Here is a 461373-nt window from a genome sequence, read left to right as displayed (position 1 = left end):
CCAGGCATCCGCTCCCGATGGGAAGCTTTCAACGATACTCAGAATAAGTGTGGAGCGTTCCGAGCAATACGCTGAATGCAAGGAAAGGCATAAGTCCCTGTCTGAATTTGTGCGGAATATCAATCACAGCAAGGACAAATAACATGCTGATTAGTAGACCATCAATATTGATAATTTTCTCGCTTATGTTAATCGGTTGCGACACGCCAGCGCACGCTGACAACCATTTAACCGAAACTCGCTACTGCGGCGAGCCTAAACGCACAGCAAGCGGGAAAATTCTTCGCAGCAAAGCGGTTCGTCTTGCGTTCGAGCGGATGTATCCATTACCGCCAGGGTATGACCGCAGCAAATGGCAGGTTGATCATGTAATACCGCTTGCTTCCGGCGGGTGCGATTCCGTTTCAAATATGCAATGGCTGCCTGAATCGATAAAAACCTGCTCGGACGATAGCTGCAAAGACCGCTGGGAGCGTGGCGGCATATATCCAATCAAGAGGTAATTATGGGCACACTCACAATTACCAAAACGCGCGAATGCGCAGACGGTACACACATGACACTGAGCGTTACCGGTGATTTCACGGGCACGATTAATATCTACGCGCCCGATGTAGTCGCGCCTTTTACCGAAGATGAAAAAGAAGCGTTTTTAAAAGGTGTGTTGCGGCTTGCGCGTAAGGGTAGAACTAACGCGCAGCTTAAAAGTGCGTTGACTACAGGCTTAACGGTGACAATATGAGCCATATTCATTCTATTGGGACAAATTACCAAACCGTACCTCATCGGCGCTATAGCGATAGTTCGCCTGGAAGCACGGCTATGACCGTAGATGCGACCGGCGAGGCGGTACATATCACCGGGTATATTCATCTTGAAAACCCGCTTGGCGGCAGCAAAACAATTTCTTCGTCTGGCGGCAAGATCGTTTGGAGAGGTGGCGGCACAATTACAATTGCGGATGCTGGCACGAAGTTCGAGGTTGGGCTGCAAGAAGCCTCGACCACTGCGTCGCCCTCGCAAGGGGATGGTACGTTTGTCGTATCGACGTCATATACTGCCGGAACCGGCGGAATATCAAGCGGCGCATGGAATCAATCTGCCATGTCGACAGGATCAAAGACAATCAATCATGGCGATTTAATTTCCATTGTATTTGCGATGACCACAAGAGCAGGTAGTGATACTGTGTCATTGCAGGTTCAACAGACCGGCTCGTCTGTACCCTCGTTGTTTGGCTCGGTTGTCGCAAACAATACCACTGGAACAATGACGGCATCGACTAGCTTGCCGTTGTGCTACATCATTTTCGATGATGGCACAGTAGGTTATATGGATGGTATTGGCCCGCACTATTCAAATACATCTTACTCTATTAACTTGAACTCCGCGACGGCAGATGAGTACGGAAACTATATTAATGTTCCGTATACGTTTAATGCGCTCGGCATAAAAGTGCTCGTTAATGTGTCTGCAAACTCGTCCGATTTTGAATTGATTCTTTATTCCGATCCATTTGGGACGCCCTCTGCGCAGCGCACACTAACCATAGATGCAACACAAATTGCGCAAACAGGCAACTCAACAAGACTCGGGACTGTTCCGTTCGCTGTGCCGTATCTGGTCAAAGCAAACACACCGATCGCTATCACGGCAAGGCCGACAACAACAAACAGCATGACGCTTTACGGCCATAGTAGCGATGGAATAAAGTCTAATCGTATCATGCCCCCAAACGATTATGTTTACGCTGTAAGGCGAATAAATAATAGCGGCGCCTTTTCTGATTACTCCACTAAGTCTGTAATGGTAACGATATATCTGTACGGCTACTACGTTGAGCAAGGCGTAAACAATGCAACCTATCAACTAGGGATTTAATATGGCTAATGCAAACCCGCCCAAGAAAAATCAGGCTTTTGTAACATATGTCACGCTGCGTGACGCGACTGATAACTTGAGCATGAAAAGCAACCCGACAATTGCCGCCGGGGACTTCAAAATATCCCTTGATGGCGCTTCTTTTGTTAATTTAACAAATCTTCCCACGGTGACGCCATCTGGATCGGTCGGGGTGAAGCTCGATATACCAGCGGCGCAAATGAATGCTGATCAGGTTCTAATAACATGGATTGACCAAAGCAGCCCAAAAGAGTGGGCGGACGGCTCATTAGCGATTAACACGACGGCATAGCAAATGAGCTGGCAACTATATTTAGGTAACGTAACCGCAGGAACAGCCATAAATGGCATCACTGCAACGCTATCTATTAGTGGTATTGCAGGAATTGTATTGTCAGGAAAGATAATTAATTCCAGCGCCTCGGCTTTAAATATTAGCGGTATCAAAGGCGCTGCGATTTTGACAAAAGTTGTTGCTGGGAATACCCAGGCAGTCAATTTCTCTGCGGTGCAGGCGCTGGTAAGAATTGGCAGAACCATCGGCGGGAATGCGGCCAGCGTGATTATCACACCTATCGCCGGACTATCGAGACTGTCTAGGACAATAAATAGCGCGGCAGCCAGCGCATCTATTGCAGGGCAGAAAGGTAGTGTAATTGCTGGACGCACCATTAACGCATCTGCGGCGAACCTGATCACATCAGCTGGCAGTGGAATAGTAATCAAAGGCATCACGATACAGGCTAACATCGCAAGTCTGCAATTATCGCCACAGCTAGGGCAAGCATTGATTGGCAAAACGATCAATGGTACGCCAGATCAGATCGAAATATTAGGCGTTACCGGGTTTGTCAGGTCCGGATCAAACTCAATTGTTAACGGAGCGGTTGCGTCTATATCTGTAACCGCCATGGGAGCGTCAGTCATATTTGATGACTCTATTAAATCATCTGTCCGCATTAAAGCAACACTACCGTCCATCGACATACAAGCATCACTATCTACTAAAAAATTAAAAGCCACATTGGTAAATGTGACCATTAACGCGAGTACGTAAATATGCCAGAAGACCGCCTATATATTCAAACGGACATCAATATCCCGATCGTGTTGAGCGGTGACATAACTGCTGCTGATGTGGTTGATATGTCAGTCACCATGACCATGACAAAAGATCAGTCTATTACCAGCACATTCAAACTCAGCGAAGGGGCGATCAACATTATTGCCGACTCGGTAACTTTGCGCGTCCCTAAAACTGCAATCACGACGCCAGGGGTTTACAACATATTTATTACCGTAACAGACACAGATTCTAAGCTCAGAGGCTTAACACCTAAGCCACTAACTTTAACTTTTTACACCAACCATTAGGAGACGGAGATGGCCGCAGGCGATATCACAATATTTCATCAATTCAAAGCAGACCTTGGCAACAAGCTGCATGACCTTGATTCCGATACCTGGAAGGTAGGGTTTATCACAAGCGCAGTGACACCCGCTGCGGCAGATGCTGCGCCGCATTGGGGTGGAACAGGGACAACCAACTTCTCAACAAGCCAGGTCACTCCCGGTGGTAACTACGCTACCGGTGGACCTGCTTTGACAACGGTTGGGTTTGCAAACTCAGCAGGAACAGTTTCTTGGAAAGCAGACAAGATCAGCATCGCACAGCATGCCAGCAATCCAACAAATGCACGATGGGGAATTTTGTATAACAGCACTGATGCAAATAAGAGAGCGGCGGCCATACTTGATTTCGGGGCCGCTATCGATCTAACAGCAGGGCCGTTTGAATTTCGCTTCAATAGCGTAGACGGCAACGGGACAATCGCAACTTTGGCGTAAAAATATGGGTAAATTTCTGACAGATTTGCAGGTTAAAGAAGTGTCCCGAGGTGGACTGTTTAAGCGTGCACGTTATCAGCTTACCGCTCCGTTGATTTATCAATCCAACACGGTTGGCGAGATTATCGTTAGTGAGAAACAGACTACGGATTTTGATTCAACGCCTAGAGTGCCTTTTTTCTATTGGCTGCTTGGTGACCGTGGAAAAGCAGCAGCCGTGCTGCATGATTATTTGTATACGCCTCCTCATAAGTGTTTTTCGAGTGCCTGCTCTATGGTCGACCGCGCAACGGCAGACAAAGTGCTTCGCGGCGCAACGTATGAATGCCTACGCATCGACGAACCGGAATCCGTGCTCGACAGCATTATCAATATAGCCTGCCTTGGTATTGCCTGGGCTATATGGGCTGGTGTGAGACTTGGTGGTTGGACTCATTGGAAATAGTTAAAACGGAGGGTGAAAATGCCTATTAGCAGTCAACAAAAAAAAGCAGCCACAAGAAAGTTGGTCGTTACGCCGCCGCCAATCAGAGGAAAGGCGCCGGTTGGCGGTGACAATGTTTCTAAAGCTGCGGTTCTAACGCGCATGCTTGAAAATGATGCTATACGCGCAATCAGGGCGCCATCCGGCGATGTGGCCGGGTTCGTTGACAGGGACGGAGGCATAATAAAACAGGCCAGCATTTTATGGGCTGAGTTTCTTGCCCTGACGCCAGCCCAGGTAGCTAACGAATCTGTGGTTTACGTGCGCGATAAACAGTGCACGTTCATCTGGAATTCGCTTGGGTGTCGCTGGTTTAATATTGGTGGCAGGTTGAGTTTCGCCAGCCTGGCAAATGCTATAACGGATATTTCATCTGCTAAATGGTCAAACCAGGAATTTTTTTGTGATGATGTCGTAGGCGGACAACTTAAGCTTAAGCACAATGGAGCAAGGTTTGTACCCGCATCTGGCGGCAGAGCCAGCTTGTTCAGTAAGAACTACGGATCATTAGCTTCCCCGACAAACTCTTCAACACTCAACGCCACTAGCCATATTTTTGATATCGGCTCTCCGTCTTACCCAATCGGTTTATTCGCCACAAACGACAAGCTATTCTTGCGTGGACGGTGGCAGAAAAGAAACGCAGGCGGTACGTGTCAAGCGAAGATCACACTAGGTACATCAGGGGTTATAACCACGGATGCTGCAATCTGGGAAGCTACGATACCCAACAACGCAAACAATCATACTGGATTCGATTGTTATGCGGATATATCCGCCGCAACTGTTTTTACAACAAACACCACGGCATTTCAGGCTGGAACTGGCGGGGCTTCGCAGCTGACTGACAAAACCAACACGTTTAATACTGCAGCGGCAATGGTACTAACTGCTGGTGTTAACGCATTAAACGCATCCGATCGGCTAGACCTACTATCACTATCGTTAGATTGGCAGGCAGGAGTATAAAATGGCTACAGATTACAGTTTTTTATTTCCAAAGAAATTTTCCCCAAACGCGAATTTGCTATTCGCGACAAGATTTTCCGGCATAGAACTTGGCGCACCCAACCGATTTACTTCTGCCGATGCCTGGGTGCCACTAGAAGGGACAGATACGCTAACCAGATTTAGCGTATCCGATCTTGCGGCACTACCTTTGGCTGTGAGGCCGGTCGGCGGCGTGAGTACGAATCCTGGCGGATACGCTGTCTACGCTATAGGACGGGCCACTAACCCGTCCGGTGATTTTCCAACCGCTGATCAGGCCGGATTCGACAACAACTTTGGTGCGTCAATTTCTCCGCAAACAATCGAGGGATTGTCGCTAAATGCACTCAACCTTCGAGTAAAAAATACAGGCACTGCCGCGGGGTTTCAGACGCAAATCTGGCATCACCTGAACAGAGACCTGACTTTAGCAACCGGCGATTTGTTCGAATTATGCTATGAGTTCGTTCTAACACTGCCCGATTTCAGCACTCTAACTGATGCAAGCAGTAAGGTCGTAACTCTTTGGGATATAAAGTCGAGAGGGACTGGAGCGGGCCAGGGCGATCAAAGGGACGTTTTCGGGATAACCAGATCAATCGACGGCTATGACGAGTATGGCGCGCCATCCGGGACTATTGGATGGTACTGTCAAAGCGACTCAAAGGGAAATACCGAGGTAGCCCCTGATGAGTTTTATTACAGATACAAAAATTTCTCAGTGAGCGTGCCAATAAACGAGCCTTTTAAGCTGAGAATATACCGTAAGCGCGCGGCTACTTTTTCTGACTTGGATTCTGGCAGGCTTAGGATAGAAATTAAAAAGGTAGATGGATCAGAAGCCGTTCTGTTCGATTGTACGCCCGGGTATGCTGCAGCATGGAATGCGCTGTTTCCAAACTGGTCGTCTGTTAGTCAGCTAACTCAGCCAGCGATGAACGTCTCTAAAGGTAAGTTTGGCAGATGGGTGCAGGCTATGTATCTGCCTGGAGTTTATTTCGGCGGCAAGGCCAACCAAGATGTGACGACCAAGACCGCTGCGTTTAATTTGTGGGACGGTTATCCTGAAATACTTCCTGAACCGGCTGTTTAATTTCTGCACATACCCGCTTCGGCGGGTTTTTAATTTGGTGGAATTGCACCTAATTAACTGATGTTAATTTTTTCGACCACGAATGAGGCGTGAAAAATTAACATTTCCATCTTTGCTTTAATCAAATCGGCGCAAGCAATGCGCCAAAAAACCGCATTTCCGTCAAGTAAAAAATCCGCAAAGTAACCCCGGTGTAACCCCGGAAAAAATAAAGGGGTTAAGCATTTCTGCTAACCCCTTGTTTTTGTTTGGTAGGTCGTGGCAGATTCGAACTGCCGACCAACGGATTAAAAGTCCGCTGCTCTACCGGCTGAGCTAACGACCCAAAGCGCGGCATTATACCTGAATCAATTGCCGATATAAATGGCTTTCTTAGATTGAGCGCTCATTTTTGTCATAAGAAGTGAATATAATGTTTTGTTGACTGACAATATTGCGAGTATCGGATAAAATATTCACATAGGTTGAGGTTGGCAAAGTTAGGTAAAAAATTTACAGTAAATCGCATTAAAAACTCGACGTTGTAAATAATATTCCCTGAGCTATAAATCAAAATCCACATCCCGTTTGGGATTTATTCTGTCTAGGATTAACGGACGTTTTTGGCGTGCTAATCACTATTCTGCGGCAGTAAATGACTACAAAAAAAGTAATCATTTCGTATTAAATGCATCCAAAGCAATTTAATATAACGCTATACCGGCTGTGTTTACCAATAAAGGAAACAATTAATAATGCTGACTCATTTACAGCGCCTTGAAGCTGAGAGTATTCAGATCATGCGGGAGGTGGTTGCGGAATGCGAACACCCGGTGATGCTCTATTCCATTGGAAAAGATAGTGCAGTGATGCTGCATCTTGCGGTGAAAGCGTTTTATCCTTCAAAACCGCCATTTCCGTTGCTGCATGTCGATACCACGTGGAAATTCAGGGAAATGATTGAATTTCGTGATGTTATGGCGAAAAAGCTTGGACTCGAGTTGATCGTTCACATCAATCCGCAGGGCGTGGAAAAGAATATCAATCCGTTCACGCACGGTTCGGCGATTCATACGGATATCTGGAAAACTGAAGGATTGAAGCAGGCGCTGGATAAATATGGTTTTGATGTGGCATTTGGCGGTGCGCGCCGCGATGAAGAAAAATCCCGCGCCAAGGAGCGCATTTTCTCCATTCGCTCCGCGCAGCACCGCTGGGATCCCAAACTGCAACGCCCCGAACTCTGGCGGCTATACAATGCGCGTAAGCATAAAGGCGAAAGTATCCGGGTGTTTCCGCTTTCCAACTGGACAGAACTCGATATATGGCAGTATATCTATCTGAATAATATTCCTATTGTGCCATTGTATTTCGCCAAGGAACGGCCAGTGGTCGAACGCGATGGCACCTTGATCATGGTGGATGACGAGCGTTTACCGATGCGGGAAGGTGAGCAGCCGATGATGAAAAGCGTGCGATTCCGTACATTGGGTTGTTATCCGCTCACCGGTGCGATTGAAAGTGAAGCCAATACGTTGACGGCCATCATTCAGGAAATGCTGCTTACCCGAACATCGGAACGGCAGGGACGGTTGATTGATCACGATTCAACCGGTTCCATGGAGAAAAAGAAGCAGGAGGGCTATTTCTAATGGCGCATGTATCTGATTTGATAGCCGAGGACATCGAGCTATATTTAAAAACACACGAGAACAAAAGCCTGCTTCGTTTTATTACTTGCGGCAGCGTGGATGACGGAAAAAGCACTTTGATCGGGCGTCTGTTGTATGAATCCAAGATGTTGTTTGAAGATCAACTGACTCAATTGGAAGCCGATTCAAAGAAAGTGGGTACGCAAGCCGGAGATTTGGATTTCGCGCTTCTGGTGGACGGACTGACGGCTGAGCGCGAGCAAGGTATTACCATCGATGTCGCGTATCGTTTCTTTTCTACCGACAAGCGCAAGTTTATCGTAGCGGATACGCCGGGGCATGAACAATACACCCGTAACATGATCACCGGCGCTTCGACTGCGGATGTGGCGATTATTCTGATCGACGCACGCAAGGGCGTATTGACGCAAACGCGGCGGCATAGCTATTTGGTGTCATTAATCGGCATCAGGCATGTGGTGCTGGCGATCAATAAGCTCGACATGGTGGGATATTCCGAAGAGGTTTTTAACCGGATCGATCACGACTATCGTGTATTCGCCAAAAAGATCGGATTGCAAAACATTGTCGCCATCCCGATGTCGGCTTTGAAAGGCGATAATATTACCGAGTTGAGCAGGAATACACCGTGGTATAGCGGCGACACCTTGATGAGCTATCTGGAGAATGTACAGGTAGAAGATGCCGCTGAACAATCCGGTGTTTTTCGTATGCCGGTGCAGTGGGTAAATCGCCCCAATCTGGATTTTCGCGGTTACTCCGGCATGGTGGTGCGCGGTAGTGTCAAACTCGGCGATGCCATTTGCGTTCTGCCATCCGGAAGAGAAAGCCGTGTGGCGCGCATCGTCACGCAAGACGGCGATCTGGAAACAGCTATTTCCGGTCAGTCGATTACGCTGACACTGACGGATGAGATCGATATCAGCCGGGGTGATGTTCTGGCGACTACCGATTCACCGCCCGGAGTAGCCAATCAGTTTGAAGCCACGGTGGTTTGGATGACCGATGAGGCGATGTTGCCCGGCAGGCCCTATTTGATGAAAATTGGCACAAAAACAGTAACGGCCAATGTCTCAACGCTGAAACACAAGGTGAATGTTAATACACTCGAGCAGGTTGCCGCGACGAAATTAGAGCTCAATGAAATCGGCGTTTGCAATCTGAGTACGGACCAATTGATCGCATTCGATCCCTATAGCGAAGATCGCGATACCGGCGGTTTCATCATGATTGACCGGCTAACCAATAATACTGTCGGTGCCGGTATGTTGCATTCGGCCTTGCGTCAACCGCACGATAGTAGCCAGTGGCAAGATTTCCACGTCAATAAGCAGGCGCATGCCGCGCTCAAAGGACAAAAGCCTTTTATCATCTGGTTTACCGGGTTGTCCGGCAGCGGCAAATCGACCATCGCTATGTTGCTCGAGAGAAAGCTGTATTCGCTCGGCAAGCATACTTATTTGCTGGACGGAGACACTATTCGCCATGGCCTGAATAAAGATCTCGGTTTTACCGATGCCGACCGGATTGAAAATGTCCGGCGTACTGCGGAAGTGGCTAAATTGCTGGTTGATGCGGGGCAAATCGTGCTGGTTTCAATGATTTCACCATTTTCCGCCGAACGCGAGATGGCGCGTGAATTGGTAGCGCAGGGTGAATTCTTTGAAGTATTTGTCGACACACCGATTCAGGCGGCGGAAGAGCGGGATCCCAAAGGATTGTATAAAAAAGCGCGTAGCGGCGAACTGAAAGATTTCACCGGACTCGATTCACCTTACGAAGCACCGGAAAACCCCGAAGTCCGCATTGATACGACGGCTCAAACACCCGAGCAGGCGGTCGAGCATATTATCAATTACTTGCTGGACATCGGTGCTCTCGGTTGATGCAAAGATAGTCAACCGTATTGGCAAGAACACAACAGTACGCGTACCGGGATGGCCGGACCGGTGAGATTCCGGTCAATAAGTTGACAAATCAAAGCCCGGCAAGCTTGAATGCATTTCGCTACACGGCAGCCGGAAAATAGCACCTTACGATTCCTGGTGCATTTTTTGGCGCTGCATACCGGTCATTTATAGTCGAGGTCACACATCATGATTCTTGTTACGGGCGGTGCCGGATATATCGGTTCGCATACTTGCGTGGAATTATTGAATGCAGGGTTTGACATCACTGTTTTCGACAACTTTTGTAACAGCAATCCCGAAGCATTGGCCCGGGTGCAGAAAATTACCGGCAGAAAACCCGCATTAATCACAGGTGATTGCCGTGACCGCGCCGCCTTGGTCAGCGCTTTGCAGAAAAGCAAAGCCAAAGCAGTGATCCACTTTGCCGGACTCAAAGCCGTCGGGGAATCCGTAGAACAGCCGTTTTCCTATTACGATAATAACGTAGGCGGTACATTACGGTTATTGGAGGCGATGCAGGAGTGCGGTGTCAAAACCTTGGTATTCAGTTCCTCCGCCACAGTTTATGGCGATCCGGTGCGGTTACCGCTGACCGAGGATCATCCGCTATCCGCAACGAATCCCTACGGACGCAGTAAGCTGATGATCGAAGAGATTCTGCGCGATGTACAGCACAGCGACGCTTCATTCCGCATTGCCATCTTGCGGTATTTTAATCCGGTCGGTGCGCATGCGAGCGGGTTAATCGGCGAAGATCCACAGGGAATTCCCAATAATTTGATGCCTTTCGTGGCGCAGGTCGCGATAGGGCGAAGGGAAGCACTGAATGTGTGGGGGGACGACTATCCCACACCGGATGGTACCGGCGTGCGCGATTACATTCACGTGGTCGACTTGGCGCTGGGGCATCTGAAGGCGCTGGAAGCGCTTGAAGCCGCGCGCTCCGAGCAAAGTGATCAATATTCCGGTTGTTTGACCGTAAATCTGGGCACTGGGCAAGGTTATAGCGTGCTGGATGTCGTGCGAGCCTACCAGCAAGCGAGCGGGCGGCCTATTCCTTACAAGATCGCCCCCCGGCGTCCCGGTGACATTGCTTCTTGTTACGCGGATCCAAAACGTGCGCTTGAGCTATTGGGCTGGCAAGCAAAGCTTGGACTAGAAGATATGTGTGCAAGCAGCTGGCACTGGCAAAGTATCAACCCCAAGGGCTATCAAAGCTGACTGAAATTTTTGTTTTGGTTTACCGGAATCGCATTAATGCGATAGTGGCGACTTAATATTAAGGAGAACTATAAATGAAAGCGATCAGAAAAGCAGTCTTTCCCGTGGCCGGATTAGGCACGCGTTTTTTGCCAGCAACCAAGGCGAATCCCAAGGAAATGCTGCCTATCGTTGATAAGCCGTTGATCCAATTCGCTGCTGAAGAGGCGGTTGCCGCGGGTATTGATGTTTTGATTTTTATCATCGGGCGTAATAAAAGCTCAATACCCGATCACTTTGATAAAGCGTTTGAATTGGAAGCAAATCTTGAAGCAGGAAGAAAACAGGACATGCTGAACATTGTCCGCAATATTTTGCCGCCGCACGTGGATTGCGTTTATATCCGTCAAGCCGAAGCGCTCGGGCTGGGACACGCTGTTTTGTGCGCGCAATCGGTTGTCGGTGATGAACCTTTTGCGGTATTACTAGCTGATGATTTAATCGATGGCGGTGACCGCAGTTGCCTTAGTCAGATGGTGGATATATACGCGCAGCATCATTGTTCGATTCTGGGAATCGAACAAGTTCCGCCGAATACGGTTAACCGCTACGGCATCATCAGCAGTGCGCCGATTGCCAGTAACTTGTCCAAGGTCAATGCCATTGTTGAGAAGCCGCCGATTGACAAGGCGCCGTCGAATCTCGCGGTGGTTGGCCGCTATATTCTGACACCGCGTATTTTCAAACTGCTGGAAAAAACGGAACGGGGAGCGGGTAACGAGATTCAGCTGACGGATGCCATCGCAAAACTGTTGCAAGACGAAACGGTACTGGGTTATGAATTTGACGGCAAGCGCTTTGATTGCGGCAGCAAATCCGGGTATCTACAGGCAACGGTGGAGCTTGCTTTGCAGCACCCCGAGCTTAAACAGGAATTCGAAGCCTATTTAAGCGATTTGGTGAGAAAATTTCCCCAAACCAATTAATGCGCTGACCGCATCTCCTCGCGTTAAGTCCAGGTTGCTGCAGGCTGCTGCTCAATTCAGTAGCGGCAATCACAAAGAAACCGGCCGGATAAATCCACAACTGGATGTATTCGGCCGGTTTTTTATTAATGAATTGATCGATTGCTGCTGAACTTAATCAGCTTTCTTTGTGCGAAACGGGATTTTCTTAAACAGTGGAATGCACAGTAGCCCGATCAGTGCGCCAATCAGCATCATGCCATAGTTCTGAAAATTATTATTCGTGAACGACGTAATTTGCCGCACCATTGCGCTTTGTTCGGCTTTATCAGAGACTTTGGGCAGATTTTCCGCTTCGTAAGTATCGTTGATGTTATAGGGCGTTACACCGGGAATACTCGGTATGTTTTCGGCTCCTTTTCCAACAACTAATTGCGCTTTCATGCCTTTTTCCATGTGATGGGAAATGTCGCAATGGACGAGAAACGTATCGTCCGATCCAGGTACGATGATGGTGCCGGAGACCGTTTTGGGCCCGGTTACTTCCAGGTGGAACATGCCATATTTATACAGATACTTGGGTAATCCGTGCATCATGAACTGGTGGCGGATATTATCTTCGTTGACAAAGTGCCAAGTGACTTTGGAGCAAGGTTTGACATGCCATTGCTGTTGATCGAATGCAAAAGCGGTACCGGGAAATTTAGCAGAATACTTTCTGCCGGCGCGCACGGTAATTTCAACTTCCTCGGAAATGCTTTTACAGCTGCTGGGCAGTTTGTCGAGGTTTTGCCCCATGATCATGGTACCTTCGTGATCCATAATATGGTCATGATCCATGTGGTGGTGATGGTGCCCATCGCCGTGTTCCGCAGATTGCGCGCTGGTGTCATGTGCGCTGTGATCAATATGTTGTTCTGCGCTAATGTCATGCGCACCACTATGATCATGTGCAGCACTTTGGTCATGTGAACTGTGATCATGGCCGCTATGATCCTCGGTCTGCTGTTTCTCAGCCGCTGCCGGAGCTAGATTCACGCCATGACCGCTATGACCGGAGTGATCATGTTCAGCACCGTTTGTTTTTTGCTGAGCAATGGCATTCGAGCTGATCGCGAGAATTCCAGTCAGTAAGAAAGTAATGGTTGTCGTCTTTATCATTTTTGGTTACTCCCTTTGGCCCCTTTCAGGCGAGAAACTGCCGCAATAGCACTTTGTTTGATTTGCTCCCGTTTGGCGAAAATCAGATAAATTACCAGTCCTATCAACAGACCGATCACACCATTCAATAATGAGGTCTGTGTTTGTGCGCTGAGACTGGTTTGCCCGCTGGGTGAGCCTAGACTGGACCATTCATCCAGATCCTGCCAGACTGGAATTCTTCTTTCGTAATATTCCTTGGTAAAGAATTTATTGAGATCAATGCCGAAGTGACTAACCTGCGGCAAACCGCTGTCATTCAGGTAGGATTTGTACACAATTGAACTCATACTGCCGCCTTCGGCCATGCCATTGGTGGTAATCCCTTTTTCCCGGTGATCATGAATCAACCAATCGCCTTCGCCGTAACTGTGTTTCCCATCGTTGACGGTTTCCAGTTTCAGGTCAAGGCGTTGCGCCGGCGCCATGTCGAATACGTCGCGCATGATCTGAGCAACCGGATTATGTTCTACGCCGTCATAATGCGTGATCGTGGCATGATGGCCGTGCGTATGAACGGCGATCAGTTCGCCGCCACTGTTGAGCAGACGCAATTTTATTTTTTGATCGGGTTCAACGATGATCAGTGATTCTCTTAATGTATAAGGAAATGACAAACCGTTCAAGGTGTAATAATCCTCGGTTGCATCGGTGATGTCATAGCGTTGATTCATGTCGCGCGCGATGAGTCGCGGATCGTTGTATTTCTGTGTGATTTCACTGAGTTCTTTATCCATCGCGTGGTAGTGAAGATCGTATTCCTGATCGTAATTTTCACGCACGGCAACAGAGGAATGGCGGACATGACCTGCGCCGATATTCAACGTCTGCAACCAGTTATTCGGTCTATTTTCTTCAACGACGATCATGCCGGCTAATCCCATTGCCAAGTGGGTATGCGTTTGCACGTGGCAATGATAAAACATGGTGCCGGGCTGACGCGCCTGAAATTCATAGATGCGCCGTTCGCCCGGCATCAATTCTTTTTCGCTGGTTTGCGGCACGCCGTCGTTGCCGCCATGATCTTTATGCGAGAAGGGGTGATCGACACCGTGCAAATGGATGCTATGAGGAAAGTAGTGCGTGTTTTCCAGTACGATTTGAACGATATCGCCCACTTCAACCCGAATCACGGGTGAGGGAAGTCTTAACAGCGGATTCGCTCTGACGCTTTCAAAATTCTCGGTCGACATGCCGCTGGTTTTCGGTGCAAATACCCAAGCGCCCGGTTGTACGCCCGGAGCAATGTCGAATGTTGGCACCAAGCCGGGAAAATCCGGGGATTTGCCATTCAGCTCCATGATTTCCAGTTTGATGATAATCCGGTCGGGATCACCGTCGCCGTCCAGATCGTCGGTTTTGATGATGGCGTCCGGCGAAAGGCCAGTTTTCATCAAGGTATCCATGGAAACGTGATTGGTCCCTTTGACTGCCGCTGCGATCCAGGCGGGATTGTCCGGACTGCAGCCGGGTGATGCTGCAATTTTTACGCCATCAATTTCCTGAGCTTCCCGCCATGCCGGTGAAATCTTAGGATCGCACATCGGTTCAGCTGTTAACGCGGTCGGATCAACTTTCACTGTTTCTGGCAGCTTCAGCGATGCCTGGACCGCTGCTGACGACAGCAAGGAGAAAATCAATAGGGCAATAACAATACGAATAGGCATATTAACGCACCTTTAAAATTTATCGAGTATTAAAAATAAATATGGCTGATCAGATCAAGCAGTTTTAATACGACCGGTATCAGTTCAATAGCCAGATCTAACGGCTATGACAGAACTGTAGGCACAAACACTTAACTGTGTATTTGCTGGCAGGTAAAATTATGAGGAATATCTTATCTTCATATATGCAATACTTCTACATTATCCGTCAAGCTACCATGAGCGGCTATTATACAGAACCCATTTCTGCTTTTGTGGTTTTTCCATAGTGAATAGATTTTTGAATTTTTAATTTTTGAAGTAATGACTCGAGTGATAATCCCCGGTTTTTTAGCTTTTTTCGGCCACTGCTATCCAAAGTTCCCGCGAATCGCTGGAATCGGCAAGCAGGGCTGCGTCAATTTCTGCGGTTACGTTTTAATGGCTTTGTTGCTGATGGCATGTAGCGGTAACAAACCTGCGCAACCGGCACCCGTTAAAAATCAAGCCATACCGGCCACGATTGTGGCTGTGCAGCCGGTGATGATGCCGGTCAGCCTGGAAACGATCGCGCAAACCGAAGGCGCTAAGGAAATTGAAATCCGTCCGCGTGTAGGCGGTATTTTGCTCAAGCGCTTGTATACCGAAGGAATGCCTGTGGAAGCCGGGCAGCCGTTATTTTTGATTGATCCGGAACCATTTCAGAACGCTTTGGCGGAAGCCAAAGCGGCGTTGCAAGAACAGAATGTGCGGGTATTGCGCGCGAAAAGCGATGAAGACCGGCAACGGCAGTTGTTAGCGGAAAATTTTGTCAGCCAGCGCGCCTATGACTTGGCTACAGCTGACCTGGCGATTGCCGCGGCTGCATTTCAGGCAGCCAAAGTCCGTGTGCAGCAAGCGGAACTCAATCTTTCCTATACTACCGTTAGAGCGCCGGAAAAGGGTGTGACAGGCCGCTCGCAATTGTCCGAAGGCACGCTGGTATCAGCCAATAGCAGCTTGTTGACGACTTTGACGCAATTATCGCCGATCTGGGTGAGATTCAGTTTCGCGGATAATGAGATGGCTCGATTGGGCGGTCACTTAAGCGAAAAAAATGTGCATCGAGTGACAATGATTCTGCCGGATGGATCGGAATATCAGCAGGAAGGAAAAATTAATTTTGCCGCGAGTAAAATCGATCCGCAGCTCAGCACGCAGCAACTGCGCGCAACCTTCGCCAATGAGGATCAGCGTATATTTCCCGGACAATTTGTCCGGATACGGGTCACTGCCGGAGAACCGAGGGCTGTTTTCACGGTGCCGCAGGTGGCCGTGCTGACTTCGGATAGAGGGCGCTTTGTCTATGTGCTGAACGACAGCGATGAAGCCACACAACGTCCTGTTATCGTGGATAACTGGATGGGGAAAGACTGGATTATTCTGGAAGGATTGCAAACCGGTGATCGCGTGGTGGTTGACAATCTCATCAAGCTGATGCCGGGCAAAAAGATCGAGCCGCAAGTGCGGGATCAGTTCCCTTCTTGATGACCGGGGTTGGACTCTATCAATAACTAGCAATTGCATTCATGGCTCAATTTTTTATTACCCGGCCGATTTTTGCATCGGTATTGTCGATCATTATCGTTTTAGCCGGATTGGCAGCGGCTACGCAATTACCGATTGAACAATATCCGAAAATCACGCCGCCGACGGTTATCGTAACCGCCACCTTTCCGGGCGCGAATGCCGACACCATGATCAAAACGGTGGCTGCGCCGATTGAGGAAAAACTCAGCGCCATTGAGGGTTTGCTGTATTTCAGCTCCAGCGCGGATTCCAGCGGGCGGCTGACCATCACCATTACCTTTGAAATCGGCACGGACATAGACCGCGCTACATTCAATGTCAGTAATGAAATCAACACGGCATTGGCGCGTTTGCCCGATGAAGTGAGACGTTCGGGTATTACCGTGCAGAAGCGCTCAAACGATCTGCTGCTGGTTTTTGCCGTGACTTCAAAGGATCCCAAACATACCACGCTGTTTCTGAGTAATTTCATCACCAATAACCTTCTCGATGATTTGCGGCGTGCAACCGGTGTAGGCGAAGCGCGGATTTTCGGTGCACAGGATTACTCCATGCGCATTTGGCTGCGGCCCGACCGGATGGCGCAGCTGGGCATTACCACCAGCGATATCGCGAATGCCGTCCGCACGCAGAATGCGCAGCAGGCCGTCGGTAAAATCGGCCAGGAGCCTGCGATTGCGGATCAGCAATTGGTCTATACCGTAACCGCAAAAGGCCGGTTATTGGAACCGGAAGAGTTTGAAAATATTATCCTGCGTTCGGATGGACCGCGCGGCGTGCTGTATCTCAAGGATGTGGCGCGCATTGAACTGGGCGCGCAGGATTATTCCGCGCAAACACTGCTGAATGGTGAACCGGGTTTGGGAATCGGTATTTTCCTGCGTAGCGGCGCCAACGCGCTGGAAACCGCTGCGGCTGTGAAAACCCGCATGAACGAACTGAAGCATTTTTTCCCCGAGGGGCTGGAATACTTTATTTCATATGACACCAGTGTATTTGTGAAAGCGTCTATCTGGGAAGTGGTGAAAACGCTGGGTGAAGCGATGCTGCTGGTGGTTCTGGTGGTGTATGTGTTTTTGCAAAGCTGGCGGGCGACGCTGATTCCGATTATTGCCATACCGATTTCCTTGATCGGTACGTTTGCCGGATTGTGGTTGCTGGGGTATTCGATCAATACGCTGACGCTGTTTGCAATGGTGCTGTCGATCGGCATTGTGGTCGATGATGCGATTGTCGTGCTGGAAAATATCGAGCGGTTGATGTCGCAGGAGAATCTGTCGCCGATCGATGCCGCCATCAAGGCGATGCAGCAAGTATCGAGTGCGGTGGTGGCGATGACGATGGTTTTGGCGGCGGTTTTTATTCCGGTGGCTTTTCTAGGTGGTATTGCCGGTGAGCTGTACCAGCAGTTTGCCGTGACGGTCGCGGTTGCCGCGGTGATTTCCGGGATTGTGGCATTGACTCTGACGCCAACACTGTGCGCGGTATTGTTGCGATCCTCTCATCAGCACTCGGTTTTTTTTAATTGGTTTAATGATCATTTTGAGCGTGTGCGCCGGTTGTATGTCGATATGGTCAGTTTGAACCTGCGCCATTCCGGCCGGAGCATATTGCTGTTTGTGGTGATGATTGCCGGTCTGGCTTATCTGGTGAAAAATATTCCGGATAGTTTCGTGCCGCCGGAAGATCAAGGTTACGTGATTGCGGCGGTCATCCTGCCCGATGGTGCAACACTGGCGCGAACCACCAAGACGGCCAACGCCATCAGTACCGAAATGGGCAAGGAACCCGCCGTGGCTTTTCAGTTTGCCGTGAATGGACTGGATTTCATTGGTGGCGGTAATAAAACCAACGTATCGACCATGTTTGTGCGCTTGAAAGATTGGTCGGAACGCACAACGACTGCACCCGAAATAGTCAATAAGCTGTTTATGATCGGCGCACAGCAGCCGGATGGCCTGGCGATCGCGTTTAATCCGCCGGCGATACGCGGCCTGGGAAATACCGGCGGTTTTGAATTATACGTGCAGAGCCGTACCAATTCGGATACCGCGCAACTGGCGGGTGTCGTCAATGAGTTCATGCAGGCATTGAAGCAAGATCAAAGGCTGGCGACGGTGAATACTTTCTTGCGCTCCTCGGTACCACAATATTTTGTCGAAGTCGATGAAGCCAAAGCGATTACACAAGGTGTTTCCATTTCGGATATCTATGCCACGCTGCAAAGTACTATGGGATCATTTTATGTGAACGACTTCAACCGCTCCGGGCGGACTTATCGCGTGCAATTGCAGGCGGAAGCGGCTTATCGCATGACAGCGGAAGATTTAGGGAAAGTGTATGTGCGCGCGCAATCCGGGGCGATGATTCCCTTGTCGGCGTTGAGCAAGGTGAAACATATTGCCGGTGCGGAGCAATTGGAGCGGTTTAATGGATTATTGTCGGCCAAAATAGTCGGCAGTGCGACACACGGTGTCAGTTCCGGTGAGGCGATTGCGCTGGTTGAGCGTATTGCCGCCGAGACGCTGCCGGAAGGATATCAAATTGCCTGGACCGGTACCGCATTTCAGGAAAAGAAAATGGGTTCGGCGGCAATTTTCGCTTTCAGTTTGGCGGTGGTGATGGTTTTTCTGATTCTTGCGGCGCAATTCGAAACCTGGGCTTTGCCGCTGGCGGTCATCATGGCGATTCCATTTGCGATGGTAGGCGCGCTGGTGGCGATTTTGCTGCGCGATATGCCCAATGATATTTATTTCCAGATCGGTATGGTGACGTTAATCGGCTTGACCGCAAAAAACGCCATTCTATTGGTTGAATTCGCTAGCCAGAAAATGAAGGAGGGCGTCAGTATTAAAGAAGCGGCGATTCAATCGGCGCAGTTACGTTTCCGGCCTATTGTCATGACGTCGATGGCGTTCATACTGGGCGTGGTACCTTTGGTGATCGCCACCGGCGCAGGTTCGGCGGCGCGCCAATCGATGGGAACCGGTGTTTTTGGCGGGATGATTATGGCCACTTGTGTGGCGACGATATTCGTACCGTTATTTTTTTCCTGGTTTGTGCGCAATCAGAAAAGCCTGCAAGCTGAAACCCGGCAGAATGCGGCGCGGCAACCGGCAACATTATCTTATAAACCCATCAAGAAGCCCCGGGAGTAGTTTATTGGCAGCGCTGAAACCGTAGGTGCCCCTGCGAACGGAATGCGAATTCGGCTACAATCGCACCTATGAATTTAAGCAAAACGAAAATACTGCAACCCATTCAGAAAAAACTGGGGAACACCAATATCATTCTGGTCGGTATGATGGGGGCCGGAAAAACGACTATTGGCAAAGCCTTGGCGAGTTCATTGGATAAGGAGTTCGTCGATTCCGATCATGAGATTCAGGAACGTACTGGGGTAAAAATTCCGGTCATTTTTGAGATTGAAGGTGAAGCCGGTTTTCGCAAACGGGAATCGGAAGCGCTGCTTGAGTTGAGCCAAAAACAGAACATCATTTTAGCGACCGGCGGCGGCGCCATTCTGAATGCTGAAAACCGGCAATTGCTGAAGCGCAGTGGCATTGTGATCTATTTACGCGCATCGGTTAACGATCTGTACCGGCGCACCCGCCATGATAAAAACCGGCCATTGCTGCAAACACAGAATTTGTATGCCCGGTTGAATGAACTCTATGTGCAACGCGATGCGCTGTACCGCGAAACCGCGCATGTCATTATCGACAGCGGAAAACAAGGTGTGCGCTTTTTAGTGCAAAAACTGATTAACAAATTAATATCGATTGATTTCAACACTATTATGCAAGGTGACCAGAGCAACATTATGCAAACCATTACGGTTGACTTTACTCCGTCAGCGGAAAAGCGCAGTTACCCGATTCATATCGGACACGGTATTCTGCAGCACATTGATTTGATCGTATCGTGCTTGCCGCAAAAGCGCGTTGCTATCGTCAGCAACTCTACCGTGGCGCCGCTCTATCTGGAGAAACTGCAAACCGCGCTGGAAAAGCAGGGGGTTCGCGCGATGCCGATTATTCTGCCGGATGGGGAGGCGCATAAAAACTGGGAAACGCTCAATATCATCTTCGATGCACTGTTAAAAAATCACTGCGAACGGAATACCACGATATTGGCGCTCGGTGGTGGCGTGGTTGGCGATCTGACCGGATTCGCGGCGGCGACTTATTTGCGCGGCGTGCCTTTTATTCAGATTCCGACGACACTGCTGGCGCAGGTGGATTCATCGGTGGGCGGTAAAACCGGCATCAATCATCCGCTGGGTAAAAATATGATCGGCGCTTTTTATCAGCCGCTGATGGTGTTGGCGGATAGTGCGACGTTAAATACCTTGCCCGATCGAGAGCTTCGAGCCGGGCTGGCGGAGGTCATCAAGTACGGCTTGATCCGCGATCCGGCCTTTTTCGATTGGCTGGAGCAAAATATGCACCGCTTATTGGCGCGCGACCCGGTGACCTTGAACGAAGCGATTCAGCGCAGTTGTGAGAACAAAGCGGAAATCGTCGCCGCGGACGAAAAGGAAAAGGGTATCCGCGCTTTGCTGAATCTGGGACATACTTTTGGCCATGCGATTGAGAACGGCATGGGATATGGCGTCTGGCTGCATGGCGAAGCCGTGGCAGCCGGTACGGTCATGGCAGCGGAATTATCCCGGCGCATGAAGCTGATCGGCGAAGCCGATGTTCAGCGCATCCGCAAGATTTTTATCCAGGCCGGATTGCCGGTTGTCGCGCCGAAAATGCCCGCGGAGAAATATTTGGAGCTGATGTTGCTGGATAAGAAAGTGGAATCTGGAAAAACGCGCTTTATCGTGCTCAATCGCATCGGTGAAGCGGTGATGCGCGCGGATATCGCAGCCGCCATTCTGAACGAAACTATCCTGGCTTGTATCGCGGAATGAGTCATCGGGTTGCTTATGCCGTGTCTTCTGAAAATTCGCGCGGGCGGGCGATTCATGAAGAATTGGCGAGCGGGCGCAGTGAGTTTCAGCGCGACCGCGATCGCATCATACATTCCGCCGCTTTCCGCCGTCTGGAATATAAAACCCAAGTATTCGTCAATCATGAAGGCGACTTGTTCCGCACGCGTCTGACGCATAGTTTGGAAGTGGCGCAGATCGGGCGCTCGATTGCGAGAAACTTGGGATTGAATGAGGATCTGGTCGAAGCCATCACGCTGGCGCATGATCTGGGGCATACGCCGTTTGGGCACGCCGGTCAGGATGCGTTGAACGACTGCATGCGCGATTTCGGCGGTTTTGAACATAACCTGCAATCCTTACGTGTGGTTGACGTGCTGGAAGAGCGTTATGCGGCTTTTGACGGTCTGAATCTCTGCTATGAAACGCGCGAGGGAATAATCAAACATGTGGCGAGGAAAAATATTCCCAAGCTGGGTTCATTAGGCGAACGTTTTTTGCAGCATAAAAGACCTTCGCTGGAAGCGCAGCTGGCCAATTTCGCCGATGAAATCGCTTACAACAATCACGACATCGATGATGGGCTGCGCTCCGGTTTAATCACATTGGAACAGTTGCAAGAAGTGTCGATTTTTTCGCGCCACTTGCAACAGGTGCACGATAAATACCCCGTGCTGCCGGAACGCCGAATGGTTTATGAAACAATCCGCAGCATGATCAATACATTGGTCACCGATCTGACCCGGCAAAGCACCTGCAATATCAAGGATGCCGGTATCGAGGGGCTGGCCGATGTGCATGCAGCGCCGCCACTGATCGGTTTTAGCCAGCAGATAAAGCTGGAGCAGCAGGAGTTGAAGAAATTTTTGTTTGATAATTTGTACCGGCATTTTCGTGTGGTGCGGATGAGTAACAAAGCGCGTCACACAATCGAGCGGTTGTTCGCGGCATTCAGCACGGAAGTGCAATTGCTGCCGGTCAAGTATCAGAAAAAATTTGTACAGGAAGGACACCAGGCAATTGCGGATTATATTGCCGGGATGACTGATCGCTATGCGATCAAAGAATATCAGCGCTTATTTACCATCGCGGAAAGTTAATTTTTCAGCGTTTGTTAAAGTGCCGGTTGCCGCATTTGCCGGATTAGCAATATACGTGATCGCTATTCGCTGGTAATATTAACGATTGAAAAAAGGCCTGATTCTGGATAGAAGCAGCCTTTCAAAAGAAAGATAAAACATAGGCTTTTTAATGACAACACTCAAGAATGATACATTTCTACGCGCATTACTGAAACAACCCGTTGAATACACGCCTGTCTGGCTGATGCGGCAAGCAGGCCGCTATCTGGCGGAATATAACGCTACCCGGGCACGCGCCGGGGACTTTTTATCCTTGTGTAAAAATCCTGGATTTGCGACTGAAGTTACCCTGCAGCCGTTGGCTCGTTTTCCTTTGGATGCCGCCATATTGTTTTCGGATATTTTGACCATACCAGATGCGATGGGACTGGGGTTATATTTCGCCCAGGGCGAGGGACCGATGTTTAAACATCCGCTGCGCGAGGAAAAAGAGATTCGCGCATTGAAAGTTCCGGATCCTAATACGGATTTACGCTATGTCATGGATGCGGTTTCGGAAATCCGCAAGGCATTGGATAACCGTGTGCCCTTGATCGGCTTTTCCGGCAGCCCCTTTACATTGGCGTGTTATATGGTGGAAGGGCGGGGTGGTACGGAATTCCGTGAAATTAAAACCATGCTGTATCAGCGTCCGGAGTTGCTGCATCATATACTGGATGTGAATGCAAAGGCGGTGATCGCTTATCTGAACGCGCAAATTGAATCCGGTGCGCAGACGGTTATGATTTTTGATACATGGGGCGGCGCGCTTTCGCATGCGGCTTACAAGGAATTCTCGCTGCGCTATATCCAGCAAATTATTGCCGGATTGAAAAGGGAACACGATGGCGTACGTATTCCCAGCATTGTGTTTACCAAGGGAGGGGGACTGTGGCTGGAAGCCATTGCGGACATTGGCTGCGATGCAATCGGATTGGATTGGACAATTGATATTGGCGATGCGCGGCGGCGTGTGGGCAATAAAGTTGCTTTGCAGGGAAATTTGGATCCGTCGGTGCTTTTTGCATCTCCGGAAGTCATCACTGCAGAAGTAGCAAAGATATTGGCCAGTTATGGCAACGGCAGCGGCCATGTGTTTAATCTGGGCCATGGCATTTCTCAGTTTACGCCGCCGGAAAATGCAGCAGCCCTGGTGGATGCTGTTCATACCTTAAGCCGTGAATTCCATGCGGTAAGAGGTTAACAAGAATTAAATCATTACTGCAGGTGGCTGTATGCATATACTGATTATTGAAGACGATTTGGCGATTGCCGCCAATCTGTATGATTTTCTGGAGTCCCGGGGGCATACGGCGGATGCGGCTGTCAATGGTGTAGCAGGACTTCATCTTGCAGTGACACAGCGATTTGATGCCATTCTGCTGGATCTGGGATTGCCCGGCATGAACGGTATGACGTTGTGCCGGAAATTGCGCCAGGAATCGCAGATCGATACGCCGATTCTGATGCTCACTGCTCGAGACACGCTGGAAGATAAACTGGCGGGCTTCGAACAAGGGGCGGACGATTATCTGATCAAACCCTTCGCGCTAAAAGAGGTTGAAGCGCGTTTGCTGGCAATGCATAAACGCTATGTCGGTAAAGTTGCTAACCGTACATTGGAATTTGACAAACTTTCTTTTGATCCTAAAACACTTTCCATTCGTTTTGAAAACAAAAACGTCAAGCTTCCGCCTAAGTGCATCCGTCTATTGGCCTTGATGATGAGCGAACCGGGTAAAGTATTCAGCCGGGAAGAACTCGAATTGGAGGCATGGGAGGATGTTCAGGAAACCAGTGATACGTTGCGTAGCCATATGCATATTTTACGGCGCGCACTGACCAAAGCTGGCGGATATGATCCTATTGAAACGGTTCATGGACTTGGCTACTGCTTAACTTCTCGTGCACAGATTTCCGATAGAACGTAGCCTGCGCTACCGTGTCGCTGTGGCATTGGCGACATTCAGTATTTTTACTGTAGGCACCTTGTGCATCATTCTTTATTTTGCTTCCGACAACATCGAGGAAGCGCATATTGAACAAGTGATTAAGATGGAAATGGATCATCTTGTTCAACGCTATCAAAAACACTCGGATTTTATTTCCCAGGTTGGTTCACATCTGAAGAGCTACGTCGTCCATAATATGGAGGAGGAGCTGCGGCTTCCCGCCTATTTGCGGGGGCTGAACCCGGATTATCATAAAATCTATTACGGAGTGGATGATTTTCATGTCTTAGTGCATGCCATCGGTGAAGTGAAGTTTGTGGTGGCCTATCGCATTACGTTACATAAGCAACGTTTGCAGGAACTTAGACTATTGATTGTGTTGTCATGGCTTGTCGTGGTTGCGATCGCTTTTTTTGTGGGTTATTTACTGGCCAGAGTGCTGGTTCAGCAAGTGACGGACTTGGCGGAGCGAGTCAATCGATTAGCCCCGGGTGATGTTCAACATGGGCTTTTGGCTCAACAGGATATGGACGAGGAAGTTGCCCAGCTTGCGCGAGCACTGGATGATTATCAGAATCGGATTAAACGGATGTTGCAGCGTGAACAAGAGTTTACGGCGAATATCAGTCATGAATTAAGAACTCCGATTACGACCATTCTGACCAGCTGTGAATTGCTGATCGCTGGCGCTGACATTCCAATTAAAGCCTACCATCGCGTGAAGATGATCGAAGCAGCTGCCGCCCGTATGGGGGAGCAACTGCAAGCTTTGTTGTTTCTAGCACGAGAGCAAGCGTTGGGTGTCATTGAAACTGTTGCTGTGGCGGAATGTGTTTATGACGCCGCAGATCCATTATGTGTCGAGATTGCCAGGAAAAACCTTACTTTTGAGGTTCTAATTGCGCCGGATGTTGTGCTGACGGTCAATCGTCAAGCATTACATACGACATTAATGAATTTGATTCGTAATGCTGTGCAATATACTCAGAAAGGTTATATCCGGATCGAATTTAATAATCGGCGGCTATCCGTTTCGGATTCCGGTATAGGAATAGAACCAGCCTATTTGCCGCTGCTCTACGAGCGGTTCTTCCGCGGTTCGACGCAAGGAGAAGGGCTGGGGATAGGGCTTGCGATTGTTAAGCGGATTTGCAACCACTACGGTTGGAGTATCGAAGTCGATAGCACGCCAGGAAAAGGCACGACTTTTCATATCATTTTTCCTTAATTATTTAGTAAATAACATTTCATTATCTTCACGATTTCTTCACATTTCCTGTGTTAACGTTTCCGTGTGAAAGGCAATTCACTCAGGGGTTTCCAGATCTAAGACGTGCGCTACTTGTGTCACAGATTTCCTAGATTCTTACTTTTTGTAAAATCTCGGTTTTAACGAAATGGATTTCCCCAAGAAACCTCACGGTTTCCTGGAATATTTGTTGCGTTTTTAATCTGCGGCATCTTCTTGGATGCTGTTTGTTAAAGATTTTTATAAACTATATAACTAATAAATAGGGAGTGTTGAATGACTACTATACAACCAGTAGTTTTCTTTTTTGTTGCGGGGGTCTTGGCAGGTGTCATTAAATCTGACTTGAAAATCCCCGAAGCGCTGTATAAGAGCTTAAGTCTTTTTCTGTTAATCGCTATCGGTTTTAAAGGTGGCGTATCAATGGCTAAGTACGAGATTATGGAAGTACTACCCATTGCCGCTTCTATGGTTGTTTTAGCAGCATTGATTCCTTTAACCGCATATCCGATTTTAAGATTCCTTGGTAAATTCACCCAGGCGGATGCAGGTGCTATATCTGCACACTATGGTTCGGTGAGTGCGGTAACTTTTGCCGTGGGTGTGGCTTTCCTGGCGGCGAAGGACGAGCCTTCCGAAGGTTATATGGTTCTCATCATGGCGCTGATGGAGATTCCTGCACTGGTAACCGGTACAGTTTTGGCGCGCGCGGGTGCTGGCGGTGAAAAAACCCAGTGGGGCAAGTTGATGCACGAAATTTTGACCGGTACCAGTCTTTATCTATTGATTGTTGGCGTACTGATCGGTTATTACGCAGGCGTGGTTAAGCTGGTGTCACCGTTGGATAAAATGTTCATGGATTTATTCATGGGCGTTTTGGCATTTTTCCTGCTGGAAATGGGGCTGCTCGCAGCAGCACGGTTGAAAGCGGTGGTTGACAAAGGGATTTTTATTGTAGCATTTGGTATTCTGTTTCCATTAACAGCCGGAATGTTTGGCGCCTATTTGGGTTGGATATTCGGTTTGTCAGAAGGTGGTACGATGTTGCTGGCCGTGTTATATGCCAGCTGCTCTTATATCGCCGCTCCCGCAGCGATGCGCATTGCCGTACCGGATGCCGATCCTGCGTTGTCGATTGGCGCTTCTTTGGGCGTGACCTTCCCCTTTAACATCTTTATCGGTGTACCGATTTACTGGGAAATGTCGCATTGGTTCCATGGCATTGCAGTTTAAAAACTATTGCCGTTTATTTAATAATTATCTGACTTTTCGGGAAAAAATATGAATAATTCAATCGCAATGAAACGATTCGAGATTGTTGTTGGTATTGAACAACTTGAACAATTGACGGAATTGTTAGAAAAATGCTCAGTGCGCGGTTACACTGTTCTTAAACAGGCTGGTGGGCTCGGATCACGTGGTGTACGCGATCCTGGCGATGTTTTGATGGAACAGGAGAACGTGATGGTTGTTCTTGCCTGTAAAGACGAGCAAGCACAAAAGATTGCCAGTGAATTGAGACCTGTGCTGAAAAGCTTGGGTGGCATGTGTCTGATTTCGGATTGCCTGTGGCTTGAAGGACCGGCTGTTTCTTATTAGTTGTTGATGTTTTTTGTATAGATTCACTGTTTAGTTTCTGTAATACACGCAAAAAAATCTTGCGTGTATTACAGTCCTCTGAGTTTTTTTGCAAAATAATGGTAGAGTAGTTGCAGCAACCATTATCAAGGCAGTTCCTCTGCACACTCTCTGCATGCAAAAAAATACACCACTGCTATTGCGTATCATCCGCCTGACTCATTTACTACTGCACGTTATTTCAGGCTTATTGCAATCGATTGTTTATCCCTATTTTCCTTTATCGATTCAGCGCACTATGATGCAACGCTGGGCGACTGGATTATTGTCCACTCTTGCGATCCGGTTGCATTGCCACGGTAGATTACCTACGGCGGATATGCCGAGGGTATTGTTAGCAGCTAATCACGTATCCTGGCTGGATGTTTGTGTTTTGATGGCGGCATGCCCGACTCGTTTTGTCGCCAAAGCCGAAATTAGCCGCTGGCCTGTCTTAGGCTTGCTAAGCCGGAATGCCGGTACACTGTTTATCGAACGTGCAAAACGGAGCGATACGCTGCGTATCAATCAACAAATCAGTGATGTGCTGGATAAGGGAGAGCGAGTAACGATATTTCCTGAAGGCACTACAACGGATGGCACACAGATCAACCATTTTCATGCCTCATTGCTGCAAGCGGCTGTCACTGCTGATGCCATGCTGTATCCGGTTGCAATTGGCTATCGCAATAGCTTCGGCGGTATTTGCAAGGAAGCCGCTTATATCGATCCCTCATTGATTTTGTCGTTGCAAAAAATTCTGAGTCTTACAAGTATAGATGTAGAGCTGACATTTGATTCGCCGATTCCCTGCGGCATGAAAAACCGGCGGGAATTGGCGCGTTTGTCTGAACAAGCGGTTGCGAATGCTTTATCGCTGCCTATTGCGCACAAGGAATCTGAAAAACTTTCCGGTCTTCCAATCGGATAGCGGACAACTGACCTCCCCATACACAACCACTATCCAATGCGATTAAATGATCCGTGATGTGCAGTCCTAATCCGGACCAATGGCCGCAAATGATGGTGGTGCTCTGACTGATCCGGTGCGGTACGCTGAACCATGGCATATAGCCGTCCGGAATGGATTGCAGATTACCTTTAAAAGCGAAATTCATCCGCCCGTCCGGCGTGCATACGCGCATGCGTGTCATTGCATTGATGATGACCCGAAGCCGGATATAACCGGTCCAATCGTCTTGCCAGTAATTGGGCTCGTTACCGTACATCCGTGCGAATAGCTCATGGTGATCGTCGTGACGTAACGCAGTTTCAACTTCACGAGCAAGTTGTCCGGCTTGTGCAATAGACCACGATGGCAATAATCCGGCGTGCACCATGGCATACTGGTCTTCAACGTGAAATAATTTTTGCTGCCGCAGCCAATGCAACAGCTCATCACGGTCAGGTGCGTCGAGAATTAGTTGAATCGTGTCGCTGGGATGTATTCTGGCCATTCCCGCCGCAACCATGAGCAAATGCAGATCATGATTGCCGAGAACCATGCGTACCGTATCACCGGCCTGTTTGATACAACGCAACAAGGGCAGTGAATTCGGGCCGCGATTAACGATATCGCCTACCAACCAAAGTTGATCATGGGCGGGATCAAAGCGAATAATTTCGAGCAGTTGCTGAAATTCAGTGAAGCAGCCTTGTAAATCACCGATTGCATACGTTGCCATGAAAATAGCGGTACAGAATGTTAACGCAAACCCAGTACATCCTGCATATCGAACAAACCATTGGGCTTATCGGCAAGAAAGCGCACGGCGCGCAATGCGCCCATGGCAAAAGTCATCCGGCTGCTGGCTTTATGGGAAATTTCCACGCGTTCACCGATACCGGCAAACATAGCAGTATGATCACCGACAATATCGCCGGCACGAATAGTCGCGAATCCGATAGTTTCCGGTTTTCTTTCACCGGTTACGCCTTCTCGGCCATACACTGCCACTTTACTTAAGTCTCGTTTCAATGCATCGGCGATGACTTCACCCATGCGTAACGCGGTACCGGATGGTGCATCCACTTTATGGCGGTGATGCGCTTCGACGATTTCAATATCGTAGCCTTCATTGAGCACTTTCGCGGCGATTTCCAATAATTTGAAAGTAACGTTCACACCGACACTCATATTGGGGGCAAATACGATGGCGATATCTTGAGCGGCTTGTTGCAGTAAAGCTTTTTCTTCCGGCGAGAAGCCGGTGGTGCCGATCACCATTTTTACACCCGCTTCCCGGCACACGGAGAGATGGGCAAGGGTACCTTGGGGGCGCGTGAAATCGATTAAATGATGGCAACTTCTCAGGGCTTGCGCATAATCGCTGACAATAGAGACGCCGCAATGCGCGCCGATTAACTCGCCGGCATCCTTATTCAAATAAGGGCTGTCAATTCTCTCCAATGCGGCTGCAAGCTGCATATCGGGTGCTTGTGTCACGGCTTCCAGCAAAGTGCGGCCCATGCGGCCGGAGCTTCCGGCAATAGCGATTTTTTGCGTAATCATTTTTTGCAATATTTTGATAATTAAGGTTTTATGGAGACTGTGCTGGGTACGTTACAAAGATCGTCATCATCGTCGGGTACCATTTCTTTTTGTCCGGCTTTTTGCTCTGTTTTTGCTTGAGCCGGTTTGGGTTTTATGGGATCTGGAGAACTCGCTAAGTAATTTTCAATACTGGATAAGTTATCATCTACAAAGAAAAGAGTTACCCGTTTTTGTTCAACGAGATCACCATGCTTACGAAAAAGATAAACATAATCCCAGCGATTGTCACGGAAGGCATCCATGATGAGCGGGGATCCTAAAACAAAAAGCACTTGGGATTTGGTCATGCCGGGTTTTAGTTTTTCCAGCATTTCTTCTGTCACAACATTACCTTGCTGTACATCGATTTTATAGAGAACATGAGGAAGCAATGAACATCCTGTCAGCAGCAAGAAAGCGATCAATACGGAAAATTTTGCAACCATTTTGTTGATATTATATGTTTCCAAAGTGAACACAGCATATGATACAGTAAATAATTTTCCAGGCAGAGATAACCATGGGTAACTTCGACGATCTGAAAAGTATTGATCTCAAAAATATTGGTCTTAAAACAACACTGCCCAGACTTAAAATATTAAATTTATTTGAGCAAAGCAGTGTGCGTCATCTGTCGGCGGAAGATGTGTATAAAGAGCTGATCAGCGAAGGCGAAGATATTGGGCTGGCTACTGTCTATCGCGTTTTGACACAATTTGAGCAAGCCGGATTATTGGAGCGGCATCACTTTGAAAGCGGTAAAGCCGTGTTTGAGCTGAAAGGAGATGGCCATCATGATCACTTGGTATGTCTGCAATGTGGCCGCGTAGAAGAATTCTACGATGCTGAAATTGAGAAGCGGCAGATAGCCATAGCGAAAGAACGCGGTTTTACGCTGCAAGAGCACTCGTTGTCACTTTATGCGGATTGTACGAAGCAGAACTGTCCGCACCGAAAATAATATGATACCAGCAGCCATTCCTCATCACTTGAGAAATCTATTTCGTTTCGTGCAAAAGCGCAGCTGGCGGAAAACAGGATGGGGTGCGGCATTCATAATGTTAACGTGCGCAGCACAGTCGGTCTATGCCGATGACAGCGGTTTTGGCGAATGTATTGCCCGAATGAAATCGCAAGCGCGCCTGGAAGGTATTTCCGATAACACAGTCAATCAAGTGCTGAGTAAGGTCAAACGTTTACCACGTATTATTGAGCTGGATCGGCGCCAACCCGAATTCACGCAAACATTTGCAAATTATTTCACGACCCGGATCAACGAAGAGCGCGTACAGCGTGGCCGGGATTTGTATGCCAAACATCATGTTTTGCTGAATCAGATTCAACGGGAAAGCGGTATTCCGGCACAATTCCTAATTTCCTTCTGGGGACTGGAAACCAGCTATGGCGGTCATTTTGGCGACTGGTCTGTGCTCGATTCACTAGCAACGCTGGCTTGTGACACGCGCCGGAGCACTTTTTTTACTCAAGAGCTGCTCAACGCCATGCGGATTGTCGATGCGGGCGATATCACCGCGGAACGCATGATCGGTTCCTGGGCAGGTGCGATGGGGCATATGCAATTCATGCCATCGACTTTTTTGCGCTATGCCAAGGATGTCGACGGAGACGGACGGCGCGATCTATGGGGCAGTATTCCCGATGCGATGGGATCCGCGGCCAATTTTTTGCAGCAGTTAGGCTGGGTTCCCGGTTTAAATTGGGGGCAAGAAGTGCTTTTGCCGCGATCCTTTGATTACTCGCTGGCAGGGCGGGATCAAATGCTGAGTTTGGAAGAGTGGACAAACTTAGGAGTCACGACGACTTCGGGAGCGCCATTGGCGCCGTCGGCACAAAAAGCAGCGTTAATCATTCCTTCGGGTTATCAAGGCCCTGCATTTCTGGTGACCAAGAATTTTTATATCATCATGCGTTGGAACCGTTCCGAGTTTTATGCGTTATCCGTTGGACACTTGGCGGACCGCATCGCGGGTGCGGCTCCTTTATTCCGCGCGCCACCGGTGGATTCGGCAAAAATATCCCGGGAACAAGTGCGTCAGCTTCAAATGGATTTAACCACGCTGGGAATTGATGCCGGAGAAGCCGATGGCATATTAGGTTCAGCCACCCGCAAGGCAATCAGTCTTTTTCAACAGAAAACGCAACGTATTGCGGATGGGCATTTGGATGCGGGAATATTGATTGCCGTTCGCGAAGCGGCTAGCATCGGATCGCGCTAAAGCGCTCAACAAAGCGGATTGCAATTTCTTATCGAGTAGTGCTGCGGTTTAAGCCAGTAAGTGCTTGATCGCTTCTTGTTCGGCAACGAGTTCCTGATAACTTTTTTGCATTCTTTCCCGGTCCGATGGACTGATTTCCAATCCCTCGACAATTTTATATTGACCGTTTTGACAGGTCACGGGAAAACTGTAGATGACGCCTCGTGGTATATCGTAGCTGCCATTAGAGGGCACACCCATCGATACCCAGTCTCCTTCCCGGGTGCCAAAAATCCAATCCTGCATGTGATTGATAATGGCATTGGCCGCGCTAGCCGCGCTGGACTTGCCGCGGCGCGCTTCAATAATGGCTGTGCCCCGTTTTTGCACGACCGGAATGAAATGATTTTCTATCCACGAAGGATCGGTAATTAAAGAGGAAACACTAGTGTTCCCAACGGTGGCATGGCTTAAATCAGGAAATTGCGTATTGGAATGATTTCCCCATACGATCATTCGTTTGATATCCGATACCGGCACGTGAAGTTTTAACGCGACTTGCGACAACGCGCGATTGTGATCCAGTCTCAGCATCGCGGAGAAGTTGTTTGGATTGAGATCAGGGGCGTTTTTTATCGTGATATAGGCATTCGTGTTGGCGGGATTGCCAACGACCAATACTTTGACATCACGTTTTGCAGCAGCATTAAGTGCCCTGCCATTTTGGATGAAAATGGGACTGTTGGCTGCCAGCAGATCCTTGCGTTCCATATTTTCCCCGCGCGGACGTGCGCCCACGAGCAAAACAATATCCGCGTTATTGAATGCGACTTCGGGATTATCCGTGGTGACAATTCCGCTTAGCAACGGAAAAGCACAGTCATATAACTCCATGACGATACCATCAAACAATGGTTGTGCGTCGGTAATGTCATGTAATTGCAGAATAACCGGCTGATCTTTGCCAAGCATCTCGCCTGCTGCAATGCGATATAACAGGTTATAACAAATCTGTCCGGTTGCGCCGGTAACAGCAATTCGAATAGGCGGTTTCATTTTTTTCCAATCCTCGAAAAGCCACCAATAAGACTGGAAAATTGGCGGTATATGGGGAAAAGTGAACAGAATTATACTTGCAATCAGAGTCACGCGGAAGAGCAAGTTTGTTTATCAAAACAAGATTGCGATAGTGTGTTGATTGCATAACAAAATAGTGCCCAGTAACCAGCAAGGCCAAAGTTACAGCGTAGGATTCGGCGCGCAGCTTATGCGGACTGACCGGTCAGCACGCGAAGTTTATTCGCATCCGTGACTTGCATCACGGCAAGCATTGCGTATGATGCGAAAGTTCATAAATTTGTTAGGAGATGTCATGGCAGATACCAGCTTTCCTTCCGCGATAGCGACCCCCGCGGCTACAATCGATGAAGTGATCGTGCAGCTAACTGCCATCGTTGAGTGGTCGAAACAGAATAATTCCCGCATGGGTTACTTTGCTGCTCTATACCGTAAGGTCACGATACAAGTGAAGCAAGGGATTGCAGAAAACTACTTTGATGACGGTCCGCGCATGGAACGTCTCGATGTGATCTTCGCCAACCGTTACATTCATGCATGCTATCTATACCAGACTGGGCAAACACCGACAAAATCCTGGATACGCGCATTTGAGGCGACGCAACATTGGTGGCCGATTGTGTTACAGCACTTGCTGCTCGGCATGAATGCACATATCAATCTGGATCTGGGAATCGCCGCGGCGGAAACCGTACCGCCAGGAGAATTGCAAAACCTCAAAGGGGATTTTGAGAAAATCAACCAAGTATTGGCGGGTTTGGTTGGCGGTGTGCAAAGTGAACTGGCGGACATATGGCCTATTTTGGGGTTGCTCAATCGCTTTCTCGGCAGTGTCGAAACCGCCATCATCAACTTCAGCATGGAAAAAGCGCGCGATGCCGCCTGGTCATTCGCGGAAAAACTATCGCCTTTGTCCGAAGTGCAGCGTAAACAAGCTATTGTTGAAAAAGATGTCATGATGGCATTGTTCTCAAACGTGATTTCCCACCCGGGTTTTTACGGATCACTGATTATCGGCATCATTCGCCTGGGCGAACGGGGAACAACGCGTCAGCGCATTGAAATTCTGGAATGATGCGCCGGTGTGTGTTCAAGACTATTTGCAGCTAATGAAGGATAATAATTCAAAGCGAAACAGCAGCCATCTGCTTAAATCTTATTGCCTAATACAGGAGCCATCCCATGAAAATAATCTTTACCGCTATTGGTAGCATTTTAATACTGTCTTCCTGCGCGTGGGTGCAAGTCACACCGCAAGGCGAGGGTGTGCGCCTGGTGCAATCGGCTAAAGCGGTCGAACCCTGCAAACGGCTGGGGAAAGTGAATTCAAAAGTAGTCAGCCGTGTCATATTCAGCCGCGACGCAGACAAGGTAGCCGAAGAATTGGCCGACCTCGCACGCAACGAAGCGGCATTGATGGGGGGCGATACGATCATCCCCATTTCGGAAATTGGCGATGGCAGACGCAGTTTTGCTGTTTATCAGTGCTTCCAACCCAAACGCACGGATATGAATTAACTTCCTTTTGTGGCCAGCAGAACAAGTGGTTGTCCCGGATACGTTGCATGATTGCGCGTTGATCCGGGTTTGTAAGAGGGTGATTCCCAATAAAAAGGTCAAATGGATAATGAAATCCATTTGACCGGGAAATAGCTTCAGCTTTATCTGCGATAAGTTGAAGCGCTGAGCAGAAGAGGAAGAAAGGAGATTCGGTTCTGCGTTCTAGCCATTGCAGTATCCAATAATTGCTCCCCAATGTATGTGATTTTTGCCACAGCGATGCGCAAGCATTCGTCAGTTAGATGAATACCATAATACGGAACTGAAATTATGCTTGCCGGCCGAGCCGCAATGGAAGTATGCCTGTCGCGCGAAACCACAGTCACATTCAATTGGGTGTATTGTGCTGTGTTTTTTACCATACCAGTGGTGCTCGTTGAGTGTGCCTGGATTACCGGGAAAAATAGATTTTCGTTCATACTGCGTTACCTTTTCCTTCGATAAACTGATGCCTTCCTATACACGATCATTCAATAGCCACATGGGGAAGTTAATCATGAAATCGATGAGCTACAAAGGTGTTGAAATCATGCTTTTGCTGATGGTTACATCGATACCGCAGCCGGGTTTTGCCGGACCCTTTCTGATGGCCGCTGAAGGCTATGTCTATGGCCAACTCAGCAATGTGCGTCAAGAAAGAAGTATTAACCAGGTTTACGTTGGAGAAATTTCACTCGGGCATGAGAGTTTTTCGAATATCGGTTCAACGCATTTGTGGCAATTCTGTTTTGAGAAAAACCGGTATGAGGAAATTGAAAGTTTTATCGGTAAGAATGTGGTCATTGAGTTTAAATTTCCAAAAAGCAATGATTTGTTATCTTGTGCACAACCGAATGAATTACTGGAAATTTACCTGGTCGATCAGGATTCTTCATGGGAGCAGAAGCATTTTATTGGCGATATCCATACTTCCGATCCCGAGGTGTCACGCGGAGTCAAAATCGGCAGAATTACCAATCTGACCAAAAATAAGAATATGAGCCGGATTTATTATATGACGATGCAGATTGGCCGCGGCGGTAGTAACTTTCATCAGTTCATGATCGATGATCACGATCTGTATGATTTTGCGATCAACGCATTAAAAAATGCCGCGTTGGTGAAAGTACATTACAGCGATCGCAGATCATACGGAAATGCCTACGGATTAGGTCTCAGATCGATTGTTGCGGAAATCGAAGTCATCGATCGATAAACTCGATAGGTCAATGGAGTGGATTGCGGTTTTTTATGCGGCACAAGTTGGTTATTCTCATGCGCCCGTTTTATAATCCGCGCATCGCAACTAATCTAATCTTTCTGGATGAACGGAGCAAATGCAAATAGCTGAGCACTGCGTCCAATAACGTATGAATCCAAATCTGAATCTACTGCAACCTTATCCATTCCAGAAACTGCGGCAACTATTTGACGGCGTGACACGTAATGCGGCACTAAAACCCATTGAGCTGCAAATCGGCGAGCCGAAACATGCAACACCCGGTTTTATCCGCCAGGCATTGGCGGGTAATCTGGATGGTTTGTCGACTTATCCGACGACATTGGGGATACCGGCGCTGCGCAATAGTATTGCGGCATGGGCCAAGCGGCGTTATAACCTTGCAGGAATCGACCCGGAGACTGAGGTCATTCCGGTCAACGGCAGCCGCGAGGCGCTGTTTTCTTTTGCGCAAACCGTGATCGATAGCAGCAACGCCAAGCAACCGGCGGTGGTTTGCCCTAATCCGTTTTATCAGATTTACGAGGGTGCTGCATTTCTGGCGGGCGCTGAGCCGCATTTTATTAACACCTTGCCGGAAAATCATTTCAAGCTGGATTATGGTCAATTACCGGAGGCGGTATGGTCGCGCACGCAATTGATTTATGTGTGCTCACCCAATAATCCGACCGGCAGCGTGATGACGCTGGACGATTGGCGGGCGCTATTTGCATTGTCGGATCGTTACGGTTTCGTGGTGGCTTCGGATGAGTGCTATTCGGAGATTTATTTCGATGAAAAGAACCCGCCACTCGGCGCGCTGGATGCAGCGCAGCAATTGGGGAGAACCGGTTTTCCTCGCTTAGTGGTGTTTAATAGCTTATCAAAACGCTCGAATGTGCCGGGATTGCGTTCCGGTTTCGTGGCTGGGAATGCGCAATTGCTGGAAAAATTCCTGCTGTACCGCACCTATCATGGTTCGGCGATGAATCCGGCGGCTCAAGCAGCCAGTGCGGCAGCATGGGGCGATGAAGTGCATGTCATAGAAAACCGCCGTTTATATGCGCAGAAGTTTTCCGATGCCATTGCGGTGTTATCGGGTACAACCGAAGTGCAAATGCCGGATGCGAGCTTTTATTTGTGGATTAAAACACCGATCAGCGATACCGAATTCACCAAACGGTTGTATCAAGATTATAATGTGACGGTGCTGCCGGGCAGTTTTCTGGCGCGTGACGCGCATGGTGTCAATCCGGGGAAAGATTTTGTGCGCATTGCGCTGGTTACGTCACCGGAAGAATGCATTGAGGCCATGGAAAGAATTAAGCGTTTGTTGCAAACACTATGATTCGACAAAGTTGAGAATTAAATTACAGGAAAAATTAAATGACGAATGAATTGCAGGCCACTATTGAAGAAGCTTTTGATCGCCGTGCGGAGATTACTCCGCGTAATGTCGATGCCAAATTGAAAGAATCGGTTACTCAAGTTCTTGCGATGCTGGATGGCGGTAAATTGCGCGTGGCTGAGAAAATCAGTGGCGAATGGGTGACGCATCAGTGGTTGAAGAAAGCAGTGCTGTTGTCATTTCGCATCGAAGACAATAACTTTATCAAAGGCGGTTTTTCCAATTATTTTGACAAAGTACCATCGAAATTCGCGGATTACAGCTCGCGGGATTTCCGTGATGGCGGTTTCCGTGTTGTGCCGCCTGCTGCCGTGCGTAAAGGCTCGTTCATCGCCAACAACGTTGTGTTGATGCCGTCGTATGTCAATATCGGTGCGTATGTCGATGAAGGTACGATGGTCGATACCTGGGCTACGGTTGGTTCGTGTGCGCAAATCGGTAAGAATGTGCATTTATCCGGCGGTGTCGGTATCGGCGGTGTATTGGAGCCAGTGCAGGCGAATCCGACGATTATCGAAGATAATTGTTTTATCGGTGCGCGTTCGGAAGTTGTGGAAGGCGTTATTGTCGGTGAAAACTCAGTGATTTCGATGGGTGTTTACATTGGCCAAAGCACGAAAATTTATAACCGTGAAACCGGCGAAGTAAGCTATGGCCGTATCCCGCCCGGATCGGTTGTCGTCTCGGGCAATTTACCCGCTGAGAATGGAAAGTACAGCTTGTATTGCGCGGTGATCGTCAAACAGGTAGACGCCAAGACCCGGTCAAAAACGGGTATCAACGAGTTGTTGCGTGGTATTTGATCTGATTAAAGATTCCAATAGAACACAATAAAAAATCCCCTGAACGGGGATTTTTTATTGATGGGTATTTATCTGATAGTCACTTGGTTGTCGACTTTTTTCACGCCGTCCACGATCCAGGCGTGCATGTTGATGCGCGTGACCTGATCTTCGTTACTAACGGCGCCTTTTAAGGCGACATTGCCGTCTTGTACTTTAATATCGATGTTGGCGCCTTGTAACACAGGATCCGATTGTATCGCCTGTGTAATGCGCGCGAAAATGGTCGAATCGTCATAAACCGGGCCGGACGGCGGTGTGATCCAGGATTCGTGTGTTTTTTCGGCGTAGTTTTCACAGCCGATCAATATAATCATACTTATCAAGAGTATGATTAAAGTGAATAAATGAATGCGCATTTGCATAATGTTTCTATCCTATCGATGATTTCCTGAAATTAAATTCGAGTATTGTTAAATACGACGAAAGCGTTATGTCATGTTATTTTTAGTGCGGTATGATATTTATCCCTTGTCGTAGTATGGAATCATAACGCTACAAGCCGCAGCTAGACAAGCCGGTTTATGCAAAAAGTATCGAGAACAAGCGTTTTCCCATACTACATCAATTTTTTTCAATCGTTGCTTGCAAAAAATGTTGTACGTGCGCGGACAAATTGTTAGCCAGGCAATCGAATTCTTGCACTGTACTGGTTTTCATGCCGCGAAGCCAGGTGAGCTGACGTTTGGCCAATTGGCGGGTGGCGGCTATGCCCATATCATGTAATTCAGTGCTGGTTATTTCGTTATCCAGGTAAAGACAGGTTTGACGATAGCCGACGCAGCGCATCGCGGGTGATTCAGTACCGAGTGAAGAAAATTTACCGCGAATTGCTTGAACTTCATCGACAAGACCATGCTTCAACATCGTTTCAAAACGATGTGCGATGCGCAGGTGCAATTGACTCCGTTCACTAGGAATGAGTGCGATGTTGATGGCCCGGAAAGGAAAATTACTTTGCCGGGGTGTTTTTAGAATTTCGGACATCGGTTGTTGTGTTAGGTGGCATACTTCAAGTGCGCGCTGAATCCGCTGACTGTCGGTGGGCTTGATTCGTGCAGCAGTTTCCTTATCCAGTTCCGCAAGCTTTTGATGCATGGCTGGCCAGCCCAGTTCTTGCGCCATGTTTTCCAGTCTCTGGCGAAGATCCGGGTTAGCGGAAGGCAACGGAGAAAGACCTTCCTGCAGAGCCCGGAAATACAGCATGGTGCCGCCCACCAATAATGGAATCTTATTGCACCGGGTTATGTCATGCATGATGCGAAGCGCATCCTGTTGGAATTGTGCGGCAGAGTAATGCTGATCCGGATCGATCAGATTGATCAGGTGATGCGGTATTTTGTTCAGTGTCGCCTGATCGGGTTTTGCGGTCCCAATGTCCATTTGGCGATACACTTGCGCGGAATCCACGCTGATAATTTCAACTGGGAAATTTTCCGCGATATCCAAAGCAATCCGGCTCTTACCACTGGCGGTCGGACCCATCAAGAAAATAGCAGGTGGCAACCCGAATGAATTTTGCATTGCTATGATGTGGTAGTTGGATGAAAAAAGTCAGGCATCGGTTAAAGAAACAATAGCTTTGGGGATGCCATGGATTATTGTCGTTTTATCGTTAAATAGCCATTGGACAATCAGTGAAACTCGGCTAAACTTTGGTGAATTTAATTTTTCTAGGAACAAACCATTGAAAATCTTTGCTGCCGTATTATTTATCCTCATATTATATAGTCTAGGATCTGCACTATATTACATGTATAACGATAAAGGTAACTCCACGCGCATGGTCAAATCTTTGAGCATCCGTATTGGTTTGTCGCTTTTTTTATTTATTGTCATGATGATATCGTACCGTTTGAATATGGATACTGACTGTCTGGATATGGCAGCTGATTGCTTGGATATGGTTACTGATTAAAATGATTGCAGTATTCAAGGAATATTGATGCGCTTGTTGTATCAGTGGCCTTGAGAAAAATTTCCAAAGATGTCGCCATCATCGGCGCAGGCGCGGCCGGCATGATGTGTGCGATTGAAGCCGGTAAACGAGGCCGCAGCGTCATACTGCTCGATCATGCGCGAAAGCTGGCTGAAAAAATCCGTATTTCCGGCGGTGGCCGCTGCAATTTCACCAACAGGCATGCCACTGCGGAAAACTATCTTTCCGCTAATCCGCATTTTTGCCGTTCCGCATTAGCTCGTTTTACACCGCAAGATTTTATTGCACTGATTGAAAAACATGGCATTCGCTATCATGAAAAAAAATTAGGGCAATTGTTTTGCGATAACAGCTCGCAACAGATCATCGATATGTTGCAGCATGAATGTGCGAAGGCTGGTGTGGACTGGCAAATGCCTTCCCAAGTACAGCGGATTGAACGCGTTTCTGACAGTATCGATGAACAATACGCCAAGAACAAATTCCTGATCACAACCGAATGCAATATCGTTGCTGTGGATTCACTGGTCATTGCGACGGGTGGCTTATCCATTCCGCAAATTGGTGCCAGCGCATTGGGTTATCGAATAGCCGATCAATTTGGTATTCGTGTGACATCGTTACGTCCTGGTTTAGTAGGCTTGACTTTTAGCGCCGGAGATTTTGCAGGTTTTAAAGATATTTCGGGAATATCAGTCGAGGCCGCCGTCAGTTGCGCTGGTGTTTCGTTTCGTGAGAATGTTTTATTTACTCACCGGGGCTTAAGCGGTCCGGCTATCCTGCAAATTTCTTCCTATTGGCAAACGGGTAAACCCTTGCATATTGATTTATTGCCACAGCAGAATGCACAACAGATTTTCTTGGAATATAGGCAAAGTGCATTGATGCTATCAAATTTGCTGGCGCGCTATTTGCCCAAACGGTTTGTACAGATCTGGTGTGTGGCGAATTTTGCTGAGCTGTCGATCATGACAAAACCAATGAATCAATTTCGTGACAATGAATTACGTCAAGTGGCGGATAGAATTCATGACTGGCAAATTGTGCCCAGTGGAACAATCGGCTATAAGAAGGCGGAAGTAACATTGGGTGGTGTCGATACGCATGAATTATCTTCTAAAACAATGGAATCCAGGAATGTACCGGGATTATATTTCATCGGAGAAGTGGTTGACGTCACCGGTCAGCTGGGTGGATATAATTTTCAATGGGCTTGGTCATCAGGGTATGCAGCTGGTCAGGCTGTTTGATTGATAAGTGCAGATATCTTTTCTGGTTTGTGTATAACTTACCGATTGAAATATAGAGTAAATTTCGCAGTTGAGGTAATTTAAACAAATATACAGTAATTCATTTATTTACAATAGATTATATTTATAACATAGCTTTTACTATTTGAAAATATGAAAACAATCATTGATGAAAAAAACGAAAATATTGCTGACAATGGAAAGCCTGTCGTTTCAAGTAGGCAAAATATAGCGATTATTATCGGTACTATACTTTTTCCTGTCATTGGGGTTGCCATGGGTTATACCTTTTATAAGAAGGACAATCCGGCTGCAAAGAAAGCAGGAAGAAATTGGCTAATACTCGGAATTTTAATGTTCATAGTTAATATTTCAGTTGTAAGTACAATGAAATGAAAAAAGAAAAATTTTTTTGATATCTTTATGAGAATGTGCGTAATACATTAAAGGATCGTTTTTGTGATAAACGGAAGGTCAAGTTCTGCAACTGATAATTAATTTTTCTAAAATCTTCAGTGTGTGGGGTACTGATAATTAATCCTTGTAGATAAAGGGGAAATGAGAGGGGTAGGGGATTAAATCCCTTGGGGGAGGGAGGAGATTTTATGACAAATGACTTGACTTTGAGGGGTAAGGTCGACTAGCCTGAGAGGTGTGGTTAAATTAAGGGTAGAAAATAGGTTAATTTAACTGCCGAGATAAAAGCAGTACTAATTAATTAGTATTAGAAGTAGAAGAGTAAAAGAACGAGAAGTAGTTTTGATTAACAGTTAGGAGGTAGAAACATGGCAACAACTTACGGCACGTCAAGTGCATCAAGCGCAAGCTATGACATGTCACTGTGGTACGACTCGAAGTACTACAAACTGGGCATGTTAACAATGCTGTTGGTAGCGATATTCTGGATCTGGTACCAAAGAACGTTTGCATACTCACACGGTATGGACTCGATGGAACCGGAATTTGACAAAGTATGGATGGGCCTGTGGCGCGTACACATGACCCTGATGCCTTTGTTTGCGTTAGTAACCTGGGGTTGGATCCTGAAAACCCGTGACACCAAAGAACAACTGGACAACTTAGACACCAAGCTGGAAATCAAACGTTATTTCTACTGGATGATGTGGCTGGGCGTGTATCTGTTTGGTGTTTACTGGGGCGGCAGCTTCTTCACCGAACAAGACGCATCCTGGCACCAAGTGATTATTCGTGACACCAGCTTCACCCCAAGTCACGTAGTCGTGTTCTACGGTTCATTCCCAATGTACATCGTGTGTGGCGTAGCATCATACCTGTACGCGATGACCCGTCTGCCACTGTACAGCCGCGGCACATCATTCCCATTGGTTATGGCAATTGCTGGCCCATTGATGATTCTGCCAAACGTAGGTTTGAACGAATGGGGTCACGCATTCTGGTTCATGGAAGAACTGTTCAGCGCGCCACTGCACTGGGGCTTTGTGATTCTGGGCTGGGCAGGTTTATTCTCGGGCGGTATTGCAGCACAAATCATCACCCGTTACTCGAACCTGACTGATGTAACCTGGAACGGCTCAAGCAGAGACATTCTGAACAACCGTATCGTTCCTTAATTCTGAATGCAGCACATCCTTCCCGCCTGTGATACGGGCGGAAGGATAAGAAGACTTAAGTTACTATGCAGTAATGAAAACGAGCAATAAGCAGACGACAAAAAGAAGCAAGGGAATCGTCAAGTTTTCATAATTTAATATCACACGAAATGAAGAAGGGAGGGTCTAGTGAGTAGAACAGACGAAATTTTAGCAGCGGCCAAGATGGTGCCGGAAGCGGTCAAGATGTCCAGATACATAGATGCGGTATATTTTCCGATTCTGTGTATATTGCTGGTAGGAACCTATCACATGCACTTCATGCTGTTAGCAGGAGACTGGGATTTCTGGTTGGATTGGAAAGACCGTCAATGGTGGCCTGTAGTAACACCGATTGTAGGTATCATGTACTGTGCAGCACTGATGTATTACCTGTGGGTAAACTATCGCCTGCCATTTGGCGCGACACTCTGTATCGTATGCCTGTTAGTAGGTGAATGGCTGACCCGTTACTGGGGCTTCTACTGGTGGTCACACTATCCGATCAACTTTGTACTGCCATCGACCATGATTCCAGGTGCATTGATGATGGATACAATCATGTTGCTGACCGGTAACTGGCTGATCACAGCACTGTTAGGCGGCGGCTTCTTTGGATTATTCTTCTACCCAGGCAACTGGCCGATATTTGGCCCAACCCACTTACCAGTGGTTGTAGAAGGCGTACTGTTATCAGTAGCTGACTACACAGGTTTCCTGTACGTACGTACCGGTACACCTGAATATGTTCGCCTGATTGAGCAAGGCTCACTGCGCACCTTTGGTGGACACACCACAGTGATTGCAGCGTTCTTCGCAGCGTTCGTATCTATGCTGATGTTCTGCGTATGGTGGTACTTTGGCAAACTGTACTGCACCGCTTTCTACTATGTTAAAGGAGAAAGAGGACGCATCTCAATGAAGAACGACGTAACCGCGTTTGGTGAAAAAGGCTTTGCACAGGGGATTAGATAATGAATATAAGAAGCATATTTAAACTGGGCGTATTAGGCCTGTATGGAGCAGCGATTGGAGCGGCATCGCTGGCGATGACGCTGACGTTAGATGTTAAGACAGCAGCGGCACACGGTGAACGCTCACAAGAACCGTTCCTGCGTATGCGTAGTATTCAATGGTACGACTTGAAATGGCAACCGAAAGTCACCAAAGTCAACGACATTGCGACGATGACTGGTAACTTTCACTTAGCTGAAGACTGGCCACGTGCGGTAGGTAAACCAACCCGCGCCTTCTTTAACGTAGGTAGCCCAAGCCCGGTGTTTGTACGTTTAAGCACCAAACTGAACGGCGAACCAACGTTTATTTCAGGTCCTCTGGAAATTGGCCGTGACTATGCATTTGAAGTCAGACTGAAAGCCCGTATTCCAGGACGTCACCACATGCACGCGATGGTAAACATCAAAGATGCAGGTCCTATTGCAGGTCCAGCCTCATGGATGAACATCTCCGGCAGCTGGGATGACTTTACCAACCCAGTAACCACACTGACTGGTAAAACCATCGACCTGGAAACATTCAACTTCAGCAACGGTATATTCTGGCACATCGTATGGTTAGGCTTAGGCTGCTTCTGGATTGGCTACTTTGTAGCGAAACCGATGTTCCTGCCACGTAGCCGCGTATTGCTGGCGTATGGTGACGAACTGTTAACCTCCCCAACGGACAGAAAAGTAGGTCTGGCAGTTGCAATACTGACCTGCGCGATTGTTTGGGGCGGCTATCGTTACACCGAAAGCGTACACCCATACACAGTACCGATCCAAGCTGGCGAATCGAAAGTAGCACCGTTACCGATTGCACCGAACCCAGTTGCAATCAAAGTAACACATGCTAACTACGACGTACCTGGCCGTGCACTGCGTGTAACGATGGAAATCACCAACAACGGTGACACAGCGGTTAACATTGGTGAATTCACGACAGCGGGCGTACGCTTTGTGAACGAACTGGGCCGCAAACACCTGGATCCTGACTATCCAAGAGAACTGGTAGCAACCGGCTTATCGATGGATGATGACAGAGGCGTTCAACCTGGAGAAACCCGTGAAGTTAAGATGGAAGCCAAAGATGCGTTGTGGGAAGTACAACGTTTGATGGCACTGTTGGGTGACCCTGAAAGCCGTTTTGGCGGATTGTTGATGACCTGGGATGAAGCAGGCAATCGTTATATCAACAGTATTGCTGGCGCGGTAATTCCAGTCTTTACCAAACTGTAAGAGAAGTTAAGTATCAACACCGGTACACCACTGTCGAAAGACAGCCGGTGTACCGGTTTTTTTTATCGGTAGAGAAAAGAGTAAAAATTTAGGGTATTAAAAGAATGCGGACAAAAGAATTGGCAAAATTAGAGGCGCTCATCCAAGAGGAGGATTTGTCGTGGTCAGGCAAATAGCACAAACGGGGACAGCAGTCTTTACACTTGTTATGGCACTGTATGCCGGCACAGCTGGTGCACATGGCAAAGTAGCGATGGAAGAAGACAACTGCATGCGCCGGATCGGCGAGAACATGATTCACCTCAGTACCTATCAGCCACAAGTAAACGAAGAAGGACATTACTGCACGGAAATACCCAAAGCGGGCAATGCCATACTCGTGATAGATTTAGTAGACCCTGCACTGCGTGAGATGCCGATAGGCGTAAAGGTTATGAAAGGCAGCAAAGCTGGCGAAGGGGACACGGTCACCAACCTGCACGCGGCGATGTATCAGGACGGCGTGATCAGCACGCAAAGCCCCCTCGAACAAGGGAAATATCTGGTATTGATTACTGCCGAAGGCGTACCGCCACTAAACTATGAATATCATTTACGGGTGGAAATGATCAACTATGCCGAAGTATTCAGAGCCACCATAGGACCGGCAGTCGGCCTATTGCTGACCACAATACTTGGGTATAAACTCATCCGGTCAAGACGTTTCAGAGACTGGCTGGCAACGCGCCGGGCCAACAAGAACTGAACAATCTGATAGCAAACAGAGCATATTAGAGACTAACCATTTATAGACACAGGAAATCCAAACGATGTCAGCAAGACTCATAGAAATGAAACAAGCATTATTCGCGGTTATACTTGCAACAGGTATGATATTTACCTCACAAGCACAAGCGCACGGTGGTTTGGCACTGGCTGAAGACATGTGCGTATTGACGGTAGGACCGTACCGGATGCACTTTACTGGCTACCAACCCTTATCGCAGGAAGAAGAATTCTGTGAAGACATACCGGAAACAGGCAAGACCGTGATCGCACTGGACTATATCCAGGAAGAGTTACGGCCGCTGAAGACAGAAGTGCGGATTATTCGTGACACGGGATCGGAAGCGAATCTGGACGAGATCACAGTATTCCACTTACCACCGAAGGTATACCCATCGGCATCGATTACGGTAGATCACACCTTTCCGGAGAAAGGCAAGTTTGTAGGGCTGGTGACGGTGACGGGTGGAGCGCAGGACTATGTATCACGCTTTCCGTTCTCGGTAGGTGAAGGCCGTCCGACCCCGAAAGCGGCGATTATTGCACCGGTTGTGCTGGTCCTCGCTGTTGCCGCTTTCTTCTTCTTGCGCAAGCGTAAACCTGCTAATCAAAACTAAGCGTAGTTGTATCGAATGCTGATGCGAGATCAAGGGTGAGTTGCGTATGGAACTCACCCTTGCTGGAAGAATCAAACAGCGAAAAATATATTTAATCTGAAAAATTGAGAGGAAGCTGTGCAAGAAAATCCATCAATACAGTTTGTTATTAAAAAGATAGCAGTCCTTGCGTCTCTGGTGTTAATGTTTTCTTTTGCATTTCAAGCAAAATCAGTGATGGCGCATGCAGCGCTAATTAAATCCGATCCACCCAGAAGAGCTACACTTTCCATACCACCCAAACAAGTGCGGCTTTGGTTTAATGAAAAAATAGAAGGGTCTTATGCAGCCGTTACTGTACTCGACTCCAATAAGAATTCAATGACAGAAAATAACCCTGAAAGTGTTGCAGATGATCCAAAATCTGTTGTCTTGAGTTTGCCGCAGCTAGGATCGGGGCGCTACACTGTAAAATATCGTGTGATGTCGGTTGATGGTCATGTCATTGAATCAAGTTTTGATTTCAATGTAAAAGAATAAAATTGTAGCAAAATGATAGAAGTTATCGCAGCAATTGTACGTTGGTTTCAACTTGCAGCAAACATGATTTTATTGGGTAGCTGTATCTTTTTAGCTATCGCAAATACTGGGAAACGAGCTTACCTGGAAGCATGGATTGAGCGATTGGAACGTTTGTTCCCATGGCTGGCTATCAGTATACCCATCGGTCTTGTGGTAATGCTGATGACATCCTTAGTTCAAATTACCGGGGATGTTAGTAATCTGTGGCAGCGGGATGTCTGGTTAGGATTCATCAGTGATACGCGCGTTGGTCAAATATGGAGCTGGCGGACGTTATCTGCGGTATTTCTACTACTCATCATTGTTTTTCTTCGTAAATCTCCCAAAGCACGCTGGCAGTATATTTTAGTTGCTTTTGCTGCCACTCTTCCTTTGATCGCAGGCTCGCTAGCAAGCCATGTCGCGGCTGAAGAATTATCTGTATTGGCGGTTTTCCCTTATGCATTGCACATTATTCTAGCTGGTGTTTGGTTTGGAGCATTGCCGGCTTTTTTGCTATTGATTTATGAGAATAACAAAAATGCCAAGGCTAAGCGTGGCGACGCGCTGGAATATAAAACGTTGATGCGGTTCTCATCAATCGCATTACCAGTGATGCTATTGATTATTTTGACCGGAATCACTGTAGCCGATCGCATCTTCGACGGCTATTATGCCGCACTGGTTGCGACACCCTACGGTTGGCTGCTGAGCATCAAGATATTGATCCTGAGTATCATTCTCTTAATCGCAGCGCGAGTCCGTGCGCATTGGCTACCGTTATTAGCAAATGATTCGCAACCAGAAAATGCGAGCCCTGGTAGAACAGGAATAAGAAAATGGGTGCGCATTGAATTCGTCCTGGCGTTGTTATTGCTATTCCTGGCAACCGTACTTGCCAATACAACGCCGGTAAAACATGCGCTGATTGAAAACTGGCCCTTCCCATTCCGGTTTTCAATCCTGGCAACCTGGGATAAGCCGAATGTGGCCGTTCAAGTATGGATTGGAATTTTCATTCTGATACTTGCGGCAGGAGTAATTCAGCTCGGCCAGCTGCGTAATTGGGGATTCAAACGTTTGGTCGGTGTTCCCGCGCTATTGCTGGCATCCGGTCTTGCCATTGCTTTGCCGCCGTTGACAATCCAAGCATATCCAGAAACTTATCGCAGACCGCTGGTACCTTTTGATGCAATGTCTATAGCGAATGGTGCCGCTTTGTTTAATCAGCACTGCGTTGAATGTCATGGTCATCAAGGAATGGGCAATGGCATCAAGTCACGAACGCTGTCGACAAAACTTCCCGATCTGTTAACCGAACCGCATACCTCAGAGCATACACCGGGAGATTTCTACAATTGGATTAGTTATGGAATGGTTAATACCGATATGCCGGGTTATGCGGAAAAAATATCCGAAGAGGATCGCTGGGATCTGGTGAACTATGTGCATGCATTATCGAGAGGTTATCAGGCGCGGATTTTAACACCGGAAATCATACCCAATAAAGCCTATATAAAACCGCCGCTCTTTTCTTACACGGAAAATAATAACGACAGCGGCACATTGCAGGATTTTCGCGGTAATAAAGCCGTTTTACTGGTCATTTTCTCATGGCCGCAATCCCAGGATCGTATCGAGCAATTAAAGCAAGCGTATGACCGCTTCAGTGAACAAAATATCGCTGTATTGGCAGTGCCGTCAAATGAGCTTGCCGCTGCTGAGTTAACTCAAATCGCGACTGAATTGCCATTCCCGATTGTTACGCAAGGTGCGGCCGAGATAGCTGCCAGCTATGCACTGTCGCGCCGGACGCTGACGCATCCCGATATTATCGGGCGGGGGAAAAATCATCCTGATCATATGGAATTTCTGATCGACCGGAACGGTTATATGCGCGCGCGTTGGATGCCATCAATCGATCAAGCCGGTTGGTCCGATATCGATAAGTTCTATCAGCAAATCAGTTTGCTGAATCGCGAAAATATGAAAATACCGTATCCGGAAGATTTTGTCCGCTAACCGATTGCTATTCACCGATCAGTAGAAATTGAATCATCAGCATAAGTGCTTCGGTAATTTCTGTCATTACACGGATGCAGAGATGCTCTGATCATACGGAAGAATCAGGGGCGAGCGTGACACGATAAGCTTTAGCATGATCTATCCGCACCTGCCGGATGCTGGCATGACGCACATCTATATCAAGCACTCGTTCGAGCGGGTGCTGCAGAATATGGCAGACGATCATCCGGATGGCACCGCCATGCGTGATCAATAAAACCTTCTTCCCGCAAAATCGCTGTTGAATATCTTCCCAAGCTGTTAAAACACGTGCCTTGAAATCCAGCAAATGTTCCCCATTAGGCGGCGGGTAATCGAGGGGATTTTGCCAGAAGCGGGATAAAGCATCGGCATCGGTGTGCATCAACTCAGCACTTGATCGATCTTCCCAATCGCCAAAATGTATTTCCCGGATACGATCATCCTGAGTGACGGGAATCGAATAACGTTGTCCCAAAGCATGCGCAAAGTCCGCGCAACGTGCTAAAGGCGAAGTAACGATGTGCTGCCACTGAGTCGATTGACTGTTCACAGCATGCCACATTTGCGTCCAGCCGAGCTGAGTCAGCGGATAATCCGTGCTGCCGCAATAACGCTGGCTGTTTTCAGTTACGCCGTGCCGCAGCAAATCAATCGAAGTCGTCAAAGTACTATGGAAGCTCGTTTTGTTGCGAAACTTGCGCCTCGGAGAATGTCGCCATTTCATTATGCAATCTGCATGCCATGCGCAACAGATTCAGCGTCACGGCTGCGCCACTGCCTTCTCCAAGGCGCATCTGCAAATCGATGAGCGGATCGGCATTGAGTGCTTCAAGCACGAGCGCGTGTCCCAGCTCGGAAGATTGATGGGAAAAAATAAACCAGTCTTTACAGCCCGGAACAATATGTTCAGCGGCCAATGACGCGACCGTACTGATAAATCCGTCAATCAGCAGCGGCAAGCCCAGTTGCGCGCCATGGATATAAGCCCCCGTCAATGCGGCAATCTCAAATCCGCCAACGCGGCGCAATGCGTCCAATGGCGAATCTACTTGCGGCCGATGCAACGATAATGCGCGCGCGATGACTGTTATTTTATGCGCGATGCCTTGCTCATCCAATCCGGTGCCGCGCCCGGCCAGTAGTGCCGGTTGTTCATTCAGTAGAAGGCACGCCAACGCGGTAGCGCTAGTGGTGTTGCCGATTCCCATTTCACCGCCGATAAAGAGCTGCTGGCCAGTTTGCTGTGCGCGTTCAATGGTTTCAAAACCCGCTTGGAATGCTTGGCTTAGTTGTTTCCATGTCATCGCGGGTTGATGAGCAAAATTGGCTGTACCCGGCCCCAAGTAACAATGCCGCACATGGGTCAGCGCTTGCGTATCGTGTACGGTTCCCAAGTTGATAATTTCCAGCGAAGCATTCAATGTGCGCGCCAAAACATTGATGGCTGCGCCGCCGCGCGTGAAGTTTTTGATCATCTCACCGGTGACCGATTGTGGAAACGCTGATACGCCCTCGGCGGCAACACCATGATCGGCGGCAAATATGGCGATGTGCACGCGATCGGCACCGGGTTGCAGGGTGTTTTGCAATGCCGCCAACCGGATCGCGAGTTCTTCCAAGCGGCCAAGAGAGCCGGGTGGCTTGGTGAGTTGTGCCTGGCGTTGTTCCGCCAATTGGCGCATTCCCTGATTGGCAACGGCCAGAGGAGCGCTCAGCCAATGAAGGGTAGCCGGTTGTGTCATAGCGGTTCTCCTTTGAGCACCAGAGGCAGACCGGCAACGGTTAAAATGACTTGATCGCAATGTTGTGCCACTGTTTGATGTAATTTACCGGCTTCGTCACAATAGCGGCGGCTCAATTCGCCCATCGGGATGATGCCCATGTTCGTTTCATTGCTGACCAAAATCAGTTTGCTGGTTACCAAGGAGAGGGCAGTGAGGAATGCCGCGCGTTCGGCATCGAATCGTTCGACTTCTGGGTGGATCAACCAATTCGTCAACCAGAGTGTCAAGCAATCAACCAATAGACAGCATTCATTGTTGGCATGCTGCGTCAATGCGGAAGCCAGTTGTAGCGGTTCTTCGATGACTTGCCAATGATTAGGGCGCCGTATCCGGTGCGCAGCGATTCTTGCGCGCATTTCATCGTCCTCGCCAGTTGCGGTGGCAATGTATGTGACCGGCAATTGACTCTCCAGCGCCAAACGCTCCGCCAGACGGCTTTTGCCGGAACGCACGCCGCCCAAAATCAAAGTCCGGCCGGATGTCATGATACCTGTGCAGGCAAGTTGAGCAACCGGTTCAACCGTGCGGTATCCAGGTATTGCTCGACACAATCCGCCAGCCTGTCGATGGCGGCATTACATGTCGTCTGGTAATTGGGTGTTTCCACCTGCGCATGCAATCCGGCCCAGGCCAGTAACTCGCGGCAAGCGGCAGCGGATGTGAAAATGCCGTGCAAATACGTTCCAGCTATCAAACCATCGCTGCTGATTGCGCCATCCTGACTTTGTGCTAAATGGATAAGCGGTTGATAGCACGTGTGATACGTGGTGATTCCCGCATGGATCTCGTAACCTGTCACAGTTGCATCGTTCAAAGATAAGTGTCCTTGGCAATTGCGCAGAATTTTGTTTGCTGCCAGTGTCGTTTCCATATCAAAAAAAGCGAATCCTGGCGCGCTACCGGCATTGCCTTCAAGACCGGTGGGATCGTGAATCAATTTACCGAGCATTTGGAAACCGCCGCAAATGCCCAGCAATTTCCCGCCGTAGCGCAAATGGCGGTAGATTGCTTGCTCCCAGCCTTGTTGGCATAACCAATCCAGATCAGCACAAACGCTTTTTGAGCCAGGCAGGATGATTAAATCCGCCGGTGGAATGGTTTCGCCGGGGCCGATAAATTGCACGTGTACTTGTGGATGCAAACGCAACGGATCGAAGTCGGTATGATTGCTGATGCGCGGTAGCGCCGGAATGATAATCCGGAAAAGTTTCTGCTCCGGCGATACGGTTGAAGTAGCGGAACAGGGCAAAGCGTCTTCGGCTTCCAGGTGTAAGCCCTGCAAATAAGGCAAAACGCCTAACACCGGTTTGCCGGTATATTGCTCCAGCCAATCCAATCCGGGATCGAGTAATTTTTTATCACCGCGGAAGCGGTTAATGACAAAACCTTGGATACGCGCTTGCTCGCTCTCACTCAATAATGCCAATGTGCCGGCGAAGTGCGCGAATACACCGCCGCGATCGATATCGGCAATGAGGATGACCGGACAATCGACCGCTTCGGCAAAGCCCATATTGGCAATATCGTGGGCACGCAGATTAATTTCCGCTGGTGAGCCCGCGCCCTCGGCAATAATCCGTTCGTATTGATTGCTGAGCCGCGTATGCGATTCCAGCACCGTTTTCAGTGCAATCGATTTATAGTCGTGAAAGCCATCCGCGTCCATGTTGGCGATGGCATGGCCGTGAATGATGATTTGCGCATTTTTGTCGGTATTGGGTTTCAGCAATACTGGATTCATATCGGTATGCGGCGCCAGTCCGGCGGCCCAGGCTTGCACTGCCTGAGCCCGGCCGATTTCTCCGCCATCGGCGGTGACGACACTGTTAAGCGCCATATTTTGCGGTTTGAACGGCGCTACCCGCACGCCCTGACGCGCCAGCCAGCGGCACAACGCCGTGACCAGCATGCTTTTTCCGGCATCCGACGTGGTGCCCTGAACCATCAGTGTTTGCGAGTTCATCGCGGGTATTCCGCAACGTTAGGGAAGTGACGCTGAATGAGAATCCAAGGGTGTTGCGGGTGTTGCCATGTAAAGAAAATAATCGGGCTAATAGTCATTCCGGTGGCACCGCCGAGTTGTTCCAGTGATTGTGAAAAAGCAATTCCTGCAGTGGACGTTCTTCCGCCCAACCTTGTAGCTTCAGCATCGGCGCGGGATAAAAAGCGTCGACATGGCCCAGACATAAAATAGCAACCGGCTTACTACCGGAAGGCATGTCGAGTAATTCAGCCAGCTGCATGGGATCGAACAATGACACCCAACCCATGCCTAATCCTTCGGCGCGTGCAGCCAGCCAAAAATTCTGGATGGCACAGGCGACAGACGCCAGATCCATTTCGGGTAAAGTACGGCGGCCAAAAATGTGTTGCTCGCGCCGGTCACTCAATGCGACGACCAGCAGTTCTCCGCATTCCAGAATACCGGCGACTTTCAAACGCATGAATTCGTCGCTGCGTTCCGCCAATGCAGCGGCGGTGCGGTGCCGTTCTTCTTCCACCATGGTTGCGATAGTACTGCGCAACTGGGGATCGGTGATACGGATAAACCGCCAAGGCTGCATCAAGCCGACACTCGGTGCCTGGTGGGCGGCGGCGAGCAGGCGTTTCAATATGAGAGGATCAACCGGATCGGGAAGAAAATGCCGCATGTCACGGCGTTCGGCGATCACGCGATAGATGGCGGCACGTTCGCTATCACTGAAGCAATGATTATTACGCATGGTGCTACAGATCGATTCCTTTCTGAGCCTGAATACCGGCGCGAAAGGCGTGCTTGACGTCGGTCATTTCAGTGACGGTATCCGCCGCTTCGCACAATGCCTCGGGTGCGCCGCGCCCGGTAATCACGACATGCTGCATGGCCGGGCGGTTTTTCAGGTCATTTAGAACAGTATCCAGATCCAACCAGCCGAATTTGATCGGATACGTTAATTCGTCGAGGATGATCAAATCAAATGCCGGGTCGCTCAACATGGTTTGCACCACCGCCCAGCCGCGGCGGGCTGTTTCCGTGTCGCGTTCCAGGTTTTGCGTATCCCAGGTGAAACCTTCGCCGAGAACATGCCAAGTGACATTCGGTTGTTTGCGAAAGAAGGCTTCTTCACCGGTATCCGAACGGCCTTTGATGAATTGTGCCACACCGACGCGCATGCCGTGCCCCAGTGCCCGTGCCATCATACCGAAGGCCGAGCTAGACTTGCCTTTGCCATTACCGGTGAGAATCAGCAATAAGCCTTGCTCGCGGTCGGCACGCGCAATCGCCGCGTCGATGACTTCTTTTTTGTGCTGCATGCGCGTGCGGTAGCGCTCTGCGCGTCCGGAATCGGTCATGCCATTATCCTGCCGAAGTGTTGCGTGGATTGAGTTGCTGCGCAATCAATGTAAACAGTACGTGAATCACGGCGGCGATACCGGCATAAAATACGAAGGTCTCGATATAAAGCGGGAAGTATTTAATCAGTTGTGTAACGAATTCAGCGAAACTGGTTTCGGCAATGCGACCGGAGAAAAAGTAGAACCCGCCACCGGAAAATAATTCACACAGCGTTAAACCAGCTACGATGCTGGCGGAAAGCGGCAGGACGGTGTTCCAAGCGAATTGGTGCCGCTTGGCGTACCAGCGTCCGGCGAGCCATAACGACGCATAAGCCGGTAGTAAGAAGAAATAGGCCGGTGTCATGCAAAAATCACTGACACCGCCCCAAGTGGTGGCGGCAACATCCAATCCCCAGCCCAAGGCAAAGAATCCCAGCAACGGCCATGCGGAACGCAGATAAATGCCGGCCAGAAAGAAGACCGCCCAGGAAGCGTCAGCGAGGTTATGCATCGTGGCAAAATGATGACTGCGGGTGAGCATCATTAAAACTGCCAGTAGCAAGCCAATAGCGATTTGATGGCGAGTGGATAAAGTCAGCATGTTTTACTCCTAGTTAGGGTTGATAACGTACCATGGCAAAGAAATTCCGCCCTGGCTGATTGTAGAATGCAGCGGTTTGGTAGTGCTCATTAAATAAATTTTCAATCCGCCCCTGCAAGCGCCAATGTTTACTCAGATTATATTCGGCACGCAGATCGAATTTTACGTAACTGTCCAATTTGCGGGTGTTGGATAGATCGTCATAGCGTTCGCCTTCGACCAGTAACATCGCGCCCAGCCGGTACTGGCCGAATTGCCGGTCGGCGTCCAGCCGGAATGATTCCGCGGCGCGCCGTGGCAGTATATTACCGCGATTTACCCCGGAAGATCGATTTTCGGGATCCATCAGGGTCAGGTTGGTATTGAATTGCCAGCCTTTGATTTGCGCACTGAGTATGCCTTCAAAACCGCGAATACGCGCCTGATCGACGTTAGCGGGAGCGAAGATGCTGGCATCGTAAGCGATCAAGTGATAGATGTGATTTTCATAGATATTCAGCGACCAACTGCCCCAATCTGTTTTGCCGCGCGTGCCGAACTCAAAACTGCGCGAATCTTCCGGACGCAGATGCGGATTGCTGAAGCCGGGAAAATACAATTCATTGAATGTCGGTGCTTTAAATGCGCTGCCGAAATTGGCCAGCAGGCGGACATTATCGGTGAGCGAGTAACCCCAGCCCGTACCGCCGGTCACGCGGCTGCCGAATTGCTGGTTATCGTCATGCCGCAGCGACAGCTGAAAATTATGTTTGGCGACGGTGGCCTGATGCTGCGCGAAAACACCCCAATTGGTGCGCGAATTCACGGTAAAAGCTTCGGTGCTATTGATATGATCTTTCTGATAATCCATGCCGATGGTCAATAAATGATTAGGGTTTATCGTGAAATCGTTCAATACCGAAATGGTGTCGCGTGTCGTGTTAAAGCGGCTTTGGAATAGGGTGTTGAGAAAATTATCCGAATCTTCACGGCTACTGCCACCAATCAAATTGATGCGCCAGAATTTGAGCGGAGAATAGCGTGCAGTGCCGCCAAAAACTTGTTGCATCACAATCCCTTTATTGACAAAACTACCGTCAAACTGGGTTTTACCGGAAGATTGCATAAAATTGCCATCGATTTCCAGGCCGTTGTCGAAACGGTATCCCGCACGTGCACTGCCTGCGACATTGCGATAACCATCTCTGTCGTATAACGTGGGATCGGATGAATCGACAAAGCAACCGGCATCGATGGAACCGGTACAGGCATTAAATCCGCGCGTACCGATACCGCTGGCGGTCATATTTAACCAGCCTTGCTTGCCGCCGTATGCGAATCCTGTGGCGCCTTCCAACGTGCCGTAACTGCCGCCGCCGAAATTGAAATTCGGTTTAAATCCGGTGCCGCTGCCTTTGCGTGTAATAATATGAATCACGCCGCCAATGGCTTCGGAGCCGTATAAACTGGAACGCGGGCCGCGCACGATTTCAATGCGCTCAATCTGATCGACCGGAATGTTCTCAAAAGCGGTTGTGCCCGATGTAGCGGAGCCGACTTTGATATTGTCGATCATGACCAGCACATGATCGGATTCGCTGCCGCGCATAAATACCGCGGTGCTTTTACCGGCGCCGCCATTGTTTGAGACGCTCATTCCCGGCACACCGCGAAATAAATCCTGAATCGAACGCGCTTGCTGACGCTCAATATCCTTGCGGGTAATCACCGTGACCGAGGCCAGTGAAGCATCGGCGGTTTGCGCCGTACGGGTTGCCGTGACAATCACCGGTTTCTCCTGATGATCCACATCCGTGGCAAACGCATTCATTGCCGCGCCAGGCCACAGCACGGCCATTGCCGCTAGACGGCATTTTTGCATGATTTGATCCCTTCGCGCACACCCGCGCGTCATCAATGGTTATGGAATGCGAAGGGAAATTGGAATGGACAGAAGAGCCGGTCGGTGCAATGAAAACCGGTCAACATGCCACTGATTGCCCGCCGCAATACCGTAGAAATATTCATTTCGGGCCGGTCTCCGGACTGATGAGTGGAAGCGATTCCACATCTGCGTCTTCCCGTGTGATGACACAGTGACATGTTGCAGATGGTTAACTCATTTACCGTTGCGGGGGCAGTGCTGGCTTTGTTGCATTCGACTGAAACGCACCAGCTTCCCGTTTAACCTTCAAGAACGAAACCTTGAAGGCACCTGAAATGTGAGCGCGAAACATACCTGACCGCTGATATATCTGTCAAGAAATTGTCTCTATTCCGGTATTGTCATCTTTATTGAATCCACCCGTTTGCCGGATAAATTGCGTACATGAAATCGCCGGTAAGAGTCGAAGTTATCCTGTGGTTAGGAGATGCGTATGACGGTTTCGTGTCCATTCATGCATAATCTTAATTTGTGCGGCATCGCGATGCCCGTTTGGACTTGGAGTGGTATGAAAAATGCAACGATCAGGTTTTTGAATGAATGGATCAAAATAAAAAACTCTATCTATGTACGTTAAAGTAAGTTTTTCTATTTTTGCTGTTATCAGCGTAATCCTATGTAGCTCCTATGCGCTGGCTGAGGCGGGATGTTCGCTTGATGCGAAGCTGGGTATTGGTGCACTGGGACGCATTGAACCGCGCTCCCGGGTGATTAGAATTTCCCATAACGCCGGCCCCGAAGGTGCGCGTGTTGAACAGCTCTTTTTTCAAGAAACCGATCAAGTTAAAGCGGGCGATACATTAGCCATCTTGTCCGATCATCTTAAGAAAAAAGCGCAGGTGGAAGCCGCCAAAGCGCGCATCAAGGTGCTGGAAGCGCAGCGGGCTGTCGAGCAAGCCGCGCTCGCTTTCAATAAACGAGAATACTCGCGCTACCAATCGTTGGAACATAGCTCCGCTACCAGCATTTCGTTGGCCGATGCGAAACGGTTGGCGCTTGAGCAATCCGGAATCAATCTGAAGCGCTTGTCGGCCGAGATTACTCAAGCGCAATCCGAGCTGAAAATAAACGCAGCGGAACTGAGCAATACGCAGATTGTTGCACCCATTGACGGTACCCTATTAAAAATTTTTGCCCGCCCAGGAGAACGGATTGGCGATAAGGGAATGCTGGAAATGGCGGATTTGACCGAGCTGGATGTCGTCGCGGAGGTTTTTGAATCGGATTTGCTGCGGATCAAGACGGGGCAATCCGGATGTATCCATGCCGTGGGTTTCAAACGGCCCTATCTGGCACAGGTTAGAGAACTGGGATTTCTGGTGCGGAAAAACGATTTGAACGATACCGACCCCTTAGCTGATCGTGACAATCGTATCATCGAAGTGCGCCTGACGCTTGAAGCGGAGGCTGTCGCGGATTTGCGGCACCAGATTTTCCGCCAGGTTAAGGTGCGGATTACGCCGTGAATAAGCTGGCCTGGTTTTATTTTCCCGCCCGCTTGGCGTGGCGGCAGCTCATTTTTGACCGATCCAAGCTGGTGGCTGCGATTTGCGGGGTATTGTTCGCTTGCGTTCTGGTATTTATGCAATTGGGCTTCAAGGATTCCTTGTACGCCAGTGCAGCTTCCGCACCGGTCAAATTGAGCGGCGATTTATTTTTGATGCACAAACAAAGCGAGGCGATGTGGCGGCCGATCCAGTTCAAACGCAGCGAGTTGATGCGTGTTCTGGGAAATCCGGCGGTTGCAGAAGCTTATCCGCTGTATCTCGGTTTAGCGCCGTTCAAAAACATTAAAACTCAAGTCAAGCGCACATTGATGGTTTACGGTTTCGATCCGGATTCGATGATCTTCAATGTCGACGAGGTCAAAAACAAACGGGAAGAATTGCGGCTCAAGGATACCGTGCTGTTTGACGAGTACTCCCGTCCGGAATTCGGCCCCATGCGCCAATTGCTCGAGGCGGACCGGAATGTTACGGAAATTAACGATTATAAAGTGAACGTCATGGGATTATTCCGCATGGGCGTGTCGTTCGCCGCTGATGGCAATGTCATCACCAGTGATTTGAATTTCATGCGCATTTTTCCCAGAAGAAATCACGGTGATATCGATATGGGTGTCATTAAACTACACCTCGGCGCATCGGCCAAACAGGTTAAAGCGGAGCTTAAGAGCGAACTGAACGAATTCATCAATATTTTTACCTATGAAGAATTGCTGAAATACGAGAAGGATTATTGGGCCAATACCGCGCCGATCGGGTTTATTTTCGGTTTCGGCACGGTGATGGGATGGGTGGTCGGTCTGGTGATTGTCTACCAGATTTTGTTTACCGACATCGCCAATCATCGCAACGAATTCGCGACACTCAAAGCCATGGGTTATGAGCACGGTTATTTTGTCCGCCTGGTGTTTGCTTCGGCTTTCTTTCTGGCGGTGCTCGGATTTATCCCCGGTTATCTGCTTTCTGTGGGATTGTATCATCTGGCTGAATCACAGATGTACATGCCGATGCCGATGCTGTGGAGCAAGATGATCACAGTGTTTCTGTTTATTCTTTCCATGTGCGTCATGGCCGGGTTGCTGGCCATCCGCAAGTTGAAAGATACCAATCCGGCGGATATGTTCTGATGTCTACAGTCATTGATGTCGAGCACTTGAATTTCAGTTTTGGCAGCGGCGAGTTAACGCAACCGGTGCTGAAAGACATCACCCTAGCCATCCGCAAAGGTGAAATCGTATTGATTACCGGGCCTTCCGGTTCCGGCAAAACAACTTTTCTGACTATTATCGGCGGTCTGCGCCAGGCTTTTCACGGTAGCGTGAAAGTGCTCGATCAACAACTCATCAACAGCAGCGAGCAGATTAGAGTCAAAGCCCGGCAGCAGATCGGCTATATTTTTCAACAGCATAATTTGCTCAAATCACTCACGGCATTGCAGAACGTCAGCATGACTTTGGAAATGAGCAATACACTGACAGAGCAGCAAAGACGCGATCGCTCCGCGGAAGCGCTGATCGCCGTGGGATTGGGTGACCGGCTTGATTACAAACCGGGACAGCTTTCAGGCGGACAGCTGCAACGTGTTTCCATCGCACGTGCATTGGTCGGGCAGCCAAAAATCATCCTGGCCGATGAGCCGACCGCATCGCTGGATAAGCAAAGCGGTTATGAAGCAGTCAGTCTACTGAAACGATTAGCCAAAGAATCACAAACCGCGATTCTTTTGGTCACGCATGATTATCGCATCCTGGACATCGCGGACCGGGTGGTGGAACTGGAAGATGGAGTGATCAAAAGTGTTTGAGTGGCCGCTGATTGCGAGGCTTCTATTTTTTATCCCGTTGAGATTCTTGCAGTCTTTACCGATTGTTAATAAATAGCCATGGTGCTAAAACTTGGCGCCGGTACCGACGAGTTCGGCTGAAGTGATTTTATAGGAAAAGTTCTCGTGATCCAGACTATCCAAGAGTTTTCCGTCAATTTCCGCTTGCGGATACATGAAGAATGGCAACTTGCTGGCGGCATTACCAGGATTCAGCGCCAGATCTTCGGCGTGGTTGAACGTCAACCAATTCATCTCCCAGGTGCCGAAGAATTTTTCTCTTAAGTGCATGATTTTTGCATCGTCCAGCGGCAGTTTTTCCAGTTTGGATACTTGTCGCACATCGGACGGATTGACCGGTATCCAACCGTGCCCGGCCAGAAAGAATTCTGCGCGGCAGTGCTGCGATTGGCTGATATCGCCATATTGCCCGATGGAATTGTGCAGGCTTGATTCATTAATGCGAATACCGTATTGGTTACGCGCGGGGATATTGGCCGCTCTGGCCAGTGCGACAAATAATGAATTCAAATCAACGCATTTTCCGTTGAGTTCATTTTTCTCGAGCATGGCTCTGACATCGCCTTGACCGCGTCCACGCGTGTTTTCATCGTATTGCGCATTATCGATTACCCAATCATAGATTGCTTTTGCTTGTTGCACTGTCGTTTCGGCATGCTTTTCTTTCAGAATGGCATGAACGGTTTCACGCACAATGCCATTGGTCGGCTTCAAATGCGTCGGGTTAATATAATGCTTGATGCTATTGGGCAACGCTGAATTCTTGATGGCGGGATAATGCGCCAGATCAAAGGAATGATGAGAGGTTTTTACGATGCAACTGACGCTGACATGGCGTTGACCGCTTTTAGGTTTACCCTGCCACTCCGCTTTGAATGCCGGGAAGGGATTCGCGCCGAGGGTGGAAAATGATGCTTTGCTCGCATTACCGCTCCAGTTACTGCCTTGCGTGAATTGAAAAGCGGAATCATTGGTGTCGGGAAGCGGGAGCCATAAACGGGCCGTATTGCCTTTGGCCGGAAGATCGACTTGATAGCTGAGGCGGTAACTGGTCCAGTTGCTGAAGTCCGATGAGAGCAGTTGCTTAGCTATTAAGGATGAAGCAGGGAAAGAGAGTACACTTGTGCCGATTAATTTTATAAAATCCCTGCGTTTCATAACTTCCTTTATGGTGAATTCGTTGAGTTGCGGAATTTTATCTGATCGATTTTTTATGTCAATACAATGTGAATGGGTATTTTTTCATCGATGAAAAAAGCAATTGATTTATTACCCGCTGTGGAAATTGAAACCGGTGGCTCACCGGCGCATGCCATTGTGTGGCTGCACGGTCTGGGCGCTGATGGTAACGATTTCGTGCCTATCATCGATGAACTGACGCTGCCGCCCGGCGCGTCGATTCGATTTATTTTTCCGCATGCGCCGGAGCGTGCAGTCACGATTAATAATGGTTATGTCATGCGCGCCTGGTACGATATTTATCGCGCAGACTTTAACGACCCTGAGGATCAATCCGGTATCCGGGATTCGCAACAAGCGTTGGATGCTTTGATTGAAAGAGAGGTGCAGCGTGGTATTCCTTCCGGTCACATCTTTCTCGCCGGGTTCTCGCAAGGCGGCGCAATGGCATTGCAGACCGGATTGCGTCAAAACAATCCGCTGGCTGGCATCATCGCCTTGTCATGTTATTTGCCGCTCGCGGAGACTCTCGCAGTGGAAGCCTGTGACGCGAATGCAACGACACCGGTATTCATGGCGCATGGCATTTACGATCCGGTAATACCACTCTCACATGCTGCGGCGTCTCGCGATAAATTGCTGGCAACCGGTTATCCGCTCGAATGGCATGAATATCCCATGGCGCATAGTGTATGCGAAGCAGAAATTGCGGATATCAGCCGCTGGCTGCGGCATATTATCGGTTAGCGATTATCCCAACGATTGATGCTAGTAAGCATTATCTTTTTTGAAGACGACCAAGACGGTTTTGAAGATGATCCAGAGGTCGAGCCAGATGGACCAATTTTTGAGGTAGTAGAGATCGTGTTCGATGCGGGCTTTCATTTTTTCCAGCACATCGGTTTCGCCGCGCCAGCCGTTGACCTGAGCCCAGCCGGTGATGCCGGGTTTGGCCATATGGCGCAGCATATAACCCTTGATTAACTTGCGGTAGAGCTCATTATGCGCCACTGCGTGCGGACGCGGGCCGACGATACTCATTTTACCTTCTAGCACATTAAAGAACTGCGGTAACTCATCCAACGACGTGCGGCGCAGGAAGCCGCCGATTTTGGTCAGACGCTGATCGTTCTGTTTCGCTTGTTGAATCGTGGCGCCATCCTCGGTCACCGTCATCGAGCGGAACTTATACACGATGATTTCCTCCCCATTCAAACCATAGCGGCGCTGCTTGAAGATCACCGGGCCGGGCGACGTGACTTTCACCGCCAAGGCAATACACGCCATGATGGGTGATAGCAAAATAATGATCAGCACAGCCAATATAAAGTCACTGATACTTTTCACCACCCCGTCGACACCGATGAAAGGCGACTCGTTCATGGCCACGACCGGCGTATCGCCGATGTACTCGAAACGCGCCTGCATCAAATCGAAGATATAAATATCGGGCAGAAAATAGATCGACGACGTGGTATCCGGCAACTCATCCATCAATTTCTGAATGCGCGGCTGCGACGACATCGGCAGACTGATGAACACCATCTCGGTATTATGCTTCTTGATATAAGGAACAACATCGTCCAATCCCCCCAAACGCGAACCGAAGTCGTCCGGTCTGGTGATGGCAACGGCGGACGAGGGATCATCCGGCTCATCGGACTGGGAGCCGAAGTTGCCGGCGGCGATGCGTGAACTGTTGCGCTCATCGAAGAAACCCTGATAACTGATCAGCAAAAAGGGCAGCTCGGCAATGTGACGAATGAACGCCAGACTGTTTTCATTCGCCCCGATCACAATCGCCGAACGCAATTTACCCTTGTTGTACAGATTGTTGATAATGCTTCGCACCGTAATGTGGCTCGCAATCAGCATCAACGGCGTGACGATGAACCAAGTCAGCAGCACTTGCGGAGAAAATTGGTTGTGAAATTTGGTGGCATACCCCAGAAACACCAGGATAGTGATAATCATCAGCCAACCCACCACCGTATCGCGCATATAAGCAAACAAACGCCCCTTGCGCCAATTGCGGTAAATGAGAATGCGCTCGTAAATGTAGGTGGAAACGAAAAAGGTAATGATGACCAGCACCAGGTAGTAACTGGTGAAATCTTCATCGTACAACCAGGCGGTCAGTATCAGCATGCTCCAGATGATAAAAGGATCGAGCAGATGCTTGAAAAAGGCTACTATCGGTAAATCGTTAACTGTCATCGTTTTCCGTACGTGTATTGCAGATTGATATTGGCGCCATTGGCGTTAAATCCGCCCAATCTGTTATTGGTTTGTAAATCATTGTGATAGACCGAAGCCATCAGCTGCAAACCAGGGTAGGGGGCGTATATGAGTTTTACCGCGGCATTGCGAAGCGTATTGTGCGTGCCGATCGGTGCGAAGGAATCGGTAAAGATTGAAAAGTTATCAAACTTCAGATCCTGATAGGAAAAATCTCCTTGGAGTTTCACTTTTTGTGTGATATCCCAATACGGTATAAAACTGCCCCCGGTGTTAAGGCTGAAGCTAGCGGTAAGCATTTGCAGTGCAGCGGTCTCGCGCCAACCGCTCACCGATAATCCAACCCGGTCGGTGAGTTGCCAGCTATAGATTAGGCGGGCATTAAATCCGTTAAAGTCACGTACGGGGAAACTTGCATTGGTACGCTCTACCCATCCGCCCGTTCCGTAAAGATTCGATTTAGCGGTTACGGCCCAGTTGATTTTTGCCAATGCCTCTTTCTGATGATAGCTATTGTCTGTTAATGAACCATCGGCTGCCAGGACACGAACCGGAAAATCACCGATGGTGCCGCGAAACAGCACGCCGATGGTATTTCTGCCCGATGTCACAAAATCGATTCCGCCTTCGAAGCGATCTTCAATACGGTTAAGAAAGCGCAAGTTGGGACTGTTTGAATTGAGATCGTAGCGGGTGTAAGCGCCATTCAAGCGCCAGCGTGGATGGAGACTCCAGCTGGCGTTAAAAAACTCGGTTTGTTCGGTTCTCACATTTTTAACGCCCGGCTGAAACAAAAACGGCGCCAGTGACTGCACATAACTGGCACCCATATTACCTTCCAGACGGTTGCCAAGAAACCAACGCCAGCTGCCACTGAAATTCTTCAGGTTATTATTCATCTGGTCGAATCTCTCAAAACGGGTATGCGACCAGTTTAAATTCGCATTCAAGCGTTGCCGCCCGACTTCTTTCTCAAACATCACGCCGCCGGTAAAGCGATGGGAGATATCAAAAAGATTACTCGTACCCAGCAGCGGCACGGGATCCATACCAGTGCGCAAACGCAATATATTGTCGTCCGCGGTAAAGCCATAGCTGCCGAAAGGCTGTATCAGCTTACCAAATGCAGCGGCCCATGCGGTGTGGCTGCACAGCAGCAATACCATCCCCGCAGCCGTGAGCGCCTGCAGCCGGGTGGTTCGTGAGAAGCAGATTGCGATAGGCGTAATGGACTGAGTGATACGAGTAAATGTAACTTCCATGAATTGATGGTTCATTAACTTGAGATTCTCAGAGTTTCCAGTGGACAAAAATCAATGCGTTTGACACAACGACACAACCTAACCTTCCCATAGCATGTTCTCATAAAATTATTTCTAACAACACTTTTTCGATAAGAAAAAACACTTCTTCGCTTCGTTACTGTCCCTTATTCGATATTTTTAACAAATTGGGTTAGAATTTCTTACAGCTAACGGGTGAGAATGGGTAATACACGCTACGAAGCTGATTATGTTGATGTATAAACTGGATTGAATAGAGAATTCATTTTCGGAAAGCAATTGAATTGTCAATTTGTCCAGCAAATGCATGTAAGCATAAAGTGCGTTGTTATTGACAGCACTATGAAATAGATCAGCTAATCACCGTCTATTTCCATGATGCATGGTTTAATTCTTCCGTCACAATAGCATTGTCGAAATTGACAGAGTTCTATTTTCAAAGACACAATCCGCTATACTTAAAACTTATCATTATTTTATTGGTTAAATTATGAGTGAATATCTTTTTACTTCTGAGTCTGTTTCTGAAGGGCATCCTGATAAGGTTGCCGATCAGATTTCTGATGCTGTATTGGATGCAATTCTGAGTCAAGATCCTAACGCGCGGGTTGCATGCGAAACGTTGTGCAGTACAGGGTTGATTGTTTTATCAGGCGAGATAACGACCCATGCATCGGTTGATTACAATATCATTGCGCGTGAAACGGTTAAAAATATCGGTTATACCAGTTCAAATATCGGTTTCGATTCGACTACGTGCGCCGTATTGACCGCATTCAACAAACAATCGCCGGACATCGCCCAAGGTGTTAATCGTTCCAAAGAGGAAGAAATGGAACAAGGAGCGGGCGATCAGGGCCTCATGTTTGGTTACGCTTGCGACGAAACACCGCAATTAATGCCCATGCCCATTTTTTATGCGCATCGTTTGGTTGAACGGCAAGCCGAATTGAGAAAAAAAGGCCAATTGCCTTGGCTGCGCCCCGATGCCAAATCACAAGTTTCAGTGCGTTATCAAAACGGTAAGCCGCAGCAAATCGAGACAGTGGTGATTTCCACGCAGCACGATCCGGATATTTCACATTCCGCTTTGAGCGAAGCGGTTATTGAAGAAGTCATTAAACCGGTATTACCTGCTTCGATGATCAGTAACCGTATTCAATATCTGGTGAACCCCACCGGGCGTTTTGTGGTAGGTGGTCCGATGGGCGATTGCGGCTTGACCGGACGTAAGATCATTGTCGATAGCTATGGTGGTGCAGCGCATCATGGCGGCGGTGCTTTTTCCGGCAAAGATCCATCCAAGGTAGATCGATCCGCCACCTATGCTGGACGTTATGTGGCTAAAAATATCGTGGCGGCTGGAATTGCCAGTAGGTGCGAAGTGCAGGTGGCATATGCCATTGGTGTTGCACGACCTGTTTCATTGATGGTCAATACATTCGGTACGGGTAAAATTGCCGATGAAAAGATTGTTCAACTCATCGAAAAACATTTTGATTTACGTCCACGCGGTATCATTCATGCGCTTAACTTGTTACGTCCGATCTATGCCAAGACAGCTGCTTATGGGCATTTTGGACGTGAACTTCCTGAGTTTACCTGGGAAGCTACGGATAAGGCCGCGCAATTACGTGCTGATGCCGGTCTCTAAATTTTCTGTAATCTTTGCCGACATTAATAACCTTTAATTGGTTTTCCCCTATGGTGAGGAGCGCTGCAGCGGTTGGTTCCGCGAGGCTCAGCATAGGCGGGTATTTGTCACAACGGCGCTCGTTCATAAATTGAGGAGATGATTATTATGAACGCTGTGCTTAATTCCGATGGTAGTTTCTTTACTGACTATAAGGTTGCTGATATTGCATTGGCAGAATGGGGACGTAAAGAAATCGCGATCGCTGAAACGGAGATGCCGGGTTTAATGGCATTACGTAAGGAATATGCAAACCAAAAGCCACTGGCAGGTGCCAGGGTTGCCGGTTCTTTGCATATGACGATTCAAACGGCGGTATTGATCGAAACACTGGTAGCGCTGGGTGCCGAAGTGCGCTGGGCTTCCTGCAATATATTTTCCACTCAGGATCATGCAGCTGCTGCGATTGCTACCAGAAATATTCCGGTATTCGCCTATAAGGGCGAGTCGCTTGAAGATTACTGGGAATACGCGCACAAGATTTTTGAATGGACGGCTGCCGGTCAATCGGTCGGCGCCAATATGATTCTGGATGATGGCGGGGATGCGACGTTATTGCTGATTCTGGGTACAAAAGCTGAGAAAAATCCTGCGGTTATTGCGAATCCAGGCAACGAGGAAGAAACCGCATTATTTGCATCGATCAAAAAGAAATTGGCAACCGAACCCAATTGGTACTCAACCAATCTGGCCAGGATACGCGGTGTAACAGAAGAAACCACGACCGGTGTGCATCGTTTATATGAAATGCAGAAAAATGGCGAACTGCCGTTTCCCGCTTTCAACGTGAATGACTCCGTCACAAAATCGAAGTTTGATAATTTGTACGGTTGCAGGGAATCTTTGGTTGATGGTATCAAACGTGCCACGGACGTCATGATTGCCGGCAAAATTGCTGTGGTTTGCGGATATGGTGATGTCGGCAAAGGCTGCGCACAATCATTGCGAGGTTTGGGAGCGACTGTCTGGATCACTGAAATTGATCCGATTTGCGCGCTGCAAGCTGCGATGGAAGGGTATCGCGTAGTAACGATGGACGATGCATGCAGTCAGGCGGATATCTTTGTTACCGCAACCGGTAATCTGCGCGTCATCACGCATGATCACATGCTGAAAATGAAGGATCAGGCGATCATTTGCAATATTGGTCACTTTGATTCGGAAATTGATATCGCATCCATTCAAAAATACCAATGGGAAAATATCAAACCGCAAGTGGATCACGTCATATTCCCTACCGGCCGCCGTATCATCGTGTTGGCACAAGGCAGGCTGGTGAATCTGGGATGTGCGACCGGCCACCCTTCTTTCGTGATGTCCAGCTCGTTTACCAATCAAGTATTGGCGCAAATGGAGCTATGGCAGAACGGTGCAAATTATCAGAAAAATGTTTATGTATTGCCTAAACACTTGGATGAAAAAGTGGCGCGTTTGCACATCGGAAAATTGGGTGTGAAACTCACTGAATTGACCGATGAACAGGCTAACTACCTGGGATTGAGCAAAAACGGTCCATTCAAGCCAGAAATGTACCGGTATTAATCGTCCTTCTTTTTTACTGGAAGAGCTGGCGCATGAATTTGCATCTGCTCTGCTGGTTCTTTCAGTAAGAAAATAATGATTATATCTACGTAGTTACGACAGTAGTCGTGCTAATTCTGTATCCATAGAGCTTGCAAAAATGGAATCACAAAAAAAATTTCCTCCTGCTTTCAGCTTTGAACTTTTTCCACCGCAAACTCCCGAAGGTGTTGAGAAACTCCGGTTGACGCGCCAGCAGCTGGCACGATTCAATCCCAAGTTCTTTTCGGTAACCTTTGGTGCGGGAGGTTCGACGCGCGAGCGGACGCTCGAGACCGTGCTGGAAATTCAAGCGGAAGGGCATGTCGTTGCACCGCATCTTTCTTGTATCGGCTCAACGCAACATAACATTCGTGCCATTTTGGAAAAGTATTACGAAGCGGGAATCCGCCATATTGTCGCGTTGCGCGGTGACTTGCCGTCTGGAATGGCGCAAGCCGGCGAGTTTCGTTACGCCAGCGAACTGGTAGCTTTTATCCGGCAGGAATACGGATCTTCTTTCCATATCGAGGTAGCAGCTTACCCGGAATATCATCCACAGGCGCGGTCTGCGCAAGCGGATTTTGATAATTTCAAACGTAAAATTGAAATGGGCGCCAGTTCGGCGATTACGCAATATTTCTATAACGCCGACGCTTATTTTCATTTTGTTGAGTTATGCGAGGCAGCCGGTTTGAATATTCCGGTTGTTCCCGGCATCATGCCGATCAATAAATTTTCACAACTGGTCAGATTCTCGGACACTTGCGGCGCAGAGATTCCACGTTGGATTCGTAAGAAACTCGAAGGTTATGGCGACGACAGTGAATCGATTCACGCTTTTGGATTGGATGTTGTCACTGGTTTATGTGAACAGCTATTGCAAGCCGGTGCACCCGGATTGCACTTTTATACGTTGAACTCCGCCAACTTGACATCCGCTATCTGGCAACGTCTTAATCTTCACGCGCGCTAACAATCAACTCGTAGCAGTACATTGTTTTATCAGATTCTACGCTAGTAAAACATCGTATCCACGAAATTGCCCGATACGAATTCATGGCAGAAAAGCCACGAAACCGGAATGAACTTTTTCCTGATTCCTTCAGCCAGTATATAATGCGCATCAATATTCTGATTAAAATAAAAAAGCATGGGGTTTCAAAATGACAAAGAAGATAGCTGCTTCTGATAAGACTACTGCAGAATTAGAGGGTGCAGATAAGACGGGTCCGGATGTTTCAATCATGGAAGCTTGTATTGCGCATGCCAAAGAAGTCAAGGCTACGCAACTCGAGCTTATTAAGAGCAAGGGTTATGATTTCGCGCCTGAATTCAGGGATATGACTGTTCAACTTTATTTGTTTGGTGTCATGTGGAAGTTCGCGGAAAACTTGGGCAGCGCTGATGATGCGCGTGAATTGGCGTTCGCGGCATTGGCGGAATTTTTCGTGCAAGAGCGCATGCCCCAGCAGAAAGTCGCCAAGCGCGTTGAGTTTCTCAGGAAAATGTCCAAAATTGAAGAAGATCACAATGCACTAGCGGTCGCTATCGGTTATGAATCTGAACCTGGTGATAACAGTCTGGCGGAAGTATTTGATCACTACGTAGATGATACGCAAGTATCCGGAGCGTTCTGGCGATTGTATGATCGCGGCAGAAAGATCATGTTGTACGGCGGTTTGGGAATTGCCTTTTTGGTGATTTGGTTTGTTACCTTATTCATGCCGGGAAATACCACGATTGCGATACTTGCGAGCGGGCTTATTGCTGCGGCGATTTTTGTCATTCCGGTATTTTTAATCGGTATTTTCATCTATCGCACAAAAATCAAGAAAGCGAAGCAAGCGAGCTAGTCCTGCTCGTGGAATCAAGATGTTCTAACTGTTCGGTGTATAGCAATTCACGTAGATTGATCAACCGGCTGCTGGTGTAAAAATGAGTGCTCAGATTATCGATGGAAAGAAATTGGCCGAATTGGTGCGGACTGAATGGAAAGCGCGCGCGGAAAAACTGATTCAACTGGGCATCAAGCCAGGGTTGGCAGTCATTATTGTGGGAGACAATGCGGCATCCAGTCTGTATGTCAGAAATAAAGTTAAAGCTTGCAGCGATATTGGTATTTATTCCGAAGTACATAGTTTTCCGCAGCATGCGGAACAGGATGAAGTATTGAATTGTATTCAGGTACTCAATCAGAATCCGCACATTCATGGCATTCTGGTTCAGCTACCGTTGCCCGCTCATTTTGAGAATAACCGCGTCATCGCATCCATCGCCGTTGAAAAAGATGTCGATGGTTTTCATCTGTATAACGTCGGCGCATTGGTTACCGGCAATACCATTTTTTCTCCTTGCACGCCGTACGGCGTGATGGTAATGCTGGAAAGAAACCGGATTCCGATTGAAGGACAACATGCGGTGGTGATCGGGCGCAGCAACATTGTGGGTAAGCCAATGGCATTCATGTTGCTGGAACAAGGCGCTACGGTGACTATTTGCACTTCAAAAACACGCAATTTGCAGCAATTTACCAAAAATGCGGATATTCTGGTTGTAGCGACCGGGAAGCCGCGTATGGTTACCGCCGGGATGGTAAAACCCGGTGCTGTCGTCATTGATGTCGGTATCAACCGATTGCCGGATGGGAAACTCTGCGGTGATGTCGATTACGACACCGTCAAGGAAGTTGCGGGTTTTATTACACCCGTTCCGGGAGGGGTTGGGCCTATGACCATCACCATGCTGTTGTGCAATACTATTCTGGCGGCGGAACGGGCCCAGACCGGTCTTAAAATCGGGTAAGCAAGTTAATAAACTTAAATGAGCGTGTGTGCATATGGAACAGCAACCGGACATTGATCCGCAGGAAACACAAGAATGGCTGGATGCGCTGGATTCGGTCATCGTCAGTGCAGGCGGCGAACGTGCTCATTTTCTACTGGAAAAACTGATCGAGAAAGCCCGCCGCTCCGGCGCTTATCTGCCTTATAGCGCCACGACCGCGTATATCAATACTATTCCCACAGGTAAGGAAGCACGCTCGCCGGGCGACAATGCCATCGAGCACCGGATTCGCTCGTATGTGCGCTGGAATGCGATGGCGATGGTGTTGCGCGCCAACAAAAATACCAATGTCGGCGGGCACATCGCCAGCTTCGCTTCAGCCGCGACGCTTTACGACGTGGGTTACAATCATTTCTGGCATGCGCCATGTGAAACGCACGGCGGCGATTTAGTCTATGTACAGGGGCATTCTTCTCCAGGCGCTTATGCCTATGCATTTTTATCCGGCGAATTGAGCCAAGAGCAACTGGATAATTTCCGCCAGGAAACGGGCGGTAATGGTTTGTCTTCGTATCCGCACCCATGGCTGATGCCTAATTTCTGGCAGTTTCCCACGGTTTCGATGGGACTTGGCCCGTTGATGGCGATTTACCAGGCGCGCTTTATGAAATACTTGGGCAGCCGCGGATTGGTCAATACCGACGGCCGTAAAATCTGGGCTTTCATGGGCGACGGCGAGATGGATGAGCCCGAGTCGCTCGGTGCTATTCCATTGGCGTCGCGCGAAAAATTGGATAATCTGATTTTTGTTGTTAATTGTAATTTGCAGCGTTTGGACGGTCCGGTGCGCGGCAACGGCAAAGTCATTCAAGAATTGGAAGGCGCTTTTCGCGGTGCCGGCTGGAATGTCATCAAAGTGATCTGGGGTTCGTATTGGGATCCGTTATTAGCTAAAGATACCAAAGGATTATTGCAGAAACGCATGATGGAATGCGTCGATGGCGAGTACCAGAACTTCAAAGCCAGAGACGGTGCGTATGTGCGCGAACACTTTTTCGGCAAATACCCGGAGCTGCTGGAGATGGTCGCTACGATGTCGGACGACGATATCTGGCGGTTAAACCGCGGCGGGCACGACCCTCATAAAGTCTACGCGGCGTATGCAGCGGCGGCAAAACATATCGGACAGCCAACGGTGATTCTGGCCAAAACGATCAAAGGGTATGGCATGGGTGAAGCCGGTGAAGCACAAAACATTACCCATCAACAGAAAAAAATGGGAACGACTTCGTTAAAAGCGTTCCGCAATCGCTTTGGTTTGGATATTCCAGACGACAAGATCGACGAAATCCCTTATTTGACGTTTGCCGAGGATTCGCCGGAATTCATCTATATGCGCGAGCGGCGCAAGGCGTTGGGCGGCACCTTTCACCGCCGTAAACCGCGCGCAGAAGCATTGCAGGTACCATCATTGTCCGCTTTTCAAGCACTGCTGAAGGCCAGCGGTGAAGGGCACGAATCGTCGACCACGATGGCGTTTGTGCGGATTCTGAATATTCTGGTGAAAGACAAGCAAATCGGCCGACATATCGTACCGATTGTTGCGGATGAATCGCGTACGTTTGGTATGGAGGGAATGTTCCGGCAATTAGGCATCTGGTCATCGAGCGGTCAATTGTATACACCGCAGGATGCGGATCAGCTGATGTATTACAAGGAAGACAAGCATGGGCAAATTTTGCAGGAAGGTATCTGCGAAGCGGGCGCTATGTCATCCTGGATCGCGGCAGCGACAGCTTATAGCACGCATGGGATCCAAATGATTCCATTTTTTATTTTTTATTCCATGTTCGGGTTTCAGCGTATCGGTGATTTGGCGTGGGCCGCCGGTGACATGCGCTGCCGCGGTTTTTTACTGGGCGGAACGGCAGGGCGCACCACATTGAATGGCGAGGGATTGCAACACGAGGACGGGCACAGTCATGTCGTTGCATCGACGATTCCCAACTGCGTAGCGTATGATCCGGCATTTGCGTACGAATTGGCGGTCATCATTCAGGACGGATTGCGCCGCATGTATCAAGAGCAGGAGGATATTTATTATTACATCACGGTGATGAATGAAAACTACACTCACCCTGAGATGCCGGTTGGTGCTGAAAAAGATATTTTGAAAGGCATGTATTTATTCTGTGAAGCGGATGCGGATGCGGATGCTGAAGCACCGTGTGTGCAACTGCTCGGCGCCGGAACCATCCTGCGTGAGGTGATTGCCGCCGCAGAAATACTAAAACAAGACTATGCTGTGCATGCCGATGTCTGGAGTGTAACCAGTTTCAATGAGTTAAGACGCGAGGCTTTGGCTGTCACCCGCTGGAATATGCTGCATCCGCAACAACCGGCAAAAGAATCGCATGTGGAAAATTGTCTTAATGGCAGAAAAGGCCCCGTAGTGGCCGCGACGGATTATATGAAAATCTATGCGGATCAGATTCGTGAATTTGTGCCGGGCAGGTATCGCGTGTTAGGAACCGATGGCTTCGGCCGTTCCGATACGCGTCAGAAACTGCGCCATTTCTTCGAGGTCGACCGGTTCTATATTACCGTGGCGGCACTCAAGGCATTATCGGAAGAAGGAAAGATCACCCAGCAGCAAGTCACTCAAGCCATTGAGAAGTATGGTATCGATCCGGAAAAATCCAATCCGGCGGCCAGTTGACCGGTGATGGATCAACAACAATGAATGTGCGTCATTGCATTCTCCCATTCGAAGGCGTGTGAGGAAAGCGTGTGGCTGAATTAAAAAAAGTGCTCATTCCGGATATCGGTGACTTTAAAGAAGTGCCGGTTATTGAAGTGCTGGTCAAAACGGGCGATATGGTGAAGGCCGAAGATTCGCTGATTACGCTCGAATCCGACAAAGCGACGATTGAAATTCCAGCGCCTTATTCCGGTTTGGTGAAGGAAATATTGGTCAAAGCGGGTGACAAAGTATCGCAAGGTAGCACCGTGTTGACCCTGGAAGTTTCTGATAACAACCGCGTGGAAGCGCTTCCTGAAGTTTCCGTGGCTGCCGCTGTTCAAAAAGAAACCGCACCGCAACCGCAGCAGGACGCTAAGCCGGTTGTTAACCAACCGCAGAATCTGCCACAAACTGTATCCACGGTCAGCAATGCTCCATCCAAAGCGCATGCCAGTCCGTCGATCCGCCGCTTTGCGCGGGAACTCGGCGTCAATCTCGATTTGATTACCGGCAGCGGCCCCAAACATCGCATTCTCAAAGAAGATGTGCAGGCTTATGTGAAAGCCGAATTGTCAAGATCCCGTGGCACCGGGACGGGTGCGGCATTGAATTTGCTGCCTTGGCCGCAGGTGAATTTTGCCAAGTTTGGCGCGGTTGAATTAAAACCGTTAACGCGCATTAAACAAATTTCCGGCGCGAATTTACACCGCAACTGGGTGATGATTCCGCACGTCACGCAGTTTGACGAAGCGGATATCACCGATTTAGAAGCATTGCGGAAAGAATCCAACGATAGCGGTAAAGAAAATAGAGTCAAACTGACCTTATTGGCTTTCTTGATGAAAGCGTTAATCGCACCTTTGAAGAAATTTCCCGAATTCAATGCATCGCTGGATAACGATAGCAATGGTGAAGCCAATTTAATCGTCAAGCATTATTACCACCTTGGCTTTGCCGTGGATACCGCCAATGGATTGGTGGTGCCGGTCATAAAGGATGTCGATCAGAAGGGGATCATCACTATTGCCGAAGAATTGGCGAGATTGTCTGCACTGGCACGCGAAGGCAAGTTAAAACCCACTGACATGCAAGGTGCGAGCTTTACCATTTCCAGCCTGGGTGGTATTGGCGGAACAGCTTTTACACCCATCATCAACGCACCGGAAGTGGCCATTTTGGGTATTTCCAAGGCCAGTATCAAACCGGTTTTTCGTGACCACCAATTTGTGCCACGCCTCATGCTGCCTTTGTCGCTTTCCTATGACCATCGTGTCATCGATGGTGCAACGGCGGCCCGTTTTACGACGCATCTATCGGAAGTATTGACGGATATGCGCTTGGCGTTGCTATGATCCGCATCGTTCATTTCTTTATTCACAACTATGGCTGTTACCGATAAGTTTCCACTGATTGGCATTTATGGCGGGACATTTGATCCTATCCACTATGGACATTTACGCGTTGCTGAAGAACTGCTGGATATCGCCGGTTTAAGGCGCATGATCTTTGTTCCCTCGGGTGCTCCCCGGTTACGCGCTGCGCCCACGGCATCGAGAGGGCATCGCACAGCCATGGTGCGGCTGGCCATTCAGGATAACAACCGGTTTTCGCTCGATGAACGGGAAATCAACCGGCCCGGAATCAGCACAACGGTGCAATCGTTACAGGAGTACCGGCGCGAGCTGGGAGATAACACCGCGCTTTGCTTTGTATTGGGCATCGATGCATTTGCTAAGATCAATCAATGGTCTGAATGGCATGAGTTATTCGATTTGTGTCATTTCATCGTGGTTACCCGGCCAGGCTTTGTTTCCATCAATGCAGGCCAGAATTTGCCCGACGAGGTGCGGAAAATATTGTCTTCCCGCTGTGTCACTGATGTCAGTGAGCTCGAATTGCAATCCGGCGGTTTTATTTATATGGCGCAAACATCGTTGCTGGAAATATCGGCTTCACAAATTCGACAGTTGATCAGCGCTGGGAAAAGCATACGCTATCTGCTGCCCGAGAGTGTCGCTGAGTATATTAAATTCAATCGTTTATACACTGAGAACCTATGAATTCAGAAAAACTGGTACCTGTCATTGTCGATGCTTTGGAGGAAATTAAAGCGCACGATATTGATGTGATTAATGTGTCCAAAATTACTGCGATGTTTGGATATATCATTATCGCCAGTGCCGACTCAACCCGTCAGACCAAAGCGCTGGCCAATAATGTGCAAGAAAAAGTTAAAACCGCCGGGGGAAAGGTTTACAGCATGGAAGGGGAGCAGACAGGGGAATGGTTGCTAGTTGATTTGGGTGATGTGATTGTGCATATCATGCTGCCAGCTGTACGCGAGTATTACAATCTGAAAGCGCTATGGTCGGAGCGGAATTAGCACGCTAAAGTACGATCAACTGATTTCTTTGGGTCATGAAATTTTTTATACTCGCGGTTGGAAACAAAATGCCGGATTGGGTAGAAGCTGGTTATGCCGAATATACCAAGCGCTTATCCCATGAAATTAACATTAATTTAATCGAGATTAAACCGGAAAAGCGGGTTGGCGGAAAACCGGTCGAGCAGCTTCTGCAAGCGGAAGCTCAACGGATTCGTGCCGTTTTACCGCCGAATTGCCACATTGTGGCACTTGATGAGCGGGGCCAGCAATGGACAACGGTGCAATTCGCGGATGTGATCAACACATGGATGGCAGCGGGCGAAGCTATTGCATTCGTTATTGGCGGTGCTGATGGACTGCATGGTGATATCAAGCGAACCGTGCATGAACTGATGGCTTTGTCGAAGCTTACGTTACCGCATGGTTTGGTTCGTGTGCTGCTGGCGGAACAGATCTATCGTGCAGTGTCGATTAACAAAAACCACCCTTATCATCGCGCTTGAACAGGATCACGGAAATGTGAAGCGCGCCCCGTGGTGATTAGGTTTTAAAATACAATGAATGAAATGATCAAATCCCGATTGAAAGTGATGATTGACTGTAATGCTCTCTGAGAATCAAATATATCTTGCATCAAGAAGCCCCAGAAGACGTGAATTGTTAAGGCAGATTGGGGTGAAATTCAACTTGCTGATGATGCGTGAAACACTAGGGCGTGCGATCGATATCGATGAACAGCCGCTTACGGGCGAGGCTCCGTCAGAGTATATCTACCGGGTGGTCCGGGCCAAAGCGAACGCCGGCTGGAAACGGATAATGCAACGCCACTTGCCGGTTTTGCCGGTGTTGGTGGCGGATACCATTGTGACGATAGATGGATGCATTCTCGGGAAACCGCGAGACAATGCACATGCCGAAGAAATGCTAAAAATCTTGTCAGGCCGCACGCATCAGGTTCTGACAGTGATCGGTGTTGGCGTGAAGGATGACGTGCAAATGCGGTTGTCGATATCAACGGTACGATTTCGTGAAATCAGCGAACGTGAGATTCGTAGTTATTTAGTGAATAATAATTCGCTGGATAAAGCAGGCGCATATGCCATTCAAGGCATGGCGGCCGCTTTCATTGTCGAGATGTCCGGCAGCTATAGCGGCATTATGGGGTTGCCGCTCTATGAAACAGCGCAGTTACTGGCAGAAACCGGTATAGAAATTTTCCAATAAGATTATGGTAGCGCGCTCTTAAGTCTGATTTATCGCTACATCCAATTTCTGATTTGTTTGAGAACCAATTGTATTGAATATGAGCAATGAGATTCTTGTTAATATCACGCCGCAAGAAACCCGGGTAGCAATATTAGAGCAGGGTGTTACGCAAGAACTTCACATTGAACGGACGAGCGGCCGGGGCATTGTCGGGAATATCTATAACGGCCGTGTCAGCCGTGTTTTGCCGGGGATGCAATCGGCTTTTGTCGATATTGGTCTGGACCGTGCTGCTTTCTTGCATGTGGCGGATATCCGCGACTCCAATCCGGAGGGCGATACGGCCAAACCTATTGAGAAACTGTTATATGAAGGGAATAGCATCCTGGTGCAGGTGATCAAGGACGCGATTGGCACCAAAGGTGCACGGTTGTCCACGCAAATAAGTCTGGCGGGCCGTTTGCTGGTATACCTGCCGCAAGAATCGCATATCGGTATTTCTCAGCGTATTGAAGACGATAGCGAACGTGAGTTGTTGCGGGAAAGGTTACAGCAGATTTTGCCGGCAGAAGAAAAAGGCGGATATATTATTCGCACCATGGCGGAAACCGCTGACGAGGCCAATTTGCGTGCCGATCTGGAATATCTGCACCGCTTATGGCGCGACATTCAACAGAAATCAGTGACGATTGCGGCGCCTGTTTTACTTTATCAGGATCTGGATCTCAGCCATCGGATATTGCGCGATTTCGTGGATGAAGATTCCACCCGGATTCTCGTGGATTCGCGGGAGAATTATCAACGGCTGGTTCGCTTCGCGCACAATTACATGACTTACATCGCTGAACGCATTGTGTTGTACACGGGAGATCGCCCGTTATTCGATTTGTATGGTGTGGAAGAAGAAATCGAAAAGTCATTGGCCAAACGTGTCAATTTAAAGTCCGGCGGGTATCTGATCATCGATCAAACCGAAGCACTGACCACGATGGACGTCAATACCGGTGGATTCATCGGTGTGCGTAATTTCGACGACACTATTTTCAAAACCAACCTGGAAGCCGCTCAGGTTATTGCCAGGCAACTGCGTCTGCGTAATCTCGGTGGCATTATCATTATCGATTTCATCGATATGGATTCCGAGGAACATAAGCAGGCGGTTTTAGCGGAATTCAACAAAGCACTGTCCAAGGATCGCACGCGCATAACCGTCAATGGATTCAGTGCCCTGGGGTTGGTTGAAATGACACGTAAGCGAACCCGGGAAAGTCTTGCACACGTGCTATGCGAAACCTGCCCGACTTGTCAGGGGCGGGGGGAAATCAGAACCGCGCAAACCATTTGTTACGAAATATTGCGCGAATTGCTGCGCGAAGCCAGGCAGTTTGAAGCCAATGAATTTCGCATTCTGGCATCGCAGCAAGTAATCGATCTTTTTTTAGATGAAGAATCGCAAAGCTTAGCCCAACTGGGTGATTTCATTGCAAAACCGATCAGCTTGCAGGTTGAAGAGTCGTATACGCAAGAGCAGTATGATGTGATCTTGATGTAACGTAATGCGGTTTTTAGCATTACTTTGCAGCTTCGTTTCAGTATCAAGGGCCGGTTCAATCTGCGGCTATTCTTTTATTATTAAAATTTTTCAATAACTTGTGGTCTGGTCTGCATATCAAGCGGATACTTAGAACGATATAAGTAAAATGAGGTGTCGATCACCCCTATTTTGCCTATATCGATTTCTTATCACTATTCCTACCTCTGTTTTTTGTAACTATCCATCAGCTGTTCAGCAACCGCTCTCTTTTTTGGTCTGTTCTTCTCTTTGAAAATAAGCTTTACTGAATTTTAATTGATTTAATTTTTTAGTGTCGTTTAGTTATATGAATTTATTGATTAAATTCTTAGAATAAAACTATTCTACCTGATTTCTTTAGGAATTAAATTAGAAATAATCTAAGGTTTTTACTTATTTTATGTAAGTAATTTACTTAACCTAGGTAAGTTTTTTGTCTTTAAAAATGCAATCAATTTGCCTGTTAACGGTAATAATTTTTTCTGATTAGATTGGCATTTTTGCCCATTAAATAATAATGGTTTTACTAATATACAACGCAATCCCGGCGCGATACGATTTACCTAAGCTTATTTTTTGAAGAATCGCCATCTCGAGAGCTGAGATAAAGAAGTTTTGTGATCTTGGAAGTATACGTTGCAGAAAAATGACGGATTGCAGAATACCGGTTTATTTCAACGATGAAAAATTCTTCAACAAGCTTTTTGACTATAAAGATTAAATTTATATTAAGTTGAACAGAAAGGTTTTATAAAGTTTATCACTAACAGTTTACGAGAGAGAGGTATTTTTATGGCAACACGGTCTGATGATGAATCGCTAGTCTCGCAGCAAAAGAAAGTAGAGGCTGCTAAGAAAGAGGGGTCGGCTGCTTTTCAGTCGCAGTATTTTTTTCGTGATACTGCAGCGGGTTTAATTACTGGAGCGATGGCGATTCCATTAACGATTGGTATTGCGATTATGTCGAACTATCCAATCAAAGTAGGCTTGGCTACAGTAGCTTTTGCTTCCTTGATTGGATGGATAAATGCCTGGTTCAAGCCGGGCAATTTTATTGGATCACCGGGTATTGCGGCCGGGTTGGCTCCAGTGTTGGCGATGGGTGTGGCTGCTTTTGGTATTCAGAATATGGCATTTTGTATCTGTATGACCGCCATTATGCAGGCCATTATTTGGAAGTTTAATTGGCAACGTTATTTGCTTGTTGCGGTTCCGGTATATCTGGTTGAAGGATTGCTGGCTGGTGTTGGATTAAAGATTTTGTTGAAATTCTCAGAATTTACCTACGAAATACCTGCGGAATTGGTGACGGAAGATTTCTGGAATGAAGCGCGTATTCAGATGGCGGCTATTTCAGCGGGTGGTCTTGGTCTATTTTTACTCTTATTTGCTAAGTTCAAAGATACACAACCGGCAGTTCCATATTTCGCGATCATTGTCGGCGGCGTGATCCTGGCGCAGTTTATGACTGTCCCTATGATTTCTGTAGAAGATATTGAGCTGCAATTGAAATTGCCATTACCGAGTGAAGATACGACAATTTTGATGTTGGCGTACATGATATTTTTCTGCGCCATGCTGGCGATTGTGGATGTGATTGAACAGGTGATGAGTAATGCGGCAATTGAGAAAATTGATCCGTTAAAACGTAAAACCAATAGTAATAATAGTTTGCTTGCAATCTGGATTGCTAATTTAGGCTCGAGCTTCTTCGGTGGTATGACCAACTTGGATGGTCTAGCTAAAAGCACGACCAATAAACTTGCTGGCGCGATGACTAAATTCTCGGTCTTGATTATTGGTTCCGTGGTGTGCTTCTTTACGTTTAATACACATTATCTTGATTATTTGCCCAAATTCGCTTTGGCGGCCATCATGTTATTTACCGGTTATAAGATGATTGCCGGGTTGGTACACGTTACACATTATGGTCCTTATGCGCTGATATTGGCATTCTTAACAGCGGGCTTAGTCTATAAAGTAGGTATTTTTGAGGGCTTGTTAGTTGCAATGGTGATCCATGGTGTAGTGCACTATTTGGTATATACCAAACATGAGAATATGCCTGGAAAATCAGTTGTTAAACGTTATTTTGACAATCTAAGAAAAGATAATAGTAATTTGCAGTAAGCATGTTGAATAGTATGGCTTTTCGTAAACTGTTAGTGATTTGCAAGCAAAAGAATCAAAGTATTACCGTAAAACGTATCGAATACATTGAGGAGAATTAGTCATGTTTAAAAAATTATTAGTATCTGTAATTAAACAGTATTTTGTTTATTTGAAAAAAATGCACAGCAATAATCTGCAAGACAAATTGCCGTCGCATAATTTGTCGTAATCCAATGGTGTTTAAGAACTAAAAGTATTACTACTTGGTTAACAAACCCAACAGGAATTCATTAAGAGAATAGTGTATGTACAAAAGAATAATGGTGGCAGTCGACGGTAGCGAGATAGCTCAGCAAGCGTTAGCGGAAGCAATAAACATAGCTAACACTTATAACGCAACTTTATGCATTGTTCATAGCATCGGCAGTGAAAATGAGGCCGATAAAAGTCGAGGCAATGAAATTCTTGAGAAAGCTAAATCCGATACTAATGTTTTAAGTGTCGAAACCCGTCTCATCAATGCCGAAGCTGAATATGGATTAAATGGTATCGCAGATGCTATTGCTGCCGCTGTTTATGATTGGAAAGCGGATTTGATCGTAGTGGGAACATCCAATCGTCGTGGATTGGAACGTTTCTACGTAGGTTCCGTTGCTGAGCAATTGGTTGCAAAAGTTGATTCTTCAATATTATTGGTGCGCTCAAAATAAAACGGGAAATTAAATCTGTTTATTTAAGGGTAATAAGTAACGTGCCTAACAAGAGTCAATACGTAAGCACAAAATTTTATAAACAATTATTTTTAATACCAAGGAAATTATCATGTCAACAAAACAAATATTTACTATTGCAATTATTGCTATAGGAGCTAGCTTGTTATCGATGTTTGAACTAACCCAGTATATCTTTAACTGGATTATTACCGATGGTCAGTTGGGATTGGCGTTTTTTGTTGCTTATATCGTGATCGCTTTAAAATTTGGTAAGTCAACAAGCAAAAAGAAATACGTAAATGGATATGAAGCGTCTTTGAACAGAAATTAAGTTTTTTAGTTTACTAATTATTTTAATTTTTGGATTTTCAATTTACATTTTGATTTAAGCAATATATTTGCCTCATCTTTAAATATTTACAATCCCTATTTATTGTAAATGGACCGCTTAACCCAAGCATTCAATGAAAAATTTTTCTTAAGAATGTCACAATGATCCTGGAGGTCATGGGCGTGTTGAATTGGGTTCTATATTTAATTTTTGCAGTTATTTTTTCTTTATTCTGTTTTGAGATATGTACTAGAAATTCTCAAAAAATGAATCATCGCCCTTCAAGAAACATCAGACTTCAGCTTTAAGAAATTGAAAACCCCGCTGTAATCAGCGGGGTCTTTTTTTGAACTATATGAGTTGATAATTTCAACTTGATTATTGGTTTTATTTCGACATTCTTTCACTGCTGCTTGTAACAGAACGATCAGATGAATTTCTCAATGATTTATTTTTACCGTAGGGTTTTTTGAGGATAGTTGGTATTTTAAGCGCCCAAAATTCTTCGCGAAAATGCTTCACAGCACTCGAATTGTTATTGTTGCTGAGAGATCCAGCGTGTAGCGTAGCGAATCAAATCGGCGCCATCTTTCAGGTTTAATTTTGACCGGATATTAAAGCGGTGCGTGTCGATGGTTTTAATGCTGCGGCACAGCATTTGAGAGATTTCGTGACTATTATGTCCTTGCCCGATTAAGTGTAAAACTTCAAGTTCACTGGATGTCAGTGCATTTATTAGATGTTCAGGTTCCGAGCTTTTCATAACCATTCGTTTTAAAAGCTTTTTGTGCATCTGCTTGCTGAGATAAACATTACCTTTTAGAACCTCACGGATAGCTTCAAGCAGTACTTCACCAGGTTCATGTTTCATGACATAACCCAGTGCGCCCGAGCGCAATGCGCGTTCAGCATAAACCGATTCATCATGCATGGAGATAAAAAGTACCGGTAAATCCGGAACCGCTGCATGTATACTCTTGATGACTTCAAGTCCCGATACCGTTTTGAGTGTTACATCCAATAAAATAATATCAATCGAATTATTTTTCTTGAGTATTTCCATTGCTTCAGCGCCATCACCCGCTTCAGCAAAAACTTCCATATCCGGTTCCATATTGATGAGCATTGCAAGGCCATGCCGTAACATGGCGTGATCATCAACTAGCATTACTTTTGCTTTCATTGTCGATATTTTTAGTTAATTGTGTTTTTAAACGAACTTCTGTGCCACCTTCTTTGCGGGCTAAAATTTCCATCTTTGCGCCCAATTGCTTCGCACGGTATTGCATAATTTTAATGCCCATTCCCGGTGTCGATGGATGATTGATATCCATTCCAGTAAAACCACATCCATCATCGCAGATTGATAAGCGAAGCGTATTTTCATCGGATGTTAAGGTAATGGTTATATGCTGCGCTTTACCATGCCGGATGGCATTATTAACAGCTTCTTGCGTAATCCGGTACAAATTGAGTGCTACACTATTGTCATTGATTATACTAATGTTATGCCACGAGAAATTACAGTCGATATTATACGTTGTTGAGATTCTGGTGGCCAAGGTTTGTAACGCTTGAATCAAGCCATTGGCTTCCAATTCGAATGGCAGTAATCCCTGCGCAAGCTGCTTGATGTGAATTACAGCAGTCTGTGTTTGTGAAGCAATCGAGGCTGCCAATGTGGTCAAATTTTCATTTCCGATCGTTGAAGCGGAAATTTTCTTTTCGAGTACCCTCGCTTGATAACCAATTGCAGCGATCTGTTGCCCGACATTATCGTGTAATTCCTGTCCGATCGTATGTGCTTGCTCTTCGGCCACGGAGACCAATGCTTGCTCTAACCGCCTGAGTTCAAGCCAGCTTCCTAAATCATTGGCAATCGCATTAACAAGCTTCTGTTCTTCCGGCACGCGAAATGGTTTGTTTTTAGAGTAAAAAATAATTAAATGCCCGCATTCTTTTCCATTAACGCAAATTTTCGATTGCAAAGCAGATTTATTGTCATAAATTTTATGACTAGATTCAAAGTTAGAGTGGTTAGTATCAATTTTGCTCACGGTGTGAGGTTGGTTGCTGACATTGGAATTCTCACTGAAAGAAGTAAAATATTTGCCATTGATATCGATTACAGCAGTCGCAATTTCCGGATACTGCAAAGCCGGTATCAAATATTTGAATATACTGAAGCAAACATCTTCTAACGAAAGCTCCATTCCTATACTGCGGCGGATTTCATACAGGCATGTGATTTCTTTAAGACGTGCATGCAATAACTCGTCAATTTGTTTGCGTTCAAGCCATAGCGCTAAATCACTCGTAATTGCATTAATCAGTCTTTGTTCTTCTATTACTAAAAAAGGTTTGTCTTTAGGGTAATAAACGCTTAACTGGCCACAAGCTTTACCATTAATGCAGATTTCTGATGTCAGTTCATGTGTAAAGTCCCTCGTCTGAGGTACGGAAGAAATGTGTTTTCCATCGAGATTGATTGTGATTGAAGTATATTCAGGGTGTTGCATGGCGGGTATTAAAAACTTAATAATATTTTGACAGACTGCTTCTATCGATAACTCCAGTCCGATACTGCGGCGGATTTCATATAGGCAAGTGATTTCTTTAAGGCGTTCCCGCAATTCACTTTCTTTGCGGCTTAATTCAATGGAAAATTGCTCGGCTGTTTCTTTAGCTTTCCTTGCTTCTTTTTCCGATTTGATGAGTTTGCGTACAAACCAGTTTAATAACAATATCTCGGCAATAATCAGTGCTGCAAGATAAATACTGATATCTTGCAGCTTTTCAGTAACCGGTTTAAATAATTCTTCCTCATCCAGCTTGAGAATCATGCTAAGACCAATGGAATCCAAGGAAGCATAGGTTTCTATCACAGGTACTTGACGATAATCCTTAGTGGCGGCAACCCCGCTTTTCCTGTAAACCGTCAGGAATTTGGATGGTCCACTTTCACTCGGAAGTAGATGCTTGAATTGGACGCCGTTAATCTGGCTAATCAGACAAGCCATTTCATGTTTTCCTTCTTCCGGTTTTGCGCATAAAACGAACTCACCGGTTTCGCCGATCGATCTTATCCCTATGAACCGGCTCGTGAGCTGCGGTAATTTGACTTGCGTAGTGATACTGCCAATGCGTTGTTTGTCTTGATCGAGCACATCATTTGTGGTGTGAAGAAAAAGTTGCTTGTCCCATATGAGGAATGTGTCTTTGTTTAACCGGAGCGCTTCTTTACTTTTGGAGAACTCACCTACTTGTGACAGTGTTTTACCGCGTATATCACGTACGATGGCTGCCGAGAAGCCCGCTTCAGGCAGCGAATTAACATTCCGCATCAGATCATGTAATGCATTGAGATTGCCAGGTTCGGCGGTGAGTTGTTGCATCGATTGAACAATAAAAGGGCGCAGCGATAGTGCGCGAGCATCTGCCAAACCTTTTTCAATTTGGGATTCCAGCAAAAATGACTTCCCTTGCAAGGCAACAGCCAATCCTCTACCCAGCACCGACTCGATTTCCTGCCGCATGGCAGTGTACACGGTAATGCCTGTAGTCAGCGTAAGTCCCAGCAATAATAAGCCACCTATAATGCTGATTTTGCGATCATCGCGTGTAAAAAACAAAACACTCTCCTTAATTATAATTCCCGGATCACAGATTCAATAAAGTATATTAGAAATGAAGATTTCTGATTAAAATTTCGCCGATCACGTTTGATGTGTTTGATAAAGTCATCAAGAATCGCACAATACTTCACCGAATGATCTGCGGTGCCATAGCTATCCTCAATGCGTTATAATCAGCAGTCTATTCCATTGATCGATAAAATAATGCTACAAGGTATCAATCTCGCATGTGTTCGCGGTGATCGCGAGCTTTTTAGAGATGTCAATTTTTCACTTGAAGCGGGTGGCTTGATGCAAGTGCGCGGCCCGAATGGGAGTGGCAAGACCAGTTTGTTACGCATGCTGTGCGGACTGTCCAATCCCGCCGCCGGTGAGACTCGCTGGAATGGCACTTCGATTCGCGTGCTGGATGGTGAGTATTATGGCGCGATGACTTATATCGGTCATTTAAGCGGCACGAAAGATGATTTAACGGTGATTGAGAATTTACGCATTTCAAGTGCGCTAGCGGGTTTTGACATCGGTGCCGATCAGGCGAAAGAAGCACTCGGTCATATCGGCTTACGGGGCAGGGAAGTATTGCCAGTCAAGGTGTTATCGCAAGGTCAGCGGCGCCGTGTTGCGCTGGCTCGTTTGCTGGTATGTAAAACTTCCTTGTGGATTCTGGATGAACCCTTGGTCGCATTGGATGTGGCAGCAGTTAAATTGATTCAGGAGTTGCTCGAGCAACATTTGCGGGAAGGTGGCATGGTAGTCATGACGACGCACCAAGAAATTGATATTACAGCAACATCAACTACACAGCTGCATCTGGCTTGATATGTTTATGTGGATAATTAAACGTGATCTCTTGCTGGCGGTACGGCGTCAAGCGGATGTGCTGACTACGCTGTTTTTTTTCATTATTGTGGTGAGCCTGTTTCCGCTCAGCGTCGGGCCGGAAATGAATATGCTCCGCACCATGGCGCCAGGTGTAGTATGGGTTGCGGCATTATTGGCTTCCATGTTGTCGCTGGGTCGCATGTTCTCTAATGATTATTTGGATGGCACATTGGAGCAAATGCTGCTGTCGCCGCAATCGTTATCGCTTTTGGTGCTGGGGAAAGCTTCTGCGCATTGGCTGGTGACCGGTGTGCCGCTGGTATTGATGGCGCCGGTTCTGGGTATTCAATATGACTTACCGGGGGAAGCGTTGCTGGTTTTAACGGCGGCTTTATTACTGGGTACTCCGGTGTTGAGTTTAATAGGCGCTATTGGTGCGGCACTGACTTTAGGGTTGCGCGGTGGTGGTGTATTGGTTTCGTTACTGGTGCTGCCACTCTATATTCCTGTGCTGATTTTTGGCGCGGGTGCGGTGGAAGCGAATATGTCCGGAATGGAATTTGATGCGCACTTGTCCTTGATCGGTGCATTTCTTTTAGTATCTGGTGTTTTCGCACCCTGGGCAGCTGCTTCAGCCTTGCGTGTTTCACTGGAGTAGAACAACGCTGGTAATATTGAAGTTGATTTAACTTTCAGATGATAATTTCAGTAAGTTTTTGCATTATCTGTATAAATTTTTCTGCAAGATCACTCGAGATATCGAAATCACTTCTGGAAAGTCAATTCTGGATTTTGTCATTTTAGTATCGATTTGGTATAGAATTGGCGGCTAAAAATTTAGGGCTGAATCGGAACTGAAATTTAACGTGAAGAATTATAAAATTTAAATATGGCTATTAATTGGTTCAAATATTCTTCTCCAGCCAGTTTTTATTCACTGGCGGGGAAAATGATTCCGATATTTGTTGTTGCTGCGATAGCACTTTTAGGCGCGGGACTTTATGTTGGTTTTTTTGTTGCGCCTACGGATTTCCAGCAAGGTGAAGCCTACCGGATTATTTTCATTCATGTTCCCGCAGCGTGGATGTCGATGTTTCTGTATGTCGTAATGGCGTTCTGGGCGGGTATTGGTTTGGCGTTTAATACCAGGCTTTCCTCCATGTTTGCAACAGCCATTGCTCCAACCGGTGCGATGTTTACCTTTATAGCGCTGTGGACGGGTGCATTATGGGGCAAGCCGATGTGGGGGACCTGGTGGGTATGGGATGCCCGGTTGACTTCCGAATTAATTCTGTTTTTTCTTTATATCGGTTTTATGTCATTGCAAGCAGCCATTGATGACCCGCGCCGCGCAGATAAAGCAGGTGCGATCATTGCGCTGGTTGGCGTGGTTAACGTTCCGATCATTTATTTCTCAGTGCAATGGTGGAATACCTTGCATCAAGGTGCATCCGTCAGTGTCAATCAAGCGCCTGCGATGGCGAGCACCATGCTGACAGGCATGTTGATTATGGTATTTGCAAGCTGGATGTATTCCATTGCAGTGATATTGAAGCGCACGCGTGTGATCATTCTGGAACGCGAGAGCCATACAGCATGGGTGGCTGAGCTACATAAGAACGGAGCGATATGATGATTTGGTCAAGCTGGTCGGAGTTTTTTTCAATGGGTGGGTATGGACTCTATGTGTGGGGTTCATACGTTGTGACACTGATTTGTATCGTAGGAGAGATTTTATTAATTTCCAGACGCCACCGAACTTTGGAAAAACAATACAGTCTCATTTACGGCATCAATAAAGAAGAGATAAAAAATGAAACCACGTCATAAAAAACTTGTAGTTATAGTATCCGGAGTGGCGGCATTAGGCGTTGCCGCTACACTCGTATTAAATGCATTTCAAAGTAATCTGGTTTTCTTCTTCAGTCCATCGCAAGTCGTTGCAAAAGAAGCGCCGATTGGAAAAAGTTTTCGGATTGGCGGACTAGTTGAAGAAGGTAGTGTTAAACGTGATGATAGAACTACGACAGTTCGTTTTTCGGTAACGGATACTGCGCAAGCAATACCGGTTGTATATACCGGCATACTGCCCGATTTATTCAGAGAAGGTAAAGGGGTCGTTGCGCAAGGAAAAATATCCTCGGACGGTATTTTTATGGCGGATGAAGTGCTGGCTAAGCACGATGAAAACTATATGCCGCCTGAAGCAGCCGAAGCTTTGGAACAAGCTGCAAAAGCACAGAAGGCATCCTTGATACAGTAAAATTTTTCCCGGTTTTACTCATGCAGCCTGAGCGTATCATTTCCAAATTCTTAATAACCATTCATTTGTAAGAAAAAATCATGATCCCAGAAATTGGTAATTTTTCTTTAATTCTTGCTCTATTACTAGCCATTATCCAAGGAACGCTACCGATTATCGGCGCGGCTCGAGGTATTCCCTCGTGGATTGCACTCGCAAGACCGGTGGTACAAGGACAATTCGTATTTGTGCTGATTGCATTCTTATGTTTGGCATACTCCTTTATTAGCAGTGATTTCTCAGTCATGAATGTGGCTAAGAACTCAAATACAGAACTGCCCTTTCATTTCCGCTTGGCAGCAACCTGGGGCTCGCATGAAGGTTCTTTATTATTATGGGTTTTGATGCTGGCCGGTTGGTCTGTTGCAGTTAGTGTCTTTAGCAAGCAATTACCGGATGATATCGTTGCCCGGGTTCTTGGGGTTTTAGGGCTGGTCAGTATCGGTTTTCTGGTATTTATGCTGTTCACCTCTAACCCATTTGATCGCTTGTTGCCTGCCGCATTTGAAGGGAGCGATTTAAATCCATTGCTGCAGGACGCCGGTATGGTGATACATCCACCGATGCTGTACATGGGGTATGTTGGATTTTCTGTCGCTTTTGCTTTTGCTATTGCAGCATTGTTAAGTGGAAGATTGGATGCAACTTGGGCGCGTTGGTCGCGTCCTTGGACGATTGTCGCATGGGTGTTTTTGACCTGTGGAATCATGCTCGGTAGCTGGTGGGCTTATTATGAATTGGGCTGGGGCGGTTGGTGGTTCTGGGATCCGGTTGAAAATGCGTCATTTATGCCGTGGCTGGTTGGTACAGCTCTGGTTCACTCGCTGGCGGTTACGGAGAAACGCGGTAGCTTCAAAAGCTGGACTGTTTTACTGGCGATTTGCGCGTTTGCTTTAAGTTTATTAGGAACATTCCTGGTACGCTCAGGAGTTTTAACTTCGGTGCATGCCTTCGCGACAGATCCTTCACGCGGGGTATTTATTCTGGCTTTCTTGTTTATCGTCATCAGCAGCTCGCTGGTATTGTTTGCATGGCGGGCGCCGAAAGTTGGCTTGGGCGGAAAATTCGATTTACTCTCGCGTGAATCCATGCTGTTAGCAAACAATATCTTGTTATTGGTTGCAGCGGCAAGTGTTTTGCTGGGAACACTTTATCCATTGATTATCGATGCATTGGGGCTGGGTAAATTATCGGTAGGTCCTCCTTATTTTGAGGCGATTTTTGTGCCTGTGATGACCCCGGCAATTTTCTTGATCGGTGTTGGCCCTATTTCACGCTGGAAACAAATGAGCCTGCCAACATTGGCGGTCCGCTTGCGCTGGGCGTTTGCCGTAAGTGTGGTTTCTGCTTTGATCGCGCCATATTATATGGGTGAATGGAAACCGATGATTAGCTTCGGTTTATTACTGGCCTTCTGGATCATAGTATGTGCATTTGTTAATTTGAAACACCGCATAAGTAATAGCGGTGAAGGCAATTTATTCACCAAATTAGCCAGACAATCGAGAAGTTATTACGGTATGCACTGCGCACATATTGGTGTCGCTGTATTCATTATTGGTGTTACTTTGGTGAATGGTTACGAAACCGAGAAAGATGTGCGTATGGAGATTGGCAGCAAAGTAACGGTCGGTGGCTATACTTTTCAGTTTAACGGCACCCGTAATGATGTAGGACCAAACTATAAAGCTGTGATCGGTGATATTGCTGTCATTAAAGATGAGCAATTTGTTCGTAATATGTATCCGGAAAAGCGTACTTATAACGCATCCGGTATGGCGATGACGGAAGCAGCGATCGATACCGGCTTTTTACGCGATCTTTATGTAGCCTTAGGTGAACCGTTGACCAATGGCGCCTGGGTGGTTCGCGTTTATCATAAACCTTTTGTCGATTGGATTTGGTTAGGATGTCTATTAATGGCTATCGGCGGTATTACCTCAATCACTGATCGCCGCTATCGCTTGAAAATCACCAAAAAAGGCACTGCCAAAGTTGAAGAAAAAGAGCCTGAAAGCGCAGTGGTGGAGTCTCCAGTGGCTGTTGCCCCATCGGTGAATAAAGTTGAATTGGCAACGGAAACAACCAAAGTATGATGCGCTATTTACTTCCACTATTTGCTTTCATGGTGCTGGCAGCATTCTTGCTGGTCGGTTTGACATTGAATCCACGGCAAGTGCCTTCGCCGTTGATAGACAAGCCAGCACCGAAGTTTCAGTTAAATAATTTGCATCAACCCGACCAGATTATGTCCTCAGACGAGAATCTGGGTAAGGTTTGGATGCTCAATGTATGGGCATCATGGTGCGTTGCGTGTCGTGATGAACATCCTCTGTTAGTCCAACTGGCAAGAACCGGGATTGTTCCAATCTATGGCCTCAATTACAAAGATGAGCGTAATACGGCTTTGCAATGGCTAAAACGCTATGGTGATCCTTACGCTATTAGTATCGTTGATCCTGACGGTAAGGTTGGAATCGATTACGGTGTTTATGGTGTTCCTGAGACTTATGTGATTGATAAGAAAGGTATCATACGACATAAACAAATCGGACCTGTTACGGTGGATTCGCTTGAAAAAACCATTATTCCACTTATCAAAGAACTGCAGCAACAAGCATAAGCAGACTGTACGAATCTCATAAATAAAGGTTGATTTTGTCATGGTACGTCAATTTAATGGTGTAATGAAAGCTGCAGCGCTTATTTTTCTTCTATTTCTGCTGATTCCATTAACCGGATGGTCGAAAGAAGCAGTACCTGTCGCGGAAAATCCCGAGATCGAAAAAAGGATGCTGCTGCTGACGGAAAATTTACGTTGCTTGGTTTGTCAAAATGAGACCATCGCGGATTCCCGCGCAGATTTTTCAAACGATATCAGACGTGAAATTCGTGAGCAGATAAAAGCTAATAAAACCGATCCGGAAATTATCCAGTTTCTGGTAGATCGATACGGAGATTTTGTTCTTTATGATCCCCCCATCAAACCCACCACATTCTTGCTATGGTTTGGTCCGGTTATTTTGTTCGTGATTGGATTGGGTTCACTGATTGTTTATTTAAGACGCCGCCGTGTACAAATAGAAGATGTCTCGCTTTCGCAAGCACAGCTTGAAGAAGCGGAAGCGTTACTGAATGAAGATAAAAAAGGTAAAAACGTATGACGGCTTTTTGGGTTATTTCTGGGATTTTTATTGTTACCGCTCTGTTGTTCATTATTCCAACATTATTGCGGAGCAGGGACAATCAGCTTAAAAATTTAGAGCACGATGCTGTCAACATTACCGTGTACCGCGATCAAATTGCCGAGCTTGATCGCGACTTGGAAAACGATATTCTCAGCCGGGAACAGTACGACAGAAGTAAGCAAGAGCTGCAACAGCGGATGCTGCAAGATGTGACTGAGCGCGATAAGCCGGTGATAGGGAAAAATAAGAAAATCCGTAATATCGTGTTGTCGACTTTTATTGCATTGACGCTGCCATTGGCGGCTATCAGTTTGTATCTTGTAATCGGCGATACACGTGGTTTGTTGCCGCAAGCCCAACTTGCCAATGCAACCCAGCAAATGAGTCGCGATGGTGGAAACGCTCCGTCAGGTCACGATAATTTCTCATCCGTATTGGATAATTTGATTGCACGGCTGAATAACAATCCGGAAGATATCGAAGGCTGGATTATGCTGGGTCGTACTTATGCGATTATGGGGCGATACGCGGAAGCCGGCAATACCTATGCCAAACTGGTGGAATTGATTCCCGACAGTCCACAGATACTGAGTGACTACGCTGATGTTTTGGCCATGAAAAATCAAGGCAGTTTATCGGGTAAACCGGCCGAATTGATTTACGAAGCATTGCGCATTGATCCTAAATATCCTAAAGCGCTGGCTTTAGCAGGTACGATTGAGTTTGAACAAGAAAGATATGCGCAAGCAGCGGAATATTGGGAAAAATTGCTGGAAGGAATTCCTGCGGATTCTCCATTAGCCCAATCAGTGAAGGACAGTATTGCCGAAGCTAAATTACTGGCTTCGGGTGGCAAACCCGCCGCGCCGGAACAACCGGTTAAAGTTGCGGAATCGAAACAAGAAGCCAGCGCACAACCTGTGGAGAAAGCTGTGAGTTCTGATTCGCCTGCGGCAACATCGCTTTCAGTGTCTGGTCAGGTATCGATTAGCAGTGATCTGGCAACGAAAGTTTCGGGCAATGACACTTTATTTATTTACGCTCGGGCCAAATCGGGTCCGAAAATGCCACTGGCCATTTTGCGATTGAAAGCCAGCGATCTTCCGGCGACATTTACACTGACGGACGATATGGCTATGACGCCAACCATGAAAATGTCGAGCTTTCCGGAAGTCGTGATCGAAGCCAGAATTTCGAAATCCGGTCAGGCTTTCACAGCCAGCGGAGATTTGCAAGGGTTCAGCGAACCGGTCAAGCTCGGTCACAATAATATAGCGATCGTGATCAATAAACAGGTGCCATAAAAAATGCTCGCAATCAATCATCCGGTTGAAGATTTTTCCTTACCTTCGACTGATAATGCGGTGTTTTCATTGTCAGCGAATGCGGGCAAGCATCTGATTATTTATTTTTACCCCAAAGACGATACGCCGGGATGCACCTTGGAAGGCCAGGATTTTCGTGATCACTTGCCCGAGTTTACCAAGGAAAATTGCATCGTTGTAGGTGTTTCACGCGACAATCTCAAATCACATCAGTGTTTCAAGGAAAAAATGCAATTTCCTTTTGAATTGCTGAGCGATGAAGATGAAAAGATCTGCAATCTTTTTGGCGTCATGAAAATGAAAAATATGTATGGCAAACAAGTTCGCGGCATTGAACGCAGTACATTTGTCATCGATGTGCAAGGGATTTTAAGAAAGGAATGGCGCGGTGTGAAAGTGCCGGGCCACGTTCAAGAAGTTCTGAATTTTGTTACTACACTCAATCAATAGCTTTCCTGGTTAGTAATAGAAGATATCATTACTGTTTCTTTCTCTTCTTTTTTCAGACCTGCGTAGTTGTTCTGCATCACAGAGTAGTTATATGATTTGCCTGAATCATATTTTATGTAAATGGCACAACATAAATGACTTACTTATTCAATAATCCGGCGCAGTTTGCTGACGAACTGGTCGAAGGCTTTGCCGCCGCGCACCGGAATACAATACAACGTGTCAATGGCGGTGTAATTCGCCGGCACAAAACCAAGCCGGGACAGGTGGTTATGATCATCGGCGGCGGATCGGGTCATTATCCCGCTTTTGGCGGGTTTGTCGGTCAAGGATTGGCGCACGGCGCCGCGCTTGGAAACGTGTTTGCGGCGCCGTCGGCACAGCAAATCTGCCAGGTCGCGCAAGCGGTGGATGCAGGCGGCGGTATTTTGTTTTGCTATGCCAATTACGCGGGTGACGTACTCAACTTCGAACATGCGCAAGCGCAGCTCCGCACGCAGGGTATCGATGTGCGTTCGGTGGTGGTGACCGACGACATTGCATCGGCTGCGTTCGCTGAGCAACATAAGCGCCGCGGTATTGCCGGTACTTTACCGGTATTCAAAGCCGCCGCTGTTGCCGCCGATGCGGGTAAGCCGCTTGATGAAGTGGCTCGTATTGCCACAGCAGCCAAAGATCGTGTGCGTTCGCTGGGTGTCGCCTTTTCCGGTTGCACGCTGCCAGGCGCTAATAAACCGCTGTTCGAAGTTGCCAGCGGAAAAATGGAAGTCGGTATGGGCATCCACGGCGAGCCCGGTTTGTACCGCGTCGATGCGCCTTCTGCCGATGGTTTGGCGGAAATGCTGGTGAAGAAATTGCTCGCCGAAACTCCACTGTCGATTGGTAGTTTTTCCGGCGCACGTGTAGGGTTGATCCTCAATGGTTTGGGTGCGGTGAAGTACGAAGAATTGTTTGTTATTTACCGTAAAATTGATCAATTGTTATCTAAACACGGACTGATCATCATCGAACCGGTGGTGGATGAACTGATTACCAGCTTTGATATGGCCGGCGTTTCACTGACGTTATTCTGGCTTAACGATGAACTTGAGCAGACTTGGATTGCGGCAGCGGATACACCGGCGTTTCATCGCGGCAATATCGCGCAGGAAGCTCAATCCGAAGAAAATATCGCCGTAGCCGTTCAGTCTGTCCATGATAAGCAACCGCTAAAAACCGGATCGGCTGATTCACGAGCTGCTGCAAAAGTCGTGTTAATCGCACTTGAAGCGGCTCGGGATGCGATTGAGTCGCAACAGGAAGCACTTGGCCGTTTGGATGCCATTGCGGGAGACGGCGATCACGGTATCGGCATGCAGCGCGGACTTACCGCAGCCGTCGAAGCCGCTAGAGCGGCACTGGATGCCCAAGCCGGTGCAGGCACAATGCTGACGGTAGCCGGCGATGCCTGGTCCGACCGGGCAGGGGGCACATCAGGGATGTTGTGGGGTGTCATTCTACGTAACCTTGGCAATGCTCTTGGCGACGAAGCCAAGCCGGATGCCGCAATGCTTGCAACGGGCGTAACAGCCGCATTAGAAGCGATCGTCAGTTTGGGTAAAGCGCAATTGAACGATAAAACCTTGGTCGACGTGCTGTATCCATTCTCCGCAACCTTAACTCAAAGCGCCGCACAAGGTCTTTCAACCACCGAAGCCTGGACAGCGGCTGCGGAAATTGCCGCGCAATCTGCCGAAGCCACAAGAAATCTCACCCCAAAAATAGGCCGTGCGCGTCCGCATGCGGAAAAAAGCATCGGCACACCGGATCCGGGTGCTGTTTCAATGGCGTTGATTGCTGGTGCGACAGGTAAAATCATTAGAAGGTATTGCCCTTAATCATTCGTTCAAGCATCGGTGCACCTACCTATGCGGTTAATGCGAAGTACGTGCTGTGCGGCGCTATGATAACGAAATCGGGAAGGCGATCACCGTCATTGGGATAATCAGGAAATCAAATACGAATTTACAACCCCGGAGCAATTGCTGGCCGATTTTCAACAAGATATTGAGAGGTGGAATCATGAAAACAGTTGTTCTTGATGTACGCAATCCGAAGGAAGCAATGACGGGCTTCTCGCGTGCCTGGCATTTGGATCAAGCACAGGAAACAGATCATATCAGCTTCGCGTCGCCCGAATTATTGTGGAAAGTGTTGACCGCGAAACGCTGGGAACTCCTGAAAGTGCTTTGCGGCGCGGGCCCCATATCCATTCGCGAAGCCGCGCGGCGAGTGTCGCGCGATGTCAAAGCCGTTCACGGTGACGTGACGGCGTTGCTGGGAGTGGGATTGCTTAATCGTACTGAGAGTGGTGCGATTGAATTTCCTTATGAGGCGATTAAAGTGGAGTTTTTATTGCAGGCAGCTTGATGGGGATATTGGAGTTCCTGGTAATTGATGCGCCTTCTGTTGTCGGCGCATCCTACCGTGCTGCTAACCCACAAAAGGAATTTCTGAAGCTGTTACATCTGCTTTAATACCATGCTGATTAATAAGTATTTTGACAGCATTTATTCTTCTGTTCTTTTCTTGAGTGTTTTGAGTAGGACCAACGATGATACGTTTGATTGGCAAGGTCTTTTTGTCGGCTCTTGATGTAATTCCCTTTTTGTCGGCTCTTGATGTAATTCCATCAAATATATCGATATATGGTACTAATGCGCCAGCGCGGGAAAAATGTTTTCTTGAAATTTCACTTACAGTGATTCCTTCCGCTTTCATATCCTTGTCGAATTCCTCATGATGTAGAGGATAAGGTAATGCAACAACACGAACTTCATTCTCTTCTTTGAATCCCCAATGCTTATACCTACAAGCACAGTGCATCAGTGAGTAAAAAAATTTACTTACGTTCTCATCATCTTCAATATTACTTAAGTTGTAAGAAATCTCAGGGTTGTTTACAGAGAGGTTGATTGAAATAAGCGTGAAGTATTTCATAAGGGGTAGCATTATTCAAACTCTTATGAGGTTTGACGGTATTGTAGAAGTTAATGAAACGGGAAAGCAGAATGCGCCGATCGGCGCAGTCTTTAAAGGAAATCTGGCTGTGCCACATATCCATCAGGGTGCGGATGACTCGTTCGGCTTTGCCATTGGTTTGCGGACGATTGATGCGGGTAAACTTCTGTCCGATACCGTGTTGTGTGCAAGCTTTGCCGAAAGCATGGCCGTCAGTTCCTTTAAATTCCTTGCCGTTATCGGAATAAGCGCAGTCGATCTGATACGGACATTGGGCAATGACAGTGTCTATGAGAAAGCGAGCTGCGCTGTGTTGAGTTTTATCGGGAAAAATATCGGCATACAGCTCCCTGGAAAAATCATCGATGGCCACAAACAGGTACTCGCGAGGTTCATTGGCGGATTGCCCTTTCAACAAGGAAAGCCGCTTGGTATCAAAGTGAACAAGCTCACCTGGGTAAGACTTGTTATAGCGTTTGGCTTCACGCTTGAGCCGTTCCTGGATGGCTTGTTCGACCTTAGCCAGGCGCTTAAGACCGTATTGCAACGTCTTGAACCGCTGATTGGTGCTGTCACGCGGCGTAAATTCCTGCAGTCTCGCGCGTTTCAGTACATCATAAATCGTTGGCCGGCTGACATGAAAGCGTTCCGCCAAATGCGCCACCTTCCACAGCCGGGTTTGATAAAGCCGCCAGATTTCCTGACGATCTAATAAAGTTAATCGGGTGCGTTTGTGTATGTTCATCTACAGTATTCTCCCAAATACTGTAAACAACGCTAGTAATTCTTACACTTAAGTGATTAAAGAAAAATTTCTTAATAACAATTAAATCTTCTTCAAATTCTTTAATAAATTGCGAATCAGGATCAGATGAATAAACCACATCTGCGAGAAACGGATACATGCTACTTTCCATTTTCTTGCCAACGTCTTTTAGCAATTCTACAAATTGTTCAGTATCAAAAACTATCGCATAACCACCGTCATTCCCATATCCGCGCCACTGGCTTAATAAACCGTGCTGTGCAACTTGCTTTCGAACACCTTTTTCTTCTAGCCCAGATGTTGTGTAAAATGAAGCGATATATGGTTCGGCGAGAGTATCTTCAAGAAGAAATTTTTTATTCACATTCCGGATTTTTTGGATAAATGAATCAACTATCTTTTTTCTATCGCCTTGTTGATCAATACGCAACTGTATGCTTTCGTCTTGTGTAAATTTATCAAGATATTCGTTTACAACAGTTCGCAAGAGATCGGGTAATCGGCTCTTTAAAAAATGTCTTATTTCCTCAGAATCGTTCAGGTATGCATAATGCGTAGCCCACATACTTTGGCTTTCGATAATACCAATTAAACCTTTAGCATTGGTGTAATGAAAAAGCTCAGGGTGAACTTTTGCGAGACTTTTGGTCATGTTTGGAACAAATTTTGAATTTGATATTTACTGATTTTATACCAAACCTCTCAACAAGTTACAGTAAGTAGGATTTACCTCGTCAACTCCGCTATACCGCTGACAATTTCTCCAGTAGCCGTTCCACATGATCCACAAACAGATAATTGCGTTCTCCGGAAATGGTGAAACATGCTGATCGGCCCGCGGGGCGTAGGTCAGGGTGCCGGAGCGATCAATTTCTGATGAGTTTATTTACAAAGCTGGAAAGGCGCGGAAATATTCATTGCACACCGCGCCGGTAAAACGTATTTACTAATACCAAGCAGATTTTCAGCTCATTATTGCTTGATCAGGGTAAGTTTTTTGGCTCCGGAAAAAGTTGATGCGGAGGTATTCACTTGTTCAATTGTCAGTGTGTCGCCAATTTGCTGTGTTCTGACAGTCGCTCCTGCCGAACTTATTTCCGTACCGTAAGAGTAGGTCAGCGAGCTTTGGGTCTCGAAATTGCTGCCTTCTCTTGAAAAACCTGAACTGATGATACTGTTGTTAGCTGCAGGGCCAGTTTGCCAGCTGTATGAAGTGACCCCCGCCGGACAGCCGGTTCCGCTGGACGTAATGGTCAGTATGTAAGTACGGCGGCCATCTGCTCCGATCGACGGGGCTTCTAGCGAGAAAAAGCAAGGAAGTGCTGCGGCTGGTGCACCTGATACGATGCCAGCATAGGTGCCGGGCAAGAAATTCATGGTACTGACGGAAGTCGGAGCAACAGGGCCGGTCGATGGCGTCGCAGAAATTAGTTTTGCTCCGAACGATCCATCGGCTAACGTACTGAAATCCATCTCTACATCGTAGTAAACGGTGGTTCCCGCGGATTGCACCGGAATGTTTGTCGCACGAATCAATCGGCCGCCGCCGGAGAGCACTGATTCTGCAAAATCGACCGTTAAGTTTGTTCCGGGTATTTCTTCAGGACCTGCATGGGCTTTCGATATAGCCGCGGAAAGTATCAATGCCAATATGACGGATGAGTAAATTTTATTATTTTTCATTGTTGTCTCACTTCTTATATAAGATAGGGTACGTTATTGTTTTTAATTTAAAAGCCACTACTGGCGATTTAAATATTTCTAATCGTACCATTAATGCACCGCATGAATGTTTAAAACCTGCGAGCGCATTACCGCGTCAACCCCGCATATAACACCGGCAGTTTCTCCGGCAATCGTTCCACATGATCCACCACCAAGTAATTGCGTTCACCAAAAATACGCGAAACGTATTGATCCGCGCGCGGATCCAGGCTCATACAGTAGGTGAGGATGCCCGAGCGGCCGGCTTCTTCCACGGCTTTCTTGGTGTCGTGGCGCAGGTATTGCGGATCGCGCACGTCGACGTCGGCCGGTTCGCCGTCGGTGATGACGAGCAGCAGTTTTTTCGCCGATTTTTGCAATTTCAGGTAATGCGTCGCGTGGCGCATCGCGGCGCCCATGCGGGTTGAAAGTTGTCCTGTCATGCCAGCGAGCCGCGCTTTGGGAGTTTCGTCGTAGGGTTGATCGAAATCCTTGAAACGGAAGTACTCAACATCGTGCCGACCATCCGAACAGAAGCCGTGGATCGCAAATGGGTCGCCGATTTTATTGATGGCGTTGGCGAGCAATACCGTCGCTTGGCGCGTCAGGTCGAGCACCGAGTAGTCGTGTCCGGCAACTTTCTCGTTGGTCGATTCGGATAAATCGAGCAACACCAGTACCGAGATGTCGCGCACTTTGCGCACCGAACGCATCATGATGCGCGGATCGGGCTGCATGCCCATGCGGATATCGATCATCGAGCGGATCGCGGCGTTAATGTCGATTTCGTCGCCGTCTTCCAGTTTGCGGATGCGGCGCGTGCCTTGCGGTTGCATGGCATCCAACAGGAATTTCATGCGCGCGATTTCGCGCTTGTATTGATTGGCGATATCGTCGATGCACTGCATGTCGCCCATTTTGGCGCGTTTCTCCTGCACCGTGGCCCAATCCGGGCGTTCCAATTGAATCTGGTAATCCCATTCGGAATAGTGATAGGGCGCCGACACCGGTTCCTTGCCTTCCATATCGTTGTACGATACGCCCATGTCTTCGTACGGGAAGAATTCGGTGCCCATGACCCAGATTTCTTCTGCATCGTCACCGGCGGTTTCTACATCGAGTTCATTGGCAAATTCCATCACGTTGACGTATTTCCGCACTTGTTTCGGCGCATCGTATCCGGCGGACAACGATTTGTTGAAGTCGAATTCCTCGAATTCCCAGAAATAGCGGTTGTCGTCACGGTATGGTGCAGTGAGCACGTCGGTGCGCGGGTTGTATGGAATTTTTTTGTTCATGAAACTGTGCGCGAGCTGCACACCGATATCCCAAGACGTCTTGTGGCTATCAAGCTGGTCTTTCGCGGCTTTAAACAGTTTGCGTCCTTCCACGATCCACGGGTCTTTGTCTTTGTAATCCGGATCGAGCAGGGCGCGTGCCAGACGGTTGAGGTAATCACCCATTGACGCATTCATGTCCGGCGTGGCGCTGTGCAGCACCGACCAGGTGTGACGTAATCCGGGAAAACGGCGGATCGATAATTCTTCGATGCGTGCATCCTCGATAACGGAAATCACCGCCATTTGCAGCGGATTCAAGCTTTCCGCGGAAATCGGTTGTTTGGTTTCGACCAAATGCGCGGCGGCGTGTGCGGCAGCGGCGCGGTAGACTTCGGTCGCCGAAACATCGCCGAACGCATCGTAAGCATCGGGCAGGTGAATGAAATAGTTTTCGATGAACGGCTTGTAGCCTTCGCGTGTTTCAAAGTCACCGGAAGTCGGTTTCATGAAGAAATCACGCGCCCACAAAGCGCGTAGATACATATTGATACGCCGTTGCACATCAACGAACAGCGTGCCTTTACGTTCTTTTTGCAATACCGCGAGCGATTCCTTCGATTCCAATCCAAAATACCGAATTTGCTCTTCGTAATTGGTGCGATGCGCATGCGCGCCCCACATAGCCCAGCGGCGTAAACCGCCGAGGGTCAGCTGGCCGAATAGAATGTCCAGTTTGCTAAGCATGGGACGCATACCACGCGGCGCCTGGGCGATCAACGTATTCAGGAATTGCAAGTAATTCTGGAACAACTGTGTATCGCCCAACCGTTTGGCGGCAGTCGGGGCCGTGGCTAACACCAATTCGATAACAGAGGCAGAAGTTCTTGAGGCAAGGGAAAGGACAGTGGTCGCCAGATCACTGATAATATCTTCACCGATTTCTTTAGCGACTAATGGCGTTTCGTCGATCCAGCAATCCACTAAACTGCGCCCGCGCCCTAATCCACGAATCGCGGATGCGCCTTTCAGATAGTTATCCAGCCCGCGCGCTGAAAAAGTTTTAGTCGCTTCAGGCCAAGCATGATGGAGCAGCTCAATCGATTCCGGCTCCAGATCCTCGAGCAATTCTTTGTAATCGTCCAGATTGATACTCATGACAGCACCTATTTACGTTTCAGAACAATCAACCTATTTGCGGATAACAGCTTCTAATTAAAGAACGTGCTGACTGCCGCATCCAGCGCATCGCGCATATCCGGATCGTCGGTGATCGGACGCACCAGAGCTACGCGGCAAGCCGCATGCGCGTCGACTTTTTTGGCGATCAGGCTGCCGGCATAAATCAACATCCGTGTTGAAATCCCTTCATCCAGTCCATGTCCTTTCAGATTGCGCGCGCGTTCCGCGATCGATACCAGTTTTTCGGCAATATCGACTGACACACCGGATTCGTGCGCAACAATTTCGCTTTCGATGTCATGACTTGGGTAGTTGAAATCGAGTGCACCAAAGCGTTGTTTGGTCGATTGCTTCAAATCTTTCATCAAGCTCTGATAGCCGGGATTGTACGAGATGACAATCTGGAAATCCGCATGCGCCTGGATCAGCTCACCTTTTTTCTCCAGCGGCAATACACGGCGATTGTCGGTTAGCGGATGAATTACCACGGTGGTGTCCTGACGTGCTTCCACAACTTCATCCAAATAGCAGATCGCGCCATAACGTGCGGCGACTGCTAATGGACCATCTTGCCAGCGCGTGCCGTTGGCATCGAGCAAGAAGCGGCCCACCAGATCGGATGCAGTCATGTCTTCGTTACACGCAACGGTGATCAGCGGTTTTTTCAGTTTCCACGCCATGTACTCGACGAAGCGCGTTTTACCGCAACCGGTCGGGCCTTTCAGCATCATCGGCATACGTACCGAATAGGCGGCTTCATAGAGTTTTACTTCATCCGCAACGGAATGGTAATAAGGTTCTTTTTTAATACGATACTGGTCGATGATATCGCTCATGACAAACTCCTGTGAGAACTATCGTTATCGAAAATTTGCACAATAAATTCCGGTGAAAAAAAACCCCCTGCCCTAATTAAGGGTGAAGGGGGTCTTGCGGGTTCGAACCCCGTGTTACTTAAACAGTCTTGCCGCGGTATATCACCATGGCTGTGCCTTGGGACTGGTTAAAATTGTTGTAACCAATCAAACGGACATGATTGTTCGGATTCGCTTTGTGACAAGCGGCGGCTTCTGCCAGAACGCGTTCTACATCCGTTTCACCGAACATAGGCAGTTTCCACATATACCAGTAGGAATCCATAACATACTCAGGTTCGGTATGTTCGATCGCTGGGTTCCAGCCTTTGCTGATTAAATATTCCACTTGTTTCTTGATATCCTTGTCGGCCATTGCAGGCAGATAAGAAAATGTTTCAAATTTACGGCTTGCTGGGTCACTAACACGTGATTTGTAATCGATTACTTCGCTCATTATTTTTCCTTAACTTTAGTGAGATGAAGGAGAAAAGCAGTGCTTAATTATCAGCCTTTCTCCTTTGGCCATGTATTGCTTACTTGTGTGCGATGTCCAGTTTATCAACGGTATCAAACTCGAACTTGATCTCTTTCCATGTTTCCATGGCGATTTTAAGTTCTGGACTGCTTTTCGCTGCCTTGGTCAAGATCGCTTTGCCTTCTTTCTCAATTTCAATACCTTGGTTACGCGCTTCAACGCAAGCTTCCAGTGCCACACGGTTAGCGGCGGCGCCAGCAGCATTACCCCATGGATGACCTAAGGTGCCACCACCGAATTGCAAGCAAGCATCATCACCGAAGATTGAAACCAGTGCTGGCATGTGCCAAACGTGAATACCACCGGAAGCTACTGGGAATACGCCTGGCATGGAGCCCCAGTCTTGGTCGAAGAACAAGCCGCGGCTGCGGTCTTCTTTGATGAATTCATCGCGCATGGTGTCGATCCAACCCAATGTTGCTGCACGATCGCCTTCCAGTTTACCAACCACGGTACCGGAGTGCAGGTGATCGCCGCCCGATAAACGCAGTACTTTGGTTAAAACGCGGAAATGAATACCATGGTGCGGATTGCGGTCGAGCACAGCATGCATTGCACGATGGATGTGCAACAGCATTCCGTTATTGCGGCACCAGTTAGCCAGTCCTGTGTTGGCTGTTAAACCACCGGTCAAGTAGTCATGCATAATGATTGGCGCGCCCAATTCTTTGGCGAACTCTGCACGTTTGTACATTTCTTCAGGAGTTGGTGCTGTCACGTTCAGGTAGTGACCTTTACGTTCTCCGGTTTCACGTTCGGCTTTTTGGCAAGCTTCCACCACGAATTCGAAACGATCGCGCCAGCGCATAAACGGTTGACTGTTAACGTTTTCATCGTCCTTGGTCAGATCCAAACCACCGCGCAGACATTCGTATACAGCACGGCCATAATTTTTAGCAGACAGACCTAATTTAGGCTTAATGGTGCAACCTAACAGCGCACGGCCATATTTGTTCAAACGATCGCGTTCTACTTGAATACCGGCTGGAGGTCCGCCGCATGTTTTGACGTAAGCGATTGGGAAACGGACATCTTCCAAACGCAGTGCACGCAATGCTTTGAAACCAAACACGTTACCAACCAGTGAGGTCAATACGTTAACGACAGAGCCTTCTTCAAAAAGATCGATCGGGTAAGCTACGAATGCATAGAAGCAGGTGTCATCGCCAGGTACGTCTTCAATCTTATAAGCACGTCCTTTGTAGTAATCCAGATCGGTCAGCAGATCGGTCCATACTGTGGTCCAGGTACCTGTTGAAGATTCTGCCGCTACAGCTGCAGCAACTTCTTCACGTGGCACGCCGGGTTGTGGTGTAATCTTGAAACATGCCAACAGATCGGTATCCAGTGGCGTGTAATCAGGGGTCCAGTAAGTTTGTCGGTATTCTTTTACACCAGCGTTATATATTTTTACGGCCATAATTTTCTCCAGTTAAATTCCACTCAACTCCGGCCAACAGTACAGACAGAAACGAGAGGAGATTGCGTTACAAACAACAAACATGACTACTCAAATCTATGGAACGCACTATAGCGCTATTTATCCATAAGAACAAATCAGTAATTTTGATGTTTATAATAAGGTTATACTTATAATAAACTTACTGAATTGATATATGCTTCATCTTACATTGCGACAACTAAAAGTATTTGAATCGGTTGCCCGGCATTTGAGTTATTCGCGCGCCGCCGATGAGCTTCATTTGACTCAACCTGCTGTTTCCATGCAAATTAAACAACTGGAAGATAACATTAGTTTGCCGCTTTTTGAGCACTTGGGTAAACGAATTTATCTGACCGAGGCGGGACACGAGCTATATCAATACAGCCGGGCAATTTCGCAGCAATTGACCGACATGGAAGTGGCGCTGGACGAATTGAAAGGAATGGAGCGAGGTAAGCTAAATATCTCGGTGGTTACCACGGCCAATTATTTCGCGCCGCATTTATTGGCCAAGTTTTGTCAGCGTTTTCGCGGCGTGACCGTCAGTTTAAATGTTTCCAACCGGGAAACCGTGTTAAAGCAATTGACCGATAATTTGATCGACCTTGCGATCATGGGACAACCGCCCGAAAATCTCGATATCGATAGTGAATCTTTCATGGAGAATCCGCTGGTGGTTGTGGCTCCGCCTAATCATCCCTTATGCCAGGAGCACAATATCCCGGTTAAACGCTTAGCCAACGAGACTTTTCTCGTACGTGAATCGGGCTCGGGAACGCGCAGTGCCATGGAGCGTTTTTTTGCCGCGCATAAAATCAGTATTAATAAAGGGATGGAAACGGATACCACGGAAGCGATCAAACAAGCGGTTCAGGCGGGTATGGGATTGGGTATCATGTCGCAACATACCGCTGAGTTGGAACTGGAGACCGGCCGCTTAAAAATTCTTGAGGTGCAAGGTTTTCCGATTATCCGCTATTGGCATGTCGTGAATAGGAAAAATAAGCGCTTATCGAGTGTTGCCAATGCTTTCAGAGAATTTTTATTGAAGGAAGCGGCTAAATTGATGGATGAATCGAAAAATTAATATGGGTGTTGATAAGGGTTAGTTTCTAGCTTACTATGCAATCCAAGAATACGATTACATTCTTGGATTGAGATATTTAAATGCCTGATCTTAATCGCTGCAATGAAAAACAATCAGACAACATGAATTCAACTGAATTGAATGTTTATCTGGAATGCGGAGTGGTTGCTCTGTTCATTTTATTGATCGATCTTGCTACGCCGCTCGGTATTGCCAACGGTATTTTGTATGTAATTGTTGTACTGATTTCTTTAAGATCTTCCGAAAAACGCTTTACCCTCATCATTGCTCTCATTTGTACATTATTGGTCGGCGTCGGCTATTTAGGCTCCCCATCCAGTGAAATTCCGCTCTATCAAGTTTTTGCCAATCGTTTTCTCGCATTATTTGTGATTTGGCTGACCGCAATATTGGCGCTGAAACAGCGGGATAAAACGGCGGCATTGCATCAAGCGCGATTAAAGTATCTGCAATCGGTTAAAGAAATTGAAATGCGGGAAGAAAAGTTAAGAGTGCTGAAAGCGACGATGCGCACGGTACAGGATATCACCGGTAATTTTCTCAATAATTTGCATTTATTTACACTTGAAATCGAAAGAAATAACACATTGACTCCCGAGTCTGCCGCCAAACTAGACGAGCTTATTCACGATACATCGCAACGTTTAATTAAACTGGGTGATTTGGAAGAGGTGCGCGAAAAGAAAATGGCGGGCGATACGATAGGTATTGAATACGAGCATTCTTTAATAAATGAAGCTACAATACGACGCGGCGAATCGAATGAAAATATAACAAAGGAAGAATGATGACGGGGCAAGGATCGGGTGGAAATGTCGTTGCGGCTGTATGCAGCTTTTTTATACCGGGATTGGGACAATTGGTACAAGGGCGCTTGCTCCCGGCACTGCTGTTTTTCTTGATCACCGCTGTTGGCTATTTTTTCTGGGTACTCATCATTCCAGCCGTCATTGCCGGGATTTTTCACTTGTGGTCTATCATCGATGCTGCGCGTTTTACCGTAACTGCTTAGCACATATATCCTTCTCATTTTCCAGGTTAGCTGTTATAAAATCCCGCTTCATTGCTGTGCAGAGCGTTTACACTTCCATTTGATTCTTAATTCATGTCCACATCAAAACAAACTTCGCATAAAGTTGGCTTTATTTCACTGGGTTGTCCGAAAGCGCTGGTAGATTCCGAACAAATCCTGACGCAGCTGCGCGCCGAAGGTTATGAGATTTCACCATCGTATAACGATGCCGATCTGGTGGTTGTGAATACGTGCGGATTTATCGATAGCGCTGTGGAAGAATCGCTGGATGCTATTGGAGAAGCGTTAGCCGAGAACGGCAAAGTCATCGTCACGGGCTGTTTGGGTGCTAAAGAGGGTGGCGACGTCGTCAAGAAAGCGCACCCGCAAGTATTGGCGGTTACCGGACCGCATGCACTGCCGGAAGTGATGTCGGCCATTCATACGCATTTGCCGCAACCGCATGATCCCTACACCAGCTTGATACCGCCGCAGGGAATCCGGCTGACGCCGCGGCATTACGCGTATGTAAAAATATCGGAAGGCTGCAACCACCGCTGCACATTTTGTATCATTCCTTCGATGCGCGGTGATTTGGTCAGCCGCCCGATTCATGAGGTGATGCAAGAAGCGGAGCATCTGGTGAATGCCGGAGTTAAAGAATTGTTAATCATTTCCCAGGACACCAGCGCGTATGGCGTTGACGTCAAATACCGCAGCGGTTTCTGGCAGGGCAGGCCGGTTAAAACGCGCTTGACCGAATTAGCGCAGGCATTGGGCACATTGGGTGTTTGGGTGCGTTTGCATTATGTCTACCCGTACCCGCATGTCGATGAAGTCATTCCCTTGATGGCGCAAGGCAGCATCCTGCCTTATCTAGATGTACCGTTGCAACATGCCAGTCCGCGCATTTTAAAAGCGATGAAGCGTCCGGCCAACGCCGAGAACAATCTGGCGAGAATTCAGCAATGGCGCCAGGTGTGTCCGGAAATTACATTGCGCAGCACGTTCATCGTCGGTTTTCCGGGGGAAACCGAAGCGGAATTTGAGGAATTATTGGTTTTTCTGCAAGAAGCGCAACTGGATCGCGTTGGGTGTTTTGCTTATTCCGCAGTGGAAGGCGCCGCAGCCAATCAATTGCCGGATGCCGTGCCGGAAGAAATTAAGGAAGACCGCCGCAGGCGCTTTATGGAATTACAGGAAGAAATCAGCCGTCAGCGCTTGGCTGCAAAAGTCGGCCGGAAAATGACTGTGATGGTGGATGAATTGGTGGATAGTCAAGTCATTGCGCGAAGTAGCGCCGATGCACCGGAAATCGACGGGTTGGTGTATGTGGAAGAAGCCGGTGACGTGCAACCGGGTGATTTTATTGCAGTTGAAATTACCGGTTCCGATGCACACGATCTATTTGCCGTCGCATCGGATTGATTGTAGTTTACTTCAATAAAAAGACGGCAAAGACATTCCCATCCACAGCATAACCAGAATAATCATCGCAATCCCGATGCCGATGATGCCGATGATCATACCGATCAAAATAGTTAAACCATCTTTATTGAGCAATCCCAGAGACATCACCAATATTCCCCAGCCCGGCGAGAAATTGATCAACGGTATGGGCAATGCAATCGCCAAAGCAAAAACAAACGAAAAGAAGCCGATGATTCTTTCCCAGGTGGGCACACTGATATAGGTAATACGCGGCTGCATGCGATGCTCGATTTTTTTCAGCCAGGGATTCGCTTTAGTGAGAATCTTCTCGAGGGTGATGCGTTTGATGCGTTTTCCTTCCAGCCAAGCAGGCAGCCAAGGGGCTTGCATGCCAAGAATCATTTGCGTCGAGAAAATGAATAACGGGATTGAGAAAACCGTGGTGTAACCAGGCGGAACTGGGATCGGAAGACAAATCGGCACTGCGGCGATCGCCATCAGAATGCCGAATCCGCGTTCATGCAAGGCAGATTTGATTTCACCGACGGATATCAGTTCGTTTTTATTTTCAACGACGACAATAGCCAGGAATTCAGAAGTAGGGCGTTCTTTTTCTTTGACTGTCATGAGTGACTCCCGCTGTCAGATTGTTAGCCATAGTATCGGGTAAACAATAAATTAACTAATACTCCGTATTAGAAAGCCAAGTTAGCAAAAGATTCTGTGGTGTAATCGCAACAATGTATCCGGATTGACGCATTCGATCACTCGTAGCGCAAGGCATCGACCGGTTTAAGCGAGGCGGCTTTCTTGGCCGGATAAAAGCCAAAAAAGATCCCAACCGCCGAGGAAAATAAGAAAGCCAAACCGACCATACCGATCGTAATCACAATCAGCATATCGGCAACCCGGCTGACCACCCATGCGCCGCCAACACCCACTAATAAACCGATCACACCGCCCATAATACAGATCATCATCGCTTCGAGCAGAAACTGCGTCAGAATCGCCCGCTGATTCGCTCCGATGGCCATGCGGATGCCGATTTCCCGCGTGCGCTCGGTGACCGATACCAGCATGATATTCATAATGCCGATGCCACCCACCAATAAAGAAACCGATGCAATAGCGCCCAATACGATGGACATGACTTTGGCAGCATCGGTTGCGACATCGGCAATCGCAGTCAGGTTGCGGACAGTGAAATCGTTTTCCTTGCCTTTGGCGATGCGGTGGCGCTGGCGCAGCAATTGCGTGATTTCAATTTCGGCAATGTCCATATCGCCTGCTGATTTTCCTTGCACCATCATGTAGCGGATCGAGCCGGGAAATTGATTGCCGGTGATTTGCCGTTCGCTGGTGGTAATGGGAATTAAGACGTTGTCATCCTGATCGCGGCCGGTCAGGCTTTGCCCTTTTGCCATCAACACACCCACGACCAAGAAGGGCCGGTTGGTGATGCGTATGGTCTTACCGACCGGATCTTCATCGCCAAATAAATTCTTTGCGGTGACGGATCCCAGGACAACCACACGCGCCGCCGAACGCAAATCCGATTCGGTAAAAATGGTGCCGGATTCAATTTTCCAGTTGCCTACCGCGAAATAATTGGGCGTGGTACCGGTGATGATGGTGCTCCAATTTTTCGCCGCATAATTAAGTTGCACGGTGCCGGTCGTGACCGGTGCGGTTGCGCTGATGGACGATAACTCGGCCACCGCATACGCATCATTGATGGTCAAGGTTCTGACGCTGCCGCTGCCAAAACTGAATCCCCCGGATGATGTGGCGCCGGGCACGACGAGAAATAAGTTACTGCCCATCGCCGCGATGGTTTCATTGATCTTGGTGCGGGCGCCTTGACCAATGGATAACATCAGAACCACGGCGGCAACACCGATGATCATGCCCAGCATGGTTAAACCGGTGCGCAGGCGGTTTTGCCGCAGAGCACGCAGAGCTTCGCCAATAATCGTAAAGAGATTCATTGTGTCACCAGAAAATTACCGTCAGCGGCTTGATTGCCGACGATCTCGCTCGCTTTATTGTGCTGATCCACAATGATATGTCCATCCTTCAAGCGAATGAGGCGTTTCGCATAAGCCGCGATATCATCTTCGTGCGTAACCAGAACAATGGTGATGCCTTGATCGCGGTTCAATTGTTCAAACAACAGCATGATTTCACGGCTGGTCTGGGTATCCAGATTACCGGTGGGTTCATCGGCCAGTATCAGCGGCGGCTCATTGATTAAAGCGCGGCTGATGGCAACCCGTTGCTGCTGACCACCGGAGAGCTGATTCGGCTGATGCATGGCAAAACTTTCCAAACCGGTGCGGCGCAGCAGTTCCAATGCACGCTTACGGCTTTGGGAACGGCCGATACCGGCGTAAAGCAGCGGTGTGGCGACATTATCCAGCGCTGTCATGCGTTTGAGCAGATTAAAACCCTGAAATACGAAACCGATGCTTTGATTGCGGATATGCGCCAGTTCATCGCTGGACAATGCCGCCACATTTTTTCCCGCCAGCCAATACGATCCGCTGGTCGGCGTATCGAGACAGCCCAGGATATTCATCAGTGTGGATTTACCGGAACCGGAATGTCCCATGATGGCGACAAACTCACCTTGGTTGATTGTCAGGTTGACACTGAACAGCGCTTGATTGGTGATGGTTTTGCCATCGGCGCCTTGCAGACTATAGCTCTTGCAAAGATCCTCGATCTGAATCAGCGGGTTCACAGTATGAGCGGATTGAATCGACGCCATCAGAAGACTCTGAGCTTAAATTTACTTTCCGATTCTTTCTTATCGACTACTTCACTGATAATCACCTTATCGCCCGCGTTAATCTCGCCGTCGATGATTTCGGTGAAATTACCATCGGAAATTCCAGTCGTGACACTGACCGGTGCTGCTTGATCTTGTGCGAGAAGATACAGCGTCGGCCGATTACCCGGCCGGGCTGCTTTACTGCCTTCGTTGGATTCCAGATCCTTGGGTTGATAGCGCAATGCCGCATTCGGTACGCGCAATACATCATTTTTCTGCATGACAATGAAGTTAATATTGGCCGTCATGCCGGGCAGTAATGCGCCATCGTCGTTATCAACCATGGCGACCACGTTATACGTGACGACGTTTTCCTGAATGGTGGGGTTGAGCCGGATTTGTTTGACTTTACCGACAAATTTGCGCTGCTGAAACGCATCGACGGTGAAGTTGATGAGTTGATCGATATGCAATTGGCCGATGTCGGCTTCCGCGACGCTGATATTCACCTGCATTTGCCGCAGATCTTTGGCGATTTGAAACAACGTCGGCGTCTGGAAATTGGCGGCGACCGTCTGGCCGATATCGACATCCCGGGCAATCACCACGCCGGAAATGGGTGAGCGGATCACGCTGTAGTTGAGATTGGCTTGGTCGCGGTCGACTTGCGCTTTGCTGATGGCAACCTGGGCGCGTGCGGCTTCCGCTTCTTGTTCGGCGATTTCCAATGCTTCCGGTGAAATGAATTCCTTTTCTTTCAACAAGCGCTGGCGCTTCAATTTACTGTCAGCGATTTTTGCTGCGGTTTGCGCGCTGAACAAATTAGCCTTGGATTGCTGCAACTGCGCGCGCAGCAACGCAGGATCGAGCTCGGCCAGCACCTGGCCAATTTCCACGTGATCGTTATAGTCCGCGTGTAATTTGGCCACCGTGCCGGAAACCTGCGTGCCGACGTTGACCAGGACGACCGGCGTTAATGTGCCATTGGCGGAAATGGTTTGCACAATGTCGCCACGTTCAACAACCCGGGTTTTATATTGGCCGGTCTTCGATTCTTTTTTGCCGCCGCTGTACCAATACACCGCCGCGACAGTAATCGCGATGATGACAAAGAGAATTTTTCGGGTGCTGAGAGTGCGCATGCCACGATACTTTTAATAATGGTCAAAGGGATTCAATGATAGCGTTATTGCAGGCTGAAAAACTGTTCCTGACATTTATTTTTCTTTTTCTTCTTCGGCTATCAAAGTTCTGACCTGTTTAAGGCGTGCTTCGATACTGGAAAGTTGATAAAAATTGCCATTATCGTTCTGCAGCGCGGTTTGCAATTGATCAGCCGCAGCCACATAGTGGCCTTTGAGAAAATAAGATTCTGCCAGCGCCCGGTGCTCGAGCATTTTATTACCTGACAACGCGTAGCATTGCGCTTGCAGGCTGTAGAGTTTCGGGTCGGTTTGTATCAATTGCAATTGTTTGCCGATAAATTCCAGCGCCGCGTCGATTTGTTTGTTTTGGATCAGCGCATCGGCGTAGCCGTGAATCAGCGCGCGGTATTGCGGATAAACCTTCAATGCGGTGGTATAGGTGTTGTACGCCTCGGCAGTCTTGCCATTGGCCAGCTTCACGCTGGCTGACAGTGTTTCTATCATGGCCCCGGCAATAATATACTTTTGCTCGACACGCACGGTTCTTCCCAACGGATGATCGGTCAAAGCGGCGGATTGGGAATTGCCGTGCAGCAGTTCGTATAAATGCGTCAGCTCGCTGTCTGCCTGCTGGTATTTTTTATGGCGCAGCAGCGCATGAATATAGCCGTAGCGTTCAACCGCCTCATTGGTATAGCGTTTCTCATCCAGCCGTGTTTTAAACTGCACGACCGCATCATGCGGTTTCCCCTGGAATGCGCGCAGCTTGGCCCGTACCAACAAAAAATCCATGCTATCGGGCGCCTGACGGTAAGGCATTTCACGTGTGCGATTCTGAATATCCGCAATCCGCTCGTATGTGATCGGGTGGGTCCGCAGATAGGAAGGGGCGCCGTTTTCATGAAACCGCCCGGATTTTTGCAAGCGTTCAAAGAAAGTCGTCATGCCCTGCGGATCGAATCCCGCATCCAACAAGATACTTAAACCGATGCGGTCGGCTTCCTTTTCATGCTTGCGGGTAAAATCCAGTTTTGATTGAATCATACTGGCCTGAGAAGCCACTAACACAGCCTGGCTGGCTTGCGGGTTATTAGATCGGGAAGCCAAAATCGCCAAGGCCAGCGCCGCGATGGATTTCACCAAATCGTATTTCTGCGAAGCGATCATGCGCGCCAGATGTTTCTGCGTTACATGCGCAATCTCATGCGACATCACCGCAGCCAGCTCGGATTCGCTTTGTGCGGCGACGATCAACCCGCTGTTGAACCCCATGAATCCGCCCGGTAACGCAAACGCATTGATCGACGGATCTTCCACCGCAAAGAATTCAAACGACTGATCCGCATCGGCTTCGTCGGAATTGGCGATCAACCTGTGACCGAGATTACTGAGATAACTGGCGATTTCCGGATCATCCATATAGCTTGGATCGGCGCGAATCTGACGCATGATTTTCAACCCGATCTGCCGCTCCTGATACGGCGTCACAGTCACTTGCGACACATCGCCAAGATTGGGTAACTCATGTGCAAAAGTGTTCGCCGGAAATAGCAGGGATAAAGCGATGATCGAACAGATTAATCTCATGGTTAATGCAAGCAAAAAATTTTACCGGAACCGGTCATTTTCGCATTGGATTGATTGGCTATGCGTTGGTTTCTTGTGAGTGGGAATTTTTCATTAACTGTGTGAAGTACGTTCAAGTGGAAAGTGATGTTAATTCCAGCATGCACGGGGTTTTATAATACGCCAAGGATGCTTTTTTGAGCAATGTAGTTTGATGTTTTCAGCTCTTTTATGATTCCGAATAGATTTATTGGGACTCTGGTACTTATCCGTCCATAAATGGTCGAAATACTGCCCCGAACCTTACCACCTCACAAACTTTTCCTCTCCTATTCCATATTGCTGAACTGGTTTATATTTTTGCTTGCCCGCCGCTAAACTATCATTAATTATTATTTCTGGTGTTTAGATATGATCAACGTTCAGGCAATTTTTGCAGAATCATTAACTAATTTAATGAATGCATTACTAAATCAGCCCTTAATTCCATACCTTGTTATTGGCTCCGTAACATTGGCTTTTTTAATGCTGCTTCTGAAACTTACGCTTATATCACTTGGTAGGCTTGTTGATTTTAAATATAAATCCTTAGGAACATTATTTTCCGATGCTGAACAATGCTTTTTTCATGTGCTCAAGCAATCGTTATCTGATCAGTATGAAATTTTCGCTAAAGTGCGTATTGCTGACATATTGACCCCTGACCACACACTTAGCCGGAGAAACTGGAAATCTGCATTTTTCAAAATCTCATCTAAGCATTTTGATTATGTCCTTTGCGACAAGGAAACGCTCGCTGTGGTTGCCGTTATTGAACTAGATGACAGAAGTCACGAATTAAGCAAATCACGTAGTAGGGATATTTTCGTGCAAGAAGCCTGCAGAACAGCCGACCTGAAACTGCTTCGCTTCCCTTGCCGCAAGAACTACCACATTCAAACAGTACGGGAAAAAATAATAAATTCCTTGAATTCCCCTGCTTAATTTCGAATGCTGCTTGTGAGGTATAATCCTGAAAAAAACGAAAGGGGATAAAATCATGGAACTATCCGCAGTACTGACACCTGCACCCGAAGGTGGTTATGTAGCTTTCAATCCCGAAACCGGCACGACCACCCAAGGTGAAACCGTTGAACAAGCCCTGACCAATCTTGCTGAAGCAACCGAACTTTACCTTGAAGAATTCCCGACAACCATTACAGCGCGTTCACTACTAACGACCTTCCAAGTTCCTGAGCATGCCTAAGCTGTCCGTCATCTCGGGAATGGAAGCAGTCCGAGCGCTCGAAAGACTCGGTTTCTCAGTAGAGCGCCAGCGCGGCAGCCACATAGTTATGAGAAAATGAGCTTCTGGCTGTGTCGTTCCTAATCATTCGGAACTAAAGATTGGAACTTTGTCTGGAATACTCAAGCAAGCGGGGATATCAGTGGATGACTTTATTGCCATATTACGTGCTTAATATTATTTTTCGATTTTTCTGATACTCAATTTATCATATGAGGCTTATTTATCAGCGCGATTACAGGTCTATCGCTCAGTTTGAACCTATTGAACTTCAGCCTTTTTCTGTTTTAACTGGAATAAATGGGGCAGGTAAATCACATTTATTAGAAGCAATTGAAAACGGTAGTATTTATATAGAAGGCATCCTACCTAATCAACCGAATCAACCGAATGAAAATAAGCAAATCAGGCTATTTTCATGGGGTGGGTTATATCCACAAAGTGCCGGACTTTTTGCATCTTCTCAAGTTGCCACAGAGCAATCAAACTACTGGAATAGTCTAAATGCGATACGTTCCGATTTACTTGAAACGCTTGCAAGTCGATTGGATCAATTAAATATTCCACTTTTAAAAATAATAAAGAATGAATTAATTCCTAAATTGTAAGAAATCTCAGGGTTGTTTACAGAGAGGTTGATTGAAATAAGCGTGAAGTATTTCATAAGGGGTAGCATTATTCAAACTCTTATGAGGTTTGACGGTATTGTAGAAGTTAATGAAACGGGAAAGCAGAATGCGCCGATCGGCGCAGTCTTTAAAGGAAATCTGGCTGTGCCACATATCCATCAGGGTGCGGATGACTCGTTCGGCTTTGCCATTGGTTTGCGGACGATTGATGCGGGTAAACTTCTGTCCGATACCGTGTTGTGTGCAAGCTTTGCCGAAAGCATGGCCGTCAGTTCCTTTAAATTCCTTGCCGTTATCGGAATAAGCGCAGTCGATCTGATACGGACATTGGGCAATGACAGTGTCTATGAGAAAGCGAGCTGCGCTGTGTTGAGTTTTATCGGGAAAAATATCGGCATACAGCTCCCTGGAAAAATCATCGATGGCCACAAACAGGTACTCGCGAGGTTCATTGGCGGATTGCCCTTTCAACAAGGAAAGCCGCTTGGTATCAAAGTGAACAAGCTCACCTGGGTAAGACTTGTTATAGCGTTTGGCTTCACGCTTGAGCCGTTCCTGGATGGCTTGTTCGACCTTAGCCAGGCGCTTAAGACCGTATTGCAACGTCTTGAACCGCTGATTGGTGCTGTCACGCGGCGTAAATTCCTGCAGTCTCGCGCGTTTCAGTACATCATAAATCGTTGGCCGGCTGACATGAAAGCGTTCCGCCAAATGCGCCACCTTCCACAGCCGGGTTTGATAAAGCCGCCAGATTTCCTGACGATCTAATAAAGTTAATCGGGTGCGTTTGTGTATGTTCATCTACAGTATTCTCCCAAATACTGTAAACAACGCTAGTAATTCTTACACCTAAATTAAAAAAGCAAGATTTGCTTGCAGCAGGGCTTACAGAAGATCAAAGCGTATCCGTGCTGGCCGATATTAATTCTCTTGATTCCACACTTAGATCCAGATTGTTGTCTCGTGATACTAGCTATGCTCGGTTTCTTGCTCGATTAGATGAGAATTCTCAACGAAGCCCTTTATTAGTAATGAATCAAGATGATTTTTATAATAATTTTCCTCTGATATGGCAATCTGTTGATTTATTCCAAGAATCGTTTGCTCGCTTATTCACATCATATAATCGTGCTGTAATGTTAAATAAGCTTAGAAAAGTTGCTGAAGAGGAAGGGGAAATAGTTAGCCCGCTGTCAACAGAAGAATTTCTTCGAAGATTTGGGCCGCCGCCTTGGAAAATTGTAGACGAAGTTCTTGAGGCTGCGAAATTAGATTTTATAATGCGCCCACCTAACTTTTATGATGATGGACCCTATGAGGCAAGACTATACGATAGGAAAAGACATGTAGAATTATCATTACATGATTTATCATCGGGCGAGAGAATTCTGATGTCTTTTGCGCTATGTTTGTTTCATGTCCAGACTGAAAACACCAGCGCTGAATTTCCTAAAGCTCTGCTCTTTGATGAAATTGATGCACCATTACATCCATCAATGACAAAATCATTGCTTAATGTAATTCAACAGGTATTAGTAGAAAAATATAAGATAAAGATTATTCTTACTACTCATTCGCCTACAACCGTCGCACTATCTCCTGAAGCCAATATTTTTGTGATGGAGAAGGATGGTAAACCGCGCATTTCGAGCACTACGAAAGACAAGGCTCTTGGGATACTCACTGCGGGCGTCCCAACATTAAGTGTTGATTATCAAAATAGACGCCAGATTTTTGTTGAAAGCAGCCATGATGTTACAATTTATGATCTTTTTTATCAATACTCCAAATCTAAGCTAAGACCTGAAATATCCTTAGCTTTTATTCCTTCTGGGAAACGTACCGATGGTAGCTGCAGTGAGGTTAAATCATTAGTCGATAGACTCAGTACCAACGGAACAAAAACTGTACGCGGTGTAATCGATTGGGATAAAAAGAATAAAAGCACAGATTATTTATTTGTACTTGGAGAAAATGAACGATACAGTATAGAAAATTTTGTTTTTGATCCCGTTCTTTTAGGTTTATTTCTTTTGCGAGAAAAAATCTGTAATCCCAGTGAATTCGGATTAAATTTGGATTTTAGCTATCTTTCAATTAACACTTTAACTTGCGATAACATTCAAAAAATTGCAGATTCAATAATTAGTTCTATTTCTGCTAATTTAATTGTCCAACCAAAAATGGATAGTAATCAGAATTCCACAGTTTGTTTTGAATATGCAAATGGTTTTAGTATAAAAGTGCCAGTGTACTTTTCTTTGATTCAAGGACATGAACTCGAAGAAGCTATAAAAAAAACATTCCAACAATTGATTAAATATCATCAAGAACCGAAGTTAAAGGTTGATATCATAGAGAAAGTTATAGGAGACTCTCCAGGTTTTATTCCTAAAACAATCATTAATCTTTTTTCTAAGCTTCAAGATTAGGTAAAACTTCTTTGTAAAATCATCCCAAACCGACTTTCCAGCACTACCTAGCGTTTGTAAAAATCAGCTTTGATTTGAATCCTCGTGGCATTTTCCTAACTCCACCTTCAATAACTTAATTGCTCTCTGCAAGTTTGATACTTGCTGATTATTGATTATTTCAAGCAAGCCAAATTAGCTTCAATTGCCGATGCATAAAGTCTGGAAATCAGTCGCTCGGCTATTGAATTATGAGGAAGGAATCGACCAGACTGAGTAGCTTGATGTAATAGGGTAGTGCCATGCGGTGCCGAAATCGCGCCGGGTGATGCGGATGCCGGGCGGGGATTGGCGTCTTTTGTATTCATTCAGATGAATCAGGCGGATAATTTTGGTGACGTCCGCTTCGCTGTAGTTCATGGCGATGATTTCCTGCGGTGAGCAGTTCTTTTCCACGTAAGCTTCCATGATGGCGTCGAGAATGTCGTACGGCGGCAGGCTGTCCTGGTCGGTTTGGTTGGCGCGAAGCTCGGCGGATGGCGCGCGCGTGATGATACGTTCAGGGATCACGCGGCTAATGCGGTTGCGGTATTCGCACAATTGGTACACCAGCGTTTTGCTGACGTCCTTCAGAACCGCGAAACCGCCTGCCATATCGCCGTACAGCGTGCAGTAACCGACCGCCATTTCGGATTTGTTGCCGGTGGTTAGCACCAGTGAGCCGGTTTGGTTGGATAACGCCATCAGCAAGGTGCCGCGGATGCGCGCTTGCAGATTTTCCGGCATGGTTGTTGTTTCTGCGGCGTCAGGCGATATGCCAAAATCGCTTTCGACAACTGATAAATATTGCTCGAACAATGATTGAATACTGCATTCGTAGTGCTCAACGCCGAGTAATTCAACCATTTCGTTGGCGTCTTCCAGGCTGATGCTGGCGGTGTACTGCGATGGCATCATAACCGTTTTAACCTTGTCCGCACCGAGCGCATCGACCGCTATCGCCAGCGTCAATGCCGAATCGACACCGCCGGAAAGCCCCAGAATTACCCCGGGGAAGCCATTTTTGCGCACATAATCGCTCACGCCTAAACATAAAGCCTGATAAACGCTGGCGGCCGTTGCCGGTGAAACGGGCAGGTTGCTTTGCAGCGGTTGCTTATCGTGAATGTCGACGATTGCGATGGTTTCGACAAATTCATCCAGTTGATGCGTGAGTTCGCCTTGTCCGTTCATGGCGAACGAAGCGCCGTCATAAACCAATTCATCCTGCCCGCCGACCAGATTGGCATGGATCACCGGAATACCGGTTTGCTTGCTGAAGCGGTGCGTCGTTTGGCAGCGCGAAACTTGCTTGTTGATATAAAAAGCCGATGCATTGAGCACCAATAAGATATCGCACGCCGAGCGATCCATCGTGTCGATCAAATTACCGAGCCAGAAATCGGCGCAGATTACCAGGCCGAACTGAATGCCGGCCAATTCAAATACACAAGGCTTGGCGCCGGTATCGAAATAGACTGTTTCGTTGAAAGGCTTCGTGCTGAGAATTCGCTTGTAATAAGTGTGCAGGATTTCGCCATCGCGAATCACCGAAGCGGCGTTGTAAAGCTTGCCTTCCTGAACGTGCGGATGGCCGACGATCAAGGTAATGCCAGTGATCGCCTTGACCAGCCCGGCCAAGGCAGCGGTACACGATTGGCAAAAAGTCTCGCGTAATAGACAATCCCCGGGAGGATAGCCGGACAACGCCAGCTCGGGTGTGATGATCAGCTCAGCGCCGGATTGCTTGGCTTGCTCCGCTGCGGCGAGAATTTTGGCGGCATTTCCACTGATATCCCCAACCGTGCAATTTATTTGTGCGATCGCAATACGCATCGGTTGCGCGATGTTATTGCGGATTAAAACGGCAGTTGCGCATCGGACTTGGCTTGCAGAATATTGCGGCGGAAATCTTCCTGGATACGTTTCAAGGCTGCGTCATTATCGGCCTCAAAGCGCAAAACCACCACCGGTGTGGTGTTGGAAGCACGCGCCAGGCCGAAGCCGTCGGGGTATTCCACCCGTAGACCGTCGGTGGTGATGACTTGTTGCGGGTTATCGAACACGGCGTTTTTCTGCAATTGCACAATCAGCGCATGATTTTCGCCTTCCGCCGTGCGTACCTGCAATTCCGGCGTGTTCAGACTATCGGGCAGGTTATTCAGCGTGGCGCTGATATCCTGTTCGCGGCTCAATAGTTCCAGCAAACGCGCCCCGGCGTATAAACCGTCGTCGAAACCATACCAGCGTTCTTTAAAAAACAAATGGCCGCTCATTTCCCCGGCTAACAAAGCTTTTTCTTCGATGAGCTTGGATTTGATGAACGAATGCCCGGTTTTCCACATGACCGGCGTGCCGCCGTGCTGGCGGATCCACGGCGCCAGATTGCGCGTGCATTTCACGTCGAAAATGATTTTTGCGCCAGGATTGCGCGACAGCACATCGGCGGCAAACAGCATCAGCTGGCGATCCGCGTTGATGATATGGCCATCCTTGGTGACGATGCCGAGCCGGTCGCCGTCGCCGTCAAACGCCAAGCCGATTTCCGCATCGCTGGTTTTTAGCGCTTGAATGACATCGTTCAAATTCTCGGGTACCGACGGATCGGGGTGGTGATTGGGGAAATTGCCGTCCACGTCGCAAAATAACTCACTCACCTGGCAACCCAATTCACGATAGAGCGCCGGTGCATACGCGCCTGCTACACCGTTGCCGCAATCGACCACGATTTTGAGCGGGCGCGCCAATTTGATATCGCCGGTGATTCGTTTGCGATACGCGTCGGCAATCGCGTGTTCGGAATAGTTGCCTGCGCCGTCGGTCAGGTTGTTGTTTTCGATGCGCAAGCGCAGTGCTTGTATGGTTTCCGCTGCCAAGGTCTGGCCGCCGAGCACGATTTTGAAGCCGTTGTATTCGGGCGGATTGTGACTGCCGGTGACCATGACACCGGAATATTGGCACAGCTCATGCGCGGCGAAGTACAACATGGGCGTGGCCACCATGCCGACATCCACCACATCGATACCGCTTTTGCGGATACCGCGCGCCAATGCTTGGGATAACTCGGTTCCGGATAACCGGCCATCGCGGCCGATGGCAATCGCGGTCAGATTCCTGGCGCGTGCTTCGGAGCCGATGGCATGGCCGATTTTTTCTACGTTTTCGGCGGTGATCGTTTTACCGACGATACCGCGAATATCATAAGCCTTGAAAATTTCATGAGGAATTGCTTGCATAATTTAATCGATCCGGAAGAAAGGTTGTTGATAAAACGCGGTGAATCGTTATTGATCGAATGACAATTTATCATCGGAACGCAAGTTTCCGCAGAAATTAACCGGTTACATTAGTGATGCCCCGCAACCGCACCGCCTTTCAGGGTGTAATGCGTGCCGCAGTAGGGACACAGCGCTTCGCCGGTAGCTTCGATGGGGAGAAAAACCCGCGGGTGGGAATTCCATAGCAGCATTGCCGGGGTCGGACAGTGTAATGGCAGATCATCGGCGGTAACTTCGATTTCCCGGGTTTTATTATTGCTTTGTTGATTCATAGAAAATAACTCCAAAATAGCAGTATTAAACTAAGGTGAGCCAATCGGTGTGATTTTTGGCCCGGCCTTTAACGCAATCAAAGAATAGGGTTTGCAGTTGCGCGGTAATCGGTCCGCGCTTGCCCGGCCCGATGATACGGTTATCCAATTCGCGGATCGGCGTGATTTCAGCCGCAGTGCCGGTAAAGAATGCCTCATCGGCACAATAAATTTCATCGCGTGTAATGCGTTTCTCGATCACGGGAATGCCGAGCTCCGCAGCTAATTCGATGATCGAAGCGCGTGTGATGCCTTCCAGGCAGGAAGTTAAGTCCGGTGTGTAGAGTTTGCCTTGTTTGACGATGAAAATATTTTCTCCCGAACCTTCGGCCACATAACCTTCTACATCCAGCAGCAAGGCTTCGTCGTAACCGTTCAATGCCACTTCCTGATTGGCCAGAATCGAATTGGCGTAGGTCGTGACCGATTTGGCGCGGCACATATTGATGTTGACATGGTGCCGGGTAAACGACGATGTTTTCACGCGAATGCCGTTTTCCAGCGCTTCCGGTCCCAGATAAGTTCCCCATGACCAAGCGGCGATGGCGACATGCACTGATAACGTTCGAGCGGAAAGCCCCATCGCCTCGGCGCCATAAAAGGCGATCGGGCGGATGTACGCGGACGAGAGTTTGTTTTGTTTCACCACATCGCGCTGCGCTTGCATAATGGTGGCCTTGTCGTAAGGCATTTTCATCATGAAAATATGCGCTGAATTGAATAAGCGGTCGGTATGTTCCTGCAACCGGAAAATCGCCGCGCCTTGCGCGGTTTCATACGCGCGCAATCCTTCAAAAACACCCAAACCATAATGCAACGTGTGCGTTAGTACATGCGTATTGGCATCCCGCCAGGGAACCATTTTCCCGTCATACCAGATTACACCGTCACGGTCAGCCATTGACATTCAGGAACTCCCGATAAAATTCTTAAAAGCCGTATTCTAACTTATTTTTGGCGTGCCGTTGAAACATGCCCGTCCTTGAGACAACGAATATCTGGACTCATGTGTGGCAATTTGCCGCATTGCTAATGGCAAGGTTCCGTCTGATAATTTTTAAGCCATTGCATGGACGGTAATTTTTGAATCAATAGCGCTTCACCTCGGTTTTGCTTTATTTCTCCAATTACCCGCAGATCTACTTCACCACATCCGATCCAATTACCACCATAGCGCATTGGAGGCGCTTATTACTATGTTACTAAAATCAGCGATTCATAGTGTATTACCCGTCATTGTGCTGTTTGGGTTTATTCAATCCGATGCGTTCGCGCATACGGTGATCGATCCGTCCCAGGTTACGGAAGGCAAACAATCGAATAATCACACGGTGATTACACACGGTTGCGGCGATGCCGCTGTCATCGGTCAGAGTGTTGTCATACCGGATGGGGTCGATTCTTCCATCGTGGCCAATGGCAATCCTCATGCCGGACCGCTCAGTGATTTTCTGCAGAATTGGGGTGGCATTACATTTGTGCAGGACCGCTCATTATTTAGTGAGCAGGATCGAAAAGTGGATGCGAATGGAAATACGATCGGATTTTGGTTTGGCGGCGGCCATGCGGTGGCATCGTATGCTTGGGGACGCATTCCATTCGTGTCGAAGGCAGTGCTGTTTGTGCCGGAATCCTGTGCCAAGGCGGTGCGGTTTGCTTTCGCAGTGGCTGACATTTGCAAGATAACCAATATCAGTAATATGAACGGTACGGACACGGTTAATTTCTGGACTCCCGCTGTCGGATCGAAATACGACGGCACACCGGGAGATCATGCCTATGATTTTCCGGTGTATTTCACCATCAACCGGGATCTGGAAACGAATCCGCTGCCGGAATCCTGTGGAGCAGGTTTGCAGGTGACGGTAAAACCATCCGCCGCGCAGATCGATCGCGATATGCCCATCATTTTTAACGGCACACAGGTGTGGCCGCAACCTTGATTCATGGTCATCGTACCGCACACATTTAAGGAATAAACACTATGGCGCTACCCGCTCAACAACAAACTGTCATTCTTCAACTGACACAGGCAATGTTCAATGCAGCTCCGGGCGCGATTTATCTGGAAGCACTTGTCTCCCCGGTAGAAGCCGGTCAATCATTGGCCGATCTGGCTCAATCTTTGATGGGAAATACATTATTTTTTGGCAAGAATTATGCAACGAATCTGACCCCGGAAGCGTTTGCAGATGCCTTTATTCAGGATTTGACCGGCGATAACGCCACTGCGGACAGCAAAGCCCTGGCCATTGATTTTATTACCGGCAAAATGGCTGCCGGAGCAACGCAAGGTGAAATCATCGCCGATGTAACCGGAATCCTTTCAGCCATTCCGGTAACCGATCCGGTGTGGGGAACGGCCGCATTAGCGTACAACACGGCGAATGCGGCAAAAATTATTGATAACCTGGCAGGAGACACAGCGTCAGCTGGGGACAAAACCGGCGCGATCGATTATATCCTTGCACAAATGGCTGCCGGAAAGACTTTCGGCGCGACGGTCGTGGATCTCATAAGCTTGCTGGATGGCATGGATCATGCCGATCCTGACTGGGGTAATGCAGCAGCGCTATTTGATAACCGCATTGAAGTATCGCGTTATTACTCGATCGAAAAAGCAGGTACTGCGACAGACTTAGTAACGCTTCAGCAAATTCTCACAGGGATAACTCCGGATGTGGCCACGGTTGCGACGGCTAAGGCTGCGGTAGACAATCTGCTCGACAATCCGGTCATCGATCTGGCGCGGCTTGATGGCGCAAATGGTTTTAAGTTGAATGGTGTGATCGGCAGTGATGACACAGGCGAGTCGGTAGGCAGTGCGGGTGATATCAATGGCGATGGTTTTGATGACTTGATCGTGGGCGCGCCGCATAATTTTGACGATTTCTACTCCGGTGCCAGCTTTGTAATATTTGGTAAAGCTTCGGGTTTTGATGCGGCGATTCCTTTATCCAGCCTGAATGGCACGAACGGATTCCGCCTCAATGGCGTGGCAGGCGGGGATGCCGCGGGTAATGCGGTGAGTAGTGCCGGTGACATCAATGGCGATGGCTTTGATGATCTGCTGATCGGCGCGCCGATCTCCGATGTGCCAAAAAACGATACCGGATACACCTACGTCGTATTCGGTAAATCTTCCGGTTTCAGCGCGACGATGGAATTGTCGGGTTCGGATGGCAGCAACGGTTTCCGTATGCATCTTGATAAAGCCGATCAACTTTTAGGCTGGTCTATCAGCGGCGCCGGAGATGTCAATGGCGATCATGTCGACGATTTGATTATTGGCGCGCCGATTGGCGAACGCAGCTATGTCGTTTTTGGCAAGACTTCCGGTTTCGATACGCAATTGGATCTAGCCAGCTTGAATGGCAGTAACGGTTTCCAAATGAATGGCTTGGAAGATGGCGCGCAGTTTGGCAATGGTGTGAGTGCCGGTGACATCAATGGCGATGGTATTAACGACTTGATCGTCGGTTCCTACTATGGAGGAAGCGGTACTAGTTACGTGATCTTCGGTAAAGCATCGGGTTTTGACGCCATATTGGATTTATCCGGCTTGGATGGCAGTAACGGCTTTAGCGTGGAAGGTGTCGCGGAAGGAGACGAAGCGGGTTATTCGGTCGGCAATGCCGGGGATGTCAATGGCGATGGATTTGACGATGTGATCATCGGTGCCCGGTCCGCGGGAATCGATGGTAAAGCATCCGGTGCTGCTTACGTTGTGTTTGGCAAAGCTGCTGGGTTTGATGCCACGATCCAGTTATCGGACTTGGATGGCAGCAATGGTTTCCGGTTGGCGGGCGTGGCGGAAGGCGATAAAGCCGGTCGCTCGGTGAGCAGCGCTGGAGATTTTAACGGCGATGGATTCGCCGATGTGCTGGTCGGTGCCGTTGGTTCCGATGCGAATGGTGTGGATTCCGGTGCCGCGTATGTCGTTTTCGGTAAAGCATCGGGTTTTAGCGCTTCGCTGGATTTATCCAATTTAAGCAGTACCGATGGTTTTGCGTTGAGTGGACTGGCGGCGGGTAATTCATTGGGAAGTCGGTCAGTAGCGCGGGGGATCTCAACAACGATGGTTTTGATGATTTGATCATTGGTGCCTCTTCAGCCAACGGCAGTACTTTCAATTCTGGCGCGGCTTATGTGATATTCGGCCATAGTTTCGCCAGCGCGGCAGCTGCTAAAACTGTTGCAGCCGATAGTCTTGATGTGGCTGGTCAGGACGCGGCGGTGCTGTTGACTGGGGTTAATGCGGCGATGGATTTGATATGAACGCATGCTTTACAACATACCCATGATTTGCGTCAACTCAATGAAGCATTTTGCTTTTTATGATAACTAACGAAATTCCGCATACAGCAACGCTGGAAATCACAACCTCACGCCAATTGTTACCGTGGCTGGCAGAGCAAAAGATCTCTATCGCGCTGACGACATACCAGATTGGCAAACTGTATTTTATCGGCTTGAAACCCGACAATGCGCTTTCGGTGTTTGAACGCAGTTTTAATCGCTGCATGGGACTGTGCACGACATCGAATGGTTTATACATGAGCAGTTTGTATCAGATCTGGCGCTTTGAAAATATCTTCGAGCCCGGGCAGCAGCAGGATGGTTACGACCGGCTATACGTACCGCAAGTGGGTTACACCACCGGCGATCTGGATATCCACGACATAGCCGTGGATCGCAATGGCCGGCTGGTGTTCGTCAACACGTTGTTTGGCTGCTTGGCGGCATTGAGCGAAGCGCATAACTTTAAACCGCTGTGACAACCCGCCTTCATCAGTAAGCTGGCGGCGGAAGATCGCTGTCACCTGAATGGCTTGGCGATGCGGGATGGTGAACCGGCGTATGTCACCGCGGTTGGCCGTTCCGATGTCGCCGATGGCTGGCGTGAACACCGTGCCGATGGTGGTGTTGTGATCGATGTGAATAGCAACGAGATCGTGTGTTCCGGGTTGTCGATGCCGCATTCTCCGCGCTGGCATAACGGCAAGTTATGGCTGCTCAATTCCGGCACCGGGGATTTCGGCTATGCCAATCTGCAAACAGGACAGTTTGAACCAGTTTGTTTTTGTCCCGGCTATATGCGCGGACTCAGCTTTCACGGGGATTTTGCCTTAATTGGAATATCCAAACCACGTCACAATAAAACTTTCAGCGGCTTAGCGCTGGATGCGAATCTTAAATCACGGCATGCCGAAGCGCGCTGCGGCGTTCAGATCGTGGATTTGCGCACGGGGGATGTAGTGCATTGGCTGCGCATGGAAGGCGTGGTTGAAGAACTGTACGATGTTGTTGTGCTGCCGGGTGTGCGGCGTCCGATGGCGCTGGGTTTCAAAACAGATGAAATTCGCCGGGTATTGAGTATTGAAGCTTAGTGTTGCGGATGGTATTGAAAAGCTTGCTTGAAATAATCGTCGAATTTTGACCGCACATTGCACGGATTTTGCACGATTTCGCCAATCAATTGAAAAAGCCGGTAATTTTGTGTATTCAGCAGCCGATGCTGTTTGATCATCTTGAGGGTATGCGGTCCTTCGCCTGAAATACCATCCGTTTCTTCCCGTGCCAGTTTCCGGCCCAATTCATGATGATGCGAACTTTCGCTGGTGGCGGTGGTGATTAGATCTCCCAATCCCGCCAAGCGGTACGGGCTGGCGGCTTGACCGCCCATGACCTGCGCGATTTGACTTAATTCTTGCAGAGCTGCCGTTGCCAGATAGCCGCGCACGTTATCGCCAAGCTGGAGTTCATCGGCCATGCCGAACGTCATCGCGTACACATTTTTTAAGATCACCGCCCAACTGATACCGGCGATGTCAAACGTGTGCTCAATATACAACTTGGTGTGATTAAAACACGCTTGCATGACATGAAATGCAGCAAGATCGTGGCAGCCCAATTGCGCAAATGCATACCGGCCTGCACGGATTTCCTCGGAAATCATCGGACCATACAGAAGCGCGAATGGTTGATGCGCAGGCAGGTTTTCCGCAAAAATTTGCGCTGCGGTTTTGCCGGATTCATCAAGTCCCTTGGCGATACTGACGCACAAGCAGGTTTTTTTCAGTAACGGTGCGATGCGTTGAGTTACTTCGCGGTGCGGATTGACCGACAGGCAGAACAATACGATGTCTGCAAGCGGCGCGCTTTGTTCCAGCGTAGCGTAAGAATAACCGCTCCGTGGAAATTTCTCCCAAATCGCTAATGTGTGCCGGTCCTTCAGCAGATATTCCAGCGCATGTCCCATTTCACCGTGACCGAGGATGAGAATATGTAATGACGTTGTCATAGATTAAATTGGATACTGTTGGGTAATTCTTACAGCTATCGTTTGAGTGCGGCAATTTACCGCATTGCTAACGATTACATTTTCATGAACAATAAATTGAGTAAGTTAGGTTAACGGTTAATATTTCTATCTAATTTTTTATGAATCTTTTTTAAGCAAATCACAAGCTGCCTTACCATTATGATCGCACAAAAAATTAACGTATCCCATACACTCGAAGATCAACGTATGGCGCTTACCCTTCAACAACAGACTTCTATTCTTCAGCTCACGCTGGCTATGTTTAATACGGCGCCAGGCGCGTCGAATCTGATGTTCCTCGGTTCGCTGTTGCGAAGCGGCCAATCCTTGGCAAGTCTGGCGCAATCGCTGACGGAAAGCTCTCTATTCCTCGACCGGCAGTATGCCGCGTATTTGAAGCCGGATGAGTTTTCGGCCAAGTTTGTTAGCGATCTGGTGGGCGACCGGGTGTCGATTGGCGATAAAGGCCTTGTCATTGATTATATGACGCACCGGATGATCGACGGTGCCACGCAAGGAGAGCTGATCGCAGAACTCTTGAGTATCTTATCGCCAATCCCGGCTTCGAATTCCAATTGGGGTAAAGCCGCCTCGCATCACAATGCCCGGAATGCAACCAAAGTCATAACGCATCTGCTCGGAAGCACCTTTACACCAGCCAATATCGCGATAGTGGTCGATTATATGCTGGCGCAAATGGCAGCCGGTAAAACTTTCGGCGAAATGATCGTGTGGGCTATCGACACAGTGACTGGCGTCGATCATGACAATGTGGTGTGGGGAAATGCAGCCGTGCTTCTCAACAATCGCATCGAAGTTTCAAGATATTATTCGGTCGATAAAGCCGGTACTACGATCGAAAGAGCGACTATGCGGCAAATTCTGACGAAAGTGACGGTCGATACCGCCACGGTTGCCGCTGCCAAAACGACCATCGATCATTTACTGAGCAATGACAGCGGTTTTTCCAATGATACCAGTGATGACTTTCAATTCGATAAGGTACTGGTGATTAAGAAGAATAACGTATTGTCCCTGCCACAGGGAACGGCAAAACGGACCGAACTGATGGTTTAATCACGCATGTCCGAAGTTTCCTTCCGGAAACTTTTCACCTGAATTAATCCGGAATTCACTTACTTTTCCAGCGAAGAAAAGAATTTTCCGGTTCAAACTTTGGTACTATTTACACACAGTATCCCACTTGAAAGAGTGCTGTCTGATCGGTTGTTATAAGGTAAATAGTCCATGCCGCGTATCCAAGCAGTATTTCAAAATGCGCAAGGCGAATCGTTATCCGGTTTGCTGGAAATGCCGTCTGGTGTGATTAAATCGTACGCGCTCTTCGCTCACTGTTTTACCTGCTCCAAAGACAACCCTGCAGCGGCGCGGATTGCGCTCGCATTGGCGGATCGCGGCATTGCGGTATTGCGTTTTGATTTTACCGGCCTTGGTAATAGCCAAGGCGATTTCTCGAATACCAATTTCTCCTCCAATTTACAGGATCTGTTAGCCGCAGCGCGCTACCTGGAGCAACATTACACCGCTCCCGCGCTTTTGATCGGACACAGCTTGGGTGGTGCTGCGGTACTCGCGGTGGCGCAAGATTTACCGCAAGCCAATGCGGTAATCACGATCGGCGCACCGGCAACAGCAGCACACGTTAAACACTTGTTTGCCGGTTCATATCGGGAATTGCAAAATCAACCGTCTGTACAAGTCGAATTGGCTGGAAGAAGCTTTAAGATTAAACGTCAATTCATTGATGATTTGGAGAAATATAATTCAGTTGAGCATATCGGTGCACTAAAAAAAGCATTGCTGATTTTTCATTCACCGATAGATGACGTTGTTTCGATTGACGAAGCGGGGCGCATTTTTACCGCGGCCAAACACCCGAAAAGCTTCGTATCACTGGATCATGCCGATCATCTGTTGTCCAATCCGGAAGATTCTCATTATGTCGCGGAAGTTTTGTCGGCTTGGGCCAGCCGTTACCTGAAGACGGAACCAGCTCTGGTCAAAGCAGACGGTGCGTTGCGGCCAAGCGTTGAGGCGGGTAGTGTGATCGTGCGCGAATACGATAAAAAATTCACGCGTGAGATTCTGACGCCGCGCCACCGGCTGATCAGCGATGAGCCAATCGTGCTGGGCGGCGCGGATCTTGGGCTCAATCCGTATGAATTATTACTCGCCGCACTGGGCAGCTGCACGTCGATGACGCTGCGTATGTATGCGAACCACAAACAAATTGACTTGCAGGACATTACCGTAGAATTGCATCACAGCCGGATTCACGCCGAAGACTGTAACGGTTGTGAAAAGCAGAAAACACAGATCGATGTCATTACGCGCGCAATTCAATTGAGCGGTAATCTGAGTGATCAGCAACGGACTCGATTGCTGGAAATTGCCAATCAATGTCCGGTGCATAAAACCTTGCAAAGCAAGATTCGGATAGAAACTAACCTGATAGATTAACTTTGATATGCAATCAGATGATACTATAGAAAAATATCGTATTGATAAATGGCTGTTTGCGGCACGTTTCTTTAAGACGCGATCGTTGGCTGCCGAAGCGATTGATCGCGGCCGGGTTACGGTAAATGGTCAACGGGTAAAGCCTGCGAAGATACTTGCAGCAGGGGATATGCTGACCATTCGCATTGATAACTATCAGTATATTATTGAAGTATTGGGGTTATCCAATAAAAGAGGATCTGCCACAGTGGCGCAGCAGTTGTACCGGGAAACCGAAGAAAGCAAGCAACAGCGAGAATTGCTGGCCGCGCGCTTAAAAGCGCAGCCACCGCCATTTCATATCAAAGGACGGCCAACCAAACGCGACCGCCGCGTCATCGAGCGCTTCACTTCCAACCACGACGAATTTTAAGAATCCAGTGAAAAATCATGAGCAATGACACATTCAATTTAGGTAAAGAGCAACTGATCCAGCAATCTTTCGTGCAAATGGACAAGCATTTGCAAGGCGCGAATTACACGCCGGCACAAAAGCTGGCATTAACCTGCCGGATTTTGTTTGATAATGGCCACGATTCCGGCTTGGCCGGACAAATTACCACGCGTGGCGAACAGCCGGGCACGTACTTGACGCAGCGTCTGGGCTTCGGGTTTGACGAAACCTGCGCGAGCAATTTATTACTCGTCAATGAAGATCTGGAAGTTTTACAAGGCGACGGCATGGCCAATCCGGCCAATCGCTTTCATTCCTGGCTGTATCGCGCCCGGCCGGATGTGCAATGCATCATTCATACGCATGCCGTCCATACCGCCGCACTCAGCATGCTCGAAGTGCCGCTGGAAATTTCGCACATGGATAATTGCGTGTTGTACGACGACGTGGCTTTCCTGCCGAAGTGGCCTGGTATACCGGTGGGTAATGAAGAGGGTGAATTGATTGCTAAAGCCATCGGCAGTAAACATGCTGTATTGCTGGCGCATCACGGTCTGTTGATTGCCAGTTCCAGCATTGAGGAGGGCTGTATCTTGGCGCTTGCTTTTGAACGGGCGGCACGCATGCACTTGTTGGCGGCATCCGCCGGAAAAATCCAGCCGATAGACCCCGGTTTGGGCAAGGAAGCGCGCGACTGGATTCTCCGTGGACAACGCAGCGCGGTAGCGTTCGCTTATTACGCGCGGCGCACTTTGAGAAAAAGCGCGGATTGCTTGCAATAGATTGTGTAGGAGTGATGTGCCACTTCACTTTATCGCTAGATGAATTGAATACCCCTATAAAAACCCTGCAATCCTACCGTTAACCGTCTCACTAAAAAGTGCACAATATGCACAAATCCATTCTGTAGTTTGATTGCTTACTGTGGAACTGGAGTATCCGGAAGTAATTCAAGGGATTGATTGGTAATTAATTCATGTGATGAAATTGGTGCGGTAAATTTCTTTTCTACTTTTTATATTGAGCCTTATGATAAAAAAAGTGCAAGCAAGTGAAGTCCGGCTGGGAATGTATATCCATGAGCTCCGCGGCAATTGGCTGGAACATCCATTCTGGAGAAAATCGTTTAAACTGGTGCAGCAGAAAGACTTGGATAAGCTTGTTAGTTGCGACATGGATGAAATATGGATTGATACCGGTAAAGGGCTTGATGTGGCTCCCACTGAGACCGGTTTGGTGGAAAACCTCAAGCCAGCGGATAAAACCTCCCCGGTAAGTACAATCACCCCGGAAGCATCACCTCCGCCATCACCACCGCCGGTAAAGAAACCGGTTGCGCGCGTTTCGGTTGAAGAAGAATTGGAAAATGCTAAAAAGCTTCAGAAAAAAACCAAAGATGCAGTTACCTCAATGTTCAGCGATGTGCGCATGGGTAAAGCACTTGAAATCGAAGGCGCGGAATCTTTGGTGGAAGAAATCAATCAATCGATGGAGCGCAATCCCAATGCACTGCTCACATTGATCCGGCTGAAAAATGTCAATGAATATACCTACATGCATTCGGTTGCGGTCTGCATGCTGATGGTGGCGCTGGGAAGGCAAATGGGTCTGGATGAAGCGCAAATCAGACAAGCAGGCACAGCCGGATTGTTGCACGACATCGGTAAAATGGTGATTCCAAATGAAGTGCTGAACAAACCGGGAAAATTGACGGACGAAGAATTTGCCGTCATGAAAAGCCATCCGGAGCGCGGCTGGGAAATTTTAAAATCCTGCTACCAAGTCCATGAAACGACTTTGGATGTGTGCTTGCACCATCACGAACGTGTCGATGGCAAGGGTTACCCGGAAAAATTATCCGGCGATGCGCTGACATTGTTTGCGCGCATGGGCGCAGTCTGTGACGTTTACGATGCCATCTCGTCGGATCGCTGTTACAAACCGGCCTGGTCTCCGGCCGAGTCAATCCGCAAAATGGCTTCTTGGAAAGACGGACATTTTGATGAAACTATTTTTCAAGCTTTTGTGAAGACCATCGGTATTTACCCCAGCGGTACCCTGTTGAAACTGAAGTCCGGGCGATTAGGTGTGGTGATGGAACAATCCACGAAAAAATTAACCACGCCGATCATCAAGACTTTTTTTTCGACACGTTCCAACGCGCATATTCCAGTTGAAATTCTGGATTTGTCGAAAGGAACCGACGGCATCGAAAAAATCGAGGACCCGGTGCAATGGGGATTCGATATCAATAAAATACAAGGGATATGAAGGGTTTTGTGACTTTGATCAATAAAGTGCAAGCAGAGATAGTTATACTGCAAAAAATAAATTCATGGTGAAGAAGACTGATAATGATGACCGGTAAATACCAAAAACTACAGAACGCGCTTGTTGTTAGCGCGTTTTTATTGATAACGGCGCCAATGAATGCAGCCGCCGACGCAGTAACCGACTGGAATCAGCGTGCGGGCGAGATCGTAGTGAACGCCAAGATCGGACCGTTACCGGCCGAACGGGCGCTGGCGATTGTGCAGGCATCTGTGTACGAGGCGGTAAATGCGATTACCCAACGTTATGCAGTGCAGGATACAAGACTGCAAGCCGTACCCGGTGCATCAGTCGAAGCAGCGGTAGCAGCGGCAAACCGGGCGGTGTTAGTTCAGCTGGTACCGTCGCAGCAGTCGGTGATCGATCACGTTTATCAAGCCGCACTGGCCGTGATAGCTGACGGTGAGAGTAAGGCTGGTGGCATTGCTGTGGGAGAGAAAGCGGCGCAGGCGATCCTGGCGTTGCGTGCCGACGATGGCGCGGCTGCCGGTGAATCTTACCGTCCGTTTACTCATGCGGGAGTTTATGTGCCAACGGTTATCCCCGAAGCGCCGCAATGGATGCACCGCAAGCCCTGGCTGATGACACAGCCGTCGCAATTCCGCCCGGCGCCGCCGCCTGAATTGGGGAGCGAATTATGGGCGCGCGATTATAACGAAGTAAAGGCGCTTGGCAGCAAGCATAGCCGCGAAAGAAGCACGGAACAAACTGCCATCGCCCGTTTTTGGGAAGAAGTCATGCCGCCGATTTATCATGGTATCGTCCGCTCGGTTGCTAACATGCCGGGAAGGGAAATTACCCAGAACGCACGCTTGTTCGCGGCTGTGACACAAGCCTCGGACGATGGACTGATTGCGGTGTTTGACGCGAAATATCACTATGGTTTTTGGCGGCCAGTGACGGCGATCCGCAACGGCGATAGCGACGGTAATGATGCCACGGAGCGTGATGCAGCGTGGCTGCCTTTTATCGACACTCCGATGCATCCGGAATATCCGTGCGCGCATTGCATCGTTTCCGCCGCCGTCGGCACGGTGCTGCAAATTGAAATCGGCGACAGTCAAAAACCGGTGCTAACAACGACCAGCGCTGCTGCGGGTGGTGTGGCGCGCAGCTGGACGAAGCTAGACGATTTTATGCAAGAAGTTGCCAATGCACGCATTTATGATGGCGTGCACTACCGTAATTCCGGTAAAGTGGGTTCCGAGATGGGGCGGAAAATTGCTCATCTGGCTGCTGAGAAATACGCATTGAAAACGAAATAAACCGGAGAAATCCAGTGGCGCAAGGCCTCGTTTCTCCGGAATAAAACTCATTTTTTCCGGAAGATTAAATCCCATACACCGTGCCCGAGCTTGATTCCCCGTTGCTCGAACTTGGTCAATGGCCGGTAATCCGGCCGTGGCGCATAGTCTGCTGCGGTATTGCCGAGCTGTGTTTCCTGGCCCAGTACATGCAATATTTGCTCAGCATAATCTTCCCAGTCGGTAGCCGCATGGATATACCCACCCGGTTTCAGATGGCTGCATAAACGGGCGGTCAAATCCGGTTGGATCAATCTGCGCTTGTGGTGCCGGGCTTTGGGCCAGGGATCGGGGAAAAAGATATGAACACCATCCAGGCATGCGGTCGGCAGCATATATTGCAAGACTTCCACGGCATCATGCTGAATGATGCGCAAATTCATCAATTCCAGTTGCTCGATTTGATTGAGCAAACTGCCCACGCCGGGCGTATGCACTTCGATGCCCAGATAATCATTCTCCGGATGCGATTGCGCGATGGTTGCGGTGCTTTCGCCCATGCCGAAGCCGATTTCCAGAATTTTAGGCGCTTCACGGCCAAAGATCCGATTGAGATCGAGCAGGTCTTCGCTAAATGGAATACCGTATTGTGGCAATAGGGTTTCGCAGGCGCGGCGTTGCGCATTGGAAACACGCCCTTGGCGAAGGACGAAGCTACGGATGGTCTGCGGCATGAACTGATGACGTGGCAATAAATAGCAGAGTGGTTATTGGGATTTGCCGCCTGCCGGTTTTCCGGGAGTTTTTTCAGTACGGGCAATGACGCCTTCCGTCGGCGAGCTGGGGCTGGCGCTGTAGAGCTTTTTCGCCATGCGTCCGGCCAGATAGGCTTCACGCCCGGCTTCAACGGCTTTACGCATTGCCGATGCCATTAGCACCGGATGTTGCGCGGCAGCAATCGCGGTGTTCATCAAGATACCATCGCAACCCAGTTCCATTGCAATGGTTGCATCCGATGCCGTACCGACACCGGCATCGACCAACACTGGAATCTTGGCATTGTCGATAATGATTTGCAGATTCCATGGATTCAAAATACCCATGCCCGAGCCGATCAACGAGGCCAATGGCATCACGGCGACACAGCCTATGTCTTCCAATTGCTTGGCGATGATCGGATCGTCCGAGGTATACACCATCACCTGAAAATCCTCTTTGATGAGAATTTCCGCGGCTTTCAGCGTTTCCACCATGTTTGGGTACAGCGTTTTCGGATTGCCCAATACTTCCAGCTTGACCAGACTGTGACCATCGAGTAGTTCACGCGCCAGCCGCAACGTGCGCACCGCATCGTCGAGGGTGTAACAGCCTGCGGTATTAGGCAGTAAGGTATATTGCGAGGGCGGCAGAACATCCAGTAGATTGGGCTCTCCGGCATTTTGCCCGATATTCGTGCGCCGGATCGCGACGGTAATGATTTCAGCGCCACTCGCTTCAACCGCCGCGCGTGTTTCGTTGAAATCCTTGTATTTACCCGTACCGACCAGTAAACGGGATGTATAGGTTTTACCAGCAATAACTAAATTATCCATGAAATTCTTTTAATATCGATATGTATTAATTGAGCAGCGGAACTTAACCGCCACCGACGGCAACGACAACTTCCAGCTGATCACCATGAACCAGCATTTGTTGCGGGAACTGGCTGCGCGGCACGATTTCGCCATTGCATTCGATGGCAATCCGCTTGCCGTGCAACGCAAGGTGGTCGATCAGTTGTGCTACGTTAATCGGCCCTTCAAATTGTTGCGGTTGTCCATTAATAGTGAGTTGTATCATGGAAGAAAAACTAGAATTGATATTTCAGGTTAGCTAGATGAACAATCAAAAATCCGCTTGGATTTTATCATGTGGGAGCGCGCAGTTTTGGAATAATTTGTTTCGAGCGGTCAATCAGCATGCAGGATGAGAAAACTATTCGAGTCAATCCGGTTATTCATGCCGAAAGCATGAAATGAGTCATAAAAGTAGCTCAACTTCTGAATGAATATCCTTGTATTTGCAAGGTTTTCTGTCGATGATAAAACCCTGTTGGTAAAAAACCTTTATTCGAACCGGTGTCATCTTGATCATTCGATTGAAACGAGAAATGTGCTTGCAAAATAAAGCCATTCACGTAGAAATAATTTAGGAGATTCCTATGTTGAAAGATATGACAGTGAAAACGGAGCTGATCATTGTGATCGGTCTTCTGTCAGTATTGCTGGTTGGTATTGGCGCGCTAGGTTTGCATGGAATAAAGCAATCGAACGAAGGATTAAGAGCGGTTTATCAAGATCGTACGGTGACTGCGGTCGATCTGGCGACAATTAACGATATTTGGGAAGTTGTGCATAAGAATGTTACCGCTGTGGCCAGCACAAAAAGTACGGAATTAGCGAAAGAAAAATCAGAAGAAACAGCTAAAACGATTAAACGCGCTGAAGAAATCTGGGCGAGGTTTATGGCGACTGAATTGACTACCGTGGAAGAGCAGCTTGCTCAGGAAAAATTGCGATTGCATGCAGCCTATGTCGCGGCAGTTAATAAAATATTCACGATGGCCATGGCCGGAGATTTCGATGGCGCGGCAAAAAACCTCAAGGAAGAGGCGGAATCACTGTTTTACCGCTTGCACGAAACGATTTACGGCATGATTACTTTGCAAGGTAACGTTGCGGCTGAAAAATATGAAAGCGCGGTAAGCGATTACAACTCCATTTTCATGACCATGGTTGTTGCGATTAGTTTGGGAGTGTTGCTTGCGTGTGTGCTCGGATACATTCTGCTACGCGGTATTGTAAAACCCTTGAATGAGGCGATCGCTATTGCCGGTGCTGTTGCTGCGGGTGATTTATCGACCAAGATCGAACCTCGTTCGACGGTTAATGGATTTGGCCGTTTGATTAACGCGCTGAAAGCGATGAATGATCACTTGGTCGAACTGGTAGGGAAAGTGCGGTTGGATGCGAATCTGATCCAAACATCCGCCAGTGAGATCGCATCGGGCAATTCGGACTTAAGCCAGCGCACTGAAGAGCAAGCATCCAGCCTGGAAGAAACCGCGTCTTCAATGGAAGAACTGACTTCGACCGTCAAACAAAATGCGGATAATGCGCGCCAAGCTAATCAACTGGCTGTGGGTGCTTCTGAAGTTGCGGTGAGGGGAGGCGCGGTAGTCGGTCAAGTAGTGCAAACCATGAGCTCGATTAGTGAAAGCTCGAAGAAAATTGTCGATATCATCAGTGTCATCGACGGCATCGCTTTTCAAACCAACATATTGGCACTCAATGCTGCGGTTGAAGCGGCGCGTGCCGGTGAACAAGGCCGAGGATTTGCGGTGGTGGCCACCGAAGTTCGCACGCTGGCGCAGCGTTCCGCGACAGCAGCGAAGGAAATCAAGGAATTGATCAATGACTCGGTAGCGAAAGTGGAAGACGGCACGCGCTTGGTTGATGAAGCGGGTGTTACGATGAATGAAGTCGTCACCGCAGTCAAACGCGTAACAGATATCATGAACGAGATTTCCGCCGCATCGCAGGAACAACATTCCGGAATTGAACAAGTTAATCAAGCAGTCACACAAATGGATGAAGTGACGCAGCAGAATGCGGCCTTGGTTGAACAGGCGGCATCAGCGGCTGAATCCATGGAAGATCAGGCGAAAGCACTTGCGCAAGCGGTCAGTCTATTCAAATTATCGGAAAGCGGCGATTCCAGCATTGCCAAACCAGTCAAAAGAAGTAACCGGCCGGTTGCAAAATTACCGAATCGCGGCCCAGCGACTAAATCCGCACCAGCAGCTGCGCCAGTCTCAACAGCTTCAACAGCTTCACCTCGTAAAATAGCGGCGAATGGCGATAGTGATTGGGAAGAGTTCTAAACGTAATTATTTTTAAGAGCAAAAAGTGGCGGATTGATTGGATAGTGCGAATAATCGCACCTGGCCAAGCTCTGGATACCACGACCAAAAGCTTCAATAAAGTAATGACAGTGAATGAAAACGCCTGTGCAATGCATAGGCGTTTTATTTGGTAAATTTATAAAAGCTGGAAATTATGTTGATTTCTCAGTGCTTAAATTTTTTAAAAAATCTTTGAGATGCAAAATTCTCTCTTTGGTTCTTGATTCTAAACAATATAGCGGATTGACACCGAGATTTAAACAGTCTGAGTTTTTGAACCTGTTCCAATGCCGTTGAGAAGTTATAAAGTTTTCCTTATCTTCATCAGTAAGTTTCTCCATTAATTGTTTTTGAGTGTTTTTCAACTCTATCAGTGCGGCTTGATACCGTTCCATTTCAGAACTTTGCGCATAAGTTAAACTCGAGAGCGATAATCCAAAACCGCCAACCAGAAAAACCAATAGATATTTATAAACAGTTCTCTGCATCTTCATTTCCTCCATTTTGGTGTCGCAAGTCAATTGCTCCGGAATCTGAATATTTTTTCAATCAATTAAAAAATAAATCAGACTCAATACTAAAGATTGATTGCTTCACAAAAAGTTCACAATTCTAACAATTGTTATATCAGATCAACTCCCAAGAATCGTGCTGCCGACTGGCGTGAGACATATTCAAGGCAAAATCTGAAATGAAGGGTGTAAATAATTTTGTGTAAATGGTCATATTGCAGGAAACTGTTTATATATTTTTGGAGCAAAAATGACCACACCCAAACCCCTGCCAGCCGGCTTAATTGATAGCCTGCTGGCCGATTACAAAAAGCCAGAAGATTTAATCGGTGAGCATGGTCTTCTCAAGCAACTCACCAAAGCGTTGGTTGAACGTGCCTTGCAAGCAGAAATGGCCGATCATCTTGGTCACGATAAGCACGAAACGGTAGTCAATGCCACTGGCAATACCAGAAATGGTAAAAGCCGTAAGACCCTGAAAGGTGAATTCGGTGAGTTACCCATCGAGATCCCCCGTGACCGTGAGGGCAGCTTCGAGTCTCTGATCATTTCCAAGCATCAGACCCGCTGGGCGGGCTTTGATGACAAGATCCTCTCGCTGTATGCCCGTGGCATGACAGTGCGTGAAATCCAACAGCACCTCACTGAAATGTATGGCACAGAAGTATCGCCTACGCTCATTTCTACGGTCACTGATGGCGTAATGGATGAAGTGAAGCAGTGGCAATCCCGGCCTCTCGATGCGGTGTATCCTGTGATCTATCTCGATTGTATCCATGCCAAAGTTCGTGACGCTGGTAGCGTTCGTACCAAAGCGATTTACCTGGCGATCGGCATTAACATGGAGGGCCATAAAGAAATACTGGGCTTATGGATTGCTCAGACCGAGGGTGCCAAGTTCTGGCTCAGCGTTGTCACTGAACTCAAAAATCGTGGCGTGCAAGATATCTTTATCGCCTGTGTCGATGGCTTAAAGGGCTTTCCCGAAGCGATTGAAACCATCTATCCACATGCCATTGTACAACTCTGTATCGTGCACATGGTTCGTAATAGTCTCAACTACGTCAGCTGGAATAAACGCAAGGAAGTAGCTGCTGATTTACGTTTGGTCTACAGCGCCGCCACGATTGATGAGGCTGAGCACGCGTTAGCCGGCTTTGAAGATAAATGGAACTATGCTTATCCACCGATCGCCCGATCTTGGCGCAATAACTGGCAACGCATCATTCCATTCTTCGACTACTCGACTGAGATACGGCGCATCATTTATACCACCAATGCGATTGAGTCAGTCAATATGAGCCTACGCAAAGTCAGCAAGAACCGTGGATCGTTTCCCAACGATGAAGCCGTGATCAAATTGTTTTATTTGGCTCTCAGCAATATCGCCAAAAAATGGTCTATGCCACTAAGAGATTGGAAACCGGCACTAAACAGGTTTACTATTCAATTTAACGAAAGAATGCCTCGGCATTATTAACCACCGTTTACACAAAATCTAGGACACCCCTCCCAATGGCACTTTTGATTATTTGTTTGGCTTGCTTCTTTCTTTATATCCGCTTTAAGCGCATCGGTTGGTTGTAAATTTGTTTCAAGTTATTTGTCCCGATGTTTCAAAGTAATTGTCCGCCGTCAATCAATTCTGCAAATTTGAGGGGGGACTATCATTCTGAAACATTAAGAAGAGAAAAAAATAAGCCGGAAAACATTATCGGCATTATGTTTCGGAGAATTTGAAAGAGAATTTAGGTTTGAAACATTTTGAGAAAAAACGCGACAAAAGTCAGAAGAAATGAAACGAAAATGATATTTTTCTGCGATTGTTTGCTAGTGAATGGTTTTAGTATCAAATAACATGAAAATTTCATTTACTAGGTTTTTTTAATTCACTATGACTATTAACTACTTGCTGTGCAACAAGCCGCATATTGTCATGAATGGATACAAGTGAAAACTGATCTTTAACGGAATCATATAGATTAATGGTTTCAAATATCAGATCAGTCAGAAGAGCAACATTCAACGGATCATTTTCATAATATAAATCGTCATGACAGTACAGGGTAATTGAGCTATAAGCTTCGTAAAATTCTTCACCTCGATCAATAGCCAGTTTTACTAGGGCATCAATATCTGCGGGATGCAAAGCTTTATCTTTTCCAGCGACTTCTTCACTTAAATTACTTGAACCGATAATAAAGAAGATTGCTGACATTGCATTTGAATCAAAACCATTTTTATAGCAATTGAACACCCTGTGGGCTAATTCAGCGGCTTTCTTTGGAAAATCAAGAATAGTATTTCCAGTGATTACATAGGGAACATTTATTCCTAATTCAGCCGCCGCTACGTAATACTCATTACTCGGTTTTCTCTTACCGCTCTCATAGTTTGTTTGAGTATTCTTATGAATACCTAAGCGCTCAGCGAATTCGGCTTGATTTAACCCCAGCCTAATCCTTTCATTTTTAAGCCTTTCGCCTTCTTTTAGGCTGTTCTCTATCAAATATAATTCAATTATTGTTTTCATTCTGGTTGCGTAACACACAAAATGTGTGTTTAATGCGTGATGTGTTTATTCAAAACGTGTTTAAAATAGGTGCTAAATATGAGTAATACTACATCAGAAAGAAGAAAAAAGGCTAAAGAAATCATGTCGAAACATGGGTTAACTCTCAAGGAGTGGGCGAGGAGGCACGGGGTTTCTGTAAATTTGGTAAATGCAGTAATTAGCAACAAGACATCATGCAGTATCAATAAGGGCCATAAAGTAGCGGTACTGCTGGGATTAAAAAAGGGGGAAATCATTGAATAAAAAACCCGCGATTATTACGGCACTTTATCGCGGGTTTTGGTAAATCCTGCGATTCTATTAAAAATATATAAATAACAATGAGTAAGTCAGAATTACCCGAAATATTGCACATAAAAACTATCGCGGGTTTTGCGGGGAATAATGTTTGGTTAACTGTTACTGAAGTTTCTAATCTAACTGGATTGAATCCAGCAACAATTCGTGAAGCTTGTTTAGAACGAGATGGAAGTTATAGAGGAGGGCGTTATACCTACCGTAAAGAAGGTAAGCGCTATGAAATCCTTTTATCCAGCCTGCTCAAACCAATACAAGACAAATACTGGTTAGAGCATCACGAACCGCAGCGCCCTGATTTACCCTCCATTTATAAAAATCAGGAAAATGTTCAAATCGAACATGAAGCATATGAAGCAATAGCCGACTCATACAGTAGAAAATCAGCAGGAATCAAAGAAGAAGCAATACGTCGAGTAAATATCCTGGATGAATATTTGAAATTGCTTAAGGGTGGTTTTAAGAAAGGGAAGGCATTAAAAATCATCCAATCGAATTACACGGGCATTTCCAAAGCCACTTTATGGCGTTGGTTGCAGCAAGTGGCCAATCATCCGCGTCAATATTGGGAAGTAATTCTAGCTCCCGATTACCAAGGGCGCGCGCGCACTGAAATTCACCCAAGAGCCTGGGATTTTTTCTATGTCAATTACGGACAACAAACTCAGCCGGATGCAACGGTTATTTATCGCGAAACAAGCAAAGAAGCCAAAAAGAATGGATGGGGTGAATTGCCAAGCCTTAAAACATTTTTAAGAAGATGGGATAGCGATGTACCGGATAACGAGAAGATACTGCTTCGTAAAGGAAAAACGGCGTTAAAAGAAAGCTTGCCACACCTCAAACGCGACTACACAACGTTGGGAATTCATGAATTGTGGGAATCTGACGGGCGGAAAGCGGATGTATTTTGTCTATGGCCGGATGGAACGGTTTCACGTCCTTGGGTTGTCGTTATTCGCGAAGTCAGAACACGTATGCCGCTTGGAATTAAAGTGTACGTTGATACCAATGCGGAATTGGTTATTGATGCATTAAGAAATGCGGTATTGCTAACTGAAACAATGCCGGAAAATTTCTACTTAGATAATGGCACCGAATATTCAAATAATGCATTGAATGGTGGACAGAAAAGCCCTTTCCGCCATACCGTATTAAAGAACCAGCCAATAGGAATACTCACCCGGATGGGTGTCAATACAATATGGGCAACACCCTACCACGGCGCAGCAAAAAGCATTGAATCATGGTGGAATGTAATTGCAAAAAATGTAGATAAGTTATGTGGAGCTGCATATACAGGTTCCAATGCTGTGAATCGACCGGAAAATTGCGACAAAAAACACGCAATGCCCATTAAAGAATACGTAAAACGCTTATCGAGTTGCGTAGTCGCATGGGCAAAAGGTGAGTTTGGCAAACATCGCGGGCAGGGCATGAATGGCATGTCTCCACTTGAGCTATACAACCACTTGATGGAGACCCACACAAAGAAATCAGTATCCATTGAACACATACGCGCAATGCGTCCGCTGGTATTTCGTCGTGTACTCAGCAAGCAGCTTGTTTTTCAAATGACAATTCCCGGCTTTGGACAAGTTGAATATACGCCGCAAGATAGTGAGACCGTTAAACGTGGCTACTCCTACGATATTCTTCCAGACCCATCAGATCCCAAAGAACCGGCTTTGATTTATGACGGGGCCATCTACATGGGGGAAGCTATTAATAAAGCGCATACGTCATTCCTGGATAGAACAGCTGGCGGGGAAACTTGGGAAAATCGATCATCGAAGATCAAAAAATCAGGAATGGCAACAAAGGCGGCAAAAGAGCGCATCAAAAATGCAGAAGTAATCCAAGATACCACTGAAGAAGGATTGCCGGATTTGTTGCAATCAAATTTATTGAATGTATTAAAACTGCCACCGGAAAAGCAGCCCGAGCCGATCAACCACATCACAACCCAAGAAGACGGGAGCATTAAGAATACTCAAACCGGTGAAATTACAGTCAGATCGGAGCCTAAGTTTAAATATTTTGATGCACCTTCAGAGACCGGCGAAGATGAGATCAATCAGCTTCGATCAGAGCAGCAAAAGAAAAATTTACCTGAATGGATGAAACAAAACTAGGGAAAAGGAGGAAACATGACATCACAAACAATTGATTTATCGAGCGACATAGAAAACCAGATACTTGAATCTGATAAGCCAAATGTTGATATAACCCGATGGGAAACTCTTAAAAATCGAGCTTTGGATAGAATGGCTTTAAGAGGGGTTTCTTTGCTTCAGCTTGCAATTGAAACTATGCCCCAAGATGATGGGATGAGGCGAAATAATAACACCGTAGAAACCTGGGCAGCCTGCATAGAAGGATGGATGAAGGATGGTCATAAATTCCGCGAACCGGGACGATATTTTAATCAGCAGCCATTAGCAGAAAAAATTGAAGCTCAGATTGAAGAATGGCTTGATACTCAAGATAATGAACAAAATAATAAATTCGGTGAGCCGTGCTTTGTCGCAACAAGTGTTGCTACCAATATTATTGAGAAAATCCACAAAGCCCGTGTTATGCAAGATTTAATTGAGATTCCATCCCCCCCAGGACATGGAAAAAGCAGCGCAAGTGTGCAATATCAGTTGCAATGCCGCAAATCTGAAGGATTTGACGCGCCAGTGTGGATAATTACCTTGCGTGAAACGAATTTAACATTAAAGATTCTGCTTCTTGAGATGGCACGCGCAATATACGCAAGCGGAAAATCCAGTGATCATGTCATTGAACCGGATGAAAGAATGGAAGTTGATATGCTGGAAAAATCAATAGAGCGCATGGCTACTTATCATCGAGGCGGAGTATTCATTTTTGATGAAGCCAATCATCTTGGCCGGTTCATTGGAATTACAAGGTCTTCCGGTGGAACGATAGCAAATACCCTGAGAACGTTCATTGATCGCAAGCTATTTGGAATTGCTCTTTTGAGTAATGGAGAAATGTTCCAGCGAGCAAGGGAACTAAAAAGTATTCAAATTACCAGCAGAATTACCTGCGAAAGGCCCATTAAATTAACCGAGAACGATATTTTGCTGATCATGCAAAGCTGGGGGGTATCCGGTAAAAAGGAACTGGATTGGTGTGTAAAAATGGGGATGGGTGAAGGCGGGTTGCGTACACTGGTTAAAGCATTCAGAAATTCCCTGTATGACTTCGGGAAAATTAATCATGACAGTCTGATGTTTTATAAAAAGGCATAACATGCGGACAAATGATTTGAAACAAACCTGGAAACCAACGCCGCGCCATAAGCTGATGGCAATGGTTCATATTGCCGCACAGCAGCTTAATATTGAACATGGCAGCATTGAGTACCGCGCATGGTTACAAAATTTGACCGGCAAGACGAGCTGCAAGGATTTAACGGATGAGCAATTGCGGGAATTGATTGCTTCGTTAAGGCAGCGAGGCTGCTTAGAGCGAAAAGCCACCGGAAGCGCATCGAACCGGCCAACGCAAATACAATGGGGCGAGATGGAGATTCTTGCCCGGCGGTTAGGGTTTGGCAATGCCATGACGCCGCAATTCGCGGCTTTTGTTAAGCGCGTTACCAAACTGGAAAGCCCGCGCTTTCTAACCCGGCAATCGATTTCTAAGGTCATTATCGGTTTGGAAAAATGGTTGGAATACAAAAAACAGAAAAATGACAATTCCGGCATGAATAAACATGCCGCAAAAACACCGTTAAACGCGCGTTAATTTTCGATAAAAAAGAAAATGAATAGGGAAGTTTGTTCGGATAGCGTTTAACGCGATATAAAACGATTGCGGGGTTTTTAACGCAAAACAGCAAGATTTCAACTTGACGTGCTTTTAATGACACGTTAAAGTGAAAAAAGTCGCGGCCAAATGCCGCGCCGGGTTTGACATCCCGATGACAAGGCGGATAAGCCGCTTAAGCGGCTATTTTTTTGTCCGTTGATACAAGCACGCCTAGTTTTTGGCGGACTGTGCGGGGAGCCGAAAGGCTCGCCGGAACCTTGTCCCGGTATGTCAACCTGCACAGTTCCGCCTCCTCGTTTGACATCGGGGTAGCGGTTTTTGATCGCTAGACAAGGAGTAATACCATGCAACAAATCTTTAATCCCGCCTCATTTCGATTGAGCGAATCAATCGGCAAACAATCGACTCAGCAAGTTCACGTGCAACAGGCTAAAGTAATGGGAGGCCGTCATGTGCAATAAATGCCAAGAAACCATGCAACCAGTCACAAAAAAACCGGATTTTGTTGGTACGTTGGCACAGCTTGAAGTTAGGCTTGATGCATGCCGCTCCATAACCGGTTGCATACTGGAATATCTGCCAGCATCAACTGAAAACAGTACAACGGCATTTTATGTCAATGAAATCGGGAACCTTGCTTCCGCACTGGGTGATGTTCTTGATTTATGCCGCGAGGATGTAAAACGCGCGTATGAGAAGCTAGGACAAGGGGAAAATCATGCGTAATCAGGAAATTAATAATGATGAAGTTGTTATCGTTCGATATCCTGAGAAAATCCCCGGAAATCCTGAAAGCTACCGGAAAATGGCCAATGAATTTGAAGATGCGAGTTCTGCACTAGCTTCTTTAGGCGAGTTAATGAGGGTGGTGGATCGTGATCGATTGGAAGAATACACTATTCAAGGAATTGGCTCTTTATTGGAGATACTCGGAAAACACTTGATGAACAACAGCTTTGAAGCTATGGATATGGCCAGTGAATCACAAAAGCAGCAAGAACTTAATCAATCACCTGATTTATCAAGGAGTGTGGAAGCAAACCAAAGTAGGGTATAGAATAAAAAACGCGGGTGTGACACGGTAATATTCTCCCGGCCGTAACACGGCAGTAATGCCGGAGTGATATGTGGGGTTTCCGGGAAACCGGGTTGGGGGGGCTCACCATCCGCAAAGTATCTTTGCAGATTTAGACGGGCGAGCTGTGGAAATTTCGGAGTCTACAGGCTTGGTCACTTGCGTGATCCTGGATGGAGGGACGTCCGGCCTCCCGCCCGTTGCAGTTTTGAGCAAAGCCGGTTGTTTCCAATGGGAATGGTTGGGGGTCGAAAGACTGCTATGATCCGGTTCGAATCCGGCGCCGGTTTTGCTCTTTGTTTTATGCGGGTGAGCTGTGGAAATTTTCGGAGTCCACAGAAACGTTTCTATGATTCGTTGATGGAGGGACATCCGGCCTCCCGCCCGTTTTTCAATCAAACTTGATTCTAAGATTTCCAAACCCTAGGGCGGAAATCATTCCGCCTTATTTCAATCCATTCGGCTTGCTATCGTACTGTGGACAGTGTTCCTCATTTACAAATGCAAGCGATATGCCAGCAAACGACAACAACGAAAATCAAGAGCTGTTAAACCTGATCGGTGATGATGCTTTTACCCGGCTATGTACGGTTTTTGGCGGTACGCGCCTGCATGTCTCAAACAGCGACCGGTCACGTAAGCGGCTGAATATCATCGTAGGTGCAGAAAATACCGAGAAAATGATATTTCATTTCGATGGCGTGGCGTTGACCTTACCCATGCTCTCAAGCCTTGAAATCAAAAAACGGCACCAGGCGATTATCGAAGACGCCAAAAAAGGCATGAGCCATCGGGATATCGCCATGAAATACGACCTGACCGACCGGCAGGTAAGACGAATTATTTCTGATTCATAAAAAAACGATAGGAATTGAATATGACAGATAACGACAAATTTCATGATGTTGTTTCAGCTTATGAAAGTGTTAAATTAACAAAACAAGCACTGAAATCAGAAAATGAAAAGATAGATGCTGAAATAACCAAAGCCAAGGAACAGCTTGTATGGCTTCAAACGGCATACTTGCCGCTGCAAGACCTGAAAGATGGCATCATAGAAATCTTAGCCGTTGGCGCGGAAAGCTATGAATTTGCTTCTATTCGCCCTGGAATCACAGGATTGGCCACAAATGCGGTATGGTCAAATAGATCAGTAGCTTACGGAACCCCATTGAACTATAAAACATTAGAGGATGCGCTATCGGGAAAATTAGGGGATTACCCAGCCTGCCAGATATTAACGCCCCAAAAAACTCAATTCGACGATAGGGTTTTCTTGTCGCTGCTTTTCAAAACAATCGAGCCAGCTTTGCGTGACATCATGGAAAGAATGACGCCGGAAGAATTCGGTTATGGCGGCATATCTCCAAGTGAAATAGGCCCAGGTTTAAAAGAACGCCGCGGAATGATTCAATCGATTAAAGCAAGAATACAAGAGCTTGAACATAAAAAGGGTGCTAATGCTGAAAAGATTCATGCTTTAAGTTAGTGAGTTCAAGAAATTTAGCATCAAACTGTCATAAGTAACATTCCTAATCGAGATAGGCAAACCATAGATTTGGAAAAAACTTTTTGGCAGTGTAGCAAATGCTTTGTTCATACACATTTGCTACGCCTTATCCGTGATATGGTTTGTCATGGGTTCATGGCAGCAGTCTCGAATTATTGGGAAATGGTTTTGGATTGATCGCTATGAATGGAGCCGTCCACCGCCATGTGGCAAGCATGGCTGCATCGGTTCCTTTTTTATTTGTGTCTAGCGTTAAATTTTCGCGTTATTTGGCACTAATTTTTGAGTTAAGCAATTATTATCATAGCTATGAAATTCATACTCAGACTTAATGTTTTAGGAAAGTACTCAGAGATTCAGATTGATGAGCAGAAGTTTCAATTACTGAAATCATCGAGAACTATTCTAAGTGAAGCACTATTTTTTGAAGAAAAGTACGAAATTTTAGTTTCTAACTACATGGAGTTAGAAAAAGAAATTATTACCTTAACTGCTTCAGAAATGGTTCGCGCGACTGGTGGATATAATGATTTCTTTGATCTTATTCTGATACTAAATGTGAGGCTGGTAAATCTTTTAACGTCAGTACGGCTCTACACTGATACCCTAACCAGCCATCTAGCAGCATGCCTTCCAGAAATTTCGAATATAAAAGATGAAGTTAGTAATCTATTTAAGAAGGAATACGACGATAATTTTGAATATCGTTTTATGGAAGCTTTGAGAAATCACGTTCAGCATAGAGGTGCTCCAGTTCATAGAGTCTCAATAGGATCGCAATGGACTGATATTGATAAAACTAATGGGTTAAACGAGTATTCGATCTATATTTCTGCCAAGAAAGAAAAATTACTTTCTGATAATTCATTTAAGAAATCAGTATTAAATCAAATGCCTGATGAGGTTAATTTATGTGCGGCAACTCGTAAATATATCGAATCGATAAGCTTCATTCATCAGCAAGCAAGGGAAATGATTGATTGCAACGTAGTAAAAGCACGTCGCACATTTGAAGATACAATTAGCCTTTACAAGGCTGAGAACGAAGGAAAATTTATTGGCCTTCATGCTTTCGCATTCGATGATAATCGCAAAATTGATGAAGTTCCATTATTTCTTGACTGGGATGACGTTCGTAAACGCCTAGCAATTCAAAATCGCCAGCTTATAAACCTCAGTAAAAGATACGCAACTAATCAAGTACGTAATAAATAAACGTTTCAAATTATTTGTCCCTTTGTTTCAAAGTAATTGTCCGCCGTCAAAATTTATCGGATTTTCTTCTAAGTTTGTTTCTGCGATTATTATTTAACATAATACAAATTATTGGCAATTGCCGCCGTCGCAATTACAGAAGGAAATCGGATTTTGTAACACTTTTAATCGATAAGTTTTTAAATGTCTTTCTGCGTGCTCGCAGTGCTGCTTAGCAAGCGTTCGGCAAAGTAAACGCAGTTCTTCCGGATCAGCGCCTGACTCAATCAGGCGTTTTTTTTCGTCGCAGCATAGCGATAGTATTTACGCTTGAGATTCTTATTTCGTTGAAAGCGAATGCGCCAGTAAATATTCTGGAGCTTAGAAAAGTCAGACATGACGCACCTAAAAGAGAGCAAAACCGTTGACAATATCCTGACATCGATCTGCAGGAAAGTCCTTAATGATAATAGCGTGTTGATCATAGCAAACACAACCGCGAGCATCGCTAAAAAAACAGGATTTCGGAATTCTGGAAGGAACAAGAGATTCAGAATGAGAAGGCACGGGCGCACTGTGAATATGAGGTTTATTAATGCTCGGCAATTTCAAAATTTCGGTTTTCACTTTATCAGTAATAAAGTCGAACATAGCGATTCTATAGAAAAAATTAAAAGAAAAGTCCAAAACAATCACAGCCAAACAAAAAACAAAAAAGTTAGGTCTGTAATACCGAAAGAACCAAGAAATAAAGCGCATAAACTCCCCAAATAAAATCATTGGAGTGTTTAGCGGCAAGCAATCAGAAATATAAACCCGTTTAGCAGTAAGGAGGAGTCAGGGACAAAGTCCCTGTGGTGATTGGGTTCGGGACAGCATGCCCGGCTTTCGCCGAGCATGTCCCTTGCGCCGGTCGGCGGCGCAACCCGTGTTTTTGAAAGGCAAAGCAAAAAGCAGTGTTTTTTACTTCTTAAGATGTAAGAAATCTCAGGGTTGTTTACAGAGAGGTTGATTGAAATAAGCGGTGAGTATTTCATAAGGGGTAGCATTATTCAAACTCTTATGAGGTTTGACGGTATTGTAGAAGTTAATGAAACGGAAAAGCAGAATGCGCCGATCGGCGCAGTCTTTAAAGGAAATCTGGCTGTGCCACATATCCATCAGGGTGCGGATGACTCGTTTAACTGACACGCCGTTAAACTTTGTCAATCAGCGCTTTTGTATTGAAAGAATAAGAGATGGTGCTGTTATTGCTGTTGATGCTCCATGAAGTGAAGGAAAAACATGGTTTGGTATTCATTGGGAAAAATATTTGAAGGATACGCGACAGCGCAAAACAATTTTCATTGATGCTTATAAACTTTGGGGCTGTAGTAGATCAGGTTAAATATGAGTCCAAGATTTCAAAATTTTTAACTGTTGTTTAGGAGTTCCATAATTGAATCTGAATTCACATTCCTTGAGAAACAATGGAAATGATCCTTTAGGAATACCATTGTATTTTCTTAAGACGCGTTTGGCCTGATTCCAAAAGTTTTCAATGCCGTTGATGTGATTCTTACCTTGTGCAAATAGTGTGGAATGGTTGATACGCTTATGGTAAAAATGATTCACGTCGAGCGCATTATAACTACGATAGCAGTCTGTATAAACTATGCTGTCAGGCGCTATCTTTCTAGTAATTAGCGGCATCAACGTTTCTGTCTTAGATCTCCAACAACCCTCGTATAAACCTTGCCACCGCGCTTCAATATGCCAAAAACAGCAACCTTACCCGCAGCGCCGCGACCACGCTTGCCCTTACGAATACCACCAAAGTAGCTTTCATCTAATTCCACTACACCATGAAAAATTTCGTGAGATTCTTGCTCTAGATGATAAACAATCACTTCCCGTATTTTGCGATAAAACAGTGCTGCACTATTAGGTTGAATTCCCAATATATCGGCTGCTGATCGCGCTGTAACTTCCAACACAAAATATTCCAACAACCTTGATTGCGTTTTCTTTAATAATCTACAATGACTTATCTTCATTAAATTAGCTTATCAGTTAAGCTAATCTACTACAGCCCCTAAACTTTTATGTTGTGCTCTTTCATGAGCCGCCGAACCGAGTTCTCTAATGTCTCTTGGCACCCTTGCTTTGACGTGGATACAATCGAGATAGATCACAGGATGATACACTGTATTGAGAGGCTGGGATTGCCACTGCTTCACTTCATCCATAACGTCATAATGGGCAACTCACCGAATTTTACATCACTGTCAGAGCTTTTGACATGTAAAATGAAGAATCAATTTAATCAATCAGGTACTGCATAATTGATAAGCATTAAATTCTCGCTCCAAGTATTTCGAAAGTACAAAATCAAATTTCGCTTTTGGTCGTTACGGACGATCGCATGACTAATGGTTCATTGAAAATTCTGACTTATAATATTCACAAAGGATTCAGCGCTACCAATTTGCGTTTTATTTTGCATGAAATCAAGTATTCATTGCAGTATATCAACGCAGATATAGTTTTTCTGCAAGAAATACATGGTGAGCGCGCTATATCGAATAATCGATTTGTTGATTGGCCCAATAACCGGCAATTTGAATTTCTAGCTGATCAAGTCTGGCACCATTATGCTTATGGTAAGAACGCTATCTATAAATCAGGTCATCACGGCAATGCAATTTTGAGTAAATACCCCTTTATTGAATGGGAAAATATTAATGTTTCATCATTTAAGTCAGCCAGCCGGAGTTTGTTACACGGGATTATTCAAATTCCCGGAGTCGATCAAAGAATTCATGTCATCTGTGTGCATTTGGGATTATTTGAACAAGAGAGAGAGCGTCAACTCGCAACACTGGTAAAGCGCATCAACTCACATATTCCAGCAAACGAGCCGCTGATTATTGCTGGTGACTTCAATGATTGGCGCGGCCGTGCGGAGTATCTATTGCATCACAATTTGGGTGTTCAGGAAGCTTTTAAAATCACTCATGGTGCTTATGCGCGAACATTCCCTGCTTGGTTGCCAGTGTTATCCATGGATCGAATTTATTATCGTGATCTGAAAATTGTCAGCTGCAAATACCTTAAAGGGCAACCGTGGCGTCATTTATCCGATCATATTCCACTGCTTGCAGAATTTCGATTAATTTAAGCTTTAACTTCCCGATATAAAAGAATCAAATAGTTAGGAAATATTGTAACTCAATGTTTGATAAAAGAATCTGTTATGTTCTCTTCGGCATTTGACTGTAAAACGGGCTGTGCAATTGTTGCAGGAAATAGCTCTGGTTTATGCTCCAGCGCGATATCAAGTACTTGGTCAATCCACTTAACTGGATAAATGGTCAGTTGACTTATTATATTAGCTGGAATATCGGTCAAATCCTTCACATTCTTTTCTGGAATAATGACCGATTTAATACCGCCGCGATGCGCTGCTAATAATTTTTCTTTCAAACCGCCGATGGGTAGCACTTCACCTCTAAGGGTAATTTCTCCAGTCATAGCGACATCAGCTCTTACAGCAATATTTGTGAGAACTGATACCATTGCGACACATATGCCAATCCCAGCACTCGGTCCATCCTTGGGCGTTGCTCCCTCAGGAAGATGAATGTGAATATCATTCTTCTGGTAAAAATCTTCTACTATTCCTAGCAGCTGGGAACGGCTTCGAACCACTGAAAGCGCCGCCTGAATGGATTCTTGCATGACTTCACCAAGTTGCCCGGTTGTAATAGTTTTTCCTTTTCCTGCTAGCACCACTGCTTCAATAGTGAGTAATTCACCACCAACTTCAGTCCATGCCAGACCAGTTACCTGCCCAACTTGATTTTTCTCTTCTGCTACGCCATAAGTAAAACGTCTTACGCCTAAGAATTTGTCAAGATTACGAGAAGTAACGGTAATTTTGTTTTTACCTTTTTTGAGCAACATTGCTTTTACAGCTTTCCGGCAAATTTTTGAAATTTCCCGTTCCATTGCACGCACACCCGCTTCTCTCGTATAGTAGCGCGCAATATCCCGCAACGCAGATTCCGAAACAGTCAGCTCATTTTCCTCAAGACCATGATTCTGCATTTGTTTTGTTAATAAATAGCGTGTCGATATATTCAGCTTCTCGTCTTCTGTATACCCTGATAACTGAATGACTTCCATTCGATCAAGCAGTGCAGGCGGAATATTTAGTGTATTTGCAGTGGCTACAAACATTACATCCGACAAGTCGTACTCCACTTCGATGTAGTGATCGACAAACGTGCTGTTCTGCTCAGGATCAAGAACTTCCAGTAGAGCAGACGCTGGGTCTCCACGGAAATCCATACCCATCTTATCGACTTCATCAAGCAAAAATAATGGATTCTTTACACCAACCTTGCTCATATTGTGCAAGATCTTACCCGGCATTGATCCAATATAGGTTTTTCTGTGACCGCGAATCTCAGCCTCATCGCGCACGCCACCTAACGACATGCGCACAAATTTTCGGTTTGTGGCATGAGCGATCGATTGACCTAATGAAGTTTTACCAACACCCGGAGGGCCAACTAAGCAAAGAATCGGTGCTTTCAATTTGCTGACACGTTGCTGAACCGCAAGATATTCGACGATTCGTTCTTTTACTTTTTCCAAACCATAATGATCTTTTTCCAGTCTTGCTTCTGCCGATTTAAGGTCTTGATTGATCTTGCTTTTCTTTTTCCAAGGCAAAGTTACCAGTGCATCAATATAATTACGCACTACCGTCGCTTCGGCAGACATTGGGGACATCAAGCGCAGTTTTTTTAATTCCGATTCGGCCTTGGCGAGCACTTCTTTCGGCATTTGAGCAGACTTGATTTTTTTCTCAATTTCTTCGATGTCTGCGCCATCTTCGCCTTCACCCAGTTCTTTTTGAATAGCTTTTACTTGTTCATTAAGATAGTAGTCACGCTGACTTTTTTCCATCTGGCGTTTTACTCTACCGCGAATACGTTTTTCAACTTGTAAAATATCTAATTCAGTTTCTAACAATCCTAATAAATGCTCCAGGCGATTAGAAACCTCAAAAATTTCAAGAACTTCCTGTTTTTGTTCAAGTTTTAACGGCAAGTAGGCAGCAATCGTATCAGCAAGGCGGCCGGCATCATCAATGCCTCCCAATGAGGTAATGATTTCCGGTGGAATTTTTTTATTGAGTTTCACATATTGATCAAATTGAGTCAGAATGGCGCGGCGCATCGCTTCTACTTCGGGATTTTCCGTAGAATCGGATCGAACTTGCATTGCTCTGCCAGAATAATGAGTTTCAGAATCAACTAACTCCATAATGCGAGCTCGATGATTACCCTCCACCAGAACCTTGACGGTTCCATCAGGTAATTTCAGCATTTGTAACAAGCTAGCAATGCTGCATACATCATAAAGATCTTCAGGAGCAGGGTCATCCTTTGATGCTACTTTTTGAGCAACCAGCAGAATATTCTTATTCGACTCCATAGCCAGTTCCAGCGCTTTGATAGATTTTTGTCTACCGACAAATAATGGAATAACCATATGCGGAAAAACAACCACATCGCGCAAAGGCAATAACGGTAGTATCAACTGTTCAGAATCTTCAATCAAAGAAGTCATATCCACTCATTTAATAAATTCATAACTGATTAATAAAATATGTGCACAAACCAGAATTACAAGACGACTATCAAAAATACCAGCACATGCTAGCTATCTGTAAATATTTCATATAATGCCATTATCAAATATGTATAGTTTACAGATAGCACTACCAATCAAGTTTTCCCAATTACTTGGAACGCTTAGCAATTTTCGGCTGATCCGAGTAGATTAAAATTGGTTTGACATCATCATTGGTCGAGTTATAGTCAATGACTACTTTTGTCACATTCTCGAGCGACGGAAGATCGTACATAATATCCAGCAATATTTCTTCAAGAATTGATCGTAAGCCGCGCGCACCTGTTTTACGTGTTAAAGCTCTTTTAGCAATAGCTTTAAGTGCTGGCTCCCGGAACTCCAAGTCAACGCCCCCTTCCATATTAAACATTTTCCAATATTGTTTAACGAGTGCATTTTTCGGTTCCGTTAAAATTTGAATTAATGCTGCTTCGTTGAGTTCTTCCAATGTGGCAACGACTGGTAAACGCCCAACAAACTCAGGGATTAAACCGAATTTCACTAAATCTTCAGGCTCTACTTGTTGTAGTACCTTATTCATATCCTTACGCGCGTGGCTTTTCACATCGACGCCAAAACCAATACCACCTTTTTCGGTGCGCGACCTGATCACTTTATCGAGACCGTCAAATGCACCACCGCAAATAAACAAAATATTGGTCGTATCGACTTGAATAAATTCTTGATTAGGATGCTTCCGTCCGCCTTGAGGAGGAACCATCGCAATGGTGCCTTCGATTAATTTTAGTAATGCCTGTTGCACGCCTTCACCGGAGACATCACGAGTAATGGATGGATTGTCTGATTTACGTGAAATTTTATCGATTTCATCAATGTAAACGATACCACGTTGCGCTTTTTCGGCATCATAATTACATTTTTGCAGTAATTTCTGGATAATGTTTTCGACATCTTCACCTACATAACCTGCTTCAGTGAGCGCTGTAGCATCCGCCATAATGAAAGGAACATCCAAGAGCCGGGCTAAGGTTTGTGCCAATAGTGTTTTACCCGAACCTGTTGGACCGACAAGCAGGATGTTGCTTTTTGATAGCTCTATATCATCGGTTTCGTCTGATTTTGTTACATTTCTCAGCCGCTTATAATGATTATAAACTGCTACAGAAAGAATTTTTTTCGCGGACTCCTGCCCGATTACATATTGATCAAGTATTTGGCAGATCTCACGGGGTACCGGCAAGTTTGATTTGACTAACTTGGTTGCCTCATCGCCTTGCATTTCTTCGCGAATGATGTCATTGCACAAATCAATACATTCATCGCAAATAAAAACCGAAGGGCCTGCAATCAGTTTTCTTACTTCATGCTGACTCTTGCCACAAAAAGAACAATAAAGGAGTTTCTCGCTACTAGCTTTGTCTGGCATATTTTTGTCCCACCGTAATCGAGTTTAGGTAACCGTGTTTAAACAAATTTTGCACAAGCATTTGTTAACTTGCGCTTACATCTCTTTGTGCCAATACCGCATCTACTAATCCATAACTTACAGACTCTGCAGCACTCATAAAATTATCACGATCTGTATCTTTTTCGACATCGGAGACCGGGCGTCCGGTGTGTTTTGCCATGATCTCATTTAATCGAGCTTTAAGATATAATATCTCACGTGCATGTATCTCGATATCCGAAGCCTGCCCCTGAAACCCCCCAAGCGGTTGATGAATCATGACGCGTGAATTCGGTAAACAATAACGCTTACCTTTCGCGCCCGCGGTTAAAAGTAGTGCTCCCATACTTGCTGCTTGACCAATGCATAAAGTACTGACATCCGGTTTTATATACTGCATTGTGTCATAAATGGCCAAACCGGCGGATACCATTCCTCCGGGAGAGTTAATATAAAAATGAATATCTTTCTCTGAGTTTTCAGATTCAAGAAACAAAAACTGTGCAACTACCAGATTTGCACTGGTTTCGGTAACCGGACCCACCAGGAATACGACTCTTTCCTTTAATAAGCGCGAATAAATATCATAAGCCCGCTCACCGCGCCCGCTGGTTTCTATCACCATGGGAATCAACCCCAGGTTCTTTGGTTCCAGATCATGCATGTTATCAAAAATTTGCTTCATTTCAGGATATCCCCATCAGCTCGTCGAAAGTTACAGTTTTGTTAATTAATTTTATTTTTCCGAGCGCCCAATCCACTACATTTTCTTCTAAAGCTAATGATTCAGCTTCTTGCAATCGTTCTGAAGAAGCGTAATGCCATTTAACAACCTGTTCTGGATTTTCATAACTTTGTGCTGCATCTTCTATAATTCTGCGAACTTGTTCGGGAGTAGCTTTCAGTGCATGCACTTTGACAAGTTCAGCCAGAATCAATCCTAGTTTTACGCGATATTCGGCTTTTTCTTTAAAAAGATCCAATGACAGCGATATTTCCTTAGCTTTCATCCCGCGTGCTTCCAAGTCGCTTTTTGCGTTTTGCAGCAACCTTTCTTTTTCTTGATTAATCAATACATTTGGTGCATCGATTTGCGTTGTGCTCAATAACGCCTGCATAATCTGCTCTTTCAGCTTTGACCTGGCTCGCTTGGAAACTTCACGTTCAAGATCTTTTTGTATTCCCTCGCGCAGCTTTTGCTGATCTCCATCGGGGATACCTAACGATTTGGCAAATTCGGCATCGATAGCTGGCAGTACTGGTTCCGCCAATTCATTCAATGTAACTTCAAAAGTAACGGTTTTTCCAGCAATTTCTTTACCATGATAGTCTTCAGGAAAAACCACATCAAATGATTTACTGCTACCAACTTGCATATCAATGAGTGCAGCTTCAAAATCCTTTAGAAATTTTCCATCGCCCAGAATCAAGTACACATCGTTAGACTTACCGCCCGCAAAATCATTTCCGTCGATAGTGCCGTGATAATCTATCTTAACCCGATCGCCTTTTTTTGCGGCGCGATTGGCCGGCTGATAGGCCACACGCTGCTTACAAATCATATCAAGCGTCTTGTCGATATCCGTTTCACCAACTTTCACAGTGGGTTGCTCAATACTTTGGCTACTTAAATCACCTAATACGATCTCGGGGTACACTTCAAATGTTGCGCTTACGGTATAAAGTGTATCGTTTCCATCAGTCGCTTTTGCTTCAAAACGCGGATAACCGGCCACTTGTAAGTTCTGCTGCTGAACAGTGTCTTTGAACTCTTTATGGACCGCATCGTTCAATACATCTTGCTGAACCTGCATTCCATACATTTGAGTAATTATTTTCAATGGGACTTTTCCAGGGCGAAAACCATGCAATTTGGCTGTTCTCGCCAGCCGCTGCAAGCGGTTATCAATTTCACTCTGTAATTTCTCCAGAGAAATTGTGATATCAAAACGACGTTCTAGTGCACCGAGGTTTTCTACATTTGATCCCATTCAAGTTCCCGACTGATTAAATATTTTTCAATATATTGCAATAACATCCGGTTATTTCTTGACATACCGGACAACCGGATAAAAAGATTGCTGCTAAAGATAATTTGGTGCGAAAGGGGGGACTCGAACCCCCACACCTCTCGGCGTCAGAACCTAAATCTGGTGCGTCTACCAATTCCGCCACTTTCGCAAGTCAATTTATTGTAACGATTATACCTTTTAATCCCGCTGATCGCAGCCAGATCATTCAATTACTGTGCTAATTAGCAAGCGATAGTTTGCCCGCTGACACCTTTACTATCCGGCCCCATCAAATACAGATAGGTTGCCATTAAATCTTCCGGGCGGCGCATCGTTTGTTTGACTTCACCAGGATGCGTCATAATCCGTTGAGGTGAATTTACAATCCCGGGCACGATAGAATTCATGCGTAAGTTAGGCAATGCTTCCCATTCATCGGCCTGAATCTTCATCAAAGCGTGAATCCCTGCGTTGGCTACGGCAAAACCACCCCAATACGCTGAAGGATTCAGTCCATGCGAATTTGTAGTCATGATCACACTCGCATCCGGTGAGGCTTTCAATAATGGCAAACACACTTTCGTGACCGCGAAGCGCGCAATCAGGTTCACCTGCAGCAACGAGCGAAACTGTGCAACTGATTGATGCTCCAACGGACTTAAACCTGGTAGCAGTGCTGCATTGTGCAAAATTCCATCCAATCGGCCGAGCTGTTCCGCAATCGCTTGCGCCAGTGTAGCAAAATCTTTGTCCTCGGCTTTTTCGAGATCAAGCGGATAAATTAGCGCTTGCGCTTTACCGAGCGCTTCAATCTCATCATAAACAGTTTCCAGCTTTTTAACTTTACGCCCATGCAAAATCACGGTGGCGCCATGACTTGCATACGCCAGAGCGGCTGCACGCCCTAATCCCTGCCCCGCTCCCGTCACCAGAATAACGCGATCGTGCAAAAGATCTCCGGCCGGTGAGTAGTTTTCAATTTTGTCCATACCGTAGAATTTATCACGGCAATATATTTTCAGATAAAAATATAACGCCTGATAAGTATCTCTATTCCTCCAATCGAAATTCCATTTGCATAAAAAAACAGACTCCAAGAAATATTGGAGTCTGTTTAGTATCAAAACTCTAAGTTGCGTTGGAATAGCACTTATTACATATCCATGCCGCCCATACCGCCCATACCGCCCATGCCACCCATACCGCCACCGGCTGGTGCTTCTTCCTTCGGCAATTCAGCGACCATAGCATCGGTGGTCAGCATCAAACTAGCAACAGAAGCTGCATTTTGTAATGCAGAACGGGTTACTTTGGTAGGATCCAGCACGCCCATTGCTACTAAGTCACCATATTCACTGGTTGCAGCATTGTAACCAAAATTACCTTGGCCTTCTGTGACTTTATTTACGACAACTGAGGGCTCATCGCCGCAGTTAGTGACGATCTGGCGCAATGGTTCTTCGAGAGCGCGCAGTACAATTTTAATACCGGCATCTTGATCATGATTGTCGCCTTTAGTTTTCTTGACAATCGGGATCGTGCGCAACAGTGCTACGCCACCGCCCGGTATTACGCCTTCCTCAACCGCTGCACGGGTTGCATGCAGAGCATCTTCAACGCGCGCTTTTTTCTCTTTCATTTCAACTTCAGTTGCGGCGCCGACTTTGATCAATGCAACACCGCCCGCCAATTTAGCGACACGTTCTTGCAATTTTTCTTTATCGTAATCGCTAGTTGCTTCTTCAATTTGCGTGCGAATCTGTTTCACACGTGCTTCAATAGCTTTAGCATCGCCCGCGCCATCAATAATGGTGGTATTTTCTTTACCGACTTCGATACGTTTTGCTTGTCCTAAGTCATTGAGCGTCGCTTTTTCAAGGGTCAGGCCCACTTCTTCCGCAATCACAGTACCGCCGGTCAAGATGGCAATATCTTCCAGCATGGCTTTGCGGCGATCACCGAAACCAGGCGCTTTGACCGCGCAGGTTTTCAGAATACCGCGAATGTTGTTGACCACGAGTGTAGCCAGCGCTTCGCCATCGACATCTTCAGCAATAATTAACAAAGGCTTGCCTGCTTTTGCAACTTGTTCCAATACCGGCAATAAATCGCGAATGTTGGAGATCTTTTTGTCGTGCAGTAAAACAAATGGATTATCGAGCAGTGCAATTTGTTTTTCCGCGCTGCTGACAAAATAAGGTGATAGATAGCCACGATCAAATTGCATACCTTCCACGACTTCCAGCTCATTTTGCAATCCGGAGCCGTCTTCTACCGTGATCACGCCTTCTTTACCGACTTTGTCCATTGCGTCGGCAATAATTTTGCCGATTTCGGTATCGGAGTTCGCGGAAATACTGCCCACTTGCGCGATTTCTTTCGCTGTCGCACAAGGTTTCGACAGTTTTTTCAATTCTCCGACAGCAGCAGTCACGGCTTTATCAATACCCCGTTTGAGATCCATTGGGTTCATGCCGGCGGCAACATATTTCATGCCTTCTTTGACAATCGCTTGCGCTAACACGGTTGCAGTGGTGGTTCCATCGCCTGCAACATCTGATGTTTTGCTGGCCACTTCCTTCAGCATCTGTGCGCCCATATTTTCGAATTTGTCTTTTAATTCGATTTCTTTCGCAACTGAAACACCGTCCTTGGTAATCGTTGGCGCGCCATAAGAGCGATCCAACACTACATTCCGGCCTTTCGGACCTAGTGTCACTTTAACCGCATCAGCTAAAATATTAACACCGGCTACCATTCTATGACGTGCTGAATCACCAAACTTCACTTCTTTTGCTGACATAACTTTTCTCCTAATCTCTCAACAACATATTGTCTTTAGCGAATAATTGAACCGGTGCAATTAGCCTTCAATTACACCCATGATATCTTCTTCCCGCATGACCAAAAGTTCTTCACCTTGAACTTTGACAGACTGTCCGGCATATTTCCCGAACAATACTTTATCGCCCACTTTAACTTCCAATGGACACACTTTTCCATCATCGCCGACTTTTCCTTTTCCTATTGCGAGAATCTCACCTTGATCAGGTTTTTCTGCAGCGCTGTCCGGGATAACAATACCTGAAGCGGTTTTGCGTTCATCTTCCAATCGCTTGACAATCACACGATCATGCAAAGGGCGAATTTTCATACTGTTTTCTCCTGTTAAAATTAAAAAGCCAAAATTTATGAAATACAAAGTATTTCATGTATAAATCTCTAATAAGTCAGAATACTAATACGCGGGTGAGATGGTGTTAGCACTCATTAACTATGAGTGCTAATAATAGGGGCTTTGACTCGAAATTTCAAGATCAAGTTACAGGAATATTTTCTAATGCATTGTAATAAATAGAATAAAAATAGATTTTGTATGAAAAATTCTATTTTTGTTTTCTACTGTTGCGAACACCAATTTAGGGCATGGCGGTTTTTCCGGCATTTACTCCGCGATGACTCCACCGCCGAGACAGACTCTACTTTCATAAATCACGACTGACTGTCCCGGTGTGATGGCCCATTGCTGTTGAGCGAAATCGATCTGACAATGATTTTGAGCCAATTCAATGATTGCACAGGGAGCATCAACCTGGCGGTAGCGTGTTTTAGCGGCATAGACCCAATTACAGTGCGGCTGCTTACCGCTAATCCAGGTCAAATCAGTGGCTTTCAACGATGGACGGAGCAAATCCGGATGATCATGGCCTTGCACTGCAATCAATACATTCCGGGTCATATCCTTGGCAGATACGAACCACGGCTCATCGTTGCCATCGCGTGTGCCGCCGATGCCGAGTCCTTGCCGCTGGCCGATGGTGTAATACATCAATCCCACGTGCTGGCCGATCACTTTGCCTTCTGGCGTTTGAATTTCCCCCGGTTCGTGCGGCAGATAGCGATTGAGAAACTCACGGAAAGGGCGTTCGCCGATGAAGCAAATACCGGTACTGTCTTTTTTGGCAGAATTGGGTAAGTTCAATTCCTTAGCGATCTTGCGCACCTCGCGCTTATACAAATGCCCGACCGGAAATAAGGTATTGGCGAGTTGTGTTTGATTGAGGCGATACAAAAAATAACTTTGATCTTTAGTGCCGTCTTCGCCCTTCAATAACTGAAATACGCCACCAACTTCACGCACCTGCGCATAGTGGCCTGTTGCAATATAATCCGCCCCCAGTTTATGCGCATGATCCAGAAAAGCCTTGAATTTGATTTCGGCGTTACACAGCACATCGGGATTGGGCGTCCGCCCCGCTTGATACTCGGCCAGGAAATGGGAAAAAACCCGGTCTTTGTATTCAGTGGAAAAATTGACTACTTCAATCGGAATATCGATAACATCCGCAACCGATACCGCATCGAGAAAATCCTGGCGGGAAGAGCAATATTCATCGGTATCGTCGTCTTCCCAGTTTTTCATGAACAGACCAACAACGTCATAGCCCTGTTGCTTGAGCAAGTACGCCGCCACAGACGAGTCAACACCACCGGACATGCCAATGACAACACGGTACTTTTTCATCGCATTACGACTCATAGTGTGTCAGCAGTTCCAATGGATAGCGTTTACCTGCCAAATGATCACGAATACATTGCATCACCAGCGGACTGCGGTGCTGCTGAATCATTTGATTCACTTCATCCAGACTATACCAAGAAGCCTGCAAAATGCCCGTATCCAGTACAAGTTCCGGATCGTGATGCGTCACATGCCCGCCGAACGCGAAACGGATATACGTAGTATCGACGCGATGCGAATGCCATTGATAAATGCCCACCAGATATTCGGGAACAAAGGTATATGCCGTTTCCTCCAGCGTTTCCCGTATGGCGCCTTGAATAATGGACTCTCCCGGATCCAAATGCCCTGCCGGCTGATTTAAAAATAAACCGGCGCCAGCTTCGGGTTCTTCCTCAACCAGCAGGTATTTACCATCGTGTTCAACAACGGCCGCAACCGTCACATTGGGTTTCCAGATCATCATTTTGGGTATATAGAATTAGCGTGTGCGATATCCAGCGGCAATATGCTGTGTGTGTAAATACTGCGTATTATCGCATTGCCGCTCTGAAATCTGGTGGAATCAGGCAGAATTTTTACCATCCTGCGGTTGGATCAACTGAATTGAGGAAAACTGCTGCAATATTTTGTCCAGTTGCGCAACGTCAAACGGCTTGCTGAGATGCCCATCCATCCCGGCGGCAAAACATTCTTGCTTGATGTGATCCAGTGCATGGGCTGTCAAGGCCACAATGGGTACGGGTGTTAAATTTTTTTGCTGCTCAAGCGCGCGTATTTGCCGCGTCGCCTCAAATCCATCCATAACGGGCATGTTACAGTCCATCAGAATCAAATCGAAGCGCCGGGAAGAAAAGGCGTCAATCGCTTCGACACCATTATTAACCAAGGTCACTTCACAGTTTAAACGCTCCAGCATCGCTTTACTGACTAACTGATTCACATCGTTATCTTCAACCACCAAAATGCGGGGGCGATCTTCAGTCACAGTTTGGGATCGCGTTTTCGGTAATTCATTGGGTTTCGCTAGCGCGGCGCCGGTAATTTCATAGCGCAACGGCAGGCATGCGCAGAACCTCGATCCCGCGCCGATTTCACTGGATACCGTAATGGAGCCGCCCATCAATGATAACAAGTTGCGGGTGATCACAAGCCCAAGCCCGGTACCGCGAATATGTTGAGTCGCTTCGCCGACTTGCGAAAACTCCTGGAACAGCCGTGCCTGATTCTCGGCGGAAATACCAATCCCGGTATCCGTTACCGTCAGCTCCAATGCAATACCGCTGCGATCTGTAATCTCTGTGCAACTGATCAATAATTTAACCTCACCTTGCTGAGTAAACTTGAATGCATTGCCAAGCAAATTAAATAAAATTTGCTTGATCCGGTCCGGATCGCCAATCAGGTTATGGGAAGGATGACAATCGAAACTGACTATGAAATTTACCGGTGTTTCTTTTGCTTTGGTGCGAAATAATGCATGAACCTCATCAATCAATCCAGGCAAATCAAACGAACGGTTCACGATACTCAGTTTGTGCGCCTCTATTTTGGCAAAATCCAGAATATCATCGATAATCCGCAGCAGAGTCCGTCCGGAATTACGGATTACATTCAAATGATTGACTTGCTCCGGGTTTAGCCGGGTCGTTGCGAGTATCTCCGTCATGCCCAGCACACCGTTCATCGGCGTGCGAATTTCGTGACTCATCGCCGCCAGGAAAGCCGATTTCGCTCTGTTGGCATTCTCCGCTTGCAGCCGCGCTTGCTCTAAATCCACTGCTTGCTTTTCCAACTGAACCGCCTGCTGCCGTGCAATCCAGTAATTCTCATGCTGCAACTTACCGTTGTGCACGGAAAAAACAAAGTAAGCCAGTCCGATGATCAGCATTACCCAGCCGCTATCATCGGGAATAAATAACACGAGACTGATCAAGCTCGGTGCATAAACCAGCAGGGCAAAAACAAGCATGAGGCGGATGCGCGGCGAAGTCGCTGCGATACCCCCGGCGATAAAACCCACCGTGGAAATAATCGCTAGGATTGCCCCGTTATCGATGGCATTGATCGATAGAAAAATCCAGCTTAGGAAAACACCCCAAGTGAATGAGGTTGCAATATAGATCGCTGAAATTGACCATTCAATCCGGGATTGATTATTTAAATGCGAACCGGTTACCTGCTTATAAATGATTAAACGCAGTATGGCTAAAGCCAGAAAAATCATAACGAAGACAACGCTATACGGCTGCGCGCTCAGTACAGTCGACGTCAATATAATGGCACTGCAACAGAGCACATAAAACATCCCACCCCACCGCATGCGCCCCGCCATATCCCGATTGGTGCTGATACGTACCCGTTCAAGACTTGCCACCTCCGGATCCGACCAGAAACTTTTGCTATGCTTCAAAATACGTTTATTCCTACGTCCAAATGACATCGGCTCCACGATATTGCTGTTGATAAGGAATTTAGAAATCAGAAAATCAATATCAATTCATAAAATTAAAATGAAGAGGTAAGATAAATCTGAAAATGATCATCATAAAGAATAAATTAGTTTAGTTCCATCGGGAGTTATTTTATTCGCAATTCAATGCATAGAAACTAGCCAAAAAGTACACTAATCGGTATGATGCGACCTGTAAGTCAATGGAGGTGTGGCCGAGCGGTTTAAGGCAGCAGTCTTGAAAACTGCCGTAGGGGTGACTCTACCGTGAGTTCGAATCTCACCGCCTCCGCCACATTCTCTTCCGTGTAAGTCCAAGCCAATCCACAAAACCCAGCAATAGCGACACTTAACTAAATATTCCATTCCGTATCAATCCAGAATAATCCGCTAGAAGCCAGTAAAAAAATGTGGTAAAAAGTGTGGTAACTTTTTTTACCACACTCTGAGTTACCACATTATGGCCATAAAAGAGGCACTGACTGACTTAGCTTGCAAGAATGCAACCGTTGAAGGTGGCAAGATACGCAAGCTGCACGATGGCCAAGGGCTATATCTTTGGGTTTATGAAGACGGCCGCAAGTATTGGCGGCTGCGCTATAAGATTCATGACAGGGAAAAATCTTTATCCCTTGGCGTTTATCCTGTTGTAGGGTTAAAGCAAGCAAGGCAGCTTGCACAAGTTGAGCGTGTCAAGCTGTCCGGCAATATCGATCCATCCATTGATCGCCAGATCAATAAGCAGAAAGCCAAGGAAGCCGCCGCCAATAGCTTTGAAGCTGTCGCCCGTGAATGGTCTGCCAAGCAAACACACACTTGGGTAAAAAGCCATGCAAAAGATGTACTGAGACGGCTTGAAAGCAATGTGTTTCCCTATATCGGAATGTACCCTATCAGCACGATTGAAGCCCCGCAATTGCTAAACATGATCCGCATCATTGAACAACGCGGTTCTTATGATCTGGCGCATAGAGTGCTGGGGGTATGCGGGCAAGTATTCCGCTATGGTGTATCGACAAGCCGTTGCACCCGTGATCCTTCCGGCGATCTACGCGGCGCACTTACACCACACAAAAAGAAAAACCAGGCCGCCGTCAAACCGGAAGAGCTGCCGGAACTACTGCGGGCAATCGCTACCTATGAAAACATCGGTGACCGCCAGACACAGCTTGCCTTGCGATTGCTGGCTTTAACCTTCGTCCGCACCAATGAACTGATTGGCGCGTTATGGGAAGAGTTTGATTTAACCAATGCGTTATGGATTGTACCGGCTACACGCATGAAGATGAAAACCGAGCATGTAGTACCCCTCACCCATCAAGCACTGACCATACTGACTGAATTGAAAACCATCGCCGGGGATAGCCGCTACCTGCTGCCCGGCAGAAACCCAAACAAACCCATCAGCAATAATACTTTGCTCTTTGCCCTGTACCGTCTTGGCTATAAAGGCAAAATGACCGGGCACGGCTTCCGGGCGGTTGCTTCCACTGCATTGAACGAATCCGGCCTATTCAACCCCGATGCCATTGAGCGGCAATTGGCACACGGAGAAAGGAATGAAATCAGAGGCGCATACAATCGGGCGGAATACTTACCGGAAAGGAAAAGAATGATGATGTGGTGGGGTAACCATATCGAAGCATTGGAAAAGGGAGCGGAAGTCATTCCGCTTTTCGGAAAAACGGTTTGACTTTCTCAGTATCTTTTTTGTGTTTATGTCCTACCCCCTATTTTTTGAGTAGGGCAAGTAGGGCGAGTAGGGCGGAATCGTCAAGAATGTCTTTGTTATTGGCTTATAGCCGCCCTACTTTTCCATGATGGCCATCGGAATCAGTAGGGCGCGCCCTACTTCCAAGGGTAATTCATCGCTTTTTCGCTGCAATTCTTGCCCTACATTTCTGGATTCCGCAGCAAGTTTAACTGCGAAAATGCAGCGCGAAATGTTCCTGTTGCCGCCCTTCACCATGAGCAAAAAATAACTAGAATTTAATTATGCGATGGCATAAATAATTATACGAAACTGTACAAAAATGCCTGAAACATCGCCGCAAGCCGCATGAATATTGAGTCTCCCACTTTTGCAAAATTATTTTTTCAATTGCCAATAACGTACGTTATGTTAAATTCACTATTTTAACGATTACCCACTTTTTATTAAAATAAGTTTACTTTATTAATATAATTTCCCACTTTTGATTAAAGTTGCTTTACACACATAGTTCTGCTACCCTTGAAACTCTCATGCGCGCGCGAAGGAATTGATATGACACCGCAAGATTTTAAAAATGGTTTGGATAAATTAGGCTGGAAACAGAGTGATTTTGCATCGGGTACAGGGGTTTCCCGTGTCAGTGTCTGCAATTGGGCGAACGGTTCAGCACCCCTACCCGTATGGGCACAGCGTCACCTTCAACTATTGCTAACACTCCATGATTTAACCGCTACCCTACTCGAACCGCCCACGAAGAAAGCACGCCAAGCGCGGCGTGAAGCTGCCGATTCTGCTGATTAAAATATTTAGAAATCGCGGCTTTTATTGGTTCGGTTTCTGAAGGGATCCACACAAAGACCAAGCACACACGCAATGCATAAATTATCAGACCACATCAAGCTAGCAGCGGATACCTATTTTGAAGAAACGGGAAGCAGTGAGTTGAATGCTCACTGGATTGCTGAATTCTTTCAAGACTGTGGCTTACAGGATAACTATCCATCACAAAGCCTGATTAATTTTGCAAACCTGGTACAGAAAGAATTGACACGAAACGAAGAGCAAGCCGCCAAGAAGACACGCTTATACTTGGACAAAATCATCGATTCAATAAAGTGATCGCGGTGCACTGTGGATGCTCAGAATGGATTCATATCATCATTGTAAACCATTTATTTAAGCCATTCTACATTTTTTAACATTCAAATTTACCCGCAAATCTACCCGTTTTTTGAAAAGCACCCCCCTATTTTTCATGCCGATTGCCTAATATTTGGGCAATAGATTTCATGCTTCAACTGCCAAGAATTCAAGAAAATTTTTTGATTCGAAAAATTGAATTGCCCTGTAGAATATTTCCGATCACCCCATAGTCCGGCCAGATGAAAACGGTTTCCTTCAACCGCCTGGGGTGTCCTATCTGAAGGATGCACTTTTGAAGGGGGTGTTATGTCAGTAAGTCTTCCTGATGAATTAATGAAGCTTTATTTAGATGAATTAGAGAAAGAATTCTTGGCGGGCAATAAGGCTATTATTTTCCATGCAATAGGGTTTTGCGGGAATGAGCAAATAATTATGCCTGAATGGGTAGTATCTGCATTTCATTCAGCAACAAATGATTGGTATTCACTAAAAGCAAAAACCTTAGATGAAGCTTTTAATTGTTCATGGCCAAAAGGTAAACATATTAATGCTGCCAGAAAAAAGCGTAAAAATTCCCCTATTGTCTATAGCGAAGTTATGGCCGCAAAAGAGAAAGGAATTCCTATTGATATTCATTTGTTTGAAGGAATTGCTTTAGAGCTGAATATTAATAAGACAGATGCAATTATTTATTATTCTGAGTGGAAACGTAAGATGGAAAATCCAGGGGCCGTACGTGTATTTGATGCCTTACTAGAACCTTATAAGGTGAAGTATTACGATTAATACCGGGAAAAATCAAAATTTCCCGGTTTTATTTCTAAGTTTCACAAGTTTAATCTCTTTGGCATGTATCCATATTCATGGATATGAAATCAAATGTTAAGGAGAATCAATGAATCAAACAGCACCAACCCCGCAGCACCACTTAAACCCTGATGCCGGGCAATCGCCAGCAACATCAACAACTGAGCGGCTTCTACCCCTTCCTGAAGTCGAATCACGATCCGGGTTCAAATCCAGCTTCATCTATCAGCTAATCAAAGAAGGCAAATTCCCCAAACCAATAAAGATTGGAGCGGCCAGCCGATGGCGTGAGTCTGAGATTCAGCAATGGATTCACGATCAAATCAATGGTGCATCCGGCAAGAATGCAGAGGTGCAAGCATGAGCAATCAGCTATCCCCTACTGACCTGATGCTGCAAGCACGGGACACAGCAGAAACATACTTCAATCAGTCTATCCGAATCATTGATTCAAAATTCGGTGAAGGCTACGCCAAAGCACACCCGGAATTGATCGCTGGATTTATGAAAACCGCAGCATCAGATTTTCATACCGCGATTCTGAATCAGAAACTAGATGATCTGATTGCGGAAGTTCGTGATTCATTCACGCTGAGCCGGGGTAATCATGATTAATCAAGTTATCCCCTTGGTATCGGCAGAGATCGCCGCATCGTGTGGTTGCAGGTTATCGCCGCCCGCGCCCGGTCAAGTGCGTGACCTGTTGCAATTATGGGTTGCAGATCATCCGGGACATACGCGGAAGCAGCATGTTTTTGCTTACGATTTTTTCAAGTGGTTAGAGCGGCGATCAATAGGGAGGCATTCAAGATGAATGACTTCCTGTTGACTTTGCCCGCTTGCTGGGTTTATGCTCACTGTGCCATTGCAAAATCAATGGACGGGTTTGACAGCCTGTTGGATAAGCGGATATTGCCGCTATGCGGCATTTTTTATGTCCGTTATTTATTTGCCCTTTGTTTTTATGGGTGGGTATTTTGGGGAGCCGAAAGGCTCGCCGGTCTTATCCCCGGTCTGTCAACCCGATCTATCCGCCCGCCCGTGTCTCGCACGGGTGGCGGTTTTATCGAAACCGTTCAAAGGAGCATAAATCATGACAACAAGCAATCAAATCCCCGCATCAGAATCAGCAACGGTCAGTAACATCGAGCGCCTGAAAGAACTTGAGCGTGCCCGCCTGATAATTTCAAAATGCATTTCTGTTATTGGTTTTATCGACTGCGGTGAAATGATGGAACAAGTTAATGGATTGACTCGCACTCTTAGCTTAAGCTGGGAACAGATGTTAGGCGCTTTCTTGGTAGTTGAATCAGTAGTTCCTTTGGTGCGTGAAGTTCGGGAAATAGTCATAAAAATGTCACCGTGCGAAGAAATAACTCATGATATTTGTCGGTCGACTGATGCATTCTTTTTTATGACAAGCTTTTCCCTAAAATTAGCTCGAATTCATCTTGATAAAGCGAGAGACAGAACGATACTTTTTCGCAAAGATGTTGAAGTTTGCAAAATGGTTGGATTACCTACCGAGTGGAATTCTCAGGAAGAATGCTTTTCTATGGATTCAATTGGCATTTGCGGTTTATTCCATGTGATGCAATTAACAGACGACAGGGCGGGAGATATCTATGAAGGAGTCAACGCACTTTGTGAATTAATTTCTGAGACTCTTGAGGGTGATGGTAATGTCCACGATTCCCTTCATTAAACGGATTGCCTCCGCTGGGCTGGATAACATCGATGCCATTTTGCGGCATTGGTTGCCCAATGGCCAGCGTCAAGGGCATGAATACCTGCCGCTGAATCCGAAGAGATCGGACAGCGCGCCGGGTTCGTTTTCAATCAACTTGAACACCGGCGCATGGAGTGATTTTGCTTGCGATGCGAAGGGGCTTGACCTGGTGGCACTGGTTGCCTATCTGGAAGGCGAAACCCAAGGAAAGGCCGCCCGCCGCTTGGCGGTTTTTCTGGGTATCGAACTGGAAGAAAGCAGTCCGCCAAAATGCGCCGGAAGCGATTCCAAACCATCCGGCAACGGTAAGGCATCAACCGGCCGTAAAGAATCAGGCAGCGTTAAGAATCCCGGCGGTGATGATGACGGCTGGCAGTGCATTATGCCGGTTCCCGATGATGCACCCAAGCCGCCGGCCGCACACCCGAAACACGGGAAGCCGTCAAAGCGTTATCCGTATCATGATCCGGATGGCCGCGTTAATTTCTATCATTACAGATATGACAAGCCCAAGGGTGAAAAAAAGCAATTCAGCCCGCTGACGCTTTGGCAAAAAGGCAATAAGTACGAATGGCGGTTTAAGGTTCCGCCAGGATTGCGCCCGGTGTACGGCTTGCCTGGATTGCTGCAATTCCCTGATGCCGCTTGCTGGTTTACCGAAGGCGAAAAGGCGGCCGAAGCCTTGCAAAAGCTGCTGCCCGATCATCCTGTATTGTGCTGGCAAGGCGGAAGCCAAGCCGTGGAGAAATCGGATTATAGCCCGCTTGCCAGACGTGATTGCGTGATCTTCCCGGATTACGATCTACCCGGTAAGAAAGCCGCCAATGATTTGATGAAGCGGTTAACGGCTGCGGGTGCGCGCTCGGTACGGGTGTTGGATGTCGACCGATTGGAACGCGCAGCCGGTGAACCATTGCAGCCGGGAGACGATGCCGCCGATTTGGTGGCGTGCGGCTGGGATGCTGCCCAGTTCGGTGATTTCATCAAGCGTGAGGATGCATTCCTACCTGATGCCAATCCCGGCGCCGGGCAATCAAAGCCAGTCAGCAAACCGGAAGAGCCGCAAGCGGAAGCCGTGCAACGGGGATTTGAATTGTTCGATGACGGCCTGTACTTTCTGGAACCGACTAAAGACGGGCGGTTACGCCGCCGCAAGGTGTGCGCACGGCTGGAAGTGCTGGCATTGGCAAGGGATACGGATTCAAGGGAATGGGGTACGCTGGTTCGTTTCGCCGATCCGGATAACAAGGTTAAGCAATTGGTGATCCCTGCCCGTTCGTTCAATGGCGATGGATTGGAAGCTTCAGGCCGTTTGTTATCCGAAGGCTTGACCATCGCGCCCAAGTCCCGGCAATTGGTCATCGAATACCTGCAAACGCAAAACCCTGAGAAACGGGCAAGGATAACCAATCGCACCGGCTGGCATGGTATCGGTGATGATTTAGTTTTTGTCATGCCGGATGGTTCCATAGGGCAATCCGATGATGAGTGGCTATTTAGTGATAGCAAGCCTGATTCCAGTCTATTCCGGCAACGTGGCACGCTGAAGCAATGGCGGGAGCATGTAGCTGCCTTGTGCGTAGGCAATAGCCGATTGACGTTTGCGGTATCCGTTGCCTTTGCCGCGCCGCTGCTGCATCTGATCGAAATGGAATCGGGCGGTTTTCATTACCGGGGCACTACTTCCAGCGGCAAGACTAGCGCTTTAACCGTTGCCGGTAGCGTGTGCGGTTCACCTGAGTATTTGCAGCGGTGGCGGTCAACGGATAACGGACTGGAAAGCACCGCCCTTTCACATTGCGATGCAATCCTGACCTTGGATGAATTGAAAATGATCGATGCCCGGATTGCCGGGGAATCGGCTTACATGCTGGCGAACGGTGCGGCCAAGGTTCGGGCGAACGTGACCGGCGGCGCACGCAGTACCGCTAAATGGCGGTTGCTGTTCTTATCCGCCGGTGAGTTGAGTCTAGCCCAGCATGTGGCGGAATCTGGCAAGAAAACACCCAGCGGCGCTGAATTGCGCATGGCGGATGTTCCGGCCGATGCCGGGCAAGGGTTGGGCTGCTTTGAGAATCTGCACGGCTTCGAGAACGGGCACGAATTCGCCAAAGCATTGAATGCGGCCGTCAATAAATACTATGGGACGGCCTTCCCTACTTTCATTGAACAAGTACTGAAACACCGGGAAACGTTGCGGGAATCGCTCTTCGATGCCCGGCAAAAGTTCGAGAAGGCAACGCTTAGCAATGCCGCCAGTGGACAGGCGCAACGGGTAGCGGCAAGGTTTGCCCTTGCGGGTGCTGCGGGTGAGCTGGCTACCGATTGGGGCATTACCGGCTGGCAGCCGGGTGCATCGATGCAATCCGCCATCACTTGCTTTAAGGCTTGGCTTCAGGCTTTTGGCGGTGAAGGCAATAAAGAAGATCGGGCAATGATTGCACAGGTTCGCCACTTTCTGGAATTGCATGGTGAATCACGGTTCACCGATATTGAACGCACTGTGGTTGACGATAACCACACACCGCGCACGATGAATAAGGCGGGGTTCCGTGAAAAGAATCATGAAAGTAATCTTGAGTATTACTGCTATCCGGAAGTATTCAAGGCGGAAATATGCAAGGGCTTTGATTATAAGGCGGTTGCGCGATTGCTGATCGACCGGGGATTTATGAAAGGCGATGGGAAGAATCTTCAGCCTAAAGTTAACTTGCCGGGTGAAGGCCGGAAGCGTGTTTTTCATATCCTTCCAACAATCTGGGAGAGCGAAAGTGATTGATTGGGATGAGCTGATTAGGGCGGAAAACGATACTGAAACATCGGAAAACACCCCCAATAGTAGGGCGCGCCCTACTGATTCCGATGGCCATCATGGAAAAGTAGGGCAGCTAGAAACCAATAACCAAGACGTTCTTGACGATTCCGCCCTACTCGCCCTACCTGCCCTACTAAAAAATAAGGGGGTAGGATTTGAACAAGAAAATCATGCGCCCGGTGAAGGGGTGGCTTCAGATAATTATTGCGCCACGAAAACGCATCCGATTAATCCGATTGCCGTTACCCTGCTATTAACCTGTTGCAATAAAGCAACATTCACCAAAGAAGAAACCATTGAAGCAATCATCAATCTTCAAACCATCCCGCAGTCCGAACAGGTCAGATCATGGGCGATACTTTGCCAAAAGTATGGCATCAATCCCCACAAAGTCATCCACCCATTCATCCGATCATCAAACAAAGGCACAAGCTGCCAAGGGTGTAAGCACATAGAAATGCAAAAGATCGCCACCGACAAGCGCCCTGTATTCAGATTCACTTGCAAACAACAACACCCAATGCTTGAAGCATTCTATGTGGGCGAACGTGTGTTGATTGCACCCGAATCATGCGGTGATTACCTGCCTACTGCATGACCTGGGGCGGTTCAAAAGTCTATCCTTTCAGGTTTCGAGACCGTTTGTTGCATCTAATTTTTTTATGCGGGAAATCGGGACGGGGGGTATACCTCAGTCATGACACTACCGGGGGCGGTCAAAATCCCTATAGCTTAGTAAGGTCTAGACCGCTCTCAGCCTACGTTTGCAAAAAACCGCATTTAAATAGGGGGGGGGGTTAAAATAGCCATTGCCTAGAAATTAAGCAAATTAACTGCCTAAAAACCAGGCAGCGATTAAAAAAATGTGGTAAAAAACGTAGTAACTTTTTTAAACTCAATAATAAATATTCATAATTACATGCAGTTATGAACTGAGTGTGAATGCCACCGCCCCGATTCAGGATTCATGCCGTTGAAATCCTACGGCATATAAATTTCCATCAATTGTCCCTGCCAAAAAATTTCACTTTTTCCTGCTCGTTTTAAAAGCAATCGTAATCTGCGATTAAATCCGGTCTGGTGTTTCAGTATTATTGGCTACTGGTGCGAGGCATTCGCTACTGAAATTATGATTGGTTTGAAAATGAATGTTTCTTAATGGCAACAGGGAATTTTTGCTTTTTTAACAATCGCCAATCCGTCGGCCCGTGTATGTGTGATCTATTTCCATGGGTTCCGATTCAGGCATTTTCATTTTAATGACAGCGGAACCTTTATATTTATCCGAGCTGAAAATAATTCTTCCCGCGCCATTCATTTTCAGCTTACCTTTGCACTTCATTTGCCATGAAGCATCATTATCGATAATTTTATAATCAAAAAATTCACAGGACTCATGCACAGCAATGGGCGGTTTTCCCTTGGTTTTATCATTGACGCAAATAACATCGGTATGAATAGGCATCGGCGTCATGATGTGCGGCATTATTGTCTGCATGGTGACCTCCCATTTGCCTTTCGGAAATTGCTGAGCATGAGCGCTGAATACAGACAATAAAATTGCGATTGATACACCATAATTAAGTAAATGTTTCAACTCGCTTCCCTCATAACGCCGATAAGAAATGGCACGGCCAGTATTGCATCAGCACTTAAAAGCTGCCCATGAAATCGCCTTTGCCGACATCCAGTCCGTTGTGCCGCAGAATCGCGTAGGCAGTAGTGACATGGAAGAAAAATTGCGGCAATCCATAATTGATCAGGTAATTGTGCCCGATCATCTTTTTCTCTTTCGGCGTGCCCGGACGCAACACGATTTCACGCGTTTCGCTGCCCTCGAACTGTGCGGGCGTCAGGCTTTCGATAAACGCTAACGTCTTAGCGATGCGCGCCTGTAAATCGGCGAAAGTCTGCTCATTATCTTCATAGGCTGGCACCTCCACTCCCGCCAACCGGGCTGATACACTTTTGGCGAAATCGGCAGCCACTTGCACCTGGCGGACCAGAGGAAACATATCGGGATATAGCCGGGCGTTCAGCAATACGGCCGGTTCAAATTTTTTCCCGGCGGCGTAGGCTTCCGCTTTGGTCAAAATGGCGCTTAGGCTGGTCAACAATTGCTTGAAAACGGGTACTGAGGTTTTGTATATATACGAAGTAGTCATAAAAATATTCCCTGTTAATAATTGAGTGCGATGTGATGTTGTGACATTCAGTATCTCATGATTATGCCGGATTGCGTGCGCACAGCGGTTGCACTACTGCGGATATCCGGTGAATACAACTTAAAACCAAGAAAATGAGAGTGTTCAGGAATGCTGTATAGTACCTAAAACTAAGTCAGCGGGTACTTTTTGCTACTGTAGTTAACTGCTTAAACGGAGCCTCAAACCATGACAAACATTCAATCGGACGTATTTCTCCACCTTCACCGGCTGGTGACAGACTCTAAAAATCCCTGGGCAATCGGTTGCGGCTGCTTCGCTGACTGAGGATAGCAAACGGAATGACAGGCTCCGCGTTTTCTCCCTTCAAGCATTGTATTTTCACGGTGCTATGGATTGCGACGCTGGTTTCAAATATCGGCACGTGGATGTTCAACGTCACTTCCGGCTGGGTGATGACCGAATTATCCCCCTCACCCTTCATGATATCGATGGTGCAAGCGGCAACAACCTTGCCGGTTTTTCTTTTTGCCCTTCCCGCCGGAGCATTGGGTGATCTTTTTGACCGCCGCAAACTGCTGATATGGACACAAATCTTTCTGGCAGCGGTGCTACTGCTTTTTACCGCACTGTTATGGAGCGGCAGCGTTAATGCCTGGACCCTGCTGCTGTTTACTTTCATCATCGGCACCGGATCAGCCTTTGCCATGCCCGCATGGCAGGCCATCGTACCGCGTCTTGTGCCGCGCGATACCTTGAGTTCCGCCATTGTATTGAATGGCGTCAGCATGAATATCGCCCGCGCCATCGGGCCGGCATTGGGTGGTTTTATTCTGGCCGCAGCCGGTGCCGTGGCGACGGCTTTTCTGGATGCCATTTCCTATCTTGCCGTCGCGGCAGCGCTGTTATGGTGGCGCGCGAGTACCACCCAAGACGATGCATTACCGCGCGAACGCTTGGCCGGTGCCATGCATGCCGGTATCCGCTTTGCCCTGCATAGCAAGCCGCTACGTCACACCTTGACTCATGCATTGGCTTTTTTCATGTGCGCATCCGCTTACTGGGCATTACTGCCACTGATCGCGAAGGATACATTGCAAGGCGGCCCCAGCCTTTACGGTATTTTATTGACTGCACTGGGCATTGGTGCCGTATCCGGGGCATTTCTACTCCCTGTCATGAAAAAACACTTCAGTGCAAACACAATCATGATAGTAGCAACAACGGTAACCGCGCTGAGCTCCATGTTGTTTGCTTATGGCGGACATGCGGTGACCGGTATGGTCGCAGGATTTACAGGCGGCGTGTCATGGATCATGGCGGTTTTGTTGTTGAATGTTTCCGCGCAAATGGCGCTACCGGATTGGGTTCGTGCCCGCGGACTCGCCATTTTTCAGATGGTGGTTTTCGGTGCGATGGCAGCGGGATCGCTCAGCTGGGGTCAGGCGACGGAAATGATCGGCTTGCCAGAAGCTTTGACCGCATCAGGATTTTTGGCGCTGTTGCTGATCCCAATCACGGCGCGATTCAAACTCAATCTGGGTGAACACCATGACTATACGGCGTCCGGTCATTGGGCCGATCCCGCGCCGGTGATTCCTGTATCGCACGATCATGGCCCCGTGCTGGTGACGCTGGAGTATCGTATCGACGATGCGGATCGCGCTGCTTTTTATGTGCTGATGCAGGAATTGGAGATAACCCGCCGCCGCGATGGCGCCATTCAATGGGGATTTTTCGAGGATGTTGAGGATCATGGACGATTCATCGAGATGTTCACGGTCGAATCCTGGGTTGCGCATTTGCGCCAGCATGCCCGCGTATCCGTGTCCGACAAGATGCTGCAAAACAAAATTTTCGCTTTGCATCGCGGAGAAACCTCACCGCGTGTTACGCATGCCGTTGCACCGCATACTGGCGGCCAGCTGAAAACAATCCCCAAAACACATCACGATCTATAGAGAGAAAACCGCAGCATGATCTGAGACTCCGGCAGGATTTGAGTAATACCGGTTTTCATAGAGAAATGGCAGAGCAATCACCGTTGCGAAACCGGTGATTGCTCGACTATAGCTAAGGTTTGGCTGGTTGCAGCTTCAACATCATGGGTTGCAGACGTTTGATGGTGGAAGGTGCCAGCTGGTCTTTGATTTGCAACGATTTAACCGCCGATGCCGGAGCACAATTAGCCACTTCGACCAATTTAACCACCAGTGGATTGAAAGTCACATCTACGCCGGTATAACTGCCGGCATCGTCACCATCGCGATCGCCGCGGAATTTGAATTCCTTCACCGGTCCATTTGGTCCTCCGCCCTGACGATCATCGTTGTGATCGGTGTCAATGTAATGCGCTGAGCTTTCCAAACTACTAACGATACTGTCAATGCGCCAACCGGGGGGAGCCGTATAGTAAGTATCGTTGCGCTCGCCTTCCGCAGTAGTCCAGTCGCTCCGTGTTTCTTGCGCTTTCATCCAGAGCCGTAAGTTGACGCGCGTGCCTTGGACGCTCCAGGTTGCTTTAGCCCAAACTTCCGGGCCATGACCACCGAATTCCTTATCACCTCGGGTATGAGGGGGTGTGAACGATAAATAGGTATCGCGCGCATAGGTTTCGGTTTTTTCCCGGCATACCGGTGTCGCGGGCTGAATGACGGCGATGCTGGAAATAGGACGATTCTGCCATTCCAACGTGAGGCGGTCGCTGGTTTTGGATAAAGGAACACCGTTGGCGCCGAGGTTAAGAGTCATGTGATAGTGCGTCAATCGGTCCAATTCGGGAGAAACATCCAGTGTTCTCGATGTGTCATGCAGCGTTACTTTGATTGGTGTGGTATCGAAATCGTAACCAAAAAATTCCAGCTTGTTGCGGCGGCTTGGATCCAGTGCCATATCCACTGCGGCTGGAACCACATGACACAGCGCCGGTTCAACCGGCGGTATCGCTTGATGCATTAAGCGTGCCCGGATTCTCACTAGGGCCTGGCGCACGCGTGTACCGATAAAATCCATATTGCAACGCAATTCATCGCCGGTAGCCGCTACGCTGCGATTCAGCACATCCGAGACTTCATTGCGCACCGTAGATTGCGCATCGCTCGTCAACTTCGCGGTGGTATCTTGCAATACCGTTTGCCACGATGCGGAGTTCCGGTCCAAGGCATCGATGGCGTTATCCAGCGTAGCAACAGTATCACCGGCAACATCGCTGACTTTGTCGGTTAACTTGTCGATTTTGTCGCCGATGCTGCAACCCGAGATCAGAAATGGCACAAGTATCATGCTCCAAAGGAACAGTTTGTGGGTTCGATGAGATTTTTTTGAAAAGATTGTGGTCGCTGACATGCTGTTATTCTCCTTTATAGTGTCGATAAACTCGCATTGCTACTGCATTGAATCAGTATTGCCGATACCGCATTTCACTATATAGCGATATCTCCAATTAAAGTCAAACGTGAACGACATTACCTAATTCTTTATCTCATTTGAACTTTTAATCAATCGCATTAACTCTCACAGTAAAAAAAGCACTCACCGCAACGGCTCCCGGATTGCAGGCTTGACTTTACTTGCGGCAGTTGAATCACTATTGCGTCGATTGCGCCATCTGAATCACCGGCTGCGCGCCCGATTCGGATAACAATACGGTCATCATGTTGGTAACCAGCACTGCGCGTTGATCGGATGTCAGCGTAACGATTTTTTTATCTTCCAGATTCTTCAATGCTACTTCGACCATACCGACCGCCCCATCGACAAGCTTTTGACGCGCCTGTACCACCGCTTCCGCTTGCTGGCGCCGCAGCATGGCATTGGCGATTTCCGGCGCATAAGCCAGATGGGCAATTTTGGCTTCTTCTATCACAATGCCCGCCACTTCGACGTGCTGCTGTATAGAATCCCGCAACAGCGCTGCAATGGCATCCAGATCGGTACGCAAGCTCTTGCGTTGCCCTCCTTCGGCAGCGTCATAGGCGTGACTACTGGCCACTTGACGCACGGCGGATTCACTTTGGATTTGCAAGTAATTCAATGTGCTTTCAACGTCGAACACCGCCCGGGCGGTATCTTGCACCCGCCAGGCAATCACGGCGGCAATCTCAATCGGACTGCCGCGCTCATCGTTGACCTTCAGAACCGGTGTATTCCAGTTATTGATCCGTAAGGACACGCGAGTCCGGTTATAAAACGGATTCACCCAGAAAAAACCGCTCTGATTAACCGTTCCGGCATAACTGCCGAAAAAAATCATGACGGCTGCCTGGTTGGGTTCGAGCGTGAATAATCCTTTGCAGCAGAACAGCGTAATCACCAGTAACGCCGCGCCACCCATTAATTTGACTGGCCCACCCGGCGTGGCCACTAAAAAAACCGCGAACAATATCGCAGGTAGCAATACCACCACCATCAACCACCCGTTGGTGCCGGAAATGATCTGTTCGTCTGTACCGATTACACTGCTGCCCGATTTCTGGTTCACATCCATCTCCTTTCAATGGTTCATTGCACACAATGAGTTTGTTTCTGTGGTATTCTCGAGTCCATCCATTCAAACCGAAAAAATTTCCGGCTATTGATATCTGCTAACATAGCATTCTTTTGTAAAGAGTTATGCGATAAACATAACATCAAGCAATAAAAAATTTGTGCAATTCAATGAAATTAGAGGTAATGTACCACCCCTAATTAACTGAACACGATTCACGTGTAAAAACAATACGCTATCTGGTTTAAACCGCTGCATCTGAGCAAAGTAACTTTCAATACATTAAAATATTTCAGCTTATATCCGTTAACATTCGCTTGCATCAGCAACACATTAAAAATCAATATAACGAGTACTTCCCTATGCGTTCAATTATCATTGGATTGTCTGTGATATTTTTTGCCTTATCGGCTTTCATTACGTATAAGGCGATGAATTTACAGAGTTACACAACTACTTATTCATATTTAAATAACCAATCCGATTTGGCAGTTATACCGGCTCCTCCGGTTGCAGCACCCACTGCGGCAGCCGAAACCTTGATTCAATCAGGTGTTGATCCGGAAGCCGATAAGGCTTTCGCTACAGAAATGCAAGAAGTCATCACGCAGCTTGAGAATAAAGTGGCGACAGCGGAAGATAAGATAGCCGGTATTAAGGCGGTCAATCTCGATACGCAACCGCGCACCGTGACAGTATTCGGCGGCAAGACATTCCGTTCCGGCCAGGATGTGGTACAGGATGTTGCTTATTCCGCGATTGAAAATCTCGTGCAGGAAATAGCCGCATTTCCAAACAGCCGTATTCTCATCGAAGGCCATACCGACAATATACCGACAGGTAAATCCGGCAGTGACAATATGGATTTATCTTTGCGTCGCGCGAAGGCGATTGCCAATATACTGGTTTTAAACGGCATACCGAAAGACCGGATATCGGTTAATGGTTACGGTGATACACAACCGATAACTTCCAATAATACCGAAGAAGGTAGAGCCAAGAACCGCAGAGTTGAAGTAAAACTTTTGCCGCAAGGGGGAGCCAATTAATGCACATGTACTCGCAGCACTTTAACCTCAACCGACTTCCATTCGAGAATGTACCCGATCCATTGTTCTTTTATGATCATGGAGATCATGCCCGGATTCGTAAACAAATATCCGGTTCCCTGCTCAGCGGACGTGGCTTGATTGTTGTCACCGGTCCGATCGGATCCGGGAAAACAACATTGAGTCAGATGATAAAGTCTGATTTTCCCGAAAATATCAAACTCATCTGGATGGCCGAACCGCCTGCGAATAGCTCGGATCTTTACTTATTTCTGGCGCAAGAACTTGGAGTGCAGCCGACTTCGGCGGAAAAAACCTTCGTCATGCGGGATATCCGGAATGCATTGTTAAGAATCAATGCGGAAGGAAAAAAGTGCTTAGTCATTATGGATGAATCCCATCTGATGACGGAAGACGTGATCAATGGCATTCGCTTGCTCAACAATCTTGAGGAAGGCTCAACCAAACTCATTCAGCTATTGCTGCTCGGTCAGGAAGAGTTGATGGAAAAGATCAACCGCCCCGAGATGGCGCCCTTTAAGCAGCGGATCGCGGCACTGGAAACACTCGGAAAGATGAATGTCGATCGGGTGTTGCAGTACATCAAACATCGTATTCATGTGGCAGGAGGAACACCTGAGCTCATTTCAGATACCGGATGGGAAGCGCTCACGATCGCGTTCGGTTCCGGGGGAACGCCACGGACCATCAATTCACTCTGCGATCGATCGCTCAATGTTTCGTATGAACGCAATAAAACCATTGTTGATGCTCAGGATGTGTATGAAGCTACCCAACGAATGGGTATGATAACCGACGTATTTCATTACATTATTTTACTCAACAACCGGGAAAGAAAGAATCAGGAAACACACTCGCCTGCAACTGGCACTGTCGCGCAAGAATCAACACCACCCGCAGTTGAGAAAGTTCAGGCCGCTGCGCATACGGTCAAAAAAACCGAGCCGAAAGTAAATCCGGAAGTTAGCAATGAACCTTTGCATATCCCTGAAGAAAAAATCGAGCTATCTGAACCTTCGTATGACGATATCGCACAAGTAATCAAGGCTAAATACGATCAGAAAGGTTTGATGCTTTCCATGGGCGTTCTCGCTCTATCAATCACTGCGTTTATAGCCAGTATTTTTTTCTTTTGCCATCGATCCGATTCTTCGGGAGTGCTCGATTGCCTTCGTAACTTACTTGGCTTTTGATCAACATTTAACACGCATCAACCCGAGTCCAAATAAAACCAGGCCCGCTTATAAAGCGGGCTAGTAGTTTATACCTGACCTGATCGAAACTTAATTGTGCGAGCTTTATTCTTCCGGCACACAGTAAAACCTAACAAGTTAAGTCCAGCAAACAACATCGCATATATTTTCCGGCTTCTGGAACGGAAGGGACTGAAGAATCAATCCAATGAATTTAAACGATAGAATGAGTAAGATATTGCTACTTTCCGGTTTTGATAAAAGCAAATAACGATAAAGATTGTAATTGCTACATTCATCTCCATGTATAAGATAATTTCAATTTCATGGGAGCAGGATATGCGCGCTTTTCTATCGCTCACGGCAATTCTCTATGCGCTTTCTTTAAGCGGCTGTGGTTACAATACATTGCAAGCCACGGATGAACAAATTAAAGCCAGCTGGGCGGAAGTTTTGAATCAATATAAGCGCCGCGCTGACTTGGTGCCTAATCTGGTCAATACGGTTAAGGGGTTTGCCGCGCAAGAAAAGGATGTGCTGTTAGGCGTTACGACGGCTCGCTCCAGAGTCGGCGGTATTCAAGCCAGCCCGGAGTTGCTTAATAATCCCGAAGCTTTCGCCAAATTCCAGAACGCACAAGGTGAATTATCGAGTGCACTTTCTCGATTACTGGTCGTCACTGAGAACTATCCCGAATTAAAGTCGGATGCGAATTTCCGCGATTTACAGGCACAGCTGGAAGGTACCGAGAATCGCATTACCGTGGCGCGCAATCGGTATATCAAGGCGGTGCAGGAATACAATATCGTGGTGCGTTCTTTCCCCAGCAATCTCACGGCAATGATGTTCGGTTTTCAAACCAAACCCAGCTTTACCGTGGAAAATGAGCAAGAAATATCGGCTGCGCCCCAAGTGGATTTCGCTGCGCCCGCACCAGCGGCAAAATAAGTCACTATGATACTCACCAGAATGATCCGGCCGGGAATAACAGTAGGGTTGCTCATAGCCATGTTGTTTAGCGCTATGCTCGCTATGGCCGATGTTGCCATTCCTCCGCTCAAAGCACATGTCAACGATTTGACTGCAACCCTCTCCGCCAGTGAAGTCGTGCATCTGGAGCAGAAATTGCTGGCTTTTGAGAAAACCAAAGGCAGTCAGATTGCGGTATTAATGATCCCGACTACGCAGCCTGAAACCATCGAGCAATATTCCATACGCGTGGCGGAAGCGTGGCAATTGGGGCGTAAAGGCATAGACGATGGCATTTTATTGCTCATCGCCAAGAACGATCACGCCTTGCGCATCGAAGTTGGCTACGGATTGGAAGGCGTTATACCGGATGCGATAGCCAAACGCATTATCGCGGATATTATGACGCCGCATTTCAAACTGGGTCATTTTGCCAACGGTATTGATGCCGGAATCGAGGCCATCATCCATTTGATTCAGGGCGAACCGTTGCCGCCTCCTAAAAACTCCCGAAACACTAATAGCGCTGCGGGTGAACATTTTCCGGTTGAGAATTTTGTTTCCCTCCTGATCGGAGCGATGATACTGGGAAGAATGTTACAAGTTATGCTCGGCCGCCTTGCCGGCGCAATGGTCACTGGTATTGGCGTGGGAATCATCGGATGGCTGTCTTTTGCGTCGTTGACGGTTGCCATTCTAATAGCGATCACGGCATTTTTTATCAATCTCTTTTTGAATAGCGGTGGAGGAATTTATCGAACCGGGCGTGGTGGCTGGTCAGATCGCAGTTACCGGCACGGCGGCTTTGATCGTGGCGGTTTCGGTGGTGGTGGCTTTGGTGGCGGAGGCGGCGGTTTTGGCGGCGGTGGTGCGTCGGGGAGGTGGTAAATGAATTTTGCTCGAATCCTGCGCCATTTATTAACCGGACAATTGACACAACGCCGCACATTTCCGGCCGTGTCGCTTGCAGCGATCGAACAAGCGATTGTGCAATCGGAAATGACACATGGCGGTGAAATTTGTTTTGCCGTGGAAGCGGCGTTGAATACGCTGCCGCTACTCAAAAACCAGACTGCCCGGGAACGTGCGATTGAGGTATTCTCACAAATGCGGGTCTGGGATACGGAACACAATAATGGTGTGCTGATTTATTTGCTATTAGCCGATCGCACAGTGGAAATCATCGCCGACCGGGGTATTCATGCCAAGGTCCCGGATCAGGAATGGCATGCTATTTGCCGGACAATGGAATCGGCATTCCGGCAACGGCAATTCGAGACTGGGGTCATCGCAGGTATTCATGCTGTTGGTATGCAGTTGCAAAAATATTTTCCATTTGATCCGGAGAAAGATACCAATGAGCTTCCCAATAAGCCCGCAGTGCTTTGAAGCGGCGTGTAACTGAGCGCCAGCCGTCGAATCAGCATGGATGCAATACCAATCGTCAGGCTAAGAAATTTGCGATCGCGGCAAATTCCTTCACCGACAAATTCTCGGCGCGCAACCCCGGATCGATTCCCAACGTACTGAAATCACTGGATGTTAAATGTTGTTGTAGTGTGTTGCGAAGCGTTTTGCGGCGCTGTGAAAATGCTGCGGTGACAATTTGTGCGAATAATGCTTCGTCCTTAACGATGCGCGAGGATGAATCGCGCGGCGTCATGCGAACGATAGCCGATTCAACTTTGGGTACGGGGCGGAATGATTCCGCCGGAACACTGAAAACATATTCCATATCGAAACGGTATTGCAACATGACGGAGAGCCGTCCGTAATCGGCTGTGGAGGGCGAACCGACCATGCGATCGACAACTTCCTTTTGCAGCATAAAATGCATATCCAGGATATGTTCTGAGAATTGACTCAGATGAAACAGTAACGGCGTTGAAATGTTATAAGGCAGATTGCCGACAATGCGCAGTTTGCTGCCCAGCGCGGAGAAATCGAACTTCAGCGCATCAGCGGCATGTATGGTTAATTCTTCCTGTGCAAACGCTTGATTCAGCTTGCTCACAATATCCCGGTCAATTTCGATCACGTGCAAGTGATCCAGAGCCTGCAACAAAGGGCGTGTCAGTGCGCCCAGTCCCGGTCCGATTTCAATAATCCGGTCGCTCTTCTGCGGATAAATTTCAGCAACGATTTGCGCAATAATATGCTGATCGACCAGGAAATTCTGGCCAAATCGCTTGCGTGGATTATGATGCATGACGGAGAAATTGGGTTTGGTTCTTTGTTAGCTGCACAGCCATTTCAATCGCTGTCAGCAAACTGCCGGGATTCGCCTTTCCTGTTCCAGCCAGTTCCAATGCGGTACCGTGATCGACCGATGTGCGAATAATGGGTAATCCCAGGGTGATATTCACGCCGCCGCCAAAACTGGCATGTTTCAGAACCGGCAAACCCTGATCGTGATACATGGTGAAAATACAATCGAACTGCTTCAGTTGCGCCGGGTTGAACAAGGTATCCGCCGGTACCGGACCGGTTAGCTGCATGCCTTCGGCACGTAATTTATCCAGTACCGGAATGATGACATCAATTTCTTCCCGGCCTAGATGTCCCGATTCACCGGCATGCGGATTAAGCCCAGCAACGGCAATTCGCGGATTTTCCAACATAAAGCGCGTGATTAGATCGCGTTGAATGATGCGCAGTTTGCTTTCGATTCTATCCGCCGTGATGGCCGCGGCCACATCTTTCAGCGGTAAATGCGTGGTTGCCAGCGTTACTCGCATATTCCCGCCCGCCAGCATCATAACGACGGGGCTATGCAGCAATTCGGATAAATATTCGGTATGTCCGGTGAATGGAATGCCGGCATCGTTGATCACACCCTTATGCACGGGAGCGGTCACCATGCCGTCAAACTGACCGGATTGGCAGGCGGCAACTGCAAGGCGGAGTGTTTCGAGCACATACTGCGCATTCGCCGGATTCAATGTGCCCGGAACCGCTGCTTGCGCCAATGGCACATGCATCAACTGCAAGCTACCCGCTTCATGCCGCGCTGATGGCGTTGCGGCGGCATCAATCAGTTTCAGCGGAAGCTGCAACTGCCGCGCGCGCGCCATCAGCAATTCGCCATCAGCAATAGCAACCAAGCGGCACGATAACGGTTGTTGCGCGATTTGCACGCATAAGTCGGGGCCGATTCCCGCCGGTTCGCCGGGTGTCAGTACGAGTGAGGGAATAATTTTAGTGTTCATGATCATCGTCCAAACGGTATTCCACATACGCTTGATCACGCAGCTGCCGCAACCATTCTTGCACCACGACATCGGCTTTGCGTGAGCGGATCGCTTGCCTTGCAGTCTGACGGCGCCGGTCCAGGCTGATATCCTGCGAACGGCGTTCCAGCACTTGGATTAAATGCCAGCCGAATTGCGACCGGACCGGATCGCTTATCTGTCCCGGCAGCAGCGCATTCATCGCTCGTTCAAAATCTGGCACGGTATCACCCGGCGAGAGCCAGCCCAGGTCGCCGCCGGAAGAAGCGCTGGTATCTTCGGAATACAGTTTCGCAACTTCTTCGAAGTTTTCTCCTTTATCTAGCCGCTCCTTAATCTGAAGAATCTTTTGCTTGCCATCGCTTTCCGAAGTCAGTTCATTAATTTTAATCAATACATGGCGCGCATGCGTTTGGTCAATGATGACGGTCGGTGTTTCCTGAGCGCGTCTGCCGAGCAGCTTGAAAATGTGAAAACCGCTGGGGCTTTGCACCACCGGTGTCACATCGCCGGGTTGCAGCGGTTCCAGCAGCTCGGCGAAAGTTGGGCCCATTTGCGTGACTGGGCGCCATTCAATGATGCCGCCGGTCTTGGCGTCGGCCGCATCGGAAAATTCCGCCGCGACCTGGGAAAAATCCACACCCTGCTGAAGCTTATCAGACGCCAATTTGGCCCGCTCCGCTCGTTGCTGAATTTGACTCGGTGCGATATTTTCCGGCACCAGGATCAAAATATGTGCAAGACGGTATTCGTCTTGACCTTCGGATGTGGATTTTTGCGTCTGGAGGTAATTATCCACCTCCCCTTCGGTCACATTCACTTGATGCTTTACTTCCCGTTCCTTGAGCCGCGCCATGATCATTTCATCGCGGATTTCATCGCGGAATTTATTGTAGCTGATGCCGTCTTTTTCCAATACCGCATGAAATTCCGGCAAGGATAATTTATTGTCGGCTGCAATCCGTTGTATGGTCTCGTCCAGTTCGCTTTCACCAACCGCTAGGCCAACTTCCTTGGCATGCTGCAATTGGATATGTTTCATGACGACCGATTCCAGCACCTGATTCTCCAGGCTACGTTGATCCGGCAATTGCACGCCTTGCTGCTGCAGACGGCCAACCGCTGTTTTAACCGCATCGTCAAGCTCCTGGCGCGTAATGACATCTTCGTTCACCACGGCGACGATATGATCGATGGCTCTGGCCGCCGGAACAAACATCGGCTCCTGCGCGGCAACGGATGCCGATAGCAATACAGTAAGCAGCAAGGGAATGCAAAAATAATTGCTTTTATGCATAAAATGACAACACTGGATAAATGCGATAGGAAAAATCAACGCTTAATGAACGCTGGTATAGCCGGGAATGCTTTGTTGCAGTACCTGCAACGGGTTATTGCCAAGTCCCATTAACCCTTTTAACTCAAGTTGCACAAAAAATGCGGTGGTGGTCGTTTGTGTCGCGGTCGTCAACCGTTGCAGTACAACCCGTAAGGCCCAGCAGCACGAGTTATATTCAAAACCGGCCAAACCGGCCAGAATTTTATCATCCAGCAATGAATAATTGACCCGGGTAACGCCATGCCAATTTCCGCCCAGCGGCCATTGCATCGAAGTATCCACTTGCTCCAATACACCGCGGGTAAACCGGTAACCCAGATTGAGCACCTTTCCGGCTTCCGGCTGGTAGCTGATACCGGTGCGAACCTTTTCAATCCATAATTTGGATTCGTCCATCTGGACATTCGAGTCGGCACTGATGGTTGGTGTCAGACGCCCGGATATCGCGGCAATGAAGTCCGACCGGCCGCTGGTGACTTGAGGCGGAAGCAATAGAACTCTAGGGTCGTTAAAGTTGAATTGCTGTCCAACGGCAAGGCGCAATCGTTCGATCCCTGTCTCCTGCTCCACGAATCGCGATGTCAACGCAGTTACGACGCGATTGGCATCGTTGATACGGTCACCGCCGCTGAAACGGTTTTCGGTCAGTATTTGCGCAAAGCTGAAGTCATTGACTGCGGAGTCAAAATTAGGCAGGAAACTTTGATTCCGGTATGGCGCGTAAACATAAAACAAGCGCGGTTCCAGCGTCTGAACAAATTTTGTATCCCATAGCCTGACTTGACGGTCAAATGCAATGCCGCTATCCCAGCTGAAAATCGGCACGGTGCGGTCAAGGTTGTTGCTTTTACCTTCAACCGGCGCTGAATCAAGATTATAGTGGGTATAGTGCAGCCCGAATTTAGGGGTGATATAGCCGAATTCATTGCGCAACGGAACACTGACACTGGGATAAAAAACCAGGCGATTGCCATCGACGAGTGTCGGATGATAAAAATTCGTCCAGCTGCTTTTCATTTCAAAATCCATTTTGCCGACATTATATTTGACGGCATTCAAAGCAAAATGCGGCAATCGCTCGTAGGGAGAAACAAACCGTGCAAACGGATCCTGGAGGGTTTGAAAGCGCTGTGCAAATCCAGTGAATTGCAATGCGCCATCCTTACCTAACCTACCGTTGTATGCAACGCCGGCTTGTTGCGACAAGTTGGTCAAGCTGGTCTGTGCCAGGTTAGGGGTAAGCTCACGAAAATACCGGTCGTCAGATACCTCGTTATAATTTAGAAAGCCTTGCCAGCCCCGGCCGATATTCTGCGAATGCGTGTATAAAACGCCCCAGCGGGTTCGATCGGTATTAATGTCCATCGGCAGGATATCGAACAGCAAATGACCGTTCATGTTGTTATTGCCGAGATAGCGCAGCTCATTGCTTAACAAAAAACCACGCATCGTCATAATCCGCGGTGTTATGGTCGCATCGATATTGGGTGCGATATTCAAATAAATCGGCAACCCCATATCGAAGCCGGTTTTGGCGTTGTAGCCCGCAACAGGCGCCAGTAATCCGCTTTTACGCCGGCCGCTGTAGGAGAAATTGACCCACGGTGAATATAAAATCGGCACATCTTTAAACACAATACTGACATGCTTCGCGGTAGCCACTTCTTGGTTGTTGTCGATTTCCAGCTCTGTCGCGCGCAGATACCAATCCCTTTTTTTGGGCGGGCAGGTGGTGTAGTTGGTCTCTTTGATCCGGTAGTGATCTTTGCCTTCAAAATACAAGATATCGCCAGCACCGCGCCCTTTTCCTTGTTTCATGGAATAGCGCGGTTCGGTCAATTGACCGACTTCGGTTTTCATATTGAGTTCGAGTTTCTTGCCTTGCAGGATATCCTTAGGTCTTTCCAGGTGGATATTTCCTTCAACTTCGGTATCTTCGGTCTGCTCGTAATATTTCACACGATCAGCCTTAAGAGTATTGTCACCTTGTTGCAGAACCGCATTTCCGGTTGCTTCGACTTCTTGCTTGTAATAACCGGTAATTCGATCAGCCTCGATGAATACTGGTTTCTTTTGCGGTTTGACGATCGGTTTATATTCGATCTCACTCTCACCTTCGATTCTGGGAACGACGCAACTGCCCCAACTGTTGAGCGGTAAAGTGAGCACTAACGCCAGGATAAATATACTCGGGATAATAGGTAACTTCATTCTGGATTTAGTGTGCAGTGCCTGTCTGTCTGATTCAATTATTCGCAATCCTTGATTACCGGTCTGCCGGATTCATCGCAAAATCTTACCGGCTTATTTATCCCAATAACTCAACATTGTACTATTTCTCGCAGTCGATGTTCTATCGAAAAACAGGGATTTTAAAATGTTCAAAACATCGAAACCCGATCAGCGTGCGCGGAACATGAAATAAACCGCGCCTACCATGCATAATGCGGCCCAGAGATAATCCAGCTTCAGCGGTTCTTTCAAATAAAACAATGCAAATGGCACAAACACGGTCAACGTGATGACCTCCTGCAAAATTTTGAGCTGCGCGACCGACAATACCGTGTAACCGATCCGGTTGGCCGGAACTTGCAGCATATATTCGAAAAAAGCAATGCTCCAGCTGACCAGCGCGGCGATAATCCACGGCTTGTGATTCAATTCCTTCAAATGCGCGTACCAGGCGAAGGTCATGAACACGTTACTCATCGTCAATAGCAAGATAGTATGCCCGATCTCACGCATGACGTTAAATCCCAAGATTTTGCCAAATGGCATCGACCCGCTGCTTAACTGCATCATCCATCACGATCGGCGTGCCCCATTCCCGATTCGTTTCACCGGGAAATTTATTGGTCGCGTCCAGCCCCATTTTACCGCCCAATCCGGAAATCGGACTGGCGAAATCGAGGTAGTCGATCGGTGTGTTTTCCACCAGCAAGGTATCGCGCACCGGATCGACGCGCGTAGTAATCGCCCAAATCACTTCCTTCCAGTCACGCACGTTGATGTCGTCGTCGGTGACGATGATAAACTTGGTGTACATGAACTGACGCAAAAAACTCCAGATACCGAACATCACGCGTTTGCTGTGTCCGGCATATTGCTTCTTCATACTGACCACCGCCATGCGGTACGAACACCCTTCCGGCGGCAGGTAAAAATCGGTAATTTCCGGGAATTGTTTTTGCAGTAAAGGCACGAATACTTCGTTCAACGCCACGCCAAGAATCGCCGGTTCATCCGGCGGTTTGCCGGTATAGGTGGAGTGATAAATCGGATTGCGCCGCATGGTGATGCGATCGATGGTAAAAACCGGGAAAGTTTCCTGTTCGTTGTAATAACCCGTGTGATCGCCATATGGTCCTTCCAATGCGGTTTCGCCGGGATGAATCGCGCCTTCGAGCACGATTTCTGCACTCGCCGGAACTTGCAGGTCATTGCCGATGCATTTCACCACTTCGGTTTTGGCACCACGCAGTAGTCCGGCGAACTGGTATTCGCTCAATGTATCCGGCACCGGTGTCACGGCACCGAGTATGGTCGCTGGGTCGGCGCCCAAAGCGACTGCCAGCGGATACGGTTTGCCCGGATTCAGCAAGCTGAATTCACGGAAATCCAGCGCCCCGCCGCGATGCGCCAGCCAGCGCATAATGACTTTATTCGGGCCGATGACTTGCTGGCGGTAAATACCTAGATTCTGCCGGGTTTTGTTCGGTCCGCGTGTCACCGTCAAACCCCAGGTGATCAGTGGCGCGACATCGCCCGGCCAGCAGGTTTGAATCGGTATGCGGCTCAGATCGACATCGTTGCCTTCCCACACGATTTCCTGACACGGCGCGCTGCTCAATTCTTTCGGCGCCATATTCAATACTTGCTTCAATAGCGGCAATTTATCCCAGGCATCTTTCAATCCCTTCGGCGGATCGGGTTCTTTCAGGTACGCCAATAATTTACCAACCTCGCGCAGCGCTTCGACCGATTCCTGCCCCATACCCAGCGCCACCCGTTTCGGTGTGCCAAACAGATTGCCGAGCACCGGCATGCTGTGCCCTTTGGGGTGCTCAAACAAAACCGCCGGGCCTTGCGCTTTCAGGATACGGTCGCAGATTTCCGTCATCTCCAGCGCCGGATCAATTTCCGTTTGAATGCGCTTGAGTTCACCCATTGCTTCCAGTTGCGCGATGAAATCCCGGAGGTCTTTATATTGCATGGATTAAATCCTTAATGCGGGAAAATGACAAAATCGAGCGCGATCCCGGCAAACACCGTCATTCCTACCCAATTGTTATGCAGAAATGCCTTGAAACACAAAGCCCGGTCGCGATGCCGGATCAATGTATATTGGTAAGCAATTAACCCGGTTGCAACCGATAATCCGGCGTAATACGCCCAATTCATCTGCTGCATTTGTCCGATGATCAGCATGATCGCGATGAAACAGGCATGACATACCATCACGCCCAGCACATCAAAGCGTCCAAAAGTAATCGCGGAAGTTTGGATGCCGATTTTCAAATCGTCCGGTTTATCGACGATGGCATACTCGGTATCGTACGCAATCACCCAGAACAGATTGGCCAGCATCAAAACCCAAATGATCGGCGGCAGGCCATCGGTTTGTGCGGCAAAAGCCATCGGAATGCCGAAACTGAACGCAATGCCCAGATAAGCTTGCGGCATCGCAAAGAAACGCTTGGTGAACGGATAGCTTCCAGCCAGAAACAGTGCCGGTACCGAAAGCAGGATGGTCAGTTGATTCAAAGGCAGAATCAGCAGAAATGCGCAGATACTCAATACTGCCGCCAGCAGCAAAGCTTCCTTGGAGCTAACCCGGCCGGCCGCCATCGGGCGATTTTTGGTGCGCTCGACATGCGGATCGATCTTGCGGTCGGCGTAGTCATTGATGACACAGCCCGCTGAGCGCATCAGCACCGTGCCCAACACAAAAATGACCAGAATCTGCCCATCGGGTATTCCCTGTGCGGCAAACCACAGACCCCACAGCATCGGCCATAACAACAGTAAAATACCGATCGGTTTATCAAGCCGCATCAATTGCGCATAGATTCTAATTCGGTCTGCCAAATTCATAGCGGTAAATTCAAGATAGCGGGTAAAAAAACTTCGGTTACTAATATCGATTGCCCGTGCAGTGTAAACAACGAGCGCCGCGCCCACAGATTGGCCGGTGTCTCCGGCAAGCGCGCACATGCACGATCATAAAGGAAATGGCCACGGCTGACTTTTTTAAATTCCAGCGGTGTGCGCTTGATTTTGGGATTGGTAAACAAAACCGTTCCCAGTGATTTATTGCCCAATCCGCTCAAACCCCGCCATGCACCGCGCAGGTTTTTATGCGCCACCACCGAATGCGCAAACACCACTGGCGTATTCCCGCAGTATAAATAAACTTCCCGCACCATGGCCAACTCACTGGCACGCAATCCCATCACACCCAACTCATCCCCGTAAATCCTGCTGAACGATTGGAATAGGCGTTGTACGCGAAATTGTCCGCAGCGATCCTGGATGCGGCGCGTCAATGACCCGCGATCCTGTAACCAGTTACGTTGATGGTATGAAACAGAAGTCAGTGTGGAATGCCATGCCAGCGGATGCGCTTTGTTCATTGCGGCAAAGCTAGAAAATGAAAGTGTTGCATGCTAGAAATTCTTAACCTGAGATCTGGCAAAGCCATACTGAGAATTGTTGAGCGGCATTATACATCAGTCTCAAAGAGGGAATTGTAAAACAGGGATGATCGCGGTGAGGAAAGCGAAATTGTTCGTTTTTGTCATCACATCAAAATATCATCCACAGGACTAAGAGGAACCGGCCGGTCGGGGGCATCGATCAGTTCCAGCAAGTTAATCTCGATATTGCGTGAAATCGCAGTCAACGGCAGATCATTCGGTTGCAAACCGAAAGGATCTTCAATTTCATCGCCGATGGCATCCAATTCAAAGAAGGCATACGAAATCAGCAGCACAACAATCGGCGTCAGTACACTGGTGGTTTCAACCAATCCAAACGGCAGGAAAATGCAGTAAGAGGCCACAATACGGTGGATCAATACGGAATAACTGAACGGTAGTGGGGTATTTCTGATGCGTTCGCAGCCGCCGAGAATATGGGTGAGCTCGTTGATCTGCGCATCCATCGCCGGATGATTGAATTCACTTAGCCACTGCCGTTCGCGCGCAATTGCAAGATCACGGCCCAGTTGCTGCAAAATGGCCAGCGGACGGTGTGTCGATTGGAGTACTTGAGCCAGATCATCCGGCGTTAGAAATTTTTTGATTTCCTCAGCGGAATCTTCCCTACGTAAATGACAGCGCAGTGCATGCGTATACGCAATCATGCGTTTGACAAACATTTCGCGAAACTGCCGTACCGCCTCATTATCCTGTGGCGCTTTGATCAGAAAACATGTTTGGCGCGCCAGATTGCGCGAAGTGTTGACCAATGCACCCCAAAGTTTGCGCCCTTCCCAAAATTTATCGTACGAAGCGCTATTACGGAAGCCCAGGAATATACCCAGCGCAACACCAATCAGCAAGAACGGAGTCGTCGTGAGCGTATACGCTTGAATGTTGTAGTACAGCTCGATATAGGTCACGATCATCGCGGAGATAGTCACCATGAGGATACGTGGCCACGTCACCATGAAACTGCTGCCTCTGAAATGAAACAGCAATCGTGTCCATGAAACCTTATCCTTAACAATCATGACAGTAATGATCCTTTATCGTTTGATTCAATCTATTCATTTGATCCTAACCGGTTAACGATGGCAGCGTACCGGTGACAGCAAATCCATGTATCTTCATACTCGCAAATATTCGGTTTTATCCCCCAGCCACCGCTCGATATGCCGCTGCACCAGCTCCGGATAGCTGTTGAGCATTTCTTCCGCGGCAGCTTGCGCGGCTGTGATGAGCTCTCCATCTTGTTCCAGATCGGCAAAACGCAGCATCGGTACACCACTCTGCCGCGCTCCCAGGAATTCACCGGGGCCGCGCAAGTTTAAATCCTGACGGGCGATTTCAAAACCATCGGTATGTTCAAAAATAATTCTGAGCCGCTTGCGGGCGATCTCGGACAAGGGTTGTTGAAACATCAGAATACAAATACTCGCTTCCGGTCCGCGCCCGACACGGCCGCGTAACTGATGCAATTGCGACAAACCCATGCGTTCGGCGTTTTCGATCACCATCAGCGACGCATTCGGCACATCCACACCGACTTCAATAACCGTTGTCGCGACCAGTAATTGGATTTCTCCTTGCTTGAACGCTGACATCACAGTGGCTTTTTCCTGCGCAGGCAAGCGTCCATGCACCAAGCCAATCGTTAAATCCGGAAAAACCGAGTGCAAATTTTCAAATGTTTCCATCGCGGTTTGCAATTGCAACGTCTCGGATTCCTCGATCAACGGGCAAACCCAATAGACTTGCTTACCTTGCTCGCAGGCATGACGTATACGCGCAATAACCTCTTCACGGCGGTTACCGGCGATCAATTTGGTCACGACCGGCGAGCGGCCCGGCGGCAATTCGTCGATGATTGACACGTCCAGATCGGCGAAATAACTCATCGACAATGTGCGTGGAATCGGTGTCGCGCTCATCATCAACTGGTGCGGTACTTGATCGGATTGCGTACCTTTCATGCGCAGTGCCAGGCGCTGCTGCACGCCGAAGCGGTGTTGCTCATCAATAATCGCCAGACCCAATTGATGAAATATCACCTGATCCTGGAACAGCGCGTGCGTACCGGCAGCCAAGTGCGCAGCGCCGGATGCGATATCGTCCAGCACCGCTTGCTTTTGTTTCTTCTTCTGGCTGCCGGACAGCCAAACCACCTTGATTCCCAACGGCTCAAACCAGCCGGTTAATTTCTGAAAATGCTGCTCGGCAAGAATCTCGGTCGGCGCCATGATAGCCGCCTGATAACCATTTTCAATCGCCTGTAACGCGGCCAACGCGGCCACGATCGTTTTGCCGCTGCCGACATCGCCTTGCAGCAAGCGCTGCATCGGATACGCGGAAGCCAAATCTCGGCTGATTTCTGTGCAAACTCTGATTTGCGCAGTTGTCAGGGTAAAACTCAGTTGCGCGAGAAATTGCTGTTTCAGTGTGTCTTTTTGCGCCAGCGCCGGTGCGGAACGGCTACGCCGTTGCCGGTAATGCAAACGCATCGATAATTGCTGCGCCAGCAATTCGTCGAATTTGACGCGCCGCCAAGCCGGATGCGTGCGCGTTTGCAACGCTTCGATCGATACCTCGGGCGGCGGATTATGCAGACACTGGATGCTATCCGGAAGACTCATCAGCCGGTATTTCCGGACAATAAGGTCAGGGATGGTTTCGGTCAGCATGTGCTGTGCATTCCGCAAAGCCTGTGCGATCAATTTGCTCAGAATCGTTTGCGTCAAACCCGCTGTCGTGGGATAAACCGGCGTCATTGTATCCGCCAGCGATTCTCCTTCACGAACGATGCGGCATTTGGGATGCACCATTTCGGCGCCAAAAAAACCGCCACGTATCTCGCCCAATAACCGCACACGCTTTCCCACTGCATACATTTTGATTTGACTGCCGTAGAAATTCAGAAAGCGCATCACTACAACACCGCTGTTATCTTCCACCTGGCAAACCAGTTGCCGTCTGGGACGAAAAACCACTTCATTGTGAATTATAACGCCTTCAACTTGTACCGTTTGCCCTGGCGGCGCATCGGCGATGGGAAATAGATGTGTTTCATCTTCATAACGAATCGGCAGGTGCAAAATCAAACCCAGTTCGGTAGCAATGCCCAAACGAGATAATTTTTCCTGCACCTGCGGGCTGGCAGTCACTGAGTTGATTGATCAGCTTTGCAGCACCATGACTGCATCCATTTCCACCAGCGCATCGCGCGGCAGCGCTTTAACACCGACGGCGGCACGGGCCGGATAGGGCTGGGAAAAATGACTGGCCATGATTTCATTGACCAGCGCGAAATTGCCGAGATCGGTGAGAAATATATTGAGCTTCACAATATCGTTCAAACTGCCGTCACTGGCTGCCGCCACCGCTTTCAGGTTGGCGAATACCTGCTGAATCTGGGCTTCAATCCCATCCGCCATTTGCATGCTGACCGGATTCAATCCAATCTGTCCCGATAGATAAATGGTATATCCTCCTCCCCGCACCCGTACTGCTTGCGAATAAGTGCCAATGGCTTGTGGCGCATCGGCGGTATGGATGATTTGCTTGGTCATTTTTTCTCCTGATGAAATTGATTCGGTATTTTTTGTTATAGTTGGCGCCCGCGAGCAACCTTAACCGCACTATTGCGGTATGATGCAGTGAACTTGGGCACATTTCAACCAGGCCGGAATTTTAATCGAAACTTCATTTGTATTTTTCATGCTATGCAAAAACTGATTATCCAGGGGGGCGTACCGCTACAAGGCGAAATTTCCATTTCGGGCGCAAAAAACGCCGCGCTTCCAGTGTTGTGCGCCGCGTTGCTCACCGGGGAATCGCTTAAAATCACTAATGTTCCCGCATTGCATGACATCACCACCATGATGTCACTGCTCAAACAAATGGGAACGGATATTTCTATGCCTAGCAACAATGAAGTGGTGCTATCGGCCGCCACGCTGTCCCAGTTGATCGCACCGTATGAAATGGTCAAAACCATGCGCGCCGCCATTCTGGTGCTTGGCCCTTTGCTTGCGCGCGCCGGAGAAGCGGAGATTTCATTGCCCGGCGGCTGCGCCATCGGTCTGCGCCCGGTCGATCAACACATCAAAGGCTTGCAGGCAATGGGCGCGGAAATTCATATCCGGCATGGCTACATTCATGCGGTAGCGAAAAAACTGCACGGCGCGCGCATCGTTTTCGATATCGTGACGGTCACCGGTACCGAGAATCTGATGATGGCGGCAACTCTCGCCGAAGGAACGACAATTCTCGAAAATGCGGCGCGAGAACCGGAGATTATCGATCTTGCCAACTGCTTGAAAGCGATGGGAGCAAAAATTCAAGGCGCTGGCACCGACATCATCACAATTGAAGGTGTACCGTCGCTGCATGGCGCGGAACACATGGTCATGCCGGATCGTATTGAAACCGGTACATTTCTGGTCGCGGCTACCGCCACCGGTGGTGAAATTCATTTAAAAAATACCGATGCGCATCTTCTTGACGCGGTATTGGATAAATTAACCGAAGCCGGTGCACGAATTGATTCCAATGAAAATTGGATTAACCTGAGAATGCACGCGAAACCCAAGTCTGTGAATGTGCGTACCGCCCCCTACCCGGCTTTTCCGACCGATATGCAGGCGCAATTCATGTCGCTGAATTGCATTGCTGATGGAACCGCGATCATTACCGAAACCATTTTTGAAAACCGCCTGATGCATGTGCAGGAATTGAAGCGCATGAACGCCAGCATCGAAGTCGAAGGCAACGCCGCCATCGTCACCGGCATTGCTCACTTGGACGGTACCAATGTCATGGCAACCGATCTACGCGCTTCGGCCAGTCTCGTGATTGCCGGATTGATTGCGCAAGGTGAAACCGTGATTGACCGTATCTATCACCTGGATCGCGGTTATGAAAATATCGAAGGAAAACTATCCGCGCTCGGCGCGCAAATCCGCCGTATCCAATAAAAAAAGGCTTTTGCCATCGCAAAAGCCTTTCATTCATTGCAACAAGTTTTAAACCGCGTGTGCGGTCAATCTTTATTAGAATTTAGGTTGTTTGTAGCTGACAACCAAAGTGGCGATTTTCTTGTTTAATCCCATGACTGGAACAACCAGAATTTTTTTACCGTCGACATCCGATCTAACCGAAATCTTTTGCAAATTCAGAATTTCTTTCGGAAATATTTCCGTTCCTTTTGTTTCTTCCAGACGTTTATCGGTGGAAACCAGCAATTGCCCATCTTCACCGATCAATACCACACGTTCGGTATCTTTCATTCTGACGATTTCACTCAAATATTGATCGATCTGGTCAACATTGTTGCGGATTAATTCACCGCGCACCGCCCAAGATAAAACTTGCCCGAAGCGCTCTTCTTCCTTCACGTATTGCTGATCGGCGTATTCCCGCGCTTGTTGTGTGATAATCGCACGCTCACTTTCAAGTTTCTTCGCCATATCCGATTCCACTTTGCTGACGGCGATCATTTTCCATGCGATGACAACAATGATAAGCCCGATCAATGCACCGGCATACTTTGCGGGCAATTGCATCGTCGGGATCTGTGCCATCCATTCGAACTTCGAATTGAATTGTGAGAATAAATTATCAGCTTTCGATTGCTGGTTTGGATTTTGTCTATTGTAATCCGACATGAATAACTCCTTGTGTTATGGGTGGCAGAGGAAAACGCGAATTATCCACTAATACGTATAGAAGGAAAAGTGGCGTGCATCAATTAACTGAAATGATTGCGCGCCGCGGATCGGAAAATCGGCAAAAATCGCACCAGCACAAAATAACCGGCTGGGTATTTATGTTTTATAATGCCGCCTGTTAATATTTTGATCAGAAAACAAAGGAATAAAGAGCCACGTAATGAATAATGACCCTGCATTGCAACAAGATGACAATAAAAAAACCTGGTCGGGCCGTTTCAATGAACCGGTTTCAGCGCTGGTGGAACGTTATACCGCTTCCGTGAGTTTTGACCAACGCCTAGCTGAATACGATATCCAGGGATCGCTGGCGCACGCGCAGATGCTGGCGGAACAGGGCATTATCAGCACTGCGGATTTAACCGCTATTCAGCAAGGAATGCAGCAAATCCGTGATGAAATCCGTGATCATCAATTTGTCTGGTTGCAGGAGCTGGAAGATGTTCACTTGAATATTGAAAAGCGCCTGACTGCCTTGGTTGGCGATGCCGGAAAACGGTTGCACACCGGCCGCTCGCGTAACGATCAGGTAGCAACCGACATTCGCTTATTTTTACGCGCCGCGATCGACGAAATAATCGATCTGATCAAGGCCATGCAACACGCATTGCTCAATCTGGCGGAACAGCATATTCATACGATCATGCCTGGTTTTACCCATCTGCAAGTGGCGCAGCCGGTGTCGTTCGGCCATCACCTGATGGCCTATTTTGAGATGCTGAAACGCGATGCTGAGCGCTTGGCCGATTGCAGCAAAAGGGTCAATCAATTGCCGCTGGGTGCCGCCGCGCTGGCTGGCACGAGTTATCCGATCAACCGCGAGCGGGTTGCACAACTGCTCGGTTTTGAAGCGGTTTGCCAGAATTCACTGGATGCCGTTTCGGATCGCGATTTTGCGATCGAATTCAGTGCCTGTGCGGCGCTCATCATGACGCATTTATCGCGTATGTCGGAAGAATTCATTCTATGGATGAATCCGGCATTCGGTTTTATTCAACTGGCCGACCGCTTCTGCACCGGTTCCTCGATCATGCCGCAGAAAAAGAATCCGGATGTGCCGGAACTGGTGCGTGGCAAAACCGGGCGCGTCAACGGTCACCTGGTGGCGCTGCTCACCTTGATGAAAGCGCAACCGCTGGCTTACAACAAGGACAATCAGGAAGACAAGGAACCGCTATTTGATATCGTCGACACTTTGACCGATACACTGCGGATTTACGCCGACATGCTGGGTGGTGTCCGCGTCAATCAAGAGACTATGCGCGCATCGGCACTACGCGGTTATGCCACTGCCACGGATCTGGCCGATTATTTGGTCAAAAAAGGGATTCCCTTTCGCGATGCGCATGAAATCGTGGCCAAAGCGGTGCAGTATGCGGAACAAAAAGGCTGCGATTTGAGTAAGCTTGCGTTGAATGAATTACAACAATTCTCGGTACAGATTGAATCCGGTATTTTCACCGTATTGACGCTGGAAGGTTCGATGAATAGCCGGAATCACACTGGCGGCACCGCACCGGAGCAAGTGCAGGCAGCAATTCAAAAAGCCAAGGCATGGTTGTCACGGGATATGTAAAACATGCAGGTATGGCATGACATCAGTGCACAAATTTCCGCTGTCACAAATACACTTTTCAAAATAAAAGAATCCCGTTCAATTGCCGGCGGCTGTATCAATCAGGCGTATTGCATTACAGATGGCGCGCAACGCTATTTTGTCAAACTCAATACAACTGATAACCTGATCATGTTTGAAGCGGAAGCCACTGGCCTCCAGGAAATTCATCAATCGCAAACATTGCGCGTTCCGTTGCCTGTTTGCTACGGTCAAAATGATCATGCCGCATGGCTGGTTCTGGAATATTTACCGTTAAACGGCGGCGGACGTGGCCATGCAGCGGATTTAGGCAAGCAATTGGCTGCCATGCATCGCACGACTGCAAAACAATTCGGTTGGGTGCGCGACAACACCATCGGACAAACCCTGCAAATCAATACGCCGTCATCGGATTGGGTCAATTTCTGGCGTACGCAGCGGCTGGGTTTTCAATTGGATCTGGCCAAAACCAATGGGTATAACGGCAAACTGCAAAAACTGGGAGAACAATTATTGATCGATCTGGATAAATTTTTTTCCGATGCGCCGCCGCTTCCCGCGTTGTTGCATGGCGATCTATGGAGTGGCAATTTTGCTTATGATGACAGCGAAAATCCGGTAGTATTTGATCCGGCGGTCTATTATGGCGACCGGGAAGCGGATATTGCCATGACCGAACTTTTCGGCGGTTTCCCCACCGATTTTTATTCTGCTTACCGGTATGATTATCCTTTGGATTCCGGTTATAATATTCGCAAATTGGTTTATAACCTCTATCATATTCTTAATCATTTGAATCTTTTTGGTAGCAGCTACCGGCATCAAACTGAACAAACGATCAATACGTTACTCGCTGAAATTCGTTAATAAATACTGGACGCCCTATCCGCTCGGAGCCATGCAATTCAATTTTACCGATCTCATGAATTTTTCTCATTGCGATAACCGCTCATGACCAAGTATGTCTTTGTGACTGGCGGTGTTGTTTCTTCCCTGGGCAAAGGAATTGCCGCTGCATCTCTGGGTGCTTTGCTGGAGTCGCGCGGGCTTAAAGTAACGATGCTCAAGCTGGATCCGTACATTAATGTGGATCCCGGCACCATGAGCCCGTTTCAGCATGGCGAAGTATTTGTCACGGAAGACGGTGCTGAAACCGACCTGGATCTGGGGCATTACGAGCGTTTTATCAGCACGCGCATGACGCGGCATAATAACTTCACCACCGGGCAAATCTATGAAAGCGTGATCCGCAAGGAAAGACGCGGCGATTATCTCGGCGGCACGGTGCAAGTGATCCCGCATATCACCGATGAAATCAAGCGTTATATTCAGATGGGCGTAGGCGATGCGCAAGTTGCGATTATCGAAATCGGCGGCACGGTCGGCGATATTGAATCGCTGCCGTTTTTGGAAGCCATCCGGCAAATGGCGGTGCAAAATCCGCGCACAGATACCTGTTTTATTCACCTTACCTTACTGCCTTATATCGGATCGGCCGGTGAATTGAAAACCAAACCCACGCAGCATTCGGTCAAGGAGTTGCGCGAAATCGGCATTCAACCGGATGTGTTGCTATGCCGCTCGGATCGTGAAGTACCCAAGGAAGAACGCAGAAAAATTGCGCTTTTTACCAATGTACAGGAAGAAGCCGTTATCTCCGCCATCGATGTCGACAGTATCTACAAAATCCCGGGCTTGCTGCATGAACAAATGCTCGATGAAATCATTTGCCACAAACTGAGTATTCTGGCAAAACCGGCTGATTTGAGCGTGTGGAAAAAACTGGTGTATGCACTGGAGCACCCGAAACATACCGTTACCATTGCCATTGTCGGCAAATATGTCGATTTGACCGAATCCTATAAGTCGCTCTCCGAAGCTTTAATTCACGCGGGGATTCATACCAACAGCCGGATTAACATCGTCTACATCGATTCTGAAAATATCGAAAAAGAAGGCACGGATTGCTTGGTCGACATGAATGCCATTCTGGTTCCCGGCGGTTTTGGCAAACGCGGTGTGGAAGGCAAAATCATGGCGATCAATTTTGCCCGTACCCACCGCATTCCGTATTTGGGAATTTGTCTGGGTATGCAATTGGCGGTGATTGAATATGCACGCAATAAAACCAGCATGAAAGGCGCGCACAGCACCGAATTTAATCCGGACACCCCCTACCCGGTCATCGGTTTGATCACCGAATGGCGGACGCGCGACGGACAAATCGAAGTACGCGATGAGAATTCCGATATCGGCGGCAGCATGCGCTTGGGTGGGCAGGAATGTATGTTGAAAAAGGATTCGCTCGCTTGGAAAACCTATGGCGCGGATACCATTAGCGAACGTCACCGTCATCGCTACGAAGTCAATAGTTTTTATATTCCAAAATTGGAAAAAGCCGGGCTTTGCATCAGTGGTTTTTCCAAGGAAGAAAATTTGTGTGAAATGATAGAGCTTCCTGAAACAGATCACCCCTGGTTTCTGGGCTGTCAGTTTCATCCCGAATTCACCTCCACACCCCGGTTAGGCCACCCGCTATTCAAGTCCTATGTTCAGGCGGCGATTCATTTTGCTCATGAGCACCAACACGCCGGAGATGAAAAAATACATGCCGTACGGACTAGTTAGTTCAACAGAAAATTACCGGCAGCGCAGCTAAAAAGACTAGAAATTACCGCCTGCCATACCAGAAATAAAATAAATAACAACCACTTAACAACAGTCAACAACAGGGAAAATGTAGCATGAGTGCAATAGTAGATGTCATCGCCCGCGAGATTCTGGATTCTCGCGGTAATCCAACCATTGAAGCGGATGTACTGCTGGAATCCGGTGTGCTCGGACGCGCCTCGGTTCCTTCCGGCGCATCCGTCGGCACCCGGGAGGCGATGGAATTACGCGATGGCGATGCGCAGCGCTATTCGGGCAAAGGCGTGCTCAAAGCCGTGGAGAATGTGAATACCGAAATTTCCGAAACACTAATGGGATTGGATGCCATCGATCAAAGCTTCATCGATCAAGAACTGATCAATCTGGACGGCACTGAAAACAAATCCAGACTTGGCGCCAATGCCATCCTCGCGGTATCCCTCGCGGTTGCTAAAGCGGCTGCGGAAGAATCCGGCTTGCCGTTGTACCGTTACCTCGGTGGCGCCGCTTCGATGTCGATGCCAGTGCCGATGATGAACTTGATCAATGGCGGCGCGCATGCCAACAACAATATCAACATGCAGGAATTCATGATCGTCCCGCTGGGAATTGCTAATTTTCGCGATGCGATCCGATGCGGCGCGGAAGTTTTCAGCACGTTAAAGAAACTCATCAACGACAAAGGCATGCCTACAACCGTCGGCGATGAAGGCGGATTTGCTCCCAATCTGGAAAGCAATGAAGCCGCTTTGCAGTTGATCGTGCAAGCAATCGATCAAGCAGGATATCAACCGGGTAGAGACGTTGCCATCGGCATTGACTGTGCCAGTTCGGAGTTTTACCACGATGGTAAATACCATTTAGGATCCGAGGGCCTGCAGCTGACATCGGCGCAGTTTACGGACTATCTGGCATCGTGGGTGGATAAATACCCGATTATCACGATCGAAGACGGTATGAGCGAACTTGACTGGAACGGTTGGGAATTGCTGACCGAAAAATTAGGTAAATCAATCCAATTGGTCGGTGACGATATCTTCGTAACCAATACCAGAATTCTGCAGGAAGGCATTAAACGCAATATCGCCAATTCCATCTTGATCAAAGTGAATCAGATCGGCACCTTAACTGAAACCTTTGCCGCGATTGAGATGGCGAAATGCGCCGGTTACACAGCGGTCATTTCGCATCGTTCCGGCGAAACCGAAGACACCACCATTGCCGATATCGCCGTCGCCACAAACGCTTTACAAATCAAAACCGGCTCACTGTCCCGTTCCGATCGTCTCGCCAAATACAATCAACTGTTGCGGATTGAAGAAGATTTGGGAGATTTGGCCAGCTACGCCGGCCGGAGAGCATTTTACCAACTCAAATAATGAAGCTATTGAGTTTCCTCCTGTTCGTCGCCATTGCTGCAATGCAATACCCATTATGGCTTGGGAAAGCAAGCTGGCTCAGGGTTTGGCAAGTAGATCAGGAGGTTGTTGCGGCACGGGCGGAGAATTTGCAGCTGCAGAATCGTAACAACATGCTCGAAGCCGAAGTCAACGATCTGAAACAAGGACTTGAAGCCATTGAAGAACGTGCCCGCAGCGACTTGGGCATGATCAAAGAAGGCGAGATTCTCTTTCAGATCGTCAGAAATACCCAGCCTAAATCCACGCAATCGAATCCTGCACAATAAATTTCTGCGAACCCTTCAGGAAATTGCGCACCTAAAACCAAGCCGGGCAGCTGCATTAATTCGCTTGCAATCACCCGGCTTAATCAGAAAATTTTAACTATAATTTGCTTGAAAAATGATGAGAAATTCATATATCAATACCAGTCTTGTTTTGTATTCGATAAATACCATGGAGTAAAAGAATGAAAAGAATTCTTCTTTTTTTGGCAACTAATTTGGCCATTGTAGTTGTTCTAAGCATCACATTACGATTGCTTGGCGTTGAAAAAATCCTTGATGCACAAGGAACCGGTCTGAATATCAATTCCCTGCTGATATTCGCAGCGGTATTCGGCTTTGGCGGCTCATTCATGTCGCTTGCCTTGTCCAAATGGACAGCAAAACGCTTCACTGGTGCTCAAGTCATCGAAATGCCGCGAAACGCGCAAGAACATTGGCTGGTTGCTACGGTACAACGGCAAGCGGCAGCGGCTGGGATCGGCATGCCGGAGGTGGCTATTTACGATGCGCCGGATGTCAATGCATTCGCCACCGGCATGTCACGAAACGATGCGCTGGTCGCGGTGAGCACTGGTCTTCTCAACAACATGAGTCAGGATGAAGCCGAGGCCGTGCTGGCGCATGAAGTCAGTCATATTGCTAACGGTGATATGGTCACCCTGGCGTTGATCCAAGGCGTCGTCAATACATTTGTCATTTTCCTGTCGCGCGTTATCGGCCATACCGTCGATCGTGTCATTTTCAAAACAGAAGAAGGACATGGCCCCGCCTTCTGGATTACCAACATCGTTGCCGAAATCGTGCTCGGTGTGTTGGCCAGTATTATCGTTATGTGGTTTAGCCGTCAGCGTGAATTTCGCGCCGATGCGGGCGGCGCCAGCCTGGCCGGAAGAGCGAAGATGATTGCTGCACTCCGGCGCTTGCAAATGATTCATGAACCGGCGCATTTACCTAATCAATTGGCCGCTTTCGGTATTTCCGGTGGCAGCAATGGATTTTCGCGCTTATTCATGTCACATCCGCCGCTGGAAGAAAGAATCGCGGCACTTGAAACGCAACGCTAAATCTGTAGCGCACACATCTCCGTTACTGATAATAAAACGCCGTACCGGTAGAGACTGGTACGGCGTTTTGCTTTTATGGTGCCGGGTAACGTTATAAAACTGCGTTACCTAGTGCGGCAACTATGAATCAATAGGATGTTTCACGCGAAAAATCTTGCCAAATATAGGGCGGATTAACTGATGGCTTGGTTGGAATAAAGAAAGTTGCGGCATCCAACACACCCACTAAACTGCGGCCAACGGTATGCATGATCCCCATGGCTAGTCCCACGGTGATGCCGTAAGCCGGTCCTTCTTTTTGGCTGGTTAAAATAATATTTTTGGGCAGTTCCACCCACCCGGTCACTGCATTCGCTACACCGCTGGAAAATTTCTCGGCTGAGTTATTAATATAGCTGTCCGAAGCAATCGCTTGAGACGAGAAAAGGAATAATATCGAAAGCACCCAGAACAGTTTTACAATGCTTCTCATCAAAAAATCTCCTTTATTCAGTTTTTTTAGAAATTGATTTTTGCCTTGATAAGAAAACAAGCAAAAATTCCTCAGCAGTTTACCTCTTCATGGTTAATCAGACAAATCCATGCACATCAAAGCGATTGTGCCGGTTCAACGATCGAGCCTAGTAAAAAATAAATCTCCTAAAAAACCCAACCGGAATGTCGATATCCATGTTCCTGGCAAAACGTAACGTAAACCGCAGAATCTCTGTTGCTTGTAACCGGCTTGATGTCATTGAAGGAGTATCGAAATATGGAAGGACTTATCGTTGAACCATCCAGAACTTATCAAAAACTGCTATCAACTGCGATCGAATCAGGCGGATTGGGTACCAAACAAGTCTCAACGGGTGGTGAAGCGCTTACATTATTGAGGAAACAGCCTTTTGATCTGGTATTTATCGCCACGCACTTGCAGGATATGGATGGCCCCATGTTTTCATCGCAATTACGCGCCGATTCCCGTACCCGGCAAATTCCGCTGGTGATGATTACCGCAAACGACAATAAGGAGTTTCAGGACGAAGCATTTTCAGCCGGTGTAACAGAAATATTTTCCAAGCATGAATTAGATAAAATCACCAGTTATACCGTGCAGTTTTCGAGGAAACGATGCAACAAGGCAATGAGCGGTCATATTTTGTATCTTGAAGACAGCACATCCATGGCAAGCGCAGTGACTGCATTGCTCACCGGGTGCGGTTATACGGTGGATCATTTCAGTAATGGTGAAGAAGGATTATTGGCGTTGCAAAACAATGATTATGATCTGGTGCTAGCCGATACTTTGCTGAAAGGCAGACTCAATGGCCACGCGATTGTAAAAGCCATTCGCAGTCTTGAGGATGACAAAAAAGACTTGCCGCTACTGGTCTTTTCGGTTCTTGATGACGCTACGCGTAAAGTTGAGCTGCTGCGTTCCGGTGTCAATGACTATGTCAGTAAGCCGCTGATTCAAGAAGAATTGCTGACGCGAATCAACACGCTGATCAGTAACAAGAAATTGTTAAGCAAAGCAATCATGCAGCAGAGCCAGATGCACGAATTGACAATGAAAGACCCGCTTACCGGTTTATATAATCGCTATTTTCTGCTGGAAACAGCGCCATCGAAATTGAGCGAGGCCGCCCGGCACAGCATTCCATGCAGTCTGATTATAGTGGATATCGACCGGTTCAAATCGATCAACGATAACTTCGGTCTCGCCAGCGGGGATAAAGTATTGAAAGAAGTTGCTGCGACACTCACCGGCTCCATTCGCAGAGAAGATATCGCGGCACGATATGGTGAGGAGGAATTTGCTCTGCTGCTGCCGCATTGTGATCTTGCGGGTGCAGCGATGATCGCCGAGAAAATACGCCACTCCATCGAGCATTTGCAACTCTCCGGCATTCATGTCACCGCAAGCCTGGGCGTTGCCGAATTGCAACCCAATTCGTCTGATGGTTTCTCCGATTTATTGAAAGCCGCAGCGGAAGCGGCCGATCGCGCTAAATCAAATGGATGTAATCAAGTTTTCGTATATCGTCCATAGCAATCTTAAGTTTCAATCATGGCTGCTATGCGGAATTCCGTTCCAGCATGGCGGCCGCATGACTCTCAATATAGCGTTGATGTTTTTTTTCCTTGATCGCACCGACATGCACCAGAATCAACGCATCCACACAGTTTGAGAATTGCGGATCGATATTAAAACCGAGAAACTCACAACCGCCCGGTTCGCATAATTCCACGTATTGCTTATACAGCACCGGGACTTTAACGCCGGATGCATCGAGTTTCTCTTTCAACAGCGAATACGCTTGCTTGTATTCCGTTTCATCAGAGGCTTTGTTGAATGATGAAAAATCCGCTGCGGCATCAAATTCGAACGGAATCCTGGGAGCGGCCAGCCGTTGGTCATTGCCGCGCAGTTGATGGTAGAAATTTGCGATCGTTTGTTGCGCCGCTTCCGGTAGCGCCGTGCTCATCGACACCGGCCCGGCCATATAGCGAATTTCAGGGTGCTGATACAGATAAGCGCCGATGCCATACCATAGATAATCCAAGCTACGTTTATTTTGATAACGAGGCTGAATGAAACTGCGCCCCAGCTCGATCGATTGCTCCAGGTACGGCAGAAATGCCGGATTGAATTCAAATAAACTATACGTGTACAGCCCTTCCGCGCCACGTGTCTTAAGAATTTTTGCCGCTTCCCCGATGCGATACGAGCCGATAATCTCCAGCTCATCTTCGTCCCACAGAATCAGATGGCGGTAGTAACGGTCGTAGCTGTCGATATCCAACGCATTGCCTGTACCTTCCTGCACCTGACGGAACGACAATTCGCGCAACCGCCCTATTTCCCGCATCACACTGGAATTCGGCAGATAGTCGAACAGATAAATATGCTTGCCGTCCTGGGTTTTGCCGATCAACTGCGACGCTTTCAGTTCCTTGCGGATCAACTTGGTACGGACGGGATGGATGATATTTTCAATCGGCTTGAACAGTTCCTTCTTTTTCTTCTCGCCGAGCCAGTAAACTTGCTTGCGCATCAACTTTGCCGCCGCTTTCTTGGATAAATCCATCGCGGCGATCGATTCCCACGGAATCGGTTTGCCAATGCGGAACGAAACTTCACCGCCTTTCTTGTTAAACATTTCATTGACCAGCATCATCGTGCCAAGCGGCTTGTAAATGCTCGATAAACCATAAAACATCGCGGAATTTTTGCCGCCGATATGCACCGGCACAATCGGCGCTTTGGTTTTCTTGGCCAACGAAATAAATCCGGATTTCCATTTACCGTCGCGCACCCCCAGCGGAGAAATACGCGACACTTCGCCAGTGGGAAACACAATCACCGCTTGCTCCGCCTCCAGCGCCGCTACAATCAAGTTCAAATTGTCGCGATGCTTCGCCACCTTAGAAAAATTATCCACCGGCAGAAACAAACTTTTCAGCGGATCGATACAATCCAGCAAGCTCGTCGACACAATCTTCACATCGGTGCGAATCTCCGATACCAGCTTCAGCAACGCCAATCCATCCAAGGAACCGAGCGGATGATTGGCTACAATCAACACCCGGCGCTGATCCGGAATGCGTGCCCGGTCCTTGCTGGAAACCTGAAACGAAAAATTAAAATGCTCCAGCACCGCATCGTTGAATTCCAATCCTTCCAAATGCCGGTGTGTCTCGATAAAACGATTGATCTCTTCCTGATGCAACAGCTTTTTCAACAACGAAGACGCCGCCTTCATCAGCGGCTTATCGCTCTGCACCTGCGAATCTGGGAAATAATCTTTCAGCATTGCATCGACATCCAGCATAAAACCGACTCCATTACGGGAATTGAATACTGATGAAGATATAGGATTAATATGACAAGAAAATGACAGTGCTATCTGGCATCGGCCAAGAAGAAGTCATTCTGCCTACTTACAAGCTCTCAGAAGTTAGAATGGAATATTGACGTTAAAAATCACAAAACCGACGCATCTTTCAGCCTCAGATTTTCAACATATGGAACAAAATCACGATCTGAGAAAAGCAAAGGCGTTTTGGTTTCGATGCAGTAAGTGGCGATGAGGCAATCGATGGTTTTTTTGATGGTGATACCTTGCTTTCTGAGCATGCGATAGTTTTGGGCCGATTTAATTGCCAAATCACTATTGCAAAGTTGCACGAGTTCAAGCTCTGTCAGTAGTGATTTTGCTATTTGGTAATCTTTGTCGTTTCTAAATCCTTGCAGCACTTCAGCTAAAATTAAATCCCCAACAATGATCACCGTGCTGGACAAATAATGATCGAGTTTCTCGGTCTCACTGCTAATTTTACCGTTGAAAAAATCCACCCATACACTGGTGTCGATCAATACCATCAATCCGTTCTCATGTCGTCGAGATTACCATCCCATTTCAATTTACCCCGATGTCGCTTGATCGCTTCTTGTTTCTTTATTCTTATCAAAGTTAACAGGCCGAGTTCTACGGCTTCTTTTTTGGTCTTTACGCCGGTCAACTTGATAACTTCATTCATCAGTTCGTCGTCAATAACAATATTGGTTCTCATTATACCTCCATGTGTATGGTTGCGCTCTATTGTACACATAGAATATAGAATACGCATATGGTTCACTCGTTGTTATTGACTGGATAGCTCGTTTATCGTTGTATCAAGCCATTGCTTAATGTTTTGAACCAACCACTCCGGTTCATCCAGCGGTAAATCATGCCCGGCGGATTCATTTTCAACATAATCCGCATTCCAGGTTTGCGCCAATTTACGGCTGCAGCGGTAATCCACTAGCCGGTCCGCCCGGCTGGTGACGACCAATAGCGGTTGCTGCGGTTTTGCGGTGACTGAAAATTTCATGGCGGCGAGCAATTGGTTTCTGGCGCTGGCTGGCGATACGGGATTCTGTTGTTGCCATTGCTGCCAGGATTCGAGCAGTTTTGTATCGTGTTGATGGCGGTTAGAAGTCAACCGCAAAATATCCGCTTCCCTTTTCGCAATAGATTGAAAAATCAGCGGCAGAACATGCGGATAAGCCGTCCAGCGCAGACGGTGGTAAAACGGCGATAGCGGTCTGGCGCTGGTGTTGATCAGTACCGCAGCTTCGATCTCCTTTGGATAACGCATCATCCAATCGATTGCGATCATGCCGCCCATCGACAATGCGATCAACCGTACCGGCTGGTTCAAATTAATTTGCTGGCGCAACGCATAGGTCATAGCGGCGATGGTGTCCGGGCTGATTTCATGATTGCGCAAACCATTGCCGGGAATATCCGGTGTGCTGATTAGCGCAGCGGGAAATTGTTGTTGCAGATGCGCGGTAAATTCACCCCAATGCCGTGCTTCACGCCACAATCCCCGGATCAGCACAAAATGCTCGGATTGACTCATGGGTACCACAGCGCCCGCGCTTGTTGCTCCAGTTTCTCCGCATCGCTTTGATTGATCCAATTTTGATACGACAGCGTCGCGTGCAGCAGAAACTCCATCAGAATCAAATGGCTTCTCAGCACCCGGTTGAGCCGGTGCGGCTTGATCGGATGGTACAGACCAAGCAACTGGCGCAGTTGTAGCGGATTCTTGCGAATCCAGCGCCATGAACCCATTTCCAATGTTAATGGCAGAAAAACGTTGTTCTGTTCCAATGACTTCAAATACAAAAAATCCCACAAATCGCCATGCACCAGATAATGCTGCGATTGCGGCTCGAACAGATAATCCTGGTGCGGATAGGTTTGCATGAACAAATTGCGCAAATAACAGATTTCCTTCAAATGCTTGACCGGTTCGCGCCGGCTCCGGGCATAAGGGAACCAGATCTGGTTGCGGAAACCGAAACCGGAATGACAGTCGAGCGCCAGACTGAACGGCGCAGGCAAGACTTCTTGCGCGATAAAATCGCACAATGCCTGGGCTTCCGGCTGCATGACGTCGCCGGTTTTTCCCCGGTACCACGGCAAAGACGGTGAGATGCGGTGTCCACCGGCCAGTAAAATGGTTTTTTCAACACTATCGACCGGCGCATTGCGCATCAAGTCGACACCCTGCCCGTTCGCGCGAGTTTTGTTCAGCATGCCAACGGGATTGACGATGGGTATGAAATGAATGCGCACGTGTTGCAGTATTTCTGCCAATACCCGGTCCCACTTGAGCCGCTCCAGCAAGCCTTCAAGGAATGCGATGACGACTTGCGTGCCGATGCGTTCCAAACCGTGAATACCGGCGACATACGTCACACACGGCACATCCGGCGCGCGGTTGCCGAGTGTCAGCGCATACACCGGCAGCAAGTCATCGCCATACGGCACCTGGCACAGCACCCGGCTCTGTAAGATCGCCGCATCGCGCTCTCGCAGAATAGCCTCGATTTGTTCCAGCTCGGGAAAGGATTGTTTGATCGTTGACGGAGCGCGCATTTTTGCTGGATTGAGGGTTGCCGGAATACCGGTTGCGGTAAAAGGCAGATGTTACTCGAATCTTTTCTTGCGCAGCAAAGAATCGCCCCATGTTTTCCGCTTTTCACAAAGAATTCATCAATATTTAACAAATGCTTCAAAGAAGCTTAACAAACACACTCTATGCTGCACAGCCATGACTAATCCACTTAAAAAGGCATTTATGGTGAAGAATAAAGCCCCTATCAAAGTAAGAAGCGTCTGGATTTCGGATGTGCATCTCGGATTCCGCGGCTGCCAGGCGGAAGCGCTATTGCACTTTCTGCATTCGGTTGAAACCGATTATCTCTTTCTGGTCGGCGATATTGTCGATTTCTGGAGTATCAAAAAGAGTCCTTACTGGCCGCAGCACCATACCAATGTCATCCGCTCCATCCTGGGCAAAGCCAAACACGGTACTAAAGTGATTTACGTGCCGGGCAATCACGATGAAGCGTTGCGCGATTGTATCGGCCATGTGTTCGGTAATGTGGAAATTCATCAGGATTATGTACACACCACCACGGATGGTAAAAAACTGCTGGTCATGCACGGCGATGAATTCGATATGATCGTGAAGAACAGCCGCTGGCTCGCCAAATTAGGCAATATCGCTTACGACACTCTGCTAGATCTAAATCATTATATCAATAGGTTACGTAAATTCTTTGGTTATTCGTACTGGTCGCTCGCGGCTTATCTGAAGTTGAAGGTAAAAAACGCAGTCAGTTACATCAGCAGTTTTGAAGAAGCTTTGGCGCATCTGGCCAAGGACCGCGGCGTTGACGGTGTGGTGTGCGGTCACATCCATCATGCCGAATTGCGGGAAATCAATTCCGTGCTCTACTGCAACGACGGCGACTGGGTAGAAAGCTGCTCGACCTTGCTGGAGCATCTCGATGGTTCGCTGGAATTGGTCTTCTGGTCTGAGCGGTTTGAACAGCACAAAAATCTCGTGCACGCGGAATTGCTGGCCAGCAAACGAGCGGCTTAAGCACACCGTTGAAACACGCTTTGCACCCTAAAACCATTTTAAGCCTGGACGGCGGCGGCAGTCATCTGTTGATTCAACTAAGCGTATTGGCTTGCCTGGAAGAGGATACCGGCGTTGCCACGTACGACTTGTTCGATCTGATTGCCGGTTCCTCCTCCGGCGGATTGATCACCTGTTTGATTCTGGGACGGCAATTGAGCGCACAGCGGATCATCGAGAAAATTCTGCAAGAAAAATTGCTGGAAAAAATAATGACGGAACATCGCTTTGGCCGGTTGCTGAACCGTTTGCAAGTTCGCCCCAAATACCAGGGCATTCCGAAAAAACTGGCGCTGCAAAACGAGCTGGGCGATTTGAAGCTGTCCTCGCTCGACAAACAGATTTTTGTCCCCTGCTTCAATCTCAATCAAGATCAATTGGAAATCTTCACCAATGACAGTCAGCCGGATTTTTTACTCAGCGAAATCGCCGATGCCTGCACCGCTGCGCCCTCGTATTACCCGCCGGTGCAAATGAAGGATGGCGGCTGGCGCATCGATGGCGGCGTGGGCATGAATAATCCCGGATTCAGCGCATACCTCTATGCGCAACGTTGCTGGAATGACTGCACAATCAAAATGCTTTCCATCGGCTCAGGCTGGCGTAGTTTTGCAATCAAAGGCGCAAGCGCTTGTGGTTACGGCGGCGTGCAATGGTCGGCGCAAGGGATCGCCTCGATCATTCTCAGGGAAAAAATGCTGGCAAATGTGAGGACGACTGAGGCAGTTTTGGGCAATCAAGTGTTGTATATCAATCACTATCTGAAGGATTATGACATGCCGGATCAGATGGATTCGGCCAATAACGCCATCGTGCAGCAAAAGGCGTTGGACATCGGCCAACGCTGGTATGCACTTCACCGCGGCCAAATTCAACAATGGCTGCAACCCGAGTAATCACTCAGTGTTTTATTCAAAGCACAAGAAAATTATTATCCGCGAATATTGGCAAGTGAAATTAATCGCTGTTTGGTTGCTTATTTTCGCGTTTACCACACCATTACCATTGCTATAATTTAGATTAACTAATCACTCAAATTAATTAATCTAAAATGTGATTTTTATCACACTCATGTCTCTTCTCATCAGTTATACTCGCTCCGCTATTCATAACAATCAACCAATTAACTTTTTCAAACGCGCGGCAATTCATTTCGGGGAGAAAATATAATGGCGGTTAATTCAGTAATCCAGAAGGCAGATTCATTTGCGCAAAACTCCAAAGCTCAGAATGATAATTTCACGGATTTAAGCAGCGGCCGTGACAGTTTCATACTGGATGTGCTGGCGAATGATCAAGGCGGTTTATTAAAAGTGTTATGGTCTCTGGATGAAGGCAGCGACGCCGGGAACGAGCCCAGCGATTTGTTGACCCGTGATAATTACGACGCGATCAACTATAGCGAATTAGGTGCACAAATTTCGATCACCAAATTTGGCAAGGTTTCTTACGTCATCACACCTGAATTGCAAGCCAAGCTTAAAGATCTATCAACCGGTGAAAGCTTAACCGATACTTTTATCTACGCCATGAAGGTCGGTCAAGGCAATAGCCCGCTGAGCTGGGCTAAGGCAACAGTGACGCTCAACGGACTGAATCATGCGCCGGAACTGACCGGAACCACCGCCATCCTGCCCAATGGAACGGAAAATACCGGCTATGAAATTCTGGCAAGCGACCTGTTAAAGGGTTTCACCGATATCGATAAGGATGAAATAGCGATCCAGAATCTGTCGGTTACGCATGGTACGCTGACCGAAACCGCAACCGGCTGGATCTTCACACCGGAAAGCAATTTTTCCGGTGATGTCGAATTAAGCTATGACATTGTGGATGGACATGGCGGAAGTCTGGGCGCGACGCTTACATTCACGCTTGAGCCTGCATTCATAGACACTACCCCACCCACACTTTATTATTCCGAGCCTGCCGACGACACAACTGAAGTTCCGGTTACCAACAATATTGTTTTACACTTCGATGAAGCAGTCACAGCAGGATCCGGCAATATTGTCGTCACTAACGGCACAGATACCCGCCTCATTGCTGTCGATGATAGCAGTCAGATCACATTCAGCGGCAGCAAGGTAATCATTAATCCCAGTACCAACTTAATACCCAATACGACCTATCATGTCGAGATTGCTAATGGGGTGATTGCCGATTATTCCGGAAATCCTTACGCTGGCATTAGTGATCCAGCAGCACTCAACTTTACGACGATTGCCGACACCACAGCACCGGCCCTGAGTTGGAGTTGGCCGACTGAAGGACAGCCATTGAAAATCGATGACAATATCACCCTGAATTTCAATGAAGAAATCCTGACCGGAACCGGCAACATCATCATCAGCAATGGAACCGATACCAGAGTCATTGCGATTGATGACGCCAGTCAAGTAACCATCAATAACTCTACCGGCTTGGGCATGCTCAATTACGGTTCAATCACCATCAATCCTACCGAAGATTTAATTATTAATTCTACCTACAGCATCCAGATTGCTCCTGGTGTGATTACCGATACATCGGGCAATGCTTGGGAGGGAATCACTGGCGGACTGAGCTTCGGCACGATCGGCCCCGGTCCGCTTTTATCTTGGAGTAATCCTGGGGACGATATCGCTGATTTTCAGATAGACAACACGATTGAATTATTCTTCGATGAGATAGTTAAACCGGGCAGCACAGGCAATATTACCATCAGCAATGGTACTGATACGCGCGTCATCTCGATCAATGACAGCAGCCAAGTAACCTTTGATGGCTATAGTGGCATAATGATCAAACCCACTACCGATTTGGTCCCCAACACGCATTACAGTATCAAGATCGATAGCGGCGCTATCACCGATCTGAGCGGCAACCCGTACGCCGGAATCGGCGACGACACTACGCTTGATTTCTCCACAGTTACGAGTGAACCCCTGCTGGATGGGAGTTATCCTGGTGACGGCTCCACCGATTTCCAAGTGGATCAAAATATCCTACTCTATTTTAATGAGCAGATTCAGTCTGGCGGCAGCGGCAATATCATCATTAGCAACGGTCCCGATACGCATACAATCGCGATCAATGACAGCAGCCAAGTAATCTTTGATGGTTACAATGGCGTAATGATCAATCCTGCTACCGATTTAGTACCCAACACGCATTACAGCATCAAGATCGATAGTGGCGCTATCACCGATCTGAGTGGTCATGCCTATGTTGGCATTAGCGATGACACCGCACTTGATTTCTCCACTGTCACGAGCGAACCACGCTTGAACTGGAGTACGCCTGGAGATGACACGACTAACTTCCAGGCTGACGACAACATTAAACTAGCCTTCAATGAAGAGGTTCAGGCAGGCAGCACTGGTAATATCATCATTAGCAATGGTTCCGATACCCGCACCATCGCGATTAACGACGCTAGTCAGGTCACTTTCAACGGCAGTAAGATAACCGTTAATCCAACAGACGATCTGGTTCCCAATACGAACTACAGCATCCGGATCGACAGCGGTGCCGTCACCGACGTGAGTGGTCATGCCTATGCTGGCATTAATGATGACACCACGCTGAATTTTTCCACCATTTCGAGCGACCCACAGCTAATCGGCAGTAATCCCTGGGATGATTTCACCGATTTTCAAGTGGATCAAAATATCGAGCTGTATTTTAATGAGCAGATTGAGTCCGGCAGTAGCGGTAATATTGTCATCAGCAACGGTTCAGATACACGCACCATCGCGATAAACGACGCCAGTCAGGTCACTTTTGACGGTTTTAACGGTATCAGCATCAACCCGGCCGCCGATCTGGTACCCGGCACTAACTACAGCATCCGGATCGACAGCGGTGCTGTCACCGATGTGAATGGTCATGCCTATGCTGGCATTAGTGACGACACCACGCTGAATTTTTCCACCATTGCGACCGAGCCGCAGTTAACCGGAAGTAATCCTTGGGATGATTTCACCGGATTTCAATTTGATCAGAATATTGAACTCTATTTTAATGAACAGGTTAAGCCCGGCAGTAGCGGCAATATTGTCATCAGCAATGGCTCCGATACCCGCACCATCGCCATTAATGATGCTAGCCAAGTCAGCTTCAATAATTCCAATCTAGTCGTCATTAACCCGATAGCCAACCTGCTTCCCAATAGCCATTACAGCATCAAGATCGATACTGGTGCCATCACCGATTTGAACGGCCATGCATATGCCGGTATCAACGATGACACTACACTGGATTTCTCCACCATCACGGGCGAGCCTCGTCTTAATGGCAGCGATCCCAGTGACGATTCCACCGGTTTCCAAGTCGATCAAAATATCAAATTCTACTTTAATGAGCTGGTGAAGCCGGGCGATAGCGGCAATATCATCATCAGCAATGGTTCCGATACTCGCACCATTGCCATTAATGATGCCAGCCAAGTCACTTTCAGCGGTGGCAAGGTAACTATTAATCCAACAGACGATCTGATTCCCAACACGAACTACAGCATCAAAATCGATAGCACGGCTATTACCGATCTGGATGGTAATCCGTACACCGGCATCAACGACGATACCACGCTGAATTTCTCCACGACCACCAGCGAGCCGCTTTTGTCTTCGAGTACTCCGTGGGATGGTTCCACTGATTTTCCGGCTGACAACAACATTACGCTAGCCTTCAATGAAGAGGTTCAAGCGGGCAGCAGTGGTAATATTGTGATCAGCAATGGCTCCGATACCCGCACTATCGCCATTAACGACGCCAGCCAGGTCACTTTCAACGGCAGTAAGATAACCGTTAATCCAACAGCCGATCTGGTTCCCAATACGAACTACAGTATCCGGATCGATAACGGCGCTATCACCGATCTGGAAGGTAATGCTTACGCAGGCATCAGCGATGACACGACGCTTGATTTCTCCACCATTACAAGCGAGCCTCGTCTGTCTAGTAGCAATCCTGATGACAACTCCAGCGATTTCCAAGTAAACGGTGATATTCAATTGTTTTTCAATGAAATAGTTCAAGCTGGCAGCAGCGGCAATATCGTTATCAGTAACGGTTCGGATACGCGCACCATCGCGATTAACGATGCCAGTCAAGTCACTTTTAACGGCAGCAAGGTAGCTATCAATCCAACAGCCGATCTGGTTCCCAATACGAATTACAGCATTAAAATCGACACCGGCGCCATTATCGATTTAGCAGGCAATTCGTACGCCGGCATCAGTGACGATACGACGCTCAACTTTACGACATTATCCAGCGACCCGCTATTGACAGGCAGTTCGCCGATGGATGATGCTGTCGATGTTGCGGTGGGTAGCAACATTAACCTCTACTTCAATGAAGAGATAAAACCGGCAAACGGTAACATTGTGATCAGCAATGGCACGGATATACGGACGATTTCAATCAATGATTCCAGTCAGGTTACTTTCAGCAGCAGTAAATTCGGCGGCAATCAAATCTTTATCGATCCGGCAGCCGATTTGGTTCCCAATACGACTTATCATATTGAAATTGATGCCAGCGCAATCACCGATAACGCTGGAAATTATTACGCCGGAATCAGCGATGACACCACGCTCAATTTCACGACAACCGATACGCTTGTTACGCCGCCAATTGTGGGTGTGGCAGGTATTGGCGATCTGGTTTTTCCAGTTCTCTAACGCTTAAGTTGCACCCTATCAGCAGTATCATCGCGGTTGGATGACACTGCTGATAGTACATAACAAAGGCAATCGCCTGCAATTTTGCCAACACCATGCCTCATTGACTCAGAATCTCCTCATGCGACAAATTTCAGAAGCCCTGCAACGCGCTGTCCGCCATCAGCAATCCGGGCAGTTTTCCGAAGCGGAAGCGGTTTGCCGCCAAATTCTTGCCGCACTGCCGGATCAACCCGACACACTGCATCTGCTCGCGGTTATTTATGCCCAGAGCAAGCGTTTTACGCAAGCGAACGATAATTTTCGCAAAGCGATCGCCCTGGCGCCCACGCGCGCCGATTTTATCGGCAATTATGCCAATGCGTTATGGGAACAAGGTTCGATCGAAGAAGCCATCGGTTATTGCGAACGCTCGCTCGACATCAATGCTAATCAAGCCGAAGTGCTCAATGTATTGGGCAATGCGCTGATGGTGCAAAACTGCCATGAGAAAGCGGCAGAAAGTTTCCGCCGGGCGCTCCAATTGCGTCCGCGTTATCCGCATGCGCTCAACAACCTGGGCAATGCGTTGCAAAAAATGAACCAGACCGCGGAAGCGATCCCCTGCTATCAGCAAGCGATAGAATTACAGGGAGATTACTCGGAAGCCTGCAATAATCTGGGCCAAGCGTTAAAAAACCTGGGAAGAATCGATGAAGCCAGAGCCCAATTTCATAGAGCATTACAGTTAACCCCCAACTTCAACCAGGCGCGCAACAATCTTGCCGAAGTCGATTCCTGCTGGCTGGAACCGCTAGAAGGAAAAAAATTATTCCTGCGCCGTTACGAAGCGCAAGACGCTGCCTACTTACGGTACTGCCACCAAAATAATGATTTCATGACGTTGTACAATCAATACATTCCGCGCCATCAACCGGTCGGCGAATTGGCTGCAAAATTGCATCAGACACAAGCATTGCATCCTTGCCAGACTAAATCCGTCGACTGGGTCATCTTCCGCAAAAATACCGGGCAACCGGCCGGTATCGCCAATCTCGTCGACATCAACTTATCGCATCGCCGGGCAGAATTTCTGATCGGATTGCCGGATTCTGAAGATCGCACTCGCGGCATCGCACTCGAAGCGACCTTATTGGTACTGAATTATGTATTCAACCGGGTTAAATTAAACAAATTGATCGCCCATGTTTACGCGCACAATACCTTTTCCCAAAAAAACATTTTAGCGCTCGGATTTACGCAAGAAAGTTATTTGCGTGAACATCTAGTGGATCCGCATGGCAATCTTCTGGATGTGTATGGCAATGGCATGACTATGCGCGATTTTCATTCCAATCCCAGAATTTCCAAACTCTCACTGCGCATCCTTGGCCGCGATATTACCGTGGCATAAGCGGCGATTGTCTGTAATTTTCTAAGTTTTCTAGCCCTTCAGCACACCTGACTTAATCCACCAAACTGTCATTTTTCTGTCATGACAGCTTGTTACACTCTGCCCGATTTAATAAAACCCTGACACATTCAGGTTTCAAATCAGCTTAAGGAACTGGAGCACCATGAAAATTTTTTACGGCATCCAAGGAACAGGCAATGGTCATATCACGCGCGGCCGCATCATGGCGCGTGAGTTGCAAGCAGCGGATCTCGAAGTCACTTATTTATTCACGGGCAGGCCGCAGGACAAGTTTTTCGCGATGGACGTTTTTAACGGCCATCAATGGCGCGAAGGACTGACATTCGCTACCCATAAAGGTAAAATCAATCACCTGAAAACCGTATGGCAATCCAAACCGCTCAATTTTCTCAAGGATATCCGGCAACTGGATTTGCGTACTTACGATCTGGTTATTTGCGATTTTGAACCGGTAACCGCTTGGGCAGCGCGCAGGCAAAATAAAAAAACCGTCGGCATCTGTCATCAATACGCGTTCCAGCATGACATACCGCGCGCAGGTCATGACCCGGTTTCCGAAGCCGTATTGAAAAATTTCGCGCCGGTTGATTTAAGCATCGGCTTGCATTGGCATCATTTCGATCAACCCATTCTGCCTCCGGTGATTGAGACACCTTTTATTTCCGAACAGATTCAAAAAAACAAAATTGTCGTTTATCTGCCGTTTGAAGATCAGCAGTACATCATCAAACTGTTCGCACGCTTCAAAAATTTCGAGTTCTTCATCTATTCCCCGGAAGCGTCGCCTTCTCAGCATGCGCATATTCATTGCAAACCCTTGTCGTTGACCGGATTTCAGCAGGATTTGTCGGATTGCGCGGGCATCATCTGCAATGCCGGTTTTGAATTGGCCAGCGAAGCATTGCAATTAGGTAAAAAAATCCTGGTAAAACCCGTGCATGCGCAAATGGAACAAGCTTCCAATGCAGCAGCGCTCAGCCTGCTGGGTTATGGTCAGATGATGCAAACCGTCGATGCCAAACGTATTGAGCAATGGCTCTACGAAACTAAAGCAATCCGTGTCACTTACCCGAACACTGCCAAACATCTGGTGCAATGGATCAAGGACGACATGCCGCCGGTCGATCGGCCGTGGTGCGATCGAATCTGGTCGGAAGTCAATGTCATCCCGGTTGAATTATCGTGAATTTGAACAAATACACTGGAATTAACCCGCACATTTCATCCATGAACGACAATCATTTGTTTCAACCCAATCCGCTGCTGCTCAAAATACCCGCGCCGGAAAAAATCCTGATCATTTTTAACCCGATATCCAGCGCTGGCAATACCGAGGCGCTCGCGCATCAACTGGCAGCGGCGCTGTCACGGCAAGGCAAGCATACTGAAATTTGTCCCTCCGAGAAAAAAATGAAGGGCTATACCCGCATCGTGGATAACATTTCGTCCAGTGACCTGGTCGTTGTGGTGGGCGGTGACGGCACTATCCGGAAATTATTGGATCTGCTCAACAAAACAACCACGCCGGTGTATGCCATACCGGGTGGAAACGAGTCGCTGTTTGCGCGTTCCTATGCCATGAGCACCGAAGCGGACGATTTGCTCCAGGCCATCGCTTCCGGCGTTTGCTTGCAGCAGTTTTACGGTTTGATCAGCGGCCAGGGCATTCGCGGCGAGAAACCTTTTTTTCATATGGCTTCAATGGGATTGGATTCATTAACGGTCAAGAACATCGGTAAAAGAAAAGGCCCACTCAACGATTCGATTTATCTCTGGCATGGACTGAAAGCGCTGTGTTCATTGCATCACCCTACCGTCTCAGTGAATGTCGATGGCGAACAAGTCGTCGACCATGGCTCCGGCTATGTCATCGTAGCCAACAATTCGGCCTATGCGAAAAACCTGCAACTCGTGCCGAGCGCCGATCCGTCCAAAAACGAATTGGTTGTCGGGTTTCTGCCGGGCGCCCGGCCGCAGCATGAATTGGTCAAGGCCATGCGCATTCTGCAACAAAAACCCGCCAACCTCCCCATGCAGTATTTCAGCGGCAAGCACATTGCTTGCACGTTGCACGACAAGGCCTATCCGCTACAGGTCGATGGCGACTATTTCCGCAATCGCGACATCGAAGCCGAAAGCACCGTTGTATTCAGTGTCAGTCAACGGCCCATCCGGGTATTAATTCCACCCGCTCTGAATACAACCGCATTGCGCGTCAGCGGCGACTGATTCCCTACCTTTATTGGTTTTACTACCACAGATTCTTAATTGACTGTTCTCCAATGAGAATCCCGGATTCACGGGATTCTCCTCATACCGTGCAAGCACTACCAGCAATACCACAAGCTGGATTCAATAATTCCACCCGCTGCTGAAGCCTTTGGCATTACCTGCATGGCTTTGATGCATGCTATTGATAAAACAGCTGGAATGGTTTCTATGTCGCGACAGATATGATATGGTATCGCATTTAAGGTTGAAACAATCTAAGATACAGAATGTTAGTCGATAGAGTTAATTATACACTCGAAATTAAACCAAACCATCGATCAAGCCAAAATAATACCGGCAGCGCAATCCTTCTCATCTGAATAACCAGCATGTTTAAATCCATCCCGATAAAGAAAATAACCCTTTTCTATACACAATGTTGCGCCTATATCGTTGTGCTCTGCTGGTGCAGTCTTGCGCATGCCGAACCCATAGCACTCGGTATGAGCACTTCGCTCAGCGGCCCCAATCAGCTATTGGGACGCGCCATGTACCTGGGTATGAATGCTTTGTTCGAGGAAATCAATCAGCAAGGTGGTATTCGCGGCCGCATGATTAATCTGACCGTACTCGATGATGGGTATGAGCCGGATAGTGTCAAGGTGAACACGATGCAGTTGATCGATCAGCATAAAGTCATCGCCATCGTCGGTAACGCCGGCACGCCGACGGCCGCGATTGCCGCACCCATCGCCAATGCACGTGGTGTGGTATTTTATGGCGCTTTCACCGGCGCCGATTTATTGCGCAAGATTCCGCCCGATCCTTATATATTCAATTTCCGCGCCAGCTACCGGCAAGAAATGGAGTTGATCGTGCAGGATATTCTGGATCGCGGTATTTCTCCGTACCGCATTGCACTCTTTTTGCAAGATGACACGCTGGGACAGACTGGCTTCGATATCACCAAAGCCGTCTTGGAGCAATCGGGCTTCAAGCATACCGACCGGCTGCTGGTCACGTACTACCCGCGCAATTCCTTAGCGATACAAAGCGCAATCAAAGCGATGATTCAGGCAACACCGAAGCCCGAAGCGATCATCATTGTGGGCGCATATCAACCCGCCGCGCAGTTTATCCGCTTTTCTCACCGCATTTTCCCCAATGCGCGGTTTTATAACTTATCCTTTTCCGCCGCTTCGTTATTGGCCGATGCCCTACCCGGCATCCATGGACGAATCTATATGACCCAGGTGGTGCCGCCCGCAGAAACCGGCTCCGAGGAGCAAGACTTCATCTGGCGCGAAGGCTATCTTGCGGCGCAGGTTCTGGTGAAAGCGCTGCAAAGCATCCCCGGTGAGATCACCGGCGACACTCTGAAACAAGCGTTGGAGAAGTTAGGATCGGTTAATTTGGAAGGTTTTGGCACAGTCACCTTAAATCCCGGCGATCATCAGGCAAGCGATCATGTTTGGCTGACGCATCTGGATAAAACCCGCCAATGGAATAGCGTAAAAACTACCGGAGAAGATAATTGAAGGTAACCCAGCAACTTGAATCACCGGAACAAGCGAAGTGGACATTCGTTTCCTGGATCAAGGCAATTCTCGGTATTTGCATGGTCATCTTCCTATGCATTTTTATTGCGTCAACCAATGGTATGGTGCAGAAATACCGCACCACCATGCAACTATCGCAACAACATGCACTGGCCACCACGCAAACCATTGCCGATTCGATTAACGATCAATTAACCGCGCTGGCTTCCGCCGCCAATGAGCTTGCGGAAAACTTACGGGAAATTTCCTGGAGCCAGGAAGCAATCGATACTGCATTGAACGAGGCGGCACTCAATCATTTTGGTTTCAATGCGTTGGGCGTGGCTTTCGATTTATACCAAGCCGACCCGCAGCTGCGTCTGTTTGCACCCTTTATCCGCCAGCAAGGCACGGCCTATCAACTGGACCGGATCGATCAGTATTATGACTACACCGGTCATGCGGCGTATAGCGCGAAAAACGGCAACAGCAAGAATGGTGACTGGTATCTGCAAGCTACCGGCGGAAGAAGCGGTTGGCTGGCGCCCTACTTTGATATGGCCTATCAGCAGCATACGTTAAAGTATGTCGTACCGTTGCAAAAAAATATGAGCGCCACAAAAGTGTCTGGCGTGGTATTTTTGGATATCGATCTGGATTGGGTCAGACAGCAAGTCGAGAACCACGATGTTGGCGATAATGGTTATGCCATCGTCGTCAATGAATTCGACCAAATTATCTATCATGGACTCAAGGGTTCCAAGAAAATTGTCAGTGATTTGAATCAAGCCATTACGCCGGCTTACTTTGCCGAATTCACGGCGGGGAAATTAGGGACAAATGAGCTCACTGGCCGCTCCGCCTGGTTCAACCGCTATCCCATTGGCGAAACCGGATGGTATGTGTTAACCGTGATGAATGCGGAAATCGGCAAGAAGCACTTGTTTGAGAACGACAACGAAAATGGCGAAGATACCCGGGTAATTCACGAATCCGATTTGATCAGCTGGATCATCAATGCTGTCGTGTTGTGCCTGCTGATTTATATCTGGATTGCGTTCATCAAACAGCAGCAATCGGTCGCGCAATTGTTACGGCATGCGTTTATCACGTCATTGCTGCTGACCGTGGGCATCGTGTCGATCTGGATCACGGAATATTACACACCTTCAGTGACCCGCAATCAATCGCTGACACTATCGAACCGCGCGATCGTCGAGCAATTTCAGAACGATTATGCCGTCGCTGCGCTGCAGGAATCAAAAACACCACCTTTTTTTGTTCCAACCGGCTTGTTCATTCAGTCAATTGAATTTCAAAACGCGACCAACGTGGCGATAACCGGCTATGTATGGCAGCGCTTTCCCAAGCACTTTGAAGAAGATATCGAGCATGGCGTCATTTTTCCCGAAGCCATAGAAACATCCATAACAGAAGCGTATGAGCACGAGGAAGGCGATGAAATCGTCAAAGGCTGGTATTTTGAAGCCACATTACGAGAGACCTTCGATTACAAAATATATCCCTTCGACCGGCAACTCCTCTGGGTACGTCTCTGGCATACCAGTTTTTCTAAAAATGTCATTCTCGTGCCGGATTTTAAATCCTTCGATAGCCTGAATCCCAATACTCTGCCGGGCGTTGAGCAGGATTTTGTTTTATCCGAATGGAATCCATCGCGGGCTTTCTTCGGCATCAAGGTGAATAAATACAACAGCAATTTCGGCGATCGTCAATTCACCAGCCACGACAAGATGCCGGAACTGTATTTCAACCTGGAAATCTCGCGCAATATTGTAAATCCATTCATTGCGCATTTATTTCCTCTGGCTGTGGTGCTATTAATGCTATACGGACTCGTTCTCACCATCTCCAAACAAGAAGCGAAACTGACATTCACCGGCTTCAATGTATCGACCATCGTCGCCGCGTGCTCGGCGCTTTTTTTCATCTTATTGATTATGCATGTGCAGCTGAGAGACGAACTGGCGGTAAATACCATTGTATATTTGGAATATTTCTACCTCGTCTCATACATTACTATTTTGATGGTAACCGTCAATGCCGTGCTGATCTCATATGATCCGCCGCTTGGGATATTGGCATTTAAGGACAATTTCATTCCAAAACTTATTTATTGGCCGATCTTGCTGACTTGGATTTTTACCATTACTGCCATTCTATTTTAACCGCTTGCCTTTAGTGTCACGAATACCAGGAGCAACCATGGAAGATAATCAATCGCCCGATCCTTATAAACAAACAAGTCTGAGGTATCAGCTCTACCGGGAAGCGCGGGCCATGGCCGAATACGCGCTTGCCAACGGCAAAACCGTGCCGGATAAGGTGATACGTACCATCGATACATTTACTGTACAGAGCGGCACCGCTTTGAATGACCGGATTCATGTCCGGACCGATCTGGATATTGGTGAATTGCTTGCAGCGCACTGCGCATTGGCGAGAATAGTGGAGCCCGCCAAACCGAATACCATTTTGTTGCTGGATATCGAACAAGGGGTTACCGGATTCATGAAATTTCTCGGCCCGGTTTCATTGATCCGCCAAATGATGATCGCGGCTATCGTGTCGCTGATGTTATTCATCGGACTGACTTTGACCGAAGAAGTAAGCAACGACAGCGGCAATATCATGTTGCAGGATGGCTTGGAATTGCTGCTCAATCTGATGTTCTATCTGGCCGCGGCCGGATTGGGTGCTTCATTTGCCGCATTGTATAAAGCCAATACGTTTATCGCCAATGGCACTTTTGACCCCACCTATCATGCTTCCTATTGGATTCGTTTCTTTCTAGGCCTGATTGCCGGTTTGATTCTCGCCATCATGGTTTCCGAGGATTACTTCAGCAGGCACTTGAGTGAAACACCTTTCCTGGAAAAAGGCATTATCCGGCCGTTGCTGGCCATGCTCGGCGGCTTCTCCGCCGACCTCACACATACGGTTTTAAGCCGCTTGGTTGAAACGATCCGGTCGCTGTTCACCGGCAGCCCGAAAGATCAGCTTGCCAACAAGAGGAAAGCCATGCAGGTGGATTTCGCCGCGCAACAAAACCAGCAACACATCAACATGGCTTCCAATCTGATCGATCTCCAGCAGGTGATCAACAGCGGCGCGACACCGGAAGAAATCAATCAGAAAATTGATCAAATATTAAAAGATGCGCTGCCTAATTCGGATATCCGGTTAAGATCCGCGGAAAAACAGGACGATGACAGTTAAATCCTCCTGTTTTCCCGCGCTGGCGCTTACGGCTGGTGCACGTAAGCATGAATCGCCTGTTTTAATTGCAGGATTTCCGGTTGATTCAAGGTTTCGGTCTTGAGCAGCGCTTCCGCAGTCTGATCCAGTAAGTTACGGTTATTTTGCAAGATATTGATAGCGCGCTCCAAAGCCTGATCGACCAGCACGCGCACGGCAATATCGATTTTGTTCGCGGTTTCCTCGCTGTAAGTTCGGCTTTGCGGCAAGGCCATATTGGGTTGCAAGAAAGCTGACTGCTCACGGTCGTACGCCACATTACCCAATGCCTCGCTCATGCCGTAACGCAGCACCATGGCACGCGCGATATCGGTGGCGCGCACCAGATCATCCGCAGCACCCGTGGAAACCTCATGAAACACCACTTGTTCGGCCGCTCTACCGCCCAGCAGCACCGCCATTTTGTTCAGCAGTTCCACTCGCGTCATGAGATAGCGGTCTTCCGTAGGGCGTTGGATGGTATAACCCAGAGCACCGACACCGCGCGGAATAATCGATATCTTATGCACTTCATCGGTACCCGGTAACGCAAGTGCTACCATGGCGTGACCGAGTTCATGAAAAGCGACGACACGCCGCTCGTTGGGATTGAGCAGGCGGTTACGTTTTTCCAATCCGGCCACAATGCGCTCAATGGCGTTATTGAAATCGTCCATTGTCACCGATACCGCTGCGCGGCGTGTTGCGAGTAACGTTGCTTCATTGATCAAATTCGCCAGATCCGCACCGGTAAATCCCGGCGTTAAAGCAGCGATCTGCTCGATTTTGACATCGGTATTCAATTTCACTTTTTTCGCATGCACGGCAAGAATCTGTTCGCGCCCGGTTTTGTCGGGCCGGTCCACCAGCACTTGGCGGTCAAACCGCCCGGCGCGCAACAGTGCCGGATCGAGAATCTCCGGCCGGTTGGTTGCAGCCAGCAGCACGATGCCGCTGCTGGAATCAAAGCCATCCAATTCCGCCAGGAGTTGATTCAGCGTTTGTTCCTTCTCATCGTGCCCGCCACCCATGCCACCATAAGCACTGCGGGCGCGCCCTAATGAATCCAGTTCATCGATAAAAATGATCGCTGGCGCCATTTGCCGCGCTTGTTCAAACAGATCGCGCACCCGAGCTGCACCGACACCGACAAACATTTCGACGAACTCCGAACCGGAAATGGAAAAGAACGGTACACCCGCTTCACCGGCTACGGCCCGCGCAAGCAATGTTTTTCCAGTGCCGGGCGGTCCCACTAGCAAAATACCTTTCGGTGCGCGCCCGCCCAAACGGCCATAATCCACTGGATTTTTGAGGAAATTGATAATTTCAACCAATTCTTCCTTGGCTTCATCCACACCCGCCACATCGTCGAAAGTGACTTTGGTTTCTTTTTCGACAAAAACCTTGGCGCGGCTTTTACCGATCGACATCAATCCGCTTCCCACACCGCCGCCCATTCGGCGAATCACGAACAACCAAATGCCGACAAAAATCGCCGTTGGCACGATCCACGACAGTAAATCGCGCAGCCAAGTGCTTTGCACCACGCCGGTATACACCACGTTGTGTTTATCCAGTATTTCCGCCAATTCCGGCTCCACTCGCGTGGTCACAAAATCTTTGAGCCCATCGGCATTTTTTTCTTTCAGTGTGCCAAAAATCTGATTTTGCGTTATCGCAATCTCAGCCACGCTCCCCTGCTCGAGCAAACGATGAAACTGGCTATACGGAATGGGTTTTACTTGAGTGTATTGCGAATAAAGATTCTGGATCAACAGCAAACTTAACAATGCCACAATGACATACCAGAAGTTAACATGTGTTTTTTTGTCCATTGTTCAACCTCGATTTATGGGTATGAAGAATTCTAGATGGCGCCATGACAAACGCCGTCATAAGATACCTCAAACCGGCATAAGTTTCAGCAAACCACAGGAGATACTACGCGAGTTAGAAGCGCCAATCCATTTGCAGACCGCCGATATCGATTTGCTCGGCATACTTTCCGGCGAGAACATCGGCTGTCGTACCGCGATGATTAATGCTGGCGTCATTCATGAATAAGTGCGCGTATGCGGCATGGATATTGACATTCTTCATGACGGCATAAGTCAGTCCCGCAGTCAGCCAATAGCGGCTTGCATCGGGAATACGCGGTGAGCGGTCCCGGGCATTCGGAACCGGTGTTTGATCGTAGGCAAAACCCATCCGCACGGTCCATTTATTGCTCTCGGAAAAATAATTGACGCCAAAAGCATAGCGCCAGGTATCGTTCCATTTTAGGTTTTGCACGTCATCCGATTGTGCCGATGCAAAATTGGTCCGTAGTTGCTGTACCAAACTCCAATGCGTCCACAATGCATCCGCGGAAACCGCCCAGCGCGGATTGAGACGATGCGACAAACCGAACAATACCGAATCCGGCAGCGTAACCGTCGTGCTGGTGCTGGTGTCAACGAGAATATTACCTTGCGTCAGTGCAATGGCCTTATCTGGTATCGTAAAGTTTGCATTTCCATGTATATCATGTGTAATTCTGGAGCGATAACTGACACCCAGCCGAGTGTTCTGATTGAGTGTATAAAAAGCACCGAAATTGTAACCAAACCCAACACTGTCACCCTTTAGGGAAACATGCCCATCAGCGGCTTGTGGCCGAATCCCCTGACTAACGCAAGGTGCCGGTCCGAATGCTAGAAAGCAGGCGGGGCCGAGATCAATCGCGTTGGTCAACCGGGATTGCAAATACTGGACGTTGAAGCCCGCGCCTAGCGAGAATTTATCGGTTACTTTAAAGGAAAGCGATGGATTGAAGTTTAAAGTCAGAATCTCCGAATCGAGCGCTTGATAGCGCCCTTTCCAATCCGGATCATAGCTATTGCGCGTACCAAAAGGGGTATTGAACCCGAAGCCGAAGGCCACCCGGTTTGTCAGTTCCTGCACATAATAAACGTTCGGTACAAAAGCCAGACTGGGTGAATCGCCGCCATTACCGCCTTTCAACGGGGTTCCCCCCAAAAATGGGTTGAGATGTGAAGCGTCATTATGAAAAACCGCGGAAGGTGCAATGACATATCCCGCTGCCGAAACCAGCCGGCCGCGCACCTGGCTCATCGCAGCCGGGTTAAAAAACACCATGCTACCGTCGTCAGTGTTGGTGGGTGCACCGGAAAACGCTTGCCCCAGCTCCTTGACACTTTGCTCCATCACGGCAATGCCCGCGCCGCGTATCGCAGTGGAGACAATCAACAAACCCAAACCCGCAAACCAGAAAATACTTCGTTGCAAAGAACGATCAGTTATAGATAGCGTTTTAATAGATTAATCTCCATAATTTTCTCGATCGATTGAAAATTCACTGTTTTAATCCGGGTGATCCTTACCGTTGTAAAGGTTTTCTTTACTTACATAAAATTCAAAGTATAATTTTCTGATTCTCAATAAGAATATTCTTACGTGCGTAGAAATGAGCATTTTTCATTTGCAATCCAGACAGCATTATGTCATTGAAATAAAATGCTTACAAATCCTCAGCAATCTAGTTGATTGTTTTGAATTATGGTTATCCCCGCAATTCGCAATTAGTTCTAAACTCTTTGGAAAATCATCCGACAAACTGCGAACAATTTCCATCATTTGTCCGCAATGAAAAATGATTACCGGGCATCAGAGCTTAACCACCACACTGTAGATTCCTCTTTGCAGCAAAGCAGTCATTCCACGGCGCTATTGGCCGAACAAGTTAAATTGTTGTATCAGCAAGCCCCCAAGGCCCTGGTTGTTACACTGATCACCTCCGCCGCGCTCGTTTTTATTTTCTGGGATCATGTTGCCAAGACTTGGCTGCTGGGATGGTTAGCCGCAATTTATTTACTGACATTCATCAGATTTCTGCTGGTCAGATCCTATTTCCGTAAAAAACCGGCTACTGCCGAATCCGCCCGCTGGGGGCGGCAATTTCTAATCGGTACGTTATTTTCCGGCATACTTTGGGGCTCAACGGGCAGCATTTTCTTTGTCAACGGCAGCGCCACACACCAATTATTTCTCGCGTACTTATTGGGTGGCATGGTAGCGGGTGCGATGGCTAGTTTGTCATCTTACCGGGGCGCATTCCTGGCTTTTTCAATTCCGGCCGTCATTCCTTTTACTTATCAGGTCATCACGCACGAAAGCAATATACAGCTCGCGATTGCCTTTACTTATCTTATTTTTGTCTTTGCCATGGGCAGTATTTCCCATCGGCTGTATCAAACTGTCGCAGAATCACTTAAATTCCGCTTTGATAATTTCGATTTGCTGAAACGGCTGGTACAAGCGAAAAATCATCAAAAAGCGATCAATCAGGCATTACAAGCCGAAATCGCCGAAAAAGACCAGTCGCAACAAGCATTGAAAAGCGTTAAAGAACAACTGGAGCAACGTGTCACGGAGCGCACTCAAGCGCTCGCTTTGGCCAACGCTGTGTTACACCAGGAAAAAGAATTATTCCAGGTCACTTTGGCCAGTATCGGTGATGCGGTCATCACGACCGATGCCGGTGGCAACGTCACCTACCTCAATCCGATTGCAGAGATTTTTACCGGCTGGCGCAACCAGGATGCCAATGGCTTACCGTTGCAACAAGTATTCAACATTCTCGATAGCGTTAACCGGTCGGCTGTTGCCGACCCGCTGGTATGTCATAACGGAACATCCGGAGATCCGCAAAAACACCATGAGTGTTTGTTAATCCGCAAGGATAAGCAAGAATGGATTATCGATTACACTGTAGCGCCGATTCAGAATGAGCAACAGCATGTCATTGGAACCGTCCTGACATTCCGCGATGTCACGGAGCAACGTAAGCTGACGCAAAAACTAGCCTATCAGGCCGCGCATGATTCATTGACCGGCTTGCTGAACCGTAAGGAATTTGAAACCCGTCTCGGCAAAATCCTGGCTGCAACACGCAAAAATGATTCACATGCACTGCTGTATCTCGATCTGGATCAATTCAAAATCATCAACGATACTTGCGGACACAGCGCCGGCGATGAATTGCTGCGTCAAGTTACTGCATTGTTGCATGCCAAGCTGCGTACACGCGATACCTTGGCGCGTCTTGGCGGCGATGAATTCGGCGTCATCCTGGAGCACTGCCCGCAGAACGAGGCGCTGCAGGTTGCGCAAGCATTACGCGAATTGGTGCAAAACTTTCGTTTTCAATGGCAAGGCAATACATTCAGCATTGGAGTCAGTATTGGATTGTTCCCCATCACGCACGCCAACGAAGGCCTCGCTTTTGCATTAAATGCAGCCGATAGCGCCTGCTATGCGGCAAAAGAACAAGGGCGTAATCGAGTGCATGTATATCGAGCCGATACCGCACAGCAAGAATCCGGCGAAATGCCATGGCTGCCGCGCATCCAGCAGGCCATGATCGACCAGCGGCTGTGTTTATATTTCCAACCCATTCAGTCGATTTCTAGCAGCAATGGCAAAGAGAAACACGGTGAAATCCTGTTGCGCCTGGAAGATGAACACGGCCGTCTCGTCATGCCGGGAGCGTTCTTACCCGCTGCTGAACGACATAATCATATGCTAGTCATTGATCGCTGGGTGTTGGAACAGTCGTTTAAATTAATCAAGGCCCATGCACACCACCAAGCCAACGTCATCTATACCATCAATTTATCCGCACAAGTACTTGAGAGTGCTGATTTTCTCGATTTCACCGTGAACACCATCAAAGCCAGCAAGTTAAATCCAGCTGGTATTTGCTTTGAAATCACAGAACATATCGCATTGACTGAAATGAACCACGCAGTGCGTTTTGTAACCACGCTAAAAGAACTCGGATGCCGTTTTTCGATGGATAATTTCAGCGGTGGCTTGTCATCATTCGAATATCTGAAAAATATTCCGCTCGATTATCTGAAAATAGACGGCCGGTTGATCAAAAACATGCTTTCCGATCCGGTCGATCAAGCCATGGTTGAATCGATCAATCACATTGGCCACGTGATGCGCCTTAAAACCATCGCCGAATGGGTCGAAAACGACCAGACTTTACAGCTGCTGGAAAATATGGGCATCGACTATGCGCAAGGTTACTGGATTGCTGAACCTTACCCCATTGACGCCAAGTCAGTGAAATTCCCGGTTAACGATAAACTCGGCAATCAGGAAGTTAAGCGTGAAGAAGCTGAGAAACAGTATCAGGACTCAGAACAGAACGATCAAACTCAGACCGGCAAGTGAGAAATCATAAGGCAAATCGTGCATTAACCTAAACTTATCACGTTAAATACACTGATTTACCTTATATTTTTACTTAAATTATTTGGTTGAAGAGATAACTCGCCCATTCAGATTCTGCGGTGATCTGGCATTATCCGTATAGAATCCCTTGAGTTGTGAAAGCTGTGCCGCAGATATCGAAATGCTGTCCAATAAAAGGTACCATTGCACACCTTCACTGCAAGGCGGTGTTGTTAAAGAACCAGCGAACGATACATAATCAAACGTATTATGACCAAGCGGCGGTAATAATGTGGTTGGATCAATCCGGATACCGGTGGGATTAGCATTTTGATCACCTCCTGTAGCGGGCATATTGTTTAAAATAGTCTGCAATGTCGCATTTTCTTCCCCTACGGTTACCGCCACACCCAAAACGATGAGTCGCCCATCCGGGCTGACATGAACAAAATGTAATTCCGCAGGAAACTTCACGCCGCCTACTGCATGTTCGCTGGGCTCATGAAAGTGAAATTGAACCAGCGGATACGATTCCTCTCCGATTTTCAGCTCGCCTTTATAGTGCGTTGAGGTATTGACCTGAACCGCGTGACCGGTATTGAAGAATACCGGGGTGTCCACATCGTACCAAACCTCCAGATTATTCAATTTACGGGTATTATCAATTCTCGCATCGGCTAAATCGACCGGCGATTGGTGTGAGCCGATACTGCATTCCGCATACGGATAATTCAACGGCACGACGGTTTGTGATGGATCCTGAATCGCTCCCCAAGTTGCTTGTTCCTCATGCGTCCAGTGCGGAGCCGAAACAGCCGCCGCGGCATAACATACAAGAATTGCTGAAGCCAGATTTCTCAATACTTTTTTGTTCATTGGTTATCTCCAATTTGCAAATCGTTATTCGATTAACACGTATGTTTCTTGCAATAATCCACCATCGACGGTTTCTTGTCCTTATCGGAATCTTGTACCGATTGAGAATTTTCCTTTTTGGTCGATGAACTCGATTGTGAAGTTTGTGTTTGTTGATTGGAATCAGCAGATGATTTTGAACTGTTCGATCCGGATTCCGCAAAACACGAAACACTTAAACTCATGGCGATAGCCAAAAATATTTTTATCAGCATAATTTCCTCGTTTATAAAGAAGTTTCGTTACCCTTTTCGTTGCAGGAAAGGGCACCATATCATGATAAATGTAAATAAAATGTCAAGAAAAAATACGTTTTTTGTGAAAAATATGTGAATTAAAACAAATGTTAGTAGTAATGTTATTATAAATTAGGTTAAGAATTAGCCCGTAAAACCGCCATAAGGAAATCTAATATATATTGACCAGCGAGGGGAGAACGAGGATAAAAATCTGGTGATAATATTTTCTTTAATCAAAAAAATGCTGAAAAAGATCGCAAACGATGGCTAGGCAAAGTGAAATCAGACCCGGTTTATGCGTGATAAATGAGCATCTTGAGCTTAATTTCAGCGCAACATGATCGAGCCATGCTAGTTTTTCACAGCTTTCTTAACAACGCGTATCTTTCTTTTCAAGATATTCAATCGTCAATCCGGCAATTTTAGGCGTGCCAAGATACGCCGGATAAGTTTCAATCCGGCCGGTACAGTAATAACCCCTGCGTTGATAAAATTCGACCAATTCGGTGCGCTGTGATATCACGAACATGACAAATTGATGCACATTCATGACGCTGCTGGCAAAAGTTTCCGCTTGTTCGAGCATGTATTTTCCAAGTCCCTGCCCTTGCAGATCCGGATGAACCGAAAAAAAACCGATGTACGCACGCTCTTCTTCTCGTGCGACATAAATGCACGACGCCAGCATAGAAGGCAGGTTAATGACAAAAAAATGCGCGCCGGAATTTTGCATGGCCGTTTCGATTTCCTGCCGGTTGGTTCTATCGCCTTGAATAATCGCCGCTTCGGTTGTCCAACCGGCGTTTCCGCGATACGTCAGGTTGATCAGATCGCTGATTGCCTGCGCTTGATCGACATTGGCTTTTTCAAAACGCAAAGCGGAGAAATCCATTCGCTATCAGTGAATTTTACGGGTGCTACGGCTGCAGGATTCTAACCGAGACCTAATACCGGGCTTTTGGTGATTGCAACCAGCACAATGTAAATAAACACGCATTGTGCCGCCACCCAGGCGATAATTTTTGCCCGCCGGGTTTTGCCGAAGCGCATCGCCACCATACCCAGAGCGATATACAGCAGCAAACCAGCAATCTTGGCGGTTAACCAGGAATCCTGCAGCGGATTTTGCTGAATGACCATTGCCAGAAAAACCGCGCTGGTCAGCAGAACGGTATCGATGATATGCGGCAGAATCTTGACCCAACGTTGGCGCAAACTCGTTGAATCCCGGATCAACCAGATTCCACGCAGGAAAAACAATGAGTAACTGAGTATCACGCTACTGACGTGAATCATTTTCAACAATGCGTAACTCACATTCAACTCCCGGCTATCAACCAGCCATGACTACCTGCCACGGCACCGGCAATGGTAATTAAACTGAGTATCAATAAGAACAAGTGCTTGCGCTGAATTCTGGCAAATGTTTCCGGTGAAATGTCTTGCTGTACCGGGGCTGCGCCTTGCCTGCGGCGTCCACGCGGTTCCATGACGAACAACATCACGCTAAACAGCAGCCAGATCGCTACCATCATGTGCATCCACCAATATTGCCACTGCATGAAACGATGCCAGGCATCGAGCACATAAACCATGTAGAAACCGCTCAACCCAACGATCAATGTGGAAAAACGCGCTTGCGCGGCAAACCGTTGCCGGAAACGGGAAAAAAATGCCATTGCATCCGTGGCCGACTGCATGCGCGCCAAGGTTGGCAACAACACAAACGTCACCATTGCAACGCCGCCTATCCAAAGCACGATGCCCAATACGTGCAATACTCGGGCTAAAACAAAATCATCCATTCGATTTTTCTTACCGCTTAAGAACAAACTTGGAAATCATAGCAAATACTCTGTTGTATATTACGCATACACATTTCATACAATGTGCTGTGACGCATAGATCGCGTTAATTCGTCACAATCATTCAACCGGGAATCGGTTATTCAGTCTCCGAGGCCCAAATCTCGGCTTTCTCGTAATCGTGAAAAACCGTTACGTTGGCATGAATGAATAAATTGAAAACCCATGCGCCCCAGGTTTGCCATTCATCATCCGTCACAACCGCTACCCGGTTGAATTCACTGCCGTGATCGCGCATGAATTTAACTTCTTCCCAAGCTACATCAACGGTGTAATCCAGCATGTCGCGCCAATCAAACAAGAGATTGGCTTTACCGTCAAAATGGGATTGATACAGCACTTGTTGCTCAAATTCATTGTAGTCGGCTAATGTAAACTCACCAATAACTGCAACAATTACGAGATTGTCTTTCTTTTGAATAGTTATCATGACTCCCTCCTCAACAAATAATTAGCTCATCATAGGGAATTAAACCGGATGGTGCAAATTTTGCCGCTACCCGCATCACAGCAAAATCACTTGGACGTCACAATGGAAGCTCGCTTAATACCCAGGATGCCGCTTAATGAACCGCCCAGAACAATCAATCCCATCCCGAGCCAGGCTACGGGAGGCAATACATCATTCCACAACAGAATGCCCCAAAGACTGGCAAATAATACCGTGCTATAACCCAGTGAAGTCACAACCAGCGTCGCACCTTGATGATAGGCGCGTGTCATCGCCAATTGCGCCAATGTGGCTGTTATACCGGTACCGAGCAGCAGCAATAAACCATCCCAGTTAACCGGACTGAATGCCGTAAACAGCAACCACACACCAGTGCCTAATGTGCTGATCAATGTAAAATAAAATACCACCTGCCATTCGGATTCACCCAATTCGCCCAGTTGTTTGACATTGATATAAGCAATTGCAGCGAAAAACCCGGAGGCCATCCCCAGCAAACCGGCCACCCATTGATCTTCGGGCAACGAAGGGCGCAGTAACAAAACCACACCGGTAAAACCGAGTAAAACTGTGCAGATTAACGGCCAGTGAATATGTTCTTTCAAAATCAAGGTGGAAAACACTGCCAAGAAAAGCGGCCAGGTATAATTCAGCGAAATGGCGGTCGCCAAGGGTAATTGCGTTATACAGTAAAAAAACATCAATAAACTGATCAAGCCGGAGATTCCGCGCCAGCAGTGAACCCGCCAATGCGGCGTTGTTACCGGCAGACGGTAATAGCGGATGACCAAGTAAGTCATCCAGACACCGAACAACGAACGGTAAAACACCAATTCCGTACTGGAAAAATACGCCGCACCGAGTTTGACCAGTACGCCCATGCAGGCAAACATAAAGCCTGCAACCAACATCCACAATGAACGCACTTGTCGGTGTTCCTAAAAAATACAGCAGTTGCGGTTATTGAATCAACGGATATGCGGTCCGATTTCTCGTTGCAGGAATTGATGGAAGTGCTTCATTCCTTCTTCCATAGGAATTTGATAAGGCCCGGTTTCATTTAAACCCTGTTCAAATAAAGCACGCCGCCCGGCGGTCATCCGTTTGCAGATTTCATCATCTTCAAGCGCGGTTTCTTTGTATGCCGCTTGTTCGGCTTCCACGAAATCGCGTTCAAATAGCGCAATCTCTTCCGGATAGTAAAACTCAACCACGTTCATACAGCTTTCTACTCCGGTCGGCAGAATCGTACTGATGACCAGCGTATGCGGATACCACTCGAGCATGACATTGGGGTAATACAACAACCAGATCGATCCATGCGGCGGCATCTCCCCTTCCGATTGTTGCAGTAATACTTGTTCGTGCCATTTGGCATACACCGGAGTGCCCGGTTTTTGCAAACGTGCACTATCGATTGCCACAGTCTGCACGCTATACCAATCGCCAAATTCCCAATCGAGTTTTCCGGTATCGACAAAACGGCTTAATCCCGGGTGAAACGGATCGACGTGATAATCTTCCAAATACACTTCGATAAATGTTTTCCAGTTACAGTGATAGTGATCAATCTGCACGCGATCAAAGACATAGCCAGAAAAATCAAAATCCTGCAACACGCTCAGATTACCCATATCGTGCGCAACTTGACGTTCACCGTTAAACAATAAACCATTCCAGCTTTGCAATGCGGTTTTGCTCAGATTCAGGCAAGGATTCTGCTCAAAATGCGGCGCACCCAGCAATTTGCCATTCAACGCATAAGTCCAGCGATGTATCGGACACACGATGCTTTTGGTATTACTTCTGCCCGTCAATAAAAGCGCTTGACGGTGACGGCAAACATTCGATAACAATTCAATGCCTTGTTCGTTACGCACCAGCACTTTGGCATTATTCATCCATTCCGGCACATAATAATCGCCCACATTGGGAACCATTATTTCATGACCTACGTAACCCGGCCCGCGATCAAACAAAATACGTTTTTCAAGTTCAAGAATTTTAGGATCCAAGTACCAGTTGACGGGAAGCTGCACTGACATGTCCGCCAGTTGCGAAATATCAGCCATGTTAGACATATAAATACCTTATACCCCCCAGATAAAAAACAGCGGCGAAAATACACGAAAAGACAAAAATTTAAAACCTATTTAAGCAAGTCAGGAACGAAAAACCGAATGCATGGCTATAATAGCAATCTTGATAGTAAAATATCAGCATCCATCGATACGTTACTCGGACAAAAAAGTAAATTGTACAAGATTGAATTATTTAATTAATCAAAAAGAGAGCATCTTAATGAAATCTAAACAGCAATTAAGAAAAAAATCATGGATACCCGTATTATCCACAGTATTTGTTGTTGGTCTAGCTGCCTGCGACAGCGGCGGTGAAAAAGCACTCGATACTTCATCCTCTTCGTCATCATCGTCAGCAACGGCTGTCAAAAGAACCATGCCGACAGGCCCGGCAACCGGTATTTTAGTAGATTCCCCCGTGTCCGGCGTAACGTTCGCGGCAACTTCCGGAAAATCCGGCACCACCGACGAGAAAGGCAGTTTTAATTTCAATCATGGTGACAAAATCGAATTCAAGCTGGGCGGTTTGACATTGGGTAATATTCCCGGTTCACAGATTGTGACTCCGATTGAATTAGCCGGTGGCAACAATAATAAACTACAAAATCTGCTGGTTTTACTGCAATCATTGGATTCCGACAGCGATCTTTCCAATGGTATTGCCATTTCCCGTGAAACGGCTGCTGCCGTTAAAGGGTCGATTAATCTGGATAGCAGTCCGGAAACATTTGCCGATTCCGCCGAGCTAAAAGAAATTATGGAAGCCGGTGGTATTTCCGGCGAAGCCGTAACTCCTGAAGCAGCGCGCACACACTTTCTTTCTCAAGGTGTCGCACTGCTCAGCGCGCAAATCTGGGTCAGTTATACCAACCAAACCGCCAGCGTGCTGCGAGTAGCCGCCGATAGCAGCGGTGAGTACTTGCAAGGCGATGCAAGACCGGATGATTCCTGTGATGAAAACCGGGTGTGCGGCGGGAAAACCGTTTTCCAAGCGGGTGTTGAATATGGCGTAGCCAAAGCGACTGATTTTGACAGCCGCGGCTTCAAGCTGGTGAGCACGCCCAGCGTGGACACCAATCTGAAGGCTGGTTTCTCTAATCCTGGCCCAACGCGGCGAGTGCGTACCGACGGCTCCGAATTGATTAATTCCGATATTGTCACAGTGCAAAGAGCGCGTGAACAAGGCAGTGTATTCGGTGAGCTTTTCCATATCGCCAAACCGATACAGTTAAGCGATGAAAATGAGGTTGCGGAAAAAGAAGTCAAAGAATCCCGCTACGCAAAAATTGATAACGACGCAAACGGTATTGTCGGCGCTTGGGCGTATGACAGTGAAGCGATCAACACACAAACTGTGGTTTTCTTCCCTAACGGCAAATATATGATGATCGATCCGACAGGTGCAACACAGCGTGAAGATCAAGCAAAATGCGCAAAACCCGGCATCGAATTTTCTTCCTATACCTATAACAAAGGCGGAAATAATTTCAGTTTATCCAGCTTCACCTATAACACCAATGGTTGCGCCGGATTCTCCGATGTGGAAGGCAGCATCGGCTTCACCCTCAGTTCGGATGGCAATACCGCCAAGCTGGACAAACCCGGTGAACCATCGGTCACGCTGTACCGTGTTTCTAAATAACTGATGGTTTGAATCTTAAAGCACAACACTCACCGGAACTGTTTCATAGCCGGTGAGTAGTGCTTTTCCTTCGTTATAAATCCGGCTGCTCATGCCCATCATCCGTGTCGCACTCAATGTTCCAGTCGACACACTGTTTGATTACCAGTTAGAGGACGCCAGCCAACACGATATCGGGCTACGCGCCTGTGTGCCTTTCGGCAAAAAACAAGTCACCGGTATTATCCTCGCGGTCAGCGATGAAACGCAGATTCCCATTGAGAAACTGAAGTCCGCGCACGGCATTTTCAGGGAAATAAAACCTCTACCCGCCGCATTGTTGGATTTATTTTATTTTTGCAGCCAGTATTATCATCACCCGCTGGGTATGGTGATACTGAATGGCTTGCCCGTTAAGCTGCGTAATAACAAGCCGGTTAGCTTAAAAAGAAAACCGGCTCAGTATCAATACAGTCTGACTGCATCCGGTAAAAGCGTTGAGTTAGCACAAATTCCGGCACGTAACCGGGTAGCGCGCCGCTTGCTCAGTGAATTTCAACAAGCCGTGACGTTGACCGGCGCGCAAATCAAGCACATTTCACCGCGTGCGGAAAAATTGCTGCAAGACTGGATTCAGCTCGGCTGGATCGCGGCAGAATTCTGCTCAACTGCAACAGTGGCGCGAGTTGCAGAAATTCCCGTATTGACTGCCGAGCAGGAGGTTGCGGTGAGTGCCATCACTGCCGATGTCAAGCAATTCAATACCTGGCTGCTACATGGTGTGACCGGTAGCGGCAAAACCGAGGTGTATCTCAGAATTATCGAATCCGTGCTGGCGCAAGGCCGGCAAGCGCTGGTACTGATTCCCGAAATCAGTTTGACACCCCAGTTGGAAGGTGTTTTTCGCGCCCGCTTTTCTACCGTTCCGCTGGTTAGCCTGCATAGCGGCCTCAACGATACCGAGCGGCTAACCGGTTGGCTGCAAGCCCAGCGCGGTGAAGCCAAAATTATCTTGGGCACGCGCCTCGCCGTGTTTACCCCATTATCCGATCTTGGTTTGATTATTGTCGATGAAGAACAGGATAGCTCGTTCAAACAACAGGATGGACTGCGTTATTCCGCGCGCGATCTGGCGATTTTCCGCGCCAGGCAAAGCGCTATCCCGGTGATATTGGGTTCGGCCACGCCGTCATTGGAAAGTTATTACAATGCGCTCACAGGCCGTTACCGGCATATCCGTCTGCTTTCCCGCGCGGTGCAAAATGCCACCCTGCCCTTGATTAAATGCATTGATACACGCATCCACAAAACCCAGGAAGGCTTATCCGGCCCACTGATCCAGGCACTCGATCAGTGTTTACAGAAAAAGCATCAAAGTCTCATTTTCATCAACCGGCGCGGCTATGCGCCCGTGCTGCTGTGCAAGTCCTGCGGCTGGACAGCGCCCTGCCAGCGTTGTTCCAGCCGCTTGGTTGTGCATCTGCGTGACAAAAAACTATGCTGCCATCATTGCGGCCACCAAGAACAATTTCCGCGCGCTTGCCCGCAGTGCGGCAATCAAGATATCGCTCCTTTCGGGCAAGGCACGCAACGCGTGGAAGAAACTTTGACCGCCCATTTTCCAACGGCGCGGATTCTGCGCATTGATCGTGACAGCACGCGCCGCAAACATGCGTGGCCAGAGATTCTGCATGCCGTTCATACGCACCAGGTGGATATTCTGATCGGCACACAATTGCTGGCCAAAGGCCATGATTTTCCCAATCTATCCTTAGTGGGCATTCTGAATGCCGATGGCGCGCTCTATAGCACCGATTTCCGCGCCAGTGAACGATTATTTGCGCAACTGATGCAAGTCGCCGGGCGTGCCGGACGCGCCAATGTGGCCGGACACGTCTTGATTCAAACCGAATTTCCAGATCATCCGTTGTATCAAGCGTTACAACGGCACGATTACGATGCGCTGGCACAAACGCTGCTGGCGGAAAGAAAAATGGCCGGATTCCCGCCTTACGTATATCAAGCCCTATTGCGCGCGGAAGCGCATCACATAAAAACCGCGCTGGATTTTCTTACACAAACGGCACAACTTGCCCGTCCGCCGCAAACGGTTGAATTATTCGACCCGGTACCGGCGCACATGTCACGGTTAAAAGGCCTGGAACGTGCGCACTTACTGGTACAATCTTCCTCACGCAAACATTTGCACGCTTTTCTAACCGGCTGGTATGCAAAAATCACCGCATTGCCCAGCCAAAAAGTGCGCTGGGTACTGGATGTCGATCCGTTGGAATTTTGATCTGTATCAGCGCCTATTCTTCACAGTCAGTCAAAATACAACTATTGAAACAAAACAATAAGAGGAGTATCCCAATGATCGACAAACACGATTTGCACCATGAATTCCCTGAATATTATGATCGCATTCATGAATTAAAAACCAATAACAGTCATTTTGCGCGTCTGTTTGAGGAATATCACGATCTCAATCGTGAAATCCTGAGAATCGAGGAAGGCGTCGAAAACACCACCGACGAATACTTGGAAGAATTAAAAAAGAAACGATTGTTATATAAAGATAAGCTTTACGGAATGATTGCCAATCCATGATAGCCATCCGGTAAAATACCGGATGCACGACATCTTCAATCCGTGCAATACCACGAACAGTAACCATAAGAGCACAACCCATGAAAGCAATCTATTTCAATACAGGCGGAACAACGGATATTCTGCAGTATGGTGATGTAGAATCCCTCGGCCAATGTGGTGATAAGCAAGTCTTGATCCGTATCAAAGCGGCCGGTATCAATCCGATCGATTGTAAAATCCGCGCCGCGCCGCAGCGTTTCCCGGTGACTTTCCCAGTCATTCCTGGCTGCGACGGCGCCGGTATTGTTGAGAGCGTGGGCACGCAGGTCAAAAATTTCCAGCGCGGCGACGAAGTTTATTTTTCTCAGCCTGGCTTCAACAACCGTCAGGGCACTTATGCCGAATACGTGCTGGCCGATGCCAGCCTGCTGGCTTTGAAGCCGCGTTCCTTATCCTTTGAACAAGCTGCCGCGGCACCGCTGGTTTTTATCACTGCCTGGGAAGCACTGCATGACCGGGCACGCATGACCAGTGGCCAAACGGTCTTAATTCATGCGGGCGCCGGTGGTGTCGGCCATGCCGCTATCCAATTGGCAAAACTGGCCAGTGCCAAAGTCATCACGACAGTCAGCAGCGAGGAAAAAGCACAATTTGTACAGCAACTCGGTGCCGATTTGATCATCAACTACCGGACACACGATGTGGCTGCGGAAGTGTTGCGATGGACTGACGGCAATGGCGTGGATATCGCATTTGATACGGTCGGGCCGGAGGTATTGCAAAGCTGCTTTGGCTGCGTGAAGCCCTATGGCGATGTGGTCACCATTCTGCAACCTTCACCGGATACCGATTGGAGCGAAGCACGGAAGCGCAATGTACGATTCAGTTTGGAATTGATGCTGTCACCCGTTCTACTGGAACTGGAAGAAGCGAAACGCCATCAAGGCGAAATATTGCGGCAGTGTGCCGCATTGTTTGATGAGAATAAGCTGACTGTGAAAATTGCCCGCACTTTCGCACTGGCCGATGCCGCCGCAGCGCAGCAGTTTCTTGAGCAAAATCATCCCGCCGGGAAGATTGTCTTAACGTTGTGAACTCTTGTTTGATCCAATACCGCCGGTAGAAGCGGCGGTATTGGGTTTCACTCAACCACGTAATTAGAAATTTGCACTACAACCACTGACATGCAAACGGGGAGATATCACATCGCTTAAAACAATTCCAGATATAACCAGCGATGATTAAAATCATCATTGATTTTAATATTTGAATCATCACTATCACCGGAATAATCGAGCTGTATGTGCGGGAAATCGCTGAGTATCAGCGCGCGCATGTCGCTGTTCAGAATGAAACTATAGCTATTTATTTTCTGGCCATCACTGTGCACGCGCGATTGACATGCATCCGTGCCGTTCTTTAAGCAATTGACCGCTTCGTCGTTGATGCGGATATTGTCGGAAACACCAGTAATTCTGAGCGTACTAAGAATACTTTCATCTTCGATATCAAAATATACTCCGTACAAATTTCCTGTGACATTGCCAATTTGATTCACTTTGAATAATAGTGCTCCGCCCGCCACTTCTTCAATTGTCACCCATGCTTTGGCTGGATTGGCTGCGGTACCGTTAACCAGAAAAGATATTGTCGCCATGATTACTCCCTGAATTAAATTTGTAATTACTGCCCTATTAAAGTGATCGTGTTTCGTGAACTCAGGCGTAACTATAAATTGAGAAAGCAATCCAATTGTGAAGCAAATGTAAATTCTTTGTTAAATGTGAGTCACAAGCTGACACCAGCACATTACCAATGTTATGACTATGTATTGATTAATAATAAATTAAGCGGTTTCCTATTCGGAGAAAAATTCCCGCGCTTTATCCATCCAAGACTTGGCACGCGGGCTGTGGCGAGGACCGTCTTTTAAACTGATGGCTTCCAATTCTTCCAGTAGCTCTCTCTGACGCGCAGTCAGTTTAACTGGCGTTTCCACCACGACATGGCAAAGCAAGTCACCTTTATCGTGACTGCGTACACCTTTGATTCCCTTGCCGCGCAGACGGAAAATCTTATCGGTCTGTGTTTCGGCCGGAACTTTAATTTTGGCGTGACCTTCCAGTGTCGGCACTTCGATTTCTCCACCCAACGCAGCCACGGTAAAGCTGATCGGAATTTCACAGTGTAAATTATCACCATCCCGGCGGAAAACAGAATGCGCCGATAAATGAATTACAACATACAAATCGCCCGGCGGACCGCCGTTTAAGCCAGCTTCACCTTCACCGGAAATACGAATGCGATCGCCATCGTCCACACCTTCCGGAATTTTTACGTTCAATGTCTTTTGCTGTTTAACACGCCCTACGCCATGACAGCTCGCGCAGGGGTGCGTGATAATTTTGCCGTTGCCTTGACACTTGGGGCAGGTCTGCTGAATAGAGAAAAATCCTTGCTGCATTCTGACTTGCCCGTGGCCATTACAAGTCGGACACGTCTTCGGTGAGTGACCGGGTTTGGAGCCGCTGCCGTGACAAGCATCACATTCCTCCTGAGTAGGGATGCGGATTTTAGTTTCAGTACCATGTGCCGCCTGTTCCAGGGAAATCTCCAAGTTGTAGCGCAAATCGGAACCGCGATGCACATTAGCTCGTCCGCCGCGCCCACCGAAAATATCGCCAAAAATATCGCTAAACGCGTCGCTGAAGCCCTGTGCGCCACCTCCTCCGCCTGCATTTGCATCAACCCCGGCATGACCGAATTGATCGTAAGCAGCCCGCTTGTTCGTATCCGTCAATACCTCATAAGCTTCTTTGGCTTCTTTGAACATCTCCTCCGATTTCACATCGCCTGCATTGCGATCGGGGTGATACTTCATCGCCAATTTTCGATAGGCTTTCTTGATTGTTGCTTCATCGGCATCGCGGCTGACGCCGAGCACATGATAATAATCTCGCTTACTCATCTTGACTTCCTGCTCGCGTGATAAGGGTATGTTGTTCTGATTGTTGAAATTTACGCTTTATGCAAACACTAAAACGCAGAGCTCGCACAGGCATTTACTGCGCTGCCGTGTGCGTCTCTGCGTTTGATTGTTTTAACAAAAATTATTTTTTGTTTTTAACTTCCTCAAATTCCGCATCAACCACCTCGCCTTCCACCGGCTTCTCGCCTCGACCCGATGATGATGAAGATCCGGCTTCAGGTTGCGCTTCTCCGCCGCCTTGCTGATCTTTCTGTTGATACATCTTTTCAGCCAGTTTATGCGCCGCTTCGGTCAACGCCTGTGTTTTGGCATCGATCTCGTCCTTATTGTCGGTTTTCAGTACTTCTTCGGCATCTTTCAATGCGGCCTCAAGCTTGGCTTTTTCATCGTTGCTTAATTGGTCGCCGTGCTCTTTCAGCGATTTCTTCACCGAATGAATCATCGCATCGCACTGATTACGGCTGGAAACCAGCTCCAGTGCTTTATGATCTTCCTCGGCATGCGCCTCGGCGTCTTTTACCATACGGTCAATTTCATCGTCCGACAAACCGGAGCTTGCCTGGATTTTGATTTTGTTTTCCTTGCCGGTCGCTTTGTCTTTCGCGGACACATGCAAAATGCCGTTGGCATCGATATCGAACGTCACTTCAATTTGCGGCATGCCGCGCGGTGCTGTCGGAATATCGCTTAAATTAAACTGCCCCAGGCTTTTGTTTCCTGATGCCATCTCACGTTCGCCTTGCAGCACGTGGATCGTCACAGCCGTTTGATTATCATCGGCAGTAGAAAATACCTGCTGCGCCTTGGTTGGGATCGTGGTGTTTTTCTGGATCAGTTTGGTCATCACGCCGCCCAGCGTCTCGATACCCAACGACAATGGCGTCACATCCAGCAACAGGACATCCTTCACGTCACCTTTCAACACGCCACCTTGAATGGCCGCGCCAACCGCTACCGCTTCATCCGGATTAACATCTTTGCGTGGTTCTTTGCCGAATATTTCCCTTACCTTATCTTGTACTTTCGGCATGCGGGTTTGTCCGCCCACCAGAATGACGTCGTCGATGTCCGATGCGGATAAACCGGCATCTTTGATCGCCGTGCGGCAAGGTCCGGCGGTACGTTCGATCAAATCTTCCACCAGGCTTTCCAATTTCGCGCGAGTTATTTTGACCGCCAGATGCTTCGGTCCGGAAGCGTCCGCCGTGATATACGGCAAATTCACTTCGGTCTGTTGGCTGGAAGATAACTCGATTTTGGTTTTTTCCGCCGCATCTTTCAGGCGTTGGAGCGCCAGCATGTCTTTCTTCAGATCGATGCCGGTCTCTTTCTTGAATTCATCGACCAGATATTCCATGACACGCGAATCAAAATCTTCCCCACCGAGGAATGTATCGCCGTTGGTCGCCAGCACTTCAAATTGATGCTCACCTTCAACTTCAGCGATTTCGATGATGGAAATATCGAACGTCCCGCCGCCGAGATCATAAACTGCAATCTTGCGGTCGCCTTCTTTTTTATCCAAACCAAATGCCAGCGCAGCAGCGGTCGGCTCATTGATGATCCGTTTGACTTCGAGACCTGCAATGCGTCCGGCATCCTTGGTAGCTTGACGTTGCGAATCGTTGAAGTACGCCGGTACCGTGATCACCGCTTCGGTTACTGTTTCCCCGAGATAATCCTCGGCGGTTTTTTTCATTTTCATCAGTACTTGCGCAGAGACTTCCGGCGGTGCGATTTTCTTGCCACGCACTTCCACCCAAGCATCATTGTTGTCCGCTTTAACAATACTATACGGCACCATCTTGATGTCACGTTGCACCATATCTTCGTTAAAACGCCGTCCGATCAACCGCTTGACTGCAAACAACGTGTTTCTAGGATTCGTGATTGCTTGACGCTTGGCCGAGGCACCCACCAAAATTTCATTATCTTCCGTATAAGCCACAATCGACGGTGTTGTCCGCGCACCTTCCGAATTTTCGATGACTTTGGGATTACCGTTTTCCATAACGGCCACACAAGAGTTTGTGGTACCCAAGTCGATACCGATAATTTTTGCCATGTTTAGATCCTTTTAAAGATTAATTCTGTCTGTCGATGGGTATAAAAATGGAGATACTTGTAAAAAATTCAAGAGTCTTTCGCTTTTGAAACGGATACAAGCGCCGGGCGGATAATGCGCTCATGCAGCTTATAACCTTTTTGCATGACTTGAACCACGGTATTCGGCGGTTGTTCGGAATCAATCGTGCACATGGCTTGATGTTGATGCGGATCGAATTTCTCGCCTTTAGGATCAATCACCTTGATATTGAATTTATCGAAAACGCTGGTGAGTTGTTTTTGTGTTAATTCCATACCGCTTTTGAAATTTTCAATGGTCGCGTTCTCAACCGCCAATGCGGCGTCCAAACTATCCATTACCGTCAGCAACTGCGCCGAGAAATTCTCAATCGCATATTTATGCGCATTGGAAACGTCGGTTTGCGCGCGTTTACGGATATTTTCCGTTTCCGCCTTGGCGCGAATCCAGGCATCGTGATGCTCGGCCGCTTTGATTTCCGCTTCTTTCAGTAAATGTTCCCAATCGGGCTGCGCGTTAGTGATTTCCCCGGTTTGGATGGTGGCATCGTTAGTCGCTCCGGGGATTTTGATTTCTTCCTGGGAATCAGCCATATCTTTTGAACTCGCTTCTGTATTATGTGAATTTTCTGGACTTTGCATCGTAGCTCCTCATAACTGTGAGGGCGATATTGGGACAGCACTGCTAAATTTCAAGCCGGAAATGAAAATTTATCTGCGAATACGTAGAGAAATGATGAATTAGTGATACTAATCAGTATATTGTTCATCTGAATAATTTTCAGTTTTTGATTCTTCCGGCCAGATCGCGGGCTTTGCCAATATAGTTTCGTGGCGTCATCGCCAGTAAACGTTTTTTTTCCCCTTCTGGAATGCTCAAACCAGCGATGAATTGATGTAACGCAGCCTGCGTGATTCCCCCCTTGCCGCGCGTCAGTGCTTTTAGCTGTTCGTATGGATTGGCAACGCCATAGCGCCGCATCACGGTTTGAATCGGCTCCGCCAGGATCTCCCAGGCATTATCCAGGTCGGCAGCCAGCTGTGTCATATTCACGTCCAGTTTGTTGAGTCCTTTGAGGCACGAATCATAAGCCAGCAGCGTATGGCCTAACGCTACGCCCATATTGCGCAGCACGGTGGAATCGGTTAAATCGCGCTGCCAGCGGGATACGGGCAATTTTTCGCTCAAATGCCGCAACAAGGCATTGGCAATCCCCAGATTGCCTTCCGAGTTTTCAAAATCAATCGGATTGACTTTATGCGGCATGGTGGAAGAACCGACTTCATCCGCTTTGGTTTTTTGCTTGAAATAGCCGAGCGAAATATAGCCCCAGATATCGCGGTTCAAATCCAACAAAATGGTGTTAATCCGGGCATAGGCATCGAACAACTCGGCCATGGTATCGTGCGGCTCAATCTGCGTGGTGTAAGGATTGAATTCCAGTCCCAACTTCTCGACAAACGATTGCGCGAATTTTTCCCAGTCCAGATCCGGGTACGCGGATAAATGCGCGTTGTAATTACCCACTGCGCCATTGATTTTGCCCAGTATGGCGACAGCCGCCAATTTTTCCCTACCGCGTTGCAAGCGATACACGGTATTGGCGATCTCCTTGCCTAAAGTCGTCGGTGTTGCCGGTTGCCCGTGCGTGCGCGCCAGCATCGCCACATCCGCCAATTGGTGTGCCAATTCGATCAAGCGCGCAATGATTTTGTCGAGCGCCGGTAACATGACTTTTTCCAGACTCAGCTTCAACATCAAGCCGTGCGACAGATTATTGATATCTTCCGAAGTGCAGGCGAAATGAATAAATTCGGCCACTTTGACCACTTCCGCATTACCCGCGAGTTTTTGCTTTAACCAATATTCCACCGCCTTAACGTCATGATTGGTTGTCGCTTCTATGGCTTTAACCGCTGCCGCGTCCTCGACCGAAAAATTGGCTGTCAAATCGTCCAATTGCGCATGAGTTACCGCAGAAAAAGCTGGCACTTCCACAATCTCAGAGTCATCGCTCAATGCTCTGAGCCACGCAACCTCAACTTGCACGCGGAAACGAATCAGCGCGAATTCACTGAAATAAAATCGTAATGGCTCAACTTTGCTGTGATAACGGCCATCCAGGGGAGATAAAGCGGTAATAACGGTGGAATTCATGATATTGGCAATTTTTCAGAAGGCCGGATTTTACCATGCTTGTTGTGTGCTCAAAGCGGTTAATTTGTCTGGCAATTTCTCGATAGCATTTGGCGCAATCCCGCACCACTATTGGTGGTGTGGCAATTTGCCGCAGCGACAATTTGTCGCATTGTTTTATCAGAATTTTCCCATAAACTATAAAAACGTAATTTATTGAGACAGATACCAGACAAAGCCACGCTTGCCGCTAGACAGGCACGGAAAGCCAGCGGATCTCATTTGAATCTTACCAATGTGAGATGGCCGGGTTGCCTCCCGTGAGTATGGGGAGTAGCTGAAACAAACAGTGTGAAATTACCGCACAGGTTTCAGATCATCGCTCAAAAAGAAGCGCCGCACAGTTGTTGTTTCTTCTCAATTCTACAAGCAACCGGCAGCGCCGCAAAACCTTTAAATAGTATCGTTTTGGAGAAAAGAAATGCAATTAAAATCATATCATAAGAAAACAAGTACACTGGCTTCAGCCGTCATTATTTCGCTTGCAGCATTGGCAAGTAGCCATGTCCATGCAGCCGATGCTGTATCACCCAAAGGCTGGGTCGGCAGTGATAATGTCGTGAGTCTGGGTGAAACCATTACAGCCAATGAAAGCGGCTTGAAAAGCGCATACACAGGCAATCCAAATCTGAATTTCTCTGCTTGGGCGCATACCGGAGATTGGTTTGTTTTTCAAAATACCAATTTGGCGGATGTGAGCGTAACCGTTTCCGGAGCTGCTGGATTTGCTCCAGGTTTGACCGTGTGGGCAACCGGCGCGGCGAAATTTGATGGTGGCACCGAAGGCTTTGGTTCAGAAATCAGCGCCGCAGGATTTGGCACGCCGCACTCACTGAACGCTACCGGTGCAATCGGCGATGCAGGCACGCTGTGGATGGCCAACGGCCAAGGCGGTAATGCCATCGAAACCCTTGGATATGCAGTTTCAGGTCCGGCTGCATTCACTGCAGCCGACACAGGTTGGGGCGAAACCATTTTTACCGGCGCGCATGATGTGAGCGTAACCAACACATTTGAAAACGGGGTAACCGGCAGCACCAGTGCAAACATAGCAACGCTAACATTCAATGACTTAGCCTCAGGCTGGTACGCTGTATATGTCGGCGGCACCAACCATGCTTCAGCAGGTGGAGCGTTTGCATTGACAGTTAGCGCAGTACCGGAAGCAGAAACCTGGGCGATGCTGCTCGTGGGTCTGGGTTTAGTTGGCTGGCGTCTGAGAAGATCACCGTCAGAATCATGCGAAGCCGCAGCTTAATCATCGCATGATGTATCGATAAGCAGTTACGGAGGGTTTTTACAGAACCCTCCGTTCTTACCAAAAAAATCAATCCAGTCATAACTAAATTTCACGCAGCTTAAGCGCAGCTCGTGATGAACACAATCGTGAGCGCCTCAAACATGTAAATCGTTCTGATGTTCCATAACACACCATAGCGCACATACTGAATTGCAGGGCGCATGAGGAGTAATATCATGATAATCAATATAAAAAACACCATTATTACCTTAGTCCGGATAGCTTGCCTTACTATTTGCATCGTTTCAGTGTCGCGAGCTGATGGATTCGGGCCTATTCCCATGTCTCTGAAAGGCGCGCCGGTTCCCGAAGTACCCGGCTTACTGGATGGCCCTGATCCGATTATTATCAATAAGAACAAAGCAATCGCATTGGGCAAAGCTTTATTCTGGGATGTTAATGTGGGAAGCGACGGTATCGCTTGTGCCACTTGCCATTATCATGCGGGCGCGGACCGCCGCACAAAAAATCAAATTGCACCGGCCGGTAGAAACAGCACACTACCGAAGGAATTTTCGCTGGCAAACGACGGAACCCCTCGCGGACCGAATAGTAAACTCAAAAAGACCGATTTTCCTTTTTTCCAAACCAGCGATCCGATGAGCCCCACCGGTGAACCTATTTATGTCAACAATGACGTGGTATCGTCCTCGGGCACTTTCGGTGGCGACTATCGCGATGTCGAATGGTTTCAGGAAAAAAACGATGAATGCGAACGCAGCACCGATCCGGTATTTCATGCCGGCGCAAAAAGCACTCGCAAGGTTGAACCGCGTAATACACCAACCATCATCAATTCAGTTTTCAATTTTCGCAGTTTTTGGGACGGCCGCGCCAACAACATATTTAACGGCAGCAGCCCTTGGGGGGATCGCGACCCGGATGCCGGTGTTTGGGTGAAAAATAGCGACGGCACAGTCACCAAACAACGGTTAAGACTGATCAATTCCTCGCTTGCATCTCTAGCCGTCGCTCCTCCATTGGATAACTTTGAAATGAGTTGTCATGGCCGCACTTTCGCCGATCTGGGCCGTAAATTATTAAACCGTAAACCACTGGAACATCAACGCGTTCACTGGAACGATAGCGTTCTCGGCCCATTGGCATACAGCACCAATAATAACTTGCAGAAAGGTTTGAATACGCGTTATTACCGGTTGGTCATGGATGCATTTAATTCCAAATACTGGAAACATACCGATGTTGGTTTGTTTGGCTCTCCCTCGCCCGCCTCGGCAACGCACAATTTGCCTTACCGGCAGATAGAGGCCAACTTTGCCCTATTCTTTGCGCTTGCTATTCAAATGTATGAATCGACACTGATTTCAGACGATTCACCTTTTGACCAAAGTGCTGTTGATGAACATGGCATGCCGACTGAACTCAGCGAATCGGCGCTGCGTGGGTTGGATGTTTTTCGTGATTCACATTGCGCACTCTGCCATATTGGCCCGAACTTCACCTCATCCGCTGTCGTGACGAATGGCATTTTGCAAAAAATCAACCCGCATGCATTCGGCAACTCCTCTTTCCGCATCAGTACCACGAACGTTGTGACCTATTTATCGCTGACCGGCGGCATGATGTTTCAGGATACCGGCTTTTCCGGAACCGGCGTCACGCCCGTAGAAAACGATATCGGTTTAGGTGGCGTCGATCCCTTTGGAAATCCCCTATCGTTCGCCGATCAATACATGCAGCTTTTGGCCGGCAATAAAGCGGGAATTATCGATCCTTATGTTGCCGATGTGCGCGCATGCGATTTTGATACAGCCATTGCACTGGATCGCGATAAGCCGCATCCGCTGCTATTTACCCGCGCGGATGGCATACAAAAACAAACACAGGATGCTACGGATTGTTTCAATCCGGCAGGTGCATTTATCCCGACAGTTGATGCAGCTGCCGCGGAACTGAAAAAAGCTAAGAGGAAACGTTTTTTAAGCGCCGCTGCGGGCACATTTAAAATCCCAACACTAAGAAACATCGAACTAACGGGACCTTACATGCATAACGGCGGTATGGCTTCATTAGAAGAAGTGTTGGAATTTTATATCCGGGGCGGTAATTTTGAAGTACCGCCGAAAGAATTCGGCAAAGTTTTTTCACAAGTTGATTTGCAATTGTCACCGGAAAGCCGTGAAGACTTGGTGAATTTTCTGAAAAGCCTGACAGATGATCGTGTGCGCTATGAGAAAGCACCTTTTGATCATCCGGAATTGGCCGTTCCACACGGCCATGCGGGAAATAATGTGCTGATCACGGCAACTCACCCGCTGAGCGATAACTTCGCGGCGGATGAATATTTCACGGTACCTGCGGTAGGCGCTGAAGGAAGAGGGATCAACCCATTGTATCCATTCGAGCGCTATCTGCAATAACATTTGCAGCGTTGTCCGTTCATAAAACAGGCTGGAGAATCACCCGTCGAGGTTTTTTTCAAGCCTGTTTACTTATCTCAATGCAGTTTAAAAAACTTATCGTGAATGCGCCGTGTAGCCCGCCATACCGCCCAGAGCACAACCGGAATCATCACCCCGGCAGCCAGTTCAGGATGAACCGGCAAACCCGCCGCCTTGCCAGCTTTAGCCAGATACAGCAATAAACTGACCACATAATACGAAATCGCCGCAATCGACAAACCTTCCACCGTGCTTTGCAGCCGCAGCTGGAGCTCTTGACCGCGCGTCAGTTTTTCCAGCAATTGCTGATTCTGTGCTTCAGTCAAAATATCAACGCGAGTACGCAACAAAGCACTGGCGCGTGAAACGCGCGCGGAAAGATAACTCATGCGCTGCACAGTCGCTTCAACTGTCGCAATCGCCGGAGACAACCGCCGTTGCATGAATTCGCCAATCGTCTGAGTGCCCGGTATCGCTTGCTCCCGGAGTTCGGCGATGCGTTGCGTCACCAGCTTGTTATATGCTTGTGTCGCGGCAAAGCGATACGCGTGTTGAACTGTCGCACGTTCAATCCGCGCGGCTAACGCAATCAACGTATCGAGCAATTCCTGATCGGACGCCGCTTTATTTTCCAGCCGCGCCGTGATATCCGCCAACTGCTGTTCCGCGCTGGTCAACTCAGGAAACAGCCGTTTGGCAACCGGCAAACCACGCAATGCCATCAAGCGGTAAGTTTCGATTTCGAGCAAACGCTGCGAAACTCGCCCGGCACGCGTTTCGGAAGAACCCGCTGGCATAATCACCAGCATGCGTTCAAAGCCGCTATGACGCAACATGAAATCCGTGACTGCCAGGGAATGCCGTTCTCTGCCGATCAGCGACGCCACCACAGGATTTCCCCCCAGCCATTTGCGAGCCTGCAACAGCAATTCTTCAGGTTGATTCAGATCGCCACAGACCATCGCCAGTTTGACCGCAGCAAACGTGCGGCCAGGAATTTCAGCCAGCCAATCGCGCGGTAACGTCACATAAGAAAGTAATTCCGGATCGGTCGCCCCCAATTGCGCGGTTTCGGGTAAATTCTGCACCACTGAATAGCGTGTAAATTCGCTGTGACGCTCCCAGCGCACGGTATAGCCTTGCAAGCGCAGCCGCAGAAAATTATTTTGCAACTGTTCGAGCATCAGCGTTTGCTGGCCGGGAAGACGGCGCAAATGTTCGCATTCTTGTTCGCGCGTGATGCCTTCGTTAATGACCACTACATACACCACCAGTGCAGGCAAGCGGATGCGTTGACTGGGGCGGGCATGCACCTCGTTGTGCAACAAAATACGTTGCGGATCATTATCGGGCAGCAAATCGGTTAAACCGGAATCAATACTGGAGTACATGCAGGCAAAATAAGCAAAATGGTTTGAAGGTTTGAATGTACCAAGGATTCTATACCAGGTCAAAAGCCCTGAAAAATGGCGATTCATAGTCTACAATGACCGGACACAACAACAAATTACAACTATCTTCTGAGATTCTTACTATCCGGTTTCGCAATTACATGGCCAATTCATCTTCAACACAACTCCAGCACAGAAGCCTTGCCGCCGTATGGCACCCCTGCACGCAAATGAAACAGCACGAGACCTATCCGCTCGTTCCTATTGTCAGCGGCAAAGGCGCATGGTTATACGATGCCGACGGTAACCGCTATCTGGATGCGATCGGTTCTTGGTGGGTCAATTTGTTCGGTCATGCCAATCCGGTCATTAATGCCGCGATCCGCGACCAATTGGAAAAAATCGAGCATGTCATGCTGGCGGGCTTTACCCATGAACCGGTCGTCGCACTATCGGAGCGGCTCAAACGCATCGCACCCGGTTCGCTCGGACATTGTTTTTATGCCAGCGACGGCGCATCGGCGATTGAGATCGCCTTAAAAATGAGTTTTCACTACTGGCTTTTGAACGGGCAGCCGCAAAAAAACGGTTTTATCAGCCTGCAAAATGATTATCACGGCGAAACCCTCGGCGCGTTATCCGTCACCGATGTAGCCATTTTTCGCGAAACGTATGCGCCATTGCTCAGACCCTGCACCCATGTCCCCACACCGGACTGGCGCTACGCGGCAGCAGGCGAATCCGCTGAAGCTTACGCGCTCCGCGCCGCTGCGGCATTGGAACACTATCTGGCGGAACATCATGCGCAAACAGCTGCGCTCATTCTTGAACCGCTGGTTCAAGGCGCGGCGGGAATGGGCATGTACCATCCCATTTATTTACAATGCGCCCGAGAAATTTGCGACCGCTATCAAGTGCATTTGATCGCCGATGAAATCGCGGTCGGTTTTGGCCGTACCGGAACCCTGTTTGCTTGTAACCAGGCAAATATCGCGCCGGATTTCTTATGTTTGTCGAAAGGATTGAGCGGCGGCTACTTGCCGCTTTCCGTCGTAATGACGACCGATGTTGTTTTTCAGGCTTTTTACGATGACAAAACCGCACGCGCTTTTTTGCATTCGCATTCGCACACCGGCAACGCGCTGGCATGCCGCGCCGCTTTGGCTTCTCTGGATATTTTTGAACAAGACCAGGTTATTACAGCAAACAAACATAAGGCCGCGTACCTGAATCGCATTGCAGCACCGTTAGCGGCTCATCCCAAAGTGTGGAATTTCCGTAATTGCGGCATGATCTGGGCGTTCGAGGTCGAAACGGATGATGTCGATTTTGCCGCGCAGTGCTTTCAAGCCGGATTGAAGCAACAATTAGTGTTGCGCCCTCTGGGGAAAACCATTTATTTCATGCCGCCTTATATTATTAACGAGCAGGAAATGAATTTACTGGTCGACGGCACGTTGCACGTGCTGAATACGCTCTAACTTCATAACAGCGAGTAAATGCGATGCAACTGACATTTTTAGGCGCAGCAGGCGAAGTAACCGGCTCCAGCTATCTGATCGAAACCGGATCGGTTCGTTTTTTGGTCGATTGCGGCATGTTTCAGGGTGGACGCGAAGCCGACAAGAAAAACCGCACGGCTTTTAAATACGATCCCAAAACCATCGATTTTGTCTTGCTGACGCATGCACATATCGATCATTCCGGTTTATTGCCGCGGTTGAGCGCGTGGGGTTTTCGCGGTCCGGTTTATTGCACTGCGGCAACGGCGGATTTATTGCAGGTAATGTTGAAAGATAGTGCGTACATTCAGGAAAAAGAAATCGAATGGCGCAATCAATCGCGCCGCCGCGGTCAATCCACTCAGGAGCTTGCACCGCTGTATACCGTAGCGCAGGCGGAAGCACTGTTAAAGCAATTGCAGCGCGTCGATTACAATACCGAACTCAATCCGCATCCGTCGATACGCTGTTGTTTCCGTGAAGCCGGTCATATTCTCGGTTCCGCTATCATCGAGTTGTGGGTCAAAAAACAGACCGGCACCAAGAAAATTGTGTTCTCCGGCGATCTGGGGACACCCGGCCATCCGATTGTGCGCGATCCGGCTTTCATCCGCCAGGCGGATATCCTGCTGATCGAATCCACTTATGGCAATCGCCTGCACCGCAACATGCCGGATACCATCGAGGAGCTCGTTTATGCCATTAACAACACGCTCGTGCATAAAGGCGGCAATGTCATCATTCCGGCTTTTACCGTCGGGCGGACGCAGGATTTGTTGTTTTTGCTGATTGACTTGTACCGCCAGGGCAAACTGGGCGAAATGGCGATTTATGTCGATTCGCCGATGGCGCGGGCGGCAACGGAAATCACGCTGAAACATCTGGCATTGCTCGACGCGGAAGCTTCCGATGCGCTGCACTGGATGAATCAGAATGTGCAAAAACCACGCATTCATTTTGTGCAGGATATCGAAGAATCCATGCAGCTCAATCACATCAAGCACGGCATTATCATCATTTCAGCCAGCGGCATGTGCGATGCCGGCCGTATCAAGCATCACTTGAAATACAATCTTGACCGCGCCGAATGCAGCATCCTGATTACCGGATTCCAAGCGGAAAGAACATTGGGTAGGCGGCTTGTCGACGGCGCAAAACTAGTTAAAATTTTTGGTCAGGATATTCGCGTCAAAGCTGCCATTTATACAATCGGCGGACTCTCAGCCCATGCCGATCAGGCCGATCTGCTCAATTGGCTGGGCCACTTCGAAAAAGCGCCGGAAAATATTTTTGTGGTGCACGGCGAACTCAGCAACTCCACCGCCTTAGCCGCTGCCATTCAGCAGAAACTCAATTGGACGGCAACTATTCCGGAATATTTGTCTGTTGTTACGCTGTAAATCCGCAGCACCGGGTTCAGCTGCACTATCCAGGCGGATTCAACCCACTGAGGAATTACTGGCATTCAAGAACGATACGCAGCGCTTGGTGAGCGGCGCATACGGCCCTTCCATCAGCGATTAGCCGTCCGGAACGAGAAATTGTTTATAATTTAGTCCTTAAAACAAGTCATTTTTCTAAATTTCTTGTAATCTTTTGCACCTAATATCAATGTTTAATGACATTTATCCCGGTTAAAGTATGGCTTGAAAAGCGCGAGGCGTTATAATAGCGGTTAATAACCTAGTAAACTGCTAAACATTACCCCTATGCTACAAACCTTATTCCAAAGAACACCGCTACTGGACGGCGATGACATCAACCTGAAACGTGAAGAAATCCGCGCTTATTTTCACAACACGCTGGATCGTTACGAACAACTCTTTGAAACGCTGCGCACTGACGAGGCCTATTACAAAAAACCGATCTCACTGCGCCACCCGCTGATTTTTTATCTCGGCCATACCGCCACATTTTTCGTCAATAAATTGATTCTCGCCGGGCTGATCCCCGAACGCATCAATCCCCGGCTGGAATCGATCTTCGCCGTCGGTGTCGACGAAATGAGCTGGGACGATCTCGATAGCACGCACTACGATTGGCCGACGGTCGGCGAAGTGCGCGCGTACCGCAAAACCATGCGCGCCATGGTCGACAAGCTGATCGCAACGATGCCGCTGGCCTTGCCGATCACCTGGGAAAGCTCGTGGTGGCCGATTGTGATGGGGATCGAGCATGAACGCATTCACCTGGAAACATCGTCGGTTCTGATCCGCCAGCACGCGCTGCATTTCGTGCAACCGCACCCGGATTGGCAGCCGTGCCGCACATCCGGCGCCGCGCCGCAGAATGCTTTAATCAACGTCGCCGCCGGAACGGTCACGCTGCATAAAACCAGAACCAATCATCAGCATTACGGCTGGGATAACGAATATGGCATGCACAGCGCCGATATTGCCGCTTTCCAAGCCAGCAAATACTTGGTCAGTAATCAGGAATTTCTGGCGTTTGTCGAAGCCGGCGGCTACCGCACCGGTAGTTACTGGCCGGAAGAAGGACGTGCCTGGCAAAAATTCACCCAAGCCGAATACCCCACTTTTTGGATCAAGAAAGGCAATGACTGGTGTTTGCGCCTGATGACCGAGGAAGTGCCGATGCCGTGGGATTGGCCGGTTGAAGTCAATTATCACGAAGCCAAAGCGTTCTGTAACTGGAAAGCCGAAACGACCAAGCAACCGGTACGGCTGCCGACCGAGGACGAATGGTACCGGCTGTACGATACCGCGCAATTATCTGAAGTACCGCCGGACGCAAAAGCCAGCGGCAATCTGCATCTGGATTACTATGCGTCGAGCTGTCCGGTCACCGAATTCCCGCAAGGCGAGTTTTTCGATATCACCGGTAACGTCTGGCAATGGACCGAAACGCCGACCTACCCGTTCGAGGGATTCGACGTGCATCCGTTGTACGACGATTTCACCACGCCGACGTTCGATAATCAGCATAATCTGATTAAAGGCGGTTCGTGGATTGCTTGTGGCAACGAATCGATCCGCAGCTCGCGCTACGCCTTCCGTCGCCATTTCTTCCAGCACGCGGGTTTCCGCTATGTCGTGTCGGACGCACCAGCCACACTGCCGGGTTCCAACTACGAAACTGACAAATTGCTGTCGGAATACGCCGAGTTTCATTACGGCGATATGTATTTTGACGTGCCCAATTTCTCCAAGGCACTCGCGGATATCGCCATCGCCGCGACGGGTAACCGGCCTAAACGCAGCGCGCTGGATTTAGGCTGTGCTTCCGGCCGCTCGACCTTCGAGCTGGCCACAGTGTTCGATCATGTCACCGGTATCGATTTCTCCGCGCGTTTCATCGGCCAGGGTGTGCAACTCGCACAGCAAGGTGTTTTGCGCTACACACTGACCGACGAAGGCGAGCTGGTGTCGTACAAGGAACGCACATTAACCGGCCTGGGCCTGGATCACGTCAAACATAAGGTCGAATTTTTCCAGGGCGATGCCTGTAATTTAAAATCCATTTTCACCGGCTACGACCTGATCCTCGCTGCCAACCTGATCGACCGGTTATACGATCCGGCCAAGCTGCTCAATAGCATTCACACGCGCATCAATATGGGCGGTTTGCTGATGATCACGTCGCCGTATACCTGGCTCACCGAACACACCAAGAAAGAAGCGTGGGTCGGCGGCTTCAAGCGCGACGGTGAAAACTTCACCACGCTCGACGGCCTGAAAGAAATGCTCGGCCCGCACTTCCGTCTGATCCAAGGGCCGCAAGCCGTGCCGTTCGTGATCCGCGAAACCAAACGCAAATTCCAGCACACGCTGGCGGAAGTCACCATCTGGGAGCGTATCGCTTGAGCGAAGCGTTCGATTTCGACAGGGAAATCAATCGCGAAGGAACTCACAGTGTCAAATACGATGGACGGCAAACCATGTTCGGCAAAGCCGATGTCATCCCGGCGTGGGTGGCGGACATGGATTTCGCCGCCCCGCCCGCGGTTACACGAGCGCTGACTGAGCGCGCACAACACCCGATCTACGGTTACACCGTATTTCCCGATAACCTGTATGACGCGCTGATCGGCTGGCTGCAACGGCGGCACGGCTGGGCGGTACAGCGCGACTGGATCGTTATGTGCCCCGGCGTGGTGCCGTCGATCAACGCCGCTGTGATGGCGTTCACCCAACCCGGCGAAGCCGTCATCGTCCAACCGCCGGTGTATTTCCCGTTCTTCTCCGCCGTCACGCAAACCGGCCGCAAGCTGATCCAAAACCCGCTGCGCCACGACCATGGCCGTTACACCATCGACTTCGACCATTTGGAACAGTGCGCCCGGCAAGCCAAACTGCTGCTGCTGTGTTCGCCACACAACCCGGTCGGACGCGTGTGGTCGCCGGAAGAATTGCAGCAACTGCAACAAATCGCCACCCGCCACAACCTGATCGTGTTTTCCGATGAAATCCACCACGACTTGATCTACCCCGGCCACCGCCACCACGTGTTGGCTGCCATTGTCAACAATAACAGCAACCTGATCACCGCCGTCGCGCCAAGCAAAACCTTCAATATCCCCGGCTTGAATCTATCCGCGCTGATCATCCCCGATAAAACCGTGCGTCATGCTGTCGCGCAAGTCTTCACCCAATTCCACGTCAGCGCCTCCAACCCGTTCAGCGTCGCCGCCTTCGAAGCCGCCTACCGCGACGGTGAAGCCTGGCTCACCGCATTACAGAATTACCTGCAAGACACCCGTACCAGCGTCGAACACTTCGTCGCGGAACATTTGCCGGACATGCGCGTGATCCAAGCCGAAGGCACCTACCTGCTCTGGTTCGATTGCCGCGAGTGGCACATGACCGACGCGCAACTGAAACACTTCTTTATCCACAAAGCCGGTGTCGGCCTGAATCCGGGCGTGCAATTCGGGCAGGAAGGCAGCGGGTTCATGCGGTTGAATATTGGGGCGCCGAGGAAAACGGTTTTGGTGGTGCTGGAGAGGATAAAACGGGCAATGCGCGGATAATTCTGGCGTATATGGCCGCCTTGTGGCCTGCTCCTGAGTAGAAGCGGGGACATTACGTTCAACGTCAAGGTACGTCAGAAACGCTTCGACTTCTGAACTCCCCATCTCTTTGGGTTGACGTTTGTGATGAAACAAAATAAAACGTTTTATCCAATCCACATAGGTATTTTCAGTACGAATAGAATAGTGCTTTACACGTATACATTCGCGAACTTGATCCAGCAGTTTTGGAGATTTACTCATCCGTGTTTTTTTAGGCCCGTATAAAATACATAATCATCATATCCTAATGAACAAAACAGAAGAATGCTCTAGCATTCTCATTTAGGAAACCAAGTTAAATTATTTTGAATATGTTTAATTTTAGTTGGGCCACGAGATAAACGCACATGACCATACGCAAGCTTACCCTCGTTTTTGTTTACACTGCGCTTCTTGGGATGATGGCGGGCTGTGCTTCGTTCGACCGTGTGGCGGTAACAAAATTTGAGCCGACACGAACCGATGCGAATGCTCAATTTTTCAAATTCACGGCATTCGCCGATGCGGCGTATCCGCTCACGTCGGAGGAAGCTGAACGAACACGGATTGACTGGCTAGAAACATGGCTGCGAGACAACAATTATGACGCCAAGAGGTATGAAGTTATTTCGCGTGTTCCCGTCCTAAGAAAGAAAGGGGTGTTTGGCGATATTTACGACATCTTCTACGAGATCAGGGTTGCCAAATAAGCCCAACCAATCGGTCGAGAGGGACGCTTCGCGGCGTAGCCGCTCGCGCCCCTCACCTTTACGTTAGATTTCCAAAGAGGCATCGTGTAAATGTATAACCTACTTGTAACTGCACATGAAGGCGCATGGGAACTACCCGCGTATGAATACACACGAGATAGATTCCTTGAGCATACAAATGACAAAGAAAAAACCTTGCTCAAGACACTTACGTCCGAACACATTGAACTTCTAAAGTCGTTTCCGTGCCTGTTTGCATATGAGGGAAAAAAAGAATCAGTACGAGTCGGTTATATTCGGTCTCTCAAGGAGCGAAGTCGCTCGATTATGATTGAATATGATTTCGAAACTGACATCCCGCCAATTCCATTCTCAGATATTGCGCCAATCGTGAATCTTCTCGATATTGGCGAATGGGAAATGAATAGAACGCACTGGGCGGTTAAAGATGAAGATTTATTCAGCCGACTGCACGCGGCGGGTCTAATCGATGAGAGATTTATCAATCCCGTTGGTCGCACCGGTAAGCTCGAAGAGCTGAGCTTCAAAGTTGCGTTTTCTTTCCCCGGCGAGGTTCGCGACTGTGTTCTCACAATAGTAAACCGCCTTAAAAGTTCCTTGCCCGCAGGCTCAATTTTTTACGACGACGATTTTACAGCACAATTGGCGAGGCCAAATTTGGATAGTTTGCTTCAATCTGTTTATCTTAAAAATTCCGACTTGATCGTTGTGTTCTTGTCCAAAGAATACGAAAAGAAAAAATGGTGCGGTATAGAGTGGCGAGCAATCCGTGGAATTATCAACAATAAAAGTGATCACGCCATCATGTTTGTAAGGTCTGATGATGCCGAAATTCCTGGCGTTTTTGAACACGATGGTTACATTGATCTACAACGATTCACCCCAGAAGAAGTGGCAGGTTTTATTCTGGATCGAGTTCGCCTAAATGAGCAGCACGTAGGTTGAGGTGAAGAACGAACCCCAACATCAACAAAATCGCCAACCATTGAGCTTCTTCATCCACCCAGCCGGTATCGGCCTGAATCCCGGCGTGCAATCCGGAACCGTGAGCAGCGATTTTATGCAGTTGAATATTGAAGCGCCAAAATAGACGGTTTTACGCGTGCTGGAGAAAATCAGATTGGCTATGCATCGATAGCGTTACGTTCCCAAACTTGAAGAACGAAATAAATTTGGCATGATGACAAAGCTAAATGGGTCAATTAGTTGGAAGTATCAGAAAGTGCCGTAAACTACCATATTTTAGATTTCATTTATGACGTACTATATTGCGTTATTTTGAACGTGCGATTTTAATCATAGCATTGGAGCAAAGGGAAATTCGATGTTTTGTACGCAATGTGGCAAGGAAATAATAGATGATGCGAAGTTTTGCAGGCATTGCGGAGCACCTCTGGAAGCCACGGATCAGAAAACTGTGCCAGAACCCAATGTAGTTTTGTCGACTACTTTGCCCATGCCAATACAGGCTACTGCTTCTGTTGCCCAAATTCGCCCGTGGGTTCGCTACTGGGCGCGTATGTTCGACCTCTACTTGATCTCCATCGTGAGTGGCATAGTCATCAGCTTCCTCTATCCAGACGCGCTCAGCGAGCAGAATAGTGATCAATTTGATCAATTGTTTGGGTTTAGCGTATTTTTTGCTTGGGTGTTCATCGAATCGTTATTCCTTTCAACAACTGGTACAACGCCCGGCAAGTGGCTTTTCAAGATCCGCCTTATACCACCGTCAGGAGAGACACCGGATTATTCAACTGCTTTCTCAAGAAGTTTTAAGGTTTGGTGGTGCGGTTTAGGTATTGGATTTCCACTTATCAGTCTCATCACTCTCATAATGTCGTATAACAAATTGACAAAGAACGGTATAACCAGCTGGGACAAAGATAATGGATTCACTGTTGCGCATGAGCAGATTGGTCTGCTACGGGTGATTTTTGCTATCGCTTTCTTTGTTAGCTTCCTGTTTCTTGCCGCCATCGGAAGTGCAGTGGATATCGAGCAAATAATTCCAGCCGACGCTAATTCGTGGCACGTTTGAGCTGCCGTTAGCCACCTTGTTGAATCTGATTGTTGTTCACAGCAAATGGAAAGCCTACGTCATCCAGGATCAGCGATGGCAATCAGTTCGTAAGTTGGAAAGCGGCATAAATCCCAGAAAAACCGCCTAACTCCGGCTTTCACATTTCATCCAACCCAACATGCTGTCATAATGCCATCGCTATGTCTTCCACTTCCCGATTGTTTATCGCATTACTATGCCTGCTGCATTTGACAGGATGCGCTGTCATAGCGGTTGCCGATGCGGTCGTCACTACTGCTGCGACCGCAGCCAAAGTCACTGTTAAAGCGGTTGGCGCCGTTGCCGACGCGGTTATTCCCGACAGCAAGGAAAAAGAAAAAAATACCGAACCGGAAAAATGAGGAATGTTTAACGGCATTCCTCCGATGAGTCGAGTGGAAACGCTTGATACACAGGTTGGACAAAAAAACCGGCGAGAATCAACTGCAAGCATCACACATCAGCCGATACCAGCCGTTTGGCGGGAAACCAGATCGTGAACCGGCTGCCTTTACCGACCTGACTGGTAATTTCGAGGCGTGCCTCGTGCCGGTTCAATACATGTTTGACAATCGCGAGTCCCAATCCGGTGCCGCCGGTTTCCCGTGAACGGCTGCTATCGACGCGATAAAAGCGTTCCGTTAAACGGGGAATGTGTTCCGGTTCGATGCCGATGCCGCTGTCTTGCACCCAGAATACCCCCTGCCCGTTGCGTTTCTCCCAATTGATCGTAATCTCGCCCCGATCCGGGGTGTAGCGAATGGCATTGCTGATCAGGTTGCCAAATGCGCTGCGCAATTCTTCCTCGCTGCCCAATAATTGATCTTTCGCGGCAACATTCAATTTGATTTGGTGGCGCCCCCCGCTGAGCGATTCAGCGTCCTGCAGAACAGCGTGCAGCAAATTCACGACATCCACGGTCTTTTCGCTCACTTTATTCTGTTCATTTTCCAGTCGCGACAAAATCAGCAAATCTTCAATCAACCGTTGCATGCGGAATGTTTGTTCCGTCATTAACGCCAGGGCACGCTTATTGAAACCGGTATTGACCTGCTCATCGGCTGATAAGGTTTCAAGAAACCCGCCGATGACGGTCAGCGGCGTGCGCAACTCATGAGAGACATTGGCGATAAAGTCGCGCCGCATCGTTTCTATTTTTTCAAAACGCGTAATATCGCGGCTGATCAGTAGTTTCTGGTTATAACCGTACGGCACTAATTGCAGCGAAACGATGATGCCGTGCTGGCGCGTTTGTTTCAGAATCAGAGGATTGCTGAACTGGCCCGCGGCAAGATACGTCACAAACGGTATTTGCCTGACCAGATAGGTAATTTGCTGCCCTGCATCCAGTGACAGATTAATCCCCAAATGCTGTTCGGCAATCGGATTACACCATTCAATCCGGTCATTTTCATCCAGAATCACAATGCCATCAGGCATCGCGGACGTAACACTTTGCATGCGCTCCAGCGCCAAGCTGAGTAACTCCTGGCTTTGACTATGCTGGCGCACATAACGCGCCAAATGGGCAAAAACATCATCCCAGGCGCCGGAGCCCGCCGGAATACTGGCCGGTGTATGATCGGAAAGTTGCAGCCAGCGCTCCAATGCAACGATGTGACGGATATGATGAAACACCATCCATAACATGACGACGCCGAAGAAAAACAAAGCATTCGCGGCGCCAAGAATCATCCAGAGTAACGCGGTAATGAAGATGACAAAAAGAATGTTAGAGGAACGCTGCCAGATATCGGACACTTAATAAATCCTGAGAAAAGTCATTAGGTGAAGAAAATTCCGGCTGAGATCGTTTTGAGAATTGGCTGTTTCATGGGTCGACAATAATAACTTTGCATTTTTTCTTAAATTAATAGGCCTGGTATCCATGCGTAGCGATCAAAGTTTAACTGTCAGAATCGGAATCCTTGACTGACCGCACGGCTGTCGCGGAAAACCGGTAACCCGCGCCGCGGACAGTTTGTATCCATTCATCCTTACCCGCTAATTGTAGCGCTTTGCGCAACCGGCGGATATGCACGTCGACGGTACGCTCCTCAACGAACACATGATCGCCCCACACACGGTCGAGCAATTGACTGCGTGAATAAACCCGTTCGGTATGCGTCATCATGAAATGCAGCAAGCGATATTCCGTTGGTCCCAATTCAATTTCCTGATTTCCGGCCGTCACGCGGTGATTCACCGGTTCAAGCCGCAAACCATCGATTTCAACCGCTTCGTCGGAGGCTTCAGGAATCAGTCTGCGCAACACGGCATTGATACGCGCAACCAGCTCACGCGGCGAGAACGGCTTGGTGATGTAATCGTCCGCCCCCATTTCCAACCCGGCGACTTTATCGGTTTCCTGCGTACGTGCGGTGAGCATGATGATCGGAATCAAGCGTGTGCGTTCGTTACGCCGCAGCACCCGGGCGAATTCAACGCCACTCATTCCCGGCAGCATCCAATCCAGCAGAATCAGATCCGGCAATGCCGCCGTGATCAGCATCATGGCTTTCTCGGCATTATCCGCGCAAACTGTCTCATAACCGGCTTGCTGCAAATTATAAGTGATCAATTCCTGTATCGCAGCTTCGTCTTCCACAATCAATATTGTTGCCGTCATATAAATTCCTGTATCGATCAATTTTTTCCGTACAGTTTGCTACAATGCACCCCATCAGCTTTTAATCCCAATGCAGTGAATACGACATGGCCGGTTTAACCAAAGACACTCCTCATCCGACTGAAATTAAGTTACACCAAAAATCCAGAATTCTGGATATCGCTTTCTCCGATGGCAAAACTTTCCAATTTCCCTGTGAGTTTTTGCGCGTTTATTCGCCCTCTGCCGAAGTCAGCGGACATGGCCCCGGGCAGGAAGTGCTGCAAACCGGTAAGAAAATGGTCAGTATCATCAAAATCGAACCGGTTGGTAATTATGCCATACAGCTTAATTTTACTGACGGCCATAATACCGGGCTTTATTCATGGGACTTGCTCTATAACTTCGGTCTTAATCAGGATAAAATGTGGCAACGGTATCTGCAGCGCATGGACGAAGCAGGCGCCAGCCGTGAACCCGCAAACCGGGTCACTGCCACGCAGCATTCCTGCAAGTAAATTTTTACCGGTCATCATTCAGCCATCACACTCTACAATTCAATTCCCGTCATGACAAAAACTACCCATTTTGGCTTTAATACCGTTGCAGAAGAAGAAAAAGCCGGCAAAGTCGCGGAAGTATTTCATTCCGTAGCGGAACGCTATAACCTGATGAACGATTTAATGTCGGCCGGTCTGCACCGCGTATGGAAGCGTTTCACCATTGAAGTCAGCGGCGTTAAAAAAGGCGACAAGGTGTTGGATATTGCAGGAGGCACCGGTGATTTAAGCGCGCTCTTTTTACAGAAAGTAGGTAAGTCCGGTGAAGTTTGGCTGACCGATATTAATAATTCCATGTTATCCATCGGCCGCGATCGCATGATCGATGAAGGCACACCCACGCCGGTGGCGCAATGCGATGCCGAAAAATTGCCTTTTCCCGATAATTATTTCAACTGCGTCAGCGTAGCATTCGGCCTGAGAAATATGACGCACAAAGATGTCGCGCTCAAAGAGATGCTCCGGGTCATCAAGCCGGGCGGAACGGTTATCGTGCTGGAATTTTCCAAAGTTTGGAAACCGCTGCAACCCGCTTATGATACCTATTCATTCAAGCTACTTCCGGCCATGGGAAAAGTGATCGCCGACGATGCGGAAAGCTATCGGTATTTAGCCGAATCGATCCGCATGCACCCTTCCCAGCCTGAATTAAAGGAATTGATGGAACAAGCCGGTTTTGACCGCGTGGAGTATTTCAATTTAACCGCAGGTATCGTGGCGCTCCATCGAGGCTACAAGTTTTAAACATACAACCGCCATTAAGGAGCGGCGCTACTCACAATATCCCGCTCCAGCAATTTCAATTTTTCTTTCATCAAATTACCGATGAATAATTGCGGTTCGGATGGCGTAAGGTTTTCGTAGCGCTCACGTTGCCGGATTCTTTCCATCGCCTGAATGAAGTGCTCAACGAACTGGTAAGGTTTATCTTCCAGATTTTTAAACAGCGCTTCGCCAAAATAAGTGTATTCATTTTCATTTGAACAGCCGAATGAAGCCTTATCCGGCGCGGCTGCGGTAAAAATCAGCGAATACTCGTTCTGCAACGCTTTGATAAAACCGCCGGAGTAACACGCCGAAATCAAAATAATGCGCCAGCGGATATCGGCATCATCCAAATAAGCTCTGATATCTTCCGGGCGGATATTATTCAGCTCAAGCGGCCACATTTGCACTGCAAGTTCATGATCCATCGATCCGTGGCTGGTCAAGTAGAGCAGCGCCACGTCTTCGTCAGGATTCATTTTGCTGCCAATATGCTTTAATGCAATTCTCAGGTTTGTCGAAGATGCCAACGGTGTTGTATCCAGCGTTTTTAGGTTATTTATCAGTGCAACAGATCGTCCCGATGTACCCAGGCGTTCGTCCATGACACGCTGTACATGTCCAATTTCCTTCATGAAGACATCCTGAGAGGAATCGGAACCAAATCCTATAAAGAAAAGATCATTGACGCCTGTAACACCGGGTTTTATCGGATCCAGGGCGTTGTTCAGAAGCCGGTATTGGCTGTAATACACATGTTCCTGATTGACTTCATGCAGCGCGCCGGTGGAATACGCGGCCAACTCATTATCATCGTCATACCCTTCGTACCAAAAGCTGAACGATAAATTGACCAACGGATACGAAGCGCCCAGCCACAGCGCGGCAATCAATGCCGCTTTAGGTTTGTTCCATTCCAGCAATTGCAGCGCGATATAAAAACAAATCGCTAAGGCCCACGCGATAAAAGCGACATAACCAGCTACCAGAACCGTCACTGGCAAATAAGCTAAAAGGGCAAAAGAAATCAAATACAGCGCTGGCAAAACGCAATAGGTAATGACCAGAATCCTGAGTAAATCGCTTTGGTTTCCGGTTAATTTCACAAAAACATATCCCACCACCAGTGCAATCAGTAACTTAACACCCAAATAACCGAGTCCGGATAGATCGAAAACAGGATTGGGTGTAGCTGCGTAAGAAACAGCCAGTGCCGTCAGCGTATAAAAACCCAGCAGCAGAATAAATTGATCGTAAGAAACGGTTATCCGATCGGTTGCACCTCGGCGAAAAGCCAGTAACTGAATACCGCAATAAAGATTCAGAAAGAGTATCCGGAATTCCTTGATTAACGCCGAGTGCTTTGATTCTTTGGGAATGCTCGTATATACATCCATTCTTCTCTCCGGATAACGATCGGTGACTACAGCGTGCTATGAACGGCATTAATCGATGTGAATATAGGTGCCGTGACAGCCGGTTCCGGCAAAATTACCGCTAAGTCTTATTGGGCCTGCGTTCTATTAAATCATGAGAAAACAAGGAGAATCGGCCTTAATTCAGATAATCCACTTGAAATAAAGTTCAGCCATGTAATGACATGTTTCATGGACCCTGTAGTGGCGCTTTCAGCCTTACAGCAAAACGGATTTATGTTCAATTGGCAGGAAGCTCATGTGCTTGCTGAAAACGCAAAGAAGCGGGCATTTTATAGCGTTGCTATCGTTCTTCCATTAATAATCGATACGATACACTGTGCCTATCGATTCAAATTCTTTACTTGCGGAGCGTATTTTATGACCACAGCATTGCACGAAATTGACGAACGCACCAATTTGACTACCAATAATAAGTTTGAACTGTTGTTGTTTAGACTGGGTGAAGCTTCCAACAACGGTCAACGGGAATTATTCGGTATCAATGTATTCAAAATTCGTGAAATCCTGGTCATGCCCACCATCACCGAAATCGCCAACGCCCCCCCTGATGTGATGGGTGTAGCGAATGTTCGCGGTCAAGTGATTACCGTGATCAATTTACCTAAAGTGGTCGGCTGCACGCCGAGAAAAGGACTCCCGATCATGCTGGTCACTGAGTATGCGCGCTCGACCCAGGCTTTCGCTGTCGAAGAAGTCAGCGAAATTGTGCGCTTGGAGTGGAATCAAGTGATCGCAGCAGAAGGCAAAGGCGGCAAATTGGTCACCAGTATTGCTCGTATCGACGGTAACACAGAAAGCTCCCGGCTGGCGCAAGTGCTGGATGTTGAACAGATACTGCGCGATGTGCTCCCTGCGCAGATTGCAGAAATGTCACTCGATAAAATCGGCCCCGAGATCAAATTGCCCGATGGAAAAGTCATTCTGGCTGCCGACGATTCGCCATTGGCGCGCAGTATGGTTGAGAATGAACTCAAAGCGCTTAATATTCCTTATGTCATGACCAAAACCGGACTGGAAGCCTGGAATCGGATTCAAGCCATGTCGGAGGCTGCCGCAAGCGAAGGTAAGACGATTCAGGACAAAGTCGCTCTGGTCCTGACCGATCTGGAAATGCCGGAAATGGATGGCTTCACCCTGACCCGTAACATCAAGAGTGATCAACGATTCAAATCCATCCCGGTCGTGATTCATTCTTCATTAACGGGTGAAACCAATGAAAAACACGTCAAATCGGTTGGTGCTGATGCTTATATCGCCAAATTTGTCGCTGAGGAATTAGCGGAAACAATCCGCAAGGCTTTGCAATAACAGTATCCTACTGATGCGCTTAACTGGCAGGGTAAGTACACTGAAATCACTATTCAGTATCTTACCCTTTCACTGCCATGGTAAAGCTACAGCAAAGTGAACACGATCGAGAGTCCCCCTGTCTACCGCGCTCAACTACCCACGATTGCTTTAACCATTCAGCCGTCAAAGCGCACGGTAAATACCAGCTGGTCAAATGGTTTGTTGTCTGCGGCGCAGCACGAAACCTAGCAATCCCAACCCAGCTAACAGCATGGCATAAGTTGCGGGTTCTGGTACTGCAACGATGGGAGAAAGCAGGAATGCCCGGGAGCCGCCACCGGGAGCACCTTCCAAATGCCCCCAGCCGATGATCTGCCCGTGATTGTTGATGCCGACAGCCGAAAGCTCACTCCATCCAGCTTCAACGACCGGCGCAAGTAACGAAAGATCAGTTATAGTACCTTCGCTATAGAGGAAGGCACTGCGAATACAATTGTCGCAATAACTGTTTATCCCCCCCACGACTTGCCCCATATCATTGATAGCATCCGCACGGCTGTCAATCGGCGTGCCTAGACCGGAAATATTCGAGCTTCCTGCATCGCTGATAAATGCTTCAACAAGCTGATAACCGGTAAAGTCATTATAAAATCCGGAAAATCCAACGACCTGTCCTGAATTGTTAATAGCTCGCCCAATACTATCTGTCGCGCCGTTAAGGGTAGTCAAATCGGTCATTCCAATACCGTTTGCACCGGTTATAAAGGCGTGCTGAGCGGGTGCATCGGAAGTGGAAGAGACACCCGTTACTTGCCCTGAATCGTTAATGCTATAGGCCGCGCTATAATCCCCGCTCAAAGTTCCCAGGTCGGTCATTCCAACGCCGTTCGGACCGGTAATGAAAGCGTGATACGCTGCATTTCCCGCCGTGGAAGAAACTCCGACTACCTGCCCAAAATTGTTAATGCCATAAGCAATGCTGTAATCTCCACCCAAGGTGCCCAAATCAGACATTCCCACGCCGTTGGGTCCGGTAATGAAAGCGTGCAGATCGCCTGTATCCGTAAAAGAATAACCGGCTACCTGCCCGGCATTATTGATATCCGAAGCAAAACTTCTGGTTCCGCCAAGGGTATCCAAATAGCTCATTCCTATGCCATTTGCGCCGGTTATGAAAGCACGATCCACGCCATTACCATTGCCCACCACTTGACCGGAATCGTTAATCGCTTGCGCAACACTGTATGTTCCGCCAAGAGTGCCCAGACCAACAATCGACCACTCCGCAGCCGCAGCTGCCGGAATCGAAGCAGCCAACATTCCAGTGAATGAAATTGTGATGCATTTAAGTCTTGAAAGATTTTTGCTCATTATTATTCCCCTTTGAGTAGATGTATTAACTTGCAGTTGGGCCGATCATCAAAGCCAATCGTAAATCTCAGCTGACATAACAACTCTATTTTCTAATGACTGTTTGAACTGACTTTGCGTACTAAGCCGTTTGGAATAGTAATGTTCACTACTTTGAATAATGAGGCAGAATAGCGCCTGATTCACCCGCTATTTCTCAAATTATTACTCATAATTCTGACGATATATAAGAAAAAAAGCGATTCTATCCATTAAGAATTAGATGGTTATATTCATTTTTCTCCTATAAAAAAACTTATCTTAATGATTAAAATAAATGTAGTAAATTTATTACATGCACAGAAATTTTTCTAATTTTATATATTTATTATTTTTATATATCAATTATTTGCATTTCAATTCTAAAGCATAATATCAGATTTATCTGACAACACGCCAGCTAGCCTTCTAAGGCCCTTAATTTTATCAACAGTATCAGATACCTTCTGTGCGGTGTCACACATAATCAGACAGTTAACCTAACCACAGAATTTGGGATGGATTGTCAGAAATTTACCAGCAGTATCAAGATAATCCACGCAGACAAGGCGAATCCAATCTCTGGAGCTGTCATTGATGCAAGATTCGAAGTATCGCGCTTCAATACCCTGCTTTGCACAGCTACATTTAGTAATAAATTCAATGCCAAAACCGACATAGTTTAATGAATCAGTCCGGTGCGGATAACGCTATCAATATCACGATTCACTCAAGTGATTAATCTTTAAATCAGATACATAGACTTAACGTCAATAGAAATTTCCGGTGATTTTTCCTATAGTCAGTTAAACTTACTAAAACTTGGAATTTGCAGACCACAAAATGATTTTAAAAAGAAAATGCGCAGGATTCATGCATCAAATTATTATTGCAATCTTTTTTTCCCTGACGATAGTTACTTCCAGCATGGCTCACCAGCACATCCGTCCAGGGCTATGGGAAATCACCACTCGCTCCGATCTGTTGGCATTAGTGCCTCATATTCCTTCGGAACAAATGCAGCAATTGCATGACCTTGCCAGTCGCTATGGTTTTAAATTGCCCAAAATAGAGAACGGGGCAGCTGCAGCAAAAATCTGCATCACCCCGGAAATGGCCAAACAAGAAATTCCCGTATATTTTTATGAGAATCGTTCCGGTTGCACAGTACAGAATGCAACGCGCAAGGGTAACAATTATCAATTGGAGCTCGTTTGCTCAAATCAATATTTTAAGGGAAATGGAGTGGCACAAGGTACTTTCACTAGCCCGGAAAGCTTTTCAGGAAATACCGAATTCGACAGTACCGTTGGCGGCACTCCGATGCATGCATCGGCAGAAACGCAGGGGCGCTGGATTGGCGAGCGCTGTAGTGCCGTCAATCCTTTAACCGTAAAGTAAAAAAGAAAACTCTATTGAGAGATCTGTAATGGCATGGCTACATGCTATTCGCCGAAGGTGTGGACTTACAGTGCATGCAATACAATGGCTTGTTTTCTGCATCGTGCGATGAAACCCAGCAAAATCAATCCGGATAACAACATGGCATAGACTTGCGGTTCTGGGACCGGAGAAATAGGCATATTAAACGCAGCGCCGCCAAAAATAGCGACATCGCCTTTGGTTGAGTGGGGATTATGCAGGCCAAGTTGCACAATTCTTAACGAATGTACGGCGGAATCCAGTTCGGTAACCACTAAAATTCGATTTCCTCCGCGGTACATATCATAGGTGCCGACATCAATGCCATCCACAAAAAACTGCGCAAAGCCATCGTTATGATCCCCGGCCATAACGAAACCGACACTATTGCTGGCTACCGAAAATGAAGTGGCTGCTTGACTGGTTCCGGGTATGCCAGCGGCTGAGTCATCAAACAACCACAATTCCCGTATTCCACGCCCGCCTGTCGGTCCATCGCCGGTAACCGTCCAATCGATCCCGCCTTTTCCGGCATTTCTATATTCAATAACCGGATTTCCATGGATATTCAAAGGATTTCCATTACGCTCGGCTGTAGTCAAAGGAATCCACTCTACGGAAAAAGCGGATACGTGCGAACTGAACAACAGCAATGTGATTACTAAAATTCGTGTCATTTTCTATCTCCGATAACAAACAATACAACGCAATCAGTGGTCAGCACATCAAACTTGAAAAAATTACCGCTTTTTTACAATAAAAACTAATAAGTTTAAATACCTAAAACTTTAATCTTCTTTCAAAGATACAGTATAGATTTGTTATTTTATTAAAACTATGAGCAATTATTCCCTTTTTGCTAGGACATTCGTATCGTCTGATCCAGTACATTTGTAATGATAGCCAAAGCTATAATAAGGATTATTAACTCGATACTTGAATTCAATTTCAAGAATAAAGAGGGATTTTCCTGCTATTTCTGGAAATCAAAACACAACTCGCTCAAACCACCGGACCAGAAAATTATAGTGAATGAACGAATTGTGTACCCATTTCGATAGCTGAATATCGATCTTGATGCATAAAATGCGATACTCGATTAAGTTAGTGTGAAACCTGAAAATTTGATTGGAACCTTGGGTATACTAATTTGCCCAATATGGGCAATCCATTTGATTTGGACAGTGTCGCAGTCCAAGCAAGATACGAAAATTTGAAAAACCAAACTATCCTCTTTTTTAAATGAAAATTATTTTGGAATTAATTATATTTATTGTTGTTTTAAATATTTTCTTCAAAATATTTGCGGAAATACTTGGCGGCATGATTAAAACAGGTATTTAGATTAACTAATTGCTGATGTATAGCTTCTAACCACATCAAAATAAAGTAAAAGTGAAAATAAAAAAGCCGGTGTTCTCAACTTTATAGAACACCGGCAAAATATAAGGAGTAAAACTAATGAATACGACTGACAGACTTTACTTTCGATTAAAGAAAGGAGTATGACACACAAAGATGAGTATGACACACAAAGATACTTCTTATTACACTTTAATAGGTTGCGCTCTAATTTTAATGTACTTTCAGAAGATTTTACTTGGTATTTGAACCCAGTATAAATTTATGACCGCAATAATCCCAAGCAAATGAGCAAAGGACGCGCATCGTACCAAACGAGTACAACAATGACTATTGGTGAATCTATTGTTTTTAAATAAGGGAAATCATTAGATTTTGATGCGGCAAAACACGATTGCATTAATCATAGTACGATGATCAATGCAGCATGGACTCCACTACACGCCGATACACCGGTGAAAGCAGCAACAAAAGCGCAAAGCCGATTGGAAAAGCAATACCCCATGAATACAGCCATTCTTCGACAAAAGCCCCGGAAAAACCAAGATTCACTGCAGTGACAGTGGCCGAAACACAGCCAGTCATTGTCGCCGACATAATGAAACAATACAGGCAATGTGCTAGAAATTTTTGTTTCATGTCAGTTTTATCTATATCGAATGTTCGGAATTACGCTTTGCTGCAAAGTCTGGTCTGTAAAATCACGTAAAAATATCATAATTTAACCGCAATGGTTCTGCCCGGCGCATAAATGACTGTTATAAATTTCCCCGCGATAGCTTTGTAACACTTTAATTGCCTCAGGACGCATCACCTCCCGCGTCACGTGAATGCCGTTTTTCCGCAACTCTGCTTCCCAGTTCAACGAGCGTGGTCCTTCATTAAAACCGATCGCTTGCGCATCCTCGGAATGCGCACCGCAGACAAGTGCAGCAACACCGCTCCATAACAATACGCCCAAACATTGGCAACACGGCTCCACACTAGTTACCAGTTCAAACGAACCGTGACTAGCCAGCTCGTAACTACCCAGCAATTGTTCCGCTAAAGCCAGCGCCATAACTTCCGCATGCAGCAATGAAGACTTTCCCGGCACAACCCAATTGACACCGGGCGCAATAAGCTCATGCGTGCGCTGATCAAAAATAGCGGCAGCAAACGGCCCTCCGCCATGCTGCACATTGGTGCGCGCCAGATCGATAACCAGCGCCATTCGCTGGTTTATTTCAGGAAAAGTCCGCGGGATAGCGGTAGCCCAAGTATTGAGCCAATCCGGTATCGGCAGTTCGATAGTGGTCCAGTGTTTCACAACGCGCATTCAATAAAAATGCCTAGACTAGCAGATACAATTTGTTAGTCCAGAGTTCGGTCAAAATTTAACTGGTTTTGAATTAAAATAAGAAACTTTTCAACGCAACGAATCACAACTTGACAGTCCCTGACCGGATAAAGTCTACTATCAACCAGCTTTTAAATTTATTAATCCGCCCTGCTGCAAAGCATTTACCCCCAGTTGTCAATCATGAAGGAATCACGTGGTGTTCTCTGCACTTAAAAGCTTTAGTTTTGTGAGGTTTATCGTTTATCTGGCTTTTGCCGCAAGCTGGCTGGCATTTGCGTATTTCTTGGGCCGGTTGATTCCGGACCGGCAGTTGTGGTTCGCTTTATTAGTGACCCTGTTATTTGGTTTGCCGATTTACGTTGCGGCAATTTATGCGGTGACGATTGAAAGAATTTATTTGTCCAGTCAATTCAAAAAACTGGGCATGCTGCACTGGTTCTTTACCCGGCGGATTCTGTCGTATATCGGGTGGTTGTTGTGGTCGGTTGTTTTCGCTTTTTTACTGTTGTTTTATCTCGGTTCCGCTGAAAAACAGGAATGGGTTGTATTCTTTGCCGCTATTCCGGTTTTTGCCGTCATTTATGCGGTTTTCTATCCCATCGCGGCACGTGAATACAAACCCTACATTGCTGTGCATAAATCGCTGGCTTGGTCGCGCTGGGCGACCGCATTAACCATGGCGGTATTTTTTGTCTTATTTGTCGATCAAAGTGATGCGAACCGTCAGTATGCATCGTTAACGGAAGCCATTGCGCAAGAAAGCCTACGGCTGGATGGCACCACAAACAGCATCTTGATTCTTGAGACCAACCGGCTGCTGGGTTTCATCGAAGGCCTGAAGCGTTACGCGCTGGGCAGTCTGCATTCACTGAACGACCTGCTTTATCTCGGTGCCGTTTTCTTCGGTAGCTTGCTGTTTTTTTATAATGTGGCGTTGGGGATTTCCAGTTTCATGGTGCCCCTATCGGAATACCGCCGTGTATTTGCACCACTGCAAGATAGTGATGAACCGCCTGCCGTTTCACCGTGGGCGTGGGCAATCACCTCAGCGTTTGCCACTTTTTTTGTTTTCTTTATTTATGTGCCATCGACGGTCTATGTCGATGCCTGGTTGCGCTCGAACCCCGAGACTATCGAAGAAATCCACGCTTCACGGCAGGTTGTCGTGCAAAAAGTGGAAATGATCGGTGATGAATACTATAAACCTGGAACCGCCGCTCAGATTGAACAAGCCTATCTCGATAGCCTCAGCAAGATGGAAGCATCGCTGGGAAAACTGCGCGAAACCACCGGCACCGGTTTTCAGCAAATGACCGACAACGTCGATGCCTATCTCGACTGGTATTACAGCCTGCCGGGCGAATATGAGCGAATTGTGGCATTGGCAACCGGAGTGCTGGAAAATTGGATGGCTGAGAAACTGCAAAACTATCTCATGAAAGGCAATGTATTCGGTCCGGTACAACTTTCCATCGAAGAAGTGTTGCAGAGTAATCAGCAGTTACGCAACGAACACATGCAGAAAGTGGAACAGATTCTGGCCGAGAATCGCGTTGAGCTTCTCGATAATTCCCAGCTTGAAGTCGTACGGCACGCTTCCTTAAGTGCACTCAAGGAACCGCCGGCGCATAGCGTAATCGTCAATCTGGAAAACCGCATGCTGATTTCCGGCGGCATCGGCACCGCCGGTGCGATTACCGGCGCCATTGCCGGTAAAATCACCGCTAAAGTGGCCGGAAAAGGCATTATCAAGCTCGGTGCGCAAGCCTTGATCAAAGTAACTGCCGGTAAAGCGGTCAGTGCTTTGGGCGGTGCCGCGGCCGGTGCTGCAACGGGAGCTGCATTGGGATCGTTCATTCCCGGCATCGGCACAGCCATCGGCGCGGCTATCGGTGGTATCATTGGTGGCATCACCATTGGTTTAACTGTTGAAAAACTCCTTCTGATGCTGGAAGAAGCATTTTCACGCGAAGAATTTAAACTTCAAATCCTGCAAGCGATCGAAGAAGAACGCATCGAATTTGAAAAATTCTTGAACACACCGGCGTTGTCGGATAAAACTCCCGGCGACACCGTTACAATTGAAACACCCTGAAGTTCAAGCCAATAAACCATAACCTTGGGATTTGAATGGAACATAACGTTGCCCTGATCACGACGATTGCAGCCGGCTTTGGCTTGGCTTTGATTTTTGGTTTCATTGCCGAAAAGCTTAAAACGCCCGCACTGGTTGGTTACCTCCTGGCTGGGATTGCCATCAGCCCGACCACACCGGGATTTGTCGCGGATGTCGAGATTGCTTCGCAATTGTCGGAAATCGGTGTCATGTTATTGATGTTTGGCGTCGGATTACATTTCTCGCTGGATGACTTACTGTCGGTCAAGCGCATCGCAGTACCCGGCGCAATCGTGCAAATGGCCGTTGCAACCGGTCTGGGCATGGCTTTGGCGTCCTGGTGGGATTGGAGTCTGGGCGCCGGATTGGTGTTGGGTTTGTCGCTATCATGTGCCAGCACGGTCGTGCTGCTCAAAGCACTCGAATCGCGCGGTCTTTTGGAAACAATGAACGGCCGTATTGCCGTCGGCTGGCTGATCGTTGAAGATCTGGTTACCGTTATGATTCTGGTATTGTTGCCGTCGTTTGCGACTATGCTGGGCGGCACGAATGAAAGCGGAAGCCCAGCCGATCCGCTATGGCGCACCATCGGCATCACATTATTGCTGGTTTCCGCTTTTATCGCATTGATGCTAATCGTGGGCCGCCGCTTCCTGCCTTGGCTACTGTGGCAAGTTGCCCGCACCGGTTCGCGCGAAATGTTCACCCTGGCCGTCGTCGCAGTCGCCATTTGTATCGCCTACGGCGCCGCAGCGCTATTTAATGTGTCGTTTGCACTGGGCGCTTTCTTTGCCGGTATGGTCATGCGCGAATCCAAGTTCAGTCAGCGTGCCGCCGAAGAATCCCTGCCGTTGCGCGATGCGTTTGCCGTGCTGTTTTTTGTCTCCGTCGGCATGCTGTTTGATCCGGCTGTGCTGATCGAAGAACCGATGCGGGTTTTAGCGGTAGTCGCCATTATTATCGTCGGCAAATCGATGGCAGCCATGCTGTTAGTTCTTACTTTGCGTTATCCGCTCAATACTTCGCTGACCGTTGCCGCCAGCCTGGGGCAAATTGGTGAATTCTCCTTTATTCTCGCCGGATTGGGCTTATCGCTTGGATTGATGCCAGCGGAAGGAATGAGCTTGGTGTTGGCTGGAGCGTTAATTTCCATCGCGTTCAACCCGATTGCATTTGCCGCGGTTACGCCGTTCAGAAACTTGATATTGAAGCATTCCACTGTGGCACGAAAATACGAAAATCGCGACGATCCCTACGCGGAACTGCCGATGAGTACGGAACGTAAGTTTCTTAAGGGTCAGGTGGTGTTGGTGGGTTACGGGCATGTCGGTCAAAGTATCGCCCTGGCGTTGAACGAAAAAAATATTCCCTACATTGTTGCGGAGCAAAATCGCGAGCTGGTGCAAGATTTGCGTAAAAAAGGCACTACCGCGGTATCCGGCGATGCCACGGAACCTTCCGTGCTGATCCAAGCGCATATCAAGGATGCTGCTATGCTGGTCATTGCCACGGCGGATCCGCTGAATGTGCGGCAAATGATCGATACCGCGCGCACATTGAATCCGGATATCGAGATTGTGTTACGCAGCCGCAGCGAAGACGAGACCGCATTGCTGCGTAAAGATCAGATCGGTACGGTATTTTTTGCCGAGGAAGAGCTTGCCAACAGCATGTCGTATCATATCCTGAACCGATTCAACAAAAAATCGGAACCGGCGCCGGAATCGGTGTCGTAGCATCAGGTTCGATTGTTAAGTTTTAAACAGCTTTCCGTGAATTGAAATTTTTATGAGATTATTGCAATGACAAATCAGCGATATGCCGGTATCAATCAAGATGAAAATGAAGGACTCACACATTTAGGCCGCATCGTGCGTGACGCTTGGGTGTTCGGAATTCTGCCGGAAACGGAAACCTGTGTGGGCTGGAGCGGTTCACAGATGCAGACTTTGTACGAAAAAGTTCATGCTGCATGGGAACCTTATGCACATTTACCCAGCCGCTTGCCGGATGAATTACGTGAGCGTCACATGCGGCTGTATTCCGAGGCGATAACAAGCGCCAAGGCGAAAGGCTGGGATGCCGAGTTGAAAGAAGACGATTAACTTTTCGCCGGGAAATGAATAATCCGCGCTGGGCCTTCAAGCGCGGTTTTATTGACCAGCATCTGCAACGCCGCGGGAAATTCACTTTGTAAGCGCTTCATCACAGCCGCCATGTTATCGCGGTAATACACGGCATCGTACGCAACCGGCTGATCCAATGCATCGCGCGCCTGCCGGTTAAAATCGCGCCATGCGATATCGACCCAGCATTTACGTTCGCCATCGATGAACACAAATTCTTCATGGTCGACGATTGCCATGTACTGCATGCTGCGGATGGGAACGAACAAATGCCGTGTCGGACAACGCGACAATAGGGTAATCGCCAGGTTGTAAGTGCTTGCCGACAAGTGACGCGCTTCCCGGCTGACTTCAAGATCTCGGTAACAAGTAATTTCCATAATGAATGCGGCACAACATATTAAAATTTCATCGGAATGGCGCTTTGTTCATACTCAATACAACAACGGAAAAGCAGAGTAACCGTACTTATGTTACCTTAATGCCGTAGCGCAAAGAAACCCAATTTACACAACACTTTTATTTTCAGTTACTTCCACACTCTACATCGTTGATTGCTTCCAATGCGCCCCACCCGTCTTGAGAAACCTGCCGCCACGCGCAATAACCTGAAAACCATCGCCGCACTGTTACCCTATTTGTGGGAATTCAAAGTGCGGGTGATCCTGGCGCTCAGCCTGCTGGTACTGGCCAAACTGGCCAATGTCTCGGTACCGTTGGTTCTGAAGGAAATCGTCGATGCTCTGGACCAGCCACGCGCGGAACTGGTATTACCGGTTTTTTTACTGATCGGTTATGGCGTTTTGCGTTTGTGCAGCACTTTATTCGGCGAATTGCGTGACGCCATCTTTGCCAAAGTGACGCAACGGGCGATCCGGCGGGTTGCGAACAAGGTATTCAGCCATTTGCATTCACTGTCGTTGCGATTTCATCTGGAACGTCAGACCGGTGGTGTTTCGCGCGATATAGAACGCGGCACGCGCGGCATTTCCTTTTTGCTGAATTTCATGCTGTTTAATATCCTGCCGACGCTGCTGGAGATTGGTTTGGTGCTGGCCATCCTGATCAAGCAATACGATATCCGGTTTTCCATCATCATTTTCCTGACGCTGCTGTCTTATATCACACTGACTTTGATCGTCACCGAATGGCGCATGATTTTCCGCCGTACCATGAACAATATGGATTCCAAAGCCAATACTCAAGCAATCGACAGTTTGTTGAATTACGAAACAGTGAAATATTTCGGCAATGAAGCCTGGGAAGCGCGGCGCTACGACGAGCATTTGCAATCGTGGGAAAAGGCTGCCGTGCGCAACCAGACTTCACTGGCAACATTGAATGCCGGACAAAGCGCAATCATCGCAATCGGCGTCACCTTGCTGATGCTGCTGGCGGCTGATCAAGTCATCGACGGCGTCATGACATTGGGCGATTTGGTGCTGATCAATGCCTTTATGCTGCAACTGTACATGCCACTGCATTTTCTCGGTTTTGTTTACCGCGAAATCAAGCACTCACTGGCCGACATGGAACGCATGTTCACGTTATTGGACGAGAATAAGGAAATTCAGGACAAACCGGATGCTCAAACACTCGATGCCGGTCATGCAACCATCCGCTTTCATCATGTCGATTTCAGCTATGAAAATAACCGTCAGATACTGTTCGATGTCAGTTTCGATATCCCCGCCGGGCAAAACATTGCCGTCGTCGGTCACAGCGGTTCCGGTAAATCGACGCTGGCACGCTTGCTGTTCCGTTTTTATGACGTGCAATCGGGGTGCATTCAAATCAATGATCAGGATATTCGCGCGGTGACTCAGCAAAGCCTGCGCGCCGCGATGGGTATCGTGCCGCAGGATACCGTGCTGTTCAACGATAGTATTTATTACAACATCGCATACGGACGGCCGGAAGCCACGCAGGAGGAAGTATTTGCTGCCGCTCGCGCTGCTCATATCCATGATTTCATTGAAAGCCTGCCGGAAAAATATGCCACGATTGTGGGCGAGCGCGGTTTGAAGCTATCCGGCGGGGAAAAACAACGCGTCGCCATCGCCCGCACCATCCTGAAGAATCCGGTTATTTTGATTTTTGACGAAGCAACATCGGCGCTGGATTCCAATTCGGAGAAACGCATTCAGGCGGAACTGAAACGCATCGCCCAAAACCGCACCACACTGACCATTGCGCACCGGTTGTCGACGATTGCCGATGCCGATCAGATTCTGGTCATGGATCATGGCCGCATCATCGAACGCGGCACGCATCAACAATTGCTGGCAAGCGGCGGCACATATGCGCAGATGTGGGAATTACAACAGCAGGAGGAAATCGATCAATACCAGCACGAAAACACTATTTCCGCACCATAATCAATCGTTATTCATGCAAAAGTTATCTTTTTCATGAAGAAATCACAGCATCTTCTTGAACAACCTTACCTGTTGTTTCTGTAAAAGAAATCCGCAAGCAATAAAAAAACCCGGAAATACCGGGAAAAAACCGACTTTATCTCCAAGAATGAATTCCAAGGTGATGTGTTAACTTCTCACTCCAGAATTTGCCATCAAAAAATTGCGTAATTACATTCGAGGGAGTCATCGCAATGCTTGTATCCGTTGGTTATCTCATCATCATTATTTCTGTTTTTGGCGGCTTTGCACTGGCAGGCGGGCATCTCGCTTCGCTGTGGCAGCCGGTCGAATTGCTCATGATTGGCGGCGGCGCAGTAGGCGCTTTTGTCGTCGGCAACTCGAATAAAGCGCTCAAAGCCACATTGAAAGCGTTACCGACTGTTTTCAAAGGTTCCAAATATACCAAAGCGCTGTACATGGATTTGATGACACTGCTGTACGAAGTACTGGGAAAAATCCGCAAAGAAGGACTGATGTCGATTGAAGGCGATGTCGACGATCCCTCCAGCAGCCCTATTTTCACCAAATACCCGGACATACTGGCCGATCATCATATCACCGAATTTATCACCGATTATTTGCGCTTAATGGTCGGCGGGAACCTCAATTCGCTCGAAATCGAAAGTCTGATGGACAGTGAACTGGAAACACACCATCAGGAAGGCGAAGTGCCGATTCATGTGGTCGCCAAACTCGGCGATGGATTACCGGCTTTCGGTATTGTCGCTGCGGTGATGGGGGTGGTGCATACGATGGAATCCGTTCATCTTCCACCTTCCGAATTGGGTATTTTGATTGCCGCGGCGCTGGTCGGTACCTTCCTGGGAATTTTATTGGCGTATGGATTCGTCAGTCCGCTGTCGAGCAAACTCGAACATAATCTTCATGAGTCCAGCAAGATGTTTGAGTGCATCAAAATCACGTTATTGGCCAATTTGAACGGCTATTCACCGGTTCTGGCCATTGAGTTTGGCCGCAAAGTGCTATTCACGACTGAAAGACCGTCTTTCCTGGAACTGGAAGAGCATGTCAAACAAAGTAAATCAAAATAACCGCTCCGGAATGATGTTCCATTTGAATTGCGAGAATAATTATGGCTGATGATCTTTCACAACGCCCGATAGTCATCAAGCGAATCAAGAAAGTTGCCGGTGGTCATCACGGCGGCGCTTGGAAAATTGCTTACGCTGACTTTGTCACAGCCATGATGGCATTCTTCTTACTCATGTGGCTGCTGGGATCATCCACCAAGAGTCAATTGGAAGGCATCTCGGAGTATTTCAAAACACCGCTCAAAGTCGCCATGACGGGCGGATCGTCCATTGGCGAAACCAGTAGCATATTGAAAGGTGGCGGCACCGATCTGACCCGGCAGCACGGCGAAGTGAAAAAGGGTGAAATTAAAGACGACATCCAAGCCAAGAAAATTATGAGGGAGCGCATTGAGCGCATTAAATTGGAAGGCTTGAAGAAAAAAATTGAAGAAGCGGTTGAAAACAATCCTACATTGAAAAAATTCGCCAATCAGCTTTTGCTGGATATCACGTCCGATGGCTTAAGAATTCAGATTGTCGATGAACAAAATCGCCCTATGTTTGCACTGGGAAAAGCCGATTTGCAGCCGTATACCAAAACCATTTTGCGCGAGATTGGCAAAATGCTCAATGATGTCGAGAATAAAGTCAGTCTCTCCGGCCATACCGACGGCAAACCTTTCCCTACCGGGGACAAAGGTTACAGTAACTGGGAATTATCGGCGGATCGCGCGAATGCTTCGCGCCGCGAGCTGATTATTGGCGGCATGGATACCAACAAGGTTTTGCAAGTGATCGGTTTGTCATCTGCGGTATTGTTTGACAAGGAAGACCCTGTCAATCCGATCAACCGCCGCATCAGCATCGTCGTCATGAACGAAAAAGCCGAGAAAGCCGTGACGGTGGATGGGCAGACCATCGATGTTGATATGCAGGCTGAGCCGAGTAAAGAAATATTGCAGAATCCATAATTAACTCAATAATTTATCATGTTAAAACGAATCCACCCCGGCATTGCCGCACTGCTTATTCAGATTGTGACCATTCTGACGGTTTATTTGATTATCTTGTCACAAGCTTTTCCCAGTTTGAGTATATTTGAGTGGAGTTTGGCACAAGGGTCATTGGCGGGATTACTCAGTTATTTCATCCGCATGCCGGTATGGTGGGCTGCTATTCATTTGGGTTTCATACCGCTGGTTGTTGTTGCACTGACATGGAATATTTCTTCAACATGGTTCCTGGTATTTTTTATCGGCCTATGGCTGGTCTATGGAAAAACCTATAAAACCCAAGTACCGCTGTATCTTTCCAGTCAACGTGCCAATCAAGCGTTGGAATCACTACTGCCAGGCAAAGAGCGATTTTCTTTTGTCGATCTGGGCAGCGGATGTGGCGGTCTGTTGAATAATCTAGCCAGAACACATCAGAACGGTCAGTTTCACGGAATTGAATCAGCTCCCTTACCTTTCCTGATCAGTAAATTAAGAAGCTTTCTGGGTGTTCCAAACTGCACAATCGTGTGGGGAGATTTCTGGCAACAGGATTTTTCGCAATACGATGTCGTTTACGCTTATCTGTCACCGGTGCCGATGGCAGCGTTATGGGAAAAGGCCGGTAAGGAAATGCGTCCGGGAAGTCTGTTGATTAGCAACACATTTACCATTCCCGGTGTGACAGCGGATAAAAGCATCAAACTCGATGATTTTTCCAATTCCACGCTTTATCTGTGGAAAATTCAGCGTCCGTGAGATAGGTTCACTAAGGAAGCGCTGATTAATTCAACGAACGTGATGAAGGGCGAGGCGCACGGAACGCAACAACCGAGACATATCAATCTGATAGGCGAGGGAGTGAGTACCGCGCAACGAAGCAATTCGCTCGTGCAGTCAATTAATCAGCGCTTCCCTAAGTGCGGCGCCAAGTCGTTCCTTCCGCGCCGTCTTCGAGGATGATGCCCTGTTGTTGCAGATTTTTACGAATAGCGTCGGCATCGGAGTACCGGCCTTCTTTACGTGCGCTGATGCGTTGTTGAATCAGCAGCTCGATGTCATCCGGGGTCAAAGCATCCGATGGGCCGGTAGCGATTGTATTCTGCAAATACTCTTGCGGATTCTGCTGCAAAAGACCGAGTAAACCACCCAGTGTTTTCAGTAGTCCGGCATTCTCTTTTGAGCCCGATTTATTGATATCGCTCGCCAGATCAAACAAAACAGCAATTGCATCCGGCGTATTGAAATCATCATTCATGGCCATTTGGAATCGCTGCGCATAGGCATTATTCCAATCAAGCACTATCGCATTGACCGGACCGACGTCTTTGAGCGCAATATACAATCGATCCAACGCAAGCTTGGTGTCTCTGAGGTGTTGATCGGAATAATTCAATGGGCTGCGATAGTGCGCGCGCAGAATAAAAAAGCGCACCACTTCCGGTTGGTAAAATTTTAGAATCTCGCGCACGGTGAAGAAATTGCCCAGCGACTTCGACATTTTTTCGTTGTCGACGCGGACAAACCCATTATGCATCCAGTAATTGACAAAAGGATGATCATGCGCACCTTCGCTTTGTGCGATTTCATTTTCATGATGCGGGAACTGCAAATCCTGTCCGCCGCCATGAATATCAAAATGAATGCCTAATAACTGTTCGCTCATTGCCGAGCATTCGATGTGCCAGCCCGGACGTCCCCTGCCCCAAGGAGATTCCCAGAACGGCTCGCCCGGCTTAGCCGATTTCCACAACACAAAATCCAGCGGGTCTTTTTTACTTGAATCAATCTCGACGCGCTCCCCTGCGCGCAGGTCGTTCAGGGATTTACCGGAAAGTTTTCCGTAACTGGGAAAATCATGCACGGAATAATACACATCGCCATTTTTCGCATGATAAGCCAACCGTTTTTCCACCAGCGTGCTGATCATTGCAATCATATGCTCAACAAAGTCCGTCGCTCGCGGCTCGTGGCTCGGCGGCAAAACACCCAGCGCGGCCGAATCCTCATTCATCGCTTGAATGAAACGTTGTGTCAGTGTTTCGATCGATTCATTGTTTTCCTGTGCACGCTTGATAATTTTGTCATCAATATCAGTTACATTCCTTACATAACTGACTGCAAAATCATTGGCCTTGAACCAGCGGATAACCGTATCGAAAACCACCAAAACTCGCGCATGTCCCAAATGACAATAATCATAAACCGTCATACCGCACACATAAATTTTTACTTTTCCAGGTGTTATTGGAACAAAATCTTGTTTTTCCCGGGCGATTGAGTTATAAATTTTGAGCATAAGGTCAACAGATAAAATTGTAGAGTTAGCCATCTTCTTGATAGAATCTGGCCGTTCCAGCGCTTTTTGAAATAGCCTGCGAGTATAACATAACGTAGGCGCAAAGCCCTTACCCGCTACTTGCCACTTAGGATACTTAACTATGCATCGCTATCAAATTCTGATTTTTTTATTGTTAATTGCGCTGTGCTTACCTGTTCATGCGACAGAGACCCGGGTTGAAATGAAAACCAATTTAGGCAGTATCGTTCTCGAGCTTTACCCGGACAAAGCACCGAAAACCGTTGAGAATTTCCTGCAATATGTTGACGATGGATTTTACAAAAATACCGTATTTCACCGCGTGATTGCTGGTTTCATGATTCAAGGCGGAGGATTCGATACCGCATTGAAACAAAAACCGGCACGATCGCCGATCCAAAATGAGGCTGGTAACGGTTTAAAAAATGAACCCGGAACCATTGCGATGGCGCGGACTTCGGACCCGCACTCGGCATCCGCGCAATTTTTCATTAATGTCGCCAATAATGCATTCCTGAATTACAAAGCGCCGACTCAGAATGGCTACGGATATGCGGTATTCGGCAAGGTGGTTTCCGGCATGGAAGTTGTCAACAAGATCGCATCGCTACCGACCGGATCGGGTGGCCCTTTTGGCGGTGATGTCCCGAAAAGCAGTGTCATTATTGAAGATGTGATAAAACTGCCCGCGCTCGAGAAAAATACGCAATAACAAATTCATCACTTTACATAGGATAAATATGGTCAGATTACAAACCAATTATGGTGTTATTACGCTTGAACTGGATAGCGAGAAAGCGCCGGAAACCGTACAGAATTTCTTAAATTACGTGACCAGCGGATTTTACGACAATACATTGTTTCATCGTGTTATTGACGACTTTATGATTCAAGGGGGTGGGCTTGAACCTGGAATGAAGCAAAAAAAGACTCAATCGCCTATTCAGAACGAAGCTGCCAACGGACTTAAAAACGATGCGTATACCATCGCGATGGCTCGTACGGCCGATGTTCATTCCGCAACGGCGCAATTCTTCATCAATGTCACTAATAACGGCTTTTTGAATTACAAATCTTCAACGCCGCAGGGTTTCGGTTATTGCGTGTTCGGTAAAGTGGTCGAAGGTCAGGATGTAGTGGATAAAATCAAGAAGGTCAAAACGGGTGATCACGCAGGCCACCAGAATGTTCCACTTGAAAATGTCATCATCGAAAAAGCCGAAGTGATTTAATCGCAATCCGGCAGCCGTTCATCACGATGTCATCGTGCCATTATGTCAGTCCGCGGTGCAAATCAGCTTGCAGATCCTGCACCGCTTCCAGTCCCACTGCAATACGCAATAATCCATCGGTGATACCGGCAGCATCCCGTGCTTCTTGACTGATACGCGCATGGGTTGTTGTGGCCGGATGGGTCAGCGTGCTTTTCGCATCGCCCAGATTGGCGGTAATTGATATCAAACACGTCGAATCGATGACACGCCAAGCAGCTTCCTTGCCGCCTTTTACTTCAAACGTCACAATCCCGCCGCCGGATTTTTGCTGACGTTGTGCTAAGGCATACTGCGGATGCGAGGCTAAGCCGGGATAAAAAACACGCGTCACATTCGGTTGTGCCTCAAGCCATTGCGCTATTTGCAACGCATTTGCCGAGTGCGCTTCTATGCGTAACTTGAGCGTTTCCAGACCCTTCAGTATCACCCAGGCATTGAAGGCACTCAGTGTCGGCCCGGCAGTGCGCAAGAATCCATAGATTCCGCCATCCATCAGCAATTCGCGCTTACCGAGCACAGCACCGCCCAATACTCTACCCTGCCCGTCCAAATATTTGGTCGCGGAATGAATCACGATGTCAGCGCCTAACTCAAGCGGCTTCTGCAAAATAGGAGTACAAAAACAATTATCGACCACCAGCCAAACGCCTGCTTTCTTGGCGATTTTACTCAGTTCCGCGATATCGGAGATTTCCGTTAATGGATTGGACGGTGTTTCCAGAAAAAACAGCTTGGTATTGGGTTGTATCGCAGCTTGCCATGATTGCGCATCGGTCGCCGATACGAAAGTTGTGTCGATATTGAAGCGTTTCAATATGTTATTGAATAAATTGACTGTCGCGCCAAATAAACTGCGCGATGCGACGATATGGTCGCCCGCCGACAATAACCCCATCGTGCAGGCCAATATTGCCGACATACCGGAAGAAGTTGCGATGCAGGCTTCGGCCCCTTCCAATGCGGCCAGCCGTTCTTCAAACGCAGTGACGGTGGGATTGGTAAACCTGGAATAGATGTTACCCGGCTCGTTACCGGAGAATCGCGCGGCCGCTTGAGCGGCGCTCTCAAAAACGAAACTGGAAGTCAGATACATGGCTTCGGAGTGTTCGTTGAATTGACTGCGATGAACTCCGGTGTGGAGTGCCAGCGTTTCAGGCTGTAAATGATCGGACATAAGATGAACCTTGAGCGAAAACGATATTGATAGAAATCAGGAAAAGTTTATTATGCATAGAAAAATGAGCGGCAAATAGCAAGACTCAAAATGACATGATGGTTATTGAATGCCCTGCTCAGTATGCTATTCGGAAAAAACCAAACTCAGATCCAATTGTGTATTGAGTTTAGTTTGTAATACCGAATGATTGGAATTACGCTGTAACTCCAAGGTTTGTAAATATTCGGGAGTAATGTCCCCGGTTATATAATCACCGTTGAAACATGAAGTTTCAAAACTTTTAACCGCAGGCAATACTTTTGAGACAGCATGATTTAGTGCATCCAGATCTTGAAAAATCAAATAATCTGCACCAATTTCATTACAAATTTCTTCTGTCGTACGATCAGTCGCGATCAATTCCTGACGCGTCGGCATGTCGATACCGTACACATTCGGATATCGCACCGGCGGAGCTGCGGAAGCAAAGTAAATTTTATTCGCACCCGCCTCGCGCGCCATCTGAACAATTTCCCGGCTCGTCGTGCCGCGAACAATGGAATCGTCCACCAACATAACATTCTTGCCGCGAAATTCGATACTCATGGCATTCAGTTTCTGCCGCACGGATTTACGCCGCTGCTGCTGCCCCGGCATGATGAAGGTGCGGCCGACATAGCGATTCTTGACAAATCCTTCACGAAAATCAATGCCCAAGCTGTTGGCAAGCTGTAAGGCGCTTGGGCGGCTGGAATCGGGAATTGGGATGACCACATCGATATCCAAATGATGCATCGTATTTCTGATTTTCTCAGCCAGATGCTCTCCCATGTTTAATCGCGTTTCGTAAACTGAGATACCGTCGATAACGGAATCGGGCCGGGCTAGATAAACATATTCAAAAATACAAGGATTCAACGAAGCATCGGGGGCGCACTGCTTATTGTAAAAATTGCCGTCTTCATCGATAAAAATGGCTTCCCCGGGCTGTATATCGCGTATTAATTTAAAACCCAGCGTATCCAGCGCGACACTTTCCGATGCGATCAGATACTCATCGCCCAATTCATTTTCTGCAGTACCAAAAACCAATGGCCGTATGCCATAGGGATCGCGAAAGGCTAACAATCCATATCCTGCGATCATCGCCACCACCGCATAAGCGCCTTTGCAGCGTTTATGAACACCGGCCACCGCAGCAAAAATAGTAGCGGGATCGAGCTGGCAATTGCGCGTGCTTTCTTGCAATTCATGCGCTAGCACATTGAGCAGAACTTCCGAGTCGGAATTGGTATTCACATGCCGCAAATCGGTTCTGAACAATTCTTGATTCAGTTGCTCCGCGTTGGTTAAATTGCCATTATGGCTTAATACGATGCCGAATGGCGAGTTGACATAAAAAGGCTGCGCCTCGGCTGATGAGTTAGCTGATCCGGCGGTCGGATAACGCACATGTCCGATACCGATATTACCTGCCAATGCACGCATGTTTCTGGTGCGAAATACATCACGCACCAAACCCAAACCTTTATGCATGTGAAAAGTATTCCCTTGCGCTGTTACAATGCCGCTTGCATCCTGCCCGCGATGCTGCAACATGAGCAAACCATCATAAAGTAACTGATTGGCGGGTGATTTTGCAACAATGCCGAGAATTCCACACATAGAAATGCTCCGTTAATTTTGTTTTCCCTGGTCCATCTTAAAGATTTTCTTTTCGTTCAAAACTAATGCGCTTTGACAGATCGGCCGGAAGCCAAGGTAACACTTGCAGTGCAATCGCTTCCAAAGGACGACTCAAAACTGCTTGCTGCCAAAATACCTGATTTGGAATTGTCGTTAAGCCGGCGATTAAAGTCAGTAACGTAACAATCGCCAGCGCCCTTAACAGGCCAAAAATAGAGCCAAACAATCGGTCGATGAATCCCAGTCCGATGCCTTTAATTAATGAAGTGAGCAACATAGTCCCCAGTGCAGTGATCAGCAATACCGCAAGAAACGTTAAAACAAAGGCAATCGAAATGCGCAATGTCTCACCGACAATTTCAACCGGTAAAAATTGCTCAAAAAACGATCCGTACGCACTGGCTACTATAAAAGCAACTACCCAACCGGCAATGGATAGCGTTTCCCGGACAAATCCCCGGAAAATACTTAAAAGTATTGAAACAAGAAAAATACCGGAAACAACATAATCAAACGCGGTCATCAGTTAAAATCAGTCCCATTTTCGTTGATTCATAACAGAAAATAAAAGCCATTCCATGATCAGCTTATTTGGGAGCCACTACACCGTCCAGTCCAATCTTTTTTAGTTTCTTTAATTCGGCTTCGGCAGCGCTTCGTGTCGTGAAAGGACCGATCCGTACACGCGTCACCTCATTGTGATCGACTTTCAATGTTTCAGTGTAGGCTTTAAACCCGCTCGATAATAGATTGGCTTGCTGCTGCTTGGCTTTCGTTTGATCGGAAAATGCGCCCAGTTGCACGACAAACGCTTTAGCTACATCCATCGGTACTGCTACAGATGCTGCCACGGATGGACTTATTGATGTTGCCGCAGGCGCAGGGGCAGGTGCAGTTGCGGCGGTATTTACTACTGCGTTGTTTTTCACTTCTGGAGCGACGGCTACCGGACGCCGGTCAAATTTGGGTTTAATACCTGGGATTGGAATGCGTTTCTGGTCATTCGACATTCCAGAGAATTCATCATGGTGTTGTGAACCTGCTTTCGATTTGCCGGGTAACTCAGGCGACGCCTCATCGTCCATGCCGGAATATTCACTGCTCACAGACTCTTCTTTGAGCGCCAAATCGTTTCTGTTGCTCTTAGACGTCGGCAAATTGATAGCAATTTCCTGTTTTTCACTTCCGCCTTTTGGCTCATCGAATATAGCCGGCAGTACAATCACAGCAGCAAGTACCAGTATGATAGCGCCAACCAGACGCCGCCTTGCGCGTTTCCTGAGTAATAATTCTTCTTCACTGATATTTTTATTCATTTGAAATAGCCGATTATTACCTGCTCTGTTGTGTGCCCAAATACTGCAACACGCCGCTTACCGTATAGAACGATCCAAATATGCAAATTCTATCATTTTTACCGGCTTGTTCACAGGCAAAAACAAAAGCCGCAACACTGTCGGAAAACTGGTAAATGACATCCGCATCGCTCGAAATACCCGCTTTATGAATTTCATTGATCAAATAATCGGCCGATGCGGCGCGAGGAGATTGTATAGCCGATACTAACCAGAAATCGATGTCGTTTTTTAATGCCCGAATGACGCCTTGGATATCCTTGTCTTGCAACATGGAAAATACCGCATAGGTGTGGCCGGATGGCTTCGTCGCCGTCAAATTTTCCGCTAAAACAGCGGCCGCAGCGGGATTGTGTGCGACATCCAAAATGATCATCGGTTGCGTGGAAACCATTTGAAATCTACCCGGTATGACGGCTTCGCCCAATCCTTGCCGGATGTCTTTCATACTGACCGGTAACAATTCACACAAGGTATCCAATGCGGCCAGGCAAGCACTGGCATTTTGCAGTTGCTTGACACCCCGGAGCGCAGGGTATGGAAGAGAATGCCGCCACCCTTTCGGCCCCCAGTAATCCCATTGCATGCCTTTGTTTGAGTAACCAAACTCTTTGTTCAAACGGAAAAATTGGGCACCGGAAGTTTCAATGTGCTGATGAACGGAATCCGGTATATCAGCTTCCGCACAAATAGCCGGTTTGCCTTTTCTAAAAATCGCGGCTTTCTCAAAACCTATTTTTTCCCGCGTATCTCCCAGATAATCCATGTGATCAAGATCGATACTGGTTACGATTGCACAATGCGCGTCGAATATGTTCACCGCATCCAGGCGTCCACCAAGACCGACTTCTAAGATCGCCACATCAACACGCGCTTGAATAAATATATGCACCGCCGCCAATGTGCCAAACTCAAAAAAAGTCAACGAAGTATCGCAGTCCTTTCTGGCGGCATCGATGTGTGCAAAAGCATCGCACAGGCTTTTATCATCCACTTCATTCTTATCGATGCGGACACGTTCGTTATAGCGCAGCAAATGCGGCGAGGTATAACATCCCACCTTGTAGCCAGCGCAGCATAATATCGACTCCAGCATTGCACAAACCGACCCTTTACCATTTGTGCCCCCCACCATAATAATGGGAAATTGTGGTATTAAAGCAAGCTTGGATCGAACCAGGTTGACACGCGCCAGTCCCATTTCAATCGTTTTGGGATGAAGCGATTCCAGATACGTTAACCAATCAGCAAGCGAATCAGCTTCCATTTGGCGTGCCTGTATTTAACAGGAAGTGAAATGATCAAACGGTGTTTAAGGAATGGGCGCAGGAATACGCATCAGTTGCGTGCAGAGATTGACAATCTTGTCACGCATTTGCCGCCGGTCCACGATCATGTCGATCGCACCATGCTGCAATAAAAATTCAGCGCGCTGGAAGCCATCGGGAAGGGTTTGACGCACCGTTTGCTCAATGACACGCGGACCGGCAAAACCAATCAGCGCGCCGGGTTCGGCGATCACTACATCGCCAAGAAAAGCAAAACTGGCGGATACGCCACCCATCGTCGGATCGGTCAGAACCGATATGAACGGTAATTTACGATGACTCAGCTTAGTCAGCACGGCCGTTGTTTTCGCCATTTGCATCAAGGAGAATAAACCTTCTTGCATGCGGGCGCCGCCACTGGCGCTGAAACAAATAAAAGGCAAATGATGGTCAATGCAGGTTTTAACGCCGCGCACGAATCGTTCGCCAACGACCGAGCCCATCGAACCACCCATAAAACCGAATTCAAATACCGCAACAACAACTGGCATCGTTTTGATGGTGCCTTGCAACACCACTAAGGAATCTTGCTCGTCGGTGTTTTCTTTCGCTTGCGTCAGGCGATCCGTATAACGTTTGCTATCTTTGAATTTCAGCGCATCAGTGGCAATCACTTCAGCACCGATTTCATACCGTCCCTCTGGATCCAGCAGTTGATCGAGACGGTTCCTTGCCGAAATACGATTATGAAAATCACATTTAGGGCAGACATTCAAATTCTTGACCAGGTCCGTGTAGTATAAAACCGCTTCACAGGTGCGGCACTTACTCCACAAGCCTTCCGGCACTATTTTCTTTTCACCCGCTTCTTTTCTCTTGATCTTTGGCGGGATAATGTTCTGAAACCAGCTCATCTGTAACGTTTCCTAAAACGTGTTAAACATTGTTTCAATTCTCATCAATGGCTTTACGCAAGGTGCCGATCAGATTTCCTACGTTCCCGAGCAATTCGGCTTCCGGAGATTTCTCGATTTCCTCGATGATGCGGCTGCCAACCACGACGGCATCGGCCAGATCGGCGACTGCCTTGGCTGTTGCGCCATCGCGAATGCCAAATCCGACGCCGATCGGCAATGCAATATATTGGCGTAATTGTGCCAGCATCGCGCTCACATCTTGAAGATCCAAGTGGGATGCGCCGGTCACTCCTTTTAGGGAAACATAGTAAATGTAACCTTTGGCCATTTTCGCCACTTGCTCAATGCGTGCCTGCGGTGTTGTCGGGGACAGCAAAAAGATCGCATCGATTTCTTGTTGCTCCAGACATTGCACCCATTCAGCCGATTCTTCAGGGGGATAATCGACGATCAAAACACCATCGACGCCGCACTCCTTTGCTTTGGCGGCAAAGGCTGCATGACCCAGGGCTTCAACCGGATTAGCGTATCCCATTAAAACAACCGGTGTCGTGCTATCCGTTTTTCTGAACTCGCCCACCATATGCAAAACATCATGCAGACTGACGTGATGCTTTAACGCGCGCTCGGATGATCTTTGAATTGTTGGTCCATCCGCCATAGGGTCGGAAAAAGGCACCCCCAGCTCAACGATATCAGCACCCGATTGAACCAGCTGATGCATCAATTGAATGGTTATTTCCGGATTAGGATCACCGGCGGTAATAAATGGAATGAGTGCTTTCCGGTTTTGATTTTTTAGTGCAGCGAATTTCGTGGCAATACGATTTATTTTTTTAGCGTCATTCTGATCGCTGAAAATATTCATTAAACTCTTTATAAAGCTCATGTGTTCATCCGCTCTCAATTCTTCTCAGAAAACTGCAAAATACTGTTACTCACTCATTACAGCGTTAAACCGGACATTTGCGCAACCGTTGCCATATCCTTGTCACCTCGTCCGGATAAATTCACCAGCAGCAGTTTGTCCTTGGGTAAAGTAGGCGCATATTTGGCAGCGTAAGCCAGCGCATGGCTTGACTCCAATGCCGGCATAATACCTTCATACCGGCACAGTGTATGAAATGCTTCCAATGCTTCATCATCAGTGATCGCGACATATTCAGCACGGCCGCAATCCTTGAGCCAGGCATGCTCCGGTCCCACGCCGGGATAATCAAGACCGGCAGAAATGGAATGGGTCTCAATAATCTGGCCATTTTCGTCTTGGATCAGATAAGTGCGGTTCCCATGCAATACACCGGGTTTACCCGTGGATAAAGTCGCTGCGTGCTGGTTTGTATCAATGCCTTTTCCCGCTGCTTCCACACCGATCAAACGGACATTGGCATCATCGATATAGGGGTAGAATAAGCCGATTGCATTCGATCCGCCACCGACACATGCAATCAACGCATCCGGCTGCCGGTTATAATCTTCCAGCATCTGCACTTTGGCTTCATCTCCAATCACCGCTTGAAAATCCCTGACCATCATCGGATACGGGTGCGGCCCTGCCACAGTGCCGATGATATAGAAAGTATTTTCAACATTGGTGACCCAATCGCGCATCGCTTCATTCAACGCATCTTTTAAAGTTCGTGACCCGGATTCGACCGGTACTACGGTGGCACCGAGCAATTTCATGCGATACACATTGGTGGCCTGCCGTTTCACATCCTCGGATCCCATGTAAACCACGCATTCCATGCCATAACGCGCCGCTACTGTAGCACTTGCCACGCCATGCTGGCCCGCGCCGGTTTCCGCGATGATGCGCTTTTTCCCCATGCGCTTAGCCAGTAAAGCTTGTCCTATGGTATTGTTGATTTTGTGCGCGCCGGTATGGTTTAAATCTTCCCGTTTTAATAGAATCTGCGCACCCCCTAAATGCTCCGACCATCTTTTGGCGTGATAAATAGGACTAGGACGCCCGACATAATGTTTTAATTCATAAGCAAATTCTGCTTTAAACTCGGGATCGTCGCGATAAAATTCATATTGCTTGCGCAAATCTTCCAAAGCTGAAATTAACGTTTCAGCGACAAATATGCCGCCATAGGGACCAAAATGGCCTTCTTTATTCGGCAGATCATAAGCACTCACAATTGTTTAACTCCTTGCATGAAAGCAATAATTTTCTTCTTGTCCTTGATACCCTTTGAGGCTTCCACACCACTTGAGACATCAACCGCCCAGGGTTGGGTTTGTTTGATCGCTCTTGCCACATTATCTGGATTTAAGCCACCGGAAAGAATGAGCGGTAGAGACAATTGCTGTGGAATGAGTTGCCAATCAAAAGCGTGTCCAGTACCTCCGGGCATATCCGCAGCATAAGTATCGAGTAATAATCCTTTTGCTGCCCCGTAACGTTGGGCATATTGTAGCAAATCTGTGTCCGGTTTGACTCGAATCGCTTTAATATAAGGCTGAGGAAACTGATTGCAGAATTCCGGCGATTCATCACCATGAAATTGCAGTAGATTGAGTTTGGCAGCTCGAGCGGTTTCTACGACCCATGCCGCATCCGGATTGACATAGACACCGACCGTGCAGATGAAAGGGGGAATCACTTCGGCAATCCGCTGCGCGAATTCGGGATCAATATAACGCGCGCTGTGTGGCCAGAAAACAAAACCGATGGCATCAACACCACACTGAACTGCTGCAATTGCGTCTTCACTACGGGTGATTCCGCATACTTTTACGCGCACTGACATGGAAATCTATATTGTCTTGTGTGTCACTTAATTATGTATCGATAACCCCGGAATGACCGGGAGCTGGGAAAACTCCGGCATACCCCAGTCAGCGTCGTATTTCACACCGGTCAGATACAATCCTGCAGGAGAAAATGTCGGCGCCGCATATGTCCGGTTACGGCTGTCCAGCAACGTACGCATCCAATCAACAGAATACTTGCCTTTCCCGATATAAACAAGGCAACCGATAATATTTCTCACCATATGATGCAAAAATGCATTCGCACATAGTTCAAAAACAAATAAATCCCCTTGGCGGGAAACAGTTAGCCGAGTGATTGTCCGTACCGGGGATTTCGCTTGGCACTCCGCCGCCCGGAATGCGGAGAAATCATGCTCACCCACCAGAATAGCGCCCGCGCTTTGCATTTGCTCCAATTGCAGCGGATGATGATACCATCCCACCTTATTGTTATTGAGGCCGGGACGAACCGGTTGATTTAATAACAAATAGATATAGCGCCGCTCTACAGCGCTATATCTTGCGTGGAACTCGCCAGATACTTCTGCTGCCCATAGAATGGCAATATCGTTGGGCAAGAGCGCATTGACACCGCGTACCCATGCACTGACCGGGCGCTGCGCTGATGTATCAAAGTGCACCACTTGATAAAGCGCATGCACGCCGGTATCGGTACGGCCCGCAGTGATGATACGAATTTTTTCCTGTGCGATCTTGGATAGGGTTATCTCAAGCGTATCCTGAATCGAGCAGCCTTGCGGTTGACTTTGCCATCCGCAATAACGGCTGCCGTCATACTCTAAAACCAGCGCTATCCGCACAAACTAGAATTGCCATACTGATTGATTGGGTGCAAGGTGCATTAAGAAGCAATTTTTACAAGCTTTTCAGCATTTTCTTTGCGGCTTTTTTCTGCTTCTCGTCGCCATCACGGATGACTTCCTCCAGCATTTCTTTGGCGCCTTCCTTATCGTCCATTTCTTGATAAGCTTTTGCCAAATCGAGCTTGGTTTCCACTTCCTGCCATTGCTCGCTCTTTTCACCCGAGTCAGGATTCTCATCTTTTTCGCTCTCTTGGACGGAATCTTCAAGATTCAAATCTATACCAGCTAAGTCGGGCATGTTAGATTCCAATTCCGGCTCAATGGCTTCATGCGCAACATCCAGCGATGACTCAAATTCCAAGGGTTCATCTAATCCAGAGAATTTCTCACTGCTGTCAATCGCTATTGATTCGTCATCGAGTGCAGGCACTTCGATTTCATTCACTGTTTTATCCTCAGTAAAATCAATATCCGCATCGCCTAAATCAAAATCCAATTTTTCATCGTCTGAAGCATTGTCATTTAAATTGAGAGTATCGAGAGATTTTTCCGAATCGTCAAAATTAATTTCCAATGCATAATCTGAAGCGCTCTCAGGCGTTTTCAAGTCTTCTGCAGCGTTCGATAATCCAGCTTCATCGCCAATCAATGATTGATTTGCAGCCACTTGATGCTTAGCATCAACAGCCTCATCACTTAAATCGAAATCAATCTGATTGACCGGACTGGTCGAATCCTGAGCGGAGTCAGCGGCTTGACCATACTCTTCCGCAAAATTATCCTGCCCATTTTCATCAATGGGCTGCTCATGCTGCTGCAACTCATTGGCGGATTGTTCATCGTCAACTTGTGATTCTGAAACAGTATCATATTGCGCGACATTGTCTTCGTAATACTGAGCATCCTTATCGAATTCTTCATCCTCGGAAGCAGCATTAATATTCTGATACGTTAAATCATCTTCTTCACGCTCTGCGGCAGGCACATCTGCTGCTGCATCCGTTGCTGCCTGAGCGGCAGTCATTGTTGCCATACGCGATCGCATGGCGGAGGAGAAATTCTCTTTCTTGTCTTCCTCCTCGTCACTGACTTCTTCCAATTGGTTGCGGCGTCTCTTAATAATCAGCAGAATCAGCGACAACCCCAGCACCGATGCAGCAGCAATATATTCGATGTAATTGAATAACAGATCGACCCAGGACTGCCCCTCAGCGTCTTCTGGCGGCAAGGGTAATGGAGTCAATGGCGCAGTCTTTGCTGCTTCTGGCACCGGTTGAACGGCCGGAATCTCTTGTACTACTGCGGATTCAGGTTGCAGCTTCGGACCTTTTTCAGCTGCTGCGTCTACTGCAGGCGCAGTCTGGACTTCCGGTTTAACAGTAGTTTTGGGAGCCGGTTCCGCTTTGAGTTGAGCCTGAGCCAGAACGGAATCCTTCAGCTCTAACAGTTGCTTAAGATTATCAATGCTTTTTTCCAGCATCGCGACACGTTCATTCGCTTCCTTCAAGGCCAGGTTTCGTGCGATGGCATCTTCCTCCATCATACGTAGACGATCGACAAGATTTGCGTCAGGAGTCTTACCGTCCTTATCCGGCAATTGAGCACCGCTGGATAGTTTCAGAACCTCTTTGGATACGCTTGGTGTTGCAGCGGATTTCTTATCGAGAGTGGTTGTAATCTGACCTTGATCCGATTGGCTGATCGTACGGGATGCCGTCGATTCTCGGCTGATATCCGCCAGTTTTCCTCGATAACTGCGCCAATCCGCAGTCTGCATTTTAATTTCTGCTTTTGCGGTTGTTGTATCAATCGATGCAACTTCATTCTTCTCGGGTATTTTCAGCACTGCACCAGCCTTGAGCAGATTCATGTTGTCTGCAATAAAGGCATCCCGGTTTGCATGATAGAGCGCCACCAGCATTTGATTCAGATCGACACCGGCTGGTAACACCTGACGCGCTATGGATGATAAGGTATCCCCGCGTTTTACCGGTCCGTAGGATTTTTTCGTTTGCGCTGTAGCATTATTTTTCCGCTTGGGTGATGAATTTGCAGCTTGGTTATCTTTTTCAGCATTGGATGTTCTTTCCTCATCCAGGCGTGTTGTCACTATCGCCGGAGTAGAACTGGTGCTGGCTGCCGCAAGATTCTGCGTATTGGTCTCAACCGGATCAAGCAGAACCGTATACTCACGTAATATCCGTCCTGAAGACCAGCTTAGCTCCATCAATATCATCAAAAAGGGATCGTTGACAGCTTGCGGAGAGGTCAGCTTGATATAGGGATTGCCGTTCGACCGTAATTCTACCGAAGCTTTAACAGCCGATAGCACTGACTCATAGTTGATACCGGCTTGTGCAAACGCCTCCCGAGTGGCGACACTGGCTTTTAGAGATGCCACATCATCGCTGCTGGTAGTGACAATCTCGATTTCAGCGGCAAGCGGTTGTCCCAAAGCGGAATTGAGTGTCAGCTTACCAAGTCCTGCGGCTTGAACAACAGCCCATGGCAACATCAAAACGATTACAAGCAAGCTTACTCTGAAAGATGTTTTATACACCGAAGTACCCTCTCTAGTTTTTTTGAAAAAAGATATCGAAAGGCTAACATTGTGACGCAATCATGTAAGCTAAGATTATGCCTCAAATTACAGGCTAATTCATATAAAACAGACCTATAATTGTTAAAATGTACCTAAAGTGTGAAGAAATGAGAATTTCAATGCTGAATCAGTATGCGCAGCATTCTTCGCAGCGGTTCCGCCGCGCCCCATAATAATTGATCGCCGACGGTGAAAACGGATAAATATTCTTTACCCATCGCTAACTTACGTAACCGCCCCACTGGTATCGATAAGGAGCCTGTTACGGCAGTCGGCGTTAATCTGGACGTGGTTGCTTCTCTTTCGTTAGGAACAACCTGCACCCAATCATTGGATTGAGCGATAATTTCCTCGATTTCATCCAAGGGCACATCTTGTTTTAGTTTGATGGTGAGCGCCTGACTATGGCAGCGCATGGCACCGACGCGCACGCAGATGCCATCGACAGGTATTTGCTGGTCGCTGCTTCCGAGAATCTTGTTAGTTTCCGCCTGTCCTTTCCATTCTTCCCGGCTTTGCCCATTGGCCACTTCTTTATCGATCCAAGGAATCAGACTGCCCGCCAGCGGCACACCAAAATTTTCCGTGGGGAATTTTTTATCGCGCAATGTGCCGGCGACTTCGCGATCAATTTCCAGAATGCTGGAAGCGGGATCGTTCAATAAATCCTTGGCTACGCGATGTGCTTCACCCATTTGTTGCAGCAATTCGCGCATATTTTTAGCGCCGGCGCCCGATGCCGCCTGATACGTCATGGCGCTCATCCATTCCACCATGCCTTTTTCAAACAGGCCGCCAACCGCCATGAGCATCAAGCTGACCGTGCAATTACCACCGATATAGTTTTTCACGCCGTCATGCAGCGCTTGTTCAATGACCGGTTTATTGACCGGATCCAGGATGATCACGGCATCTTTTTCCATGCGTAATGCGGAAGCGGCATCGATCCAATAGCCTTGCCAGCCGGATTGGCGTAATTGTTTGAAAACCTGATTGGTGTAATCTCCACCTTGGCAGGAAATGATGATATCCATTGCACTCAGTTGATCAAGATCGAAAGCATCTTTCAATGGCGGCGTTTCCTTGCCAATTTCAGGACCTGTGCCGCCTCTTTGTGAAGTCGTGAAAAAAACAGGATCAATCAGAGAAAAATCTTTTTCTTCCCGCATTCTTTGCATCAAGACGGAACCCACCATGCCACGCCAACCAACAAAACCCACTTGTTTCATTGCTTTTCTCTTACCTTAAAATTGACAACCGGTTAATCAAATAAAAATACTTTTTAAATATTAGCTTACATTACAAATCGATAACCAATGAGTAATGCGCCAATACACCGCCAATTCAATCATTCGTACATTGATCCGCTACCAAAGCGCTTTCACATCGCGGACAACACCGCGTCACCCATCGCCTGAGTGCCGACCGTTTTCATTCCAGACTCATCGATATCTTTTGTACGGTAGCCCGCTGCCAAAACTTTTTTGACGGCATTCTCGATGCGCTGCGCGGCTTCCTCCTGGTTAAATGTGTAGCGCAACATCATGGCCGCCGACAGTATCGTCGCCAACGGATTCGCCAGATCCTTTCCGGCAATATCCGGTGCCGAACCATGAATCGGTTCGTACAAACCTTTGTTATTTTCATCCAGCGAAGCGGAAGGCAACATGCCGATGGATCCCGTTAGCATCGAGGCTTCATCGGACAATATATCGCCGAACATGTTTCCGGTAACGATGACATCGAATTGTTTCGGATTGCGCACCAGCTGCATCGCGGCATTATCCACCAGCATATGAGACAGCGTGACTTGCGGATATTCTTTTGCCACTTCGATAACCACATCGCGCCACAGCTGCGTACACTCCAGCACGTTCATTTTATCCACGGAGCACAATTTTCCCTGCCGTTTAGCCGCAGCCTGAAAAGCAACGTGCGCAATGCGCCGTATTTCGGATTCACTGTAAATCATTGTGTTAAATCCGACACGTTGTCCGTCTCGCGTCTCAATTCCGCGCGGCTCGCCAAAATAGATATCTCCCGTCAATTCGCGCACGATCATGATATCGAGGCCCGCAACCACGTCATACTTCAAACTGGAAGCATTGGCCAGTTCGGGATAGAGTATCGCCGGGCGCAGATTGGCAAATAAATTCAATTCTTTCCGAATGGCGAGCAGCCCTCTTTCCGGGCGTTGATGCCGCGGTAGTGCATCGTATTTCGGCCCGCCGACAGCACCGAGTAACACAGCATCCGCTTGACTGGCCAATCGATGCGTCGCGGCCGGATAGGGCTCTCCCATCGCATCAACCGCGCAGCCGCCGATCAAGCCGTACTCCAGCTCGATAGCCAAGCCATCCGTTTTTAAAGCATCCAGTACACGCACGGCTTGTGCGATGATTTCAGGTCCAATTCCATCGCCTGCTAGAACAGCAATTTTCATCATATTTTATTTTTAGTGGTGATCTTTATACAAACAACCAAGGCTGTTCATTACGCCGTTTTTGTTCAAATTGTTTAATTTTCTCAGCCTGTTGCAAGGTGAGGCCAATTTCATCCAACCCATTGAGCAAGCAGTGTTTACGAAAAGCATCAACTTCAAATTTAAATTCTGTGTTCTGCGGTGTGATCACCGTTTGTTTCTGAAGATCTACCGTCAAGCGATACCCATCTGTTGCTTTGACTTCTTCAAACAAACGATCCATTTGTGCTGCGTCAAGCACAACCGGCAGCAAACCTATCTTAAAGCAGTTGTTAAAAAAGATATCGGCAAAACTGGGTGCGATGATGACGCGAAAACCATAATCCTGAAGCGACCAAGGCGCGTGTTCGCGGCTCGATCCGCAACCAAAATTGGCTCGCGTCAGCAGTATCTGCGCCCTTTGATAGCGTGCTTGATTCAGCACAAACTCGGGATTCGGCTGGCGCTGCGTCACGTCCATTCCCGGTTCTCCGTGATCGAGATAACGCCATTCATCAAACAAGTTCTGACCAAAACCGGAGCGTTTGATCGATTTAAGAAATTGCTTCGGTATGATGGCATCGGTATCGACATTGGCACGATCCAATGGTGCCACCAAGCCGGTAAAAGTATGAAATTTTTCCATTGATTTGTATTAGCAGTTACTGCAACCCGTAATCTATTGATTGAATTCACGCACGTCGACAAAATGCCCGGCAATTGCAGCCGCTGCGGCCATCATAGGGCTAACCAGATGCGTTCTTCCGCCTGGGCCTTGCCGTCCTTCAAAATTCCGATTGGAAGTCGAGGCGCACCGTTCACCTGCGGTCAGCCGGTCATCGTTCATCGCCAAACACATGGAACAGCCGGGTTCACGCCACTCAAAACCAGCCGCGACAAAAACTTTATCCAATCCTTCTTGTTCGGCTTGTTTCTTGACCAATCCGGAACCTGGAACGACCAGCGCCTGTTTAATATTGGCGGCAATGTGTTTTCCTTTGACGATATGCGCCGCCGCACGCAAATCTTCAATGCGCGAATTCGTGCACGAGCCGATGAAAATTTTATCCAGTGTAATCTGCGTAATGGGCAAATTGGCTGGCAATCCCATGTAGTTCAGCGCTTGCTGCATATCGTGGCGTTTGACTTCATCATCAATCAACGCAGGATCAGGCACAGCGCCATCAATCGTTGTCACCATTTCAGGCGAAGTCCCCCACGTTACTTGCGGTTTAATCCGCTCGGCATCCAAAGTCACGGTACGGTCAAAAACCGCATCCTCGTCGCTAAAGAGTGTGCGCCAATAAGCAGCTGCGCTATCCCACAGCTCGCCCTGCGGTGCAAAAGGCCGTCCTTTAATGTAATTAATCGTGGTATCGTCAACCGCGACCATCCCGGCGCGCGCACCGGCTTCAATGGCCATATTACACAGCGTCATACGGCCTTCCATCGATAACGCGCGAATCGCACTGCCGGAAAATTCAATCGCATAACCAGTACCGCCTGCGGTACCGATCTCACCAATGATGGCCAAAGCAATATCTTTGGCAGTAACGCCAAATCCCAATTTACCTTCCACGGCAATGCGCATGGCTTTGGATTTTTTCATCAACAAACACTGCGTCGCCAATACATGCTCGACTTCCGATGTACCGATACCGAACGCCAAGCAACCGAATGCACCATGCGTGCTGGTATGCGAGTCCCCGCACACAACCGTCATGCCAGGCAATGTCGCACCCTGTTCCGGACCGATGACATGGACGATGCCCTGACGCAAGTCATTCATCTTGAATTCGGTAATGCCCAGCTCATCGCAATTTTGATCCAGCGTATCCACTTGTAAACGCGAAATGGGGTCATGAATGCCGTGGCTGCGATCCGTGGTCGGCACATTATGATCCGCCACGGCAAGAATGGAATTAAGACGCCAAGGTTTTCTTCCTGCCAATTTCAAGCTCTCGAATGCTTGCGGACTGGTTACTTCATGCACCAGGTGACGGTCAATATAGATCAATGCCATACTGTTCGGATCATCCGATTCAGTATGCACCACATGTTGATTCCAAAGTTTGTCGTATAGCGTTTGCATCGGGCCGGGTAAAATTTAAAAATCGTTAACGCGCGATTATCCCATAAAGTTTACAGATTCAACAAACCTAACACGCGCTTGCATTACTGATTGAATGATTTCATTTTCCAGGCGATTAGGATTAAGCCGCCGGATGCCGCCGCCGCACTGATGAAAAAAGTAATCTCCGCACCTAGCCAATCCCAGGTATAACCGCTAAATACCGCGCCCAATGCACCGCCCACGCCATACGCCGTACTGGTATAGATCGCTTGCCCTTTCGCTTGATGCCGCCCCTGAAAGAATTGATGAACAACCATCATGGCGGCAATATGATGTGTGCCATAAGTGGCCGCATGCAGAATTTGCGCAAAAACGATAACAATTGGCCATTCGACATATTCTCCCAGTAGCACAAAACGGAGCATGGCGCAGGCGAAGCTAAAAATCAGAATGGCTTTTAAACGAAAATACCGCATCAACCAAGGCATGATGAAGAAAATACCAATCTCACAAATCACCCCGATCGCCCATAGCCACCCGACAAATCCTTTCTCATACCCATGCTCCACCAGATAAATGGAGAAAAACGTATAGTAAGCGCCATGCGCGAACAACATCAGCAAGCTGGAAAGCAAAAACGCCATGACTTCCGGACGCAGGCAAATCTGCCGGACCGAATGCAGTCCGGCGGCATGACGCATGATTTCTTTTTCAGGGATGTGATAAGAAAAAATCACGATACCCAGCTTGAGTCCCAGCACAGCCCAGAGTAACCAGACAATCTCCACATTTTCGAGCAAATAACCAATACCGACCACCGCCAAAACGAAGCCCACCGACCCCCAGGAACGGATTCGCCCATACTTGTCGGTATAATTTTCCAAATGTGAGAGCGTAATAGCTTCCATCAATGGCAGCGAAGCGCTCCAAAAGAAACTCATTAGCAGCATGACAAAAAATATCCAAGCAAAGGATTCGCCTGCAAAGAAACCGCAGAAACTCAAACAACCACTGACCGCTGCCACCTGTACAACGCGCACGCGCTTACCGGTATGATCCGCCAGCCATCCCCAAACTGCCGGTGAAAAAATCCGCGCAACCAGCAGCAATGACATCAACACACCAATCTGCAATGCATTAAACGACAGCGACTGCAAATACAAACTCCAATACGGCGAGAATGCACCAATGAAAGCAAAGTAAAAAAAATAAAAACCGGACAGGCGCCAGTAAGGAAGTGATGGCATAGCGTGCGTAAATCGATGCAGTAATTAAACTCAGGAAGCCAACTCAAAGAAAGAAAACATAAAACGCACAGAACCGGGCGCAAGCGGCGGCAATACATTCTGAGTTACCGGAATGCTTATTCTACAAGAATTCACACTGCAAATCTTTTCTCCATCCACGGCGGAATTGCACTGTTTCTCACTCTCGCCATCGTAGATAGTTGACAATCCATAAGCCCTTCGATAGTCTCCACGCACGGATTGGATTTTGTATTTTTACGCACTCGCCATGCGCTGATTAAGCTGAAGGAAACGTTGGCAAGATGCACAACCATCACTTTACGTCCCCGTTTCTCAGCCAGTCTCAGTTTTACGCGACACGAAAATACATTTTTTTCATCTCTATGAACTATAAAAATTCATCAATCTAAAAAGGAGAGCATGATGGAATTGAAAGGATCAAAAACCGAAGGAAATCTGAAAGCCGCTTTCGCCGGTGAATCTCAAGCCAATCGCCGGTATTTATACTTCGCAGCAAAAGCTGACGTGGAAGGACAAAACGATGTGGCTGCGGTTTTCCGTTCTACCGCCGAAGGCGAAACCGGTCATGCACATGGCCACCTGGAACATCTGGAAAGTTGTGGCGACCCGGCTACCGGATTGCCTTTCGGCTCTTCCCGCGACAACCTGAAAACCGCCATCGCCGGTGAAACACACGAATACACCGATATGTATCCCGGCATGGCAAAAACCGCGCGCGACGAAGGCTTCGACGAAATCGCCGATTGGTTTGAAACGCTGGCTAAAGCGGAACGCTCGCACGCCAACCGTTTCCAGCGCGCACTGGATAGTCTGGCCGATTAATTTTATCGCGCCGCGATTATTGCGCTGATTCCAAAATTTCTGCGGGGTTTTCCGGTTATCCGGCCAACCCCGCAGCCGCAAGTCTGAACTAAAACTTTGTATACGCTGATATCCCGCTATGGCTACTCGTGAAGGCAGTCTCGAAGCACCGAAACGTCATCCTATCGACTGGAAGAATCTCGATTTCTATAACGAAACCAGTTTAAATCAGGAAATGGAGCGTGTTTTCGACATTTGCCACGGCTGCCGCCGCTGTGTCAATCTCTGCACGGCATTCCCACGCTTGTTCGACCTGATTGACGAAAGCGCGAGCGGGGAATTGGATAGTGTTAATAAACAACAGTTTTGGGAAGTTGTCGATCGCTGCTATCTGTGCGACATGTGTTTCATGACCAAATGCCCTTATGTGCCGCCGCATGAATGGAACATTGACTTTCCGCATCTGATGCTGCGCGCCAAAGCAGTTAAATATAAAAACCAGGGTGCCGGTTTTCGCGACAAATTGCTGTCCAGCACGGATTTAATGGGCAAACTGGCGACGATTCCCGTGGTGGTGCAAGCCGTCAATGCCATGAATAATACACCGGCTGTGCGCAAAATCATGGATAGCACGCTGGGCATTCATGCCGACCGTAAATTGCCTGAATATACCGCGGATAAGTTTCGCGCGAACGCGAAACCAAACGATACCTTCCTCGTTAAAGACGGTGCGCGCACGCCCGGCAAAGTCGCTATTTATGCCACCTGCTATGTTAACTACAACGAACCCGGCATCGGCCACGATTTATTAAAAATACTGGAACATAATGAAATTCCAGCGCGTTTAGTGGAAAAAGAAGCCTGTTGCGGCATGCCGAAGCTGGAACTGGGTGACTTGGATGCCGTAGAAAAGCTCAAAAATAAAAATATTCCACACTTGCTGAAACTGGCGCAAGATGGCTATGCCATTCTCTCGGCCGTGCCTTCCTGCACGTTGATGTACAAACAGGAACTACCGCTGATGTTTCCGCATGATGCAGCCGTGCAAGCTGTCGCTGCTGCCATGTTTGATCCATTTGAATACTTGGCTTTGAGAAATCAGGACCATTTACTTAAGACAGATTTCAAGAAACCGCTGGGCAACGTGGCTTACCATATTCCTTGCCACCAGCGCGTGCAAAATTTCGGGAAAAAGACTCGAGATATCCTGCAACTCATTCCGGATACCACCGTCAACACCGTTGAACGCTGTTCGGGGCATGACGGTACCTGGGGTGTGAAAAGCGAGCACTTTGCCGATTCGATGAAAATCGGCCGTCCGGTTTTCAAACAAATGGCCGCTTCGAATCCGGATTACATCAGCTCGGATTGCGCGATTGCCGCGCGCCATATTGAACAAGGCATCGGTGAAAGCAAAGCACAGAAATTGCATCCGCTCACGTTACTTCGTCTGGCTTATGATCCTGACAGCACTCATAAACCAGCGATCAGCGACGACCAATCTATTACCCCAACCCCTGCAGCAGGTGAAAAACAAATGACGACCGCAATCACTCGCGAGAACCTCTTGACGCTGGAAGCTTATGCCAAAATCCGCAAAGACTTCCGCGTACAAGTGATGGCGCACAAGAAAACACGTAAAGTCCCTCTGGGGGAAAATATCATGCTGATTTTTGAAGATGCTTTGACCATTCGCTATCAAATCCAAGAGATGCTGCATGTCGAGCGTATTTTCCAGGAAACGGAAATCGTGCATGAACTTGAAACGTATACCCCGTTGATTCCGGACGGTCAAAATTGGAAAGCGACGATGATGATAGAATATCCCGATCCTGCTGTACGTGCTGAAAAACTGGCAACCTTGGTCGGCGTCGAAGACAAGGTCTGGGTAAAGATTGCCGGACATGCACCGGTTTTCGCCATCGCGGATGAAGATCTGGAACGGGAAAACAGCGAAAAGACATCATCCGTGCATTTTTTGCGTTTTGAACTGACCCCGGAAATGATTCAAGCACTTCAGCAAGGTGCAGCAATAAGCATGGGTGTCGATCATCCAGCTTATCAAGCCACAGTCGATGCCGTTGCTGCCGATGTTCGCGCTTCGTTGCTCACTGATTTAACCATCGCATGAAACGAACGCTTATTCCACTGATTGGTGTTTTGTTTTTGCTTGCCTGCGCCAAGCCGCCGTTCAAGGATGAATTTGAAAGTGACAAGCCTTGGGTTGAGCAAATAACACAGCTTCCTGCTTATCCGGAGACAAAGGATCTGCTGGCTTTTGATGCCGGTGCAGTAACCAGCAATCAATATTTGGTTGACACCACTTCCATCAAAATCGGTCAAGACGAGGTTATCCGCTTCACGTTGGTAGTTAAATCGTCGGCGGGCGCCATGAATGTCAGCTACGAAGGCATCCGCTGCGCCACCTCGGAAAGAAAACTCTATGCGCTCGGGCGCGATGATAAAACCTGGACCAAACCCCGTGTGTCGGAGTGGCAAAAACTGGATTATGTCCGTCAATTTTATGCACAACGCGAACTCTCCAAAAATATCTTCTGTCCGCATCAACAAATTGTCAGCACAACCGAAGATGCCATTCAAGCACTGAAAGCAGGCATGCATCGAAGCATTTTCCGCTGATAGAAAATAAATTTTAGCTGCCAGAATTTAGTATTTCCTCCCGGGCACTGTTGTCCTTCCTTCGTTCATCAATTCATATCCATTAGAAATCAGAAATTTATTTCCCCCTATTGTTTTTAGGGGAATTAAAGCTCACACTCTGCGTGGGGATATGTCATATATCACCCCTCCTCTGGATCTCGTCGAGGATTAACCCGAGAAATCACTAGAATAAGGAAGAATCACATGAAAAAAAGCTTTAGCTTGATATTGCCGGGCGCAATAAGTCTGTTTCTCCTCAGTTTCAGTAGTTGGGTCAGCGCAGAAGCCGCGCCAGCCTTGAGTGAAGCGCGCACAGTCGCGCAATATAATTACATCATCCATATTCTTGCCATGCTGCTGATCGGTTTCGGCTTTTTAATGGTTTTTGTACGCCGCTATGGATTTGGTGCAGTAACAGGCACATATTTGGTTGTCGCCGTTGGCTTGCCTTTATATATATTATTCCGCGCCAATGGTATTTTCGGCCATCAACTTTCACCACATTCGCTCGATGCGCTCCTGTATGCGGAGTTATCGGTTGCCACCGCATTGATTGCAATGGGCGCGGTGCTGGGACGTTTACGCGTTTTTCAATACGCTTTGCTGGCTTTATTGGTGGTCCCACTCTATTTAATCAACGAATGGCTGGTGCTTGACGATGCCATCGGCTACACCACCGGCTTTCAGGATTCCGCCGGATCCATCGTGATTCATGCATTCGGCGCTTATTTCGGATTGAGTATGTCTCTAGTACTGACTACGGCCTATCAGCGCAGCCAGCCGATTGAATCGGATCACACATCGGATCGTTTTGCGATGCTCGGCTCCATGGTACTTTGGTTATTTTGGCCGAGTTTTGCCACCGCGTTAGTGCCGCTGGAAAACATGCCGCAAACCGTAGCCAATACATTGCTGGCACTGTGTGGTGCAACCATTGCCACCTATTTCCTCAGTAGCAAACTGCACGGCGGTAAAACATCCATGGTGGACATGGCGAATGCCGCGCTGGCGGGTGGTGTTGCCATCGGCTCGGTGTGTAATATCGTCTCGCCTACTGGAGCCTTCGGCATCGGTTTGCTGGCCGGTATCGTCTCCGTTCTGGGCTATGTTTTTCTGCAACCCAAGCTCGAATCCCGCTTTAAACTGGTCGATACCTGCGGTGTACACAACCTGCACGGCATGCCAGGGTTACTGGGCGGATTGAGTGCTTTCCTGGTCGTGCCGGATGTCGCCATTGCACAATTCAATGGTATCGTCATCACACTGGTCATCGCAATTACTGGCGGATTACTTGCCGGTGCAATCATTAAAGCAACCGGAACCACGCGCGAACCGTACGAAGATAGTGTCGAATTCACCCATCTGGCCGGACCCGAAACGGAGAATTTACCCGAGCTGCTGGAAACCCGGGTAGAAGCTTTGGAGAGCCATGCTTTGGCCGCTAAGCCGCAAATTCCAGCCGAATCATCCGAAACCAAAATACTGGTTGCGAGATTGGAGTCCCGGCTGCAGATTCTAGAAAGCAAAATCGCCGCAACACACACTTTAAATCCTGAAGAAAAGACATAGCACAGTACTTAATTTCTTAGTATCAAACTCCCCGCTGTAAACGGCGGGGAGTCTAGTTTAGTAACAGTAATGTCCTAAATTCCGGTATCGCGATTCTCAACCGTGGCTGCATTCGGTTAATGGGATTAAAAAACCATAGTCCCGGGATAATACGCCTTCCCCCATTTGACTAAAGCTTCTAGCACCGGCCGCAGATCTTCCCCTTTTTGTGTTAACGCGTACTCATACCGCACCGGCTTCTGCTGATACGCATGCTGCGCAATAATTCCGGCAGTATCCAATTTCTTTAACCGGTCAGCGAGTATATTGGTGGCGATTTGTTCCGGCGACGCAAGAAATTCTTGATAGCGCTTTTTCCCTGACAGCAGATCCCGGACAATCAGCAGCGTCCATTTATCTCCCAGAATATCAAGCGCGCAAGCAACCGGGCAGCATGATCGCTCAAAGCTTGTTTTATTTAAATCATCCGGCATCAATCACCGCACTCCATCGCGAAAACTATCAATAGCGATAATGTACTGCACTCACTTGCAATTAACAAGTTTATAGAGTAGAGTAACTTGCAACATGCAAGTAATAAACAAATACTATGAGGATGATCAATATGTTAAAACTGCATCAATTTGAACGAACCTGGGGCATTCCGAATTTGAGCCCTTTTTGCTGCAAGATTGAAACTTACTTGCGCATGGCCGGTATCGCGTATGAAATCAAACCCGCATTACCGCTACGTGCGCCGAAAGGGAAATTGCCTTATATCAGCGACAATGGCAAAACGCTCGGCGACTCGCGTTTCATCATCGAATATCTGAAATCAACTTATTACGATCTGGATAGCGGATTAGCCCCAGAGGAATTAGCCATATCGACCGCTTTGCAGCGCTTGCTGGAAGAGCATTTATTTTGGGTTGCGCTGTATTCCCGCTGGCAATTTACCGACGAAAATTGGCAAGTGAACAAGCAAGCCATCTTCGGCGCATTACCGCCCATCGTCCGGGATATTGCCGCAAGTCACACTCGCAAAAAAATTCAGCAGCAGATTCATGGGCATGGCACGGGGAGACATCAAACGGAAGAAATTTTCGCATTGGGCAAACAGGATATTGACGCATTGGCGGCATATCTCGGCCACAAACCGTATTTCTTTGGCGGCCGGCCAACAACATTGGATGCATCGGCTTTTGGGCTACTGATCAATATTAGCGGCTGTCCCATCGAATCTCCGCTTAAAGAGCATGCATTAACCAAAGAAAATCTTGTGGCCTATATCGAGCGGATTTCGCACAGCTTTTATCCGGATCTACAGCATCCATAAAACAAAAAACAGCTGAATGCGAGCAGATTTGACTGATTGCACTAGAGCCTGTTAACGCTATTTGATATAATTTGGTGATGGAAATCACCGAAACTCAATATCAACAGATCGAGCACTGCCTGCCGCGTCAGCGTGGCAACGTCAGCCATTCCAATCTGCAAGTTCTCAATGCCATTCTTTACGTTGCCGAGCATGGCTGCAAGTGGCGAGGACTGCCCAAGCGATTCGGCAACTGGCATACCATCTATACCCGCATGAATCGCTGGGCAAAGAGTGGTGTACTGAGCCATGTATTTGGGCAACTTCAGCATCAGCAAATCATCCGTATCCGTATTGAAACTGTTTCGCTGGACAGCACCAGCATCAAAGTCCATCCCGACGGTACGGGTGCGTTAAAAAAAACGGCCCCCAATCCATCGGAAAATCTCGAGGTGGATGGACCACCAAAATTCATCTGGTTGCCGCAGATTCCAGAACAACCATAAGCTTTGCCCTCTCGCCCGGTCACGCCCACGATGCGCCAGAGGGCAGGCAGCTTTTGCTTTCCCTCGGTCCCGTCAATACGCCCACCTACCTGCTGATGGATCGTGCTTATGAGGGCGACCAAACCCGGCAACTGGCACTAGATTTGGGTTACATCCCGGTTGTTCCGCCCAAAGCAAATCGCTTGTCACCCTGGGAATACAACCGTGCCATGTACAAAAAACGCAACGAGATCGAACGATTGTTCAGAAGGCTCAAGGGATTTCGCCGCATCTTCTCCAGGTTCGATAAGCTCGATGTCGTCTTCATCTCCTTTATCCACTTCGCTCTCATCGTCGAAGCAATCAGATTGTGTTAACAGGCCCTAGTACAAAACGCAGATTATCCAGTAGTAAAACAGGAGCGATAGACTATGGAATCACCCCGAACCAGTAGGTTATAGTTGGCAAATCAGTGAATTATATGATTTCACTGTGCAATTTCGATTGAATAGTCAAAGTTCAATCTGACAGTAAGAAACGACGCTACGAATGTTATTCGAAAATTTTAATGACTTGTCTCGAAACTGGCTAGCTTACTACTGATTGGAAAGAGATTTGGCTGCTTATACACACAAAAATGGAGACTATTATGACGAAAAATCTTTCACCTGCTCATTTCATTGCTGTTGCAGCTATCACTTTGACCGGATTGGCACCGTTGCAATCAACCCATGCGGCATCCGTGCTCTATCAAGATTTGACTCCGACCGGCATTCTTTCCAGTCCAAGCAGTATTACGCGTAGCTTTGTGTCGGGCAGTGGTGCGGGCAATATTTCTTTCGAGATTCAAGGCTACTTGAGTTTGGATGGCTCAAATTGCTGTACCGATACGTTCAGCTTATATAACGATAGCGACCTGCTGTTTCAAGGTACGTTCAATCTCGGCGGCGGTGGCACGGATATCGTATTCGCCAATCCGAATGGAGCAACCTACTCGGCGGTCAATTTTGGCTTCTTCAATGGCGGCTTATTGAATGTATCCATTCCAGTCACTTTCACTGCCGGAAACCACGTGCTGACATTCGATTATGCCGGAGGCGCACAAGGTCTTGGCGATGAAGGCTGGGGATTAAACAACATTACTGTTGAAGGCGTTTCAGCCGTACCCGAACCCGAAACCTATGCCATGTTGCTGGCTGGACTGGGTATGATCGGTTTTATGTCACGCCGCCGCAAAAATGATTCAGTTTAATGATTGCAACTAAAATACTCGCAGCAATTAGTTCAAACGGGAGCCTCGGCTCCCGTTTTTTATTTCAGGCTCCGTAACATTCAAAGTCCTCAATAACAGCATGAGCAGTCAGTTTCCAAGTTATTTTCTCTGACATTGTCACGCAAAAAACGTTAAAACTCACCCGCAACGGCATCCTATTTACCAATTGTTCGACAGGGCAATGACCAGCGATTCTTTAAAAAATTAGTTCTATTTTGTGGAAATAATTCCCACAATCTATTTACGCGGAAAATTTTCCCACGTATAATGTTTCTCGTGTGGGAAATTATTACACACAAAAACTCGACTCAATGAGTGAGAAACAAAACTTCATGAAACTTACTTAAGGAAGATTAACAATGAAAACAAAAATGTTAAAAATTTCAACACTATTAGGTGCAACCGCAATATTTTTTGCAACGTCACTCGCTGCGGCTGATGCAAACGCTGCGGGCATTCGCATCAAATGCGAGAAAAAATCAAACCGCTCTTCGATTTCGGTGGATGGACGAAACTTGACACCGGGCAGTTACTCGGCAGTGGTCAAATCGGGTGACAATAAAGCCGTCGCTGATCTTAAATCGAGTACGGGCGACGAAGTTGAGTTTGATTTCGATAGCGATAAGGGTGATATCGCAGCGGGTGCTGTCGCGATCAGCCCTATTTTCATCCAAGGTGGAAAAGTAACCGGTCAAATCAAAGATGCTGACGGATTCATCGTCATCGAAGGCACAAGCTCCTGCCGTGTGCGCTAAAAATAAACTAAGTAATCAAAATTACTGGCAATGATCAAAACAGTTCCGTGCTACTTTTTCCCTCCGGTAGCTTCGGAGCTGCCCGTCACCTGTTTTCGCAGATTATGCTTGCACACTTTCCCATAACTTCTGCAAGCGTTTAACGGACACCGGAAACGGCGTTTTCAATTCCTGCGCAAACAGCGAAATACGTAATTCCTCAATCTGCCAGCGGAATTCATCGAGCCGGTGATCCTGCAATCCGGCTTTCCGGTGCTTTTCCTGCTGTTGCAAGCATTGCTTCCAGAATGGCGCGATTTCGGCGCTGTTGCGCTCATCGCGCTCGGGATTAGCCGGTAATTTCTCCAGGCGCAGCGCCATTCCTTTCAAATAACGCGGAAATTGCTGCAACCGCTGCCACGCGGTTTTACTGAGAAAGCCGGGGTAAATCAGCATTTCAAGCTGTTCATCCAATTCGGATTTGATCCGGGCGTTTCGCGTCGATGCTAATCGTCCGAGCACGATCTGATAGTCACTGCCAATCTGTTGCAGCAACCGGGTAAGCGCTGCGGTGACCTCCGGCAGACGGCCTTTTGCTCGTTGACAGTGGGCGGTAAATTCGGCTTCCGTGCGCGGCAGTGGATCGTCATTGAGTAAAGCGCGGTCGACAATGGCATCGAGCATATCCTGCTTCAATTCGCCCGGATTGATCCGCGTGGCCAATTGCATACTCGCCTGTTTTAATCCTGAAAGGTTCTTTTCCAGTTGCTTGAGCTGATCTTTGAGCGCCAAACACAGCAATCTTCTGACGCCCGACCGCATTACGCCGTCCGCCGCCTGACGCGTATCGAACAAACGGATCGCGGCACTTTCCGTTTGATCGGTCAACGCCGGATAACCAATCAACGCTTGACCATTGCGCTGGAATGTTATTTCCGCCGGTAAATCGCCAAAATCCCATTGCGTGATGTGGTCGCGTTCGATACCGGTGTTCGCGTGACCGGCATCGCGTTTTACAAAAGTCATTTGCGCGGCTTTACCCAGCTGCGATTGCAAATCGGCGAGACTACGGCTCATCGCCAATTCCTGCCCGGCATCATCCAGCACCCGGATATTCATCAGCAAATGCGCCGGTATCTCATGGGTTTGCCAGGTTTCTGCAGGAACCGTTAGCGTGGTTTTCTTTTGAATGAATTTTTCTAACGCTTCCTGCAAGGAAACGTGCTGCCAAGTATGGGCTTGACTATCCAGGAATCCGGTCACCGAATCCGGCAATGGCACTAGAATGCGGCGAATCTGCTTCGGCAGCGCTTTCAAATACCAAGTGATTTTTTCCCGGATCAGACCGGGAACCAGATAATCCAGCTGCTTGGCATCCAAGCGATTCAACAGCGGCAGTGGCACGGAAACGGTCACACCGTCGAGCACATGGCCGGGATCAAAGCGGTAAGTGAGCGGCACAATACTGCCATCCGCGAGCAGAAAATTTTCCGGAAATTGCACTTCGGTGATGTGATCGGCTTGATGACGCATCAACAACTCGCGCTGCAAATACAATAAGTGTGGTTCTTGCTGTTCAGCCAGCTTGCGCCATTTCTCAAATCCTGCGCCATTGGTGATGTTTTGCGGAACGATGGCATCGTAAAAAGCAAAAATCGCGTGTTCATCCACCAACACATCCTGCCGCCGCGCTTTATGCTCCAGCTCTTCGATCTCATGAATCAACGTTTGGTTGTGAACAAAGAATGGCGCTTGCGTCACATACTCCCCTGCCACCAGCGCCGCTCGGATAAAAATCTCGCGCGATTCCTTGGAATTGATCGAGCCGTAATGAACCGGCCGTTTCGCAACGACGATCAAACCGTACAACGTGACGCGCTCATAAGCCATCACCTGCGCCTGCTTCTTTTCCCAATGCGGGTCGAAATAATGCCGTTTGCATAAATTCCCGGCGATCCGCTCCAGCCACTGCGGCTCGATTCTGGCCGCGCAGCGGGCGTAGAGCTTGCTAGTTTCGACCAATTCCGCCGCCACCACCCACTTGGCTTTGCCTTTTTTCAGCACCGAGCCGGGAAAAATCGCAAACTTGATGCCCCGAGCGCCGAGGTATTCCCCTTCATTTTCGGTTTTAAAGCCGACGTTACCGAGCAAACCGGGCAGCAACGCGCGGTGAATCTCGTCGTACCCCGCCGGAATTTCATTCGGCTTAAAACCCAGTTCCGTCATCAGCACGTGCAATTGCCCATGAATCTCGCGCCATTCGCGCAAGCGCCGGTATGACAGAAAATACTCGCGGCATTGCGCCATCAGCTTCTTGCCGGATTTTTTGTGCTTCAGCAAATCGTCAAAGAAATCCCACAGTTTCAAATACATCAGAAAATCCGAGCGTTCGTCCTGAAAGCGCCGGTGCGCCTGGTCGGCAGCAGCCTGGTGTTCAAACGGCCGGTCGCGTGGATCTTGCACGCTCAATGCCGATGCGATGATCAGAATTTCGTGCAAGCAATTTTCCTGTTTCGCCGCCAGAATCATGCGAGCGATGCGCGGATCGATCGGAAATTTGGCCAGCCGCCAGCCGATTTCGGTCAACTGCCGATTGTCGTCGACCGCACCCAGTTCCGCCAGCAACTGATAACCGTCGGCAATCATGCGCGGCGACGGCGACTCCAGAAACGGAAAATCCTCGACATCGCCGATTTTCAGCGACTTCATGCGCAAAATTACCGCCGCCAGGGAAGAGCGCAAAATTTCCGGATCGGTAAATTCCGGCCTGCCCTGAAAATCCTGTTCGGAATACAAGCGGATACACACGCCGTCCGCCACCCGGCCGCAACGCCCCGCCCGCTGATTCGCCGACGCGCGCGAGATTTTTTCCACCAGCAATTGCTCGACCTTGTTGCGGTAACTGTAACGGTTGATCCGTGCCAGACCGGTATCGATCACATAATGAATTCCCGGCACAGTCAACGATGTTTCCGCCACGTTGGTCGCCAGCACGATACGGCGCGCGCCGTCCGGTTGAAATACCCGCTCCTGCTCGGCGACCGACAAGCGGGCAAACAGCGGCAAGATCTCAATACTCGAATGAAAACGGTGAAACGAATGCTTGCGCAAAGTTTCGGCGGTTTCTCGGATCTCACGCTCGCCCGGTAAAAACACCAGAATATCGCCCGAACCCAGCGCCATCAACTCATCGGCCGCATGAATGATGGCTCGCTGCGCATCGCCGTCGCTATCGTCGTCCTCATCGGCCAGCGGCGAACGGTAATGGATCTCGACCGGATACAACCGCCCGCTAACCTCAACCACCGGCGCATTGCTGAAATGCCGGGAAAAGCGCTGCGCATCAATGGTTGCCGACGTCACGATCACTTTTAAATCCGGCCGCTTGGGTAGCAATTGCTTGAGGTAGCCGAGCAGAAAATCAATATTTAAACTGCGCTCGTGCGCCTCGTCTATGATCAACGTATCGTAAGCCTGCAACAGCGGATCGCCTTGCGTCTCGGCCAGCAAAATGCCATCCGTCATCAGTTTGATATAACTATCCGCGCCAATCTTGTCGGCGAACCGCACCTTGTAACCGACCGCCTGCCCCAGAGGACTGTTCAACTCCGCCGCAATCCGCCCCGCCACCGTCCGCGCCGCAATCCGCCGCGGCTGCGTATGGCCGATTAAACCGTGCACCCCGCGCTTGAGTTCCAGACAGATCTTAGGGATTTGCGTAGTTTTACCGGAACCGGTTTCCCCGCAAATGATCACGACTTGATGGCTTTCAATCGCTTGTTTGATTTCTTCGCGGCGGGCGTTGACCGGTAGGTCTTCCGCATACGTTGGAAGAGGAAGATGGGCGAGCCGTTTGGTGATGACTTCGGGAGGGAGTTTTTTCATTGGAATCTCGATTGCACGCGGGTATCAACTGATAGCTTGATCATCAAATCAATTGATCCAGCGAGGAGAATGCAATAGCACCTATTTTTCTGTAGCTAAACTATAATGATTGTAGTAATTTTTGATGGGTAGTGATGTCGCATTTCTTTCGGCTCTTCAATCACATAAAACAGGGTCATGATGATAATCGATAAAACACCGGATTTTACGGCATTATCTGGAGTATTGAGCGAAATGTCTTATACATATGTATTGTTTGTATTTGGCTGTATTACTACTACTTCATGCCGACACCCTCATGTCATCACACAACGTTAACCCCACAGAACAGGTAACCGAGCCACTTGATGCGCAGCGGGATCATAGTCTCACGCTTGCACGCGAGATTATGAAACAACTCACGTCACGCACATTGGTCGTAATTGTACCCATGCTGCTTGCCACAATTGCGATTAGTACTGCACTTAGACCACATCTAAAGGGGATAGAACACATTGTTGGTACTCTAAAAATACAAACGAAAGCTTTTGGAAGTGAGAAGAGTAGCACTCTTGACGAATTGCGACTAGAAGGATTCGATCCGAGTAAGCTGCCAAAATCAAAAGAAACTGACAACGCTATTCTCCGAGACCGTGCCGAGAGTCTATCTGATGCACTTAAGAAAAGTCGAGAGGAGATTGAAGAGACTAGAGACAGAGCATTGGCAACATTGAGTCTCGCGGTTGTAGAAATTCCGATACCAGGTTCAAGTAATGTAAAGGTGAAACTCATCCACGCTGCACTCACGCTGCAAGCGATCATTCTCGCAGTACTTCTGCACCTTCGAGCACTGCGACAAATGCTGCTCAGCCGATTAAGTTACGTCGCAGAGAACCCTGGCATGCACGGCCTCTCTCGTTACCAAGCACTAGCTGGACCTCTAAGTCCCATGGCCTTGCCATTGAATGACGCTCGAATAATTGCACTTGTAACTTACGAAAAAGATACAAAGCGTGGACAGTACTTTCAACTTATCGGAGCATTGCTTTTTTTCTCTACGACAAGCCTCTGGTTATTGTACTTGAACTCTCACATCATGGATCTCATGTCAGAGCGAAGTTTTGAAGGTCACGTCTGGTTCGTACTCAGCCTCATGCTTGCAATAACAACCTGCTGCATCGCTTTTGCATGGTTTGTAGACGTTCCTTCGCTTGAAGAGCTTGATCATACACATTCTCGTTCACGGCGTCGCGCAATCCTGCTCATCACGGGCGGACTAGGTATCGCCATTGCAGTCGCAACTAAACCAAGAATCGCCCGGTCAACATTTCAAGTAACAAAGCAATCAGTCTATAGACTACTCTCATTGCACCCACGTCCTTATAAGAAACGTTCTTCGGAGTGGCTAACTACATCTAAAATCCGAGACGGTTTTCTGTTCAATGCTAGGTCACAGAAGTCTCATATGGTGATAGCAGGTCGCATTATTTCGGTTAAGCGAACCACGCGCAACGAATCATCTTTTGTTTGTTTCTCGCGGCGCTCAATAGATGAAGTCTCCAATGTCGCGCAGGGCCTTACAACAATAGCTATAGAGCGCACAGTCTTAGAGATGCTAGACTCCGATCCTAAAATGGCGATGGATCAACTGAAGAATTGGATCATTGGACGACTTCCCCTTGTAGCACCATCTAAGGCAAACTATCTCGACCTTCGTCTATTCGACTTGTATGCCAAACTTTGTGTGGTCTACTACTACGAAGATAGATTAAAAGATTTCGTAACCATCTTGAGAAAGTCCTCTGTCGCTTACCTATTATCTGATAGATTGGAACGATGGTCCGACTCGAAGAACAAGTGGCGAAAGCGAGTTTTGGATTACGGCCGGTGTTCTAGTGTAGGATACCCTGTTGCAGGGAGGTGCGGGTTCGAATCCCGCCCGGCTACCTTTGTGCGAAGTCACAAGCAGTGGTTTGCGCCAACTACATCACCCGAATCACTACATTAGTCTGTCGCTAATCCGTAAGCGTAACCCGCTAGGGTGTTCACTGCGTTATCACTGACCAGGTCAAGAACCGCGAAGCGGCAACTATCGCAGTCTACAAAACAGGTCCATGCAGTACAGCGAGAAATCGGTGAATGCTATCCAATGCACCCAACAGCGATCGGAGTGATTCTCTGGAAGAACAAAAATGCTTGACTCTAGCCCTGACACGATTTTTCTTACAAAAAAGAATTCATCAAATTAATTAATTGATGAATATTTGTAAATTTTATGTGAATAATTTGTGAATATATTGTGAACTTTTAACCAAGTTTCGGCTCCGAATAAATTCAGAAGCTTTATTATTAATTTTTTGGGAGTGCTAAAAATGAGTAAGAATTATGTCAGTCAGAACACAACGATTGCCCTTAGTTTGGCTTTGATATGTGTTGTAGCTTCAGTCAGTTTGATTGTATTTGAAGGGATGAATACCGGGATACTGTTATTTACGGGGTATCTGGTAATAGCTGCGGTTAGCAGCGCTTTTAAAGATAAAAAATACTATTCGCGTAGAGCTTGGGGCTGAGTTATATCAACTAAGATTCGACCAATATTATTTCTTAGTATTGGTCTTTTTTTATTCATAAGTTTTAAAGTTAGTTTTTATTTTCCAGAACTTCTTCTTTAAGTTACTCAGCTTCTTTCTGCATGACATTTTGAAATAATTCGGAACCGATCAATCGATCCAGCCATGCGATCAAATAATGATAGCGAGAGGCATAAAACCAGTCCGGATTGACATTGGAAAATTGCCGGATGAAAGGGAAGATGGCCATATCGGCTAATGTGTAGCGACCGCCTAACAGATAACCATCTTTGCTCAGTCGTGTGTCCAGTTCCGCTAGAAACGGCTCGGCTTGTTCCCGGTAATAAGCTTCGGAATGTTCCGGAAAGCGCACCGCGTATTTATAAAGATCCAGCGCCGGTTTAAACGTTTCGTCATTTTGCTTGATCAGCGACATGACTTCATTCATGACGGCTTGGTCATCATCCACCCAGTGTTCGGGATCATGGATCGAAAGCGCCCATCGCATGATATCCAGGCTCTGTTCAAGCACGTGTCCGTCGGCAAACTTTAATACCGGCACGGTGCCTTTGGGCGAGCATTCCAGCATTTCTTTGGGTTTGGCGCGCAGACTGACTTCCTGCTGATCGACTTCAACGCCGCTGACTGTGATCGCCAGCCGGGCACGTATCGCAAAAGGACAACGGCGGAATGTAAACAATAGGGGTTTCATTTATTGATCGCCAACATTCGATACATCTTTGAGCGAATAGCTGGTGCTACGCCCGCCGCCGGCATCTTTCAGTAGGATGCCACGCTCGACCAGATCCAAAATATCTCGTAGCGCCGTGTCCTGTGAGCATTTGGTAAGTTTCGCCCATTTTGACGATGTCAGCTTACCTTCAAACCCATCCAGCACTTTATTCAGCATAATGCGCTGACGGTCATTAAGCGATACATTCTTATGCGTCTGTAAAAACCGTGCTTTATAGAGCACATCACCCAGCGTTGCTTCCGTATTGCTGATCGCACGATCAAGGCAATTTAGAAACCACTCTAGCCAAAGCGTGATATCGAGATCATTTTTTTGGGTTTTTTCTAGCATATCGTAATAAGCTTTCCGCTCTTGCCGGATTTGTGCCGACAAGCTGTAAAAGCGCTGCGAACTTTGTTCGGATTGCGCTAATGCCATATCGGCAATTGCACGCGCCATGCGTCCGTTGCCATCCTTGAATGGATGAAGCGTGACAAACCACAAATGGGCAATACCAGCCTTGAGGACAGCATCGGTATCATTTTTATCATTAAACCATGTCAGAAAAAGATTGATTTCCTGCTTGAGGCGTTCGGCCGCAGGTGCTTCAAAATGTACACGCTCTTTCCCAAGCGCGCCGGATACCACCTGCATCGGCCCATTTGCATCATCACGCCATTGCCCGGTTCTGATTTTATGCATACCGCTAAAACCAGCGGGAAATAGTGCCGCGTGCCACCCAAACAAGCGATCCACGCTCAATGGCTTTGCATAATTTTGCGTGGCATCGAGCATCATATCGACAATGCCGTCAACATGACGGTCGGCGGGCGCTAACGCGCCAATATCCAATCCCAGCCGCAAGGCAATCGAGGAGCGAACCTGATCACGGTTCAGAATTGCACCTTCAATCTCGGAAGATTTCAACACATCGAGCGTCAAGTTTTGCAACGTGGCTTGCGCCGTTAAAGGAAATCCCATAGCTTCCATCCGGCCAATTAACCGCCCCTGCCGGTGGCGTACAGAGGCCAGCAGCCCAGACAATCTTGCATGATCCCAGCTGAAACCAGGCCAATCGGGTAATTCATGAATATAACGATTCATTCTACGCACCTCATGCGGAGATTATGCGCTATATTCTCCGCATCCGGCAACTGCACAACACGCATCTACCTTCCAGTGGACTATGCGTCGAATTAAACTGCTGAACGCTTCAAATCCCGGCTCTTTTTGATTAAATCGTACGCCGTCTGTACTTCCTTGGCTTGCTCGGTCGCGACGGCGATCATTTCTTCCGGCACGCCTTGCCCCATCAATTTATCCGGGTGGTATTGACTCATCAATTTGCGGTAAGCGTGTTTGATTTCCTGATCTGTGCTGTCTTTGCTGACACCCAATGCCTTATACGCATCTTCCAGCGCATTGACCGAGGTGCTTTGCCCTCCGGCAAAGTGCGCTTGATTGATGATCATGCCGAGCAGCTGATCGAAAGCGGCTTGGTGGTAGCCCAAACGTCCGGCAATGGCTCGCAACAGTTCTTCCTCGGCGGAATTCAGATGCCCGTCGGATAACCCCATGATGATGAGATAAACCAGCAGCATTTGCCGCAAGTTGGGAGAATAACCGCATGTTTTAAGGAATTCATCGAGCTGCGGTTGAATATCGTAATCGGCCGAAGCGCCTTGCTTGAACAGCGTGATGGCTTTCAGCCGGTGATCGCGCGTCATGCGGAGTTTCTGCATGAATTGCTCGACATGCGACACTTCCGTTTCGGATACCCGGCCATCCGCTTTGGCCAGCTTGCCCATCAGAATGAAAACAGTCTCCAGGAAAACCGACTGACGCCGCGCGGCGTTGAATGGATTCATTCCGCCCGGGCCAAAGGCTCTGAACCGGTCGATAAAGCTCCCAATGAAATAACCCAGGAAAATGCCCCAGAAACCAAGAAGGAAAAAACCCGCTAAAGCGCCTAGTAATCTAAACAATGAAATTCCAGATAATTCGATAACAAAAGGCAATCATAGTAAATTGCCGGTTGATAAAATGACTTGAAATCTTGAATGCCCAGTCAAAGCCTAATTTCTTGCAACGATCAGGATTTATCCGTCCATTGCTCAGGCGTTAGCGTTTTCATCGACAACGCGTGAATATCCTGTTTCATTTTTTCGCCCAGCGATTTGTAGACCAGCTGATGCTGCTGAACTATATTTTTACCGCTAAATTCCGCGCTGACAATCAGCGCATGGAAATGGCGTCCGTCGTCGCCTTCCACTTGCACGTGCTGACAAGGCAGTGCCGATTCAATAAAGGTTTTTACATTTTCTGCAGTTAGCATTTATATTCTCCTTCACGCATGATAAACATGCAAAATCAAACAATCGTTATTTTTAGTGCCGCAATTTATATCCGGTTTTGAGCATGCGAATCGTCAGCATGGATATGGCCACCAAGCATATTGCCACAATCGAGAGACTAATATAAGGCGAAATATCCGATACGCCGAAGAAGCCGTAGCGGAATCCATCGATCATGTAAAAAAACGGGTTCAGATGAGAAAAATACTGCCATCCGGCCGGTAGCGAATGAATGGTATAAAACACGCCGGATAAGAAAGTCAGCGGCAAAATGATGAAATTCTGGAAAGCCGCCAATTGATCGAATTTGTCCGCCCAGATACCTGCTATCAACCCCAACGCACTCAGTATCGCGCTGCCGAGCACGACAAAAAGGATCGACCAGACCGGTTGCGCGAGTGGAATATCGAAGAAAAACAGCGTGACCCAATAAACCCCAAGTCCGACCAACAACCCGCGCACGATGGAAGCGATAATGTACGCAAAGAATATGGCGTGGTACGACAATGGCGAGAGCAGGATAAATACGATATTGCCGCTGATTTTGGATTGAATCATGCTGGACGATGCATTGGCGAAGGCATTCTGAATGACCGCCATCATCACCAGTCCGGGAATCAGAAAAGCGGTGTACGCGACACCGGGATAAGCTTCGACGTGTGCTTCCAGTACATGAAAGAAAATCAGTAAATACAGCAATGTGGAAACCATCGGCGCGACAATCGTCTGAAAACCGACTTTCCAGAAACGCAGCAATTCTTTGTAGAGCAGTGTCAAAAATCCGGTCATGTCACTTCATTCCCGCTGTTTCTCATCATGCTGACGAACACATCTTCCAGATCCGGTTGCTGCAAGTGCATTTCCAGTATCTCGATTTGCGCGGATCGCAAAGCCGACAGTATCGATTCCACTTGCGCGTAGGTGTCGATCCGCAATTCAACCATTCCGCCGCTATGACTGAGTTGTAATGGGTGCAGTGCGGCAGGCAAAGTATCGGGCAGCAATCTTAGCCGTACCGATTTTCCGGCAGGCAGCTTTCCGATCATATTCTGCGTGCTATCCAGCGCGACAATTTTTCCCTCTTTCAGCATCGCGACCCGGTTACACAGCGTTTCCGCTTCATCCAGGTAATGTGTCGTCAGCACAATGGTGTGTCCATTCTGATTGAGCTGGCGGATAAAATCCCACAATGATTGACGCAATTCCACGTCCACGCCGGCCGTCGGTTCATCGAGAATAATGACCGGCGGTTTATGCACCAGCGCTTGCGCAACCAGAACACGGCGTTTCATGCCGCCCGACAACGCACGCATGTTGGCATTGGCTTTGCCGGTCAAATCCAGGCGGTCAATAATTTCATCCACCCAGTCGCCATTGTGTTTAATACCGTAATAACCGGATTGGATTAACAAAATTTCACGCACCGTGAAGAAAGGGTCAAAAACCAATTCTTGCGGCACCACGCCTAAACTTTGCCGCGCTTGCCGGTATTCTGTGATGACATTATGTCCCATCACGCTGACCGAGCCGCTATCGGCCAATGTCAAACCGGCGATGATGCTGATCAGCGTGGTTTTACCGGCGCCATTCGGACCCAGCAGTGCAAAAAACTCTCCCGCGCGAATCTCAAGATCGATACCGGACAGTGCGCACACATTGCCGAAGCGTTTGGAGACGTGCTTAACTTCAATAGCAGGTTGCATCGGATGAAGAAATCAGAAGGAGAGCAATTCGGAACTTCAGGAATGGCAAAACAGCATCCGGTCAGGAAGCGTTTTGCACGGGAATTGGATTGGCCGCGAGCGGAATTAACTCCGCAACCCCATATAATTGAATCAGGCTTTTAAGACTCTCGGGCATATTGATAAATTGCAGTGCATGGCGGTTTTTACGTGTCGCGCGTTGCCATTCCAGCAATACACTGACGATCGTTGAGTCCACTTCGGTCACTTGATTGAGATCAATCGTCAGCGGTTGATCATCGAACAACGCAATACCGCTTTTCTTCAGCATCACCGCATGATCGATCGTGACAGCGCCCTGCACGATCACGGTGTTGCCCTCACGAGAAATTATCGGAATCGAAGAGTTCAATTGATTTCCCGCCGTTATTACTTTTTACCTTCCAGGGATTTGTTTTTATCCGTTAAGACTTTCAGCAATCCCTCGACACCGCCTTTACGCACCTGGCTGTTAAAACTTCCGCGGTAATTGGTTACCAGACTGACACCGGCGACTGTCACATCATAGACTTTCCATCCATCCGGCTTTTTCTCCATGCTATAGTCAATCGGCAATGGTTCTTTTCCATTCCCCTGAATGACTACAGTCCGGACTGTTGTTTCCGTTTGATCGCCTAATTGCTTGACCGGATTGACTTTAATCGTTTCATTGCTATGACTGTTCAAGGCATTGGAATAGGTACGCACTAACAATGTGCGGAATTCATTCACCAGTTTTTGTTGTTGTTCCGGCGCTGCTGTTGACCAGTGTTGTCCCATCGCGAGCTGGGTCATACGGGTAAAATTGAAGTGCGGCAGTATTTTGGTCTCGATCAGATCGAGCATTTTTTCTTTATTGCCATTTTTTAATTCCTCGTCTTTCTGAATAATTTCCATCACTTCCTTGACCGTTTTGTCGACCAGCCGGTCAGGCGCCAGTTCAACCGACCATGCCGGGAACGCCAGTAAACTCGAAAGTGTTAATACCAATATTCCAAGAAATCTCTTCATCATGCCCTCACCAAAATTTTTAGTCATAGTTACAATACTAAACCAACAGCCGCAAAATTAACAAATATCCATTCGAATCACAAAGAATCGTCTTCGGTCGCTTTATTGAATAAAAAACGTCCGATCAATTCTTCCAGCACCATGGCTGAGTTGGTTTTCATGATTTTATCGCCATCTTTCAACATGGTCTCGTCCCCGCCTGCAGCCAATCCAATGTACTGCTCACCCAGCAAACCCGAAGTCAAAATACTGGCAAATGTATCCTTAGGAAATAGAAACCGGCTGTCCATGCTCATGGTAACCACCGCATCGTACGTTTGCGTGCTGAATTGAATATCCGTGACGCGCCCGACCACTACGCCCGCGCTCTTCACCGGCGCACGCACTTTCAAGCCGCCGATATTTTCAAAATTTCCGCTAATGACATAGCTTTGAGAAGGATTATACACATTGAGATTGCCCACTTTAAGACTCAGGATCATGAGCGCGATGACGCCCATGACCACAAACAATCCCACCCACAAATCCATCGTTGTCCGCTGCATTAACTCACTCCTCTAAACATGAAAGCGGTCAAAATAAAATCCAATCCCAAAATCACCAATGACGACGTAACCACGGTACGCGTTGTCGCGCCCGAAACGCCTTCCGCCGTCGGCGGTGCATCGTAACCTTCAAAAACCGCGATGGCCGTTACTGCCACGCCAAAATAACAACTCTTAATAAAACCGTTCATGATATCAAAGCGGAAATCCACCGCGCTTTGCATTTGCGACCAATAAGAACCTTCATCCACGCCAATGAAGACCACGGTCACGAGATAGCCGCCAAAAACACCCATGACGGAAAAAATGGCTGCCAGAAACGGCATCGAAATCACGCCGGACCAGAAGCGCGGCGCCACCACACGCGCAATCGGATCAACCGCCATCATGCCCATCGCCGTCAGTTGCTCGGTCGCTTTCATTAAACCGATTTCGGCGGTAATCGCGGAACCTGCGCGGCTGGCAAACAATAATGCAGCCACGACCGGACCCAATTCACGCACCAGCGACAATGCCACCAACGTGCCGACTGCCGATTCCGAGCCGTATTTTTGTAACGTTTCATAGCCTTGCAACCCGAGCACCATGCCGACAAAGAGTCCTGACACGACAATGATGATCAGTGACAAAACGCCGGTAAAATACAGTTCCCGTATGACGAGATTGAAACGGCGCAAGCTGGTTCCGGATTTTAACAGCACCAGGATGAAAAAACGGCTGGCGACGCCCAACCGCCACACACCTTCAATCACGCGATGGCCGATATGTCGAATACCGGATACGAGTCGGCTAGGCAAGAGCATTCTCCAGATTCAAATCCTTACGGTAGGATTGCGCCGGATAATGGAACGGCACCGGACCATCCTCTTCACCATGCACAAACTGATGCACAAACGGCGCAACGGATTCGCGCACTTCTTTCGGTGTACCTTCGGCGGCGATCACACCATCCGCGATAAGGTAAACATAATCAACAATTTTTAGCGATTCCTGCACATCATGGGTAACCACAATCGAAGTCATACCAAGCGCATCCGTCAAACGGCGGATCAGATTGCCGATTACACTCAGTGAAATCGGATCCAGTCCGGTGAACGGTTCATCGTACATAATTAGCATCGGATCCAATGCGATCGAACGCGCCAACGCGACGCGGCGCGCCATACCGCCGGACAATTCATTCGGCATCAAATGTTGCGCGCCGCGCAAACCCACAGCGTGCAGTTTCATCAGCACCAGGTCTCGAATCATCGATTCCGGTAAATTGGTATGCTCGCGCATCTGAAACGCGACATTGTCAAACACCGACAAGTCGGTAAACAGCGCACCAAACTGGAACAACATGCCCATCTTGCGGCGCAGTTTGAACAAGGCATCGCGATCCAATTCGTGCACGACTTCTCCGGCAAACTTCACATAGCCCGAAGTCGGTTGAATTGTGCCGCCAATCAAGCGGAGTAACGTGGTTTTTCCCGATCCGCTGCCGCCCATGATGGCGATCACTTTTCCGCGTTGCATCGTCATGTCGATGCCTTTCAGAATCGCGCGCGTATCGTAGGAAAAATTCAACCCGCTGATTTCAATTAAATTTTCAGATGTCATGCTGCACAGTTAAATAAACAAGGGGAAATCCGGAAGTGGCCGTTATTGCGATGATTGAATCTACTGTTGGCGCTGAAATAATCCAGAATGCATCGGTTAAATTTTCACTCAATTTTATAAAGGGCAATTTTAATCCACTTTCCTCAAGAATATTGCGCTATATTAGATTTCGCCAGGCGATTTTTTATGCTTTTTGAAATTCTGCCTGATAGTGGATTGCATAGATTACAAAATTCCCGCTGCTGAGAAAGAGAAAACACAACACAGTTTTTACCTGATGATCCCGATACTTAAATCGCATTCAGCCTAAATAACCCATGCTCCGCAGCAAATCGATCCGCCTGCTTTTTCTGCTTTTCAGTCTCGCTGCAACCTCAGCACCGGCAAGTGGGATTTACCGCAGTGTCGATGCACAAGGACGAGTCACTTATTCCGACACCCCCTCGGCCAATGCCCAACCGGTCAAAATCACCGGCCAGCCCAGCCGCCAACTGTATCAAGTTACCCGGGTGTACGATGGCGACACGATCATCCTGGAAGGCAGAAAACAAGTTCGCCTATTGGGAGTCAACACACCGGAAATCGAAAGCCGTCATCGCAGCGAAGAACCGGGCGGAGTAGCCGCAAAAAAATGGCTGCAAAATCAGCTGCGGGACAATCAGGTTTATCTGGAATTTGATCAAGTGAAGCGGGATAAGTACAAGCGTCTGCTGGCGCATGTATTTTTGCCGAATGGCAAACACGTCAATCTGGCTCTACTGGAAAGCGGTCTGGCCACGATCAGCATCATCCCGCCTAACGGCCGCTATAGCGACAAGCTGATCCAAGCGCAGCAATACGCCGAGAAACAAAAGCTCGGCATATGGTCCATGCCGGAATACCAATCCCGCCCCATCACTGAAATCGCCAATCACACCAAAGGCTGGCAGCGGTTTACCGGAACCCCGGTAGCGATCAGAAAAAGCCGTAAATTTACCCGCCTGCTCTTTAATGACAAAATCGATATCCGCGTCGCCAACAGTAATCTTAAGTTATTTCCCGAGCTTGCAACTTACGTGGGGAAACCGCTGGAAGTCCGCGGCTGGGTGGCACGCAACAAAGATCATTACACCATGCTGATTCAGCATCCGAGCGCGCTGATCGCGCGGTAATGCTGTGTGCGTTTAAACTCAATAAGTTCTGGCTTTCGGTGGAAAAGACTCAACCGTAATCGGCTTCAGCCGCACCGGTTTGTAATCCAGCCGGTTATCTTCGCTGAAAAACAATGTATGTTTTAACCATTTGACGTCATCGCGTCCGGGAAAATCGTCGCGGGCATGCGCGCCGCGGCTTTCGCGCCGGGCTTCGGCGGAAATCATGGTGGCGATCGCGACTTCTTTCAGATTATCCAATTCCAGCGCTTCGATCCGCGCGGTATTAAACACTGTGCTTTTGTCCTTAATTTCCGTTTGTCCCACGCGCTGACCGACTTCCAGAATTTTTTCCACACCCTTTTGCAGCATGTCTTCAAAACGGAAAACGCCGCAGTAGGTTTGCATTGTCTTTGCAAGCGCGGCATGCACTTGCGCGACATTCTCGCCGTCTTTCTGATTCTCCAGGCGCGTCAGGCGGTTCAAGGTTCTATCCGCGGCATTCTCCGGCAATGGCTTATGGTGCGGATGAATTTTCAAGTCTTCAATAATCTGATTGGCCGCAGCACGGCCAAATACGACCAGGTCAAGCAGCGAATTGGTGCCTAGGCGATTGGCGCCGTGCACCGATACGCAAGCACACTCGCCGACGGCGTAAAACCCTGACACGGCTTCTTCCGGACCGGTTTTATACGGCGCCACCACTTGCCCGAAATAATTGGTCGGTATGCCGCCCATCATGTAGTGCGCGGTCGGCACCACCGGAATCGGTTCGTTGATCGGATCGACATGCGCAAATTTCATCGCCAGTTCACGGATGCCGGGCAAGCGGGTTTTGATGATTTCCGCGCCCAGATGATCCAATTTCAACAGCAAATGATCGCTTTCCTCGCCGCAACCGCGCCCATCCTTCATTTCCGTCGTCATGGCGCGCGACACCACATCGCGGCTGGCGAGATCCTTGGCATGGGGAGCATAGCGTTCCATGAAACGTTCGCCTTCCTTGTTCAGTAAATAACCACCCTCCCCGCGCACGGCCTCGCTGATCAAAACACCCACGCCGTAAACACCAGTCGGGTGGAATTGCCAGAATTCCATATCCTCCAGCGGAATACCAGCTCGTGCCGCCATCCCTAAACCATCGCCGGTATTGATCAAGGCGTTGGTGCTGGCTTGAAAAATCCGCCCGCCACCGCCGGTGGCAAATAAAGTGGCCCGGGCTTGCAGGATCGAAACTTCACCGGTTTCCATTTCCAGCGCAGTGACGCCAAGCACGTCGCCTTGTTCGTCGCGAATCAGATCCAACGCCATCCATTCGACAAAAAACTGGGTATTGGCGCTGACATTGCGTTGATACAGCGTGTGCAATAGCGCATGACCGGTACGATCCGCCGCCGCACAGGAACGCGTTGCTTGCGCGCCGCCGAAATTTTGTGATTGTCCACCGAACGGGCGTTGATAAATCTTGCCGTTCTCCAGCCGGTCGAACGGCATACCGAAATGCTCCAGCTCATATACGACTTCATTGGCCTGGCGACACATGAATTCGATGGCATCCTGATCGCCCAGGTAATCGGAGCCTTTGACGGTATCGTACATGTGCCAATGCCAATGGTCTTCCGTTACATTTCCCAAAGCTGCGGCAATCCCGCCTTGCGCCGAAACGGTATGCGAACGGGTGGGAAAAACTTTGGATAGCACCGCCACTTTCAATCCGGCTTCGGATAACTGCAACGCCGCGCGCATCCCGGCACCGCCAGCACCTACGATGACCACATCAAATTTTCTTTTGGTTATTGCCACATCAACTCCACAATATTTCTGTAGCCCATATCAGATAAAACAGCAAAGCGGTGATGACGGCAATTTGCACGGTCAGGCGGATCGCCGTGGCATGTACATAGTCCATCAGGATATTGCGCATGCCGACCCAGGCATGCCAGAACAGACAAATGAAAAAAACCAAGGTGGCGATGCGCAACCCTTCATGGCTGAATACAGCTTTCCAAGCGGCATAATCCTGCGGCGCGGCAACCAGCAAAACCGCCGTCAGCACGATGAGGTAAATTACCATCAGCACGGCTGTCACACGTTGCGCCAGCCAGTCCTTCAGGCCATAGTGCGCGCCCGTCACGGCCAGTTTCGATGGCCTCACCATAGCTGCCACCCGATCAGTGCCGTCAACAAAAATCCGGCCGCCAGCACCAGCTTGCTGCTGGTACGCGCATGTGCCAATTGAATACCGATTTGCAGATCCAACAAGACATGGCGGATACCAGCGCACAGATGATGCAGAAAAAACCACAGAGGAAGCAACAGTGCAAGTTTAATCATCGGATCGCGCACATATTCCTGCGCAACCTCAAAACTTTGCGGCGATTGCAGCAGCATTTGCAAACCGCACAGCAGTAAAGGAATACCGGGAAAAAACAGCAATGCACCGCTGATTCGATGCAGAATGGAAACCACAGCCGGCAAAGGCTGTTTTATTTTTAGGAGATTCAAATGCTTGGGGCGTTTATTTTGCAATTTCGCTTCCATGCGGGAGATTCTAAAGTAGAAAATTCAGTCGCCTAAATTCGATTTAAGCACCCATTGCCGGAGCCAAGTTTAGTCTGTTATACCACATGATACAAGCCATAACCAATGAAAAACCCGGGCGCAGGCAACCGGGCTTCAACACCGATAAAGACTATTGCTAGGATTTATGATTTGCTGCTACGATCATCCAGACTGTTATCGTCCACGCTATGGATAATACAAAAACGATCAAGTAGTTGTTCACTTGTCAGAACTAGGAAAGCATTGATTAATTCATTTTTGTCATGCTGAACACAGTGAGGAATCTTTGCGAATCAACAGTATAGATTTCTCGCCACGCTCGAAATGACAATTATTCAGAGCCCTCTTAGCATTATTTCCTACGACGCACCATGAAACCAAGCAATCCTAAACCTGCCAGCAACATGATGTAGGTTTCTGGTTCGGGAATAGGAAGAGGTGTACCAAACGAAAGTAAAAATGCTTGTTCCGTGCCATTATGCCATCCCCACCCAACTATCTGTTCATTGTCGTTGATTGCTTGAGCGTGAAGTTCAGTCCATCCGGCTGCCACGACCGGAGCCAATAGTGAAAGATCGGTCATTACACCGCCGCTAAAGAGGAAAGCATGATTGCTGCCATTGTTAGTTAAAGCCCAACCCACTACCTGCCCGGAATCGTTTATCCCAGTAGCACCGCTCTGATTTCCACCTAGAGTACCCAGGTCGGTCATCCCTACACCGTTTGCACCCGTAATGAAAGCATGAGCGTAGCCGTCGTCGTTAGTGTCAGCATTCCCCACCACCTGCCCGGAATCGTTGATACCATAAGCATGGCTAAATGATCCACCTAAAGTGCCCAGATCAGTCATGCCGACACCGTTAGCGCCTGTGATGAATGCATGCATGTGGCCGCGCTCAACATCAGTCCACCCAACCACCTGCCCGGAATCGTTGATGCTATAAGCGATGCTAGTTGATCCACTTAAAGTGCCCAGATCGGTCATCCCGACACCGTTCGCGCCCGTGATGAAAGCGTGAGTTCCGACGCTCTTAACATCAGTCCACCCCGCCACTTGCCCGGAATCGTTGATGCCATAAGCGCTAGATGATCCGCCTAAAGTGCCCAGATCGGTCATGCCGACACCATTAGCGCCAGTAATGAAAGCGTGAGTGCCGTCATCCTTAATCTCAGCCCAACCCACCACCTGCCCAGAATCGTTGATGCCATAAGCTATGCTAGATAATCCACTTAGAGTGCCCAGGATGTTGATGCCTACACCGTTCGCACCCGTGAGGAAAGCATGATTGCTGCCATCGATAATACTAGTCCTAGTCGATCCCACCACCTGCCCGGAATTGTTGATATCGTTAGGGTAAGCGATTGCCCTGTCTAACCCCATAATTGACCAACCTGCACTTGACGTAAATGGAAATGAGACTGCAGAAATACCAACGAGAAATATTGTAATGCGTTTAAGTTTTGAGCAGTTATTGTTCATGATTTTCCTTAGTGTTTGATGTCAGAATTAATCTCGTAACGCTATGGAAAGCCCATATTACTGTTCACATAACTTTACGATGCCAGCTATCAAGACTAAGATCATGAATTCATGTTGTATATAGGTAATATCCTTATTTTCCAGATAGGCGACTACATTTCTGAGGACTATGGTGGCGGCGAGCCGTGATTCTTCCAATGGCAACGTTGCTACTTGGCTGGCGACATACAAGCTGAGTAGTCTTTTCAGGTTGTATGCGCCTTAGGGAAGCGCTGATTAGCTCATTTTTGTCATTCCGAACACAGTGAGGAATCTTTGCGAATCAACATGACAGATTTCTCGTTATGCTCGAAATGACAATTATTCAGAAACTCCTTAGCTGACACAATATGCCAAGCATGTGCTCTGGCGAACCTGCGTGTAATGCAAAACCTTACTGCCAAACCAGCAGATTGAATTGCTCAACCAAACATCCATAGAATTTGTAACAATCAAAATAAAGCGTAAATTCGATTTTTATATAAATTCTATCCAGAATAACCAAACAAGAATCGTATTAGAATTCGAGCTATCGGAAACAAAAAACGCCCCATTTCTTATGACTTGATCCGACGATTATCCAGGCTGTATCCCCCTGCGCCATGCACAGCCAGTAGTATGAATCCGCCGGTTATCGCAATATTCTTCAGGAACATGATCATCTGCATTTGATCCGATAAATTGCTGTGAAAAATTGCCGCGGCCGCCAACGTAAATGCAGCCAGCGCAATCGATACCCATCGGGTCTGCCATCCCGCCACAATCGCCAGACCGCCACCTATTTCAAGCGCTATCACCAGCGGCAGCAGCATGCCCGGCACACCCATCGCTTCCATATAACCCTGCGTGCCTTCATAGCCGCTGATTTTAAAAAATCCGGATAGTAAAAAAATTTGCCCCAGAAAGACACGCGCTACGAATTGACTGATTTTTTCCATGCTGATCTCCTTAAAAGTGTTATTGATTGCGTTTAATCCATGCACGATCACGCACAAAATTGTTGGACTGAAAATCTTGCATCGCCTGATCGATTTGTTCCCGGGTATTCATGACAAACGGACCATACCGCGCCACCGGTTCACCAATCGGCCTGCCGCTGACAACCAGCAGGCGCGCGCCCTTTTTCCCGGCAGCGAAGTCAAATGAACCATCATCCCCACCCAGTGACGCCCATGAATGCAACGGCACGCGTTGCTCACCCAACTGTCCATCGCCTTCAAAGACATAGAGAAAGCTATTGTTCCCCGCTGGCAGGCGGTGTTGAAAATGCTTGCCGGGTTGCGCTCGCACGTCATAATAAGACACTCCGGTCAGCTCATCCGTAATCGGCGCATTCGTACCGGCAAAGCGGCCGATTAAAACTTTCACCGTATAATCTTGCGTTTTCACCACAGGAAAAGCTTCCGCAGGATATTCCTGATATTCCGGATGATCCATCTTATGCGCTGCGGGCAGATTGATCCACAACTGGAATCCACGCATTAAGCCATTCTTCTGCTTCGGCATTTCCGAGTGGATAATGCCGCTGGCGGCTTTCATCCATTGCGCGGAACCGGGACCCAAATCACCGCTATTGCCCATGTTGTCCTGATGCTCCATATGACCGTCGACCATATAGGTAAATGTGGTAAATCCGCGGTGCGGATGGGATGGAAAACCCGCCTTATAATCTTCCGGTTTATCGCTACTGATGTGATCCAACAGCAAAAACGGATCGTAATCGCGCAGCACCGGGGATCCAATCGTGCGGTATACGGTCACTCCGGCTCCTTCCGGCACGGCCACTGCCGGGATTATTCGTACAGAATTCACTACTGTATCCATGACTTTCTCCTTTATTGTGATTCATCGTTGTGATCGGCTGACAGGGAGCATTATCATCGTTGTCATAATAAGAATAAACAACCATAATGAGAAATGATTGTTCTGTTATAAACAACAATGAGACACTCTGATGGATCGATATGAGAATATGAATGCTTTCGTGCGCGTCGTCGAAGCGGGCGGCATCAGCGCCGCTGCCGATCGCATGGATGTAGCGAAATCGGTGGTTAGCCGCCGCTTGAAGGAACTGGAAGAACACCTCGGCGTGGAATTGTTTCACCGCACCACCCGGCAAATGAATCTAACCGATAGCGGACGTGCTTTTTATCAGCAATCGGTACGCATTCTGGCCGACATCCTCGAAGCCGAGCACGCCACCTCGCAATTTCATGGTGCATTAAAAGGCAGCTTGAAAGTAGCGGTGCCACTGAGCTTTGGTTTGATGCACCTGGGACCCGCCATTAACGAGTTCTTGCAAACCCATCCGGAAATCGAATTCGACCTGGATTTCAACGACCGCCATGTGGACTTACTGGCCGATGGTTTTGACCTTGCCATCCGCATCGCCAGCTTGCCCGATTCAAGCCTGATCGCGCGCCGCCTGGCTCCCATTCAAGCCGTCATGTGCGCAAGCCCGGCTTACCTCGAACGCATGGGCGAACCGGAATCGCCGGAAGCGCTCATTAAACACCGCTGCCTGGTGTATAACCTGATCAGCAACATCGACAACTGGAACATATTCGATGCCACAGGGCAATTAACCAAAACCCGCATCACGCCTTACCTGAAAGCCAGCAATGGCGAATTTCTTCGCGATGCCGCCGTCGGCGGACTGGGCATCGTGCTAATGCCGTCCTTTATCGTATACCGGGAAATCGAGCGCGGCGCATTGGTGCCGCTATTGACTGAATATCACTACTCACAACTTGCCGCATACGCCATTTATCCGCAAACCCGCCATCTCTCGCAACGGGTCAGGGCATTCGTCGATTTTCTGGTTAAGCGGTTCGAGGGAATGCCTTATTGGGATTTGTGCTTGAAAAATGTGAAAAACATTTCTTGAATAGAACGGAGCTGGGGACATTAACCCCAGTGCGATGTAATGGTAGAACTTAGAATCGATGCGTAATCGGGCGACAGAATGATTTCTCCCAGGTCAGGTAAAGCAAAATCTGCCATCGCATTGACCAGATCACCCACCTGCCGGTCTCGTAACGTCACGACCATCGGAGGTTTTAAATCGTTCGATGTGATTAGCGGATCCGAGGTACCAATCATTGATCACTACTTTATCCGTTGTCCCTATAACACTCGCTTCCAAATTATTACCTGCTCGCTGAAACCATATCTGATCCGCGCTAATGCCGGGGAGAAATCGCACGATATCGAAATTACCCGGCGCAGAGTCATGGTCGATCAAAGTATCCATGCCATAATTCCGTCCAAAGATATAGACATCGTTACCGCCTAAGCCGTTAAGTGTATCGTTACCGGTACCTTCAGCCAACATATCGGAACCTGATGTACCGTTGCTCGTCATACCCAAGTCACCGATATCGATAGTAAAAATATCCGCAGCGATCAGATTACCAGTATCTTTTGCAGTCACCAGCGCGTTCAGCAAATCGACAAAATTCCTGTACCGCCCCTGAATGTAAGGGTTTCCCGGTAAAAACTAAGCCACGATGGCAATAGACTGCCATCAACCAATATGGCACTATAGGTAAACATATGACTATCATCCGGATAGGCGTATATGCCTGTTTTTGAGTCCATGCTGTAACTGAAGACATCTCTTTTAGTTGCTTTCTGATCTGAAAGCGCAACTAATGCTCGGACACTTTGGTACTTTCCAGTTTTTGATTTCATTTTTTAAAGAATTTGAAGTTTAATAGAAAAATTATGATTGACTATGAGAATGACATTTTCGTAAGTTATAGGCGGTCCGACATAGATTGGGTACGATGGACGCGCGAGAATTTCGTACGAGCGTTGACCGCGCTGCTGCGCGTTCGATTAGGTAACGTTAAGGTCTTCATTGATGAAACGATTGAAGATGGTGCATCATGGCCAAATCATCTTGCCATGAGCCTCTCGCGGTCTCGTATCATGGTTGCGGTGCTTAGTCGAGACTATTTCCAAAGCGATTGGTGTCGACTAGAACTTGCACTGATGAATCATCGAGAGAAAGAAGGTAATTTTCGAAATGCCTCGAACCCTTGGGGATTAATTATTCCTGTCGTGATCGACGATGGTAACTGTTTTCCACCAGAAGTGCAGGCAATGCAAGGAGAGTCACTTTACGCATTCGCAAACCCTTTCATGCGGCCGGATAGCCCAAGGCAGGAAGAACTAGCTGACGTTCTCAGAAACAAATTGTGCGCTTCGATTGAAAAAGCATTGACCTCAGTACCCCCTTTTGATTCTGCTTGGGAGCAGATCGCACACGAGCAATTCGAAGGTCTTTTTAGAATTCAAATTCAATCTCAAAAAACTGTTCCTTCTCTAGTTCTTCCAATTTAATGAGCCGAATCATCACATTCTATTCGTATAAGGGAGGCGTTGGTCGAACCTTTGCACTCGCAAATATTGCGGTGTTGCTCGCTAAGCGAGGAAAGCGTGTGCTTCTGATGGATTGAGATTTGGAAGCTCCTGGCTTGCATCGCTATTTCAAGCCTTACTTGCAACATCCAGTGCCTGGATTTGAAGGATTGATCCATTTTCTTGAAAAAGCAGAGGGCAATCAGGCAGTTTCATGGGAATCGTATATCACAAAAATAGAAATTTCCGACCACGAACCGATCCACCTCATAACAAGCGGCGATCAATCGACCGACTATGTCGAGCGAGTTCGCAACTTTTCCTGGAATACTTTCTTTGATAAACACGCAGGTGGCGACCTTCTGAATCGGTGGAGGAATGAATGGAAAGAAAACTATGAATTTGTGCTCATAGACAGCCGAACTGGAATTACAGATACAGGTGGAGTGTGTACGATTTACTTGCCGGATATCTTGGTTCTCGTTTTCTCGGCGAACGAACAGAGTTTTGAGCGTGGTGTGCAAGTTGCAAACGGCGTTCAAAGTGCAAGACGTTATTTATCAATTCCACGACCTCCGCTAGCAGTGCTTCCCCTTCCCGGCCGTTTCGATGGACGAGATGAAGTCAATGAGGCACAGTTTTGGCTCGACAGATTCGCTGAAGAACTAAAACCATTTTATGACGATTGGCTGCCAATAGAACTCAAACCTCGCCAGATTCTTGAACTAACGAAAATTCCTTACATCACGAAATTTAGCTTTGGAGAACCGCTTCCAGTCATCACGCAGGGAGTTTCCGATCCAGAATTTCCTGGTTTTTATTTGGAAAACATTGCTAGATTGCTAGTAAGTGATTTTCGGGATGCCAAGCAAATTGTTTTACCGGAAAGCGTTGATCGAGGTATTGGCAGCATTGCAGAGTTGCGTTCGCTGCTTGCATCAGTGCCAATTGACGAACTGGCTATTGCGCATACTTTGGAGGGCATAGAAAGCGAACTTGGAGATTTGAACCAGCTTTCTGAATTGCTGACAGAAGCGGGAGTTTCTCTTTTGAGGCAGCAGCGGTTCATTTCGGCAGAATCATACTTTCGAAAGGCACTAGAGATGAGTGTCAACATTCTTGGTCCGAATAATCCAGCAGCTCGATCAAGCATGAATCATCTTGGTGAACTGCTGATGACTACGGGACGTCTGGACGAGGCTGAGATCCTATATCGGCAGATTGTTGAAACGGACTCTGACTCAGACCTCCCTGCTAAAATGGCAAGCTACACCAATCTGGCAAATGTTTGTCGCCAAATGGGACGCCTGGATGAGTCTTTGGGTTGGTATCGGCGGGCACTTGAGTTCGCAGAATTGGTTGGACATCCTAGTGATTCCGCCGTACTGGCAGTCTACAATAACCTAGCCGGAGTTTGCCGCGAAATGGGACGAGACGAGGAGGCTGTTCGCTGGTATGAGCAAGCCCTGCAATTGGCAGAGATGCCTGACCGTCCCAGTGATCCTTCAGTGTTGGCAATTTACAATAATCTAGCCGGAATTTACCGCGAAATGGGACGTTGGGAAGATGCCGTTTGTTGGTATGAACGAGCCTTAAAAATAACGGAGATGAACCGCCCTCCTAGTGATTCTGCCAGACTCGCAACCTACAATAATCTTGCCGGAGTTTTTCGCGAGATGGGACGGCGGAACGATGCCGTTCACTGGTACGAGCGAGCCTTGAAATTGACTGAGATGACCCGGCGTCCCGGTGATTCCGCAATTATAAAGACCTACAATAATCTGGCTGGAGTTTTTCGCGAGATGGGGCGTCTGGACGACGCAATTCACTACTATGAGCGAGCCTTGAAAATATCCGAATCCGCCCCACGTGTGAATAAAGGTGCTGTCCTACCGACCTACAATGATTTGGCTGATCTCTACAGGGAGATGGGACGAAGTGACGAAGCAATTCGATGGCATGAGCGTGCACTTGATGTAGCAATAGAAGTCTTTGGATCGGAAGCTGCTCAAACCGCCACACAGATCAATAACCTAGCTGACATCTTGGTTGATGAGCGGCGCGTTGAAAAAGCCGAAGTACTCCTACGCCGCGCTCTCGATAACCTTCACCCAAGCTTGCGGGAAGATAGTCCAATCGCCACACGAATCAGAGGAAGTTTAGCACGTATACTTCAAGAGAGCGGTCGAAGAGAAGAAGCTGCAGAAGTTTCTGGTAAGGGTAGGTTCGATGTTTTTATTTCTTACAGCTACAATGACGGAACGATCGTTAGGTCACTTGTCGAAAAACTCACAGAAAGGGGTATCCGGGTATGGTTTGATCAATGGGAACTGCGTCCCGGCAATCTAATACATCAAGTTCTCGAGGATGCAATCGCTTCCTCCACATCATTCCTTATCTGTATTGGACGAGCGTGGCAAGGAGGATTTGGAATAGAGGATGAGACTATGGCGATGTTGCGGAATCGAATGATGCACAACCAAAAAGTTATACCTATACTGCTGCCTGGCACAGAACCTGTACTTCTTCCTAATTTCTTGCGCCAATACCAGCTTCTGGATTTGCGCGATGGCCTCTCGGACAATAACCTAAATGTTTTATTAAGTTCGATTACACCTAGGAGAAAACGACAATAGTTTTTTTTCGACAAACCAGCATCAGCAAACACCGTTGCGGATAAGTCTGTAGCTGCATCCTTGAATTGGTCAACTATGTTGTAGCTATCGGCAAATGTGCGAGCTTGGTTATCGGAAAATTCTGCATTCTATAGATTTTCTATAGCCGGGCGACCGATTTCCAAACTCTTCGCATAAGCAGCCAAAGCCAGTTCAGCTTGCTTGAAATAAGCAAAAAAATTATTCACTTCCTATCCCTCCTCAGTTTTTGATAAAAATTTTTTTCATCAAATAATTAAAACCTTCATTCGCAGGGCACATAAACGACGAAGGCTGCCAAGGGCCGGGCATATCCCCGCCAATTCGTGAGTAACTGATTGAGTCACCAAGCAATCCACCATCGGATCGTCGATATATTTGGGAACGATATTGCCTCAATTCCGGATTTCCTTTAATAAGATAGACCGTGGATGATTCGTAGTAATACTCATCCTCAGGCTTGACATTTTTCTTGTACGGAATTGATATCTGCCCATATTGATCAAATCGCTCTGCCGGTAATTTCACCGTCTCATACACCTTAATTCCACCATCAATCGCACAAAGCCGCTTTACTTCTCTATCCAGTCTGGCTTTCTCCGTAAAAAAAGTGGCGTAAACGATGAGTGAAGCGAACAAAAACAAGCTGATTCTTTTTATGTGGAAGGCTTTCATTGATGTACGGCAAGTGCTACCGCATCCTTCCCCAAACTGGTGCAGTAAGTCACCTGTGACGCAGGGAGTGCCGGTCATTTTTCAATATCCGGCAGGATTTACATGGGAGCAATGAAGTTCTAATCATCCACAACGCCCTGCCCCGGAAACAGCACATCGGTAAACCCGAAATGCCGGAAATCGTTGATGCGCATCGGGTAGAGAATTCCCTGCAGATGATCGCATTCATGCTGCACCACGCGTGCATGGAAACCGCTGACGCTGCGGTCAATCGCTTTACCGTATTGGTCCACGCCGTGATAGCGCAAACGCGAGTAGCGCGGCACCATGCCGCGCATGCCGGGCACGCTGAGGCAGCCTTCCCAATCGTCCTCCTTGTCGTCGGAGAGCGGTGTGAGCTGCGGATTGATCAGAACGGTGAAAGGCACCTCTTCCGCGCGCGGGTAGCGGAGATTCTGGTCAAAACCGAAAATTACCACCTGCAAGCTCACGCCAATCTGCGGTGCGGCTAAGCCAGCGCCGTTGAGATAAGCCATGGTGTCTTGCATATCTTGAATTAATTCGTGCAATTCGGCAGTATCGAATCGTTCGACGGGCTTGGCAACTTGCAGCAATACCGGATCGCCCATTTTCAGTACGGATCTAATGGCCATGGCAGTTCACCACATGTTCCAGAATGTTTCTGACACGCACCATCGCTTGTTCCAGCACGGCATAAATCTCTTTAAGCGGAATACTGTCCGCATTGGCGCCCCGTCCGGCGGCTTGGTTGGCGACGACCGCGAGCGTGGCGTAACTTAGACCTAACTCCCTGGCCAGCGCCGTTTCCGGCATGCCGGTCATGCCGACGATATCCGCGCCGTCGCGTTCCAGCCGGTTGATTTCCGCGGCGGTTTCGAGCCGAGGCCCTTGCGTTGCGGCATAGACGCCGCCGTCGAATATGGCTTCATAAGCATCGCTAGCCGCTCGCAGCAGCAATGCGCGTGTTTGCTGATTGTACGGCTGAGTAAAATCAATATGTGTCACCGGTTGATCCTTCCCTTCAAAAAAAGTGAAATTGCGTCCATAGGTATAATCGATAATCTGATTGGGCACCACCAGCTTGCCCGGCGTCAGATCGGCACGGATACCGCCCACCGACGCCACGGAAATCACGTGCGCCGGTTTCAGGGAATGCAGCGCCCATAAATTCGCCCGGTAATTGATCGCATGCGGCGGTATCGTGTGACCGTGGCCATGCCGTGCCAGAAAAACAATATCCTCGCCATGCAGCTTACCGAATGTCAGCGGCCCGGAAGGCTCGCCATACGGGGTACGTATGATTTGCCGGTGAGAAATTTCGAGGCAGGATAATTGCGTCAATCCGCTGCCACCAATTATTGCAAGCATAGCTTCCCCTTTCAGTTTTTCACTGCATAAATCGCTGGCAGATTCCGCCATGCGCCGCGGATATCCATACCAAAACCGAACACATACCGGTCCGGCACCGTCAATCCGGTAAAATCGGCTTTGATCGGTTTGGTTTTGCCTGTTTCTTTCTCGGCAAACACTGCGCTGTAAAATGCTTTCGCGCCATTCTCCAACACCTTGGCGCGGATAGCGGCCAGTGTAATGCCTTCATCGAGAATATCGTCCAGCACCAGAATGACGCGATCCTTGACACTTTCCCTGGGCTCCACCCGCCAGTAAATTTCTCCACCCTGCATCTCTTTGCCGTAACGCGTCAGATGCACATAATCAAAGTCCAGTGGAAACCGCAGTTGCGGCAGCAGTTGTCCGGTAAATATCACCGCTCCGCCCAGCATGCACAAAACCAGCGGCTGCTGATGCGACAACACGCGCGTGATGTCCGCTGCCATGCGCTGCACCGTTAGCGTGACGGTTTGTTCGGAATGAATTAATTCCGCCGTGTTAAGAATTTGTTCCAGTTGCTGGTAAGTTTGCATGAAAGATTTTGGGCCTTGGTTTGAATAATATCGCGTTTTTAATGAGATATTATAGCGCCGTACTGAAAGCTTCAAATACTTCCACTTCAATCCATGCAGGTAAAAATTCTTACATGCAAAATTTTTTTATGCTTAAATGAAAGTACTTCATTGAAAGGAGTAACTCACCATGAATAAATTTATCGTTGAATGCATTGGCACTTTCTTTTTAGTTCTCACCATAGGCTTGACGGTAATACCGGGCAGCGCCGGTGTCATCGCGCCTCTCGCCATCGGTTCCGTGTTAATGGTTTTGGTTTACGCGGGAGGACATATTTCCGGCGCGCACTATAATCCGGCTGTCACTTTGGCGGTGCTCATACGCGGAAAATGCACCATGGCTGACGTGCCGGTGTACCTCACCGCGCAAATTTTAGGTGCGGTCGCAGGCGCACTGACTGCACAATTCCTGGTGGGCTCAGGTACTGCCGCCGCAACCATCGATGTGACCAAATCGCTGATTGCCGAATTTTTGTTCACGTTTGCATTGGCGTATGTGGTACTCAATGTCGCCACGGCGAAGGGAACCAGCGGCAATTCCTTTTATGGTTTGGCCATTGGCTTTGTGGTCATGGCGGGCGCATTTTCCGTGGGCGGAATTTCCGGTGGCGCGTTTAACCCAGCGGTTGCCATTGCCGCACCATTGATGGGTTTAATGGATTGGAACAATATCTGGATTCATATTTCTGCTGACTTTGCCGGTGGCGCATTGGCAGCGATTGTCTTTAATATGCTCAACCCCGATGATAAATAAAATGCAGATCTTCACAACAAAATACCTGGCGATCGGAATTACCGTTTTACTCGCAAGTCTTGTTTTTTCGCAACGCAATGTCCATGCCTCCGATTACCCGGTCTTTCGCGATGGAAAGCTCATCATTCCTCGTGTTGATACCGATGCACAACCGGGTAACTTTCAGAACGCGGAGTTACAGTTTGAAAGTTCCACCAACAGCTGGAAACTCAACAAGTTTGTCGAAACTAAAATTATTCCCGGCCCTGCAACCTATGATGAAAAAATCGAAGCCATCATTGTAGATTCATCACCGGTCCAGGTTTTTCTCAAAATCACCGGACAATTTTCAAATGGTTGCGGGTACTTTCAGCAGATTAATCAGGCACTCAAGGACAATACCTTTGAAATTATTCTTCATGTCGGGCCTAATCCATCTCCACCCGAATTGATGTGCACAATGGCACTTGTATCGTACGAAAAAATCATCCCTCTCGAAGTCTACGGACTTCCGGCTGGAACTTATGGGTATAGTGTCAATGGCATCCCTGCCGGAACATTCACGTTAACCAAAAATAACACGCTGTAAATCAAAGAATAAAATGGCAACTTTGTTGTCATTTTATTCTCATGGCGACGGTGATGGATTATTTCAGCAACGCTTCTAATCCATCCTGATCCAGAATCGTCACGCTCAAACTGACAGCTTTGTCGTATTTACTGCCGGGATCGGCTCCAACGACGACATAATCGGTTTTTTTGGAAACACTGCCGCTGACTTTTCCGCCCAGCGCTTCGATTTTTTCCTTGGCATCTTCGCGGCTCATGGTCGGCAAAGTGCCCGTCAACACAAACGTTTTGCCGCTTAATGCTGCTGCCAAGCCGTTTTGCGCGGATTTACCTTCGTGCTCTTCCCAATGCACGCCGCAGGCGCGCAGTTGTTCAATGACTTCGCGGTTATGCGCCTCGGCAAAAAAATCCACAATACTCTGCGCCACCACCGGACCGATATCGGGAATTTGCTGCAAGCATTCGCTATCCGCTTCGATCAACCGGTCCAGACTACCCAAATACTTGGCCAGATCTTTCGCCGTCGCTTCGCCGACATTGCGGATGCCGAGCGCATAGATAAATCTGGCCAGTGTGGTGTGTTTGCTTTTCTCAATCGCTCGCAGAATATTCCCGGCTGATTTCTCCGCCATGCGTTCCAGACTGGCCAATGCGGCCAATCCCAATTTATACAGATCCGCCGGTGTGCGGATAATGGCATTATCGACCATCTGGTCGATCAGTTTGTCCCCTAATCCTTCAATATCCAGCGCGCGGCGCGACGCGAAATGCAAAATCGCCTGTTTGCGTTGCGCCGGACAGAATAAACCGCCAGTGCAACGCGCGACCGCTTCATCCGGCAAGCGTACCGCTTTCGCGCCGCACACTGGACAATGCTCCGGCATGGTAAATACCAAAGCGCCGGGCGGACGTTTTTCCGCTACCACCGAAACCACCTCCGGAATCACATCACCGGCGCGGCGCACGATAACGGTATCACCGATGCGTACATCCTTGCGTTCGATCTCGTCAGCGTTGTGCAAGGTAGCATTGGTCACGGTCACACCGCCGACAAATACCGGTTGCAACCGCGCAACCGGCGTTAAGGCGCCGGTTCTACCGACTTGCACATCGATATCAAGCAATTGCGTGATCGCTTCCTGCGCCGGGAATTTGTGCGCGATGGCGAAGCGCGGCGCTCGTGACACAAAACCGAGTTTCTCTTGGAATGCCAATGAATTGACTTTATACACGACGCCATCGATGTCGTATGGCAAAGCATCACGCTTAGCGCCAATCGTTTGATAGTAATCCAGCAATCCGTCTAATCTCGCCACTATCCGGCATTCCTGAGATACCGGAAAATGCAAAGTGGAAAGATATTGCAGCATCCGATAATGCGTATCCCGCGGCAAATCCGCATCGTCACATTGCCCGATGCCATACGCGAAAAAAGTAAGATGCCGGGTCGCCGTTATGCCGGGATCCAACTGACGCAACGAACCTGCGGCGGCGTTGCGCGGATTGGCGAATTCCTTCTCGCCTTTGGCCAATTGCTGCTGATTCAGCCGCTGAAAATCTTTTTTCAACATTAACACTTCGCCGCGCACTTCCAGCAAAGCGGGCGGATGAACCAGCGGCAATCTTAAGGGAATTGACCGGATCGTCCTCAGGTTCAGCGTAATATCTTCACCGGTATAGCCATCGCCACGCGTTGCGCCGGTTTTAAAATCACCATTTTCATAACGCAAACTGACCGCCAGTCCGTCGAATTTCGGTTCCGCGGTATACTCGATACAATCAACAGTTAAAGGATCGAGATCTAGCCATGCAACCTGCGAGGTTTCTAGTGCCAAGCCAGCGCGCACACGCCGGTCAAAGGCCTCGACTTCGCTATCGTCAAACGCATTACTCAATGACAACATCGGAATAGCATGTGTGATTTGCGCGAACGCTTTGAGCGGTGCCGTGCCCACCCGTTGCGTCGGTGAATCGGGGGTAATCAGTTGCGGATAGTCCTGCTCGATTTGCTGTAATTCACGCAGTAATCGATCGTATTCCGCATCGGGAATAGATGGATTATCGAGCACATAATAACGGTAATTATGCAGCTCGATCTCCGCACGCAATGCCTGTGCGCGCTGATTTATTTTCTGAATGTTTTCATGCATGGCCAAAGTATAACCAATCGGGCAAAACGCGGTTTCAGTAATTTATGAAAAATCCTTTATACTGCACACTCCATCGAAAAATTCCTTTACCAAATCCCAATGTCTCAAGAAACGACACGCGACATGAGCAACAATAAATTAAAAATCCGTATTCAGATTCAGCAACCGCCACAAGCCATCGAAGAGATTTATCCCGAACCGGAAGTCACTTACGAAGAAACGCTGGACTGGAACAAAATCGCCATCGCAGCCGCATTGCTGCTAGCCATTCTCGGTTTGACCGGTTATTTACTCTTTTCCAGCGGCGGCACTGAGAAAACCGCCGATGAGACCATTGCGTCCGGCCACACCGCCGTTGCAGTTTCCGGACAGGCCGTTTCCCCGGAAAAAACCGCGGCGGAATCCGCCACAACCAACAATACCGCCGGAACACAACCGGGCGAATCGATCAGCGTGCAGAAACCCCTGGTGAAACCAGCCGAGCCCGGTACAAAACACGTTGCCGCCAAATCGGTTCCAATACCCGCAAAAAAACCGCAGCGGATCGCATCCGGTAACGCCGGAAAAACGGCGCCGAAAACGGCTGTACAAGCAAAACCACAGCAACCATCCGATCATGCCGAAGTTATCCGTGCGCAATTAAGTCACGCGATAGACGCACGTGAGCCGGTCGATTCGATTGACACTGTACAACTGCAACCGGGTGAATCCAAACCGATTCATTTTTATCTGCATTTAAAAAATATGCGGGGAAAGAAAATCCGTATCGACTGGTATTACAATGACAAACTGGATTCAAAGTTAAACTTGCAGGTGCACAACAACAATTGGCGCACGCATGCCAGCAAGCAACTGGATCAACGGCGGCTGGGCGAATGGCGCGTTGAATTAGTCGATGAATCCGGAAATCCATTGGCAACCCGGAAATTCACCGTCACCGAACAGTAAAACGCGCTTACATCCCACCGCATGCACTAAAGGATTTACCCATGAAATTTTGCAGTCATTGTAGTGCCACCGTTGAGTTGATCATACCCGAAGGCGATTCACTGCCGCGCTATGTATGCACGACGTGCAAGGTCATTCACTATCAGAACCCCAAAATGGTGGTCGGGTGCATTCCGGAATGGGAAGATAAAATTTTGTTGTGCCGCCGCGCCATTGAACCGCGCTTGGGCTGGTGGACCCTACCGGCCGGTTTTATGGAAAATAATGAAACGCTGGAACAAGCCGCCGCACGCGAAACGCTGGAAGAAGCCAATGCACGGGTAGAAATCGGCGATTTGTATGCTGTTTACAGCCTGCCGCATATCAGCCAAGTTTATATCTTATTCCGCGCACGATTGCTGGATCTCGATTTCAAACCCGGCATTGAAAGCCTGGAAGTCAAACTGGTCTCCGAACACGAAGTTCCTTGGGACGAGATGGCGTTTCGCGTCATTCATGACCCCTTAAAGCAATATTTTAAGGAACGCAGCCAAGGAAAATTGGGGTTTCACATGGGTGTCATCGACAAACCATCCAGCAGCTCCTGAGCAAGGTCATTGTTTCTTCGCTCATAAATTCGAAGGTTTTAGATTCCCGGATGGCAAGCTATAATGTTTATTTTTTGCAGACTCCAGACTCTTATGAAGCATTTATTCGTTCTATTGCTAGTATGCCTCACCGTCTCGTCAGTACCTGCCCAATCACAAGATATTTCCATCTCTGCTAAAGCTTACTTACTGTCGGATTTCCAGACCGGTCAGGTGTTGGCCGGTCAAAATGCGGATGAGCGCATCGAGCCCGCCTCGTTAACAAAACTCATGACCGCGTACGTGGTGTTTTCCGCGATCAAACAAAAGCAGATTGCCTTGGATCAGCCGGTTCCGGTGTCTGAAAGCGCTTGGCGTATGATCGGCTCGCGCATGTTTATTCAACCCAACAAACAGGTTACCGTGGAAGAATTGATCCGCGGCATGATTGTGCAATCCGGCAACGACGCTTGTATCGCATTGGCGGAAGTGGTTGCAGGATCGGAAGCCAGCTTCGCCAATCTGATGAATAAAGAAGCGGGCCGATTGGGTATGAAAAACACGCATTTTACCAATTCAACCGGTTTGCCCGATCCGGAGCACTACACCACGGCACATGATCTGACATTGCTGGCAACGGCCATCATCCGCGATTTTCCCGAGTTCTATCCGCACTATTCACAAAAAGAATATACCTACAATAATATTACGCAACCGAACAGAAACCGGTTGTTATGGATCGATCCGCATGTGGACGGCATGAAAACCGGATGGACCAAAACCGCCGGTTATTGTTTAATCACTTCGGCGATTCGCGATAAACGGCGGCTCATATCGGTGGTGATCGGCGCGAAATCCGCCAATGCGCGCAGCATCGAAAGCCAGCGCCTACTCAATTACGGCTTCCAATTCTACGACACGCTGCACTTATACAAAAAGAACGATTCGCTGACCACCATCCATCTATGGAAAGGCACACAAAACGAATTGAAAGCCGGATTCGACCGGGATGTTTATTTCACCCTTCCTAAAGGTCAGGGCGATAAACTCAAGGCCACCATGGAATACAAGCAACCATTGATCGCACCGGTGCAATTGGGACAGGAAGTCGGCACGGTAAAATTCACACTGGATGACAAAACCGTTGAAACCTATCCATTGGTCGCTCTGGAGAAAGTCGATACCGCGAACTTCATCGGCCGTGCTTGGGATAGTGTAAAATTACTCTTTAATTAATCCAGTCTTAACACATCATAGAAGGTTCGCATGATATATCTGAACGGTAAGTTTATGCCCATTGAAGAAGCATGCATCCCCGTGCTGGATCGCGGTTTTATCTTTGGCGATGGCATCTATGAAGTCATCCCGGCTTATTCGCGCAAACCCTTCCGCCTCCCTAAACATCTCAAGCGGCTACAACACAGCCTGGATGGCATCCGCTTGAAAAATCCGTTCAGCAACGACGAATGGAAAAACTTGTTGGAACAAGTCATCGCCAAAAATGAGGGAGAAGATCAATATCTCTACTTGCACATCACGCGTGGAGTCGCCAAACGGGATCATGCGTTTCCGGTCAATGTACCGCCTACTGTGTTCATCATGAGCAACCCGTTGCTACCACCGCCTGCGGAACTGCTGGCCAGCGGTGCTTCGGCCATTACCGCGATCGATAACCGCTGGATACGCTGCGATGTCAAAGCGATTTCATTATTACCGAATGTGCTACTGCGGCAATTGGCGGTGGATGTCCATGCGCTTGAAACGATCCTGATTCGCGACGGTTTCCTCACCGAAGGCGCCGCCAGTAATATTTTTGTCGTTAAAAACGGCGTACTGCTGGCTCCTCCAAAAAGTAATCTGATGCTGCCCGGCATTACCTACGATGTGGTGCTTGAATTGGCAGCAGCGAATAAAATACCGCACGAAATCCGCGAAATTTCGGAAGCGGAAGTCCGCACGGCGGATGAGATTCTATTGACATCGTCGACCAAAGAAATCATGCCGATCGCGTCGCTGGACAATCAACCGGTAGGACAGGGAAAACCGGGGCCGCTGTTTACCCGCTTGCACGCGCTGTACCAGGACTATAAAGCCACCAATATGCGCGGCCATTCCTGCGGTTGCTCGAATTCATAACCGGTGGCTTGAATTTTCCGATGTCAGAACAGCCGTCACTGATCGAATACCCTTGCGATTTTCCCATCAAAATCATGGGTAAAGCGCAACAGGATTTCACACAAATTGCGCTGGCAATCGTTAAATTTCATGCTCCCGATTTCGATACTGCGACGATAGCGGTGAAGGCCAGTAAAAATGGCACGTATTTAAGCCTGACGTGCACCATTCGCGCCACTTCCCGGGCACAATTGGATGCTCTGTACCAGGCGCTATCCAGCCATCCCTCAGTTGCCGTGGTATTGTGATCATTGCCGATGCAAAATCTTTCCACTTCTGTTTGCACACCGCAGCACTTCATCGTCAAAACCCTGGGATTATCCGATTATCAGGCGACCTGGCAGGCCATGAAGGATTTTACGGACAACCGGAACGAACAAACGCGCGATGAAATCTGGTTATTGCAGCACCCGCCGGTTTTTACCCAAGGCATTGCAGGCAAACCCGAGCATCTGCTGCACGATCATGGAATTGCGGTAGTCAAAACGGATCGCGGCGGTCAAATCACATACCACGGGCCGGGGCAAGTCATCGCTTACTTGCTGCTGGATATACGTCGCTTGAAACTCGGTGTACGTGAATTGGTCAGACTGATGGAAAGCGCCGTGATCGGCTTACTCGATGACTATCGCGTTAAAGCTGCCGGGCGCGTTGAAGCCCCAGGCGTTTATGTAGGAAATGCCAAAATCGCTTCGTTGGGACTCAAAATCAGGAAAAACTTCTGCTACCACGGCATTGCATTGAATGTGGATATGGACTTAACGCCGTTTTCCTACATCAATCCCTGCGGTTATCAAGGATTACAAGTGACGCAAACCAAAAACCTGGGCATTCCCGATGGCGTGGACATTTTAAGCACTAAACTGGCTGGCCAATTACAAGAAAAACTTCTCACAAAACGATTAACGGAACAACATGACCACTGATACCCGCCAAAAAGGCGCTGATAAAACAGCACGTAACCCCGTCAAAATAGCACCGCAATCGCGCGACGAATTATTGCGAAAACCCTCGTGGATTCGGGTACGCTCGTCCAACAGCGAAAATTATTACGAAGTCAAACGCCTGCTGCGCGAACATAAGCTGCATACCGTATGCGAAGAAGCGTCCTGCCCGAATATCGGCGAATGCTTCGGTAAAGGCACCGCCACTTTTATGATTTTGGGTGATTTATGCACGCGCCGCTGCCCCTTCTGCGATGTCGCGCATGGCCGTCCAAAACCACCGGATGCGGATGAACCGCTACATCTGGCGCAATCGATCGGTGCCATGAAATTGCGCTATGTGGTCATCACCAGCGTGGATCGCGACGACTTACGCGACGGCGGTGCACAGCATTTTGCCGATTGCATCCGTGAAATCCGCACGCATTCGCCACATACCAAAATCGAAACCTTGGTACCGGATTTCCGCGGGCGCCTTGAAGTAGCGCTGGAAAAGCTCGCCGCCTGCCCGCCGGATGTCTTAAACCACAATCTCGAAACCGTGCCGCGCTTGTACAAACAATGCCGTCCCGGCGCTGATTATGCAAACTCGCTGAAACTGCTCAAGGATTTCAAAGCACAATTTCCGCACATCCCCACCAAGTCCGGCTTAATGCTCGGACTGGGCGAAACCGACGAAGAAATCATGCAAGTATTGCGCGACCTGCGCGAGCACAATGTGGAAATGCTCACTATCGGTCAATATCTGCAACCCAGCATCGGCCACCTGCCGGTCATGCGCTACGTCACACCCGAAGGTTTCAAAATTTTTGAGCAAGCCGCGCTGGAAATGGGTTTCAGCCACGCCGCCTGCGGCCCGATGGTGCGCTCCAGTTATCACGCCGATCAACAGGCGCACGAATCCGGCCTGCTTTAAACCGCGGAACGCACTGCTGCGCATGAACTGCACGTTTGCAGTACAGGTCAACAGCGTTGGAAATAGCTTCAATTCATTGCGCTTTTTATCAGATCATTATTCACAATCCTAGCGTAAGCTGAGAAGTATGGACGATAGACCATGCCTTGACTCACTCGTGAAAAGGGATTTGTATGGAAAAAAGCGCAATTTTAAGTGCGTTAGCTGCTGAAGTTGAACAAGGAAGATTAATCTTTCCCACCTCGACTCATGCAGCAATCAAAATCAATAAAGCGTTAAATGATCCCGATTGCAATCTTGAGATGGTGATCAAGTTCATTCAATTGGAACCATTATTGTCGGCCAAAGTCGTGGCGATAGCCAATTCGGTAGTATTTAACCGTTCGGGGAAAAAAATCACCGATGTGCGTTCGGCGGTTACCTTGATTGGTTTACGTACCGTACGCAACCTGGCAACAGCTGTCGTGGTGCAGCAGCTTACCGGGCCGCAAGTGCGAAACGAAATGGTGACGCAATTATGGCAGCATTCCGCCCATGTAGCAGCGCTGGCGCAGGTTATCGCCCGCCGGATTACAAAACAAGATCCAGATACGGCAATGTTCGCGGGAATCATTCACGAAATCAGCTGGTTCTATCTGTTAGCGCGAGAAAAATACTATCCTGGGTTGGCCGATGAGAGCATCGCCAGTTCCTGGAACAGTGACGAAGATCTGGAAGACGAGACGGAACTGGAGTGTGAAATTAAAATCGGTACCGCCATTCTCAAAGCCTTATGGGTTCCGGAGCCTGTGATCGACAGCATCGTCTATTTATGGCGCGGTTATTTGACATTTCCCCCTTCCACCCTCGGTGATACGCTGCTGTTCGCCGATCAACTGGCACCCGTCAAATCCCCGTTTATTCTGCCCTCAAACCAAATGGGTTACAGCGTTGCGAATATCGATTTATTAACCGACGAGGAAACATTGAGTGCGGTGCTGAAGGACTCGGAGGCGGAAGTGAGGTCGTTAACAGAAGCGCTGTGTGTATAGAAAACATAAACGGGCACCCATTGAATTGCCCGTTTAAAACGCCTGCGAGACTCCAGCCGTCACCGATCCAGCAATGCTGGCGCAGAAAATTATCATCAAGCATCAATAATTTCATAATCATGCGTGATTTTTACCGTTTGTTTCAGCATGATGGAAGCCGAGCAATACTTTTCCGCAGATAAGTCAATCGCACGTTCAATGGTCTGCGGATTCAGATTATGTCCGGTAATAATGAAATGCAAGTGGATATGGGTGAACACTTTCGGATCGACCGGAGCGCGTTCGGCTTCGATTTCAACCACGCAATCGGTGATGTCCTGACGGCTTTTTTTCAGAATCAATACCACATCGAACGTGGTACAACCGCCCAGCCCCATTAACAGCATTTCCATCGGACGCGGTCCGAGGTTTTGTCCACCGGCTTCCGGCGCGCCATCCATCAATACCGAATGACCGCTGCCGGACTCAGCCTCAAAGCTGACATTCCCTTTCCATTTGATACGAGTTTTCATTGCTCCCTCCATTGATACCAAGCTTTCTTGCAAAATATCCGGGCAAATAAAAAGCCGACGTTGTTATGCGTCGGCTTTCCTGAATTCAGAACGACTTACTTCAGTGACAGAATAAAGTCAGCTAATACTTTAGCATTTTCTGGGCTAACGTTAGCATTTGGTGGCATTGGGATTGGGCCCCAAACACCGCTACTTCCTTTTAATATTTTATCTGCCAGGTATGCAGAAGCATCCGCTTGACCTGCATATTTAGCTGCAACATCTTTTAAGCCTGGGCCGACCAGTTTAGCGTCAACATTGTGGCAATTCAAACATCCACTGTTTTTTGCCAAATCAGCATTAGCTTGAGCAACACCAGCTAATAAAATCGCTGACGCAGCAACTGCTCCGATTAAAACTTTTTTCATATCTCTTCCTTATTAAAATTATAAAAGGGTTGATATTCTAACCCGAACTTTACAGACTTGCAGCAATTCCTGTAAGTTTGTGATTACCGGCGCTGCTGCAAACTCTGATGATACTGCGTTGCTAAGACTTAAGGTTAAATTATTTAGTTCCAGCAGAGCATGAAGAAACCGGATCAGATCGTTCTTCATGTCAGCGCTACCGATTTAATCCGTTATCGCTCCCGCGCTGGCGCTGGAAACCAGTTTCGCATATTTCGCCAATACCCCGCGCGAGTAACGCGGTTGCGGCGGTTGCCAGGCTGCACGGCGCTTTGCCAGCACATCATCGGACACATTCAATTGCAACAGCCGTTGCTCGGCGTCAATGGTGATCGAGTCGCCTTCCTGTACCAATGCAATCGTGCCGCCAACAAAAGCTTCCGGCGCAACGTGACCAACCACCATGCCATAGGTACCACCGGAAAAACGTCCATCGGTGATCAAACCGACGGAATCACCCAGCCCTTCACCGATCAACGCGGCAGTCGGCGACAACATTTCCCGCATGCCAGGGCCGCCTTTCGGGCCTTCGTAGCGGATCACCACGACATCACCCGGTTGAATCTTACGTTCCAGAATCGCTGCCATGCAGGTTTCTTCCGATTCAAATACGCGTGCGGGCCCGGTAATTTTCGGATTTTTAATGCCAGAAATTTTTGCCACGCAGCCTTCGGTCGATAAATTACCTTTCAAAATCGCCAGATGTCCTTGCGCATACATCGGATTATCCCATTGCCGGATCACATTTTGGTCTGCGCGTGGCGTATCGGGAATGTCTTTCAACACTTCGGCGATCGTTTGTCCGCTGATGGTGATGCAGTCCCCATGCAACAAGCCATGATTCAGCAGCATTTTCATCACTTGCGGCACACCGCCCGCTTGGTGCAAATCAGCCGTAACGTAGCGCCCGGAAGGTTTCAAGTCGCACAATACCGGGACTTTGCCGCGCATCCGTTCGAAATCGTCTATGCTCCATTCAACCTTGGCGGCATGCGCAATCGCCAGGAAATGCAGGATGGCATTGGTCGAACCGCCTACCGCCATGATCACGGCAACCGCATTTTCTATGGATTTACGCGTGATGATATCGCGCGGCAGAATCTGCTGTTTGATGGCATTCACCAGTGCCTCCGCCGATTGCCCAGCGCTGGTCATTTTTTCACCGTCTTCGGCAGACATCGTAGAAGAATACGGTAAGCTCATGCCCATCGCTTCAAAAGCGGACGACATGGTGTTGGCGGTAAACATACCGCCACACGAACCAGCGCCGGGACAAGCGTGCCGTTCGATCTGCAATAGCTCTTCAGCGTCGATTTTATGCGCGCTGTGCTGCCCTACCGCTTCAAATACGCTGACCACCGTCAGATCCTGATTCTTGTAGTGCCCCGGTTTGATCGTGCCTCCGTAGACAAAAATCGCCGGCACATTCATGCGCGCAATGGCGATCATCGCGCCCGGCATATTCTTGTCGCAGCCGCCGATGGCAATGACACCATCCATGCTGCCGCCTTGCACACAGGTTTCAATCGAGTCGGCGATCACTTCACGCGACACCAGCGAATACTTCATGCCTTCGGTACCCATCGAAATGCCGTCCGATACCGTGATGGTGCCGAACATCTGCGGCATCGCCCCGGCTTTCCTCAGCGCCGATTCGGCTTTTAGCGACAATTCATTCAAACCCTTATTGCACGGCGTAATCGTCGAATAACCGTTAGCCACGCCGACAATCGGCTTGTTAAAATCCCCATCACTGAAACCGACCGCGCGCAACATGGCGCGGCTGGGTGCATGTTGTGCTCCTTGGGTAATAATCTGGCTACGTTTATTGTCTGGCATGCTTGCTCCTGAATGAGATAAAAATACGATTTATGACAAGGCGCACACAAACGCACTTGGTATAATGGCCGCTATTTTACCGTAAATAAGGCCGAAACTATGCTCATTCATCCGCAAATTGATCCCGTTGCCATCTCCGTGGGGCCGCTTTCCATTCATTGGTATGGTTTGATGTATTTGCTCGGTTTCGCGCTCTTCATTCTACTCGGACGGTATCGCATCAAACACAATCCACAGTCGGCTTTCACCTATGAAATACTCGACGACGCCTTGTTTTACGGCATGCTCGGTGTAATTCTGGGCGGACGCCTGGGGCATGTGCTGTTTTATCAATTCGGTTACTACCTGGACCACCCGTTGCACATTTTTGCCATTTGGGAAGGCGGCATGTCGTTTCATGGCGGATTTCTCGGTGTTTTCGTCGCCATGATATTACTGGCGCGCAAACACAATTTGCCCTGGCTGACTGTCACGGACTTCGTCATTCCGCTGATTCCGCTGGGATTAGCCGCGGGACGCATCGGCAATTTCATTAATGGCGAACTGTGGGGACGCCACACCGACGTGCCCTGGGGCATGGTTTTCCCTTATGTCGACGAATTCCCCCGCCACCCATCCCAACTGTATCAATTCGCGCTCGAAGGCGTGCTGTTGTTTATCTTCATTTGGATTTACTCATCGAAACCGCGCGCAACCGGCGCAGTCACCGGCATGTTCATGATCGGCTATGGTGTTTTACGTTCCTTTGCCGAGTTCTTCCGCGAACCGGAAGATGGCTTCATGGGCATTCTGACACTCGGCGTTACTATGGGTCAGTGGCTATCGATCCCAATGATTCTCGCGGGCATCGCTGCGTTGATGTGGTCAAGACGGCAATCACCCCAAGTTGCACAAAATAACCAGCGCAAAAACAAGAAACGCTAGAAATTCGTATGGATTGGTTCCTTCATCAGGGTGACTATCATCTCAGTGCATTGGAAGGATTATAGCGAACGACAGAAAGAATTGAGATTCACTGGTTCAACTCGCCGCGCTGTCGATTCACGGGATACAAACAAAAAACAATGGGGGATCTGAATGGAAGGACATGAAATCATCGGATTCATCGCTGGCTTCGGCACCACTTTCGCCGCCGCCCCGGATTTGTATGCAATGCTCAAACGGAAAAGCGCTCAAGGCATGAATCCAACCATGGCCGGGATCATGGGCGTGTTCCAGATTGCCTGGGTTTATTACGGCGTCTTGATCGATTCCATGCCGGTCATTGTCTGGAACATCATCGCCATCGCGATCAATTCCCTGACAGTCGGCGCATTTTTCCACTTCGCCCGCGCGGAGAATAATGGATGAATTGAGTTTTCATCCAACTAATCCCGGTTGATCACCGGTTAATGTTGGGCTTTGTTCGGCAGCTCAATCTACCGGGCTGATTTTAATTTGGTGGAATTCCACCAAATTAACGTTTCGCAAAATCAAGTAGTAGAAAACCGCTTGTTAGCGGTTTGAGTGGATCGCAAAAATGATATTAATGATCCAGATACACGGCCTCAAAAAGAGGTGCTACTTTAGTTTCTTTTATAGTGGTGGAATATTCAATGTTTGAAACATATCTCCCAATAAGAGAAACACTTCCATTAATTCGGGCATTATTGAAGTAAGTTTCTTGCAATTCTTTAGCAGGTATTTTTACATAGAAATATGGGTTTCTTGATAGCAATTTAGGGCTTAGTGCGGCGTAAGCGTAATTCACATAGATTTTTCCAATGAACTCTGGAGAGCTTTCTTCCGTTTTTTCTATAGTTCCGATTAAATGATATAAACCGCCATCCGGTTTCAATTTTGGAGATATGACAATATTTTCACCATCTTTTGAGTTGAATACAATCTTTGCTTGCTGCAAGTTTTCGGGCTGTACAGTTCCGTTTTTAAGATTTTCTTCAAGCTCTATTTTCTCTTTCTCAATAATGTCGTTCTGTTTTTGAATTTCTTGTTTCTTTGCGTATTCTTCGGCACGTTCTGTTGCTCTCTGTTCCTGCTCAATTTTTATTCTCTCGAAGTCGCTTGCTAAGTTTTGCTCACAAGAACTAAAGCAATGCGCTTGCTGCGGAGAGTAAGTGTTTCTGTGATTGTCGCAGAATATCTCAATGGTTGTTATTGTTGAAAAATCAATATCATAGAGGTCAGAAACTGTTGGCTGCCTAATTCTGTCTGCCCCAACACCCAAGCATTTAAGTCGTGGATCAACAATTGCGTGTGTTGTCGTTGTATTTGAATAGTAATTGGGACTACTGCCTGAGTATAATAATTGCTGCTGATCCAGCGGAATGGAAGAGCATGAGGTTATGAATAAGAAGAAAGGTAAAGCAAAATGATATTTATTCATTGTATAACTCAAGTAATATTTTTTACTAAAAAGGCGATGCTGGTCGACATTATCCAAATCTTCGTATAGCCTCGCGCACCACACTTATAATTTTTGCATCGCCCAGAGTTTTGATTGGATAGCGCGGATTGAAAGGCTTCAGATACCAATCGCTAACATCTTCAATGACTTGCTTAAATGTTGCCTCATCGTCATTTTAACAATCACAAAATCATTAGACACGTAAGACATACCGGCTCAACGATTAGGATCATACCTTCGGTGAAATCTGGCTTCATTCTGTCTCCCCGGACTCGCAAAGCAAATACGATGACTTCCTCTTAAACGCTTGCTTAATCCCAATCGAATCAATTTTTCCCATTCAAACTAATTTCACCAATAGGATTACGCATAATTTCGCATCACCCCAGTCCCGGCCAATAATGACTGTCCGGCAGCGGCCGTTTGCCAAAGATTGCTTGGCCGACGCGCACCACGGTGGCGCCTTCTTCGATGGCGAGTTCGTAGTCGCCCGACATGCCCATCGACAGTTCGTCGAACGATAACCCGGCGGGTGCTTCCTGGCGCAACATGGCTTGGATGTTACGCATTTTGACGAAGCATTCGCGCACGCGGTCGTGATCGGTAGAGAAAATGGCCAGTGTCATCAAGCCCTTGATGCGCAGCGATGAGAATTGCGGCAAGTGTTGCACGAAATCGCGCACGGCTTCGGGTGGCAGGCCGAATTTGCTTTCTTCACCGGAGCTGTTGACTTGCACGTAGACATCAATGGCGCGGCCTTCGTTTTGCAGGCGTTTGTCGAGTTCTTCGGCGACTTTCAGGCTATCGAGTGCCTGGAATTCGTTGGCGAAACGTGCCAGGTATTTGGCTTTGTTGGTTTGCAGGTGGCCAATGATCGCCCATTTGATGCCTAAATCGGCCATAACTTCGGATTTTTCGCGCGCTTCCTGGATTTTGTTTTCGCCCATCTCATCGACACCGGCAGCAAAGGCGATGCGCAGCCGCTCCGCGGATACGGTTTTGGTCACGGGCAGCAGCCGCACGCTGGCAGGGTCGCGTCCGGCTTTCATGCAGGCATCGATGATGCGCTGCTTGACGGTAGCGAGGTTATTCTTGATATCGTTAAATTGCTGTTGTTGCTCTTCGTTGAGTTCCACGGCCTGCTCCTGTTGTGCGAGAGATTAATTTTTCCTGGATGCTTGATGGAAAACCATTTTCCATTGATTGTTGCGGTACCGCCAAAGCGAGGTCCGGGTCGATCCTCCGCTTTTGGCATCGGTTTGATCGGGCTTTAGCAGCGAGTAAATCGCCAGCACGACATCCCCGGACACTGCCTTAATACGAAAATCCTTGAACGCCCAGTGCATACTCGGATCTTTACGCGTCAGCCAGTTGATTACATCGCTTCGGGAATGGATTGTTCCTTGCTGGTCGATTTCCTCGAAATCTTCCGCCAGCAATTCGTCGATCAATCCGGGATGCGCCGTCAGATCACTTTGCAGCAAGCTAAGTTCCAGTTGCCGAATCAATTCGGCGAGTGCATTCGAATCCATTCGCAGCAAGTCACTTAACCCGCATGCCCGGCTGCGCACCGGAATCCGGCGACAGAATGAACAATTCACCCGGATTGCCGCCACCGGCCGCTAGTACCATGCCTTCCGACAAGCCGAATTTCATTTGCCGCGGCGCGAGGTTGGCGACCATCACGGTCAAGCGCCCTTTCAGTTGCTCCGGATCGTACGCGGATTTAATCCCGGCAAATACCGTGCGCTGCTCGCTGCCGATATCGAGCGTCAGTTTCAATAATTTTTCCGCACCCGGCACATGCTCGGCGTTGACAATCTTGGCGATGCGCAAATCGATTTTGCTGAAATCGTCAATGGAAATCGTTTCGGCAACCGGCGCAATCGCATGCTGCTGCTTTTCGGCATGCCGCACCGGCGATTGCGGTGGCGCAGCGCTCAGGCTCTGCGTATTGGCGGCGATCAGTGCGTCGATTTGCTTGGTGTCGATGCGTGTCATCAAGTGCTGATAAGTGTTGATGGTATGTCCTGCGGGTAATAACAAATCCGAAACCGGTTGATCAGCGCGCAACTGCGGCCAAGTCAGCGGTCCGCCATTGAGAAATGCCTCGATTTGCTGCACGGTACCGGGCAGGATCGGCTTCAAGTAACGCGATAGCAAATAGAACAACTGGATACCGAGACTGCAAGCGCGGTGTAAATCGTCAGCGCGATCCGTATGCTTGGCAATTTCCCACGGCGCTAAATTGTGAATCATTTCGTTGGCCTCATCGGCGAATTTCATGATTTGGCGGATGGCTGCGGAAAATTCGCGTTCTTCAAAGGCTTGTTCGATGACTTCGGGGCGCCAGCTGGAAAAATGTTCGTTCACGATGGCTTGCAATGCTTGATATTGCTCGCCGGACACCAGCTTACCGTCAAAGCGTTTGGTGATAAAACCGGCGCAGCGGCTGGCAATATTGATGAATTTTCCGACCAGATCGGAATTGACGCGCGCGACGAAATCGTCCAGGTTCAGGTCGATGTCTTCCAAGGTGCTGTTCAGCTTGGCGGCGTAGTAATAGCGCAGCCATTCGGGATTCAAACCTTGTTTCAAGTAACTTTCCGCGGTGATAAACGTGCCGCGCGACTTGCTCATTTTTTCGCCGTTCACAGTCAGAAAACCATGCGCGAAAATCTTGGTCGGTGTACGGTAACCGGCGTTTTTCAGCATCGCGGGCCAGAACAGCGCGTGGAAATACAGAATATCCTTGCCGATGAAGTGATACAACTCGGTATCGGATTGCGGTTGCCAGAATTCGTCAAAATCGATTTGTTCACGCGCACATAAGTTTTGGAAACTGCCCATGTAACCGATCGGCGCATCGAGCCAGACGTAAAAATACTTGCCGGGCGCGCCGGGAATCTCGAAGCCGAAATACGGTGCATCACGCGAAATATCCCAATCGGAGAGTTTATTTTCTCCGGCTTCGCCGACCCATTCGCGCATTTTGTTGGCCGCTTCCGGTTGCAGATGGTCGCCATTGCAGGCCCATTGCCGCAGAAAATCGGCGCAGCGCGCATCGGATAAACTGAAAAAATAATGTTCGGAAGATTTGTTGACCGGTTTTGCGCCGGAAACCGCGGAATACGGATTTTTCAGCTCGGTCGGCGCATACGCCGCGCCGCACGCTTCGCAGGAATCACCGTATTGATCCTTGGCGCCGCATTTCGGGCATTCGCCTTTGACAAAACGGTCCGGCAAAAACATATTCTTGACCGGATCGTACAGTTGCTCGATACCGCGAATCGCGATCAATCCGGCGGTTTTCAATTTGCCGTAAATATCCTCGGAGAAATGCCGCGTTTCAGGCGAGTGGGTACTGTAATAATTATCAAACTGGATGTGAAAGCCGGTAAAATCGCCGGAATGTTCCGCATGAACACGCGCGATCAAAGCTTCCGGTGTGATACCTTCCTTCTCCGCACGCAGCATGATCGGCGTACCGTGCGTATCGTCGGCGCACACATAATAAACCGTATGTCCGCGCATTTTCTGAAAACGCACCCAGATATCCGTTTGAATATATTCCACCAAATGACCTAAATGGATACTGCCATTGGCATACGGCAGCGCGGAAGTCACCAGAATTTTTCGCTTGTTCATTAATTATTAAACGAATCAGATTAAATAAGTGTCAATTGTAACAAACTGTGTGTGCATTCCCGATATTTGTTACCATTTCCCGATTAAATTGTGAGCCGCTCAGCGGTAGTAAAAAGGAGTTTTGTAGTGACCATTTCCGAACAACAAATACAAGCTGTATTGCAACAAACCATCGATCCAACCACGAATAAAGATTATGTGACTGCAAAATCCGTTAGCGCGATTCAAATTGCAGGAAACAACGTAACCATCGGCATTGAGCTCGGTTATCCCGCCAATAGCGTCAAGAATCAAGTACAACAGCAAATTACCGGAGCATTGCAGGCGGTGCCGGGTATCGGCGCTATCCAGGTGAGCGTGAGCAGCAAAATCATTCCTCACGGCGTGCAACGCGGCGTTAAGCTGATTCCCGGCGTTAAAAACATTATTGCCGTGGCATCCGGCAAAGGCGGTGTCGGCAAATCGGCAACGGCAGTCAATCTGGCGCTGGCATTGTCGGCAGAAGGCGCATCCGTGGGTATTCTGGACGCGGATATTTATGGTCCGTCGCAGCCGCAAATGCTCGGCATTACCGGCCATCCGGAATCACATGACGGCAAGACCATGGAACCGATGCTAGCGCATGGTATTCAGGCCATGTCGATCGGTTTGTTGATCGACGCCGAGACGCCGATGGTGTGGCGCGGACCGATGGTGACTCAGGCTTTGCAGCAATTGCTCAACGATACCAATTGGAAGGATTTGGATTATCTCGTCGTTGATTTACCGCCTGGTACCGGCGATATCCAGCTCACACTGGCGCAAAAAATCCCGGTGACCGGCGCCGTTATTGTCACCACACCACAGGACATTGCTTTGCTCGATGCGCGCAAAGGTCTGAAGATGTTTGAAAAAGTCGGCATCCCGATTCTGGGTATCGTGGAAAACATGAGCACGCACACTTGCTCGCAATGCGGACATACCGAACCCATCTTCGGTACCGGCGGCGGCGAAAAAATGTGCCAGGACTACAACGTCGAATTTTTGGGCGCATTGCCGCTCGATATCAAGATCCGCGAGCACACTGACACGGGCAAACCCAGCGTGGTTGCAGAGCCAGACGGCAAAATTGCCGGAATTTACCGTTTAATTGCACGGCGAGTTGCCGTTAAGGTGGCTGAATCCGCCGAAGATCACTCGGAGTTGTTCGCTAAAATCGTAATGGAAAATGACTAGGAAGAATTGAAGGATGACGATTAAATCAGATAAATGGATACGCCGCATGGCACTCGAACACGGCATGATCGAGCCGTTCGAGCCCGACCAGATCCGCCATAAAGACGATCAACGTATCGTTTCCTATGGAACTTCAAGTTACGGCTACGATATCCGCTGTTCGGACGAATTCAAGTTATTCACCAACATCAATTCCACGATTGTCGATCCGAAAAATTTTGACTCTAATTCGTTTATCGATGTTAAAAGCGATGTTTGCATCATCCCGCCTAATTCTTTTGCACTGGCGCGCACCGTCGAGTATTTCCGCATTCCGCGTAACGTGCTGACCATCTGCTTGGGTAAATCGACCTATGCGCGCTGCGGCATTATCGTCAACGTCACGCCATTCGAACCGGAATGGGAAGGTTATGTCACGCTGGAGTTTTCCAACACCACCCCCCTGCCCGCCAAAATCTATGCGAATGAAGGCGTGGCGCAAGTGATTTTCTTTGAATCGGATGAAGTGTGTGAAACATCGTACAAAGACCGGGGCGGAAAATATCAGGGTCAACAAGGCGTAACATTGCCGAAAATTTGAAGTCAAAGGAATAAAACCATGTGGAGACTCATTGATGTTGACTCAAATATGCGCAAAACGAATCAAAAGGTTTCCAGTTATTCTCGCGTTGATTTTATTCTCTGCATTTCCCGTGACGCTTGCGGCAGAAGCTTTGCAGCATATTTCTCTGACGCGTACCGGCTTAATGCCGGAAGATATCGCTATAATCATCAATGACAGCGACCCGCTCTCCCAGCAAGTAGGCAGCTACTATCAGCGTGCACGGCAGATACCGGAAGTCAATGTCATTCATCTGCGTTTCCCACCCGGCCGCACCACCCTGACTGCAACGGAATTCAAGCAGCTGAAAGCTAAAATTGACCGGCTTACACCTGAGCATGTGCAAGCATTCGCCGTCGCCTGGACAGCTCCGTACCGGGTGGAATGCATGTCGCTGACTTCCGCTTTGGCATTTGGCTTCGACAAAAAATACTGCGCCGATAAGTGCGAACCGACAGCACCGAGTCCTTATTTCAATGCGCTCGGCTCTTACCCATTCGATGACTATAAGATACGTCCGGCTATGATGCTGGCCGGCACTTCGTTTACGCAGATTAAGGATTTGATTGACCGGGGCATTGCATCCGATCATACATTTCCCAAAGGTCAAGCATATTTGTTGAACACCTCGGATAAAGCGCGCAGTACACGCGCAATAACTTTCGCTGAGACGGCAAAAGAATTTACCGGCATTTTTCCAGTGCAGGTATTGGAAGCCGATTTCATTTCAGACCGCAAGGATGTGCTGTTTTATTTTACCGGACTTACCCACGTATCCTCGTTGGACACGCTCGAGTTTATCCCCGGTGCACTGGCCGATCACCTGACATCGGTGGGCGGCATGCTGACCGATTCTTCCCAGATGAGCAGCTTGCGCTGGCTGGAAGCAGGCGCCACGGCAAGCTATGGCACGGTCATTGAGCCCTGCAGTTTCCCGCAAAAATTCCCGTCCCCGGTAGTCGCCATGTTTCATTATGCATTGGGCGCCAGTGCGCTTGAGGCTTATTGGAAAAGCGTCGCGTGGCCGGGACAAGGCGTGTTCATTGGCGAACCTTTAGCGAAACCATTTGCGCCACTATTACGTGAAATGAGTACAGACCGGTTTGAATTGAAAATTTTCTCACCCCGAGTTGGACGATTAAAAATAGAAAAATCACATTCTGCTGCCGGACCGTTCAAGTTAGCTTCGCGACCCCAGACCATTCGCCGCGGAGAGAATCGATTTCTTTTAAAGTTCAATGAAAAAACGGATGGTTATTTGAAGTTACACTGGAATTAGGGCCTGTTAACGCTATTTGATATAATTTGGTGATGGAAATCACCGAAACTCAATATCAACAGATCGAGCACTGCCTGCCGCGTCAGCGTGGCAACGTCAGCCATTCCAATCTGCAAGTTCTCAATGCCATTCTTTACGTTGCCGAGCATGGCTGCAAGTGGCGAGGACTGCCCAAGCGATTCGGCAACTGGCATACCATCTATACCCGCATGAATCGCTGGGCAAAGAGTGGTGTACTGAGCCATGTATTTGGGCAACTTCAGCATCAGCAAATCATCCGTATCCGTATTGAAACTGTTTCGCTGGACAGCACCAGCATCAAAGTCCATCCCGACGGTACGGGTGCGTTAAAAAAAACGGCCCCCAATCCATCGGAAAATCTCGAGGTGGATGGACCACCAAAATTCATCTGGTTGCCGCAGATTCCAGAACAACCATAGGCTTTGCCCTCTCGCCCGGTCACGCCCACGATGCGCCAGAGGGCAGGCAGCTTTTGCTTTCCCTCGGTCCCGTCAATACGCCCACCTACCTGCTGATGGATCGTGCTTATGAGGGCGACCAAACCCGGCAACTGGCACTAGATTTGGGTTACATCCCGGTTGTTCCGCCCAAAGCAAATCGCTTGTCACCCTGGGAATACAACCGTGCCATGTACAAAAAACGCAACGAGATCGAACGATTGTTCAGAAGGCTCAAGGGATTTCGCCGCATCTTCTCCAGGTTCGATAAGCTCGATGTCGTCTTCATCTCCTTTATCCACTTCGCTCTCATCGTCGAAGCAATCAGATTGTGTTAACAGGCCCTAACCAACTCCAAATTTATGGATATCCAAGAAATCGTGCGTTCAATATTTCCATGTGTATTAAAACTAGACAGTCACGCAAAACAAACTTCAAAAACACGCTAAACTTTTTTGCTAAATACCCGTCTAATAGGGCATAAATTATAACTACATAAGCTATTGTTTTATATTGAATATAATTACAGATAAAAAAAGCTTGATTTGCCCCGAATGCAGACTATAATGCGTGCAAATTTAAATCCAGGAAATTCACCGATAAGGAGGTCATCATGAGAAGCACCAAGAACTTTTTTGCTCCCGCGGATTTAGTAAATATTCACATTCCTGAAACGTAGCGTTTTATAAAGGAGCATATGCATGGCTATACTCTCGTCCACACTTCAAAAATCCGACCAATCTGAAGTTCTGTTTGATACGCACCCTGAAGTCAGTCTGAATTTTGAGCATGTCCGAAATGCTTTAAATGAAGGTTATCGACGACCTTTTTTACTGGTTGACAGCAATATAATCCGGCAAAAAACCCGGCGCTTCAAGACTGCAATGCCTCGAGTGCATCCGCATTATGCGGTGAAAGCCAATCCTGATGAGCGCGTACTGAAAACACTGATCGAAGAAGGCGCTGGTTTTGAAATTGCCTCCATCGCCGAGTTGGATGTATTACTCAAATTAGGTGTACCGGCTGCTGAAATTTTCTACAGCAATCCGATGAAATCCAGAGCTTATCTTGAATACGCCGCAGAAAAAGGCGTTGAGTGGTACGTACTCGATAGCATTGAAGAAATGCGTAAAATCTTCAGCGTTAAACCCGATGCAAAAATGTATTTGCGCATCGATACCCCCAATATCGGCAGCGATTGGCCATTAGCCGGAAAATTCGGCACACACTTAGCCGATATCAATGAAATCATTCAAGAAGCCGCCAAACTCAAAGCAGATCTAGCGGGTGTCACATTTCATGTCGGCTCGCAATGCCGTAATCCGCAAAATTGGCGTGTCGGTATCGAACGGGCTAAAAAAGTATTTGCTGAAATGCAACTAGCTGGCTTGAATCCCCGCTTGCTCAATATCGGCGGCGGCTACCCGGTTCGCCACATCAAACCGATTCCTTCCATCGAAGTTATTGCTGAAGTCATTAATACCGCTATTGCCGATTTACCGGGTAATTTCCGCATCATGGCAGAGCCAGGCCGCTATTTGGTATCGGATTCGGCTTATTTTGTCTGCCGCGTGGTTGGAACAGCAACGCGCAATGGAAAACGTTGGATGTACTGGGATGCAGGCATGTTTGGCGGTGTCATTGAAATGACCGAGGGTTTACGCTATGAGATTCTCACCGATCGGAAAGGCAGCAATATTCCATGGTCAGTTGCCGGACCAACCTGTGACTCCGTGGATATCCTGATGCACGACTTGATGTTGCCCAACGACATACAAGAAGGCGATTTCATCTATATTCCTAATGCAGGCGCCTATACGACGGCATACGCCAGCAATTTTAATGGCTTTCCATTACCTGATGTAAAAGTGATTTAAGTTTCCAGAATTGGGTAAGCCTGATTAAGAATCGTCAATAGAAATGGTGAAGTGGTTGCATTACTTCACCATTTCTGCTTCAAATAGCTTGAAAAATCACGGGAATTATAGCTTATGTCGTGCTTGATTTACGATCAAGCACGACAAAGTGATATTCTAAATTTCCCTCGACGTGTTTGTCGCGCTGCGTTTCTTCCCAGTCGCCGGGATTAAATTCTGGGAAAAACACATCACCATCAAAATTGCTTTGAATTTCGGTGATATACATGCGCTGGCAAATTTTAATCGTTTGCTGGTAAAGCTTCTCACCCCCGATGATGAAATTTTCAGTGTCAATCGTGCTGGTCTCTTCACATACCAGCAATGCATCTTCCAAGGAATTGACGACGACTGCACCGGGTACTTCATAATCCGTTTGGCGGGTAATCACGATATTGGCTCTTCCAGGTAAAGGTTTGCCAATCGATTCATAGGTTTTACGTCCCATCACAATGGTTTGCCCCATCGTTAGAAACTTAAAATGTTTCAAATCAGCCGGTAAATGCCAAGGCAATCGATTATCCCGGCCAATAACCCGATTTTTCGCCATTGCTACCAAGATGGATAGACGTAATGCCGTCATACCGCTACCGGCGCCTTGATAGCAGGATGGGAATCATAATTCTCCAAGCTGAAATCTTCATAATGAAAGCCCAAGATGTCTCTGATATCGGGATTTAATTTCATGATTGGCAAAGGTTTGGGTTCGCGCGATAGTTGTTCACGGGCCTGTTCCAAATGATTGAGATAAAGATGCGCATCGCCCAGGGTATGCACAAAATCACCGGCTTTGAGTCGGCACACCTGCGCAATCATCAGCGTCAGCAAGGCATACGATGCGATGTTAAACGGCACGCCGAGAAAAATATCCGCGCTGCGTTGATAAAGCTGGCACGATAACCGGTCATCCGCCACATAGAACTGAAAAAAAGCATGGCATGGCGGCAAGCGCATTTTATGCAAATCCCCCACGTTCCATGACGACACAATCATACGGCGCGAATCGGGCGTATCTTTTATCTGCTGAATTACCTGCTGCAACTGGTCAATATGTCCGCCTTCCGCTGTCGTCCAGGAACGCCATTGATGGCCGTATATCGGGCCGAGATCGCCATTCGCATCAGCCCATTCATTCCATATCGATACACCATGTTGCTGCAAATAGCCGATGTTGGTATTGCCTTGTAGAAACCACAGCAGCTCATGAATGATCGACTTCAAATGACATTTCTTCGTTGTCACCAAAGGAAAGCCATGTGCCAGATTAAAACGCATTTGATAGCCAAAAACCGATAGTGTCCCCGTTCCCGTCCGATCCGATTTACGATGACCGTGGTCAATGACATGCTGCATTAATTCGAGATATTGATGCATCCCTATTTGAAACTCCCCGGTAGAATCAGAATAAATCCATGCGTTGTAAGTCTATCCCAGCCACAATGGGTATAAGACGTATATAATATCAATATTAATTACAGCTATCATTCTTAATGCAATGACGCACAATTTTGTCATTCAAAAAAAACTATACAACAGGAAAGCTTTCAATGCTGGCATCCCTTTTCCAAAATACATCATCGATCGATCCATCTACTAAAGCATCGCATATTCTCGTAATCCTCCCGAAGTTAGAAAAGCTCCCTAAGAAACATGATATTCCCGGTGAAGAATCACTGAATAAATTACTTCTGCGCCGCGAGATCAAATTAACGGATCTGATCGCAACGCCAGTCAGCGCAAATCTTCCCGATGGCGAGCTATGCGCTTGGGCAATGGTCGACACGAACCAAACCGTATTCGAGCAACAAACCACCGTGCGAAAAGCGGTCAAATTGCTGCTTGGGGAAAATCCTGTTGAATTGCATATTACCGTGCATGGCACAACGCAACAAAGAAAAATCTTTTCCGAACTGGCTGTTTTTACCAGCTGGGTGAATGGCGCCGTACTCCCGGTGCGCAAAAATAAACCCGTCAGAAAGCCGCTGGAGAAAATTTTTTTATATGGCTACAAAGATGCTGGAAACTTTACGCTGCAACGCGCCCGGGCAGAAGGGAACTTGCTTGCGCGCGGTTTGACGGCATTACCGGCCAATGAATTAACACCCACCACTTATCGCCAGCAAATTAAGAAATTGGCTGAGAATGAGGGCTGGAAATATCAGGAATACGATCTCAATAAATTGAAAGAAATCGGCGCCGGCGCTTTTGTGGCGGTAGCACAAGGCAGTGATACCGAAGACGCCGCCATCGTTCATCTGCAATATCAGGGCAAGCAAAATCCGGACAATAAGACTATCGCAATTGTCGGAAAAGGCATTTGCTTTGATACCGGCGGCCATAATCTGAAACCGGCCCGGCATATGCAAGGAATGCATGAGGATATGAACGGATCGGCCGTCGCGTTGGGCATTCTGCTTGCCGCAACGCGCGCTGAAATCCCAATTAAAATAGATTGCTGGCTAGCCATTGCGCAAAACCACATCAGTCCTCGGGCGTATAAACAAAATGACATCATCACGGCACTCAGCGGGCTATCCATTGAAATCGTGCATACCGACGCCGAAGGACGAATGGTATTGGCGGACACTTTGACATTAGCCAACCAATTAAAACCCGATTTGATCATCGATTTCGCTACGTTGACCGGCAGTATGATAACTGCCCTAGGATCCCGTTACAGCGGAATTTTCAGCAATCGCGATGAGTTGTTGCAAGTCGCCGTTGCCGCGGGCAAAGAAAGCGGTGAGCGTGTGTGTGTTTTCCCGATGGACTCGGATTACGAAGAAAGCCTTGAAAGCGCCATTGCGGATATCAAGCAGTGCGAGCTAGGCGGAGAATTCGATCATATCCTCGCCGCTTGTTTTCTACGGCGCTTTGTCAGCGACACACCATGGTTACATATGGATTTATCGGCTAGCAGCCATAAGGGCGGCTTGGGCGCGGTGGATAGCGATATTACCGGATTTGGGGTCAGTTGGGCGATCGAGCTGCTAAAAAGTGTTTGAAATCGATATTTGCAATCAGAAATAAATCAGGGATAGCGCCTAACTTCTTACAATCATGAGCTTCTGACCAATGGACAAGTTCTCATCACTGTTATTCCAAAGCTTGATCTGATTGACGGTCGTACCGTAACGCTTGGCGATTTCATATAAGGTATCGCCTTTTTTCACCACATAAACATTCGATTGATAATTCTGCAGCTGTTTCTTCTTCAGTGAGGCAGCATCGCTATAATTCTCTGACACAATCTGTGGTACCAATATTTTTTGTCCGAGGGTAAGATTTTTGCTGCGCGCAATACCGTTAATTGCCTGCAATTGCTTCACTGTAGTCTGATGGCGCGCTGCGATTTCATTGATACTTTCCCCTTTCTTCACATGATAAATTTGCCAAGATACTCTAGGATCTTGATATGTCTCAAGATTCTTCAAAAAAATATCTTTATTCCTTTTAGGCAATAACAACGTGCGAGGTTCATCCATCACCTTGATAACATAACGATTGTAAGCAGGATTTAATGCATTGAATTCAGCTTCGGAAATATTGGCAAGGCGGGTAACGAGAGGGATGTCGATGTGTTCATGTATTTTGATTTCATCAAAATACGGTCGATTCTCTATCGGCCGGATTTGTATACCATATTTCTTACTACTGACTATGATATCTTTAACCGCCAATAGCTTATACACATAATGCTTGGCATCGCTGGGCAGATTCAAATCATAAAAATTGCTCGACCTGCCCTTATGAAGACTTCTGGATAATACCTTGCTAACTACACCTTCGCCCAAATTGTAAGCCGCGATGGCCAGTTTCCAGTTATCAAATTTCGCATGGAGATACTGCAAATAATCCAGTGCAGCTCGGGTAGAAGCTATAACGTCACGACGGTCATCGTGCCATACATTTTGCGCTAACCCTAGGATTTTCCCCGTTTCGGGCTGAAATTGCCACAAACCCGCCGTTTGACTATTGGATTTTATCAGTGGATTGTAAGCGCTTTCGATGACCGGCATCAGTGCGATTTCCATCGGCATGCCACGGCGCTCAACCTCCTCCACAATATAAAAGAGATACCGCTCACTATTGGCAATAATGCGGTTAAATAACTCTGGATTCTGTGTATAGGAGGCGCCTATTTTACGAATTGCTTTACTATCGGGCGGCGGTGCCAACGCAAAACCGTTTTGTATACGACTCCAGAGATTTGCATGATACTGAATCTTATCTTGTACTAATGTGTCCGCAAATGCATTCAGTGTTATAAATGAACAAAATCCAAGTACTAACGATATCAGTAAAACAAGGCTATTTCTTTTTAAAATCATTTACATATATTATTTTCTATATCCATATCGACTAACAGGATATATAAATTTTTCGCATTTGCAAACTATTTTTTACAAAAAAGAGAGTGAAAATTTAACAAATAAATTTAAAAATCATAATATTATACAACTATCTTCAAGATAATTATTAAGAATCATTCGCGAATATTCGACTGACTATTGAATTCTTGCAGTAAAACTACCGGTTTTGGTTGCCATCCTTTTTTCCGGTGATCGACGATAACATTGGTAAAAATACCGCCGCGCACATAGAAACGTGCAGTTAGCCGGATATAGCGAGGCTTTAAAACAGCGACGAGATCGTCGAGAATTTTATTCGTTACGGCTTCATGAAACACCCCTTCATTCCGGTACGACCAGATATAGAGTTTCAAGCTTTTAAGCTCGACGCATTTTTTGTCTGGAATATAATCCAAAATTAAAGTGGCGAAATCGGGTTGTCCCGTTTTCGGGCACAAACAGGTGAATTCAGGAATCTCCATATGAATATGGTAATCCCTGCTGGTAAACGGATTCGGGAAGGTCTCAAGTGTTTTTTCAGGTTTGCTGGTCATTCTTCATGCTCGTAGTTAAATTAATTCGGTTACAGTGATAAAATGTGTCATGCGCTTTATTTATTATAACTGCCTTACCCAATAAACAAAAAATTGCGCCTAGCTCATATCAAGCTCGCCGGCTTCAAATCATTCATCGATCCCACTGTAGTTCCCGTTTCGCAAGATCTGGTTGGTATCGTCGGCCCTAATGGTTGCGGTAAGTCGAACATCATCGACGCCGTAAGATGGGTGCTGGGAGAATCGAAAGCGTCCGCTTTGCGGGGCGATTCGATGCAGGATGTCATTTTTTCTGGGTCGGATAACCGCAAAGCGGTTGGCCGCGCCAGTGTGGAAATCGTCTTTGACAACCACCTCAATAAAATTACCGGACAATGGTCCAGCTACGCCGAGATCGCCATCAAACGTGTCATTCAACGCGATGGCAATTCAAGTTATTACATCAATAATCTGCCCGTGCGGCGCCGGGATATTGCCGATCTCTTTCTGGGAACGGGTGTCGGAGGCCGGGGTTATGCCATTATCGAACAGGGCATGATTTCCCGCATTATTGAAGCCAAGCCGCAGGAATTAAGAAACTTCCTCGAAGAGGCCGCAGGAATTTCCCAGTATCGTGAAAGAAGGCACGAAACGTCCACCCGGCTTGCTGAATCGAGAAAAAATCTTACCCGCTTGGAAGATATTTGCCAGGAATTGGGCGCACAGCTGCAGCATCTGGAAGTACAAGCAAAAATCGCGCAACAATACAAACAATTGCAGGAAAATCTGCACCACTCGCAATCCCTGCTATGGCTGTTGCGTAGAACCGAGGCGCAAAAACAGCAGCAGCGTGCGGAACAAGACATTCAGAAGCTGGCAGCCGAATTGGAAACTGTACTTGCAAGTCAGCAGCAAGCGGAAAAAGACTATGAAACAGCACGCGCCCAAGAACATGCTGTTAACGACCAATTGCTCCAGGCACAGGGGCAATTGTATACGGCTGATGCCGAAATTGGACGTTTGACGCAAGAAATCAATCATCTAAACAGCACGCATGATCGCCTGCTGCAACAAACGCAACAAGTTGAAAATCAACTGCAAAAAAATAATCAGTTGAAATCTAGCAAACTGGAAAATCTGGCGCATTGGCAGCAGGAAAAAATAAAAATTGAATCAGCGCAACAAGATAGCATTCAAAAATGTCATGAAGAAAACGGCAAACTCCCGGCCATTGAGGCAAATTTTCATGCTTGTCAGGAAAAATTAAACCAGCTCCGGCAGGATTTACTGCTCGTCGAACAAACCAGCCGCCTGGAAGACAATCAACTCGTTCATGCGGCAAAAAATATTCAGCAGCTTGAAGCGCGCCATACCCGCCTATTGCAAGAGCAAAGCGAATTTGTGCTCATTGATCCTAACCAATTGACGCAATTGCAGCATCAGATCGATGACACTGAAAATAGACTAAAAGAAGAACAACTGAAGCATCAGAAAATCGAAACACAATTTTCGGCAATAACCCAATCTAAACAGCATATTGTCAGAACAATTCAAGAACTGCAGCAGACATTGTCGCAAGCATCGGCCCGTTATACGGCATTGCAAAATCTGCAGCAGAAACTGGAAAACAACCAAAGCTTAATCGCTTGGCTTCATCAACGGCAGCTGAATACGCTGCCGCGTTTATGGCAGAAAATCAGCATAGCGCCGGAGTGGGAAAACGCATTGGAAGCGATTCTGCGCGAACGGCTTAACAGTATTGAGATTGAGCAGCTGGATAGTATCCTCGATTGGATCGACGGCGTGCCGCAGGGGAAATGGTCGCTGCATGAAAAATCCGCCATCGCCGGTGATTTATCGTCCAATGACACTCACAACCACACAGGTCAAAAATTACTCTCCTGCATCACGGTCAATCAGCCTGAAATCCAATCTGTACTGGACCATTGGTTAAAAAATGTATATATCGCCGGCGATATTCAAGAAGGTCTCAGCAACAGGAATTCTCTGAGCTCCGGCGATCTGCTCGTTACCCGCCAGGGGCACATCCTGACCCGCACCAGTATCACTTTTTATGCACCCGATTCGCAATTGCATGGGGTTTTATCAAGACAGCAAGAGCTCATTCAAATACAAAAAGAAATCGATCAGCTCGAACCCGCCCTGCGCATGCAACGCGATCTGCTGGCCAAAACCGAGCAGCAGTCCGCCGAACTGAACAATGCCATTCAAACGATTGATAAAAACAGTAAGCAATTGCAGCAGCAGCGGCATGCATTACAGCTGGATGCGGTCAAATTGTCACAAGCCAGCGAACGCGCAACGCACCGTCATAACCAGATCAATGCTGAGTTGATGGAAATCGGGCAAGCCTTGGAACACGAGTACGCGCTGCAAAAATCCGCAACCATCAATTTGCAGGAAAATCAGCAAAAAATTGCCGCGCTCAAGGAGCAAACGCAACAAGCACAGCTCGCCTGGGAAACGGCCAATCAGCAACTTGCATGGCAGCGGCAAAACATCCAGCAATCGACCCGCGCGATGCAAGAAGCAGCGTTTCAGGCGCAAACTTGCCAGAACAAAATCATGGAAATCGAGTCGAGCATCCAGTCGCTGGATGAAGAACTGCAACATTTAACGCAAAACCAAGCTAACTTGCTCAGCGAAATGGATGCGCTGAATGTTGCTCCACTCACCGGCCGCTTAGACGCCGCCCGCACACAGCGCAAATCGATTGAACAAACCGCATTGCAAGCACGGCAAGCCGTTGAGGATACCATCAACCATTTACGGCGCATCGAAGAAGCCCGGATGGCATCGGAGCAAAAATCGCATGCGCTGCGCGAAGCCATGAATCAAGCCAGGCTCAAGGAACAAGCGGCGAGTATCGCCATGGGCCAATTTGATGAATTGATCCAAGACGCTCATGTTGATACCGGATTGTTATTACCTTTAATTGCCAAAAAAAGTGTTACCGGGCTGCATTCTGAGATCGAAAAACTAAATGCGGAAATTGCTGCGCTGGGAGCCGTGAATCTTGCCGCATTGGAGGAGCTCGAGAATGGCCGGAGCAGAGAATCCAGTTTGCTGATGCAATTACAGGATTTGAATGCAGCCATTGCAACTTTGGAAAGCGCTATCCAGCAAATTGACCGGGAAACCGAATTACGTTTGCAAGACACATTCACTCAAGTAAATACCTATTTAAGCGAGATTTTTCCGGTTATATTCGCCGGTGGGCAAGCCCGGCTCGAATTCTGTGATGATAAAAATTTAGATGCCGGCTTATTGCTGACCGCGCAACCACCGGGGAAAAAAAATAGCTCGATCCAATTATTATCCGGCGGAGAAAAAGCATTGACGGCTTTGGCATTGATTTTCTCCCTATTCCGGCTCAATCCGGCGCCTTTCTGCTTGTTGGATGAGGTGGATGCTCCGCTGGACGACAGCAACACCAGCCGTTTCTGCGAACTGGTGAAAACCATGGCAAAACAAACGCAATTTCTATTCATCAGCCATAATAAAATCACGATGGAAATGGCGCAGCGATTAATTGGAGTTACAATGCAAGAACAAGGGGTATCAAGGATAGTAGCTGTCGACCTTGCTGCGGCGGTACAAATGGGCAAACGCGAAAAACAGCCTGCTATCTAATGACTGTGATTAATCCCATAAAGCTGACATAATTTAATTTTAATACTACACGTAACGGCAATTGTGCGAAATAGCAGGGAAATAATATGGAGATATTGAGTATGAGTGACTTGCAGATAAGCTTGATCATCATCGGCATCATCGTTATTGCCGGTGTCGTTGTCTTCAACTGGTGGCAACAACTGCGTTACCGGCGGAAAATTCAAGCTGCGTTCGATCATAACCACGATGACATTCTGCTCGATGAACAGAATTCCGATGAGCCGTTTCAGCGTATTGAGCCAAAATTCAATAAAGTCCCGGCGGATATTCCGTTTGATACTTTTGCGCCAATCGATACGCCCGCGAGTGAACCGAAAAGACCGCAGGTAGCACCGCCTGCTCCAGCTGCAATCAATATCCCTATCAGCACCGCCACGGCCACACCTTCGTCGGCCGCTTCGCCGCTATTGGATTACGACGGCAATTCAAATTACATCGTCAATATCCGCTCCGAGTCCGTTATCCCCAATACCCATATCGCGAAGTTACTGCAACGGAAATTCGATTTCGGCAAAACGGTATACTGGCTCGGCCAACAAGATAAAAATGAACCATGGGAGGAGATTACCAATGAATCCAATGTCGATAGCGACGGTTACAGCCATTTAAAAGGCTGCTTGCAGCTTGCCGATAGAGCGGGGCCGATCAGCGAAGTCAATTTATCCAAATTCCGCGATCTGGTGCAAGATTTCGCAGCGCAAGTTCATGCCACAGCAGAATGCCCGGATATCGTCAGTGCACACGAAAAAGCTGTTCAACTGGACAAATTCTGCGCCGATGTGGATGTCATGATCGGCATTAACATCATCAGCAAGGACAACGGCGCGTTTGTCGGCACCAAGATTCGCGCGTTGGCCGAAGCTTCCGCATTTAAACTGGAATCGGAGGGATTATTCAAGTATCGCGATGAGAGTAATAACGTATTGTTCATATTGAGCAATTATGAATCTCCTCCGTTCTTGCCAGAAAACATGAAATCGTTAACAACGCATGGCGTTACTTTCTTATTGGATGTACCCAGAGTCGCGCAAGGAGAAAGAGTATTCGATCAGATGACGCATCTAGCGAAGATTTTCTCTAATACACTGGGCGGAATCATGGTTGACGATAACCGTGTCCCGCTGAGTGACAGTGGGATTCAAAGAAGCAAGCAACAGCTCATCGAAATACAAACCGCAATGAAAAAGAATCATATCAACGCTGGCAGTCCGAGCGCTTTGCGGTTATTTGTATAAATATTTTTAATAAAAAATTAAAGTTAAATCTGTGAGCATCCGTAATCGCTAGAACAACTGTCAATTGTTTCAATAAATAGCATTAACAATAGATAGTTAGCCGATATAGTTCAGCGATAATTGTAGAATGATAGCTATAATAATGATAAATATTATAATTTAGTGATAAGACCTACTGAATACCTAGAATCACTACCAGACAATTATTAAATAACTTATTGATAAAAAGATAAAATGGATAATACCTCGAACACAAACCAACCTTTTTCACCAATCGAAGTCAAACTGGAATCCGGAAAAGATTATTATTGGTGTACGTGCGGCCGCAGCAAATCCCAGCCTTTTTGCGACGGTTCGCATAAAAATACAGAATTTACACCCCAAAAATTTAGTGTGAGCGAAGATAAAACTGCATGGTTATGTACCTGCAAAAAAACCGGTAATGCTCCTTTTTGTGATGGCACACATCGCAAACTATAAGTACCGGTAAATAAAGTCTCTATAAAAAAACAACAACAAAAATAATAATATTTCAGTGAATACCCGGGCACAGCATAAGAATTGTAGATTTGGTTACCCATTAACCCTTTTAATAGTTCATAAATTAGTGCCCCATGGAAACAGAACTGAAATCCTTAGAAAATAAAGTTTTTCTACTTTTACGCTTGTATCAAGATACCAGCACTGAAAATAAAAAACTGCGCGAAGAACTTGCGGACTCACATGCGCATTGCGAGAAATTAAATGAGAAAATACATGTCACGGCGGATCGGCTTGAAACACTTTTGTTAAACATACCCGATAATGAATAATGAACCGCTAAACCTCAACATCATGGGACGGGATTTTTGTATTGCCTGCCCCGATGAAGAGCGTGAGGAAATTCTGCTTGCCGCAGCTTATCTTGATAAAAAAATTCAAGAAATCAGAGCAGAAGGAAAGATTGTTGACTCTGATCGCATCGCACTTATCGCAGCGTTGCAGATTGCGCATGAACTGCTGATGTTGCGTAATGGAACTGGTTTTGACATCGATGAATTTCGGCGTAGAATTGTTTCATTAAGAAAGAAAGTAGATGAAGTTCTGACCGATAAAGAAAGTTAGCATAGTGAAGAGTTACAGTTGTAAATAAGGTTAATCCCTGCGGTGTTCGTTTAGACTTATATTCTTTGAACCATTTTTAGAAAATGGTTGTGGATTACAGTGATACTGTTGTGCGCGTCCTTTCGGGATGTTCCTGATGTATCCATGAAGCAACCACCTTGGACCCTATGGTTCAAGATGACGGTCTGACGGCATATGTGGGGAGCTATTGCAGGACAAGAGATATTTCAAACATCTCTTGTCCTTTTTAGTTTTTTCTTCCCGCGATGACTACACACGCAATTCCATTGATGCAGCAAAGCAGCAGAAATCCTCCCTTCCGCACGAAAACATTCTTATTCGATATCGGCCGCGTATTGCTGGATTTTGATTTTGAATCGTCGCTGGCGCGGCTGATTCCATCAGGAACCGATGACGCGCACGAACGGATTCACTCGGTGCTGCACCGCAAAGACGCATTGGAAAGCGGACAAATCGATCCTGCCGGTTTTGCAGATTGGGCGTTGAGCGTCTTGGGGAGTGATGCAACCCGGGAGCAGTTTTACCAGGCCTGGCAACAAATCTTCACTCCCAATGCATCCATGTGGCATTGTGTCCGTCAACTGGCCGCTGATAACCACAATTTGATTCTGATTTCAAATATTAATGCGATTCATTGTCCGTGGATATTTACCGCCTACCCTGAGTTCGCTCTCTTTGAACACAGAATATTGTCATTTGAAGCCGGTATTTTGAAACCGGAATTGGCCATTTATCACTATGCGATCAACACATACCGGCTGGATCCAGCCGAGACGATTTATATTGACGATCAGCCGCAAAATATCGCGGCCGGCCAGCAAATGGGATTCCTCTGCTGGCAATATGATCTGAATCATCATCAGGCATTCGAGGCTTGGCTTCAAAAAACGCTAGCTGCCGGTTAAACAAGAACATCGTGGCAAAACCTTTCATGAAACTAAATTTTCTCTGCCAGAAAATGCTCGACCATCGCCTGTTTATAGTCTATTTGCCCGAACGACACATCCTTTAATTCACCTTTACGGTCGAACAAAATGCACGATGGCGTTCCTTGCAACGCAAAGCGCTCGAAAGTTTCCGCGCGCATCGATTTCTGCGTCATATAATGGTTGACTTGCTGCAACACGGTTTTCTTCTGTTCATCGCTGAACTTGTCGAAATCGGGTAAAAAATTTTGTGCATAATGCAGCACGCGTTCATCGGTCACCGGTTCGGTTTCCACCACAACCCGATCCATACCCACCGCAAACGGTATTTTCCACGTCAACTTACCGTCCGATAATAAACCGTATTGATTGAGCGCCTTATAGGTTTCACCGATCACTTCACCGGTCGCGATTAACTTTTGTAAATTCTCTAGCGTATTCTTATCGTAATCTTCAAATGCAGTGGCCAAGCCGATCACAGTCAAACCCTGCGCGTGATACCGCTCATGCAAATCAACCGCTCGGGGTAGCGAGTAAATAAAACAACCCGGGCAATTGACCTGAAAAACTTCGATTAAGACCACCGAACCGGTCAGTTCGTTAAGCGAAAGTGGACCGCCTTGTACCCAGGTATCCACCGCAATATCAGAAAGTGTGTGATTATTCATAGTGTAAGTCGTCAGAATGCAGAAAAGTTTTGGAATATACTACAGAAGCTGGCCGTTAGCGTGCAGAATTTTCATCAAAAATAAAACTGGCGGAAAGTCATCCATTATAATGAGCCGCTGATGACAAAGTTGCCTGTAAAAATCGCCCCTCATGTAAAAAATGCGCTACTGGTTAATGAAATCTGAACCGGATGAATTCAGTATCGATGATTTTGCCGCACGGCCGGATCAAACGATAGCCTGGGAAGGCGTGCGTAATTATCAGTCGCGCAATTTCATGCGCAACCAGATGGCGGTGGGCGATCAAGTGTTTTTCTATCACTCCTGCTGCAAAGACCCCGGTATCATGGGCATAGCGGTTGTCAGCAAACCGGCGTATCCGGATGCCACGCAATTTAATCCGGCCAGCAAGTATTTCGATCCTAAAGCAACGCAAGACAATCCGCGCTGGTTTAATGTCGACATCATGCTATTGCACAGAACGCGTCTGATCCCGATCAGGGAATTAAGGCAATATCCGCAACTAAGCAGAATGCGCGTGTTGCAAACGGGTAACCGTTTATCGATCACACCGGTCGATCCATCCGAGTGGCAATTTATCTTGCAGTATCTGTAGCACAATCCAATTATTTTTATCAGGCTTACATTATGGAATGGTGGTTGATTTATCTGTTAACCGGAGCATTTGTGGGATTCTTTGCCGGGCTACTCGGCATTGGCGGCGGTCTGATCATCGTTCCCGTACTTATCTCACTGTTCACTGCGCAGGACTTTCCCGCCGACCGCATCATCCATTTTGCGCTGGGCACCACGATGGCCACCATCATTTTCACCTCCGCCGTTAGCTTACGCACACACCACCAGCATGGCGCCGTAAACTGGCCCATCGTAAAGCATATTACCCCGGGTATTTTTCTCGGTACTTTTGGCGGCGCGACCCTGGCCGGGTCAATGACAGGTCAACTGCTGAGTGTTATTTTTGTCGTTTTCATTTTTTACGCCGCCACGCAAATGCTGCTGCAATTCCGCCCCAGCCCCCTATTTCAACTCCCAGGGAGATTCGGCCTGTTTCTCGCCGGTAATGTCATCGGCGCCCTATCCAGCTTGGTTGCAATCGGCGGCGGATTGTTGTCCGTGCCATTCCTGACGCTATGCAACGTCAAACTGCAACACGCTATCGGCACCGCCGCTGCCATCGGTTTTCCTATTGCCTTGGCCGGCACGGCCGGTTATATCGTGAATGGTTTCTTACAATCGGAAACGCTGCCCGATTTCAGCTTAGGCTATGTTTATTTACCCGCATTAGCCTGGCTGGTGTCGGCCAGCATGCTGACAGCGCCGCTCGGAGCAAAACTCACGCATTCCACCAAAACCGCCACGCTCAGAACAATCTTTGTTATTTTGCTCTATGGCTTGGGTATCAGAATGTTAATTACTATCCTATAAATCCGGCTGGCAACAAGCCAATTTCAAACTCAAAACGATCCAGCGGGTATTTAAGTGCGCCAAATCGCAATTTATCAGTGACTATTCTTCGTAACGTGGTATAGTTTTGTTGTGACAAAAAAGTAAGAGTTGTATTTATTAACTTTAGGGAAAAGCTACAAATGAAATTTTCAGCACTTTTTGTTGTAACACTTTTAGCATTATCGTTAGTGGCATGTGGAAAACCTACAGCGCCAGAAAGCGCAAGTTCAGATAACTATGGCACCACTCATGAAGGTAAACCAGCGGAAGGCCGTAACGAACTTCCAGGTAAATAATAGTTAATTTTTAACTATTCATCCGTTTCACTGTTTATTGTTGTTGAGTAATACCCTGTAGGATCGACATTGCTCCTACAGGAGCCTTCAAAAAATCCCCCGAACTACCCCATAAATTCCTTTAGTACTCGATATTGGCCGCTTCACGCCCTCTTTGCTCATCGACGGTTGCGAGCATCGCAAGGCCGAGAACAAAAAACGCCAACGTGCTGAGCAACGCGATGCGGTGATCTCCGGCAAACAAATAAACCATTGCACCATACGTCAGCGGGCCGATCATCGCGGATAGTTTGGTCGCCAGCCCCCATAAACCGAAAAACTCGCCTTGCCGTCCGGCTGGCGTGAATTGCCCAACCAGCGCCCTGCCCGCCGATTGCGCGCCACCCAAGGCCGTGCCGATCAAATTGGCAGCGACCCAAAACAGCCATTCGTCCGTCGCAAAATACGCGCAGCCAATCGCCGCAATCCAGATGACCAGCGTGATCGCGATACAGCGCAGCGAGCCGATGCGATCCTGCAGATGGCCGAACAGAAAAGCGCCCATCGCCGCCGTCACGTTCACCATCATGATCAAAATAATCGTATCTTTGGTTTGAAACCCCATCACTTCCTGCGCATATACCGCCGCCAGCACGATCACGATATGAATACCGGCATAGTACGTGGTCAATGCCAACAGAAAACGGAACAAATCGGTATGCAGACGGGCCTGACGCAACGTAGCGCGCAAACGGCTAAACCCTTGCCGCACGATATGGCTGCTGTCGAACGATTCCGTGACCGTGGCGCGCTCGCGCAGCCACAGCAGCGTCGGCAGCGCGGCCAGTGCAAACAACGCCGCCACGATCAGATTGGTCACCGGCACATACTGCACGGCTTCGATGTCCTGCTTTTCGGCGTACGTGACATAAGCCAGACACAACGCCAACGTCAACAAACCGCCAAAATATCCCAGCGCCCAGCCATAACCGGAAAGCCGCCCGATCGTCTCCGGTGTGCTGATTTCCGGCAAAAAAGCCGCGATCAGATTCTCGCCGCTGGCAAACATAAACGTCGCCAGAATAACCAGCACAACCGCCAGTGCAATATCGCCCGGCCCGGCAAAATACAACAATGCGGTAAACACCACGCAACCGATGGTGGTGACCGTCAGAAAGCGTTTCTTAGCGCCGGAATAATCGGCAATCGCGCCCACCACCGGCGCGCTGATTAAAACAAGCGCATTCGCTGCCGCCATCGCCAGCGTCCACAACAACGTGGCATCGCCGCTCCCCTGCTCAGCGGCAATCACGCCAACAAAAAAAGCGTTGAAAATGGCGGTCAGAATGACGGTGGTATAGCCGGAGTTGGCGAAATCGTACATGCACCACGCAAAACGTTCGCGGCGCGTGACCGGTTCGGAGGTATTGGAAGAAGAAGCCATCAGGCGCTATTTGCCGGTCATCTTTTCCGGCACCACCCAGGCATCGAACTGCTCTGCTGTGACGTAACCGGTCGCAATCGCGGCGGCTTTCAATGTCGTGCCTTCGCGGTGCGCTTTCTTCGCAATCTCGGCGGCTTTGTCGTAGCCGATATGGGGATTCAATGCAGTCACCAGCATCAGCGAATTGTGCATCAGCGCGTCGATACGCTCGCGATTGGCTTCGATGCCGGTGGCGCAATGGTCGTTGAAGCTGACCATCGCATCGGCCAGCAAGCGCACGCTTTGCAGGAAATTATGAATGATCAGCGGTTTCATCACGTTCAGCTCGAAATTCCCCAGCGCACCACCCATGTTGATCGCCACATCGTTGCCCATCACTTGGCAGCACACCATCGTCATCGCTTCCGATTGCGTCGGGTTCACTTTACCCGGCATGATCGAACTGCCCGGCTCATTCTCGGGAATGCGCAATTCGCCGATGCCGCAGCGCGGCCCGGATGCCAGCCAGCGGATATCGTTGGCAATTTTCATCAGTGACGCGGCCAATGTTTTCAACGCGCCGTGCGCGTGCACCAAGGCATCGTTGCTTGCTAATGCTTCAAACTTGTTCGGTGCAGTGACAAAAGGAAGTCCGCTCAGCCGCGACAATTCCGCCGCCACACGTGTCGCAAACTCCGGATGCGCATTCAATCCGGTTCCAACCGCCGTGCCACCAAGCGCCAGTTCGCACACATGCCCCATCGATGCTTGCACATGCCGCAAGCCGTGATCCAATTGCGCCACATAACCGGAAAATTCCTGCCCCAAGGTGAGTGGCGTCGCATCCTGCAAATGCGTGCGGCCGATTTTGACGATGGATTCGAACGCTTGCGCCTTGGCCGCCAAGGTTTCACGCAATAATTGAAGCGCCGGAATCAAGCGATGCTGCAATTCCTGCACGGCAGCGACGTGCATCGCGGTGGGAAACACATCGTTGGACGATTGCCCTTTGTTGACGTCGTCGTTGGGGTGCACTTTGCGATCCGCGCCGCGCCCGCCGCCGAGAATTTCCGAAGCGCGGTTCGCCAGCACTTCGTTGACATTCATGTTGGTTTGGGTGCCGGAACCGGTTTGCCACACCACCAGCGGAAACTGATCGTCGAAATGACCGGCGGTCACTTCGTCGGCCGCCTCGATGATCGCCGCCGCGCTGGCCGCATTGAGCAACCCCAAATCGTGATTGACCTTGGCGGCAGCGCGCTTGACCCTAGCCAGCGCATGAATCAGCGCCACCGGCATACGCTCGCCGGAAATCTTGAAATTCTGCAACGAGCGCTGCGTTTGCGCGCCCCACAGCGCTGCGGCGGGCACCTCGACCACGCCCATGGTGTCGCGTTCTTCACGGGTTTGCATAGATAGTTACCTCATCAAATTAGATCATTGAATAAATTGCGGTTCTGGTTTACCAACGCATCGCTGAATTACCATGAGTTTATCATTCCAACAGTTAAGGAAACGCTGATTAATTGATTGCACGAGCGAATCACTTCGTTGCGCGGTACTCGCATCCTCGCCTATCTTGTTGATAGGTCTTGGCTGCTTCGCTCCGTGCGCCTCGTGCTTCCTCTCGTTCGCCGAATTAATCAGCATTTCTTTAAGAACGGGCAAATAGCAGGAGTGGCTTTATATCGTGATTGTCAGCGGCACGTAAGGCTTCAATATAGCGAGCGCGGGTTTCTCCGGCATCGACCAGATTTGCACGCCCCCATGTGAATGGCTCCTGTTCAAGCTGCTGGGCGAGAAGATCGCCGATAAGACGCGAAATGCGTCCGTTTCCGTTGGGAAACGGATGGATTGCAACAAGGCGGTGACTAAATCGCACCGCAATTTCATCCGGCGGATAGGTTTTATGTTCGATCCAGTAACAAGCATCGTCAATCGCTTGATGCATATCCATTGTGATCCGATAGGCATCGACACCAATGTTGCGGGCTGAGGTGCGATATTGCCCTGCCCAACGCCACACATCCCCAAACATGCGCTTATGCAATTGGCGCAAGAAATTTTGCTCCAGCACATCCCGTTTCTTGCGTGCGGTAGCCCAGCGCAACGCCTCACCGATGTTGATTTGCTCCGCTTCGTTGAGTTCGTGCCGCAACGTGATATAGGCAGGAATAAGCTGTTCACGCTCTTCGTCTGTAAGTGGAGTATTCGCATCATCGTCCTCGATAAATAAAGGATCTGACATGACAATGCTACTTATCCTCCCATAACCCTTTTAGTGAGCCTGATAGAATCAGTTCGACCATGCGCCGCTGTTCATCGTCGAGATCGGATTTGAGCAAAGCTTGGTTTTCCAGTCGCATGGTGTGATCGAGCCGGGCAATGTCTTTGCGCGTTTTCTGAATGGCACGCTCACGCAGAATATCATCGAGCGGTTTTGCCGGCACGAAAGCATACACAAAGGTACAGTTCATTGCCTCGGCGGCTTCACGCAAGGTCTTGATCGTAGTTGCTCCAGTCACTTCCGCTTTTTCGATCACCGGAATACGTGAAGGGGAAGCATCCATACGCGCGGCAAGCTGGCGGGCAGTCATGCCAAGTGCTTCACGAATGGCTTTTATCCATCCTCGCGGCGGCGCAACAACCCCTGCTTCACGCAAGGGTGCGAGACGTCTTTCCAATTGCTTTCTAGCTAGCGATGCTTGGTTTTTGTTCATATTAATATATCCATATTATCGATCATATTAGTACATAAATATGAGCATATCAATAATTAATTAACATTCATATATGAACAAAAATATCGAAGGGGACAGATTCGTTTGTTAGTGAAGATTGCAAAATCCATCAAGACAAGACTATAAATGGAATGAATTGGGGAAATTGGTTGACCAGGATTGCGATTTTGTTTAACTCCAAACGCGCCCTTTAATACGCGAGCTGATCCAAGGTAATACCCATAGCCGCTGCGGCTTTCTCAAGGGTTGCCTTGCGCGGGCGTTTGGCAGCTTCTATCTGTGCGTAACCGGCTTGCGTAATCCCCATGCGTTTAGCCATTTCCTCTTGCGTCAGCATCAGGTATTCGCGCCAGGCGGCGAGCATACTGACTTCATTCATGATGCGTTTACCAACAACCTCGTTGGGGATCATGCCCGGGCGTACCACGCCGGGAAGTTTGACAAACTCGGCATAAGGCACGACGACAAAAGCCGGTTTTCCGGTGCTATCCAGGATGGTTTGGTAATTAATAAGTGCACTCATCGCGATTTTCACCTCCTCAATATCAATAATTCCGTTTCCAAATCAAACATGACGCGAAAGCTATCCGAAGGACAGTATGATTAATACGACAAGGATAGTTGACAAACTCATGTTTGATTTAGAAATGGAATAACATGCACGCTGCCGTCAAACTCGAAAAATACCCGATAATCGCCAACTCGCAGCCGGTAGTTATACGCATGATTGGCAAGTTTCTTGACACCTTGGCAATCCGGAAAATAAGCCAGCGACTGAACTTCAGTAAAAATTCTTTTGCGCACAGCGGCAGCCTTGATTTTCTCAACCTGTTTCAGCGCTTTCGGTTTCCAACTGATGTCATTCACACTTATGATTATAAGCCTAAAATAAGTTTTTCAACAAAAATATAAGAATTCAGATCGTTGTAAGAAACTTAATTTCGTGAAATTCTGCAGCGAACGCTACGTTCACGCGCCCCACAATGCTTCGGCGGGCACCTCGACCACACTCATCGTGTCGTGTTCTTCACGGTATTACATAGTTGCATCCGGTAATACGTACATCTTAATACGCTTATTATGCGATTCTTCCCAACTAACTGGGCCACAAAGTTTTGCCCAAACTTCATTAGACTGATGTAATTCAGTGTCGAATACAATCTCCAGAACCCCGCAAAAAGGCGACGATCCCTTTGATTGCAATGTTAGGTATATCCTATATCCGTGGGCCAGATTGAGTGAGGTTGATGTATCTGCTGAGCTTGATAGTTTGCTCCTGTTCCTTGATCTTAATCTCCGCACGAACACTGGATTCTCCCCAAGCCAATTCTTTGAGTTTAAACCGCGACTTTCTATCGGTCACTATCTGGATCGGGTTTGGGTATGAGGGATGAAGGCTATATTTGACGCTCTCGATTCTATCCAAAACCTCATCAGTTGCCTGGATCACAACATGAAAGGTGTACATCGGTCTTTTGTATTCGGCATCTTTCTTCGGATAACGCCAACTGCTGTGGATGAGTGCCAAGTGGCTATCGGTTACGGGGGCGTTACCTTCGGGCGATTTTAGGTTTGACGGAACCGCACCAAATGTAACCCAAGTACTCGTTACTTCAGCCCCAGAATCTATTCGCTTCTCAACCGCTGAAAGCAGTTTGATGAGGCTTCGGCGAAATACAAAAACAACTATCAGAGCGAATGTAGGCCAGATGATCGCTTGAACAAGTGAAATTACCTCCGAAGTTGTCATTCGCGTATCACCTAACGTAGAAGTCACCGATGCTGCGCAGTTTTATCGCGCAGCAATGTTATTTAGCACCACCACTTTCCGATCTCGGCTCTTCAGCCCTATTTACTAATGGTTCATGCCTAGTTGGATTCTTCAGAGCCGTTTCTTGAAGTTCGTTGTTTAGCTTTGCTTGCTCTATACTTTTCTGAAGTAGTGCTTTAGACGCCGAAGAGCTTGAATCGATAGTTCCTTCTAGCGCAGTAACTAGACTGTGAATCTCATTCATATCATCTCTTGCACTAACATGCACTCGAAAAATCCCTAGACCATCAGCTGTTTCAGGCCTAGCAAGCAATGCAATTTGGTTATTCCAACTCTGGCACTTACTTAGCACAAGATGACCCACACCAGCCAAGATAAACTGAATTTCATGGCGCCTCTTTTTTGCCTCGTTAATAACAGCCCACTGATAAACTGCTATGCCACCACTTAGGACACCCACAAGCGTCCCTATCATACCGATCCAAAATGACGCTGATGCACTAATTTCCATTGATTCTCCTTGATCTTCGTCTATTGAGGATTAACGCAATATATCCGACAAAAAATGTTGCATAAACGGATCGCCAACTACTACAACCCTCAATCCCAACTCAACGCCCCGCCCGTTTGATACTCGGTCACGCGCGTTTCAAAGAAATTCTTTTCTTTCTTCAGGTCGATCATTTCCGTCATCCACGGGAACGGGTTATTGGCGTTCGGGTAAGCGCATCCAAACCGATTTGCTGGCAGCGGCGGTTGGCGATGTAGCGCAGGTATTCCTGAACATCGGTGCGTTCATACCGAGCACGCCGCGCGGCATGGTGTTTTCGGCGTAGCGGTATTCCAGCGCCACGGCCTTTTTCATCAGGCGACTTTGTTGTGTTGGGGTTCGTACCTCACCCCAACCTACGAGCTGTTGAGACGATCTGGAACTCAACGACACAAAGCGTATCCACTGGAATGACTGATTAGATCCCAAGTTTGCAGTACCATGATTACTCACTGGTAGTTGGACACGAAATGCGTAGCTCCTTTCGGTTGAAACCTGCATCTTCGAAAAGTGTCTTATATCCCAATGGACATAGCTCATTGGCTTTTTCATAACAAATGTTCCAGCCGGAACCTGCACCACAAGCAATAAGAAACTCGGTTACACCTTCAGGGCGTTTAATTTTTTGAACCGTGGTGCAACCCAAGAGAAACAGAATAGATGTAACTCCAACGAAACAAAGTTTCATGACTTATCGCGACACCTTTGCTTATGCAAGCACACGTAATATATCCAAGAAAAAATGTTGATAAACGGACTGCACCTGTCGCACTCCCCTCAATCCCAACTCAACGCCCCACCCGTTTGATACTCCGTCACGCGTGTCTCAAAGAAATTCTTTTCCTTTTTGAGATCGATCATTTCCGACATCCATGGGAACGGGTTGTTGGCGTTCGGGTACAGCGCGTCCAGGCCGATTTGCTGGCAGCGGCGGTTGGCGATGTAGCGCAGGTATTCCTTGAACATCGGCGCGTTCATGCCGAGCACGCCGCGCGGCATAGTGTCTTCGGCGTAGCGGTATTCCAGCGCCACGGCTTTTTGCATCAATGCGCCGATTTCGTCGCGGAACGCTTTGGTCCACAGCTGCGGATTTTCCATTTTGATCTGGTTGATCACGTCGATGCCGAAATTACAATGCATCGATTCGTCGCGCAGGATGTATTGGTATTGCTCGGCCGCGCCGGTCATTTTGTTTTGCCGTCCCAATGCCAGAATCTGCGTGAAACCGACGTAGAAAAACAGCCCTTCCATGATGCAGGCGAACACGATCAGGCTTTTGAGCAGTTGCTGATCGGTTTCCAATGTGCCGGTTTTGAAGTGCGGATTGGTCAGCGTATCGATGAACGGAATCAGAAATTCGTCCTTGTCGCGGATCGACGGCACTTCGTGGTACGCGTTGAAAATCTCGCCTTCGTCCAGTCCCAGTGATTCGACGATGTACTGATACGCATGGGTATGAATCGCTTCCTCGAATGCCTGACGCAGCAGATACTGGCGGCATTCCGGGTTGGTGATGTGGCGGTAGGTGCCGAGCACGATGTTGTTGGCCGCCAGCGAATCGGCGGTAACAAAGAAACCCAGATTGCGCTTGACCAGACGGCGTTCGTCCTCGGTCAGGCCACTCGGATCTTTCCACAGCGCGATATCGCGGCTCATGCTGATTTCCTGCGGCATCCAGTGGTTGGCGCAAGCACCGAGGTATTTATCCCACGCCCATTTGTACTTGAACGGCACCAATTGATTGACGTCCGCTTTGCAGTTGATGATGGATTTGTCCTCAACTGAAATGCGGCGGTTGGCGCTGCCGGCCACGTCATCCGCGGCCGCCTGATGGCTGGCGGTGCTGTGATCGCGGTCATCTTGCGCCGGTGTTGCCAGCGGCAATTCAAAATCGTGCAAGGCGGTGCGCGGCATGGCGCTGACTGGTGGTGTTTGCGGTTGTTGCGGTTCGTCTTCAAATGTCAGCATGGTGAACTCCTTCTTTTATATTGTTGAAGAAACACTGAGTAATTCGCCGAGCAAGATGAGTTGCAAGGCGGATGGAGCGCAGGAAACGAGACATATCGCAAGATAGGCGAGTTTCCGAGCACCACCCAACGCAGCAAATCGCTTGTGCAGGCAATTAATCGGTGTTTCGAATTATTGGCAAGACTCGCAGCTCTCGTCATCGATCGCGCAGTACTTGATTTCCACCGTGGACACTTCCACCGCAGCTTTGACCACGCCGCCATCGGACGGCACCGCGTTCAGCGATCCGGCGCGCACCGTGGATTTTTCCGCTGCCGTGGCGCCCATCGAACGCAAGTAATACGTGGTTTTAAGACCGCGCAGCCACGCCAGTTTGTAGGTTTCATCCAGTTTCTTGCCGGATACGCCGCCCATGTAAATATTCAGCGATTGCGATTGGTCGATCCATTTCTGCCGCCGCGCGCCCGCTTCGATCAGCCAGAGCGGATCCATTTCAAACGCAGTGGCGTACAAAGCGCGGATATGGTCCGGAATGCGGTCGATTTTGCTGATCGCGCCGTCGAAGTATTTCAAATCCGAAATCATCACTTCGTCCCACAGATTGAGTTTTTTCAGATCGTTGACCAGCGATTTGTTGGCGATGGTGAATTCGCCCGACAAGTTCGATTTGACGTACAGATTCTGATAGGTCGGTTCGATACTGGCGGAAACGCCGACGATGTTGGAAATCGTCGCGGTCGGCGCAATCGCCAGGCAGTTGGAATTACGCATGCCGTACTGCTGGATGCGTGCACGCAATGCGTCCCAATCGAGCGTCGCCGACAAATCCGTTTCGACAAACCCGCCGCGTTCCTGGCGCAGCACTTCCAGCGTGTCGTGTGGCAGAATGCCACGATCCCACAGACTGCCTTTGTAGCTGCTGTAGCAGCCGCGCTCTTGCGCTAATTCGGTCGATGCCCAATACGCCTGATACGCCACCGCTTCCATCGAACGGTCGGCGAATTCCACCGCTTCTTGCGAGCTGTACGGAATGCCCAGTTGATGCAGGCAATCCTGGAATCCCATGATGCCCAGACCGACCGGACGGTGTTTCAGGTTGGCATTGCGTGCTTTGGCGACGGCGTAGAAATTGATGTCGATGACGTTGTCGAGCATGCGCATAGCGATGTGCACGGTGCGTTTCAGTTTGTCCAGATCGAGCGCGCCATCTTTCAGATGCGCGAGCAGATTGACCGAACCGAGATTGCACACAGCGATTTCCTTGTCGTTGGTGTTCAGCGTGATTTCCGTGCACAAGTTGGAGCTGTGCACCACGCCGATATGGTTCTGCGGCGAACGTACGTTGCACGGATCTTTAAAGGTAATCCACGGATGGCCGGTTTCAAACAGCATGCTCAACATCTTGCGCCACAATTGCACGGCGGGAATCTTTTTGTACAGATCCAGCTCGCCGCGCTCGATTTTGGCTTCGTAACCGAGATACGCTTGCTCGAATTGCTGGCCGAATTTCTCGTGCAAATCGGGTGTATCCGACGGCGAGAACAAGGTCCAGTCGCCGCCTTCCATCACGCGTTTCATGAACAGATCGGGAATCCATGTGGCAGTATTCATGTCGTGCGTGCGGCGGCGGTCGTCGCCGGTGTTTTTGCGCAATTCCAGGAATTCCTCGATATCCAGATGCCAGCATTCCAGGTACGCGCACACCGCACCCTTGCGCTTGCCGCCTTGATTGACCGCCACGGCGGTATCGGACACCACTTTCAGGAACGGCACCACGCCTTGCGATTTACCGTTGGTGCCCTTGATGCGCGCGCCCATGGCCCGCACCGGCGTCCAGTCGTTACCCAATCCGCCGGCGTATTTCGCCAGCAATGCGTTTTCCTTGATCGCTTCGTAAATGCCGTCGAGATCGTCCGGCACGGTGGTCAGGTAGCACGATGACAGTTGCGAGCGGCAGGTGCCGGAATTGAACAAGGTCGGCGTCGAACTCATGAAATCGAAACTCGACAACACGTGATAAAACTCGATGGCGCGCGCTTCGCGGTCGATCTCGTTCAACGCCAGACCCATCGCCACGCGCATGAAGAACGCTTGCGGCAGCTCGATGCGACGTTCTTTGATATGCAGGAAATAGCGGTCGTACAACGTTTGCAGTCCGAGATAGTCGAATTGCAAATCGCGCTCGGCGTCCAGCGCGTCGGCCAGACGGCTCAAATCGAATTGCGCCAGGCGTTGATCGAGCAGCTCGGCTTCGATACCGCGTTTGATGAATACCGGGAAATAATCTTTATAGTGCGCCTGCATCGCCTGTTGCGTCACTTCCTCGCCAAGCACTTCGTGACGCACGTTGTTCAGTAACAAGCGCGCGGTGACATAACTGTACGCAGGGTCTTTTTCGATCAGCACGCGCGCCGACAGCACCAGCGATTTGTTGACTTCATCGAACGAGACACCGTCGTACAAATCCTTGACGGTGGCTTTCAGAATCAGCGCAGGATCGACGGTATTGCCCAAACCGGCGCAGGATGATTCGATCAATGCGGATAATTTGGCCACATCCAGCGGCACGCGTTGGCCGTTATCGACGACATACAACGTTTCCGCAGCCGTCTCGGCAGCCGATTTCTGCTTCAGCTTGGCGCGTTCGCGTGCGCGTTCCTCGCGGTACAACACATAAGCGCGCGCCACATCGTGCTGGCCCGAGCGCATCAATGCCAGCTCGACCTGATCCTGAATATCCTCGATATGAAACGTGCCGCTGTCCGGCTGGCGGCGCAGCAAGGCATTGACCACTTCTTCGGTCAGGCTGGCCACGACTTCGCGCACCCGCACCGATGCCGCGCCCTGCCCGCCATCGACGGCAATAAACGCCTTGGTCAGCGCCACCGAAATCTTGCCCGGCTCAAACGCCACCACCGCACCGTTGCGGCGGATGATTTTATGCTGGGAAAAACGGGAATTTTGTACTGGTGTATCCATAAAACTTTGACTTCCGGAAACAGGTTTGAGGTGAGTTTGTTCTGTCGCGAGCTGCATCGGTGATTCCTCCTGACTGATGATTCATCAAAGAAAAATACAAATTTCTGTTGATTCAATGGAATAGCATTATTTGAACAGAACCACAATATCTAGTGGTTGATGGAGAATGCTATGGCACCAATGGTACAACACAAATTATTTTTTGTGCAGAAAAATTTTGCGGATTTTTGTATCGCGGCAGCAAAAAACCGCTAATTTTTTGCTTAAGATTAATTGCTATCAGGAAGTTAAGATTGCATTGACGCGTGATGTAAATTTGCAACGGTTGTTGAAAAATCAGGGACCCGCCGGATTGATGATTGATTCAGCAATCGCAATTTCCGGCTATTCAACAATGCGCTGTCACGAATACCAAAAAAGTTTTATTACAGAAATGTTACAAATTACTGATTGCACATTATTTTTCACCGCGAATGTATAATAAAAATAATTTCAATTTTGCCTGTGAGCTTATGATGAACATCACATCAAATTCGCGATGGAGCGCTCTATGAAGTTGAATACCCCGCTGCGTTACCCCAAAGGAAGAAGCAACATGCTCAGCTTTTTTAAAATAATTTTTGCGCAAAACGATTTACTGGGTGGACATTATGTTGAGCCCTATGCCGGAAGCGCAGGGATCGCACTGAATTTACTCACTCAAGGTTACGTGTCTCATATTCATTTGAACGATGCAAATCCTGCGATATACGCTTTTTGGCACAGCGTCATCAATCAACCGGAAGCGCTTTGTAAAGCTATTCACGATATTAAAATAACAACAGAAGAATGGCAGCGGCAACAAGATATCTTGCGTTCCCCTGAAAATCATAGCGCGCTCGAAGTAGGCTTCTCAATCTTCTTTCTAAATCGGATTAACCGGTTAGGAATTCTATACGGCGATGTTACCGATGGAAAAAGCCAAGGCAAGCGCTGGAAGTTTGATGCCCGCTTTAATAAGCGAGATTTGATTCGCGGCATTGAATGGATTGCGCTGCATCGCTCATGCATTCATTTATATAACCAAGATGCTACCGGCTTAATTAAAACAGTATTACCGTCACTACCGGATAAAACACTCGTTTACTTTGATACTCCCTGTCATACCGAAGAGCGAAGTCTTCATAAAGATCACGATTCTCATCATAATCGAGTGAGTATGGCAAAACTGATCAAGGAAAATGTCATGCAACACTGGATAGTTTCATATCCGAATCACCCCGGAATTGTGGAGATGTACAAAGGTTATCCGGCTATTGTCTATGATATTCCCAGCAATGGACGAAATCGCCTTGAAGATTCTGAAATCATGATTTTCAGTAATCGATTGATCATTCCTGACTGGAAAAATCCATCCAATTTAAAAACCGCTTAAAACTCAACGCACGGTCTTTGCAACAATCCGAGGAAAAAAATCTCGTACCTTTGTCCAAGATAACAAATGGGGGCTTGAACCCCATTTGTTATAGTTAAAACCTAAATTATAGCGATGATTACTTTCTACGGCGCACCATAAATCCCAATAAACCCAGTCCCGCTAACAACATTGCATAGGTCTCCGGTTCTGGGATTGCTGCTACTGCTTGAGGAAGAAAAACAGATCCGCCGAGATCTGCGTCCTTGAAACCAATGACGAAGAACTGATTATCCCCCGCAATGGCTGAAAAATCATTGTCATTGGCTAATATGAGCGTGTGGTAAGTTTCTGCGCCAACGATGACGTCATCGCCAAAAGCTGCGCCTTCCAGCTTGGCCGGGATATTTGCATCCGTAATGCCATTCGCATTGAGTAGCGCTCTAATATCGAGAAACAAACTCTTATCCGGGTGTCCCTGATTGGTCAATAAATTGGCTTCACCGCTCATTTCTCTGATGTCGGTAGCACCATTCAAATCAACCTTCCATAATTGTTTGATCGCTGCTTTTGAACCGTCACCCAGTCCCTTGCCATCCCGTTCAAGAACTAAGAATTCATGATTATTAAGGGCCAGTATTTCACTGCTATTGTAATTCTTAGTACCAATCCGGTTGTCGTAGGCAAATTCGTGCGTTGCGCCAGTAACAATATCAATCGAAACGATGCGGTTGGCTCGTCCGCCGTCACCACCATCCTGCAGCAATGGGCTTTGCATAAAACCGAATAGCGTTGTGCCATCCGGAGAAATAGCGAGCCCTTCCATACCTTTGTTGGCAACCCGGCCAGTGACGTTGCCACTGATCTCTGAAGCACCACTTGAACTTAGGTTAGCAGCAGCCAAATTGTCCGGCAAGGTGAACGATTTGATCCGCTCGCCGGTTTGACGGTCGAATTGATAAACGTAAGGACCATATTCATCGGAGATAAACACACTTTTACCATCGTTTGAGACGCGAATGCCTTCCGGATCGAGTCTTCCATTATTGGAATTGAGTGAGTTGCCCGCTCCAAAATTATCCGAACGGCCGCTGAAATAATTAATTGTTGCTGTGTTTAACGAAAGCGCAGCGCCAGCTGCATAAGTCAAAGGCGTGGTGCTTGAAAGCAGAGTGGTGCTGTTTAAAGTAGTTGTAACGGTGAGAGGAAGCGTGGTTCCTGCCGAATAGCTTAAGCTGTAAGAATTACTAGCGTTGTTTACAGTATTTGGGAGAATACTGTAGATGAACATACACAAACGCACCCGATTAACTTTATTAGATCGTCAGGAAATCTGGCGGCTTTATCAAACCCGGCTGTGGAAGGTGGCGCATTTGGCGGAACGCTTTCATGTCAGCCGGCCAACGATTTATGATGTACTGAAACGCGCGAGACTGCAGGAATTTACGCCGCGTGACAGTACCAATCAGCGGTTCAAGACGTTGCAATACGGTCTTAAGCGCCTGGCTAAGGTCGAACAAGCCATCCAGGAACGGCTCAAGCGTGAAGCCAAACGCTATAACAAGTCTTACCCAGGCGAGCTTGTTCACTTTGATACCAAGCGGCTTTCCTTGTTGAAAGGGCAATCCGCCAATGAACCTCGCGAGTACCTGTTTGTGGCCATCGATGATTTTTCCAGGGGGGGGTGTCCTAGATTTTGTGTAAACGGTGGTTAATAATGCCGAGGCATTCTTTCGTTAAATTGAATAGTAAACCTGTTTAGTGCCGGTTTCCAATCTCTTAGTGGCATAGACCATTTTTTGGCGATATTGCTGAGAGCCAAATAGAACAATTTGATCACAGCTTCATCGTTGGGAAACGATCCACGGTTTTTGCTGACTTTGCGTAGGCTCATATTGACTGACTCAATCGCATTGGTGGTGTAAATAATGCGCCGTATCTCAGGCGGGTAGTCGAAGAATGGAATGATGCGTTGCCAGTTATTGCGCCAAGATCGGGCGATCGGTGGATAAGCATAGTTCCATTTATCTTCAAAGTCGGCTAACGCGTGTTCAGCCTCATCAATCGTGGCGGCGCTGTAGACCAAACGTAAATCAGCAGCTACTTCCTTGCGTTTATTCCAGCCGACGTAGTTGAGACTATTACGAACCATGTGCACGATACAGAGTTGTACAATGGCATGTGGATAGATGGTTTCAATCGCTTCGGGAAAGCCCTTTAAGCCATCGACACAGGCGATAAAGATATCTTGCACGCCACGATTTTTGAGTTCAGTGACAACGCTGAGCCAGAACTTGGCACCCTCGGTCTGAGCAATCCATAAGCCCAGTATTTCTTTATGGCCCTCCATGTTAATGCCGATCGCCAGGTAAATCGCTTTGGTACGAACGCTACCAGCGTCACGAACTTTGGCATGGATACAATCGAGATAGATCACAGGATACACCGCATCGAGAGGCCGGGATTGCCACTGCTTCACTTCATCCATTACGCCATCAGTGACCGTAGAAATGAGCGTAGGCGATACTTCTGTGCCATACATTTCAGTGAGGTGCTGTTGGATTTCACGCACTGTCATGCCACGGGCATACAGCGAGAGGATCTTGTCATCAAAGCCCGCCCAGCGGGTCTGATGCTTGGAAATGATCAGAGGCTCGAAGCTGCCCTCACGGTCACGGGGGATCTCGATGGGTAACTCACCGAATTCACCTTTCAGGGTCTTACGGCTTTTACCATTTCTGGTATTGCCAGTGGCATTGACTACCGTTTCGTGCTTATCGTGACCAAGATGATCGGCCATTTCTGCTTGCAAGGCACGTTCAACCAACGCTTTGGTGAGTTGCTTGAGAAGACCATGCTCACCGATTAAATCTTCTGGCTTTTTGTAATCGGCCAGCAGGCTATCAATTAAGCCGGCTGGCAGGGGTTTGGGTGTGGTCATTTTTGCTCCAAAAATATATAAACAGTTTCCTGCAATATGACCATTTACACAAAATTATTTACACCTCCTTCCAGGGAGCTGTATGCCGATATTTTTCCCGATAAAACTCAACACAGCGCAGCTCGCTTTCTCATAGACACTGTCATTGCCCAATGTCCGTATCAGATCGACTGCGCTTATTCCGATAACGGCAAGGAATTTAAAGGAACTGACGGCCATGCTTTCGGCAAAGCTTGCACACAACACGGTATCGGACAGAAGTTTACCCGCATCAATCGTCCGCAAACCAACGGCAAAGCCGAACGAGTCATCCGCACCCTGATGGATATGTGGCACAGCCAGATTTCCTTTAAAGACTGCGCCGATCGGCGCGTTCTGCTTTCCCGTTTCATTAACTTCTACAATACCGTCAAACCTCATAAGAGTTTGAATAATGCTACCCCTTATGAAATACTTCACGCTTATTTCAATCAACCTCTCTGTAAACAACCCTGAGATTTCTTACACTTAAGCTAATTGTATGAAAGCGAGAAATATAGGATGTCGTGTTATCCACGGCACTTCCTCCCGCATAGGCAAGCGCATTCGGCCCCCTATCCGGCAATGCCAAGAATGTATTGTTGCCGGCATATGCAAAACCAGAACCCATTCCGCCAAGTAGGTTAGCAGAAACTCCACTTTCAAGTGTATCTGTCAGACCAGACAAATCACTTCCGGCACCTGGGAGATTACCGATACCCAGTAATACAGGCGTTGCATTTGCAATCGGTACTACCAATGAGATTGCCAAAAGCATTGGCAGAATTATTTTTGATTTTTGTGTAAAAATTATCATATCCATTTCCTACGAAGTTCTATGAAATTCAGTCATTTGATGATAAATCTTGATACTGGGAAGCCGTGCAATTTTTGCACGCTGGAATGACAGCAGCATGACAGAAATATGAACCGGATCCGATCTTCTCAATGGCATAGGCAGTTATCAGTAATTCCGCATAGCGGTTTCTGAAAATTGTCATTCAGGCGTAACAGTCGACTGAATAAAATTCATTTTTTATAAAAACAAATGAAATTGCTGACCAAGGAAATAAAAATGTTAACCACCAAACAAGTATCAGAAATATTGGGTTGTTGCGCTATTACAGCCAAGCGAAAACTGGAAAACGCTGGCATCAAAGCGAAAATGCAAACATCGATAAATGGCAAGAGAAAGAAACATTTTTTTGACATAACCGAGCAGAAATTGCATGAATTAATTTTAAAGCAGAGAAAAAACGCAGGGAAAAGGGTCTTGCAGCAAGCCGTATCGCTACGTGCATTGGAATCTATGTTTAACAAGCAATTGCGAATGTAATCAATACCCAGCCTAACGGGAAGCAAATGATTACGGGATTCCAGAACGGCTTACAGCGTAATGATGATCTTTATACGATAGCGGCAGGCTTCCGCGATCTTTCCGGCCTGAAAAGGCAAGCAAGTCACGACCAGATGGGTGATGCCAGTCTTGACAGAATAAGACCCAGTCCGGTTATTGTGCCAATAACTTATCCAATTGATTGGCAAACATTTTGCGGTCATTTTGATTCAAGGCGGACTGGCCGCCGGTATCCACGCCGCTGTTGCGCAGATTTTCCATGAAATCCCGCATGCTTAAACGCGCGCCGATGTTTTCCTTGGTGTACAGTTCGCCGCGCGGACTCAGTACCAGACCTTGTTTCCGGATCACTTCCGCCGCCAAGGGAATATCACTGGTAATCACCAGATCGCCGCTTTCCACTCGTTTAACGATTTCATTGTCGGCCACGTCAAACCCGGATTCGACTTGCTGCATGCAGATAAAGGGCGATGGCGGGATGTAGAGGGGATGATTGGCGATCAGGATCAACTGCCGTTTCGTTCGTTCGGCCGCTCGAAAGAGAATTTCTTTAATCACCACCGGACAGGCATCGGCATCAATCCAGATTTTCATTGCTGATCGTCCCAGTCATGTGTGTGAAACCATCAGGAACGTTTTTTTTCATCTTCCAGTACCTTCGGTACGGCGGCTTTCAGGTAATAAAACATCGACCACAGCGTTAACACCGCGGCAATGTAAATAAACCAAGTGCCGACTTGCTGCGGATCGAAATGCTCGCCGATTTTTTCATGGTACAGCAGCAGCGGAATGGCGATCATTTGTGACGTGGTTTTGATTTTGCCGAGGAAAGATACCGCGACGCTTTTCGATTGGCCGATTTGCGCCATCCATTCGCGCAATGCCGATACGGTAATCTCCCGTCCGATGATCACAAAGGCGATGGGCGCATCCAGCCGCTCCAGATAAACCAGCACGATCAAAGCCGCGCAGACCATCAGTTTGTCGGCGACCGGATCGAGAAATGCGCCGAATGCCGAGGTTTGATTAAGGACGCGCGCCAGATAACCATCCAGCCAATCGGTAATCGCGGCACCGGCAAAAATCACGGTCGCCACTAAATTCTGCTGCACCGGCGACAGCCAGGTGTGCGGCAGATAGAAAATACCGACAAATAGCGGAATGGCCAGAATGCGCAGCCAGGTCAGAATATTGGGGAGGTTGAAAGGCATGATGATATGAAATGGATTGTTTAAAGGGAAGCCGTTGGATAACTATCCAGCGCGAAATTAATGTAATTCCTTATAGATTTTTTCCGCCAATTTCCGGCTGATTCCCTCAGTTTGTTGTAATTCTTCGATGCTCGCGGTCAACACGCCTTTCAATCCGCCAAACCGGCCCAACAATTGCTGCCTGCGCTTGGCGCCAACGCCTTCGATATTCTCCAGCGTGGAACTGGTGCGGGCTTTGGCGCGCCGGCCGCGGTGGCCTTGTATCGCAAAACGGTGCGCTTCGTCGCGGATTTGCTGAATCAGGTGGAGTGCCGCATGCTCGCTGGGCAATTGTAACGGCTTTTCGAACAACGGAGAAATCAATTGTTCCAGGCCGGGCTTGCGTTCTTCGCCTTTCGCCACGCCCAGCAAGTTGGCGTCGGATATACCGAGCTCCTGCAAGGCTTCCTGCGCTGCCGTGACTTGTCCTTTGCCGCCGTCGATCAAAATCAGATCGGGCAATTGCCCTTCGCCGCTGACCACTTTCTGATAGCGCCGCGACAAAGCTTCGCGCATCGCGGCATAATCGTCGCCGGGCGTGATGCCATCGATGTTGTAGCGGCGGTACTCATTATTGCGCATGGCAAAATTATCGTACACCACGCACGACGCCACGGTTGCTTCGCCGAGCGTATGGCTGATGTCGAAACATTCGATGCGCTGGATTCCCGGCATCTGCAATTCCTGCTGCAACGCTTGCAAGCGCTTTTCCTGACTGGCATGGCGGCTCATCATCTGTTTTAACGCCAGCTGCGCATTCTCGATGGCCATGTTGAGCCACACGCGCTTCTCGCCGATCGGATTCAGTTGGATGGTGATTTTGTGTCCGCATTGCTCGGTCAGCAATTGCTGCAATGCTTCGCGTTCGATTTTCTCGCCCAGAATAATCAGCGGCGGTGCGCTGCGGTTCAAGTAATGCTGCGCCAAGAATGCTTCGACCACATTCGCTGCGCTGTAATCGTCGGCGTTTTGCGGGAAAAAGCTTTTGTCGCCCAAATGCCGTCCGCCGCGAATCATCGCCAAGTTGACGCATGCTTTGCCGGAGCCATCCGGCGATAGCACGCAAGCGACCACATCGGCATCGAGCGCTTTGCCACTATCGACAAACTGTTTCTCGCGGATGCGGCGCAACGCCTGAATCTGATCGCGAAATAGCGCGGCCTGTTCAAATTCCAATCGCTCGGAAGCTTGCAACATCTTGGTGTTGATCACTTCCATCACTTCGGTTTGCTTGCCTTGCAAAAACAATTCGGCATTATTAACGTCTGCTTGGTATTCCTGCGGGCTGATCCGATGGATGCACGGACCGCTGCAACGCTTGATCTGATACAACAGACAGGGCCGGGTGCGATTGCTGAACACGCTGTCTTCGCAAGTGCGCAAGCGGAAAATCTTTTGCAGCAACTGGATGCTCTCGCGCACGATACCGGCGTTCGGATACGGCCCGAAATACTGGTGTGTTTTATCCAGCACGCCGCGATAAAACCCCAGGCGGGGAAATTCATGTCCGCTTAGAATCACATACGGATACGACTTATCGTCGCGGAACAGAATGTTATAGCGCGGCTTCAGGCTTTTGATCAGATTGTTTTCCAGCAGCAACGCTTCGGCTTCCGAACGGGTGACCGTGGTTTCAATCCCGTTCACCTGCGACACCATCAATTGCGTTCTGGGCGCCAGATTACTTTTCTGAAAATACGAAGAAACTCGCTTTCTCAGGCTCACCGCCTTGCCGACGTAAATCACTTCGCCTTTGGCGTTGAGCATGCGGTAAACGCCCGGTTGCAGCGGCAAGTCCCGGCAAAACGCCTTGGCGTTAAAGACGGTGTCGGTCAAACCGCTTAATCCTCGCTACCGAGCAATTTTCCCGCCACCGCCCAGTTTTCAACGGGCAATTCGTCAAAGCAAATATAGGTATACGATTTCGGTTTCTTGGCGATGCGCTCCAGCGTATCGGTCAGTTCCTCGGCGATCTGCCGTTTTTGCTCGCGCGTTAAGGTTCCCGCCACACGGATATTGACGTAAGGCATGTAAAATTTCTCCTTCTTAATGGATTGTTATGACTGAAGTTCAGCAACGATGTTAGCAAACACTTGTTCGAACATTTCCGCCGTCAAGCGTTTGGTTTGCGTATTGTAGCGGCTGCAATGATAACTGTCATAAAGCCGTACACCATTGCCCGGTGGTAATTGATGCACCCGGCCGTGACCGAACGGATAATCCTTCGCTTTCAGCCGCAAGCTCAGCCGCACCGCCCGATGCGCGATCCCACCCAGTGCGAGCACGGCGGCACCGCCTTGTTGCACAAACTGATCGAGTTCGACCGACAGATATTGATTGCATTGCTTGATTTCTTGCGGTGTCGGCTTATTCTCCGGCGGCAGGCATTTCACTGCATTGGTGATGCGACAGCCAGTCAGTTGCAATTCGTCATCAGACGACACCGATTCATGATGGGTGGCGAAACCGTACTTATGCAAGGTTTGATACAGCAAAATTCCCGCATAATCGCCGGTAAACGGCCGCCCGGTGCGATTGGCGCCGTGCATGCCGGGCGCCATACCGACGATCAGCAATTTGGGGTTCGCGTCACCGAACGCACTAACGGGGCGCGCATGATAATCCGGGTGTTGCGTTCTGACCGCTTGCAAAAAACCAGCCAGGCGCGGGCATTGCGTGCAATCCAGGATATTCAAACTGTCACAGGCAGGTGTTAAAGAATCATTGGTCATGAAGAAAACCGGAAAAAATGGATTAGTCGTAGCGGCTCAATCAAGTCGCAAATAAATTGCATTATCGCCCGCATGCGTTATAAATCAAACCATGGAATGAAAGATCACAGTAGCTGTTTCACAATCCGCCGGATGGCGCTATCTTCCTGGCTGATGCTCGCTTCGAAACCAAGCCGGTGCACCAGCTCCAGCATCGATCGATTGGTTGCCAGCACTTCGCCTTCCATGACTTTGATACCCTTAGCACGGGCGGCATCGAACAGGCAATTCATCAATTTGTTGCCGATGCCCTTGTTTTGCCATTCATCCGCCACAACCAGAGCGAACTCGCAGGACTGACCGTCGGCGCTTGCCACATAGCGGCATACGCCCAATTCCTTCTCTCGGTTATCCTGTTTCAGTACGGCAATCAGCGCCATTTCACGGTCATAATCAATTTGCGTGAAACGCACCAGCATGCTTTGCGAAAGCTCTTGCAGGGTATCCATGAAGCGGAAATATTTTGCTTCGGCGGATAATCCGCGCACAAATTCCTGCTCTATTTCCGCATCTTCCGGACGTATCGGCCGGATTGTCAGGTCCGTGCCATCCGGCAATTGCCAGCGCGTAATCAGGTGGGCGGGATACGGGTGAATCGCCATGTGCGCATAGCGATCGGCGGAAGGCAGCAGATAATCCACGACAATGCGCGCATCGACGGCACACGCGCCGTTTTCATCGACGATCAGCGGATTGATGTCCATTTCCTTAATCCACGGTAATGCGCACAGCATTTCCGACACGCGCAACAGAATATTTTCCAGCGCCGCCATGTCGATCGCCGGCATGTGACGGAAAGCGCCCAGCAGTTTGGCGATCCGTGTGCGCTGAATCATGTCTTTCACCAAGAAGCCATTTAACGGCGGCAAAGCCACGGTGCGGTCGCCCAGCACTTCGACCAGCACACCGCCCGCGCCGAACGTAATGACCGGACCGAATACCGCATCCGTGGTCACACCGGCCATCAACTCCCGGCCATTGGGCTTGATAACCATCGGTTCAACGACGATGCCATCTATTCTTGCGCCGGGATTTTTCTTTTGCACCGATTGGATGATGTCGTGATACGCCGCACGGACGGCTTGTGCATTGCCGAGATTGAGGCGGATTCCACCCACATCGGACTTATGCGTGATATCCGGCGAATTGATTTTCATCACCACCGGAAAACCGAATTCTTCCGCAATCAACAGCGCTTCATTCGGAGAACGCACCACCACGGCTTTGGCGATCGGAATGCGAAACGCCGCCAGAATTGCTTTCGACTCGATCTCGCTCAGTACCTTGCGATGCTCCGCCAACGCGCCCTCAATCAACAAGCGCGCGCCTTCTTCGTCCGGCACGCTGTGATCGGCTATCGGGCCGGGGGTTTGCAGCAGCAGCTTTTGATTTTGATAATAAGCGGAGATAAAGGAAAACACTTCGACAGCGGGTTCCGGTGTGCGGAAATTGGGGATTCCTGCCCGGTTGAACGCTTGTCTGCCGGCGTCGACCTGCACTTCTCCCATCCAGCAAGCAATCAGCGGTTTATCGAATTTTGCCGAGAGCTCAATGATCGCATCGGCCACTTCCAGCGGCCGGGTCATCGCTTGCGGCGTCAGAATCACCAGCACGCCGTCCACGCCGTCATCCTGCAAACAGTGCGCAACCGCATGGCGGTAGCGTTCCGCAGTCGCATCACCGATGATATCCAGCGGATTGCCGTGCGACCACGTATCCGGCAAAACCGCGTTCAGTTGCGCTAACGTGCCATCGGACAATGTAGCCATCGCCACCCCCAAGTCAGCCGCCCGATCCGCCACCATGACGCCGGGACCGCCGCCGTTGGTGACAATGGCCAGCCGGTTGCCGCCGGGACGGAAATGGGTTGAGAGCGCTTTGGCCGCGGAAAATAATTGCACGATGGTGTCTACCCGGACCACTCCGGAACGCTGCAAGGCCGCATCGAATACATCGTCCGAGCCGACCAGCGCGCCGGTATGGGAAAGCGCCGCTTTGGAACCCGCCGCGTGACGGCCCGCTTTGACGATGAAGATGGGTTTGATCCGCGCCACCGCGCGCAACGCACTCATAAAGCTGCGGGCATGCTGCACGCCTTCGATATACAGCAAAATACTGTCGGTGTGCGGATCGGATGCAAGGTAGTCGAGTATCTCACCAAAATCCATACCGGCAGCGGAGCCCATCGAAATGATGCTAGAAAAACCGACATCGTTGGGCCGCGCCCAGTCCATGATGGCCGTACAGAATGCGCCGGATTGCGAAATCAGCGCCAACCCGCCCGCTTTCGCGCCGCCGTTGCTGAACGTGGCATTCAATCCCGACGCCGGGCACAAAATACCCAGACAATTCGGTCCGATCAGCCGCATGCCGTAACGCCGGGCGTTTTCAACCACGGCCCGCTCCAGCGCGACGCCCTGCGCTCCGGTCTCTCTGAAACCCGCCGACAATACCAGAGCAAACCGCACGCCGCGCTTGCCGCATGACTCGATGATATCCGGCACCGTTGCCGCCCGGGTGATAATAACCGCCAGATCGACTGGTTCAGCAATCGACTCCATGCTGGCATAAGCAGAGAGACCCTGGATCTCGGTGTGATTCGGATTCACCGCATACAGTTTTCCCTGATAACCGTTATCCAGCATATTCTTGAACACGACGCCGCCAACCGAATCCAATCGGTTGCTGGCGCCGATCACGGCGACGGAACGCGGGGAGAAAAGCAGGCTGAGGTAATGTTTACTCATCGATTGGCCCATTTCAATTCAGGAAGGTACGGAAGGATGCCGGGAGAAATTCGTTTCCCCTGCAGCGGTCAATCTAATCCGATCGAATGAGTCCGTCAATCCGCAGCCGTGTATGGGAATTTAAGCGTTGCATCCGGATGGCTGGAAGATGAGCAACCGCGTTTTCCGGTTTAGCCGTATTTTTTGCGGTTACGTCTGCGCCGGTTGTGCGCGCGCCGTTGTTCATCCTCGGTTGGCGGCGCAGGTTTTTTGTCGGCGTAGGGATTATTGCGCCCAACTTTGAATTCCACGCGTAAAGGCGTGCCTTTAAGTTCGAAAGTCTCGCGAAACGTGTTTTCGAGATAGCGCCGGTAGGTTTCCGCTACATGTTCGAGCATGCTGCCATGCACGATGATCAACGGCGGGTTGGAGCCGCCTTGGTGCGCATAACGCATTTTCGGACGGGACATGCCGCCGCGCGGCGGCGGGTGCTTTTCGACCGCAGCGATCAACGCGCGCGTCAGTTTCGGTGTCGGCAAATGCGCCATGGCCGCGGCATACGCCTGATCGATCGAAGGCAGCAGACTCTTCATGCCGGTGCCGTGCAGCGCGGAAATGTAGTGCAATTGCGCGAAGCTCAGAAATGCCAGTTTGCGGTTTAATTCGCGTTTAATCGTATCGCGCTCATAATCATCCAGACCATCCCATTTATTCACCACGATCACCAGCGCGCGGCCGGTTTCCAGAATAAACCCGGCGATGTGCGCGTCCTGATCGGAAATTTCATTGCGCGCGTCCAGCACCAGCACGACGACATTGGCGTCTTCAATCGTTTGCAGCGTCTTGATGACGGAGAATTTTTCAACAGTTTCATGCACCTGACCGCGGCGGCGCAATCCGGCCGTATCAATCAACGTATATTGTTTGTCTTTATGCGTAAAGTCGATGTAGATGCTATCGCGCGTCGTGCCTGGCTGGTCGAAGGCGATCACCCGTTCTTCGCCAAGCAGCGTATTGACCAGCGTGGATTTTCCGACATTCGGACGGCCCACGATGGCAATTTTAGGATGTTTGCTTTCAGGCGTTTCGTCTTCGGCATCCGGAAAATCCGCCAAGGCCAGGTCGGCAAGTTCCTGGATGTTATCGCCATGCATGGCAGAAATTGCACAGGGATCGCCCAGACCCAATTCATAAAATTCCGCTGTGACGACGGCGGTGGCCATGCCTTCGGTTTTATTCACCACCAGCAGAATCTTTTGCCCGGATTTGCGCAATTGCTCGGCGATGATTTTGTCGTGCGCGGTCACGCCTTGACGGCCGTCGACAATGAACATAACTTTGTCTGCCTCGTCAATGGCTTGCAGCGTTTGCTTGGCCATGGCGTGCAGAATGCCTTCCTTGATGACCGGCTCCAGACCGCCGGTATCCATGACCAGATAGGGTTTATCCCCTACCCGGCCTTGGCCGTAATGCCGGTCCCGCGTCAAACCGGGAATATCGGCGACGATGGCATCGCGCGTGCGCGTCAAGCGGTTGAATAAAGTCGATTTGCCGACATTCGGACGGCCAACCAGAACAAGAGTGGGTTTCATGATATTTGCTGCTACCGTAACACGTTATGTGTCGTCAAATGGAAAGAATGAAGCGGCTAGAATTGCGTGCTAAAAGCGTAAACACCGCCCTTTGCTGTTTGCACCACAAAACCATCCGGCAAAACGCTGGCTGCATTATGAATCACACTGCCATCGGTAGCGGCGCGGGCCACCAATGCGCCATCATAATTACGCAATACATTAACAAAACCCTGATCGTCCGCGACGACAATATATTGCCCGATGATCACAGGCCGGGTTAATTTCTTGCTCCCGAGCCGGCTCTGTTTCCACATACCGGCACCGCTCAGCAGATCGTAGGCTGCAACCACGCCGTTATCCTCGGTTACATACACGTAATCGTTGTCCATCACCAAGCCTGCGCTGCTGGACGATTCGCGTGACCATATGTACGCGCCATCGTTAATCGCAAAGCAGGCAACACGCCCTTGGTACGCAACTGCGCAAACGAGACGATTGTTCATCACGGGTGCGCTGGTGATATCCGTCATGCGCTCCAATTCGGTCACGCCGCGCGGCTGCGAAACGGCGACTTCCCAACCAATGTTGCCGTTAAATAAGCTCATCGCAACCATTTTTCCACCGGGAAAACCGGCAAATATGGCGCCATGCGCCAGTGTTATTCCGGCTGTGCTGCGCACCGTCAATGATGGCGTAGCGCCTTGGTAAATCCACTTCCGTTTTCCATCGATGGCATCCAGTGCAAATATACGGCCATCGACCGTGCGCACGGCGACGACATTATTCTGCACTTGCGGCGGACTGAGAATTTCGCTGGTGACCGATGCTTGCCATAACATATGGCCGGATTCATTATAAGCAAGCACTTCGCCTTTGAATGTTCCGATCAGGATCAATCCTTCACCAATACCCACACCGGCGGAAAATTTGTTTTTCGATTTGACCTGCCATTCTTGCTTACCAGTTGCGGCGTTATACTTGGTCAGTTTACCGGCTTCATCGGCCACATAAACTGCGCCATTGTCGAACGCGGTATAGAAGGAAGCAATTTCGTTCTCACCGGCTTTATCCTTCCATTTCAGTGGAATGCGGTCGGCTTTCTTTAAAGCATCCAACTCTTCCTTCTCATAGACGATCGGCTCATCGGTGATCAGCAGATCGGATATCCCCGTGCTCATGGATTCGATGATACGCATATCGAAGGGGTTAAACGTGCTGCACCCTGACAACAACAGCGCAACAATCAACCCAGAAGGAAATAATCGCCCGGATCGGGCAAAATTCAATAAAACAGTCACTTTAGCGACACATCTAATCGGAATCGCCCAGCGCATCCAGTTTCATCTGGACAATATTGAAGTAATTGTTACTTTTACTCATTTTATCAATCGCTTCTTGATAGCTCAGTTTGGCTTCGGCAATCTTGCCAGCCGCCACTTGAATATCTCCTTTGCGATCCAAATACAATCCGGCGAAAGTTTTACCGTGACCGGTACTTAACAACCGTAATGCTTCATCGTATTTTCCTTCGTCCAGTAGGATGCTGGATATTCTTAATCGCGCCAGATCGTGCATTTCCGTTTCCTTGGCATGATCGATAATCCATTGCAGGGTTTGTATGGCGCGTTTATTATTGCCCGCCTGCACATCGGCTTGCGCGGCGATCAGTGCCGCCCGGGGTGCATAACCGCTGGATGGGTATCCTGTTGTTAGCAGTTGCGCTGCATCGTTGATTTTTGCGGCGTCCTCACTGGTTTGCACCTGTTGCAACAAAGCGTACAAATCGGCCGCTTGCAGTGCCTGCTTCTGCTGATAATACTGCCAGGCTTTCGTACCGCCTGCCGTGACAAGAACCGCGATCAAAACAATGGTGATCGAATTGCCGTACCGATTCCACCACGCAGCGAATCCTTCAATTCTTTCCTGATCTTCGTGAGAATATGCCATGGTTTTTCCCTGATTAACGCTAATTTATTGATGACAAAATTACTTATTAATTAATTCGGTAACGATGTTTAATTTTACCCTTGCTTGTTCGACCGGTTCACGCAATGGTTTGAGCGTCACTTCTTGCGCCTGACATTCATCATCGCCGATGATCATGGCATAGCGAGCGCCAGAATTATCAGCCTTTTTCATTTGCGATTTGAAACTGCCGCCACCGCAATGCAAAATGACATCAAACTCTTGGTCGCGAAGAAATTCCGCGCATGTCCAGGCATAGGCCATCGCCTGATCGCCTTGATGGATAATATAAATATCCGGCGCCGGTTGCGCAATTTCCTTGCCGCATTCTTGCATCAGTGCCAGCAGACGTTCGATACCCATGGCAAAACCGCAAGCGGGCGAAGGCTTCCCGCCCACCTGTTCAATCAAGCCATCGTAGCGCCCTCCCGCACAAACAGTCCCTTGCGCACCGAGCTTATCGGTGACCCATTCAAATACGGTGCGATTGTAATAATCAAGCCCTCTGACCAAGCGCGGGTTAATTTCAAAATTAATACCCCGTTCCCGCAGAACATGCTGCAAAGATTCAAAATGCTGCAATGATTCGGCGTCCAGATCGTCCAGCAGCTTCGGCGCGTTGCCGATGATACCTTGCATGCCTGGATTTTTACTGTCGAGTATACGCAACGGATTGGTATGCAAGCGCCGTAATGAATCTTCGTCTAGCACATCGCGATGTTGCTCAAAGTATTTGATCAACCGGGTGCGATGCAGCGCGCGCGACTCGGCATTGCCCAATGTGCTGATTTCCAGCCGTAAACCGGAAATTCCCAGTAAATCCCACAGACGCGCGCACATCACGATCAGCTCCGCGTCGATATCCGGCCCGGCGTAACCCAACGCCTCCACACCGACTTGGTGAAATTGCCGGTAGCGGCCTTTTTGCGGGCGCTCATGACGGAACATGGGACCGGCATAATACAAGCGCTGCGGACCGGAATATAGCAAACTATGTTCGATCACAGCGCGCACGCATGAAGCCGTGCCTTCCGGCCGCAGCGTTAAGCTGTCATCGTTGAGATGATCCACGAAGGTATACATCTCTTTCTCAACAATATCAGTCACTTCTCCAATGGAACGGATAAACAAATCGGTTTGTTCGACGATCGGGGTACGGATATTGCGGTAACCATACGCGGCGAGCCATTGCTGCACCGTTTGTTCAAAATACGCCCAGAGATACGATTCATCCGGCAGGATGTCGTTCATCCCGCGGATTGCTTTAACACCATTAGCCATCAGACAGCTTTTCTCGGATACTTTTCGCTGACATATCGATCGACAATCGCGCGGAATTCGTTGGCGATATTGTCGCCTTTCAAGGTAACGGTTTTTTGTCCGTCCACGAATACCGGCGCTACCGGATTTTCACCGGAACCCGGCAAGCTAATGCCAATATTGGCGTGCTTGCTTTCACCCGGGCCGTTCACCACGCATCCCATCACAGCCAGTGACATATTTTCAACACCATCGTATTGCTCGCGCCACACCACCATCTCGTCACGCACATACGCTTGGATACTTTCCGCCAGTTCTTGGAAATACGTGCTGGTGGTACGGCCGCATCCCGGGCATGCCGCCACCAGCGGAACAAACGCGCGCAATCCCATCGTTTGCAGAATCTCCTGTGCCACAATCACTTCGCGCGAACGGCTGCCGCCCGGTTCCGGTGTCAACGAGATACGGATCGTATCGCCGATACCTTCCTGCAACAGCACGGCCAGTGCCGCCGTGGATGCCACGATCCCTTTGGAACCCATGCCGGCTTCAGTCAATCCCAGATGCAACGCATAATCACAACGCGCAGCCAATTCGCGATAGACCATGATTAAATCCTGCACGCCGCTGACTTTGCACGATAAAACAATCTTATTGCGGTTCAAACCGATTTCTTCCGCCTTTGCCGCGCTTTCCAGCGCAGAAGTAATCAGCGCTTCGCGCATGACATATTTCGCATCTTGCGGATCACTGGAAGCGGCGTTCTCATCCATGATACGCGCCAGCATTTCCGGATCGAGGCTTCCCCAATTGACACCGATACGTACCGGCTTGTCATATTTACAGGCGGTTTCAATCAAGGTCGCAAATTGTTCATCGCGCTTCTTGCCGTGACCGACATTTCCCGGATTGATACGAAATTTCGCCAGAGCCTTGGCGCAATCGGGATAACTGGTCAGTAGTTTGTGGCCGTTGAAGTGAAAATCACCGACCAGCGGCACATGGCATCCCATATCATCCAAACGCGCGCGGATTCCGGCCACCGCTTTCGCCGCTTCCATGGAGTTGACGGTGATACGCACCAGTTCGGATCCAGCGCGCGCCAACTGCGCGACTTGCTCGGTTGTGGCAACTTCGTCAACCGTATCCGTATTTGTCATGGACTGCACTACGACCGGCGCACCGCCACCCAGCATGATAGAACCAATCCGGACACCCACACTGGATCGGCGATTTATTGCAGAATTATTCTCAGGCATAATTTAATTGTATTGAGATCAAAAGATTACAGGCACTTTTATTCGAGCGTGAAACGCGCAGTTCCACCTTGTTTCTTGTAGGATGAAATATCGATTTCCTTGTCATTATAGGTGAGATTGACACCTGATGCATTGCCAATGACCAGGGATAGCGGCCGCTTACCTGTGACAATCTGCTCGCTGCCGCTCTTTCTGAGCTGCTCGAACACGGTCACACCTTTGCCATCCACCACTTTGATCCATGAATCCGCAGTGAGTTTAAAATATAAATGACCAGTGTTTTTATCGAAAGCAGCGGTTTTTTCAGTTTTCTCAGTTTTTTCAACAGCGGGCTTATTTTCTGGCGCGCTTTCAGTTTTTGCATCCGCCTGAGCCGCTGTATTTTCCGTGGTAGGAGCCGGATTATTGACTTCCAATGGCTTATTGGTTGTTGAGTCGGGTGTATTGGATGTATTTTTAACCACTCCCGGCAAAGGCAGCTGAATTTCTACTGAGGCTGTGGCGGATTCCGTTTTCTTTTCTTCACTTTCGGCGCTGATATCAGAATTTTTATTCCAGCCACCGTTTTCAAAAAGGAAATACGCGCCCAAGATGATGACAAACAAAATGATCGCGATGATCCATGAATGATTGCCGGGTTTCTCGCGATTCGAGGAAAACGATATTTGTTTGTTTTTAAACGGCGTACGCTCGTAAGTCGATATCACTCGGGTCGATTCGGGAAGCATTTGCAGCAGCGGAACGGGATCCAGCTGAACCAGATTGGCATAATTGCGGATAAAGCCACGCAAGAAAGTCCGTCCGGGTAATTTCTCGAAATCTTCTTTTTCAATCGCTTCAATTTGTTGCGCCGACAATCGCAATTGCCGCGATATATCATCAATACTCAAACCTTTGGCCGTTCGCGCATTACGCAGCAAGTGCCCGACGCTTTGTACCACACTCGCCGAATCCATAGCGTTGAATTCATTTCTGGACGGCTTGTTGTCAAATGAGGTATTCATGCTGTTGTAATTATTATTCGTTTGCAGTTGCTTGTGATGACTATCCAAACCGGAAGCCAGCGGACTGAAATCATGCACGGGTTTATCTGATGACGGCTCGATTGTTTCCGTCGCGGTCATCTGCACATTTCCATGCGTCACTGGATCCGGTGAAGCATTCTCAGGAAACGAACGATTATTGCTGCTCTTTTCATCAGTCATCGTCATTATCTCATCCTTCCTTCTCGAACCATGGCCGTTTCTTTAGATTCCGGAAAATGTTTCTGCAACTGAAAAATGTAGCTTTCAGCGGCTAATTGATTACCCATCGCTTGTTCAATCTTTATCGCCATCAGCAGACTCTCGGCTGTTTGCGTGTTATTTTGCAAAAACAGTGCAAGCTTGGATTTTGCTTCGGCTAAATTGCCGCGTTGAAAATCGATATCAATCAATCCGATCGCCGCAGGTGCATAATTGGATTTAAGGGATAATGCTTTTTGTAAAAAAACTTTTGCTTCAGTGTAATTCTGGCGCTTAGCCTCGCAAATCCCAGCATTGGTATAAGACATCTCCGGTGTTGCGTAGAGTGGATCTTTAGCAGCCGTCATAAAATGATCAATAGCTTGATCCATGCGTTGCGAAAAACGCTGGCACAAGAACCATCCGTAGTTATTGCGAATTTCCGAATTCCTCGGCGCCAAACGCATAGCACGCTCAAAATTATCCAGTGCTTTACTATCTTCGCTCAACGTCATATTAATCAGCCCCAGCACATTGTAGGCAAGCGCATAATTGGATTGCGCTTTTAATGCTTCGTTAACTTCTTCGATCGCCACATCGAGCTGGCCACGATAGAAATATTCCGCCGCCAGTTCCGTATGAATCTTCGCACTTTGGAAAGCCCGGTCCGAGTTTGCTTGAACCGACATGCCGTTATTGGTTGACTGCTGTACGCAGCCACTGAACCCTATCAGAAATTGCAGCAGTGTAAAAAAAAATAACAGCTTTTTTTTCACTGCATCGCCTCTGTCTTTAAATTAGCCGTACGGCGTGTTTTGTCTTTTACCTGCCCAGCAAGCTGGCCGCAGGCCGCCGCAATATCGTCACCACGGGTTTTCCGCACCGTAGTCACCAATCCTGCTTGCATCAATATATCGCGGAAAATCCGCACAGCTTCGGCGCTTGAGCGCTTGAAACCGGAACCTGGAAATGAATTGAACGGAATTAAATTAAATTTGCAGGGAACATCCTGCACCAGTTTTATAAGCTCGCGCGCATGCGCGGTACTGTCATTCACACCGTCCAGCATGACATACTCGAACGTGATGAAATCGCGCGGCGCTGACGGCAGATAGCGCTGACAAGCAGCCAACAGCTCTTTGATCGGATATTTCTTATTGATCGGCACCAATTGATCGCGCAGTGCATCGTTCGGCGCATGCAAGGAAATCGCCAAAGCGACCGGACAACGCTCGCGCAATCGATCAATGGCGGGTACTAGCCCGGATGTACTGACCGTCACGCGCCGGCGTGAAAGACCATAAGCATGGTCATCCAGCATGATGTCCAGCGCGGTTACCACATTATCAAAATTGGCCAGGGGTTCACCCATGCCCATCATCACCACATTGGTCACGGCTCTGTTTGCTTGCGATGCATGATCACCGGTATTCAATCCAATTGTTTTGTTGGCAATCCATAGCTGTCCAATGATCTCAGCCACTGTTAAATTACGATTAAAGCCTTGTTTCCCGGTTGAGCAGAAGGTACATGCCAAAGCGCACCCTACCTGACTGGAAACGCATAGCGTACCGCGATTTGCTTCCGGTATGAAGACAGTTTCTATGCCATTGCCGGAGCCGACGGACAGCAGCCATTTGCGAGTACCGTCTGCGGCTACGGAGTCATATGTGATTTGCGGCAATTCGATAACCGCCATCGCAGCGAGTTTTTCACGCAAACTTTTTGCCAAGTCGCTCATCGCAGCAAAATCAGCGGTACCGGATTGATGAATCCAGTGCAGCAGCTGCTTTGCACGAAAAGGTTTTTCGCCTATCGTGGCGCAAAGATCAGCCAGACCCTTGCCATCGTAATTTAACAGATTGATTGTCACTATTGAGCTACAGCACGCAGTGCTTCAACGGGAATGGATACTTAATGTTGGAAAAAAACAGGCAATTTCAACCGCGGCCGTTTCCGGTGCATCGGAACCATGTACTGCATTGGCGTCAATGCTGTCAGCAAAATCGGCGCGAATCGTTCCTTTCTCAGCTTTCTTGGGGTCGGTAGCGCCCATTAGATCGCGGTTCTTTTTAATGGCTTCATCCCCTTCCAGTACTTGCACCATCACAGGACCCGATGTCATGAATTTAACCAGATCGTTAAAAAACGGACGCGCACGATGCACGGCGTAGAATTGCTCAGCTTCAGCTTGTGACAAGTGCATCATTCGCGCCGCAATGATTTTCAAACCATTTGATTCAAAACGGGAATAAATTTGCCCAATTACATTCTTCGCCACAGCATCCGGTTTAATGATGGATAGTGTCCTTTCAATTGCCATTAAATACTCCAATAAATTAGTAAATTAAGCGGTGTATTTTAACAAAAAAACAGCCAGGATTCGTAAAACATATGGATTAATTCCGGCATCGGGCGTTTTTCTTAGAAAAGTCGATAAATCAACGTATCGATCAAGATCGATAAAGAAAAACGCTTATCTCATTTGTTTTGGCTTAGGTCGATCACGAAAATATTGTTTATTTTCATAGTAGAACTCACTGTCGTTATCGCCAATCCAGCCCGGATATCCTAAAAGCGGAACCGGCACTAAATCGGAAGTCGACGATAACGTTTGCAATAAGTACAGCGCCAACATGGTGTCGATAGCACACAATTGAGCCGGTAAATCCTGCGCAAAGAAAGTTTCCGGCACATTAAAAATTATCGCTTTGCCCGTCATACCGGCATAGGGATTTAATGCCTTCTCATACAGCCCATGTCCAAAAACAAAAAAACGCATTGATAGCAACACCGTCTTGCGTTGCCGCCAAAACAATTCCTTCCATTCAAAATCTTTTATCAACTGAATTAATGCTGCCTGACTACATACGACAATCACCCCAGATTCATCGAACAGCGTTGCTGCATCTCGTAACTTACAACGATTCCGTACTTGATTGGATAACTCAACCAACTGTGCCTGATAGTGCAGCTGGTTCAACACGGATTTAGCTTGCGGAAAAATTTGCCATACCAACGCATTAAAAAAATCGTGCCAATTTTGGGTTCTTGTCGGTATCTCACCGGTCAAGTAAATTCCTGATTCATATCGTTGTTCAACAGCATCTTTTCCGGGGATCTGCGGCACAAAGCGGACTGTTTTCCCGGATCGGGTAAGCATTTGCCGGTTCTGCAGAGCGCAGAGCTTATTTAAATCGTCAGGCCCGGGCCAGGACCGCTGATTCTTGAAATATCTTTGCAGATACAAGAAAGGCTTAAATATCGGCGAAAGTTCAATAAAATCAGGATTCCACAGTTGTACATTCATTCCTGATTTCAGTTTGACCGGAATTATTGCTGCTTCAATAGGTTCGCGTTAGTGATTATCGGCAGGGAGATTGTTATCCAGAAGATTTTGAGCACGCAAGAGTTTCAGATGATCCAACCCGAAATGAATAAATGCGAGTGCCGTATAAATTGGCGCCAGCAAATTGAGTACCGGTATAAATTGAATTAATCCGGTCAACAATCCTAATCCCCACAATGAATATTTGTTTTCCGCACATATCGTCTTGATTTCTTGCTTGCTGGCATGCTCCGATAATGCATCGTAGCGGAACAATTGTTGATTCATAAAAGCAGCGGCGGCAAAAGGAATAATGATACCCGCGCCTACCGCCCATAACGGTAACGTGACAACCCATATGAGTATAAAAACACCAAAAGCCAACACTGCATTTATTACACTCCCGGCGATCGTACCGCCATATTCCCGCTTGAGTTCCGGATAGTCGCGATTCCCTACCAAATTGATAAGTGCAGGCATTACAAAAATAGCGGTAATCATCAACGACGTCATTATTACAAGCGGTACGTACACCATAAAGTAAATGAAATTCTGAATAGCAGCGGACACCCAATCAGACTCAAGATTCCGCAACCATTCGCCAATCCCAATCTGATCAAACAACATGGAAACTAATTCAGAGAAACTATTCTGGAAAACAAAACCGATGATGAGCCATAACAGGATTGAAACCAAAATTGGCCAAACAATGATCCAAGCAATCTTGAAACGAACTAAGTCACGAACCGCACTGGCACTTGCTTTAAATATAAAAGACATTTAGTTACCGGTTAAAAATAATATATGATGGCTTCCGAGGAAAATTGATTATCTACGATATCCATTTGGTTTACCAGTCACCAAAATCTGGCAAAACAATAGAATTATATATTTCAAAAATACTGAATTTCATTTCGACTTGTGTCGTAACAGCATTACAATAATAGAAAATTTAGTCATTTACTTTAATATTCTTAAGTTTCATGAAAAAACTTTGATTACTAAAGTTCTGCATAAAGGTGTCGATAAGGCACTCAATGAATTTCGTCAAGAGGTCTAAAAATGAAAATAGATAAATCATTACAGCCAGTGTCAACCGTATCTGTCAGTGATGGAAAAAGGCGGGCTGATATCACACCCAGTTCGGATGCAAGTCAAGAAAATAGTGTGCATTTAAGCCCGAACGCGGCGAAACTGCAAAATATTGATAGCAGTTCCGCAAATGGCTCGGTTGTTAATACTGCGCGTGTCGCAGAAATAAAACAAGCGATTAGCGAAGGTAATTTTCAAATCAATCCTGAGGTTGTAGCTGATCGATTACTCGAAACAGTTAAAGAATTAATTCAATCTAAGAAAGGTGCCTTCTAATGTCTCAATCACAGCACATAGTGTGCTTTATGAATGAACTGAGGGATGAAAAAGATATTTTTCAGGCATTTATTGAGATTCTCAAAAAAGAAGAAAATGCGCTTGTGGAAGGAAAAATAGAAGCGATAGATTTTCTGGCTTCAGACAAATCACGTTTAATCGAAGAATTGATACAGTTTGACGAGCATCGCACCGATTACTTCAAGCAACAAGGGCTCAATCTGGAGAAAAATAGTATCGATGCTTGGTTAATGGGATTAATCAAACAACACTCGAATCTATTAGAAGTAAAAGATTTATGGAATGAATTACTCGATTTGGCAAAATTAGCCCAACAACTCAATTACTCAAATGGTTTAATGATTTCAACTCAACTGCAACATAATCAACGCGCTTTCGCTGCATTACACTGTGCAGCAGGAAATGTTTCGCTCTATGGCCCCAAAGGTCAAACTTACATTTGATCTTAGCGTAATTACTCAACGATAGGAATTTCAGTTACTTTATCCGGATCGGCAGATAGAATCATAACCGATACCCGGCGGTTTCTTTTTCTTCCCTCAGGGGCGTCATTACTTTCTATCGGCCGATTCTCGCCATATCCTACTGCAGTCAGCCGGTGTGCTTCAACACCATTTTCTATAAACAATCTGACCACGCTACTAGCTCGAGCTGTCGACAATTCCCAGTTTGATGGAAAACTCCCATTATGGATCGGCATATTATCCGTATGCCCTTCAACATGAATCTCATGCTCATGGCCTTTGATCACATTGGCGACCGCTTGCAGTGTCAAGCTTGAATTCTCGGCCAGTTTAGCTTGCCCTGGTGAAAAAAGAACGCTGGCATTGATTTCAACCGTTATTCCCAAAGAACTTTGCGTAATTCTCACTTGACCATCCTTCACTAAAGGATCCAAAGCATGAAGAATATTCTTCGCCATGCTTTTCATTTTTTCTTGTTTTTTTGCTTTATGAATACTGAGATTATCAATCAGTTTGATTGAATCCGTTTCATTTGATGGGTGGATATTAATCGGTATGAATTCCGTGGACTGCACCGGCACCGCGTTTGTTGGATTACTACTCTTAAATGCGCTCACTAACGAAGAACTTAGAACGCGGTACTTCCCTTCATTCACCGACGAAACGGCATACATCACCACAAAAAAAGCAAACAGCAGCGTTATGAAATCAGCATAGGACACCAGCCAGCGTTCCTGATTTTCAGTGTGATCGTCATTTTTTTGTTTTCTTTTTCTCAGCATCGGATTTTCAAGAATTATTGACTGATCGTTATTTTGCTTGCATCAGATTTAAATGAAATAGCCGTTCAACCGGCTCTCGATGAGTCGCGGATGCTCACCCTGCGCAATCGCCACAAAGCCATCGACCAGAATTTCCTGCATCACGACATGCTCGCCGATGATAGTTTTGAGCTTATTTGCTACCGGTAAGAAAACCAGATTGGCTAATCCAACACCGTAGACTGTTGCCACAAAAGCAACCGCAATACCGTTTCCCAGGAGATTGGGATCGGATAAGTTTTCCATGACGTGAATCAATCCGAGTACAGCGCCCAAAATGCCAATTGTCGGCGCATAACCGCCGGCAGCTTCCCAGATCCGGGCCGATTGACGTTGATGATTCTCCAAAGCCAAAACGTCAATTTCCAAAGCTTCACGCAGTTTTTCCGGCGGACTGCCATCCGCCAACAGTTGCAATCCCTTCTTTGTCAATGGATCCTTTACACCAGGGACAAACTCTTCAAGCACCAGCAATCCTTCCTTTCGGGCGATATGCGCCCAGTTGATAATTTGTTTAATCAGCGCTTGCGGAGATTGTTCCGGTGGAAAGAAAACCCATGCCCCCATTCGCACACCATTGATGAAAATTTTCATCGGACTTTGCAGTAAAACCGCTCCGACAGTACCACCCATCACGATTACAAATGCGGCCGCTTGCAACAAAGAACTGATATGCCCGCCTTCAAGAAACTGCCCGCCTACGATCGCCACCAAGGCCAGCAGAATGCCAAAAACGCTGTTCAAATCCATCTTTGATTTTTTAAGCATCACATAATCCGTTTAATGGCGCGGATAGACGGTATAAAACACTTCAAGTATTTCTTAAGCGGCTGCGCAGCCTTGCCACTGCTTGCGTGTGCAACTGACATACACGGGATTCGCTGACACCCAGCACTTCACCGATTTCCCTCAGATTCATTTCCTGCTCGTAATGCATACCCATGACCTGCTTTTCCCGTGGCGGGAGGTTATCAATGGCGGCAATCAATGTGCTGCGGAAATTTTCATCCAGCAGTGCATTCAGCGGATCGCCTTCGGAATCAATGAAAAGCCGATCCAGAAAAGGCTCTTCATCTTCCTGCTGAAAATCTTCGTAATAAATCAACTGCGCGCCGCGTGCGCTTTGCAGGGTCTCGTGATATTCATCCAGCGACATTTCCAGCTCGGCTGCCAGATCCAGCTCACTCGGCGCACACCCATTCCGTTGTTCCAGCATATTCACCGCCGCTTCGATCCGGCGCATCTTTTTACGGATACTGCGCGGCAGCCAATCGGCTTCGCGCAACTCATCCAGAATCGAACCGCGTATCCGTTGCGCCGCATAACTCTCAAACTGGCGCCCGTAAGATCCTTCGTAGCGATTAATCGCATCCAGTAAGCCGATCATGCCGGCCTGAATCAAATCATCAACTTGTACGCTAGCTGGCAGGCGCGTCATCATATGGTAAGCAATGCGCTTGACCAGCGGCGTAAATTCAGTGACAAATTGTTCTTTATCAATCGTTTTGGTTCCAGTCGCAGTATACATATTCAATCACACCGTAAAATTAGCCATACTCAAATGACTCGTCATAATCAATCGCTGCATGAAATGATCCATTCCCCCGCTATATTTATCCGGGCAAGTAGAGCGCAAAATATTTTCTGCTACATGCCGGAAGCAAATAGCCGCTTGCGAAACCGGAAACATCTCGATCACCGGTTTACACAATTGCGTTGCGCTCCGTAAGCGCTCATCACTTTCAACGTAACCGGCATATTCAAGCGATACCGATAAATACTGGCGCGCCACCCGGTATAAATTCTGATAAATCATCAGTGCTTCCGTTTCCGATTCAACCTTATTCACCAGAATCAGGAAATGCTGCTTGGAATACTCCTGGCTCATGATTTTGATCAGCGCGTAAGCACCGGTAATCGATGCCGCAGAACCGGAAATCACGATCATGACTTGTTCCGAAGCCAGGCTTAGCGGTAGAACATGCGTCGTGCCGGTCATAGCGGTATCGATCAACACGATATCGACGGACTCCGTCAGCTCCGAAAAGCTTTTAACCAGCCAATCCTGTTCGAGCGGGTTCAACTTGTTCAATGCATGAATGCCGCGCATCGCCGATAGGATCGTGATATTTTCCGGGCCTTGCAGCAGCACCTGGTCGAGTCTTTTATCTTTATGAATCACATGCAGTAAATCGAAGCGCGCCTGCAAACCCAAACTGGTGCAGATATTGTTATGGCAAGGATTTTCATCGATCAATAAAACCCGTTGGCCGTTCTGCGCCAGCGCTGCCGCAAGATTCACAACCACACTGGTTTTCCCGACACGCGATTTACCGCCGGCGATGGTAAAGACGCGCGCCGGATCACGCTTCCGATAGGAAGTCAGGTTGCGCAAGCCAGCGGCCTGATCTTGTAAAATCAACCTAGTCATACATGAATCCCGCTAATGATCTTTCTTCCGACGGTGCTGGCTCGGTATTCCGGGTCGCCATGACCAACGCGAACTCGGCATCCTGTAAAGTAAAAGCCGTATCACCCGGCACCGATTTAAAAATGCGATGCAACAAATAGCGTGAATTGGCGGTGTGAATATCTTCCGGAACCTTCTGCCCGTTGGCGACATAGTGCAGCGGCAATTTTCTGCGGATAACAACATCCAGCGCCACGCCCAGGCTCGCAGCCTCATCGATTTTGGTGATGATGCAACCGTAAATTCCGTTCTTCTGATAAGCGGCAATCACTTCATCCAATGTACTGCCGCTGGATGTGGCGCTGAGAATGAGCATGCGCTTCACATCCGCGCCGCAGTTGCTGAGCATGGCGATTTGCTGCGCCACCATTTGATCGCGCTGGCTCATGCCCACGGTATCGATCAGCACCATATGCTTATTTTTGAGCTCCGACAGCGTCAGCTGCAAATCCTCGGTATCCTTGATGTTGCGTACGGGAATACCCAATAATTGTCCATAAATTCTCAATTGCTCATGACCGCCAATCCGGTAACTATCGGTCGTCAGCAACGCCACCTTGTCGGCACCATGCCGGATCACGCAACGCGCCGCCAGTTTCGCTGTGGTCGTTGTTTTACCGACACCGGTCGGGCCGATCAGTGCATACACCCCACCCTTTTCAATGATATCGTCACTGGCCGCTGTCCGCAGATTAAACGCCAACGCGGACATGGCTTGTTTCAGGCTGTGCTCGTAATCGAGACCTGCGGATAGCTTGTCGATCAGACGGCGCGCCAATAATGGGCTGAATCCCGTATCCAGCAGGGTGCGTAACAGCTTTACTTTTTCTGGGCTGCGTTGGGTAAAACTCCCCCAAGCCACGGTCGCAAGTTGATCTTCCAGCGTGCTTTTCATCGCTTGGATCTCGGCGATGATGTCCTTGGCTAAGGATGCGGATAGCACATCACTCGAAGTTTTACGCGATTCCGCCGGTTCTTTGCTCATTGGCAGCATGTCTGAATACGGATCAGCCGCGCTCAGCATTTTGCTTTGCTCGTAATGCGAAATACCCTGCAACGGCGGCATTGAAGGCATCGAAGGCGTTGATTGCATTGATGGCTTAGCCGGTATAGCCGGTGTGTGGGGTTGCACCAGATCGGTCATATCGGAATCCGCCAGCGCCATGATTTCCACGCCATCCCGGGTTTTACGGTTCGACAGAATAACCGCGTCCTCACCCAATTCTTCTTTGACATGACGGAGCGCTTCGCGGGATGTAGAAGCAAGATAGCGTTTTACTTTCATTTGTTACCTCCAATCACGGAAGTGATTTTGATTTTTCGTGAATCCGGAATTTCAGAATGCGCCAACACTCTTAACTGTGGAATCGCGCGGCGTAAAAATTTAGCCAGCAGGAATCGGATCGAGCCCGGCGCCAGCAACACCATCGGCAATCCCAGTTTTTCCTGCTGTTGCGCTGCGTTACGCGCTTCTCTCAACAAGGTATCGGCCAACCCGGGTTCTATTCCGGCACCCTGTCCGCCGCCGGTCTGCATAACGTGACCCAGTATGTTTTCCAGCTCATGATGCAGGCTCATGACTTGGACTTCGGATCCGGCAGGGTAAAATTGATCGACGATCGCACGCCCCAGAGCAGTTCTGACCACTGCGGTCAGTTCGATCGCGTCTTGTGTCTGCGCTGCATATTCGGTCAGCACGTCAATGATGGTGCGCATGTCGCGGATATGCACATTCTCTTCCAATAGATTGTGCAAAACTTTTTGTACCGTCGATAGCGGCAGCAACTTCGGCACCAAGTCTTCGATAAGTTTCGGAAACTGCGCATTGAGATGATCCAGCAGCTTTTGCAATTCCTGCCGCCCCAGTAACTCGGCCGCGTGCATATGAATCAGATGATTGATATGGGTGGTCACCACAGTGCTGGCATCGACCACGGTATAACCGTTGATTTGCGCTTGCTCGCGCAAATTGGCTTCGATCCAAACGGCAGGAAGACCAAACGCCGGATCGGTCGTTGCGGAACCCGGCAACTGCGCGGTGACACGTCCAGGATTGATCGCCAGATACATGCCGGAATACGACTCACCTTGCCCGATGATCGAACCTTTTAACGTGATGCAATAAGCATTCGGACGCAGTTCCAGGTTGTCGCGGATATGAATGACCGGCGGCAAGAAACCGATTTCCTGAGCGAATTTTCTGCGGATGCCATTAATTCTTTTCAGCAGATCGCCCTGTTGCGCTTTATCGACCAAAGGAATCAAGCGATAGCCGACTTCCAATCCCAACGTATCAATCGGTGTGACGTCACTCCAGCTTGCGTCCGTTTTTTCGATGGAAGGCAATTCCGGAACCACCGTCTCAACCGGCTTAACAACCGGGTTCTTAATTTTGAAGTAGGCGATTCCGCCCAAAATGGATGCAATCAGCAGAAATACAAAGTTCGGCATGCCGGGAATCATTCCCATCACACCCAAAATGACCGCAGTAATGACCAATATTTGCGGTTGATTGAACAGCTGATTCAGAACCTGCTCGCCCAGATCCTCGTCGGTAGTGACACGGCTCACCATCAAACCGGCGGCGGTGGAAATAATCAGCGCCGGAATTTGTCCGACCAAGCCGTCGCCAATGGTCAACAAGGTATAATTCTTTGCCGCCGCGCCTAGCTCCAAATCATGTTGCATGACACCGACAATCAACCCGCCGATGATGGTAATCAACATAATCAAGATGCCGGCAATCGCATCGCCGCGCACGAATTTGCTGGCACCATCCATGGAACCGTAAAAATCCGCTTCCTGAGAAATATTTGCTCTGCGTTTGCGCGCTTCATCCTCGCCGATCAATCCGGCGTTCAGGTCGGCATCGATCGCCATTTGCTTACCCGGCATGGCATCCAAGGTAAAACGCGCGCTGACTTCAGCAATACGTCCCGCACCTTTGGTAATCACAACAAAGTTGATCACCACCAGAATAATGAATACGACGATACCGACCGCGTAATTCCCGCCCACCAGAAAGTGCCCGAACGCTTCGATCACCTTACCGGCGGCATCGGGTCCGGTATGACCGTCGAGCAATACCACCCGGGTGGAAGCGATATTCAGCGATAACCGCAGCAAAGTAGTAATCAGCAGAATGGTCGGAAAAACCGCGAAATCCAGCGGATTCCGGGTATACAGACTGACCATCAGCACGATGATCGATACCGCGATATTGAAAGTGAAGAACACATCCAGAATGAATGGCGGCAGCGGCAACACCATCATGGCCAGAATCATAATAATCAATATTGGCCCGGCCAAATTCTTAAGATTATTAAGCATTCCTACGGATGACAATGTAGCTGCATTATTCATAATGTGGGCCATAAAAACTGATCATTAATAGGGTTCAACGTTATCCCGTCCCGCTAGACAGCCTGCTGCCCCGGATCCAGTTCCGCAGGAACTGGCACATCCACCGGCGGCTGAGGTGCTTTTCCGCCGTATTCGTTATAGCGCTTCAGCTGGAAAACATAAGCGAGCACTTCGGCAACTGCGGTATACAATTTTTCCGGTATTTCACTTTCCAATTCGGCGTGATGATATAAAGCACGCGCCAGCGGCGGAGCTTCCAGAATTGGGATACGATGTTCTTCGGCGACTTCACGGATACGCGCCGCCAGTAAATGCACGCCCTTGGCGATGACTTTCGGCGCCCGCATGCTGTTACTGTGATAGCGCAGTGCCACGGCGTAATGCGTCGGGTTGGTGACAATCACATCGGCTTTCGGCACTTCCGCCATCATGCGGCGGCGCGCGGCTTCCCGTTGCAAACCGCGGATACGTGCTTTAATGAATGGATCGCCTTCACTTTCCTTGTATTCCTTGCGGATCTCTTCCTTGGTCATGCGCAATTGCTTGGCATGTTCCCAGAGTTTGTAAGGCACATCGATCACAACCACCAGGATCATCGCACCTACAATCAGCAGAAAACTCATCGTCAGGAATTCACCCGTACGGCTGATGCCCAGATCGACAGGCATCGCCAGCAGCATCATCACGGATTCCTTGTTGTACCAAATCACCAGCGCGGCGACACCGCCGATCACGATCGTTTTAAGAATCGCTTTCACCAGCTCGACCAAGCTGTGCACGGAGAAAATCCGGCCGATACCTTTAATGGGGTCAATACGGTCAAATTTGGGCATCAACGCCTTGGTGCTGAACATCCAGCCGCTCAATGACATCGGTGCGAAGAAGGCTACGACCAGAAGTAAAAACAACAAAGGCGCAATCGCGATCAAACCTTCAAAAGCAAGCTGGTAAAAACGATTGAGCATCAAGTCAGGCTGATGCGCTAGTTCACGCTCTACGTGCATGCCTGCTTTCATGATCTTCAGCAACTTGTCCATCATGCCGCTGCCCATGAACAATATCCCGGCAGAGGATGCCAGCAATACAGTAAATGTAGTCAGTTCCAGAGAACGCGCAACCTGACCTTCCTCCCGCGCTTTCTCTATGCGCTTCGGCGTCGCCTCCTCGGTACGTTCTAAATCGCTATCTTCAGCCATGACAAGCTCCAATTATCTGTAAATGAATTATCATTGCGAACACTGGGATTCAATAGCGGGAATAAAGAAGGAATCATCCCCTTTATTATCGAAACATTGAAAACAACAACGAATAATTATTAGTATCAATAGATTAGATAATAATTCACGCATTATATTGCACCCTTGATGTATGTCCCGTATCGGTACTCACTTAACGATCTAATTACTTTCATTTCCTTATGCAGTCTACGTTACGTTTTATCCGTCCCTTCCTGATAACAAGCCTGCTAATCGTCTGCTTATCGATGCTTGCAGTGGCTTTATTATTGCGTGGCAGCTTGCCGCAGTATGACGGCGAAACGGCATTACCCGGCTTGGCCAGCGCGGTATTCATCGACCGGGATGCTTTGGGCAGTGTCACCCTGCAGGGCGAAAACCGGCTGGATCTGGCGCAGGCGCTGGGTTATGTGCATGCGCAGGAACGTTTCTTCGAGATGGATTTGATGCGCCGCCAGGCGGCAGGTGAATTGGCCGAACTATTCGGCTCCGGTGCAGCGCCACATGACCGTAAAGCACGGTTATTCCGCATGCGCGCACGCGCAACCGAGGTGTTGAATCAGCTTTCCGGAGAACAGCGGCAAGTGCTGGATGCCTACCGGACCGGCGTGAATCAGGGACTCGCCGCTTTGGCGGTGCGCCCGTTTCCTTACTTGCTGACACAAAACCAGCCCGTCGCTTGGCGCAACGAGGACAGTATCTTGGTCATTTATGCGATGTTCTTCACCTTGAACGAAGAAAACATCGACCGGGAGCTGGCGTTATCACGGTTGCGCGCAACACTACCAGCCTCGGTCTATCAATTTCTGACGCAGAATGCCGGAGATTGGGATGCGCCGCTGCTGGATGCGCCGGTTGTCCGGGCACAACTCCCGCCGGTAACCGATATTAACCTGCAAGCGCTGGACAAACATTTATTCGAGGATGGCCGTCCGGACACGGAACAATCCCCGGGCAGTAACAGTTTCGCGGTTTCCGGCGCGTTAGCCGATGGTGCCGCAATCGTCGCCAACGACATGCATTTGACGTTACGGGTACCGAATCTGTGGTTTCGCTCCCGGCTGATTTATCCCGATACCACCACTTCGGGCCAGCAGCACGACATCACCGGCATCAGCCTGCCCGGCGTGCCTTTGATCGTAACCGGATCGAACCGGCACATTGCATGGAGCTTCACCAATAGCCACGGCGATTTTTCCGATTGGGTGCGCATCACAATCGATGACCGCGATAACACACGTTATCTTGGCGCGGCCGGCTGGCAACCGTTACGAATCGCCGAAGAAACTATCCGCATCCGCAACGCCCCGGATGAAGTACTGACAATTTCCGAAGCCGAATGGGGGCCGGTCATTGCGGAAGATCATGATAAAACCCCGCTGGCGCTGGCATGGACTGCGTTGAAGCCGGAAGCGGTCAATCTCAATCTGATCCAACTGGAACAAGTCAAAACCGCCGCACAGGCCGCAGAAATTGCGCAACGATTTGGCATTCCGGTACAAAACTTCATCGTTGGAGATCGCGACGGCAATATCAGTTGGACGCTCGCGGGCCGCATTCCCGCCCGTTCCGGCAATTATGACGGGCAAATACCCGCAGATTGGTCGCAGCCTGATACCGGTTGGCATGGCTGGCTCGATCCTGGACACTATCCGGCGCTTCACAACCCCGCTTCGCAGCGATTATGGTCGGCCAATTCCCGCACCGTATCGGGCGATCAACTCACGCTGCTGGGCAATGGCGGCTATGACCTCGGCGCACGTGCCACGCAAATCCGTGACAGCTTGTGGGCGCGCGAACAGTTTACGGTGGATGACTTGCAAGCCATTCAACTGGATTACCGCGCATTGTTGTTAACCCGCTGGTATCGATTACTGCAAACCACTCTCGACACGGCAGACGACGCGGCTTCATGGATTCCGCTAATGAAAACTGCGCTTGCCGGTTGGAATGAACAAGCTGCAACGGACTCCGTCGCGTACCGCATCGTGCGCGCGTACCGTTATGAAGTGATGAAAATTGTGCTGAACGGATTTGCCGCACCGATGCGCCAGCATCATGAACATTTTGAACTGCCCAGACTGAGCCAAACCGAGTCGATTCTCTGGCAATTGATCGAGCATCAGCCGCAACATCTGCTTCCGGTGCCTTACAAAACCTGGGATGAATTGCTGTACCGCTGCGCGCAAACGGTTGCAACGCAATTGCAGCAGGATGGCGGTATTACCGGACGAAACTGGGGTACGCAGAACGCGGCACAAATTAAACATCCGCTCAGTCAGAAACTGCCTGCATGGATCGCGCAATGGCTGGATATGCCGCACGACCCGCTGCCCGGCGATCACAACATGCCGCGTGTGCAATCGCCCAACTTCGGCGCGTCACAACGTTCGGTGGTAGCGCCGGGGCAGGAAGAACAAGGGTATTTTGATATGCCCGGCGGACAAAGCGGACACCCGTTGTCGCCGTATTACGGCAGCGGGCACGCCAACTGGGTTAGCGGAAAACCAGCGGCGTTTCTTCCGGGTGGTGCTGAAAGACAGATGAAATTGATTCCATCGCAATAGCCGGTAATCAACGGGTATCGATTGATTTAACCCGGCTTAATGTTTCTTCTGCCCGTTGCGGGCTTCCGTTTCTTCAATGATCTGCGCGTCTTCAATGATCACGGTCTGATCCGTTTCCGCTTGCCGGTTGGCATCGCCGGGATGCTGCATGGCATTTTCGTACTTCCTGCGCAGCCACCAGAAGCGTGTTCCCACCACCAAAATGGCCACCGCCAGCAGCGCAAGAAATGCGGCAAAAAAGAAAATGCCGAGTACGATCATGATCGCCACAACGGGAATGAGTATCGCATAGGTCAACCAGCGATTTACCGGAGAAACTGGCACGCGTTGATATTCGCCTGATTCGTCCTGGCGGTACTCGGAAACTCTGCTGATAATAATTTTCCTTTCTTCGTCGCTCATTGCATCAACTCCTCTATTTCGGCAATTGTTTTGGGCGCCGCTAGCGTCAGAATCTCATGACCCGATGGGGTAACCACGACATCGTCTTCGATGCGGATACCGATATTCCAGAAATGTTCCGGCACATTATCCGCCGGACGAATGTAACACCCCGGTTCAACGGTCAGCACCATGCCGGGCTGCAATGCACGCCATTCGCCCTTCTGCTTGTACTCACCGGCATCGTGCACATCCATGCCCAGCCAGTGCCCGGTTCTGTGCATGTAGAAACGTTTGTAATCTTCCGATTCCAGCACCGTATCGACACTGCCTTGGCACAACCCCAGATCGATAAAACCCTGCGCCAATACGTGCAATGCCGCTTGATGCGGATCATTCCAGTGCTTTTCCGGCTGCACTTGCGCAATCGCAGCGGCTTGCGCGGCCAGCACCAGTTGATAGACATCGCGTTGTGCGGCGGTAAATTTACCGTTTACCGGAAATGTGCGAGTGATATCCGACGCATAGCCATCCAACTCGCACCCGGCGTCGATCAGTAATAAATCGCCTGATTTCAGTTCGGCGTCATTCTGCACATAATGTAGCACGCATGCATTGGCGCCGCCTGCAACAATGGACGTATAAGCCGGTGCTTGTGACCCATGCCGGTAAAACGTATAAAGCAATTCCGCTTCGACCTCAAATTCGCGCATACCCGGACGCACCGTCTGCATCGCGCGCTGATGCGCTTGCGCCGAAATATCCGCGGCACGCTGCATGATCTGCAATTCATCGGTGCCTTTGATCAGGCGCATTTCATCCAGGAGCGCGCGGCTATCATGAATTTCCGCCGGTACGGCAACGCCCGTGCGCGCTAACTCACGCACCCGGTTTAACCAGCCGATAATGCGTTGATCCCACGCCGCATCCAATCCCAATGCGGTATAAACCGCCGGTTGATCGGCTAATAACTTGGGCAGCAATTCATCCAGCTGATCGATCGGGTGCGCTTCGTCAAAACCGAATACTGTTTTGGCGGCCTCGGGGCCATAACGAAAGCCATCCCAGATCTCGCGTTCTTGATCTTTCTGGCGGCAGAACAAAATATGCTTCGACGGCGTTTTATCAGTCGCGGCAACAAGGACCAACACTGCTTCGGGTTCGCGAAAGCCGGTCAAATAATAAAAATAGCTGTCGAACCGGTATGGATAGTGCGCATCCCGGTTACGCAACCGTTCCGGCGCTGTCGGAATGACTGCGATGCCGGATTGCATTGTGCTGGCCAGAAGCTGGCGGCGGGCGATGAAATGTTGAAAATGTGTCATAAACGAGTTTGATGTCCTTAAACCGATTTTGCTGTTGATTCTGCGCGCGATTGCAGTTGTTTGTCCAGCCATTCAAGCCGCTGCGGTGTTCCGACATCGACCCACTGCCCGGAAAAATATTCACCGCTGACTTTTCCTTCTGTCATGGCCTGCCGCAGCAGCGGCGCCAGTTTTACCGGCAAACCCGGTTGAATGCCGCTGAAAAGCTGCGCTTGATAGATACCGATGCCGCTGAACGTCAGCTTAGGGTTACCGATCAGCTGAACTTGACTGCCCTGCAACGCAAAATCACCATCGGCATGATGCGATGGATTGTCAATCAGCACCAAATGAGCAAGACGCCGGTTTATGTCCGTTTGCATCGCATGCAAAACCGGCAGCAACGCCGCATAGTCTATATCGCAAAAAATATCCGCGTTGACGACGAGAAACGGCAAACTACCGGATTCATCCGTCAACAAGGGCAAAGCATTGGCTATCCCACCAGCGGTTTCTAGCACCACTTTCTCGGGCGAATAGCGGATAGTAACACCATAACGTTCACCGCAACCCAATGCATTTTCTATCATTTCACCCAGATAGGCATGATTGATGACGATATCGGTAAAACCCGCGCGCGCCAGATTGTGCAATTGATATTCGATCAACGCATGGCCACCCGCTTTCAGTAAAGGCTTCGGCACCGCATCGGTTAGCGGTCGCATGCGCTCGCCGCGCCCAGCCGCGAGAATCATCGCTTTATAGGGAATGGATTTAGAAGGTGTAACCAACTTTCTGACCTGATTCAACCGGATGCAATTCATCCAGCAAATTCAGCAACGGATGAAGCTCGCGATAACGTTCGCATGCTTTGCGCAGATATTCCATCACCAGCGGCATATCGTTCAGATAGTTTGCTTTTCCATCGCGGTAATTCAGGCGGGCAAAAATCCCCAGCACCTTGAGATGACGCTGCACGCCCATCCATTCAAAATCCCGGTAAAACTCCGCGAAATCGGCGGCGACTGGCAACCCGGCCTTGCGCGCTTTTTCCCAATAGCGGATGGTCCAATCCAGAATACGCTCCTCGTCCCAACGGATATACGCATCTTTGAATAGCGACACCAGATCGTAGGTGATCGGGCCAAAAACGGCATCCTGGAAGTCGATGACGCCCGGATTCGGGGATGTCACCATCAGATTACGCGAGTGATAGTCGCGATGCACCAATACTCTGGGTTGCGCGAGATTATTCTGCAAAATCCGGGAAAAAACAGCGCGCAAAACGGCTTGTTGCGGTTCCGCTAAATCCACTTGCAAATGCTTTGCGATATACCAATCCGGAAACAAATCCAGTTCCCGTTGCAGCAGCGCTTCATCGTAAGCCGGTAAATTCTCCACCTGATGTGACAATTGCATGCTGATCAGCGCATCCATCGCTTCGCCGTACAGCTGACTGGCATCACCGGGCTGGTGATTCAACGCCTGCAAAAATGTCGTATTGCCCAGATCAGACAGCAGCAAAAACCCCAGATCCAAATTTTGCGCCAGTATTTTCGGCACATGTACACCGGTAGCTGCCAGAATTTCCGCTACGCGCAAAAATGGCGTGCAGTCTTCCTGCTCTGGCGGCGCATCCATGACGATAAATGTCTGGTCGCCCAACGATGCGCGAAAATAACGGCGGAAGCTAGCATCCGAGGATGCAGGCTGCAAAGTGAACGGCTGCGCGGGAAATTGATCTTGCAGCCAACGTTCAAGTAATTGTTTACGTTCCATTGATGTATCCGGATAATTTACCGGTATTAAAACAAAGCATTAATTAAGTGTATCCATCTATTCACCGGCTGGTGGCAACATGGCACAATAACCAGCGATTGTTAACAGTTTGTTTAAACTGGAACCCAATTCAATAACAGTGGATAATCCGTTTTCGTAAAGTAAAAAGTGTTTTGGATTTTATCACGTAGCCATCCCAATCAGCTGATCAACTGGTAAGTCATCAACAAGGAGAACATCAATGCTTAACAAAAATGTAATCGACGAAATCAATACCAAAGTCAGCGAAATATTGCAAAACAGCCCCGCCAAAGATATCGAAAAGAATATCCGTGTCCTGTTATCGGGTGCATTCTCACGGCTTGATCTCGTTACGCGCGATGAATTTGATATTCAGCAGGAAGTTCTGCAACGCACCCGGGAGAAATTAATCCTGCTCGAAGCCAGGGTCGCTGAACTGGAAGCGCGCTTTAATCAATCCACCTCCGCATCAACAGAAAGAAATGTGACGCCGGATCAAATACAAACCGAAGGGTAAGTTACACAAATCATCATATCTGACTTCGTTCAGACCTGCTCCAAGCCGTACCTAGGATCGCGACTTGCCTATGTCTCTCGCTGTTCTGTATAGCCGGGCGCTGGCAGGTATTCAAGCACCGTTGGTGACGGTGGAAACACACATCGCCAACGGTTTGCCCAGCTTTACCATCGTCGGGCTCCCCGATACCGAAGTCAAAGAAAGTAAAGACCGCGTCCGCGCGGCATTGCAAAACGCACAATTCAAAATCCCCGCGCAACGCATTACCGTGAATCTGGCGCCCGCCGATCTGCCCAAAGAAAGCGGCCGCTTCGATTTGCCCATCGCCTTGGGAATACTCGCGGCAACGGGGCAAATTCCCGGCGACAAGCTGGATCAATACGAATGGGCCGGAGAACTCGCGCTGACCGGCGAACTGCGGCCAATCCACGGCGCGCTGGCGATGACCTACAACGCGTCGCAATCCGGCCGGAGTTTTGTTTTACCGCAACAAAACGCCGCCGAAGCGGCGCTCGTCAACAACGCCACGATCTATGCCGCCAAGTCGCTGCTGCAAATCTGCGCGCACCTGAGCGGGCACGAATCCTTGCCGGTTTACCAGAATCCCGCGGCAAATGACATAGATTCCAGTAGCTCAGTTTATCCCGATCTGGATGAAGTCAAAGGACAAACGCACGCCAAACGCGCGCTGGAAATTGCCGCCGCAGGTGGCCACAGCCTGCTGATGATCGGCCCGCCCGGGACCGGAAAATCGATGCTCGCGGCGCGCTTCCCCGGCATTCTGCCGCCCATGACCGAAGCGGAAGCGCTGGAATCCGCCGCAATCCAATCATTAAGCCAGGGTAGCTTCAATATCGATAACTGGAAAAAACGCCCCTTCCGCTCCCCGCACCACACCGCTTCCGGCATTGCTCTGGTCGGCGGCGGCAGCTACCCGCGCCCCGGGGAAATTTCGCTGGCGATGCACGGCGTACTATTCTTGGACGAATTGGCCGAATTCGACCGCAAAGTCCTGGAAGTCCTGCGCGAACCACTCGAATCCGGAAAAATCACCATCTCCCGCGCCGCCCGGCAAGCCGAATTTCCCGCGCAATTTCAGCTGATTGCCGCGATGAACCCCTGCATGTGTGGCTATTTGGGCCACCCTTCGGGGAAATGTCATTGTACGTCCGACCAAATCGCCCGCTACCGAGCAAGGATTTCCGGCCCTTTGCTAGATCGCATCGACATGCAAATTGAAGTTCCGGCCGTGCCGCAGCAGGAACTAATGAAACAACAGACAGCAGGCGAAAAAAGCAGTGTAATCCGTCAGCGCGTTAAAAAAGCCCATCAAATACAGCTTGACCGGCAAGAAAAAACCAACAACCGCTTGAGCGTTAAGGAAATCGACCGATTCTGCGCACTCGACGACGCCAGCGAGAATCTGCTGAAACAAGCGATCAGCCGTTTGAACCTATCCGCGCGTGCGTATCACCGCATTCTGAAGGTTGCGCGAACGATTGCAGATTTATCAGATATCGAAAGAATCAATAATCAGCACATTGCGGAAGCGATTCAGTATCGCCGGTTGGATAAGCAATAGGTTTCACTTTGCATCATCATTTAAAACTCGATCATAAAACCTGATATTGGTCTTTGATTTCACATTCTGGACCTGACACTGGCGGTACGGGTAACTGGAAGCACTGCGATTCTACCTACGCGATACGCATAATACCGTCGAGTATTGGGGTGCCGAGGCGAACAGTTTTGCGGGTTTGGGAGAGAATTAGTCGGACTATGCGTCAATAGCGTCACGCTATCCGGCTTGTGGAACTGAGCAAGTTTGTTATGATGACAGCAAATTGAAATTAGATGATTCTCAAAACTTAACCGATGCCCCGCGCTTTCGTTTCTCACAGCAGTGCCGACGACAGTTTCGTCGCGGAAATGGAATCCTTTTTGCGCGCAGCCGGTTTCGATGATGTCTTCAATGATGTCAGCGCCATCAAGCCGGATGAACAGTTCTGGCCGTGCATCGAACAAGGCATTACCGAGTCTGACACCTTCGTCGTCGTAATTACTGCTGCCTCAAATTCCTCCGTTTGGGTAAGCCGGGAAGTCGAACTCGCTCGCCGCCTCGGCAAACGCGTTATCCCGGTATGGCGCGAGGATTGCCCGCTGCCCCCGAGCTTCAGTGATCGCGACGTTATAGACTTCCGTCCCCGTACGCGAACCGAGCGCTGTTTCGATATCGCTAGCATTGGTAAATATGCTCCAGCCCAACTCGTCGGCCGCGAGGAAGAAACCCAGCTCCTCAACGAAGCATGGCAAAAATCGCTTCGCTTGGAGAAAGGTCGCCCACACATCCTCACCTTCGTCGCCTTGGGCGGTGAAGGTAAAACTTCCCTCATCGCCAAATGGGCCGCGGAACTGGCGGGGCAGGATTGGCCCGATTGCGATGCCGCCTTTGCTTGGAGCTTCTACAGCCAGGGCACGCGCGATCAGGTCGCGGCATCGTCTGATCTGTTCTTGAAGGAAGCGCTGAACTTCTTTGCCAAGGATGAAAAGGACAAGGAATTTGCTGCGAGCAGCGCTGGCGCGTTCGAGAAAGGCCAGCGCCTAGCCCGCCTCGTCGGTCAGCGGCGCAGCTTGCTCATCCTTGATGGCCTCGAACCGCTGCAGTATGCACCCACCGCGCCCACGCCAGGCGAACTCAAGGACCAAGGTATTACCGCGCTGCTTAAAGGCTTGGCTGCCGCCAGTCACGGCCTGTGCATCGTCACCACCCGGCATTCGTTGCCGGACTTGCGGGCGTTCCGGCAAACCACCGCACCAGAAGTGCCGCTGCTGCGTCTGTCGCGCGACGCCGGTGTACATCTGCTCAAAACCCTGGGCGTGCGCGGCACAGCACAAGAATTCGCGGCGCTGGTCGAAGACGTGAAAGGCCACGCACTCACGCTGACCCTGCTCGGCGGCTTCCTGAAACGCGCTTTCGACGGCGACATCCGTCGGCGCGACCGCGTGAAGTTCGAAAAAGCCGACGAGAAGATGGACGGCGGCCATGCGTTCCGGACCATGGCCGCCTACGAGCAATGGCTATTGCGCGACGACCGCATTGAGGGCCAGCGCGAAGTGGCCGTGCTGCGGCTCATGGGTCTGTTCGACCGCCCCGCCGACAACGGCTGCCTCGCGGCCCTGCGGTGCGAAACCATCCCCGGGCTCACCGAACCGCTCGCCGGGCTGGCCGACGACGATTGGGAATTCTGCCTCAGCGGTCTCGAAGCCACGAAACTGCTCACGGTGAATCGTGACGCGTCCGGCGCGTTCGTCTCGCTCGATGCGCATCCGCTCCTGCGCGAATACTTCGCCCGGCAACTGCGCACGCAACAACCCGACACCTGGCGCGAGGCGCACCGGCGGCTCTACGAACACCTCTGCGCGACCACGGAGGACAAAGGCGAGCCCACGCTCAAAGACCTCCAGCCGCTCTACCAAGCCGTGGCCCACGGCTGCCAGGCAGGGTTGCAGCAGGAAGTATGTAATGATGTTTACTTTGGCCGCACACTTCGTGGGAATAAACACTATAGCCTCGACAAGCTCGGCGCGTTCGGTTCTGATTTGGGAGCAGTCGCCTGCTTCTTCGATTCACCGTGGAGTCGTGTCTCAACAAAACTTACAGAAACCGACCAGTTTTGGCTGCTGAGCGCAGCCGCCACGCGCCTGAGTGCCTTAGGTAGGCTTACGGAGGCCATTGAACCGATGCGAACTGGACTTAAAGGTTGCGTCAAACTGAAACAATGGAAGCAAGCAGCCCAAGCCGCCAACAACCTGAGCCAGCTGGAGCTGACGCTGGGCGAGGTGGCTGGGGCGGTGAGGAACGCCGAGCAGTCCGTGACCTACGCCGACCGCAGCGGCGAGGCGTTTGAGCGGATGAGCGTGCGCACGACCCACGCCGACGCCTTGCACCAGGCGGGTTGCCGGGCCGAGGCGGAGACGCGCTTCCACAAGGCCGAGCAAATGCAGCAGGAACGGCAGCCTAACTACCCATTGCTCTACTCGCTAAGTGGCTTCCGGTATTGCGACCTGCTCCTCGCCGCCCCCGAGCACTCCGCGTGGCAAACCACCTGTAGCGGCGGTCTGAAGCCGCCGCAAGAATCTATCGCTCACAGAGCGACGCTACAAACCGTCTCCCAGCGCGCGGTGCAAACACTCGACTGGTCAGTAAACATGCTTAACTTCAGCTTACTCACCATCGTCCTCAACCACCTAACGCTGGGCCGCGCCGCGCTCTACGCGGCGATTCTGGAAGGAAGGGATGTTGCATTTGAAACCGCCCGCCGCGAACTGAATGCCGCTGTGTCCGGCCTCCGCCGCGCCGGCACGCAGGACTATATTCCCCGCGGCCTCCTCACCCGCGCCTGGCTGCGGTTTCTCGAAGACAGACAGACCGGCTCCGAGAGTGCGCAGGCCGATTTGAACGAGGCCTGGGAAATCGCCGAGCGCGGCCCCATGCGGCTGCACATGGCTGATATTCACCTCCACCGCGCCCGCCTCTTCTTCCGCGAAACAACGTACCCTTGGGATTCGCCCGCCGCCGATCTTGCCGCAGCGCGAAAATTGATCGAGCAGTGCGGCTATGGACGCCGGAAGGAAGAACTCGAAGAGGCCGAAGCCATAATCAGGCAGCAAAGTTCATAAGTCTGTAGCTGTTATCGCTTCAGGGTTTCAACGTTTGGGTATGTTTGTATTGTTTAGCAAGTAGCCTGAATAAGATTGACGAAAATACTGATGAAGATCTTTCTCTTGATATAGAAAACTATTTCCACATTACATTACACTCAGCTTCGGCTGCCGCAGTCAGTAAATCAATCAGCGGCAGCGCTCTATCGGCCATGCTCACCATCGGTTCATCTTCGCTCTCTTTCTCAGCAGGCGGAGAAGATTTATCCGCGTTTATTGCGGCTTTTAATCGATCCAACGCCATAGGAACATCCGCGGCCAGAATAGCGCCGGGTACCGTCTTGCTGTGTCCCGTCATTTTAAGCAAAGCAAGCGCAACGTCACCGAACATCGTTATGTCGGCATAAGCATCGGTTGTAAATGTTACGAGCATATCATTCTCCTCGAGTGCATCAAAAGTTCGCAACCCTACCCATTCTGCGCTACTAATACCGCAACCGGCATAATTTCCGCTGAGCGATCATTCAATACCGGGACAAGAAAAACCACATCATCGGTTGGAAGCGTCATTTGCAAGATCTTCTTTCCTGATTTACCGGACTAGTCGCAACCCCGCAACAGAAAGACGAGAAACAGGATGGGTAGGGGAATGCCTAGAAGCCACAATAGAATGTAACCCATTTTGCCTTCTTGCCGATTTCTCAGAGCGGGAATACTCCGCAGCGAACCGGCACCTTTTGTGATACGGCTAAAATAATCGGCTTTAAGCATCGCGATCTCCTTTTTAATTTCAATCGAATGGATTATTAGTAGTAAATTTGATTATCTCCGTGAAATATCATCAGTTCTGTACGGTGGCACACACACCTTATATCTCGATTGAAGTAATTCGCTTGTCCATTGCGGCGGCCAAGCCCGTTGCCGTCAGCATTCCCACACTCTGATTTTCACAAACCCGAGTTTTATGTGCGTTTCCGTACCGACCGCAATTAGATTCATCTTTATAGTATTTTCAAAGCTTTTGATGCGATAACAGCCTCGTTTCGAGGTCTGGTTATTCAGTATGGATAATTTTCATCATTGGCCGCCTTGCTTCTTTACTTTGGAAAAATACTATGGATAACCAACAACGTAAAAACAACTCCTTGCTAGCACACGTACTCGGATTGATAATGCTCGTGACGTTTTGCAATACCGCATCGGCTAGTGATTCAGCAGTGAAAGCGGATACCGCAACACCGCCCGGCATAGTGTGCATGATGAACTGGGCGCAAACTTTCTATCCCAATCTGTTTTCACCGCCGGTATCAGGCGTGCAATTCTCGTCACCCTATATCTATCGTTATTACCCCGGCACCAATGCGTATGTAGCTGTTTCCTCTACAGACAATCATGTCTACTATCAAGGACCAGACGATGCCACGCCGCGGGATATGGGGGATTTATCCCTGTTGCTGAAAGAATCAGGGTGTGGAGAAAAGCCGTATCCTGTTATCTTTGTTCATGGTATCGCTTCTTCTGCGGACACATGGGCAACTTATCGAGATTATCTCGTTAGCAATGCTGGTTGGACATTTGGCGGGATCCCTACTTTCAACCCAGCCGCAAAAACTGTTGCTATCAGCTGCCCAGCGGATTCCATGAGCTGTACAGGGAGTGCCGGTAACTTCTACACCTTAAATTTCTCTGACAATCAGGAATTACCCCTTGATGTTCAAGGAGGGGAATTAGCAGCAATCATTCAAGCAGTTTTAGAGGCAAACCCCGGAGCCACAAAGGTCCTTCTGATCGGCCATAGCACAGGTGGTCTTGCTGCTAGAGAATATCTGCAAGGATTGGCTCGCGTGTTCGATTCATCAACGGCAATTCCGTACCGGGATGATGTTGCGAGACTCATTACGATAGGAACTCCACATCAAGGGAGCTTTTGGGCCGAGACATGTCACGTTAACTTCGATATTTTCGACATTTTCGATAAAGTCGGCATTTGCGATCTCCTACCTTACCATATCGACTCAAACAGTGTTTCAATCAAAGATCTACAGCCCAGCAGTTCAGCCTTGGATGTGCTGAATGACTTAGCTACGCATCCCCTTCCGGCCAATGTATCCTATGTTTCAATCATTGGAACGGGACAGCCTACTTTAACCGGCTTAGTGGATTTCAATGAGGGAGATGGAATCGTAACCGATACTTCCCAGAATCTTATCGCGGTAACCGGGGATCTTCCGCTTGAACTGAAGTCAACCAAAATTGACATTCCATTCCGGGAATGCGGCAACAAAATCAAGGTGCCTATTGTCGGGAGCGTAGGACAGACACACACCTGCGAAACAACCGATATTGATGTAGGAGCAGAAATCTTGAGAAATTTACAATAGATAGCAATGCAAATAGTCAAATCATGGTTACGATGGTAAAAGCCATAAGACCCTGAAAGGCCAATCCGGTGAATTGCCATCGGAACCGTGAAATCAGCTCCGAATCACCAATCATACCGAAGCATCAAACCCGCTGAGCGGGCTTTGATGTCAGGATCCTCTCGCGGCATCTCCGTGTCATCATGGTGCGTGCAATCCAAGATACTCTCGAACATCCGGCTGTTTCATTAATCCCGCAACATGCCTTTAATCGGCGGCTGTGCCAGCACAAGTCACACGCGCTATTTGCTTTAATCGCTATCATATAAATCGCATCGTCATTCGCCATCCCGGTTTGGAATTGGAATGATTTATAATTCCCTGAATCATTCAGCCATTGGGGAGCTCAAGATTAACAATCGTCAATCGCAGCATAGTGCAATGGATTTTACGGCTATCGATTCGTCTTGCGGATTCGCTTGGGTTGATACAGCAGGAAAAATCATATCGGCCAATCCGGCTTTTCTAAATCTACTTGCCCTGCCACCGGATGTTGCAGATAAAACATGGTTTGATTTGACCGCTGCCATCAATGCGTCAGCACCTGATTCACTCCGGCAAGCCGTTGCCAGGCGGCATACGAAAACGATCAAACTGGTTTCCACCATCGATAACAAAACGCTTCATGTGCATATCATCGCATTCAACGAGGAACAGCGGCTGATCATGGTTGAGAGTTTGTCTTCCAGCAATTTTTCGCAATCCGGAATCAACCATCAGGCACAGAATCATAGCGCCGTACCATTGGCCAATCGCGGCATGCTCAATGAATGCATCGCAAACTGGAAACCGGATGAATCCGGCGCTGCTTCGCTGGCCATGATCATGATCGGCCTGGATCGCTTCAAGCGGATCAATGAAACGCTGGGGCACGATGCTGGCGATCAATTATTGAAATTTGCCGCACAGCGGTTGTTACGCATCGTTCGCTCGGATGATCTCGTGGCGCATTTTGCGGGCGATCAATTCGTCGTGCTGCAAATCAATCAAAATCAACCCGTAGCCGCTACCGCAATGGCGGAGCGCATCATCGGGCTGCTCAAACGCCCTTTTTTGATCAATGGCCAACAAGCCAATATCAGTGCCAGCATCGGGCTGGCGATTTTGCATCAGAATACCGGATCAAGCGGCGATCTGATCAAACAAGCCGAACTGGCGCTGCATGATGCCAAACACAATGCGCGCGGGAGCTATCGCTTGTATGAGCAATCCCTGCAAAAAAATGCGGGCGAACAGCATGATCTTGAAGTTGGCTTGCGGCGCGCGCTCTTTCTGCAGGAATTCACGTTATTTTATCAAGCGCAAGTCCGCATGCAGGATCGAAAAATAGTTGGGTTTGAAGCACTGATTCGTTGGGAAAAACCGGGCGCAGGAATCATATCGCCGGTCCGGTTCATTCCGTTGGCGGAGGAAACAGGTGAAATTAACGAAATCGGCAAGTGGGTGCTGCAAACGGCTTGCCGGGAAGCAACAACCTGGCCGGAAGACATCAAGGTTGCCGTCAACGTCTCACCCATGCAGTTTGAAAACGGCAACCTGAAACAAATCGTCCAAGCGGCGCTTTCAACCAGCGGCCTTACACCGCAACGCCTGGAATTGGAAATTACCGAGGGTTTGCTGATCAAAAATGTAGCAAACGCCTTGGAGCAACTGAGGGAAATACAGGCGCTGGGCGTATCCGTCGCGATGGATGATTTTGGCACAGGATATTCTTCACTCAATTATTTGAGCAGTTTTCCGTTTTCAAAAATCAAAATTGATCAATCGTTTGTTCACCGTATGCAAATTGACAAGTCACGCACCCTGATTAAGGCGGTAATCACGCTCGGTAGCGCGCTGGGAATAAAAACCCTAGCCGAAGGCGTTGAAACAGAAGAGCAGTTCGAATATCTGGCACACAATGGTTGCATGGAAATTCAAGGCTATTTAATCAGCAAACCGGTCCCGGCTGAACAAATTCAAGCGCTCATATCATAGTTTACGATGGCCATCGCAGTGAGGAAGCAACCATGACACAAAATCTATACCGGCTCATTTATTTAAGTCGCAACACGATTCCCGGCAGTAATGAAAATGTTCATAAGGAAATCGAACAGATACTGGCGATTTCCCGGCAACGCAATACGGCATCCGGTATTACCGGCGCGCTCATGTTCAACCGGGAATGCTTTGCTCAGGTGCTCGAAGGTGTACACGATGATATTCAGGAAACTTTCGAGCGCATTCAGTGCGATCCGCGCCATGGCGATGTAGTCGTTCTTGATTTCGAGCCGGTAGACGCGCGCCGTTTTTCGCAATGGTCGATGGGCTACATCGGCTACGATACGCTGGCCAGCAAGGAATTCACGCAAATCCAGCTGGCAACCGGGTTCGATGTGAAACAACTCAGCGGGGAACGCATATACGATCTGCTGCATGTGCATTTATACGCGGCTGAAAAAGCCGGCAGCGACCTGGAGAAAATTGCTTAACCCGGACAAAACCGCTTATCGATTGCTTTACAGCAAATCTTCATCCCACCGGGAAAACTTTCCGGGTTCCGGTACCGCCAGCAAACCGCTTCGCCATTCCAATCCGCCTTATGTTCGCCGCAATTTCCGGTAACCGCAGATCCCCGTTCCAATGCCCGACTGGCTAAATTTTACGCATCGTGTACCCCATAACCAGGGCAACCGTCCTAAAAAATTAAGGAACATCTGACTACAGCATTAAACCGTCTTACCGGTTAGCATAACGCCTTAGTGTTGAATATATTGTTGGCAGCAATTGGATTTATTTTTACTCACTCAGACACAAGGTGAACATCATGAAACGCATCATACAACTCGCAGCCGGATCTCTCATTACAGCTTTCTTCTCTACATCCGCATTGGCGGTAACCGTATCCTGGACGGATTGGACCACCTCAACCGATTCGTTTTCAGCATCCGGCGATCTGTTGGTCGGATCAACCTCGGTCGGTGTCGGTTACTCCGCTACCGGCGCACATTCTTTCGTAACAACCGGTGCAGGAACGAATTTTTGGACCGGAACAGCGTATACCAACGGCACCGTCGATAATGCACCACCCGCTTCGGATATCGTTGCACTCAGTACAGGTGGCACAGTCACGATCACGTTTTCACAAACCGTCGTGGATCCATACATCGGATTGGTCAGCTGGAATGGCAATACCGTGGATTTTGGCGTGCCTATCGTGATCGACAGTTTCGGTCCCGGATACTGGGGTTCCGGCACACCTATTCTGAACGGAACAAGCACGGGATTCTTCGGTTCCGGTGAAGTTCATGGCGTGATCAGACTGCCGGGTTCTTTTGATTCCATCACGTTTACCCATGTCTCCGAAGGCTGGCACGGATTTACAGTCGGTGTCGCCGGTATCGCACCGGTTCCCGAACCCGAAACTTATGCCATGCTGTTAGCAGGTCTTGGATTGTTGGGTTTCGCAGCACGCCGCAAAAAAGCAAACGCATAGTCGCATTTCACTGCATTGCTCACAAATCCCGCTCGCGTAGCGGGATTTGTTTTTCTAACCGGACGAAATTCCGGAAAACACTCGATTCTTCCCGTCCCGCTTGACATGCCCTAAATTGACTCCGCAGCTGCGGAATCGATGCTCGGATGCGATTGCAATTGCGGAAACAGCACACGCTCCTCATAGCGGACATGCGCAGCCAATAATTCGCCGAACCGCTGCACTCGCGCAGGCAAATCCAATTCACAAGGCCCGCAAGCCAGCCCGCGCAATTCCGCGTGCTCAGCCAAAACACGTGCAGCGGATTCAGTATCCACCGCATCCGCCGCCAAACGCAGCAATTGTTCTTCTCGAGCGAAATGCTCACACAATACGATTCGCCAATGTTCTTCGATGCGCTGCTTCATCGCTGGAAGAACCGCACTATCCCCGCTCTCCGCTGCTTGACGGACAGCACGCGCTAACACCAGCGACGAATGGTGCTCACGGGATAATGCAAGTAAAGCGCCGGTTCGGGGCATAAGTGAGAATCCAAATAGTCAAGGCTGATTAGCCGATTTACCATAACTCCAATACAACATAAACCCGGTAAAAATCATCCCGCCAAACAAATTCCCCGCAATCACCGGCAATCCGTTCCACAACCACCAATCCGCGATGGTGATATCCGCACCCAGCCACATACCGGCGGGGATGACGAACATGTTGACGATGGCGTGTTCGTAGCCCAAACCGAAGAAGGTCATGATCGGCAGCCACATCGCGGCGATTTTGCCGATGGTGTTGGTCGAAGTGAAGGCCATGACAGCGCCCAAGGTTACCATCCAGTTACACAGCATTGCGCTGGTAAACGCAGCGATCGTGCCGTCGAAGCCCAGTTTGGCGTATTCGAGCGTTTTAGTTTCGGCGATGGTGATAGTGCGTTGCAATGCCGGGATAGTGGCGGGGTCGATAGAGCCCATTTTAGTGGCCACGATGCAGTATAAGTAGGCGTAGGTGACGCTGCCAATCAGGTTGCCGGTCAGCACCCAGGTCCAGTTGACGAGCAGGCGATTGAACGGCGCTCTTTTGTCTTTAACGGCAATCGGGATCAACGCGAAATTACCGGTGGCGAGTTCCAGTCCGAGCAGCACGATCATGACAAAACCCACCGGGAACACCAAGGCGCCGGCGATGCCCCAGCCGGTTTGCGTCGCTGCCAGAATCGCCAGCGTGGTGGCGTAACCCAGGAAAGCGCCGGACAAAAAACCACGCAGCAACAGCTGTCCGACCGGCAGGTTGGCTTTTTTCGCCCCCGCTTGCAGCATGTTTTCAACGATTTCTTCCGGTTTTACATACGCCATGACGCATTCTCCAATGACAAATTCGAGGCTGCGATTTTAGCGTATTATCCGGCGGAATTTTTTTCCGGCAGAAAGATTTGCAGTAAATCGTTGAGGAATCGTCTGCCCAAGATGGTCGGTTTGATGCGCAGATGATCGTACACCAGCAAACCGCGTTGTTCGGCTTCATCCAGCTGTTGCCGCACGGCGCTGAGCGGCAGACCGGTGCGCCCCTGGAACAATGCCGTATCAAATCCGCCGGTGAGCCGCAGCGCATTCATCATGAATTCAAAGCCACGGTCTTCAGCAGTCACTTCCTGGTGTGTGTGAATCAACGATTCACCGGATTGCGCTTTGGCCAGATATTCTTTCGGTTGCTTGTAACGCATTTGGCGCACGATCTTATCGGCGAAACTGATTTTGCTGTGCGCGCCCGCGCCAATCCCCAGATAATCGCCGAACTGCCAGTAATTCAGGTTATGGCGCGACTCCTTGCCTGGGCGTGCAAACGCCGAGGTTTCGTAATTACAGTACTGCTGGCTTGCCGTAACTTGTTCAATCATTTCCTGCATCGCCGCCGCTTGTTCGTCATCGGGTAGTTCCGGCGGAAAACGGTGAAACAGTGTATTCGGTTCGAGCGTCAGATGATAAGCGGAAATATGCGTGACACCCGCAGTGCATGCGGTTTCGATATCGTTTTGCGCTTGCGGCAAGGTTTGCCCGGGTAGCGCATACATCAGGTCGAGATTGATATTGTCGAAATTCTTTTGCGCAATCTCGACGGCGCGATGCGCCTCTTGGTCGTCATGCACCCGCCCCAGTGCTTTCAGGTGCCGCGGATTAAAGCTTTGAATGCCGATCGACAAACGGTTGATGCCTGCGGCGCGAAAATCGGCGAATTTCTGCGCTTCAAACGTGCCAGGATTGGCTTCCAGCGTGACTTCGGCGAAATGTTCCAGCGGCAGCAATGTACGCACCGCCGTCAAGATGATATCGATCGACCGGGCGCTGAACAAGCTGGGCGTACCGCCACCGAAAAATACGCTGCTCAGGCGCCGCCCCCACACATCGGCCAGGGCGAGTTCAAGATCGCGTAGCAGTGCCGCCACATATTCGTCTTCGGGTGTTTGATCGTCCTGCCCGCGAATTTCGTGCGAATTGAAATCGCAATAGGGGCATTTCTTCAGACACCAGGGAATGTGAATATACAAACTCAGCGGCGGCAGTGCTTTAAGTTTTGGAACTGGCAAACCGGTCATCGATTTATCCGATCTTACGTAAGGTCAACAACGGCGGACTCGATAGCGCTGAGCGCGTACCCAGCAAACCGGCGATTAACACACCGGCCACGCCGATGGACACGCCCACCACCCAGATCCAGGGATTAAACGTGTAATTAAGATGCAGCACATGCTTACCGATCACATACCCTAATGCGCTGGCGCCCGCCGAGGCGAATAATCCGGATAGTCCGCCCAGGATCGCAAACTCCGCGGCCCAGGCGCGCGACAATTGCTCTCGCCGCGCGCCCAGTGCCCGGAAAATAGCCGCTTCGTAGATGCGCTCATCCTGCGTTGCGGCTATCGCGGCGTACAGCACAGCAAAGCCGGCCAGCAGTGTAAACACAAAGACAAATTCAATCGCTTGCGAAACCTGCTGGATCATCTGCTGAACTTGATTGATCACCGTCGCCACATCGACCACCAGAATATTCGGAAACGCTTTAACCAATTCATGCACTCGATGAATTTCCGTTGGCGGCACATAGAAACTGGTGATGTAACTGGCCGGGTAATTTTCCAGCAAACCGGGCGGCACAACGACAAAAAAGTTGACGCGGAAAGTATCCCAATCGATTTTCCGCATGCTGGTGATTTTGGCGGAAAAATGACTACCCGCGATATCGTAGGTCAGTTCATCGCCCAGCTTGACGCGAATGGTTTTGGCGATGCCTTCTTCGATCGACAATTCCGCTTTCTGTGTACCGGCAGCCCACCAAGCACCCTGCACCACTTCGTTATCCGTTCCCAGTTCATCGGCCCAGGTTAAATTGAATTCGCGCCGGATATGCCTCTCCGCATGCAAGTCATCGGCATAATCCTCCGCGGATACTTCCTTGCCATTAATTTTGATCAAGCGGCCGCGAACCATCGGATACATCCGTGGCGGTTCCAGTTCATGCTGCTGGAAAAATTCCTGCAACGGTTCCAGCTGATCCGCCTGGATATTCACCAGAAAATGATTCGGTGCGTCCGGCGGCAAGCTGGTGTGCCAATCGTCGATCAAATCATCCTGGATCAGGGTCAGCACCAGTAAAGCCATCAATCCCAATCCCAGCGCCACAGCTTGCAGAACACTTGAAACCGCGCGACGGCGGATACTGGCCAGACCATAGCGCCACGCACCACCGGCCTGATGCCGCAGGCTCGACAACAAGCGGATCAGCAACCAGCCGAGACCGCCAAAAATGGCGATGGCCGAGATAAATCCCGTCACGATATAAAGCCCCAGTTTCAGGTCTTGCGCTTTCCAAATAAACAGCAGCGATAGCGCCGCCAGCCCCAGTAAATAGCCCGCGATGCTGTGTGCATTGGATAAACCGATATCCCGGCGCAGTACGCGCAATGCCGGAACGCTGCGTAAATTGAGCACGGGCGGCAAGGCAAACCCAAGCAGCAAAACCATCCCCACCAGCAGACCTTGCACCGCCGGCAGCCAGTTCGGCCACGGTAATTCGGTTTCGACTAGGCCGGTCAGCCAATGCGTCAAAATTTGCTGCGCGGCGAAACCGAGCAAACAGCCAATGCTGCTGGCGATCACTCCCAGGGCAACGAAATAATAAACATACAGATAAAACAGCTGACGCTGGCTGGCGCCCAAACTGCGCATCACGGCGCAACCATCCAGATGGCGCTGGGTAAAACGGCGCACGGCCAAGGCAATTGCAGCGGCGGCCAAAACCACGCTGGCCAGCGCTGCCAGGCTAAGAAATTTTTCCGAGCGCTCCAGCGCGGCTTTAATTTCCGGACGCGCATCGCGTATGCCTTCGAGTCTCTGCGCTTTAGTCAGTTGCGGTTTTGCCCAATCACGGAATTGCTGCACCACATGCGGCTCACCCGCGATCAGCAATTGATAGGAAACACGGCTGCCTTCCTGTATCAGTCCGGTTTTTTCCAGATCGGCGGCGTTGATGATAGCGCGCGGCCCCATGTTGATGAATCCTACCGAATGATCCGGTTCGCGCACCACCAGCTCGGTGACTGTCAATTGGGTAATGCCGACATCGACCACATCGCCCATCTTAAGATCCAACCGGGTCATGGCTTTTTCATCGACCCAGATGGTGCCCGGCTGGGGAATTCCATCGGCTGCACGAATTTCTGCTTGCGCCGCGGAGGCTTGTGATGACTGATTGGCCAAATGCACACGTCCGCGTAACGGATAGCCTTCGGTAACCGACTTAATCTCAGTTAGAAGATTGCTGTCCTCATGGGAGAGCATGCTGGCAAGTTTGGTCAGCGATGAAACGGACAAACCAAGACGCCGAGCTTCACCGGCGTATTGCTCGGGTAGCGGCTGGCTCGAAATAACCAGCAAATCCGCGCCCAGCAATTGATTGCTTTCACGCGCCAGCGCCGATTCCACCCGGTCGGCAAAAAACCCGACCGTGGCAATGCCACTGACGGCAATGATCAGAGCCAGCAGCAAAACGTTGAGCTCACCCGCGCGCCAATCGCGATGCAGCATGCGCAAAGACAGCTTAAAATGATTCATGAAAATGAGAGCCTTGATGAAGAAATAGAGAATAAATACCCGCGCTGCTCAGTTTTTGCAACTACCGCACTAACCGCCCATCCGCCAAGCGAATCTGGCGCGCACAACGCCGCGACAAAGATTCATCATGCGTAACCAGTACCAGGGTCGTGCCATGCTCGCGATTGAGTTCAAACATCAAATCGATAATTTGCACACCGGTAGCCGAATCGAGATTGCCGGTAGGTTCATCGGCCAATAACAATTTCGGATCGGTTGCAAACGCGCGTGCAATGGCGACCCGTTGCTGCTCTCCACCGGATAACTGTTTGGGATAATGATGCAGGCGCTGACCCAATCCGACTCGTTCCAGCAATCTTCGCGCAGTGGCTTCCGCGTTGCCGGTGGCGGCCAATTCGAGCGGCAGCATAACGTTCTCAATTGCAGTCAACGCAGGCAATAGCTGGAATGATTGAAACACAAAACCGAGAATCCTGCCGCGCAATGCCGCCCGGCTATCTTCATCCAGCGAGAAAATATCCACCGCATCCAGATGAACTTTCCCGGAAGTCGGCAAATCCAATCCAGCCAGCAGCCCTAATAAAGTCGATTTACCGGAACCGGATGCACCTATAATTGCAACCGCTTCACCAGGATTTACTTGCAATTCGATATCCTGCAATATAGTCAATTGCTGATCGCCGGTATTCACTTGTTTGGTGAGCGCCTGCGTCCAAAGAATGGGTTGATTAATACGATTATCTGACATGAAAAAAAATTTCCTGATTATTCTGATTTTTGTTTTTACTTTCGCCACCCCCGCTACTGCATCCAGCAAAACAGTATTGGTCTTTGGCGATAGCCTGTCCGCCAATTACGGCATAGCGAGAGAAGCCGGCTGGGTTGCATTGCTCACGCAACGGTTACAATCCGAATTTGCCGATTATCAAATCATCAACGCCAGTATCAGCGGTGAAACCACGCTGGGTGGCCGCAACCGGATTCAGCAAACCCTTGAGAAACATCAGCCTGAGATTATTATCCTTGAGCTTGGTGCAAATGATGGTTTACGCGGCGCGGCAATTAAATCCATCTATAACAATCTGGCGGCGATCATTGAAAAATGTCAACAGCACAACGCTTTGGTCTTACTGGCTGGAATGCAACTGCCGCCCAATTATGGCATGACTTATACACAAAAGTTCCAGGCTATTTTTCCGCAACTCGCTGAAAATTATAAAATCAAATTAGTACCGTTTCTACTAGCCGGTTTTGGTGATAAACACGAATATTTTCAGGCCGATGGAATACACCCGAACGAAGTTGCGCAGAAAAAGATTGTAGAAAATGTTTGGGAAGTTTTATACACCATGTTCAAAACCAAACAAGTTGCCGCCACCCCGGAAAACTAGCAACGCATTATAGCACCTGGACTCATTCACTTAAGATTCGCGAGTGTGTGACGCTTGCGCATGCTCCAAACCATCGATAAATTTCTGTAGATCCATCGACAACGGCGATTGCAGTTGCATGCGCGCTCCCGAAACCGGGTGTGTGATATGTAGCGTGTGAGCGTGCAGAAACATACGCGTCAGCTTATTTCTTCCGCTGGCTTTAGCCAGTTGCTTGTTCACTTCAAAATCACCGTACTTATCGTCACCGGCGATGGGAAACCCGAGATGCGACAAATGGACGCGAATCTGGTGTGTCCGCCCGGTTTTAATCTCCGCATCGAGCAAGCTGAAATTTTTCCAGGATTTTTGCAGTGTAAATATCGTATGCGCCTGCATCGGCTTGCTGTCTTTGTGAGTCCCGCTGGCAACCATCACACGCCGTTCACCGGCTGCTGTCACAAATTTGTCGAGCGCCAATTTGACATGTTGCTTGGTGTTACGCCATTCCCCTTTGACCATCACCCGGTAATGCTTTTCCATCAAACCATCACGAATTTGCCGGTGCAAATCAACCAGCGCGCTTCGTTTCTTCGCCAGCAAAAGCACGCCGGATGTCTCCCTATCCAAGCGGTGCACCAGCTCGAGAAATTTCCAGGTTGGATGCTGAGTGCGCAGCTGTTCGATGACACCGAAACTGATACCGCTGCCACCGTGAACCGCCATACCGCTCGGCTTATCAATCACCAGTAATGCGTCATCCTCGTACAAAACGGTAAAGTTAAAAAAATTAGCCGGGGCAATCTGTTTGGCGGCAATTTTTTCGGTGATCTTGATCGGCGGAATCCGTACCATATCACCCGATTGCAGGCGGTAACTGACATCTATCCGTTTTCCGTTAACACGAACCTGACCGCTTCTCACCAATTGATAGATGTGGCTTTTCGGTACATTCCTAAAACGCCTGAATAAGAAATTATCAATCCGCTGATCGTTTTCTTCTTCTCCTATGCATTTTTTGACGATTGACGCAGGGGATTGAGTATTCATTGTCACATTTTTGATTATTTCGGTTATTGATGAAAAGAAATGCAGATTTCTGACAAAAATCTAAAGATTTTACTTATTTCTTTTTAAAGTTGTTGCTGTAAAATTACCGTCCTTACTCGCTACAAACAGTGTTAATAATAATATTGACATAAAACAAAGTTCTATTTGGAACTTTATGTAAAATCTGTTACCTTAAACGAGGACAATAAAACCTGCTAAGTAGAGCATGGACGAGCTTTAATGACTTCAACACGAAAAGAATTTCACCAATAAAAATAAGATACTGAAATATAATAATAAAATAATTGAATTGATAAATAAGCATTACAATAAAATTATTAAATCAAAGCCTCGTCATTACAACTACGCATACCAAAAAAATCTAACCGAAGAAATTGCGGGTAGTGTATTTATAAATAGAACACGTAAGGCTTGTAAATGAAACGAATGTTATTTAATGCGACCCAACCTGAAGAGTTGCGAGTTGCAATCGTCAATGGTCAGACACTGATCGACCTTGACATCGAATCTATCAGTAAGGAACAACGTAAAAGCAATATCTACAAAGCTGTCATCACACGAATAGAACCCAGTCTGGAAGCCGCATTTGTAGATTATGGCTGCGAACGTCACGGTTTTTTACCCTTCAAAGAAATAGCCTCCTCTTGTCTTGCCGAAAATGGTACCGCCAATGGCCGCATTCAGGATTTATTGCAAGAAGGCCAGGAATTAATCGTACAAGTCGATAAGGATGAACGTGGCACAAAAGGTGCTGCGCTGACAACCTATATCTCACTGGCTGGCCGGTATCTGGTTTTAATACCCAACAATCCCAATAGCGGAGGCGTATCACGCCGTATCACAGGCGAAGAGCGCAACGATTTACGCGAAGTAATTGCGCAGCTCCAAGTGCCTGATGGAATGAGCATTATTGCCAGAACCGCCGGAATTGGCCGCAGCACGGAAGAGTTGCAATGGGATTTGAACTACCTGACGCAACTCTGGTATGCAATTGAAGAAGCAGCCAATCATCAGGATGGTGTTTTTCTGATCTATCAGGAAAGCAGCTTGGTGATTCGCGCGATCCGCGACTATTTCAGCCAGGAAATCGGTGAAATCTTAATCGACAGCCGCGATATCTATGAACAAGCCAGTCAGTTCATGGCGCATGTCATGCCCGCCAATGTCGATCGCCTGAAGTTTTATCACGACGATGTCCCGCTTTTTTCACGCTTTCAGATCGAACATCAGATAGAAACCGCTTATTCCAGGCAGGTTACGCTTCCTTCCGGCGGCGCAATCGTGATCGATCACACTGAAGCGTTAGTATCCGTTGACGTCAACTCAGCACGCGCTATCCGTGGATTGGATATTGAACATACCGCTTTAAATACCAATCTTGAAGCTGCCGATGAAATCGCCCGGCAATTGCGCTTGCGCGACTTAGGCGGATTGATTGTCATCGATTTTATCGATATGGATGTGCAACGCAATCAACGTGAAGTTGAAGCCAGGCTGCACGAAGCATTGCGGCAAGATCGCGCGCGCATCCAAGTCGGAAAAATATCGCGCTTTGGTCTGCTGGAGTTATCACGGCAACGTCTGCGCCCTTCCCTGGGTGAAAGCAATTATATTCCGTGCACACGCTGCCACGGTACCGGATTCATCCGCGGAACCGATTCTTCGGCATTACATGTGCTGAGAATCATCCAGGAAGAAGCCATGAAAGAAAATACCAGTGCATTGCACGTCCAGCTTCCGGTGGATGTGGCCACTTATCTTCTGAATGAGAAGCGAGCGGAAATTTATGATATTGAAGTGCGACAGCGGATTAGTATCGTCCTCATACCCAATATCCATATTGAAACACCCACGTACAATATTACCCGAATACGCCACGAAGACAGCAAAGCAAACGAATCCATAGCGAGTTATAAACTAGTCGAAAAAAATACCGAGGAAAATAACCCGGTCATTTCCGAGCAAAGAAACAAGCCCACCCGTCCTCAAGCCGCAGTTCAAGGCATAACACCCGCTCAACCTGCACCGATCCGCGAAGATAGATCACGCGATACCTCGCTGCTGGATAAATTTTTCAGCTGGTTTAAGCCCGCACACAGCGAAGAAACAAGGATTGATCTTGAAGAAAAGCCTGTTGAAGATAAAACCCGGCAGCAGGAGCGTGGACGCTCGCGTGGACGCCGTGGGCGCAACCGCAATGAGCGCAAAGATACTTCCGCGCAAAAACCGGCCAAGCAGAGCGATGCACCAGATTCAACCGGTGCGGCGCAGGATTTCAATAATCCGGAATCCGGGCAATCATCTCAATATGATTCAGTAGCTGCGGAGTCTCCAAGGAACAATCCGAGGAGAGTCGCTCAGCCAGCTACTACAGGCTTTGTGGAAGCCGCCGAGATTACCGATATTTCTACCGCGGAAACAGGAAACGCTGAAAGCAGCGGTACGAAAACCGATGAACGCAGACGAAGCCGCCGGCATCGTGGCAATAAAAACCGTGACCATAACGGACAAGCGAGAAATGCTGCGGAAAACCATGAAGCCGTGACTGATGAAGCACCCGGTGATGCTGTTCAACAGGATGAATATCCAATCAGCCTGCAACCAGCAGTAGTGGCAGCGGAAGCGATACCTGCTAACGAAGATTCACCGCCTCCCGCTGCTAAAAAGCAATCCAGCAGGAGAGCACCGGCAGCTAATCAAACAGTGCAAAACAGTACCATTCAACCCGAATCTCCGCCGATTCCAGCCCCAATAGCGGAAATCAGTGTGCCCAAGGAACTTCCGGATTTGAGCAAAAGCGGCCTGATCATGATAGAAACGCCACCCGAGAAAGTCGAAATGGTAACTGATGAGATCATTATCCCTAAAAGACCACGCAGAAGGGTTAGAAAAGCCGCCACGCCACAAACCGAGCCGCTGATGCAAGTTGAAACGCGCGAATAAGCACCTGTAACAAGCAGCAGGCACACTGAGTCTAATGTGCCTGCTCCCAATTATCCCCAACACCGACTTCGATCAGCAGCGGCACATCCAGCTGCAACACATTGCCCATACACTCCGGCAAGGTGTTTTTGACTACTGCCACTTCATTCTCCGGCACTTCCAGAACCAACTCATCGTGCACCTGCATGATCAATTTGCTGTTTAACCTTGCCTGATGCAGCCAGTTACGCACCGCGATCATCGCCAGCTTGATGATATCGGCGGCAGTACCTTGCATCGGTGCATTAATGGCGGCTCGCTCCGCGCCTTGGCGGCGGTTTCCATTGGCGTTATTGATTTCGGGCAACCATAACCGGCGTCCCAGCACGGTTTCCACATACCCCAGTTGCCTGGCTTTTTCGCGAGTTTGCCGCATATACGTGTCCACCCCCGGATAGCGGGCAAAATACCGTTCCATATACGCACGAGCGGCACTGCGTTCGATACCAAGTTGAGACGCCAGGCCGAACTCCGACATGCCATAGATCAAACCGAAATTAATCACCTTGGCGTAACGGCGCTGCTCTTGATCAACTTGATCCAGCGGAATTCCGAGAATTTCCGCAGCCGTTGCGCGATGGATATCTTCTCCGGCGGCAAATGCCTTGAGCAATCCTTCATCCTGGGAAATATGCGCCATGATGCGTAACTCGATTTGCGAATAATCCGCTGAAATGATTTTGTGACCCGGCGGCGCAATGAATGCTTCGCGGATTCTACGGCCTTCGCTGGTACGCACCGGAATATTCTGCAAATTCGGATCGGAACTGGCCAAACGCCCGGTCACAGCGACCGCCTGTGCATAATTGGTATGCACCCGGCCGGTATTGCGATCCATCATCAATGGCAGTTTGTCGGTATAGGTCGACTTCAGTTTGGCCAGACCGCGATAATCGAGCAACAGTTTGGGCAATGGGTAATCCAGTGCCAATTGTTGCAGCACATCTTCATCGGTGGAAGGCACACCGGTGGGTGTTTTTTTGATAACTGGCAGTTTGAGTTGAGTAAACAGAATTTCCTGGATTTGCTTCGGTGAATTCAGATTGAAGGGTTGTCCTGCCAGCGTATGCGCTTGTTGCTCCAGTATTTGCAATTTTTCACCCAATTCGTGGCTCTGCCTTTGCAGTAGTTTATAATCCAACAGCACACCGTTGCGCTCGATTTCAAACAGCACATCCAGAACCGGCATCTCTATTTCACGATAAATGTAGTTCAACCGTTCATCCTTCTGAATGCCGGGATACAGCGTTTGGTGCAAGCGCAGTGTGATATCCGCGTCTTCCGCGGCATACTGCGTGGCGATATCAAGTGCCACTTCGTCGAACCCGATGCGATTCACGCCTTTGCCGGTCACATCGTCATAACTGATGGTTTTCACATCCAAATGACGCAGCGCCAGACTATCCATATTATGCGGCCGGTGCGATTCCAGCACATACGATTGCAGCAACGTGTCATGCACAATGCCGTTCAACTGAATTCCATGATTGGCGAACACATGCTTATCGTATTTCAAGTTCTGCCCCAATTTGGGTTTTGCCGCATCCTCCAGCCATGGCTTCAATCGATTCAATACCGCCTCAAGCGCAAGCTGCTGCGGTACACCGGCGTAGTTGTGCATCAGCGGAACATACGCTGCATGATGGCTTTCAATGCAAAACGAAATGCCTACCAGTTTCGCCTGCATCGGATTAAGACTGGTCGTTTCGCTATCCACTGACACCAAGGGCGCTGTATCCAGCCGGATTAACCATTCGTCCAACTCGCTTTCGGTCAAAATCATTTGATACATAGCGGGGCAATCCGCTGCGGCAGGAGTGCTGCTATCGTTCATCGCGTCACCCGGCATTTCATTAACAGCAATCGATCCGGATTGGCTCTCGATCATCTGCTGGCGCAATTCGCGCAAAGACGATTTCATATCGAGCTGTTCATACAACTGGGCTAATCGCTCGGTATCCTGCGGCTGCGGCGCAAGATCGGTAATGCTCACAGGCAAATCGACATCGCATTTAATCGTGATTAATTGACGCGAGGTATCGAACCAACCGAGTGCCTGACGTAAATTGTCACCGACCGCGCCTTTGATTTCACCGGCATGCGCAATCAGATTTTCCAGCGATCCGTACTGCGCCAGCCACTTGACCGCTGTCTTGGGACCCACTTTTTGCACGCCAGGCACATTGTCGGACGTGTCGCCGACCAGCATCAAATAATCCAGCATACGATCCGGCGGCACACCGAATTTAACCTGCACGTTCGCTTCATCGAGCACTTCGTTGCTCATGGTGTTCACCAACATCACCTGCGGATTCACCAACTGCGCGATATCCTTATCGCCGGTCGAGATGATGCAACGCATACCGGCAGCGGCGGCTTGTTTCGCCAACGTACCGATGACATCGTCGGCTTCCACGCCATCGACGATCAGCATCGGCCATCCCATCGCGCGAATGCAAGCATGCAAGGGCTCGATCTGCACCGCCAAATCGCGCGGCATTGGCGGCCGGTGCGCTTTATAGTCGGGATACAGTTCGTCGCGGAAAGTTTTACCTTTTGCATCAAACACGCACGCGCTATAATCGGCGTGGTAATCCTTGTGCAAGCGCCGCAGCATATTGAGCACGCCATGAATTGCACCGGTCGGTTCATTGTTATGATTACGTAAGTCTGGCAATGCATGAAAAGCGCGATACAAATACGATGAACCGTCAACCAGCAACAATGTTTTCATTGATAAGATTTTCCTATGAGCCTATACGATAAACCGGCCACGCATTTGTCTGTGGATAAACCCTGGTCAGCAAAAGAATCATGGCGCTTGTTCGGCATTATGGCAGAGTTTGTCGAAGGAACAGAACGTCTTGATACCATCCAGCCCGCCGTGAGCATTTTCGGCAGCGCGCGCACCGACCCCAATAATCCGCACTATAAATTAGCCGAGCAGATTGCCAAACAGCTTTCCGATGCCGGTTTTGCGGTCATTTCCGGCGGCGGCCCTGGTATCATGGAAGCTGCCAATAAAGGCGCTTATTATGGCAAATCACCCAGCATCGGATTGAATATCCAGCTGCCGCACGAGCAGCATCGCAATGCTTATCAGGATATCAGCCAGACTTTCCGGCATTTTTTCGCGCGCAAATATATGTTTGTCAAATTTGCCACGGCTTACGTTGTGCTGCCCGGCGGTTTCGGCACTCTGGACGAATTAATGGAAGCGCTGACATTGGTGCAAACCGGCAAAACCCGCAAGATGCCGATCATTCTCGTGTATTCGCAATTCTGGCGCGGTTTGCTGGATTGGTTTCAGAACACTTTGATCACTGAAGGTTTCATATCGGCGGAGGACATGAATCTGATTCAGGTCATTGATGAACCGGATCAAATCGTCAATGCCATTTTTAAATATTATGAAAGCAGCGGATTTGAACCGACTGCCGCCGAGCGAGAAATTCAACTCAATCTTTAACTGTCCGCGATGATTTTAGGTAGAATACCCGTTAATCTCGACCCGCCGGTAACCAACATGATGTACCTGTATCCACTTATTTTTATCTTGGTGATCATTTCTGCATTGCCTGCCATGGCGCAATCCGATCAGCCGAAGCAGGCTAAAAAGCTTTCGCACCCGGATAACCTCATTCCATTGCCGGAGCCTCCCGAGTTACCTAAAGAATTGGCGGATCCTCCACCGCTTCCGCCTGATATTCAGCCGGATCCCGAACTGGAAACGCAAGTGACCATCATCAAGCGCGGCGAAGACACCATTGAAGAGCATCGCGTCAACGGAGAATTGATGATGATCAAGGTGATTCCGCGCATCGGTCCGCCGTATTATCTGAAAAAAAATATCAGCCGCGGCCATACGCACGCAGGCGATGCCGGTATTGATGTCAGTCCGCCAATGTGGCAATTCTTGAAATTTTAACCCCGATAAAAAGCGAAAGCACGTAATCCGATGAAACCTTTCTGTTTCCACTTTTCCGCTTTTTTATTCTGTTAGCCCATGTCAGTTTTTACACCTGTTACCGATAGCCAGCTCACGGTCTGGTTACAAAATTATGCGTTGGGTCAGTTAGTCCAATTGCAAGGTATTTCATCGGGCATCGAAAATACCAATTATTTCGTCACGACTACGCAAGGCAAATTTGTATTGACGCTGTTCGAGAAGCTGACGCGCGACGAACTGCCGTATTATCTGAATCTGATGGCGCATTTATCCCGGCACGGCATTCCCTGCCCCGCGCCGGTTGCGATGTTGGATCAGCAATTGCTGGGCGAACTCAACGGCAAACCGGCAACGATCGTAACCTGCCTGCCGGGACAATCCGTTATGCATCCCATCGCGGAACACTGTGCGGAAGTCGGCCGGATACTGGCTAAAA

The 461373-nt window shown here is 48.4% G+C and carries 427 protein-coding genes, 4 tRNA genes, 1 other RNA gene, 6 pseudogenes and 3 riboswitches (1 of these 441 only partly in view); of the genes and pseudogenes, 229 read left to right on the top strand and 209 right to left on the bottom strand.

Translation table 11 applies throughout. The features are described 5' to 3' along the window. The first annotated feature begins 143 nt into the window (after window positions 1-143). The 10 genes from R2083_RS08020 to R2083_RS07975 all read left to right on the top strand — a co-directional run bounded on the left by R2083_RS08020 (window position 144) and on the right by R2083_RS07975 (window position 6317). Entirely contained in the window at window positions 144-503 is a 360-nt protein-coding gene (locus R2083_RS08020; protein ID WP_317538099.1) for an HNH endonuclease signature motif containing protein, read from the top strand. A 2-nt stretch (window positions 504-505) separates the two neighbouring features. Beyond that, window positions 506-742 carry a hypothetical protein gene (locus tag R2083_RS08015; protein ID WP_317538098.1) on the top strand — a complete coding sequence of 79 codons (237 nt, stop codon included), beginning with the start codon at window positions 506-508 and terminating at the stop codon, window positions 740-742. 80 nt (window positions 743-822) lie between these two features. Then, the gene (locus tag R2083_RS08010; protein WP_317538097.1) at window positions 823-1881 is read left to right on the top strand and encodes a hypothetical protein; all 1059 of its coding nucleotides are present in this window, start codon (window positions 823-825) and stop codon (window positions 1879-1881) included. 1 nt (window position 1882) lies between these two features. Then, the gene (locus R2083_RS08005; protein WP_317538096.1) at window positions 1883-2194 is read left to right on the top strand and encodes a hypothetical protein; all 312 of its coding nucleotides are present in this window, start codon (window positions 1883-1885) and stop codon (window positions 2192-2194) included. A gap of 3 nt (window positions 2195-2197) precedes the next feature. Then, window positions 2198-2959, top strand: a complete 762-nt coding sequence (locus R2083_RS08000) for a hypothetical protein (RefSeq protein WP_317538095.1) — start codon at window positions 2198-2200, stop codon at window positions 2957-2959. A 2-nt stretch (window positions 2960-2961) separates the two neighbouring features. Next, on the top strand, window positions 2962-3276 hold the full coding sequence (locus R2083_RS07995) for a hypothetical protein (protein WP_317538094.1): 315 nt from the start codon (window positions 2962-2964) through the stop codon (window positions 3274-3276). Between the two features lie 9 nt (window positions 3277-3285). After that, a complete protein-coding gene (locus tag R2083_RS07990; RefSeq protein WP_317538093.1) occupies window positions 3286-3750 on the top strand; it encodes a hypothetical protein in 465 nt (154 codons plus the stop codon). Window positions 3751-3754: 4 nt separating this feature from the next. Then, window positions 3755-4195 (top strand): DUF1353 domain-containing protein, encoded by a 441-nt coding sequence (locus tag R2083_RS07985; protein ID WP_317538092.1) that lies wholly within the window; start codon window positions 3755-3757, stop codon window positions 4193-4195. A gap of 18 nt (window positions 4196-4213) precedes the next feature. Then, window positions 4214-5203 (top strand): hypothetical protein, encoded by a 990-nt coding sequence (locus R2083_RS07980; protein ID WP_317538091.1) that lies wholly within the window; start codon window positions 4214-4216, stop codon window positions 5201-5203. Between the two features lies 1 nt (window position 5204). Beyond that, window positions 5205-6317, top strand: a complete 1113-nt coding sequence (locus R2083_RS07975; protein ID WP_317538090.1) for a hypothetical protein — start codon at window positions 5205-5207, stop codon at window positions 6315-6317. Window positions 6318-6566: 249 nt separating this feature from the next. Here R2083_RS07975 and R2083_RS07970 read toward each other — a convergent pair. Beyond that, window positions 6567-6642: transfer RNA gene (locus R2083_RS07970), tRNA-Lys, on the bottom strand. Window positions 6643-7051: 409 nt separating this feature from the next. Here R2083_RS07970 and cysD point away from each other — a divergent pair. The 4 genes from cysD (at window position 7052) to galU (ending at window position 12065) form a co-directional block, all read left to right on the top strand. Continuing rightward, window positions 7052-7948, top strand: coding sequence for a sulfate adenylyltransferase subunit CysD (gene cysD, locus R2083_RS07965; RefSeq protein ID WP_132426562.1), 897 nt, complete (start codon window positions 7052-7054; stop codon window positions 7946-7948). Next, entirely contained in the window at window positions 7948-9855 is a 1908-nt protein-coding gene (gene cysN, locus R2083_RS07960) for a sulfate adenylyltransferase subunit CysN (RefSeq protein WP_317538089.1), read from the top strand. The genes cysD and cysN overlap by 1 nt, the downstream gene beginning before the upstream one ends. Before the next feature lie 210 nt (window positions 9856-10065). After that, a complete protein-coding gene (gene galE / locus R2083_RS07955; RefSeq protein WP_317538088.1) occupies window positions 10066-11100 on the top strand; it encodes a UDP-glucose 4-epimerase GalE in 1035 nt (344 codons plus the stop codon). Window positions 11101-11174: 74 nt separating this feature from the next. Beyond that, window positions 11175-12065, top strand: coding sequence for a UTP--glucose-1-phosphate uridylyltransferase GalU (galU, locus tag R2083_RS07950; protein WP_132426571.1), 891 nt, complete (start codon window positions 11175-11177; stop codon window positions 12063-12065). A gap of 153 nt (window positions 12066-12218) precedes the next feature. Here the strand turns inward: galU and R2083_RS07945 are convergent, their stop codons facing one another. Then, on the bottom strand, window positions 12219-13205 hold the full coding sequence (locus R2083_RS07945) for a cupredoxin domain-containing protein (RefSeq protein WP_317538087.1): 987 nt from the start codon (window positions 13203-13205) through the stop codon (window positions 12219-12221). After that, complete coding sequence (locus tag R2083_RS07940) at window positions 13202-14911, bottom strand: multicopper oxidase domain-containing protein (protein WP_317538086.1); 1710 nt, start codon at window positions 14909-14911, stop codon at window positions 13202-13204. Before R2083_RS07940 ends, R2083_RS07945 begins: the two co-directional genes overlap by 4 nt. 435 nt (window positions 14912-15346) lie before the next feature. Here R2083_RS07940 and R2083_RS07935 point away from each other — a divergent pair, with 435 nt between their 5' ends. From R2083_RS07935 to R2083_RS07885, 11 genes and pseudogenes are all read left to right on the top strand, one after another. Next, a complete protein-coding gene (locus R2083_RS07935) occupies window positions 15347-16417 on the top strand; it encodes an efflux RND transporter periplasmic adaptor subunit (protein ID WP_317538085.1) in 1071 nt (356 codons plus the stop codon). A 41-nt stretch (window positions 16418-16458) separates the two neighbouring features. After that, the gene (locus R2083_RS07930; RefSeq protein WP_317538084.1) at window positions 16459-19617 is read left to right on the top strand and encodes a multidrug efflux RND transporter permease subunit; all 3159 of its coding nucleotides are present in this window, start codon (window positions 16459-16461) and stop codon (window positions 19615-19617) included. A 68-nt stretch (window positions 19618-19685) separates the two neighbouring features. Next, window positions 19686-20222: pseudogene (locus R2083_RS07925) on the top strand (shikimate kinase); the annotation flags it as partial. Window positions 20223-20282: 60 nt separating this feature from the next. Continuing rightward, complete coding sequence (gene aroB, locus R2083_RS07920; RefSeq protein ID WP_317532063.1) at window positions 20283-21380, top strand: 3-dehydroquinate synthase; 1098 nt, start codon at window positions 20283-20285, stop codon at window positions 21378-21380. Beyond that, window positions 21377-22498, top strand: a complete 1122-nt coding sequence (locus tag R2083_RS07915; RefSeq protein WP_317538083.1) for a deoxyguanosinetriphosphate triphosphohydrolase — start codon at window positions 21377-21379, stop codon at window positions 22496-22498. The genes aroB and R2083_RS07915 overlap by 4 nt, the downstream gene beginning before the upstream one ends. 151 nt (window positions 22499-22649) lie before the next feature. Beyond that, window positions 22650-23723, top strand: a complete 1074-nt coding sequence (gene hemE, locus R2083_RS07910) for a uroporphyrinogen decarboxylase (RefSeq protein ID WP_317538082.1) — start codon at window positions 22650-22652, stop codon at window positions 23721-23723. Window positions 23724-23754: 31 nt separating this feature from the next. Then, complete coding sequence (locus R2083_RS07905; protein ID WP_090449262.1) at window positions 23755-24450, top strand: response regulator transcription factor; 696 nt, start codon at window positions 23755-23757, stop codon at window positions 24448-24450. Next, window positions 24425-25699, top strand: a complete 1275-nt coding sequence (locus tag R2083_RS07900) for a HAMP domain-containing sensor histidine kinase (protein WP_317530611.1) — start codon at window positions 24425-24427, stop codon at window positions 25697-25699. Before R2083_RS07905 ends, R2083_RS07900 begins: the two co-directional genes overlap by 26 nt. 297 nt (window positions 25700-25996) lie before the next feature. Then, a complete protein-coding gene (locus R2083_RS07895) occupies window positions 25997-26953 on the top strand; it encodes a sodium-dependent bicarbonate transport family permease (RefSeq protein WP_317530612.1) in 957 nt (318 codons plus the stop codon). Between the two features lie 48 nt (window positions 26954-27001). Further along, window positions 27002-27319 carry a P-II family nitrogen regulator gene (locus R2083_RS07890; RefSeq protein WP_317530613.1) on the top strand — a complete coding sequence of 106 codons (318 nt, stop codon included), beginning with the start codon at window positions 27002-27004 and terminating at the stop codon, window positions 27317-27319. Window positions 27320-27473: 154 nt separating this feature from the next. Further along, window positions 27474-28268, top strand: a complete 795-nt coding sequence (locus R2083_RS07885) for a lysophospholipid acyltransferase family protein (RefSeq protein ID WP_317530614.1) — start codon at window positions 27474-27476, stop codon at window positions 28266-28268. Here R2083_RS07885 and R2083_RS07880 read toward each other — a convergent pair. The 3 genes from R2083_RS07880 to R2083_RS07870 are packed head-to-tail and all read right to left on the bottom strand — an operon-like array spanning window position 28219 to window position 30340. Continuing rightward, window positions 28219-29022, bottom strand: a complete 804-nt coding sequence (locus R2083_RS07880; RefSeq protein ID WP_317538081.1) for a symmetrical bis(5'-nucleosyl)-tetraphosphatase — start codon at window positions 29020-29022, stop codon at window positions 28219-28221. The genes R2083_RS07885 and R2083_RS07880 overlap by 50 nt on opposite strands. A gap of 20 nt (window positions 29023-29042) precedes the next feature. Next, window positions 29043-29849 (bottom strand): 4-hydroxy-tetrahydrodipicolinate reductase, encoded by an 807-nt coding sequence (gene dapB, locus R2083_RS07875; protein WP_317530616.1) that lies wholly within the window; start codon window positions 29847-29849, stop codon window positions 29043-29045. A gap of 20 nt (window positions 29850-29869) precedes the next feature. Then, window positions 29870-30340 (bottom strand): outer membrane protein assembly factor BamE, encoded by a 471-nt coding sequence (locus tag R2083_RS07870; protein WP_317530617.1) that lies wholly within the window; start codon window positions 30338-30340, stop codon window positions 29870-29872. Window positions 30341-30390: 50 nt separating this feature from the next. Between R2083_RS07870 and fur the strand changes: the two genes are divergently transcribed. Continuing rightward, window positions 30391-30831 carry a ferric iron uptake transcriptional regulator gene (fur, locus tag R2083_RS07865; protein WP_090316694.1) on the top strand — a complete coding sequence of 147 codons (441 nt, stop codon included), beginning with the start codon at window positions 30391-30393 and terminating at the stop codon, window positions 30829-30831. Between the two features lie 97 nt (window positions 30832-30928). After that, window positions 30929-32107 (top strand): lytic murein transglycosylase, encoded by a 1179-nt coding sequence (locus R2083_RS07860; protein WP_317538080.1) that lies wholly within the window; start codon window positions 30929-30931, stop codon window positions 32105-32107. 48 nt (window positions 32108-32155) lie between these two features. Here R2083_RS07860 and R2083_RS07855 read toward each other — a convergent pair whose 3' ends face one another. Beyond that, a complete protein-coding gene (locus R2083_RS07855; RefSeq protein WP_317530619.1) occupies window positions 32156-33142 on the bottom strand; it encodes a malate dehydrogenase in 987 nt (328 codons plus the stop codon). A 316-nt stretch (window positions 33143-33458) separates the two neighbouring features. Between R2083_RS07855 and R2083_RS07850 the strand changes: the two genes are divergently transcribed. The 5 genes from R2083_RS07850 (at window position 33459) to dapD (ending at window position 38132) form a co-directional block, all read left to right on the top strand. Further along, window positions 33459-34238, top strand: a complete 780-nt coding sequence (locus tag R2083_RS07850; protein WP_317538079.1) for a DUF5995 family protein — start codon at window positions 33459-33461, stop codon at window positions 34236-34238. 107 nt (window positions 34239-34345) lie between these two features. After that, a complete protein-coding gene (locus R2083_RS07845; RefSeq protein WP_317538078.1) occupies window positions 34346-34681 on the top strand; it encodes a DUF4156 domain-containing protein in 336 nt (111 codons plus the stop codon). 538 nt (window positions 34682-35219) lie between these two features. Then, a complete protein-coding gene (locus tag R2083_RS07840; protein ID WP_317538077.1) occupies window positions 35220-35918 on the top strand; it encodes a hypothetical protein in 699 nt (232 codons plus the stop codon). 154 nt (window positions 35919-36072) lie between these two features. Continuing rightward, a complete protein-coding gene (gene dapC / locus R2083_RS07835; protein ID WP_317538076.1) occupies window positions 36073-37269 on the top strand; it encodes a succinyldiaminopimelate transaminase in 1197 nt (398 codons plus the stop codon). 38 nt (window positions 37270-37307) lie between these two features. Further along, entirely contained in the window at window positions 37308-38132 is an 825-nt protein-coding gene (gene dapD, locus R2083_RS07830; RefSeq protein ID WP_317530624.1) for a 2,3,4,5-tetrahydropyridine-2,6-dicarboxylate N-succinyltransferase, read from the top strand. A 68-nt stretch (window positions 38133-38200) separates the two neighbouring features. Here the strand turns inward: dapD and R2083_RS07825 are convergent, their stop codons facing one another. Beyond that, the gene (locus R2083_RS07825) at window positions 38201-38488 is read right to left on the bottom strand and encodes a BON domain-containing protein (protein WP_317530625.1); all 288 of its coding nucleotides are present in this window, start codon (window positions 38486-38488) and stop codon (window positions 38201-38203) included. Between the two features lie 247 nt (window positions 38489-38735). Continuing rightward, window positions 38736-39695 (bottom strand): tRNA (adenosine(37)-N6)-dimethylallyltransferase MiaA, encoded by a 960-nt coding sequence (gene miaA, locus R2083_RS07820; RefSeq protein WP_317530626.1) that lies wholly within the window; start codon window positions 39693-39695, stop codon window positions 38736-38738. Between the two features lie 16 nt (window positions 39696-39711). Between miaA and R2083_RS15395 the strand changes: the two genes are divergently transcribed. From R2083_RS15395 to R2083_RS07770, 10 genes are all read left to right on the top strand, one after another. After that, complete coding sequence (locus R2083_RS15395; protein ID WP_411172461.1) at window positions 39712-40089, top strand: twin transmembrane helix small protein; 378 nt, start codon at window positions 39712-39714, stop codon at window positions 40087-40089. Between the two features lie 59 nt (window positions 40090-40148). Next, complete coding sequence (locus tag R2083_RS07810) at window positions 40149-41360, top strand: NAD(P)/FAD-dependent oxidoreductase (RefSeq protein ID WP_317538988.1); 1212 nt, start codon at window positions 40149-40151, stop codon at window positions 41358-41360. A 153-nt stretch (window positions 41361-41513) separates the two neighbouring features. Beyond that, window positions 41514-41756, top strand: a complete 243-nt coding sequence (locus R2083_RS07805; RefSeq protein WP_317538075.1) for a hypothetical protein — start codon at window positions 41514-41516, stop codon at window positions 41754-41756. Between the two features lie 389 nt (window positions 41757-42145). Next, complete coding sequence (locus R2083_RS07800; protein WP_090322878.1) at window positions 42146-42952, top strand: methane monooxygenase/ammonia monooxygenase subunit C; 807 nt, start codon at window positions 42146-42148, stop codon at window positions 42950-42952. Between the two features lie 168 nt (window positions 42953-43120). Beyond that, window positions 43121-43945 (top strand): methane monooxygenase/ammonia monooxygenase subunit A, encoded by an 825-nt coding sequence (locus R2083_RS07795; RefSeq protein WP_090322876.1) that lies wholly within the window; start codon window positions 43121-43123, stop codon window positions 43943-43945. Then, window positions 43945-45207, top strand: coding sequence for a methane monooxygenase/ammonia monooxygenase subunit B (locus tag R2083_RS07790; RefSeq protein ID WP_317529822.1), 1263 nt, complete (start codon window positions 43945-43947; stop codon window positions 45205-45207). The genes R2083_RS07795 and R2083_RS07790 overlap by 1 nt, the downstream gene beginning before the upstream one ends. Window positions 45208-45415: 208 nt before the next feature. Continuing rightward, window positions 45416-45952 carry a hypothetical protein gene (locus R2083_RS07785; RefSeq protein ID WP_317537297.1) on the top strand — a complete coding sequence of 179 codons (537 nt, stop codon included), beginning with the start codon at window positions 45416-45418 and terminating at the stop codon, window positions 45950-45952. Between the two features lie 64 nt (window positions 45953-46016). Then, on the top strand, window positions 46017-46589 hold the full coding sequence (locus R2083_RS07780) for a hypothetical protein (RefSeq protein WP_317538074.1): 573 nt from the start codon (window positions 46017-46019) through the stop codon (window positions 46587-46589). A gap of 117 nt (window positions 46590-46706) precedes the next feature. Then, on the top strand, window positions 46707-47108 hold the full coding sequence (locus tag R2083_RS07775) for a copper resistance protein CopC (RefSeq protein WP_317538073.1): 402 nt from the start codon (window positions 46707-46709) through the stop codon (window positions 47106-47108). A 63-nt stretch (window positions 47109-47171) separates the two neighbouring features. Further along, window positions 47172-49151: a CopD family protein gene (locus R2083_RS07770; RefSeq protein ID WP_317538072.1), complete on the top strand. Its 1980-nt coding sequence runs from the start codon at window positions 47172-47174 to the stop codon at window positions 49149-49151. A 91-nt stretch (window positions 49152-49242) separates the two neighbouring features. On the opposite strand, the gene cobC is transcribed toward R2083_RS07770, so the two are convergent. The 8 genes from cobC to btuB form a co-directional block, all read right to left on the bottom strand. Beyond that, window positions 49243-49839 carry an alpha-ribazole phosphatase gene (gene cobC / locus R2083_RS07765; RefSeq protein WP_317538071.1) on the bottom strand — a complete coding sequence of 199 codons (597 nt, stop codon included), beginning with the start codon at window positions 49837-49839 and terminating at the stop codon, window positions 49243-49245. A 4-nt stretch (window positions 49840-49843) separates the two neighbouring features. Next, entirely contained in the window at window positions 49844-50917 is a 1074-nt protein-coding gene (gene cobT, locus R2083_RS07760; RefSeq protein WP_317530632.1) for a nicotinate-nucleotide--dimethylbenzimidazole phosphoribosyltransferase, read from the bottom strand. Beyond that, the gene (gene cobU / locus R2083_RS07755; RefSeq protein WP_317530633.1) at window positions 50914-51444 is read right to left on the bottom strand and encodes a bifunctional adenosylcobinamide kinase/adenosylcobinamide-phosphate guanylyltransferase; all 531 of its coding nucleotides are present in this window, start codon (window positions 51442-51444) and stop codon (window positions 50914-50916) included. The genes cobT and cobU overlap by 4 nt, the downstream gene beginning before the upstream one ends. After that, a complete protein-coding gene (locus R2083_RS07750) occupies window positions 51441-52922 on the bottom strand; it encodes a cobyric acid synthase (protein WP_317538070.1) in 1482 nt (493 codons plus the stop codon). The genes cobU and R2083_RS07750 overlap by 4 nt, the downstream gene beginning before the upstream one ends. 94 nt (window positions 52923-53016) lie before the next feature. Further along, complete coding sequence (bluB, locus tag R2083_RS07745) at window positions 53017-53682, bottom strand: 5,6-dimethylbenzimidazole synthase (RefSeq protein ID WP_317530635.1); 666 nt, start codon at window positions 53680-53682, stop codon at window positions 53017-53019. A 4-nt stretch (window positions 53683-53686) separates the two neighbouring features. After that, window positions 53687-54292: a cob(I)yrinic acid a,c-diamide adenosyltransferase gene (gene cobO, locus R2083_RS07740; RefSeq protein WP_317530636.1), complete on the bottom strand. Its 606-nt coding sequence runs from the start codon at window positions 54290-54292 to the stop codon at window positions 53687-53689. A 4-nt stretch (window positions 54293-54296) separates the two neighbouring features. Next, window positions 54297-54878 carry a hypothetical protein gene (locus R2083_RS07735; RefSeq protein ID WP_317530637.1) on the bottom strand — a complete coding sequence of 194 codons (582 nt, stop codon included), beginning with the start codon at window positions 54876-54878 and terminating at the stop codon, window positions 54297-54299. 13 nt (window positions 54879-54891) lie between these two features. Then, window positions 54892-56739 carry a TonB-dependent vitamin B12 receptor gene (gene btuB, locus R2083_RS07730; protein ID WP_317538069.1) on the bottom strand — a complete coding sequence of 616 codons (1848 nt, stop codon included), beginning with the start codon at window positions 56737-56739 and terminating at the stop codon, window positions 54892-54894. 132 nt (window positions 56740-56871) lie between these two features. Then, window positions 56872-57091, bottom strand: a riboswitch (cobalamin riboswitch). A gap of 277 nt (window positions 57092-57368) precedes the next feature. Here btuB and R2083_RS07725 point away from each other — a divergent pair. Genes R2083_RS07725 through R2083_RS07715 form a run of 3 tightly spaced genes read left to right on the top strand, consistent with a single transcriptional unit; the run spans window position 57369 to window position 60111 of the window. Beyond that, window positions 57369-58268 carry an efflux RND transporter periplasmic adaptor subunit gene (locus R2083_RS07725; protein WP_317538068.1) on the top strand — a complete coding sequence of 300 codons (900 nt, stop codon included), beginning with the start codon at window positions 57369-57371 and terminating at the stop codon, window positions 58266-58268. Continuing rightward, window positions 58265-59434, top strand: a complete 1170-nt coding sequence (devC, locus tag R2083_RS07720; protein WP_317538067.1) for an ABC transporter permease DevC — start codon at window positions 58265-58267, stop codon at window positions 59432-59434. Before R2083_RS07725 ends, devC begins: the two co-directional genes overlap by 4 nt. Then, entirely contained in the window at window positions 59434-60111 is a 678-nt protein-coding gene (locus tag R2083_RS07715; RefSeq protein WP_132429147.1) for an ATP-binding cassette domain-containing protein, read from the top strand. Before devC ends, R2083_RS07715 begins: the two co-directional genes overlap by 1 nt. An 84-nt stretch (window positions 60112-60195) precedes the next feature. On the opposite strand, the gene R2083_RS07710 is transcribed toward R2083_RS07715, so the two are convergent. Further along, entirely contained in the window at window positions 60196-61308 is a 1113-nt protein-coding gene (locus R2083_RS07710) for a transglutaminase domain-containing protein (protein ID WP_317538066.1), read from the bottom strand. A gap of 90 nt (window positions 61309-61398) precedes the next feature. Here R2083_RS07710 and R2083_RS07705 point away from each other — a divergent pair, with 90 nt between their 5' ends. Beyond that, window positions 61399-62076 (top strand): dienelactone hydrolase family protein, encoded by a 678-nt coding sequence (locus R2083_RS07705; RefSeq protein ID WP_317538065.1) that lies wholly within the window; start codon window positions 61399-61401, stop codon window positions 62074-62076. Between the two features lie 21 nt (window positions 62077-62097). On the opposite strand, the gene R2083_RS07700 is transcribed toward R2083_RS07705, so the two are convergent. Then, complete coding sequence (locus R2083_RS07700; RefSeq protein WP_317530444.1) at window positions 62098-63546, bottom strand: undecaprenyl-phosphate glucose phosphotransferase; 1449 nt, start codon at window positions 63544-63546, stop codon at window positions 62098-62100. Then, window positions 63543-64829, bottom strand: a complete 1287-nt coding sequence (gene epsL / locus R2083_RS07695; protein ID WP_317538064.1) for an XrtB/PEP-CTERM-associated polysaccharide biosynthesis outer membrane protein EpsL — start codon at window positions 64827-64829, stop codon at window positions 63543-63545. Before epsL ends, R2083_RS07700 begins: the two co-directional genes overlap by 4 nt. A 511-nt stretch (window positions 64830-65340) precedes the next feature. On the opposite strand from epsL, the gene metK reads away from it, so the two are divergent. The 15 genes from metK to R2083_RS07620 all read left to right on the top strand — a co-directional run bounded on the left by metK (window position 65341) and on the right by R2083_RS07620 (window position 81954). Further along, the gene (gene metK, locus R2083_RS07690) at window positions 65341-66504 is read left to right on the top strand and encodes a methionine adenosyltransferase (RefSeq protein WP_317530644.1); all 1164 of its coding nucleotides are present in this window, start codon (window positions 65341-65343) and stop codon (window positions 66502-66504) included. A 49-nt stretch (window positions 66505-66553) separates the two neighbouring features. Beyond that, a riboswitch (S-adenosyl-L-homocysteine riboswitch) is annotated at window positions 66554-66632 on the top strand. Between the two features lie 19 nt (window positions 66633-66651). Beyond that, the gene (ahcY, locus tag R2083_RS07685; protein ID WP_317538063.1) at window positions 66652-68085 is read left to right on the top strand and encodes an adenosylhomocysteinase; all 1434 of its coding nucleotides are present in this window, start codon (window positions 66652-66654) and stop codon (window positions 68083-68085) included. A 139-nt stretch (window positions 68086-68224) separates the two neighbouring features. Next, on the top strand, window positions 68225-69079 hold the full coding sequence (gene metF, locus R2083_RS07680; protein WP_317538062.1) for a methylenetetrahydrofolate reductase [NAD(P)H]: 855 nt from the start codon (window positions 68225-68227) through the stop codon (window positions 69077-69079). A 190-nt stretch (window positions 69080-69269) separates the two neighbouring features. Continuing rightward, the gene (locus R2083_RS07675) at window positions 69270-69959 is read left to right on the top strand and encodes a hypothetical protein (protein WP_317538061.1); all 690 of its coding nucleotides are present in this window, start codon (window positions 69270-69272) and stop codon (window positions 69957-69959) included. An 82-nt stretch (window positions 69960-70041) separates the two neighbouring features. Then, window positions 70042-70908, top strand: a complete 867-nt coding sequence (gene folD, locus R2083_RS07670) for a bifunctional methylenetetrahydrofolate dehydrogenase/methenyltetrahydrofolate cyclohydrolase FolD (RefSeq protein WP_317530648.1) — start codon at window positions 70042-70044, stop codon at window positions 70906-70908. A gap of 34 nt (window positions 70909-70942) precedes the next feature. Next, window positions 70943-73609: a pyruvate dehydrogenase (acetyl-transferring), homodimeric type gene (gene aceE, locus R2083_RS07665; protein WP_317538060.1), complete on the top strand. Its 2667-nt coding sequence runs from the start codon at window positions 70943-70945 to the stop codon at window positions 73607-73609. A 71-nt stretch (window positions 73610-73680) separates the two neighbouring features. After that, window positions 73681-74985, top strand: coding sequence for a dihydrolipoyllysine-residue acetyltransferase (gene aceF, locus R2083_RS07660; RefSeq protein WP_317530650.1), 1305 nt, complete (start codon window positions 73681-73683; stop codon window positions 74983-74985). Window positions 74986-75015: 30 nt separating this feature from the next. Continuing rightward, complete coding sequence (nadD, locus tag R2083_RS07655) at window positions 75016-75693, top strand: nicotinate-nucleotide adenylyltransferase (RefSeq protein WP_317530651.1); 678 nt, start codon at window positions 75016-75018, stop codon at window positions 75691-75693. Next, window positions 75690-76016, top strand: coding sequence for a ribosome silencing factor (gene rsfS, locus R2083_RS07650; protein WP_317530652.1), 327 nt, complete (start codon window positions 75690-75692; stop codon window positions 76014-76016). Before nadD ends, rsfS begins: the two co-directional genes overlap by 4 nt. Before the next feature lie 35 nt (window positions 76017-76051). Beyond that, window positions 76052-76522 carry a 23S rRNA (pseudouridine(1915)-N(3))-methyltransferase RlmH gene (gene rlmH / locus R2083_RS07645; protein WP_317538059.1) on the top strand — a complete coding sequence of 157 codons (471 nt, stop codon included), beginning with the start codon at window positions 76052-76054 and terminating at the stop codon, window positions 76520-76522. A 100-nt stretch (window positions 76523-76622) separates the two neighbouring features. Then, window positions 76623-77243, top strand: a complete 621-nt coding sequence (locus R2083_RS07640; RefSeq protein WP_317530654.1) for a Maf family protein — start codon at window positions 76623-76625, stop codon at window positions 77241-77243. 79 nt (window positions 77244-77322) lie between these two features. Further along, window positions 77323-78777 (top strand): ribonuclease G, encoded by a 1455-nt coding sequence (gene rng, locus R2083_RS07635; RefSeq protein ID WP_317538058.1) that lies wholly within the window; start codon window positions 77323-77325, stop codon window positions 78775-78777. Window positions 78778-79590: 813 nt separating this feature from the next. Then, a complete protein-coding gene (locus tag R2083_RS07630; protein WP_317530656.1) occupies window positions 79591-80928 on the top strand; it encodes a SulP family inorganic anion transporter in 1338 nt (445 codons plus the stop codon). Window positions 80929-81215: 287 nt separating this feature from the next. Continuing rightward, window positions 81216-81620 (top strand): universal stress protein, encoded by a 405-nt coding sequence (locus R2083_RS07625; protein ID WP_317530657.1) that lies wholly within the window; start codon window positions 81216-81218, stop codon window positions 81618-81620. Between the two features lie 112 nt (window positions 81621-81732). Next, on the top strand, window positions 81733-81954 hold the full coding sequence (locus tag R2083_RS07620; RefSeq protein WP_317530658.1) for a hypothetical protein: 222 nt from the start codon (window positions 81733-81735) through the stop codon (window positions 81952-81954). Window positions 81955-82489: 535 nt separating this feature from the next. Here R2083_RS07620 and R2083_RS07615 read toward each other — a convergent pair. Together R2083_RS07615 and R2083_RS07610 are read right to left on the bottom strand one after the other, a co-directional pair. Continuing rightward, window positions 82490-83122 (bottom strand): response regulator transcription factor, encoded by a 633-nt coding sequence (locus R2083_RS07615; RefSeq protein WP_317538057.1) that lies wholly within the window; start codon window positions 83120-83122, stop codon window positions 82490-82492. Beyond that, a complete protein-coding gene (locus R2083_RS07610) occupies window positions 83112-85586 on the bottom strand; it encodes a sensor histidine kinase (protein WP_317530659.1) in 2475 nt (824 codons plus the stop codon). The genes R2083_RS07615 and R2083_RS07610 overlap by 11 nt, the downstream gene beginning before the upstream one ends. 207 nt (window positions 85587-85793) lie before the next feature. Here R2083_RS07610 and ccmA point away from each other — a divergent pair, with 207 nt between their 5' ends. The 12 genes from ccmA to R2083_RS07550 all read left to right on the top strand — a co-directional run bounded on the left by ccmA (window position 85794) and on the right by R2083_RS07550 (window position 96085). Then, window positions 85794-86408 carry a cytochrome c biogenesis heme-transporting ATPase CcmA gene (ccmA, locus tag R2083_RS07605; RefSeq protein WP_317530660.1) on the top strand — a complete coding sequence of 205 codons (615 nt, stop codon included), beginning with the start codon at window positions 85794-85796 and terminating at the stop codon, window positions 86406-86408. A gap of 1 nt (window position 86409) precedes the next feature. Beyond that, window positions 86410-87069, top strand: a complete 660-nt coding sequence (gene ccmB / locus R2083_RS07600; RefSeq protein WP_107803679.1) for a heme exporter protein CcmB — start codon at window positions 86410-86412, stop codon at window positions 87067-87069. A gap of 231 nt (window positions 87070-87300) precedes the next feature. Beyond that, a complete protein-coding gene (locus tag R2083_RS07595) occupies window positions 87301-88044 on the top strand; it encodes a heme ABC transporter permease (protein WP_132428509.1) in 744 nt (247 codons plus the stop codon). Continuing rightward, window positions 88041-88241, top strand: coding sequence for a heme exporter protein CcmD (gene ccmD, locus R2083_RS07590; RefSeq protein ID WP_317538056.1), 201 nt, complete (start codon window positions 88041-88043; stop codon window positions 88239-88241). Before R2083_RS07595 ends, ccmD begins: the two co-directional genes overlap by 4 nt. After that, complete coding sequence (ccmE, locus tag R2083_RS07585) at window positions 88225-88674, top strand: cytochrome c maturation protein CcmE (RefSeq protein ID WP_317538055.1); 450 nt, start codon at window positions 88225-88227, stop codon at window positions 88672-88674. The genes ccmD and ccmE overlap by 17 nt, the downstream gene beginning before the upstream one ends. An 80-nt stretch (window positions 88675-88754) precedes the next feature. Further along, the gene (locus R2083_RS07580) at window positions 88755-90809 is read left to right on the top strand and encodes a heme lyase CcmF/NrfE family subunit (protein ID WP_317538054.1); all 2055 of its coding nucleotides are present in this window, start codon (window positions 88755-88757) and stop codon (window positions 90807-90809) included. Further along, entirely contained in the window at window positions 90806-91336 is a 531-nt protein-coding gene (locus R2083_RS07575; protein ID WP_317530663.1) for a DsbE family thiol:disulfide interchange protein, read from the top strand. Before R2083_RS07580 ends, R2083_RS07575 begins: the two co-directional genes overlap by 4 nt. 40 nt (window positions 91337-91376) lie before the next feature. Then, complete coding sequence (locus R2083_RS07570) at window positions 91377-91877, top strand: cytochrome c-type biogenesis protein (RefSeq protein WP_317538053.1); 501 nt, start codon at window positions 91377-91379, stop codon at window positions 91875-91877. Next, a complete protein-coding gene (gene ccmI / locus R2083_RS07565; protein ID WP_317538052.1) occupies window positions 91874-93205 on the top strand; it encodes a c-type cytochrome biogenesis protein CcmI in 1332 nt (443 codons plus the stop codon). The genes R2083_RS07570 and ccmI overlap by 4 nt, the downstream gene beginning before the upstream one ends. Window positions 93206-93208: 3 nt before the next feature. Continuing rightward, window positions 93209-93676, top strand: a complete 468-nt coding sequence (locus R2083_RS07560) for a peroxiredoxin (protein WP_317530666.1) — start codon at window positions 93209-93211, stop codon at window positions 93674-93676. A gap of 134 nt (window positions 93677-93810) precedes the next feature. After that, the gene (locus tag R2083_RS07555; RefSeq protein ID WP_317538051.1) at window positions 93811-95553 is read left to right on the top strand and encodes a dihydroxyacetone kinase family protein; all 1743 of its coding nucleotides are present in this window, start codon (window positions 93811-93813) and stop codon (window positions 95551-95553) included. A gap of 184 nt (window positions 95554-95737) precedes the next feature. Continuing rightward, a complete protein-coding gene (locus tag R2083_RS07550) occupies window positions 95738-96085 on the top strand; it encodes a DNA-binding protein (protein WP_317538050.1) in 348 nt (115 codons plus the stop codon). 63 nt (window positions 96086-96148) lie between these two features. Here the strand turns inward: R2083_RS07550 and R2083_RS07545 are convergent, their stop codons facing one another. From R2083_RS07545 to R2083_RS07510, 8 genes are all read right to left on the bottom strand, one after another. Further along, window positions 96149-96655 (bottom strand): hypothetical protein, encoded by a 507-nt coding sequence (locus tag R2083_RS07545; protein ID WP_317538049.1) that lies wholly within the window; start codon window positions 96653-96655, stop codon window positions 96149-96151. Then, complete coding sequence (locus R2083_RS07540; RefSeq protein ID WP_317538987.1) at window positions 96606-97340, bottom strand: integrase core domain-containing protein; 735 nt, start codon at window positions 97338-97340, stop codon at window positions 96606-96608. The genes R2083_RS07545 and R2083_RS07540 overlap by 50 nt, the downstream gene beginning before the upstream one ends. After that, window positions 97291-98094, bottom strand: a complete 804-nt coding sequence (locus R2083_RS07535) for a DUF2971 domain-containing protein (RefSeq protein WP_317538048.1) — start codon at window positions 98092-98094, stop codon at window positions 97291-97293. Before R2083_RS07535 ends, R2083_RS07540 begins: the two co-directional genes overlap by 50 nt. A gap of 320 nt (window positions 98095-98414) precedes the next feature. Then, window positions 98415-99125, bottom strand: a complete 711-nt coding sequence (locus tag R2083_RS07530) for a hypothetical protein (RefSeq protein ID WP_317538047.1) — start codon at window positions 99123-99125, stop codon at window positions 98415-98417. Window positions 99126-99253: 128 nt separating this feature from the next. Next, a complete protein-coding gene (locus R2083_RS07525; protein ID WP_317538046.1) occupies window positions 99254-101581 on the bottom strand; it encodes a nitric oxide reductase activation protein NorD in 2328 nt (775 codons plus the stop codon). A 53-nt stretch (window positions 101582-101634) separates the two neighbouring features. Continuing rightward, window positions 101635-102441, bottom strand: coding sequence for a CbbQ/NirQ/NorQ/GpvN family protein (locus R2083_RS07520; RefSeq protein ID WP_317530673.1), 807 nt, complete (start codon window positions 102439-102441; stop codon window positions 101635-101637). 118 nt (window positions 102442-102559) lie between these two features. After that, window positions 102560-102916 carry a ribulose bisphosphate carboxylase small subunit gene (locus tag R2083_RS07515; RefSeq protein WP_090321390.1) on the bottom strand — a complete coding sequence of 119 codons (357 nt, stop codon included), beginning with the start codon at window positions 102914-102916 and terminating at the stop codon, window positions 102560-102562. 79 nt (window positions 102917-102995) lie between these two features. Next, window positions 102996-104417 carry a form I ribulose bisphosphate carboxylase large subunit gene (locus tag R2083_RS07510; RefSeq protein ID WP_317530674.1) on the bottom strand — a complete coding sequence of 474 codons (1422 nt, stop codon included), beginning with the start codon at window positions 104415-104417 and terminating at the stop codon, window positions 102996-102998. A gap of 196 nt (window positions 104418-104613) precedes the next feature. Here R2083_RS07510 and R2083_RS07505 point away from each other — a divergent pair, with 196 nt between their 5' ends. The 4 genes from R2083_RS07505 to rimO all read left to right on the top strand — a co-directional run bounded on the left by R2083_RS07505 (window position 104614) and on the right by rimO (window position 107989). Next, complete coding sequence (locus R2083_RS07505; protein ID WP_317530675.1) at window positions 104614-105528, top strand: LysR family transcriptional regulator; 915 nt, start codon at window positions 104614-104616, stop codon at window positions 105526-105528. Window positions 105529-105650: 122 nt separating this feature from the next. Further along, window positions 105651-106337 carry a hypothetical protein gene (locus R2083_RS07500; RefSeq protein WP_317530676.1) on the top strand — a complete coding sequence of 229 codons (687 nt, stop codon included), beginning with the start codon at window positions 105651-105653 and terminating at the stop codon, window positions 106335-106337. Continuing rightward, window positions 106334-106561 (top strand): hypothetical protein, encoded by a 228-nt coding sequence (locus R2083_RS07495; protein ID WP_317538045.1) that lies wholly within the window; start codon window positions 106334-106336, stop codon window positions 106559-106561. Before R2083_RS07500 ends, R2083_RS07495 begins: the two co-directional genes overlap by 4 nt. Window positions 106562-106654: 93 nt before the next feature. Beyond that, window positions 106655-107989: a 30S ribosomal protein S12 methylthiotransferase RimO gene (gene rimO, locus R2083_RS07490; protein WP_317538044.1), complete on the top strand. Its 1335-nt coding sequence runs from the start codon at window positions 106655-106657 to the stop codon at window positions 107987-107989. Window positions 107990-108001: 12 nt separating this feature from the next. Here rimO and R2083_RS07485 read toward each other — a convergent pair whose 3' ends face one another. From R2083_RS07485 to R2083_RS07465, 5 genes are all read right to left on the bottom strand, one after another. Beyond that, the gene (locus R2083_RS07485) at window positions 108002-108619 is read right to left on the bottom strand and encodes an exopolysaccharide biosynthesis protein (protein ID WP_317530679.1); all 618 of its coding nucleotides are present in this window, start codon (window positions 108617-108619) and stop codon (window positions 108002-108004) included. 137 nt (window positions 108620-108756) lie between these two features. Continuing rightward, entirely contained in the window at window positions 108757-109980 is a 1224-nt protein-coding gene (locus R2083_RS07480) for an ABC transporter permease (protein WP_317530680.1), read from the bottom strand. After that, a complete protein-coding gene (locus R2083_RS07475; RefSeq protein WP_317538043.1) occupies window positions 109977-110762 on the bottom strand; it encodes an ABC transporter ATP-binding protein in 786 nt (261 codons plus the stop codon). The genes R2083_RS07480 and R2083_RS07475 overlap by 4 nt, the downstream gene beginning before the upstream one ends. Beyond that, window positions 110762-111907 (bottom strand): efflux RND transporter periplasmic adaptor subunit, encoded by a 1146-nt coding sequence (locus R2083_RS07470; RefSeq protein ID WP_317538042.1) that lies wholly within the window; start codon window positions 111905-111907, stop codon window positions 110762-110764. The genes R2083_RS07475 and R2083_RS07470 overlap by 1 nt, the downstream gene beginning before the upstream one ends. A gap of 75 nt (window positions 111908-111982) precedes the next feature. After that, window positions 111983-113497, bottom strand: coding sequence for a M48 family metalloprotease (locus R2083_RS07465; protein WP_317530683.1), 1515 nt, complete (start codon window positions 113495-113497; stop codon window positions 111983-111985). A 390-nt stretch (window positions 113498-113887) separates the two neighbouring features. Between R2083_RS07465 and R2083_RS07460 the strand changes: the two genes are divergently transcribed. The 4 genes and pseudogenes from R2083_RS07460 to R2083_RS07445 all read left to right on the top strand — a co-directional run bounded on the left by R2083_RS07460 (window position 113888) and on the right by R2083_RS07445 (window position 115369). Beyond that, window positions 113888-114460 carry a DUF2726 domain-containing protein gene (locus R2083_RS07460; RefSeq protein WP_317538041.1) on the top strand — a complete coding sequence of 191 codons (573 nt, stop codon included), beginning with the start codon at window positions 113888-113890 and terminating at the stop codon, window positions 114458-114460. 55 nt (window positions 114461-114515) lie between these two features. Next, entirely contained in the window at window positions 114516-114722 is a 207-nt protein-coding gene (locus R2083_RS07455) for a type II toxin-antitoxin system HicB family antitoxin (protein WP_317538040.1), read from the top strand. Continuing rightward, window positions 114715-114936: pseudogene (locus tag R2083_RS07450) on the top strand (type II toxin-antitoxin system HicA family toxin). Before R2083_RS07455 ends, R2083_RS07450 begins: the two are co-directional and overlap by 8 nt. A 37-nt stretch (window positions 114937-114973) precedes the next feature. Continuing rightward, window positions 114974-115369, top strand: coding sequence for a hypothetical protein (locus R2083_RS07445; RefSeq protein ID WP_317538039.1), 396 nt, complete (start codon window positions 114974-114976; stop codon window positions 115367-115369). A 6-nt stretch (window positions 115370-115375) separates the two neighbouring features. Here the strand turns inward: R2083_RS07445 and R2083_RS07440 are convergent, their stop codons facing one another. Further along, window positions 115376-116191 carry an integrase core domain-containing protein gene (locus R2083_RS07440; protein ID WP_317537428.1) on the bottom strand — a complete coding sequence of 272 codons (816 nt, stop codon included), beginning with the start codon at window positions 116189-116191 and terminating at the stop codon, window positions 115376-115378. A 68-nt stretch (window positions 116192-116259) separates the two neighbouring features. Here R2083_RS07440 and R2083_RS07435 point away from each other — a divergent pair, with 68 nt between their 5' ends. Next, window positions 116260-117822, top strand: coding sequence for an ATP-dependent nuclease (locus R2083_RS07435; protein ID WP_317538038.1), 1563 nt, complete (start codon window positions 116260-116262; stop codon window positions 117820-117822). A gap of 228 nt (window positions 117823-118050) precedes the next feature. Here R2083_RS07435 and R2083_RS07430 read toward each other — a convergent pair whose 3' ends face one another. From R2083_RS07430 to R2083_RS07415, 4 genes are all read right to left on the bottom strand, one after another. Beyond that, window positions 118051-119676, bottom strand: coding sequence for an NAD+ synthase (locus R2083_RS07430; RefSeq protein WP_317538037.1), 1626 nt, complete (start codon window positions 119674-119676; stop codon window positions 118051-118053). A gap of 23 nt (window positions 119677-119699) precedes the next feature. Next, entirely contained in the window at window positions 119700-121076 is a 1377-nt protein-coding gene (locus tag R2083_RS07425) for a phosphomannomutase/phosphoglucomutase (protein WP_317538036.1), read from the bottom strand. Window positions 121077-121186: 110 nt separating this feature from the next. Beyond that, complete coding sequence (locus R2083_RS07420; protein WP_090315750.1) at window positions 121187-121390, bottom strand: zinc-finger domain-containing protein; 204 nt, start codon at window positions 121388-121390, stop codon at window positions 121187-121189. A 25-nt stretch (window positions 121391-121415) separates the two neighbouring features. Then, the gene (locus tag R2083_RS07415) at window positions 121416-122336 is read right to left on the bottom strand and encodes a branched-chain amino acid transaminase (RefSeq protein WP_108698835.1); all 921 of its coding nucleotides are present in this window, start codon (window positions 122334-122336) and stop codon (window positions 121416-121418) included. Window positions 122337-122625: 289 nt separating this feature from the next. Between R2083_RS07415 and R2083_RS07410 the strand changes: the two genes are divergently transcribed. The 4 genes and pseudogenes from R2083_RS07410 to R2083_RS07395 all read left to right on the top strand — a co-directional run bounded on the left by R2083_RS07410 (window position 122626) and on the right by R2083_RS07395 (window position 126819). Next, a complete protein-coding gene (locus R2083_RS07410) occupies window positions 122626-123372 on the top strand; it encodes a hypothetical protein (protein WP_317538035.1) in 747 nt (248 codons plus the stop codon). A gap of 41 nt (window positions 123373-123413) precedes the next feature. After that, on the top strand, window positions 123414-125525 hold the full coding sequence (locus tag R2083_RS07405) for a hypothetical protein (protein WP_317538034.1): 2112 nt from the start codon (window positions 123414-123416) through the stop codon (window positions 125523-125525). After that, window positions 125522-125707, top strand: a complete 186-nt coding sequence (locus tag R2083_RS07400) for a hypothetical protein (RefSeq protein ID WP_317538033.1) — start codon at window positions 125522-125524, stop codon at window positions 125705-125707. The genes R2083_RS07405 and R2083_RS07400 overlap by 4 nt, the downstream gene beginning before the upstream one ends. Before the next feature lie 59 nt (window positions 125708-125766). After that, window positions 125767-126819 (top strand): annotated as a pseudogene (locus R2083_RS07395) (TIGR03032 family protein). On the opposite strand, the gene R2083_RS07390 reads toward R2083_RS07395, so the two are convergent. Continuing rightward, window positions 126816-127733 (bottom strand): hypothetical protein, encoded by a 918-nt coding sequence (locus R2083_RS07390; RefSeq protein WP_317538032.1) that lies wholly within the window; start codon window positions 127731-127733, stop codon window positions 126816-126818. The pseudogene R2083_RS07395 and the gene R2083_RS07390 sit on opposite strands and share 4 nt — an antisense overlap. A 180-nt stretch (window positions 127734-127913) precedes the next feature. On the opposite strand from R2083_RS07390, the gene R2083_RS07385 reads away from it, so the two are divergent. The 6 genes from R2083_RS07385 to R2083_RS07360 all read left to right on the top strand — a co-directional run bounded on the left by R2083_RS07385 (window position 127914) and on the right by R2083_RS07360 (window position 134264). Then, complete coding sequence (locus R2083_RS07385) at window positions 127914-128831, top strand: hypothetical protein (protein ID WP_317538031.1); 918 nt, start codon at window positions 127914-127916, stop codon at window positions 128829-128831. Between the two features lie 171 nt (window positions 128832-129002). Further along, window positions 129003-130235, top strand: coding sequence for an alpha/beta fold hydrolase (locus tag R2083_RS07380; protein WP_317538030.1), 1233 nt, complete (start codon window positions 129003-129005; stop codon window positions 130233-130235). A gap of 7 nt (window positions 130236-130242) precedes the next feature. Next, window positions 130243-130647 carry an RNA-binding S4 domain-containing protein gene (locus R2083_RS07375; protein WP_317530694.1) on the top strand — a complete coding sequence of 135 codons (405 nt, stop codon included), beginning with the start codon at window positions 130243-130245 and terminating at the stop codon, window positions 130645-130647. A 17-nt stretch (window positions 130648-130664) separates the two neighbouring features. Then, window positions 130665-131450 (top strand): aldolase, encoded by a 786-nt coding sequence (locus R2083_RS07370; RefSeq protein ID WP_317538029.1) that lies wholly within the window; start codon window positions 130665-130667, stop codon window positions 131448-131450. 247 nt (window positions 131451-131697) lie between these two features. Further along, window positions 131698-132939: an HD-GYP domain-containing protein gene (locus tag R2083_RS07365; protein ID WP_317538028.1), complete on the top strand. Its 1242-nt coding sequence runs from the start codon at window positions 131698-131700 to the stop codon at window positions 132937-132939. A gap of 83 nt (window positions 132940-133022) precedes the next feature. After that, complete coding sequence (locus R2083_RS07360) at window positions 133023-134264, top strand: vanadium-dependent haloperoxidase (RefSeq protein WP_317538027.1); 1242 nt, start codon at window positions 133023-133025, stop codon at window positions 134262-134264. Between the two features lie 47 nt (window positions 134265-134311). On the opposite strand, the gene trmB is transcribed toward R2083_RS07360, so the two are convergent. From trmB to thiS, 3 genes are read right to left on the bottom strand one after another with little or no spacing between them, the layout of a single operon-like run. Then, window positions 134312-134977, bottom strand: a complete 666-nt coding sequence (gene trmB, locus R2083_RS07355; protein ID WP_317538026.1) for a tRNA (guanosine(46)-N7)-methyltransferase TrmB — start codon at window positions 134975-134977, stop codon at window positions 134312-134314. A 33-nt stretch (window positions 134978-135010) separates the two neighbouring features. Continuing rightward, window positions 135011-135835: a thiazole synthase gene (locus R2083_RS07350; protein ID WP_317538025.1), complete on the bottom strand. Its 825-nt coding sequence runs from the start codon at window positions 135833-135835 to the stop codon at window positions 135011-135013. A 43-nt stretch (window positions 135836-135878) separates the two neighbouring features. Next, window positions 135879-136082 carry a sulfur carrier protein ThiS gene (thiS, locus tag R2083_RS07345; protein WP_317538024.1) on the bottom strand — a complete coding sequence of 68 codons (204 nt, stop codon included), beginning with the start codon at window positions 136080-136082 and terminating at the stop codon, window positions 135879-135881. A gap of 361 nt (window positions 136083-136443) precedes the next feature. On the opposite strand from thiS, the gene R2083_RS07340 reads away from it, so the two are divergent. Then, a complete protein-coding gene (locus R2083_RS07340) occupies window positions 136444-138165 on the top strand; it encodes a methyl-accepting chemotaxis protein (protein ID WP_317538023.1) in 1722 nt (573 codons plus the stop codon). Between the two features lie 173 nt (window positions 138166-138338). On the opposite strand, the gene R2083_RS07335 is transcribed toward R2083_RS07340, so the two are convergent. After that, window positions 138339-138674 (bottom strand): lysozyme inhibitor LprI family protein, encoded by a 336-nt coding sequence (locus tag R2083_RS07335; protein ID WP_317538022.1) that lies wholly within the window; start codon window positions 138672-138674, stop codon window positions 138339-138341. A 274-nt stretch (window positions 138675-138948) separates the two neighbouring features. Here R2083_RS07335 and R2083_RS07330 point away from each other — a divergent pair, with 274 nt between their 5' ends. Then, a complete protein-coding gene (locus tag R2083_RS07330; RefSeq protein ID WP_317538021.1) occupies window positions 138949-140178 on the top strand; it encodes an IS256 family transposase in 1230 nt (409 codons plus the stop codon). Between the two features lie 387 nt (window positions 140179-140565). On the opposite strand, the gene R2083_RS07325 is transcribed toward R2083_RS07330, so the two are convergent. Further along, window positions 140566-141231, bottom strand: coding sequence for a helix-turn-helix transcriptional regulator (locus R2083_RS07325; RefSeq protein ID WP_317538020.1), 666 nt, complete (start codon window positions 141229-141231; stop codon window positions 140566-140568). A gap of 78 nt (window positions 141232-141309) precedes the next feature. On the opposite strand from R2083_RS07325, the gene R2083_RS07320 reads away from it, so the two are divergent. The 9 genes from R2083_RS07320 to R2083_RS07280 all read left to right on the top strand — a co-directional run bounded on the left by R2083_RS07320 (window position 141310) and on the right by R2083_RS07280 (window position 149156). After that, complete coding sequence (locus R2083_RS07320) at window positions 141310-141516, top strand: hypothetical protein (protein WP_317538019.1); 207 nt, start codon at window positions 141310-141312, stop codon at window positions 141514-141516. A 77-nt stretch (window positions 141517-141593) separates the two neighbouring features. Continuing rightward, window positions 141594-143705 carry a DNA-binding domain-containing protein gene (locus tag R2083_RS07315; RefSeq protein WP_317538018.1) on the top strand — a complete coding sequence of 704 codons (2112 nt, stop codon included), beginning with the start codon at window positions 141594-141596 and terminating at the stop codon, window positions 143703-143705. A gap of 15 nt (window positions 143706-143720) precedes the next feature. Continuing rightward, window positions 143721-144833, top strand: coding sequence for a hypothetical protein (locus R2083_RS07310; RefSeq protein WP_317538017.1), 1113 nt, complete (start codon window positions 143721-143723; stop codon window positions 144831-144833). Between the two features lies 1 nt (window position 144834). Further along, the gene (locus tag R2083_RS07305) at window positions 144835-145332 is read left to right on the top strand and encodes a regulatory protein GemA (RefSeq protein WP_317538016.1); all 498 of its coding nucleotides are present in this window, start codon (window positions 144835-144837) and stop codon (window positions 145330-145332) included. A gap of 498 nt (window positions 145333-145830) precedes the next feature. Beyond that, window positions 145831-146082, top strand: coding sequence for a hypothetical protein (locus R2083_RS07300; RefSeq protein WP_317538015.1), 252 nt, complete (start codon window positions 145831-145833; stop codon window positions 146080-146082). Beyond that, window positions 146075-146413 (top strand): hypothetical protein, encoded by a 339-nt coding sequence (locus R2083_RS07295; protein ID WP_317538014.1) that lies wholly within the window; start codon window positions 146075-146077, stop codon window positions 146411-146413. The genes R2083_RS07300 and R2083_RS07295 overlap by 8 nt, the downstream gene beginning before the upstream one ends. A 530-nt stretch (window positions 146414-146943) precedes the next feature. Further along, window positions 146944-147288 carry a Mor transcription activator family protein gene (locus tag R2083_RS07290; RefSeq protein WP_317538013.1) on the top strand — a complete coding sequence of 115 codons (345 nt, stop codon included), beginning with the start codon at window positions 146944-146946 and terminating at the stop codon, window positions 147286-147288. A gap of 20 nt (window positions 147289-147308) precedes the next feature. Then, on the top strand, window positions 147309-147920 hold the full coding sequence (locus R2083_RS07285) for a hypothetical protein (protein WP_317538012.1): 612 nt from the start codon (window positions 147309-147311) through the stop codon (window positions 147918-147920). A gap of 330 nt (window positions 147921-148250) precedes the next feature. Then, on the top strand, window positions 148251-149156 hold the full coding sequence (locus R2083_RS07280; protein ID WP_317538011.1) for a hypothetical protein: 906 nt from the start codon (window positions 148251-148253) through the stop codon (window positions 149154-149156). 966 nt (window positions 149157-150122) lie between these two features. Here the strand turns inward: R2083_RS07280 and R2083_RS07275 are convergent. Continuing rightward, complete coding sequence (locus tag R2083_RS07275; RefSeq protein ID WP_317538010.1) at window positions 150123-150326, bottom strand: integrase core domain-containing protein; 204 nt, start codon at window positions 150324-150326, stop codon at window positions 150123-150125. 192 nt (window positions 150327-150518) lie between these two features. Next, window positions 150519-151171, bottom strand: a pseudogene (locus tag R2083_RS07270) (IS1595 family transposase). Window positions 151172-151539: 368 nt separating this feature from the next. On the opposite strand from R2083_RS07270, the gene R2083_RS07265 reads away from it, so the two are divergent. Further along, the gene (locus tag R2083_RS07265; RefSeq protein WP_317530704.1) at window positions 151540-152295 is read left to right on the top strand and encodes an endonuclease/exonuclease/phosphatase family protein; all 756 of its coding nucleotides are present in this window, start codon (window positions 151540-151542) and stop codon (window positions 152293-152295) included. A 50-nt stretch (window positions 152296-152345) separates the two neighbouring features. Here R2083_RS07265 and lon read toward each other — a convergent pair whose 3' ends face one another. From lon to R2083_RS07210, 11 genes are all read right to left on the bottom strand, one after another. After that, window positions 152346-154757, bottom strand: a complete 2412-nt coding sequence (lon, locus tag R2083_RS07260; protein WP_317538009.1) for an endopeptidase La — start codon at window positions 154755-154757, stop codon at window positions 152346-152348. Between the two features lie 172 nt (window positions 154758-154929). Further along, window positions 154930-156207, bottom strand: coding sequence for an ATP-dependent protease ATP-binding subunit ClpX (clpX, locus tag R2083_RS07255; RefSeq protein WP_317530706.1), 1278 nt, complete (start codon window positions 156205-156207; stop codon window positions 154930-154932). Window positions 156208-156271: 64 nt separating this feature from the next. After that, a complete protein-coding gene (clpP, locus tag R2083_RS07250; protein WP_317538008.1) occupies window positions 156272-156913 on the bottom strand; it encodes an ATP-dependent Clp endopeptidase proteolytic subunit ClpP in 642 nt (213 codons plus the stop codon). Window position 156914: 1 nt separating this feature from the next. Beyond that, entirely contained in the window at window positions 156915-158219 is a 1305-nt protein-coding gene (tig, locus tag R2083_RS07245) for a trigger factor (RefSeq protein ID WP_317538007.1), read from the bottom strand. 105 nt (window positions 158220-158324) lie between these two features. Then, window positions 158325-158409 (bottom strand) — tRNA-Leu (locus R2083_RS07240). A gap of 73 nt (window positions 158410-158482) precedes the next feature. Beyond that, entirely contained in the window at window positions 158483-159229 is a 747-nt protein-coding gene (locus tag R2083_RS07235; protein WP_317530709.1) for a YciK family oxidoreductase, read from the bottom strand. A 164-nt stretch (window positions 159230-159393) separates the two neighbouring features. Beyond that, window positions 159394-161043: a chaperonin GroEL gene (gene groL / locus R2083_RS07230; protein WP_132428222.1), complete on the bottom strand. Its 1650-nt coding sequence runs from the start codon at window positions 161041-161043 to the stop codon at window positions 159394-159396. 60 nt (window positions 161044-161103) lie between these two features. Next, the gene (gene groES / locus R2083_RS07225; protein WP_317530710.1) at window positions 161104-161394 is read right to left on the bottom strand and encodes a co-chaperone GroES; all 291 of its coding nucleotides are present in this window, start codon (window positions 161392-161394) and stop codon (window positions 161104-161106) included. A 291-nt stretch (window positions 161395-161685) separates the two neighbouring features. Continuing rightward, a complete protein-coding gene (gene mnmA / locus R2083_RS07220; RefSeq protein WP_317538006.1) occupies window positions 161686-162765 on the bottom strand; it encodes a tRNA 2-thiouridine(34) synthase MnmA in 1080 nt (359 codons plus the stop codon). A 4-nt stretch (window positions 162766-162769) separates the two neighbouring features. Next, window positions 162770-163225 carry an NUDIX hydrolase gene (locus R2083_RS07215; protein WP_317532067.1) on the bottom strand — a complete coding sequence of 152 codons (456 nt, stop codon included), beginning with the start codon at window positions 163223-163225 and terminating at the stop codon, window positions 162770-162772. Between the two features lie 102 nt (window positions 163226-163327). Further along, window positions 163328-165175 (bottom strand): ATP-binding protein, encoded by a 1848-nt coding sequence (locus R2083_RS07210; protein WP_317538005.1) that lies wholly within the window; start codon window positions 165173-165175, stop codon window positions 163328-163330. A 244-nt stretch (window positions 165176-165419) separates the two neighbouring features. Here R2083_RS07210 and R2083_RS07205 point away from each other — a divergent pair. The 10 genes from R2083_RS07205 to R2083_RS07160 all read left to right on the top strand — a co-directional run bounded on the left by R2083_RS07205 (window position 165420) and on the right by R2083_RS07160 (window position 174020). After that, window positions 165420-165509 (top strand) — tRNA-Ser (locus R2083_RS07205). A gap of 165 nt (window positions 165510-165674) precedes the next feature. Beyond that, on the top strand, window positions 165675-166907 hold the full coding sequence (locus tag R2083_RS07200) for a tyrosine-type recombinase/integrase (protein ID WP_317538004.1): 1233 nt from the start codon (window positions 165675-165677) through the stop codon (window positions 166905-166907). 573 nt (window positions 166908-167480) lie between these two features. After that, window positions 167481-167729, top strand: coding sequence for a hypothetical protein (locus R2083_RS07195; protein ID WP_317538003.1), 249 nt, complete (start codon window positions 167481-167483; stop codon window positions 167727-167729). 72 nt (window positions 167730-167801) lie between these two features. Further along, window positions 167802-168047: a hypothetical protein gene (locus R2083_RS07190; protein ID WP_317538002.1), complete on the top strand. Its 246-nt coding sequence runs from the start codon at window positions 167802-167804 to the stop codon at window positions 168045-168047. A 330-nt stretch (window positions 168048-168377) separates the two neighbouring features. Further along, window positions 168378-168857, top strand: a complete 480-nt coding sequence (locus tag R2083_RS07185) for a hypothetical protein (protein WP_317538001.1) — start codon at window positions 168378-168380, stop codon at window positions 168855-168857. 109 nt (window positions 168858-168966) lie between these two features. Then, on the top strand, window positions 168967-169242 hold the full coding sequence (locus tag R2083_RS07180; protein WP_317538000.1) for an AlpA family transcriptional regulator: 276 nt from the start codon (window positions 168967-168969) through the stop codon (window positions 169240-169242). Continuing rightward, a complete protein-coding gene (locus R2083_RS07175) occupies window positions 169239-169493 on the top strand; it encodes a hypothetical protein (RefSeq protein WP_317537999.1) in 255 nt (84 codons plus the stop codon). The genes R2083_RS07180 and R2083_RS07175 overlap by 4 nt, the downstream gene beginning before the upstream one ends. 478 nt (window positions 169494-169971) lie before the next feature. Beyond that, window positions 169972-170583 (top strand): hypothetical protein, encoded by a 612-nt coding sequence (locus R2083_RS07170; RefSeq protein ID WP_317537998.1) that lies wholly within the window; start codon window positions 169972-169974, stop codon window positions 170581-170583. Beyond that, window positions 170561-173386: a DUF927 domain-containing protein gene (locus R2083_RS07165; RefSeq protein WP_317537997.1), complete on the top strand. Its 2826-nt coding sequence runs from the start codon at window positions 170561-170563 to the stop codon at window positions 173384-173386. The genes R2083_RS07170 and R2083_RS07165 overlap by 23 nt, the downstream gene beginning before the upstream one ends. Continuing rightward, window positions 173379-174020, top strand: coding sequence for a hypothetical protein (locus R2083_RS07160; protein ID WP_317537996.1), 642 nt, complete (start codon window positions 173379-173381; stop codon window positions 174018-174020). The genes R2083_RS07165 and R2083_RS07160 overlap by 8 nt, the downstream gene beginning before the upstream one ends. Before the next feature lie 585 nt (window positions 174021-174605). On the opposite strand, the gene R2083_RS07155 is transcribed toward R2083_RS07160, so the two are convergent. Together R2083_RS07155 and R2083_RS07150 are read right to left on the bottom strand one after the other, a co-directional pair. After that, window positions 174606-175019: a DUF3617 domain-containing protein gene (locus tag R2083_RS07155; RefSeq protein ID WP_317537995.1), complete on the bottom strand. Its 414-nt coding sequence runs from the start codon at window positions 175017-175019 to the stop codon at window positions 174606-174608. Window positions 175020-175074: 55 nt separating this feature from the next. Then, window positions 175075-175587: a DUF1993 domain-containing protein gene (locus R2083_RS07150; RefSeq protein WP_317537994.1), complete on the bottom strand. Its 513-nt coding sequence runs from the start codon at window positions 175585-175587 to the stop codon at window positions 175075-175077. A gap of 341 nt (window positions 175588-175928) precedes the next feature. On the opposite strand from R2083_RS07150, the gene R2083_RS07145 reads away from it, so the two are divergent. Continuing rightward, window positions 175929-177548 (top strand): MFS transporter, encoded by a 1620-nt coding sequence (locus R2083_RS07145; protein ID WP_317537993.1) that lies wholly within the window; start codon window positions 175929-175931, stop codon window positions 177546-177548. 112 nt (window positions 177549-177660) lie between these two features. Here the strand turns inward: R2083_RS07145 and R2083_RS07140 are convergent, their stop codons facing one another. Continuing rightward, window positions 177661-178860 (bottom strand): hypothetical protein, encoded by a 1200-nt coding sequence (locus R2083_RS07140; protein WP_317530716.1) that lies wholly within the window; start codon window positions 178858-178860, stop codon window positions 177661-177663. A 313-nt stretch (window positions 178861-179173) separates the two neighbouring features. Next, window positions 179174-180067, bottom strand: a complete 894-nt coding sequence (locus R2083_RS07135) for an SPFH domain-containing protein (protein ID WP_317537992.1) — start codon at window positions 180065-180067, stop codon at window positions 179174-179176. A gap of 491 nt (window positions 180068-180558) precedes the next feature. Here R2083_RS07135 and R2083_RS07130 point away from each other — a divergent pair, with 491 nt between their 5' ends. The 5 genes from R2083_RS07130 (at window position 180559) to R2083_RS07110 (ending at window position 184694) form a co-directional block, all read left to right on the top strand. Next, window positions 180559-181122, top strand: coding sequence for an OmpA family protein (locus tag R2083_RS07130; protein ID WP_317537991.1), 564 nt, complete (start codon window positions 180559-180561; stop codon window positions 181120-181122). After that, the gene (locus tag R2083_RS07125) at window positions 181122-182336 is read left to right on the top strand and encodes an ExeA family protein (protein WP_317537990.1); all 1215 of its coding nucleotides are present in this window, start codon (window positions 181122-181124) and stop codon (window positions 182334-182336) included. Before R2083_RS07130 ends, R2083_RS07125 begins: the two co-directional genes overlap by 1 nt. A gap of 339 nt (window positions 182337-182675) precedes the next feature. Further along, entirely contained in the window at window positions 182676-183284 is a 609-nt protein-coding gene (locus R2083_RS07120) for a LemA family protein (protein ID WP_317537989.1), read from the top strand. A 6-nt stretch (window positions 183285-183290) separates the two neighbouring features. Next, entirely contained in the window at window positions 183291-184193 is a 903-nt protein-coding gene (locus R2083_RS07115) for a YgcG family protein (RefSeq protein WP_317537988.1), read from the top strand. Beyond that, a complete protein-coding gene (locus tag R2083_RS07110) occupies window positions 184194-184694 on the top strand; it encodes a TPM domain-containing protein (protein ID WP_317537987.1) in 501 nt (166 codons plus the stop codon). 55 nt (window positions 184695-184749) lie between these two features. Here the strand turns inward: R2083_RS07110 and rsmA are convergent, their stop codons facing one another. The 11 genes from rsmA to R2083_RS07055 all read right to left on the bottom strand — a co-directional run bounded on the left by rsmA (window position 184750) and on the right by R2083_RS07055 (window position 197142). Beyond that, window positions 184750-185514: a 16S rRNA (adenine(1518)-N(6)/adenine(1519)-N(6))-dimethyltransferase RsmA gene (gene rsmA / locus R2083_RS07105; RefSeq protein ID WP_317537986.1), complete on the bottom strand. Its 765-nt coding sequence runs from the start codon at window positions 185512-185514 to the stop codon at window positions 184750-184752. Beyond that, the gene (gene pdxA / locus R2083_RS07100) at window positions 185504-186514 is read right to left on the bottom strand and encodes a 4-hydroxythreonine-4-phosphate dehydrogenase PdxA (protein WP_317530724.1); all 1011 of its coding nucleotides are present in this window, start codon (window positions 186512-186514) and stop codon (window positions 185504-185506) included. The genes rsmA and pdxA overlap by 11 nt, the downstream gene beginning before the upstream one ends. Then, window positions 186504-187832 (bottom strand): peptidylprolyl isomerase, encoded by a 1329-nt coding sequence (locus R2083_RS07095; RefSeq protein WP_317537985.1) that lies wholly within the window; start codon window positions 187830-187832, stop codon window positions 186504-186506. The genes pdxA and R2083_RS07095 overlap by 11 nt, the downstream gene beginning before the upstream one ends. A gap of 42 nt (window positions 187833-187874) precedes the next feature. After that, entirely contained in the window at window positions 187875-190085 is a 2211-nt protein-coding gene (locus R2083_RS07090) for an LPS-assembly protein LptD (RefSeq protein ID WP_317537984.1), read from the bottom strand. A gap of 189 nt (window positions 190086-190274) precedes the next feature. Beyond that, on the bottom strand, window positions 190275-190619 hold the full coding sequence (locus R2083_RS07085) for a DMT family protein (protein WP_317538986.1): 345 nt from the start codon (window positions 190617-190619) through the stop codon (window positions 190275-190277). Window positions 190620-190623: 4 nt separating this feature from the next. Continuing rightward, window positions 190624-192087: a 4-hydroxy-3-polyprenylbenzoate decarboxylase gene (gene ubiD / locus R2083_RS07080; protein WP_317537983.1), complete on the bottom strand. Its 1464-nt coding sequence runs from the start codon at window positions 192085-192087 to the stop codon at window positions 190624-190626. Window positions 192088-192098: 11 nt separating this feature from the next. Then, window positions 192099-192968 carry a 4-hydroxybenzoate octaprenyltransferase gene (gene ubiA / locus R2083_RS07075; RefSeq protein WP_317537982.1) on the bottom strand — a complete coding sequence of 290 codons (870 nt, stop codon included), beginning with the start codon at window positions 192966-192968 and terminating at the stop codon, window positions 192099-192101. Continuing rightward, window positions 192965-193507 carry a chorismate--pyruvate lyase family protein gene (locus tag R2083_RS07070; protein ID WP_317537981.1) on the bottom strand — a complete coding sequence of 181 codons (543 nt, stop codon included), beginning with the start codon at window positions 193505-193507 and terminating at the stop codon, window positions 192965-192967. Before R2083_RS07070 ends, ubiA begins: the two co-directional genes overlap by 4 nt. A gap of 167 nt (window positions 193508-193674) precedes the next feature. Further along, window positions 193675-194607, bottom strand: coding sequence for a bestrophin family protein (locus R2083_RS07065; RefSeq protein WP_317537980.1), 933 nt, complete (start codon window positions 194605-194607; stop codon window positions 193675-193677). A 96-nt stretch (window positions 194608-194703) separates the two neighbouring features. Continuing rightward, a complete protein-coding gene (gene recG / locus R2083_RS07060; RefSeq protein ID WP_317537979.1) occupies window positions 194704-196737 on the bottom strand; it encodes an ATP-dependent DNA helicase RecG in 2034 nt (677 codons plus the stop codon). A gap of 12 nt (window positions 196738-196749) precedes the next feature. After that, complete coding sequence (locus R2083_RS07055) at window positions 196750-197142, bottom strand: Rid family detoxifying hydrolase (protein WP_317530733.1); 393 nt, start codon at window positions 197140-197142, stop codon at window positions 196750-196752. Window positions 197143-197295: 153 nt separating this feature from the next. Between R2083_RS07055 and murA the strand changes: the two genes are divergently transcribed. After that, the gene (gene murA, locus R2083_RS07050) at window positions 197296-198549 is read left to right on the top strand and encodes a UDP-N-acetylglucosamine 1-carboxyvinyltransferase (RefSeq protein WP_317530734.1); all 1254 of its coding nucleotides are present in this window, start codon (window positions 197296-197298) and stop codon (window positions 198547-198549) included. Between the two features lie 75 nt (window positions 198550-198624). On the opposite strand, the gene R2083_RS07045 is transcribed toward murA, so the two are convergent. Then, entirely contained in the window at window positions 198625-199239 is a 615-nt protein-coding gene (locus R2083_RS07045) for a hypothetical protein (protein ID WP_317537978.1), read from the bottom strand. A gap of 223 nt (window positions 199240-199462) precedes the next feature. On the opposite strand from R2083_RS07045, the gene argH reads away from it, so the two are divergent. The 6 genes from argH to htpX all read left to right on the top strand — a co-directional run bounded on the left by argH (window position 199463) and on the right by htpX (window position 206299). Beyond that, complete coding sequence (gene argH / locus R2083_RS07040) at window positions 199463-200878, top strand: argininosuccinate lyase (RefSeq protein WP_317537977.1); 1416 nt, start codon at window positions 199463-199465, stop codon at window positions 200876-200878. A gap of 3 nt (window positions 200879-200881) precedes the next feature. Beyond that, window positions 200882-201766, top strand: coding sequence for a fructosamine kinase family protein (locus tag R2083_RS07035; RefSeq protein ID WP_317537976.1), 885 nt, complete (start codon window positions 200882-200884; stop codon window positions 201764-201766). An 84-nt stretch (window positions 201767-201850) separates the two neighbouring features. Continuing rightward, complete coding sequence (locus tag R2083_RS07030; RefSeq protein ID WP_317537975.1) at window positions 201851-203527, top strand: CTP synthase; 1677 nt, start codon at window positions 201851-201853, stop codon at window positions 203525-203527. 116 nt (window positions 203528-203643) lie between these two features. Further along, window positions 203644-204927, top strand: coding sequence for a phosphopyruvate hydratase (gene eno / locus R2083_RS07025; RefSeq protein ID WP_317537974.1), 1284 nt, complete (start codon window positions 203644-203646; stop codon window positions 204925-204927). Beyond that, complete coding sequence (gene ftsB, locus R2083_RS07020) at window positions 204927-205235, top strand: cell division protein FtsB (protein ID WP_317530740.1); 309 nt, start codon at window positions 204927-204929, stop codon at window positions 205233-205235. The genes eno and ftsB overlap by 1 nt, the downstream gene beginning before the upstream one ends. 182 nt (window positions 205236-205417) lie before the next feature. Further along, complete coding sequence (htpX, locus tag R2083_RS07015) at window positions 205418-206299, top strand: protease HtpX (RefSeq protein WP_317537973.1); 882 nt, start codon at window positions 205418-205420, stop codon at window positions 206297-206299. Window positions 206300-206426: 127 nt separating this feature from the next. Here htpX and R2083_RS07010 read toward each other — a convergent pair whose 3' ends face one another. Beyond that, window positions 206427-206831 carry an exosortase system-associated protein, TIGR04073 family gene (locus R2083_RS07010; RefSeq protein ID WP_411172458.1) on the bottom strand — a complete coding sequence of 135 codons (405 nt, stop codon included), beginning with the start codon at window positions 206829-206831 and terminating at the stop codon, window positions 206427-206429. A 219-nt stretch (window positions 206832-207050) separates the two neighbouring features. Here R2083_RS07010 and R2083_RS07005 point away from each other — a divergent pair, with 219 nt between their 5' ends. Continuing rightward, window positions 207051-208331 carry a diguanylate cyclase gene (locus R2083_RS07005; protein ID WP_317537972.1) on the top strand — a complete coding sequence of 427 codons (1281 nt, stop codon included), beginning with the start codon at window positions 207051-207053 and terminating at the stop codon, window positions 208329-208331. A gap of 25 nt (window positions 208332-208356) precedes the next feature. On the opposite strand, the gene R2083_RS07000 is transcribed toward R2083_RS07005, so the two are convergent. The 5 genes from R2083_RS07000 to R2083_RS06980 form a co-directional block, all read right to left on the bottom strand. Beyond that, window positions 208357-210114, bottom strand: coding sequence for a lysophospholipid acyltransferase family protein (locus R2083_RS07000; RefSeq protein WP_317537971.1), 1758 nt, complete (start codon window positions 210112-210114; stop codon window positions 208357-208359). 152 nt (window positions 210115-210266) lie between these two features. Further along, window positions 210267-210665 carry a PIN domain nuclease gene (locus R2083_RS06995; RefSeq protein ID WP_317538985.1) on the bottom strand — a complete coding sequence of 133 codons (399 nt, stop codon included), beginning with the start codon at window positions 210663-210665 and terminating at the stop codon, window positions 210267-210269. Next, complete coding sequence (locus R2083_RS06990; protein WP_317530745.1) at window positions 210665-210856, bottom strand: type II toxin-antitoxin system VapB family antitoxin; 192 nt, start codon at window positions 210854-210856, stop codon at window positions 210665-210667. The genes R2083_RS06995 and R2083_RS06990 overlap by 1 nt, the downstream gene beginning before the upstream one ends. Before the next feature lie 72 nt (window positions 210857-210928). Beyond that, window positions 210929-211693: an alpha/beta hydrolase gene (locus R2083_RS06985; RefSeq protein WP_317537970.1), complete on the bottom strand. Its 765-nt coding sequence runs from the start codon at window positions 211691-211693 to the stop codon at window positions 210929-210931. Further along, window positions 211690-212718 carry a M14 family zinc carboxypeptidase gene (locus tag R2083_RS06980; protein ID WP_317537969.1) on the bottom strand — a complete coding sequence of 343 codons (1029 nt, stop codon included), beginning with the start codon at window positions 212716-212718 and terminating at the stop codon, window positions 211690-211692. Before R2083_RS06980 ends, R2083_RS06985 begins: the two co-directional genes overlap by 4 nt. Window positions 212719-212893: 175 nt before the next feature. On the opposite strand from R2083_RS06980, the gene R2083_RS06975 reads away from it, so the two are divergent. The 9 genes from R2083_RS06975 to R2083_RS06935 all read left to right on the top strand — a co-directional run bounded on the left by R2083_RS06975 (window position 212894) and on the right by R2083_RS06935 (window position 227841). Continuing rightward, window positions 212894-213730: a UDP-2,3-diacylglucosamine diphosphatase gene (locus R2083_RS06975; protein ID WP_317530748.1), complete on the top strand. Its 837-nt coding sequence runs from the start codon at window positions 212894-212896 to the stop codon at window positions 213728-213730. Between the two features lie 8 nt (window positions 213731-213738). Next, entirely contained in the window at window positions 213739-214665 is a 927-nt protein-coding gene (locus tag R2083_RS06970; protein ID WP_317537968.1) for a patatin-like phospholipase family protein, read from the top strand. Between the two features lie 273 nt (window positions 214666-214938). Next, window positions 214939-219438 (top strand): Ig-like domain-containing protein, encoded by a 4500-nt coding sequence (locus R2083_RS06965; protein WP_317537967.1) that lies wholly within the window; start codon window positions 214939-214941, stop codon window positions 219436-219438. Between the two features lie 121 nt (window positions 219439-219559). Then, complete coding sequence (locus R2083_RS06960; protein ID WP_317537966.1) at window positions 219560-220831, top strand: GNAT family N-acetyltransferase; 1272 nt, start codon at window positions 219560-219562, stop codon at window positions 220829-220831. Between the two features lie 163 nt (window positions 220832-220994). Continuing rightward, window positions 220995-222038, top strand: coding sequence for an MJ1255/VC2487 family glycosyltransferase (locus R2083_RS06955; protein WP_317537965.1), 1044 nt, complete (start codon window positions 220995-220997; stop codon window positions 222036-222038). 41 nt (window positions 222039-222079) lie between these two features. Then, on the top strand, window positions 222080-223081 hold the full coding sequence (locus R2083_RS06950) for a diacylglycerol/lipid kinase family protein (RefSeq protein WP_317537964.1): 1002 nt from the start codon (window positions 222080-222082) through the stop codon (window positions 223079-223081). 371 nt (window positions 223082-223452) lie between these two features. Beyond that, a complete protein-coding gene (locus R2083_RS06945) occupies window positions 223453-224601 on the top strand; it encodes an ABC transporter substrate-binding protein (RefSeq protein ID WP_317537963.1) in 1149 nt (382 codons plus the stop codon). Then, window positions 224598-226790: a cache domain-containing protein gene (locus R2083_RS06940; RefSeq protein WP_317530756.1), complete on the top strand. Its 2193-nt coding sequence runs from the start codon at window positions 224598-224600 to the stop codon at window positions 226788-226790. The genes R2083_RS06945 and R2083_RS06940 overlap by 4 nt, the downstream gene beginning before the upstream one ends. A gap of 37 nt (window positions 226791-226827) precedes the next feature. Next, complete coding sequence (locus tag R2083_RS06935) at window positions 226828-227841, top strand: hypothetical protein (RefSeq protein ID WP_317530757.1); 1014 nt, start codon at window positions 226828-226830, stop codon at window positions 227839-227841. 26 nt (window positions 227842-227867) lie between these two features. Here the strand turns inward: R2083_RS06935 and ftsH are convergent, their stop codons facing one another. Both ftsH and R2083_RS06925 read right to left on the bottom strand, forming a co-directional pair. Further along, window positions 227868-229697, bottom strand: coding sequence for an ATP-dependent zinc metalloprotease FtsH (ftsH, locus tag R2083_RS06930; protein ID WP_317537962.1), 1830 nt, complete (start codon window positions 229695-229697; stop codon window positions 227868-227870). A 115-nt stretch (window positions 229698-229812) separates the two neighbouring features. Then, the gene (locus R2083_RS06925; RefSeq protein ID WP_317537961.1) at window positions 229813-231150 is read right to left on the bottom strand and encodes an OmpP1/FadL family transporter; all 1338 of its coding nucleotides are present in this window, start codon (window positions 231148-231150) and stop codon (window positions 229813-229815) included. A gap of 357 nt (window positions 231151-231507) precedes the next feature. Here R2083_RS06925 and R2083_RS06920 point away from each other — a divergent pair, with 357 nt between their 5' ends. Beyond that, on the top strand, window positions 231508-234105 hold the full coding sequence (locus R2083_RS06920) for an EAL domain-containing protein (RefSeq protein ID WP_317537960.1): 2598 nt from the start codon (window positions 231508-231510) through the stop codon (window positions 234103-234105). 78 nt (window positions 234106-234183) lie between these two features. On the opposite strand, the gene R2083_RS06915 is transcribed toward R2083_RS06920, so the two are convergent. The 7 genes from R2083_RS06915 to R2083_RS06885 form a co-directional block, all read right to left on the bottom strand. Then, window positions 234184-234981 (bottom strand): carbonic anhydrase family protein, encoded by a 798-nt coding sequence (locus tag R2083_RS06915; RefSeq protein WP_317537959.1) that lies wholly within the window; start codon window positions 234979-234981, stop codon window positions 234184-234186. A 648-nt stretch (window positions 234982-235629) separates the two neighbouring features. After that, window positions 235630-236151: a GNAT family N-acetyltransferase gene (locus tag R2083_RS06910; RefSeq protein ID WP_317530762.1), complete on the bottom strand. Its 522-nt coding sequence runs from the start codon at window positions 236149-236151 to the stop codon at window positions 235630-235632. A 41-nt stretch (window positions 236152-236192) separates the two neighbouring features. Beyond that, the gene (locus tag R2083_RS06905) at window positions 236193-236576 is read right to left on the bottom strand and encodes a SirB2 family protein (RefSeq protein ID WP_317530763.1); all 384 of its coding nucleotides are present in this window, start codon (window positions 236574-236576) and stop codon (window positions 236193-236195) included. A gap of 2 nt (window positions 236577-236578) precedes the next feature. Then, window positions 236579-237064, bottom strand: a complete 486-nt coding sequence (locus tag R2083_RS06900) for a hypothetical protein (protein WP_317537958.1) — start codon at window positions 237062-237064, stop codon at window positions 236579-236581. Window positions 237065-237203: 139 nt separating this feature from the next. Next, entirely contained in the window at window positions 237204-237554 is a 351-nt protein-coding gene (locus R2083_RS06895; RefSeq protein WP_317530765.1) for an STAS/SEC14 domain-containing protein, read from the bottom strand. Between the two features lie 86 nt (window positions 237555-237640). Beyond that, window positions 237641-238486 (bottom strand): DMT family transporter, encoded by an 846-nt coding sequence (locus tag R2083_RS06890; protein WP_317538984.1) that lies wholly within the window; start codon window positions 238484-238486, stop codon window positions 237641-237643. A gap of 57 nt (window positions 238487-238543) precedes the next feature. Further along, window positions 238544-239656: an aromatic ring-hydroxylating dioxygenase subunit alpha gene (locus tag R2083_RS06885; protein ID WP_317530766.1), complete on the bottom strand. Its 1113-nt coding sequence runs from the start codon at window positions 239654-239656 to the stop codon at window positions 238544-238546. A gap of 220 nt (window positions 239657-239876) precedes the next feature. On the opposite strand from R2083_RS06885, the gene R2083_RS06880 reads away from it, so the two are divergent. From R2083_RS06880 to R2083_RS06865, 4 genes are all read left to right on the top strand, one after another. Further along, window positions 239877-241298 carry an adhesin gene (locus R2083_RS06880; protein WP_317537957.1) on the top strand — a complete coding sequence of 474 codons (1422 nt, stop codon included), beginning with the start codon at window positions 239877-239879 and terminating at the stop codon, window positions 241296-241298. A 91-nt stretch (window positions 241299-241389) separates the two neighbouring features. Further along, on the top strand, window positions 241390-243576 hold the full coding sequence (locus R2083_RS06875; protein WP_317537956.1) for a primosomal protein N': 2187 nt from the start codon (window positions 241390-241392) through the stop codon (window positions 243574-243576). Window positions 243577-243650: 74 nt separating this feature from the next. Continuing rightward, on the top strand, window positions 243651-243887 hold the full coding sequence (locus R2083_RS06870) for a YdcH family protein (RefSeq protein ID WP_107803318.1): 237 nt from the start codon (window positions 243651-243653) through the stop codon (window positions 243885-243887). 80 nt (window positions 243888-243967) lie between these two features. Next, on the top strand, window positions 243968-244963 hold the full coding sequence (locus tag R2083_RS06865) for a zinc-binding dehydrogenase (RefSeq protein WP_317530769.1): 996 nt from the start codon (window positions 243968-243970) through the stop codon (window positions 244961-244963). 116 nt (window positions 244964-245079) lie between these two features. Here the strand turns inward: R2083_RS06865 and R2083_RS06860 are convergent, their stop codons facing one another. The 5 genes from R2083_RS06860 to purB form a co-directional block, all read right to left on the bottom strand. After that, on the bottom strand, window positions 245080-245526 hold the full coding sequence (locus R2083_RS06860; RefSeq protein WP_317530770.1) for a hypothetical protein: 447 nt from the start codon (window positions 245524-245526) through the stop codon (window positions 245080-245082). Between the two features lie 201 nt (window positions 245527-245727). Then, window positions 245728-246837, bottom strand: coding sequence for a molecular chaperone DnaJ (gene dnaJ / locus R2083_RS06855; RefSeq protein WP_317530771.1), 1110 nt, complete (start codon window positions 246835-246837; stop codon window positions 245728-245730). 142 nt (window positions 246838-246979) lie between these two features. After that, window positions 246980-248923, bottom strand: coding sequence for a molecular chaperone DnaK (gene dnaK / locus R2083_RS06850; RefSeq protein WP_317530772.1), 1944 nt, complete (start codon window positions 248921-248923; stop codon window positions 246980-246982). Between the two features lie 68 nt (window positions 248924-248991). Beyond that, window positions 248992-249585, bottom strand: coding sequence for a nucleotide exchange factor GrpE (gene grpE, locus R2083_RS06845; protein WP_317530773.1), 594 nt, complete (start codon window positions 249583-249585; stop codon window positions 248992-248994). A 139-nt stretch (window positions 249586-249724) separates the two neighbouring features. Next, window positions 249725-251101, bottom strand: coding sequence for an adenylosuccinate lyase (purB, locus tag R2083_RS06840; protein WP_317530774.1), 1377 nt, complete (start codon window positions 251099-251101; stop codon window positions 249725-249727). A gap of 206 nt (window positions 251102-251307) precedes the next feature. Continuing rightward, a riboswitch (cyclic di-GMP riboswitch) is annotated at window positions 251308-251399 on the top strand. 162 nt (window positions 251400-251561) lie between these two features. Here purB and R2083_RS06835 point away from each other — a divergent pair. Together R2083_RS06835 and R2083_RS06830 are read left to right on the top strand one after the other, a co-directional pair. Further along, on the top strand, window positions 251562-252398 hold the full coding sequence (locus R2083_RS06835; RefSeq protein WP_317530775.1) for an FxDxF family PEP-CTERM protein: 837 nt from the start codon (window positions 251562-251564) through the stop codon (window positions 252396-252398). Between the two features lie 218 nt (window positions 252399-252616). Then, the gene (locus R2083_RS06830; RefSeq protein WP_317530776.1) at window positions 252617-254821 is read left to right on the top strand and encodes a cytochrome-c peroxidase; all 2205 of its coding nucleotides are present in this window, start codon (window positions 252617-252619) and stop codon (window positions 254819-254821) included. 77 nt (window positions 254822-254898) lie between these two features. On the opposite strand, the gene R2083_RS06825 is transcribed toward R2083_RS06830, so the two are convergent. Beyond that, the gene (locus R2083_RS06825; protein ID WP_317530777.1) at window positions 254899-256233 is read right to left on the bottom strand and encodes a DUF3422 domain-containing protein; all 1335 of its coding nucleotides are present in this window, start codon (window positions 256231-256233) and stop codon (window positions 254899-254901) included. Between the two features lie 161 nt (window positions 256234-256394). Between R2083_RS06825 and bioA the strand changes: the two genes are divergently transcribed. The 5 genes from bioA to R2083_RS06800 all read left to right on the top strand — a co-directional run bounded on the left by bioA (window position 256395) and on the right by R2083_RS06800 (window position 262725). Further along, a complete protein-coding gene (bioA, locus tag R2083_RS06820; protein WP_317530778.1) occupies window positions 256395-257714 on the top strand; it encodes an adenosylmethionine--8-amino-7-oxononanoate transaminase in 1320 nt (439 codons plus the stop codon). Window positions 257715-257737: 23 nt separating this feature from the next. Beyond that, entirely contained in the window at window positions 257738-259135 is a 1398-nt protein-coding gene (locus R2083_RS06815) for an MBL fold metallo-hydrolase (RefSeq protein WP_317530779.1), read from the top strand. Beyond that, on the top strand, window positions 259122-259259 hold the full coding sequence (locus tag R2083_RS06810) for a hypothetical protein (RefSeq protein WP_317530780.1): 138 nt from the start codon (window positions 259122-259124) through the stop codon (window positions 259257-259259). The genes R2083_RS06815 and R2083_RS06810 overlap by 14 nt, the downstream gene beginning before the upstream one ends. Before the next feature lie 185 nt (window positions 259260-259444). Continuing rightward, complete coding sequence (ovoA, locus tag R2083_RS06805) at window positions 259445-261559, top strand: 5-histidylcysteine sulfoxide synthase (RefSeq protein ID WP_317530781.1); 2115 nt, start codon at window positions 259445-259447, stop codon at window positions 261557-261559. Further along, window positions 261556-262725, top strand: coding sequence for a pyridoxal phosphate-dependent aminotransferase (locus R2083_RS06800; protein ID WP_317530782.1), 1170 nt, complete (start codon window positions 261556-261558; stop codon window positions 262723-262725). Before ovoA ends, R2083_RS06800 begins: the two co-directional genes overlap by 4 nt. Window positions 262726-262758: 33 nt before the next feature. On the opposite strand, the pseudogene R2083_RS06795 reads toward R2083_RS06800, so the two are convergent. Then, window positions 262759-262968, bottom strand: a pseudogene (locus tag R2083_RS06795) (phage integrase N-terminal SAM-like domain-containing protein); the annotation flags it as partial. A gap of 146 nt (window positions 262969-263114) precedes the next feature. Here R2083_RS06795 and R2083_RS06790 point away from each other — a divergent pair. The 5 genes from R2083_RS06790 to R2083_RS06770 all read left to right on the top strand — a co-directional run bounded on the left by R2083_RS06790 (window position 263115) and on the right by R2083_RS06770 (window position 265898). After that, window positions 263115-263456 (top strand): hypothetical protein, encoded by a 342-nt coding sequence (locus R2083_RS06790; protein WP_317530783.1) that lies wholly within the window; start codon window positions 263115-263117, stop codon window positions 263454-263456. Between the two features lie 90 nt (window positions 263457-263546). Further along, window positions 263547-264422, top strand: coding sequence for a TIR domain-containing protein (locus R2083_RS06785; protein WP_317530784.1), 876 nt, complete (start codon window positions 263547-263549; stop codon window positions 264420-264422). A gap of 1 nt (window position 264423) precedes the next feature. Next, window positions 264424-264567, top strand: a complete 144-nt coding sequence (locus tag R2083_RS06780) for a hypothetical protein (protein WP_317530785.1) — start codon at window positions 264424-264426, stop codon at window positions 264565-264567. A gap of 234 nt (window positions 264568-264801) precedes the next feature. Next, a complete protein-coding gene (locus R2083_RS06775) occupies window positions 264802-265515 on the top strand; it encodes an RDD family protein (RefSeq protein ID WP_317530786.1) in 714 nt (237 codons plus the stop codon). Between the two features lie 182 nt (window positions 265516-265697). Then, window positions 265698-265898 (top strand): NF038104 family lipoprotein, encoded by a 201-nt coding sequence (locus tag R2083_RS06770; protein WP_317537955.1) that lies wholly within the window; start codon window positions 265698-265700, stop codon window positions 265896-265898. Window positions 265899-265989: 91 nt separating this feature from the next. Here R2083_RS06770 and phoR read toward each other — a convergent pair whose 3' ends face one another. Together phoR and phoB are read right to left on the bottom strand one after the other, a co-directional pair. Continuing rightward, on the bottom strand, window positions 265990-267297 hold the full coding sequence (gene phoR / locus R2083_RS06765) for a phosphate regulon sensor histidine kinase PhoR (protein WP_317537954.1): 1308 nt from the start codon (window positions 267295-267297) through the stop codon (window positions 265990-265992). A 145-nt stretch (window positions 267298-267442) separates the two neighbouring features. After that, window positions 267443-268165, bottom strand: a complete 723-nt coding sequence (gene phoB, locus R2083_RS06760; RefSeq protein WP_317530789.1) for a phosphate regulon transcriptional regulator PhoB — start codon at window positions 268163-268165, stop codon at window positions 267443-267445. A gap of 86 nt (window positions 268166-268251) precedes the next feature. Between phoB and R2083_RS06755 the strand changes: the two genes are divergently transcribed. Next, window positions 268252-268662: a DUF971 domain-containing protein gene (locus R2083_RS06755; protein ID WP_317530790.1), complete on the top strand. Its 411-nt coding sequence runs from the start codon at window positions 268252-268254 to the stop codon at window positions 268660-268662. Window positions 268663-268713: 51 nt separating this feature from the next. After that, window positions 268714-269448 carry a bifunctional demethylmenaquinone methyltransferase/2-methoxy-6-polyprenyl-1,4-benzoquinol methylase UbiE gene (ubiE, locus tag R2083_RS06750; RefSeq protein WP_317530791.1) on the top strand — a complete coding sequence of 245 codons (735 nt, stop codon included), beginning with the start codon at window positions 268714-268716 and terminating at the stop codon, window positions 269446-269448. 14 nt (window positions 269449-269462) lie between these two features. Here ubiE and R2083_RS06745 read toward each other — a convergent pair whose 3' ends face one another. Beyond that, the gene (locus R2083_RS06745; RefSeq protein WP_317537953.1) at window positions 269463-270866 is read right to left on the bottom strand and encodes a C13 family peptidase; all 1404 of its coding nucleotides are present in this window, start codon (window positions 270864-270866) and stop codon (window positions 269463-269465) included. A 399-nt stretch (window positions 270867-271265) separates the two neighbouring features. Between R2083_RS06745 and R2083_RS06740 the strand changes: the two genes are divergently transcribed. Further along, the gene (locus R2083_RS06740; RefSeq protein WP_317530793.1) at window positions 271266-272216 is read left to right on the top strand and encodes a chemotaxis protein; all 951 of its coding nucleotides are present in this window, start codon (window positions 271266-271268) and stop codon (window positions 272214-272216) included. A gap of 192 nt (window positions 272217-272408) precedes the next feature. Here R2083_RS06740 and R2083_RS06735 read toward each other — a convergent pair whose 3' ends face one another. Beyond that, window positions 272409-273569 carry a PEP-CTERM sorting domain-containing protein gene (locus R2083_RS06735; protein ID WP_317537952.1) on the bottom strand — a complete coding sequence of 387 codons (1161 nt, stop codon included), beginning with the start codon at window positions 273567-273569 and terminating at the stop codon, window positions 272409-272411. A gap of 861 nt (window positions 273570-274430) precedes the next feature. Here R2083_RS06735 and R2083_RS06730 point away from each other — a divergent pair. Beyond that, on the top strand, window positions 274431-274988 hold the full coding sequence (locus R2083_RS06730; protein WP_317537951.1) for a DUF3617 domain-containing protein: 558 nt from the start codon (window positions 274431-274433) through the stop codon (window positions 274986-274988). A gap of 65 nt (window positions 274989-275053) precedes the next feature. Here R2083_RS06730 and R2083_RS06725 read toward each other — a convergent pair whose 3' ends face one another. From R2083_RS06725 to R2083_RS06715, 3 genes are all read right to left on the bottom strand, one after another. Beyond that, window positions 275054-275686 carry a PEP-CTERM sorting domain-containing protein gene (locus R2083_RS06725; RefSeq protein ID WP_317537950.1) on the bottom strand — a complete coding sequence of 211 codons (633 nt, stop codon included), beginning with the start codon at window positions 275684-275686 and terminating at the stop codon, window positions 275054-275056. A 1102-nt stretch (window positions 275687-276788) separates the two neighbouring features. Beyond that, a complete protein-coding gene (locus R2083_RS06720; protein ID WP_317538983.1) occupies window positions 276789-276968 on the bottom strand; it encodes a DUF2798 domain-containing protein in 180 nt (59 codons plus the stop codon). Between the two features lie 124 nt (window positions 276969-277092). Continuing rightward, entirely contained in the window at window positions 277093-277689 is a 597-nt protein-coding gene (locus tag R2083_RS06715; RefSeq protein WP_317537949.1) for a nucleoside deaminase, read from the bottom strand. A 250-nt stretch (window positions 277690-277939) separates the two neighbouring features. On the opposite strand from R2083_RS06715, the gene R2083_RS06710 reads away from it, so the two are divergent. The 3 genes from R2083_RS06710 to R2083_RS06700 all read left to right on the top strand — a co-directional run bounded on the left by R2083_RS06710 (window position 277940) and on the right by R2083_RS06700 (window position 281934). Then, window positions 277940-279808: a hypothetical protein gene (locus R2083_RS06710; protein ID WP_317530798.1), complete on the top strand. Its 1869-nt coding sequence runs from the start codon at window positions 277940-277942 to the stop codon at window positions 279806-279808. Between the two features lie 35 nt (window positions 279809-279843). Beyond that, window positions 279844-281565 carry a YbaL family putative K(+) efflux transporter gene (gene ybaL / locus R2083_RS06705; protein WP_317530799.1) on the top strand — a complete coding sequence of 574 codons (1722 nt, stop codon included), beginning with the start codon at window positions 279844-279846 and terminating at the stop codon, window positions 281563-281565. Between the two features lie 66 nt (window positions 281566-281631). After that, window positions 281632-281934: a hypothetical protein gene (locus tag R2083_RS06700; RefSeq protein ID WP_317530800.1), complete on the top strand. Its 303-nt coding sequence runs from the start codon at window positions 281632-281634 to the stop codon at window positions 281932-281934. Here R2083_RS06700 and R2083_RS06695 read toward each other — a convergent pair. Next, on the bottom strand, window positions 281931-282335 hold the full coding sequence (locus R2083_RS06695; RefSeq protein ID WP_317530801.1) for a hypothetical protein: 405 nt from the start codon (window positions 282333-282335) through the stop codon (window positions 281931-281933). The genes R2083_RS06700 and R2083_RS06695 overlap by 4 nt on opposite strands. A gap of 183 nt (window positions 282336-282518) precedes the next feature. Here R2083_RS06695 and R2083_RS06690 point away from each other — a divergent pair, with 183 nt between their 5' ends. The 4 genes from R2083_RS06690 to R2083_RS06675 all read left to right on the top strand — a co-directional run bounded on the left by R2083_RS06690 (window position 282519) and on the right by R2083_RS06675 (window position 287160). Beyond that, window positions 282519-284333: an ABC transporter ATP-binding protein/permease gene (locus R2083_RS06690; protein WP_317537948.1), complete on the top strand. Its 1815-nt coding sequence runs from the start codon at window positions 282519-282521 to the stop codon at window positions 284331-284333. A gap of 233 nt (window positions 284334-284566) precedes the next feature. Further along, complete coding sequence (gene motA / locus R2083_RS06685) at window positions 284567-285427, top strand: flagellar motor stator protein MotA (RefSeq protein ID WP_317530803.1); 861 nt, start codon at window positions 284567-284569, stop codon at window positions 285425-285427. A gap of 41 nt (window positions 285428-285468) precedes the next feature. Then, window positions 285469-286380, top strand: a complete 912-nt coding sequence (gene motB / locus R2083_RS06680; protein WP_317530804.1) for a flagellar motor protein MotB — start codon at window positions 285469-285471, stop codon at window positions 286378-286380. Window positions 286381-286398: 18 nt separating this feature from the next. Further along, complete coding sequence (locus R2083_RS06675; RefSeq protein WP_317537947.1) at window positions 286399-287160, top strand: class I SAM-dependent methyltransferase; 762 nt, start codon at window positions 286399-286401, stop codon at window positions 287158-287160. Window positions 287161-287317: 157 nt separating this feature from the next. On the opposite strand, the gene cysS is transcribed toward R2083_RS06675, so the two are convergent. Next, the gene (gene cysS / locus R2083_RS06670) at window positions 287318-288700 is read right to left on the bottom strand and encodes a cysteine--tRNA ligase (protein WP_317530806.1); all 1383 of its coding nucleotides are present in this window, start codon (window positions 288698-288700) and stop codon (window positions 287318-287320) included. Between the two features lie 142 nt (window positions 288701-288842). Between cysS and R2083_RS06665 the strand changes: the two genes are divergently transcribed. Then, on the top strand, window positions 288843-289433 hold the full coding sequence (locus tag R2083_RS06665) for a peptidylprolyl isomerase (RefSeq protein ID WP_317530807.1): 591 nt from the start codon (window positions 288843-288845) through the stop codon (window positions 289431-289433). 28 nt (window positions 289434-289461) lie between these two features. Next, window positions 289462-289953 carry a peptidylprolyl isomerase gene (locus R2083_RS06660; RefSeq protein ID WP_317537946.1) on the top strand — a complete coding sequence of 164 codons (492 nt, stop codon included), beginning with the start codon at window positions 289462-289464 and terminating at the stop codon, window positions 289951-289953. A gap of 40 nt (window positions 289954-289993) precedes the next feature. On the opposite strand, the gene R2083_RS06655 is transcribed toward R2083_RS06660, so the two are convergent. The 16 genes from R2083_RS06655 to R2083_RS06580 form a co-directional block, all read right to left on the bottom strand. Further along, the gene (locus R2083_RS06655; protein WP_317537945.1) at window positions 289994-291169 is read right to left on the bottom strand and encodes an O-succinylhomoserine sulfhydrylase; all 1176 of its coding nucleotides are present in this window, start codon (window positions 291167-291169) and stop codon (window positions 289994-289996) included. Between the two features lie 126 nt (window positions 291170-291295). After that, window positions 291296-292816: an amidophosphoribosyltransferase gene (purF, locus tag R2083_RS06650; protein ID WP_317530810.1), complete on the bottom strand. Its 1521-nt coding sequence runs from the start codon at window positions 292814-292816 to the stop codon at window positions 291296-291298. Between the two features lie 37 nt (window positions 292817-292853). Then, complete coding sequence (locus R2083_RS06645) at window positions 292854-293360, bottom strand: CvpA family protein (protein ID WP_317530811.1); 507 nt, start codon at window positions 293358-293360, stop codon at window positions 292854-292856. A gap of 64 nt (window positions 293361-293424) precedes the next feature. Beyond that, window positions 293425-294153, bottom strand: a complete 729-nt coding sequence (locus R2083_RS06640; RefSeq protein ID WP_317537944.1) for an SPOR domain-containing protein — start codon at window positions 294151-294153, stop codon at window positions 293425-293427. Window positions 294154-294169: 16 nt separating this feature from the next. Continuing rightward, entirely contained in the window at window positions 294170-295459 is a 1290-nt protein-coding gene (gene folC, locus R2083_RS06635) for a bifunctional tetrahydrofolate synthase/dihydrofolate synthase (RefSeq protein WP_317537943.1), read from the bottom strand. Window positions 295460-295504: 45 nt separating this feature from the next. Next, complete coding sequence (gene accD / locus R2083_RS06630) at window positions 295505-296374, bottom strand: acetyl-CoA carboxylase, carboxyltransferase subunit beta (protein ID WP_317530814.1); 870 nt, start codon at window positions 296372-296374, stop codon at window positions 295505-295507. A 34-nt stretch (window positions 296375-296408) separates the two neighbouring features. Then, on the bottom strand, window positions 296409-297209 hold the full coding sequence (gene trpA / locus R2083_RS06625) for a tryptophan synthase subunit alpha (protein WP_317538982.1): 801 nt from the start codon (window positions 297207-297209) through the stop codon (window positions 296409-296411). 113 nt (window positions 297210-297322) lie between these two features. Next, the gene (gene trpB, locus R2083_RS06620) at window positions 297323-298522 is read right to left on the bottom strand and encodes a tryptophan synthase subunit beta (protein WP_317537942.1); all 1200 of its coding nucleotides are present in this window, start codon (window positions 298520-298522) and stop codon (window positions 297323-297325) included. Further along, entirely contained in the window at window positions 298519-299136 is a 618-nt protein-coding gene (locus R2083_RS06615; protein WP_317537941.1) for a phosphoribosylanthranilate isomerase, read from the bottom strand. The genes trpB and R2083_RS06615 overlap by 4 nt, the downstream gene beginning before the upstream one ends. Before the next feature lie 27 nt (window positions 299137-299163). Next, a complete protein-coding gene (truA, locus tag R2083_RS06610; RefSeq protein ID WP_317537940.1) occupies window positions 299164-299961 on the bottom strand; it encodes a tRNA pseudouridine(38-40) synthase TruA in 798 nt (265 codons plus the stop codon). A 55-nt stretch (window positions 299962-300016) separates the two neighbouring features. Then, window positions 300017-302497, bottom strand: coding sequence for a FimV/HubP family polar landmark protein (locus tag R2083_RS06605; RefSeq protein WP_317537939.1), 2481 nt, complete (start codon window positions 302495-302497; stop codon window positions 300017-300019). Window positions 302498-302682: 185 nt separating this feature from the next. Further along, on the bottom strand, window positions 302683-303795 hold the full coding sequence (asd, locus tag R2083_RS06600; RefSeq protein WP_317530819.1) for an aspartate-semialdehyde dehydrogenase: 1113 nt from the start codon (window positions 303793-303795) through the stop codon (window positions 302683-302685). A gap of 152 nt (window positions 303796-303947) precedes the next feature. After that, complete coding sequence (leuB, locus tag R2083_RS06595; RefSeq protein WP_317538981.1) at window positions 303948-305009, bottom strand: 3-isopropylmalate dehydrogenase; 1062 nt, start codon at window positions 305007-305009, stop codon at window positions 303948-303950. A 25-nt stretch (window positions 305010-305034) separates the two neighbouring features. Further along, window positions 305035-305673, bottom strand: coding sequence for a 3-isopropylmalate dehydratase small subunit (leuD, locus tag R2083_RS06590; protein WP_317537938.1), 639 nt, complete (start codon window positions 305671-305673; stop codon window positions 305035-305037). Window positions 305674-305706: 33 nt separating this feature from the next. Further along, window positions 305707-307119, bottom strand: a complete 1413-nt coding sequence (gene leuC / locus R2083_RS06585; protein ID WP_317537937.1) for a 3-isopropylmalate dehydratase large subunit — start codon at window positions 307117-307119, stop codon at window positions 305707-305709. An 83-nt stretch (window positions 307120-307202) separates the two neighbouring features. Next, a complete protein-coding gene (locus R2083_RS06580; protein ID WP_317537936.1) occupies window positions 307203-308348 on the bottom strand; it encodes an MFS transporter in 1146 nt (381 codons plus the stop codon). A gap of 423 nt (window positions 308349-308771) precedes the next feature. Here R2083_RS06580 and R2083_RS06575 point away from each other — a divergent pair, with 423 nt between their 5' ends. The 4 genes from R2083_RS06575 to R2083_RS06560 all read left to right on the top strand — a co-directional run bounded on the left by R2083_RS06575 (window position 308772) and on the right by R2083_RS06560 (window position 313400). After that, the gene (locus tag R2083_RS06575; RefSeq protein WP_108698921.1) at window positions 308772-309191 is read left to right on the top strand and encodes a rubrerythrin family protein; all 420 of its coding nucleotides are present in this window, start codon (window positions 308772-308774) and stop codon (window positions 309189-309191) included. Window positions 309192-309309: 118 nt separating this feature from the next. Next, window positions 309310-311301 carry a DUF3501 family protein gene (locus tag R2083_RS06570; protein ID WP_317537935.1) on the top strand — a complete coding sequence of 664 codons (1992 nt, stop codon included), beginning with the start codon at window positions 309310-309312 and terminating at the stop codon, window positions 311299-311301. Further along, complete coding sequence (locus tag R2083_RS06565; RefSeq protein WP_317537934.1) at window positions 311298-311810, top strand: CNP1-like family protein; 513 nt, start codon at window positions 311298-311300, stop codon at window positions 311808-311810. The genes R2083_RS06570 and R2083_RS06565 overlap by 4 nt, the downstream gene beginning before the upstream one ends. Window positions 311811-312035: 225 nt before the next feature. Continuing rightward, window positions 312036-313400, top strand: coding sequence for an ammonium transporter (locus R2083_RS06560; RefSeq protein ID WP_317537933.1), 1365 nt, complete (start codon window positions 312036-312038; stop codon window positions 313398-313400). A 125-nt stretch (window positions 313401-313525) separates the two neighbouring features. On the opposite strand, the gene R2083_RS06555 is transcribed toward R2083_RS06560, so the two are convergent. Beyond that, window positions 313526-313873 carry a helix-turn-helix domain-containing protein gene (locus tag R2083_RS06555; RefSeq protein WP_317537932.1) on the bottom strand — a complete coding sequence of 116 codons (348 nt, stop codon included), beginning with the start codon at window positions 313871-313873 and terminating at the stop codon, window positions 313526-313528. Window positions 313874-314004: 131 nt separating this feature from the next. On the opposite strand from R2083_RS06555, the gene R2083_RS06550 reads away from it, so the two are divergent. The 4 genes from R2083_RS06550 to R2083_RS06535 all read left to right on the top strand — a co-directional run bounded on the left by R2083_RS06550 (window position 314005) and on the right by R2083_RS06535 (window position 317207). Next, a complete protein-coding gene (locus tag R2083_RS06550) occupies window positions 314005-314715 on the top strand; it encodes a glutathione S-transferase family protein (protein WP_317530828.1) in 711 nt (236 codons plus the stop codon). A 77-nt stretch (window positions 314716-314792) separates the two neighbouring features. Further along, a protein-coding gene (locus R2083_RS06545; RefSeq protein ID WP_317530936.1) for an IS5 family transposase occupies window positions 314793-315556 on the top strand; the annotation gives its coding sequence in 2 pieces (ribosomal slippage) (window positions 314793-315108 and window positions 315108-315556; 765 coding nt in all). Window positions 315557-315828: 272 nt separating this feature from the next. Further along, a complete protein-coding gene (locus R2083_RS06540; protein WP_317537931.1) occupies window positions 315829-316431 on the top strand; it encodes a PEP-CTERM sorting domain-containing protein in 603 nt (200 codons plus the stop codon). Window positions 316432-316811: 380 nt separating this feature from the next. After that, entirely contained in the window at window positions 316812-317207 is a 396-nt protein-coding gene (locus R2083_RS06535; protein ID WP_317530830.1) for a hypothetical protein, read from the top strand. 102 nt (window positions 317208-317309) lie between these two features. Here R2083_RS06535 and hrpA read toward each other — a convergent pair whose 3' ends face one another. Beyond that, window positions 317310-321071: an ATP-dependent RNA helicase HrpA gene (gene hrpA / locus R2083_RS06530; RefSeq protein WP_317537930.1), complete on the bottom strand. Its 3762-nt coding sequence runs from the start codon at window positions 321069-321071 to the stop codon at window positions 317310-317312. Between the two features lie 1860 nt (window positions 321072-322931). On the opposite strand from hrpA, the gene R2083_RS06525 reads away from it, so the two are divergent. Beyond that, a tRNA-OTHER gene (locus R2083_RS06525) sits at window positions 322932-322997 on the top strand. Window positions 322998-323422: 425 nt separating this feature from the next. Next, window positions 323423-323620, top strand: coding sequence for a hypothetical protein (locus tag R2083_RS06520; protein ID WP_317537929.1), 198 nt, complete (start codon window positions 323423-323425; stop codon window positions 323618-323620). Window positions 323621-323723: 103 nt separating this feature from the next. Here the strand turns inward: R2083_RS06520 and R2083_RS06515 are convergent, their stop codons facing one another. The 11 genes from R2083_RS06515 to R2083_RS06465 all read right to left on the bottom strand — a co-directional run bounded on the left by R2083_RS06515 (window position 323724) and on the right by R2083_RS06465 (window position 331586). Next, window positions 323724-324332, bottom strand: a complete 609-nt coding sequence (locus R2083_RS06515; RefSeq protein ID WP_317537928.1) for a glutathione S-transferase — start codon at window positions 324330-324332, stop codon at window positions 323724-323726. Next, window positions 324333-325457, bottom strand: coding sequence for a Fic family protein (locus R2083_RS06510; RefSeq protein WP_317537927.1), 1125 nt, complete (start codon window positions 325455-325457; stop codon window positions 324333-324335). It lies immediately after the preceding gene. A 92-nt stretch (window positions 325458-325549) separates the two neighbouring features. Then, on the bottom strand, window positions 325550-326338 hold the full coding sequence (gene djlA, locus R2083_RS06505) for a co-chaperone DjlA (RefSeq protein WP_317537926.1): 789 nt from the start codon (window positions 326336-326338) through the stop codon (window positions 325550-325552). A gap of 107 nt (window positions 326339-326445) precedes the next feature. After that, window positions 326446-326688, bottom strand: coding sequence for a BolA family protein (locus R2083_RS06500; RefSeq protein ID WP_132425749.1), 243 nt, complete (start codon window positions 326686-326688; stop codon window positions 326446-326448). 52 nt (window positions 326689-326740) lie between these two features. Continuing rightward, window positions 326741-327496: an ABC transporter permease gene (locus R2083_RS06495; RefSeq protein ID WP_317530839.1), complete on the bottom strand. Its 756-nt coding sequence runs from the start codon at window positions 327494-327496 to the stop codon at window positions 326741-326743. Continuing rightward, window positions 327493-328410 (bottom strand): ABC transporter ATP-binding protein, encoded by a 918-nt coding sequence (locus tag R2083_RS06490; RefSeq protein ID WP_317537925.1) that lies wholly within the window; start codon window positions 328408-328410, stop codon window positions 327493-327495. The genes R2083_RS06495 and R2083_RS06490 overlap by 4 nt, the downstream gene beginning before the upstream one ends. Before the next feature lie 61 nt (window positions 328411-328471). Next, window positions 328472-328801: a lipid asymmetry maintenance protein MlaB gene (locus R2083_RS06485; RefSeq protein ID WP_317537924.1), complete on the bottom strand. Its 330-nt coding sequence runs from the start codon at window positions 328799-328801 to the stop codon at window positions 328472-328474. 17 nt (window positions 328802-328818) lie between these two features. Further along, the gene (locus R2083_RS06480; protein WP_317538980.1) at window positions 328819-329439 is read right to left on the bottom strand and encodes an ABC transporter substrate-binding protein; all 621 of its coding nucleotides are present in this window, start codon (window positions 329437-329439) and stop codon (window positions 328819-328821) included. Between the two features lie 77 nt (window positions 329440-329516). Further along, a complete protein-coding gene (gene mlaD, locus R2083_RS06475) occupies window positions 329517-329984 on the bottom strand; it encodes an outer membrane lipid asymmetry maintenance protein MlaD (protein ID WP_317537923.1) in 468 nt (155 codons plus the stop codon). Then, entirely contained in the window at window positions 329984-330781 is a 798-nt protein-coding gene (gene mlaE / locus R2083_RS06470) for a lipid asymmetry maintenance ABC transporter permease subunit MlaE (RefSeq protein WP_317537922.1), read from the bottom strand. The genes mlaD and mlaE overlap by 1 nt, the downstream gene beginning before the upstream one ends. Continuing rightward, the gene (locus tag R2083_RS06465) at window positions 330774-331586 is read right to left on the bottom strand and encodes an ABC transporter ATP-binding protein (RefSeq protein ID WP_317537921.1); all 813 of its coding nucleotides are present in this window, start codon (window positions 331584-331586) and stop codon (window positions 330774-330776) included. Before R2083_RS06465 ends, mlaE begins: the two co-directional genes overlap by 8 nt. A 317-nt stretch (window positions 331587-331903) precedes the next feature. On the opposite strand from R2083_RS06465, the gene R2083_RS06460 reads away from it, so the two are divergent. Then, on the top strand, window positions 331904-332737 hold the full coding sequence (locus tag R2083_RS06460) for a thermonuclease family protein (RefSeq protein WP_317537920.1): 834 nt from the start codon (window positions 331904-331906) through the stop codon (window positions 332735-332737). Window positions 332738-332755: 18 nt separating this feature from the next. On the opposite strand, the gene sdhA is transcribed toward R2083_RS06460, so the two are convergent. The 6 genes from sdhA to R2083_RS06430 all read right to left on the bottom strand — a co-directional run bounded on the left by sdhA (window position 332756) and on the right by R2083_RS06430 (window position 338621). Further along, window positions 332756-334519, bottom strand: coding sequence for a succinate dehydrogenase flavoprotein subunit (sdhA, locus tag R2083_RS06455; protein ID WP_317537919.1), 1764 nt, complete (start codon window positions 334517-334519; stop codon window positions 332756-332758). 1 nt (window position 334520) lies between these two features. Continuing rightward, window positions 334521-334874, bottom strand: coding sequence for a succinate dehydrogenase, hydrophobic membrane anchor protein (gene sdhD, locus R2083_RS06450; protein ID WP_317537918.1), 354 nt, complete (start codon window positions 334872-334874; stop codon window positions 334521-334523). Beyond that, window positions 334868-335257 carry a succinate dehydrogenase, cytochrome b556 subunit gene (sdhC, locus tag R2083_RS06445; RefSeq protein ID WP_317537917.1) on the bottom strand — a complete coding sequence of 130 codons (390 nt, stop codon included), beginning with the start codon at window positions 335255-335257 and terminating at the stop codon, window positions 334868-334870. Before sdhC ends, sdhD begins: the two co-directional genes overlap by 7 nt. A gap of 373 nt (window positions 335258-335630) precedes the next feature. Beyond that, the gene (locus tag R2083_RS06440; protein WP_317537916.1) at window positions 335631-336659 is read right to left on the bottom strand and encodes a PEP-CTERM sorting domain-containing protein; all 1029 of its coding nucleotides are present in this window, start codon (window positions 336657-336659) and stop codon (window positions 335631-335633) included. 695 nt (window positions 336660-337354) lie between these two features. Then, window positions 337355-337735, bottom strand: coding sequence for a DoxX family protein (locus R2083_RS06435; RefSeq protein ID WP_317537915.1), 381 nt, complete (start codon window positions 337733-337735; stop codon window positions 337355-337357). A 19-nt stretch (window positions 337736-337754) separates the two neighbouring features. Further along, complete coding sequence (locus tag R2083_RS06430) at window positions 337755-338621, bottom strand: pirin family protein (protein ID WP_317537914.1); 867 nt, start codon at window positions 338619-338621, stop codon at window positions 337755-337757. A gap of 130 nt (window positions 338622-338751) precedes the next feature. On the opposite strand from R2083_RS06430, the gene R2083_RS06425 reads away from it, so the two are divergent. Beyond that, a complete protein-coding gene (locus R2083_RS06425) occupies window positions 338752-339684 on the top strand; it encodes a LysR family transcriptional regulator (protein WP_317537913.1) in 933 nt (310 codons plus the stop codon). A 129-nt stretch (window positions 339685-339813) separates the two neighbouring features. Here the strand turns inward: R2083_RS06425 and R2083_RS06420 are convergent, their stop codons facing one another. Further along, the gene (locus tag R2083_RS06420) at window positions 339814-340245 is read right to left on the bottom strand and encodes a calcium-binding protein (RefSeq protein WP_317537912.1); all 432 of its coding nucleotides are present in this window, start codon (window positions 340243-340245) and stop codon (window positions 339814-339816) included. Between the two features lie 278 nt (window positions 340246-340523). Here R2083_RS06420 and R2083_RS06415 point away from each other — a divergent pair, with 278 nt between their 5' ends. Genes R2083_RS06415 through R2083_RS06410 form a run of 3 tightly spaced genes read left to right on the top strand, consistent with a single transcriptional unit; the run spans window position 340524 to window position 343798 of the window. Continuing rightward, window positions 340524-341144 (top strand): toll/interleukin-1 receptor domain-containing protein, encoded by a 621-nt coding sequence (locus R2083_RS06415; RefSeq protein WP_317537911.1) that lies wholly within the window; start codon window positions 340524-340526, stop codon window positions 341142-341144. Then, the gene (locus R2083_RS15390) at window positions 341144-341260 is read left to right on the top strand and encodes a ParA family protein (RefSeq protein WP_411172456.1); all 117 of its coding nucleotides are present in this window, start codon (window positions 341144-341146) and stop codon (window positions 341258-341260) included. The genes R2083_RS06415 and R2083_RS15390 overlap by 1 nt, the downstream gene beginning before the upstream one ends. A gap of 3 nt (window positions 341261-341263) precedes the next feature. After that, window positions 341264-343798: a tetratricopeptide repeat protein gene (locus R2083_RS06410; RefSeq protein ID WP_317537910.1), complete on the top strand. Its 2535-nt coding sequence runs from the start codon at window positions 341264-341266 to the stop codon at window positions 343796-343798. Between the two features lie 240 nt (window positions 343799-344038). On the opposite strand, the gene R2083_RS06405 is transcribed toward R2083_RS06410, so the two are convergent. From R2083_RS06405 to R2083_RS06390, 4 genes are read right to left on the bottom strand one after another with little or no spacing between them, the layout of a single operon-like run. Next, window positions 344039-344569, bottom strand: a complete 531-nt coding sequence (locus R2083_RS06405; RefSeq protein ID WP_317537909.1) for a hypothetical protein — start codon at window positions 344567-344569, stop codon at window positions 344039-344041. A gap of 41 nt (window positions 344570-344610) precedes the next feature. Further along, window positions 344611-345144 (bottom strand): peptide deformylase, encoded by a 534-nt coding sequence (def, locus tag R2083_RS06400; RefSeq protein ID WP_317537908.1) that lies wholly within the window; start codon window positions 345142-345144, stop codon window positions 344611-344613. Next, a complete protein-coding gene (locus R2083_RS06395; RefSeq protein WP_317530854.1) occupies window positions 345134-345880 on the bottom strand; it encodes an S-methyl-5'-thioinosine phosphorylase in 747 nt (248 codons plus the stop codon). Before R2083_RS06395 ends, def begins: the two co-directional genes overlap by 11 nt. Before the next feature lie 11 nt (window positions 345881-345891). After that, window positions 345892-346437, bottom strand: a complete 546-nt coding sequence (locus tag R2083_RS06390; RefSeq protein ID WP_317530855.1) for a hypoxanthine-guanine phosphoribosyltransferase — start codon at window positions 346435-346437, stop codon at window positions 345892-345894. A 169-nt stretch (window positions 346438-346606) separates the two neighbouring features. Between R2083_RS06390 and R2083_RS06385 the strand changes: the two genes are divergently transcribed. Continuing rightward, a complete protein-coding gene (locus R2083_RS06385; RefSeq protein ID WP_317537907.1) occupies window positions 346607-347230 on the top strand; it encodes an MIP/aquaporin family protein in 624 nt (207 codons plus the stop codon). Between the two features lies 1 nt (window position 347231). After that, window positions 347232-347798 (top strand): hypothetical protein, encoded by a 567-nt coding sequence (locus tag R2083_RS06380; RefSeq protein ID WP_317537906.1) that lies wholly within the window; start codon window positions 347232-347234, stop codon window positions 347796-347798. A gap of 58 nt (window positions 347799-347856) precedes the next feature. Here the strand turns inward: R2083_RS06380 and ligA are convergent, their stop codons facing one another. Continuing rightward, complete coding sequence (ligA, locus tag R2083_RS06375; RefSeq protein WP_317537905.1) at window positions 347857-349929, bottom strand: NAD-dependent DNA ligase LigA; 2073 nt, start codon at window positions 349927-349929, stop codon at window positions 347857-347859. 99 nt (window positions 349930-350028) lie between these two features. Between ligA and R2083_RS06370 the strand changes: the two genes are divergently transcribed. The 8 genes from R2083_RS06370 (at window position 350029) to R2083_RS06335 (ending at window position 356509) form a co-directional block, all read left to right on the top strand. Then, on the top strand, window positions 350029-350877 hold the full coding sequence (locus R2083_RS06370) for a DUF2914 domain-containing protein (RefSeq protein ID WP_317530859.1): 849 nt from the start codon (window positions 350029-350031) through the stop codon (window positions 350875-350877). 41 nt (window positions 350878-350918) lie between these two features. Then, window positions 350919-351464 carry an NUDIX hydrolase gene (locus R2083_RS06365; RefSeq protein WP_317530860.1) on the top strand — a complete coding sequence of 182 codons (546 nt, stop codon included), beginning with the start codon at window positions 350919-350921 and terminating at the stop codon, window positions 351462-351464. Window positions 351465-351557: 93 nt separating this feature from the next. Continuing rightward, the gene (locus R2083_RS06360; protein ID WP_317530861.1) at window positions 351558-352679 is read left to right on the top strand and encodes a D-alanyl-D-alanine carboxypeptidase family protein; all 1122 of its coding nucleotides are present in this window, start codon (window positions 351558-351560) and stop codon (window positions 352677-352679) included. Between the two features lie 30 nt (window positions 352680-352709). Beyond that, window positions 352710-353579 carry a D-amino acid aminotransferase gene (locus R2083_RS06355; RefSeq protein ID WP_317537904.1) on the top strand — a complete coding sequence of 290 codons (870 nt, stop codon included), beginning with the start codon at window positions 352710-352712 and terminating at the stop codon, window positions 353577-353579. 20 nt (window positions 353580-353599) lie between these two features. Continuing rightward, window positions 353600-353866: a DUF493 domain-containing protein gene (locus tag R2083_RS06350; RefSeq protein WP_317530863.1), complete on the top strand. Its 267-nt coding sequence runs from the start codon at window positions 353600-353602 to the stop codon at window positions 353864-353866. A gap of 9 nt (window positions 353867-353875) precedes the next feature. Next, window positions 353876-354544, top strand: a complete 669-nt coding sequence (gene lipB, locus R2083_RS06345) for a lipoyl(octanoyl) transferase LipB (protein ID WP_317530864.1) — start codon at window positions 353876-353878, stop codon at window positions 354542-354544. Continuing rightward, entirely contained in the window at window positions 354534-355478 is a 945-nt protein-coding gene (gene lipA / locus R2083_RS06340; protein ID WP_107803177.1) for a lipoyl synthase, read from the top strand. The genes lipB and lipA overlap by 11 nt, the downstream gene beginning before the upstream one ends. Before the next feature lie 173 nt (window positions 355479-355651). Beyond that, window positions 355652-356509, top strand: coding sequence for an HDOD domain-containing protein (locus R2083_RS06335; RefSeq protein WP_317537903.1), 858 nt, complete (start codon window positions 355652-355654; stop codon window positions 356507-356509). A gap of 95 nt (window positions 356510-356604) precedes the next feature. Here the strand turns inward: R2083_RS06335 and R2083_RS06330 are convergent, their stop codons facing one another. From R2083_RS06330 to ilvD, 3 genes are all read right to left on the bottom strand, one after another. Beyond that, window positions 356605-357021 (bottom strand): OsmC family protein, encoded by a 417-nt coding sequence (locus R2083_RS06330; protein ID WP_317537902.1) that lies wholly within the window; start codon window positions 357019-357021, stop codon window positions 356605-356607. Between the two features lie 95 nt (window positions 357022-357116). Further along, window positions 357117-357428 (bottom strand): c-type cytochrome, encoded by a 312-nt coding sequence (locus R2083_RS06325; protein WP_090315797.1) that lies wholly within the window; start codon window positions 357426-357428, stop codon window positions 357117-357119. 204 nt (window positions 357429-357632) lie between these two features. Further along, complete coding sequence (gene ilvD, locus R2083_RS06320) at window positions 357633-359306, bottom strand: dihydroxy-acid dehydratase (RefSeq protein ID WP_317537901.1); 1674 nt, start codon at window positions 359304-359306, stop codon at window positions 357633-357635. A 99-nt stretch (window positions 359307-359405) separates the two neighbouring features. On the opposite strand from ilvD, the gene lgt reads away from it, so the two are divergent. Beyond that, window positions 359406-360230: a prolipoprotein diacylglyceryl transferase gene (lgt, locus tag R2083_RS06315; RefSeq protein ID WP_317537900.1), complete on the top strand. Its 825-nt coding sequence runs from the start codon at window positions 359406-359408 to the stop codon at window positions 360228-360230. A gap of 153 nt (window positions 360231-360383) precedes the next feature. Then, on the top strand, window positions 360384-360656 hold the full coding sequence (locus R2083_RS06310; RefSeq protein WP_317537899.1) for a SemiSWEET family sugar transporter: 273 nt from the start codon (window positions 360384-360386) through the stop codon (window positions 360654-360656). Window positions 360657-360831: 175 nt separating this feature from the next. On the opposite strand, the gene R2083_RS06305 is transcribed toward R2083_RS06310, so the two are convergent. The 4 genes from R2083_RS06305 to metG form a co-directional block, all read right to left on the bottom strand. Continuing rightward, window positions 360832-361689 carry a hypothetical protein gene (locus R2083_RS06305; RefSeq protein WP_317537898.1) on the bottom strand — a complete coding sequence of 286 codons (858 nt, stop codon included), beginning with the start codon at window positions 361687-361689 and terminating at the stop codon, window positions 360832-360834. Between the two features lie 401 nt (window positions 361690-362090). After that, window positions 362091-362846, bottom strand: coding sequence for a YggS family pyridoxal phosphate-dependent enzyme (locus tag R2083_RS06300; RefSeq protein WP_317537897.1), 756 nt, complete (start codon window positions 362844-362846; stop codon window positions 362091-362093). A gap of 24 nt (window positions 362847-362870) precedes the next feature. Further along, complete coding sequence (locus tag R2083_RS06295; RefSeq protein ID WP_317537896.1) at window positions 362871-363242, bottom strand: DUF4440 domain-containing protein; 372 nt, start codon at window positions 363240-363242, stop codon at window positions 362871-362873. 10 nt (window positions 363243-363252) lie between these two features. After that, window positions 363253-365358, bottom strand: coding sequence for a methionine--tRNA ligase (metG, locus tag R2083_RS06290; protein WP_317537895.1), 2106 nt, complete (start codon window positions 365356-365358; stop codon window positions 363253-363255). Window positions 365359-365484: 126 nt separating this feature from the next. Here metG and apbC point away from each other — a divergent pair, with 126 nt between their 5' ends. The 5 genes from apbC to R2083_RS06265 all read left to right on the top strand — a co-directional run bounded on the left by apbC (window position 365485) and on the right by R2083_RS06265 (window position 370788). Continuing rightward, on the top strand, window positions 365485-366573 hold the full coding sequence (gene apbC, locus R2083_RS06285) for an iron-sulfur cluster carrier protein ApbC (protein WP_317537894.1): 1089 nt from the start codon (window positions 365485-365487) through the stop codon (window positions 366571-366573). A 13-nt stretch (window positions 366574-366586) separates the two neighbouring features. Further along, the gene (gene dcd / locus R2083_RS06280; RefSeq protein ID WP_121164714.1) at window positions 366587-367153 is read left to right on the top strand and encodes a dCTP deaminase; all 567 of its coding nucleotides are present in this window, start codon (window positions 366587-366589) and stop codon (window positions 367151-367153) included. A gap of 34 nt (window positions 367154-367187) precedes the next feature. Then, window positions 367188-368453 carry a TIGR03790 family protein gene (locus R2083_RS06275; RefSeq protein ID WP_317537893.1) on the top strand — a complete coding sequence of 422 codons (1266 nt, stop codon included), beginning with the start codon at window positions 367188-367190 and terminating at the stop codon, window positions 368451-368453. A gap of 32 nt (window positions 368454-368485) precedes the next feature. Further along, window positions 368486-369249 (top strand): IS5 family transposase gene (locus R2083_RS06270; protein ID WP_317529838.1). Its coding sequence is split into 2 segments (ribosomal slippage): window positions 368486-368801 and window positions 368801-369249, totalling 765 coding nucleotides; the frame shifts between segments, so codons are not numbered across the junction. A gap of 363 nt (window positions 369250-369612) precedes the next feature. Then, window positions 369613-370788: a type III PLP-dependent enzyme gene (locus tag R2083_RS06265; RefSeq protein WP_317537892.1), complete on the top strand. Its 1176-nt coding sequence runs from the start codon at window positions 369613-369615 to the stop codon at window positions 370786-370788. Window positions 370789-370900: 112 nt separating this feature from the next. Here the strand turns inward: R2083_RS06265 and R2083_RS06260 are convergent, their stop codons facing one another. Together R2083_RS06260 and R2083_RS06255 are read right to left on the bottom strand one after the other, a co-directional pair. Further along, window positions 370901-371410 (bottom strand): dihydrofolate reductase, encoded by a 510-nt coding sequence (locus tag R2083_RS06260; RefSeq protein ID WP_317537891.1) that lies wholly within the window; start codon window positions 371408-371410, stop codon window positions 370901-370903. After that, the gene (locus R2083_RS06255) at window positions 371407-372201 is read right to left on the bottom strand and encodes a thymidylate synthase (RefSeq protein ID WP_317537890.1); all 795 of its coding nucleotides are present in this window, start codon (window positions 372199-372201) and stop codon (window positions 371407-371409) included. The genes R2083_RS06260 and R2083_RS06255 overlap by 4 nt, the downstream gene beginning before the upstream one ends. Before the next feature lie 173 nt (window positions 372202-372374). Here R2083_RS06255 and R2083_RS06250 point away from each other — a divergent pair, with 173 nt between their 5' ends. Further along, window positions 372375-373832 carry a leucyl aminopeptidase family protein gene (locus R2083_RS06250; protein ID WP_317537889.1) on the top strand — a complete coding sequence of 486 codons (1458 nt, stop codon included), beginning with the start codon at window positions 372375-372377 and terminating at the stop codon, window positions 373830-373832. Window positions 373833-373871: 39 nt separating this feature from the next. On the opposite strand, the gene R2083_RS06245 is transcribed toward R2083_RS06250, so the two are convergent. Both R2083_RS06245 and queF read right to left on the bottom strand, forming a co-directional pair. Then, window positions 373872-375158, bottom strand: coding sequence for a LysM peptidoglycan-binding domain-containing protein (locus R2083_RS06245; RefSeq protein WP_317537888.1), 1287 nt, complete (start codon window positions 375156-375158; stop codon window positions 373872-373874). Window positions 375159-375313: 155 nt separating this feature from the next. Next, window positions 375314-375733, bottom strand: a complete 420-nt coding sequence (gene queF / locus R2083_RS06240) for a preQ(1) synthase (RefSeq protein ID WP_317537887.1) — start codon at window positions 375731-375733, stop codon at window positions 375314-375316. A 93-nt stretch (window positions 375734-375826) separates the two neighbouring features. Here queF and smc point away from each other — a divergent pair, with 93 nt between their 5' ends. From smc to R2083_RS06205, 7 genes are all read left to right on the top strand, one after another. After that, window positions 375827-379366 (top strand): chromosome segregation protein SMC, encoded by a 3540-nt coding sequence (gene smc / locus R2083_RS06235; RefSeq protein ID WP_317537886.1) that lies wholly within the window; start codon window positions 375827-375829, stop codon window positions 379364-379366. Window positions 379367-379467: 101 nt separating this feature from the next. After that, on the top strand, window positions 379468-380643 hold the full coding sequence (locus tag R2083_RS06230) for a cell division protein ZipA C-terminal FtsZ-binding domain-containing protein (protein ID WP_317537885.1): 1176 nt from the start codon (window positions 379468-379470) through the stop codon (window positions 380641-380643). A 234-nt stretch (window positions 380644-380877) separates the two neighbouring features. Next, window positions 380878-381123, top strand: a complete 246-nt coding sequence (locus R2083_RS06225; protein ID WP_317530887.1) for a CDGSH iron-sulfur domain-containing protein — start codon at window positions 380878-380880, stop codon at window positions 381121-381123. 134 nt (window positions 381124-381257) lie between these two features. Next, window positions 381258-381455 carry a hypothetical protein gene (locus R2083_RS06220; RefSeq protein WP_317530888.1) on the top strand — a complete coding sequence of 66 codons (198 nt, stop codon included), beginning with the start codon at window positions 381258-381260 and terminating at the stop codon, window positions 381453-381455. After that, window positions 381448-381747, top strand: a complete 300-nt coding sequence (locus R2083_RS06215; protein WP_317530889.1) for a cell division protein ZapA — start codon at window positions 381448-381450, stop codon at window positions 381745-381747. The genes R2083_RS06220 and R2083_RS06215 overlap by 8 nt, the downstream gene beginning before the upstream one ends. A gap of 31 nt (window positions 381748-381778) precedes the next feature. Continuing rightward, a non-coding RNA gene (ssrS, locus tag R2083_RS06210) (6S RNA) lies at window positions 381779-381955 on the top strand. A 58-nt stretch (window positions 381956-382013) separates the two neighbouring features. Beyond that, window positions 382014-382673: an HAD family phosphatase gene (locus tag R2083_RS06205; protein ID WP_317537884.1), complete on the top strand. Its 660-nt coding sequence runs from the start codon at window positions 382014-382016 to the stop codon at window positions 382671-382673. Window positions 382674-382705: 32 nt separating this feature from the next. On the opposite strand, the gene R2083_RS06200 is transcribed toward R2083_RS06205, so the two are convergent. After that, complete coding sequence (locus tag R2083_RS06200) at window positions 382706-383362, bottom strand: TlpA family protein disulfide reductase (protein ID WP_317537883.1); 657 nt, start codon at window positions 383360-383362, stop codon at window positions 382706-382708. A gap of 160 nt (window positions 383363-383522) precedes the next feature. On the opposite strand from R2083_RS06200, the gene R2083_RS06195 reads away from it, so the two are divergent. The 3 genes from R2083_RS06195 (at window position 383523) to R2083_RS06185 (ending at window position 385125) form a co-directional block, all read left to right on the top strand. Further along, window positions 383523-383978 (top strand): EVE domain-containing protein, encoded by a 456-nt coding sequence (locus R2083_RS06195; protein WP_317537882.1) that lies wholly within the window; start codon window positions 383523-383525, stop codon window positions 383976-383978. Between the two features lie 32 nt (window positions 383979-384010). After that, window positions 384011-384808, top strand: a complete 798-nt coding sequence (locus R2083_RS06190; protein WP_317530893.1) for a sulfite exporter TauE/SafE family protein — start codon at window positions 384011-384013, stop codon at window positions 384806-384808. A gap of 161 nt (window positions 384809-384969) precedes the next feature. After that, window positions 384970-385125 carry a hypothetical protein gene (locus tag R2083_RS06185; protein ID WP_317530894.1) on the top strand — a complete coding sequence of 52 codons (156 nt, stop codon included), beginning with the start codon at window positions 384970-384972 and terminating at the stop codon, window positions 385123-385125. Window positions 385126-385246: 121 nt separating this feature from the next. On the opposite strand, the gene R2083_RS06180 is transcribed toward R2083_RS06185, so the two are convergent. The 11 genes and pseudogenes from R2083_RS06180 to R2083_RS06130 form a co-directional block, all read right to left on the bottom strand. Further along, complete coding sequence (locus tag R2083_RS06180) at window positions 385247-386548, bottom strand: MFS transporter (RefSeq protein ID WP_317537881.1); 1302 nt, start codon at window positions 386546-386548, stop codon at window positions 385247-385249. Between the two features lie 6 nt (window positions 386549-386554). Beyond that, the gene (gene fumC / locus R2083_RS06175) at window positions 386555-387940 is read right to left on the bottom strand and encodes a class II fumarate hydratase (RefSeq protein ID WP_317537880.1); all 1386 of its coding nucleotides are present in this window, start codon (window positions 387938-387940) and stop codon (window positions 386555-386557) included. Between the two features lie 241 nt (window positions 387941-388181). After that, on the bottom strand, window positions 388182-388775 hold the full coding sequence (locus R2083_RS06170) for a mobile mystery protein B (protein ID WP_317537879.1): 594 nt from the start codon (window positions 388773-388775) through the stop codon (window positions 388182-388184). A gap of 7 nt (window positions 388776-388782) precedes the next feature. Next, window positions 388783-389247 (bottom strand): mobile mystery protein A, encoded by a 465-nt coding sequence (locus R2083_RS06165; RefSeq protein WP_107803205.1) that lies wholly within the window; start codon window positions 389245-389247, stop codon window positions 388783-388785. Between the two features lie 211 nt (window positions 389248-389458). Next, window positions 389459-389791, bottom strand: coding sequence for a helix-turn-helix transcriptional regulator (locus R2083_RS06160; RefSeq protein WP_317537878.1), 333 nt, complete (start codon window positions 389789-389791; stop codon window positions 389459-389461). Window positions 389792-389898: 107 nt separating this feature from the next. Continuing rightward, entirely contained in the window at window positions 389899-390135 is a 237-nt protein-coding gene (locus R2083_RS06155) for a type II toxin-antitoxin system RelE/ParE family toxin (protein ID WP_317537877.1), read from the bottom strand. Window positions 390136-390484: 349 nt separating this feature from the next. Beyond that, window positions 390485-391018, bottom strand: coding sequence for a pYEATS domain-containing protein (locus R2083_RS06150; protein WP_317537876.1), 534 nt, complete (start codon window positions 391016-391018; stop codon window positions 390485-390487). Window positions 391019-391076: 58 nt separating this feature from the next. After that, on the bottom strand, window positions 391077-391550 hold the full coding sequence (locus tag R2083_RS06145; protein ID WP_317537875.1) for a hypothetical protein: 474 nt from the start codon (window positions 391548-391550) through the stop codon (window positions 391077-391079). 89 nt (window positions 391551-391639) lie between these two features. Beyond that, window positions 391640-391907 (bottom strand): annotated as a pseudogene (locus R2083_RS06140) (ribonucleotide-diphosphate reductase subunit beta); the annotation flags it as partial. A gap of 459 nt (window positions 391908-392366) precedes the next feature. Continuing rightward, complete coding sequence (locus R2083_RS06135) at window positions 392367-393557, bottom strand: ribonucleotide-diphosphate reductase subunit beta (RefSeq protein ID WP_317537874.1); 1191 nt, start codon at window positions 393555-393557, stop codon at window positions 392367-392369. Between the two features lie 171 nt (window positions 393558-393728). Beyond that, window positions 393729-396593 (bottom strand): ribonucleoside-diphosphate reductase subunit alpha, encoded by a 2865-nt coding sequence (locus R2083_RS06130; RefSeq protein ID WP_317537873.1) that lies wholly within the window; start codon window positions 396591-396593, stop codon window positions 393729-393731. A 499-nt stretch (window positions 396594-397092) separates the two neighbouring features. Between R2083_RS06130 and R2083_RS06125 the strand changes: the two genes are divergently transcribed. Next, entirely contained in the window at window positions 397093-397950 is an 858-nt protein-coding gene (locus R2083_RS06125; RefSeq protein ID WP_317537872.1) for a DNA adenine methylase, read from the top strand. A 118-nt stretch (window positions 397951-398068) separates the two neighbouring features. On the opposite strand, the gene R2083_RS06120 is transcribed toward R2083_RS06125, so the two are convergent. Beyond that, window positions 398069-399079, bottom strand: coding sequence for an esterase-like activity of phytase family protein (locus R2083_RS06120; protein WP_317537871.1), 1011 nt, complete (start codon window positions 399077-399079; stop codon window positions 398069-398071). A gap of 133 nt (window positions 399080-399212) precedes the next feature. Here R2083_RS06120 and R2083_RS06115 point away from each other — a divergent pair, with 133 nt between their 5' ends. After that, window positions 399213-399644, top strand: coding sequence for a hypothetical protein (locus R2083_RS06115; protein ID WP_317537415.1), 432 nt, complete (start codon window positions 399213-399215; stop codon window positions 399642-399644). Here R2083_RS06115 and R2083_RS06110 read toward each other — a convergent pair. Further along, the gene (locus tag R2083_RS06110) at window positions 399641-400870 is read right to left on the bottom strand and encodes an IS256 family transposase (RefSeq protein WP_317537414.1); all 1230 of its coding nucleotides are present in this window, start codon (window positions 400868-400870) and stop codon (window positions 399641-399643) included. The two genes, R2083_RS06115 and R2083_RS06110, sit on opposite strands and share 4 nt — an antisense overlap. Before the next feature lie 36 nt (window positions 400871-400906). On the opposite strand from R2083_RS06110, the gene R2083_RS06105 reads away from it, so the two are divergent. After that, window positions 400907-401365: an integrase core domain-containing protein gene (locus tag R2083_RS06105; RefSeq protein WP_317537870.1), complete on the top strand. Its 459-nt coding sequence runs from the start codon at window positions 400907-400909 to the stop codon at window positions 401363-401365. Here the strand turns inward: R2083_RS06105 and R2083_RS06100 are convergent. Then, complete coding sequence (locus R2083_RS06100; protein WP_317537869.1) at window positions 401337-401705, bottom strand: hypothetical protein; 369 nt, start codon at window positions 401703-401705, stop codon at window positions 401337-401339. The genes R2083_RS06105 and R2083_RS06100 overlap by 29 nt on opposite strands. Window positions 401706-401963: 258 nt before the next feature. Here R2083_RS06100 and R2083_RS06095 point away from each other — a divergent pair, with 258 nt between their 5' ends. Next, a complete protein-coding gene (locus tag R2083_RS06095; protein WP_317530901.1) occupies window positions 401964-402224 on the top strand; it encodes a hypothetical protein in 261 nt (86 codons plus the stop codon). A gap of 174 nt (window positions 402225-402398) precedes the next feature. Here R2083_RS06095 and R2083_RS06090 read toward each other — a convergent pair whose 3' ends face one another. From R2083_RS06090 to R2083_RS06010, 17 genes are all read right to left on the bottom strand, one after another. Continuing rightward, a complete protein-coding gene (locus tag R2083_RS06090; protein ID WP_317537868.1) occupies window positions 402399-402839 on the bottom strand; it encodes a YaiI/YqxD family protein in 441 nt (146 codons plus the stop codon). A 32-nt stretch (window positions 402840-402871) separates the two neighbouring features. After that, a complete protein-coding gene (gene pgsA / locus R2083_RS06085; RefSeq protein ID WP_108698284.1) occupies window positions 402872-403456 on the bottom strand; it encodes a CDP-diacylglycerol--glycerol-3-phosphate 3-phosphatidyltransferase in 585 nt (194 codons plus the stop codon). Window positions 403457-403513: 57 nt separating this feature from the next. After that, a complete protein-coding gene (uvrC, locus tag R2083_RS06080) occupies window positions 403514-405331 on the bottom strand; it encodes an excinuclease ABC subunit UvrC (RefSeq protein WP_317537867.1) in 1818 nt (605 codons plus the stop codon). Between the two features lie 5 nt (window positions 405332-405336). Next, on the bottom strand, window positions 405337-405525 hold the full coding sequence (locus tag R2083_RS06075) for a 4-oxalocrotonate tautomerase family protein (RefSeq protein ID WP_317537866.1): 189 nt from the start codon (window positions 405523-405525) through the stop codon (window positions 405337-405339). 27 nt (window positions 405526-405552) lie between these two features. Continuing rightward, window positions 405553-406227, bottom strand: coding sequence for a uracil-DNA glycosylase (locus R2083_RS06070; RefSeq protein ID WP_317537865.1), 675 nt, complete (start codon window positions 406225-406227; stop codon window positions 405553-405555). Between the two features lie 104 nt (window positions 406228-406331). Continuing rightward, the gene (locus tag R2083_RS06065; RefSeq protein WP_317537864.1) at window positions 406332-409013 is read right to left on the bottom strand and encodes a bifunctional acetate--CoA ligase family protein/GNAT family N-acetyltransferase; all 2682 of its coding nucleotides are present in this window, start codon (window positions 409011-409013) and stop codon (window positions 406332-406334) included. A gap of 170 nt (window positions 409014-409183) precedes the next feature. Beyond that, window positions 409184-410584 (bottom strand): ribosome biogenesis GTPase Der, encoded by a 1401-nt coding sequence (der, locus tag R2083_RS06060; protein ID WP_317530906.1) that lies wholly within the window; start codon window positions 410582-410584, stop codon window positions 409184-409186. A 56-nt stretch (window positions 410585-410640) separates the two neighbouring features. After that, window positions 410641-411864 carry an outer membrane protein assembly factor BamB gene (gene bamB, locus R2083_RS06055; RefSeq protein ID WP_317537863.1) on the bottom strand — a complete coding sequence of 408 codons (1224 nt, stop codon included), beginning with the start codon at window positions 411862-411864 and terminating at the stop codon, window positions 410641-410643. A 13-nt stretch (window positions 411865-411877) separates the two neighbouring features. Further along, entirely contained in the window at window positions 411878-412513 is a 636-nt protein-coding gene (locus R2083_RS06050) for a tetratricopeptide repeat protein (RefSeq protein ID WP_317530908.1), read from the bottom strand. A 39-nt stretch (window positions 412514-412552) separates the two neighbouring features. After that, window positions 412553-413812 carry a histidine--tRNA ligase gene (gene hisS, locus R2083_RS06045; RefSeq protein ID WP_317537862.1) on the bottom strand — a complete coding sequence of 420 codons (1260 nt, stop codon included), beginning with the start codon at window positions 413810-413812 and terminating at the stop codon, window positions 412553-412555. Further along, window positions 413812-415050 carry a flavodoxin-dependent (E)-4-hydroxy-3-methylbut-2-enyl-diphosphate synthase gene (ispG, locus tag R2083_RS06040; protein ID WP_317530910.1) on the bottom strand — a complete coding sequence of 413 codons (1239 nt, stop codon included), beginning with the start codon at window positions 415048-415050 and terminating at the stop codon, window positions 413812-413814. Before ispG ends, hisS begins: the two co-directional genes overlap by 1 nt. 38 nt (window positions 415051-415088) lie before the next feature. Further along, window positions 415089-416261 (bottom strand): RodZ domain-containing protein, encoded by a 1173-nt coding sequence (locus tag R2083_RS06035; RefSeq protein WP_317530911.1) that lies wholly within the window; start codon window positions 416259-416261, stop codon window positions 415089-415091. Continuing rightward, window positions 416261-417049: a type IV pilus biogenesis/stability protein PilW gene (gene pilW / locus R2083_RS06030; RefSeq protein WP_317537861.1), complete on the bottom strand. Its 789-nt coding sequence runs from the start codon at window positions 417047-417049 to the stop codon at window positions 416261-416263. The genes R2083_RS06035 and pilW overlap by 1 nt, the downstream gene beginning before the upstream one ends. Then, window positions 417046-418146 (bottom strand): 23S rRNA (adenine(2503)-C(2))-methyltransferase RlmN, encoded by a 1101-nt coding sequence (gene rlmN, locus R2083_RS06025; protein WP_317537860.1) that lies wholly within the window; start codon window positions 418144-418146, stop codon window positions 417046-417048. The genes pilW and rlmN overlap by 4 nt, the downstream gene beginning before the upstream one ends. Before the next feature lie 24 nt (window positions 418147-418170). Beyond that, window positions 418171-418596, bottom strand: coding sequence for a nucleoside-diphosphate kinase (gene ndk / locus R2083_RS06020; protein ID WP_317530914.1), 426 nt, complete (start codon window positions 418594-418596; stop codon window positions 418171-418173). Between the two features lie 153 nt (window positions 418597-418749). Further along, window positions 418750-419436, bottom strand: coding sequence for a DUF3025 domain-containing protein (locus tag R2083_RS06015; protein ID WP_317537859.1), 687 nt, complete (start codon window positions 419434-419436; stop codon window positions 418750-418752). A 195-nt stretch (window positions 419437-419631) separates the two neighbouring features. After that, entirely contained in the window at window positions 419632-420381 is a 750-nt protein-coding gene (locus R2083_RS06010) for an EI24 domain-containing protein (RefSeq protein WP_317530916.1), read from the bottom strand. A 282-nt stretch (window positions 420382-420663) separates the two neighbouring features. Between R2083_RS06010 and flgM the strand changes: the two genes are divergently transcribed. After that, window positions 420664-420969 (top strand): flagellar biosynthesis anti-sigma factor FlgM, encoded by a 306-nt coding sequence (gene flgM, locus R2083_RS06005; RefSeq protein WP_317530917.1) that lies wholly within the window; start codon window positions 420664-420666, stop codon window positions 420967-420969. Next, window positions 420969-421433, top strand: a complete 465-nt coding sequence (locus tag R2083_RS06000; protein WP_317530918.1) for a flagellar protein FlgN — start codon at window positions 420969-420971, stop codon at window positions 421431-421433. The genes flgM and R2083_RS06000 overlap by 1 nt, the downstream gene beginning before the upstream one ends. 11 nt (window positions 421434-421444) lie before the next feature. On the opposite strand, the gene motD is transcribed toward R2083_RS06000, so the two are convergent. The 7 genes from motD to flhB are packed head-to-tail and all read right to left on the bottom strand — an operon-like array spanning window position 421445 to window position 429304. Beyond that, window positions 421445-422236: a flagellar motor protein MotD gene (motD, locus tag R2083_RS05995; RefSeq protein ID WP_317537858.1), complete on the bottom strand. Its 792-nt coding sequence runs from the start codon at window positions 422234-422236 to the stop codon at window positions 421445-421447. A 48-nt stretch (window positions 422237-422284) separates the two neighbouring features. Further along, the gene (locus R2083_RS05990) at window positions 422285-423043 is read right to left on the bottom strand and encodes a flagellar motor protein (protein WP_317530920.1); all 759 of its coding nucleotides are present in this window, start codon (window positions 423041-423043) and stop codon (window positions 422285-422287) included. Window positions 423044-423086: 43 nt separating this feature from the next. Next, complete coding sequence (locus tag R2083_RS05985) at window positions 423087-423803, bottom strand: RNA polymerase sigma factor FliA (RefSeq protein WP_317537857.1); 717 nt, start codon at window positions 423801-423803, stop codon at window positions 423087-423089. Between the two features lie 6 nt (window positions 423804-423809). Next, on the bottom strand, window positions 423810-424706 hold the full coding sequence (locus tag R2083_RS05980) for a MinD/ParA family protein (RefSeq protein WP_317530922.1): 897 nt from the start codon (window positions 424704-424706) through the stop codon (window positions 423810-423812). Beyond that, complete coding sequence (flhF, locus tag R2083_RS05975) at window positions 424699-426030, bottom strand: flagellar biosynthesis protein FlhF (protein WP_317537856.1); 1332 nt, start codon at window positions 426028-426030, stop codon at window positions 424699-424701. The genes R2083_RS05980 and flhF overlap by 8 nt, the downstream gene beginning before the upstream one ends. Then, window positions 426027-428108: a flagellar biosynthesis protein FlhA gene (gene flhA / locus R2083_RS05970; RefSeq protein WP_317538979.1), complete on the bottom strand. Its 2082-nt coding sequence runs from the start codon at window positions 428106-428108 to the stop codon at window positions 426027-426029. The genes flhF and flhA overlap by 4 nt, the downstream gene beginning before the upstream one ends. 53 nt (window positions 428109-428161) lie before the next feature. After that, on the bottom strand, window positions 428162-429304 hold the full coding sequence (flhB, locus tag R2083_RS05965; protein ID WP_317537855.1) for a flagellar biosynthesis protein FlhB: 1143 nt from the start codon (window positions 429302-429304) through the stop codon (window positions 428162-428164). A gap of 221 nt (window positions 429305-429525) precedes the next feature. On the opposite strand from flhB, the gene R2083_RS05960 reads away from it, so the two are divergent. Further along, on the top strand, window positions 429526-431910 hold the full coding sequence (locus R2083_RS05960; RefSeq protein WP_317537854.1) for a penicillin acylase family protein: 2385 nt from the start codon (window positions 429526-429528) through the stop codon (window positions 431908-431910). Window positions 431911-431946: 36 nt separating this feature from the next. On the opposite strand, the gene R2083_RS05955 is transcribed toward R2083_RS05960, so the two are convergent. The 4 genes from R2083_RS05955 to R2083_RS05940 are packed head-to-tail and all read right to left on the bottom strand — an operon-like array spanning window position 431947 to window position 435374. Then, the gene (locus tag R2083_RS05955) at window positions 431947-432312 is read right to left on the bottom strand and encodes a hypothetical protein (RefSeq protein WP_317537853.1); all 366 of its coding nucleotides are present in this window, start codon (window positions 432310-432312) and stop codon (window positions 431947-431949) included. After that, on the bottom strand, window positions 432309-433616 hold the full coding sequence (pepP, locus tag R2083_RS05950; protein WP_317537852.1) for a Xaa-Pro aminopeptidase: 1308 nt from the start codon (window positions 433614-433616) through the stop codon (window positions 432309-432311). The genes R2083_RS05955 and pepP overlap by 4 nt, the downstream gene beginning before the upstream one ends. Window positions 433617-433633: 17 nt before the next feature. Next, window positions 433634-434350, bottom strand: coding sequence for an N-acetylmuramate alpha-1-phosphate uridylyltransferase MurU (gene murU, locus R2083_RS05945; RefSeq protein ID WP_317538978.1), 717 nt, complete (start codon window positions 434348-434350; stop codon window positions 433634-433636). 19 nt (window positions 434351-434369) lie between these two features. Continuing rightward, a complete protein-coding gene (locus R2083_RS05940) occupies window positions 434370-435374 on the bottom strand; it encodes an aminoglycoside phosphotransferase family protein (protein WP_317537851.1) in 1005 nt (334 codons plus the stop codon). Between the two features lie 241 nt (window positions 435375-435615). Here R2083_RS05940 and R2083_RS05935 point away from each other — a divergent pair, with 241 nt between their 5' ends. The 3 genes from R2083_RS05935 (at window position 435616) to R2083_RS05925 (ending at window position 440592) form a co-directional block, all read left to right on the top strand. Next, window positions 435616-435912 (top strand): accessory factor UbiK family protein, encoded by a 297-nt coding sequence (locus R2083_RS05935; RefSeq protein WP_317537850.1) that lies wholly within the window; start codon window positions 435616-435618, stop codon window positions 435910-435912. Window positions 435913-435982: 70 nt separating this feature from the next. Continuing rightward, a complete protein-coding gene (locus R2083_RS05930; protein ID WP_317537849.1) occupies window positions 435983-437494 on the top strand; it encodes a YifB family Mg chelatase-like AAA ATPase in 1512 nt (503 codons plus the stop codon). A gap of 293 nt (window positions 437495-437787) precedes the next feature. Then, window positions 437788-440592 carry a toll/interleukin-1 receptor domain-containing protein gene (locus R2083_RS05925; RefSeq protein WP_317537848.1) on the top strand — a complete coding sequence of 935 codons (2805 nt, stop codon included), beginning with the start codon at window positions 437788-437790 and terminating at the stop codon, window positions 440590-440592. Between the two features lie 118 nt (window positions 440593-440710). On the opposite strand, the gene R2083_RS05920 is transcribed toward R2083_RS05925, so the two are convergent. Continuing rightward, the gene (locus R2083_RS05920) at window positions 440711-441007 is read right to left on the bottom strand and encodes a DUF1840 domain-containing protein (RefSeq protein ID WP_317537847.1); all 297 of its coding nucleotides are present in this window, start codon (window positions 441005-441007) and stop codon (window positions 440711-440713) included. Window positions 441008-441689: 682 nt separating this feature from the next. Between R2083_RS05920 and R2083_RS05915 the strand changes: the two genes are divergently transcribed. The 4 genes from R2083_RS05915 (at window position 441690) to R2083_RS05900 (ending at window position 446469) form a co-directional block, all read left to right on the top strand. Then, window positions 441690-442955 (top strand): esterase/lipase family protein, encoded by a 1266-nt coding sequence (locus R2083_RS05915; protein WP_317537846.1) that lies wholly within the window; start codon window positions 441690-441692, stop codon window positions 442953-442955. Between the two features lie 345 nt (window positions 442956-443300). Beyond that, window positions 443301-444971: a bifunctional diguanylate cyclase/phosphodiesterase gene (locus R2083_RS05910; protein ID WP_317537845.1), complete on the top strand. Its 1671-nt coding sequence runs from the start codon at window positions 443301-443303 to the stop codon at window positions 444969-444971. Between the two features lie 32 nt (window positions 444972-445003). Further along, the gene (locus tag R2083_RS05905) at window positions 445004-445465 is read left to right on the top strand and encodes a BLUF domain-containing protein (protein WP_317530939.1); all 462 of its coding nucleotides are present in this window, start codon (window positions 445004-445006) and stop codon (window positions 445463-445465) included. 335 nt (window positions 445466-445800) lie between these two features. Further along, complete coding sequence (locus tag R2083_RS05900; RefSeq protein WP_317537844.1) at window positions 445801-446469, top strand: FxDxF family PEP-CTERM protein; 669 nt, start codon at window positions 445801-445803, stop codon at window positions 446467-446469. A 110-nt stretch (window positions 446470-446579) separates the two neighbouring features. Here R2083_RS05900 and R2083_RS05895 read toward each other — a convergent pair whose 3' ends face one another. The 5 genes from R2083_RS05895 to R2083_RS05875 form a co-directional block, all read right to left on the bottom strand. Beyond that, window positions 446580-446990: a hemerythrin domain-containing protein gene (locus tag R2083_RS05895; protein ID WP_317537843.1), complete on the bottom strand. Its 411-nt coding sequence runs from the start codon at window positions 446988-446990 to the stop codon at window positions 446580-446582. An 18-nt stretch (window positions 446991-447008) separates the two neighbouring features. Beyond that, the gene (locus R2083_RS05890; RefSeq protein WP_317537842.1) at window positions 447009-447812 is read right to left on the bottom strand and encodes a formate/nitrite transporter family protein; all 804 of its coding nucleotides are present in this window, start codon (window positions 447810-447812) and stop codon (window positions 447009-447011) included. Between the two features lie 44 nt (window positions 447813-447856). After that, window positions 447857-449050, bottom strand: coding sequence for a radical SAM family heme chaperone HemW (gene hemW, locus R2083_RS05885; protein WP_317537841.1), 1194 nt, complete (start codon window positions 449048-449050; stop codon window positions 447857-447859). 4 nt (window positions 449051-449054) lie between these two features. Continuing rightward, entirely contained in the window at window positions 449055-451565 is a 2511-nt protein-coding gene (locus tag R2083_RS05880; protein ID WP_317537840.1) for an ABC transporter permease, read from the bottom strand. Window positions 451566-451626: 61 nt separating this feature from the next. After that, window positions 451627-452313, bottom strand: coding sequence for an ABC transporter ATP-binding protein (locus R2083_RS05875; RefSeq protein ID WP_317537839.1), 687 nt, complete (start codon window positions 452311-452313; stop codon window positions 451627-451629). Here R2083_RS05875 and R2083_RS05870 point away from each other — a divergent pair. Further along, a complete protein-coding gene (locus R2083_RS05870) occupies window positions 452312-452956 on the top strand; it encodes an arylesterase (protein WP_317537838.1) in 645 nt (214 codons plus the stop codon). The genes R2083_RS05875 and R2083_RS05870 overlap by 2 nt on opposite strands. 30 nt (window positions 452957-452986) lie before the next feature. Here the strand turns inward: R2083_RS05870 and R2083_RS05865 are convergent, their stop codons facing one another. Beyond that, window positions 452987-453985, bottom strand: a complete 999-nt coding sequence (locus tag R2083_RS05865; RefSeq protein WP_317537837.1) for an RluA family pseudouridine synthase — start codon at window positions 453983-453985, stop codon at window positions 452987-452989. A gap of 438 nt (window positions 453986-454423) precedes the next feature. On the opposite strand from R2083_RS05865, the gene R2083_RS05860 reads away from it, so the two are divergent. Beyond that, window positions 454424-456949, top strand: coding sequence for an Rne/Rng family ribonuclease (locus R2083_RS05860; protein ID WP_317530948.1), 2526 nt, complete (start codon window positions 454424-454426; stop codon window positions 456947-456949). A gap of 31 nt (window positions 456950-456980) precedes the next feature. Here R2083_RS05860 and polA read toward each other — a convergent pair whose 3' ends face one another. Next, on the bottom strand, window positions 456981-459722 hold the full coding sequence (polA, locus tag R2083_RS05855) for a DNA polymerase I (protein WP_317530949.1): 2742 nt from the start codon (window positions 459720-459722) through the stop codon (window positions 456981-456983). A gap of 15 nt (window positions 459723-459737) precedes the next feature. On the opposite strand from polA, the gene R2083_RS05850 reads away from it, so the two are divergent. From R2083_RS05850 to R2083_RS05840, 3 genes are all read left to right on the top strand, one after another. Continuing rightward, window positions 459738-460457 carry a TIGR00730 family Rossman fold protein gene (locus R2083_RS05850; protein WP_317530950.1) on the top strand — a complete coding sequence of 240 codons (720 nt, stop codon included), beginning with the start codon at window positions 459738-459740 and terminating at the stop codon, window positions 460455-460457. Between the two features lie 9 nt (window positions 460458-460466). Beyond that, entirely contained in the window at window positions 460467-460916 is a 450-nt protein-coding gene (locus tag R2083_RS05845) for a DUF2782 domain-containing protein (RefSeq protein ID WP_317530951.1), read from the top strand. A gap of 78 nt (window positions 460917-460994) precedes the next feature. Further along, window positions 460995-461373, top strand: partial view of a homoserine kinase gene (locus R2083_RS05840; RefSeq protein WP_317530952.1) — the start only. 572 nt of this gene lie beyond the right edge of the window; the window shows 379 of its 951 coding nt (coding positions 1-379); it begins with the start codon at window positions 460995-460997; its stop codon lies off the right edge, out of view.

The sequence above is a fragment of the Nitrosomonas sp. Is35 genome (assembly GCF_033063295.1).
GTDB lineage: Bacteria > Pseudomonadota > Gammaproteobacteria > Burkholderiales > Nitrosomonadaceae > Nitrosomonas.
Note: the sequence above shows the minus strand (reverse complement) of the source record. Positions and strands in the feature narration are given on the sequence as shown.

What these genes read in the sequence shown, in the direction of transcription:
- R2083_RS06995 (WP_317538985.1), bottom strand. Translation starts at nt 210,665, where the DNA reads ATGGTATTGATCGACACCAGTGTATGGGTGGATTTTTTCAACGGTAAA.
- R2083_RS06735 (WP_317537952.1), bottom strand. Translation starts at nt 273,569, where the DNA reads ATGAGCAAAAATCTTTCAAGACTTAAATGCATCACAATTTCATTCACT.
- ligA (WP_317537905.1), bottom strand. Translation starts at nt 349,929, where the DNA reads ATGCATGAAAACATTCAGAAAATAAATCAGCGCGCACAGGCATTGCGT.
- R2083_RS07945 (WP_317538087.1), bottom strand. Translation starts at nt 13,205, where the DNA reads ATGATAAAGACGACAACCATTACTTTCTTACTGACTGGAATTCTCGCG.
- R2083_RS08000 (WP_317538095.1), top strand. Translation starts at nt 2,198, where the DNA reads ATGAGCTGGCAACTATATTTAGGTAACGTAACCGCAGGAACAGCCATA.
- R2083_RS05895 (WP_317537843.1), bottom strand. Translation starts at nt 446,990, where the DNA reads ATGCCCCGAACCGGCGCTTTACTTGCATTATCCCGTGAGCACCATTCG.
- R2083_RS08015 (WP_317538098.1), top strand. Translation starts at nt 506, where the DNA reads ATGGGCACACTCACAATTACCAAAACGCGCGAATGCGCAGACGGTACA.
- R2083_RS06090 (WP_317537868.1), bottom strand. Translation starts at nt 402,839, where the DNA reads ATGAAAATCTGGATTGATGCCGATGCCTGTCCGGTGGTGATTAAAGAA.
- R2083_RS07915 (WP_317538083.1), top strand. Translation starts at nt 21,377, where the DNA reads ATGAGTCATCGGGTTGCTTATGCCGTGTCTTCTGAAAATTCGCGCGGG.
- R2083_RS06435 (WP_317537915.1), bottom strand. Translation starts at nt 337,735, where the DNA reads ATGGAAAAAATCAGTCAATTCGTAGCGCGTGTCTTTCTGGGGCAAATT.
- ybaL (WP_317530799.1), top strand. Translation starts at nt 279,844, where the DNA reads ATGGAACATAACGTTGCCCTGATCACGACGATTGCAGCCGGCTTTGGC.
- cysD (WP_132426562.1), top strand. Translation starts at nt 7,052, where the DNA reads ATGCTGACTCATTTACAGCGCCTTGAAGCTGAGAGTATTCAGATCATG.
- R2083_RS06245 (WP_317537888.1), bottom strand. Translation starts at nt 375,158, where the DNA reads ATGATTTTAAAAAGAAATAGCCTTGTTTTACTGATATCGTTAGTACTT.
- R2083_RS07735 (WP_317530637.1), bottom strand. Translation starts at nt 54,878, where the DNA reads ATGCTGACTTTATCCACTCGCCATCAAATCGCTATTGGCTTGCTACTG.
- murA (WP_317530734.1), top strand. Translation starts at nt 197,296, where the DNA reads ATGCAAAAACTGATTATCCAGGGGGGCGTACCGCTACAAGGCGAAATT.
- R2083_RS07070 (WP_317537981.1), bottom strand. Translation starts at nt 193,507, where the DNA reads ATGAACAAAGCGCATCCGCTGGCATGGCATTCCACACTGACTTCTGTT.
- R2083_RS07890 (WP_317530613.1), top strand. Translation starts at nt 27,002, where the DNA reads ATGAATAATTCAATCGCAATGAAACGATTCGAGATTGTTGTTGGTATT.
- R2083_RS06555 (WP_317537932.1), bottom strand. Translation starts at nt 313,873, where the DNA reads ATGCCGGATGATTTAAATAAAACAAGCTTTGAGCGATCATGCTGCCCG.
- R2083_RS07340 (WP_317538023.1), top strand. Translation starts at nt 136,444, where the DNA reads ATGTTGAAAGATATGACAGTGAAAACGGAGCTGATCATTGTGATCGGT.
- R2083_RS05960 (WP_317537854.1), top strand. Translation starts at nt 429,526, where the DNA reads ATGCAGTCTACGTTACGTTTTATCCGTCCCTTCCTGATAACAAGCCTG.
- R2083_RS07290 (WP_317538013.1), top strand. Translation starts at nt 146,944, where the DNA reads ATGCCAGCAAACGACAACAACGAAAATCAAGAGCTGTTAAACCTGATC.
- mnmA (WP_317538006.1), bottom strand. Translation starts at nt 162,765, where the DNA reads ATGAAAAAGTACCGTGTTGTCATTGGCATGTCCGGTGGTGTTGACTCG.
- pgsA (WP_108698284.1), bottom strand. Translation starts at nt 403,456, where the DNA reads ATGCCTTTCAACCTCCCCAATATTCTGACCTGGCTGCGCATTCTGGCC.
- R2083_RS06745 (WP_317537953.1), bottom strand. Translation starts at nt 270,866, where the DNA reads ATGGATGTATATACGAGCATTCCCAAAGAATCAAAGCACTCGGCGTTA.
- ccmI (WP_317538052.1), top strand. Translation starts at nt 91,874, where the DNA reads ATGACGGCTTTTTGGGTTATTTCTGGGATTTTTATTGTTACCGCTCTG.
- R2083_RS06050 (WP_317530908.1), bottom strand. Translation starts at nt 412,513, where the DNA reads ATGGCATATTCTCACGAAGATCAGGAAAGAATTGAAGGATTCGCTGCG.
- R2083_RS06915 (WP_317537959.1), bottom strand. Translation starts at nt 234,981, where the DNA reads ATGAACAAAAAAGTATTGAGAAATCTGGCTTCAGCAATTCTTGTATGT.
- hemE (WP_317538082.1), top strand. Translation starts at nt 22,650, where the DNA reads ATGACAACACTCAAGAATGATACATTTCTACGCGCATTACTGAAACAA.
- R2083_RS05890 (WP_317537842.1), bottom strand. Translation starts at nt 447,812, where the DNA reads ATGGCGTATGTAAAACCGGAAGAAATCGTTGAAAACATGCTGCAAGCG.
- R2083_RS07390 (WP_317538032.1), bottom strand. Translation starts at nt 127,733, where the DNA reads ATGACAACGTCATTACATATTCTCATCCTCGGTCACGGTGAAATGGGA.
- rimO (WP_317538044.1), top strand. Translation starts at nt 106,655, where the DNA reads ATGTCCACATCAAAACAAACTTCGCATAAAGTTGGCTTTATTTCACTG.
- R2083_RS07065 (WP_317537980.1), bottom strand. Translation starts at nt 194,607, where the DNA reads ATGATTGTTAAGGATAAGGTTTCATGGACACGATTGCTGTTTCATTTC.
- R2083_RS06570 (WP_317537935.1), top strand. Translation starts at nt 309,310, where the DNA reads ATGGCTACTCGTGAAGGCAGTCTCGAAGCACCGAAACGTCATCCTATC.
- R2083_RS07715 (WP_132429147.1), top strand. Translation starts at nt 59,434, where the DNA reads ATGTCTACAGTCATTGATGTCGAGCACTTGAATTTCAGTTTTGGCAGC.
- R2083_RS06890 (WP_317538984.1), bottom strand. Translation starts at nt 238,486, where the DNA reads ATGTTGGTTGCAGGCTTTATGTTTGCCTGCATGGGCGTACTGGTCAAA.
- R2083_RS06880 (WP_317537957.1), top strand. Translation starts at nt 239,877, where the DNA reads ATGAAATCTAAACAGCAATTAAGAAAAAAATCATGGATACCCGTATTA.
- R2083_RS05940 (WP_317537851.1), bottom strand. Translation starts at nt 435,374, where the DNA reads ATGGAACGTAAACAATTACTTGAACGTTGGCTGCAAGATCAATTTCCC.
- metG (WP_317537895.1), bottom strand. Translation starts at nt 365,358, where the DNA reads ATGAACAAGCGAAAAATTCTGGTGACTTCCGCGCTGCCGTATGCCAAT.
- R2083_RS07170 (WP_317537998.1), top strand. Translation starts at nt 169,972, where the DNA reads ATGACAACAAGCAATCAAATCCCCGCATCAGAATCAGCAACGGTCAGT.
- R2083_RS07280 (WP_317538011.1), top strand. Translation starts at nt 148,251, where the DNA reads ATGAAATTCATACTCAGACTTAATGTTTTAGGAAAGTACTCAGAGATT.
- R2083_RS06200 (WP_317537883.1), bottom strand. Translation starts at nt 383,362, where the DNA reads ATGAATAATCACACACTTTCTGATATTGCGGTGGATACCTGGGTACAA.
- R2083_RS07545 (WP_317538049.1), bottom strand. Translation starts at nt 96,655, where the DNA reads ATGAAATACTTCACGCTTATTTCAATCAACCTCTCTGTAAACAACCCT.
- R2083_RS07880 (WP_317538081.1), bottom strand. Translation starts at nt 29,022, where the DNA reads ATGGCAACGTATGCAATCGGTGATTTACAAGGCTGCTTCACTGAATTT.
- R2083_RS06830 (WP_317530776.1), top strand. Translation starts at nt 252,617, where the DNA reads ATGATAATCAATATAAAAAACACCATTATTACCTTAGTCCGGATAGCT.
- R2083_RS07625 (WP_317530657.1), top strand. Translation starts at nt 81,216, where the DNA reads ATGTACAAAAGAATAATGGTGGCAGTCGACGGTAGCGAGATAGCTCAG.
- R2083_RS06500 (WP_132425749.1), bottom strand. Translation starts at nt 326,688, where the DNA reads ATGCTAACTGCAGAAAATGTAAAAACCTTTATTGAATCGGCACTGCCT.
- R2083_RS05990 (WP_317530920.1), bottom strand. Translation starts at nt 423,043, where the DNA reads ATGCTTAAAAAATCAAAGATGGATTTGAACAGCGTTTTTGGCATTCTG.
- R2083_RS06185 (WP_317530894.1), top strand. Translation starts at nt 384,970, where the DNA reads ATGAAATTTTCAGCACTTTTTGTTGTAACACTTTTAGCATTATCGTTA.
- R2083_RS07475 (WP_317538043.1), bottom strand. Translation starts at nt 110,762, where the DNA reads ATGGCGTCGATTCAATCCGCTCATACTGTGAACCCGCTGATTCAGATC.
- groES (WP_317530710.1), bottom strand. Translation starts at nt 161,394, where the DNA reads ATGAAAATTCGCCCTTTGCATGATCGTGTGATTGTCAAGCGATTGGAA.
- R2083_RS06815 (WP_317530779.1), top strand. Translation starts at nt 257,738, where the DNA reads ATGCAACTGACATTTTTAGGCGCAGCAGGCGAAGTAACCGGCTCCAGC.
- R2083_RS07780 (WP_317538074.1), top strand. Translation starts at nt 46,017, where the DNA reads ATGTCAGCAAGACTCATAGAAATGAAACAAGCATTATTCGCGGTTATA.
- R2083_RS07985 (WP_317538092.1), top strand. Translation starts at nt 3,755, where the DNA reads ATGGGTAAATTTCTGACAGATTTGCAGGTTAAAGAAGTGTCCCGAGGT.
- R2083_RS06920 (WP_317537960.1), top strand. Translation starts at nt 231,508, where the DNA reads ATGAAAAATGATTACCGGGCATCAGAGCTTAACCACCACACTGTAGAT.
- R2083_RS07595 (WP_132428509.1), top strand. Translation starts at nt 87,301, where the DNA reads ATGGCTATTAATTGGTTCAAATATTCTTCTCCAGCCAGTTTTTATTCA.
- flgM (WP_317530917.1), top strand. Translation starts at nt 420,664, where the DNA reads ATGAAAATAGATAAATCATTACAGCCAGTGTCAACCGTATCTGTCAGT.
- R2083_RS06700 (WP_317530800.1), top strand. Translation starts at nt 281,632, where the DNA reads ATGACAAATCAGCGATATGCCGGTATCAATCAAGATGAAAATGAAGGA.
- R2083_RS06725 (WP_317537950.1), bottom strand. Translation starts at nt 275,686, where the DNA reads ATGACACGAATTTTAGTAATCACATTGCTGTTGTTCAGTTCGCACGTA.
- R2083_RS06130 (WP_317537873.1), bottom strand. Translation starts at nt 396,593, where the DNA reads ATGCAGCTCGCGACAGAACAAACTCACCTCAAACCTGTTTCCGGAAGT.
- trmB (WP_317538026.1), bottom strand. Translation starts at nt 134,977, where the DNA reads ATGCCGCAGACCATCCGTAGCTTCGTCCTTCGCCAAGGGCGTGTTTCC.
- R2083_RS07860 (WP_317538080.1), top strand. Translation starts at nt 30,929, where the DNA reads ATGTTAACGTGCGCAGCACAGTCGGTCTATGCCGATGACAGCGGTTTT.
- R2083_RS07300 (WP_317538015.1), top strand. Translation starts at nt 145,831, where the DNA reads ATGCAACCAGTCACAAAAAAACCGGATTTTGTTGGTACGTTGGCACAG.
- R2083_RS07325 (WP_317538020.1), bottom strand. Translation starts at nt 141,231, where the DNA reads ATGAAAACAATAATTGAATTATATTTGATAGAGAACAGCCTAAAAGAA.
- R2083_RS06070 (WP_317537865.1), bottom strand. Translation starts at nt 406,227, where the DNA reads ATGACCAATGATTCTTTAACACCTGCCTGTGACAGTTTGAATATCCTG.
- R2083_RS06440 (WP_317537916.1), bottom strand. Translation starts at nt 336,659, where the DNA reads ATGGGGTTAGACAGGGCAATCGCTTACCCTAACGATATCAACAATTCC.
- lgt (WP_317537900.1), top strand. Translation starts at nt 359,406, where the DNA reads ATGCTCATTCATCCGCAAATTGATCCCGTTGCCATCTCCGTGGGGCCG.
- R2083_RS06540 (WP_317537931.1), top strand. Translation starts at nt 315,829, where the DNA reads ATGACGAAAAATCTTTCACCTGCTCATTTCATTGCTGTTGCAGCTATC.
- lon (WP_317538009.1), bottom strand. Translation starts at nt 154,757, where the DNA reads ATGACTTCTTTGATTGAAGATTCTGAACAGTTGATACTACCGTTATTG.
- ispG (WP_317530910.1), bottom strand. Translation starts at nt 415,050, where the DNA reads ATGCCTGAGAATAATTCTGCAATAAATCGCCGATCCAGTGTGGGTGTC.
- R2083_RS06205 (WP_317537884.1), top strand. Translation starts at nt 382,014, where the DNA reads ATGACTACACACGCAATTCCATTGATGCAGCAAAGCAGCAGAAATCCT.
- R2083_RS07330 (WP_317538021.1), top strand. Translation starts at nt 138,949, where the DNA reads ATGACCACACCCAAACCCCTGCCAGCCGGCTTAATTGATAGCCTGCTG.
- clpX (WP_317530706.1), bottom strand. Translation starts at nt 156,207, where the DNA reads ATGCCAGACAAAGCTAGTAGCGAGAAACTCCTTTATTGTTCTTTTTGT.
- R2083_RS06910 (WP_317530762.1), bottom strand. Translation starts at nt 236,151, where the DNA reads ATGGATTTCTCCGCTTTGCGTTTTGAAAAAGCCAATGTCGATCAAGCG.
- R2083_RS06560 (WP_317537933.1), top strand. Translation starts at nt 312,036, where the DNA reads ATGAAAAAAAGCTTTAGCTTGATATTGCCGGGCGCAATAAGTCTGTTT.
- cysS (WP_317530806.1), bottom strand. Translation starts at nt 288,700, where the DNA reads ATGCTCAAAATTTATAACTCAATCGCCCGGGAAAAACAAGATTTTGTT.
- dapB (WP_317530616.1), bottom strand. Translation starts at nt 29,849, where the DNA reads ATGATTACGCAAAAAATCGCTATTGCCGGAAGCTCCGGCCGCATGGGC.
- R2083_RS07320 (WP_317538019.1), top strand. Translation starts at nt 141,310, where the DNA reads ATGAGTAATACTACATCAGAAAGAAGAAAAAAGGCTAAAGAAATCATG.
- R2083_RS06010 (WP_317530916.1), bottom strand. Translation starts at nt 420,381, where the DNA reads ATGTCTTTTATATTTAAAGCAAGTGCCAGTGCGGTTCGTGACTTAGTT.
- R2083_RS15390 (WP_411172456.1), top strand. Translation starts at nt 341,144, where the DNA reads ATGAGCCGAATCATCACATTCTATTCGTATAAGGGAGGCGTTGGTCGA.
- R2083_RS06515 (WP_317537928.1), bottom strand. Translation starts at nt 324,332, where the DNA reads ATGAAACCCCTATTGTTTACATTCCGCCGTTGTCCTTTTGCGATACGT.
- cobO (WP_317530636.1), bottom strand. Translation starts at nt 54,292, where the DNA reads ATGACCGATTCCGGACGCGCAGAGCGCTACCGCACGCGCATGCAGCAC.
- ccmD (WP_317538056.1), top strand. Translation starts at nt 88,041, where the DNA reads ATGATGATTTGGTCAAGCTGGTCGGAGTTTTTTTCAATGGGTGGGTAT.
- leuD (WP_317537938.1), bottom strand. Translation starts at nt 305,673, where the DNA reads ATGGAAAAATTTCATACTTTTACCGGCTTGGTGGCACCATTGGATCGT.
- R2083_RS06170 (WP_317537879.1), bottom strand. Translation starts at nt 388,775, where the DNA reads ATGTCAGATCCTTTATTTATCGAGGACGATGATGCGAATACTCCACTT.
- R2083_RS06165 (WP_107803205.1), bottom strand. Translation starts at nt 389,247, where the DNA reads ATGAACAAAAACCAAGCATCGCTAGCTAGAAAGCAATTGGAAAGACGT.
- R2083_RS07895 (WP_317530612.1), top strand. Translation starts at nt 25,997, where the DNA reads ATGACTACTATACAACCAGTAGTTTTCTTTTTTGTTGCGGGGGTCTTG.
- R2083_RS07405 (WP_317538034.1), top strand. Translation starts at nt 123,414, where the DNA reads ATGGCGCTACCCGCTCAACAACAAACTGTCATTCTTCAACTGACACAG.
- R2083_RS07560 (WP_317530666.1), top strand. Translation starts at nt 93,209, where the DNA reads ATGCTCGCAATCAATCATCCGGTTGAAGATTTTTCCTTACCTTCGACT.
- R2083_RS06370 (WP_317530859.1), top strand. Translation starts at nt 350,029, where the DNA reads ATGTCTCAAGAAACGACACGCGACATGAGCAACAATAAATTAAAAATC.
- R2083_RS06575 (WP_108698921.1), top strand. Translation starts at nt 308,772, where the DNA reads ATGGAATTGAAAGGATCAAAAACCGAAGGAAATCTGAAAGCCGCTTTC.
- R2083_RS05915 (WP_317537846.1), top strand. Translation starts at nt 441,690, where the DNA reads ATGGATAACCAACAACGTAAAAACAACTCCTTGCTAGCACACGTACTC.
- galE (WP_317538088.1), top strand. Translation starts at nt 10,066, where the DNA reads ATGATTCTTGTTACGGGCGGTGCCGGATATATCGGTTCGCATACTTGC.
- R2083_RS07525 (WP_317538046.1), bottom strand. Translation starts at nt 101,581, where the DNA reads ATGAGTATCAATCTGGACGATTACAAAGAATTGCTCGAGGATCTGGAG.
- R2083_RS06550 (WP_317530828.1), top strand. Translation starts at nt 314,005, where the DNA reads ATGTTAAAACTGCATCAATTTGAACGAACCTGGGGCATTCCGAATTTG.
- rlmH (WP_317538059.1), top strand. Translation starts at nt 76,052, where the DNA reads ATGAAATTTTTTATACTCGCGGTTGGAAACAAAATGCCGGATTGGGTA.
- R2083_RS07630 (WP_317530656.1), top strand. Translation starts at nt 79,591, where the DNA reads ATGGCAACACGGTCTGATGATGAATCGCTAGTCTCGCAGCAAAAGAAA.
- R2083_RS06190 (WP_317530893.1), top strand. Translation starts at nt 384,011, where the DNA reads ATGGAATGGTGGTTGATTTATCTGTTAACCGGAGCATTTGTGGGATTC.
- R2083_RS05905 (WP_317530939.1), top strand. Translation starts at nt 445,004, where the DNA reads ATGACACAAAATCTATACCGGCTCATTTATTTAAGTCGCAACACGATT.
- R2083_RS07265 (WP_317530704.1), top strand. Translation starts at nt 151,540, where the DNA reads ATGACTAATGGTTCATTGAAAATTCTGACTTATAATATTCACAAAGGA.
- R2083_RS07510 (WP_317530674.1), bottom strand. Translation starts at nt 104,417, where the DNA reads ATGGCCGTAAAAATATATAACGCTGGTGTAAAAGAATACCGACAAACT.
- R2083_RS07485 (WP_317530679.1), bottom strand. Translation starts at nt 108,619, where the DNA reads ATGACAGTCAAAGAAAAAGAACGCCCTACTTCTGAATTCCTGGCTATT.
- R2083_RS06230 (WP_317537885.1), top strand. Translation starts at nt 379,468, where the DNA reads ATGAGTGACTTGCAGATAAGCTTGATCATCATCGGCATCATCGTTATT.
- R2083_RS07500 (WP_317530676.1), top strand. Translation starts at nt 105,651, where the DNA reads ATGAATTCAACTGAATTGAATGTTTATCTGGAATGCGGAGTGGTTGCT.
- leuC (WP_317537937.1), bottom strand. Translation starts at nt 307,119, where the DNA reads ATGCAAACGCTATACGACAAACTTTGGAATCAACATGTGGTGCATACT.
- R2083_RS05925 (WP_317537848.1), top strand. Translation starts at nt 437,788, where the DNA reads ATGCCCCGCGCTTTCGTTTCTCACAGCAGTGCCGACGACAGTTTCGTC.
- R2083_RS06220 (WP_317530888.1), top strand. Translation starts at nt 381,258, where the DNA reads ATGGAAACAGAACTGAAATCCTTAGAAAATAAAGTTTTTCTACTTTTA.
- flhB (WP_317537855.1), bottom strand. Translation starts at nt 429,304, where the DNA reads ATGGCTGAAGATAGCGATTTAGAACGTACCGAGGAGGCGACGCCGAAG.
- R2083_RS07905 (WP_090449262.1), top strand. Translation starts at nt 23,755, where the DNA reads ATGCATATACTGATTATTGAAGACGATTTGGCGATTGCCGCCAATCTG.
- R2083_RS06535 (WP_317530830.1), top strand. Translation starts at nt 316,812, where the DNA reads ATGAAAACAAAAATGTTAAAAATTTCAACACTATTAGGTGCAACCGCA.
- pdxA (WP_317530724.1), bottom strand. Translation starts at nt 186,514, where the DNA reads ATGAACACTAAAATTATTCCCTCACTCGTACTGACACCCGGCGAACCG.
- R2083_RS06135 (WP_317537874.1), bottom strand. Translation starts at nt 393,557, where the DNA reads ATGCTGACATTTGAAGACGAACCGCAACAACCGCAAACACCACCAGTC.
- R2083_RS07850 (WP_317538079.1), top strand. Translation starts at nt 33,459, where the DNA reads ATGGCAGATACCAGCTTTCCTTCCGCGATAGCGACCCCCGCGGCTACA.
- R2083_RS06405 (WP_317537909.1), bottom strand. Translation starts at nt 344,569, where the DNA reads ATGACCGGCACTCCCTGCGTCACAGGTGACTTACTGCACCAGTTTGGG.
- R2083_RS07185 (WP_317538001.1), top strand. Translation starts at nt 168,378, where the DNA reads ATGTCAGTAAGTCTTCCTGATGAATTAATGAAGCTTTATTTAGATGAA.
- murU (WP_317538978.1), bottom strand. Translation starts at nt 434,350, where the DNA reads ATGATTCTCGCGGCTGGGCGCGGCGAGCGCATGCGACCGCTAACCGAT.
- flhF (WP_317537856.1), bottom strand. Translation starts at nt 426,030, where the DNA reads ATGAAAGTAAAACGCTATCTTGCTTCTACATCCCGCGAAGCGCTCCGT.
- R2083_RS07840 (WP_317538077.1), top strand. Translation starts at nt 35,220, where the DNA reads ATGAAATCGATGAGCTACAAAGGTGTTGAAATCATGCTTTTGCTGATG.
- R2083_RS06935 (WP_317530757.1), top strand. Translation starts at nt 226,828, where the DNA reads ATGGAAGATAATCAATCGCCCGATCCTTATAAACAAACAAGTCTGAGG.
- R2083_RS06145 (WP_317537875.1), bottom strand. Translation starts at nt 391,550, where the DNA reads ATGGAAATTAGTGCATCAGCGTCATTTTGGATCGGTATGATAGGGACG.
- R2083_RS07445 (WP_317538039.1), top strand. Translation starts at nt 114,974, where the DNA reads ATGAGGCTTATTTATCAGCGCGATTACAGGTCTATCGCTCAGTTTGAA.
- R2083_RS06480 (WP_317538980.1), bottom strand. Translation starts at nt 329,439, where the DNA reads ATGAAGAGATTTCTTGGAATATTGGTATTAACACTTTCGAGTTTACTG.
- dapD (WP_317530624.1), top strand. Translation starts at nt 37,308, where the DNA reads ATGACGAATGAATTGCAGGCCACTATTGAAGAAGCTTTTGATCGCCGT.
- R2083_RS06195 (WP_317537882.1), top strand. Translation starts at nt 383,523, where the DNA reads ATGCGCTACTGGTTAATGAAATCTGAACCGGATGAATTCAGTATCGAT.
- R2083_RS06960 (WP_317537966.1), top strand. Translation starts at nt 219,560, where the DNA reads ATGCGACAAATTTCAGAAGCCCTGCAACGCGCTGTCCGCCATCAGCAA.
- R2083_RS06580 (WP_317537936.1), bottom strand. Translation starts at nt 308,348, where the DNA reads ATGCCATCACTTCCTTACTGGCGCCTGTCCGGTTTTTATTTTTTTTAC.
- R2083_RS06645 (WP_317530811.1), bottom strand. Translation starts at nt 293,360, where the DNA reads ATGACCGCGTTTGATTATGTTGTTTCCGGTATTTTTCTTGTTTCAATA.
- R2083_RS07750 (WP_317538070.1), bottom strand. Translation starts at nt 52,922, where the DNA reads ATGAACTCGCAAACACTGATGGTTCAGGGCACCACGTCGGATGCCGGA.
- R2083_RS06770 (WP_317537955.1), top strand. Translation starts at nt 265,698, where the DNA reads ATGTCTTCCACTTCCCGATTGTTTATCGCATTACTATGCCTGCTGCAT.
- cysN (WP_317538089.1), top strand. Translation starts at nt 7,948, where the DNA reads ATGGCGCATGTATCTGATTTGATAGCCGAGGACATCGAGCTATATTTA.
- btuB (WP_317538069.1), bottom strand. Translation starts at nt 56,739, where the DNA reads ATGCAAAAATGCCGTCTAGCGGCAATGGCCGTGCTGTGGCCTGGCGCG.
- R2083_RS07710 (WP_317538066.1), bottom strand. Translation starts at nt 61,308, where the DNA reads ATGAAACGCAGGGATTTTATAAAATTAATCGGCACAAGTGTACTCTCT.
- R2083_RS06825 (WP_317530777.1), bottom strand. Translation starts at nt 256,233, where the DNA reads ATGTACTCCAGTATTGATTCCGGTTTAACCGATTTGCTGCCCGATAAT.
- R2083_RS06325 (WP_090315797.1), bottom strand. Translation starts at nt 357,428, where the DNA reads ATGAAAAAAGTTTTAATCGGAGCAGTTGCTGCGTCAGCGATTTTATTA.
- R2083_RS06160 (WP_317537878.1), bottom strand. Translation starts at nt 389,791, where the DNA reads ATGAGTGCACTTATTAATTACCAAACCATCCTGGATAGCACCGGAAAA.
- R2083_RS06695 (WP_317530801.1), bottom strand. Translation starts at nt 282,335, where the DNA reads ATGGAAATTACTTGTTACCGAGATCTTGAAGTCAGCCGGGAAGCGCGT.
- R2083_RS07235 (WP_317530709.1), bottom strand. Translation starts at nt 159,229, where the DNA reads ATGGACAAAATTGAAAACTACTCACCGGCCGGAGATCTTTTGCACGAT.
- argH (WP_317537977.1), top strand. Translation starts at nt 199,463, where the DNA reads ATGAATAATGACCCTGCATTGCAACAAGATGACAATAAAAAAACCTGG.
- R2083_RS07125 (WP_317537990.1), top strand. Translation starts at nt 181,122, where the DNA reads ATGCACATGTACTCGCAGCACTTTAACCTCAACCGACTTCCATTCGAG.
- R2083_RS07030 (WP_317537975.1), top strand. Translation starts at nt 201,851, where the DNA reads ATGACCAAGTATGTCTTTGTGACTGGCGGTGTTGTTTCTTCCCTGGGC.
- R2083_RS07845 (WP_317538078.1), top strand. Translation starts at nt 34,346, where the DNA reads ATGAAAATAATCTTTACCGCTATTGGTAGCATTTTAATACTGTCTTCC.
- R2083_RS06260 (WP_317537891.1), bottom strand. Translation starts at nt 371,410, where the DNA reads ATGACGGCATTACGTCTATCCATCTTGGTAGCAATGGCGAAAAATCGG.
- R2083_RS07530 (WP_317538047.1), bottom strand. Translation starts at nt 99,125, where the DNA reads ATGAAAAATAATAAAATTTACTCATCCGTCATATTGGCATTGATACTT.
- R2083_RS07310 (WP_317538017.1), top strand. Translation starts at nt 143,721, where the DNA reads ATGACATCACAAACAATTGATTTATCGAGCGACATAGAAAACCAGATA.
- ubiE (WP_317530791.1), top strand. Translation starts at nt 268,714, where the DNA reads ATGACAAAAACTACCCATTTTGGCTTTAATACCGTTGCAGAAGAAGAA.
- R2083_RS06790 (WP_317530783.1), top strand. Translation starts at nt 263,115, where the DNA reads ATGACCATACGCAAGCTTACCCTCGTTTTTGTTTACACTGCGCTTCTT.
- R2083_RS05920 (WP_317537847.1), bottom strand. Translation starts at nt 441,007, where the DNA reads ATGCTCGTAACATTTACAACCGATGCTTATGCCGACATAACGATGTTC.
- tig (WP_317538007.1), bottom strand. Translation starts at nt 158,219, where the DNA reads ATGGGATCAAATGTAGAAAACCTCGGTGCACTAGAACGTCGTTTTGAT.
- R2083_RS06350 (WP_317530863.1), top strand. Translation starts at nt 353,600, where the DNA reads ATGTCAGAACAGCCGTCACTGATCGAATACCCTTGCGATTTTCCCATC.
- R2083_RS07180 (WP_317538000.1), top strand. Translation starts at nt 168,967, where the DNA reads ATGAATCAAACAGCACCAACCCCGCAGCACCACTTAAACCCTGATGCC.
- R2083_RS07465 (WP_317530683.1), bottom strand. Translation starts at nt 113,497, where the DNA reads ATGAGATTAATCTGTTCGATCATCGCTTTATCCCTGCTATTTCCGGCG.
- ilvD (WP_317537901.1), bottom strand. Translation starts at nt 359,306, where the DNA reads ATGCCAGACAATAAACGTAGCCAGATTATTACCCAAGGAGCACAACAT.
- der (WP_317530906.1), bottom strand. Translation starts at nt 410,584, where the DNA reads ATGAAACCCACTCTTGTTCTGGTTGGCCGTCCGAATGTCGGCAAATCG.
- R2083_RS06885 (WP_317530766.1), bottom strand. Translation starts at nt 239,656, where the DNA reads ATGTCTAACATGGCTGATATTTCGCAACTGGCGGACATGTCAGTGCAG.
- R2083_RS07615 (WP_317538057.1), bottom strand. Translation starts at nt 83,122, where the DNA reads ATGCTAGTTGATGATCACGCCATGTTACGGCATGGCCTTGCAATGCTC.
- mlaD (WP_317537923.1), bottom strand. Translation starts at nt 329,984, where the DNA reads ATGCAGCGGACAACGATGGATTTGTGGGTGGGATTGTTTGTGGTCATG.
- R2083_RS07425 (WP_317538036.1), bottom strand. Translation starts at nt 121,076, where the DNA reads ATGCAAGCAATTCCTCATGAAATTTTCAAGGCTTATGATATTCGCGGT.
- ftsB (WP_317530740.1), top strand. Translation starts at nt 204,927, where the DNA reads ATGAAGCTATTGAGTTTCCTCCTGTTCGTCGCCATTGCTGCAATGCAA.
- R2083_RS06955 (WP_317537965.1), top strand. Translation starts at nt 220,995, where the DNA reads ATGAAAATTTTTTACGGCATCCAAGGAACAGGCAATGGTCATATCACG.
- R2083_RS06740 (WP_317530793.1), top strand. Translation starts at nt 271,266, where the DNA reads ATGACCACAGCATTGCACGAAATTGACGAACGCACCAATTTGACTACC.
- R2083_RS07335 (WP_317538022.1), bottom strand. Translation starts at nt 138,674, where the DNA reads ATGCAGAGAACTGTTTATAAATATCTATTGGTTTTTCTGGTTGGCGGT.
- R2083_RS06665 (WP_317530807.1), top strand. Translation starts at nt 288,843, where the DNA reads ATGCATCGCTATCAAATTCTGATTTTTTTATTGTTAATTGCGCTGTGC.
- R2083_RS06510 (WP_317537927.1), bottom strand. Translation starts at nt 325,457, where the DNA reads ATGAATCGTTATATTCATGAATTACCCGATTGGCCTGGTTTCAGCTGG.
- R2083_RS05955 (WP_317537853.1), bottom strand. Translation starts at nt 432,312, where the DNA reads ATGAGCGACGAAGAAAGGAAAATTATTATCAGCAGAGTTTCCGAGTAC.
- R2083_RS07005 (WP_317537972.1), top strand. Translation starts at nt 207,051, where the DNA reads ATGGAAGGACTTATCGTTGAACCATCCAGAACTTATCAAAAACTGCTA.
- asd (WP_317530819.1), bottom strand. Translation starts at nt 303,795, where the DNA reads ATGAAACAAGTGGGTTTTGTTGGTTGGCGTGGCATGGTGGGTTCCGTC.
- R2083_RS05985 (WP_317537857.1), bottom strand. Translation starts at nt 423,803, where the DNA reads ATGTATACTGCGACTGGAACCAAAACGATTGATAAAGAACAATTTGTC.
- R2083_RS07410 (WP_317538035.1), top strand. Translation starts at nt 122,626, where the DNA reads ATGTTACTAAAATCAGCGATTCATAGTGTATTACCCGTCATTGTGCTG.
- grpE (WP_317530773.1), bottom strand. Translation starts at nt 249,585, where the DNA reads ATGCAAAGTCCAGAAAATTCACATAATACAGAAGCGAGTTCAAAAGAT.
- R2083_RS07380 (WP_317538030.1), top strand. Translation starts at nt 129,003, where the DNA reads ATGCCGCGTATCCAAGCAGTATTTCAAAATGCGCAAGGCGAATCGTTA.
- R2083_RS07150 (WP_317537994.1), bottom strand. Translation starts at nt 175,587, where the DNA reads ATGACTACTTCGTATATATACAAAACCTCAGTACCCGTTTTCAAGCAA.
- R2083_RS07675 (WP_317538061.1), top strand. Translation starts at nt 69,270, where the DNA reads ATGACAAAGAAGATAGCTGCTTCTGATAAGACTACTGCAGAATTAGAG.
- R2083_RS07975 (WP_317538090.1), top strand. Translation starts at nt 5,205, where the DNA reads ATGGCTACAGATTACAGTTTTTTATTTCCAAAGAAATTTTCCCCAAAC.
- hrpA (WP_317537930.1), bottom strand. Translation starts at nt 321,071, where the DNA reads ATGAAAAAACTCCCTCCCGAAGTCATCACCAAACGGCTCGCCCATCTT.
- R2083_RS07035 (WP_317537976.1), top strand. Translation starts at nt 200,882, where the DNA reads ATGCAGGTATGGCATGACATCAGTGCACAAATTTCCGCTGTCACAAAT.
- R2083_RS07700 (WP_317530444.1), bottom strand. Translation starts at nt 63,546, where the DNA reads ATGACAGTTAACGATTTACCGATAGTAGCCTTTTTCAAGCATCTGCTC.
- R2083_RS06355 (WP_317537904.1), top strand. Translation starts at nt 352,710, where the DNA reads ATGATATATCTGAACGGTAAGTTTATGCCCATTGAAGAAGCATGCATC.
- R2083_RS07110 (WP_317537987.1), top strand. Translation starts at nt 184,194, where the DNA reads ATGAATTTTGCTCGAATCCTGCGCCATTTATTAACCGGACAATTGACA.
- R2083_RS06425 (WP_317537913.1), top strand. Translation starts at nt 338,752, where the DNA reads ATGGATCGATATGAGAATATGAATGCTTTCGTGCGCGTCGTCGAAGCG.
- R2083_RS06330 (WP_317537902.1), bottom strand. Translation starts at nt 357,021, where the DNA reads ATGAAAACTCGTATCAAATGGAAAGGGAATGTCAGCTTTGAGGCTGAG.
- R2083_RS06675 (WP_317537947.1), top strand. Translation starts at nt 286,399, where the DNA reads ATGTTAAAACGAATCCACCCCGGCATTGCCGCACTGCTTATTCAGATT.
- R2083_RS07200 (WP_317538004.1), top strand. Translation starts at nt 165,675, where the DNA reads ATGGCCATAAAAGAGGCACTGACTGACTTAGCTTGCAAGAATGCAACC.
- R2083_RS07770 (WP_317538072.1), top strand. Translation starts at nt 47,172, where the DNA reads ATGATTTTATTGGGTAGCTGTATCTTTTTAGCTATCGCAAATACTGGG.
- R2083_RS07375 (WP_317530694.1), top strand. Translation starts at nt 130,243, where the DNA reads ATGCAATCAGATGATACTATAGAAAAATATCGTATTGATAAATGGCTG.
- R2083_RS05845 (WP_317530951.1), top strand. Translation starts at nt 460,467, where the DNA reads ATGATTTTAGGTAGAATACCCGTTAATCTCGACCCGCCGGTAACCAAC.
- R2083_RS06655 (WP_317537945.1), bottom strand. Translation starts at nt 291,169, where the DNA reads ATGTCCGATCATTTACAGCCTGAAACGCTGGCACTCCACACCGGAGTT.
- motA (WP_317530803.1), top strand. Translation starts at nt 284,567, where the DNA reads ATGCTTGTATCCGTTGGTTATCTCATCATCATTATTTCTGTTTTTGGC.
- purB (WP_317530774.1), bottom strand. Translation starts at nt 251,101, where the DNA reads ATGAATTCCACCGTTATTACCGCTTTATCTCCCCTGGATGGCCGTTAT.
- R2083_RS06755 (WP_317530790.1), top strand. Translation starts at nt 268,252, where the DNA reads ATGGCCGGTTTAACCAAAGACACTCCTCATCCGACTGAAATTAAGTTA.
- R2083_RS07430 (WP_317538037.1), bottom strand. Translation starts at nt 119,676, where the DNA reads ATGCGTATTGCGATCGCACAAATAAATTGCACGGTTGGGGATATCAGT.
- R2083_RS05880 (WP_317537840.1), bottom strand. Translation starts at nt 451,565, where the DNA reads ATGAATCATTTTAAGCTGTCTTTGCGCATGCTGCATCGCGATTGGCGC.
- R2083_RS07555 (WP_317538051.1), top strand. Translation starts at nt 93,811, where the DNA reads ATGACTTACTTATTCAATAATCCGGCGCAGTTTGCTGACGAACTGGTC.
- pepP (WP_317537852.1), bottom strand. Translation starts at nt 433,616, where the DNA reads ATGACACATTTTCAACATTTCATCGCCCGCCGCCAGCTTCTGGCCAGC.
- bioA (WP_317530778.1), top strand. Translation starts at nt 256,395, where the DNA reads ATGGCCAATTCATCTTCAACACAACTCCAGCACAGAAGCCTTGCCGCC.
- rng (WP_317538058.1), top strand. Translation starts at nt 77,323, where the DNA reads ATGAGCAATGAGATTCTTGTTAATATCACGCCGCAAGAAACCCGGGTA.
- lipB (WP_317530864.1), top strand. Translation starts at nt 353,876, where the DNA reads ATGCAAAATCTTTCCACTTCTGTTTGCACACCGCAGCACTTCATCGTC.
- R2083_RS07085 (WP_317538986.1), bottom strand. Translation starts at nt 190,619, where the DNA reads ATGCGTGAGATCGGGCATACTATCTTGCTATTGACGATGAGTAACGTG.
- R2083_RS06295 (WP_317537896.1), bottom strand. Translation starts at nt 363,242, where the DNA reads ATGGATTCGAATGCACTCGCCGAATTGATTCGGCAACTGGAACTTAGC.
- folC (WP_317537943.1), bottom strand. Translation starts at nt 295,459, where the DNA reads ATGGAAGCTGATTCGCTTGCTGATTGGTTAACGTATCTGGAATCGCTT.
- R2083_RS07790 (WP_317529822.1), top strand. Translation starts at nt 43,945, where the DNA reads ATGAATATAAGAAGCATATTTAAACTGGGCGTATTAGGCCTGTATGGA.
- R2083_RS07190 (WP_317538002.1), top strand. Translation starts at nt 167,802, where the DNA reads ATGCATAAATTATCAGACCACATCAAGCTAGCAGCGGATACCTATTTT.
- R2083_RS06460 (WP_317537920.1), top strand. Translation starts at nt 331,904, where the DNA reads ATGCTCCGCAGCAAATCGATCCGCCTGCTTTTTCTGCTTTTCAGTCTC.
- R2083_RS06365 (WP_317530860.1), top strand. Translation starts at nt 350,919, where the DNA reads ATGAAATTTTGCAGTCATTGTAGTGCCACCGTTGAGTTGATCATACCC.
- R2083_RS05935 (WP_317537850.1), top strand. Translation starts at nt 435,616, where the DNA reads ATGCTTAACAAAAATGTAATCGACGAAATCAATACCAAAGTCAGCGAA.
- dnaK (WP_317530772.1), bottom strand. Translation starts at nt 248,923, where the DNA reads ATGGCAAAAATTATCGGTATCGACTTGGGTACCACAAACTCTTGTGTG.
- metK (WP_317530644.1), top strand. Translation starts at nt 65,341, where the DNA reads ATGAGTGAATATCTTTTTACTTCTGAGTCTGTTTCTGAAGGGCATCCT.
- R2083_RS07295 (WP_317538014.1), top strand. Translation starts at nt 146,075, where the DNA reads ATGCGTAATCAGGAAATTAATAATGATGAAGTTGTTATCGTTCGATAT.
- R2083_RS06875 (WP_317537956.1), top strand. Translation starts at nt 241,390, where the DNA reads ATGCCCATCATCCGTGTCGCACTCAATGTTCCAGTCGACACACTGTTT.
- R2083_RS06860 (WP_317530770.1), bottom strand. Translation starts at nt 245,526, where the DNA reads ATGGCGACAATATCTTTTCTGGTTAACGGTACCGCAGCCAATCCAGCC.
- R2083_RS07575 (WP_317530663.1), top strand. Translation starts at nt 90,806, where the DNA reads ATGATGCGCTATTTACTTCCACTATTTGCTTTCATGGTGCTGGCAGCA.
- R2083_RS07305 (WP_317538016.1), top strand. Translation starts at nt 144,835, where the DNA reads ATGCGGACAAATGATTTGAAACAAACCTGGAAACCAACGCCGCGCCAT.
- ccmA (WP_317530660.1), top strand. Translation starts at nt 85,794, where the DNA reads ATGCTACAAGGTATCAATCTCGCATGTGTTCGCGGTGATCGCGAGCTT.
- R2083_RS07930 (WP_317538084.1), top strand. Translation starts at nt 16,459, where the DNA reads ATGGCTCAATTTTTTATTACCCGGCCGATTTTTGCATCGGTATTGTCG.
- polA (WP_317530949.1), bottom strand. Translation starts at nt 459,722, where the DNA reads ATGAAAACATTGTTGCTGGTTGACGGTTCATCGTATTTGTATCGCGCT.
- R2083_RS06520 (WP_317537929.1), top strand. Translation starts at nt 323,423, where the DNA reads ATGAGTAAGAATTATGTCAGTCAGAACACAACGATTGCCCTTAGTTTG.
- R2083_RS07055 (WP_317530733.1), bottom strand. Translation starts at nt 197,142, where the DNA reads ATGACCAAGCAAATCATCCATACCGCCGATGCGCCACAAGCCATTGGC.
- R2083_RS06965 (WP_317537967.1), top strand. Translation starts at nt 214,939, where the DNA reads ATGGCGGTTAATTCAGTAATCCAGAAGGCAGATTCATTTGCGCAAAAC.
- ftsH (WP_317537962.1), bottom strand. Translation starts at nt 229,697, where the DNA reads ATGGACAAAAAAACACATGTTAACTTCTGGTATGTCATTGTGGCATTG.
- ccmB (WP_107803679.1), top strand. Translation starts at nt 86,410, where the DNA reads ATGTTTATGTGGATAATTAAACGTGATCTCTTGCTGGCGGTACGGCGT.
- R2083_RS07520 (WP_317530673.1), bottom strand. Translation starts at nt 102,441, where the DNA reads ATGAGCGATATCATCGACCAGTATCGTATTAAAAAAGAACCTTATTAC.
- R2083_RS07370 (WP_317538029.1), top strand. Translation starts at nt 130,665, where the DNA reads ATGAGCAATGACACATTCAATTTAGGTAAAGAGCAACTGATCCAGCAA.
- R2083_RS06360 (WP_317530861.1), top strand. Translation starts at nt 351,558, where the DNA reads ATGAAGCATTTATTCGTTCTATTGCTAGTATGCCTCACCGTCTCGTCA.
- folD (WP_317530648.1), top strand. Translation starts at nt 70,042, where the DNA reads ATGAGTGCTCAGATTATCGATGGAAAGAAATTGGCCGAATTGGTGCGG.
- R2083_RS07620 (WP_317530658.1), top strand. Translation starts at nt 81,733, where the DNA reads ATGTCAACAAAACAAATATTTACTATTGCAATTATTGCTATAGGAGCT.
- R2083_RS07145 (WP_317537993.1), top strand. Translation starts at nt 175,929, where the DNA reads ATGACAGGCTCCGCGTTTTCTCCCTTCAAGCATTGTATTTTCACGGTG.
- R2083_RS06690 (WP_317537948.1), top strand. Translation starts at nt 282,519, where the DNA reads ATGCGCCCCACCCGTCTTGAGAAACCTGCCGCCACGCGCAATAACCTG.
- R2083_RS07095 (WP_317537985.1), bottom strand. Translation starts at nt 187,832, where the DNA reads ATGCATAAAAGCAATTATTTTTGCATTCCCTTGCTGCTTACTGTATTG.
- sdhD (WP_317537918.1), bottom strand. Translation starts at nt 334,874, where the DNA reads ATGGTGAGGCCATCGAAACTGGCCGTGACGGGCGCGCACTATGGCCTG.
- R2083_RS05860 (WP_317530948.1), top strand. Translation starts at nt 454,424, where the DNA reads ATGAAACGAATGTTATTTAATGCGACCCAACCTGAAGAGTTGCGAGTT.
- R2083_RS06565 (WP_317537934.1), top strand. Translation starts at nt 311,298, where the DNA reads ATGAAACGAACGCTTATTCCACTGATTGGTGTTTTGTTTTTGCTTGCC.
- R2083_RS06865 (WP_317530769.1), top strand. Translation starts at nt 243,968, where the DNA reads ATGAAAGCAATCTATTTCAATACAGGCGGAACAACGGATATTCTGCAG.
- R2083_RS06950 (WP_317537964.1), top strand. Translation starts at nt 222,080, where the DNA reads ATGAACGACAATCATTTGTTTCAACCCAATCCGCTGCTGCTCAAAATA.
- R2083_RS07175 (WP_317537999.1), top strand. Translation starts at nt 169,239, where the DNA reads ATGAGCAATCAGCTATCCCCTACTGACCTGATGCTGCAAGCACGGGAC.
- R2083_RS07165 (WP_317537997.1), top strand. Translation starts at nt 170,561, where the DNA reads ATGTCCACGATTCCCTTCATTAAACGGATTGCCTCCGCTGGGCTGGAT.
- R2083_RS06900 (WP_317537958.1), bottom strand. Translation starts at nt 237,064, where the DNA reads ATGGATGATTTTGTTTTAGCCCGAGTATTGCACGTATTGGGCATCGTG.
- aroB (WP_317532063.1), top strand. Translation starts at nt 20,283, where the DNA reads ATGCAAACCATTACGGTTGACTTTACTCCGTCAGCGGAAAAGCGCAGT.
- epsL (WP_317538064.1), bottom strand. Translation starts at nt 64,829, where the DNA reads ATGGAAGTTACATTTACTCGTATCACTCAGTCCATTACGCCTATCGCA.
- R2083_RS05900 (WP_317537844.1), top strand. Translation starts at nt 445,801, where the DNA reads ATGAAACGCATCATACAACTCGCAGCCGGATCTCTCATTACAGCTTTC.
- R2083_RS05980 (WP_317530922.1), bottom strand. Translation starts at nt 424,706, where the DNA reads ATGACTAGGTTGATTTTACAAGATCAGGCCGCTGGCTTGCGCAACCTG.
- R2083_RS06110 (WP_317537414.1), bottom strand. Translation starts at nt 400,870, where the DNA reads ATGACCACACCCAAACCCCTGCCAGCCGGCTTAATTGATAGCCTGCTG.
- R2083_RS07515 (WP_090321390.1), bottom strand. Translation starts at nt 102,916, where the DNA reads ATGAGCGAAGTAATCGATTACAAATCACGTGTTAGTGACCCAGCAAGC.
- R2083_RS06465 (WP_317537921.1), bottom strand. Translation starts at nt 331,586, where the DNA reads ATGACATCTGAAAATTTAATTGAAATCAGCGGGTTGAATTTTTCCTAC.
- R2083_RS07455 (WP_317538040.1), top strand. Translation starts at nt 114,516, where the DNA reads ATGGAACTATCCGCAGTACTGACACCTGCACCCGAAGGTGGTTATGTA.
- R2083_RS05865 (WP_317537837.1), bottom strand. Translation starts at nt 453,985, where the DNA reads ATGAATACTCAATCCCCTGCGTCAATCGTCAAAAAATGCATAGGAGAA.
- R2083_RS06100 (WP_317537869.1), bottom strand. Translation starts at nt 401,705, where the DNA reads ATGATAATTTTTACACAAAAATCAAAAATAATTCTGCCAATGCTTTTG.
- ubiD (WP_317537983.1), bottom strand. Translation starts at nt 192,087, where the DNA reads ATGCAATATAAAGACCTCCGGGATTTCATCGCGCAACTGGAAGCAATG.
- hisS (WP_317537862.1), bottom strand. Translation starts at nt 413,812, where the DNA reads ATGGCTAATGGTGTTAAAGCAATCCGCGGGATGAACGACATCCTGCCG.
- ovoA (WP_317530781.1), top strand. Translation starts at nt 259,445, where the DNA reads ATGCTACAAACCTTATTCCAAAGAACACCGCTACTGGACGGCGATGAC.
- motD (WP_317537858.1), bottom strand. Translation starts at nt 422,236, where the DNA reads ATGCTGAGAAAAAGAAAACAAAAAAATGACGATCACACTGAAAATCAG.
- R2083_RS06640 (WP_317537944.1), bottom strand. Translation starts at nt 294,153, where the DNA reads ATGAATAAAAATATCAGTGAAGAAGAATTATTACTCAGGAAACGCGCA.
- miaA (WP_317530626.1), bottom strand. Translation starts at nt 39,695, where the DNA reads ATGCAAAATTCATTCGGGTTGCCACCTGCTATTTTCTTGATGGGTCCG.
- R2083_RS07045 (WP_317537978.1), bottom strand. Translation starts at nt 199,239, where the DNA reads ATGTCGGATTACAATAGACAAAATCCAAACCAGCAATCGAAAGCTGAT.
- R2083_RS07705 (WP_317538065.1), top strand. Translation starts at nt 61,399, where the DNA reads ATGAAAAAAGCAATTGATTTATTACCCGCTGTGGAAATTGAAACCGGT.
- R2083_RS06265 (WP_317537892.1), top strand. Translation starts at nt 369,613, where the DNA reads ATGGCTATACTCTCGTCCACACTTCAAAAATCCGACCAATCTGAAGTT.
- R2083_RS07725 (WP_317538068.1), top strand. Translation starts at nt 57,369, where the DNA reads ATGTACGTTAAAGTAAGTTTTTCTATTTTTGCTGTTATCAGCGTAATC.
- R2083_RS07460 (WP_317538041.1), top strand. Translation starts at nt 113,888, where the DNA reads ATGATCAACGTTCAGGCAATTTTTGCAGAATCATTAACTAATTTAATG.
- R2083_RS07420 (WP_090315750.1), bottom strand. Translation starts at nt 121,390, where the DNA reads ATGAATCAACAAAGCAATAATAAAACCCGGGAAATCGAAGTTACCGCC.
- R2083_RS07785 (WP_317537297.1), top strand. Translation starts at nt 45,416, where the DNA reads ATGGCACTGTATGCCGGCACAGCTGGTGCACATGGCAAAGTAGCGATG.
- R2083_RS07990 (WP_317538093.1), top strand. Translation starts at nt 3,286, where the DNA reads ATGGCCGCAGGCGATATCACAATATTTCATCAATTCAAAGCAGACCTT.
- R2083_RS06075 (WP_317537866.1), bottom strand. Translation starts at nt 405,525, where the DNA reads ATGCCTTACGTCAATATCCGTGTGGCGGGAACCTTAACGCGCGAGCAA.
- R2083_RS06430 (WP_317537914.1), bottom strand. Translation starts at nt 338,621, where the DNA reads ATGGATACAGTAGTGAATTCTGTACGAATAATCCCGGCAGTGGCCGTG.
- R2083_RS06015 (WP_317537859.1), bottom strand. Translation starts at nt 419,436, where the DNA reads ATGCTTACCCGATCCGGGAAAACAGTCCGCTTTGTGCCGCAGATCCCC.
- R2083_RS06215 (WP_317530889.1), top strand. Translation starts at nt 381,448, where the DNA reads ATGAATAATGAACCGCTAAACCTCAACATCATGGGACGGGATTTTTGT.
- R2083_RS05875 (WP_317537839.1), bottom strand. Translation starts at nt 452,313, where the DNA reads ATGTCAGATAATCGTATTAATCAACCCATTCTTTGGACGCAGGCGCTC.
- R2083_RS07805 (WP_317538075.1), top strand. Translation starts at nt 41,514, where the DNA reads ATGAAAACAATCATTGATGAAAAAAACGAAAATATTGCTGACAATGGA.
- cobU (WP_317530633.1), bottom strand. Translation starts at nt 51,444, where the DNA reads ATGACATCCGGCCGGACTTTGATTTTGGGCGGCGTGCGTTCCGGCAAA.
- R2083_RS05910 (WP_317537845.1), top strand. Translation starts at nt 443,301, where the DNA reads ATGATTTATAATTCCCTGAATCATTCAGCCATTGGGGAGCTCAAGATT.
- R2083_RS07365 (WP_317538028.1), top strand. Translation starts at nt 131,698, where the DNA reads ATGATAAAAAAAGTGCAAGCAAGTGAAGTCCGGCTGGGAATGTATATC.
- R2083_RS06730 (WP_317537951.1), top strand. Translation starts at nt 274,431, where the DNA reads ATGATTTTAAAAAGAAAATGCGCAGGATTCATGCATCAAATTATTATT.
- R2083_RS06380 (WP_317537906.1), top strand. Translation starts at nt 347,232, where the DNA reads ATGCAGATCTTCACAACAAAATACCTGGCGATCGGAATTACCGTTTTA.
- R2083_RS07415 (WP_108698835.1), bottom strand. Translation starts at nt 122,336, where the DNA reads ATGTCAATGGCTGACCGTGACGGTGTAATCTGGTATGACGGGAAAATG.
- bluB (WP_317530635.1), bottom strand. Translation starts at nt 53,682, where the DNA reads ATGCGTAATAATCATTGCTTCAGTGATAGCGAACGTGCCGCCATCTAT.
- R2083_RS06985 (WP_317537970.1), bottom strand. Translation starts at nt 211,693, where the DNA reads ATGAGTCAATCCGAGCATTTTGTGCTGATCCGGGGATTGTGGCGTGAA.
- R2083_RS07640 (WP_317530654.1), top strand. Translation starts at nt 76,623, where the DNA reads ATGCTCTCTGAGAATCAAATATATCTTGCATCAAGAAGCCCCAGAAGA.
- dcd (WP_121164714.1), top strand. Translation starts at nt 366,587, where the DNA reads ATGACGATTAAATCAGATAAATGGATACGCCGCATGGCACTCGAACAC.
- ubiA (WP_317537982.1), bottom strand. Translation starts at nt 192,968, where the DNA reads ATGAATTTGGCAGACCGAATTAGAATCTATGCGCAATTGATGCGGCTT.
- R2083_RS06990 (WP_317530745.1), bottom strand. Translation starts at nt 210,856, where the DNA reads ATGAGAACCAATATTGTTATTGACGACGAACTGATGAATGAAGTTATC.
- R2083_RS06275 (WP_317537893.1), top strand. Translation starts at nt 367,188, where the DNA reads ATGTTGACTCAAATATGCGCAAAACGAATCAAAAGGTTTCCAGTTATT.
- R2083_RS06310 (WP_317537899.1), top strand. Translation starts at nt 360,384, where the DNA reads ATGGAAGGACATGAAATCATCGGATTCATCGCTGGCTTCGGCACCACT.
- R2083_RS06250 (WP_317537889.1), top strand. Translation starts at nt 372,375, where the DNA reads ATGCTGGCATCCCTTTTCCAAAATACATCATCGATCGATCCATCTACT.
- sdhC (WP_317537917.1), bottom strand. Translation starts at nt 335,257, where the DNA reads ATGGAAGCGAAATTGCAAAATAAACGCCCCAAGCATTTGAATCTCCTA.
- R2083_RS07935 (WP_317538085.1), top strand. Translation starts at nt 15,347, where the DNA reads ATGGCATGTAGCGGTAACAAACCTGCGCAACCGGCACCCGTTAAAAAT.
- R2083_RS07995 (WP_317538094.1), top strand. Translation starts at nt 2,962, where the DNA reads ATGCCAGAAGACCGCCTATATATTCAAACGGACATCAATATCCCGATC.
- R2083_RS07495 (WP_317538045.1), top strand. Translation starts at nt 106,334, where the DNA reads ATGATGACGGGGCAAGGATCGGGTGGAAATGTCGTTGCGGCTGTATGC.
- R2083_RS06390 (WP_317530855.1), bottom strand. Translation starts at nt 346,437, where the DNA reads ATGCAAACTTACCAGCAACTGGAACAAATTCTTAACACGGCGGAATTA.
- R2083_RS07440 (WP_317537428.1), bottom strand. Translation starts at nt 116,191, where the DNA reads ATGAACATACACAAACGCACCCGATTAACTTTATTAGATCGTCAGGAA.
- rsfS (WP_317530652.1), top strand. Translation starts at nt 75,690, where the DNA reads ATGAATTCAGAAAAACTGGTACCTGTCATTGTCGATGCTTTGGAGGAA.
- R2083_RS06115 (WP_317537415.1), top strand. Translation starts at nt 399,213, where the DNA reads ATGAACATACACAAACGCACCCGATTAACTTTATTAGATCGTCAGGAA.
- R2083_RS06395 (WP_317530854.1), bottom strand. Translation starts at nt 345,880, where the DNA reads ATGCTTGCAATAATTGGTGGCAGCGGATTGACGCAATTATCCTGCCTC.
- R2083_RS06255 (WP_317537890.1), bottom strand. Translation starts at nt 372,201, where the DNA reads ATGCATCAATATCTCGAATTAATGCAGCATGTCATTGACCACGGTCAT.
- hemW (WP_317537841.1), bottom strand. Translation starts at nt 449,050, where the DNA reads ATGACCGGTTTGCCAGTTCCAAAACTTAAAGCACTGCCGCCGCTGAGT.
- thiS (WP_317538024.1), bottom strand. Translation starts at nt 136,082, where the DNA reads ATGATACAACTCACTATTAATGGACAACCGCAACAATTTGAAGGGCCG.
- R2083_RS06785 (WP_317530784.1), top strand. Translation starts at nt 263,547, where the DNA reads ATGTATAACCTACTTGTAACTGCACATGAAGGCGCATGGGAACTACCC.
- R2083_RS06775 (WP_317530786.1), top strand. Translation starts at nt 264,802, where the DNA reads ATGTTTTGTACGCAATGTGGCAAGGAAATAATAGATGATGCGAAGTTT.
- R2083_RS07535 (WP_317538048.1), bottom strand. Translation starts at nt 98,094, where the DNA reads ATGACCAAAAGTCTCGCAAAAGTTCACCCTGAGCTTTTTCATTACACC.
- R2083_RS06095 (WP_317530901.1), top strand. Translation starts at nt 401,964, where the DNA reads ATGTTAACCACCAAACAAGTATCAGAAATATTGGGTTGTTGCGCTATT.
- ahcY (WP_317538063.1), top strand. Translation starts at nt 66,652, where the DNA reads ATGAACGCTGTGCTTAATTCCGATGGTAGTTTCTTTACTGACTATAAG.
- R2083_RS06980 (WP_317537969.1), bottom strand. Translation starts at nt 212,718, where the DNA reads ATGCGCGCTCCGTCAACGATCAAACAATCCTTTCCCGAGCTGGAACAA.
- R2083_RS06105 (WP_317537870.1), top strand. Translation starts at nt 400,907, where the DNA reads ATGACCATTTACACAAAATTATTTACACCTCCTTCCAGGGAGCTGTAT.
- R2083_RS08020 (WP_317538099.1), top strand. Translation starts at nt 144, where the DNA reads ATGCTGATTAGTAGACCATCAATATTGATAATTTTCTCGCTTATGTTA.
- R2083_RS06720 (WP_317538983.1), bottom strand. Translation starts at nt 276,968, where the DNA reads ATGTCGGCGACAATGACTGGCTGTGTTTCGGCCACTGTCACTGCAGTG.
- clpP (WP_317538008.1), bottom strand. Translation starts at nt 156,913, where the DNA reads ATGAAGCAAATTTTTGATAACATGCATGATCTGGAACCAAAGAACCTG.
- metF (WP_317538062.1), top strand. Translation starts at nt 68,225, where the DNA reads ATGGAATCACAAAAAAAATTTCCTCCTGCTTTCAGCTTTGAACTTTTT.
- R2083_RS07980 (WP_317538091.1), top strand. Translation starts at nt 4,214, where the DNA reads ATGCCTATTAGCAGTCAACAAAAAAAAGCAGCCACAAGAAAGTTGGTC.
- R2083_RS05870 (WP_317537838.1), top strand. Translation starts at nt 452,312, where the DNA reads ATGAAAAAAAATTTCCTGATTATTCTGATTTTTGTTTTTACTTTCGCC.
- R2083_RS07580 (WP_317538054.1), top strand. Translation starts at nt 88,755, where the DNA reads ATGATCCCAGAAATTGGTAATTTTTCTTTAATTCTTGCTCTATTACTA.
- R2083_RS06035 (WP_317530911.1), bottom strand. Translation starts at nt 416,261, where the DNA reads ATGACGATGACTGATGAAAAGAGCAGCAATAATCGTTCGTTTCCTGAG.
- R2083_RS07550 (WP_317538050.1), top strand. Translation starts at nt 95,738, where the DNA reads ATGAAAACAGTTGTTCTTGATGTACGCAATCCGAAGGAAGCAATGACG.
- fur (WP_090316694.1), top strand. Translation starts at nt 30,391, where the DNA reads ATGGGTAACTTCGACGATCTGAAAAGTATTGATCTCAAAAATATTGGT.
- accD (WP_317530814.1), bottom strand. Translation starts at nt 296,374, where the DNA reads ATGAGCTGGTTTCAGAACATTATCCCGCCAAAGATCAAGAGAAAAGAA.
- groL (WP_132428222.1), bottom strand. Translation starts at nt 161,043, where the DNA reads ATGTCAGCAAAAGAAGTGAAGTTTGGTGATTCAGCACGTCATAGAATG.
- fumC (WP_317537880.1), bottom strand. Translation starts at nt 387,940, where the DNA reads ATGCAAACCCGTGAAGAACGCGACACCATGGGCGTGGTCGAGGTGCCC.
- R2083_RS07285 (WP_317538012.1), top strand. Translation starts at nt 147,309, where the DNA reads ATGACAGATAACGACAAATTTCATGATGTTGTTTCAGCTTATGAAAGT.
- R2083_RS07315 (WP_317538018.1), top strand. Translation starts at nt 141,594, where the DNA reads ATGAGTAAGTCAGAATTACCCGAAATATTGCACATAAAAACTATCGCG.
- R2083_RS06945 (WP_317537963.1), top strand. Translation starts at nt 223,453, where the DNA reads ATGTTTAAATCCATCCCGATAAAGAAAATAACCCTTTTCTATACACAA.
- R2083_RS06495 (WP_317530839.1), bottom strand. Translation starts at nt 327,496, where the DNA reads ATGACCGGATTTTTGACACTGCTCTACAAAGAATTGCTGCGTTTCTGG.
- R2083_RS07480 (WP_317530680.1), bottom strand. Translation starts at nt 109,980, where the DNA reads ATGAATCTCTTTACGATTATTGGCGAAGCTCTGCGTGCTCTGCGGCAA.
- R2083_RS07825 (WP_317530625.1), bottom strand. Translation starts at nt 38,488, where the DNA reads ATGATTATATTGATCGGCTGTGAAAACTACGCCGAAAAAACACACGAA.
- R2083_RS06305 (WP_317537898.1), bottom strand. Translation starts at nt 361,689, where the DNA reads ATGAATAAATATCATTTTGCTTTACCTTTCTTCTTATTCATAACCTCA.
- R2083_RS08010 (WP_317538097.1), top strand. Translation starts at nt 823, where the DNA reads ATGACCGTAGATGCGACCGGCGAGGCGGTACATATCACCGGGTATATT.
- R2083_RS06385 (WP_317537907.1), top strand. Translation starts at nt 346,607, where the DNA reads ATGAATAAATTTATCGTTGAATGCATTGGCACTTTCTTTTTAGTTCTC.
- R2083_RS07115 (WP_317537988.1), top strand. Translation starts at nt 183,291, where the DNA reads ATGATACTCACCAGAATGATCCGGCCGGGAATAACAGTAGGGTTGCTC.
- R2083_RS06180 (WP_317537881.1), bottom strand. Translation starts at nt 386,548, where the DNA reads ATGGCTTCTTCTTCCAATACCTCCGAACCGGTCACGCGCCGCGAACGT.
- leuB (WP_317538981.1), bottom strand. Translation starts at nt 305,009, where the DNA reads ATGAAAATTGCTGTTCTAGCAGGCGATGGAATTGGACCTGAAATCATC.
- dapC (WP_317538076.1), top strand. Translation starts at nt 36,073, where the DNA reads ATGAATCCAAATCTGAATCTACTGCAACCTTATCCATTCCAGAAACTG.
- R2083_RS07800 (WP_090322878.1), top strand. Translation starts at nt 42,146, where the DNA reads ATGGCAACAACTTACGGCACGTCAAGTGCATCAAGCGCAAGCTATGAC.
- ccmE (WP_317538055.1), top strand. Translation starts at nt 88,225, where the DNA reads ATGAAACCACGTCATAAAAAACTTGTAGTTATAGTATCCGGAGTGGCG.
- R2083_RS06065 (WP_317537864.1), bottom strand. Translation starts at nt 409,013, where the DNA reads ATGAGTAAACATTACCTCAGCCTGCTTTTCTCCCCGCGTTCCGTCGCC.
- R2083_RS06000 (WP_317530918.1), top strand. Translation starts at nt 420,969, where the DNA reads ATGTCTCAATCACAGCACATAGTGTGCTTTATGAATGAACTGAGGGAT.
- queF (WP_317537887.1), bottom strand. Translation starts at nt 375,733, where the DNA reads ATGACCAGCAAACCTGAAAAAACACTTGAGACCTTCCCGAATCCGTTT.
- R2083_RS06415 (WP_317537911.1), top strand. Translation starts at nt 340,524, where the DNA reads ATGATTGACTATGAGAATGACATTTTCGTAAGTTATAGGCGGTCCGAC.
- R2083_RS06335 (WP_317537903.1), top strand. Translation starts at nt 355,652, where the DNA reads ATGGAAAAAAGCGCAATTTTAAGTGCGTTAGCTGCTGAAGTTGAACAA.
- R2083_RS06835 (WP_317530775.1), top strand. Translation starts at nt 251,562, where the DNA reads ATGCAATTAAAATCATATCATAAGAAAACAAGTACACTGGCTTCAGCC.
- R2083_RS07000 (WP_317537971.1), bottom strand. Translation starts at nt 210,114, where the DNA reads ATGCTGGATGTCGATGCAATGCTGAAAGATTATTTCCCAGATTCGCAG.
- ndk (WP_317530914.1), bottom strand. Translation starts at nt 418,596, where the DNA reads ATGGCAATTGAAAGGACACTATCCATCATTAAACCGGATGCTGTGGCG.
- R2083_RS07505 (WP_317530675.1), top strand. Translation starts at nt 104,614, where the DNA reads ATGCTTCATCTTACATTGCGACAACTAAAAGTATTTGAATCGGTTGCC.
- R2083_RS07385 (WP_317538031.1), top strand. Translation starts at nt 127,914, where the DNA reads ATGATCGCACAAAAAATTAACGTATCCCATACACTCGAAGATCAACGT.
- R2083_RS07940 (WP_317538086.1), bottom strand. Translation starts at nt 14,911, where the DNA reads ATGCCTATTCGTATTGTTATTGCCCTATTGATTTTCTCCTTGCTGTCG.
- eno (WP_317537974.1), top strand. Translation starts at nt 203,644, where the DNA reads ATGAGTGCAATAGTAGATGTCATCGCCCGCGAGATTCTGGATTCTCGC.
- R2083_RS07350 (WP_317538025.1), bottom strand. Translation starts at nt 135,835, where the DNA reads ATGGATAATTTAGTTATTGCTGGTAAAACCTATACATCCCGTTTACTG.
- R2083_RS05850 (WP_317530950.1), top strand. Translation starts at nt 459,738, where the DNA reads ATGAGCCTATACGATAAACCGGCCACGCATTTGTCTGTGGATAAACCC.
- htpX (WP_317537973.1), top strand. Translation starts at nt 205,418, where the DNA reads ATGAAAAGAATTCTTCTTTTTTTGGCAACTAATTTGGCCATTGTAGTT.
- R2083_RS07090 (WP_317537984.1), bottom strand. Translation starts at nt 190,085, where the DNA reads ATGAAGTTACCTATTATCCCGAGTATATTTATCCTGGCGTTAGTGCTC.
- R2083_RS06895 (WP_317530765.1), bottom strand. Translation starts at nt 237,554, where the DNA reads ATGATAACTATTCAAAAGAAAGACAATCTCGTAATTGTTGCAGTTATT.
- phoB (WP_317530789.1), bottom strand. Translation starts at nt 268,165, where the DNA reads ATGACGGCAACAATATTGATTGTGGAAGACGAAGCTGCGATACAGGAA.
- motB (WP_317530804.1), top strand. Translation starts at nt 285,469, where the DNA reads ATGGCTGATGATCTTTCACAACGCCCGATAGTCATCAAGCGAATCAAG.
- R2083_RS06490 (WP_317537925.1), bottom strand. Translation starts at nt 328,410, where the DNA reads ATGCAACCTGCTATTGAAGTTAAGCACGTCTCCAAACGCTTCGGCAAT.
- R2083_RS06615 (WP_317537941.1), bottom strand. Translation starts at nt 299,136, where the DNA reads ATGTCAGTGCGCGTAAAAGTATGCGGAATCACCCGTAGTGAAGACGCA.
- R2083_RS07215 (WP_317532067.1), bottom strand. Translation starts at nt 163,225, where the DNA reads ATGATCTGGAAACCCAATGTGACGGTTGCGGCCGTTGTTGAACACGAT.
- R2083_RS08005 (WP_317538096.1), top strand. Translation starts at nt 1,883, where the DNA reads ATGGCTAATGCAAACCCGCCCAAGAAAAATCAGGCTTTTGTAACATAT.
- cobT (WP_317530632.1), bottom strand. Translation starts at nt 50,917, where the DNA reads ATGACACAACCGGCTACCCTTCATTGGCTGAGCGCTCCTCTGGCCGTT.
- R2083_RS07360 (WP_317538027.1), top strand. Translation starts at nt 133,023, where the DNA reads ATGATGACCGGTAAATACCAAAAACTACAGAACGCGCTTGTTGTTAGC.
- R2083_RS06715 (WP_317537949.1), bottom strand. Translation starts at nt 277,689, where the DNA reads ATGCGCGTTGTGAAACACTGGACCACTATCGAACTGCCGATACCGGAT.
- lipA (WP_107803177.1), top strand. Translation starts at nt 354,534, where the DNA reads ATGACCACTGATACCCGCCAAAAAGGCGCTGATAAAACAGCACGTAAC.
- R2083_RS06975 (WP_317530748.1), top strand. Translation starts at nt 212,894, where the DNA reads ATGACTAATCCACTTAAAAAGGCATTTATGGTGAAGAATAAAGCCCCT.
- nadD (WP_317530651.1), top strand. Translation starts at nt 75,016, where the DNA reads ATGGCTGTTACCGATAAGTTTCCACTGATTGGCATTTATGGCGGGACA.
- R2083_RS07195 (WP_317538003.1), top strand. Translation starts at nt 167,481, where the DNA reads ATGACACCGCAAGATTTTAAAAATGGTTTGGATAAATTAGGCTGGAAA.
- purF (WP_317530810.1), bottom strand. Translation starts at nt 292,816, where the DNA reads ATGTGTGGAATTCTCGGCATTGTTGCAAAATCACCCGCCAATCAGTTA.
- dnaJ (WP_317530771.1), bottom strand. Translation starts at nt 246,837, where the DNA reads ATGAGTAAGCGAGATTATTATCATGTGCTCGGCGTCAGCCGCGATGCC.
- R2083_RS07885 (WP_317530614.1), top strand. Translation starts at nt 27,474, where the DNA reads ATGCAAAAAAATACACCACTGCTATTGCGTATCATCCGCCTGACTCAT.
- R2083_RS07855 (WP_317530619.1), bottom strand. Translation starts at nt 33,142, where the DNA reads ATGAAACCGCCTATTCGAATTGCTGTTACCGGCGCAACCGGACAGATT.
- R2083_RS06870 (WP_107803318.1), top strand. Translation starts at nt 243,651, where the DNA reads ATGATCGACAAACACGATTTGCACCATGAATTCCCTGAATATTATGAT.
- R2083_RS06660 (WP_317537946.1), top strand. Translation starts at nt 289,462, where the DNA reads ATGGTCAGATTACAAACCAATTATGGTGTTATTACGCTTGAACTGGAT.
- R2083_RS06150 (WP_317537876.1), bottom strand. Translation starts at nt 391,018, where the DNA reads ATGACAACTTCGGAGGTAATTTCACTTGTTCAAGCGATCATCTGGCCT.
- def (WP_317537908.1), bottom strand. Translation starts at nt 345,144, where the DNA reads ATGGCCATTAGATCCGTACTGAAAATGGGCGATCCGGTATTGCTGCAA.
- R2083_RS06225 (WP_317530887.1), top strand. Translation starts at nt 380,878, where the DNA reads ATGGATAATACCTCGAACACAAACCAACCTTTTTCACCAATCGAAGTC.
- R2083_RS07470 (WP_317538042.1), bottom strand. Translation starts at nt 111,907, where the DNA reads ATGCGCACTCTCAGCACCCGAAAAATTCTCTTTGTCATCATCGCGATT.
- rsmA (WP_317537986.1), bottom strand. Translation starts at nt 185,514, where the DNA reads ATGCATCATAATCCACGCAAGCGATTTGGCCAGAATTTCCTGGTCGAT.
- aceE (WP_317538060.1), top strand. Translation starts at nt 70,943, where the DNA reads ATGGAACAGCAACCGGACATTGATCCGCAGGAAACACAAGAATGGCTG.
- R2083_RS05930 (WP_317537849.1), top strand. Translation starts at nt 435,983, where the DNA reads ATGTCTCTCGCTGTTCTGTATAGCCGGGCGCTGGCAGGTATTCAAGCA.
- flhA (WP_317538979.1), bottom strand. Translation starts at nt 428,108, where the DNA reads ATGAATAATGCAGCTACATTGTCATCCGTAGGAATGCTTAATAATCTT.
- galU (WP_132426571.1), top strand. Translation starts at nt 11,175, where the DNA reads ATGAAAGCGATCAGAAAAGCAGTCTTTCCCGTGGCCGGATTAGGCACG.
- R2083_RS07570 (WP_317538053.1), top strand. Translation starts at nt 91,377, where the DNA reads ATGGTACGTCAATTTAATGGTGTAATGAAAGCTGCAGCGCTTATTTTT.
- R2083_RS07120 (WP_317537989.1), top strand. Translation starts at nt 182,676, where the DNA reads ATGCGCGCTTTTCTATCGCTCACGGCAATTCTCTATGCGCTTTCTTTA.